The following is a 449287-nucleotide window of genomic DNA, read 5'->3' as shown; positions in this document are numbered from 1 at the left end:
GTTGATACCCCCGAACTCCCCAGCATTCGTCTCAGAATCACTTGATCTTCTAGGGTACGATGGGCAGTACGTGGAATGGGGTGAGAACGCTAGGGCGAAGGTTGATCGGCTTGTGCTACCGTCGGTCCGCCGGTGTCTGAGTGGAACTTCGGGAGATTACCTGAGAGAACCGTTCGCCTTAGAATGGCTCCAGAACCGCGTTTGGTCAAATATTGACTCTAAAGAGGATTCAAAATCACTATCGAAGGTTCTTATCTCTCGAGAAGAGGACGCTGATGTCCGACGAATTACCAACTGGGAGGAAGTAAAGTCGGTTCTAGAAGGGAAAGGGTTTGAGACCGTCGTCCTTAGTGATCTGAGCTTCGTCGAACAAAAACGATTAATTAAGAACGCCTCAGCTATTGTCGGGGTACATGGAGCTGGATTAACAGAGTTGATGTATACGGTTGATGCCTCCGTAATTGAACTATTTGCGTCTCACTTCGTGCCAGTCTATTTTGAGATGGCAAACGGACTTGGATCTGACTACGCTTGTATTGAATGTGATCCGGTAGGGGAAGACGTTCGCGTAGATGTTAACGAAGTTGTAGCCTCACTGGAAGCATTAAACATATAATATGGATGCCACCACTTATATTCTGTATTTGTAATAGTATGGTTTCTTAATTCTACAATTCCCGCTGTTCTATTCGATATAACCGAGTTCACGTAGATTTTCTGTAACGGACTGATCGAGGTTATCACCATATCCTTCGTCGTGGGTGAATTCGCTACCGAGTTCCTCGAAAAGACGTTCTCGAAGATCATTAACCAATTCCCCTGAGGGGTCGTTAACCAACTCCTCATCGGGTAATTTAAACAGGCTGTATTCTCCGGCAGAATCTTGGGTAAACAGGAAATCCTTCGTTCGAATCGATTTTCTTCCACGCTTGAACTCATCAAGTCGATCCGGACCTAGCTGCTCTTGATAGAAATTGGGAAGTGAACGAATTCCGTTCTCAGCAAATACGGCGTCACGATGCGAACCGTCAAAGACTGAGTGGCCAGTGACGGATTCAGGTCGTTCGATTCCAGCTAGATGGCATAGTGTATCGAACACGTCCACAAGGGAAACGTAGTCTGACCGCCGTTCCCCTTCTGGAACACTGGGTCCAGTGATAATTAGCGGGACGTGAAGCGCCTCTTTGAAGTGAAAGTACATGTGCTTAAGCAGGCCATGTTCTCCAAGATACTCACCGTGGTCGGACATTATCGCAAATACAGTGTTCTCTATTTGCCCTGTTCTCTCAAGCCACTCCCAGATTCGCTCAATATGGGTATCTAAATATTTGATTGATGCACGGTACCAGTCTCTCAACACTTGAACTTCTTCGTCAGTAAGCCAAGAACTATCTGCAAAGAATTTCGCATCTCCGGTTCCATCTTGGATGGCTTCTAACCGGTGCTGACGCACATCTTCACGGTCCAGTTTTTCCTCGGTCCAAGGCAAGAGCTCTAGCGCACCGAAAGAAGGACGACGCAGCTCTGGAGTAGCTTGCTCTTTGTATGGTCTGGGTGGATCATATGGTGCGTGTACGAAAGGAAAGTTGGCGAACGCAAAGAATGGCTCATCAACATCTTTAGATAATTTCCGCATGAAGGTATCGACAAGATACCCCGTGTATTTATCATTTCCCTGTTTTGCCATCCGATAGAAGTGACTCGGCATCGGCTCAACCAATGTCGGATCAGAGATCGCTTTCCGGATATCTTCGAGCGTTAACGATGACGGGATATCCCGCCACTTTTCAAGATACGTGTCGAATCCTTTGTCGTACCCCCAGTCAGACCCAATTCGAGATGGACCGGGAATGCCAAAAGTTTCGTATCCAACCTTTCGAAAATATTCTGCAACAGTTCCTTCCTCGGGTGGAATTTTTACTTGCCCGACGATACCTGATTCCGAGGGATACTTCCCGGTGAATAGGGCACCATGCGAGATGGATGATCCGGGGCCCGCTGCGTACGCTTGTTCAAACAATGTCCCGTTAGCCGCTATTTTGTCGAAGCCGGGAGTATTTACAGAACCTCCGTAAGAAGAAAGCATGTCGGGCCGGAGTGTATCGCAGACAATTACAACCACGTTTGGTGGATTGGGATTGTGTGAAGTCATCTTACTCACCGTTTAGTTCCAAATCACGCATAACCAAGATCCTGTAAACGGTCTTCGACAACTTCTTTGTCGACCTCGTCAAGTTCACTTGATTTACCATCATTTATTTCTGGCCGATCACCATTCGTGTACGTGTGCCAAGGAACTTCCACAAGCTCCCGGGTATACAGGCCAGCAGGATGTCCGTAGAGGCGATATGGAACAGGCCGAGCCCAATCGTTGAGCATTTCACCGTGATCGGCGGTGACTACTGATTTCCCAGGTATTGTCGTAATTAACTCTTCTACGTGAGGTAAAGTCTCTTCTAAATTTTCACGATACGCACGCTTGACGATGTCCTCGGGTACATCATTGATTCTAGTTCCAACGGTATCCCAGAATTTTTCACTTGTTTCATCAGACTCGAGTGGTGTGTCGTACCCCGGATAATTGAAATATTTTCGGCCTGTTTCTCCGATAAATGGATAATGTGGTTGGAGGTAATGAATAAAAAGTCGCTTGTCCGGATACTCTTTGTTTACCTCAATAGCAGCTTCCGTGACGACTTCCGGGGGCACAGTTCGAAGTTCGTCGTCCCATCTGTCCTCCCACAAGTCAATTACATCATGAAATGTCGGGTCAACTCCCTCTGTTACGTGAATACTTGGTTGGGCAGTTACGTAGACCGTGTCCTCAAAAGTTTTTTGACTAATATTTGCCCGCATGAACTCGTCCGTCGTCGATGCGCGCGATATTCTCTTCTCAAGGGTTCCTGGTAGGTTTGAAATTTCAGCAAACGTGTCATAACGACATGCGTCCAGAATTAGAAGGTTATCCCAGTCCTCCTGAAAAATGTCAGTGCCAGATGGATTAAAATCACACATTCCCATCCGGCTATAATAAGCCCGGTTTAAACGAAGTGGGAACTTCGAAGCCCAGAGCTTGGCCCGTTTTGAGAACGGTAGTTCAGACATTTAAGATGGAATCTATTCTCAAGCGTAAAAACCCCGTCGCTTAGTACATGTGAATTCAACAGTGTTTTATACCAAAAATGGATCAGATATAAGGTAGGTTATTTCTTACAGTATTCCGAAATGTAACCGATAAAATGAGCAGTGACACAAAATATATTGACGCTCCCAGGGTCACTAGAGAGAATACTAACAACAGGTTATGATTTATATGTATATATTGCTGTTCAGCTACAAGAGCGCCCCAAACGAATACGCCCATAATCGCACTTGCAAGCACTTGCTTTAAAATTTCTTTGACTGGAACCTGAAATTTGATGATTGAGTTCAAGTAGAGATACCCTGTACAAAGACTTATACCGACAGATGTTGCGGTGGCTACCGCAGCACCTACCCATCCAAAAAGGTAAATCAGGAGGGCATTCAGCGCTATATTTGTACAAATAAAGACTGTGTTTACACGGAATGCGAGATCAGGGCGGTCTATTGCGTTTAGCGTCGTTGTGATCTGCCTTTGATAACTTTGTACCAACGTCGCTACTATCAGAATCACTAAGACCACACGTGCTTGTGCGAAATTCGGGCCGTAGATCCGCAAGAGTTGTTCTCCAAGTATTCCCCCACCAACCAGCCCTGGAATTAGGAATAGACCCGCATAGGATAACCCGGTATTCAATAGTGAAGACACTCTCCTAGGAGATTGTTCAGACGAAATTTTACTTATTTCTGGAAAAAGCGTTTGACTCAAAGATGCACCAAATATTATGAGAAATTGAGAAATGTTCCAAGCAGCAGTATAGTAACCGATGAAAGAGTTTGAGACAAAGAAGCCGAGTAGAGCTATGTCTACCCAATTGAACGCGTTTGATCGGAGACTTCCGAGCCAAGAGAACTTCGCGTAGTCGATTATCCGATTAAAGTGCTTTCGCTCAGGGATGACAACTCTTTCAAATTTTTTCACAACTATATATGATCCTAATAGGATTACAATCAAATAACCGAGAATATACCCCCCAAACAGGCCAGCCACACCGATTCCCGAAATGACTGCGCCAATCTGAATCCCTGCCCGTGACCCAGTTTTGATAGGTGAAAAAATGCCGGTGATATGGACTAGATGCTTGCCGCTGAGTAGTGATGTAATAAGATTATAGCCCAAAAGAACTCCCAACATACCGACAATGAATGGTGCCGCAGGGAATCCCACATAACGATTAATATTGTGTTGAAACAGAGTTACAAGGATTGAAATAAACACAAACAACGTAGTTATAATAATGAGTCCAGCTAGGGCGTACGCTTCGCTGTCTTCCTGCTCACTCACTCGCTTTGTAATTGCTGAGGTAATACCCATTGTTCCAAGTAGCCCTAACCAAGACACTACTGCGAGCGCGACCGAGTATGTCCCTAGAACACCCGAACCTAATACCCGAGCGATGTAGATAGTCGAAATGAATCCCAGAATCGAGGCAGATATATTTGAGAGAAAGTGTATGACAGATATTTGTCCCAGTTTCATTGTATGATTACTCTTTGAACCGTGTACTTATATGCGTGTGAAGTACTCTATACTGTGAGAGTTCGATACAGTACTAAGCTAAATCCACTATTTTATTTCTAACTGTACATCGGAACGTTTGAGATGAACTATGCCAAGCATGATGCTATGGGAACAGAGCCGATCCGAGTTATGCATGTTGGGAAAGTTTTGGGGTCAGGAGGCACTGAGAAGGCGATTGAGGTTTTCGCGGAAAACATAAATGAAGAGAATTTTGATGTTTCTGTTGTCGGGATCCACGAAGGGGGCATACGTGGAGAATACCTCCGCTCCCAAGGCCACGACGTGACTGTACTTGGTTCTCCTAAAAAATTGGGTGAAACAATCAGAAAAAAGAACCCCCAAATTGTCCACCTCCACGGGTCGGGTTTAACTGAATCAACCACAGAGGAGCTTAAATCCGCTGATGTTCCGAATATAGTATTGACTGACAATTTTGGATGGCCGAACAAATCGAAAGTGGATAGTATTGTGGATAGGTACTATTTTATAAGTGACATGACTAGGTTACGGTTTTTCCGCTTATTTTCTGTTGACCGAGAACACGAAACACTAGCTAAGTATCAGCGGATGTACTATCCATTGTCACGTTCGGAGCTTGAAACAGACGAATCACCAGCATTTCGAGAGAAACTCAACATCTGCTCAAACGTTCCGGTTATCGGAAAGATCAGTAGGCAGGAGGCGAACAATAAGTGGTCACAAATAGAGATAGACGCATTTGAGCGGGTAGTCAGAGTGAAGCCAGAAACGATAATTCTTCTTGTTAATCCGTTAGAGGATGTCAAAAGAGAAATCAAACGTCGAGGTCTCGACGATAATTGTCACTATATTGATTATATTCACCCGAGAGAAGTCTACAAATTCTACGATTCTATTGATGTGATGGCGCATTCCAGCAAAATTGGAGAAAGCTTCGGGTACGTTATCGCGGAATCGCTAGCAAGAGAGACCCCCGTAGTCGTTAATTCAACACCGATGCGGGATAACGCACAAATTGAACTCGTTGATCACGGAGAGACAGGTTTTGTAGCCAATAGTAGCCAGAGCTTCGCAAGCGCTATTATTGAGTTAATAGAGGATGATGATAAAAGGAGGAAGTTTGGAAAGACTGGCAAGAAACGCGCTCTTCAGAGATTCGGGCCTAAGAAGGTTACTCAAGAGCTGGAGAAGGAATACTTTCGATTAGCTAACCATTCTGGAGAACCCCTGTCAGATTCGACGCTCCAGTTGGGCGAATTTGAATCCGAGTATCGGTCACGCCTACATACTTCATTTGGCCAGTCATCAATGACCTACCAACTGGAACACATCGCCTGGCAGGCTGTCTCAAATTTCTTACCGTTATGGCGTTATCCGGTATATCATTTGCTCCGATACAATAAATTACCTGATGACACTCGATGACGTAACTCTGTGTTTTAAATCTGGAAGGATCTCACAAATATAAAAGAACTACCGGAATGTGCTGAAATACTCGTGACCGCGAATTATCGTTCGTGGAGCAGCGTCTCTAAATTCTCCCGGACATACTCCCGGTCCCGGTTCGCGGTGTACCAGTCGATGGTCTCAGCGAGCCCGTCCTCGAGGCTGTACTCGGGCTTCCAGCCGAGCAGCTCTTCTGCCCGGGTTGTATCCGCCGCACGATGCCGAACACCGACCGGCTTGTCAGTCATGTGGTTGATTTCACCGGGTTCCTCACCGAGATACTCGAAGATGGCATCGACGACCTCGTTGATCGAAATGTACTCGGAGATACCGGCATTCACTGGCGTCGAATCAGTGATGTTCTCGTTCGCGAGCCGTAGCGCCTTCGTGATGTCTTTGACGTACGTAAAGTTCCGCGTCTGTTCACCGTCGCCCCAGATCTGGTACGGATTTTGGCCTGCGTACGCCTTCGCGATTAGCGCGATGATCGCGTGGGTCTCATTTTCTCGAGGGCCGTAGGCGGTGAAAATACGAACAGAACTCGTATCGACGCCGTACTGTTCATGGAACGCCTGTAGCGAACGTTCCCCCATGAGTTTCGCCCAACCGTAGGTCTCGTCGGCATACGCGCCGCCGCGCTCGTCGAAGCTCACCATGTCCTCCTGAAGGCGCTGACGCTCCTGCTGTATGTCCGTGGGGTATGTACAAGCACTCGACGCGAACGTGATCTTCTCTACGCCGTTCTGGACGGCAGCCTCAAAGACGATGTTGTCCAGAGCCATGTTCGTCGCGCAGTTCGCGGGATAATTCGAGATGTATCCGCGGCCGCCGTGATCGGCAGCAAGGTGAAAGAGACGGTCGATGTCTTCCGTCGCTTCGTTCGCGAACGAGCGGTCCTTGAGGTTGCCCTCCCGGAACTCAACCTCTTCTTGAACGGCTACCAGGTTCTCTCGCTCGCCACTAGAAAGGTCGTCGGCAACACGAACGTCGGCTCCCTCCTCGACAAGTTCTTCAACGAGGTGACTACCAATGAACGACGCACCACCAGTAACGAGAACGGTGTCGCCCTCGAAGCTCATTCTGCCGTCACCTCGGAGAACGCTTCTTCCTCCGCATCAAGTTCGTTTGCAGCCCACTCGTAAGTCTCCGCCAGCCCCTCTGTAAGGCTCACTTCGGGAGTCCAGTCGAGAGCTTCCTGCATTTTTGTGGTGTCCGCCGCGTATTTGTAAGTACCCTCTGGTGCGTCCATGTCGTGTTGAATCTCGATATCTTTGCCGCTGATTTCGACAACCAGTTCTGCGAGGTCCATGATACTTACGACCTCCTCACCGTTTCCGAGATTGATCGGTTCGCCGTCTGCTTTTCGCTCGATGGCTCGAACCATCCCTTCGGCGAGGTCGCTCACGTAGATGAAACCACGCTCTTGCGATCCATCGCCAAACATCTCGAAGTCCCGCTCAGGATACTCGATGGCTTTGCGGATGAACGAGGGAATGACATGTGCGCTGTCTAGATCTAAATTCTCTCGGGGACCATACGCGTTGAAAATGCGGACCATCGCACAGTCGAGATCGCAGTCTTCGTGGTACGCTTGGCACGCTACTTCGCCAAGTACCTTCGCCCATCCGTAGGTACTGTGTGGGTCTGCTGGAATCGCTTGGTCCTCCGTGAAACGATTTAGGTCATTATGCTGTTGTCGGTATATACACGCACTGGAAGCAAAGAGAAATCTATCGACATCATTGATTCGTGAGGCCTCTAGCATGTGCTGATTCATCAGTACACTAGGCGTTAGTCCCCCCACGTTCTCGCGTTTGATGTAATGAATCCCACCAACTCGCGCGGCAAGATGAAAGACGTGATCGACGCCCTCAGTAGCACGCAGACATCCTTCGCGAGTTGTGAGATCGGCCGGCACGATATCGATCTCATCTGAGACATGCTCGAGGTGTTCAAGTGAACCACGAGAAAAATCGTCTGCGACGACGACGTTACAGTCTTCCTCCAAGAGGCGGTCGACGAGGTGGCTACCGATGAAACCGGCACCACCCGTGACTAAGGTTGTCGATCCGGATAACTCCATACTACAGATCGTCAACTAGGGGTAATATATTCTCCGACTTACAGAGGTGACCAGCTCTAGGAGAACAACTGGTCCTCTAATATTTCTCCGATACTTGTCACATCGAACTCCTGTTGATACACGCGGTAGCCACCCGCTTCGAGTCGTTCTATGCGATCCCGTTCTGTGGCGAGCGTCTGTATCGCGTCAGCCAATCCAACTGGATTGTCCGGTGGAACAGTATAGATACTTTCGCCGTGTTTGAACCACTTATCGATGGCCGGCGATTGTTCAGTAACGACCGCCTTTTTCGAGGCGACTGCCTCACTAACCTTATTTGTAATACTCGCCAGCGACCGGGGATCGTCCGCAAAAATACCAAGGCAGACGTGAGAGGATGCGATCCACTCCTGCTGCTTTTCGCGTGAAACAAACCCTTCGAAACGGACGTTTGAGAGGGCAAGTTCGTTGGCCATCTGTTGATATCGCTCTTGTTCCGGCCCGCTACCCAAGAATACAAATTCGTATGGCTTCTTACGGAGTTCAACAGCAGCTCCAAGTATTGTGCCGACACCATGATGAGGTAGGAAATTCCCCCAATAGAGAATAGTGAATGTGTCGCGTTTGTCAACCTCTTCGCGCGGATAGAACCAGTCCTCGTCAGCGCCAGGGGGGAGCCGGACAAATCGCTCTTTTGGAAGTCCGTACATTTCACTGTAGAGATCGATGAACTGATCTGTACCTACAAGGAGATCATCTGGTAGTCGAAGAACCATCCCTTCGAGGAGTGCTAAGCCACGAACGATTGAGGGATGAACGTCTCTCAGTTCTGCGGTCCGATACAAGGAAACAAATAGATCGTAGACGAGCCGACAGTCGAGACGCCATGCGTAATACGCGGCAGTTGGGAGGAGTAAGGGATTAAATTTCGTTAATACAAGAGCATCAATCTCTACGTTCGATCCACGAATCTCGCACATACGTCGGTGGATTCGAAATAAAAACAACGGTAGAAGGATAAGCTTCCAAATCCCGATGAAGTGTGAGGTCTCGCTAAATCGACATTCGTGAATAGTTACATCTGCACTTTCGAATCCGCGTCGCAGTAGTTTCTCACGGGGGTAGTCGTAGTCATAATCGCCGAGTAGCACAATTTGCCGATTCGAACCAGTCATCTTGTGAATATAATGGATATTACGAGAAATGATGTTAAAATGCTTCCGGATAACGTGATCTATATCATTATATTAGATAGGGATTAAATCATGTTCCAAAAGTAAATTTATTCAGCGGAGGTGGCAGTTATTCCCACTAAGATCTAATTCTAACATTGAATAAGGTCGGATACAAGGCTTCGGACCGGCTCAATGATACAGTAGGAACTGAGATCGAAGAAGGGGCAGACGACGCGGACTAAGACGTCGCAGACTCGCAGGGAAACCCCGAATCGCGACGAACTCCATTCTCTCGAAACGGCGAAACCCGACCAGACGTTTCTTGTGCCGGTCCCGCGAACGGCCACCCAGAATGCGTCTTTCAATCATCGGAAGCGGCTATGTCGGTACCACCATCGCAGCCTGTTTCGCCGATCTCGGCCACGAGGTCGTCAACGTCGACATCGACGAGTCTATCGTCGAGACGATCAACGACGGCGACGCGCCCATCCACGAAGCGGGCCTCGACGAACTCATCGCCGCCCACGCCGGCCCCGAGGGCACCGGTCGCCTCAGAGCGACCACCGACTACGAGGCCGTCCACGACACCGAGGTGACGTTCCTCTGTCTGCCGACGCCGCAGAACGACGACGGCAGCATCGATCTCTCGATCATGGAGGCGGGCGCGACCCAGCTCGGCGAAACGCTCGCGGAGAAGTCGGACTGGCACACCGTCGTCGTCAAGAGTACGGTCGTCCCCGGCTCTACGGAGGACACTATCACGCCCATCCTCGAAGACGCGAGCGACGAGACCGCGGGCGAGGCGTTCGGCGTCGGGATGAACCCGGAGTTCCTGCGCGAGGGGACCGCCGTCGACGACTTTCTGAACCCCGACAAGGTCGTCCTCGGTGCCGACGACGAGCGGGCACTCTCCGACATGCGCGACGTGTTCGACCCGCTCGTCGACCGGGCCGACGCGCCGGTCGTCGAGACGGACACGCGCACCGCCGAGATGATCAAGTACGCCAACAACGGCTTCCTCGCGGCGAAGATCAGCCTCATCAACGACATCGGGAACATCTGCAAGGAGTTCGGCATCGACTCCTACGAGGTCGCGGACGCGATCGGTCTCGACGACCGCATCGGCGAGCAGTTCCTCCGGAGCGGCGTGGGGTGGGGCGGCTCGTGTTTCCCGAAAGACGTCGCCGCGATCATCGCAGCCGCGGAAGAGCAGGGGTACGAACCCCCGGTGTTGAACGCCGCGGTCGACCTCAACGACCGTCAACCGGGTCGGCTGGTCGACCTCCTCGCGGGACACCTCGATTTAGCCGGCGCTCGCGTGACCGTCCTCGGACTCGCGTTCAAACCCGGAACCGACGACGTGCGTAACTCCCGGGCGATTCCCGTCGTCGAAGGGCTTCAAGAACGCGGCGCGACGGTGACCGCCTACGACCCGGTCGCGACGGAAAACGCGAAGGCGTACCTCGATGATGTCGAGTACGCCGACTCGGCCGCGGCCGCGCTCGACGACGCCGACGGGGCGGTCGTCGTCACCGACTGGGACGAGTTCGCCGCGCTCGACGAGGAGTTCGACGCGATGGCGAACCCCGTCGTCGTCGAGGGGAGACGGATCGTCGAGCGGCGGGACGGGATCACCTACGAGGGATTGACCTGGTAGCTGGTTCGTCGAGATCGGCGCACGGTTCACGACGGGGAGGTGGTCGTTCCGCGGAGCGATCTCAGCTGCGGACGACGGCGCGACTGTGCCGGCTCGGTCTCCTCACGTCCGGTCGCGCGTCAGGACCTCTCCGGGACCTGTTGTCTCGCCGGCACCGAGCTTGACGCCGGCGTTCAGCGAGGTGTTGATACCGGTCTTCGCGCCGTCGCCGGCGATCACGCCGAGCTTTCGCCGACCGGTGTCGACGCGCTCGCCTTTGACCGTCAGGCGCACGTTCTCGTCGTCGTGTCTGAGGTTGGCGACGTTCGTTCCCGCGCCGAAGTTGACGCCGCGGCCCACCACCGAATCGCCGACGTACGAGAGGTGGCCCACCGACGCGTCGGCCATGAGCACCGAGTTCTTCACCTCGACCGAGTGGCCGACGTGGACGCCCGGGCCCACCACGGTCGACCCGCGAATGTAGGCGTTCGGTCCCACGTCGGCCCCCTCGCGGATCAGCGCCGGGCCTTCGACGTAGACGCCGGACCGGAGTCGAGCGCCGTCCTCGACGACGACGGGCCCGTGGAGATGGACGCCCTCCTCGACGGTGCCGGCGATCGCGTCCGTCGCGCCCGTCGCGCCGTCACCCGCGTCCAACTCCGCGAGCGCCAGCTCGTTCGCTTCCAAGAGCTCCCACGGACGGCCGACGTCGAGCCACGTGCCGTCGTAGCGGGCCACGTCGATCCGTCGACCGTCGCCGAGCAGGAGGTCGATCGTCGTCGTGATCTCGTACTCACCGCGCTCGCTTTCGGGTGTCCGGTCGATGTACTCGAACACTTCCGGCTCGAACGCGTAACAGCCGACGTTCGCGAGGTTCGTCGGCGGGTCGTCGGGCTTCTCGACGATGTCCGCGAGCGACCCGTCGGCCGCGGTCGAGAGCACGCCGTACGCCCGCGGGTCCTCGACCTCGGTGGCGGCGATCGCCGGCGCACCCGCCGCTGCGAGCGCACGGGGGAGCGACGCGTCCACGACCACGTCGCCGTTGAGTACGAGGAAGTCGTCGTCGACGACCGGCTCGGCCTGCGCCACGGCGTGGGCGGTCCCCAGCGCCTCGGCCTGCTCGACGTAGTGGACCGGACGGTCGCGATACGACTCACCGATCGACTCGCGGATCGCGTCGCCGCGGTACCCCGTCACGACGACGAACTCGTCGACGACTTCGCGGGCGGCCTCGAACACCTGTTCGAGCAGCGAGCGGTTCCCGACCGGCAGGAGCGGTTTCGGGCGGCGGTCCGTCAGCGGTCGCATCCGGGTCCCGCGGCCGGCCGCGAGCACGACTCCGTACATGTGGGGCATCGACGACGGGCCGGGGTTTAGCCGCTGCGGTCGGTGGCGAGACCTGCCGATTACGGTCGAGACCGGGGGTGGTCGCCCACCGCGGTCGAGACCTACTGCCCGCGATCCGCGGCGGCCCGGTCGACGAGGTCGCGGGCCGTCTCGAACAGCGCGGCGGCGTCAGCCTCGTCGCGCGCTTCGGCGGTGATCCGCACCAGCGGCTCGGTGCCGCTCGCGCGCACGAGGAACCAGCCCGCGTCGGTCTCCACGCGGATCCCGTCGAGCGTCGAGACGTCGTCGTACTCGGCGGCCGCGATCTCGCCGACGCGCTCGACGATCACCCGCTTCGCCTCGGTGCGCACCGAGTCCCGCCGGATCGGATACGCGGGGAGGTCGTCGACCATCGCAGCGAGCGATCCCTCCGCGCCCACCAGCGCGGCCAGGGTACAGGCGGCGAGAGGACCGTCCGGACACCGCGTCTGTGCCGGCCAGATCCACGCCCCGCTGGGCTCGCCGCCGAACACCACGTCGGGCTTCGTCGTCTCCGCGGCGACGTACGCGTCGCCCACGGGCGTGTAGGTCACCTCGGCGTCGACCGCCGCGAGCGCGTCGGCGACGAGGAGGCTCGTGTCCACCGGGACCGCCACGCGGTCGCCCGGCCCCGCCTCGCGTCGCGCGAACAGCGCGAGCAGCGCGTCGCCGGCGACGAACCGCCCGCGCTCGTCGATCGCCATCAGCCGGTCGGCGTCGCCGTCGTGGACGACGCCGAGGTCGGCGTCGGTCGCCGCGACGACCTCGCAGGCGGTCCCGCAGTTCTCGGCCGTCGGCTCGCTCGGCCGCCCGGGAAAGCGCCCGTCGCGTTGGGCGTTGAGCGTCTCCACGTCGCAGCCGGCCGCGTGGAGCGCGTCGGCGGTCACGCGACCGACCCCGTTCCCGAGGTCGACGACGACGGACAGGTCGTCCGGGAGCGAGACGGCCTCGCGGAGCGCGCGCTCGTGAGCGCGTCGGGCGTCGCCGCCCGCGACCACGTCGCGCTCTTCGACCGTGCCGATCCCGTCGTGGTCGGCGAAGTCGAACGCCGCCGCCTCGACGATCTCGGTGATCCGATCGTTGCGCTCCTCGTCGAACGCCCGCCCGGACGCCGTCCAGAGCTTGATCCCGTTGTCGGGCGCAGGGTTGTGCGAGGCGGTGACGACGACGCCGGCGTCCGCGCCCTCGCGGGCGACGGCGCGGGCCACCGTGGGCGTCGCCTCGACGCCGACGTCGACCGCGTCGGCCCCGCATTCGGTGAGCCCCGCGAGGAGCGCACGCACGAGCATCGCGCCGCTGTCGCGGGCGTCGCGCCCGATCACGACCGTCTCCGCGCCGTCGGTCGCGAGCGCGCGCCCGACGTCGAGCGCGAGGCCGGCCGTGATCTCGTCGCCGACCGGGCCGCGGACGCCGCTTGTTCCGAACATGTCCCGCCGTTCGCCGGCCATCGAAAAGACGGTTCTGGCTGGGCGTCGGCGTCTCCGATCGCGATCGCCCTTCTCACGGCCGTCCTCTCGTGACCTCCCTCTCGCGGCCGCCTCCTCGCCGCGGCGCGTTGCCGCCATCGGCTTTTTGTGCCTGCTACCCCTGTTGAGAGTGATGAACAGGCACGGAACCCGATGTCCGGCCGGGCCGTAGCGTGGACCGACTCCCCACGGGCACGCTCTCCCCGCTCGCCGCCCGCGTCGACGAGGTCCTCGCGCGGTACGACTACGAGATCGGTCCCGCGATAGCCGCCATCGACGGTGCCGTCCCCGGATACGGCGGACTGTTCGACCCGGGGACCACCGACGGGGAGATCCGAAGCGCCGCCGAGGAGGTGCTCGCCACCGATCCGTCCGCGGCGGCGGAGCGCCGGCCGAGATCGGCCGACGACGAGGTCGTTCTCTACGTCGACGGGAGCTCGCGGGGAAACCCCGGACCGGCCGGCGCGGGCGCGGTGCTCCGGGTCGCGGACGGACCGAGCGTCCGGCTCGGTCGACCGGTCGGCGCGCGCTCGGAGAACAACACCGCGGAGTACGCGGCCCTCCATCTCGGCCTCGAAGCGCTGACGGCACGGTACGAGCCGGCGACCGTCGAGGTCCGGATCGACTCGCGGACCGTCATCGACGACGTCTGGGGCGACGCGGAGGGATTCGCCGCGGCGGCACGCTACAGGCCGGCAATCCGCGAGCGCCTCGCGGCGCTGCCCGCGTGCGAGTGGACGCACTTGGCCGACAGCGATCCGAACCCGGCGGACGCCCGCGCCGCCGTCGGCGCGGATATCGCCGCGCTCGGGCCGTGAGAAGCGCCCGCCTGAGACCGAACACGAGGTGTTCGAGGTGATACGAGAGCCACCGTCTCGCGGCGGGTAGCAGGCGTTCGAACTCCCTCGACGGTAGTGTTCGAGCGCCCGACTGAGCAGTGTTTGAGCGCCCGACTGAGCAGTGTTTGAGCGCCCGACTGAGCAGTGTTTGAGCGCCCGACCGAGGATCATCGTTCGGCTTGCGCCCGTAGGGAAACCGATCCGTTCGTCGGGGAGCGCTCTCCGGGCATCCGATCGAAGAACCGTCTGCCGTCGTCGATTTTCGTCTCTGGAGGCGTGTCCAGTTCGTTCTCGTACACGAGCCATTCGAGGTCGGCGTCACCGGCGACATCGAGGGCCCCTTCCATGTCCACGACGCCGTCACCGTGCGGGACGCTCTCGTAGTCGTCGAGCCCGGGACCGGGAGTCACGTCGCGGAGGTGGAGCATCTTCACCCGGTCGTCGAGCAACGACAGCGCCTCGGTCGGCGCGACGCCGCCGGCGCGGAGCTCGGCGACGTCGAGTTCGAACCAGACGGCACCCGGATCCGTTTCCGCGATGAGCTGCCAGAGCGGCGTCCTGCGCGGAATCTTCCCCGCGTTTCGAGCCCGAAGCCGCCGAGTCGCCTCCTGGAGATACTCGTCCGCTCCGTCGGGTATCGGCGTCGCGTCGATGAGCGTCTCGACGCCGCCCGGCAGCAACGGGGACAGCCATCGCCGGTCGTTGTGTACCCCCAGTTCCACTCCCCGGTCGTCTAGGGCCGTCGCGGCGTCGTTCAGGCGGTCCGCGAGCGCGCGGACGGACTCGCGGGTGTGAAAGTGCGTCGAGTCGGGGTGGGCGACGACGATCCGATCACAGTCGACGGTCGCACACCGCTCCAACAGGTCGTCCTCACCGGCGAGAGCGGCTTCGATGGTCGGGAGGTCCGCGTGTACCGCGGCCGGTGCGAGCCCGGTGTCGTCGAGCGCGGCGGCGACCTCTTCGGACGGTTCCCGCCGAAACCGATGGGCGAACTCCACGCCGTCGTATCCGCTCGCTGCCACCCGGCGAACGACCTCGGGAAGCGAGTCGGGGTCCGACCGGACACTGTACAACTGAAAAGCGGTACGCGGCGACGTCATATCCGATGCTCGCACGGAGCGACTCATTAGTACACGGTGCCTAACGTCGCCGCTACGGCCCGTTCTGCGCTTCGAAATCCGGAATCCCTGTGGTCCGTCGAGATCCTCGTTTCTGCCGGCGGTGACGGCGCTGAGCGGTCGAGCCAGTCTTCAGCGACTTGACTACCCCGAAGGCGGATGCGCCTCGGCACTCTCCCGGTGCCGAGTAGAACCTATTTGTCGCCTGTTAGGTCGCGCATACCTTTATTCACGATGTCACACAGCGCTCGTATGGAACGGAAGCGTCCGAACATCACTCAAATCGGGGGTACTCGACCGCGATGAGGGACCGACTCCGGGCGATCGTCGAGAAGCTGGTTCCGAGGGGGACTGTCGTCCAGCAGGCCGCGAAGGGGGGCGTCTGGATGACCATGATCCGTTTCCTCAGTCAGGGGTCGTACCTCCTGATGCTGGTCGTTCTCGCGCGGTTGCTCTCCCCCCGTGACTTCGGTATTCTCGGCGTCGCGCTGTTGACGCTGAGCGCGATGAAACGGTTCAGCGATATCGGTATAAACACCGCGCTCGTCCAGCAGAAGGCGGCGGACATCGACGAGTACCTGAACACCGCGTGGATGCTTGCGATCGGTCGCGGGGTACTGATCGTCGTCGTACTGTTTTTCGCAGCGCCGTTCATCGCGGGATTCTTCGGCGAGGCTGACTCGGAGCTGGCGGCCATCATTCGCGTCATCGCGTTCTCGCCGCTTCTGTCAGGGCTCCAGAACCCGGCCGTCGTTTACTTCCAGAAGGACCTCGAGTTCCACAAGGAGTTCGTCTACCAGACGACAAGCAGCTTCGCCCGCTTCGTCGTCGGCATCGGGTACGCGCTCGTCAGCCCGACCGTGTGGGCGCTCGTCGCCGGATTCGTCAGCGTGAGCGCGTCGAAAGTGGTGTTGTCGTACGCCCTTCACGACTACCGTCCCAGACCGTCGGTGGACCGCGAGACGCTGTGGGAACTCGTCCACTACGGGAAGTGGATCACGGGATCGTCCATCACGAAGTTCGTCCACAGCGAGGGCGACGACGCGTTCGTCGGGTGGTTCCTCTCCGCGACCGCGCTCGGGTTCTACCAGTACGCCCACCGGATCGCAGACATGCCCGCCACACAGTTCACGGCGGTGATCTCGTCGGTCACCTTCCCGGCGTACTCGAAGCTACAGGACGACCCCGCAGCGCTCAAGGACGCGCTGCTGGGAACGACTCGATTGGTCGCGCTTGTCACTTTCCCCCTCTCGGCCGGGATGGCGCTTATCGCGCCGTCGTTCGTCCCGGTCGCGCTCGGCGACGAGTGGGAGCCGATGATTCTCCCCCTCCAGCTGCTGTCGGTGTTCGGGCTCCTTCACGGGATAACGCGGCACTTCGGCGGGGTGTTCAACGCCCTCGATCGCCCCGATTACAACATGAAACTCGACACGGTCCGTATCGTCTGTCTCGCGGCCGTCATCTGGCCGGCAACGGCACAGTGGGGCGTCGCAGGGACCGCGGGTGCCATCATCGGCGTCTACCTCTTCCCGATGTTCCCGCTCGACGTCTACGCCGTCTCGACGCTCACCCGAGCCCACCCCTTCGAGGTCCTCTACGAGTACGTCTACCCGGCGGTCGGGTCGGCGGTCATGTTCGGGGTCCTCTGGTACGCGCACGGACTCGTCGACGTCTCTCCGCTGGTCGAACTGTTGTTCACGGTGCCGATCGGGGCCGTCGTGTACACCCTCACGGTGCTGCTGCTCGACGAGCTGTTCAGTTGGGGTATCAAACGGGACCTCCGGTACGTCGTCGCCGAAGTACGGAGCTAGCGGCGTCGAGCCGTCCGAGAGAAAAGAGGGCTCTGGCCCCCTCGGCGAACGAAGCCCCCGCCGAATGCGGGGCAGAGGCTCGCGACACGACCTCCGTCGCGGTCTGTGAGGCGGTCGCGCGCCTCCCGCCGTCGTCAGGAGACGCCGGACTGCTGGGCCACGGCCGCCACGTCGTCCGCGGGGAGGAGCGCGAGGACCGCACGGCGAACGATCGTCGCGACGCCGTTGGCGGAGCCCTGACAGAACACCGCCTCCTCGCGGCGTTCTCCGCGGCCGTCCGCGTGGACCGTGGTTATCAGCACCGTCTCCCGGTCGACGAGGAGCACGCGACCGATCTCGGCGTCGGTGCCGGCGGCGGCAGACTGCTCGATCCACGTGTCCCGCAGCGAGATCGTATCGACGTCGCGACAGTCCTCGAACGACCGCCGGAGCGCGTCGGTCGTCGCTCCGACGACGACGGAGACGCCCCGCCCGTGGGCGTCTCGCAGCGTCCGGCGCAGCGGTTCGGCTACCTCGCCTTCGCGTCCGACCAGCAGGACGACCTCGTCCTCGGCCCCCTCGACGAGGCGACGCATCCGATTCGTGATCGCCGGGGCGTTCGATAAGGTCCAAACCGTCTGGTGAGGGTCCGACCCCTCGTCGGACTCGACGGGGTCGATCGACCGTAAGTCCTCTCGGAGCGAGTCGGTCAGCGACTGGTACTCGTCTCTGAGCAGGTCGGTCGCCTCGTCGACCGCGATGGCGCGGTACCGCTTCGGACTCGCGTGCCGGGCTTCGACGAGCCCCTTCGACTCCAGCACCCGCGCCGCGTTGTACACCCGCGTTCGAGGGACCCCGGAGCGCTCGCTGATCTCTTTCGCGGTCGCGGACGGGAGCCGGGAAAGCGCGACGAAACACCGCGCCTCGTACTCCTTCAGTCCGAGCTGTTGGAGGAGTTCGACGGCCTCGCGGCGAGCCGGCTGGTCGGTCACGCCCACCCCTCAGAGGGGTTGTCCTCGTCGCCCGGACTGTACTCGGCGGACGGCGGCGTTCGCCGCCGGGACGAGCCTCGCAGCGCGTCGAACGACCGCCCGGACGCCGCCTCGCGGTGGTGCGTCGCCGCGTCGACGGGTCGCCACCAGACGCGGCTGTTGGCCCCGACCTTCTTCGTCCGCAGGCGTCCGTCCGCGACGAGCGCGTCGAGGCGGTTGTAGATCGTCCGTTTGGTACAGTCGAACTCCCGGGCGACTTCCGGAGTCGTCACCGGCGTTCCGGGGGGACCGAGGGCGTCGACTCGTTCGAGAACGTCGTCGCGCGTCGGTGCGGTCGCGGGCATGCGACCTGTCGGACGGGAGAGGGCAAAAGCGTTCCCACGATGGAAACGAGGACGACCGCTCGGGGCGTGACCCCCGGCGACGCGCTCGACCGCTACTCCGCGTCTTGCCCGGGAATTAGCCCGTGCGCCATCAGCCGTCGGGCGATCACGACGAAGCCGTTACCGAACCCCTCCCCGTAGACCGCCTGCTCTCGGTTCCCGTCGAGGAGGATCGAACTCACCAGAATCGACGAGCGGTCGATCAGCAGGAGCCGCCCGACCGCGGTCTCGTGGTCGGTCGCCTCGTCGTCCCGTAGCCACTCCAGGCCGGAGACGAACGTCGTGGCGCGCGGGACGGCCGCCTCGACCTCGTCTCGGAGCGGTTCGGTCAGCGTCCCGACTATCAGATCGATGTCGTCGTCGACGTCGGTGAGCGTCTCGACGAGCTCCTCGGTCAGAAGCGACTCGTCGCCGACGACCAACACGACCTCCTCGGTGGCCGCCTCGATGAGCTGACACGTCCGGTTGTTGATCGCCTCGTGCCCGGAGATCGCCCATATCTGCTGGACCGCGGACCTGTCGCCCTCGTCGACGATCTCGATCGTGTCGAGGGCGTCGTGTAGCCGCTCGACGCGCTCCTCGTACTGGTCACGGAGCGTCTCGGTCGCCTCTGCCAGCGGGACCGCGCGGAACTGCTGCGGACTGGAATGTTGGACCTCGACCAGTCCCTGCGCTTCGAGGACCCGTATCGCGTCGTACACCCGCGTTCGGGGGACCTCCGTTATCTCGCTGAGTTTCTTCGCGGTTCCCGTGTCGAGCCGAGTCAGTCCGACGAAGCATCGAGCCTCGTACTCCTTCAAGCCGAGTTGCTGGAGGATCTGGACCGCGTCCTCCACGTTGTCTGATGTGTCCATGTGTCCCAACCTCCCGGGGATCCCGGGATGCGCCCGGCGATAACCTCCCGGAACGGATAGGTATTATCACTCTACGTGTGACGGGAGCGTTCGATCGGACACCGTCTTTCGGTCCCGGCCGCGAGATCCGCGTCAGCACGGTGGAGGGTCAATTGCTTTGACGTGTCAAACGCTACCACACTACTATAAATAACCTTCGCCCGACACGCGCTCCGGCGTATCCGAGAGGAAGTAACTCAGATAATCACAAAAAGTATATATCGGGGTGCGTCGACAAACTAGCCGCACGCAGGTGCGTTCTGTGTCCCAACCACCGTACCTCCTGCGTGCGACTCCGGTCGCCCCGTGACGGGGTGACCGGACCGTACTCGGAGCGCAGCCGCGCCGACGAAGATGACTCGACCGGCGAGCCGCGGTCACGGCCGCAGAGCGTTCAGGGGGTAAGCCAACTGTCAGAGGCACGGACTCCGTGACGCGATCGACGAGTCGTCCGAGCGATACCTTCCCGGCGGAACCGCCGGGGCTTCCCGTTCCGCGCGCGGGACGTGTAGTCAGCTAAGTCGCGATCTGTCTGCTCGTGAGAAACGTTTCGCCCTCGCGGTCGAACGGATCCGTCGACGGCCGCGTTACCCTCCGCGTTTTCGATCGACTGATCGAGCAGAGGCGATTTCTCGCGCGACGCGCCGACGGCAGTTCGAACCGGATTCGTGCCGAACAGACAGGCTTTTTATCGATTAAGCAGAAATTTACCCCAGTGAATCAATTCCCTCCCGAACAAGTCGTCAGAGCCATCGCCGAGACGGAGTCGGTGCCGCCCGACGAGCTCGACTTCTCGCTGGAGAACTACGTCTGTACGGACGCGTTACGCAGCCTCGTGAGCCACGACAGCGACTCGTGGCGACTCCAGTTCGAGACGCCGGATCACACCGTCGAACTCACCGGAGACGGTCGGATATTCGTCGACAGCGAGCGAATTCGGACCATCTCCTGACCGCGCTTCGCGGCTCCGAGCGACGGCTTACTCGTCGGTGGGAACCAGCATTTCCGGGGTACGCTCGTATTTCGGCGTCGACACGAACGCCGCGATTCGCCGCTCGTCTTCTTCCGTGATGGAACTTTCCATACCACCCCGTTAAGCCGAGGTAACTTGAGTAATGAGACCGTTCTCGACGGTAGTCAGTTGATACCCGGCTCCGTCGGCCCCGACCACCGGCTCCCGCGGAGCCGTCCGGCGGGCTCGACCGCGCACCGGTCTCGGATCGACGCGTCGCGTCCGACGATGAGACAGACCGTCGGGTCCGTCGACTACGGTTCCCGTCTCGCCGTCGCGTGGAAAAAGGTGGGTCGAACCGGTCGAGGCGGCGTTCGGATCCGCGGGTCACCGCGCCGACGCGGCCGGGCGACGTTCCGGTCGGAAATCACCGCATGGACGCGGCCGAGCAGTACGCGCCCTCGTGTGCGGTGATCCACGCCGTCGTTCGGCGGTCCTCGTCGACGTCTCTCGGGAATATCGTACACTCGGTCGACCTCCCGTTGTCGCTGACGATCGCCGCCTCGAACACTTCGTATCTCGGGGTCTGTGAGTCCGTGCTCATGCGATACCCCCCGATACTACACAGATCCCTATCGTTATAGACGACCTACGAATCTCCGAGCGGTAGACGCGACGTGGCGAAAGGTGAGTACAAGAGCGAGGCGCGGCCACCGGGAGTGAGGTGCGGCCACCGGGAGTGACGCGGGGCCTTTCGGACCTACTGTCCCGGATCGGGGCCGATCCGTCGAACGACGACTTCGCCGTCGCCGCCGACGCTCACCTCGCAGTCGGCGAACGCGAACGAGACGGACACCGCTCTGTCCCCCGAGCGAAACAGCGAGTCCAGCGCGTCCGGGTCGACGGAGTCGTACAGCTGGGGAAGCGTCAGCGGACCGCGGTTCGTCGCGTCGGCCACCGTCTCGACGACGCCGGCGCTCGGGGCGGTCAGCGCCCAGTCGTACGTGGCCCGATGTTCGTCGGCGCTCCCGGCTCCGAACTCGGAGCCGATTTGGTCAACGTCGGTCATCTGATTGCCTGATTTCAGGGGAAGTTCCTAGTAACTCTTTTGAATTCTGGCGACGCCGACGGCGTCTCCCCTGCCTCGGAGGACTCCCGTCCCGTCACTCGTCGCCACCGTCTCCGGACGCCGTTCGCACGACGACCGCTCCGGTACCGTGGACGACGACGACCCGGCCGGCGAGGGAAAACGAGACACGGATTCCGTCCGCCGTCCGATCACCGGCGTCCGATCGGAAGAGCGCGTTCAGTGCGTCGGGATCGATGCGATCGTACAGCGGGCCGAACGAGGTGGGGCCGCCGTCGACCGCGTCCGAAACGGCGTCGACGACGGCGTCCGACGGACTCGTGACCGACCAGTCGTACTGCGTCCGGACCTCGGCGGGTCCGCGACCTGACGCTTCGATTCGATTCACGAATACGAGTTTCCCTCTGGGACTCATTAATCTGTTGTGATTATACGAGTTAATTGTGTCCCCGCGATCTGACCGACGAGCGATGCGCCGCTCGTCCCTGCTCGGCGGCCGCCCGACTCTCGGCCCACACGTTCGGCGCGCGGTTCAGATGCGGGTGTCCGGGGAACGTTCCTCGAACGAACGCTGCGGACGGACGTACACGGTGGAGTCGGAACGGACGCAGACGAACATCTCGGCGTACGAGAACGTGATCGTCACGTCCTGGTCCCCGTCGTCCGCCATCACCGCGTCCAGCCCGTCGGTGTCGATCGCGTCGGAGAGCGGCGGGAGCGCGTCCACCGGCTCGTCGAGCGCGTCCGAGACGGTCTCGCTCACGGTTACGCATATCTCGTCGTAGACCCCACTCATACCCCCGAACTACCGCAGACCCCGTTAATAATACGCCACATATCGGTCGCTCCCGTGGCCTTACTCGAACCGCCGTTTCCGCTTCCTTGGGATTACTCGATTCAATCGGACGTTAACGCCGCCAGCCCCGAGAGGGGCTGGGACCGACCCCGCGGCCGATCCCCCGCGACGCCCTCGGATCGTCGTGAGGATCGGGAGACGCCCCTCCGGTGTGTCGGACGATCACTGATCGTACCGACTCAGTTCGACCGGAACCTCATCGGTGCCGCGCTGGGCCTGCCAGTACTGTCCGACGACCGACCCCGCGAACGCGACGAGGATGGCGGCGGCCAAGACCGACACGGGAACGGCGTCGAAGCCCGGTGCGTCCAGAGCGAACAGCGACAGCGCGGCCGCCCCCCCGATCGCGAGGAGGGTGTAGTGGAACCGCCACGGGTACGCCGGCTCGTCGTCCGTCGTGAGGTAGTCGTCGATGTCGTCGGCCCGTCCGGCGAGTTGGACGGTCCCGCTGTCCTTGTCGTACTCAACGATATCCATGTCCGCCATCTTCGGGAGGTGGGTCTGATACAGCGAGACGTAGACCCGTTTGCGCTGTTGGCTGGTCAGCTCGTCGGTCGGGACGTCGTTCTCCATCGACGCGATCTGGGTGGCGAGCTCTTGGACCCCGACCGACCTCCCGTTCGTCCGGAGGTAGTACAACACCATTCGCCGTCGGTGGTTGCTCAGCAGCTCGAAGACGCCGTCCGCCGTCAGCCCGTCCGTCTCGGCGGAGCTCATCGGTAGGCGTCCCGGTCTCCCTCGTCGGTTCCGTCTCCGTACATACCCGCCTGATCCCGCAAACGGCCGATAGTTATGGACCGGATTACTCGGGTTTAAGAGAGTCCTACCGCCGATTCGTCCGGCGGTGACGCGCACAGAAAGAGTACCTCTCACGGCCGGAATTCACGGAAACGGGGCGGACCGCGGGCTACCGCAGCAGGCGGACCGCCGACACGCCGACGAGTCCCCCGACGAGGAGGGCGGTGATCACTTGGAGCGTCGCGTTCGACCCGAGCGCCCCGACGACGACGGGCACGACGAGCAGGAGGCCGACGAGAAGCGACAGCGTCGAGTGATACCGCGTCAGTCCGGGTTCGGTCTCGTCGGTCTCGACGGCGAGGTAGCGGTCGAACAGGGACGTGTGCTCGCCCATCTCGATCCGCCCTCGCGGCTTGTTGTACGAGATCGCACCGTAGTCGTCCATCTTCGGCAGATGGCACTGATACAGTCCGACGTAGACGCGCTTGCGTTCCTGTGAGGTGATCTGTTTGATGTCTTTCCCCGTCTCGCGCGCGGCGATCTCCTCGGCCAGATGATCCAACGTCACCTCGCCGTCGTTCTCGATCAGATACTGTAGCACGCGCCGCCGCCGCTGGTTTTTCAGGATCTCGAACAGCTGATCGAAGCCGATCGCGGCGTCTTCGATGGCCACCGGTTCCGCAGCTACCGGATCCTCGTCCGACGCGGTGGGACCCGGATCCGTGGTTTCCGGGCGGACTCGGTTCGAATCGGGTGATTCACCGTCCGATCTGGCACTCATCTTCTCTCACCGTTCCGTACTGTCTGACCGGGCAGATCGTTGTGGGTCTCGTTCATCTGGTTGTTTTGTTTTGGTTTCTAAACTGAGTAGTTCATTCCTATGTGAGGTAAGTCAGTCTTGTCAGTTCAACGTAATCAAGCCTATTTATATGTTTCTCAAATTAACTGAATAACTATGTTTTGAGAAACCGAGTGAAACGGTCCGATGCCGGTCGGCGTTCGACTGGACTCAGGGAAGCTACGACGAAGAACGTGGCGGAGACGGTGCGAGACGACGGGCATCGGCCGACGTGGGTATCACTCCCTTACTCGCAGTCGGTTTCGCAATCCGGTCCATAACAAAGTAACCGTCACGGTATGGGAGGGTATGAAAATCGGTTCCGAAACGACCGCAACAAGCGCCCTCACCGAACGCGAGGCGATTCGGGTGATCACGTAATGTGCGGCATCGTGGCTCGCGTCGGAGCAGGCGACGACGCGGTAGACGAACTCCTCGTCGGGCTGGACAACCTCGAATACCGCGGCTACGACTCGGCCGGGATCGCGGTTCAGAACGGCTGTGGCGTCGAGGTCCGCAAGTGCGCCGGCGGTATCGACGACCTGCGGAGTGCGCTCGCGACGGGCCGGCCGAGCGGTTCCATCGGCATCGGCCACACGCGCTGGAGCACCCACGGTCCGCCGACCGACGCGAACGCCCACCCGCACACGGACTGTGCCGGCGACGTCGCGGTCGTCCACAACGGGATCATCGAGAACTACGACGAACTCCGTCGAACGCTCTCGAAGGCGGGCCACGTCTTCAAGAGCGACACGGACACCGAGGTCATCCCGCATCTGATCGAGTCGGCGCTGTCGGACGGGGCCGCCCCGGCGGCGGCGTTCCGCGCGGCCGTCGACCGGATCGAGGGGAGCTACGCCGTCGCCGCCGTCGTCGGCGGGCGAGAGGCGGTGTACGCGGCCCGGAACGACTCGCCGCTGGTGGTCGGCGCGGGCGACTCGGCGCAGTACCTCGGCAGCGACGTCCCCGCGTTCCTGCAGTTCACCGACCGCGTGGCGTACCTCGAAGACGGCGATGTCGTCCGAGTCACTCCGAGCGGATTCACGGTCACCGACGAGCGCGGCGAGCGCGTTCGCCGGGCGGTCGAGACCGTCGACTGGGACCCCCAAGACACCGGGAAAGGCGAGTACGACCACTACATGCTCAAGGAGATAAACGAACAGCCGACCGCCCTCGGGCGGTCCGTCAGCGGTCGCACGGACCCCGCCGCGGGGGAGGTCGACCTCGACGGGTTCCCGCCCGGGACCTTCGACGGGATCGAACGGGTCCACCTGATCGCGATGGGTACGTCGTACCACGCGGCGATGTACGCCGAGTCGCTGTTGGCGGGCCGGGGCGTTCCGGCCCGCGCGTTCATGTCCTCCGAGTACGCGACGGCCCCGCCGCCCGAGGAGGACGGGACGCTCGTGATAGCGATCTCGCAGAGCGGCGAGACCGCGGACACGATAGCGGCCGTCAGGGCGGCCAGCGCGGAGCGGACGATGGTGGTGACGAACGTCGTCGGCTCGTCGCTGACGCGGGAGTGCGACGACACGCTGTTGGTCCGCGCCGGGCCCGAGATCGGCGTGGCCGCGACGAAGTCGTTCTCCTCGCAGGTGGCGACGCTGTCGCTCCTCAGCGAACGGATCCGCCGAGACGTGGTCGGCTCGCCCTCCCCGGACGCGGCGGCCTTCCTGTCCGCGCTGACCGAGCTGCCCGGGTACGTCCGGCAGGTCGTCGAGAGCACCGCGGCCGAGGCGGTCGCCGACGCGTTCGCCGACTCCGACGCGTACTTCTTCATCGGACGCGGGCCGGGTCACTCCGTCGCGCTGGAGGGGGCGCTGAAGTTCAAGGAGATCACCTACGAACACGCCGAGGGGTTCACCGCCGCCGAGCTGAAACACGGGCCGCTCGCGCTCGTCACCGAGGACACGCCGGTGTTCGCGGTGTTCGACGGGCGGGAGGGCGACACGGAGACGCTCGGGAACGTCAAGGAGATCCGAGCGCGGGGCGGCCCGGTGATCGCGGTGGCGAGCGAGGACGCCCCCGACCTCGAAGGGATCGCCGACCACGTGCTGCCGGTCCCCGCCACCCACCCGGACCTCGTGGGGGTCCTCGCGAACGTCCAGCTCCAGCTCGTCGCGTATCACGCCGCGAAGCGCCGCGGCCGGTCGATCGACAAGCCGCGCAACCTCGCGAAGAGCGTCACGGTCTGACGGCGGCGAGCGACTCGTACGCCCGTCGGACCCGTCGAACCCCGTTCCACGCCGGACTTCCCCCGAGCGACAGCGCCAGATAGATCCACGTCCGCGCCCGACCCGGTTCGTGCCGGAGCGAGCACGATAGCCAGCGGCGCGCGTCGGCGTACCGTCCGTTCTCCATCGCGGTCGCGCCGAGCTTCCGCGAGAGCGACGCGACGAGCGCGCGCTCGCAGTCGGGACCGTACTCGGCGGCCAGCTCCCGGTGGGTCGCGAGGAACCGGGGATAGGCGACGTCGCGGGCGGCCTCGAAGTCGTCGGTGAGCTGGTCGTACTCCCCGAACCCGCGCTGGACCAGCTCCTCGGGGACCGGCCGGAACGCCCCCCGCTTCGAGAGCCGGACGTACCACTCGCGGTCCTCCCAGATCGGGAGCTCCTCGTCGAACCCGCCGACGGCGTCGATCGCAGACCGCCGGACCATGACCGTCGAGGTGGGACCGCAGGCGGCTCCGCGGAGGAGCTCCTCGGTCACGTCCCCGGATAGCGACGAGGTCCGGCCGCCGACGCGCTCGCCGTCCCGCACCGCGAACTGCCCCGTGTAGACGGCGACGACCCCGGGGTCGAACGCGGCCACCTGCCGCTCGGTCTTCTCGGGAAGCCACCTGTCGTCGTCGTCGAGGAACGCCACGTACTCTCCGTTCGTCGCGCGGATGCCGAGGTTCCGGGCAGCGCCCGGCCCCTCGCCGTCGTCGCGGCGGTACGTCACCGGAAGGTCCCCGGCACAGCGGCGCACGAGCGACTCGACCGGCTCTCGGGAGCCGTCGACGACGACGAGTTCGAGGTTCGGGTACGTCTGTCGGCGGAGGCTGGCGAGCGCGCCCACCAACTTCTCCGGGCGATCGCAGGTTATCACGACCGCGCTGACCAGCGGCCGGTCCGGTGTGTCCATCGGTTCGATGTGGCTTCGGGGAACCATTGTTAGGACGGCCGTTACGCCGCTCCGGCCGGCCGGCGCGGCACGGCGGCCGCGTATGTGCGACCGTATCACAGTCGACGACACCGCCGTCTCGGGCCGGTAACGCGTTCATAACAATGCCCTCGACGCGGGTTCTCGGGAACAGTACTATACCGACCGCACCATGTCACCGCTCTCTTCACTCCGACGGCTTCTCACCCGCCTCACGCCCGGCGGCGATCTCACCGAGCAGACGGTGAAAAGCGGCATCTGGGCCACGATAACGAACGTCCTCGACCGCGGCCTACAGCTGCTGATGATCGCGATCCTCGCCCGGATGCTCTCGCCGGCGGACTTCGGCCTGCTCGGTATCGCCCTGTTGACGCTGACGGCGTTCAAGCGGTTCTCGAACATCGGGTTCGATCAGGCGCTCATCCAGAAGGCGTCGGGGAACGTCGACGGCTATCTCAACACCTACTGGAGCATCGAGATCCTCCGCGGACTCCTGCTCGCCGGCATCCTCGTGGGCGTCGCGCCCTTCGTCGCGGGCTTCTTCGGTGAGCCCCGCGCCACCCCGATCCTCCGGGCCATCGCGCTCACGCCGCTACTCTTAGGGCTTCGCAATCCCGGTATCGTCTACTTCAGGAAGAACCTCGAGTTCCACAAGCAGTTCGTCTACACGATGAGCGGCTCGCTGACGAACTTCGTCGTCGCGCTCGCGGTCGCGCTCGCGACGCAGAGCGTCTGGGCGCTCGTCTTGGGATACATCGCCTCCGACGCCGCGCGATTGCTGGCGTCGTACGCCGTCCACGGCTACCGCCCGTGGCCCGAACTCAACCTCGACATCGCCCGCGACCTGTTCGGGTTCGGGAAGTGGATCACCGGCTCCGAGAGCGTCTACTTCGTCATTAATCAGGGTGACGACGCGGTCATCGGATGGCTACTGTCCGCCACGTCGCTCGGATTATATCAGGTCGCGTACCAGTTTGCCAAGGCACCGGCGACGGAGATCTCGCAGATCATTTCGAGCGTCGCCTTTCCGGCGTACTCCCAGCTTCAAGACGACATCCCCGCCCTCAGGTCGGCGTTTTACCGAACGCTTCAGGTGACGATGGTGATCGCGTTTCCCGCCTCAGTGGGGATCGGGGTCGTCGCGCCGACCTTCGTCGAGGCCGTCCTCGGACCCGGGTGGGGGCCGGCGGTGCCGGTGATGCAGATCGTCGCGGTGTACGGCCTCCTCATCGCGCTGGGGTCGGCGTACTCGCCGGTGTGGAAGGCGCTCGGTCGCCCCGACTACATGGCGAAACTTGGCGTCTTCCGGCTCGTGTTGACGGCGGCGATCATCATTCCAGTCACCCGCGAGTTCGGAATCGTGGGGACCGCGGCGGCCGTCCTCGGCGTCTACGTCTTCCCGGTGATGCCGATCGACGTGTACCTCGTGATCAAGTCGGTCGAGACGAGCCTCGGTCGGCTGCTCAGAGAGATTGCCTACCCGGCCGTCGCGAGCCTCCTCATGGGCGGGGTCGTCCTCTGGCTCCAGGCCACGCTGACGCTCGAATGGGCGATCCTCGAACTGGTCGTCCTCGTCGCGGCCGGCGTCGCGGTGTATGGGGCCGCGGTCGGGCTGTTCGAGACCCAGCTGAACTGGGAACTGCGCGAGACGCTCCGGAACTTCGCCGGGGCGATCTGACCCCCGAGGGGGCGCGTAGGCGATCGGTAACAATGCCGATCACCCCCCAGGTCGGATCCATGCAGACACAACGACACGGCTTCCGCCACGAAGTCATCGACTCGGCTCCTCCGACGACCAAGCTCGGCATCTGCCTGACGACGGACCTCACCGGTAACGGTCGCCCGGACGTTATCGTCGGCGGTGCCGGCCCGGAGACGAAGCTGTTCGTGGCCGGAGGGCGGACCCGACTGCCGAGCGTGGAGGGGATCAAGCAGGCGACGGGTCTCGCCGGGCCGACGCTGTTCTGGTACGAGAACCCCGGCTGGGAGCGACACGCCATCTCCGACGTCCCGCAGCTCGGGGTCGGCTGCGCGCTCGGCGACGTCGACGGCGACGGCCGCGTCGACGTCCTCGCCGGACAGGGGATCCACTACAACGGGGTCTTCTGGTTCGAACAGCCGTCGGACCCGCGCGGAAGCTGGGAGCGGCACTTGGTCACGGACCGGTTCGAGAAGTACCACGACCTCGCGTTCGGCGACGTCGACGACGACGGCGAGCCGGAGGTCGTGGGGCTCTCACAGCGCTCCGACACGGTGTTCTACTACGACGTTCCCGCGGACCCGACCGACGGCCCGTGGCCCGCGGAGAACTGTCACGTCGTCGACGGGGACAGCGACGCCGAGGGGGTGTGGATCGGCGACCTCGACGGCGACGGTCGGACGGAGCTCGTCGTCGGCACGGACCTCTACCGTCGCCGCGAGGGGACCCACGAGTGGGACCGCGAGCCGATCGCCGTCGACTGGGACGATGTCCGCGTCGCGGTCGGGGACATCGACGCCGACGGCGAGTACGAGGTCGTTCTCGCGGAGGGGGACTCCCCCACCTACGGGACCCACCCCGGGCGGGTCGGGCTGTTCGACCGCCGAGACGACGGGTGGGAGGAGACGGTGATCGCGGACGGGCTGTTCTGTCCACACAGCCTCCAACTGGCCGACTTCGACGGAAACGGCCGACTCGACGTCTACGCGGCGGAGATGAGTCTCGGCGAGAACCGGATCCCGAGACATTACGTGTTCAGAAACGAGGGCGACGGGCAGTTCGAGCGGACCGTCGTCGCGGAGGGCGTCGAGACCCACGAGGCGAAGGCGGTGGACCTCACCGGCACCGGCCTCCCGGACGTCGTCGGGAAGTCGTACACCCCCGACCACCACGTCGACGTCTGGCACAACGAGCGCGACGGTGAACGGTGACCGAGCGCGACGGCGACGGGGCTTCGCGTCGCGACCTCCTGCGCGGGGCCGCGGCGCTCGGGGCCGCGGGGGTCCTCGCCGGCTGCGGCTCCGGGTCGAACACGACCGACTCCGGCGCGCCCGAAGAGATCCGAGACGATCCCGCCGTGTACGCCGGGTTCCTCGACGGCAACGAGGTGGTCGCGGTCCGGGACCGGGTGGGCGACGACGAGGAGCCCTGGCGGTCGGCGTACGACGCCCAGCTGCGCGACGCGGAGCGCGCGCTCGGCGCGACGCCGTTGAGCGTCGTCGACGACGGCTCTCCGGACGGCGTCGACGAGAATCGGTTCGCGACCGGCGAGGAGCGCCCCGACTACCAGGCCGCGATCGAGATGGGTACGCGGGTCCGCGACCTCGGGCTGGCGTACGCGTTCACGTCCGAGGAACGGTTCGCCCGCGAGGCGATCGAGCTGCTCGACCACTGGTTTCTCGACCCCGACACGCGGATGTATCCCTCCGGTCGGAACTTCGGCGAGACGTACTTCTCGATCGAACTCCACATCACCGTTCCGACGCTCCTGTACGGCGCGGCGCTCGTCCGCGACTCCCCGCAGTGGTCGACCGCGGAGGCCGACCGGGCGGAGCTCCGGACGTGGGTCGAGACGTACCTCGCTGACCTCGAAGCCGGGCGAGGGGAACAGCGGTACGTCGGAACGGTCAAAAACAACATCTACGCTTGGTGGATCCTCGCGCGAGCGACCGCGGCGGCCTACCTCGACGACCGCGACGCGCTGTCGCTGGCGTTCGGCGACTGGCGCGAGCGCGCGCTCGACCAGCTCCAGCCGGACGGCCTCTTGAAACACGAGATCGGACGGGTCGACGGGCTGGAGTACTCGGTGTACGGGCTGAAGGCGCTGACCCTCACCGCGGAGATCGCCCGCCACTACGGCGTCGACCTCTACGGCTACCGCCTCCCGGGAGACGACGAGAGCGCGCTCTGCCGAGCCTTCGAAGGCCATCGGCCGTACGTGCTCGACGCCGACGAGTGGGAGTGGGGGACCGGCGAGAACGGGTACACCGACACGGACCGGACGGCGGCGGGGTCGGTGTACGAGCTCGCGCACTCGCGGTGGTCCCGCCCCGAGTTCCGGCGCGTCGTCGAGTCGATGGGGCGGCCGCTGTACGAGCGGCGGATCCTCGGGTGGACGACGCTGACCCACGCCAATCGCTTCGAGCTCGACCTCGGGTGACGTTCGACCGTTACTGACGGCTCAGGCGAGTATGACAAGCATAACAAACGGGATCCCTCGCGAAGCGGGGCACGATGATTCGGATCGACCCGTGTCGACGGGGGCGGTTCCGGTGAGCGAAGCCGGCGACCGCGCGTTCGTTCTGGGTCTCGACGGCGTCCCGTGGTCGCTCGTCGACCGGTGGACCGAGGCGGGCGAGCTACCCGCGTTCGCCCAGTTAGTCGCCGAGGGGGCCGCCGGACCGCTCCGGAGTACGACGCCGGCGAACACGCCGGTCGCGTGGCCCTCCATCGCGACGGGTACCTGGCCCGACCGCCACGGCCTGTACGAGTTCACGAAGCTCGACGCCGACCACAGCCAACGGCCGTACAACCGGACGGACCTCCGAGTGCCCCCGCTGTGGGAGCTGCTCTCGCCGGCGATCGTCGCGAACGTCCCGATGACGTACCCCGCCGGCGGCGTCGGCGAGGACGGGACGATGGTCGCCGGGATGATGACGCCGACGTCCGACGCGGACGGGTTCACCTACCCGCCGGCGTTGGGCGAGGAGATCCGCGAGCGCATTCCGGAGTACCGCGTCGGCCTCAAGTGGCACCGGTACGGTGACGACCGACGCGAGGAGTTCCGGGAGGACTTCGCGGCGCTGTTCGCGGCGCGCCGCGAGCTGTTGCGGTCGCTCATGGAGCGGGAGGACTGGCGGCTGTTCTTCTTCACGTTCACCGCGCCCGACCGGCTCCAACACCTGATCTGGGACGAGGACGTACTCCTGGACCACTACCGAGAGCTGGACGCGGTCCTCGGGGAGGTGATGGCGTACTGCGACCGGCTGGACGCGACCCTCTACGTCGTCTCCGACCACGGGTTCGGGCCGGTCTCGCGGATCGTCAACGTGAACCGGGCGCTAGCGGACGCCGGGCTGTTGACGCCGAAGGAGCCGACCGGACTCCGGGCCGCGCTCTCGCGGACCGGGATGACAAAGTCGCGCGTCCTGAGTGCGCTGGCGCGGATCGGCGTCGACGACAAGACGCTCGTCGAGCGGCTCCCCGCGTCCGTCGTCGACAGGGCGGCCCGGACCGTCCCCGGCGACCACGCCCTCTACGACGTCGACTCCGAGCGGACGCGGGCGTTCCTCCACGGGCTGGGAAGCGTGTACGTCAACGACACCGATCGCTTCGAGGACGGGGCCGTCGACCCGGCCGACCGCGACCGGGTCAAGGCCGACGTGATGGCCGCGCTCTCGGCGCTCACGGACCCCGAGACCGGCGATCCGGTGCTCTCGGTTCACGACGGCGACGACCTCAATCCGGAGGACGAGTTCGCCCCCGACGTGGTCGTCGAGGGCGTCGAGGGGTACCACGTCAAGCCCGGACTCGCCGACGAGGCCGTCGTCGACGCCGACGGGATCGCCGGCTACCACCGCCCGGAGGGCGTGTTCTTCGCCCGCGGCCCCTCGATAGCGGCCGGGGCCACGGTGGAGGGTGCCTCGGTCGTCGACGTGACGCCGACCCTGCTCCACGGGCTCGGCGAGCCGGTTCCGACGGCCGCGCAGGGTCGAGTCCTGTCGGAGGCGTTCGAACCCGGTTCGCCGCCGGCGACTCGCGAGGTGACCAGACTGGACCGCCGCGGGTCCGCCGCCGCGACCGACGGGCCGGGAAGCGACGAGGCGGTCGAGGAGCGCCTCCGCGGACTCGGGTACCGATGAACCGGAAGTCAGACGACGGCGGCTCCGACGACCGGACCGGAGGGGCGAATCTCGGCGGCGACCCCGAGCGACGCTGCGGCAGACGCCCCTACCTCGCGGCCCTCGGTGCCGCCGCGGCGTCGGTCGCCGGCTGTCTGGACGGGAACTCCGCGGAACCGACAGACGGCTCGGCCGATCCGGGAGCGGACGCGTCCGGAAACGGAACGGACGGCGACGGCGCACGGATCGAGTTCGACGCGGACCGGCTCGGTAGCCGCCACGGGATCGAGTTCGACCGGGTGCTGAACGCGGTCAACGACCTCGGACTGGACCCGTCGGGCGAGGTCGCGGCGGAGGACGACGTCGAGGACGCGCTGTCGAACGACGGGACGCTGCTGGCGTTTCCGAAGGGGAGCTACCGGTTCGGCGGTTCCGTGTCCCTCGACGCCGAGCGCGTCGGGATTCTCGGACTGGAGGCCGTCGAACTCTCCCCAGACTTCGGGTTCGACAGACTGCTGTTCGACGGACAGGGAGCGGCCGTCGACGACGTCCTCGTCGAGAACGTCGATATCGATATCCGCGCGCCGGCGACGACGGCCGGAATCCGGCTCAACTGTCGGCACCATTTTCACGTCGAGAACGTCGAGTTCGTCGGGCGCGGGACGAACCCCTCGTCCGGCGGGACGACGAGCGCGTTCCTCCTCGCGGTCCGCAGCGAGAACGGGCGCGGAGTCCTGCGGAACGTGGTGGCGAAGAAGGGGTCTCGGATCGACGGATACGAGGGCGGAAACGGTCGGATAGGCGTGTGGGTCGGCTGGTCGAACAAGGGGACGGTCCGCATCGAGAACTGCGATTTCCGCGAGTTCGGTAACAACGGCGTGTACGGCTCCCGAACGCCCGGGAACGTCGAGGTCGTCGGCTGCTACTTCCTCAACAACAACGTCTGCGGCCCGCGCATCGGCGGCGCGGGGAGCTACGTCGAGAACTGTACGGTCGAGATAGACCTCGACAGATACACCGGCGGGACGGTAGACACCTCGACGGAGTTCAACACCCGGGCGATCGTCGTCGAGCAGGGCATCCAGCGGACGGACGCACCGGCGCTTCCGGGCGGCGCGGAGATCCGCGGCTGTACGCTCCACGCTCGCTCGTCGCCGCTGTCGCAGTCGGTCATCGAACAGTCGCCGGTGGCCCGGAACCTCACCGTCCGCGACACGGAGATCCGCTGTGACATCGACGGGACGCCGGCGGTGCGCCGGGGACCGGTGGGAGCGCTCCCGTTCCGACCGGACCGGCAGCGGCCGCCGGGGCCGCACTGGACGCGACTACGGAACGTCACGGTCGGCGGGGACGCGTCCGGGGGCGTCGCGATAGACCTCCAATCGGCACCGGGATCGAGGGTGACGGACTGCGAGATAACCTGCCGCGGCGCGGACCGGGACGGGGTCCTCCTGGACAGCTCGCCGAAGAGCGCGGTGACCGGGGGCGCGATCCGGACGGACGGCCACCCGGTCGTCGTCGAGGTTGACCCGGCGAACTCCGACGACGACCTCCTGTGTCTCGGCGTCGGAACGGTCTTGGAGCGGTTCGGCGACGACGGGTCCGGGATCGAACTCACGGACCCGTCCGTGCTCCGGACGCTCGCCCGAAGCTCCGGGACCGACGACGTCTGTCTCGGGCTCGGTCCCGCCGCCTCCGCGCTGCTGGCCGCCGGCTCCGACTCGCTCCGGATCGGCGTCGACGCGCTGGAGGACGGGGTCCCCGTCGGGCGGGTCCTGAACCGACCGTGAGCGCAGTCGCCTCGGGCGGCGACCGGAACTGACCGCGACCGACGCGGTCCCTTCCCGGTGGCCCTCTCTGCGCGCCGGCCCTCTCTGCGCGCCGGCGGACCGCTGGATCTCGATGCCGGCACGATCGCTCAATCGATCCCCCCGTTTCCTTCGGTAAGGGTGTCCTACTCGTGGCTATGAACGGATTACTGGATTCTATCCGGATAGGTTGGGTGGTAGACACCTCCTACCGTGAAATGAACGGTGCCGGTAACACCCGGCCACCACTTGGTAACCAAGCGGGGGCATCCGTCCCCACCCGGTCAGTTACTGGCGAAAACGAATATCATAGTAACCTCGGAAATCCCGGCCATGTCCAAAGAACGGGCACCCGACGGCGGCACAGTAGGAACCAATTACGGCCGCGAAGACGGAGTAGGTGAAGGCTACGAGGCCGACGCGGACGTCCGCGACGACCGCGAAACCGACGCGGCGGGCGGAGACGACCCACGAGGCGACAGTCGGCTGCTCGACCGACGCGGCTACCTGAAGATGGCCGGAGCGGCCGCGGCCGCGGTCGCCGCGGGCTCGTCGGGTTCGGTCGCCGCCGCCGGGGGAACGACCCGCCACGGGATCGAGTTCGATCGGGTGCTGAACGCGGTCGACGACCTCGGGCTGGACCCGTCCGGGAACGGGGCGGTGAACGATCGTCTCGACGACGCGCTCACCGAGGGGACGCTGGTGCGGTTCCCCGAGGGCGAGTACCTGTTCGACGGGGAGTTCGAGATCGACGCCGACCGCGTCGGGGTGCTCGGCGAGGGCGACGTGCGGTTCGTCCCCCCGACCGGCCACACCGGGTTCCTGTTCAACTACGACCCGGTGCCGGACGACGTGCTCATCGAGAACGTCGACGTCGACATGCGCGCCGACGACACGACGACCGGGATCCGGCTCAGGTGCCGGAACCGGTTCCACATTCAGGACGTCGAGTTCCTCGGGCGGGGACTCACCGACAACTCGGGACAGGTCAGCGCCTTCCTGCTCGCGGTCACGAGCGAGGACGGGCGGGGGGTCCTGCGGAACGCGGTCGCGAAGAAGGGGTCCCGCGTCGACGGGTACGCGAGGGGCAACGGGCGGATCGGCGTCTGGGTCGGCTGGACGAACAAGGGGACCGTCCGCATCGAGGGGTGTGACTTCCGCGAGTTCGGCAACAACGGCACGTACACCTCTCGGACGCCCGGACAGGTGGAGATCGTCGACTGCTACTTCCTCAACAACAACGCCGCGAACGTACGCATCGGCGGGGAGGGGAGCTACATCGAGAACTGTACGGTCGAGATCGACTTCGAGAAGTACACCGGGCCGGAGCTGGGTGACATCTCCACCGGCTTCGGGATGCGCGGGGTTCAGATCGAGCAGGGCGTCCAGATCGAAGGGGCCCAGCCGATCCCGGCGGGGGCGGAAGTCCGCGACTGCGAGCTCGTGGGCAGGAACGCGCCCAACGGGATCGCCATGATCAACCTCTCGCCGCAGGGTCGGAGCCTCTCCGTCGAGAACACTCGCGTTCAGGTGGACATCGACCGGATGTGGGCGGTCCGTCGGGGGCGACCCGGTACGATCTCCTGGCGCGAGTGGCAGCAGACGTCGCCGGAGCCCCACTGGATCCGGATGGAGAACGTCAGCATCACCGGATCGGCGTCCGGCCGCGAGGCGGTCCGACTGGTCGAGGCGGACGACTCGGTCGTCCGGAACTGCTGTATCCACCAGTCCGGATCGAGCCGCGACGGGATCAACTTCGAGGACGCGAGCGGCGGCGTCGTCGAGGACTCGACCATCGACGTGACCGGCAGGGAGATCACCTTAGAGAACTCGACGGCGTCGAGCTCGTCGATAACCCGGGAGGGATCGTGCCCGTTCCCGAACCCCGAGCCGGCGTCGTCGGGGTCGACCGACGGCTCCGAGTCGGAGGAGACCGACGACTCGACCGACGACTCCGCGGCGACCCGACCGGACGGCAGCCGGGAACTCGTCGTCGACGGGAGCGACACGTACGACCGGATCACGTACACGTTCACCGTCGACGGGAGCGTCGCGGCCGGTCCGCGGGCCAACCCGGACGACGCGATCGACGGGACGACCGTCTCCGGGCAGGTCGAGGGCGGAATCGATTCCTTCTGGGTGACCGGCGAGTTCACGGACTTCCAAGTCGACGGCGACGCCGCGGTCCGGCTGGACGGCGAAACGGTCGAGCCGTCGGAGTTAGTCGTCTCGGAGACAGAGGAGTCCGACGATGAGACGGACGGCTCCACGTCCGATGACAGCGATTCCACGAGCGGGGACAGCGGCCCGACGGACGATTCGACCGACGGCAAGGAGCTCGTCATCGACGGGAGCGACACGTACGACCGGGTCGACTACACGTTCACCGTCGAGGGGAGCGTCACGGCCGGTCCGCGGGCCAACCCGGACGACGCGATCGACGGGACGGCCGTCACCGGACAGGTGGAAGGCGGAATCGACTCCTACGAGGTCACGGGAGAGTTCACCGCGTTCGACGTCGACGGCGACGTGCCGGTCCGGCTGGACGGCGAGACGGTCGAGCCGTCGGAGTTGGTCGTCTCGGAGACGGAGGAGTCCGACGACGAGACGGACGACTCCGCGTCCGACGTCACCGGCTCCACGTCAGACGACACCGATTCCGACGCCGGCGGTTCGAACGACACGAGCGGGGACGGCGACTCGACCGACGCGCCGACGGAGGCGAAGACCCTCGTCATCGACGGGAGCGTCACCTACGACCGGATCGACTACACGTTCACCGTCGACGGGAGCGTCGCTCCCGGCGCGCGCGCCAACGAGAGCGACGAGATCGACGGGACGACCGTCTCGGGCCACGTTGAGGGCGGTATCGACTCCTACGAGATCACCGGCGAGTTCACCGCCTTCGAGGTCGACGACGACGTTCCGGTCCGGCTGGACGGCGAGACCGTCGACCCGGACGAGCTCGGCGCGACCGTCCGCACCGTCGAGATCGACGGTAGCCACACGACCGACCGGCTCGCGTACGCGTTCGGGACGGACGGGAGCGTCGCGGCCGGCGACGGCGCGACCGACGACGCGATCGACGGGTCGGCCGTTGCCGCCGCCGTCGAGGGCGGGGTCGACGCCTACGAGGTCACCGGCGAGTTCACGGAGTTCCAGGTCGACGGCGACCCGGTCGTTCGGGTCGACGGCGACCCCGTCGATCCCGGGACGCTCGGAACGGAGCACGACCTGCCGCACGAGCTCGTCGTCGTCGGCGACGGCGTCGAGGCGAGCTACCTCGTCGAGACGACCGGGTCGATCGCGAAACGCGACGGGCCGTGGGGAGCCGAGGCGGCGGACGACGCGGACGGTGCCGTCGCCAGCGGCACGGTCGATGACGACCGCGACACGTTCGGCTTCTCCGGGGACATCGCGCGGCTACGGCTGGACGGCGACGCCTCGCTCACCTTCCGGAGGTAGACCGATGGCGTCACACCAGTGCCGTCCGTCGGTCGCTCGGCGTCTCGGCGGGTCCGCTGCGAGAGCCGTGAGCGGACCGGACCGCCGAGGGAGAGAGCCGTGACCCGGAGCTCGCTCGACGGGGAGTGGGAGGGTCAGCCCGACGATCCGGCCGGGGACGACCTCGGCTACGACCTCGACGAGTGGGAGCGGATCCGGGCGGCGGGAGTCGACTCCGACAAGTTCCTCTACCTCCCCGGCGACGACGACCTGCTCCGCGAGGAGGCGTTCGTCGTGGTCGCGCCGGCGGACGTCGCGGACCTGGTCGACAACCGGTAGACCGGAGCCGCGGCCGAGCCGGCGAACGCTCGGCGTTTCGGGCCGAACACGGCCGAAACGGGTAAGCCGTTGACGCTCGAACGCCGAAGAAATGAAAGAGCCTGCCGACTCGGCGAGAAAGGCCGCGGAGTACCGACACGACGACGGGTCCGTGGAGATCGTGTTCGCCGTCGACGGCGGGCGCGTGCTGACCGTCCGCGAGTACCCGGACGAGGAGACGTTCGAGGCGGCGACGGAGGGAGCCGAGTACACCGGCCAACACGAGGGCGTCTCCGACCTCCCGGGCGTCGAGGCGTTCCGGGACGACGACTCGTAGAGGGGAGTCCCGCCGAGCCGCGTTCGACTCGTTCTCGGTGCGGACCGCCCGACCGGCGATACGTGTCCGCGGACCGATTCCGTCAGTCGGCGTCGGCGCTCGTCTCCGTCGGCGAGGCCAGTTCGAGGAGCTGGCCGTACGCCTTCGCCAGCGACTCGACGTAGCTCACGACGAGGAAGACGAGCTTCTTGCGGGCGGACAGCTCCGCCCAGCCGCGCACCGCCCGCCGCATGAAGCTCGGGCGCGGCGGCAGGAACGCGGCGGGGTTGAGCGCGGAGAGGACCGGCGAGCCGTAGCGGTCGGGGTAGTGCCGCCGGAGTTGGGTCTTCCCGCGTCCGACTCGTCTGGACTTACCGAGGAGCGCGCCGAGCGTCGTCCGCGTCGGGTGGTACATGACGACGTCCGCGGCGTATTCGAGGTCGCGACCGCTCGCCGCGACGCGGTTCCCGAACTCCATGTCCCCGCCGGACCGGAGGCGCGGGTCGAAGCCGCCCACCTCCGCGAGGAGCGCCCGACGGACGACCAGACAGCAGGTCGGCGCGAACGAGAGCTCGTCGACCAGCCGCTCGACGTGGAGGTCCTCGCGCCGGTTGTACTCGGCCACCGCTCCCTCGTCGCCGGTCGTGAACAGCCGGACGTCGCAGGCGAGGTATTCCGCGTCCGTCCGCGCCATCCGCCGCGCCACCGCCTCGATCCAACCGGGGTCGACGACCATGTCGGCGTCGACGAAGGCGATCACGTCTCCCGTCGTCGCTCTGATCCCCGCGTTTCGGGCGGCGTACGACCCCTGTACGTCGTCTTCGACGATCAGTCGGAGGCCGTCGAACGCGCCGAGGAACTCGCGGACGACGTCTCGCGTCTCGTCCGTCGACCCGTTGTCTGCGACGATCACCTCGTACCGGTCTGCGGGGAACGACTGCCTGCGGAGCGAGTCGAGCGTCGCTTCGATCCCGTCCGGGTCGTTGTAGACGGGGATCACGACCGAGACGAACGGGAGTTCGTCGCCCTCGGCGTCCGCGGTGTCTCCCGCGTCGGAGGGGCGGCGATCGGCGGTCGACGGGCTCGGTTGGGGAGTCACACCGAGTGTGTCCGCGACGACGCACATTGTTATAGGAGCCGTACCGGCGGTGCGCCCGCCGGATCGATGTGCTGGCACGTGGTTTGTTGTGCGCGCACTCGCGCGAGCGCTGACCCGACGCGGTCCGCGATTCGTGCGGTTCGGTACGGATCGACCGGGTTCGATGCGGCCAGGGGCCCTCCGAGGGTGCCGGCCCGGAGCGCCCGGAGGGTGCCGGTGCGGGCCGAGCGGGGTAGGCGGTCTATACTCTTTGGGCGGCGGCGGCGTTCTCCGGCCGAAATGGTTTACGACGTCGCGGTCATCGGCACAGGTCCGGACCCCTCTGACCCCGGTCGAGACGGCTACGCGATGGGGTATCGTCACGGGCGCGCCTACGCGAACAACGCGGAGTGCGAGCTCGTCGCGTGCGCGGACATCGTCCCCGAGAACGGTGAGGCGTTCGCCCGGACGTTCGACCTCGGCGCGGACGCCGTCTACGAGGACTACGCGGAGATGATCGCGGCGGTCGAGCCGGACCTCGTGAGCGTCTGCGTCCCCCCGGGGATTCACGCCGACATCGTCGTCGACTGCGCCGAGAGCGGCCACGTCGCGGCGATCCACTGCGAGAAGCCGATGGCGGACACCTGGGGGGACTGTCGAGAGATGGTCCGGACGTGCGAGCGCGCCGACGTCCAACTGACGATCAACCACCAGCGGCGGTTCGGCGCGCCGTTTCGCAAGGCCAAGCGACTGCTCGCGAACGGGGAGGTCGGCGAGCTACACCGGCTGGAGTTCGCGGACGAGACGCTGTTCGACGCCGGGATCCACCAGGTCGACCTCTGTCAGTTCTTCACCGACGGGGCCGACGTCGACTGGGTCGCGGCGCAGGTCGACTACCGGGAGGAGAACCGCTGGTTCGGAACGCCGAACGCCACGCAGGCGCTCGTCCAGTGGCGCTACGCCGACGGGACGTTCGGGCTCGCCACGACCGGCGACTCCGCGCCGCCGGGGGCGTGTTACCTCCGGATCGTCGGCGCGGACGGTACGATCGAACTCGGCGTCGAGGACGGGCCGACGCTCCGGTACCGGACGGACGGCGGGAAGTGGAAGTCGGTCGACACGGACGGCGAGAACCTCCACGGCCGCGACTCGCCGGGGTACCTCGGTGCCGCGCTGGGGAAGATCCGATCGCGGCTCCCGCTCGTCTCGACCGCGGACCGGACGGCTCCGATCTTCATCGAGCGGGCGATCGCCGACGCGGTCGAGGGACTGAACCGAGACGTGGAACCGGAGCTCTCCGGCCGGAACGCGCTCCGAGCGACGGAGGTGATCTTCGCCGCCTGGGAGTCGACCCGACGCCGGGGACGGGTCGACCTCCCGCTCGACATCGAGGACAACCCGCTCGTCGCCATGATCGAGTCCGGACAGTTGGGCCCCGCCGCGGACGACGCGGAGGACGACGACGCGAGCGACGGAGGTGACCCGGAAGACGCGGACGCCGCGGACGCCGCGAACGACGCCGACGGCGTAGGCGACGCAAACGACGCGACGCCGAACGCGGCGTCAGCCGCGAACGCGACGGGAGACGCGTCGGCTCCCGACCGGTGACGTGCCGGTGATGAGTCGAACCCACTCCGAGCGGGCGACCGAGCGCGGAGTCGCCGACGGGTACGGCGACCCGCTCGGTCTCGGGCCGGAGGCGCGGATCGGCGGGGTCCGCGACGGGCGGCTCTACTGGACCCGCGGTCGAACGGTCGGGACCTGGACCCCGTCGGAGGGGCGCGTCGCGGTCGGAACCCTTCCGACGCCGGGCGACGGCGGCCCGGACGCCGCGTTCCGGCTGCGACACGGGCGGCTCGCGAAGCGCGCCCTGCGCCCGCTCGTCGGCTCGTGGACGACGACGAACCTGTGGCCGCTCCGCGGCGGTACGCTGCTCGCGACGGTCGGCCGGCGAGTGTTCCGGTCCGACGACCGCGGACGGTCGTGGGAGCCGGTCCACCGACTCCCCGACTCTTCCGGCCCGATGGGCGTCCTCCCGACGTCGGTCTGCCTCCACGGCGGCGACGTGTACCTCGCCGAGTATACGCTCGGTGACGATCCCGCACGGATCCTCCGGAGCCGGGACGACGGCCGGAGCTGGGAGACCCACGTCGAGACGACCGCCGTTCGCCACTTCCACGGCGTCTTCGACGACCCCTATCGAGACGACCTGTGGGCGACATCCGGCGACGCGGACGACGAGAGCGCCGTCGGTCGCCTCGACGGCGGCGAGTTCGTCCGCGTCGGGAGCGGGAGCCAGCGGTGGCGGGCCGTCGGGCTGGCGTTCACCCCCCGGGCCGTGCTGTGGGGGATGGACTGCTCGTACGCGGAGCGCGTGGAACTGCTGCGGCTGCGACGCGACGGCCCGGCGGAGCCGGAGACGATCGGCCGCACCGACGCGTCGGCATACTACGCGGCGACGCTGCCGGTCGACGGCGAGCTCTGGGTCGCCGTCGCGACCGCGGCCGAGGTCGGCGCGGACAGCACCGCACCCGCGGGCCGTGCGAACCGGAGCGGGGACACCGCGCGGGTGCTGGTCGCCTCCTCCGCGTCGTCGTACGAGACGTGGTACGAGCTGGCCGCGTTCCGCCGCCGCCGACCGCTGGGAGAGCGTCTCCCCGGCGTTCCGACCGCCAGCGCGTACGGCTTCCTCGCCGCCGACGAGGAGATGGGCCTGTTCGTGAACCCGTTCAACGCGCGGAGCGACGCGGGATCGGTGATCCGCGTCCCGCCCGAGGCGCTGCCGCGGATCGCAGAGGAGGCGTCCGCGGTACACGCGCCGGCTCCCGGCCGGTAGCGAGCGAAGCCGGGTTCGACGACCGGCTCCGGTCGACGGGTCGCGTCCGACCGCCGTCAGGCGGGTAAGACGCGGGTATCGCTCGCCCGCTCGCGCTACGGCCGCCTTACCCTCGCTACGCCCCGAATTACAATGAGGAGGGGAGGTCACGTGGCCGCCCGCTTATGTCACGGAGACCCACGAAGCGGCTCGTCGTACTGTTCGCCGTCTGCCTCGTCGCGACGGGCGGGGTGGCTGCCGGCGTCTACGGGGCGAGCGGTCCCGTCTCGGACGCCGGTGACGGAGGAGCCGTCGCCGACGGGCCTGACGGCGAACCGGCGTCGTCAGGGGACATCCAGCATCAGACCGACGGCGGTCCCGAAGTGATCGAGCCGGGCGAGACGGTGACCGGGAACCTGTCGGCGTTCCCGAGCTACGCGTTCGACATCGAGCCGGGCGAGACGGCCACGGTCGAGTTCGCGCTCGGCGAACCGGCGGACTCGTCGATGGTCTACACCTCGACGGTCCGGGCCGAGATGCCCGACGGCAATGCGGCACCTAATAGCATGGGGCTCCCCGTCCGGAGCGGGGAGACCGGGCGGTTCAACGCGACGACGAAGACGCCGGGACGAGCGACGGTCTTCGTCGGGAGCACCGACATCCGCGCCAGCGGGACGTTCGAACTCTCGCTCGAAGTAGAGCGGACCGGCGACGTTCCGGACGAGCCGAACGACGACCGCGAGAACGCGACGTGGGTCGAGTTCACCGCCACCGACACCGGGCGCAACGCGACTGTCTCGGCCGGGCTCGGCGGCGGGGACCTCGATTACTACGCGTTCACGGTCCCCGACTACCGGACGCCGGAGTACCCGCGGTCCGTGACGGTCCCGGTCTCCGTCACGATCGACCGAGAGTCGTCAGACGGCGTCTCGGTGCTGAACGTCGACACCGCCCCCGCCGGAGCGGAGACCGACACCGCGACGCGGTACGTCGGCTCCGGCACTCCCGCCGGCGTCCGGTTCACCGCCGAAGAGGGCGAGCTGTACTACGTCGCCGTGGCGGCGGTCGAGGGCGGGAGCGGTCCGTACGACCTGAGCGTAACGATCAACGAGTCGGCGATCGACGCGGAACCGGTGCCGGAAAACGAGACGCGATCGCTCGACGAGATATCGCGGACCGCGTACGGGATCTCGTTCGAGGAACTGAGCGGTCCGACCGCGCGGCTCGTGCGGGCGGTCCACGACCGGCAAGACGCGGACGACAAACTCACGAAAGACGAGCTCTCGCGGATGCGCTACGAGATGTCCTTCTCGGAGCTGAGCGAGGAGACGAGCGAAGAGATCGCGACCCTCTACCGCGCGCAGTTCGTCGACGGCCCGTCGTAGCCGTCGGCGAGCGTCGCGTCGCCCGCGAAAACAGGCGAATCTCAGGCGTCGAACCGCGGTCTCAGGAGTCGAACTGGGCTCGGTACTGCTCGCGGATCGACTCCTGTTGGCTCTCGTCGAGCGCTTCGTACTCGCTCCCGAACTGCGCCTGCGCCAGTTCGTCCCACGAGTCGATCCGGTCGCCGTCGTCGGACTCGAACTGCGCGTCGAACTCCGCCTCGATCTCCTGTTGGGTCTCCACGTCGATGGCGGTGAAGTCGAACTTGTCGTTCCGCTTAACGTCGAGCCCGAACTCCTGACGCGCGATCTCCTCGCGGGTCAGCACCTCGGTGATGACGAGGTCGCCCGCGAACGGCTGCCGCTCGTGGATCTCGTCGACCTGCGACTGCGTCTCGCCGCTGACCTCGTCGTAGTCGAGGCCGTACTTCTCTTGGGTGATCGCATCCTTCGAGACCGTCTCCGGCTCGTCGTCCGCAGAAGGCGACGCCGACGAGCCGCCCCCGCCCGAGCGGTACTCCCGAATCACTACGACGTCGGTCGCGTTGGCGTCCCCGGTGTAGACGCCGTGGACGTGCGTGCCGAGCAGGTCCCGGTCGCTGAACCGGTCCCGGTCGTCGGCGGCGATCGCGAACTCGACGGTCGTCCGCTCGCCCGGCGCGAGGTCGACCGTCGAGTTCGCCGTCACCGTCTCCGGATCGTCGTCGCCGTCCAGGTCGATCCGGTGTTCGACGGTCTCGTTCGCGGCCGCGTCGCCGATGTTCGTCACGCGCGCCGAGAACCGGATGTCGTCGTCCACGTCGGCCGACCCCGGCCCGTCGAGCCGGTCGACCTTGAGGAAGCCCTCGCGGACGCGGAGCGTCGTCGACGCCGAGTCGTTCGCCGTCGTCACTGCGACCGAGTAGTTCCCGCGGGTGAGGTTCGCCGTCGCGGCGTCGAACTCGTACGTCGTCGTCTCGTTCCCGCCGAGCGTCACCGTCCGGTTCCAGTCGAACGCCTCGCTCGGCCCGTCGAGGCGAACCGTCTCGGTACCGGGAACGTCACCGAGGTTCGCCAGCGTCACCGACCCGTTGAACCGGTCGCCCCGGACGGCGTCGGACGTCAGCGTCGAGTTCGCGATGCGGACGGTCGCCGGTCGCTCGACGACCAGCGTCCCCTCCCGAGCGCTCTCCTCCGTTTCGACGCGGTACGCGTATCGCCCGGGTTCGAGACCGTCGGTCGCGACCGAGAACCGGAGGGACGCGTCGCTCCCGGCGTCGAGCAGCGGCGACCTCGTCGCGACGGTTTCGCCGTCGTCGAACGCGCCGTCGTCGTTCCGGTCGATCGAGAGGTCGACGGTCCGCAGGCCGCGGAAGTCGCCGCCGTTGCGGACGGTCGCGGTGACCGTCCCGGTCTCCCCGCGGACGACCGGGTCCGCGCCGGCCGCCGAAACGGTGAACGTCGGCCGGTCGAGGGAGACGGTCCCCGTCGCTAGCGCCTCCCCGCCCTCGCTGAGCGTGTAGTTGTACCGCCCGGCGGTCACCGCGTCTCTCGGAGCCGACAGCGTGAGGACCCGGACCTCTCCCGCTGCGAGCGTCGCGCTCCGCTCGTCGACGGTGAGCGCGGAGCCGCTCTCGTCCTCGACGACGAGTTCGAGCGACCGCGTCGCGTTCGTCGCGCCGGTGTTGTTGAGCGTGGCCCGCACCTCGAACGCGGCGTCGCCGGCGCTCGATTTCACGACCTCTGACCCGTCGACGGTCAGCGGCTCTCCGCCGCCGAGGTCGACGACCGACGCGGCCCCGACGCTCCCGCCGACTACGATCACCAACACCGCTGCCACCTGTATTCCCGTGAGGTTCATGCGAGGATCTGCGGGGGATACCGACATTGTTACGATGGACATACTCCGCGACATAGCGCCTGTACACACCAATCGCGGCGATCGGTTCGGGCGCGGACCTTCCGACCGCGAACGCGACACGGGGAGACCGGGCCTGGTTTCCGCGTCACCTTACTTCGCCGTTCCGTCCGCTAATCCCCGCTTTATTCCGGTTTTTGGGTTCGATTCCTCCGTTCGCGGTCGCGGCCCCCACGGACGGAGCCGTCGTTCCTCGTCGCACCGGGCGACGCCTCGCGAGGGCGCTCTGATCGACCGGAGACGGCCCGGAGACGCGGGAATCGCCCCCGACGGACGGGGGTTCCCGGGGGGACGACCGGCGGCGTCGGCGGTCGAGTATGCCCGTCGTACCGCGGCAAGCCTCTCTATAACAATGCCGCGACCGGCCCCAGCGCCACACGAATCAGACATGGGAGACTCACAACGAAACGCCCCGGCCTCGACGGTCGCGGACGTCAGACTCGGAGCGGGGTCGACGGTAAGCGAACGCGCGACGCTGGGACACGAGTACGCCGAGGACGCCGGTCCGACCGTCCTCGGTGCCGACGCGACGGTCCGTTCCGGGTCTATCGTCTACGCGGACGTGCGCGCGGGAGACGGGTTCACGACCGGACACAACGTCTTAGTCAGAGAACACACCGAACTCGGCGACGACGTCCTCGTCGGAACCAACACCGTCGTCGACGGAAAGACGACGGTCGGCTCGAACGTGAGCCTCCAGAGCGGCGTCTACGTCCCGCAGGAGACGACGATCGGCGACGACGTGTTCGTCGGGCCCGGCGCGGTGTTGACGAACGACCCCTACCCGGTCCGTCAGGACGTCGACCTCGAGGGACCGACGCTCGGCGACTCCGTCTCCGTCGGGGCCAACGCGACCGTGCTGCCCGGCGTCACGGTCGGCGAGCGGGCGTTCGTGGCCGCCGGCGCGGTCGTCACCGAGGACGTCCCGCCGGAGACGCTGGTCGCCGGCGTCCCCGCCGCGACCCGCGACCTGCCGGAACCGCTCGACGGGCCGAACTCGATAGCATGAGCCGGATCGCCATCGCCGACCCCGACGTCGGCGACCGGGAGCTCGATCGGATCCGCGAGGTGCTGACGGGCGGTCGGCTGGCTGACGGCCCCGTCGTCCGGACGTTCGAACGCGAGTTCGCGGACTACTGCGGCGTCGAACGCGGCGTCGCGACCGCCAACGGGACCGCCGCCCTACAGACCGCGCTCGAAGCGGTCGGGATCGGGGAGGGCGACGCGGTCGTCACGACCCCGTTCTCCTTCGTCGCGAGCGCGAACGCTGTCCGGCTCTGCGGCGCTCGGCCCGTGTTCGCCGACATCGACGCGGCGACCTACACGCTGGACCCCGAGGCGGTCGAGGCGGTCGTCGCGGAAAACGACGACGTCGCCGCGATCCTCCCGGTCCACCTGTACGGGCTGCCCGCGGAGATGGGCCGGCTGACCGAGATCGCCGAGGAGCACGACCTCGCGCTGATAGAGGACGCCGCGCAGGCCCACGGGGCGACCTACGAGGGGACCAACGTCGGCGCGTTCGGCGACGCCGGCTGCTTCTCGTTTTACCCCACGAAGAACATGACGACCGGGGAGGGCGGGATGGTCGTCACGGACGACCAGGGAGTCGCCGACCGCGCCGCCCGGTTCGTCAACCACGGCCGCGCGGACGCGGCCGCTCACGGCTACGACCACGTCTCCGTCGGACACAACCTCCGGCTGACGAGCCTCGCGGCCGCGATCGGAGTGGAGCAGCTTCGGAAGCTCCCGGCGTACAACGCGCGCCGCCGCGAGAACGCGGCACGGCTCTCCGCGGCGCTCTCGGACGTCCCCGAGCTGGTCCTCCCGACGGAGCCGCCGGAGCGACGCCACGTCTACCACCAGTACACGGTCCGCTGTCCCGACCGGGCGGCGCTCCGGGACCACCTCGACGAGCGCGGCGTAGACACGGCCGTCTACTACCCGACGCTCATCCCGGACCAGCCCGCGTACGACGGGTACGAGGCGTCGGTTCCGACGGCGCGCCGGATCGCGGACGAGGTCGTGTCGCTGCCGATCCACCCCGGACTCGTCGACGAGGAGATAGACCGGGTCGCCGCCGCCGTGCGCGGCCACTACGGGCTGTCCGAGACGGGGGTGGCCGCGGATGACTGACGACGGGGCGCTCCGCGTCGGCGTCGTCGGCGTCGGGAGCATGGGGTCACACCACGCCCGCGTGTACGCCAGCTCGTCCGCGGTGGACCTCGTCGGCGTCGCGGACACCGACCGGGACCGGGCGGCGGAGATCGCCGACAAACACGGGACGCGAGCGCTCGACCGAGAGACGCTCCTACAGGCGGTCGACGCCGTCTCGGTCGTCGTTCCCACGCAGTTCCACGCGCCGATCGTCCGCGAGGCGCTCGAAGCCGACACCCACGTCTTAGTCGAGAAGCCGTTCGTCGCGGACCCGGCCGAGGGGCGCGAGCTGATCGACCTCGCGGACCGGAACGACCTCCGGCTACAGGTCGGTCACGTCGAGCGGTTCAACCCGGCGGTTCGGGCGCTCGTCGACGTGTTGCCGGAGATGGAGGTCCTCGCGGTCGACGCCCGCCGGCTCGGTCCGCCGGTGGACCGCGAGAACACCGACGGGGTGGTCGAGGACCTGATGATCCACGACCTCGACGTCCTCCTGTCGCTGTTCGACGCCGAGGTCGACGAGGTGTTCGCGGCCGGGATCGACGGCGAACCCCACGTCACGTCGACGCTCCGGCTCGACAACGGCGTGTTGGGGACGGTGACGGCGAGCCGGGTCACCCACCAGAAGATCCGCGAACTCGCGGTCACCGGGCGAGAGTGCCGAGTGAGCGTCGACTACCTGACGCAGTCGGTGAAGATCCACCGCCACTCGCTGCCCGGCTACGTCGAGTCGAACGGCGACGTCAGGTACCGCTCGGAGAGCGTCGTCGAGCGGCCGCAGGTCAACAACGGCGAGCCGCTCCGCGCGGAGCTGGAATCGTTCGTCTCGGCCGTGAAGACGGGGTCTACCCCCGAGGTCACCGGCCACGACGGGATCCGGGCGATCGAGCTGGTCCGCCGGATACGCGACGCGGTCGGCGGTCCTCGGGCGACGGTCGCCGGGACGGGGGGACGATGACCGCGAACGCGCCGGTTTCGGAGTCCCTCGGACTGTACGGCGTCGACGCGAGCGCGGACGAACAGCGGACGGCGTTCCGAGACGGGCGGGTCCCCGTCGCGGTGTACGGGATGGGGAAGATCGGACTGCCGCTGTCGCTCGTGTACGCCGAGGCGACCGGTGCCGTCACCGGCGTCGACATCGACTCCGAGCGGGTCGCGACGCTGAACCGCGGCGTCAACCCGTTCGACCACGAGCCGGGCGTGTCCGCGCTGCTGTCGAACTCGGTCGCCGACGGTCGCTTCGCCTCCACGACCGACGGCGAGGCGGCCGCGGCGGCCGCGCGGCTCCACGTGATCGTCGTGCCGACGGTGATCGACGAGGCCGACGACCCCGACCTCTCGGCGCTCGAAGCGGCGGCGGAGACCGTCCGCGCCGGCCTCGACCCCGGGGACACGGTGTTCGTCGAGTCGACCGTCCCGCCGGGGACCTGCGAGGACGTGATCGAGCCGATCCTGACGGCCGGCGACCGCGAGCCGGGCGAGTTCGGTCTCGCACACACTCCCGAGCGCACCGCGAGCGGCCGCGCGCTCCGGGACATCCGGGGGTCGTACCCGAAGGTCGTCGGCGGGGTCGACGCCGAGAGCGGCCGCGTCGCGGAGCTCGTGTACGGGGTGCTGACCGACAACGATATCGTCCGCACCAGCGACGCCCGGACCGCGGAGTGCGTCAAGCTGTTCGAGGGCGTCTACCGCGATGTCAACATCGCGCTCGCCAACGAGCTGGCGACGCTGACCGACGAGTTCGGCGTCGACGTGGTCGAGACCATCGAGGCCGCGAACACCCAGCCGTACTGCGACATCCTCACGCCGGGCGCGGGGGTCGGCGGCCACTGCATCCCGTACTACCCGCACTTCCTCCTCGCCGGCATCGAGGGGGGCGCGCCGCTGATCCGGACGGCCCGCGAGGTCAACGAGCGAATGCCGGGGTTCGTCGTCGAGACCCTCGTCGACGCGCTGGCGGCAGACGGCGGCGTCGAGGGCGCGACGGTCGCGCTGTTCGGCGTCGCGTACCGCGCGGGCGTCCCCGAGACGCGGGCGTCGCCGGCGATCGACATCGCCCACCGGCTGGACCGCCTCGGGGTGACCGTCCTCGCGGTGGACCCGATCCTCGACGAGCTACCGGTGATGCCCGGAGAACGCGTCTCCCTCGACGAGATAACCGGCCGCGAGGTCGACGCCGCGGTCCTCGTCACCGCGCACGACGAGTTCCGGTCGATCGACTGGACCGCGTTTGAGCGGGAGGGCCCCGACGGGACCCGACGCGGGATCCCCGTCGTCGACGGGCGGCAGGCGCTCGACCTCTCGGGGACGGCGCACCGCGTCTACACCGTCGGACGGGGGTGGAGCTGATGTATCGGGGGGCTACCGTCGCCGTCGTGGTCCCCGCCTACAACGAGGCGGGGTTCGTCGGCGAGGTCATCGAGACCGTCCCCCGGTTCGTCGACCGCGTGTACGTCGTGGACGACTGCTCGACCGACGACACGTGGGCGGAGATCCGCGAGACGCTCTCCGGGTTCGAGGGGTCGGAGCGTCCCGGCGGTCTCCTGCGACCGATCGTCGACGGGGCGGAAACAGTCACCGACGGATCGGGAGCGATCACCGACGGATCGGGAGCGATCACCGACGGATCGGAGGCCGTCGCCGGCGGATCGGGACCGATCGACGACGGACCGAGACCGGTCCCCGACGGGCTGAAACCCGCTTGGCGGGACCGGATCGTCGCCCGGGACGCGCGGTCGGGAACGGCGCTGCCCGACCGTCACATCGTCGCGCTCCGGCACCGCGAGAACACCGGGGTCGGCGGCGCGATAAAGACCGGATACCGCAACGCCGCGGGCGACGCCGCCGGCGTCGACGTCGTGGCGGTGATGAACGGCGACGGGCAGATGGACCCGACGATCCTCGACCGGATCATCGACCCGGTCGTGAACGGGGACTCCCATTACGCGAAGGGGAACCGCCTCCGGCACACGGAGTACAGGCGCGACATGTCGGTGTGGCGGACGTTCGGGAACTTCCTGCTCACCGGTCTCACGCGGATCGCCAGCGGCTACTGGGGGATGACCGACCCGCAGAACGGGTACACGGCGATCTCCCGGGAGGCGCTCAAGCGCGTCGAGTTCGAGTCGCTCTACGAGGACTACGGCTTCTGTAACCACCTGCTCGTCCGCCTGAACAGGCAGGGGTTGCGGATCGCCGACGTCCCCATGCGAGCGGTGTACGGCGACGAGACGAGCCACATCCGGTACGGCTCGTTCGTCCCGGCGCTCTCGCTGCTGCTGTTGCGGAGCTACCTCGGACGGCTGCTCGACGCCGACCGAGGGGGGTTCGGCGACCCGGCGGCCGCCGCACAGCTCCTCGGGATGGGATCGGTCGTCGTCGGGGTCGCGATTGGGCTGGGTGCGCTCCTCGCGTTCGCTCCGGCGGCGGCGTCCGCGGGCGGAGTCGTGGCGCTTCTCGGTCTCGTCTCGTTCGTCGCCGGCGTCGCGACCGAGCGACGGCGGAACGCCGACTTGGAGGTCCGAGTCGACCCGGACGCACCGCCGTGGCGGGGCGGCGTCGAGGCCGACGGGGCCCCGCCGGCCGCGGAGGCCGAGCCGACCGAGCAGACGCCCGCGGGGGAGGACTGACCCGTGCGAGTCTGTTCGGTGGTCGGTGCGCGGCCCCAGTTCGTGAAGGCGTTCCCCGTCTCGCGGCGGCTGCGGGCGGACCACGAGGAGGTGCTGATCCACACCGGTCAACACTACGACGAGGAGCTTTCGGGCGTCTTCTTCGAGGATCTAAACATCCCCGAGCCGGAGTACAACCTCGGAGTCGGATCCGGCGGGCACGCCCCCCAGACGGCCGAGATGATGCGGCTGCTCGACGAAGTGATCGAGGCGGAGTCGCCCGACGCCGTGCTGGTGTACGGCGACACGAACTCGACGCTCGCGGCCGCGCTGGTCGCGGCCAAGCGCGAACCGATGCTCGCGCACGTCGAGGCCGGGCTCCGCAGCGGGAAGTGGTCGATGCCGGAGGAGGTCAACCGCGTCCTCACCGACCACTGCTCCGACCTCCTGTTGACGCCCGCGGCGAACGCCGCGGAGACCCTCCGCGAGGACAATATCAGGGGCGAGGTCGTCGTGACCGGCGACGTGATGTACGACGCCGTCCTCGCCGTCCGCGACCGCGCGCTCGGCGGGTCGACGCCGCTGCCCGTGTCGGGGATCCGGCCCGACGAGTACGTGTTGGCGACGGTCCACCGGGCGGCGAACACCGACGACCCGGACCGGCTGGCGGGCATCCTCGACGGCTTGGCCGGGATCGACAGCCCGGTCGTCCTGCCGCTCCACCCGCGGACGGCGGCCGCGCTCGACGAACACGGCCTCTACGACCGCGCCGCAGAGGAGCTCCGGCTCGTCGACCCGGTCGGCTACGTCGAGTTCCTCCGGCTCCTCGCGGACGCCTCGAAGGTCGCCACCGACTCCGGCGGCGTCCAGAAGGAGGCGTTCTACCTCGACACGCCCTGCGTCACGCTCCGCGACGAGACGGAGTGGGTCGAGACCGTCGAGGCCGGCTGGAACGTGTTGGTCGGGGCCGACCCCGACCGCATCGCCCGCGCGCTGACCGACCGGTCCGCGCTCCCACCGAAGCCCGAACTCTACGGCGGCGGCGACGCGGCCGAGCGAACCGTCGCGGCGCTGGAGGCGGCGTTCGGGAACGGACCGTCGGAATAGGAAGCGGTCGCGGAGGCGACCGAGCCGCGCCGGGTCGGTTCCGTTTTTCGGTTCGTCCGCCGCGCCGCGCTCAGTCCGATCGGCCGCGTCGCCGCGCTCAGTCGCTCTCAGTCCCCGTCTCGCTCGCGCCGTCGGGCGCGGAGGTACTCGCCGAGCGCGAAGGCCATCCACGACTGACACCACCGCATCAGCGTGAACCGCTTCGTGTAGAAGCGTCGCTTCTGGTAGTAGAACCGCCCGTCGCCGGCGTACAGGTTCGAGAGCGTCCAGTCGATGATGCGCGACGCGAACGCCGTGTCGCCCGCCGCGCTGAACAGCACGATCCCCTCCGCGGCGGCGTGGATGTCCTTCGGATAGGCGCTCGTCTCGTCCCAGTTGGGTGCTCCGGACGGCTCGAACAGCGTCTCGCGGTAGAACTTCAGGCCGCGTTCCAGCGTGTCGTCGTACCGATCCGACCCCGTCACCTCCCGATAGCGGAGGAACGATTCGAGGATGAACCCGTTGTGGTGGTTGTCCATCGAGAGGTGGGACGCGGACGGCGGGTCGGTGTAGAACCACCCGCCGATCTCGGCCTGCTGGCCCGCGACGTAGTTCAGGATCCGTTCCGCCCGCTCGCGGAGTTCGGCCCGCGGCCGCCGCTCGTGGATGTCGAGGAGCAGCCGGGCGGCGATCGCGTTCGCGTTGACGACGGTCGTCTCGCCCGCCTCGGCGCTGGCGTGGTAGTCGATCCGCGCCGTCTCCCCCGACTCCCGGTAGTTCAGGTCCTCGTACACGAACGGGAGGGCGGACTCCGCGACCGCCGCGAAGCGCCCGCCGGAGCCGCCGTCGTCGAAGTCAATGTCGTCCAAGTCGAGACCGTTGATGTCGCCGAGATCGACGTCGCCGTCGTTCGAACCGTTCCGGTCGCCAGCGCCCTCATCGTTCCCGGACAGCAGCGCTCGCACGGCGTAGCCGGTCGAGACGATCCCCGGGTGCCTCGGTTCCAGCCGGTCGTCAAGCCCCTGCGTCGCGTGCTGGTGACCGCCGCAAAAGCCCGCGTACCCGCGGCTCCGGTTCTCGACGAGCCACCTCGACAGCCGGTCGGCCTCGCGGCGGTACGGATCGTCGCCGAGCCGGTCGGCGGCCGCCCTGTTGGCCATGACGAACAGCGCCGTCCCCTTGAAGTTCTGCCGCTGTTCCACCAGCATGAGCCGGCGGACGTTGACGGGGAAGCGCTTTATCCCCTCCTGGATCGCGATGTTCAGCCACTTGTTCTCCACCGGGAGCCACCGCCGGAACCGGCTGCTCATGCCGTCGAAGTAGTCCCATCCGGTGTACTCCCGCTCGCGCGCGTACGCGAGCGTCTGCTCCAACACCCGCGCCGCCGCGTCGTCGGTGACGCGGTGGCAGGGGGTGTCGGTCTCGGGCGCGGGGGGCCTCCCGTCGACGCCGTCGCGGTCCCCCGCGCCGTCGGGGTCACCGACATCGTCGCTGTCTCCGACGCCGTCGCGAGACTGCGGAGCGCTCTCTCCGCCGACCGCGCTCCGACCGGAACCGGAGGCCGTCATGTCGACTCCTCCGTGACCGACGCCCGACGGTCCGAACTCGCTCGGTCCGTGCCCGCCCGCCAGCGTTCGATCCCGGAGACCCCTTGGGGACCGCCCGCCGCCGCCCAGGCGACGATGACCCCGGTGAGATCCACCAGCCCGCCCACGTACTCGTTCCGCCGCCGTCGCCACTCGGCCCCGATCGACTCGTCGGTCAGCACGTCGACGCCGGTGGAGACGACCTCGTCGAAGTCGGTGGTGTTGACGACCAGCCCCTGCCGTTCGAGCTCGGTGAAGTTGCCCATGTCGCCGTCCCCCACGAAGGAGTTCGACCTGATGACGGGGGTCCCCAACAGGGCCGCCTCGGTACAGACCGTCTGCGTGTCGGTGACGACGAGCCGCGCCTCGGCCAGCGCGTCGTGGAGCAGCGCGGGGTGGACGTCGAACTCGCGGGCCGGAAGCGATCCGAGGTCCAGCGTCCCGCCCTCGTCCGAGACGAACACCGTCGCGTGGTCGGCGAACGTCTCGATCAGCCGCCGCCGCTGGTCCGGGGTGAACCCCGACTGCCCGACGTCGTGGTGCGAGCCGAACGCGTTGAACCGCAGCAGGACGAACTCCTCGTCGGCGTCGAGGCCGAGGTCATCGCGGATCCCCGGGTTCGGCTCGTAGACGTCCGGGTGGAGGTACGCGGTCTCGCAGAAGCCGCGGAACTGGTAGTGATTCTCGCCGAGGTCCTTCTGGAAGGCGTGCGGCGTGAGAAAGGCCGCCGCGAACGGCCGAGAGATCGCGTGGTCGATCGACGTCGGCTCCGAGTCGAGGACCAGCACCGCCGGGGACCGGCTCGCCAGCCCGGCGTGGGCGGCGTACGCGCCGACGCCGAAGATCACGTCCGGATCGAACGACCGTACCGCGGGGATGATGCGGGCGTAGTGGCGCGGGAGGTTCCGAAACAGCGACCCCTTCGTCGTCCCGCAGGAGCCGTAGAGGCGGTAGGGGAGTTCGTATCGGTCGAGCAGCGCGACCGTACACCCGTAGTCCCGCCCGAGGACGAGCACGTCGTGTCCGGCGCGTTCGAGCCGGTCGACGGCGTGTTTGTACAGGTGGACGTGGGCGGGCGTGTTCGTGAAGAAGACGACTCGCATGCGGTCGTCTCGGGGAGGAGATCCGATTGTAATAGATCGCTTACCGCACGCGCGACCGACCGCCGGGAGCGACGGCCGGCCTCGGACCCGGTAACCGATGTATAACAAAAGCCGCTACCGGATTCGATGGGGTAGTGCTCGTTCACCAGCCCATCCCGCCCGAGGGGCCGCGGACGACCCGCGCACCGCGGGGACGCAAACGGAGTGACACGGCGTGATATCGGGTTCGAAGCGCGACGGCAACGGGATCGTCGAGGTCGCGCTCGCGGTCGGCTACCTGGCGGTCGCGGGGGGGATCGTCGCCTCCTACGCCGCGCCGGCGACCGCCTACGAGCTGTCGATCTACGCCGCGACGCCGGCGGCGACGTGGGGGGCGCTGGCGGTCGCGGTCGCCGTCTCGGTCGCCGTCTGCCTGTCCGACGAACGGTACCTCGCGCCGGCGGTGTTGCTCGCGGGCCTCGCGGCCGCGACGGTCGCCGGACTCCCGCTGATCCGCGGCTACCACTTCTACGGTCGGGCCGACTCGCTGGTTCACCTCGGCTTCGCGCGGACGATGAGCGGCGGCGGGGACCCGTTCGAACTGCTGTATCCCGCGGGGCACCTCATCGCGAACAGTCTCGCATCGGTCGCGGGCGTGGAGACCACCCGGGCACTGATGCTCGTCATGTGGACGTACACGCTGTCGTTCTTCGCGAGCGTCGCGCTCTGCGTCTGGTTCCTCGTTCCGGACCGCCGCGCGCTGGCGATCGGCGCGTTCTCGGCGTTCCTGCTGTTACCGATAAACAACGTCAGCACGTACCTCCACTTCCACACGTACTCGATCGGGATGCTGTTTACCCCCTTCGTGATCTACCTCGTGTTCACGCACCTCATCGGCGGCGACCGGCGCGACCGGATCGCCGACCGACTCGCCGACGGTGGCCGTGCGCTGGGCCGCCGTGCGACGGGATTCGACGATAGCGTCGGGGTCACCGTGAGTCCGAAGCGACCGGTCCCGACGACGTACCTCCTGCCGCTGGCCTCGGTCGCGCTGGTCGTCGTCCATCCGCAGATCGCGTTGAACGTGCTGTTCCTGCTCGTCGGTATGACCGTGACACAGCACGCGTATCGCCGGTTTCGGCCGGCCAGTCCGATCGCCGAGTACCGGCTGCTCACGGTCCAGACGGTCGTTCTCGTGATGGCGTTCGTGGCCTGGATCGCGACGCACGACTGGGCGTTCGTCAGCACGGCGGAGGCGATGATCGAGTCGGTGAGCGAGTTCGTCACCGGCGAGGGAGAGGCGACGCCCCGCGTCGAGGAACAGAGCGAGTCCGCGTCGTCGATCGGCGGGAGCATCTATGAGCTCTTCGTCAAGCTGTTCGGCGTCGGCGCGATCTACTCGCTTTCGGCGACGGCGGTCGTGCTCGGCCGAGTAACCGGATACCTCGGCCCGCCGGAGGGGAACCGGTCGATGCGGACGACGCCCGACACCGCGAAGGACGTCATCACGCTGTTTTTCGCCGGACTGGCGCTGTTGCTCCCCTTCTTCGCGGCGCACTTCGTCGGCTCCATCTCGACGTACCTGTTCCGGCACGTCGGGTTCCTCATGATGCTCGCCACGATATTCGGGGCGGTCGGCGTCCGGTACCTCGTCGCCGACGGATCGCCGTTGACCGATCTCGGTGCCGGCTCGACCGGACCGGGAGCGCGGGCGGGCGGGAGACGGCTCGCCGCGGCGCTCCCCGAGGCGCGGTCGGTCGCGGCGGTCGCGGTCGTCGTGCTCGTGTTGTCGCTGTCGCTGGCCACCCTGTTCCCCTCGCCGTTCATCTACCTCTCGGGGTCCCACGTCCCCGAGGGCGAGATGGACGGCTACGAGCGGACGTTCGCGAGCCAGTCAGCGGAGTCTCCCGTCTGGTTCGGCGGCGTGCGCCACTCGTCCGACCGCTACGAGGTCGCGCTGTACGGGGTGGAGTCAGCGCCGTGGGACGGCGAGGTGACCCCGCAACCGCGGTCGAGCGGCCCGGTCCCGGAGGAGGCGATGCTCGACGGGTTACCGGCGTTCTACGCGAACAACCCCGACGAGACCGTCAGGCGCGACCACTACTTCGCGGTCGCGGAGGCCGACCGCCAGCGGGAGGTGATCGCGTACCGCGAACTGCGGTACTCGACCGAGAGCTTCGAGGCCGTGGCGGCCCAACCGGGTGTCGGGAAGGTCAGAGCCAACGGCGAGCTGACCGTCTACTTCGTCGACGTCCCGGCCAACGCGTCCGCGAACTCACTCGACCGCGAGCCGGTGACGGTCCCCGGCGGATAGTGAAACGGAATCGCCGCTGCGCTCCCCTCTCGCACGAATCCCGTTGGGTTTCGGGCGGATCACTCGATCAGTCCCTCGCTCTCGATGCGGTTCCAGAGCCGCTTTCCCTCCTCCGTGATCCCGTAGATGCGGCCCTTCCGCTTCTCCTTCGACACGAGCAGTTCGACGAGCGAGCGCTCGCGGAGGGAACGCAGCGCCCGCGAGATGTGCGTGATCGAGAGACCGGTCCGGGACGCGATCGACGAGGGAATAGACGGGCCGTCGACGAGCTGTTCGAGCACCGCCGTCCGGTACTTGGAACTGATGATGAACCCGATCTGGTCCCAATCGTCAGTGGCGTCGTCGTTCCGCTCGTTCTCCATTAGCCCCCTTTCCCGCCGTACGGTCATAAGGCGTGGAGATCGTTTACGGAGTCCGAAACCCGTCCACAGCGACCCGATCCCGTCCGGTTCGACGCCGGAGATCCGGACGCAGTCGGGCGGTAACGTCGACTTACCGAGCCGGAGGACGCCCGGATCCGTCGTCCGACGAACGCGATAGGCTCCGCATAACGATACGCCGACTCGACGCAGTACCCGACGAAATGAGTGACCGCCGTTCCGCGTTCAACGTGAGTGACCGCCGCTCCGCATCGGTCGCGTCGCGCAGCAGTCGACCGCGACGCTCGTTCCGTCCGCCCTCGGCCCGCTCCGGAGCGGCCGCCGCCGCCGACGCGAACCCCGAGACCGGACGCGTCGGCTCCCGGCAGCGATGAGTTCGCTGGCCGACGAGCTGTTAGCCAGCCGCGACCTCCTCGTGGTCGGTGGGTCGGTCGCGGTCGCCATCGTGGTGACCGCGGTCGGGACGACGAGCGCCGTCCGGCTTCAGCCCGCCCTCCTGCTCCTCTTGGTGCTTCCGGGGTACGTAACGGCGGCGTTCGCGTACGCCGAGCGCGAACGGGAGCCGTGGACGTTCGCGGCGCTCGTCGAGCGGTCCGCGCTCTCGCTCGGCGGCAGTCTGGCGATACTCCCGCTCTTGGCGATCCTCGTCTCGCTGTCCACGGGAGCGCTGACCAGGTGGGGGCTCGTCGCGGCCGCCTCCGCGTACGTCGTCCTCGGCGCTGCGGCGACGGTCGTGCGCCGCGCTCGTCACTCCAGCGGCGAGGGGGGACCGAGACCGGCCGGACCGCGAGGGGCCGGCTCGTCGTCTCCCGGCCGGCTACCCGATGAGACGGGTCCGACCACCGTCGTTCTCGCCGTCAGCGTCTTCCTCGCGGTCGGCACGCTGGGCGCGGCGGTGACCGTCCCCGTCGACGGCGAGACGGCGACGGACCTCCACCTGCTGACGGAACAGGACGGCGAGTTCGTCGCGAACGAGTACCCGGAGACCCTCACGGCGGGCGAGTCGGCGACCATCACCGTCGGCGTGACCAACGATGAACACCGGTCGGTCGAGTACACGGCCGTCACGGAACTCCAACGGGTCCAGGTCGACGGCCGGTCCGTCATCGTCGTGGACAGCCGACAGATCGACCGATACGCCTTCGAGCTGACACACGGGGAGAGCTGGCGCGAACCGCAGGAGTTCCGGGCGACGCTCACCGGCGAGAACGTTCGGTTCGTCACGTACCTCTACCGGGGTGAGCCCCCCGAAAACCCGACGGCGGAGTCCGCCTACAGGACCACCTACGTCTGGTTCGACGTCCAGCCCGCCGGGACGGCCGGTGAGTGACCCATGTGGCCTTGGGGTCACCTCGCGGTCGGCTACGTCGCGTTCTCGGCGTTTGTGCGGATCGGGTTGGATCGTCGACCGACCGACCGGGCCGCGGTCGTCCTCGCGGTCGCCACGCAGCTGCCCGATCTCGTCGACAAGCCGCTCGCCTGGCAGTTCGGACTGTTGAGCAACGGAATCGGCGCTGCGCACTCCCTGCTCGTCGGCGTTCCCGCCGCGCTCGCCGTCGCGGTCGCCCTCCGGCGGCGAGGTCACCCGGCGCTCGGCCTCGCCGTCGCGGTCGGCTACGTCAGCCACGTTCTCGGGGACATCCTGTTCGCCGTCCTGTTCAGTCGGCCGCCGGTCCTCCCGTCGTTCCTGTGGCCGGTCTACGCGACGCCCGCCGCGCCCGCTCCGGGGCTCGGTGCGAAGACCTGGCAGCTGTTGCTGGACAGTCGAGCGCTCCTCGGCGGCGGGATGGGACGGACGTACTTCCTGATCGAGGCCCTCCTGCTCTGCGGGACGCTGGCGCTGTGGTTCGCCGACGGGAAACCCGGTTGGGGCCTGTTGAGGACGTTCGGCCGCTCGAAGCGATGAACCGACGCCTCAACGTCCGTCGTCGCGTTCGGTCTTGAGGTAGTGGACCGCGGCCAGACCGGCCAGGAGGACCCACCCGACGCCGATCACGACCACACCGGTCCGATCCAGTGGCCCCCCGCCGACCGCGAGCGCCCCGTACGCCAGCGCTACGACGAGCGCGAGGAGGAGGTAATAGCGTCCCCAGCGGCGCGTCCCGTCGGCGTCGGGAGCGTCCACGTCGAGGTACCGGTTGAGATCGCCGCCTCTGTCGGTGAGCCGTATCTGACCGGTGTCGCCGTCGTACTCGACGATACCGGCCTCTTCGAGCTTCGGGATGTGCGTCTGATACAGGGAGACGTACAGCCGCTTCCGCTGTTTGCTGGTCAGCGCCTCTCGGTCCGTCTCGTTCTCCCACGCCGCGACCTCCGCGGCGAGGTCCTGTAGTTGGATGCTCTCGTCGGTCCTGTTCAGATACCGAAGGATGAACCGCCGTCGCGGATTGCTGAGGAGGCTAAACAGTGCGTCTTGGCTCAGTCCGTTTTCCCGGGTTTCTGTCATTTGTGAGTCGGTGTGGACGCTTATCGGTCCCCGTCCGTCCCCGCCACCGACTGGTGGATGAAGCGTTCGACGGGGTCGAGCGTCGTCGGCAGGAGGTCCGCCGGCTCCAGCCAGGCGTGGTCGAGGACGCGTTCAGTCGGATTGGGTTCCGGCTCCGATCCGAGGGTCGCGTCGAACACCGAGTACACCGTCGTCGCGGGTCGACTCGTGTGGCGGTAGACGCAGCGGCCGACCCGCTCCCCGACGGTCGCGCGACACCGGATCTCCTCGTCGAGCTCGCGGCGGAGACACTCGGCGAAGGACTCCCCGGACTCGACGCCGCCGCCCGGGAGCGTCCAGAACGTCGAGCCGTCCTCGCGGCGCTCCTTGACGAGCAGTACCCGGTCTCGGTCCGTGACGAAGGCCTTGGCACCGACTCTGAGCTCCCGCCGCTCGGGGACACCCTCCGGCACGTTCGGGGGGACCGACGAAGTCCCCCGCTCGTCGCGTACCCGCCGGATGGAACCGTCGGAAGGGTGGTTCGACATACGCGCCTTCGACACGACCCGTACTGATTATTATGCGGCTCATACCCCCGACAGGAACGGCTTTCTTGACGTCTCCGGCGGCCCGTCGCCTCGCGGAGGGCCGTCGTCGTTCAGGTCTCGACGCCGACGCCCGCGCCGTCGGGGTCCGCACTGCCGTCGTCGTTCGCAGCGCTGTCGTCGTTCGCACCCTCTGCGTCGCTCAGGGCGCGCGCGTACAGCGAGAGGAGTTCGTCGACGACGTCGGGCCACGCGTAGGACTCCTCGATGCGGCGTCGGCTGGCCCGACCCATCCGTTCGGTCCGCTCCGGGTCCGAGAGCAGTTCCTCTAGGGCGTCGGTCAGGCCCCGGACGTCCCCGGGAGCGACGAGCGCGCCGTTCGACTCGTCGACGATCGAGGGGATCCCCCCCACGTCGGTCGAGACGATCGCGTTCGCTCCGGCCATCGCTTCCAAGACGGCGATCGGGAGTCCCTCCGCGCTCGTCGGGAGGACGTAGACGCTCCCCTCGCCGAGGAGACCTCGCTTCCGCTCCTCGGAGACGAACCCGGCGTAGTCGACGGCGTCGTGCGCCTCGGCGACCGCCTCGGCGTGGCCCGAGAGCGGTCCGCTACCGGCGATCGTCGCCCGGAACCGGAGCCCCGAGTCCTGAAGTTCGTCGACGGCTTCCGTCACCTCGACTATCCCCTTCCGCTCGATGTGGTTCGAGACGAACACGAGGTGCGGCGGGTCGGCGGCGGGATCGGGGTCGTACTCGTCCGGGTCGACGGCGTTCGGAACGACGACGATCCGCTCCGGCGGAACGCGCGTCGCGAGGACGTCGCGCCAGTGGTCCGACAGGGCGACGACCGCGGTACAGGCCCCGAACACCGTCTGCTGGAAACGAGCCGCCAGCGGCGACGCGTCTTCGAGGAAGGTGTCGAACGACGAGCCGTGGACGTGGAGTATCACGGGTCGGTTCCACAGCAGCCCGGCGACGAGCACGTACGGCGCGGAGATGTAGAACGAAAACGAGTGCGAGGTGTGGACGTGAACGATGTCGGGACGACGGCGGGCGAGGAAGCCGACCCACACTGACAGGAGGACCGCCGCCGTCCGGAGGTACTCGACCGGTCGCTCCGGCGTCCGCACGGCGGTGTCGACGACATCCAAGGAGACCCGGCCTTTCAGGTGCCGCCGCTGCTCCGCGATGTACCGACCGATGCCGCCCGTCCCCTCCGTCCGGGATCCCGCCGGCCCGACGACGAGCACCTCCGTCGACGACGGGACGTTCGACTCGCTGGCGTTCGGCTCCGACGCCGACTCCCCGTCGACTCCTTCGACGACGCTCATCTCGTCCCCCGATCGAACGCCGACCGCCCGCGGGCGACGATTCCGGCGAATCGGTGGTCGAACGTCTCGGAGAGGTGGTCGAATGTCCCGAAGAGACGGTCGAACAGTCCGGAGAGCGTGCGGTCGAACCGCCTGTTGTCGCCACGATCGAAGCGGTCCAAGCCCGTCTCCGGCCGGTCGGGCCGGGAGTCGTCGTTCATACCGACACCTCCGGGGTCGCGAGTTTTGTTATCCGTCGGCTACCGCCGCGAGGCGGGTCGGCGCGGCGGCGGCGTCACAGCGTCACGAGGTAGTTCGGGTCCGCGTCGAGCCGCGGTAGTAGCGACGACTTCAGGTCTCCTAAGGTGAAAAACAGCACCCGAAGCCCGTTGAGGTCGTACCGGTGGAGGACGCCGTCCCGCTCCAGATCGCGTGTCAGCTTCGGCTTGTTCCACGAGTAGAACGGCGACGTGCGGACCCCGCAGGTCTGCTCGATCGGCTCGCAGCCGGCCCCCTCGGAGCAGATCACCCCCTCGAACGTCTCCTCGGCGACGTAGTCGAGGTCCGCGCGGCTCTCGAAGTAGTGGAGGTGCGAACAGGTGATCCACGGCGTCCCGACGTCGAGTATCAGGGTGTCCTCCTCGACGAGTCGGGCGAAACAGCCGTCCTCGTGGTAGCTGTCCGAGTGTCGACAGCCGTCGAACCGGTAGGGACCCTCCACTAAGATCGACTTCATCGCGTCGTCGGTCCGATAGTCGGCGTCTTGGAGGAAAAGCGGCCCGAACGTGCCGTGTTTCGGTCGGGAGTACTGCTTGTGGTACACGCCGGACGTGGCGAAGTAGTCCGTAAAGCCCGGGGTGAGGACGCTCCGGAAGTGCTCGTTGAGCTTCGATCGGAGAAACGCGTAGGGGTCGGTGTCGAACGCCCGTTTCACGTCGCTCAGCCCCGCGTGAACGAACGCCTTCGAGTGCGCTCCGCCGTGGCGGTCGAGCAGCTCGTCCAGCCGGGAGACCGGCACCTCGCCGGCGCTTCGTCGCCGGTTCAGGCGCTTGAGCGTCTGGTGTTTGGCCAGGTTCGCGACTCGACTGGCGTCCGTCAGTGTCTCGGGTACCATGGCTGGGTACTCGGGGCTCCGGATAACCCGATCGTACCCGTCGATCGGCGGTCGGTCGTGTAGTTACCACCATCCTATCCGCGGGTAGTCGGACGTTACCGGTCGAGACCGCGACCGCGCGTCGCGGCGGAGCGTCGAGCGCGAGACGGTCGGGCTCCCCCCGGGCGGTCGACCTCGGGAGCATGTGTACGCCGGCCCGTGGCCGAGTCGCCCCCGACGACCGTCCGCGGACCGATTCGATCCGGCGATCGGCCGCCGGGGCGGTCCGGTAAACCCGGGTCGGAGCGACGAGGAGGGATCGATAGGCCGTCCATAACGAAGCCTCGGAGGTCCGTTCGGAGTCGCATGACCGAGATTAGCGTCATTATCCCCACGCTGAAATCACGGGACAAAGTCGAGTGTCTCGACTACTTGGCCGCGAACTCCTTCTCCGACTACGAGGTCTGTCTCCAGAGCGAGTCGACGGCGACGGCGGCTCGGAACGCCGGCATCGAGCGCGCCGAATCGGACAAACTGGTGTTCCTCGACGACGACTCCCGGCCGCGAGACGGGTACCTCTCCCGGATGTCGGAGATTTTCGAGACCGAGACCGCCGTCGCCGGGCGGACGGTCCACCCCCGAGACGACATCTTCGCCGGGAAGCTCACCAACCACTACGACTTCGGCGACGAGCCGCGCTACGTCACGCGCTTCTGGGGCTGTAACATGGGGGTCCACCGGGACGTGTTCGACGAGGTCGGCGGGTGGGACGAGGCGATCCCGTGGGGTCACGAGGAGGTCGAACTCGCGGAACGGGTGCTCTCCGTCTCTCCCATCTACTACGACCCGGAGCTGGTGGTCGATCACCCTTACGCCGACTCGGTGTCGGACTACCTGACGAAGACGTACCGCCAAGAGGTGGAGCAGCCGTACCTGTGGACCAAGAAGGGACTGAGCAGGCGGGAGCAGTGGCTGACGATCCTCAGCGACGCGGTCACTCCGACGAACTACGTCGGCTTCCCGGTTCGGTCGGCGCTGCTTCACGGTGCCGGCACGCTGGCGCGGGCCGCCGGCCGCGTCCGGGGGATGCGCCGTCGGGGCGACAGGACTCGCGATCGGCGCGAACCGACGTCAGCGGCGGACGCCGGCCGGTAGGTTCGGGACCGAGCTCGCTCACCGGTCCCCGAACCCCGAAACGGGCGAGAAAGCCGGTAAAGCGTCTCATACTCTAGGCCGTGTTCCGGCGAGGAGGCGGTCGTCTCCGAGAGCGAGCCGACCACCGACTGACGCCCGCGTCGGTCCGGCCGAACGCTCGCCGTGCGATCGCCTACCGAGAGACGGCTGGGACGGCGGCTCTCGGCGGAACTACTGGACGACGACCGCGCCCTTCATTCCGACCGAGCTGTGGGGCGTACAGACGTACTCGTACGTCCCCGTCTCCTCGAACGTGTACTCGAAGGTGTGTCCCTCCTCCGTCGCGGTCTCGCTCTCGAAGTCGCCCGACTCCGCGGCGACGTTGTGGCCGCCGCCCGCTCCGGTCCATTCCCAGACCACGGTGGTCCCGGGGCTCACCGCCACCGCGGCCGGGCCGAACGCGAGGCCGTCCCCCGCGCCGACGTCGACCGTGACCTGATCTTGGCCGGTGGCGTCGACGGTCTGCTCGTAGTTGTTGGCGTCTCCGAGCCAGCCGCCGTAGTCCGGCTCCTCGCCGAGGTACTGCGTGTCGCCGCCGTCGCCACTGTCGCCGGAACCGTCGGAGCCGTCGCCCCCGTCGCTGCTGTCTCCGCCGTCCGAGCCGTCCGAGCCGTCACCGCCGTCGCCGCCGCCGGAACAGCCGGCGAGCAGGAGCGTCGCGCTCGCGGCGGTCGTCGCCTGTACGAACCGTCGTCGATCGAGTGTGGTGTCGTCGGTCATGCGTTCGGTCGTCGATCGGTCGCGTGTGGTTGTAACGCCCTGTGCGTCGCCCCGTCGATCGGGAACGCGGCGAATATGTTCGGCACAGACGCCTCACCCCGTTCCGTCGATCCCAACGGGGACCGGGTCCGGCTACGGGTCGCCCCGCGGTGCCAACACGATCAGCGCGGTGGCGTCCTCGCGCGCGGTCGGCTCCACGCGCCGCTCGCCGTCGAACCGGAGCAGTTCGCCCGCCTCGACGCGGTGGTCCTCGCCGTCGAGTGCGACGTCGAAGACGCCCTCCAGCGCGTGGAACAGCACGTCTTTGTCCGGGTGGTCGTGTTCCGCGACGCCCTCGCCCGCGGACAGCGAGAGCCGGACGGTCTTCGGCTCGCTTTCGGGGAACGCCTGCGCGGCCGGTTCGCCGTCGATGTTCTCGATCCGGACTTTTTCCGGTTCGGACGCCGACGCCACCTTCGGCAGCTCGGCGACGAACCGCTCTGACCCCTCGCGCTCGACCGCGTACGCCTCGTCGTCGAACGCGGGGACCTCCGCCGACAGCTCGTAGTAGAGCGGCTTCGGGTCGTGGTCGTTCACTATCGTGAGCGACTCGCCCGGCTCCAAGTCGTCGAACGCGTCGTGGATCCGGTCGTGTCGCTCGTTCGGAGGAATCTCTCTGACGTCGAGTTCGGTCATCGCAGTTCACCCTCGACGCTACGGACGCATGTCGAGCGGCGCGAACACGTTCGGACGGGCGGTGTCAGTGACTGTCGCCGAGCAGTTCCCCGAGTCGCTCGCCGATCCGGCCCATCGTCGCGTCCGAGAGCCCGTGGCCGTCCCCCGGGTCGATCCGGAGGTCGACCGCGGCACCGGCGCGCTCGAAGGCGCGCGCGGTCGCCCGGACGCGGTCGGCGGGCACGTACGGGTCGGCCTCGCTGCTGTCGAGCGCCACCGGGGTCCCGGAGAGGGGGCCGTTACCGTCCCCTTCCCGCTCCGAGCCCTCCACCTCGGCCGAGTCGAGGTCGTCGCCCGGCAGCGCGGCCGAGACGACGAACGCGCCGCCGAACCGGCGGGGGCGACGGCGGAGGGACTCGGCGACGACCGTCCCCCCCTGCGAGACGCCGACGAGCACGATGCGATCGGTCGGGACGCCGGTGTCGCGCGCGGCGTCGACCGCGGCCGCGACGCAGTCGACCGCGGAGGTCAGCGCCGGCTCGTTGGCCGACAGCGACGCCTCGTGGGGGGCCGGGTACCACGTCGACCGGACCGCGCCCGGCGCGAGGAGGGCGACTCCCGACCGGTAGAACTCGTCCGCAAGCCGAATCAGTCCTTCTGCGGTGCCGCCGCGGCCGTGGACCAGCACGACCGCGGCCTCGGCGGCCGCGGCCGGCGCGCCGCCGGTGACGAGCGTCGCCTCGGCGTGCGGCCCGGAGACGCCGCGAATCTGCTGGCTCATCGCAGCGAGTTCGCGTCGCCGGTGTCTCGGTGGTCCGAATCGCCGGCCTCCGGCCAGTCGAACCGCGGGAGCTGCGACTCGATCAGGTCGCGGTCCGACTCGAAGCGCGGCGGAAGGTACAGATCCGTCGCGTGCCCGGTCGCGTCCGGGTCCGCGAGGCCCGGCCCCGGCGGCCCGTCGTCGGTCGGGGCCTCGGTCGCCAGTTCGACGAGAAGCCCGCCGGGACCGCGGACGTACAGCGAGTAGAAGAAGTGGCGGTCCTTCACGCGCGACACGTCGTACCCGCGCTCCCGGAACAATTCGTGCCACTCCAGCAGCGTCTCGCGGTCCGCGACGCGCACCGCGGCGTGGTGGAGCGTCCCCGGCCCCTCGCGGAGGTACGCGGCGTCGCGGTCGAGGAGATCAATGACCGTCGCGCGGTCGCCCGGCGCGCGGTACCGCACCCGATCGGCCGACTCCGCCTCGTACTCGAAGCCGAGCGTCTCCAGCACGCTCGCGGTCCCGTACGAGTCCGCGGGGAGCGCGGTCACGCCGCAGAGCCCGCGGATCGCGTGCCGCACCGGGACGGGGCTGTCGGTCCACGGGTCGGCTCCGTCGCTCTCGGGCCCACTCTCGGTCTCGCCGTCGCCGCTCCCGCTCTCACTCCCGTCCGCGTCCGCGATCAGCTCGATCCGCGTGCCGGACGGGTCCGCCAGCGTCAGCCCGCGGTCGCCGAAGCGCGCCTCGGCGTCGATCGGTCCCGCCTCGACGCCGCGGTCGGCGAGGCGGTCGCGCCAGTAGTCGAGCGAGTCCGGCGGCACCGCGAACGCGACGGCCTCGTAGCCGGGTTTCCCGGTCCGTCCGGGATCGCCCGTCGGGTCCGGGAAGACGGTGAACACGGAGCCGGGCGAGCCGGTCGCGTCGCCGAAGTAGAGGTGATACTGGAGGATCTCCTCGTAGTTCACCGTGCGGCGGAGCAGGCGGAGGCCGAGCGTCTCGCCGTAGAAGGCGGCATGGGTCTCGGGGTCGCCGACGATCCCCGTGACGTGGTGGAGTCCGGGGGTGTCAGAGAGCATGGGCTCCGATCGGGGCCGCGCGGGAAAGTCGGTGTCGGTGGGAGCGATCGGCGGGGTCGGCAGGAGCGCTCGGCGGGGCGACGCCGGGACCGGTCGGCGGGCGGCTCGGTCAGAGGTCGGACCGTCATCCCGCCGACTTAAGACCGACCGTGCCGTTTCGCCGGCCGTGACGGAGCCGACGACCCGCGACGAGAAACTGGAACTCGGCGTCGAGCTGCTGGCGCACCTCGAACGCGAGGAGCTCGACCTCGCCGCGGCCGTCGACCGGATCGAGACGATCACGACCAGCCCCGCGCTCACGCGGGACATCCTCGACGCCGCCGAGAAGCGGGGGGTCATCGACCGCGACGGCGCTCGGCTCCGGATCCGCCGGGGCGGCACGTACGTGGAGTACGACAGTCAGGTCGTCGCCCGCGAGGGCGACTTCGAGTGTCGCCGGTGCGGCGCGTCGATCTCGACCGGCCACTTCGTCAAGCTTGACGCCGGCGAACTCGGGCCGTTCGGCTCCTCGTGTATCCGAAAGGTGACCGGGAGAGAGACCGAGTCGGAGTAGAACTCAGAGAGACCGAACCCAACCGCGACCGAACCCGCCGGAGTATTTACGCCGGAGACCGAAGCGGCGGTAATGACCGCGCCGAACCGGAACGTCCTGTGGGCGACCGCGCTCGTCGACGAGCTCGTCGCCGCGGGCGTCGACGCCGTCGTCGCCTCGCCCGGCAGCCGCTCGACGCCGCTGACCGTCGCCGCCGCGGGCCACGACGAGCTCCGCGTGTTCTCCCAGCTCGACGAGCGCTCCGCCGCGTACTTCGCGCTCGGCCGCGCTCGGCGGACCGGCCGGGTGACGCCGCTGATCTGTACCTCGGGCACCGCCGCCGCCAACTACCACCCGGCCGTGATGGAGGCGAGCAACGCCCGCGTCCCCCTGCTCGCGCTCACCGCCGACCGCCCCCCGGAGCTGCGCGACTCGGGCGCGAACCAGACCGCGGACCAGGAGAAGCTGTACGGCGACGCAGTCCGGTACTACAAGGACCTCCCGGAGCCGGCCGCGGACGACCGGGCGCTCCGGTCGCTTCGCACCACCGTCGCCCGCGCCGTCGCGGCCGCGGAGGGGGCCGACCAGGGACCGGTCCACCTCAACGTCCCCTTCGAGAAGCCGCTGGAGCCGACGCCGATACCGGGCGACGTGCCCGACGACCTCCCGGCGGCGGCCGAGCGCGGACGCGACGGCCCCTACGTCGACGTGACGCCCGGCGCGCCCGAGCCGGGTGACGACGAACTGCGCGCGCTCGCGAACGCCCTCGGGGACGCCGACCGCGGGCTGATCGTCGCCGGTCCCGCCGACCCGCCGGGGATCGACCCGGAGTCGGTCACCGCGCTCGCGCACGCCACCGGGTTCCCCGTGCTGGCCGACCCGCTCTCCGGGCTCCGGTACGGGGGCCACACCCGCGTCGCGCCCGTGATCGGGGGCTACGACGCGTACCTCTCGGCCGACCTCGCGGGCGACGGAGCGGACGCGGACGACGGCGGCGACGCTCCGAGCGCCGACTGGGCCGACCCCGACGCGGTCCTCCGGCTCGGCGCGTCGCCGACCTCGAAGCGGCTCCGGAAGTACCTCGCCGAGACGGGGGCCGACCAGTACCAAGTCGACCCCGCCGGCCGCTGGCGCGAGGCGGAGTTCGCCGCCACCGACCTCGTCGTCGGCGAGCCGAGCCGGCTCTGTGCCCGCCTCTCGCGGCTCGTCGCGGGCGGCGGCGGGAACCCGGACTGGCGCGCGCAGTGGGAGGCGGCGGACCGGACCGCCGAGGCGGTTCACGCCCGTGAGGCCGACGTGAGCGGTGCCGGTGAGTCGGACACCGTCGCCGGATTCCACGAGGGCGACGCGCTCCGCGCGGTCGCGGGCGCGCTCCCCGACCCCGCGACGCTGTTCGTCTCCAACTCGATGCCCGTCCGCGACCTCGACCGGTTCGTCGGGCCGACGACCGCGAACGTCACCGCGCTCGGTAACCGCGGCGTCTCCGGCATCGACGGCATCGTCTCCAGCGCGCTCGGCGCGGGAGCCGGGACGACCGACGACCTCACGCTCGTCCTCGGCGACCTCGCCCTGTACCACGATTCGAACGGTCTGCTCGCGATCGACCGCTGCGACGTCGACGCGACGGTCGTGGCGATCAACAACGACGGCGGCGGCATCTTCCACGAACTGCCGATCGAGGCGTTCGAACCCCCGTTCACCGAGTCGTTCAAGACGCCGCACGGGCTGGCGTTCGAGCCGCTCTCGGAGCTTCACGGGCTCGAATACGCCCGGATCGACGCGCGTCCCGAGGCGCTCGCGGACCGCGGCGAAGACTCGGCAGAGCGTGCGGCCGCGGTGGCCGACGACCTTGCGACCGCCGTCTCCCGCGCCCACGAGGCGGCGGGGTCGCACCTGATCGAGGTCAAGACCGACGCCGAGTCCAGCCACCGGACGCGCGAGCGGCTGGCGGCCGCGGTCGAGCGCGCGGTTCACGGCGAGGGACCGGGAGAGTAAGCGGTCAGGCGGCGGTCGGATTCGATCCGTCGCGGCGGGCGTCGCCGAGCGAGATCCCCGCGTACGTGACGACCGCGAACTGGATCCCGATCCCGAGACCTGCGCCGAGCGCGAAGACGGCGGTGACGACCACGCTGCGGTCCGCGGAGAGATACGAGAGGACGACCGCCGAGCCGACGAGGAACGCGACGGTCGCGCTCGCGCCCGTCGCCAGCGCGGTCGACGTTGCGGAGACATCCGAGTCCCGCCGGCCGGCCGCGAACGCGACGCCGAACAGCAGGCCGTAAATCAGGGCGAAGCCGACGAACCGACCGCTCATGACGTACGTCGTGAGCCGTTCGGCCGGCCGGATCGAGACGGACGATTCGAGGAGGATCGCCGAGAGCCGTCTGATTCCGCTCACCGCGAGCGCGACGACCGCGGCGACGACCGGTGGGAGGGCTGCGGTGCGCATGCCGAGGCGTCGCACTGCGCGGCACTTATAAATTCATGACTCTGTTGAAATGCTATTATTCAGGTATGTTCTTGCCTGAAACGCCTGGTCGACGAGATCTGCCTATTGAACATTTGTTGCTTCTCATACACGGCGTGAGTCATTCATACCACGGAGAAGGCTTATCATGGCAGTCTGTTATCAGTTCGTCATGGTCCCACCAGTTACGGCTATTCTCCCGTCTCGTCGAGCATTCGGTTTCGCTTTGTTCGGCGGTATTCTCCATCTGTTAATCGCAGGGATGCTTTGGATATGGTTCGGTTTCACGACGCGCGTTGACTTATTCCTCGTCTACAACAGTATTGGCGCTATGTTGCTCGGAGCGATACCGACTCTGCTTCTGGTTACGAAGCAGCTCGTTACCCCGTCGTTCATCGTCGCCGGGACACTCACCGTCTCGGCATATGGAACGTGGTCTGTGTATGTTGCCCCACCTGTGACTCCAACTCCTGTTGGCCCCACACCATTTGGTTGGTATCTGATTGGATGGGTCGTCGTGGTCGCACTGGCTCTTGTCGCGGGTGGAGCGGAGTACGGAGTTCGCCACTTCAGAAAGGGAAACAACAGACCAGACTCGGTACAAACCCACGACTGAGGCTCTGTTGAAACCCTATTATTCAGATATATTCTCGCCTGAAACAGCCGGTCGATGAGAGCTGCGTGCTGACCGCACGTCCATCTGGTAGATTTGTATGCTAATCTGCGAGCGTACTAGATACGGAGATTAATTTAGTATCTGCCACTCATGATTCTAGAATAGCGATACAAAATGGGCAAAGATAACGAAAACAGTCGTGAAAATCTGAGGCAGCAGGTGGTTGGGCAGAAACGAGATATGCTCTTGGAGAGAGTCTACGACACCACAAAGTTCGCAGATCTCGACAAAAAGATACGCGAACGAGGATACGAAGGGACAGAACCCATCGTTCAGCGTGGTATACGTTCGGAGGATCCATTTGACTTCTATCAAGTTATCCGCCACTATACTAACGAGGACAACCGAGCGATAGCCACGTGGATCGGCCTAGACCCTGAAAAAGTCGACAGCGGTGAGGTATCGTATGATATGATAGAGGAGTTGGACGAGATTCAGGACCTAGAAATGGATACACATGAACTATACCCGCTCATTGTTGCTTTTCTAAATGATGAGGGAATCGGGTTTCGAGTAACCAGTACTGGTATTGAAGAAAATGAGTTAGATAACAGTATTCTTCGAAACGCACTCAAAGAATCGTTCCAGACATCCAAAGAAGAGGAATAGGCTCTGTTGAAATCCCTTCTTTAGACAGATTCTCGCCTGAAGCAGCCGATCACTGAGGAGTGTATTTTGAGCGATGTGAGTTCCCTGTACTGAGCGATCGAGAAAAGAAACCGATTACCTTCTGAGGACTTCAACAGAGCCAAATTCACGCCTCCACGACGACGACCGCGTCGGCGCGCACGTCGCGGTCCGTCACTGCCGCCTCGCCGACGATCCGGTAGGTTCCGGCGGGCGGGTTCCGCCACGTTCCCTCGTAGGTGACCGACTCACCCGGGGTGAGCGTCTCGCTGGCGAGCGCCTGCGTGAACATTCGGCCCGCGCCGTACCGCCAGACCGAGTCGACCGGGTCGCGGCCGGACGAGTCGCCCCTTGCCGGACCGTCTCTCGTCCCGTCACCGGACTCGCCCGTCGGGTACGCGGTGAACTCCGCGCGCTGGCCGGTCCGAAACTGGAGCGTGACCGGCTCTGCCCCGCCGTTTTTGATCCGCAGCGAGAGCGCCACCCCGTCGTCGGTCTCGGTCGCCGCGAGCGCCGCGTCGAGCATGGTAGCGTCTGCGTCGTCCCTGAACAAAATACCTCGTCGCGCGCCGCGGCCGCGTCTCGCCCGTTCGGAAGACGCGGCGACCCGGACGCCCGACGACGGCTATAAGCCCCGGCTCCCCGTACCGCTGGGCGTGCAGGTCGTCGGCTACGAGACGGGCGTCGGAAGCGATCCGTCGGCGTCGGACGGTAGTTCGTCGCCGTCGGACGACGATCCGGTCGACGAGACCGAGGATGCGGACGGGCCCGTCGGCGGTGGACTCTACGTCGCGAGCGGCGGGAGCGTCGACTACGTCGAGGCCGCCCCGGGGACCGAACTCGCGTTCGGCCTCGGTGAGCGGCGCTGCGCCGGGACCGTCCACGACGGCGACCATATCGCCTGCGACGCGCCCGACGCGCCCCACTGCGACGACCACAGTCACGTCTGGGTGTGCGCCCGGTGTACCGGGACGTGTCTGAAAGACGAGATGGACTGCCACGAGACGCACGCGATGTACCTCGCCGCGTTCGCGCCCGACGTGCTGAAAGTGGGCGTCACTAGGGAGTGGCGACTGCGAACGCGTCTCCACGAACAGGGGGCCGACCGCGCGGCACATATTCGGACGTTCCCGAACGGTCGGATCGCCCGCGAGGTGGAGTCCGAGCTGGCCGCCGGCGACGACCTCGTCGACCGCGTCCGCGTCCCGACGAAGCTCGACGGGTTCGGGCGCGCGGTCGACGAGGCCGCGTGGGAGGCGCTGCTCGACCGGTTCGACCCGATCGAGCGGTTCGACTTCGACTACGGGCTCGACCTCGACGAGCGCCCCGTCGCCGAGACGATGGCCGCGGGGACCGTCCGCGGCTGGAAGGGACGGGTGCTTGTCCTCGACCGCGGCGGATCGACGTACGCGGTCGACGCGCGAGACCTCGTCGGCCACGAACTGACCGACGCCGTACCGGAGCGGGAGCTACAGTCGAGCCTCGGCGCGTTCGGCGGGTGACGGGGGGCGTCCTGACGGCGCTCTTCGGCGACCCGTTCGCCGCGATGAACACGGTCGGACTGGTCGCGTTCGCCTTAGTGGGCGCGAGCAAGGCAGTCCGCGAGGAGTTCGACCTCTTCGGCGTCGCGGTCGTCGGGCTGGCGATGGCGTTCGCCGGCGGCGTCACTCGCGATCTGCTCGTCGCCCGCGTCCCGCTCGCGCTGCGCTCGCCGGTCGAGATCCTCCTCGGGCTGGTCGGCGTCGCGCTCGCAGTGGCGCTGAGCGCGCGGCTCGCCTCCCCCGACGAACACCCTCTGACGGTCGTCGCCGACGCCGTCGGACTCGCCGCCTTCGCGGCCACCGGCGCGATCGTCGCGACCGACGCCGGCGTGTCCGCGTTCGGCGTGGTCGCGGTCGCGACGATCAACGCCGTCGGCGGCGGCGCGCTGGCCGACGTGCTCCTCGATCGACCCCCGTTCATCCTCTTCGAGGACTTCTACGCGAGCTGTGCCGTGTTGGGCGGTGTCGCGTACTGGCTGGTCGGGACGCTCGGCGCGCCCTCGGGCGTCGCGGCCGCGACGTGCGCGGCGGTGACCGTCGGCGTCCGGCTCCTCGCCGTGGTGTACGGCTGGCGGCTCCCGACGGCGACACAGCTCGACGAGCGGATCGGTGATTGAGTCCTTCAGCGACCGGACTCGCCACCGCTCGAACCCCCCGGCGCTTAGCGACCGAACCCCTCGACTGCGACGACGCGGCGGACGCCGAGGTACGCGCCCCCGGCGATGACTGCGTACGCGACAACGAGGAGCCCGGTCGTCGCGTCCGCGCTGTCGATCGCCAGCCGCGCCACCGCGTTCGCGGGGCCGCCGGCCATCGCGGTCGCGCCACCGAACAGCACGAGGACCGCGACGGAGTAGAGCAGCTGCGCCGCCCGGCGGTCGGGCGCGACCGCCGATATGCCGACCGCGACGGCGACGACGAGCGTCGTGAGCGCGGTCATCAGCGCCAATATCGGGCCGACGTTCGCGACGGACGTGCCGTTCACCTCCAAGAGGAGGAGCCACAGCAGCGCCTGTCCGGGGGCGATCCCGATCGCCGCCGCCGCCTTCCCGTCGACGATCTCGGCGAGCGTGACGGGGGCGACCCGGAGCAGCTCCATCGTTCCCTGATCGAGCTCCTCGGTGATCGAGTCGACGACGAGCGACCCCGAGATGAAGACGGGGAGGAACACCAACACCGGGATCAACACGGTGTAGGTGAACGAGAAGTACGGGCTGGTCTCCCCCCGGTCGGGGAGCGGGAGCGGCGACTCGTCGAGGAACGAGGCCCGGCGGTCTCGCTCGTCCAGCTCGTAGGTCCGCAACAGCTCGCGCAGCTGTACCACGATCACCGTCGTCTCGACCGTGGCGTCCGGCGCGGTGACGGCGGTCGACACTCGTCCGGACTCCGTGTGAGTCGCGACCACCACCGCGTCGGCCGCGTTCCGCTCGAACGCGCTCCGCGCCGCGTCCGCGTCGGCGTATGGCGTGACGGAGGCTCCGGGGACCTCCGCGGCGGCGCGCTCCAAGTCGTCGACCGCGTCGCCCGCGGCGGCGACCTCGATCTCCGCCCCGTCGAGCGCGCCCGGGTCGTACATCGAGACGAGGCCGACGACGAGGAACGACGAGAACATCGCGATGAAAAGCTGGATCCCGATCGCCAGCAGGATCGTCTTCTCGGCGCGCAGCCCGGCGAGCTCCCGCCCGGCGATCGTCAGGCGGCTATCCAAGGCTCACCACCCCGACGTTGTACGCGGCGTGTCCCAGCGTCGCGGCCGTGAGCGCCAGCGCGTAGGCGGTCCGCCCGCGGCTCGCCCCGACGGCGGCGACGCCCGTCGTGACGACGTGGAGGACCAGCGGCGCGAAAAAGAGCGCCGCGAGCGCGAGCGGCGGCAGCCCGGAGAGTCCGGTCACGTCGCCGAAGGCGGCGCGGCCCAGGAACAAGTCGGTGAGGCCGACCGCCTGAACGACGGCGGTGGCCTTCTCCGCGAGGAAGAAGCCGGTCCCCGAGGCGATCCCGACCGCGAGCGCGACCCGGAGCGTCCCGTCGCCGCTCCCGCCGCCGACGGCGTCCGACCGCTCGAAGACGCCGCGCTCGAAGCCGGCGTAGAGGCCGACGCTCTTCGCGACCTCCTCGACGAACGCGATGGCGACGAGCAACACCGGAATCGACACCGTGACGGGCAACGCGAACAGTACCGCGACGGCGAGCAGCTCCGCGACGAACACGAAGGGGATCGTACAGGCGGTGAGGAACGCGACGGAGCCGAGCGCGCGGAGCCGGTCTCGGTCGAGGACTCCGCGGCCGACCGGGACCGGGGACAGTCGCACGGCGAGCGCGTCGAGGAACTTCCGCCCGACCGGCTTCTGTGAGAACATGTCCTCCTCGCGGTAGACGCCGACGCCGAGCCCGAACAGCAGCGTCGCGCCGACGGCCATCGGCACCGTCGAGAAGAGCGCCTCGCCGACCGAGACGGCCTCTCCCTGGAGGTCGAAGACGACGAGCGTCAGCGGCGAGACGAGCGCCACGGGCGTCACGTTCGTGAAGATGGCCGGGACGAACGCGTAGGTCGTCAACAGGACGCTCACGCCCACCGTGACGAAGGTCAGTTCCTTGAACGAGCGGGCGAACATCGCGCCGACGAACGTCGCCCCGAGGAACGCCGCCGCGACCGGTGCCACGGCGAGCACGGAGAGCGGTCCGCCGCCGACGGCGAGCGCGATGAGGGTCGTGACGACCGCGGCGGCCGCGGCGTACGGCAGCGTCTTACCGGCGACGATCTCCGCCGGTGACAGCGGGGTGACCAAGAGCGGCTCCCCGCGCCGGTTCGTCCGCTCGTCGAGGATCGACGAGCCGTACGCCTGGATCAGGAAGTTCATCGGCACGAGGAAGGCGAACGCTAAGAGCAGCGAGGTGAACGGGAACGGCGGCGTGATCGACCCGGGCGACCCGACCGTGTCCGCGCCGAAGGCACCGCCGCCGATCGACGGCACCGCGAACCGGCCGTCGCCCGATCCCGCGTCGCCGTCGACGGAACCGGTGTCGCTCGCGGCGTCTCCGCCACCGTCACCGGTCGTCGCGTCGCCGCTCCCGTCGTCGCCCGTCGCGTCGCCCCCGCTGTCACCGCCGCCTCCGCCGTCGCCTCCGCCGCCGCCAGCGCCGTCTCCCGATCCGCCACCGTCGCCACCGTCGCCACCGCCGCCCCCGCCGAGCGTCGCGCCGTCGTCGAGCCCGGTGGTTCGCCCGACGTACCGGAGCGTGACGCTGACCGGGAACGCGGCCGTCCGGTTCGGCTCGGCCCGCATCAGGCGCTCGTTGTGCGCCTCGACCGCCTCGCGGACCGTCGCGGCCGCTGCCTTCCCCTTCCGCGTGTCGCTCGCGCGGACGACGACCTCCTCGACGTCCGCCGAGTCGATCTCCCCGTCGTCGCCCGCGCCGGGGCGCACCACCGTCACTACGACCGCGTCGGCGGAGTCGCCGAGCGACGCCGTGCCGGCCGAAACGGGTCGGAGCGACGACTCCTCGTCGATCGCGTCCGCGTACGGCGACTCGGCGTCGACGCCGACGCGGTAGACGTCGCGGTCGACGTCGAGACCCGCGACGCCCGTCGCCACGCCGACGCCGACGACGCCGCCGGCGACGAGCAGTAGGGCGATCCCCGCCGCGAGCGTCCGACGGTCGACGCCCCCGGACGCGCGGGCGGACTCCCACTTGGCGACCCGGAGGACGCGGCGGACGGCGACCGCGAGCCGCCGGCCGACGCGGCGCAGCCGGTCGATCACTCGGTCGCCTCCGTCGCGGTCGCCGTCTCCGCCTCAGCTCCGTCGGCGTCGCTCGCGTCGCCTCCCGCCGACTCGTCGGACTCACCGCCGAGGTCGCCGGTGTACCGACCGGGCATCGGCCGCCCGACGATGTCGAGGAACACGTCTTCGAGGCTGGGCTCGTGACTCCGGATGTCGACGACCTCGCCGCCGGCGTCGGCGGCGGCCTCGCGGACGGCGGCGACCGCGTCCATGCTCGGGACCGCGGTCCGGAAGCGGTCGCCGACCTCCTCGGTGGTCGCGTCGAGGTCGGCGAGCGCGGGCGTCGCCGTCGGCTCGACGTCGGTGAACACGCGGTAGGTCGTCTCGCCGTGCTGCTCGCGGATCCCGTCGACGCTCCCGCGGGCGACGATCCGGCCCTCGTTCATGACGACGACACGGTCGCAGACCGACTCGACGTGGTAGAGGTTGTGCGCCGAGAAGACGACCGTCTTGCCCGTCTCGCGCAGCTCGCGGGTAAAGGCGAGGACGGAGTTCGTCGTCACCGGATCGAGCCCGGAGGCCGGCTCGTCGTACACCAGCACGTCCGGGTCGTTGACGAGCGAGCGCGCGATGGCGACCTTCCGTTTCATCCCCTTCGAGACGTCGCCGAGGCGGCGCTCGCGGTGGTCGAGTTCGAGGCGGTCGAGCGCGGCCTCGATCCGTTCGTCGGCGACGTCTCGCGGCACGTCGTAGAGGTCGGCGAAGAAGCGGAGGTACGACCGGGCGGTCATCTCCTCGTACAGCGGCGACTCCTCCGGCAGGAATCCGAGGTGGCGGCGCATCTCGGGGTCGGAGGCGTCGAACCCGGCGACGGTCACCTCGCCGTCGGTCGGCTCGACGAGCCCGGCGAGCACCTTCAGCGTCGTCGTCTTTCCCGCTCCGTTCGGGCCGACGATCCCGAACACCTCCCCCTCCTCGACGGCGAAGTCGCTGTCGACCACGGCCGCGAAGTCGCCGTAGGTCTTCCGCAGCCCCGACACCTCGATCATGCGTGCGCCTCCGCCGGCGCTCGGGTTAAACCCACGCCCGCGGGTATCAGCCGCGAGAACGATGCGCCGGCCGACGCCGCCTTCCGTCGCCGGTAGCCTTACCACGGCGCTTCGAGAATGGACCCTTCATGAGCGACCGACGGGGAGCCGCGGGCGGTCACAACGACGCGCCGGACGACGCCGGCGGCGTCGCGGCGGCCGATCACCCTGACGGGGGATCCGAGGGTCCCGTGTCAGAGAGGGCGGTCGGGGGTGCGGTGATCGATCCCGCCGTCGCGGCGACGACCCGCGAAGAGCTTCGCACCACGTTCGACTATCAGGTCGAGCGACTCCGCGAGATCGACAACAAGGCGATCGAGATCCTGAAGGCGAACCTGCTGCTCATCGGGATCGTTGTCACCGGCGGTTCGATCGTCGTCCAGACGACGGTGGATCTGGCCGCCTTCCTCAATCCGTTCACCGTTGCGGGCGGCCTCCTCCTGCTCGCGTCGACCGGGCTGGCGGCGGTCACCTACACCGCCTCGGACCTCCGCGGCGGGTTGGACCTCCGCGCCGTCGACGCCGTCATCGCCGCCGAGCGGAGCGAGGGCTCGTGGCTTGGAGGCGACGAAACGCCGACGAGCGACGCCGAGTTCGACGAGCGACTGCTTCGGAGCTACGCCGAGTGGATCGACTACAACGCCCGCGTCACCGCGGTCAACGACCTGTTGGCGACGGTGACGGTGCTACTGATCTTCGTCGCCTTCGTCTACGTGATCGCCGGCGTCGTCGTGGGTGCGGCGGGTCTGTCCGCGACCGAGTCGTGGGTCTCATTCGTCGTTCTCACCGTCTTCTCGACCGCGTTCACGTGGATATCGGCCCACATGGACCACCTCGGTCCCGAGACCACGCACCCGGCGGCGTCGTTCGCGGGGATCCCCCTCTCGAAGGGCGGGGACAGACGGCAGGCGTGGTCGTCGCTGCGGGCGATGCTCGGTCGAGCGCCCACGGAGGCGGAGGAGCTCGGCGTCGCGACGACGGAGCCGAAGGTCGACGAGGGAGGGGCCGGCGACGTCGAAGGTCCCTCTCGATAAATCCGGGCAAAACCGGGCAGATAAGGGACGGCAAGGGGTCAGTCCGTGTACGGCTTCTCGATGTTCGCGTCGCCGCTGATGTACGCGTTCATCCGACGCGTGACCCCGTCGAACAGCGTGATGAGCGGCGAGAGGACGCGCTCGACGAGTCGCACCGGCGACGCGATCCGCAGCGACCACGTCTCGGCGTTCCCGAGCCCGAACGCCTTGGGGACGATCTCGCCGAACACGAGGACGAGAACGCTCGTACAGGCGGTCGTCACCACGACCGCTGCGCCGGTGGGGAGGTAGCTGGCGACCAACACGGTCACGATACTCGAAATCGCGATGTTCACGACGTTGTTCCCGACGAGCAGCGTCACCAGCAGTCGGTGGGGGTCGTCGTAGAGCTCCTTCAACACGTGTCCCCGCGGGTCGTCCGCGGCGGCCTGCTTCTCGAACCACTCCGCCGGCAGCGAGAAGATCGCCGTCTCCGAACTCGAAAAGAACGCGCTGAGCGCCAACAACACGGTTACCACCCCGATCCCGGCCAGTCCGAATGCGACTCCGACCATGGGTCGTATATAAAGACGAGGTCAAAGAGGGTGTCGGCCGGACGCCGGCGATCGGAGCGAGTACCTGCCGCTCTCGTGTCAGTGTGCGGATCGGAGCGGAGCGAGGCGACGGTTCCGGCAGGACGCAGGGGCTGCGGTAGTTATTCTTCTTCCTCTTCTTCGACCGGTCCCCGTCCTCGTTCCCAGACGGCGTCCGCGGAGGTGTCGTTCGGTGCTGTGTGCGAGACGTCTTTCATGCTGTCGCGGTCGTCTGCCATATTGACTCCCGATACCCCGGACCTCCGTATTAACCCTTCGTGGAAAGAGATAATGAGTCCTCATACCATATAAGGTATTAATACTCTCTGGCGCGAGCGCGATCCGATCGGTGGACGAACCGCGAATTGTCGCCGTATTATCCCCGATAAACCGGATGAACGCACGGAACCGATCCGAGAACCGCGACGGTGAAGCGCGCCGCCGTCAAAGCGTGAGTCGTGTTCGGAAACGCCGGGCCGCGCGACCGATCGACGGTGGTCAGAGACGGGACGACGCTCGCGGTCGGCCGCGAGGTCGCCGCACCGCCCGAGTCGACCGCGAGAGCGCTTCGGGACACCCGGCGGTGGCCCGAGTGGAGCCCGTCCGTCGGCGGCGTCGAGAGCGCGGACCGATACGTCGAGACCGGAACGACCGGCCGAGTCCGGATCGCAGGCGTCTGGGTCCCGTTTCGGGTGACGGCCGCGACGCGGCTCCGCTGGGACTGGCGGGTCGCCGGCGTCCCCGCGACCGGGCACCGCGTCGACCGGTATACGGGGCGCTCGGACCGGTGTCGAGTCGTCGTCGAGGTCCCGCTCGTCGCGGCCGCGTACGTCCCCGTCTGTCGGCGCGCACTCGACCGGTTCGCGGCCCTCGTCGAAGGCGAGGGGTGAGTCGGTGGGAGTCCGCGGTCTTCGGTCGCAAGGGCTGGCCGGTCAGTTCTCGTACCCCTCGTCGAACGGGTCGATCACCTCGCTCCCCGGGTCGTCCTCGTCGCGGGTGAACCCCGGTCCCTGCGTCGCCAACTCGAAGACGAGGCCGTCGGGGTCGGTGAAGTAGATGCTCTTGAAGTAGGTGCGGTCTTTCACCTCGGAGACGCGCACGTCGCTCTCGCGCAGGTGGTCCCGCCACTCGCGGAGCGTCGCCTCGTCTTCGACGCCGAACGCGAAGTGGTGGCTCGCGCCCGGGCCGGGCGTCCCCTGCGAGTCGGGGTACTCGAAGTAGGTGACGTTGGTTCCCGGTTTGCCTTCCGGGGTGGGTGAGAAGTAGTAGTGCGGCGTACCGGGGTCGTCGTAGTTCTGGGTCCGCTTGACCGTGTGCCAGCCGAGGACGTCCTCGTAGAACGACTGGGTCTCCTCGATGTCCGTACAGATGTTCGTGACGTGGTGGAGTCCGGTCGTCGGCGGCGCGTCGCTCATGTCACCGGCCTCGCCGGCGAGACGGTTAGCCGTTCCGGCGGTCGGACCCGCTCACCGAGGGTCTCGCCTCAGAACAGGCCGAGACCGACCGCGTACGGCCACGCGGTGCCGCCGACCGCGAGCAGCGCGAGCGCCGCGCCCGCGCCGTAGACGTTCTTCAGGAAGCTCGTCATCTCGTTCTGCTTCTCCTCGGGGTCGTCCATCGACCAGAAGTCGTGCATCGTCACGGCGGAGACGACGAGGAAGAACGCGAGCGCGCCGGCCGCGAGAACGGGGAACGCGCCCGCCGCGACGCCCAGCCCGCCGAGGACGAGGACCGTACCGGACGCGATCACGGAGAACTTCGGCGCGGGAAGCCCCTTGAACTCGGCGTAGCCGGCCATCGTTTCGAGGTCCATGAAGTGGTTGAGCCCCATGAACGCGAGCGTGACGCCGAAGATGAGGCGGCCGAGTAAGAAGAGCTCGCCCGCGAGGGGGGTGTCGAACTGGAGCGGTAGCGTCGTGATTTCAGCTAACATCGTGTAACCTGCTATACGGACGTAACCTATATATCGCTTCCCGGACAACACGGTTAGTAGGTAACACCGATGTCATCGCAGGAACTCGCCGGCACGGAGACGGCGGACACGGCGGCAGAAGAGGCCGACGCGGCCGCGAGCGAGGCTGAGGCGGACGCGAGCGAATCGCCGGCGGCGGGAGCGGACGCGGCAGCGGGGACGGGCGCGTCGGCGGAGACGGACGCGTCGACCACGCCCGAGACCCCCTGTCCGGTCGTCGACTCGATCGAGCAGATCGGCTCGAAGTGGCGGCTCGTCGTCCTCCACGAGCTGTTGAGCGGCGAGGCGCGGTTCAACGAGCTGAAACGCGAGACCGACGCGAACGCCCGGACGCTCTCGCGCGTGCTCGACGACCTCCAGGAGACGGGCTTCGTTCATCGACGGCTCGAAGAGGACTCGCCCGTGGCGACGTACTACAGTCTGACCGATAAGGGCGAGTCGCTCGCGCCCGTCTTCGAGGAGATCGACGACTGGGCCCACGAGTGGCTCGCCGAGTGTCAGGCGTAGGAGTACTGACTGGGGAATAACGGTCTCCGCCGAGATCGTGCCGTCACCCTCCCATATGAGCCGGACCGCTTCCACCCTCCGAGAGAAGGCCACCGAAAACGCTCCGCCAGCAGATATTCTCGGCCTCGCGGCCGGGCTGGTGGTGTTCGGGCTCGTCTCGTTCTGGTACGCGTTGTTGGTTCAGTTCTCGGGACCGGTCGTTGATGGCGGACTCAGCTATCAGCTATACGCAGGGGTGACGTGGGTCGCTCTCGGAGCCGTGTTCCTCTTCTTGGCGGTTCGCGTCTACCAACAGCGATCCGTCGGGTGGTACGGGACGCTCACGGTTGCGGTACTCGTCCTCTGTCGAGCGGCGCTCGATACTCTCACGTTCGGTCTGGTCCCGCTCGTCTACGTGGCGATTCCGGTGGTCGTCGTCGCGTTCCTGTTGGTGCGTCGCGATCGGTTCCTGACAAGCTAAGGTCGGGATAGTTCGAGAACTGCTATTTTGTGCGCTGTGGCGTCTACGAGCGGAGAACCCGACGGTGACGGCGGTCGATATCGGGTCACAACGAAGACCGCCGAAGCCCCAGCCGCGAGAACTCGCGCGACTCGTTGCGCTCCTCAGTCGCTCACTCCGTTCGCTCTTTGCGGTGCTTACGTCGTCGTGCTTCGCCCTCGCGGCTGCCCCTTCGAATCCCACCCCGCACAGCACCGCAACCGCGCCTCACACCTCCCCAGCCTCGTCGCTCCCTTCGGTCGCGACTCCCTCGCGCGGTGCTGCTTCGCGGTCGCCGGTGGCGACCGCTCGCAGGCACGCGCCACCGCCTCGTTTGGTTGTGGGTGATCGACGTTGTCGTCTCACATGAGAGTCCTCGCGGGCGAAACGCACTCCCTTCTCCGGCGCGTAGCGAACGTGTGTACGCCGGACTGAAGAACACCCCTTGTTGTCTCTGTGGGCGCGACGACACCCACACCCGGATCGCCGTGCCGCCGCGGGCGCTCCGGCTCATGGAGAACGGCGGCCCGATCGCGTGGCGCGACGTGGTCGGGACGGTGACGCTCCGCTTCTGCGCCGACGACTGGGACCTCGTCAGCGACCTCGCAATCGAGATGGACACGCATCCGCTCTCGCGGTGTAACGCCGCGCACGTCTCCTTAGACCTCCGCGAGGACCACGAGGCGCTGCTGTCGGCGACGAAGGCGGAGACGGACCAGACGGAGTTGGAGGCGCGGCTGGCTCGCGAGGCCGAGGCGACGCTCGACGCGGTCGACGACCCCTACACCGAGGAGCGCGACGTGGTCGAGGCGATCGTCGTCCTGCGAGCGCTGGAGGAACTCGGCGTACGGGAAGTTCCGAGCGCCGGGGACGCCGCGGGTCCGGCCGCCGCGGACGACGACTGAACCACCCGCGGCGACCGCGGTCGCTCCCCCGCGGTCACCACCTGACCTCGAACCCGTCCTCGCCCTCCGGCTCGCCGTACTCGACGTCGACGTCGTCGACCTCGGCGGCCTCGCTTCCGGTCTCGCACCACGCGACGGTGTCGCGGACGTCGCCCTCGGAGCCCTCGAAGACGGCCTCGACGCGGCCGTCGTCGAGGTTCCGAACCCAGCCGTCGACGCCGTTCTGGCGGGCCGTATCGCGAGTCGAGGCCCGGTAGTAGACGCCCTGAACCCGACCCGAGACGAACACGTGTGCGCGAACGCGGTCGGTCATCGGCAGACGTTGGGACCGCGCCCCGCTTAAACGCCCCGTCCGCAACCGACGCCTACTAACTCCCGGGCACCGAGGTGGTCGACATGGACCTGTTCGGAACCGCCGGGATCCGCGGCGGCGTCGAGGACCGCGTCACGCCGGCGCTCGCGCTCGCCGTCGGGCGGGCAGTGGGTGCCGAGATCCGATCGCGAGGGGGAGCCGGCGAGTCGACCCCCGAATCGACCGTCGTCCTCGCCCGCGACGGGCGGGTGACCGGGCCGGCGCTCGCGGCCGCGATGGAGGCCGGGCTGGCCGCGGGCGGGGTGGCCGTCCGCCGCGCCGGTCAACTCCCGACGCCGGCGCTCGCGCACGCCTCGCAGGGTCGGTACGGCGTGATGCTCACCGCCTCGCACAACCCGCCGACCGACAACGGGATTAAGCTGTTCCGCGACGGCACCGAGTTCGACCGCGAGGCGGAGCGCGCCGTCGAGTCGCGGGTCGCCGACGAGGAGTCGGTCGCCCCGTGGGACGAGTGGACCGAGGCGACCCGGGCCGACCCGCTGACCGGCTACCTCGACGACGTGCGCGAGTACGCCGAGCGGTTCGGCGCGCCCCTCGACGGCCTCCGGGTCGCGGTCGACTGCGGCAACGGGATGAGCGCGCCCGCGACGCCGACCGTCCTCCGCGAGCTCGGCGCGGACGTGGTCACGCTCAACGGGAACGTCGACGGTCACTTCCCCGGCCGCGGGAGCAAGCCGACCCCGGAGACGCTCGCGGACCTGCGCGCGTTCGTCGCCGACGCCAACGAGGGCGTCGCGGAGCCGGGCCGCCCCGCCGCCGAAGACGGAAGCGCCAGCGCCGACGGCGAGACCGAGGGGTTCGCGTTCGGTATCGGCCACGACGGCGACGCCGACCGGATCGTGATCGTCGACGCCGACGGCGAGGTCGTCCACGAGGACACGGTCCTCGCGGTCCTCGCGGAGCGGTACACCCGCGAGAGCGCCGCCACCGACCCCGTGGTCGTGACGACGCCGAACGCCTCCGGCCGGATCGACGAGCGCGTCCGCGACGCCGGCGGCCGCGTCGAGCGCGTGCGCCTCGGCGCGCTCCACGAGGGGATCGCCGCGGTGCGGGAGGCGGCGGCGGACGCCGACGGCGCGGGCGGCGACGACACCCGCGTCGTCTTCGCGGCCGAGCCGTGGAAGCACATCCACGTCGGCTTCGGCGGCTGGATCGACGGCGTGACCTCCGCGGCGGTGATCGCCCGCCTCGTCGCCGACGAGGGGCTCGACGCGCTCCGCGAGCCGGTCACCGAGCGCCCGTACCGCAAGGTGAGCGTCTCCTGTCCCGACGACGCGAAGGAGTCGGTGATGGACCGGCTGGAGACGGCGCTGCCGGGGGCGTTCCCCGACGCCGCGGTCGACACCGACCACGGCGTCCGGCTGGAGTTCGACGACGCCTCGTGGACGCTGGTGCGTCCCTCCGGAACGGAGCCGTACGTCCGGGTGTACGCCGAGAGCGACGACGTCGACGCGCTCGTCGCCGACGTGGAGGACGTGGTCGAGGACGCGGTCGCGGCGGCGTAAGCCCCCGCACGTTCCGAGCGCCGTCAGTCATCTACGACCGTGAGGAATCCGGGTTCGTGGATCGAACGACGCGGATATTCCCTCGATCCCGGCGCAATACCGCCGCTTCTTTTCACGAACGTGTCGCCTCGGTGGCCGGGGAACGGTGAATTTATGCCCTGTTCCGACGGGTGTACGAACGAGATGGCATCCGACTTCGAGCGGCGGCGGTTCATCAAGGCGGCAAGCGCAGCGGGCCTGATCGGCCTCGCCGGGTGTAGTGGCGGCCCGAGCGACGGCGGGGACGGGTCCGACGGCGACGACGGCATGGACGGCTCCGACGGAGAGGACGGTTCGGACGGGTCCGACGGCGGGGACGGCTCCGACTCGCCCCCGGCGAGGGTCGGCATCGTCTACTCCGACGGCGGGCTGGGCGACAACTCGTTCAACGACGCGGCCAAGCAGGGCATCGTCGACGCCGAAGAGGAGTTCGGCATCGAGTACGCCGAGTCCGAGCCGGACGGCACCGGCGAGTTCGGCCAGTACCAGCAGCGGTACGCGAGCTCGACGGACCCGAACTACGACCTGGTCTCCTGTATCGGGTTCAATCAGGGCGACGCGCTCACCGAGACCGCGTCGCAGTTCCCCGACCAGGACTTCATGATCGTCGACACCGTGGTCGACTCGCCGAACGTCGCGAACTACCTGTTCCGCGAGGAGGAGGGGTCGTTCCTGATGGGCGTCCTCGCCGGCCGGCTGACCGAGACGGACTTCTCCGCGGGCGGCGGCTCGACCGCTCCCGACTCGACGAACGTCGGGTTCATCGGCGGGGTCGACAGCCCGGTCATCCGGCGGTTCCAGGCCGGCTTCGAGGCCGGCGTCGACTACGCGTCCGACGACGTCGACGTCTCCACGAGCTACGTCGGTAGCTACAGCGACCCCACGGCCGGACAGGAGCAGGCGCTGTCGATGTACCAGAGCGGGGCCGACATCGTCTATCACGCCGCGGGCGCGACCGGCGTCGGCGTCTTTCAGGCCGCGCAGTCCGAGGGTCGGTTCGCGTTCGGCGTCGATCAGGACCAGTCGGTCACCGAGGACTCGTTCGCCGACGTAATCTTAGCCTCGATGGTGAAACGCGTCGACACCGCGGTGTACGAGTCGATCTCGAACGTCGTCGACGACGACCACCAGGGCGGCTCGACGACGGCGCTCGGGCTGGAGTCCAACGGCGTCGAGTGCGTCTACGGACAGGAGATCGGCGACCAGGTGCCCGACGAGATCGTGACCGCGGTCTCGGACGCGCGCGACGAGATCATCGCCGGCAACATCGACGTGCCGGACACGACGAGCAACTGAGGACGCGTTCGGCGTCGGTTTTCCACCGCGACTCGTTCGACGCGTTCGGCGTCGGTTTTTCGTCCGCGATTTTTCCGCGCTCCGGTCGGTCATCCGACAGTACCGCGAGCGTCAGCCCGAAATCCGCGCGTTTTTAGGCTCCGGTGCGGAGTTACGGGTGAATGAACCCGGCGGTCCACTTGGACGGTATCACGAAGCGATTCCCCGGGGTCGTCGCGAACGACGACGTTGATCTCGCGGTGGAACGCGGGAGCGTCCACGCCCTGCTCGGCGAGAACGGGGCCGGCAAGACCACGCTGATGAACGTGTTGTACGGTCTCTACCAGCCGACCGAGGGGACCGTCCGTCTCGACGGGGAGCCACAGTCGTTCGACTCGCCGCGGGACGCGATCGACGCGGGCGTCGGCATGATCCACCAGCACTTCATGCTCGTCGACCCGATGACGGTGTGGGAGAACGTCGTCTTGGGCAACGAGCCGACCACGTGGGGCGGCCTCCGCGTCGACAGGGATGCGGCCCGCGAGGCCGTCGTCGAACTGAGCGAGCGGTACGGCTTCGACGTCGACCCCGACGCGACGATCGCCGACATCTCGGTGGGCGAACAACAGCGCGTCGAGATCCTGAAGGCGCTGTACCGCGGGGCGGACGTGCTCATCATGGACGAGCCGACGGCCGTGTTGACCCCGCAGGAGGTCGAGGAGCTGTACGGCGTCTTCGAGGAGCTCACCGAACAGGGCAAGACGATCATCTTCATCTCGCACAAGCTCGGCGAGGCGCTGTCGGCGGCCGACGACATCACCGTCCTCCGCGACGGCGTCAACGTCGGCACGGTCGCGTCCGCGGACGTGACCCGCGAGGAGCTCGCGAAGATGATGGTCGGCCGGGAGGTGCTGATGGACCCCGCGACGACGCCGCAGGAGCCGGGCGACCGGGTGCTCGAAGTGACCGGCTTGAGCGTCGACGACGACCGGGGCGTCGAGGCGGTCTCGGACCTCTCCTTCGAGCTCCGTGCCGGCGAGATTCTGGGCGTCGCGGGCGTCGACGGCAACGGCCAGTCGCAGCTGGTCGAGGCGATCACGGGGCTGCGCGAGTCGGCGGCCGGGGAGATCCGCTACCGCGGCGAGTCGATGGTCGGAAAGACCCGCCGCGACCGCATCGACAGCGGAATGGCGTTCATCCCGGAGGACCGACAGGAGCGCGGGCTGGTGATGTCGTACGACCTCACCGAGAACGGCATCCTCGGGAGCCAACACGACGCGCCGTTCGCGCGCGGCGGCCGGCTCGACTGGCGCGCCGCGCGCGACCACGCCGAGTCCGTCATCGAGCAGTACGACGTTCGGCCGCCGGACGCGGACGCGGAAGCGGAGTCGCTGTCGGGCGGCAACCAACAGAAGTTCATCGTCGGCCGCGAGTTCGAGCGCGACCCGGAGCTCGTCGTCGCGACCCACCCGACCCGCGGCGTCGACATCGGCTCCACGGAGTTCCTCCACGACCGGCTGCTCGAACTCCGGTCACAGGGGAAAGCCGTCCTCTTGGTCTCCTCGAAGCTCGACGAGGTACAGGGGCTTTCGGACCGGCTCGCGGTGATGCACGAGGGGGAGTTCACCGGCGTCGTCGACCCCGCGACGGTGACCGAGGAGGAGATCGGCCTGCTGATGGCCGGTGAGCCGCTCGACGACGACTCGGTCGAGGGGGCCGCGCTCCACGAGGACGCGACCGACGAGTCGGGCGGCGGAATCGACGATTCAGGGGGCGAAATCGACGGGACGACCGCCGGTGAGGAGGGGGTGGACGCGTGAGCGACCCGGACGCGGACCGGACGACGTCCGTCCTCGCCCGGCTGGTCGCGCCGTTCGTCGACCGGACCGTCGCGGAGCGGCTCGTCATAAGCGTCGCCGCGATCTTCCTGTCGATCGCCGTCGGGTTCGCGATCGTGCTCGTTTCCGGTCGGATCGCCGAGTGCTCGACCGCGGCCTGGACGATGCCGCTCACCGGGATCGGGTTCTGTTACGACCCCGTCGAGGTGTACGTCGTGCTGTTCAACGGGGCGCTCGGCTACCCGTTCGCCGTCGGCGAGCCGGGGCTGTTCAACGCCGGCTGGACCCCGCTCAACCTCTCGTTCGGCCTGACGCTCTCCGAGACGACGCTACTGATCTTCACGGGGCTGTCCGTCGCCGTCGCCTTCCGCGCCGGACTGTTCAACATCGGAACGCAGGGGCAGCTCGTCGTCGGCGGGCTGGCGACCGCGCTCGCGATCCTCGCGCTCGCGCCGCTGCTCCCGGCGGGTCCCGTCGCCGGGGTCGTGCTGATCGCGGTCGGCACCGCGGCCGGCGCGGTCGGCGGCGGACTGTGGGGCGCGATCCCCGGCGCGCTCAAGGCGTACGCCGACGCCAACGAGGTGATCACGACGATCATGCTCAACTTCGTCGCCGCGAACGTCGCGTACGTGCTCGTGTTGGAGGTGTTCCGCGCCGAGGGCTCCTCGGTGGTCGCCACCGAGTACGTCCCCGAGTACGCGCAGCTCCGACCGTGGCTGTTCCCCGCCTCCAGCGACTTCGCGCTCGTCGCGCTGCTGATCGGGGTCGGCTTCATCGGCGCGCTCTACTACTTCGTCGAACACACCTCGCTCGGCTACGACCTCCGAACGAGCGGTGTTCAGGCCGCGGCCGCCGAGTACGGCGGCGTGAACGCGAAGCTCACGACTGTCCGGGCGATGACGCTGTCGGGCGCGCTCGGCGGCGTCGGCGGCGCGGTGTGGGTGCTGATGTCCGAGGGCCGGTGGCTGGCCTCGATTCCGGACCTCGGCTTCGACGGCATCACCGTCTCGATTCTGGCCGGGAACAACCCGATCGGCGTGTTGCCGGCCGCGTTCCTCTTCGGCGTGTTGAAGGGCGGGGCCTTGGAGATCGGGTTCCGCACGGACGTGCCCACGCAGCTCGTCGCGGTGTTGCGCGGGCTCATCATCCTCTTCGTCGCGATGCCGGAGTTCTTCCGGATGATCGGTCGGTACGCCGGGCTCGGCGGAGGCGGCGTCGCAGCGCCGACGGAGTCAGACGAGACCGCCGGCGGCGAGGGAGGTGAGACCGATGCGTAACCCGCTGTCGTCGACGCGAGTCATGGAGGGGTTGTTCGAGTCCGACTACGTGCGCTCGCTCGTCGTCGGCACGGTCGGCGCGTTCGCGCTGGTCGGAATTCTCGGGCTCTTGTTCCCCGACTCGATCGCGGGCGACCTCGCCGGGATCGTCTTCTCGACGAGCACCGCCACGTCGACGGCGCGGCTCGCGGCCCCCATCGTGCTCGCCGGGCTCGGCGGTATCTTCGCCGAGAAGTCGGGCGTCATCAACATCGGGCTGGAGGGACTGTTAATCATCTCGGCGTTCGTCTCCGTGTACGCCGCGTCGGTCGTCGGGATCGGCAACGCGGTCCTCGGCGTTCCGGCGCTCGCGATCGGCTTTATCGCCGGCATCGCCGCGTCGACGCTGCTGTCGGCGGTGTTCGCGGTCGTCTGTATCGAGTTCAAGGCGGACCAGATCATCGCCGGACTGGCCGTCTGGCTCATCGCCTTAGGGCTCGCGCCGTTCATGTCGACGGTGTTCTTCGGCGGCGTCAACACGCCGAACCTCGGCGCGAACGTCGGCTGGGCGTACTCCGCGACGCTGGTGCTGCTCGCGACCGCGGGGTCGTGGTGGCTGCTGAACCGGACCGCCTTCGGGAAACACCTCCGTGCGGCCGGCGAGAACCCGAAGGCGCTCGACACGGTCGGCGTCTCGGTCTCGAAGGTGCGCTACGCGGGCGTGCTGCTCTCGGGCGTTCTCTCCGGCGTCGGCGGGTCGGCACTGGCGCTGTCGATCGGCCAGTTCGTCGGCTCCGGCGAGACGATGGTCCAAGGGAAGGGGTTCATCGCCATCGTCGCGTATCTGTTCGGCAACTACAACCCGGTCGGAACGCTCGGCGCGGGCGCGCTGTTCGCCGGTCTCGACGCGATGCAGATCCGGCTCCAACAGCTCGGCTACGCGGTCCCGGACACGCTGGTCCAGACCATCCCGTACGTCGTCGTGATCGTCGTGCTCGCCTTGGTCGGCCGGACCCAGATCCCCGAGGCCGCGGGGGAACACTACGAGACCGAAGAGTAGGGCGTCCGATCCGCGTTGTGGTCCTCCCGTTCAACAGGACTCGTCAGCGACGATACCACGTCCGGATCCGAAATTCGTTCTCTCGAATACGACCGAAATGGGAGCAAAGAGTTTTGCCGGGCGCACGACACGCTCCGGTAATGGATATCGACGAGTACGACGTCGTCGTGGCGGGGGCCGGGACCGCCGGCTGTTACGCCGCCGCGACGATCGCGAACGAGGGGCTCGACGTCGTCATCGTCGAGCGAAAGGACGCGGAGGAGGCCGGCCACATCGCCTGCGGCGACGCCCTGAAGGGCGCGGACGCGTTCCCCGAGGCGATCCCGAAAGACCGGCTGGAGCCGGCGTTCACGAACACCGGCGTCGACCACGGTCGCTTCGAGATCCCCCAAGAGGACACGGTTCTGGAGATCCCCGTCCCCGGCGAACTCGCCGTCATCGACCGCTGGGAGTACGGCCGCCAGATAATCGCCGCTGCCGAGGAAGCCGGGGTAGAGTTCCACTACGACACCGTCATCAACGACGTGGTCCAAGACGAGACGGGCCGCGTCACGGGGCTGCGGGCGGTGCGAAAGGGCGACCCGGTAACATACGCGGCCGACGTCGTCATCGACGGCGCGGGGTCGCTCTCGCTGCTCCAGGACAAGGTCGACTTCGAGGGGACGACCTTCGACACGAACGTTCGCTACTCGCAGTTCTGTTCCGCGTACCGCGAGGTCGTCGAGGTGCCGGAGCCGGTCGAGTGGGACGACGCCCTCGTCTTCAAGGCGACCGACCGCGCCGCGGGCTACCTCTGGTACTTCCCGCGGACCGCGACTGAGATCAACGCCGGGCTCGGCTTCCAGATGAACGAGGAGCCGATGCAGCTGGTCGAGTCGCTGAAGAAGGACCTCCGGGACCGCCCCGAGTTCGAGGGCGCGGAGGTCACGGACAAGCTCGGGGCCGCGCTGCCAACCCGACGCCCCTACGACTCGGCGGTCGCGCCGGGCTACATGGCGGTTGGCGACGCCGCGGGCCACGTGAACCCGACGACCGGGGGCGGAATTGCGGGCGCGGCGTACGCGGGCAAGTACGCCGGCGAGCAGGCCGTGAAGGCGGTCTCCGACGGCGACGTGAGCGAGGAGAACCTCTGGCGGTACAACACCCGCGTGATGGACCACTTCGGCGGCCGGTACGCCGGCCTCGACGTGTACAACGTCCTCTCGACCGCGGTCGACGTCGACGACCTGATGGGCCTGCTCGCGTCGCTGCCGGGCGAGAAGCTCGCGGAGGCGCTCTACGAGGGGTCGACCTCGATGTCCTTCGGGCTGAAGGTGAAGGCCGCGGTCAAGAGCTTCGGCTACTGGGGGACGATCCGGAACTTCTACCAGACGAAGTCGCTGGCGGACGAGCTGATTGGCCACTACGACGAGTACCCGACCAGCCCCGCCGCGATGGCGAACTGGACCCGCGAGCGCGACGGCATCATGGACCGCGTGTACGAGACGACCGGCGCGGACGCGAAGTACTGAGACGCCGACCGACCGCGACTCACCGCATGAGTGACCGCCGACTCGCCGCATGAGCGACTACCGACTCACGACCGTCGAGACCGTTCGCGAGCAGGGATCGTGGGCGTTCACGGCCCGCGAGGGCGACGCCGACCGCGAGGTGTTCCTCGTGCCCTGCGCGGACGAGCCGGGCGGTGAGGCGGAGCGTTTGGATCGAGCGGTTCGGGCGTGGATCAACCGCTGTACCCACGAAGACCAGCGGCTCCACCGCGAGGCGGTCGGCGCGGTCACCCGCGGCGGGTCCGTCGTCTGTCCGAAGCACGGATCGGCGTTCGACGCCTGCGACGGCTCCTGCGACAACGGCGAGGCCGCGGGGACGACGCTGCGGGAGATCGACGTGGCGGTCCGCGACGGCGCGGTGTTCCTCACCGACGACGACCTCACGTACCTCTACGAGGGGTTACCGGACGACGACGGCGACGACGAGGGACCGTCGTCGAGTTCGCACCTGACGTTCTGAGTCGACTGCGGGCGATCAGTGAACGTCGGCGAAATTCTGGGTGCTCAGCTGTACGGCGTAGTGACTGGTTAGGCTCTGTTGAAATTCTTAAAAGGTGATAGGTTCTGTCCCCCTGCGGTCAATACAGAGGAAGTGCTTCTCAGGCCGATGTTGACTGTCGTACCTCGTGAATCAGCATCCCAACTGTGAGGAGAAACATCACGAGGAGAGCGACCTCGTAAGGCGCGTCTGGAATAGAGGATCCTCCATTACTAACCCCAAGAAAAATCCAGACAATACATACTGCGAGGAGAGAAACCGCCACCTTCCAGCGTTTTAATATACTGACTAATTCCATGTGATGGCTCAATTCTCGTATTCTATTAAATACACGCTCTCACTGATTCTTGACACACATTAGTGGCTTATCGCTCAATACGCAGTCTCATCGCCCGGCTGTTTCAGACGAGAAACTGCCTGAAGAATAGGATCTCAACAGAGCCACTGCTTATAAATCACAGACAGACACAGACGCCACCGAAGCCCCAGCCGCGAGGACGGCGCAGGCGAAGTAAGGACCGCAACGAGGGAGCGGTAGCGACCGAGTGAGGACCGCAGCGAGCGTGCGCCGTCCTCGCGGCAGCGAGGCGCTACGCGCCTCGGGCAGCCGGCGGCTTCGCCGCCGGCGACTGCCCCTTCGAGTCCCACCCCGCACCGCTCCGCACAGCACCTCACGCCTCCCCAGCCTCGTCGGCGGCTCCCGCCGGTCGCCGCCGACTCCCTCGCGCGGCGCTGTCTCGCGGTCGCCACAGGCGACCGCTCGCAGGCGCGCGCCAACCGCCATGTTCAGGTATAAGCGATCGGTGCCGCTGACCGGTCCAGGTTAAATAACGATATCGGCGCTCGGTCCCGTTACGGCCGCGTCTCGGCCACGCGCCGGATCGCACCGGCGATCACGTCGATGCCGATCGCGATGTCGTCCTCGACGACGTCGAAGTCGCTGGTGTGGTGGCCGCCCGGGTGGTCGGTGCCGACGCCGAGGTAGCAGGCGAGTCCGCCGCGCTCTTGGACGCGGTTCATCAGGTACGTCGCGTCCTCGGAGCCGCCGAGGTCGTCGCTGTCGACGATACTCGTGACGCCCGCGACGTCGCCCGCGGACTCCCGGACGAGCCCGGCGAGCGCGTCGTCGCTCGTCGCGCTGGGGGCCTCGCCGAGCGTCGACACCTCGACCTCGCAGTCGTGCATCTCCGCGGCCGATTTCAGGATCCGGTCCGCGTGGTCGGACATGTACTCGGCGAGTTCGGTCGTCTGGCCCCGAAGCTCGCCCTCGATGTGCGACTCCTCGGGGATGATGTTCGTCGCGGTGCCGCCGCCGACGAGGCCCGCGTTCACCCGCGTCGGGCCGTCGGCGTGCCGCGGGATGGCGTAGAGGTTCTGGACCGCTGCCGCCATCGCCTGAACCGCGTTCCGGCCCTGCTCGGGCCGCGCGCCGGCGTGGGCGGGTTCGCCCTCGAACTCCGCGAGGAGGTGCCGCACCGCGAGGAACCCCTCGACCCCGCAGACGATCTCGCCGGACGGGTGGTCCAAGCCGACGTGGACCGCGTAGAGGTAGTCGACGTCGTCGAGGTGGCCGGACTCGGCCATCGGCTTGCCGCCCGCGACCTGCTCTTCGCCCGGCTGGAAGAACACCTTCAGCGTGCCGGAAAAGTCGGAGTCGAGGACGGCGTCGAGCGCGCCGAGCCCCATCGTCGCGTGGGCGTCGTGGCCGCAGGCGTGCATGAACCCCTCGTGTTCGGAGCGGAACCCCTCCCCGGCCGGGACGTGGTCGCCCGCTTCCGACTCGGTGATCGGGAGGCCGTCGATGTCGACGCGCAGGCCGACCACGGGACCGTCGCCGCGCTCGACGACCGCGACGCAGCCGGTGTAGCCGCCGGAGAGCCGGTCGACGATCTCGGGGTCCGCACCCGCCTCGCGGGCCTGCGTCTCCCACTCGGCTAGCTCCTCGTCGTCCGGGACGTTCAGGCGCTCCTCGGTCGCCAGCGCGTCGCGGCCGACGTGAAGCGCCGTCAGGTCCCGCTCGCGGAGGGCCTCGACGATGCGGGCGGTGGTGTAGAACTCGCGCCACGCCGGCTCGGGGTGGCGGTGGAGGTCGCGGCGAAACGCGCGGTACTCGTCGTTGTCGAGAACGCTCATACCCGTGGGTGGCCCGGCGACCGCTTAAACGATCGCCTGTCGGAGAGCGGGACCGCCGGAACGCGGCCGACGCGGAGCGGCCGCGACCGGCTTACTCCGCCGCCGGTCCCATCCGCTCCGAGTAGTCCCACGTGTGGAGCCGCTCGGGCTCGATCCGGATCTCGACCTCCTCGCGCTCGGGGCGCAGGAGCCGCTCGCCGGTCGCGTTGTCGACCCCGCCGAGGTACTTCTCCAGAAGCGACCGCAGGAGCCGCTTGTCCTCGTCGGGGACGACCGTCGCGCGGCCGCGGCCGCGGACGCCCTTGTACGGCGGGTCGTTCGTCGATACGTCGAAGGAGACCTCGTCGTCGTGTTCGACGAACTCGACGAGGTCGGCGGTCGCGCTCGTCGCACAGCGGATCGCGCCGCTCGGGCGGTCGGGGTCGCCTGCGTCGTCGCCGCGAGGTCCGGCCACCGGATCCCACGCGAACCACAGCGAGACGATCCACGGGCGGTCGGTCGGCGTGCGACAGCCGAGTCGGACCGGGACGCGGGCGTCGGCGAGGAACTCGTCGACGCGCCCACGGTCCCACGGGCCGGTCGGGTCCATACGGATCCCTCGGCCGCGTTCCGCCTAACAGTTGCGGCGGGCGTCGCGGGAGGGTCGCGGCGGAGACGGCGACGCGTCGCCGGCCACATCCTCGCTCACGCGGCCGGCACGCCGAGCGTGATCGTCGTCCCGGTCTCGTCCGCGCTCGCGCCCTCGTCGTCGGCGCGGGTCGTCTCGATCGAGAGCCACCCGCCGAACGCGTCGGCGGTCGCGCGCACGATCCAGAGGCCAAGCCCGCTCGCGTGCTCCAGTTGGGTCTCGGGGTCCGGGCCGGTTATCACGCGGCTCTCCGACTCGTGGATCCCCGGCCCGTCGTCGCTGACGGCGATTTCCACGTCGCCGTCGCGCTCGCGGGCGGACAGCGCGACCTCGCTCGCCCCGTGTTCGACCGCGTTCGTCGCCAGCTCCTCGACCGCCGTCGCCAGCCGGTCGTCCGCGAGCGCGGGACCGGCGTCGACGTCGACCGCGACCGTCTCCGCGCCCGCCTCGCGGGCCGCGTCGGCCGCGTCCTCGACGACCGAATCGACATCAACCGGGGTCCGCTCCCCGGGCCGACGCTCGAAGGCGGCCTGAAGCCGCTTCGCGTCCTCCGCCAACCCGCCGATCACCGCGGCGCTGTGCGCGACCTTCTCCGCAGACTCGCGGAGGTCGGGGTCGTCGACGCCCTCGGCGACGAGCGAGGCGTGCCCGCCCAGCACCGTCGTCTCGTTGCGGAGGTTGTGTCTGATCACGCGGTTGAGCACCGAGAGCTTGCGCCGCTCTTTGGCCAGCTGCTGTGCCCGAACCCGTCGGGCGTCGTAGACCCCGATAATCACGTGCGCCACGGCACCGATCGCGAGCACCTTCGCGATCGTGAACACGGGCGCGGTCACCGGCGAGGCCATCGCGGCCTGGTACTGGAAGATCCCGAGCATGATCCCGCCGAGAACGGTGACCCCGAACAGGTTCCAGACCGCGATCCGGACCGCGTTCCGCGTGGTGAACGAACTCCGCAACAGCATCCCCCCGACCGCCACGAGTGCGACCGAGAGGACCGTTCCGAGCACCGAGAGCGCGACGCCGATCGGCGGCTCCCCGCCCGAGACGAGCGGGGTCACGTTCGGCACGAGGAGCGCGAAGCCGGTGAGCGAGACGAAAAGCGCCGCGGCGGTGCGGATGATTCCCCCCTTGGAGCGCTCCTCACCGTAGTCCGGGTCGGTGACGCCGAGCGTCACGAGCAGCTCCCGCAGTCGACTCCCGTCCGCCTGCCGTGTGTCGAACCGCTGATTCATTGTCCGGGCGGATGGTCGGTCAAAATAAAACGATTAGCCCGCGGCTATCGCTCTCGCGAATCGGGGCGGTCGCCCGGATCGGCTCGACCGCCGGCCGGCGCGGACGGAACACAAGAGAATTGACCGTCCCCGCGCGAGTGGTGGTATGACCGACTACTTCGAGGTCCACGAGCGCGACGGCGCGGCCCGGATCGGGGAGGTCCGCCTCGCCGAACCGGTGACCACGCCGGCGCTCGCGGACCCGATCCTCGACGACGCCGGGAGCCTCTGGGCCGGCGACCGCGAGGCGCCCGACGGCGACGAGAGCGCGCTGACGGTGCTTCCCCACCGGTCGTTCCCGGCCGGGACGCGCGACGAGGTGCGCGAGTCGTTCGCGGTCGACCACCCGGACGCCGCGTTCCCGACCGCGGCGGTCGTCGACAGCGAGGTCGCGCGCGACCTCGGCGCGGACGCGTACCTCCTCTCCGACGCGCAGGGGTTCGTCGGACACGGGGAGGCGTTCCGCGACGCGATCGTTCGGGCGAAGGCGGCGCTGCCGCCGGACACGGCGCTCGGCCTCTCCGGCGTCGCGACGCCGCGGAACGTCGCCGTCCTCGCGTACGCGGGCGTCGACCTCGTCGACGAGACGCTCGCCCGGACGAAGGGGACGCAGGGGATGTACCTCACCGCCGACGCGGAACATTTCCTCGAAGACCTCGACGAACTGCCGTGCGCCTGCCCGGCCTGCGCGAAACCGCGAGGCGAGTTCACGCGCGCCGACTGCGCCGAGCACAACGTCAACGCGCTCCGCGCCGAACTCCGCCGGGTCCGCGAGCGGATCCGGAGCGGTCGCCTGCGGGACTACGTCGAGGGGCAGGCCCGCCACGAGGGGTGGCTCACGGCCGCGTTCCGCGAGTTCGACGACCAGTGGGCCTATCTGGAGGAGCGGACGCCGCTCATGCGCGACGCCGAGGTGACCGCGGCGAGCGCCGAGACGCTCGACCGCGTCGAGATCCGCCGGTTCGCCGACCGCGTCACGAGCCGCTACCGGAACCGCTTTGACGACCAGCCGCTCGTTCTGGTTCCCTGCTCGGCGACGAAACCGTACAGCGACTCCCAGAGCCACCGCCAGTTCCACGACGCGATCAAGTGGCGCGGCCACACCGTCTCGATGACCTCGCCGATCGGCGTGGTCCCACAGGAACTGGAGACGACCTACCCCGCACAGCACTACGACTCCGTGGTCACCGGCGACTGGAGCGAAGACGAGATCGAGTTCGTCGCGGAGGTGTTGCGGCGATATCTGACGCGCAACGACTACTCCCGCGTCGTCGCGCACGTCCCCGAGGACGGCTATAGGGAGATCTGCGAGCGCGTCGAGGCCGACCCCGAGATCGATGTCCCCTTCGAGTACACCTGCGTCGACCACCCGACGACCGACGAGTCGCTCGGCGAGCTGAACGCCGCCCTACAGGGCGAGCCGGCGTACAGCAAGCGGGAGCGCGAACACAACACGGTCCGGGCGCTCGCCGACTACCTGCTCGGCGACGGCGCGGGCGACGACCTGTTCGGCGGCGCGGGCGACGAGTCGGGCGGATCGGAGGCGGGGAGCGGCGCGGACATCCGCACTACCGGCCGCTACCCCAAGCTCCAGGTGTGGGGGTCGGACCCGGACGCCGGTCGCGAGGGCGAGCCGGGCGAGCAGCTGGCGACGATGGTCCCTCAGTACGGCACCCTCTCTTTCACCCTCGCCGGCGCGCGGCGGTGGGTCGAGAGCGACGCGTCGACCAAACGGGTCGAGATCGACGCGTTCGTCCCGCACGGCTCCGTGCTCGCGCCGGGCGTCGTCGACGCGGACGACGATATCCGCGTCGGCGACGAGGTCGTGATCGAGGGACCGAAGGCGTTCGCGGTCGGCCGCGCCGAGATGTCCGGGCCGGAGATGGCGGGGTCGACCCGCGGCGTCGCCGTTCAAGTCCGCCACGTCGACGAGAAGTGACTAGAGACCGCACGGAGGTCAGCTGCCGGTGACGGGGAGCAGCGGCCGCGCGGACCACAGCGCTCAGCAGTGTCGGCAGGAATACTTGTCTCAAACAGCCCTCTGTCGGCTTACTCAAATCATCCACCCTTGGTTTTACACGCCGAATGAGCCGGGTTCGACGGGGAGCGTGGTCGCGGATCGACTATCTTAAACTCGCTCGAATATCGTTGCTGAAATCTGAAACACAATTATTATTTAAACCGTGACATAAGCATGCTACAAATGGAGGTGCCGGAAGACGAACGTGCCGTTACGCCGACCGTCGGTGTAGTTCTGATCGTCGCAATCACGGTTATTCTCGCGGCAGTTGTCGGTGCGTTCGCGCTCAGCGTCGCAAACGACCTCGGCGAGAAGCCGACTTTCGCCGCTCTTGAGTTGACCTTCGATGAGGAACCCGCCTCGAAGCCGGACTACAACAAGTTCCGCTGGGAACTCGGGCTCACAAACGAGGGGGGCGAAACCGTGGACGCCGACGAGATCGTGGTCCACCTCGACCACGGGGATCAGCGGGTCACCGGCACGCTCGACAGGTCGCTCCGACCGGGCGAACGGGTTGAACTAACGATCGTTCACAACAACCAGAACAACGACACGATCCCGGACGACGTCGCCTGCTCCGACATCAACGTGGCGTGTCGACTGGCCGGCGACGACGGCAACTACCCTGATGATGACCGGATACGACTCCAGATGATACACGAGCCGTCGGGGTCGATCCTCTACCGCGAACGAATCGGAATCTCCGGTGAGTACGGGATATTCAACGGCGATCCCAGCGATATCGAGATCACGGACGAGACGCTGACGTTTGCGTAGCGCACCGCGACGCGATCGGTCGCCTCGCCTCAGTCGTCCGCGGTCGCCTCGGGGCGGTACGCCTCGCTTATTTTCTTCCACTTCCCCGAGCGGAACCGCAGGTAGTTGATCAGCGCCGGGATCGTCGTCTCGGCCATGAACGCGAGATACAGGCCCCACAGGCCGATCGCGGGGAGCGCGACCTCCGGGATCGTGAACCCGACGAACGGGACCTCGGCCGCCTGAATCGTGACCCCGACGAGCGGGACCTCCACCGCCGGGATCGCGAGGGTTTCGGGCACCGTTATCGCCGGCGTCGCGTCGTGCGCGCCGACGTACGCGAGCGGGATCGACACGCAGAACATGCCGAGGAACTGGCTGGCGAACGGTATCTTCGTGTCGCCGGCGGCGTCGAGCGGGCCGGCCGCGCCGCCGGAGACACCCTGAAAGATCACCGCGGCACAGGCCGCGTACACGAGGTTCACAGCGATCGGTATCTCCGGGCTGTTCGGCGATTGAGCGAACAGCGAGACGATTTGGGTCGCGAAGACGGCGATCAGCACCGCGGAGACGGCGTACGTCGCGACCGAGAAGCGAATGATGTCGCGGGCGTACGCCTCCGCCTCGTCGGGGCGCTCGACGCCGAGCTCCTGCCCGACCAAACTGGAGGAGGCGAGGCCGAACCCCCAGCCGGGGGTGTTCATGATCCCCCAGATGCGGCGGGCGATGACGAACGCGGCCACGGTGTTCTCGCCGAACACGTCGAGGATGGCGAGCATGGGGAACTCCGCGGCCGTCCACACGAGGTTGCGCGCGCCGACGGGGACGCCGATCTCGACGAGGTCGCGGAGCATGTCGGGGTTCAGATACGAGCCGGTCGGGTCGATCGCGACCGGGAACTCCCCGATCAGCGGGGCGCTGCCGCGGACGAGCCCGACGGTGAACCCTCCGACAGCGAGGACGTTCGAGAGGACGGTACCGATCGCGGCCCCCTCGACGCCCCAGCCGAAGCCGAAGATGAACAGCGCGCTGAGGACGATGTTGGCGACCGCGCCGCCCGCCCGCACCTGCATCGCGGTGTAGGCGTCGTCGCAGCCGACCAGCACGCGGCTGCCGACGAGGTTGAGCGCGGCGAACGGGACGCCGAGTCCGACCACCCGGAGGTAGTCCGCGCCGTAGGCGATCGCCCGCTCGTTGCTGCTCAGCACGTCGATGAACGCCGGGGCGTACGCCCAGAACGCCGCGCTGACCGGGACGGTGATCGCGACCGCGAGGAGGACGCTCGACCGGACGGCGTCGCCGAGTTCGACGAACGCCTCGGCGCTGAACCGCTGGGAGACTAAGGCGATGGTGCCGCCGGCGACGCCGCCGCCGAACGCGAACGCGAGCCCCCAGTAGGGGCCCGCGAACCCGACGCCGGCGACGGCGCTCGTGCCGACCGCGACGCCGACCATCGCGACGTCGACCGCGTTCTTCGACATCCGCGCGATCCCCGTGACGATCCGCGGCCACGCGAGGTCCGTGGTCCGGACCACGCGGTGGCGGTCGATCAGGCCGACCCGAGCGAGGGCGAACCCGATGTAGAGGATGAGCGCGCGGAAGGGGTTCGGGAGGTTCGACAGGCGAGACACGGCGGGTGCGCTCCTTTTCCGCTGGCAACTAAAGGGGTTTCGTCACGCGGCAGGCGGTTCCGGATCGAGGAAGGGGGCGGCGCGGTCGGGTCGCTGCTATGCTCCGGAGACCAGATAGACGGAGGCGGCGGCGAAGACGATGCCGAGCCCCTTCCGAAGGGTGAACGACTCGCCCAAGAAGAGGAAGCCGATCACCGACGAGAAGACGAGGAACATCGCGAAGATGGGCGTCACGACGCTCACGGGACCCAAGGAGAGCGACCGGTACAAGGCGAGGATCCCGACGCCGAGGAAAAAGCCCGCGGCGAGCACGTGCGGCAGCTTCGGCGAGGCGAGGTGCGTCGTGAACCCCTGTCCGGTGTAGGCGATCACGCCGACGGCCATCACGATCAGCAGCGAGTTCGAGACGACGACGGCGACGTCGCTCGGGATCGCGTTCGGTCCGGTGGTGGCGACGCGCATCAGCGGGGAGACCAGCGCGTACGCGCCCATCGCGAGCAGCGCGTACGGGAGATACGTTGTGGCCGTAGCGTCCATACGACGAGGTCGCCTTCCGGCGGCAAGTGCCTATCGACCCTCGTTCGACGGCGATTCCGCCGCACCCGATTCGTCGTCCGTCCGGTCGCATCCGGCGATTCGCTCCCCGCGGTCGCTCCCGCCCGCTCCCGACCGATCGACTGGAACAGACACCGTCACCGTCGTCCCCCGCGGCTCGCGCTCGGCGAACGATATCCGGCCGCCGAGGTGGTCGACGCCCCACTTGACGATCCACAGGCCGATCCCGCTGCCGTGCCGGAGCGGCGTCTCGGTTCCGCGGTCCAACACGTCGTACTCGGCCGGGTCGATACCGGGGCCGTCGTCGGCGACGGTGACCTCGACCCACCCGTCCGCGACCGCCGCGTCGATCCGCACCCACGGCGTCTCCGCGTCGTTGTGTCGGACCGCGTTCGAACAGAGGTTCTCCAAGACGACACGCAACACCAATGGGACGGTGACGTCCGGGATCCGACCGGTCTCGACCCGGGCGTCGGGGTCGAGGCTCCGCGCGTCCGCGACGACTTCGTCGACGACGTCCGGAAGCGGCCCCGACTTCCCCTCCTCGGTCGGGTCGAACAGCTTCCCGGCGGTCCGGGTGCGCTCGCTGAGTTCGAGCATCCGCCCCGCGCTCTCCTCGATGATCGAGAGTGCGCGCTCGTCGGTCGGGTTCGCCCGTAACTGCTCGGCGTACCCCAAGATGAGGTTGGTCTCCGTCCGCACGTCGTGGCGGAACACTCGGTTGAGGACGTTGAGCCGCTGCTGCTGACCGAGGTACGCCCCGACATCGTGGAAGGCGATCACTCTGGCGGTGGTGCGGTCGTGGTCGTCGACCACGCCCCTGACCGTCACCTCGTACGGCCGCTGCCCGTCGCGTCCGACTAACGATATCGGTCGCGGCGACCCCCGGTCGTCGTCGAGTTCGCGCACCGCGTCGTATCGGGGAACGACCGCGCCCGCTCGCTCGCCGATCGCCGCCTGGCGGTCGATGCCGAACGTCTCGGAGGCGCTCTCGTTCAGATCGACCAGCAGGTCCTCAGTGCCGACGACGAACACGGGGTCGTGGAGCTGCTCGAAGACGAGCTGGCGCGCGCGGCGGCGCGGGGCCGGCGCGAGCGTCAGCAGGCGGAACCGCGACAGCGCGAAGAGGTACGTCACCCCCGAGACCGCGAACACGATCGGCGTGGGGTCGAGTCCCGGGATCGGGATCGCCCCGGTGAGGTACGCGACACTGCCGGCCCACGGCGCGGCGGTGCCGATCAGAAGCGCCGCGCTCTGTCCCCGGAACGGCCGGGCGTCGTCGCGGATCAGCTGAAACAGGGGGACCGACCCGACCGCGCCGAGGAGGTAGGTGTAGCCCGCGATGACGTAGTACAGCGGTCCGGGGGCGACGTCGAGGAACGTCCCGACGGCGGTCTCGCGCACGGCCCGGTCGACGGCGAGGAGGTTCCCGGGATCGCCGGCGGCGGCGACCGCGACCGTGGCGACGGGGATGACGGACACGAGCGAGACGGAGAAGGGTGTCACGTACCGGTCGTATCCGGTGTACGCCAGCGCGAAGAAGAGCCACCCGACCGGAATCGCGACGACCCCGACCCACTGGACGTCGTACCACAGCGCCTTCCCGGGGAGCGTCGCCGCCTCGAGTTCGAAGACGAGGAACGTCGCCCACCAGACCTGTCCCGCGAGGAGGACGGCGAGCCACGTCGCGCCCGGTTCCGGCCGCTCCCGCCACGCGAGGATCGCCGCCGCCAGCCCGACCGTCACGGCGACGAGGAGCGCGATTGAGAGGGGGCTCAACGCTGTCATGTCGTGTCCCACGGTTATTGGATTTATAACTCATCGGGTCGAATTATTTCGACCAAAAATCGGGTGACGCGCCCGCGAAACCGGGTGCGCGGCGCTCACCAGCCGAGTACGAGGAGAACGGTGCCCGCGACGAGGTAGCTACTGTCCGGCGCGACGCCGAGCGTCGCCCCGTCAAGTCGGTCGGCCAGCGCGGTGACGGCCACCGAGACGGCGAGGCCCGCGGCGAGCGCGACGAGGGCCGGCCGCGACGCGGTCCCGGTCGCGGCGAGGGCCGCCAGCAGTCCGGCGGCGACCGCGTCGACGCCGAGCAGCACGTGACGCGTCCTCGCGACGCCGCAGACGACGGGGAGCGTCGACACGCCGCGGTCGGCGTCGGCGGCGATATCCCGCACGTTCGGTATCTCGACGTCGACGAACGACCGGACCGCGACGTAGGCGAGGAGTAGCGCGACCGTCGGCGTTCCGACGGCCTCGATCGCCACGCCGCCAAACGCGAGCGGGGCGGCGACGACGGCGACCGCCCACGCGAGCGCGACCGCCGCGGAGTTGAGGAGGAAGACGTCTTTCAGCCGCGGGACGGATATCTCCCCGAGCGGCGCGGCCAGGTCGCCGAGGGCCGGCAGCCAGTCGGAGGCGTAGCCGATCCACACCGCGCCCGGAACGCAGACGAGCGCGAGCGCCGCGGGGCCGGCGCGGACCGCGAGCGCGAGCGCGACCCCGTAGCTCACGGCGGCGGCCGTCATCAGTTGATCGCCGTAGCGGAGGGCGATTCGCGCCCGCGAGGGCGTCGAACCCACGTCGCCCTCGGCGTCGGCGACGTGGTCCGCGGCGTACACCGCGAACGCGACGAGTCCCACCGCGACCGGCGCGGTCGACCGTGGAACGCCGAGCGCCGCCGTCGCGACGGCGACCTCGACGGCGGCGACGACCGCCGTGAACGGCGCGCCCGCCGCGAACGCGGCGACCCCGCGGAGCGCGCGGGTGGTCGGTACCGAACGATGCTGCTCTGCCGTGCCGTCTGGCGTCGACGGGCTGGTCGGTTCGTTTGGCATGAACGCGTCCGTCGCCGACGGCGACGAACACGAGGAATGAGTCGTCGAACGGTATCTATCCACGCCGTGGAGTGTTAATAAAACTCGACGAAGTCCGTGATTTGCTCGGCCGAGCCGCCGCCACGTCCCGCGCCGGGTTCGGGCTTCAGTACGCTTTTGACTCGAGCGACCAATCTGTCGCGTATGGACGGAACCTTCGACCACGTGATGATCCGCGTCGAGGACTTAGAGGAGAGCCTCGACTGGTACCAGACGCACCTGAACTACGAGGAGAAGGGCCGCTGGGAGGCCGACACGTTCACCAACGTCTTCCTCGGTCCCGAGGACGTCCACGAGGACGGCGCGCTCTTGGAGCTCACGTACAACCACGACGGCCGCAGCTACGAGATCGGCGACGCGTGGGGCCACATCGCGGTCCGCGTCCCCGAGGACGCGCTTCAGGAGTCGTACGACGGGCTGATCGAGGAGGGCGTCGACGACTACCGCGACCCCGAGTCCTGCGGGAACCGCTACGCGTTCGTGAAGGACCCCGACGGTCACGAGATCGAGATCGTCAAGCGCGACCACGGCGCGAAGTGGAGTATCGACCACACGATGGTCCGCGTCGAGGACGCCGACGAGGCGCTCGGCTACTGGACCCGCAAGTTCGAGTACACCGAGGTCCCGGGCCGCTGGGAGGCCGACACCTTCTCGAACTACTTCGTCGCGCCCGAGGACGCCCCGGAGGAGGCGATGAAGCTCGAACTCACGTACAACTACGACGGCCGCGAGTACACGATGGGCGACGGCTGGGGCCACGTCGCGGTGCGCGTCGACGACCTCGACGACGCCTGGGACGCGCTGCTGACCCGCGAAGCGCCCGACTACCGCGACCCCGCGTCCTGCGACCACAACTACGCGTTCACGAAGGACCAGGACGGCCACGAGGTCGAACTGGTCACGCGGGACTGATCGACTCTCCGTTCACGCGGCGGACTCGACGCCGGTGATCTCGAACCGCGCGCCGCCCGCCTCGCTCTCGGCGACGCGGACCGACCACCCGTGCGCGTCGGCCACCTGCTCGACGATCCGGAGCCCGAACCCGGTCCCCGACTCCGAGGTCGAGTAGCCGGCGTCGAACACCGCCTCCCGCTCGTCCTCCGGGATTCCCGGCCCGTCATCCGCCACGTAGAATCCGTCCGGAAGCGTTCCGACCGTGACGGTCACGTCGTCGCCCCCGTGTTCGACGGCGTTACGCATCAGATTCTCCAACAGCTGTCTGAGTCGGCTCTCGTCGGCCCGGACGCTCAGCTCGGTCTCGACGGCGAGGGCGGCGTTCGACGTGTCGACGTTCGCCCAACACCCTTCGGCGACATCGGCGAGTCGGACGGTCTCCGTCTCGCTGACCGTCTCGCCCTCGCGGGCCAGGGTGAGCAGGTCGGAGATCAGCGCCTCCATTCGCTCGTGAGCCGCGGCGGCCGCGGTGAGGTGTTCGGAGTCGCACTCGTCGGCCGCGAGCTCCACCCGCCCCTGCGCGACGTTGAGCGGGTTCCGAAGATCGTGCGAGACGACGCTGGCGAACTCCGTTAACCGGTCGTTCTGACGCTCCAGCTCCGCGCTCCGCTCGTGTAGCCGGCGGGTGCGTTCCGCTGCCTGAAACGCGGTCTCCACCGCGGTCGCGAGGATCCGCGCGAGGAACTCGTCGGTCCCGTCGAACACGCCCGGCTCCGTCTCACCTATCGAGAGGGTTCCGAACTCGCCGATCGGCAGGATCATGAGGCTTCGGAGGGGCGTGTCCGCGTCGAGGGCGTCCATCTCCCTGATGTCGTCGTACACGCGCACCTCGTCCGCCTCGAACGCCGCCCAGTTGAGGCTCCCGCCGCCGGCCGTGAACGTCTCGCGTTCGGGTAACAGCTCCGCCGCGGCCGTCGAGACCGCCGCCGGAACGAGCCCCCCGGCGTCCGCGTCGTGGACCCGGACGGTGACGACCGAGAATCCCAACACGTCTTCGGCCGCCTCGACCGCCCGCTCGGCGATCTCCTCGCGCGACTCCGCGCGGATGAGCCTCCGGGTCGCGCCGTGGAGCCGCTCCAGCCGCCGCTCCCGCTCCGCGCGGTCGAGCGCGGCCTCCAAGTGCTCCGAGAGGATCTCCGCGACGAGGACATCTGTGTCGGTGAACTCGTCGGCCGTCGGCGCGGAGATGACGAACAGTCCGTGGTCGCCGATCGGCCGCAACACGAGGCTCTCGGCCGGCGTCTCCTCCGATAACGGCTCATACGCCGAGACCTCGTCGATGACGACCGACTCGTCCCCGCGGAACGCCTCCCACGCGAGGGCGGCCCGCGTCTCCGGGGGCGCGTTCCGCTCGTAGGTCGGCTGCTCGTCGAACAGCATGGGCACCGAATCGCCGAGCGCGGCCGGTTCGAGCCGGTCACCGTCGTCGCTGCGCAGGTGGATCCCGCTCAGCCCGGCGTCGACTAAGTCGTCGACCGCGTCGACCGCTAGCTCCGCCGCCTCCTCCGCGGTCCGGGCGTAGTTGAGCTCTCGCGTCCACTCGCGGAGCCGCGCCAGGGTCCGCTCGCGCTCCTTGCGATCGGAGACGTCGCGGGTGTTGACCACGTACCGCCCGACGGCGCGGTCATCGAGCCGGCTGTTCCCGACGGACTCGACCCAGCGATAGCCGCCGTCGGCACACCGGAGCCGGTACTCGATCGGGCTCGTCGGGGACTCACTGTCCAGGGTCTCTTCGAACAGCCCGAAGACGGCCTCCCGGTCGTCGGAATGGACGTACGAGAACGCGTTCTCGCCTATCATCTCCTCCGGGTCGTGTCCCAAGATCCGCTCGACGGACGGGCTCACGTACTGGAACGTTCCGTTGGCATCTAACGCCGCGACGATGTCGCTGGAGTGCTCGACGAACGCGCGGTGTCGCTCGCGCTCGGTCACGTCCCGGAGGATCCCCACGAACCTGTGTTCGCCGTCCTGCTCGAACTCTCCGAACGAGATGGAGAGGGGAACCTCGCGGCCGTCTCGGTGTCGGCCCGGGAACTCGACCGCGGTCCAGTCCATCGTCGACTCGCCGGTCTCGACGTACCGGGCCATCGCCTCCTCGTGGAGGTCGCGCATTCGATCCGGCATCAGCCTCGTTAGCGGTCCGCCGACGAGCTCCTCGGGCGCGTATCCGAGCAGCCGCTCGACGGCCGGGTTCGCGAACCGCACCGTGCTGTCGTCGTCGACGGTGAGTATTGCGTCCCGCGAGTGGTCGGTGATCGCCGCCAACTGCCGTCGCATCCGGTCGGCGTCCCGCTCGGCGCGGCGCTTCTCGACCGCCTCGACGATCCGGTTCGCCAGTCGCTCGTACCGCTCGGTCCCGCCGCGCTTCTGGATGTAGTCGGTCACGCCGGCGGAGATGGCCTCGCTCGCGATCTCCTCGGATCCCCTTCCCGTGTGGAGGATAAAGGGGAGTTCGGGGTCGCGCTCGCGGACCGCTTGGAGGAACTCGAGTCCGTCTCGGCCGGGCATCTCGTAGTCGGAGACCACGCACTCGACGTCGAACTCGTCGAGCGCCTCCAGCCCCGTCGCCGCGTTCCCCGCGGTCTCGATCGCGATCCGGTCGGCCTCGCGTTCGAGGTACGAGGCCGTGACCGCGAGGAGGTCCGGATCGTCGTCGACGAGGAGGACCGAGATGCGGTCGGACATACGTCTCACGTACCCATGACGGTATTATAACAGTTTGGTCGCGTGTCGGACCGTCCCTCTCGATCGACCGCTCGTGTCGGTTACTCCTCGTTCGCGGGGCGGAAGACGACGAGCCGCTCGCCGTCGGTGACGCGCTCGCCCACGTCGACCGTCACCCGATCGCCGATCGCGGGGTCCGGGGCGGCGTCGCCCCCCTCGCGGTAGACGCCCGTCAGCCGTGTCGGACCGAAGTCGACCACGGCGGTCGCGTACGGGGCGTCGTCGGCGAAGCGCGGCGACGGGACGTGGACGACGCTGTACGTCTCGACGGTCCCCGTCCCGTCGAGCGACTCCCGAGAGAGGTCGGCGGTGCCGCACTCGGGACACACCCGCCGCGGCGGGAGCGACCCGTGGCCGTCCGGACAGGCGAGCGCGAACCCGTCGCCGTCGGCCAGCGCGTCGAGCCACTCGGCGTACTCGCGGTCCGTCGAGGCCGCGTCCGCCGACCCGTCCTCGTCGCTCATTCCGCCACCTCCAGCACGTGGACGACCGCGCTGGCGACCGTGCCGCCGGCGTTGTGCGCGACGCCGACCTCGGCGTCGGGGACGTGTCCGCTGTTGGGGTGGTCGCCCCGGAGGAGCCGCGTCAGCTCCGCGATCTGCGAGCCGCCGGTCGCGCCGACCGGGTGGCCCTTCGCCTTCAGCCCGCCGGAGAGGTTCACCGGGAGGTCGCCGTCGGCGGTCGTGATCCCCTCGCGGGCGGCGGAGATCCCCTCGCCCGGCTCGAAGAGGCCGAGCGACTCCAGCGCCAGCACCTCGGCGACCGTGAAGCAGTCGTGGACCTCCGCGACGTCGACCGCGCCGGCGTCGATTCCGGCGTCGGCGTAGGCCGCGTCGGCCGCGTCGTCGGCGGCGGGCGTCCGCGCGAGGTGTTCCCGGTCGCCGAGCGCCATCCGGTCGGTCCCCTGTCCCGTGCCCGTCACCGCGACCGACGCGTCGAGGTCGTGTTCCGCCGCGTACTCCTCGGAGACTAACACGAGCGCGCTCGCGCCGTCGGTGATCGGACAGGCGTCGTAGAGGTGGAGCGGCTCGGCGACCGGCGGCGCGTCCATCGCCTCGTCGACGGATATCTCCTCGCGGTACTGGGCGTACTCGTTCGGCACGGCGTTCGCGTGGTTCTTCGCCGCGACGTGCGCGAGGTCCTCGCGGCTCCCGCCGTACGCCTCGAAGTAGGCGTTCGCCATCAGCGCGTACGCGCCGGGAAACGTCACGCCCGCCCGGACCTCGAAGAGGTCGTCGGCCGCGATGGCGAGCCCCTCCGTCACCTCGTCGGTCGGGAGGTTCGTCATGCGCTCCATCCCGCCCGCGAGGACGACGTCGGCGTCGCCCGCCGCCACCGTCCGCACCGCCTCGCGAACCGCGACGCCGGCCGACGCGCACGCCGACTCGTAGCGCGTCGCCGGACACCGGACCCCCGCGGCCTCGGCCATCAGCGGTGCCTGATGGCCCTGATGCTCCGCGAGCGCGCCCATGAAGTTCCCGTAGTTCAGCTCCTCGACGTCCGACCTGTCGACATCTGCGTCCTCGAACGCCCGCAGCGCGGCCTCGCCGAACAGGTCGCGGCCGCTCCGGTCGGGATGCTCTCCGAAGCGCGTGAGTCCGACCCCGGCGACGCGTACGTCAGTCATACACGAACGATGATCGACGATCCGATTTAGCTCTGCCGGAAGCGGGGGTTCCGGTCGTCGAGCGGGGGTCCCGGTCGTCGAGCGAGGTTCCGATCACCGAGCGGGAGCGAACGAGCGAAGAGAACGGAACGAAGTCGTCGACCGAGCCCGTTCAGCCGATGTACCGCAGGTCGTCGTCCGGCACCGCCGGGCCCTCCTGCATCTCCTGGATCTTTCCGACGACCTCCTCCATCTCCTCGGCGCGGTCCTCCAGGCTCTCGTAGTCGACCGAGAAGTCGAGGACGGCCTCCAGCGTCTCCAGCACGGCCCGCGCGCTCTTCGGGTCGACCAGGTAGCCGCTCGTCTCGCCCATCAGGCAGGCGGCGTCGAACCCGCGGCGGCCGCCGAGCCCTAAGACGAGCCCAGAGACGCCGACAATGCCGCCGGCCGGCTCGTCCGCGCGGAACTCCACGCCCGCGTCCTCCAAGTCGTCGACGAGGGCGGCGTCCGAGACCGCCCCGAGGACCGTGTACTCCTCGACGAGTTCGCCGGTGGGGACGCCCCCGAGCGCGAACGCCCGCTCGGAGCCGAACTCCTCCGCGATGTCGAGGAACGTCGAGGTGAGCCGGTAGTGACCCGCGTTCGACCCGGCCTGGTGGTCGCCGGTCAACACGAGCAGGTCGGCACCGTCGGTCTCGACGGCGTGGAACTCGGCGCAGGTCAGCTCCGCGACCCCCTCGTCGTCGACGCTCACCTGCGGCGGGAACTCCGTGGCGTACACCCGGCGGACCAGCTCCCCGTCGAATTCCTCTAACAGGTGTTCGGCGGCGAGTTTCCCCACGTGGCCGACGCCCGGTAGTCCCTCGATCAACACCGGGTCGTCCAGTTCCGGCGTCGCGACCTCGTCGATCTCGATGTCCTCCATACCGCACCCGTCCGTGCGGCGCTCACAAGAGCGTGGCTATTCGCACGCGGACGCCGTCCGCGACAGCCGATGCGCGGGAGTCCTACTCCGAGCCGCGTCGCCGCGCCCGCCGCCGGTACTCGCCGTACGGGTCCTCCGGTCCGAACGGGGCCGGCGCGCTGTTCTCGGTCGGACCGTCGCACTTCGGGCAGCGGTTGCCGAGCGCGTACACCGGTCGGTCGTGAACGGCCTCCCAGTTCGCGCAGACGCGGATATCTGATTTCACGGGTGAAAAGGCGTCGCGGCGTCGCGCCGCTCGCGGTTACTCGTCGTCTTCGCGTCGCTCGCGGTGGAACCCGCCGATGCCGCCGGCGGCTTCGATCGACTCGCGGGCGCGCTCGGCGGCGGCTTCGAGCTGTGACTCCGCCGTCTTGTAGTTCGGCGCGCGGACCTTGATCCGGTACTCGGGCGAGCCCACGTAGCCGACGTCGAGTTCGACGCCGTCCGGGATCTCGCCGTTCCCCTCGGCGGCGGCGAGCGCGTCGCGGACATCGTCGACGCCGTCGGGGGCCGCCGATTCGAGGTCGACGTATCCCGTCACGTCGACGTACGGAACGGAGACGTTGTCGCGGGCCGCCGTGACGATCGCGTCGACGGTGTCGTCGTCGACGTCGACGTCTTCGAGGGCCTCGTCGCCGCTGATCGCGGCCGCCTCGAAGGCGTCGTAGAGGCTCTCGTACTCGACGAGGAGGGCGTTGGCGACCGCGGTGTAGCGGTCGTCGTCGACGTCCTCGCCGAGCGCGATCTCCATCCAGTTGTCGGCCTTCTGCGAGTTCTTCCAGTCTTGGATCGTCTCCTTGCGCTGGTGCTCGTTGACGTCTTTGATCGACAGGTCGATCTGGCTCGACGACTCGTCGACCTCCAGCACCTTCGCGACGACCGTCTGTCCCTCGCGGACGTGGTCGCGGACGTTCTTGATCCAGCCGGAGGCGACCTCGCTGATGTGACAGAGGCCGCGCTTGTCCTCGTACTCGTCGAGGTCGACGAACACGCCGAAGTCCGCGATCTCGTCGACGTCGCCGACCACCAACTCGCCGGGTTCGGGCCAGCCGCTGTACTTCATGACGGAGCGGTGAGGCTGTTACCGCGCCTCAACGGTTTCGACGATTTCGCCGTGGAGCGTGGCCTCTCCGCCGGTGGGGGTCGCGAGGGTCGTGCCGCAGACCGCACACGACACCGTGGAGGAGGCCTTGCCGAAGACGACCTGTTCGTTCTCGCAGTCGCCGCAGGCGACGCGGTGGAAGTTTCCCGCCATGCTTACTCCTGGAACGTGAGACGGCCGGCGCGCCATCCCTCGCGCATGTGGGCCTTCCCGCAGTCGCCGCAGCGGTACTTCAGGTGGGTCTTCTTCGTCGGCTTGTCGCCACCGGGCACCTTCGAGTACCCGCCGGCGTTGCCGATCGTCGCGAGCGCGCGGCGTCGCTGCCGAGCGTCGCGTTTCATTCCGGTCGCGCGACCCGATCGAACCTTCTCCACCTCGTGCTCGTGGTGCGAGTCACAGTGGGGGCAGTACGTGTTGAAGCGGCGTGGCATTTCCATGGATATCGACCTTAAGGCGCGGTTCGTCGCCGACGCTTAAAACGGGTTTGGTATGGCGCGCGCGAGGCCGTCCGTCCCTCACTCCTCCCACTCCGCGACCGCGCGCACCGGCGATCCGTCGCCCCCGCGCAGCCGGAGCGGGAAGGCGTACAGGCGGAACCGCTCGGGGAGCCCGTCGAGTCTACAGAGGTTCTCGACTATCGGGAGCGAGCCGCCGAGCAGGACATCGTGTGCGGGAGTGCCGTCGGGTTCGTCGCTGTCGATCTCGGTCGATTCGCCGTCTCCACCGCCGGTCGGGGTCGGGTCCGGCCCGAACGTGTCGAGCCCGACGCCGACGCCCGCCTCCCGGCAGCGCTCGGTCGCCGCCGCGGTCAGGTACGGGTGGTCGCGGTACCGTTCCGACCCCCAGCGTGACGCCCACCCGGTCCGAACGAGGAGGAGGTCGACGTTGTCGTCGAGCACGCACAGCTCGGGCAGCGCGTCGGGACCGACGGCCTCTCGCGGATCCAGCGGCCGGAGGTCGACGAGGCGGGCGTCGAACGCGAACGCGCCGACCTCCCGCTCGTCGATGGCCTGCCCGTCTGAAAGGGTGTGTCGCGGCGCGTCGACGTGCGTCCCCGCGTGCGTCCCGGTGCGGAGTTCGCTCGTCGCGTAGCCGTCGGCCTCGTGGGTCGCGTCGGGCGCGAGCGTCACGTCGGGGTCGCCGGGGTAGGTCGGCATCCCAGTCTCGATCGGTCGCGAGAGGTCACGGAACACGGCGGCCGTCGGACCGCGTCGGGGTTAAGTCGGTCGCCGTCACCCCGGGTGTACCTCGGTCGCCGTCACGCGGGTTCCGCGGCCCGAACGTATATCCTCCGCCCGCCGCTGAGTGCCTCCATGTCGGAACTGCCCTTGGACGCGTACTACGACCTGACCCAGATCGGCGAGGTCGCCGTCTCCCCGACCGGCGACCGCGTCGCCTTCACCGCGACCGAGTACGACCAGGCCGCGGACGAGGCGGTCTCCTCGCTGTTCGTCGTCCCGACGGACGGCTCCCGCGAGCTGCACCGGCTGACGAGCGCGTCCGGCGCTTCCGCGCCGACGTGGGGACCGGACGGCGACCGCCTCGCGTTCGTGGCCGCCCGGGAGCGCGACGCCGAGCGACGGGTCGGCTGGCGCGAGCGAGACGACGAAGACGCGGCGGGCGACGACTCGGAGGGCGAAGACGACGAACCGGACGACCACGGAGGCTCCGAGGACGAGGACGAACCCCTCGGAAACGGCGACAAGGAGCCGAAACCGCAGGTGTGGCTGTTCGACCTCGCGCTCGGGGGCGACGCCCGGCAGGTCACCGAGCGCGACGAGGGCGTCGCCGGGTTCGACTTCTCGCCCGACGGCGACCGACTGGTGATCGAGTCGCGCGACCCGACCGACGAGGAGTCGGCGTACCTCGATCAGGTGCGCGAGGAGGGCGGGCCGATCGAGACGACGCGGCTCCAGCACAAGGTGAACGGCGCGGGGTGGACCGACGACGTGACGCGGTACCTCTTCGTGGTCGACCTCGACGACCCCGAGAGCGACGCCCGCCGCCTCGACGACGCGTACGGCGGCGGCGCGTTCGAAGACCTCGCCGGCATGGATCCGACGTGGGGACCGGACGGCCGGATCGCCTTCACCGCCTGTCGCCTCGACCGCCCGGACGACACCACCGTCCGCGACCTCTACGTCGTCTCTCCCGACGGCGGCGACGCGGAGCGGCTCACCGGCGGCGACCTCGCCCACGGTGCGCCGGCGTGGCGGCCCGACGGCGAGGGGATCGCGACCGTCGCGAGCGACCCGGACGACCCGCCCGCCCCGGCCGAGGTGTACCTCGTCGACGCCGGCGACGGGGGCGACCGCGGAGATCCCGTCTCGCTCACCGCCGACCTCGACCGGACGGTCGCCCGCGGCGGCGAGCCGACGTGGGTCGACGGCGCGATATACACGCGGATCGCAGACGAGAGCAGCACTCGATTGGTCCGAGTCGACGTCGACGACGAGGGGGCCGGCGGCACCGCGGAGCGCGTCTTCGAGGCGCAGGGCCGCGACCGCGCCATGGCCGCGTTCGACGTCGACGACGACGGCTCGACGGCGGTGACGGTCCTCTCGCACCCGACCGACGGGAGCGACCTGTACGCGGTCGACGTCGACGACCTCGACGCGGCCGCCGAGCCGGACTCCCTCCGGCGGCTCACCCGCGTCAACGAGTCGCTCACGGAGGATTTCTCGATGCCGACGGCCCGCCGCGTCGAGTGGGAGTCCGACGGCTGGACGCTCGACGGCGTGTGCTACCACGACCCCGAGGTCGACCCCGACGAGGGCGATCACCCGCTGGTGGTGGCGATCCACGGCGGGCCGATGTCGTACGACGAGCCGGTGTTCAGCTTCGCGCACGCCGCGCTGACGAGCCGGGGGTACCTCGTCTTCCGGCCGAACTACCGCGGCGGCACCTCCCGCGGCCGGGCGTTCACCGCGGAGCTGACCGGCGCGTGGGGAACCGCCGAGGTCGACGACATCGCCGCGGGCGTCGCGTCGCTCGCGGACCGCGGCTGGATCGACCCGGACCGCGTGTTCGGCTACGGCTTCTCGTACGGCGGCATCGCGCAGGGCTTTCTGGTCACGCAGGAGCCGGACCTGTTCGCCGCGGCAGCGCCGGAACACGGCATCTACGACCTCCGCTCGGCGTTCGGGACGGACGACACGCACGTCTGGCTGGAGGCGGAGTTCGGCCTCCCGTGGGAGAACCCCGCGGCGTACGACGCGTCGACGGCAGTCCTTGACGCCGGCAACATCGAGACGCCGCTGCTCGTGATGGCCGGCGGCGAGGACTGGCGGTGTCCCTCCTCGCAGTCGGAGCAGCTGTACGTCGCCGCCCGGAAGCAGGGGATCGACGCGGAGCTGGTCGTCTACCCGGAGGAACACCACAACATCGGCGACCCCGACCGCGCGATCCACCGGTTAGAGAAGATCCTCGACTGGTACGAGACGCACGATCCGGCGGTCGACGCGGACGGAGCAGACGGCGCGTAGATCGCTCAGACCGCGAATTCCTGACTTATCGTGACGGAGCCCGACGGGACGTGGACTACCCGGACCACGATTCGGTCGCCAGCAGTGAGCTGACACTCCCCCCCGGTAAGCCGGAAGCCCAGATGCGACCCGGCTCCGAGCGTGTTCGACGTGCGCGAGTCGAGAACTCCGAGGTCAAGCCCGGTCTGCCCGGAGACGATGCTCTCGTTGATCGGCCCGGATGCGACGTTCGAGTCGGCGAATCGCCCGGCGTTGTTCGAGGGATCCTCAGGCAGATTAATCAGCCGTTCGCGTTCCCCGCAGGTGTCGGTGGCGTCGATGGCTATCTCCGTCTCCTCGACCGGGACCGGATCCCCGGCGACGTGCGTGATGCGCACGATCCCGCCGTCGGAACCCTCCTGTACCACGAGCTGTCCGCTGGACTGCGAGACGTAGGGACCCGGGTCTTGAAGCTCGTCCGTAACGCCCAGCGCGAACACCGAGAGGGTCGCCGAGAGGACCACCACGATCGCGACGAGGAGAACCGTCGAGACGACCGACGTGACCCCTCTGGAGCGTTCGGGCATTACACGGTCTCCGTAGCCCGTTCACGAAAGTCCAACGTTTTCGGACGCGGCCGCCGCGGGCGTCGCCGCGACCTCAGTGCTCGACGAACTCGACGAGGACGCCCCCGGTCGATCCGGGGTGACAGAACGCCACCTCGTGGCCCCACGCGCCGGGGCGCGGCTCCTCGTCGACGAGGTCGATGCCGAGGTCGCGCGCGTCATCGAGCGCGGCCGGGAGGTCGTCGACCGCGAGCGCGACGTGGTGAACGCCGGGCCCCTCGCGGTCGAGGTAATCCCCGATCGTTCCGCCGGCGTCCGGTTCGAGCAGTTCGAAGTAGCCGCCGCCGTCGAGTTCGAGGAAGACGATCCGCATGTCGTCGAACGTCTCCTCGTGGGCGACCGGCGCGTCGCACAGGCCGCCGAACAGGTCGGCTAAGTCGGTGGCGTCGCGCGTGGCGACGCCGACGTGGTCGAAGCGCATACGTCCCAAGACGAGTGCCGCCGACTTATACGGTGCGCGGGGTCCGCGTCCGCGCCTCGCTCAGAAAACGCAAAGCTTTGGGTGAGTTCCGAGAGTAACGGCGAACGGTTCCAACAGTGAGCAATTCACAGAACGACGGTTCGACGGACCAGATGTCGTCCCGGAGCGTCCTCGACTCGCTGCTCGAAACCGGGCTACACGAAATGCGGCGGGAGCGGTCCGGCCTCCTGCTCTCGGGGCTGTCGGCGGGGCTCGACATCGGGTTCGGCCCGCTGATGATGGCGGTGATCTTGACCCTGTCCCCGGGGGGATTCGGTGACCTGCCGACCGAGCTGCTGTTGGCGAGCGTCTACTCCATCGGCTTCATGTTCGTGATCTTGGGGCGGTCGGAGCTGTTCACCGAACACACGACGCTTGCGGTGATCCCGGTCCTCGACGGGCAGGCGTCGTTCGAACAGCTCGGCCGCCTCTGGGGACTGGTGTACGTCGGAAACCTCGTCGGCGGGCTGTTTTTCACCCTTCTCGTGATCCTGCTGATGCCGGAACTCGGCGTCGTCGACCCCGCGTCCTTCGAGAAGATCGCGTTGAAGCTCGTCGACCACGATCTCCCGTGGCTGTTCGTCGGCGGCGTCTTCGCCGGGTGGCTGATGGGCCTGCTGGCGTGGCTCGTGACGGCGGCGCAGGACACGACCGCCCGGATCCTCCTCGTGTTGATCGTCACCGGGACGATCGGCCTCCTCCACCTCCCGCACTCGATCGCGGGCAACGTCGAGGTGCTGTTCGGGCTGTTCGTCTCGGACGCGATCACGCTGACCGACTACGCCGGGTTCCTCGTGTTGGCGACGATCGGCAACGCCTTCGGCGGCGGGGTGTTCGTCGCGCTACTGAAGTACGGCCACGTCGTTCGCGGCGCGAACTAATCGAAATGATTCAGCTCACGTCATTTGATATGTACTTAATGTAGTACTCCGTGAGTAAGTCATTGATATATTCATGGACAAGTCCAACAAAAATAATCTTATATATCTGTGATGCGGCTGTAATTATTATGGTTGAAATAACTATCCACAACATACTATAACTAAGAACAGCACTCCCTGAGGCGTACTGCTGTATAATAATTATTGCTAATAAAACATATGAAATAATTATAGACATTCTGATATTTCTACTCAGTTCGTATAGTGACTTATGCCGTAATGTGTCCACGCTTAGGTCACCTCTGAGATCCTTTTGTAATATCTTATATACCTGAATGTGTCCCGATTTTCGCGTATCAAGATCAAACCTTTCGGCAACATCATCCCAAAAGAACTGACACTGATCAGTCCAAACCATATCCGGGGTATCCCACGAGGATATTTTTAATTTCATTAGGAGAGATTCTATCAGATACGAATTATTTGTTTGCGGATGGTAGTACTGATACTGCTCTCTAAATTCGCGTGGAACTCCCCCGTTTGCCCTACGAAAATATCGTATTGCTTCCCCAAAGCCAAACCAGACTAACAGCAGTACTGGCACAATAACTGTTATATCCGATGCCACATTTTGAGGTAGGCTACGGTTCGTCTCATAATACCCGTACAGCATGTATGGTCCAGCAACGATTATGCTACCAACTGCGCCCGGAATAACTCTTGAATATATATCTCTCAGGCTAAATCCGAATAAACCGCTTGGCATACATCTCAAAAATTAGTAGATCGTATTAATATCACCGCCCCGGCTTGTACTCCCCGAACTCGTCGCGGAGCACGTCCGATATCTCTTGGACCGTCGCGTACGCCTTCACGGCGTCGACGATGTGCGGCATCACGTTCTCGGTCCCCTGTGCGGCCTCGCGAATCGATGCGAGCGCCTCGTCGACCGCGTCGCCGTCGCGGTCGGCCTTCACTCCCTGTAGGCGCTCGCGCTGGTTCTGCTCTTGATCGGGGTCGACCTCTTCTAAGTCCATCTCCGGCTCCTCGTCGACCTCGAACTCGTTGACGCCGACGATGATCCGCTCGCCCTCCTCGATCTCCTGCTGGCGCTCGAAGGCGACGTCCTGGATCTGCCGTTGGACCCAGCCGCTCTCGACGGCCTCCAACATGCCGCCGCGGCGGTCGACCTCCTCTAAGATCTCGAACGCCTCCTCCTCGATCCCGTCGGTGAGGTCCTCGACGTAGTAGGAGCCGGCGAGCGGGTCGATCGTGTCCGCGGCCCCCGACTCGTGGGCGAGGATCTGCTGGGTGCGGAGCGCGGTGCGGACGGACTTCTCGGTCGGGAGCGCGAGCGCCTCGTCTTTTCCGTTCGTGTGGAGGCTCTGCGTGCCGCCGAGGACGGCTGCGAGCGCCTGGTACGAGACGCGGACCACGTTGTTCTCGATCTGCTGGGCGGTGAGCGTCGAGCCGCCGGTCTGGGTGTGGAACTTCAGCTGCTTCGACTTGGGGTTCTGGGCGTCGAACCGCTCGTCCATGATCTTCGCCCACATCCGGCGGGCGGCGCGGAACTTCGCGGCCTCCTCGAAGATGTTGTTGTGAGCGTTGAAGAAGAAGGAGAGCTGCGGGGCGAACTCGTCGACGTCTAGCCCGGCGTCGAGCGCGGCCTCGACGTACTCGATGCCGTCGCCGAGGGTGAAGGCGATCTCCTGGGCCGCGGTCGACCCCGCCTCGCGGATGTGGTACCCCGAGATGGAGATGGTGTTGAACGCGGGCGTCTCGGCCGCGCAGAACTCGAAGATGTCCGTGATCAGCCGCATCGACTGCTTCGGCGGGTAGATGTAGAGGTTCCGCGCGATGTACTCTTTCATGATGTCGTTCTGTATCGTCCCGCGGAGCTCCTCGCGCGGGACGCCCTGCTTGTCCCCCATCGCGACGTACATCGCGAGCAGCACGCCGGCGGGGGCGTTGATCGTCATCGACGTGGACACCTCGTCGAGCGGGATGCCGCCGAAGACGGTCTCGAAGTCGTCGAGGGTGTCGATGGCGACGCCCGACCGGCCCACCTCCCCCTCGGCCATCGCGGCGTCGGAGTCGTACCCCATCTGCGTCGGCAGGTCGAACGCCATCGACAGCCCCGACGAGCCCTCGTCGATGAGGTACTGGAAGCGCTCGTTCGTCTCCGCGGCGGTCCCCATCCCGGCGTACTGGCGCATCGTCCACAGCCGCCCCCGGTGCATCGTCGAGTAGACGCCGCGGGTGTACGGCTCCTCGCCGGGATAGCCGAGGTCCTCGCGGTAGTCGGTCTCAGCGTCAGCCGGGGTGTAGAGGGGGTCGACCTCCTGTCCGCCGGTGTCGGTGGTGAACGTCTCCTCGCGCTCCCCGAACCGGTCGACGGTCTCCCCGTAGGTGCCCTCCTCCCACGACGACTTGGCGTCGCGGATCGCTTCGAGTTCCTCAGGGTCGTACATTACTGAATCGGTCGGCCGAGCGGAACTTAACAGTTTTCAGGCCGGGCCGTTCGGCGGGCGGACAGCGAACCGAGCCGTTCGGCGGGCGGACAGCGAACCGAGCCGTTCGGCGGGCGAGGCTCCGATCTGCCGGTCCGGCCGTCGGCCCGATCGGGTTCGACCCGCCGACCCGATTTAAGTGTCGGGCGTTCGACCCGCCCGCATGGACGTGCTCACAGATCCCGCGCGCCGGTTCCTGACCGCCACGGCCCCGGAACACACGGCGGTTCAGGCGGAGATGGCCGAGCTCGCCGACGAGTGGGGGTTCCCGATCATCGGTCCCGAGGCGGGCGCGGTCCTCCGGTTGTTGGCGCGGCTGACGGACGCGGAGCGCGTGTTCGAGTTCGGGTCCGGGTTCGGCTACTCCGCCACGTGGTTCCTCCGCGGCGGTGTCGGGAGCGTGGTCTGTACCGAGTTCGACGCCGACGAGGCCGAGCGCGGCGCGGCGTTCGCGAGCGACCACGGCTACGCCGACCGCGTCACCTTCGAGGTCGGCGACGCGATGGAGACGGTCGACCGCTACGACGGCCCCTTCGACGTCGTCCTCATCGACCACCAGAAGGGACGGTACGCCGACGCCTACCGGACGGCCCTCCCGAAGGTCCGGACCGGGGGCGTGGTCGTCGCCGACAACATCGCTCGGGGACCGATCGACTTCGGCGACCTCGTCGCGCACTTCGAGGCGGGCGAACCGCTCCCGGACGCCGCGGTCGACGAGGAGACGCGCGGTATCGGCGAGTACGTCGGCACCGTTCGCTCGGACGACGCCGTCGAGACCGCGATACTCCCGGTCGGGTCCGGGATCGCGGTCTCGACGAAGGTGAAGTGAGGCGGTCGTGGGAGCGACGCAGCGAAACGGACACGGGACGATACGACGGAAACGTGAACGACGCCGCAGAGAGGCCACCACGACGGACCCACCGGGGATCCGAGGGTTTCCGGGGACCCGAATTAATTTCGGAATTCTGATAAATCCTCGATCGCTCGCCCGGCGTATCTTGTCTCGAACGCCTGTGACGAAACCGACGGAGTGCGTCGGCGCTCCGATCGATCGGATCGGTTGTCGGTCCGTCGGAGTTCGCGTCGCGTCGAGCGTAACGGTTATCATGTCGGATTAAAAACACCTAAGCAGATGAGCGAACCGAGCGAGCCGCGGGGGTCGTCGACCGGCGCTGCGCCGTCCGTCCGCGTCCTCCTCGTCGACGGCGAACCGGGGTTCGCGGGGCCGGCGGCCGAGACGCTGGAACGCAGCGACGAGCGGGTCGACGCGACGGCGGTCGACGGCCCGGACGCGGCGCTCGACGCGCTGTCAGCGACGGGGTTCGACTGCGTCGTCTCGGCCTACGAGACGTCCGAGACCGACGGCGTCGAACTGCTCGAAACCGTTCGGAGCCGACACGGCGACGTCCCGTTCGTGCTGTTCGCCGGCGGGGGGTCCGAGGCGGTCGCCAGCGAGGCGATCTCGGCCGGTGTCGACGAATACCTCCGCAGGGGAGAGGTTGGTGACCAGTACGAGCGGCTCGCGGCCGCCGTCGACGAGGTCGTCGCCCCGACCCGGGGCGACCGCCGGACCGTCGACCACTTCGAGCGGATCTCCGACGCGTTCTGTGAGGTCGACGACGACTGGCGCGTGTCGTACCTCAACGACCGGGCGGTGGACCTGATCGACCTCGACGCGGACGAGATTTTCGGCGAGCGGCTTTGGGACGCGTTCCCGAGGACCACCGATACCGACGCCGAGGCGACGCTCCGCGAGGCCGCGGCGACCGGCGATCCCGTCCAGTTCGAACAGCACGTCGACCGGCTCGACGCCGACCTCGTCGTGAACGCGTACCCGACCGACGACGGGATGGCGCTGTACGTCCGGGACGTCACCGAACGGCGGGAGCGCGAGCGCGAACTCCGAGAGCTCTCCGAGCGCCTCCAGCTGGCCGTCGAGGGGGCAGACGTCGGGGTCTGGGACTGGGACGTCCAGACCGACGAGGTCCGCTTCGACGAGCGGTGGGCGGCGATGCTCGGACACGAGCCCGAAGAGATCGCGTTCGAACTCGCGTCGTGGGAGGAGCGCGTCCACCCGGACGACCTCGACTCGGCGTGGAACGCCATCGAGCGACACTTCGCCGGCGAGACCGACCTCTACCAGTGCGATTACCGGATGCGGTCGAAGTCCGGCGAGTGGCGGTGGATCCGCGACCGCGGCCGCGTCGTCGAGCGGACCGACGACGGCGAGCCTCGACGAGCCGTCGGCATCCACATCGACGTCACCGAGGAGAAGGCGCGCGAGCGCGAACTCGGGCGGTACCGCCGGATCGTCGACGAGCTACCTGAGCCCGTCTGCGTGTACGACGCGGAGGGACGGTTCACGCTCGTCAACGACCGGCTGGCCGAGGTGTACGAGACCACACCGGAGGGGCTCGTCGGGCAGCGGAGCACGCTGGTCGAGCGGATCAGAGAGACGAGCGACGGCGACCCGTTCGCCGCGCTCGTCAAGGGCGATCGGAAGTCGCTGGCGGGGACCACGGAACTCGACGTTCCGAGCAATTCGGGCATGATCATCGACTACGCGCTGACGCGGCTCGTCATCGACGGCGAGTTCGACGGAATCTTGGGCATCTCCCGGGACGTGACCGACCAGCGGCGGCGGCAGCGGCGGCTCGAACACACGTCCGCGCGGCTGGAGGCGCTGTTCGAGCGCTCGCCGGACATGATCGACATCCACGACGAGGCGGGGGAGATCGTTGACGCCAACCGGGCGATGACGACGGCGCTCGGGTACGACCGCGACGAGATCGTCGGCATGGACGTGTGGGAAGTCGACGACGAACTCGACCCGGAGGAGGGTAAGCGGCTCTGGAACGGGTTGGAGATGGACGAGACGGTTCGGTTGGAGACGTCGTTCGTGCGCGCCGACGGCTCGACGTTCCCCGTCGAGGTCAACGTCCGGCGGATCGACGTCCGGGGAGAGGACCGATTTCTGGCGAGCAGTCGCGACATCTCCGAGCGCAAGGCGTACGAACGGCGCATCGAACGGGAGAACGAGCGCCTCGACGAGTTCGCCTCGATCGTCTCGCACGACCTTCGGAACCCGCTCAACGTCCTTTCCGGGTACCTCAGACTCGCCCGCGAGACGGGGACCGACTCGTACTTCGATCACTGCGAGCGCGCGCTCGACGAGATGGAACGGCTGATCGACGACGTGCTCGCGCTCGCGAGGCAGGGCGAGACGGTCGGGTCGTTCGAGCGCGTCTACCTCGGGGAACTGACCGCCGCGTACAGCGACGAGGCGTTCGAGTCGGCCGGCGGCGACGGTCCGTTCGAGACGGCGGAGGACGCGGGCGACGCGGACGGAACGCCGGTTGAGGTCGCAGTCGAGACCGACGGTGAGATCCTCGCCGACCCCGGGCGGGTCCGCCAGCTCCTCGGGAACCTGTTCCGGAACGCCGACGAACACGGCGGCGAGCGCGTCGTCGTCGGTGACCTCACCGACGGCTTCTACGTCGCGGACGACGGGCCGGGAATCCCGGAGGACGAGCGCGAGACGGTGTTCGAGAGCGGCTACACCACCTCCGAGACGGGGACCGGGTTCGGACTCGCCATCGTCCAGCGCATCGCCGAGGCGCACGGCTGGGAGGTCGCCGTCACGGAGGGGGACGACGGCGGCGCGCGCTTCGAGTTCGTCGGTGTCGACCGCCCGGAGTCGGCCGCCGCGGACGAGCGGTGAGAGCGGAACCCGACCCATCGCTATTTATGGATGTGTCGCGACCTCCAGAGTGGCCGCGGGGCGGCGACGGATCGGTCGTCGCTGACTACCCCGCACGCGCCGCCGACGCATGGACAGCGAAGACGAGTCGACCGACCGGACGCCCGCGGGCGTCTCCCACAGAGTCCTCCACGGTGCGGCGCGGGCGTTCCTGACGGGCCGACTCGCCGGCTCGGTCCCCACCTCACTCTACTGGACGCTCGCGGCGGAGTACCGCGAGCGGTACGCCGTCCGCGTGGGCGACGACGCTCGCGTGGTGCGGCCGTATAGACCGATCCAACTGCGGCCGGAATCGGTTGACCGGCTCACCGGTCGCGCTTACCCGCCTTGGGAGAACCGGTTCGAGTCGCTGGGCCGCGTCCGCGGCGGTAACTGGGACCGCCGACCGCTCTCCGCGGACCCCGAGCGACACCCGTCGGTCCGGCTCTACGGCGGAGACGAGATGCGCGAGACGGTCCTATACCGGTCGCTTCGGAACCACTTCGAGGCGGACACGCCGTGGGACGAGACGGCCCTGTTCGCCGTACTCACGGAGGAGATTGACGCCGGGCGTGCGGTCTGGCACGACTGCGACACGGAAGCGGCCGTTCGTCGCCGGTGTGAGCGCCTCGACGACCTGTACGAGACGCTCCGCCGGGACGGGTACCGGTCCCAGTTGGAACTCGCCCGGCGGAATCAGGTGGCTCCCGGCCCCGACGCGTTCCCGCGCGTGATGCGTCACGAGATCGCGGTCGACGTGAGCCGCGACGGCGAGCCGCTGCTCGTGGAGGGGAAACACCGGCTGATGCTCGCCGACCTGCTCGGCGTGGACTCCGTGCCCGCCGTCGTCTACGTCAGACATCCGGAGTGGCTGGCGAAGCGGGACGCGGCCGGGACCGAGGCATCGGGCCGTGGACGCCGTTCCGATTCGGGCGCGGAGCGGTTCTGACTCGGGTCGCGGCGTTGAGGAGAGCGCGGCCGACGCCGCTCACTGTCGTTCGTACATGTCCGCGTACGGGCCGTCCCCCGCGACGAGCTCCCCGTGTGCGCCCGACTCGCGGATGCGGCCGTTCTCGACGTAGTGGATCCGGTCCGCGTCGACGACCGTTGAGAGGCGGTGTGCGATGACAACGAGCATCTGGTCGTCCTGCCCCCGTTCGATGCCCGCGTGGACCGCGGCTTCGAGGTTCGTGTCCAAGTCGCTCGTCGCCTCGTCGAGCACCAGTATCTCCGCGTCCTTCAACAGGGCCCGAGCGATGGCGACGCGCTGTCGCTGTCCCCCCGACAGCTTGACCCCGTCCTCACCGAGCACGGTGTCGTACCCGTCGGGGAGTTCGTCGAGGAACTCGGTCACCGACGCGAGCTCGCAGACCCGCTCCATCTCCGCTTCGGTCGCGTCGCGGTTGCCGACGGTCACGTTGTACCGCAACGACTCGTCGAAGATGAACGGCTTCTGGCGGACGACCGCGACGTTCGACCGCCACTCCGTCAGATCGAACCGATCGATCGACCGACCGTTCGCGACGACAGCGCCCCCGTCGGGGTTGTAGAGGCGGGCGCTCAGCGAGGCGATCGTGGACTTCCCGGCCCCGGAGGGACCGACGAACGCGACGAAATCGCCCCGCTCGACCTCGAAGGAGACGCCGTCGAGGACTCGCTCGCCCCGGTCGGGCGGTTCGGGTTCGCTCCGCGCGTCGGCGGCGGGTGCGGGTTGGTGGGCACCCACACTGCTGCCGCCGTCACTGCGCGTCTGCCCCGAGTCGGCACCGATCGCGGTCGCCCGCGTCCGGTAGCGGAAGTCGACGTCCCTGAACGAGAACTCGGTGACGGGCACCGGAACCGACTCGTCACCCTCGTCGACCTCCTCGTAGTCTTCGAGTGTATCGATGAACCGCCAGGTCCGAACGAGGTGCGGGAGGTTCTCCTCTATCTTGTAGAACGTCTTGTTCAGGCTACTCACCTGCGGGGCGAGACGGAACATCGTGAACAGGTACATCCCGAGCGCGCTGAGCGTGAGCGACGCGTACGACACCGCGAAGTAGATGAGCGCGAAGATGGCGAGCGAGGCCGCGAGCGCGTACAGCTGGTTGAACGCGAGTCGGTTCCGCCGGAGCTTGATCTTCGCCCGGGTGTGCTCGTCGATCACGCCCTGGAAATCGCCGAAAACCTCCTCGGTCATCGTGAACAGCTTCACGTCCCTGATCCCCTGTGTCCCCGTCTGGATCGCCCGTTGGAGTTGTTCGTTGGCGTCGGCGACGCGGGAGCCGATCGACAGCGCCGAGTCGAACACCGTCCGAATGAGGAACACCAGAACGCCGAGCACGCCGACGCCGACGACCGTCAGAACCGGCGCGAGATACAGCGCGATCGCCGTGTACGTCACCGCCAAGAGGAGCTGTTTGAACCCGCCGGTGATGTCGCGGATCACTCGGCTCGCGTACTTCGACTGCGTGACGATGGCGTTAAGCACCTCGTCGGAGCCGTGGGCGTCGAAGTACGACACCTGCGCGCCGACGGCGCGTTCGAACGCTTGCGTCTTCAGCTCACGCATGTAATGCGTGCGGAGGATCGCTTCGAGCCAGCCGACGACGATGCGTAGCAGGACCCTGACCGTGATCACGAGCGCGACGCCGCCGACGGCCGTCGCCAGCGTCAACGGGATACCGACTGCCCCGTAGACGCGGGCGAACACGCTGCCGATGAGGCCGCCGTCGGGGACGCCGCCGGCTCCCGACCCCTGTACCTGCTCGATGATCGGAACTAAAAACGCGATCCCGACGCCTTCGAGCGCGGCCGTCAGGACGCTGAGTACGATGATCGCGGCCGCAAGCGGCGGATTGAACCCCGCCACCCGCTTGACCGCGGCGAGCCGTTCCCGTATCGAGAGCTCGATTCCGAGCTCCGCTGACTCGTTCATTGAACCCATCCACTAAGGCGGGACCCATTATTATAGAGCTGCTACCGCGGGCTCGGGCGTCGGGACCTCCGGCGAGCCGGGTCGCGATCACCGTCGTGCGGGCGGCCGTCGCCTCCACGCCCGGGGTCGCTCGGTCACGGTCGGGGAGACGCCCGGTATGGAGCGGGTACTGATGTGTCCGGGCGGGTTTCTGATGGACGATTACGATGTCTCGTCCCGCCCCGCTCGTGTCGGTCGTCATCCCGACCCACTACCGGAACGACAGGCTCGCAGCGGCCATCGAGAGCGTCCGCGCCCAGACGTACGAACCGATCGAGGTGTTGGTCGTCGACGACTCCGGCGAGCGACACGCCGAACCGGTCGCCGAGGCGTACGACGTCCCGTATCTGGGATTCGACGAGAACCGCGGCTCGAACGTCGCACGGACCGTCGGGACCCGGCGAACGTCGGGGACGTACCTCCAGTACCTCGACGACGACGACCGACTTCACCCGCGGAAGCTCGAACGGCAGGTGGCGCTGTTGGAGAACGCCCCCGACGCCGGCGTCGCCTACTGCGGGATGGAGTTCGAGGACGGCGGCACGGTGCGACCGGACCCGGCCGTCCGCGGCGACGTCCTCGACGCGGCCCTCTCGTTCGACCTCTACCCGTGTCAGACGACGACGATGCTGGCCGACCGCGAGGTCGTCGAAGCCACGCTCCCGTGGAAGAACCGCCCCGGTGCCGACGACTTCGGGCGCATGCTCGAGCTGGCGCGCCTGACCGAGTTCGAGTTCCTCGACGAGCCGCTCGTCGTGCGCGGCGTGATCCCGGACTCGCGGGGCAAGTCGATGGGCGTCTTCCACGGACGCCTCGAGATCGTCCGCGAGTACGAGGCCCTCTACGACGAGCACCCGTCGCTCAGGGAGGAGGCGCTCGCGAAGACCCATCGGTTCCGCGCGGAGAAGCTGCTCGAAGACGCCGTCTGGTCGCCCGCCGCGACCGCCTCGTACGCCCGCGCGGCCTGGTACGGTCGGGACGCGACGACCGGCGGCAGGGCGGTCGCGTCTTCGCTCGGCCGTCCCGGGCTGCGACTCGCCGGAGCCGCGTACGGTCGACTGTCCTGACACGCGGCATCCGCGACGATGATATCCGCGTACCGACCGGCCTCCGGGCGTGAACTCGACGAGCGGCCGTCCGTGCTCGGGCCGCGAACGAGACCGCGGGTCACCGCCCCGGCGAGTACGCCGCGCCGCCCGTCCCGACGCCGGAGCGTCCTCCCTCCCACCAGCGTCGCGCGAGTCGGTCGAACTCGTCCGTATCGTGGCCGGTGCCGCCGTCCCCCACGGGACCGATCCCGTCGCCGTCGGTCGGATCGATCTCGTTGCGCCCGCCGGACGCGTCCCCGTCGCCCGCGAACCGGTCCGCGAGTCCGGCGAGTCGTTCGTACGCCCGCTCTCGCGCTCGGTAGCTCCGCGCGCCGGCCAGCATCGTGACGAGCAGCGCGAGCACGAGCCAGGACCGCGAGAGCCGGAGCGCCTTCGCACAGTGGACGACCGCTCCCGCTCTGTCGCCGCGTCGCATCGCGGCGTGGGCGCTGAGCCGGTGGTGTCTCGTGCGTATCTCCCGACTGGCCTCGGGGTGTCGGCGGTACTGCTCGGCGAACTTGTCGTAGATCCACCCGTACAGCCGAGCCTGTGACTCGGCCGACTGCGAGACGTTCGTGTCGTGGATGCGCCGATTCACGAGCGGCTCGGCGACGTAGTCGAACTTGTACCGGCGCGCCAGCCGGATGTTCATCTCCCAGTCGACGCCGTGCGGGAACTCGGTGTCGAAGCCGCCGACGGCCTCGAAACAGGACCGCCGGATCATGTGACTCGAGTGCGGGTTCAGCGAGAAGGTCCGGAGAACGCCGGGGTAGATGTCGCCGCGCCGGTCGGGACGGAACTCGGTGACGATGTCGCCGCTCTCGACCGAGGTGGCGACGCCGCCGGTGTACACCACGGCGTACTCGTCGTCGAGCGCGTTCATCCGGTCGACCTGTCTGCGGACCTTCTCCGGATGCCACCGGTCGTCGTCGCCGAGGATACACAGGAGATCGCCGTCGGCGGCCGCCGCGGCGCGGTTGAAACTCCCCGCGATACCGCGGTTGCGCTCGTTGGTCCGGACCACTACGCGGGGGTCGTCCGCGTACCGGTCGAGCACGCTCGGCGTCTCGTCCGTCGAGCCGTCGTCGACGACGACCGCCTCGATGTCGTCGTACGTCTGGCGGAGGACGGTCCGGATCGCACCGCCGACGTGCTCGGCCCTATTGTACGTGGGTATCAGCGCACTGACTTGTGGCACACTGCGAGGCCGTTCCCCGCATTAGCGGATAAGTACACAGCGACTACCCCGGCGTTCGGTCCGCACAGCGGGATTAACGAGTGTATACTAAACCCCGATACCCGACCACATCGAGGCCGTCGTGACGAGAACCGGTCCGGGGTCCGTCGCTCGCGCTCGACCGAGCCGTGACCGACGGCGCGGTCCGCCAGTCCATACCCTCGCGGAGGCGACCCCGTGACCGCCAACGTCGCGATGATCCTTCCGGACTCGTTTCCCCCGGACATCCGGGTGACCAAAGAGGCGCACGCCCTCGGCGAGTCCGGTCACGACGTGCGCCTTTTGTGTCCGACCGAGCCGGACCGGCCGGACCGCGAAACGATCGACGGCATCGACGTGGTGCGCGTCCGAACCGGCGAGCGGACCGGCCTCGATCGACTCCGGCGCAACCTCTCGGTCGCGCTGACGGGGTACAGACCGGAGTGGGCGGCGGCGGTCGCCGCACACGGCGACTGGATCGACGTGATACACGTTCACGACCTGCTGCTCGCGGGGACGGCCCTCCGCGTCGGTGACCACCTCGACGCTCCCGTCGTCGTCGACTGCCACGAGAACTACCCGGAAGCGGTCCGTCAGTGGCGACGTTCCGACCCGGCGTGGTGGCGGTCGCCGCCCGACTTCCTCGAACGCCTCGCGTTCCCGGTGTGGCGGTACAAGCGGTTCGAACGCCACTGGACGAAGGGGGCCGACCGACTGCTCACCGTGGCGGCCGAGGCCGAGCGGCACTACGTCCGCGACTGCGCCGTCCCCCCGACCGACGTGACGGTCGTCGGCAACACGGTCTCCGTCGAGGCGTTCGACCCCGCGACGCCCCCGGCACCCGCCGTCGACGGGGACTCGTTCGTCGTCGGCTACGTCGGGTCGTTCGGCCCGCACCGCGGCCTCGAAACGGCGCTCCGGGGGATCGCGGCCGTCGAGTCGGGACCCCCCGAAGTGCGTCTCCTCCTCGTCGGCGACCATGACTGTCCCGTCGGGAGGCGGCTCCGCGAACTCGCCGCGGACCTCGGCGTCGAGGACCGCGTGACCTTCGCCGGTCGCGTTCCCTTCGACGACGTGCCGGCTTACATGGCCGCGTGCGACGTCTGTCTCGTTCCGCACGACCGGACGCCCCACACCGAGACGACCCTGCCGCACAAGCTCTACCAGTACATGGCGATGGCGAGACCGGTCGTGGTCTCGGACGTCGCTCCGCTGAAGCGGGTCGTCGACGAGACCGAGGCCGGACGCGTCGTCGCCGCCGGGGATCCGAGCGCGTTCGCGGCGGCGTACCGGGCGCTCCGCGCCGACCCGGACGAGCGGGGGCGACTCGGTGCCAACGGCCGCCGGGCCGTCGAGGTGGAGCACAACTGGGAGCGCGACGCCGCCCGGCTGCGAGACGCGTACGAGCAGGTGCTGTCGGCGGAGTGACGCCGACCCACTCGTCGAGTCGATCAGCGCTGCCGAGCCGTCGGGCCGGTCAGAGCGGACGGAACTCGGCGAGGTCCGGGTGATCGAGGTGCCGACGCGCGGCGTCGCTCAGCGCCGACGGGTCGGCGGCCCTCGCCACCTCGGTCCGGAGACGCTGCCAGCGCGGGTGACGCGCGACGACCCTGACCGGAATCTGCGGGAGATCGAGCAGTTTTGCCACCGAGAGCCGGTGGCGACCGTCGTCGAAGATCACCGCCCCGTCCCGACCGATGTCGACCCTGACCTCGTCGAACGCCGGCGGCGCGTCGCCCGGGCCGTCCTCGCCGAGCGCCGACTGCCGCCGGTACCCGTCGCGTTCGACGGCCTCGTACAGGTCGTCCGTCGCCCGCAGGTCCTCCAACACCTCCGCTCCGGTGCCGTACCGCGGACGCCCGGCGCGGTACCGATAGATGTCCGTCTCCCTCCACGGCGTCCCCTCGGTGAAGTGCGCCCGGATCGAGCGGAAGAGCGTGTAGTTCTCGAACCGCGCGAGCGTCGGCGCTTCGAACCCGAGGGCGGTCGTGCTCGGATACGTCGACGACGGCGACCGATACCGCCGGTCCCAGTCGCCGCCGACGACGTACGTCCCGCGCCGACCGAGCCACTCGTCGTAGAACCGCGGCGTGAGGAGGTACTCGACGGCCGCCGGATCGACCGAAACGGTGGCGTACGGCTCTGGCGCTCCGGGGCCGTATCGGGCCCGCAACGCCGCGTGGCGGGTCCGGACCCGGAGTCGCGTTCCGAGCTCCGACAGGCCGGCCCGCCCGGCGTCGCTCGCCGTCCGTGCGAACCGAGAGAGCCGGCGGTAGTCCATACGACGGCGTCCGTGGGGACACGCAAAAGTAGCGGCCGACTACGCCCTTTCCGAGCCCGTCACTCCGTTCGAAACCGTTCGTACTCCCCCGTCGTCAGGTGTACCCGTTCGTCCCCGATCGTCGTGTAGGCCGGCTCGAACGGCGGGAATTCGAGGGCGCGAACCAAGTCGTATACTTCGGTCGCCGCGTCCGGATCGGCGAGTCGATCGACCGGGATCTCCTTGCGCCCGTCGAGACTCGACTTCGCATGGAAGTAGCGCGCCCCGTCGAACTCTCGCTGAGGCGTCGCGCGCTCGTGAACGTCCCCCGAAACGATCGCCGGGAGCACCTCCTCGAAGAGCGCGACGGACGCCGCGCGGGTCTTCTCGTACAGCGACCGGGCCGTGTCCGCTTCGGTGATGTCGACGAACCGGCGCTCGACGATCGGCCCCTCGTCGACCGCCTCGACCATGACGTGGAGCGTCGTCCCGTGTCGCCAGTGGTCGTCTCGCCGCGCGTTCAGGATCGAGTGCGTGAAGACGTTCGATCCCCGGTAGCGCGGGAGCTCCGCCTGGTGGAGGTTGAGCGCGGCCTCGCGGGGGTGATCGAGGAGTTCCGCGTCCAAAATGTTCGGGTAGTAGACGCTGAGCAGGTAGTCGACGGGGACGTTCAGCACGTCCCGCTCGTCCGCGAGGGGAAGCGTCCGGTAGCCGAGCGCCGCGGCCCTGTCGCGGACGGAGCCGTCCCACCAGTGCGTCTCGTCCGGCGGGTAGGTGACGACGAGTTCGACGTCGATGTCGGAGTGTGCGTGGAGCCGGTCGAGACACTCGATTCCGAGGGGATGACTCCCGAAGAACGCGACCGATACCATGGGCGTTCCGCGGCCGGGCCGACTATTGTTATCCCCGTCCTTCGCCGGTCTCGGAGGCGACCGCCGTCGGAAGGGGACACATACTTACCATCCGACTGTCGGGAACGCAGGGCATGCGCGAGGAGCTCTTAGCGAAGTGGGTCGTCCAACCGTCGGCACCTCCCAACGTCCAGTACCTCCGGGACGCCGAGCGACTGGCGGCGTGGGACCTCCTCGGACGGCGCGAGCGCGTGCTCGACGTCGCCTCCGAGGCGAACGTGACCGCCGGTGTCGACGCGGCCGAGGTGACGCGACTGGACTTTTCGCCGGCCGCGAGCGACCGGGCGCGCTCGGTCCTCGACGACGACGTGGAACGGTACGAACACACCGACCCGGAGTCGCCGCGGCTGCCCTTCCCCGACGACGCCTTCGACGGGGCCGTGTCGATCGGTCCGTTCGACTGGAAGTTCCTCGACACGGCGGCGCTGTCCGCCGAGCTCGGTCGCGTCGTCTCCCGGGACGGGCTGGCCGTCGTCTCGGTGCCGACCGAGCGGTCGCCGTACGAGCGGCACAACTGGCCGAAACTCCGGTATTTCACGCCCGAGGAGGCGACTGAGCTGGTGTCGCCGACGTGGCGCGTCGCCGACCGCGAGCCGATCTTCCAGTACCCCTACCGGCTTCACGGTCTGATCAACGAGCTTCCGGACCGCTATCAGGACCAGTTCGTCGACGCGGCCCGGACGGCCACGACCGCGCTCGGGGCGACGGACTGGCTCGACGCCGCGTCGTATCTGGTCTTCGGACTCCGGCCGATGCCGTTCGCCGACTCGCTCGACGCCGCGCTCGACTGCCTGTTCCGCCCGACCGACGAGAACGGCTTCTGGAACGAGCGGGAGGGCACGTTTCAGCGGGCGCTCCGCTACGAGTTCGACGAGGACGGCGTCGGTGCCGGCTTCCGGTGGACGCCGGAAGACGACGTGGAGTGGCGGTACGCCCCGTTCGCCCTGATGGGCGCGATGCAGTGGCGGGCCTCGGCGCTCGGCACGACCGCCCACGACTCGCGGATCGAACGCGCGCTCTCGTACTTCCTCGCCCGTCTGGAGGACGGAACGATCGAGTCGGCGATGCCGAGCTACGGCGTCGGCCCGCTGACCGACGCGTTCGCGCTCGCGGGGACCATGTTCGACGAGCACACCTATCGACCGGCCGCCGAGCGACTATTTGAGACCGCCCGCGACGCCGACTTCGACCACGCCGAGGACTGCCTCCTGCTCTACGGCTGGGCACGGCTGTACGAGCACTTCCCGACCGACCGCGTGCGCGAGGCCATCGACGACGCGATGTGGGCGGTCGTCGACCGGCAGACCGCGAGCGGTCGCTTCTCGTTCGACAACCCAACGACTCGACGCCATCAGAACCAGATGTACGCGCTGTGGGGGCTCTGTCGCGCCGTCGAAGTGACCGGCCGGACGAGCTACCTCGAGAACGCGGAGCGGGTGCTGACGGACGCCGTCGACGAGCGGATGCGCGACGACGGCGCGTTCCGCTGGATGGGGCCCTCGGCGCGCGAGCGCGCCGCGTTCGCGGCACGCGACCGCGTCGGCGACGGGGGGGCGAGCCCGCCCCAGTGGCGGCTGCTGTTCTCGTGTCACCAGTCCTTCTTCGTCACCGCCGTCGCTCACTACCGCGCGGCCGGCGGCGACCGGTCGTACGCGACGGCCGTCCGGCGGGCGATGGACTGGATCTACGACGCGAACGACTTGGGAGTCGATCTCACCGCCCACAGCGGACTCGGGGTTCCGATGCGGTTCGTGACGTTCGACGGTCGCACGGACGTGCCCGAACAGCAGTTCAAGGGCGCATACGAGGTCGGCGCACTGGTGATGGCACTCGTCGCCCTGCTGGACGGACCGCTCGACCCGGCCACGGAGACACCCGGCCGCGTCCGAGTAGACGCCGGCTAACTATGCGTAGCTGTGGAGACCGGATCACGTGATCCGACCACCGATGAGCGACACAGACACGTCCGGTGGCTCGCCGGAAACCGACGACCGCCAGCGCCTCCCGACCGATCTCTCCGGACGGCAGCCGGTCGGCTCCTCCGGACGGCAGCCGGTCGGCTCCTCCGGACGGCAGCCGATCGGCCCCCCTGGACGCCGGCCGGTCGGTGAAGACGGCCGCGTCGTTCGGGTGAACCGATGACGACGACACCGCACCTCGCGATCGTACTCGGCACCCGCCCCGAGATCGTCAAACTCGCCCCGGTCGTCCGGGCCTGTGAGCGAAGCGGTCACCCGTACACCCTCGTACACACCGGGCAACACTACTCGGAGCGACTGGACGGCACCTTCTTCGACCAGCTGGGACTGCCGGCCCCGGACCACCATCTCGGCGTGGGATCGGGGACGCACGGCGAGCAGACCGGCGAGATGCTCGCCGGACTCGACGGCGTGCTCCGGACCGTCGACCCGGACGTCGTCTTGGTCCAAGGAGACACGAACTCGGCGCTGGCCGGGGCGCTCGCCGCCGCCAAGCTACCGGTCGAACTCGGTCACGTCGAGGCCGGACTGCGCAGCTTCGACCGCGAGATGCCCGAAGAGACGAACCGCGTGGTCGCCGACCGCGTCGCGGACTACCTGTTCGCCCCGACGGCGACCGCGGCGACGCACCTCCGCAGGGAGGGGACCGACGCGGACCGGGTGTTCATCACGGGGAACACCGTCGTCGACGCCCTCAGACGGCATCTGGACATCGCCCGGACCCGGAGCCGTGTCCTCGACGACCTCGGGCTCGCCGCCGGCGAGTTCGCGCTCCTGACGGCCCACCGGCCGCGGAACGTCGACGACCCCGACCGGTTCGCGCGCCTGCTCGACGGCGTCGCCGCCGCCGCGGCCGAGTCGGACCTCGACGTCGTGTACCCCGTCCATCCGCGCGCCGAACGGCAGATCGCCGATCTCGACTCGTTGCCCGAGCGCGTCCGGACGGTCGAGCCGCAGGAGTACCTCGATTTCCTCAGGCTCGAAGACGCGGCGCGGTTCGTCATGACCGATTCGGGCGGGGTCCAAGAGGAGGCCTGCGTCCTCGGCGTCCCCTGCCTGACGCTGCGCGAGAACACCGAGCGCCCCGAGACCGTCGAGGTCGGCGCGAACACGCTGGTCGGCACCGACCCGAGGGCTATACGCAACGGGGTCCGGGCACTGAAAGCGGACACCGCCGAGTGGCCGAACCCGTTCGGCGACGGCTCGGCGGCCGAGCGCGTTCTCGACGCCCTGTGTGGCCGACCGACCGCGGAGCCGGAGGCGTCGCGATGAGCACGGTGTTCGTCCACGGCTTGGGCTACGTCGGACTGCCGACGGCGGCGATGTTCGCCAACTACGGGCACGACGTGACGGGGTACGACACCGACGACGCGGTCGTCGAGTGTCTCCGGGGCGGCGGTCTCCACATCGAGGAGCCCGGCCTCCGAGCCTTCGTCACGCAGGCGCTGGAGTCGGGCAAGCTGACGGTCGCCCACGAGGTCGACGAGGCGAAGTACCACGTCATCGCGGTCCCGACGCCCTACGACCGAGGGGCCGGCGTGCCGGACCTCCAGTACGTTCGAGCCGCCGCCGACGCGATCGCTCCCCACCTCAGGACCGGCGACACCGTCGTTCTCGAGTCGACCGTCCCCCCGACGACGACCGTCGACGTGCTCCGTCCCGTTCTGGAGCGATCGGGGCTGTCCGCGGGCACGGACTTCGCGCTCGTGTACTGCCCCGAGACGGTGCTCCCCGGAAACATCATCACGGAGCTCAAGCGGAACGACCGCATCGTGGGCGGCGTCAACGGCGTCTCGACGGAGGCCGCCGTCCGGCTCTACGAGTCGTTCGTTGAGGGCGAGATCTACACCGCGGCCGACGCGACCACGGCCGAGGTCGTGAAGCTGACACAGAACACGTTCCGCGACGTGAACATCGCCCTAGCGAACGAGTTGGCGCTCGTCAGCCGGGACTACGGGGTCGACTCGCGGCGCGTCAGGGAGTTGGCGAACGTTCACCCGCGGGTCGACGTCCACCACCCCGGCCCGGGCGTCGGCGGCCACTGCCTTCCGGTCGACCCGTGGTTCCTGGGCTACGACTCGGACTCGTTGCGTCTCGTGCCGGTGGCGCGGGCGGTCAACGACGGCATGTCCGACCACGTCGTCGAGCTCCTCGAAGCCGAACTCGGGTCGCTCGCGGGCCGACGGATCGCGCTGCTCGGCGTCGCGTACAAGCGCGGCGTCGGTGACACCCGTCGGAGCCCCGCGCTCGCCGTGGCCGCCGCCCTGCGGGACGCGGTCGAGGAGGAGCGGGCCGCCCCGACGGACGGCGGCGCGGGGTCGTCGGGAGGCGGTATCGACGTGCGACTCCACGACCCGCACGTCGACGACGAGTCGTTGGGGCTGGTCGACTTCGACCGGGCGGTGGCGGACGCCGACGCGGCGGTCGTCGTCACCGGTCACGAGGCGTTCACCGATCTCGACCCCGAGCGCGTCCGCGACGCGATGGCCGGGTCGTCCGTCGTCGACACCCGGGCGGTGTTGTCCGTGCCGGACTGGGAAGCGGCCGGATTCACGGTCAGACGGATCTGACGCGAGCGCGTCTTATGCGGTGCTTACCCGCGGTTCGACGTGGTATCGACGGCGACACGCGTCCGACCGGACCGGTACACGACGCATTACAATGCCCGATCTCCCGAGGGATCCGATCACATGCCAGAGCCGGTCCCGTTCACCGACATCCAGATGGACGAGGCGATCGTCGACCGAGTCGCGGAGGTCCTCCACAGCGGTCGGTACGTGAAGGGGCCGGTCGTCGAGCGGTTCGAGGACCGGTTCGCGGCGGCCTGCGGGGTCGACCACGCCGTCGCGGTCGACAGCGGCACCGCCGCGATCCTGCTCGCGCTGAAGGGGGCCGGTATCGGTGCGGGCGACGAGGTGTTCGTCCCCGGGCACACCTTCTTCGCCACGGTGAGCCCGGTCCTCTCCGTGGGCGCGACGCCGGTCTTCGTCGACGTCGACCCGGAGACCTACGGGATGGACGTCGCGGCCCTTTCCGAAGCGCTGGACGCCGCGTCCGATCCGGCGGCGATCCTGCCGGTCCACCTCTACGGGTGTATGGCCGACGTGCGTCGGATCCGAGAACTCGCGGCCGAACACGACGCGGCCGTCATCGAGGACGCCTGCCAGGCCCACTTCGCGACCCGCGACGGGTTCACTGCCGGAACGGCCGGGACCGCCGGCGCGTTCAGCTTCTACCCGACCAAGAACATGACCGTCGCGGGCGACGGCGGGATGCTCGTCACCGACGACCCCGACGTGGCGCGTCGCGCGCGCCGTCACAGGAACCACGGCCGCGACGCGGACGGCCGCCACCGCGTGCTCGGGCTGAACCACCGGATGAGCGAGGTCCACGCCGCGGTGGGCCTCGAACAGCTCGACCGCATCGACGACTGGAACGAGGGACGGGCGACCGCCGCGCGACGGTACTCGGCGCGTCTCGCGGACCTCGACCGAGTGGAGACGCCGACCGAACCGCCCGGCGCGGAACACGTGTATCACCTCTACGTGATCCGAGTGCCGGCCGCGGACCGCGACCCGCTCCGCGAACACCTCGGCGACGCCGGGATCGAGACCGGCATCCACTACCCGACCCCCGCCTACGACCACGACCCGGTCGTCGAACGGCTCGGCGAGCGCTCGCTGCCGGCCACCGAGTCCGTCTGTCGACGCATCGTCTCGCTGCCGATACACCCGCGGATCACCGACGAGGAGGTCGACCGAGTCTGTACGGCGGTCGAACGCTACTTCGAGGGGGCGGCAGCGTGAACCTCGGCGTCGTCGGGACCGGGTACTGGGGGAGCAATCACGCCCGCGTCGGGGCCGAACTGCGAGACGCCGGCGTCGTCGACGACGTCGTCCTGTGTGACCTCGACGAGGAGCGAGTCGCCGACCTCGCCGGGACGTACGACCTCGAGTACGTCACCGATCACGCGGACCTGAGCGGACGCGTCGACGCGGCGGTGGTCGCGACGCCGTCACCGACGCACCGGGGTATCGCGGTCGACCTCCTGCGAGCCGGCGTCGATCTCCTCGTCGAGAAACCGCTCGCGCTCACCGGCGCGGACGCCCGCGCGATCGTCGCGGCCGCCGACGAGGAGGGGCGGACGCTCGCGACCGGGCACATCTTCCGATATCATCCCGGACTGAACGAGCTCAGGGACCGCCTCAGACGGGGGGAACTCGGGCGAGCGGAGTACCTCTCGACCAGTCGGTACTCGTTCCGGCAGCCGCGCGAGACGGCGGGGACCCTCTTCTCGCTCGCCGTCCACGACGTCGACATCTACACGTACCTGCTCGGGGAGTGGCCGGACAGCGTGTTCTGTGCGGTGAACGAGGCGGAGACGGCGGCCGTCGACGAGACGGCCACGCTCACCCTGACGTACGGATCGACGACGGCGACGATCGACGTCTCGTGGCGAGTCCCGGCGTTCGGCAAGCGCAGAGACCTCGTCGTCGCCGGCTCGGAGGCGACCGGGTACGTCGATTACCTCGAGGACACCGTCGTGGAACTGTACGAGAACACGGTGGCGGCGGACGCCGAGATCCCGACCCGCGAGGAGTCGGTTCGGCGGTACGAAGCGCCCGCCGCCGAACCGCTCCGTCTGGAGGTCGAATCGTTCCTCGAAGCCTGTCGGACCGGCGCGACTCCGCGCGCGTCCGGTCGCGTGGGCGTCGCCGCCGTCGAGATCCTTGAGGCGGCGCAACGGTCGGCCGACACCGGACGAGCGATCGAGATCGAGATGGACGGGCCGGACCCACCGACGTGACCCCCCTCATGAACGCGTCCTCGCCCCCTCGTCACGTCGCGATCCCCGCGCTCACGGAAGCGACTCCGCTGTCCCCGACACGGAGGGTCACCCGATGCACGTCGTCGTGACGGGCGGTGCCGGGTTCATCGGCGGCCACCTCGCGACGGCGTTCCTCCGCGACGGCCACGACGTCACCGTCTTCGACAACCTCGCGTCGTTCTACGACCCGCGTCTCAAAGAGCACACTCTCGACATCCACCGCGAGGTCGCGAGCGAGACCGACGGCACCTACGCGTTCCGCGACGGCGACGTCCGCGACGCGGAGGCGGTCCGCGAGGTCGTCGCCGACGCGGACGCCGTCGTCCACCAGGCGGCGCAGGCGGGCGTGCGCACCAGCGTCGCCGAGCCGCGGAAGGTGACAGACGTCAACGTCGGCGGGACGGTGACGCTGCTGGAGGCCGCCACGGCGGCCGACGTGGACCGCGTGATCCTCGCGAGTTCCTCGTCGGTGTACGGGAAGCCGGAGTCGCTGCCGTACACCGAAGACCACCCGACCGAGCCGGTGAGTCCCTACGGCGTGACGAAGCTCGCGCAGGAACACGTGGCCCGGGTCTACACGGAGCTCCACGGACTGCCGACCGTAGCGCTGCGGTACTTCACCGTGTACGGCCCGCGAATGCGACCGAACATGGCGATATCCAACTTCGTCTCGCGGTGTTACAACGGCGAGTCGCCGGTGATCTACGGGGACGGCGAGCAGACGCGGGACTTCACCTACGTCTCCGACGTGGTGGACGCGAACCGGACGCTGTTGACCGACGGGTCGGCCGACGGCGAGGTGTTGAACGTCGGCAGCTCGGACAACATCTCGATCCGGGAGCTGGCCGAGGTCGTCCGCGACGAGATCGCGCCGGAGCTGCCGATCCGGTACGAACCCGCCCGCGAGGCGGACGCCGAGCACACCCACGCGTCCGTCGAGAAGGCGGCCGAACGGATCGGGTACGAGCCCTCGCGGTCGATCGAGGCGGGCGTCAACGAGTTCATCGATTGGTACGACGCGAACCGAGAATGGTACGAACCGTTGGTGCGCACCTCCTGACGGTACAGAACGTACCGCTCAGTGCCCCTCAACCGCGCTGCCGGCCGCGATGATGAAGCCGATGATGGCGGTGATCAGCGCGACGGTCCCGATCGCCACGGCACCGATCCGGAAGGTGTCACCGGACAGCCGGTTCGCGATGAGGAACAGGAACACCGTCGTCACGAACCCGATCAGGACGAGCGTCCGCCCGAGCCGGCCGACGTCGATTCCGGGCTCACTAGACACGGTTTAAGATCTCCTTGAGGACGCCTTCGTACTCGTCGTCGGTGGCGGCGTTACCGAGCGAGTGGATCGACTGCGAGATCCACAGGCCGGCGGTGAAGTTGATGAACGCCGCCATCGAGATGGTACCGAGCTGTCCCTCGACGAAGATCCCCGAGACGACCGCGCCGACGAACCCCACCGCCATGAGGCTGTGGGTCACGAGCGATCGGGTTCCGAAGTCGGCGAGCTGTAGTGACAACCGAGTGCCAACGGCCATACCCCTCATAGCGGCCGGTGATGTAAAGAGGTAGCGCGTCACGCGGTTTCCGCGACGCCGCGTGACCGCCGCCGCGTCGCGCCCGGTCGTCCGACCGAAGGGGCCCGCCACCCCGGAAGTTTACCGGCCGCCGCCGCGTACGAACGCCGGATGACCGACGCCGATCCGACATACGACGTCGTGGTGTGGGGAGCGACCGGAGTCGCCGGGCGGTTCACGGCCGAGTACCTCACCGAGCGGTACGCGCCGGAGGACCTCTCTATAGCCGTCGGCGGACGGAACCGAGAGAAGCTCGACGCGCTCGTCGGCGACCTCACCCGTCGCAGCGACGCGTGGGACGACGTGCCCGTCGTCGTGGGCGACGCGACGGACCCGGAGAGCCTGCGCGCGATGGCTCGCGACGCGCGAGTCGTCTGTACGACGGTCGGGCCGTACACGACGTACGGCTCGCCGCTGGTCGAGGCGTGCGTCGAGTCCGGGACGGACTACTGCGATCTCACCGGCGAGGTGAACTGGACCCGCGAGACCATCGACCGGTTCCACGAGGCGGCGGTCGACTCCGGTGCCCGGATCGTCAACGGCTGCGGATTCGACTCCGTGCCCGCCGACATCGGAACCCTGCTCGTCCAGTCGTTCGCGGCGGAGACGTTCGGCGCGCCCTGCGAGACGGTCCGGATCTATCTCAACGGGGGCAGCGGGAGCGTGAGCGGCGGTACGCTGGCGAGCTTCGGCGAGCTGTTCGAGGCGGCCGCGACCGATCCGCTCGCCCGGGAGACGCTTCGGAACCCCTACTCGCTGGCACCGGCCGGCGAGCGGAGCGGCGTCGATCCGGGCGCACAGCGGTGGCCCAGGAGGGACCCGCTGGGCGGCGGGTGGACGGCCCCGTCGCCGATGGCCGCGGTGAACGAGCGCGTGGTGCGGCGCAGCAACGCGCTGCTCGGTTACCCGTGGGGTCGCGAGTTCCGGTGTACCGAGGTCGTTCCGACCGGGAAGGGGGTTCGGGGCGCGGCGGTCGCCGGACTCGTCGCCGGCGGTCTCGGCGCGTTCACCGCCGCCATGTCCGTCGGCCCGATGCGCTCGGCGCTCCGCCGGTACGTCTTCCCCGACCCCGGCGAGGGACCGACGAGGGAGGAGGCCGAGGCCGGGAGCTTCGAGATACGGGTCCTCGGACGCGGCACGGCCGCGGACGGTCCCTTCACCGTCGCGGCCGAGTTCGGTGCCGACCGGGACCCCGGCTACGGCGCGACCGCGCGCATGCTCGGCGAGTCGGCGACGTGTCTGGCGCGCGGCGACGTCGACTCCCCGTTCGACGGCGGCGTGTTGACGCCGGCGTCGGGCATCGGGCTCCCGCTCGCGGAGCGACTCCGTGAGGTCGGCTTCACCGCGTCGGTCGGCGAGGCAGCCGAGAGCGGACGCTGAGGGTTGGACACGGATCGGAAGCGAGTCGCGAAAAAACGGTCGGTGGAGTTCAGTTCCCGGTGGCGATCACATGTAGCCGAGGTCGCGCAGGCGCTCCATCAGGTCTTCTTTGTCCTGGGCGCGGCCGGCGCGTTCGGTCGTTCCTTCGAGGTCTTGGAGCCACGCAGGCTCTTCGGTCGTCTTATCAGTACTCACTTCGCTGCCGAGCGAGCGGAAGCCGGCGAAGTACTTCGGCGAGATGGGCACGTCTTCTTGGGTGACGCCCTCGGGGAGGTCGTCGTCGGCCTGCGGGACGTAGCCCTCGTCGGGGAACGCCTCGACCGTGTCGGGTACCACGAAGTTCCAGAACGCGTCCCACACGTCGGCCTCGGCGAACTGGAGGATGGGCTGGATGCGGTCGTGCGGCGGGAACAGGTCGGGGTCGTGACGCGGCGAGAAGAACGTCTCGTCGGCGCGAGCCTCCTGTTCGTCCCAGCGGACCCCCGAGATGACGCCGTCGATGTCGTACTCTTCTAACGCGTCGTTGAGCGCGACCGTCTTCAGCAGGTGGTTGCCCACGTACGTGTCCAACAGGAACGGGAACGTGTCCTCCTCGAACTCTAAGATGTCGCGGATGTGATGCTGGTTGTGCTCGGAGAGTTCCGAAACAGGAATGTCGTCGCCCGGCTCTAAGCCGTGTTCGTCGACGTACGCGCCCACGTCGTCGTTGCGGGCGTACACCAGGTCGATGTTCCACTCGTCGGCCCAGTGTTCGACGAAGTCGGTGATCGAATCGAAGTGCTGGAAGTGGTCGATGAAGACGGCGGTCGGCTTCTCGTAGCCGTACTCCTCGGCGACCTGATTGATGAAGTACAGCGTTAGCGTGGAGTCTTTGCCGCCGGTCCACATCACCGCCGGATTGTCGTACTGTTCGAGTCCGCGGCGGGTGACCTCGACCGCCTTCTCGATTTTGTGCTGGATCGACGGGTAGTCCTCGGGGTCCTCGCCCTCGCCGTCGGCGTAATCGACGTCGACGCTCGCCGGGAAGTCCTCGCTCATACGCCAGAGGTGTCGCCGTCGGGGTCAATAGGCCTTCTGAATCCGCCTCACTCGCCGGCACACCGAATAGGCGGCGGAATTCGCCGGAACACAAGGGATATGGCCGCCGCCACGGAACGACCGCCTATGGGTCTGTTCGATCGGCTCCGCGGCGACGACGACGGGCGTGTCGTCTTCCTCGGGATCGACGGCGTACCGCTCGACCTCGTCGAGGACCACCCCGACGTCTTCGAGAACCTGACCGACATCGCCGAGACCGGCTCCGGCGGGCGGTTGGAGAGCATCGTGCCGCCCGAGTCGAGCGCGTGCTGGCCGAGCCTCACGACCGGCGTGAACCCCGGCGAGACGGGCGTGTACGGCTTCCAAGACCGCGAGGTCGACTCCTACGAGACGTACGTCCCGCTCGGAAAACACGTCCGGGCGACCCGGCTGTGGGACCGCGTCACCGACGCCGGCCGCGACGCGACCGTCCTGAACGTCCCCGTCACGTTCCCGCCGTCGACGCGGGTCCAGCGGATGGTCTCCGGCTTCCTCTCGCCCGACCTCGACGCGGCCGCGAGCGACGAGTCGGTCCGGGAGACGCTCGACGGCTTCGACTACCGGATCGACGTCAACGCCAAACTCGGACACGACGACGACAAGACGGAGTTCATCGAGAATGCCCACGCGACGCTCGACGCCCGATACGAGGCGTTCTCTCACTACCTCGCCGAGGACGACTGGGACCTCTTCTTCGGCGTCTTCATGAGTACCGACCGCGTGAACCACTTCCTGTTCGGCGACTACGCGAACGACGGCGAGTACAAAGCGGAGTTCCTCGAGTTCTACCGCACCCTCGACGACTATCTCGGCGAGATCCGCGACGCGCTCGACGACGACACGACGCTGATCGTCGCCTCCGACCACGGCTTCACGGAGCTGACCCACGAGGTGAACTGCAACCAGTTCCTCGCCGACGAGGGGTGGCTCTCCTACGAGGACGACGACCACGACTCGCTGGCCGACATCGACGACGAGGCCCGCGCCTACTCGCTCATCCCCGGTCGCTTCTACCTCAACGTCGAGGGCCGCGAGCCGAACGGCGTCGTCTCCGAATCGGAGTACGAGGAGACGCGCGAGGAGCTCATCGCCGACCTCGAATCGCTCACCGGTCCCGACGGCCGGCAGGTGTGCAAGCGGATCGTCAAAGGCGAGACCGTCTTCGACGGCGACCACGACGAGATCGCGCCCGATCTGGTCGTCATCCCCGCCGACGGTTTCGACCTCAAGTCCGGCTTCGGGGGCAAGGAGGCCGTGTTCACGCAGGGTCCCCGAAACGGGATGCACAAGTTCGAGAACTCGCTTCTGTACTCGACCGAGCCCGACATCGACCTGACCGACGCGAACCTCTTCGACGTAACGCCGACGGTCCTCGATCTCATGGACGTCGACGCCGACGCCGAGTTCGACGGCGAGAGCCTGCTGGGCTGACGCGTCCCGGTCGAATCCGCGACCCATCGCTTCCTACCCGAACGGCGACCACCGCTCGCCCGGGGCCGCGCGGAACCCGTACGCCGCGTCGTCCGCGAGGGCGACCAATCGCCCGCCGAACGCGTACAGGTCCCTCGGATCGACCCCGTCCGGGAACGGTGCCTCCCACCGCACCGACCCGTCGGTACCGACTGCGACCATCCGGGGCTCCGTCCCGGCGTCGCGCGCTCTTTCGATTCCCGTGACGTACGCCCCGTGCTCGTCGACGGCAAGGTTTCCTTGCGGCAGGTTTGACCGCTCGAACGCGACCTCGCCCCGCGCGACGTCGACCGCGGTGACCGCCCGTCCGCGCGAGTAGTAGATTGCTCCCTGATCGGCCTGAACGGCCGCCGGTCGGGCGTTCGGAGCGCGCACGTCGAGTCCGAACCGGCGATCGAGGTCCCGACCGTACCCGCTCATCGACACGCCCGGAGCCCCGACCACGACGGTCCCGTCGACGACCGCGATCCACTCGTGGTCGGCGGCGACGGCGCGATCGGCGCGGCGACCGCCCGCCCGGTCGTAGCCGACGATCGCGGCGTCGCCGGTTCCGGTCGTCGCGGCGGCTTCGGGAACGAGCGCCCATACGGTCTCGCCGTCGACCGCGACGCGCGGCGTCAGGTCGGCGGGTCCCCGGCCGCTCCCGTCGGTCCACAGGTCAGGGATCGCGAACGCGCGCTCGCCCGTCTCCGCGTCGACGGCCGCGATGCCCCGCGGCCCGATCGCGACGGCGAGCGCGTGGCTCGCCCGGACGCCGCGGAGGACCGGCTCGCTCGTCTCTCCCTCCTCGTCCCCGGACACCGACGCGATGTCGACCCGCCACCGGACCGAGTCGTCCGACTCGTCCGTCGCACCCTCACCCACCGGTGTTCCGTCGCCCGACTCGTCGCGCGACAGGTCGACCGCCGTCACGGACCCGCGCTCGACGGGGAGGAAGGCGACCTCGCCGCCGACCGCGGGCGGGCCGACGGCCTGCCGCTCGGTCTCGCCGACGCTCCGGACCGTCCCGTCGGGTTCGAGGACCGAGACGGCCGCGTTCTCGACGTCGCGCCACTCCTCGTCCTCGAAGTCGTATGTGCGTCCCGACTGGTTCTCGACGGTGATCAGCCGGTCGGCCGTCGCGCAGTGCCGTCTGTCGGACCCGAACGCCAGCCCGCCGGTCCGGAGCGACTCCTCCCACGCGAGGTCGCCGCCGCCCGGAACGTAGCCGCAGCCGGCGGTCGTCGCCGCGAGCGCGGTCGCCGCGCCCGCGAGGAACCGCCGGCGGGTCGGCGTCGCCGAGGGGTCGCCGTCGCCCGTCACGCCGACTCACCCGCCAGCTCGCGGAGCCGCGCGATCCGCTCCCGGGTCGGCGGATGCGTCTCCGGGAACACGTCCGTGCTCACGAGCTCCTCGTCACCGAACGCCCGGGCCTCCAGCGGCGCGAGGTACAGCGCCTCCGCGCCGCCGTCGAGCTCGCGGAGGTCCCGGTCCGGCACCTCGGGCATGGCCTCGTCGACGGTCCGGAGCGCGCTCGCCAGCGCGGCGGGCGAGCCGGTGATCTCCGCGGCCCCGCGGTCGGCCGCGTACTCGCGGTACCGCGAGAGCACGCGGTAGATTAGGACGCTCCCGAACCAGAACATCGCGGAGACGGTGAGCGTCAGGAGCGCGCTGACGGTGATCACGACGAGGCCGACCGCGAGCGCTCGGCCGTCGCGGTCGCCGCCGCCTCCGCCACCGCCGAACCGGAGGAACTTGACCAGACCGTAGAGGACGTAGAAGGCGAGCATGGCGACGTAGTAGGTGACCGTCGGCAGCACCCACGCGACCGTCATCAGGCTCGCGTCGCGGTTCGCGAGGTGCGACAGCTCGTGGGCGAGGACGGCGTCGAGCTCCGCGTCGTCGAGCCGGTCGAGGAGTCCGGTCGTGACGACGACGGTGCCGTCGCCCGGCGTCCCGACCGCGAACGCGTTCGGGAGCTCCGTGCGCGCGACCGCCACGTCGGGGTCGGGCACGTCGGCCTGCGCGGCCAGCCGCGTCACCGCGGCGTGGAGTTCGGGGTACTCGTCGGGGGAGACGCGTCGCGCGCCGACCGACCGGAGCACGGTCCGCGGCCCGTACCGGTACTGGACCGCGAGGCCGACGAGGACGACGACCGCGAGGAAGACGGGGTCGACGTACACCTCGCCGGTGTAGGGGCGCTCGTTCGCCCACTCGAGGAGCGGGAGTCCGACCGCGTTGATCAGGAAGACGAACGCGTACACGAACGCGAACGGGAGCGCGACGACCAGCGCGGTCGCGACGAGCATCCGGATCCGGAGCCCGCGGTCGGCACCGAGCGCGCCGGATCCGTCCGACTCGCCGGGACCGGCGGACCGGTCGGCGCTCTCGAACGAGGGAATGGAGGGCGACATCGGGGTTCGGTCGACCGGTTCGACCCCGGCGGTTAAATGCTCTCGGTCGGCGTCGAACACCGCAGACAGACGATTCCGGTACCGGCCCAGTTCACGTGGTTCGACCCGCAGTTCGGGCACTCGTGCGTCTCGTTGTTGTACTCCGTCGTCCCTCGAGGCGCGGCGAGGTGCCTGTCGTCGACCGCGCGCTCCAGTAGCTCCGGGAACCGCTGACGTTTGAACCGAGCCCGGTGCGCGAGGAACTCGCCCGGACGGCTCGGGTCCGCCCCGTGGAGGTCCTCCCACTTGATCGCGATCTCGCCGTCCGCCTGCCCGCGGGCGACCTGTTTGATCGTCGCGGCCGCCGCCTCGAACAGCGGCGTCGTCGCGAGCGCCTGCGGCGAGTCGATCTCCTCGCCGGCGGCCTCGTAGCGCTCGGTGGCCGCGTCGTACGCTCCCGCGGCACCGTCGAGGCCGCCGGCGACCCGGAAGTCGGCGACGAACTCCGCGAGGCAGGCCGCCTGTCCCGGTCCCTCCAGAACCGTCTCGAAGTCCCGGCTCGCGGCGATCCCCTCGACCGCGCGCTGGGTCGCCCGCCCGTCCGCGCCGGTGACCCGGTACGCGACCGCGGCCGCGAGCAGCTGCTGGAGCCCCTGCCCGACCCAGCCCTTCTCGTCCGGTTCGAAGGGGTCGATCTCGGGCCGCGGATCGGCGAGGACGCGCCGCCCGCCGCGGGTGTAGCGGTTCCCCGCGCGCTCGTACTCCCGGACCGCCAGCGCGTCGACCGCCGCGTCGTAGTGGCCGCCGTCGTCGGTGTTCACACGCGCGGTACGGGCGGCGACGGGTTACGCCTGACGCCCGACCTCGGGCGTCCGGTCCGAGAGGGCGCGGTAGAACGCCACGGAGTAGGTCGCGTACAGCGCGCCGAGGACGCCGGTGGCAACCACCACCCCGACGCCGATCCCGACGGCTCCGACGACTCCGACCTCGAATATCGGCATCCACGCCGGCGCGCTCTCGATCGACGCCGGCGGCGCGAGCGACAGCGACGCGGCGGCGACGAGGAGCCCGAACGCCGCGCTGCCGGCGGTCAGGAGGACGGTGTACACGAACGTGACGGCGGCGTTCGCCCGCACGAGGCGGACGCTGCGGCGGAACGCGGCGACGAGTTCCGCGTCGTCGACGACGACCGCGTGCGCGTAAAACTGGATCAGGAACGTGACGATCAGATACGCACCGACCAGTCCGACGGCGATGATCGCGAGGACCGCGACGAGCCCGAGGTCGTCGGCGGGAACGGCGACGAACCCGGTCGGCTCGCTGAGGAGGCTGCCGGCGACCCCGATGAACGCACCGACGGCGACGAGGAAGCCGAACGCGAGGCTCACGCCGAGCGCCGCGAGATACGCGACCAGCAGCGGGAGGTAGTGGTCGCGTCCCGCCGAGGCGAGCGTCCCGAGACGGGCCTCCCCGTCGAGCGCCTCGTCCGCCATCGCGAGCAGTCCGCCTTGGAAGAAGGGGGCGACGAGGACGAGCGCCCCGAACGTCACCGCGGACACCGCCGCCGAAAGCCCCGGGCTGGCCGTCGGTCCGACGATGAGGTCCGGAAGCTGTGCGAGCGCGAACAGCGCCGCGACGCCGACGAGGACGGGGCTCCTCGCGACGGCAACGAGCGCGGGACGGATCGAACGGAGGGCAGGCATGAGCGGTCGTTCTCTCGGCGGCGGCTAAAATCCTCCCGACGGCCCGACCATACTTACTTCCGGGCGTCGAACCGCTCGTATGGAGCGACCGGACGGCGTCAGAGAGTCGGAACGTGAGGCCGACGCCGACTCCCGAACGCTGCCGGAGCGAGAATCGGACTCATTCGCGGAGTCGCGCTCGCCGTCGACCAGCGGCCGCGTCGAGTGGCTCCTCGTCGTCGGACTGCTCGCGGTCCCGATGGCGGTCGTTCCCGGCGGGAGCGGCGACCCGACGCTGGTGAGCCTCTGGGGATTCGCGACGCTCGGCGGCGACGGAGTGGTCGGCGTCGGTGGGTACCCGGTGTGGGCGTACTTCCTCGACCAGCCGCGCCCGTTCGCGACACTGCCGCCGTCGATCCGGGCGTGGCCGCTCGCGGTCGGTTTCCACCTGATCGCGGCCGCCAGCGCCACGGCCGGCGTCGCGCTCGGGCGCGAGGACCGACGGGTGACGGGCGGGCTGCTGGCCCTCGCGGCGGCCGCGTCCCTGTGGGTCGCCGTCGGACTCGGCGTGCGGTTCGGCGTCGGTGCGACCGTCGGCTGGCTCGCCGTGCTCCCGGCGGGTGCGGTCGTGACGCTCGTCGTCGCGCTCGCGGGGTACGGGCGCGACCTCTACGGGATCGCGGCGGGACCCCCGCGCTGACCGGCGGTCCGGGGCGCGGCCCCGTCCCACCGCGGTCGTTCGATCCAATTTATTACCCCGTGTCCGGATGCGGATCGTATGACGACGCTCACGACCGTACTCGGCGTGACCACCGTGGCGGGGCTCGCGACCGCCCTCGGCGCGGTTCCGATCTTCTTTCGCGCCCGCGTGACCCACCGGACCTACGACGCCGCGCTCGGGCTGGCGGCCGGGCTGATGGTCGCCGCCAGCGTGTTCGGCCTCGTGATTCCCGGGCTGGAGGAGGGGACGCTGACGGAAGTGATGGCCGGGCTGCTCGTCGGTGGCTTCGCACTGCTCGGCGGCAACTACCTGATCCCGCACCTCCACGCCGAGTACCGCGAGTGGTTCCCGGAGGGGGGTGCCACGGCCGACGACGCCGTCGAGGCCGGGCTGCCGACCGGTGACCCGGTCGCTGACCCCGAGGGAGACGGGACGTCGGGGGACCGCGGGACCGATGTCGAGTCGTCGAGGGCGAGCGACGAGGACGCGGGAGTCGTCGGCGACCGCGACGCGACCCTCCGGAAGGCGCTACTGATCGGCGGCGCGATCACCCTCCACAACGCGCCGGAGGGGCTGGCGATCGGCGTCGCGTTCGCGTCCGGGCTGAACGAGGTCGCGCTCGTGCTCGCGGTCGTGATCGGTCTCCAGAACGTGCCGGACGGGTTCGCCTTCGCGGTGCCGATGGCAGAAACCGGGATGTCGAACCTGCGGGTGTTCTGGTACACCGCGCTCTCGGGGGTCGTCCCGCAGGTCGTCGCGTCGGTGTTCGGCTACCTGCTGGTCGGGCTCGGAACCGGGCTCTTTCCGATCGCGTCCGGCTTCGCCGCCGGCGCGATGCTCGCGGTCGTCTTCCGCGAGCTGATCCCCTCCTCGCACGGCCACGGGCACGCCGACGCCGCGACCACGGCGTTCCTCGTCGGGTTCGTGCTGTTGGTCGTCGTCGACGCGGTCGTCACGGTGTGACGGAGAGGCTCGATACCGCCCAGCCGGTGCGAGCTACTCGTTGTCCGGACTGCTCGGGTGGTAGTCGGTGTCGTACTGTCCGGGGTTGCCGTCGACGCGGTCGGGGTTGATCCGACCGGCCAGCAGCATGAAATCGAGGACCGTACAGTACAACATTGCCTCGACGACGGGGACGGCCCGCGGCGGGAGGACGGGGTCGTGGCGGCCGACGACCTGTATCTCCTTCTCCTCGCCGGTCTCCCAGTCGGCCGAACGCTGCTGTTTCGGGATCGAGGTGGGCGCGTGCCACGTCGCCTCGCCGTAGATCGGCTCGCCGGTGGTGATCCCGCCCTGAAGCCCGCCGTGGTCGTTGCCGACCGGGACGGGGTCGCCCTCGTCGCTCTCGACGTGGTCGAACGACTCGCCGTCGTCGAACGTCCAGTCCTCGTTGCGCTCGCTGCCGGTCACATCCGTCGCGTCCCTGCCGAGCCCGTATTCGACGCCCGTCGTGGCCGGGATCGCGAACAATGCCTGTCCGAGCCGGGCGGGGAAGCTGTCGAACCGCGGCGAGCCGAGCCCGCGGGGGACGCCGCGGCACTCGAAGTAGACCGAGCCGCCGATGGAGTCGCCCCGCTCTTGGTACTCCTCGATCAGCTCCTGCATCTCGGTGGCGGCCTCGGGGTCGGCACAGCGCACGTCGTTCTCCTCCGAGCGTTCGAGGAGCTGTTCGAAGCTCACCGCGTCGGCCTCCACGTCGCCGATGCGGTTGACGTGCGCTTTGATCTCGACGTCGTGGTCGGAGGCGTCGAGCACCTGCTCGGCGACCGCGCCGGCCGCGACCCAGTTCACCGTCTCGCGCGCCGAGGAGCGCCCGCCGCCGCCCCAGTTGCGCGTGCCGAACTTCGCGGAGTAGGTGTAGTCGCCGTGCGAGGGGCGCGGCGCGGTGACGTACGGCTCGTACTTCCCCGAGCGAGCGTCCTTGTTCTGGATCACCATCCCGATCGGCGTGCCGGTGGTGTACCCGTCCTGAACGCCGGAGTTCACGACGACCTCGTCCGGCTCGCCTCGCGAGGTAGTGATCATCGACTGGCCCGGCTTGCGCCGGTCGAGCTGCGCTTGGATCGCCTCCTCGTCGAGCTCGACGCCGGCGGGGACGCCGGAGACGGTGACGCCCATCGCGTCGCCGTGGCTCTCGCCGTAGGTCGTCAGCTGGAAGAGTCGGCCGAACCGGTTCCCGTTCATACCGTCACGTGTAGCCGGGGGCATATATGGGTTGCAATCCGCGCAACGGGTCGAGCCGAGCGCGGCCGTCGTCGGTCTCGCGGCGCGGGCGCGCCGGCGACCGATGGGGGTATGTAACGGGAACTCGTTGGTGAGGGCGTGCGCGACCGCCTCACATCCGACCTCGGCGTGTACGCCCTCTCCGGACTGTTCTCGCTCGTCGTCTTCGCGATCGCCCTCGGGATCCTCTCGCGGACGCTTCCCGGTGGCCTCGCGAGCCGACAGCTCGGGGGTCTGGTCGTCGGGTACCTGCTGTTCGTCGGCGTGTACACGACGGCGTGGTTCATCTACACCGGGATCGACAGCCGCGAAGAGGTCTAACGACCGAGACGAGGATCCGTCCGCCGAACGCCGGATCCGCCTGCCGAATCGTTTTCATCCCGCCCCGCGACGAGAAACGTATGAGCAGCGAGCCCATCGCGTTCGATGTCGACGACCGCGGCGTCGCGACGATCACCGTCGACCGACCCGAACAGCTCAACGCGCTCACCGCCGAGACGCTCGAAGCGATCGAGAGCGCGCTCGACGAGGCGGCCGAGCGCGAGGCGCGCGCTCTCGTCGTCGCCGGCGCGGGCGACGAGGCGTTCGTCGCGGGCGCGGACATCAGCCACATGGTCGACCTGTCGACCCCCGAGGCGCAGGCGTACGCCGAACTCGGCCACCGGGTCACGGACGCCATCGAGACGTTCCCCGCGCCGACGATAGCCGCCGTCGACGGCTACGCCTTCGGCGGCGGCTGTGAACTCGCGCTCGCCTGCGACCTCCGGGTCGCCGCCGAGAGCGCGGTCCTCGGCCAGACGGAGATCGATCTGGGGATCATCCCCGGCTGGGGCGGCACGCAGCGGCTCCCGGCGCTCGTCGGCGACGAGGTCGCGCGCCGGCTGATCTTCCTCGGCGAGCGGATCGACGCCGCCGAGGCGGCCGAGGTCGGCTTCGTCGGCGAGGTCGTCGCCGACGACGCGTTCGACGACCGGATCGACGAGCTGGCGGGCGAGCTGGCCGCGAAGCCGACGACCGCGCTGCGGGCCGCGAAGGAGGCGCTGAACGCGGCCGGCGACGGCTCGGCGGCGACCGGGCTCGCCCTCGAACGACGGGCGTGGGCCGGACTGTTCGGGACGCACGACCAGCGCGAGGGAATGGAGGCGTTCTTGGAGAAGCGCGAGCCGGAGTTCGAGTAGGATCGCACCTTCACACCTTGTGCGGTGGCGCGCGCCTGCGAGGCCGCCTCGCGGCCGAGCAGCGCCGCGCGAGGGAGTCGCGAGCGGACGGGCGACCGGAGGGAGCCCGGAGCGAGCGACGAGGCTGGGGAGGCGTGAGGTGCGGTGCTGTGCGGTGCGGGGCGGGACTCGAAGGGGCAGTCGCGAAGCCGTCAGAGGCGACGTAAGCACCGAACGAGGGAGCGATAGCGACCGAGTGAGGCGCGTGGTTCGAAACGGCGAAGCCGTTTCGTCATCACGAGACGCCTTCGGCGTCTCGAACGACAGCGAGCGTCTGACGGCTTCGCGGCTGGGGCTTCGGGGGTGTCGGTCACAGGGTTGGCTTCATCGTAGCGACTGACCGGGGCTTCGGGGGTGTCGGTCACAGGGTTGGCTTCATCGTAGCGACTGACCGGGGCTTCGGGGGTCTCGGCCGTGGGGCGACCAGTCACACAGTATCGTCGTGGTATCGACTCTCACCTCGATCCCGCAACCGCCACGCTTTATTAATCCGCCCGAGTACCCGCGACATGGACCAGTTGCGGCAGTCGCTCCTCGACGCGCCGATCATCGAGAAAGGCGAGTACCAGTACTTCGTCCACCCGATCAGCGACGGCGTTCCCATGCTCGAACCGGAGCTGCTTCGGGAGATCGTCATCCGGATCATCCGGAAGGCGGAGCTAGAGAACGTCGACAAGATCGTCACGCCCGCCGCGATGGGGATCCACATCTCCACCGCGCTCTCTCTGATGACCGACATTCCGCTCGTGGTCATCCGCAAGCGCCAGTACGGACTGGAGGGAGAGGTCCCGCTGTTCCAAGAGACGGGCTACTCCGAGTCGGAGATGTACATCAACGACGTCGAGGAGGGCGACCGCGTGCTCGTCTTAGACGACGTGCTCTCGACGGGCGGCACGATGAAGGCCATCCTCGACGCGCTCACCGACGAGGTCGGCGCGGAGGTCGTCGACGTCGTCGCCGTGATCAAGAAGGCCGGCCCGAACGAGCTGGACGACACCGATTACAACGTGAAGACGCTGATCAACGTCACCGTCGAGGACGGCGAGGTCGTGATCGTCGACGCCCAGGGCGACGAGTAAGACACGAGCGTCTCCGATATTTTTTCGGATCGATACGACGGAACTGATCGCACCAGGATCAGGATTATCGAAGCCCCAGCCGCGAGGACGCCGCACGCTCGGGGCGGTCCTCAGTCACTCGCTTCGCTCGTTCCTTGCGGTCCTTACGTCGCCTGCGCCCGCCTCGCGGCTGCCCCTTCGAGCCCCACCCCACACCGCGACCGCACAGCACCTCACGCCTCCCCAGCCTCGTCGACCGGTCTCCGCGTTGCTCCGACCGGTCGACTCCCTCGCGCGGTGCTGCTTCGCGGTCGCCGGTGGCGACCGCTCGCAGGCACGCGCCACCGCACTACCGTTCCTATTTATAAACCACACGTCCGCCCCGCGTCGCTGCCGGCCACGGGCGTCTTTTCCGTGGAGGTCGCGAATTGCGAGGTACACATGACAAGTGCGCTGTTCGTGGTAAGCGAGGAAGGCTACTGGGCCGAGGAGTGTATCGAGCCGCTGACGACCCTCGAATCGGAGGGCGTCGACGTGACCGTCGCGACGCCGTCCGGGTCGCCGCCGGTCGTCGACGAGCGCTCGCTCGACCCGGAGGCCGCGGGCGGTGAGGAGCGGGTCGCCGAACTCCGCGAGGTCGACGAGGAGCACCCGGGACTCAACGATCCGGAACCGATCGCCGCGGTCGAGGCCGACGGCCACGACGCCGTCGTCTTCCCCGGCGGCCACGGCACCGTCTGGGACGTGAACCAGGACCGACACGCCCGTCAGCTGCTGCTGGACGCGGTCGCGGGCGAGGAGAGCGTGGCGCTCGTCGTCTGTCACGCGGTCGGCATCCTCGCGTTCACGCGCGAAGCCGACGGGACACCGCTCGTCGAGGGGCGCTCGATCACCGGGTTCCCGAACGAGTGGGAAGAGGACATCGTCGACGACCGCGACGTGATGCCGGACGGGCGGAAGCTTCCGTACTGGGTCGAAGACGAGGTCGTCCTCGCCGGCGCGGCGTTCGACGCCGAACTCGACGCCGACACGAGCGTCACGGTCGACGGCGACCTGATCACCGCGCGCGGCCCGGGCTCGTCGGCCGACGCGGCCGCGACCCTGCTCGACGAACTGTAGACTCGACGATCGGCAGACGCGGTCCGCGGGTCAGCGGATCACGAACGTCGGCTCTTCGATCCGCTCGCACTTACACTCGGGACACCGCGACGGCTCGTTGACGGGGTCGTCGAACCCGTCGAACCCGCACTCGCGGCAGGTCGGCGGGGCGACGAGGAACTCTTCGCCGCCGTCCCCGTCGGCCTCCGTGATCGACCGCGAGACGTGTTCGAGGTGTTCGTACACGGTCGGCGTCGGTAGCGACAGCGTCGCCGCGAGGTCGCTCGCGGTCCGCGGCTCCTCGCGGAGCGCGTCGGCGATGCGCTGGCGTGTCGTCTCCATGAGTGAGCGTTCGCAGCGCGGCGAGTAAAACCGTCCGGGGTCCGCCGTCGGTCGCAGTCGCACCGGTCGTCGCTCCGTCCGATCGTCGCTCCGTCCGACGGTCGCGCACGCTCGACCGACCGTCGGGCGCAAGAGGTATGTCACCGGGGTGAGAGGGAGCGAGTATGAAGGCAGTCGTACTCGCGGGTGGCTACGCGACCAGGCTCTGGCCGATCACCGAACACCGGCCGAAGATGTTCCTCCCCGTCGGAGAAAACACCGTCATCGACGAGATATTCGAGGACTTGGAGGCCGACGATCGGATCGACGAGGTGTTCGTGTCGACGAACGAGCGCTTCGCCGACACGTTCGCGGAGTACCTCGACGACAGTCCCTTCGAGAAGCCGACGCTCTCTGTCGAGGAGACCGTCGAGGAAGACGAGAAGTTCGGCGTCGTGGGCGCGCTCGAACAGCTCGTCGAGCGCGAGAACGTCGAGGACGACCTGATCGTCGTCGCCGGCGACAACATGATCAGCTTCGATCTGGGCGATTTCGCCGACTTCTTCGAAGACAAGGGTACGCCGACGCTGGCCGCCTACGACGTGGGCGACCGCGAGCGCGCGAAGTCGTACGGCCTCGTCCAACTGGAGGGCGACGAGGTGATCGACTTCCAAGAGAAGCCCGACGACCCGCAGTCGACGCTCGTCTCCATCGCCTGCTACGCCTTCCCGGCCGAGACGCTGCCGAAGCTCACGACGTACCTCGAAGACGACAACAACCCGGACGAGCCGGGCTGGTTCCTCCAGTGGCTCCAGCAGCGCGGCGCGGTCCACGCGTACACCTTCGACGGCGCGTGGTTCGACATCGGCACCGCGGAGAGCTACCTCGACGCGGTCGAGTACGCGCTCGACGGCGGGACGCTCGTCGCCGACGACGCGACCGTCGAGGGCAGCGACCTCGGCGACGTCGTCCACGTCATGTCGGGCGCGACGGTGACCGACTCGACGCTCGACCGCACCATCGTCTTCGAGGACGCGACGATCACCGACTCCGAGATCCGTAACTCCGTGATCGACACGGGGGCCACGCTCGAAGGCGTCGACCTCTCCGGCGCGCTGATCGGGTCGTACACCTCGATCACCGAGAGCGACGGCTTCTGAGCGGGACGGTCCCCCCGAGTGGTCCCCCTGCGGCCCGTCGGCGTCCTCTCAGTCGGTACCCGCCTGTTCGTGTGTGTGGTGGTAACAGTCTAGCGCGGGGCCGCCCGCGTCGCTCACGGGCGTGAAACACACCCGCTGGTAGCGGTCGTTGTCCAAGAGGTTTGCCACGAACCCGTCCGCGTGGCGCGAGACGGAGTCGTACGGATCGCCGCACGCGGGACAGTTCGCCGGCGGATCGTCGGGGACGTACATGTGGCGTCGCGAACGGTCCTACGCTCCCGAGCCGGAAAACGACCCCGCCGAGACGCCGCGGTCGACGGGCTTCAGGACCCGTTCGACCCGTCGCCGCTCCCGCCCTCGACGCCGAGCGCGTCGAACAGCTTCCGGCGGACCGCCTCCTCGGTGAGGTGGAGGAGCGTGTCGCGGTTCTCGCCGCTCGCCTCGATACCGGTGAAGATGCCGAGCGGGATTTCGAGCGACCCCTGCGTCGAGTGGCCGGCGGCGTCGCCCATCTCGGAGAACGCCTCGTCGAGAACGTTGCCGATGTTCAGCCGGATGTCCTTCGAGCGCGCGGCGAGATAGATGTTGTCGTCGGCGATGCCCAGCACCGCGGTGGTCGTGATCCCCTCCAAGTTGAGGAGGTGTTGGGCGGCCTGCGCGAGCGCCTCGCGGTCGCGGATGAACCCCGCCGTCGAAAAGAGGTGGCTCCCCTGAACCTCGCGGTTCTGGATCGCCTCCGCGAGCACGTCCAGCGTCTCCGGGCTCATCGACGGAGACTCCACCTGCTCGAGCGTGTCGTGGTTCGCGAACGGGTGGAGGTAGGCGGCCGCCGTCAGGTCCGCGGGCGTCGTGTCCCGCTTGAAGTCGAGCGTCTCGGCGCGAATCCCGTACAGCAGCGCGGTCGCGACCGCCTCCGAGGGCGACTGGTCGAACTCTTGGAGGTACTTCGTGAGGATCGTCGACGTCGAGGAGACGTTGGTCCGCACGTCGACGAACCGGGCGTCGAACGGCACCTCCGCCTCCAAGTGGTCGAGGTAGATGTCGATCTCGGCATCGAAGTCGAAGCCGTCGTCGGCCGACTTCGCGAGGTCGACGGCCGCGACCGTCCCGTACTCCGACAGGTCCGGGGCGTCGGCCCGCGCCAGCAGGTCGATCCCGAGCAGGTTGACGAACGCCCGGTTCTCCTGGTGGCCGACGTCGCCGGAGTAGACGATGTCGGCGTCGACGCCGAACGCCTCGGCGATCGCCTGAAGCGCGGTCGCGGACGCGATCGAGTCGGGTTCCGGGTTGTCGTGCGTGAGGATCGCCATCCGATCGCCGCCCTCCTCGATGATCTCCGCGAGCTGACGGGCCATGTACTCCAGCTCGCCCGTCTCCAGCGACTGGAGCGCGCTGTCCGCGATCACCGTCGAGGGATTGATGACGACGTCCGCGCCGCGCTCGCGCAGTTCGTCCTCGCTGACGGGGTCGGAGGCGCGGACGACGACGTAGTGGTCCCCGCCGGTCTCCCTGACCGCCGAGACGGCCGCCTTGTTCGCCTCCACGTCGCTCGCGAGGATCAATACGATGTCGCGGTCCCCGATCTCGTCGACGACGTCGGCGTCGGCGATGTCCTGGACGCGCGCGTTGAGATCCTGATCGCGGAGCGCTTCGACCCGGCTCTCGTCGCGGTCGAGGATGAGGACGTCCTTCCCGCGCTCGGTCAGTTCCTCCGCGACGGCGTGACCGACGCTCCCACAGCCGAGGATGGCGTACCGGGTCCGCGCGGATCCGGATGCCCCACTACTCATTAGAGGGAATTCCGCGGCACGACACTTAACGAGTGCGCTCTCTCTGTCCCCCGCAATAGCGCCCGCGACACGCGACGGTAACGACCCGCCCCCGGCCGCGACGCGCAGTTACTTCTGCTCGTTACGACTCGACCGCGGCATCGCCGGCGTCGGTCGCGGTGACGCCCGAAGCGGTCCCGGTCGAGGTGCCCCTCTCTCCGGCGCGGCGGCGGTTCCGAATCAGCCCGACGGCGAGCATCACGGCACCGGCGCCGCGGGCGATCACGTCGTTCGACACCGTGTACAGCGACGCGTCGACGCCGACGAGACCGAGCGCCGCCGACGCCGGTAGCAGCACCATTCCGGGGATCGATAGCAGGACGGCGGCGGCGACGAGCGCGGCGCGAGAGCCCCGCCGGACGTCGGTGTGGTAGTAGCCGATGATGGCGACGCCGAGCCCGTACACGCCGGCGAACGTCGCGACGATCGGAACCGCGACCTCGGGGACGAAGAAGCCGAGGTCGGCGACGTCGGTGCCGGTCAGGATCGATCCCTCGCCGTCCCGCGTCCGGAGCAGGAGGATCCCCGGCGAGAACACGAACGCAAACGGGACGAGGATCTTGTTGAGCGACAGCAGGAACGCCTGCTTGCCGGTCTCGAAGGGATCCGATTTCGCGATACCGGCGGCGGCGTACGCGGCGACCATCACCGGCGGCGTCACGTCGGCCATCAATCCGAGGTACAGCACGAACAGGTGGACCGCGAGGATGGCGATCCCGAAGTCCGGGAGAACGGGACCGAGCAGCACGACGATGATGATGTACATCACCGTCGTCGGCATCCCCATCCCGACGATCACGGCCGCGATCCCGGCGAGGATCAACAGGAGGACGAGCGACCCGCCGCTGACCTCCAAGATGAGCGCGCGCAGGCTCCCCCCGAGCCCGGTGATCCCGATGACGCCGGGGATGATCCCGGCGGCCGCGACGGCGACGACGACGAGGGTCGCGGTCCGCGCCCCCGAGTCCATCGCCTTCACCACGAACGACCCGAACCGTCCGACCCGGGTACCGCCGATCCCGGTGCCGAGTCGCTCGTCGACCCAGTCGATCGAGTTCTCGACCGAGTCGTCCAACTCCAGCAGAGGGGCGTCGCCGCTCGGGTCCGCCAGCAGGAACGCGACGCCCACGACGGTCGCGATCGTCGGCAGCGACGACGCGGCCTCACCGAACGCGGCGACGAGCCCGAAATCGGCGGTCTCAGCGCCGTACAACAGCCCGACCGGCGTGGTACCGAGCGCGAACAGCGAGCCCGCGAACAGCGCGTAGACGGCGGCGAACGTGCCCACGAGGTAGGGACCGAGCCGTCTGTTGTACGCGGCGACCAAGGCGATCAGCCCGATCGTCGCGGCGATCGTGAGCCAGCCCGCGCGACCGACCGACAGCCGGGCGATCACGAGGTAGTACAGGAGCAGCCCCAGCGGAACGAGGTAGAACCACCCGCGGCGCATGTGCGGACCGAGGTCGAGCAGTTCGGAGCGAGCGAGCCCGCCGATGTCGTGTTTGGCCGCCTCGAAGTGGACCATCACCCACATCCCGAAGAAGAAGGCGATGGCGGGCAGCGTCGCGGCGATCACGACCTCGCGGAACGGCGTGCCGGTGTACTCGACGATGAGGAACGCCGCCGCGCCCATCACCGGCGGGAGGATCTGGCCGCCGGAGGAGACGGACGACTCGACCGCGCCGGAGAACTCCGGCGAGTAGCCGGAGCGTTTCATCAGCGGGATCGTCAGCGCTCCGGTCGTCACCGTGTTCGCGACCGAGGAGCCGGAGAGCATCCCCATGAACCCGGACGCGACGACGCTCGCCTTCGCTGGGCCGCCCTTCCGCGTGCCCGTGATAGAGTACGCTAGGTCGATGAACCACTTGCCGGCTCCGGACATCTCCAGAAACGCCCCGAAGAGGATGAAGATGTAGATGAACCGCACCGACACGCCCACCGGGACGCCGAGGATACCTTCGACGGTGTACCAGAGGTTCTGGACAATCTGGTTCCAGCGGAGCTGCGAGGTGGCGAACGTCCGGGCGACGGGGAGGTCTCGGGGGAGGAGGTAGCCGTACTTCGCGTACAGCAGGAAGAGGCTCACGAGCAGCGTCAGGAGGAGTCCGAGCGCCCGTCGAGTCGCCTCCAGCACGAGGAGGATCGCGAGTACGCCCATCAGGTACGCGAGCGTGTACTCCGCGAGCGGTCCGACCTCCAGCGGGGCGAGCCACGGGTACACCTCGGAGAGGCCGCCCGCCCCGCCCAGCCCGCGAACCCGGATGACGTCCGTGATCTCGCTGTACCGCGTGACGTAGTAGAGCGTCGGGAACGTCGAAAAGAGGATCAAGACAAGGTCCGAGGGCGTGATTCGACTGCTCTCCTCGTCGACGAAGACCCACCAGAGCGCGTCTCGGACGCCCGAGACCACGGTCGAAACGGGCGAGTCGCCCGCGCGGTCGGAAACCGCACGAGCCGCGCGGTCGACGAGACCGGTCAGGAGGCCGCTGCCGTTCGACCCCGGAAACAGCAGGAACGCCAGCACGAGCGCGAAGTTGACGTGGATCGCGCGGATCTGAAGCGAGGAGAGCGAGCCCAAGTCGATCGTCCCGTACCCGGGGATCCCGAAGTCGAAGACGAACCCGCGGGCGCCGAGCCAGAGCTGGAACGCCGAGAAGGTTATCCCGACGGCGGCGACCGCGACGACGGCGGCTCCCGACAGCGATCGTCGGTTGTCTATCTCCTCGAAGACCTCTTCGGCTACCTCGCTCGGGTCCTCCTCCGGTTCGATGTCGGTAGATGTGTTCGACGTCACAGGTGTATCATCCTCCGGCGTCACTGGCGACCGCGTCACAGCCCGAACAGCCCGCGGCGCTCGACGGTGAGCTCGACCGCGCCGCCCTCGCTCAGTCCCGCGATGTCGTAGCGCCGGTCGCCGACGATCAGGTCGTGATCGGCGACGAGCCCCGTTTTCAGGTGAAGCGTGCGATACTCTGTCGGTGGGGGGTAATATACGTATCGGCCGTCGCGCTCGGTGACGTCGGCGCGCGACGGCAGGCCCGCGCCGAACGAGCTGAACTCCATTCGCGTCATCCGGAGTCCGTCGTTGGTGGCCACGTACACGTCTCTGACCAGCGTCTTCTCGACGCTGTGGGTGTACTCGATCACGATTTCCGTGTCGTCGTCGACCGGCGCGACAGCGAGTTCCGTGCCGTTCTCGTAGGTCACGACAAGCGTGCGGTCCGCACCGCTGTCGCCGCCGGGGACACCGCCGACGGTCGCGGCGACGACTGCGACGACGAGGAGGCCCACGAGGGCGGCGGCGGCGATACGCCGCCGACCGGCGGTCGCGCGCAGCGCACCTCGGAACCCGGGAATCACGCGTCTACTCGAAGTAGCGCGCCGCGCCCTCGTGGAGTTCGATGGACATCCCGTCCTGCGCGGAGTCGACCGTGATGAAGTCCGTCTTGATCGATAGCTCCCCGAGGTTGTCGAAGATGGCCGCGGTGACGCCCTCGACGATGTCCGCCGAGTACTCCGCCCGGGTCGCGATCATCGCCTGGACCGAGACGGTGTTGATGTCCTCGTCGATCCCGCCGTAGGTGCCGCCGGGAATGGTGTCGTCCGCGAACCAAGAGGCGTCGTCGCGGGCCGCCTGTCGCTCCTCGTCGGAGAGGTTCAGAATGCCCACATCGGTGCTCGTCGCGAGCTCCTCGACCGCGCCGACCGGCCAGCCGCCGACGACGAACGCGGCGTCGACGTCCCCGTCGCGGAGCTGGTTGGCCGCCTGCGTGAAGTCGGTGTTCTGCTCGTCGAAGTCGTCGGTCGTGAGCCCCGCGGCCGACTCGAGGATCTGGAGCGCGTTCACCTGCGTCCCGCTGCCGAGGTCGCCGGTGTTGACGCGCATGCCTTCGAGGTCCGACAGCGAGCCGATGTCGGAGTCGGGGTTGGTCAGTACGTGGATCGTCTCCGGGTACAGCGTCGCGACGCCGCGGAGATTCTCGACCGGTGAGCCGTCGAACGCGTCGAGCCCCTCGCCGTTGCGGGCGAAGTAGGCGACGTCGTTCTGGATCAGCGCGAAGTCGGCGTCGCCGTTGCCGAGGCTGCCGACGTTCTCGACGGACGCGCCCGTCGAGGAGACTTCGACCGAGTAGTCGGTGGCGTCTTCGATGATGCCCTCGAACTCGCCGGACAGCGGGAAGTACGTCCCACCGGTCCCGCCGGCGTGCCACCGGATGACGTCGCTGCTGCCGTCGTCGCCGTCGCCACCGTTTCCGGAACAGCCCGCGACGCCGACGATTCCTGCCGCCGCCGCTCCGCGGAGGAGTGTCCGGCGGTCGATTCGATCGCTGATTGGGTTATCAGACATACCTCAACTATACCCCCCGTGAGTAGATAACCGTTCCCCCAACGCCCGGCGGGACTCGATCACCGCCCTCGTCGGGTCGCGTCCGTGCGATTCGACCGGACGACGTCCGCCGATGTCGGGGTCGAATGAAAAGGCCTTTTACCGTGACCACGGTACGAACTCGTGAGGGCCGGTAGCTCAGTTAGGGAGAGCGACGGACTCTTAATCCGTCGGTCGCGTGTTCAAATCGCGCCCGGCCCGCTCCGTTAATAAAAGATAGAGACCTTCTATTTACATTTTTCGGCCGATTAGCTGGTAGCTCGGAGGTGGTGCTATGAGCAGCGTCGAGAGACAGATCGATGTCGATCTCGATGCTGACGAAAACGCGGCGAGTGCCGTCGTCGAAGAGCGGCGTGAGCTGACCGTTTCGGAACTCTTCAACGAGAACGGAGAGCTTCGGCTCTGGCAGGACAGCGCCGGGTGGTCCGGCTACAAGCGCGAAGAGGTCGACGGCGAAGCGGCGTACTTCGCGGTGAACACGCGGTTCGACGAAGACGAGTGGATCTCGAAGATCCGTTGCGGAGAGCAAGCCGTTCACGACGCGATCCGTCAGCACATCGAGGACAGGCATGCGGGTGGCGTCGGCAACTTCGTGAAGAGGTGTTCGCCGCCATGAGCCGCGTCGACGTGCTCCGCGAGCGGATCGCAAACCGACTCGGTGAGCCGGACCGACTCCAGTTCCCGAGCGGATGGAAGCTCTCGACAAGCTGGCAGCGCGCACAAGCCGTGCCGTCGGCGGTCGGACCCGTGAACCCCGCCGAGTTCGATGTTCTGCTCGGCGACAGAGACGACGAGACGGCGCTCTCGCGACACCGCGTGCTGTTCGCGGTCTACGAGGGTGACCTCGTCGCCGAGTGCGACTGTGACGGTCACCACTTCCGTGACTGGTGCGCTCACGTCGCGCTGCTCTGGTGGCGGTGGAGTCGCGAGGACCTCGGCGTCACCGACCTCGACACCGGCGAGACGTACCTCTCGCCGCCGTGGTGGTTCAGCGTCGACGACGCCGAAGCCGATCGCGCCGAGGCTGACGCGAGCCCGCCGGCCGTGGCCGACGGAGGTGTTGACCGATGACCTCCGTTTCGACTGTTTCGGGTGGAGCAATTGGAACGTACGAACCGTACGGTCGGGCTCCCCGGCCGTACGGCGGTGGTTCGGTGGATATTAGCACTCACAATGCCTCTACCGCTGAATCTACGGAACCGTACGGACGTACGGGGGGACGTTCGAATCGGTGCCCACGTGACGCACCCGAGTGTGTGTCCGCGAACTTAGCGCGGCGCGCGCGACGGCGCGCATTATGCGGCCGTCCGGGTGCTCGCAGGCGTAGCGGGGTGGCGGCATGAGACTCGTCGACGAGTCCGGGCGCTCCGCCGCTTCCGAGGCGATGACGTTCGCCGACGAGGATTGGCACACGACCTACGAGGTCCCGGCTGAAGACCTCTGGATGCTGCTGAAGGACCTCGAAGCGCTCTCCGAGTGGGCGCTCATCGAGTTCCACCCGACGGGGATCGTTGGGCGAGCGCTCGACAAGTCGCACGTCTCGATGGGTCGGACTGTCATCCCCAAACAGAAGATCGAGACGGCCGGCGCGCACTGCGAAGTCGGCGTGAACGTCGGCGCGATCGACGAGTTTGACGCCATGTTTCTGGCGAGCGGGCAGGATGTTAAGGTCGAGATCGACCGAGCCGACGAGGAACTGACGCTGAAGGAACCGCCGCTCGCAGAGACGCTGGAGATCAACCCTGTGTCGGCGACGCGGTCGCAGGAGTGGATCAACGTCGAACTCGGAACGACCGCCCGGATGAAGGGATGGGAGTTCGCGGGTGCCGTCGACGGCGCGTGTGGAGCGACCGACCTCGGGTTCGTGGTCGAGGCCGACCTGAACGATCTGAACGTCGCGAGCTGCGGCACGCCGTGGGCGACGACGATCGAAGGCGTGGTCACCGAGACGGGGTTCGACACGGCGCGCTTCGGCTCGTGGTTCTGGCCGAAGATCACCGAGCGGGTTCAGACGGAGAACGACGTTGAGGTCCGCTTCGGCAAGGAGAAGCCGATCGTCGTTCAGATCGAGGACCGCGTCGAGTACGCGGTCGCACCGCGAATCACTCCCGACGACGAGGAGAACGGAGGTGACGCCGCGTGAGCCGTCTCGACTGGCCCGCGGGATTCAAGCGGACGCCGGAGTCAGAGCGCGAGCGGAACCGGAGCTTCGAGGCGACGCTCGGCGCGACGACGAAGGAGCTCGCGACGGAGATGGGCCGGATGAACGCCGACGAGTGGCGCGGCGAGATCTCGAACGCTCACACGAAGTCGAACGGGCTCCCGCTCCACAATGCCAACCCGGACGATCCCGGGTTCGTCCTTCGGTGGACTGCCGATAGCGAGCAGTTCGCCGTGGCGTGCGACGCGTCGCCGCGGCTCCGTGATAACGTCCGGTACGTCCTGAAGTGGGTCCACGAAACGCGGATGCGGAGCCAGCGCCCGGTACAGACGGGTGACTCGGAGTTCGCCGCGGCCCGGCTGCCGCCGGGAGACGACGGCGACGTAGTCGCGGGAACTGCCACGAGCCAACCGGCGCACGAGGTTCTCGGCGTCGCGCCGGACGCGCCGGAGACCGTCGTCGAGTCGGCCGCACGGGCGCGGAAGGCGGAGACGCACCCGGACAACGGTGGCGACCGCGAGGAGTTCCAGCGCGTCGTTGAGGCTGAGGAGGTGATGCTCGATGACTGAGGAGGAACGCGTTGCGAAAGCGCCGATCCGCGACGAGAAGCGGCTCCAAGTACTCCAAGAGGCTGAACAGGAACACGGCTCGATGGCGGACGCGGTCCGATACGCGCTCGACAGGCTCGCCGACGCCAGCGAGACGGAAGCGGAGACCGACCCTGATGCGGTCGACGTTCCCACGAAGGCGCTGGAAGGCTACTGGGAACTCGTCGACTGGACCGGGGTCAGCGGACGCATCGAGATCGGGACCGCAGAGTCGGTGCTGGCGAACAAGCTGAACGTCCCGAAGGCGGGCGTTCAGTCCCGAGTGATCAAGCCGTTGGTGAACGAGGGTCTGCTCTGGAGAGACTGGGGCTACGAGGACGTGTGGCTCGTCGTTGGACGGCGAGACGGTGAGGCACTGAACACGGCCGAAGGAGAGCCGAATGCGTCGGAGACGGCCTCGTCGTCGCCGGAAGCGGCGACGGACGGCGGAGCAGTAAGCGAGCGACTCGACGAGCTGGCGAACGGGGAGGTGGAACGATGAGTCCCCCCGTCTCGGCACCGTACGGCTGGAAGCAGGATTCGGAGCCGCCGGCGATCGAGGATGTCGAGAAGTCGCGTGACGACTCGCCGGAGCCCTACGAGGTCGACATTGACGAGCGGCGTGTCGTCTCGGCGTACTGCTGTACGTGCGGGGAAGAGACGACGCTGTTCCTGGAGGTCGGTGAGGACTCGCCATGGGAACACGACGAGCAGCACCCGAGCCACATGATCGACTACTGGAGGGAAGCATGAGCCGGGCAGAATCGGCTCGTGCGGCCGTGGGGACTGCTCCCGGAAGGACCGACGACCGCGGACAGGAACAGCGAGAGCGGCATTCCTCGCGCGAGTGCGAGTGCCCCGCGTGCGACGGGGGGAACGGAGGTCTACGATTCTGTTCGAAGTGCCGCTACAACGGGTGTACCGCTGGGAAAGCGCTCTGTGGAGAAACTACCAATGAGTAAGACAGACGGCTACAAGGACGGGGGTATCACGCACTTCCTCGCGGAAGGACGGCGAGTTCAGCACGGGAAGGGAAGCTACACGGTGACGATTCCGAAGGCGCTCGCGATGGAGTGGGGGCTCGAAGACGGAGACGAGTTGCTGTTCACCGCTCAGGAGGGCTCGACTGAGGCGACGATCCACGAGCCCGGGAGCGAAGGCGGGTTCTCAGTGAGGGCCAACGATGACTGAGCGAGATCGCACCGCGGCGGAGAACCGCGAGTCGGTCGCGACGGACGGCGGAACCGCCACGAGGCAGACTCCGGAGACGGCGGCGACCGAACACCCTACGGTCCTCGACGTCGACGTGGTCGGCGATCGAGCGCTGGCGACCGTCGAGAGGGGTGATGTCTCGATCGTCGTGGAAGCGCCTGCGGGGATCTCCGCCGAAGAGCTGGAGGAGACGCTCAGCGGCGTACCGGAGAGCATCGCGAAGACGACCGAGCGCTTCGCGGCACCGGGGTGTCTTGACGACGAGGCGACCGAGACAAACGAGAGCGCCACCGGAGGTGATGGGGCGTGAGAGTGATCGAAGAGGAGGTGCTTCACCAGGGGCCGATACTCGCGGCGCTCGGCGGTGTCGTTGCCGGGTACATCACCGCGATCGGAACGGGCCGGTACGTCGCGTTAGCCGGAGCGCTGGCGGCGCTCTTCGTCGGGTACGCGCTGAGTATCGGAGTCCTCCGAACGATGTCGCAGTCGACGGAGCGCGAACTCCTATGGAGGTGACCGATGTCGGGAAATGAGGAACTCGCGGACGCGTTTGTCGGCATCGTTGAGGGCGTGCGGCTCGATGTCGCGCACCTACGGGCTGAGTGGCGAGAGCGAACGACTTACGGCCGGGCTCGACTCGCTCCGCTACTTGTGATCTATCCGTTCATCACGACGTTCTACCTCGTCGCGGCGAGCCTGATGTACGGGCTCTTTCGGGGATCGGAGATCGCGGTGGCCGGCTGGGATCGACTGTGCGACGCACGAGCGCGTCTCGAACCGGAGGTCTACGATGGCGAGTGAGCAGTTTGACAGGGAGATCAATCAGATCTCGTGTCCACACGAGCGGTGCGGCAACGAGAATCTTGACACCGTCGACGACGATCCGGATGTCGATTACTTCTGCCATTGGTGCGGGGGGCTGTTCGCAACCGAGGAGGTGGCTGATGGCGACTGACGTGAATATTTGTGATTGTGGCTGGCAAGAGACCGTCTCCGAGGACTCGTTCAACCCTTACCGGCGAAAATGCCCAAACTGCGGGGCGTCGTTCTTCGAGCGGGAGGAGGTTCGCTGGTTCATGCCGCAGCCGGGTGGTAGCGATGACTGATCGATCCGGAGACAATCGTCTCGCAGATACGATCCTCGACACCCTCACCAGTAGCGTCGGTGTGCGAGTCATCGACGAGTGGACGTCGAGCGATACGTACCTGTTCCGCGGGCCACACGGCCGTCTCGAACACCTCCACTACTCCGAAAACCTCGACCACTGGAAACGGGGGCTCTATCAGATAGACGGTGTTCTGCGGTCGAAACTCGTCGATTCGATCGTAGGACACCCACAGTGGAGTGGGTGGCACTACGTCCGCCGAGACAAGCTCGGGGAACCGAAGCCGGTAGTCATCGGGATCTCCGAGCCGTTCCGCTGTAAGGTGTGTGACGAGCGGTTCCCCTCGGGGAACGCGTTCGGATGGCATCTCGCCGATGTCCACGAGATCGATACGGAGGACAAGATGGACTACGCGGTGCCAGAACCCGAAGAACAGCACACGCTCGCGAAGTGGGCAGGTGGTTCGGCATGAGCGATCGATCCACCGACGAGACCACGCAGACGATCGCCGTCATCGGCTGTGGAAACGCGAAGCGCGACGAGGCTTCGCAGGCGAGGGAACTCTACACGAGCAACTACTTCGCGCTCAAGCTGGAGTACGCAGAACACTTCGCCGACCGCGTCGTCATTCTGAGCGCCGAACACGGACTCGTTTGGTCGAAGCGGACGATCGAGCCGTACGACACCACGCTCGACGACTGCGACCGGCAAGTGCTGGTCGAAGAAGTAAGCAGGTCACTCCGGTCGCCGTTTACCGACCACTCGCACGCAGACGAGGTGCTCCTACTCGCCGGCCGCGACTACGCCAGTATCTATCAGGACGCGATCGCCCACGAGGACGAGATCGCCTTCGAGCCGCTCGGGCCGCAGCTCAACGTGGTCGACGTGTTCGCCGAAGCGGACCTCGGCGGTATCGGCGAGCAGATGGGGTGGCTCCGGCGCGCGATTGACAAAGACCTCCGGCAGCCGGACGGTGGCGAGACGGAGCAACAGACAGGGCTCGACCGGTTCGGCGGGCGGACGGTGCCGGTCGCGACCGACGGAGGACAGCATGAGTGAGCAACAGACCGAGAGAGTTGATCGGAGGTGTGTCAACGCCTAAGACGAGTTTGGGATTCTTGTTACAGAATCCCAAACTGAGCCGTTCCCTCCGCTGTACCACTTATAAACGACATCCTGTGAAACACACCGAATTATGGAAACCCAAACTGAAGAGAAAGCGACCGTCTGGCTGAAGCCGGACCAAGTCGACGCGATGCGGAGCGCAACCGTCGAAGCGAGCGCGACGTACCTTGCTACGCGCAACGACGCGCTGATCGCGACGCTGTACGACACGGGGCTCCGGGTGAGCGAGGCGATCGCGCTCGACGTCGAGGACCACGTCGACCTCGACGACGGCGTGATCGCGCTTCCGGCCGGGCTCCAGAAAGACTACCCGACCGACCGATCGCCGAGCTACACCGAGATCGGGCTCGCCGACGAGACCGTGCGGACGCTCCGGATGTACCTCGGCGGGCGGTGGAAGGAGTCGCCGGCGCTGTGGCCCTCGCGACAGGCGGAACGGATGTCGACCGAGTCGGTGCGAAACGTGGTTCGAGCCGCCGCAGTCGCCGCGGACGTGCGTCCGATGACGCTCACCGGGCGCGGCGAGCCGGAAGACGTGACGCCGCACACACTACGCCACAGCGTCGCGTATCGAATGCTGAACGTCGAGGAGGGGAACACGTTCTACGACGTGCGGAACCGGCTCAGACACGCGAGTATCCAGACGACCGAACGCGTCTACGACCACATCGACCGGGTGTAGCAACTCTCGCCGGGATCACTCTTCGATATCTCTTGATCGGCCGGATTACCCCCTCCCTGTGATCGGCCGGTACAGAATTTCTCGCCGCGACTCTCAGACTGAGCCACGCCCGCGCGTATATAAGGTAACGGGAGGGGGAGGGGGAGATCGGGGCGTATCTAGCGATCGACAGCCGTCCCGTTTTGCCCCATCGAGCGGAACATCTCTCTAGGAACTCACTGGCTCTGCCAAAATCCTCAGTAGTTGATAGTTTTCACGCTTTCAATCGGTCAATACAGGGAACTCACGAATCGCTCAAAATACACTCCTCAGTGATCGGCTGCTTCAGGCGAGAATCTGTCTAAAGAAGGGATTTCAACAGAGCCTATTCTTCTTCTTTGGATGTCTGGAACGATTCTTTGAGTGCGTTTCGAAGAATACTGTTATCTAACTCATTTTCTTCAATACCAGTACTGGTTACTCGAAACCCGATTCCCTCATCATTTAGAAAAGCAACAATGAGCGGGTATAGTTCATGTGTATCCATTTCTAGGTCCTGAATCTCGTCCAACTCCTCTATCATATCATACGATACCTCACCGCTGTCGACTTTTTTAGGGTCTAGGCCGATCCACGTGGCTATCGCTCGGTTGTCCTCGTTAGTATAGTGGCGGATAACTTGATAGAAGTCAAATGGATCCTCCGAACGTATGCCACGCTGAACGATGGGTTCTGTCCCTTCGTATCCTCGTTCGCGTATCTTTTTGTCGAGATCTGCGAACTTTGTGGTGTCGTAGACTCTCTCCAAGAGCATATCTCGTTTCTGCCCAACCACCTGCTGCCTCAGATTTTCACGACTGTTTTCGTTATCTTTGCCCATTTTGTATCGCTATTCTAGAATCATGAGTGGCAGATACTAAATTAATCCCCGTATCTAGTACGCTCGCAGATTAGCATACAAATCTACCAGATGGACGTGCGGTCAGCACGCAACTCTCATCAACCGGCTATTTCAGTCAATAATTTATTTGAAGAATGGGATTCCAACAGAGCCGAAATGGACCTCATGCCGAGATCCACTAGCTGGATACATTCAGCGAAGAACTGAAATTATATGTAGGGGTCAACTGCCATGTTATACATGCTTGATTTAACGAAATTCGAGACGGCTTATCTGGTACTGACTCTATTTCTCACTGTTATCGGATATCTCAATCTTACGTCCTTTCTTTCCTTCAGCGAAAGCCTAGTACTCCTTTCATTCTGCGTAGTGCTGTTGCTATTGAGACGAATTGTCGACTGATACGCAGGTTCATTCTACCGGCTGTATCAGGTAAGAATATATCTGAAGAAGAGGATTTCAACAGAGCCAAATCACTGGCCTTGTTGAAATCCTCTTCTTCAGACACATTCTCGCCTGAAACAGCCGGTCGATGAGAATTGCGAAAAGGATAAACTGTTTCTCCTTGGAATATAGCTCTCTCAACGTGATCGATCAGGAATTACGGAGGAATCTCTATAGGGTGGGGCTCATCGTTATTGCTTTCTTCGGAGCAGTTTTTGTTTCTGTCTACCTCGATTCGTATTTCCTCAGCGCCCTCTTCTCGTTAATCGCCGTCGCTGGTGTGTTCCTGCTCTTGAAGTTTCAGAAAGTGTACTCAATCATTATGATCGTTGTTGGAGTTCTCTCACTTGCGTTCGCCGTTTTCGGCTATCTGAATCTCGGTTTCGTAAATATGCCTGTTCTGTATGCCCTCCTCGCAGTACTGGGAATCGTTCGTGGCGGTCAGGCGTATCGAGCAACCGAATAACTGTACTGAGCGATTGGAGACACAAAACTATCAACTTCTGAGGATTTCAACAAAGCCAAATCACTCGTTACGAGCCGGGAACAGCTGACCGAGTTGGTCACAGATCCCGTGATCGCCGACATATCGATCGCTCAGGATCGGCCGGTAGCGGATTCCTCGCGAGGACGCACAGACTGACCCCTGCGCGCGCGTACCTAAAGTGACGGGAGGGGGAGGGGCCGAGGACCGCTACAGATCGGCTTTCGAACCGGGAATAGATCGACCGCCGGCGCGCTTCGGTTTCGAGGGTTCCTCGTCGGAACCGCCGACGTTCATGCCGATCGGTCTGACGCTGATCGCCTCGTCAGACTGAGAGATCATGAGGTGTGCGTCGACTACGCCATCGTCGTCGTCAATGAGACCCCAGCTCCGGAGCGTCTCCTTCGGGATGACCATCCCGCCGCTTCCGTTGCCGAGATCTCGTAGCTTCCGAATCTCACCAGACATCGGTTCAGTCTCAGGCTGGCAGCACTTGAACGCACGAAATTAATGCGTTTTTCTAGTGTATTTGGTGTCACAGATATCCAGATTCGTGGAACGGGTGAATCGGAATTAGTGTCGATCGCTCTCGCGCCGGACCCTACGCACACGCGCGCTTCGGAGTAGATGCGAAGGGGGAGATCCCCCCTACGTCCGGGGCGGCACCGCAGGATCGGTTCTAATCGCTGTACGGGGGCTTCGACTCGGGACCGGCTCGCGACAGTTCAGAATATGTGATTTTCTCCGCCATCTATTTAATCACGCTGACGGGTGGATTTGATATTACATGAGCCAAGCGACGCTCGGGAGTGGTCCCTACCGAAACTCCAGTCTCTTCTCTGGCTACTATCTCGACGAACGCGTTGCCGACCTCGACGACTGGGAATCCGACGACGAGGCCGAAGCGGCGTTCGAAGATCTCCGCGAACTCTGGGAACTGGAGGGCGACTACGTCGCCTCTCACGGCGAGGACGAACTGATCGACCAGTGGATCGGTGAGGTCCTGGAGATCCTCGGGTTCGACACGATCTCCGAGGGAACGCTTCCGGGCGGCGGCGGGTATGTCGACCGGCTCCTCTACGAGTCGAAGGAAGATCGGTACAAGGCTGCTGACCGGAAGCGCGAGGGCGACCGAGAGGGGATGTTCTCGGGAGCGTCCGCGCTGCTCGAAGCCAAACAGTGGGGCCACGACTTCGAGAAGCGATTCAGCGACGAACGGCCCTATCGCGACGCCTCACACCAGGTAAAGTACTACCTCGAACGGACGCCGACTGATCTCGACTGGGGGATCCTCACTGACGGAAAGAAGTGGCGGCTCTACGGGACCAAAGACTACGAGACACAGACCTACTACGAGGTCGACCTACCGGAGCTGCTCGAATCTGGGGACCTCCAGCAGTTCAAGTACTTCTACTGTTTCTTCCGGCCCGAGGCGTTCATCGAGATCGGCGGAAGCTCGTTCCTCGAAACCGTCTGGTCGGAGTCCGAGACCGCCGCGCAGGAACTCGGTGAGGACCTCCAAGACAACGTGTTCACTGCGCTGCGGGTCCTCGGGAAGGGCTTCGTCGAGAACAACGACCTCGGGATCGACCCGGAAGACGAGTCGGCGCGGGCCGAACTGAAAGAGCAGTCGCTCGTGCTGCTGTACCGGTTGATGTTCGTCCTCTACGCGGAGTCGCGCGGGCTGATCGACCCGGAAGAGCCGAGCGCGAACGCGGAGTATCACGAGAACTTCAGCCTCGAAGAGGTTCGGAGCGACATCATCGAGACGGCCGAGGGCGGCGACGTCGAGTCGGGTGCCGTGTTCCGCGACGAGTACAGCACGTTCTCCACGACGATCTGGAACCGGCTCACGCGGCTGTTCGAACTGATCGACGAGGGCGAAGAGGAACTCGACATCCCGCCGTACAACGGGGGGCTGTTCGACCACGACGACCACGAGTTCCTCGCGGAGAACGAGGTCTCGGACCCGGCGATCGCGGAGGTCATATTCCGGCTGTCGACCACGGAGAACGACGAGGGCGAGTACGTCCCGGCGGACTACGCCGACCTCGACACGCGCCATCTCGGATCGATCTACGAGGGGCTGCTCGAACACGAGTTCCGAATCGCGGGGCCGGAGGGGGTCGCCGCGGTCTCGGAGGACGGCGGGCAGGTGTGGAAGCCGGGCGACGAGGTGTCGGTCGCGGACGCGGTTGAGGTCGTAGAAGAGGGCGGGCTGTACGTCGTCAACGACGAGGGCGAGCGGAAGGCCACGGGCGCATACTACACGCCCGACTACGTCGTGACGTACATCGTCGAGGAGACGGTTGACCCGCTGATCGACGAGATCGACGAGGAACTCCGCGAGGAGGGGCTCGAACCGAGTGACTCGGAGTACTTTGTCGAGTTCTACGACGCGATGCTGGACCTGACGATCCTCGATCCCGCGATGGGATCAGGCCACTTCCTGACGAAGGCGACGGGATACCTCACCGAGCAGGTGATGAGCGTCGTTCGCGAACAGGAGATCCAGTCGTTCGACGAGCAGGACATCCGCCGTGATATCTCGAAGGAGGTGATCTACGGCGTCGACCTGAACGGGATGGCGGTCGAGCTGTCGAAGCTCTCGATGTGGCTCGAAACGCTCGCGGCGGACCAGCCGCTCGCCTTCCTCGATCACCACCTCAAGGCGGGGAACTCGTTGGTCGGCAGCGATATCACAGAAGTTCTCTCCGACGACACCGAGGAGAACGGCGGCCAGCTCACGCTCACGCAAGCGTTCGCGAGAGTCCGGCAGGACACGCTCGAACACGTGATGGAGCTGATGTCAGACCTGCTCGCGTTCGACAACGACTCCTTAGAGAGCGTCAAGTCGATGGAGGAGTTGTACGACGAGATCCGCGAGGATCCGTTGTATCAGCGCCTCTTCGAGCTGGCGAACGTCCACACCGCCGAGGAGTTCGGCTGCGACGTACCCGACGACGCGTACGAGCAGATGGCGGGTGCGATCGAAGACGAGGACGACTGGGCGGAGATCGCGGGTGAGGACTGGTTCACGGCGGCGCAGGCGACGGCGGCGGAGCAGGACTTCTTCCACTGGGAACTGGAGTTCCCCGAGGTATTCTTCGACTTAGAGGGCGAAAAGAGGAGTAAAGCAGGATTTGACATTGTCGTAGGGAACCCGCCATATGGGTATCGCAAGATCCCATCTAAATCGAAAAAGTCTTACTATGAATCAAAATACCAGTCACACCAATATAACTTCGAATTTTATATATACTTCACAGAAAGGGCGATAGAATACTGTCGGAAAGGAGGCCATATATCATATCTTATCCCTAATACGTACTTGTCAGCAGACAAGTTTTCCAACTTCAGAAACGTAATACTGGATAAATCAAAAATATCTGAAATATTCTACCTCGGACAGAGCGTATTCAAGAGTGTGACATTAGAATCGGTGATCCAACATCTTATTCCATCTAATGATGAAGGCGATACCAGAATCAGATTCAATCGTGAAAACGGGGATCGCATAGATATCTCTGAAGATTATAGCATTGAACAGTCTAAATTCAGGGAAGCAGATGACTCCGTATTTGGAATTAGTTTATCCCCAAAGCGGAGAGAAATTGTCGAAAAAATGGATAAATGCCAAACTAATCTTGGAGATATAACCTATACGACGGTCGGAATCAACACTGGATATATTCGGGATGTTATGGTTTCAGAGGAAAAGGAAAACAAGAATTCCCACAAAATGGTGTCGGGAAGGAACATCGGTAGATACGAACTTTCTTGGGATGGTCGCTGGATCCAGTATGACCCAGAACTCATCGAAGAGTATGGTGACAAAGCACGTAGTCTTCCTCCAGAGTATATCTTTACGAATGATAAAATATTGTTACAACGCACGCGAAGAGGCCTGAATCGGAAATTGGTCGCAACGCTAGATGAGAATGAATATTATAATCTCAACCGTGTATCAAATGTGGTTCTGGATGACGATCAGGACTACAGACTAGACACGCTTTTGGGGATATTAAACTCTGAGCTTCTGGACAGGTACTTCAACTGGGTATTTGATGAGTATGAGGTGAAGCCTGTCCACCTTCGGAAACTTCCGATAGTTAGCACAGGTGTTGAGATTGATACTGAACAGTTTGTAAGTAGTTCTTCTGAGTTAGTCGAGGACCCTCCCTCTGGTGTGCTTGAGCTTATTGGAGAACTAGCAAGGGCATTGAGCGAATATAAGTCGGATCGGAAGCAGCTGAATCTGAACTTATTACAGTATCTGCGACCATACGTAGGGAACACGGGAATAACGGATATTGGCCTCTTTCAGCCTGCGAGCAACCCTGAGTCGATGTTACATGAAACATCGACCTCTTACGAGAACCTCCGAATTGGCACTGCCACCGTCGATCGCGAGTCCCCTAACACAGTCTTGATCAAGGCCACCGCTCGCTACAAGCCCGACGACGAGGATGCCTACGAAACGGATCGGTGGGGCTACACCGAGACGGACCTCCTGCCTGCGTTCCGGATCACGGACCTCACGGAGACGGAGGCGGACCTGATCGAGCACTTCGTGCCGGTCGCCGTCGACGAGGAGATTGCTGGGTTCTACGAACAAGCGACGAAGACGAACTCGCTGGTCGACCGGTTGAAGGCGATCGAGTTGCCCGACGTCGACGACGTGGCCGACGACTTGGCGAACTACCTCGATACGGTCGAGCGCGCCGAGGAACTCGACCAGAAGATCGCGAAGACCGACGCCCTGATCGACGAGATTGTCTACGAGTTGTACGGACTCACCGACGAGGAGATCGAGATCGTTGAGGAAGCCGTAGGAAAGTGAGGTAGTATCGATCGCTCAACTCGCTGACGAAGGACAACAGGATTGGAGGGATTACAGGGGAGCGTCAGATCGAGAATGCTATGACTATAGTCATTCGAAGTCCCCTAAATCGCTATCTTCCTCTTCGAAGTCTCGCTCTGCCCTCTCAAACGCAAGTTGGCCGCGTTGACGCTTCGCATAGAACTGGGTATACTTCTGTTCAACAGTATCTTTGATATCTTCAGGAACAGCGTTTGATGTCCGAAACCTGAATTCTCGTTCTGTGTTGATCTCTTCTGAGTTTTGGAATACAAGATCTGTCGTCTTTGCTTCGTCTAGGAGTTCATCGACATTATCTCCGATTACTTCTTCCCGACCTTCAGTTCGCACTCCTAGATCGAGGCTAGCATCATACTTTTCGTGAAAATCCTCTCTCTCAAACTCCCGTGGATGCTGGTCCGTTCCATCTTGTATACCACTAACGATGACCTCTAGAAGAGTTTGCTTCAGAGGGATGATTGGATGTTCATTAAGACGGTATTTTATCTCTGTGACATCTGCTCGGGAGTAGTCTAACCCATCCTCAAATTCAGTCCTCAGAAGCTCAGACGCAATTCCTCCCTTTTTTGGAGTCAATAATCTTTCTTCTTCAACATGTTCGAGAATAACGTAGTTATCGACATCTAAGGTCGCTTCAAGTAAATCGAAGTCAATCTCAACCAGATCCTGCGGCCGAGATACAGTGGCGTATTGTATACTGCCAAGATCAAGGTCATCACATTCAATTTGTTCCATGAGTTCACGGCGATGTTCTTCCTGATCAAAGATTTGTTTGATCCGGTTAACTCGTTCAACCCACTCTATCCTGTTTTCTCCACCAATCTCACAGCAAACAAAGCACAAGTGTACATCGTGATAGGTTGGCTTCGCTAGGAGTACATCTGCTGTTTGCTCAAGACACTCATATAAGGGGTTTACGAGCGTTGTTTCATAGCCGCTTTCTGTGCTGGTGGTACTTTCGTCAGGCGGAAAACCATCCACTACAGCAGAAAAGAGCTTCTGTTCTTCCTGATGTTTATCTCTGTAATCCCGTCGAAATAGAGTCTTCGCTCGACTTGGATCGATCTTATGCCACTTTTCTCGGTAGAGTTTGTCAAACCGCTTGCGATCCCCTTTGCTGAGAGTTCCGAGATAACTCTCTTCATCAAACTCAGACGGACCGATCATTCTACTGCTACCGGTTCACACTTCGGTCCGAAGTGATCGCTAACGAAATTGTAGATTCTAAAGGACTGATCAACATCGGTTAGCTCACGAGGATATACCTGTATAGTATCCTCTTTTGTCATGAGCTTCGTAGTTTCGTAGGAACTGTGGTCAATTAGCTCAGCATCGAAGCTTGGTATCTCTGGGTAGGAGTTGTACTCAGAAACTCCGAATTCTAACTCCTCATTTTGGAGGTGAGATTTAAAACCGTCCAGATGATCTCTGTGTAGTCCCGGATCAACTTTTATTCCCCAAGGACGGCTGACAGAGATTGTCTTATTTTGGAATACCGTACTCTCTGGCTCTGTAGCTTCGCCAGTGTCGATGTACTCCTTTATACGTGACTTGTGCTCAGTCTCCTTTTTCAGGGTCCGCCAAAGTTCCTGAACACTTCCACTTTCGTGGACAAACACTCCTTTATCCTTCACTCTAAATTTGAAGTGATTGGGTCGTTCAAATTCAAGAATGGTTGGGAGAACACCGTATTCCATTCTCATCTCCCGATATGTCTCTAGACCATCATCCGCATAGTAAGTAATTCGTCTTTTAGTTCCCGGTCTTTTTCTGGCTCCAATTTCCGAGAACATACCTCTCTTGGCACTGAAAAACGGAATAAGAATATCTCCGTCGTATCTACTAATTAGCTCTTCGCGGAGCGCTTCCATCTGTCTTTTTGAAAGCCAGAACCTCCCGACATCCTTACTCTGTTGAAGATATGAATTGATTGTCGGAGGCATCTCGTCAGTGATATTTGCTGTAGTGATAAATACAGGAAACTCGTCATCTACATAAACGTAGTACGGGACGTATTCCTCGCCAGTATCTCCCTTAAGAAGATAGAGGTCTCCCGTTGAATCTACACGATCAAAGTGACTACCCAACGAGTCAATGAAGGCTTTCTCTGACCGGCAGTCGTTTATCGCACCGATAAAGTTGACACTCTCTGGAACTTCCCCGAGATTATAATCCTTCTCAAGATAAGACACGAAATCGTCAGCAGAGGAAAAATCACGATCAACTGCGTCCAAGAAGTCATACGGGGAACTCATGGTATATGCCCCTCAGACATAGTGGATCGGGGATGGAACATCGCTTGCTAGGATGTGATCCTTCCTTCCATAAATAATCTCCTCAACCCATGTGTTCATTCCAGATTATCCCCATGCTCTTCATCAATCAAGCTTTTGCGCGTTTCAGACAACTCTTCGATTGAATTGTACAAATCGTCTAGATCGGCATCAGGCACTCCACCGTCAGAGCGTGCTGCGGACATAATTGATTTATATTGGATTACTTTTGAGTAGAACTCCACGTACTTATCTTGAGTCTCTTGATCTAGTAGACCAATCCGCCCGGCGTTGGACTCATACACCACTGTTGGTATTGATTTCCCTGGAGGAAGAGAATCTGGATCAAGGCCTCCTTCAGAAGGTTTTGAATTCCTCTTTTCCATAGAGTTAGCGCACTGTTCGATCCCTCTCATTTGCCCAATTTCTGCGGTTAACGCACCTACAAGCTTCTCTTTCTCTTTGTTTTGCCGATAATTATATGTCAGAATAGCGGAAGTGAACGTAGTCGCAATCCCAATTACAAGACCAATTGTGGTACTATCAGTGGCTACCGCGTATATCGCTGTGAGTAGTCCTTCAAGACACATTACGTTCACTAGAACCCGGCCCACTCACCCGGTCGAGTGGCATGAGGCGGTCGAGGACCCGGCTCAGGTACGTCGAGTCCGGGATCGACTTCCTCACTCAGGTACAGCCGCCCCCACGTCGTGATCGACCAGTAGGTCTCGACGCGATCGAACCCGATATCGCGGTCCTCACGCTCAACAAGTTCAGCGTCGACCAACGTGTTACAGCGCTCGGTCACTCGACCAGGACTCACGGTCCCGGAGAGTTCGAACCCGACTTCCCACGAGGTCGCGGCACCGTCGGAGGCTAACTGTTCAAGAATGCGCTCATCGAGCTGCGTCATCCACGGAACGAACGACCGCATTCAGGTCGCGCCCCCGTTCGACTCACCGGGGATATCTTCGGAGCTACTGGCAGTAACTTCGCTGGCGTCGTCGTCGATGTAGCGCCATTCCTGTGTGTCAAGCCGGCCGTCGAGGTAGGCTTCGCCATCATCGGTGATGATGTAGACTCCGTTCCCGAGGTGCTGGACGAGCCCATTTTCTTTCAATTTCTTACATCGACGACCGATATATTGACTCGAATACCGGATCGGCCCCTCTTCTTTCATCTCTGTAGGAGACCCAGATCCATTCTCGCGTAGATATTCGAGCACCCTGTCGTCCACGAGTGCCATCCAGTCCCCAGAATATCTCATGGCTCCACTACTGGTTCGGTGAAACCTATTACACACGATTAGAACTTTGGAAAGTCTATTGAACTATCAATTTCATACACAACCTATAAGTTGTGTCGCCTATGTTGAGTACATACGGAGCCCGAGTGACGAAGCCTCGGCTCGCGATGAAACTGTAGGAATCCCGGCCGCGGTGCTCCAACACCCGGCCGGGTCGGGTTCTGTGATGGTACCACAGAACCATGCCAACGACGGCATTCCGGGGGATGAATCCCCCAACGACGGCAGACGAACCGGGCGGACATAACGGCGGCGACTGCGAGATCTGCGGCGACCGAGCCGACGGCTTCGACGCCGAGACCGGGCGCGGTCTCTGTGCCGAGTGCGCGGCGAAGCCGCTCGCCGATCGTCGCGACCCCGCGGGGGTGCGCGATGCGTAGCGTCGTCGACGGCGACGGGCGCGACACCGGCGAGCCGAGCGGGCTCGCCGACCTCACCGCGTTCCAACGCGACATTCTTCGATTCCTCGATCGCGAGGACCACCGCAAGGGGACCGCGATCCGGTCCGGGCTGGAGACGTACTACGGCGTCGACGTGAACCACGGCCGCCTCTACCCCAGCCTCGACCAGCTCGTCGAGAAGGGCTTCGTCGCGAAGTCCCAGCGCAACCGCCGAACGAACGACTACGCGCTCACCGACGCGGCCCGCGACGCGCTCGCCGACTACGACGCGTGGGCCGACGGCGACGAGGAGGGCGACACATGACCCGCGAGCGCCGCGCTCGGACGCCTCGCGACGGCGGGGGCTTCGACGCCCGTGACGTGCTGGCGGGCCGTCTCGACGACGTGACGCTCTCGCAGGCCGCGGAGGACCGGCGGTGATCCGCCGGGCGACCGTCAGGCTCCGGACGGCCGACGCGACCGACACGGTGGCCGTCGAGGCGAGCGTGCTCGCGACCGACGCCGCGCTCGTCGACATGGCCCGACAGAAGGCGGAGATCGCGCCGGCGCTGTTCCGTTCCGGCGAGGTGGTCGCGTGACGAACCTGCTGTGGCGCTGCGGCCACTGCGATCGGCACGTCGACGCCTTCGTCAACGGCTACACCTGCCCGTCCTGCGGCCGGCGCTCCGACGGGACGATCCCGCCCGAAGAATGAGCCGGGATTCCCGAGAGCCGTCGGCGCTGTCGGTCCGCGAGGCGATCGACCGGTATCTCCGTCGCCGGCGCGCCGACTCGACGGAGTCGAGCGTGAAGGCGTGGAAGTACCGCCTCAAGCTCTTCCGCGAGTGGGCCGAGGAGGCTCAGATCGAGTCGGTCGGCGAGCTCCGCGGCTACGACTTCGACGACTACTACGAGCATCGGGCGAGCCAGATCGCGCCGGTCACGCTCGAAGGCGAGATGTGGACGCTCCGGATGTTCGTCGAGTACCTCGAACAGCTCGACGCCGTCGGAGATGGGCTCCACGAATCGGTGCGTATCCCCGATCTCGATCCCGACGAGCGGTCGAGCGAGGTCTCACTCGACCGGGACCCGGCGCTCGCGCTGCTGAACTACTACCGCAACTCGGACGCCGAGCGCGCCCGTCGACGCCACGCGTTCCTCGAACTCGCGTGGTACACCGGTGCCCGCCAGGGCGCGCTCCGCGGGCTCGACGTCCGCGACCTCTACATCCGCCTCGACGATGACGACGAACAGAGTTGGGTGGAGTTCAGGCACCGACCGGAATCGGGGACGCCGCTGAAGAACAAGATCCGCGGCGAGCGTCCGGTCGGAATCCCGGACCGAGTCGCGCGTATCCTCAGCGAGTACGTCGGACAGTATCGCTACGACAGCCGCGACGACAGCGGCAGACAGCCGTTGCTCGCGAGTTCGAGGGGTCGGGCCGGGGAGGCGACGATCAGAGCGTGGAGCTACCGCGCGACGATTCCGTGTCTTCACGGCACCTGCCCCCACGGAAAGGACCCGGACACCTGCGACTGGGTCGACTACCACGAGGCGGCGAAGTGTCCCTCGTCGCGGTCGCCACATCAGATCCGGACGGGCTCGATCACTTGGCAGTTGAACATCGGGATCCCGCCGGAGGTCGTCGCCGAGCGCGTCAACGCGTCGGTGAAGACGATCTCGGATCACTACGACTGGGCGTCTGAGAAGGAGCGGTGGCGACGCTACCGCGATCGGATGGAGAATCGAACAGAGTACGTTGAACGACTTGACGCGGCATGATCAACACGACTATGACAACGCAACCCATGTACGGAAAACGGCACAGTGAAACGGTTAGCGACCGGCTTTGGTGGAATCGCGCCCGGCCCGCTTCTCACAAACGCGTTCTCAGCGCCTACCAGCGAGTCTGCCGATTAGGAAGTGCGGACCCGTGGCTCTATTGAGGACCGACCCCATTCATTTTGACAGAGTTATTTGATCGTTTAATCGTGCTTGTAAATCACTGATCGACACGACCACCGAGGCCCCAGCCGCGAGGTGGGCGCACGCTCGGGTCGTTTGAGACGACTCCGGCATCTCGTGATGACGAGAGAGAGCTCTGCTCTCTCCTTGCGGTGCTTGCGTCGTCATCAGAACGCGGAGCGTTCTGATTGGCTCACGAGAGCTTTGCCCTCGTGAACGCCCGCGCCCGCCTCGCAACTGCCCCTTCGAATCCCACCTTACAACAGCACCGCACCTCACACCTCCCCAGCCTCGTCGACCGGTCTCCGCGTTGCTCCGACCGGTCGACTCCCTCGCGCATGCTGCTCGGCCGCATCGCGGCCGAGCAGGCACGCGCCACCGCACTCAAATTCAGCAGATCAATCACTACGTCACCGATACTAAGCGATTGGGGGAACAACGCTATCGCTCCCGAAGGATTTCAACAGATTCGCCCAAGACCGGATCATTGATTTCGATCTGTGAATCGGTTCAATCCAGCTTCTGAACTTCGTACACACCAATCGTTCTGTTATCGTCGCCGTTTTGCGGTACCCAGATCACACGAATCTTGGTTCCGCCTTCAACCCCTGTTGGCGTTGTGAGTGTCTTGTCTGGAGAGATGTCCAGCTCTGAGTTCACTTTACCAAACAGATTCCACTTGATGTATTTTTGCTCCCCGCTGTCAACCTCCGTATATTGTACACGGACACGGGTAGCATCTACAGTATCACCACCAGTATGGGTGATCTCGTAGCGTTGCCCAGCAAAGCCGTCGAACCTGAATTTGATCGCCGGTGCATCCCCGAGCGGATTCAAACTGGGCGGAATCCGATCGCTCGCTGAACATCCCGCCAATCCAGTGAGAAGTGTCGTCCCTGCACTACCCTTCAACACGTCCCGTCGAGATTTTTGCATACTGACGCGAACACGACAGACTAGTTAAAAACTCTGACTAGACGACAGCGAACACAAACGCTAGTGTGCGGCTGTTTCGGTCCGGTGTGCCGGATCAGCGTTATCGCTACAATCCCACAGAAAGTAATTAAAATAGTATCTGTTGGATCTGATAAAATACTTGGGTGTTGATATTTTCACGGCCTTAATCGATCAGTACAGGGTACCCCATGTCGATGTGGTACGCCGATATTTGTTCGTCCGCGAGTGACATAATCCTAACACCGTCAACTGCTGAGAATTTCAGTGAAACTGGCTCTACTCATGTCGACCGCATCCCGCCTCGTCAGTCCGGCGCGTAGTCCGTACCGTCCTCGCTGTCGAGGAACGCCGTGAGCAGGTCGACGGCGGCCTCGACGTCGCGCGCGTCGGCCGTCTCGACGGCGGAGTGGTGGTACCGGACGGGGATCGAGAGCGCGCCGACGGGGCGCGCGCCTCCAGCGTTCTGGAGGGCGGCGGTGTCGGTCCCGATGTTCCAAGACACCTCGCGCTGGAAGGCGATGTCGCGGGTTTCGGCGACCGATTCGAACCGTTCCACGACCTCGGCCGTCGGGATGACGCTCGCGTCTTTCCGCTTGATCCCGACGCCGTCACCGAGCGTCGTGATCGCGTTCGACGGGTCGACGCCGGGGTACGACTGTTCGAGCGTCCCGTCGAGCGCGACGACGAGGTCGGGGTCGACGTCGACGCCTAAGGCGGCCGCGCCCCGCAGTCCGACCTCTTCCTGGACCGTCGCGGCGTAGTGGACGGTCACGTCCGGGTCGGCGAGCCGCGCGGCCTCCAACATCACATACACGCCCGCCCGGTCGTCCAGCGCGGAGCCGGAGACGCACTCGCCCATCTCGCGGAGGTCGCTGTCGAACGTCACGACGTCGCCGACGCCGAACGCCTCGGTCGCCTCGTCGGGGTCGAGACCGGTGAACACGTAGGCGTCGTCGAGCGTCCAGTCCTCGGGGGCCTCCTCCGCGGCCGTGTGCGCGGCGTTAATTCCCACCACCCCGTCGTAGTCGCCGTCCCGGGTGTGGACGGTGACCGGGTGCCCGCGGAGCGCGTCCGGGTTCCAGCCCCCGAGCGGCTCCACGGAGAGGAACCCGTCGTCGACGTGGCTCACGATGAGCCCGATCTCGTCCATGTGCGCGGCGACGAGCACCTCGTAGTCGGGGTCCGCGCTCCCTTCGACGGTCGCGACGACGTTCCCCATCGCGTCCGATCGCACGGCGTCGACGGCCGGGAGTTCGTCGCGCACGACGTCGCGCACCCGATCCTCGTAGCCGACGGGACCGGGGGCGTCAGTCAGGCGCGCCAGCAGGTCGAAATCGAACGTCGCGTTCGCGGTCACGTTCGGACGCTGGCGGCTCGCGCCTGAAAACGCAGGGGTTCCGGCAGGACGGGTGCGACTCACCGGCGGGACGGGCAAGCGGGCGGACTGGCGTCTCGACGACAACCCCCTGACCGAGACCGCCGGCTCGGCCGCGTGACTCGCGACTCCGAGAGGTATTTGTGTCCGGGATGACCAAGCCGTCCGATATGGTGGGACGCTACGGTGACATCGACTACTCGCGCGCGACGAAACGGACGTTCGGGGTCGGCGCGGTGCTTTTCGCGTTCGGACTGGTCGGCGACCTCTACCTCCGCTCGACGGGCGCACCGGTCCCGGAGTGGGAACAGACGCTGCTCGTCGACGCCGAGCTGCTCGGCGTCCTCGTGATGCTCCTCGCCCCGTTCGTGTTCGGAATCGTCCTCCCGCTCACGGAGTGATCCGGTGATTCCCTCCTCGACGAGTGCGCTGGGGTCGGACCGTCAGCGGTCCCGCTACCTCGCCCGCGGCCCTATCGGCGCTCCGCACTCGGGACACTCCTCGTCGGTACACGCGACCGCGAGGTCACACGCCGGGCAGAACTCCCGGTCGCAGGCGTCGTCTCCCATGGTTCGGACGGGACCGGGTGGACGGAAATAGCTTCTGGCGGCCCCGAGGGCCGTCCTTCGAATCGTAACTCCTTTTGAATCGTCCGACCGCATCCGGGTGTGAGCAACGCCGACCGCCGCACGCAGTTCTGGGCCCTCTATCTCACGCGCTTCGCCGAGGGATTCGGCTTCATCACGCTCATCACCCTGCTCGGGACGTACATCAACACGCTCGACCCGCAGGCGACGACGGTGCTCGGCGTCACCGTCTCGGCCGGGTTCATCATCGGGATGTACACCACGGGGTTCACGCTCGCGCAGACCGTCGCCGTGGTCCCCCTCGCCTGGGCCGGCGATCGGTTCGACAAGCGGACCGTCCTGTTGGGCGTGCTCGCGGTCGGAGCCGGGGTGTACGCGCTGTTCCCGCTCGTCGACTCGTCCGGCTCGTTCATCCTCGTCCGCGCGCTACAGGGGCTCGTGGTCACCGGCGCGGGGCTGATGACGCTCTCGTTGGTCGGACAGATCGCCGACGTCGGGACGCGTGCCGACAAGATCGGTAAGGCGAACGCCGCCTCCTTCGCGGCCTCGATCCTCGGGTCGCTGTCGGCCGGGGGGATATACGACGCGGTCGGCTTCGGCCCCATCTTCACGATCATCGCGCTGCTGATGGTCGCGGCGTGGGTCGTCACGTGGCTGTTCCTCGACGACGACGACACCCGTATCGAGGGATTCCCGTTCTCCGATCTCGCGGTAAACCGGCGGATCCTCACGATGACCAGCTTCCGCGCCCAGTACGCCTTCGCCGTGACGATGGTGCGGACGTGGGTCCCGATCTACGCCAGCACGGAGATGGCCACGGGCGGACTCGGTATCACCGGGATCGCCATTGGCGTCACCGTCACCGCCGAGAAGGCGACCAACATGGTCGGCCAGCTGTTCACCGGTCGGCTCTCCGACGCCTACGGCCGATCGCTGTTCGTCTTCGCCGGCGGGGGGGCGTACGGACTGATCGCGATGGGGATCCCCTTCTCGGAGGCGATCGGGACCGCGCTCGGAGCCGGGGTGACGCTTCCGATCCTCGGTGATCTGCCGCCGGCGTACCTGCCGCTCGTCGCGTTCTCTGGACTGCTCGGCGTCGCCGACTCCTTCCGCGAACCGGCCAGCATGGCGCTGTTCGCGGACGAGGGGACCGACGACGGCGGCGTCGCCTCCAGCTTCGGCATCCGCGAACTGGTCTGGCGGCCCGGATCCGTCGCGGGACCGCTGATCGCCGGCTGGCTGATGGTCGAGGTGAGCATGGGCTCCGTCTTCTACGTCGGCGGCGCGTTCGCGATCACCGGCGTCCTCGCGTTCCTCGCGATCCTCGTCCACGACCACGGTCGCGCGGCGCTTTCGGCGTGGTGACCGACCGATTTACGCCTCGCGGCGCACACGGCCGCCACATGCCCTCCAGAGACGGACTCCTCGGGATACAGACATCGATTATCGGACTCGCGATACTCGAACTCTTCGGCGAGGTGAGCGGCGGGTTCCTCGTCGGGATCGCGGTCCTGCTGTACGGCTCGTACCTCGTCGGACGGAACCGAAAAGGTCCCGCGGTGAGAGACTGAATCCGGTGCGAGGACCGGCCGCGACTACGCCTCGTACCCCTGTCGCGCCAGCGCGTCCTCCAAGGCGGCGAGGACGTACTCGACGTTCTTCGGGCGGGCGGAGTGACCCATACAGCCGATCCGCCAGATCTCGCCCTCCAGATCGCCGAGGCCGGACGCGATCTCCAAGTCGTACTCGTCGAGCAGGTACTCGATGACGGCCCCGTCGTCGACGCCGTCGGGGACGCGGACGGCGTTCAGGCTCGGGAGCCAGTACTCGTCGTCGGCGTTCATTTCGAGGCCGAGGTCCTGAAGTCCGGCCTTCAGATCGCCGGCGACCTCGCGGTGGCGGTCCCATCGGTCTTCGATCCCCTCCTCGGCGACGAGGCGGAGCGCCTCGCGCAGCGCGTAGACGTTCGTGATCGGCGCGGTGTGGTGGTACGAGCGGTCGTCCCCCCAGTACCCCTCAAGCAGCGAGAGGTCGAGGTACCACGACCGAGACCGCTCCTCGCGGTCGAGGATCTTGTCCATCGCGCGGTCGTTGAGCGTCAGCGGACTCGCGCCGGGCGGACACGAGAGGCACTTCTGCGGGCCGGAGTAGGCGACGTCGACGTCCCAGTCGTCGACGCGCAGCTCGACGCCGCCCAGCGACGTGACGCAGTCGGCGATCACGAACGCGTCGTGGTCGTGCGCGATGTCGGTCAGCTGGGGGACGTTCGGCTGGCGGACGCCCGTGGAGGTCTCCGCGTGGACGAACCCGAACACGTCCGGCTGGTGTTCGTCGAACGCGCGCTCGACGTCGACGGGGTCGAGGGGCTCGCCCCACGGGGCCTCGACCTCGACGACCTCGCCGCCCGCGCGCTCGGCCATCGACTTCATTCGCCCGCCGAAGTAGCCGTTCGTCGGGACTAACATCGTGTCGCCCGGTTCGACGAGGTTGCCGATCGCGGCCTCCATCGACGCCGACCCGGTGCCGGAGACGGGGATGGTCCACTTGTTGTCCGTTCGGAACGTGTACCGCAACAGCTCTTGGACCTCGTCCATGATCTCGACGAACGCGGGGTCGAGGTGGCCGACGAGCGGGGTGCTCATCGCCTTGAGGACGCGCGGGTGGACGTCGCTCGGACCGGGACCCATCAGCGTGCGGTCCGGCGGGGTCAGCTCCCCGACCTCGGGCGGTCGCTCGTCCGCGTCGAGCGCGGCGTGCCGGTTTGACATGCGTCCAGTTCCGGCGAGCGTCGGCAAAAACCCGACGAACCGCCCGCGTCGTCGCGGCCGCCAGACTGACCGGCGCACGGCGGCCTCGCGGCGCGTCCCCGCCGTCACCGGGGCCGTGAGTCGATCCGCGCCAACTAAACCGTCCCGATGCGCCTAAACCGTCCCGACGCGTAGTAGCACGCATGTCCGGCCACCCGCGCGGATCGGCGTCAGATCAGGATCTCCAAGCCGTTCTCGATCGGATGGCGGACGGGTTCTTCGCTCTCGACGCGGACTGGGCGGTCGCCTACGCGAACGAGCAGGGGCGTCGGATCCTCCGGTCCGCGATGAGCGACGATGCGGTCGGCCCGGGGGAGTCGGTCGAGGGCCGTAACCTGTGGGAATCGATTCCCGGGTCCACCGAGACGGCGTTCTACGAGGAGTACCACCGCGCCATGGAGACCCAAGAGCCCGTCTCGTTCGACTCGTACTACGAGCCGTTAGACACCTGGTTCGAGGCGCGCGTGTTCCCCTCCGAGAGCGGTCTCTCCGTGTACCTGCGCGACGTCACCGAGCAGCGCGAACTGGAGCGACGACAGCGGGAGAGCCTCCACGCGATCCAGCGGCTCTACGCGGTGTCGTCGGACCACGACCGCTCCTTCGAGGAGAAGGTCGAGGCGATACTGACGCTCGGCTGCGAGTACCTCGACGTTCCGAACGGGTTCCTCACGCGGATCGAGGACGGGACGCAACACGTCGAGGTGTCCCACGCCGACCACCCGCTGTTGCAGCCCGGCGAGGCCTGCCCGCTCGACGAGGCGTACTGTAAGCGAACGATCGAGCGCGATCACCTGTTGACCGTCGTCAACGCGTCCGAGGAGGGGTGGGCCGACGACCCCGCCTACGAGACGTTCGGGCTGGAGACGTACATCGGCGGGCGAGTCGAAGTCGACGGCGAGCAGTACGGCACGCTGTGTTTCGCCGCCACGACGCCCCGCGGCGAGCCGTTCACCGACACCCAGCAGACGTTCGTCGAACTGCTGACGCGATGGGTGAGCTACGAGCTGGAGCGACAGCGCGCCGCGACGCGGATCGAACGCGAGCGCGACCGGCTCGACGAGTTCGCGAGTGTCGTGAGCCACGACCTCCGGAACCCTCTCACGGCCGCGCGCGGCCGGATCGACCTCCTCGCGGGTGAGTCCGACAGCGACCACGTCGATGCCGTCCAGCGGTCTCTCTCGCGGATGGAGACGCTCATCGAGGATCTGCTCACGCTGGCGCGCGAGGGGAACGACGTCGACGACCCGGAACCCGTCGACCTCGCCGCCCTCGCCGCCGACGCCTGGGAGACGACCGACGACAGGGACGGGACGCTCCGCGTGGCCGCCGACGAGTTCGGGATTCTGGCCGACGAGGCGCGGCTCCGACAGCTGTTGGAGAACCTGTTTCGTAACAGCGTCGACCACGGCGGCGAGGCGGTCACGATCACGGTCGGGTCGATGCCGGGCGGCAGCGGGTTCTACGTGGCCGACGACGGCGAGGGGATCCCCGAATCGGAGCGGGATCAAGTGTTCGAGACCGGGTACACGACGGCGACCGACGGCACGGGATTCGGTCTGAACATCGTCGAGGAGATCGCCAACGCGCACGGCTGGGAGGTTCGGGTCGTCGAGTCCGAGGAGGGCGGCGCGCGCTTCGAGTTCACCGGCGTCAAGCCGGCCTGAGTCGAGGGGGAGGACCGAGCCGTCCGAACCGAGAGCGACTCACTCGGCGTCGACGAAGTCCGGCTCCGTCCGCTTCGCGTCGCGCTCGTCCACGAGGTGGTCGACGAACGCGTCGAGGTCGACGTCGCCGCGCTGGTTCTCGAAGCGGTCGCGGACCGAGACGGTGCCGGCCTCCTGCTCGTCGTCGCCGACGATGACCATGTACGGAAGCCGGTCGTCGTGGCCCGCGCGGATCTTGCGGCCGACCGTCCAGTCGCGGTCCTCGACCTCGACGCGGAATCGCTCGTCTTCTAAGGCGTTTTTCACGCGGTGCGCGTAGCCGAGCGTCTCGTCGGAGACGGGGAGGATCCGGACCTGCTCGGGCGCGAGCCACAGCGGGAAGTTCCCGTCGAAGTGCTCGATGAGGACCATGAAGAAGCGCTCGTAGCTGCCGTACAACGCCCGGTGGATCATCACCGGCTCGTGGTCCTCGTTGTCCTCGCCCGTGTAGGTGAGATCGAACCGCTCGGGCATGTTGAAATCGAGCTGGACCGTCGGGCCGTCCCAGACGCGGCCGAGCGCGTCCTCGAAGCCGAAGTCGATCTTCGGGCCGTAGAACGCGCCGTCGCCCGGCTCGACGTCGTAGTCGTAGCCGCCCGAGTCGAGCACGTCACGAAGCTGCTCTTCCGCCGACTCCCAGATCTCGTCGCTTCCGACCGACTTGTCGGGTCGCGTGGCGAGCGCGACCTCGACCTCTAAATCGAGCGTCTCCACGACCTCGAAGATCATCTCGATCACCGACTCGATCTCCTGTCGGATCTGGTCCGGGCGGACGAACAGGTGGCCGTCGTCGATAGTGAACGACCAGACGCGCGAGAGCCCCGACAGCTCGCCGCGCTGTTCTTTCCGGTACACCTTCCCGTTCTCGAAGTAGCGCTGCGGGAGGTCGCGGTACGACCACGACTGCTGGTCGAAGATGGTCGCGTGGCCCGGGCAGTTCATCGGCTTCAGGCCGTACTCCTCGTCGTTGACGTCGAGGAGGAACATGTCGTCCTTGTAGTTCTCGTAGTGGCCCGACTGCTTCCACAGCTCCGTCCGGAACACGTGGGGCGTCTCGACCTCCTCGTAGCCGTGGTCGCGGTTGAGCTCGTTCGCGAAATTCGACAGCTCCCGGAGCACCGTCTTGCCCGGCGGGTGGTACAGCGGGAGGCCGGGGCCGGTCACCGTGGGGATCGAGAAGAGGTTCATCTCCTGTCCGATCTTCCGGTGGTCGCGCTCTTGGGCCTGCTCGCGCAGTTCGAGGTACTCTTCGAGGTCCGACTCGCTCGCGAACGCGGTGCCGTACACCCGCGTCAGCGAGTCGTTCTCCTCGTCGCCGCGCCAGTACGCGGCCGACACCTCCAAGAGGGTCGCCGCGCCGACCTCGCCGGTCGACTCGACGTGCGGGCCCTGACAGAGGTCCTCCCAGTCGTCTTGGACGTAGAAGGTGACCTCCTCGCCGTCGGCCTCCTCGTCTAAGATCTGGCGTTTGTACTCGTTGTCGGCGTAGATCTCCGTCGCCTCCTCGCGCGACCGGACCTCGCGCTCGATGTCGTAGTCGGCCGCGATAATCGACTCCATCTCGTCTTCGATGGCGGCCAGATCGTCCTCGTCGATGTCGACGTCGGTCACGTCGTAGTAGAACCCGTCGTCGGTCGGCGGGCCGATCGTCAGCGTCGCCTCCGGGTGGAGCCGCTGGAGCGCCTGCGCGAACACGTGGGCCGCGGAGTGGCGCAACACCGTGAGGTACTCGTCGGACTGGTCGGTGACGATCTCGATCCGCGCGCCGTCGTGGACCGCGGCGTGCTTTTCGACGAGTTCGCCGTCGATCTTCCCCGCGACGGTGTCGCGACCGAGCCCGGGGCCGATCTCGAAGGCGACGTCCTCGACTGTCGAGCCCGCCGGAACGGTCAGCTCTGATCCGTCCGGCAGGACGACCGTCACCTCGGCCTCCGCATCGGTCTCGCTCATACAGTGTCGGAGCCGGACGACCGTCATAAGTGTGTTCGATCCGCGGCGCGGGTTCCCACGCGCGGGCGACCGCCGGCGCGCCGTCGTGTCCCGTTTCGGGGTCGGCCGCGGCGCGCTCCGGGACCGACTCCCGGCAAGTCACGCCGCCGCCCCGGAGCCGCGGATCCGGACGAAGCGATGGCAACACACAAATCCCGCGGCAACCTTTGCCGGACCATGACCACTCACGCGGAGCCCCTCTCGTCGGTGGTGGAGACGATCGGCGAGACCCCGCTCGTCCGCGTCCACGACTCGCCCGACGCCGTTCCGGTGTACGCCAAGCTGGAGTCGTTCAACCCCGGCGCGAGCATCAAGGACCGCATCGGGAAGTACATGCTCGAACGAATGTTAGAGCGCGGCGACGTGGGCGAGGGCGGCACCGTGATCGAGCCGACCGCCGGCAACACCGGCATCGGGATCGCGGTCGCGGCGGGGCAGCTCGGCCTGAACGCGATCTTCGTCGTCCCCGAGCGCTTCTCGGTGGAGAAACAGCAGCTCATGCGCGCGCTCGGCGCGGAGGTCGTGAACACCCCGAGCAAGGACGGGATGGAGCTCGCCATCGAGCGCGCCCACGAGATCGCGGAGGAACTCGACGACGCGGTCGTCCCCCAGCAGTTCTCGAACCCCCTCAACGCCGAGGCGCACTACGAGACGACCGCCCCCGAGATCGACGAGGCGCTCGACGGCGAGGTGGGCGCGGTCGTCGCCGGCTGCGGCACCGCTGGGACGCTGATGGGCGTGGCCCGCTACTTCCGGGAGGCAGACGCGGACACCCACGTCACCGCGGTCGAGCCGGCCGGCTCCGCGTACCGCGAGTTCTTCGGCGAGGACGTCGAACACGGGGAGTACAAGACGGAGGGGATCGGCACCCACGACATCGACACGAACGAGCTGTTCGACCCCGACCTCGTCGACGAGATCCAAGCGATCGACGACCGCGACGTCCACGAGGAGATGGGACGGCTCGCGGCCGAGGAGGGGCAGCTCGTCGCCTCCTCGGCGGCCGCGAACTCGCTCGCCGCAAAGCGCGTCGCCCGCGACATCCGGGACGGCGAGATCGACGCGCCGCACGAGACGGTCGTCACCGTCTTCTGCGACTCCTCCGAGCGCTACCTCTCGAAGGGCGTCTACCGGAGCTTCGAGGAGTGGGAAGGGTAGCCGCGCCGACGCCGCCAGCGTTTATTTTTCGCCGCGCAGGCGACCGTGTTCGACCTTGATACACCGGTCTTGGACCACGTCGATCCCGTCGGCCGCCGCGTTCGTGGCCGCCTCGTCGTGGCTGATCCCGAGTTGGAGCCACGCCGCGCCCGCGTCGCCGCGCGAGGCGTGTCGCTCGCGGACGGCGTCGAGTATCTCCGGCACCTCCTCGCTCGGGCGGAACACGTCGACGAGGTCGATCGTCTCCTCGACGTCGCCGACCGCGTCGTACGCTCGCTCGCCGAGTATCTCGTCCGCGTAGGGGTTCACCGGGATCACGCGGTAGCCGTGCTCTTGGAGGTACGCGGGTACGTCGTGGGCGGCCTTGCCGGGCGTCGTCGAGCAGCCGACGACGGCGATCGTCTCCGCGTCGAGCAGGCGGTCGAGTCCCTCGTCGTCGGTGATGAGCATAGACGACGCTTCGAGCGCGATCCGATTAAGCGGATCCCCCGCGGCGAGAGCCGCGCGCGGCCGACCGGTCAGGCGAGCCGGATGTCCGGCTCGCCGTCCTCGGTGACGGTGATGATCCCGTCGAACAGCTGTTTGAGCGTGTTCATCGCCTGATCGTCGTGGGCCGTCGAGTCGATGCTGAACAGCCCCAGCCCGTCGACGCTCTGGACGCGTCCCGTGAACACGTGGAGGAACCGGAACACGGTCTGGAGGTCCGAGTACATCAGCAGCGTCGACAGCGAGTGGACCATCACGCGGTTCCGCTCGATGCCCCGGTCGCCGAACGCCTGAAGGAACTCCGAGAGCTTGATCCCGATGCCGGTCATGTCCACCGGCGAGGAGGCGTACTTGATCCGGTCGGACTCCCGCGTCTCACCGCCCTGCTGGCGCGTGACGCAGTCGACGACTGCGACGGGTTTCCCCTCGTACGGCGTCCGCTTCTCGTAGTCGCGGAGAACCCGGTCGGCACCGTCCTTCGTGGTGACCACGATGGCCCCCTCGTCGCGGTCGGTCCCCGCGGCGAGGATGTCCATCATCATCGACCGCTTCCCGCTGAGCGGCGGACCGGTCAACAGGATGTTGGTCCCGGGGTCGACCTCGGCGTCGAACTGCGGCGTCAACTCATACATGGACGCACCTCGGGGGCGACGACGTCGGCGCGAGCCGCTCGTTCGGCTGTGAGGCCGTACGACCAGGACACATCTACTACCGAAACATGCCCGCTCCGAATAATATTCTTTTTGATCGCCCCTCGTAGGCCCGCTCCGCGTCTCCGCGTGCCTCCGCGACCGTTCAGCCGCCCGATTCGGTCGCAAAACCGGGAGAAAACGCCGCTGTGGGGGACTGACGTGTCACATCCGCGAATCGATCGACCGGCGGGAACGAGCCGTAGACCGACGGGCTGCGCGACGCCGATTTCGAATCGCGGGACTTAACACGGTCTCGGAAGTAACTCCGGATACGGGCGCTTAGCTCAGTTTGGACAGAGTGCTTGGCTTCGGACCAAGTTGCCACGGGTTCAAATCCTGTAGCGCCCATGTTTCTGCCACGAGCCGAACGGCGAGTAACGAAACTGGGTAGAGGGATTTGAATCAGGAGTGAAGCGAGCGGAGCGAGCGTAAGACTGCGGTTCAGTCCTGTACGCCCATCCGATTTTTACTTCTCTTAGAGCGACCGCGACCCTCCGCTGATCGCCGTGACTCCGCGAGCGGCAGATGCGAAAACCCGTCGGCTCCCAGCGACGGTCACCGGTTCGACCGGCCGCAGCCCTGACCGTTTAGTACCGCCCCGCGAAACCTCGTTCCATGTACGCGCTCGTCGGCGGGACCGTCCACACGGCAACGGAGCGGGGAACGATCGACGCCACCGTCGTCATCGACGACAGCGAGATCGTCTCCGTCGAGGAGGGCGAGCCGCCCGCGGAAGCGACCGTGATCGACGTCTCGGGCCACCACGTCACGCCGGGGCTGGTCGACGCGCACAGCCACGCCGGCATGGCCGAGTGGGGCGAGCCGGAGGACGGCGACGTCAACGAGGGGACCGCGGCGGTCACCCCGCACGTCAACGCGCTCGACGGCTTCCACCCCCGCGACGAGGAGCTGAAACACGCGTTCCAGAACGGCGTGACCTCGGTGTCGGCGCGGATGGGGTCCGGCAACGTGATCGGCGGGATCATCTGTTCGATGAAGACCCACGGGCTGACCGCCGACGAGATGCTGATCCGCGAAGACGGGATGAAGGCCGCGATGGGCGAGAACCCGAAGCGCTTCCACGGCGAGGAGCAGGGCCGCCAGCCGTCGACGCGGCCCGGCGTCGCGGCCACGCTCCGCGAGGCGCTGATGGAGGCCGAAGACTACGTCGACCGGCGCGAACACGCCCGCAACGAGGGCGAGCCGTTCGAGCGCGACCTCGGCATGGAGAACCTCGCGCGGGTGCTCACCGAGGGGCTTCCGCTCCGCGTTCACGCGCACCGCAGCGACGACATCATGACGGTCTTCCGGATCGCCGAGGAGTTCGGGATCGAGTCGCTCTCAATCGAACACGCGACCGAGGGCCACCTGATCGCCGAGGAGTTCGCGGAGCGCGACGTGCCCGCGATCGTCGGCCCGTCGCTGTACTCGGGCGCGAAGTACGAGCTCCGAAACATCACCTTCGAGACGCCGGCGATCCTCCGCGAGGCGGGCGTAAAGGTCGCGATCCAGACGGACGCGCCCGTGCTCCCCCAACAGCACCTCGACGTCTGCGTCGGGCTCGCGGTCCGCGAGGGGTTCCCCGCCGAGGAGGCGCTTGAGGCGGTGACGCGGTACCCGGCGGAGATCCTCGGGATCGACGACCGCGTCGGCACGCTGGAGCCCGGCACCGACGCCGACGTGGCGGTCTGGGACGGGGTTTTCTACGAGAACGACAGCCGGACGCGACACGTCTTCGTCGACGGCGAGCACGTGTTCGACCGCGAGCGCGACGCGGTCGACCCCCGAGACGAGTACGACTGGTGACGGCGCGGCGGCGACGGTCGTGACGTTCTCAGCCCGACCGAGCGCGCCGCCCCGCTATCTTTTTGTGACTCGTCCGTTTCTCGCGTAGTCGTGCCTATCCGCGAAGCGAAGTCGGCAGACGCACTCTACGCGGAACTCGCCGAGTACGACCTCGTCGTCGCTCCCGACGCCCCGCTCGCGAGCGCGATCAACCGCCGCCTCGACCGCCCGCACTTCGGGACGTTCGCCACCACCCCGCGCCGCCTCGCGGCCGGTCGGCGTGAACAGGCGGAGGACCGCCGCGCGTTCCTCGAACTCGTCTCGGAGACGGACCGCGACTGGAAGGCGATCGCGTACGCCGTGGGGAACGTGCTCCAGTGTTGGGAACAGCAGGGGCGGCTCGACGCGATCTTCGAGTACGACGCCTACGTCGACGACGCGACCCGCGAGGTCGTCGCGGCCATGCGAGACCTCCGAACCACGTCGAAGCGGCTCACGGAGTACTCTGTCGATGACGGCCAGTCGGTCGCGGTCGTCGGCCACGACCGGCTGACGACCTTGGAGCGCGGCGTCCTCCCGGAGTCGTTCGACCGCGTCGACCTGTTCACCGACGGGGCGTTCGACCGCCCGCCCTTCCACGTCTTCGAGTCGGCGACCGACATCGTCGCGGCGCTCCTCGACGCCGTCTCGGCGCGCAACGCCGACCGCGTCGCGGTCGTCCTCGACGGCGGCGGCCAGTACTCCTCGCTCGTCGAGTCCGCCCTCGAAGCGGCCGATATTCCCTTCTACGGCGGTCCGGGGTTCGCCGACGACCCGCACCACAGGGCGTTCGTCCAGCTCCTCCGGCTCGGCTTCCGGGGGTCCGACACGACCGTCGGCGACGCCCGGCCGGTGCTCTCGCAGTTGGGCGTCGACGCTCCGGTCCGCGACCGCGACAGGCGACTGGCGACGGTCGACGGTCCCGGAGTCGAGTGGCTGCGGGAGTTTCGCGACGGCGTCGAGGACCGGACGTTCGCGGCGGCGCTCGACGCGTACGCGGACAGAGCCGGGGTCGAGCTGACGCGCTTCGACGAGGAGCTACGGAAGCTCGGTCTCGCCGACGAACCCGTGACCGAGGGCGCGGTCGACCGGCTCGCCTACTACCTCCAGACCTACGAGGTCCCCGTCGACAGGGACAACGAGGGCGTCCTCCTCGCCGACGCGAAGTCATCGGCCTACGTGGACCGACCCGTGGTCTTCCACCTCGGAATGGGCGAGGAGTGGACGCACTGGGCCCCGAAGCGGCCGTGGGTGGACGCCGAGACGCAGTTCGAGCGCTACGTCGGGGACTTCCAGCGCCTGCTCCAGAGCGGCGACCGGCGGTACTACCTCGTCCGGGACGCCGCGGGTGGGGAGCCCGTCACGCCCTGTCTGTACTTCGGCGACCTGCTCGACGAGGGGTTCGAGCGGTTCAGCGACCTCGACTCGGTCGAACACCGACGGCGGCCGCGACAGACCGGCGACGGCTTCGACCGCCGGCCGCTCGGGGTCGACGCTGAGACGGTCGAGACGGTCAGCCAGTCCGCCCTCAACGGCTACGTCAACAGCCCGCGAGATTATCTCTTCGGGCGGCTCCTCGATTCGCCCGATCGGGAGCGGTTCGTCGAGGGGAACCTCTTCCACGACTTCGCGGAGTTCTACGTGAACCACCCCGACGCCGTCGCGGCGGCCGACCTCGACGACCTCGTCGACGCCATGCTCGGGGAGACCGAGGCGTTCTTCTCGGCGTCGGACGAGCCCCTCCGCCGGCGGAGATACCGAATCGGACTGGAGCTAATCCCAGCGTACCTCGACGAGAACGGACCGGAGTCCGACGAGTTCCTCACGGCGACATCCGGCTGGGGCGACAACTTCTTCGCGGACCACTTCGACCGCCCGGTCGACTCCCCGCTCACCGAGCGCTGGTTCGAGGACGGCGCGCTCGGCGTCAAGGGAAAGATCGACCTCGTGCGAACGCCGACGCACCTGCTCGACTACAAGAGCGGGTCCAAGAAGCGACCCTCGCAGGTGGTCACAAACGCGGCGATCGATCCGCCGGCGGAGACGCCGAACTTCCAGGCGGCGCTGTACCTGACCTACTACCGAACCCTCCGACCGGACGAGCCGCTGGAGTTCACCTTCTTCCACTTCCTCGAACCGATGGACGACGTGATCGCGGGCGACGCCGACCTCGACGACGCGCTCACGACGGTCTCGTATCACCCCGTCACGTTCGACGAGTACGTCGGTTCCCGGGACGCCTACGAGGAACTGCTCGACGGGTACACCGACTGTCGGGAGACGTTCGAGGAGTTGGGCTACGCGGCCTACGCCGACGCCGTCGCGGATCTGTCGTTCCCCGAGACGACAGACAAAGGCGAGCTTCGCGCCTCCGCGTTCGCCGAGCGGTTCACCGCCGCCGTCGACGCCGGAACGTCCGGTGCGGTCGACGCCGAGAAGGGCGCGGATCAGGCGATCCGGGCGCTCAACGGCGTCCGCAGGCGCGCGTTCTTCCGTGAGGACCTCGACGCGTTCGAGTCGTTCGTCGACGAGCGCTTGGAAGAGCTGAACCGGCGACGGGCCGGCGAGGAGCGCTTCCCGGTCGACGGGCTCGGGGGCGAGCCGAACTACCGCCGAGTGGACAACCGCGACCTGCTGTTAGAGGGGGACCGATGAGCGACCCGACGCCCAACGACGCGCAACGGGAGCTGATCGAGCACACCGAGGGGACCTACCTCGTCGACGCCGGCCCGGGGACCGGGAAGACGTTCGCCATCGCCCGTCGCTACGGGAACGTCGTCGACCGTGACGACGTCGAGCCCGACGACGTCCTGCTCGCGACGTTCACGCGGAGCGCTGCGACGGAGATGAAAGAGCGGATCGTCGACCGCAGCGAGTACGGGCTGCGGGAGCTGGCCGACGCGCCGATCCGGACGTTCCACTCGCACTGTAACGAGATACTCGGGGAACACGGCCACGCCGCCCCGACGCACCTCGGCCTCGACGAGCGGATCACCGGCTCGACGCGGGTGGTGGACGACGAGCTGGTCGAGACCGAGCGGTTCCGGGAGTTCTTCGGCGGCTTCCGCGACGACCACCCGGAGTACGCCGCGTTCTATCGGATCCTCGATGAGCCGGGCGAGCTGCTCGACCTGATCCGGGAGCTCGCCGCGAAGGGGGTCGTCCCCACGACCGACGGCTGGTACGGCGACGGCGAGTCGCACCTCGACGGCGACTTCGCGGCGTTCGAGGAGCTGTTCGACGCCGCGAATCAGCCTCGAAACGACGGGCGGAAGCAGTCGCCGCTCCGCGAGGACCTGAGCCGCTTCGGACGGAACAAGGCGTACCTCGGCGACGCGCCCTCGAAGTCGGCGCTCCGCGGCGGGCGCGGGACGAAGCGGCTCGACGACGACGTGGCGCGGGAGGTGTTCTTCGAGGACCGCGAGGCGCTCAAGTCGTTCGTTCACGACGCCTACGTCGAGTACGTCCGGTTCGCCCTGCGGCGGAACTACCTCACCTTCGGCTTCCTCCAGCTGTTCGCGTTCGTACTCCTCCGCGAGGACCCGCGGGTCCGGGAGGAAGCGCAGTTCGAGTACGTCATGGTCGACGAGTTTCAGGACACCAGCGAGATCCAGTTCAAGCTCGCCCTCCTCCTGTCCGGGACGGAGAACTTCTGTGCCGTCGGCGACTGGAAGCAGAGCATCTACTCGTTCCAGTACGCGGACGTGCGGAACATCCTCGACTTCGAGGACCGGTTGGAGCGGTTCGCCGCCGACCTCAACGACGACGCCGAGCGTGTCTCCTTCGACGCCGCCGACCCGACCCGGATCGAGCTCCGGGAGAACTACCGCTCGACGGCGTCGGTCATCGACCTCTCCGAGCGGGCCATCGAGACGCCGGCGACGGGCGGCGAGGACGTCGACGCCCCGCTCGACGACGTCGTCGAACTCTCCTCGAACGCGGCGTTCGACAACACGGTGGTCGAGGGAATCACCCACGAGGACGAACACGAGGCAGTCCTCTCGAAGGTCCAGGACATCGTCGGCGACGACGACTACGCCGTCGAGGGGGAGGACGGCGAGCCGCGTCCGCCGGAGTACGGCGATATCGCGGTGTTCACGCGGACCCGAGACTACGGCCGGGAGCTCCTCGACGTCGCCGACGAGTACGACTTCCCGATGGCGTACGACGGCGGGATCGAGCTGTTCCGGACCGACCCGGCGAAGCTGCTACTCGCGTGGCTCCGGATCCTCGAGTCGGACGCCGACCGCGGCTGGGCGGTCGTCCTCGAACGGGCCGGCTACGCGTTCGACGAGATCGACCACGCGCTGGAGACGGAGACGTACCCGGACGACGCGGCCGCGTTCCGCGACGCGCTCCGCGAGTTGGAGTCGGTCGGCGCGGTCGCACGCCGCGTCTTCGACCGCTACGGCTTCACGGGCGACACCGCGGACCTCCTCCTCCACACGATCCAGTCGACGTACGACGCGACGACCGTCACCCGCGGCGAGCTGATCCGGTTCGTCGAGCGCGGCATCGAGGCCGGAAGCACGGTCGACCTCAGCGCGAACGCGGGGGACGACGCCGTGACCGTCCAGACGATACACACGGCGAAGGGGCTGGAGTATCCGATCGTCGTGCTGGCGAACATGAACGAGGGGCGGTTCCCGCCGCGGACCGGCGGATCGAGCGTCGTCGAGTACCGGGATCCGGTCGGCCTCCGACAGCGGAAACGGTACTCCGAGGCGGGGGCACATCCGCACGTCTACGACAGCTGGCGACACGACGTCCGTCGGCGCTGTCTGCCCCGGGAGTACGACGAGGAGCGGCGGCTGCTCTACGTCGCGGTGTCGCGCGCGGAGAGCCACGTCGTGTTCGCGGCCGGCGAGGAGCCGAACGCGTTCCTCCGGGAGCTTCCGGTCGCCGTCGAGGAGGTCGACCCCGCCGTCGAGCCGTTCGACCGCGGCGAGCCGGCCGACGCGGAGCTGCCGTTCGCGGTGACGGCCCCGGAGGGCCCGATCGGTCACACCCCGCACTCGCTGATGGACGAGACGGTGTTCGAGGAGGCCGACGAACGACCGGAGGCGGGCCCCGAACCCGAATCGGAACCGGAGACGCGCGGGATGGACTTCGGCTCGCGCGTCCACGACTTCGCCGAGGCGTACGCGCTCGGCGACGACGTGACGCCGTCGAACGACCACGAGCGGAGGGTCGTCGCCCTCCTCGACGACCTGCCGGGCGAGAAACACGTCGAGGAGCCGGTGACGCTCCCGATCGAGGTCGACGGCCGCCGGGTGACCGTCTCGGGGATCGCAGATCTCGTCCACGAGACGGCCGATCGGGTCGAGATCGTCGACTACAAGACGGACGCGACGCCGCGGGCACAGCCGGAGTACCGGAAACAGCTCAGCGTGTACTACCACGTCCTCGACGAGTGGTTCCCCGACAAGGCGGTCTCCGCGAGCCTGTTGTACACGACCGACGGGACCCGCGAACGGATCGAGCCGCTCGGGATGGCGGAGCTTCGCGAACTCGTTCGGGTCGTCGAGTCGGAGCGGGACTGACGGTTCTCTACCGCCCGGGTTTTTATCGACGCGAACCGGACCGCGAGTATGGCTCCTGCTCTCGTATCGCTCGGCCGACTCGGAGTCGACGACCTTGACCGTTCGACGACCCCGGAGGACCTTCCGTGAGCGAGGGCAACCCGGAGGACGCGACGGACGGCGACGGTGACGACGGAGCGGCTCCGGATGCGCTGGACGGGTTCCGGCAGTTCTTCGCGTTAGAGCGGGACGTGCTGGTCCTGTCGGTCGCGATGTTCGCGTTCAGTCTCGGGTTCCAGATGACGAACCGCTTCCTCCCCGAGTACATGGTCGCCTTGGGGGCGTCCGGGTTCGTCGTCGGCCTGTTCGGCACGTTCGGGAACGTCATCTCGGCGCTGTACCCGTATCCGGGCGGCGCGGTCTCGGACCGCCTCGGATCGCGGTACGCGCTGACCCTCTTCGGGCTGCTGTCGACCGTCGGCTTCCTCGTCTGGCTGGTCGCGCCCGGTATCGGCGCGATCAGCGTGGGGGGCGTCACCGTCGAGCCGTGGGTGTGGATTTTCGTCGGCCTGATTCTGGCGCAGGCGTGGAAGTCGTTCGGGCTGGGCGCGACGTTCGCGGTCGTCAAGCAGGCGACCGCCCCCTCACGGCTGGCCGCGGGGTTCGCCAGCACGGAGACGTTCCGGCGGACGGCGTTCCTCGTCGGCCCGGTGCTGGCGGCCGTCCTCATCGGGCTTCGCTCGGAGTTCACCGTGAGCTTCCAGTTCGTCCTCGCGGTCGCGGTCGTCTTCGGCGCGCTCGGTACGCTCGTCCAACACGTCCTCTACGACGCGAGCGACGACTCCATCGGCGACTCCTTCGCCGGACTCGACCAGATACGCTCCGACCTCCGCGAGATGCCCGAACCCCTCCGCCCGCTGCTCGTCGGGGACACGCTCGTGCGGTTCGCCAACGGGATGGTGTACGTGTTCTTCGTGCTGGTGGTCACCCAGTTCTTCGAGGTCGGGCTCGACGCCACGGTCGCGCTCGGCGGGTTCTCCTACGGCGTGGACCTCTCCCCGCAGGCCTTTTTCGGCTACCTGCTCGGCGTCGAGATGCTCGTCGCGCTACTGATCATGGTCCCGGCCTCGAAGCTCGCGGAGCGGGTCGGACTCAAGCCGGTCGTCGCGGTCGGCTTCGCGGTGTACGCCGTCTTCCCCGTCGTGTTGATCTACGCGCCGGCGCTCGCGGGGTCGGCGCTGCCGCTGTGGGCGGTGATGGTCGCCGTCTTCGCGTTCTCGGGGTTGCGGTTCGCCGGGCTGCCGTCGCACAAGGCGCTGATCGTCGGGCCGGCCGAGAGCGGGTCCGGCGGCCGCGTCACCGGGACGTACTACCTGATCCGGAACACGATTGTCATCCCGAGCGCCGCGGTCGGCGGCTACCTCTGGGACTTCGTCAGCCCCGAGGTCGCGTTCACCGTCGCGGCCGTCATCGGCGTCGTCGGCACCGGCTACTTCCTCGCGTTCGGCGAGGAGTTCGAGGCGTACGCCTGACGGCAGTTCGGAGCGTACGCTTGACGCCGGTTCGAGGCCCGTCGGCCGATCGCCGGCTCAGTCCGCCGGTTCCGGGCGGTCGCCGTCGCCCCCCTCCCCGCGCTGCCGCTCCGGAAGCGGCCCGTCGTATCCCTCGGGGACGTACGGGCAGAGCGGGTCGCTGCCGGTCGGGTCGCCGGTGGCGGCGTACGCCCGCGACCGGCTCCCGCCGCAGACGTGGCGGAACTCGCAGGACCCGCACTTCCCCGAGAACCCGTCGGGGTCGCGCAGCGACTCGAACAGGTCCGCGTTCCGGTAGAGGTCGACGACGGACCGCTCGCGGACGTCGCCGGCCGACTCGGGGAGGAAGCCCGAGGGGTACACCTCGCCGGTGTGGCTGACGAACGCGAACCCGCGCCCGGCCGTGATCCCGCCGCGGCGCTGTGCGGCCCCGTCCGACTCGTCCTCGGTCGCGCGTTCGATCCCGACGCGACGGTAGAAGGGGGCCTCGGTGGTCTTGACGCCGAACCGCTCCTCGTCGGAGACCTCGTGGAGCCACGCCATCACGTCCTCGGCGCGCTCCGGGGAGACCGGGTCGAGGACGCGACCGCGGCCGACCGGGACGAGGAAGAAGACGCTCCAGAGGACCGCGCCCAGCTCCCGGACGCGGTCGCGGATCGCGGAGAGGTCGTCGACCGTGTCCGCGCAGACGGTGGTGTTGACCTGAAGCGGGATTCCGGCGTCGGACGCGGCGTGTGCGGCCTCGACGGTGTCCTCGAAGCTCTCCTCGCCGCGGAACGCGTCGTGGCGCTCGCGAGTCGAGCCGTCGAGGCTGAGCGCCATCCGCGCGACCCCCGCGTCGCCGAGGTCGCGGACGCGCGCCGGCGTGAGCGACTGGGTCCCGCTCGGGGTGATCGTCATCCGGAGTCCGAGGTCGTCGCCGTGTGCGACCAGCTCCGTGAGGTCGTCGCGCGCGAGCGGGTCGCCGCCGGAGAGGACGACCAGCTGTCCGTCGCCGAACTCGGCCGCGTCCTCCAGCAGTCGCTTCCCCTCCGCGGTCGTCAGCTCGTCGGGGTGTCGCCGCGGCTGCGCGTCGGCGCGGCAGTGCCGGCACGCCAGCCCGCAGGCCTGCGTGACCTCCCAGACGAGGACCAGCGGCCGCCGGTCCGTGTCGAGGTCGTCGAACATCGCTCACCCCCGGTTACGATCCCGATCCGTTTGGGGGCGTTCCCGAACGTGTTCCCCCGCTTCCCGTCGGCCGGAACCGGCCGGTCGGATCGCCGTTCCGACGGAGACGGGTTAACAAGGCGTCGGCCCGAACGACTTCGTATGAGCATGAAAGGCGACGAGCCGGACCTTCACGAGATCGATCGATACGACGGCGGCGTCGGCTGGATCGCGTACCCCGACGAGACGATGGAGCGCGCGAGCCACGCGTTCGCGGTCCACAACGACGAGAGCGACGAGGACGACGTGTGGGTGGTCGACCCGGTCGACGCGCCCGGCGTCGACGACCTGCTCGACGAACTGGGCACCGTCGCCGGCGTCGTGATCGGACTCGACCGCCACGTGCGCGACAGCGACGTGCTCGCCGCGCGCCACGACGTGCCGGTGTACGTCCCCGAGCGGATGACCGGCGTCGCCGACGACCTCGACCCGGACGTCGAAGTCGAGCGATTCGGCGCGCGGCTCGCCGACACCGGCTTCGAGGCGATCCGGATCCGCGACTCGTCGGTCCCGCCGTGGCAGGAGGTCGGGCTGTTCGACGGCGAGACGCTGATCGTCCCCGAGTCGCTCGGCACCGGGTCGTACTTCCGCGGAGACCGCGAGCGGCTCGGCGTCCACCCGATGTTACGGCTCACGCCGCCGACGGCCGCGCTCTCGGGGCTGAATCCGGAGCGCGTCCTCGTCGGCCACGGCGTCGGCGTCCACGAGCGCGCCGCGGTCGCCCTCGAAGACGCGCTCTCGGACTCCCGGAGCAAGGCCCCCGGACTGTACGCGAAGACGCTTCGGTCGGCGCTGCCGTTCTGAGTGAAGCCCCGTCGAGCCGACGCCGACTCGTGCGTGTCCTTTTGAGGTGCCGTCCCGTAGCGACGCTCGAACAGTGATCTACGTCACCCGCGACCTGTTGACCGTGCTCCGGGAGCGCGCCGCGAGCGAGGACCCCGACGAGGTGAACCTCCGGCTCTCTGCGACGCCCGCCGGCGAGTTCGAGACCGACCTCGGTCTCGACCCGGAGACGCCGGTGGTGACCCACTTCACCCTGCCGTCGGTGGGGGGCTCGGTCAGCTCCGTGTTCGGGGTCGACCTCGGGACGCCGGCCGGCGAGGGCGGCGCGCGGTTCCTCTCGCACCCGGACGGCTTCCTCGGCGTGTCGCGGACCGACGATCTCGCGGGCGTGGTGCTCGTCGCCGTCCCGCCGTACGACGAGGAGTCGATCGCCGCCTTCGACCGGTCCGGGGACGGCGTGGAACTCGCCGTCGTCGACGCGGCCCCGCCGACCGAGTCGGTCCCCGAGTGAGAAGAACAAGGTTTCAAGCCGCCGGAGGAAGTAGGCCGCGCCGATGGCAGCACGGCCACCCGGCGGCGGCGATACCGACGAGCCCGAGGCGATCGAGTTCGGCATCGCGGCCCTCGACGCCCGGATCGACGAGGCGGAGGTGTCGTTTCCCGCGACGGCCGCGGAGCTCCGCGACGCGCTCGGCGACCAGTCGATCCCCTACGACGCGCACGGGCGGTCGATCACCGTCTCGGACGCGCTCGACCGCGTGCCGCAACGGGAGTTCGAAAACGAGACGGCGCTGCTCAACGCGCTCTACCCGGTGTTCGACGAGGCGCGTCGCGAGGAGCGCGGCGTGATCGCCAGCCTGCGCGACGCGCTCCCGTTCTGAGACGGGGGCGGAAACAAACGAAGCGGACCGGGACGCCCCTATCTAGTCTCCGAGGGGGCTTCGATTTCGGCCGCCTCTTCCTCCGGTTCGCCGGCGTCGTAGCGCTCGATCACGTCGTTGACCAGAACGATGTCGCCGACGGCGCGGACCCAGCGGTACGGGACGATGACGCCGGTCGAGCCGCCCACCTCCCCGGCGAACAGCTCGTGGTTGAGTTCGGCGAGCGCGAGGCCTGTCACGGCGCGGGCGTCTAAGTCGAGTTGGATGTCTTCGATCTCTCCGACGAAGACGCCGTTGCTGGAGTACACCTCGCGGCCGACGAGCGACGTGATCTCTTCGGGGGCTGCGTTCATACTCGATACGGTCACGAGCGCGCCTATTAAGCGTTCGTTGTCGAACGACGCGCGTCGGACGCTCCGCGGTCTCGCGGGTCGGCCGCCCCGGAGTCCCGCGGGTCGGACGTTCCGGTGTTTCGCGGGTCGGGGAGCCGTCACTCCCGCGGAGCGATGACCTCGATGGGGTGCATCGGCGTCGACTCCAGCAGGGCGTCGAGCTGTTCGGTACAGGACGTGCCGGGCGCGACGACGGTGCGCTCGGTGTCGCCGAACTGCTCGCGGAGCGGCTCGCCGACGTCCATGCTCAGCTCGTAGTAGTCGGTCTTGTAGCCGAACGAACCCGCCATCCCGCAACACTCCGTGTCCGAGACGCGCACGTCGTAACCGAGGCGCTCTAAGGTTGCGGTCGCGTACTCGCCCACCTCGACCGTGCGGGCCTGACAGTGCGGGTGGTACGCGAGCCGCCGGCCGGCCGCAACCGGCCCGGTCCCCTCGGCGGGCGCGCGCAGCGCCGCCGGGTCGCCGCCCGCCTCCAGCAGGCCGAACACGTACTCCATCGCGTCGTAGCTCGCGCCCGCGAGCCGCTCGTGGGAGTCGGCCGGGAGGAACCGCTCGTACTCGCGGCGGAACGTCGCGAGGTCGCTCGGCTCGATCACGACCACGTCGCGCCCGGCGTCGAGGTGGGGTGCCAGCCCGGCGTACACGTCCCCGGCCGCCGCCTCGGCGGTGGCGACCATCCCCTGCGAGAGCGGCGGCCGCCCGCTGCCGGGGAGGTCGGGGACTCGGACGTGAACCCCCAGCGCCTCCAGCGCGCGGACCGTCGCCTTCCCGCGCTCGACGTCGACGTAGTTCGTCGCGGTGTCGGGGTAGACGACGGCCTCGCGGTCGGCCTCGTCCGGGTCGACCGCGCTCCCGCCCCTGTCCGCGAACCACTCGACGAGCGACTCGCGCGCGAACTCGGGGAGGTCGCGGCGGCGGTCGATCCCGACGACCCGCTCGGCGAGCGCGCGAGCCGGACCGAAGTTCGCGAGGCGGTTCGCGACCGGCGCGGTCTTATGGCCCCACTCCGCGAGCGTCGCGTAGTTGCCCACGAGTCGCGTCCCGAGGTCGAGTCCGCCCGGCTCCTCGTCGGGCACCAGCTCCTCGAACGCCCAGTCGAGCTGGCTCGGGTCCGCCTCGCCGCGGTTGATCCGGTCGCGGACCGCGGTGTTGATCCACGGGATGTCGATACCGACCGGACACGCCGGCACGCAGCGCGAGCAGCCGGTACAGAGGTCGTTGAACTCGGCGGCGGTGTCGAGCCCCTCGATCCCCGCCTCCCAGCCCGTGGCGATGCCGCCGGAGTACGTCTCGCCGCCGAACGCGTGGCCGCCGACGCTCTGGAAGTTGCCGCAGGCGTTCGAGCAGGCGGAACACCGGATGCAGTACAGCGTCTCCTTCAGCGTCTCGTCGTCGCGCATCGCCAGCCGGCCGTTGTCGATTAAGACGAGGTGGAACGCGCGGTCGTCCTCGGAACCGTCCGCGAGGGGCGTCTCGTCGGCCTCGAAGTCGGGCACGGGCGAGCCGACGGGCGGCGTCAGCGTCGAGATGTAAGAGGTCACGTCCTGACCGGTCCCCGAGCGCCCGATCAGCTCGACGAACGGCGCGAACTCCTCCACGGTCGGCACGAGCTTCTCGACGCCCGCGACGGCGACGTGGGTGTCCGTCGCGGTCACCGTCTTCCGGGCGTTGCCCTCGCTCGTCACCAGTAGCATGGTGCCCGAGTCGGCCGCGATGAAGTTCGCGCCGGTCATCCCGAGGTCGGCGTCCTCGATCAGGTCGCCGAGGCGCTCGCGGGCGAACATCGTGAGCTCCTCGGCCGTCTCCGGCTGGTCGTCGAGGTCGAACCGCTCGGCGAACAGCTCCGAGATCCCCTCGCGGGACTTGTGGATCGCCGGCGCGACGATGTGGGACGGCTCCTCGTCGGCCAGCTGGAGCACCCACTCGCCGAGGTCGGTCTCGACGACCTCGACGCCGTCCGCGTCGAGCGCGTCGTTCACCTCGATCTCCTCGGAGGTCATCGACTTCGACTTGATCGCGCGCTCGGCGTCCCGCTCGGCCGCGACCTCGCGGATGTACCGGTTCGCGTCGGCGGCGTCGTCGGCGAGGTAGACGGTCCCGCCGTTCGCCTCCACCGTCTCTCGCACCTCGTCGATGAGGTCGGGGAGCCGCTCGATTGCGTCCTCCTTTATCGCCCGCGCCTCGTCTTTCAGCGCCTCGTAGCCGTCGAGGCGGCCGGTCGACTCGTAGCGTCCCGCGTTGAACCCGCGGGTGTTCGCCGCCACGGCGTCGCCCTCGGTCGCCAGTAGCTCGCGGATCCGCTCGGCCTTCGTCTCCCGCTTCGGTCCGGTCGACGCGTCGGTTGCGGCGTCGGCGTCGCTGCTCATTTCCCCACCCCCGCCCCGTCGGTCGCCCCGAGCGAGTCGCCGTCCGCGTCGTCCTCGCGTATCAGGACCACGTGGACCTCCTTCGGGCCGTGCGCGCCGTGGACGAGCCCGCCCATGTCCGCGGTCGCGCTCGGCCCGGTCGCGAACACCACGTCGACCGACTCGTCGCGGGCCCGCGGGCCGAGCCACGCGAAGGCGTCGGGGACGCCGGGCACGAGGTCGGTCTCGCGGAGGACGACGACGTGGCGGTCGACGAAGAGGCTCACCGGCTCCGTCCCGTCGGCGTCGGCCTCGATCGCGACGCTCCCGTAGCTGGCGATCCCGAGCGACGCCGCGGTGACGCCCGTGTGCGCGGCGCGCAGGTCGGCGGTCGTCGGGTCGGTCGCGACGCGCTCCGGCAGCGACGCCGCCGAATCGGCGAGCGCGTCCGGTCCAGACCTCCCCAGCGGCACCCCGACCGCCGGCTCGCCCGCGGCGTCGTCGATCAGCGACGCGCACTCCCCCGCCGACCCCTCGGAGACGGTGACCCCGAAGTCGTCGAGTCGCCCCGTGAACGTCGACGTGTCGGTAGTTGACATGGGGATCGGTTCGGCAGCCTCCGTGTTGGATGTTGCGGCGGGATCGGAGGTGCCTTTTTCATCGCTCGACCGTGAGAGACTCGCATGGCGACCAACACGCCGGACCCGACGGACGGCGGGAATTTCGACTACGCCGGCGGCGACGTGGAGCGGCCGGACCTCGTCGACGCGCTCGACCGCCGCGTCGACGGGGACGTGCGCTTCGACGACTACTCGAAGCGGCTGTACGCGACCGACGCCTCTGCGTACGAGGTCACCCCGATCGGCGTCGTGATCCCGGAGTCGACCGCGGACGTCGCGGCCGTCCACGAGTACTGCTTCGGCGAGGGGATCCCCGTCCTCCCCCGCGGCGGCGGCACCTCGCTGGCGGGCCAGACCGTCAACGAGGCGGTCGTCCTCGACCTCACCGGCGAGATGGACGCGGTGATCGAGACCGACCCGGACGCGAGGACCGCCCGAGCGCAGGCGGGCGCGTACGTCGGCGACCTCAACGCCGCGGTCGAGGCGGACGGCCTGAAGTTCGCTCCGGACCCCGCGTGGCGCGACAAGTCCGCGCTCGGCGGCGCGATCGGGAACAACTCCACCGGCTCCCACTCGCTGAAGTACGGGAAGACGGACCACTACGTCGAGGAGGTCGAGGCCGTCCTCGCCGACGGCACCGCGACGACGTTCGGCGAGGTCGCGGTCGAAGAGTTACGGGAGTCGGCGGACCCGGACGCCGACGACCTCCTGCCGCGGATTCACGCGGAGATCGTTCGGATCCTCGACGAGGAGGCGGACCGGATCGACGAGCGGTACCCCGAACTGAAACGGAACGTCTCCGGCTACAACCTCGACCGCCTGCTCGCGGAGTACCGCGGCGAGTACGGCGAGGAAGGGGTCGTCAACCTCGGCCGCCTGATGGCCGGCAGCGAGGGGACGCTCGCGACCGTGACGGAGGCGACCGTCTCGCTCGTCGAGGTCCCGGCGACGAAGTCGGTGGCACTGCTGACGTACGACGACCTCCTCGACGCGATGGAGGACGTGGCGGCGTGTCTCGAACACGACCCCGCCGCGGTCGAGGTGATGGACGACGTCCTCCTCGGGCTCGCGGCCGACACGCCGGAGTTCGAGGACGTCGTCGGCATGCTCCCCGACGGCACCGACTCGGTGCTGCTCGTCGAGTTCTACGCCGAGAGCGACGCGGAGGGCCGTCGGAAGGTCGCCGACCTCATCGCGGACCGCGTGGGCGTCCCGGCGGACGGGGGCGGCGACCGCGCGGACGGGGCGGATGAGGGCGACGCGGACGGAGACGGAGCCGCGAACGACGCGGTCGTCCCGGAGACGGCGGCCGAGCCGGGCGACGGCGCGGCCGAGACGACGGGCCAGCCGCGGCGCGCGGTCGACGCCTTAGAGGCGCACGAGCCCGACGAGCGCGACCGCTTCTGGAAGATGCGGAAGGCGGGGCTCCCGATCTTACTCTCCCGCACCACCGACGAGAAACACATCTCCTTCATCGAGGACTGCGCCATCCCGCCCGAACACCTCCCCGAGTACACGCGCGAGTTCCAGCAGATACTCGAAGACAACGACACGTTCGCCACCTTCTACGCGCACGCCGGGCCGGGCGTGTTACACATCCGGCCGCTGATCAACACGAAAGAGGTCGACGACGTCGAGGCGATGGTCGACATCGCCGACCGCGTCACCGACGCCGTGGTCCGGCTCGGCGGGTCGGTGTCCGGCGAACACGGCGACGGCCGCGCGCGCACCCAGTGGAACCGGAAGCTGTACGGGGACGACCTGTGGGAGGCGTTCCGCGAGTTAAAGACCGCGTTCGACCCGGACTGGCTGCTCAACCCCGGGAACGTCTGCGGCGACCACGACATGGGCGAGAACCTCCGGTTCGACGCCGACTACGAGTACGACGCCGGCTTCGACCCCGCGATGGAGTGGGCGATCGACAACGGGATGCAGGGGATGGTGGAGCTGTGTCACGGCTGCGGCGGCTGCCGCGGGCCGCAGGAGACGACCGGCGGCACCATGTGTCCGACTTACCGCGCCGCAGAGGAGGAGATCCAGTCGACCCGCGGCCGGGCCAACATGCTCCGCGGCGCGATCAGCGGCGAACTGCCCGACGACCCGACCGACGACGAGTTCGTCACCGAGGTGATGGACCTGTGTGTCGGCTGTAAGGGGTGTAAGGTGGACTGCCCGAGCGGCGTCGACATGGCGAAGCTGAAGGCGGAGGTCGAACACGCCCACCACGAGGAGCAGGGGCTTGACCTGCGCACGCGGCTGCTCGGTCGCTTCGAGGACCTCGCGCCGCTCGCCTCGACGCTCGCACCCCTCTCGAACCTCCCGAACAAGATTCCCGGGAGCGGCCTCCTCGCGGAGAAGGCGCTCGGGATCGCGCGGGAGCGCGACCTCCCCGAGTTCCGCTCGGAGACGCTCACCGACTGGTTCGAGGCCCGCGGCGGCGCGGGCGTCCCGCGCGACGAGGCGGACCGCGACGTACTCTTGTTCCCCGACGTGTACACCACCTACGTCAACCCCGGCGCGGGGAAGGCCGCGGTGCGCGTGCTGGAGGCCGCGAACTGCCACGTCGAGATTCCGGACGTCGACGGCAGCGGTCGCCCGCCCCACTCGAAGGGGATGCTCGACGTGTCGCGCGCGACGGCCAGAGACGCCGTGGAGACGCTCGCGCCCGAGGTCCGGGACGGGTGGGAGGTCGTCGTCGTCGAGCCCTCTGACGCCGTCATGCTCCAGTCCGACTACCACGACTTACTCGACGGCGACGCCAGCGACGTGCCCGACGACGACGTGGCCGCAGTCTCGGAGAACGCCTACGGGGTCATGGAGTACGTCGACGCCTTCCGGCTCGACGAGTCACTCGCACTCGACGCGCCCGCCGAGGCGCTCACCTACCACGGCCACTGTCACCAGAAGGCGACGAAGAAGGACCACCACGCGGTCGGCGTGCTGCGGCGCGCCGGCTACGGCGTCGACCCGCTCGACACCTCCTGTTGCGGGATGGCCGGCTCGTTCGGCTACGAGGCCGAACACTACGCGATGAGTAAGGCCATCGGCGAAAACCTGTTCGAGCAGGTCTCGGCGAGCGACGGCGACGCGCTGGTCGCGCCCGGCACCTCCTGCCGGACGCAGTTGGAGGAGGGTCCCGGCGAGGTGCCGGAGCCGGTACACCCGGTCGAGAAGCTGGCGGCCGCGCTGGCGTAGTCGAGCGCAGCGGTGTCGTCGACTGCGACGGCGTCGACGGGGCCCCGGCGGTCTGTCACTCCGGAATCCAGCGGACGTTCGCGGCGAGGACGGCCAGCAGGTACGTGAAGACCGGGAACGTCACCGCGACCACGACGAGGAGCGCCGGGTCGAGTCCGGCGGGGTCGTCCGAGAGCCAGCCGGTGTACTGGAGGACGGCCAGCGTGAGGACCACGACCGCCGTGTTGACCGCGTACTCGGAGAGTGACGGGTCTGGGAACCGCATACGGCCACTTGCGGCCGGCGCTCACTCAATCCTTTCGACCCGGTCTCGCTCGCGCTCCCGCCGCCGCGCCAACAACCGCTCGAACCCCTTCCCCGGCCCGCCCTCGATCGGCCACCCCTTCGTCCGCCACTGGGGCGGCTCCGGCGAGAACTCGGGACAGGAGCCGGAACACTCGCGGGCGGTCGGGGTCTTGTCCTTCGCCGCGCAGTGCGGGACGAGCGCGCGCCCGTCGCGGCGGAGTTCGAAGTGGCGACAGTCGGGCCGCATCGTGTCGTGATACGAGCGCCATCCCTTACCGTAGGCGCGCTCGGCTATCTCCAACCGCAGCGTCTCGGTCTCGTCGTCGCGGCGCTCGCCGTCCGCGGGCGAGAGGTCGCTCGGGTACCACGCAACGTCGGTCACGTCGGCGTCGACGCCCTGAGAGAAGTCCGTCGCGAGGATGCCGGCCTCGACCGGCATCTCCCGAAGCAGGGCGGGCTCGACGCGCTCGCCGGTCGTCTCGGTCGCCAGCCACGCCTCGTCGGCCAGCGCGGTCGTCACGTCGTGTTCGAGCTGCTCGGCGAGACGGTCGGCGGCCGAGCGGTCGAGACCCGGCTTGTTCTCGACCGCGACGATCCGCTCGACCCAGTCCGGGTACGGTCGCGTCCGGCGGATCTGGATCCGGTTCCCGTCGCGGCGCTTCTCGATCAGGTCCCGGCCCGCGGCGCGGTGGACCGCCTGTCTGACGTACCGCCACGGGTAGCCGGGGTCGGGCAGCGCGTCGCGGTACCACGTCCACTCGGCCGGCGCGCCGCGGACGACGTGGAGGAGGTCGGAGTCGATGGTCCGGTCGCCGAACGCGCGCCGCGCCGCGAACGCCGCCGGGTCGACCTCGATCACGAGCGTGTCCCAGCGGCGCTCCTTGGTGCCGAGCTGGCGGGAGACGATCGCGGGTCGAGGTCCCTCGCTCGGGTGCCAGGCCAACTCGGCGTACCGGCAGACGAGCAGCTCGTAGCCGAACTCGGCGTCTGGCGTCACTGCCCGAACAGTCGTCGGGGGCGGACAAAAGCGGACCGCTCGGCGGCGACGCGACCGACCGGTCCGGTCGTCGCGGCCGGAAGGGCGCGAACGGCGGTCAGACGTACTTCCCGCTCTCCTCGTCTTTCCGCTCGTCGAGGTACTCGTGGGCCTCCTCTAGGATCTCTCGGGGACCGTCTTGGGTGATCGTGTTGAGCGCCTGGTCGTAGTCGCGCCACTGGAGGTCGCGGTGTTCCTTCGAGAGCTCGGCGCTCGCCTCGAACGAGCGCGCGATGAACAGGTGAACCGTCTTGTGGATGGTCTTCCCGTTCGCTTCGAACACGTAGTCGTACTCCTCGCGGAACCCGTCGATCAGCCGGAAATCCTCGATCCCGGCCTCCTCGCCGACTTCTCGTATCGCCGTCTGCTGGAGCTCCTCGTCCCCCTCGACCCCGCCTTTGGGGAACTCCCAGTCCCCCGGCCGGCTCTTCAGGAGCAAGTACTCCCGTTCGCCGCGGGTATCGCGGAAGAGGATGGCTCCGGCGCTGGTCGCTTCGACCGTCATTGGCCGCAGGTAAGCGATCACCCCTAAAGAGCGTGTCGGACTCCCGAACAGATCCGAACGACGCGGCGGGATCGACCGGTCTCAGGGCGGGACTCGCGGGCCGAGCGCGCGCGCCGACCGCGGGTAGATGCGTTTTTACCGCTCGGGCGGCCATCCACGCACGACCCCCAGCCATGACCTTCGTCACGAAACTCGACTTCGCGTCCGGCGACCGAGACGTGCTCGTCGAGACCGTCCAAGAGCTCAAAGAGACGCTCGAACGCAAAGGCGCTGAGTGTAAGGGACCGCACGCGACCCCCTCGGAGACCGTCACCGTCCCGCTGTACAAGAACCTCGCGCCCGGCGACGAGTTCTCGCCGTGGCGCTACGACGTGTACCGGCGCTCGATGGAGATCCACGGCGCTGACGACATCGCGCGCGACGTCGTCGGCCGCGACTTCCCCGACTCGATCCACGTCGAGGTCGAGGTCGACCAGAAGAAGCCGCTCGGGCACCGCCGCGACTGACGCGCACGACATCACCGAATCGACGGTCGATCCGGTCTGACCCGATGTGACCCGGCTCGACCTGATTCGGTCCGACTCGGTCACGGCTGCGGCTCGTTTTTGTGGACGCTACCGGTCCGCGGTCGAACGCTCCACCCGTCAGCCGAGCGTCCGCAGGTTCTCCGTCTCGACGCGGTCGGGCAGCCGGTCGAGCGCGAGCTCACACCACGCGTCGTGCCCGAGCGTGAGGGCGGTCTCGGGGTTGGCCGCCGCGAGCGCGACCACGCTCTCCGCGGCCGCGACCTGCGCCGCGTCGTCGGTCCGTTCGGGCACCTCGGCGGTGAGCGGGTACGTCTCGGCGAGCGCGGGCGGGTACGGGCCGAACGGGGGTTTCACGCGCCACACGGCGTCGTAGTCGTGGCTGGAAGGGGCCTTCGACTCGGTGAGCAGGAGTCGCTCGGGCGTCGCCAGCCGAGCCAGTCGGTCGCGGTGCCGCTCGACCTCCGGTCGCCGGGCCGACTCGTGGGACGTGTAGAAGAACGCGTCCTTCGAGCCGGGGTCGGTCCGCCCCAGTTCGTCGGCGTGGTCGAGCAGCGCGCGGTAGCCGTCGAGCATCGCCGGGTGGCCGCGGGCGCGGCGGTCGACCAGTTCGAGCAGTGTGCCCGACCGGATCGCCTCCTTCACGCGGCGCAGCTCCTCGAAGGTGACGTGGAGGTTGTGTTCGGCGAGCAGTCGCTCGGCGGTCGGCCCGTCGTCGCCGTTGCCGCCGTCTCCGTCGCCCTCGTCTCCGTCGCCCTCGTCTCCGTCACCGCTGGCTCCGTCGAGCGCGCGGAGGTCGGCCGGCGTGTGTTCGGCACACACCGGACACGAGCAGGGGAAGTAGTCGAGGTCTTCGAGGTGCTCCGTCCCCGAGACGGTGAGGTAGCGGCCGTCGCGCGCCATCAGCGCGTAGGCGGCCGAGTCGAACAGGTCGCAGCCGGCCGCCACCGCGAGCGCCAGCATCATCGGGTGGCCGGCCCCGAACAGGTGGACCGGCGCGCCCGGCCCGAGTCCGCGCTTCGCCGCGCGCACCGCCTCGACGGTGTCGGCGTAGCGGTAGGAGTTGAGCAGCGGGACCATCGCGCCGACCGGGAACACGTCGAGGTCGGTCCCCGCCGCGTGTCGGCCCGCCTCCTCGCGGAGGTCGGCGTACGTCGACCCCTGAACCGGCGCGTTGACGAGCATCTCGCCGGTCTCCGCGCTCTCCGCGTCCGCGAGCGCTCGCTGGGTCGTCGCCAGTTCGCGCTCGGCGCGCTCGCGGTCGGCGTCGGGCGGCGTGGGCACGTCGACGGGCGTCGCCACGTCGCTGCCGATCTGCCGCTGGAACTCGATTATCTCTTCGGTCGTCACGTCGATGTCGCCGTACTCGGCCAGCTGGAAGGAGCCGGAGTCGGTCATGATCGCCCCGTCGAACCCGAGGAAGTCGTGGAGCCCCTCGTCGACGACGCGGTCGCGGATGCGGTCGGTGCTGCGGATGATGTAGGAGTTCGTGATCAGCATCTCCGCGCCGAACTCGGCTTCGAGCCGCGACGGCTCGATCGTGAGCACGTTGGGGTTGACCACGGGCAGGAGCGCCGGCGTCTCGACCGTGACGTCGGCGCGCGGGACCTCCAGCCGGCCGATCCGCCCGGCGGCGTCGTGGTCCCGGATCTCGAAGTGATCGCGCATACCCCGACTGCGCGGACGCGAGCGGTAAGGGTTGCGTTCGGCGGCGACGGGCCGGCAGCCGAGCGCTCGCGGCGAGGGATCGGCCGCGACCGTCCGCGCCGGCCTACAGCCCGGTCGGGTGCGAGACGTACGTCGTCTCGACGCCCCACTCGCTCGACAGCGACTCCAGCGCCCGGACGCCGAACGTCTCGGTGGCGTAGTGGCCCGCGAGGAAGACGGTGAGGCCGGCCTCGCGCGCCTCGTGGTACAGCTTCCCCTTCCCCTCGCCCGTGATCAGCGCGTCCGCGTCGGCCGCGACCGCCTCGTCGAGCCAGTCCGCGCCGGAGCCGGTGACGACCGCGACGCGCTCGATCCGGTCCGGGCCGAAGTCGATCACGCGCGTCGGCGAGGCCTCGCCGTCGGGCTGGCCCTCGAACCCGTCGAGCGTCTCGCGGATCGCGGCCGCCGACCGCGGCTCCGGCGTCTCGCCGATCGTCCCGATCGTGACCGGTCCGATCTCGCCGAAGGGCCCGCGGTCGGTCAGCCCCACCTCCTCGGCGACCCCCGCGGCGTTGCCCAACTCGGCGTGCCCGTCGAGCGGGAGATGTGAGACGTACAGCGCGAGGTCGTTCCCGATCAGGGCCGCGATCCGGTCGTGCGCCCGTCCGGTGACGCGCTCGATGCCGCCCCACGAGAGCCCGTGGTGGACCACGAGGAGGTCCGCGCCCGCGTCCGCGGCGGCCTCGATCGTCGCCCGCGCGGCGTCGACCGCGAAGGCGACGCGCTCGATCTCGGCATCGTCCGGCCCCACCTGAAGTCCGTTCGCGCTCGCGTCGACATCGGCGTACGCGGCCGTGTCGAGTCGCTCGTCGAGTCGGTCGACGTACTCGGAGAGTTCCATACGGGTTCGTGATTCGGGCGGGAAATAAAGCGCGGCGGTCCGCCAAGATCGATTTTACTCGGAGGCGACCGCGTCGCAGACGACCGTTTATTCGTGATTGCTGCGGTGGCGCGCGCCTCCGAGGCCGTATCGCGGCCGAGGAGCGTCGCGCGAGGGAGTCGGTTGCCGAGCGAAGCGACGGCGACCGACGAGGCTGGGGAGGCGTGAGGTGCGGTTGCGGTGCTGTGCGGGGCGGGAATCGAAGGGGCAGCCGGAAGGGCGACACAGGCGACGTAAGCACCGCAGCGAAGGAGCGTCAGCGACTGAGCGAGGAGCGCAGCGAGCGTGTGTCGCCCTTCCGGCTGGGGCTTCGGTGGTCACGGTCACGGAGTCACTCTCAACGGAGGAAAACACGTACAGCCGAGCGGCCGGGGCTTCGGTGATCGTCGCTCTGCTGCTCCCGCTCGACTCGCTAACCGGTCGCGACGATTTCAGAGAGACCTCTCCGCGACAGAACAGTACAGGACAGAACGGACCCGGGTCGTACCGGAACCGATCTAATCGTCCAGTTCCTCGGCGACAGAGTCTGGGATCGCGTCGGGCGAACCGATCCCCGCGTCCGGGGCGTCGGACTCGGCCGCCTCGTCTGCCTCGGGCGTGAACTCGGGGTCGAACAGGCGGAGCGCGGTCCGGATCGTCTCCCAGTCGTCCTCGCCGGCCGCATCCCGCAGCGACCGGGTCGGTGCCGCGAGCAGCTGGCCGACCAGCGCGTCCGCCAGATCCTCGACCGTCTCGCGCTGCGCCTCTGTCAGGTCGCCTTGTGCCTCCAGCTTCGACATCGCGCGGTCGAGCTCGCGCGCCTTCACCTGATCAGCGCCGGCGTACATCGACGAGATGGCGTCGTCGGCGCGCTTACGCTTGTACGCCTTCAGAATGCGCGCTAACTCCTCGTCGATGATGGACTCGACCTCGCGGGCCTCCTGCTCGCGGCTCTCCCGGGTCCGCCGGGTGACGTCTTCGAGGTCGTCGATATCGTAGACGGTCACGCCCTCGCGGGCCCCCGCCGCCGGGTCGACATCGCGGGGCTGCGCGATGTCGATACAGACGAGCCGGCCGGCGTCGTCGACGTACGACGGGTGGACGATCAGGTCCGGGCTCCCGGTCGCGGTGACGACGAGGTCGGCGTCCGGGATCATCGCGGGGAGGTCCGCGAGCGACACCGCCTCCGCGGGGGTGTCGACCTCCTCCGCGACGAACTCCGCGTTCGGCACGGTGCGGTTGGCGACGACGATCTCTGAGACCGGCGTGTCGTCGAGCGTGCGGGCCGCCAGCGTGCCCATCTCGCCCGCGCCGACGACGACGGCCGTCCCGTCGGTCAGGTCGATCTCGCTCGCCGCCAGCCGGACCGCCGCGGAGCCGAGCGAGACGACGCCCTCGTTTATCGACGTCTCCGTCCGGGCGCGCTCGCCGACGTGGAGCGCCTTCGTCACCGCGTCCTTGAGGACGGGCCCGATGCCGCCGGCGGACTTCGACTCCTCGTAGGCCTCCCGCAGCTGCCCGATGATCTGGTCTTCGCCGAGCACGAGCGACTCCAGCCCGGACGCGACCCGCATCAGGTGTTCCAAGCTCTCCTCGTGGTCGAGCCGGCGGACCGCGCCGCCGCGTACCTCCGGCGCGAACGTCGAGAGGGCGGTCGTGCCGTCGACCGTGCGGTCGGTGACGACGTACGCCTCCGAGCGGTTACACGTCTGTACCGCGAACGCCTCCTCGACGCCCTCGCGTGCGAGCAGGTCCGAGACGGTCGCGCGGACGCCGTCGCCGCCGGCGGCCTCGATCTCGTCGACGGTCGCGTCGGCGTGGGCGACGCTCACGCCGGCGATCGCGCCCGTCTCTCTCATCGGTCGAGTACCTCCTCGATCACGGTGTCAGCCTCTTGCCGTCCGTAAGATCTCCCCTTTTGTAAACCCTTCCAAACCCCCCGCGATCTGACGACGCGCCGGACCGCTTCGCGGCGCTTCTCGGGCGCGATTCCGTCCGATTTCAGCTCCTCGCGGATCTCCCCCGAGAGCCTCGCCATCTCCCCCGCGCCGTCGATCTCCGCTTCGATCCGCTCCCGCAGCGCCTTCGCGAGCGCGGGGCTGGTTCCGCCCGTCGAGAGCGCCACGGTCACCGGGTCGTCCTCGACGGTCGCGGGCACCACGACGCTCCCGGCGTCGCGGTCGCCCGAGACGTCCGTCCGGTTGACCAGCACGCCCCGGTCGAGCGCGGCCGACTCCACGGCGGCGTTGACGGCCGCGTCGTCGGTCGCGGCGACCGCGAGCGCCGGGTCGAGTCGGTCGAACCACCCCGCGACGTCGCCGGGAGACGGCGCGGCGCGGACCAGTTCGATCGCCGGGTCGCCCTCGCCGTTTCCGCCACCATCTCCGCCCCGCCCGTCCGCGAGCGACCGCAGTCGCTCGTCGAACGCCGGGCTGACGACGACGACGCGCGCGGCGTCGCCGAACCCACGCGCCTTCCGGGACCCCACCGAGCCGCCGCCGAAGACGACCACCGTCTCCCCGGCGAAATCGTGGTACAGCGGGGTCACGGCGCACCTCCGGGCGTCGCGGTTCGGCGGGTCACGCCGTGTTGCTGTCCGCCCGGTCCGCGATGCGGATGCCGGTCTTCTTCAGGATGCGCGTCGAGAAAAGGGTGTCCCAGTCGTCCGCGCCGACGTCCCAGTACTCGTCCATCAGCTCTCTCACCTCCGCGATCCGGCGCTCGCTTTCTGCTTCGGTGCGGCCGTGCGTCATCGCGAAGAAGTTGTATTCCCAGACGCCCGCGTGCCGAGGGCGCTCGTAGCAGTGCGTGACGAAGTCCAACTCCGCCACGGCGGGACCGACCTCGTCTAAGACTTCCTCGGGCACGTTCCACACCGTCATCCCGTTCTCCGTGTAGCCGAGCGCGTAGTGGTTCGGGATGACGCCGACGCGGCGCACCTTCCCCTCCCGCTCGAACCGCTTTATCGTCTCGATCACCCAGTCGACGTCGGCGTCCAGCGCCGCCGCCACGTCGGCGTACGGGGTCTCAGTCACCGGCAGCCCGCCCTGAATCTCCACGACGAGGTCGCGCTCGTCTGGGGTGAGCGTCCCGCGGTCGCTCGGAGCCACGTCGGGGCCCAACTCCGACAGGTCGACGTCGCCGTCGGGGACCGGCCCGTCGACGAGGAACTTCGCGCCGACGTGGAACTCCCGGAGCTTCGGGAGGTTGTACGTCTCCTGGCCCGTGGCGGTCTCGATCTCCGCTAACACCTCCTCGACGCGGTCGCTCCCGTCTTTGTCCGGGTCGGGATGGTCCGCGACGCTCACCACGAACCACATGTTGAGATGGGGGTGTTCCCGCTCGTAGTTGTGCGCGACCGCGGTGAACTCGTTGACCGTCTCCGCGATCTCTTCGTAGCGGTCCGCCGGCGCGTGCATCGCCACGAGCGACGCCGCCCCGCCGATCTCCTCGGCGTTGACGAGCGCGCCGAACCGCGATAAGGTTCCCGCCTCGTCGAGCTCGCGGACGCGCTCGCACAGCGCCGGGCCCGTCACGTCGACGCCGCGCTCGCGGAGTACGGCCGCCGCCGCGTCGAAGGGACGCCCCACGACCGGGAAGCCGCCCTGGAACGCGTTGATGATCGCGCGGTCGAGTGTCGTCAGATCCGCGTCGACCTCCTGCATGAAGAGACATCGGAGCCGAGCGAGAATAAGCGGTTCGACCCGTCGCGGGCGGTGGCTCGGCGCGCGTCTCGCCTCGCGGCCGCCGCGCGTCTCGCGGCCGCCGCGCCTACCCGTCCACGTCGCGGGCGATGTCCGCGAGCGACGAGCGGGGACCACGGTTCGCGTCGTAGACGGTCCGCTCACCCGGGATCCGCAGGCCGTACAGCTCGCCGGGTACCACGACGTCGAGGACGACGCTCTCGCCCGGCTCCCGCTCGTTCGCGTCGAGCCACTCGGCCAGCCGGTTCGTCCCCTCGCCGGCGTCACGCGCGAGCCGCCGGTTGTCGAACGCGCCGCGGAGAAACCGCCCCTTCGAGTCGCTCGCGACCCGCGCGTGGTACTCCTCGCGGTCGATCGCGATCCGAACGATATCGCCCGCGCTCACGCCGAACGCGTCACAGGAGCCGGACTCGACGCGGCCGTCGAGCGCGTCGTCGGCCGGGAGCCTGACGCAGGGGCGACGAGTGCCGCCGCTCCGGGCGAGCGAGACGCGGATCGAGGAAACATCCTCGCCGTCGGAGGGGACGCGAGGCATGGGGAGTCCTTACTCGTCGTCTTCGTCGTCGCCCTCGCCGAACGCAGCCGCCACGTCGCCGTCGCCGTCGACGACGCTCGCGTTGATCTGCGCGACGTCGTCGTCGACCTCGCGGCCGCGGACGGTGATGCGCTTGCGTTCGCCGTCGCGGGACGGCTCGAAGCCGACGCCGCCCTCCAAGAGGAGCTCCTTCAGACGCGTGCCGGAGACGTCCTCGCGCATCGGGCGACCGGTCTCGTCGGAGCCGCCGGTGAGTTCGATCGTGTGGTCGGAGAGCCCCACGGCGTCGCCGCCGATCTCGTCGCCGAGTTCGCGGCCGAGGAATCGGTTGGCGTCCTGTCCGTCGACCTCTCGCTGGAACGTCTCGCCGGTCTCGGGGTCGGCGACGACGACTTTGAATTCAGCCATGCGCGAACCCAGATGCCCGCGCATAAAAAGCACGTCGAAACGTCGGAACCGCGCGGCGCGCCGGGTTCAGGCGTCTCCCCCGCCGACGCGCACGATCCGGCGCTCGCCGTCGCCCCACGGCCCGTCGACGAACGCGTCCTCGACCGCGTGGGCCACGGCGTCCGAGTCGTCCGGGCCGCCGGCATCGGCGACGCTCCCGACCGACTCCGGGTCGAACGGCACGTCGAGCGCGTCGTAGACCGGCCCCGTCACCCCCGCGATCGCCTCGGGGTCCGCCGCCGAGACGACGAGGACGCCCGCGACGAGCGCCGCGTCGGCGCGGACGCGCTGCGCGAGCCCCGCGATCTTCCCGCGGTTCGCGACCCGCAGGGAGTGGTCGCCGGGACAGAACGCGGCCGGCGGCTCGCCGCGGACTACGTCCGCTCCGAGGTCGCGGAGCGCGTCGCGGAGCGTCTCGACCGCGACGTCGTACCGCGCTCCGATCGACCCGCGCCCCTCGCCCGTCGGTACCGCGACCCCGAACGAGAGGGTCGATCCGGTGTACGCGACCGCGCGCCCGCCGACGTCGCGCTCGACGACCGGGAACCCGGCGTCGCGGGCCGCGCGCTTCGCCCGGTCGAACCCGTCCTCGCGGGCGTCGCGGCGGCCGAACGCGACCTGCCGCGGTGGGGCGGTGACGCGGACGGCCGGGACGCCGTCCGCGGCCGACGCGAGCAGGTCGGCCGTCGGGGCCCGGTCGGCGGCCGGCGTCGAGAACTCTCCCCGGTACACGCGCATACGGCGACTGACGGCCGCAGCGCCGAAGCCCTTTGCGTTCGCCTGCGTCGTCCGTTTCGCCTCGCCCGCGGACCCCGCCCGCACGCGGCGCGACGCCGTCGCGTGACACAACAGTTTTGTCGGGGGTGAGAGTGATACCGATATCGATGAGCGACCTGGGTGCCCTGCCGGTCCAAGCGTACCTCACCGCCTGTCTGCTGGCGGGGGGTATCGGGCTCTGGCTCGGTCGGGTCGCGTGGCACGAGCGCGACGAGCCGGGGGGGCTGGAGGTCGCGCTCTACCTGCTCTGTGGCGGCGGCGTCGCCCTCCTGTACGCCGTCCGGATCGCGCTCCCGGGCGAGGTCGCGATGACGGTGGCGCTCAACCTGTCGACGCCGCTCGTCGGGGCGCTCCCCGTCCTCTGGATCTGCTTCGCGCTCGCGTTCACGGGCCACGAGCGCTGGCGGACGGAGCGCCGGATCGTCGCGCTCGCGACGCCCGCGTTCGTCTGGGTGCTGCTCGCGTGGTCGAGCGAGACCCACGGGCTGGCCCGGCGGTCGGTGACGGCCGTCGTCGACGGCCCGTTCACGCTGCTCGGATACGGGTTGGGACCGGTAGGCGGCGCGTACGTCCTCCTCGCGTACGGACTGTGCGTCGCCGGCGCGCTGCTCGTCGTCGACCTCTACGAGCGGACCGGGAACCGGTACCGGCTCCAGACGTTCGTCGTGCTGCTCGGGACGCTGTTCCCGTTTCTGGCCGGCGTCGCGACGTTCGTCGACGTCGGGAGCTACGCGAGCCTCTCGTGGCTGCCGACGGCGTTCGTGATCCACGGCGTGTTCCTGTACGGGACCGTCTTCTGGCTCGGGACCCTCGACGCCGCGGTCGTCGCGCGCGACACCGCCGTCGAGGTGATGCAAGACCCCGTGATCGTCTCCGGCTCGGACGGGCGGATCCGCGACCTCAACCCGGCGGCCGAGGCGCTCCTCCCGCCGGACGCGGTCGGGTCGTCGCTGCCGGCGGTGTTCCCGCGACTGGAGGACGGTTCCGAACACCCGATCGCGATCGGCGACCGCCAGTTCGACATCCAAGAGAACCCCATCACGGACCCGCGCGGCACCGACCGCGGGCACGTCTTCCTCCTCCGCGACGTGACCGCGCGGGAGCAGCGACAGGCGGCGCTCGAACGGCGGGAGACCGAACTGGAACGCCAGAACGAGCGGTTAGCGGAGTTCGCCGGCGTCGTCTCGCACGACCTGCGGAATCCCCTCGCGGCCGCGTCCGCGGCCGTCGAACTGGCCCGCCAGCGCGGCGACGACCCCGACGGCTCGCTGGAGCGGGCCGCGAACGCCCACGAGCGGATGGACGACATGATCGAGGGGCTGCTCGCGCTGGCGACGGCGGGCGAGACGGTCGACGACCTCGACCGCGTCTCGCTCGACGGGACCGTCAGGCGCGTCTGGTCCCGGCTGGAGACCGCGGACGCGACCCTCGTCGTCGAGGGCGACGCGACCGCGCTGGCCGACCGCGACCGGCTCGAACAGCTGCTCTCGAACCTGTTCCGCAACGCGATCGAACACGCGGGCGAGGACGTCGCGGTCACCGTCAGCGTCGCGTCCGACGGCGACGGCGTCACGCTCGCCGTCGGCGACGACGGCCCCGGGATCCCGAAGGCGGAGCGCGAGAACGTCACCGAGCGCGGCGTGTCGCTCGGCGGCGGCACCGGGTTGGGGCTGGCCATCGTCGGCGACATCGTCGAGGCGCACGGCTGGACGCTCACCGTCACCGAGTCCGACGCCGGCGGCGCGCGGTTCGTCATCGAGGGGCTGGAGGCGGGGGAATCGTGACAGGAGCACCGACCGGGCGTGACAACCCCGATACCGGCGACGACCTCGACAACGACGACCCCGACCCGCCGGGCGCGACCGTGTCGCTTCCCGCGGGCGTCGTCGAACGGTACCGGAAATTCTCGCGGTTCAACTCCCCGTACCCCGCCCACCGCCGCGGCCGCGCGATCGACCTGTACCCGGGTGACGGGGTCGGTCGCTCCCCGGTCGCCGGAACCGTCCGAGAGGTCCGGAGCGTCGGCTGCCCGGACCGCCCGTACGCCGCCGACGAGGACCACCTGATCGCCGTCGACCTCGCGGACGAGTGGTGTGCTCGCGCCGGCGCACCCCCGGGAACCGTCGCGCGGATCCTCCACGTGATCCCCGAGGTGTCTCCCGGCGACCGGGTGTCCGTCGGCGACGCGCTCGGCCCGACGACGCGCTCCGGCTTCTTCGGGCAGTGGGTCGACGACCACGTCCACCTCGGCTTCCGACCGCCGGACGCGAACCCCCTCAGGGCGAGCGGGTCGCTCCCGGTCGCCGTCAACGCGCCCGTCGAGCCGGTGGCGTGGGACGGGACCGGCTCGGTCGTCGAACGCGGCCCGACGCACGTCGTCCTCGACGGGCCGCGGCGGGATGGCGCGGGGCGGGACCGTTCGCGAGGGGACGAGTCCGCACCGGCGTTCGCGGCGCTCGCGAGCGACGAGGGAGTCTCCCTCGACGGCGGGCTGACGCACTACGCCGGGGGCGGGACGTTCGGAGTCGGAGATGAGTCGGCTGTGCTGATCGGATCGGCGCTGTCCCTCTTCGGCACCCGAATCGGGACCGCGACCGAACACGACGCCGGGACCGAGCCGGGAGCGCCGCGCGTCGAGTGGGCCCCGGTCGACGTCCTCGCGAACGGCGAGCGCGTCGTCGGACTCTCGCTTTTCGCGGCGCGCGGCGGCCGCTTCGGTGTCAAGGTCGTCTGCCCCGACGCGACATTCGAGGTCGGAGCGTCGGTGACGGTCGAGGTCGTCCCGAGTGACGACCCGGTCCGGCTCGGCGTCGGCTGAGTCGCGGGCGACGAGATGAAGCCAATCACCGACCCGTTGTCTCGCGTTTCCGGGGGCTACAAGCCGTCCGAGGGCGACGCCCGGGACATGGACCGCACGGACATCGCGGAGATGGACCCGCTCCCGGCGGACGCGACGGAATTCGTCGAGCGGAAGCTGGAGGACGAACACGGCTACCTCTCGTGGCTGAACACGTCGGTCGAGACGATCGAGCGCGGCCGCGTCGTCCTCTCTATCCCCTTCGACGACAAGCTCACGAACGCCGACGGGCGGACGATCCACGGCGGCGTCGCGGCGACGCTGATCGACACGGCGGGCGGCGTCGCGCAGCGCACCACCTTCGAGAACCCGCTCGGCGGCGGCGTGGCGACGGTGAACCTCGACGCGAACTACCTCCGGCCCGCGACAGGCGACCTCCGCGCCGAGGCGGAGGTCGTCAGGGCCGGCGGCTCGATCGGCGTCAGCGAGATGACCGTCACCACCGCCGTCGACGGGGCCGGCGGGACGGATGAGAACGACGGGGAAGAGAACCGCTCGGAGGTCGTCGTCGGTCAGGGGTCGTTCCGGCTGTTCCGCGAGTAGCCCGGGAGGTCGTCGAGGATCGCGTCGAGCGCGGGGCGGTCACCGCCCACACCCGCCGACAGCTCCGCTTCAAGCGCCGCGACCGGTTCGCGGTCGACGCGGTCCGGGGCGGCCCGGACGACGACCGACTGCTCGCCGAGCGGGACGAACTCACAGCCGAGCCGCGCCGCCGTCTCGCGGAGGCCGAGTCCCGCGTCCGCGTCGCCGGCGACGACCGCGCGGACCGGGCTCTCGAACGCCTTCGCGGTCCGCTCGTAGCCGTCGATCTCCTCCGCGAGCGCGCGGCGGTCGGCGTCGCGCTCGGCCGCGAGGTCGTCGAGCGCCGCGTCGAGGCTTCGCCGGAGCCCCGAGACGGTCGGCCGGTTCCGGAAGCGGAGGTCGCGGTCGACGAGGTCGGCGAGCCCCGTCACGTCGTCGGGGTTCCCGTCGGGGACGACCAACCCCCACTCGCGGGTCCACCCGCCGATCGGCTCGGCGTCGACCTCGCGGTCGGTCGGGCCCGCGGTCACGGCCACGTCGGGGACGCCGTCGCGGAGGCGTCGGAGCCCCTCGCGGGAGCCGACGGCGAGGTAGCGCGGGTTCGCGAGGCGGTCGAGCAGGCGGTTGAGCGCGGGGTCGTCCTCGCCGACGCCGAGCAGCGTCGGCGGGCGCACGTCGGGCGAGAACAGGTCGACCGAGACGGACTCGCCGGCGTCGAGGTACTCAGTGTCCGGGTGGACCGCGACGACGCCGTCGGCCTCGACGAGGCTCGTCGTCGCGCCCGACCCCTTGTCGACCGGGTAGACGAGCGGGCGGTCGTCCGCGTCGCCCGCGCGGTCGCCGTCCGACACGTCGAGCAGGCCGACCGGCATCAGCCGCATGCGCCCCTCGCCGTAGCGCTCGCCGACGCCCATCCGGCCCTCGACGGTCGCCGTCGCCGGCTCGGGCTGGCCGGCGGCCTCCCGGATCGCGGGCGCGACGAACGTCCGGAAGATCGTGAGCGCGGACACCGGGTAGCCGGGGAGGCCGATGTACGCCGACTCGCCGGCCTCACCGGCCCCGTCGGCCCCGCCGTCCGCCCCCTCGTCTCCCGCCTCCTCCCTGCGGTCCAGCCGCCCGACGAGCATCGGCTTGCCGGGCTTGACGGCGACCCCGTGGAGGAGGAGGTCGCCGCGCGCCTCGATGACGCGGTAGATCACGTCGACCGCGCTCGCGGAGGTCGACCCCGAAGAGAGTACCAGGTCGCACTCGTCTGCGGCCCGCCGGAGCAGTCGCTCCATCTCCTCGTAGTCGTCGCCGGCGTGGGGGTACAGCACCGGCTCACCGCCCGCCTCCTCGACGCCGGCGGCGATCGTCGTCGAGTTCACGTCGTATATCTCGCCGCGGTCGGGATTCAGCTCCTCGCCCGGGCGCACGAGCTCGTCGCCGGTCGAGACGATCCCGACGCGCGGGCGTCCCTCGACCGGGACCTCGTCGACGCCGAGCGCCGACAACAGGCCGATCTCGCGGGGCGTCAGCCGCGTTCCGGGACCGAGCGCCCGCGCGCCGGCGGCGATGTCCGTGCCGGCGGTCATCACGTGGTCGCCGGGCGCGACCGAGGTTCGCACCGCGATCCGGGCGGGCTCGGCGTCGTCGTCCGCGTCGGTCGCGCCCGAGTCGGCGTCCGCGTCGGCCGCATCCGAGTCGTCGTCGCCGTCTGCAGCGCCGAGCTCGTCGGTCCGTTCGACCATCACGACGGCGTCCGCACCGTCCGGCATCACCGCCCCGGTGGAGATCTCCGCGCACGTGCCCGGTTCGACCGTCACGTCGGGGGCCGCGCCCGCGTGGACCGCGCCGACGAGGTCGAGTTCGGCGGGGTCGGCCTCGTCCGCGCCGAAGGTGTCGCGCGCCCGGACGGCGTACCCGTCCATCGAGGCGCGGTCGAAGCCCGGCACGTCGATCGCGGCGTCGACCCGCTCGGCGAGGACGCGGCCGCGGGCCTCCCGCAGCGGGACCGTCTCCGGGTCCGGCGAGAGGTCGAGCGAGGCGATCGCGTCGCGGGCGGCCTCGGGGGTCGCGAGATCGCGGAACTCCTTGCGGTCGCTCACGCGTTCACCTCCCAGAGCTCCACGTCGACGGCCTCGCCGGCGTCGAGGCCCTCCCGCGGCTCCGGCACGACGACCCAGCCGTCCGCGAGCGCGACGCTGGATAAGATTCCGGAGCCGCTCGCGCGGGTCGGCGTCGCGGTCGGGAGGCCGTCGGTGTCGGCCGATTCGTCGCTCGCGTCGTTCTCGCCGTCCGCCGAGAGGCCCACCCGCGCGAACGTTCGGACGCCCGGCTCGCTCGCGACCTTCCGCCCCAGCGTCGCCCGCCGCGTCGGGAACGGGTCCGCGTCGGCTCCGCCCGCCCGCTTCATCGCGGGCCGGAGGAACTGCGCCGCGTTGACGATACACGCGACCGGGTAGCCGGGCAGCGACACGATCGGTGTCCCCTCCGCCCGCCCGAGACACACCGGGTGGCCGGGCTTCAGCGCGACGCCGTGGACCAGCACCTCGCCGAGGCCGTCGACGACCTCCGGGATCAGGTCCCGCTCGCCGACCGAGGAGCCGCCGGTGGTGACGACCACGTCGGCGTCGAGGTCGGCCGCGACAGCCTCCCGGAGCGCGTCCGGGTCGTCGGTGACGACGTCGCGGTAGCGCGCCTCGCCGCCCCACCGCTCGACGAGCCGCGAGACCGTGAGTCCGTTCGTCTCGATCACCTCGCCGGGACCGGGGTCGGACTCGACCAGCTCCTCGCCGGTCGGGATCACGGCGACGTCGGCCGGCTCTCGGACCGCGACCTCGTCGATGCCGACGGAGCGCAGGAGCCCGATATCGGAGGGCCGCAGGACGTGACCCGGCTCGTAGAGACGCTGGCCGGCCGCGACGTCCTCGCCCGCCTCGCCGACGTTCTCGCCGGTCGCGACCGCGTCGAACACCTCCACCTCGTCGCCGACCGACTCGACCCGCTCGACCATCACGACCGCGTCCGCGCCCTCGGGCACCGCGCTGCCGGTATGGACGCGCGCCGCCTCGCCCGGCGCGATCGACTCGGTTTCGGCCGGCTTCGCGTCGAGGACCGCGGGCGAGCGGTCGCCGGCTCCGAAGGTGTCGCTCGCGCGGACCGCGAATCCGTCCATCGCGGCCCGGTCGTACCCCGGCACGGGCGACGGCGCGTCGATCGGTTCGGCGACGGCTCGACCGTCGGCCGCCGCGACTGGGACCGACTCGCGCCGGTCGTTGGGCGTGACGGCGTCGAGCAGGGTCGCCCTCGCGTCCGCGACCCGGGTCCGCCGCTTGAACCCGGACTCGCGTCTGTCGTGGCTCATACGTACCCATTCGCGGCCGCGGGCAAAAACCCGTTCTCCGCGGTCGCGGTCGCTGGAACGACGCGCGCCGATCCCCGTTCCCGATCGCTTAGGCGAACCAGGAGAGGAGCCGCCGGGTGCGGTGGACCGACTGGAGGGCGGCGACCTTCGCCGCCACCGCCCCGTCGACCGCGGTCCGCCTCGTGGCCCGCGCGCCCCGGGCCGCGCCGGTTCGCGCGTAGTACGCCGACCGGCGACCGGCAGCGCCGACGTAGTGTTTCGCCGCCATCCGGATCGGCGCGCGCCGTCCCTCGACGGTGGTCGTGCCGCGGCGGATCGCCCCGAGCACGTCGTCCGCGGTGACCTCGGTCGCCGACTCCCGTCCCGCTATCGTTAGCTCCGTGAACGCGCGGCCGACGTACTGGAGGTGGTGCGCGTCACTGGCGGCGATGCCCGGATACCCGTGTTCGGCCGCGAACCGACGCGCGCGCCGGTTGCGGTACCCCGTGAACAGCCACGCGTTGAACACCTCGATCGCGTCGACCTCGGCGGCCGACGCGGCGCGCGCGACTCCCGGATCCGGCTCGGGCCCCGACTCGAAGCCGGAGCCGACGCCCGACTCGGGGGTCTCGTCCGCGGTCTCGGCGTCGCCGCTCGGTCGGTCCGGTCCGGGCGTCGGGATGTTGCGCTGGCGGACGCCGTGCCGCGAGCGCTGGAACGGGTGCGGAACGATCGCGACCCCGCCCTGCTCGTGGATCTGCCGGACCGTCTCGTCGTACGGTCGCCCGCGCGGCGGCATCCGATCGACGCCGACCGCCAGCAGGTGGCCGTGCGCGGTCGACACCTCCACGCCGGGGATCCCGATCAGCCCGTACTCGGAGGCGATCTCCGCGGCGCGTTTCGACTCCCGGATCACGTCGTGGTCGGTGATGACGACCGCGTCGAGTCCGATCTCGGCCGCGTGTTCTAAGATTAGCTCGACCGGCTCGTGCCCGTCGTAGCTGCCCTCGGAGTGGACGTGCGGGTCGATGCTGACGGTGACGCGGGACACGCTCGGACTACGCGGCGGGAGGTATATAAAGGGACGAGCGACGGCGGCGGGTCGCGGTCGGCTCCGTCGAACCTCCGGGAACGAGACGGGACGAAAGTCGCCGACGGACGGTGTGTGACACGGGTACACTTAATTGGCCGTCCCGCACATGATCGTCCATGATGGAAAGCGAGTACGACTACGTCGTCGTCGGTGCCGGGTCCGCGGGCTGCGTCCTCGCGAACCGGCTCACACAGGACCCGGAGGCGTCCGTGCTGCTGCTCGAAGCGGGCGAGCCGGACGACGAGCGGAACATCCGGATTCCGGCGGCGTTCCCGGAGCTGTTCAAGACCTCGACGGACTGGGAGTACTACACCGAGCCGCAGGAGCACTGCGGCGGCCGGGAGCTGTACTGGCCGCGCGGCAAGACCCTCGGCGGCTGCTCGTCGAACAACGCGATGATCTACGTCCGCGGCCACCCGTCCGACTACGACCACTGGGCCGAACTGGGCAACGACGGGTGGGAGTACGACTCGATGTTGGAGTACTTCAAGCGGGCGGAGCGCTTCGGCCCGGGAGGATCGTCGTACCACGGAGCGGACGGACCGCTCAGCGTCACCGAACAGACCTCGCCGCGGCCCGCCTCCGAGGCGTTCGTCCGCGCCGCCGCCGCGGCGGGCTACGACCGGAACGACGACTTCAACGGGGCGACACAGGAGGGCGTCGGCCTGTACCACGTCACGCAGAAGAACGGGAAACGCCACAGCGCGGCCGACGCGTACCTGAAGCCCGCCCTCGACCGCCCGAACCTCACCGCCGAGACCGGCGCGCAGGTGACGGCGGTGACCATCGAGGACGGCCATGCGACCGGCGTCGACTACCGACAGGACGGCCGGACCCGCAGCGCCGGCGCGGGCGAGGAGGTGATCCTCAGCGCCGGCGCGGTCAACTCCCCGCAGCTGCTCATGCTCTCTGGCGTCGGAGACCCGGACCACCTCTCGGACCATGACATCGACGTGGCGGTCGAGTCGCCGGGCGTCGGTCGGAACCTTCAGGACCACCTGTTCGCCTTCACCGTCTACGAGACGGCCGACGACGTGAGCACGCTCGACGACGCTGGCGGGCTGCGGGACGTCCTCAACTGGTTCGTGTTCAAGCGCGGGAAGCTCACCTCCAACGTCGGCGAGGCCGGCGGGTTCGTTCGCACGAGCGAGGACGAACCCCGCCCCGACCTCCAGTTCCACTTCGCGCCCTCGTACTTCATGGAGCACGGGCTCGCGAACCCCGCCGACGGGCGGGGGCTGTCGATCGGCGCGACGCAGCTCCGACCGGAGAGCCGCGGCCGCGTCACGCTCGCGTCGGACGACCCCTTCGACGCGCCGCGGATCGACCCGAACTACCTCGCCGAGAGCGAGGACGTGGCGACCCTCGTCGAGGGCGTGCGGCGCGCCCGCGAGATCGCCGCACGGAAGCCGCTCTCGGAGTACGTCGAAGAGGAGGTGTGGCCGGGCGAGGACGCCCGGTCGGACGCGGAGATCGCGGAACACGTCCGCGAGCGGTGCCACACGGTGTATCACCCCGTCGGCACGTGTAAGATGGGGGATGACGAGGCGGCCGTCGTGGACGACCGGCTCCGCGTCCGCGGCGTCGAGGGGCTCCGCGTCGCGGACGCGAGCGTGATGCCGACGCTCGTCGGCGGCAACACGAACGCCCCGACGATCGCGATCGCCGAGCGGGCCGCGGACCTGATCCGCGACGACCGGGCGGAGCCCGCGGACGGGCCGATCGCGGCCACCACCGACTGACGCGGTTCCACCGCGCGCGTCGCCGGCGGTCTCACCCTCTCTAACACCTACACGTCGCGGCCCGCGTCGCCGCGGTCCACGACGGCCACGTCGCACTGGACGTCCTGAATGCGCTCGAAGGTCGGCGGGGAGACGAGCCGCGAGGCCACGGAGCGGTCCCCGCTCGACCCCATGAGGACGAGGTCGTAGGCGTCCGCGTTCGCGCCGAGGAACGCCGTCACCTCCGACCGCGCGACCCGCGTCTCGACGGGTCCCGCCGCGGTCTCGACGAGGTTCGCCAGCTTCGTCTCGGCCCGTCGGCGGTCGGACTCGGCGTCGATACAGGTACAGACGCTCACCCCGCCGGTCTCGCCGGCCAGTCGCTCGGCGAAGTCGATCATCGCGTGCGCCGAGTCGCCGGGGCGGGCGACTAAGACGAGGATGCGCCGCCAGGTGTCGATACCGGTCGCCGACCGGAACGCGACGGCGTCGAGGGGACCGGCGAAGACGCCCCGAGTGAACGGCGAGAGCAGGCCGTCTTCGGTCTCGTACGGCGTCACGAGCAGGTCCGAGCTCGTCGCGCGGGCGGTCTCGACGGCGACCCGCGTCGGATCGCCGTCGGCCGCGACGACCACCTCGCAGGGCACGTCGAGCCGCGCTCGGATCTCCGTGGCGTGGCGTTCGAGTCGCTCGGCCGCCGTCGCCGTCGCCCGGTCCGTGACCGCCTCCTCGAAGTCGCCGTCGAACGACGTCCGCACCGAGTCCGGGAGGTCCTCGGGCGTCGCGGCGTCGTGGTCGGCGAGCACCGCCCGCTCCGCGGCCGCCAACGCCGCGTCGTCGACGACGTCGAGAAGGACGACCTTCCCGGCGTCGTGGGCGGCGGCGAGCCGCGCCCCGAAGAACGCGGTCGCCTCGTCCGTCTCCCCGCGCATCGGCACCAGCACGTGGTCGTCGGCCTGCGTCGTGCCGTAGAGATAGCGGGCGCGCTCCTCGTAGAACCACGTGCGCCAGACGGTGAACGCGCCCGCGACCAGACCGCCGGACACCGCGACGCCCACGACGTAGGCCGCCGCCGGGTCGACGGCGGTGCCGAACACGAGCACCGCGTCGCCGCGCGCGCTCACGAGGACTAAGAGCGCCGTCGAGAAGGCGACCGGTTCCTCGACGCCGGCCAGCCACGTCAGGCCGCCACAGAGCATGATCGACAACCCGGCGCTGAGCGGACTGATCGCGCCGGCCGAGACGCCGCCGATACCGAGCAGCGACAGTTCCAGCGCGACCCACCCCGCGAGCGCCCCCACCACGAGGCCGCCGACGAACGTCCGCGGCGAGGAGTACTTCCCCTCCGGGTCGGCGAAGAGCGTGTAGGCCCCCGACGCCAGCGGCGGGAAGAGGAGGAAGGATAGGTCGGTCAGGTTCGTTATCTGGGTGACGAGCGCGATGAGCACCGGCACGAGAAACAGCGTCGTCAGGTGGAGGAGATTGGTCGTGTCCTCGGCCCACTGGCGGAGTTCCACGAGCTCCCGGCGTTCGATCCGACGCACCCGCCGGCGAGCGGCGGCGAGTTTCGCTCGCACCCTGTCCAGCATTACTCCCGTTTCGCCCGTAGCGGTCAAGAGCGTGGCGGAGGGTCCGGCGCGGACGCGAGCGTGATGACGACGCTCGGCGGCGGCGACACGGACGCCCCGATGATCGCGAGCGACCTCCCGGCGGCGACCGCAGGAAGCGTTAGGTGGTCGGAGGGGCACGTGCGGGTATGCCCGACGAGAACGAACTCGGCGGTCCGGTCGCGGTCGATCTCCCCACGGACGCGACCGACGAGGAGTACGTGGCCCGGACGATCGAACTGGCTGAGGAGGCGGTCGCGGCCGGGAACACCCCGTTCGGCGCGCTGCTCGTCGTCGACGGCGAGGTAGTCCGCGAGGCCCGAAACGAGACGCGAACCGACGACGTCGCCGCGCACCCGGAACTGACGCTCGCGCGGTGGGCCGCGCGCGAACTCGACGCCGACGAGCGGGCGGCCTGTACGATGTACGCCAGCACGGAGCCGTGTCCCATGTGTTCGACCGCGGTCCACTACGCGGGGATCGGCCGGCTCGTCTTCGGCGTCGACGGCGAGACGCTCGACGCGGTCTCCGGCGGTGTGGTACCGATCCCCTGCGAGGAGGTGATCCGGCGCGCCGGCGGCGAGACGACCGTCGAGGGACCGATCGCCGTCGACGCGGCGATGACCGTCCACGAGTCGTTCTTCGGCGAACCGTGACGGCGGGACCGGATGCCGACGACGAGGAGACGAACCGCGACCCGCCCGCGGTCCTCTCTATCGGAGCCGCGGCGATAGACGAGTGGTACGCGGTTAGTAACCTCCCGGAGCCGGACGGGGGCGCGTTCGCCCGCGAGGTCACGTCCGCGTTCGGCGGCGTGGGCGCGAACGTCGCGGTCGCGCTCGACCGCCTCGGCCGCGACGCCGGACTGGTCAGCCGCGTCGGCGACGACGAGTACGGGCGGCGGGCGCGGGAGTACCTCGCGGAGACCGGCGTCGACGCGACCCACGTCGCGGTCGGCGACGACCCCCACACCCGGTCGCTGATCCTCAGCGACCCGGGCGGCGAGCGCGCCATCGTCACCGCGGGCGAGAGCTTCCGCGGACTGCGGCTGGACGACGCCGCGCTCGCGGCGACGGCCGACGCCGACGCCGTCTTCCTCACCGCCTACGCCCCGGATCACGTCTCGCGGCGGGTCCTCGACCGGATCGCGGCGCTCCGCGAGGGCGAGACCGCCGATCCACCCGCGCTCGTCTTCGACCTCTCGGGGTCGGTCGAGGAGCTGGTCGACCGGGGGACCGAGCCGGAGACGGTCTACCGACTTCTCCACGCGGCGGACCTGTTCGTCGCCGACGGGGTGGCCGCGCCCGCCTTCTTCGGCTCCGCGGCCGACGCGGTCGAGCGGATCGCGGCCGCACAGACCGGCACTGCCGGATCCGCGTCGCGGTCGCGAGACGGACCGCGGGGGGACTCAACGTGGCCGCGGGCCGTCCTCACGCACGGCGCGGACGGGATGACCGCGGTCGCCGGCGGGGAGGTCTCTCGGTTCGACGCGTTCGACGTCGACGCCGTCGACGCGACCGGTGCCGGCGACGCGTTCACCGCCGGGCTGATCGACTGCTGGATCGCGGGGGAGTCACGGGGAGCGCTTGCTGACGGCGACGACGTCGCCGCCGGCGTCCGGTTCGCGGGCGCGGTCGCCGCGATCAACTGTACCGCCCGGTTCACGCAGCCGGGACTGCCGACCCGGAGCGAGGTCGAGTCGTTCCTCGCGGAGCGCGGATACGGTCCCGACGGGAGTCGGTAGCGAGCGGTGAACGAGAGCGACGGGATCCGACGAGAGCGACGAGGCCGGGCGACGTCACCGAACTGCGTCGGCGGCCGCGACGAGGTCCGCGACGCGGTCCGCGTCGACCGGCGCGGTCGTCTCGCCGCCCCGCTTGAGCGCGGTTCCGACTATCGCGCCGTCGGCGACGCCGAGCAGGTCGCCGACCGTCTCCGACGTGACGCCGCTGCCGACGAGGACCGGCGTGTCGAGGCCGTGACGCTCGCGTTCGGCGACGACCGCGTCGAGGGCGTCACGATCGACCGCCTCGCCGGTCCCGGATCCGGAGGCGATCACGGCGTCGGCGAGGCCGCGCTCGGCAGTGTCGGCGAACGACTCGGCGGTGTACCCTTCCGGGGTCAGCGGCGCGGAGTGTTTCACGTCGGTGTCGGCGAAGACGCCGACGTCGACGCCGAGGCGGTCGCGCAGGCGGAGCGTCTCGTGGGCGCGCCCCTGAACGATCCCCTGATCGGTGACGCGAGCACCGGTGTGGACGTTCACGCGGACGAAGTCGGCGTCGACCGCGGCGGCGACGGACAGCGCGGCCTCGGCGTCGTTGCGGAGGATGTTGATCCCGAGTGGAAGGTCAGTCTCCGCGGCGACGGCGGTCGCGGCGCGCGTCACGGCCGCGACGACGTGGGGCGGGACCTCGTCGGGGTAGAAGGGCGCGTCGCCGAAGTTCTCGATCACGATCCCGTCGACGCCGCCGCGGTCGAGGGCCCGCGCGTCGCTCGTCGCCCGGTCGACCGCGGCAGCCATCGCCCGCCGGCCGTCATCGGGCGCTCGGGGCGCGCCCGGCAGCGGCGGGAGGTGGACCATCCCGAGCAGCGGCGCGGCCGTGCCGAAAGTGGATTCGAACTCCATCGTCGGGGTCGACGGGTCGGCCGGGCATAAGCCTCCCCACAGCGTTTAGGCCGCTCGTCGTCTGGGTCCGGTCGAGATGGGAATCGACGCGACGACGCCCGGCGACGGCGACGTGACGCTCGTCTTCTCGCTCGGTGCCGCGCGGTCGCTCGCCGATCCGGCCGCGGCGTTCGCCGACGCGCGGCAGTGGAGCCGCCACGTCGGGATCGTCGCGAACGAGGCCGACGAGGTCGCGGCGTTCGCCCGCCGCCACGGCGTCGACAACGACTACGCGCTCGCGAACTGGGACAAGTGGGGCACGCTCGCGGACGTTCGCGAGGAGAGCGCCGCCCCGCGGTGCGTGTTCGTCGGCACGACGCGCGCCGACGAGCGCGTCGCGACCGAGACCGGCTACGAGTTCCTGCCGATCGACGAGGCCGCCGAGAAGGCGGGCTGGGAGCTCTCGGAGCCGGGCGCGACGGGAACGGACGGCGACGACCGGGGTGGAAACGACCGCGACGCCCGTCGCCTCGCTCGACTGCGACGGGCCGTTCGCGGCGTGGTCTCTCGGTTCCGGTGACTCCGGCCGCCGGTCGCTACGGCGGCGTCCCCGTCTACCGAAGGTACAAACCGCTCGTCGCCCAACGTGGGGTATGTCCTCACCGCTCGCGGACGAGCCGGTCGAGCCGGCCGGCGACGACGCGGAGCCGCTCGAAGGCGACGAGTACGCCGAACACTTCGCCGAACTCGGCGACGCGTGGGAGGTCGTCGACGACCACCACTTGGAGGCGAGCTACGAGTTCCCCGACTTCGAGACCGCGCTGGCGTTCACGAACGAGATCGGCGAACTCGCCGAACGGGAGTGGCACCACCCCGACATCGCGCTGTCGTGGGGCGAGGTCGGGGTCGAGATCTGGAGCCACGAGGTTGGCGGGCTCACCCGCGCCGACTTCGTGATGGCGGCGAAGATGGACCGCCTGTACGTCGACGCCGAGGCGTGACCTGACAGCGCAACGAACGAGTTTAAACCCCTCCCGGCGAAACGGAGGGTAATGAGCGAGAACGTCTTCCTGGTCCCGATCGACCCGGAGAACTTCGACCGAACGGTCCGGTCCGCGGTGGATCTCACCGAGTACCCGGACCGACCGGACGCCCTCGCGGACCTCGACGAGGCCCGCCTGTGGGCGGTCGACGACGACAGCGGCAACGGATCGACGTTCGAGAAGATGAGCGAAGGGGACCTCGTCTTGTTCTACACCGACGACGAGTACATCGCCACGGGTCGGATCGGCACGACCTTTGAGGACGACGACCGGTGGACCAGCGGGTCGTTCTGGACGGCGTTCCCCGCCAGACGGGTGTACACGGTGACCGACTACGCCGAGGTCTCCGCTCCCAAGCGCGCCGTCAACCGCATCTTCGACTACTCGTCGTCGTACACGCCCGGATTCATGCGCGTCGCCGACAGCCGGGTGACCGCCGACCTCTCGTCGATCGAGTCCGCGCTGGACCACTACACGAAGCGGAACGCCTGAGCGCGGGCCGACCGCGCCGATTTTTTCAGTCCTCGACCGCACCGACGAGCGCCTCGTACGCCGATTCGTACCGAGACGCGACGCGGTCGGGATCCCCTCGAACCTCGCCGGACAGCGCTGGGAGCGAGGCGGTCGCGACCGGTTCGATCATCTCCGTCACGGCGTCGACGTGTTCCTCGCGGCTCCCCTCGCGCGGGCTGCCGGCGGCGACCGCGCGGGCCTTCGCGTACCGGTCGCCCGCGTAGATCCGAGCGCGGCCGGGGTCGACGACCGCGACGGCATCGGGCGCGACCGGCCCGTCGCGCGGGAGCGTCCCCGCCACGTCGGCGTACGACTCGACGACGACGGGGACCGGCGTCCGCGCGACGCGCGCCGCGAGGCGTTCGATCGCGGGGAGGTGCGCCTCGGCCATCACGTCGTTGAACGCCGGGATGTCGCGCACGCGGGTCGCGTCGTCGAGGGGGAGCCGCTCGGTGAGCGCGTCGGGGAGCAGCCCCGCCGCCTCGGCGGCGGCGTTGACGACGAACCGCGTCCCGGAGTCGGTCGTCACGCGGTCACAGAGGAAGGTGCGGTCCGCGTCGCCGAGCATCCCGGTCCGCCCCGGCGTCGGCCGCCAGAGCCGGTGGACGGGGTTGATCGACTCGGGCGCGACTGCCGAGGGCGACGACGACGGATCGTCGACGGTCGCGAGCGTGCGGGTGCTCGCGGCCGCCAGTTTTCGCGCGTCCTTGCCGTAGAGGCGGCCCGAGTCGGTCGCGATCCGGTAGTCGTCGTGGTCGAACCAGAAGTCGTTGCCCGCGCGGGGTTTGACGCCGACCGCGTCGCCCGCGCGCTCGGCGAGGTGCGTGACCAGCCCAGCCGAGAAGGTGGTCTTCCCGGCGTCGACGCGGGACCCGCCGGCGACGAGGTACACCGGCGAGTCGGACGGCTCCCCGCTCACGCGGACTCGTCGGCGTCGGGATCGGTCCCCTGCTCCGCCCCCGCCTCGGTCGCCAGCCCGTAGTACCCCGGGCCGTCCTCCGACAGCGGCTCGGCGACGACCATGTCCTCGGCGTGGACCATCACCCACGGCACCGCCCAGTCGACTAGCACCGCCTCGGTGTCGGGGTCGACCTCGGTGTCCGGTTCGAGCCCCTGAAGCAGGCGGCCGATCTCGGGGATGGTGTACATCTGGTCCGGTTCGAACAGCTCGGCCGGCTCGTAGAAGTCGCACGGGTAGGTGGCGTCGAACGCCGACTTCGGTTCGGGCATGGGCGGCGATACGCGACCGCGTCCGTAAACGCTGCCGATAGCGACTCGATCCGATGCGGTGGCGCGCGCCTCCGAGCGCCCCGCAGGGCGCGAGGAGCGCCGCGCGAGGGAGTCAGTCGCCGGAGCAACGCGGAGGCGACTGACGAGGCTGGGGAGGTAAGAGGTGCTGTGCGGGGTGGGACTCGAAGGGGCAGCCGCGAGGAGGCCGCAGGCGACGTAAGGACCGCAGGGAGCGAACGAAGTGAGCGAGCGAGGAGCGCAGCGAGCCGCGCGAGTCCTCGCGGCTGGGGCTTCGAAGTGGCTCGTGTCGGTCGACTATCTACAAACAGAAACAGAGTCGTACAGCCGAGCGGCCGAGGCTTCGCAGCGGTTCGTGTCGGTCAGCGACTTCTACAGTCGCGACTACCCGGCAAGCGTCACGAAAAAATGCGGATCTCGACGCGCGTAACGCGTCCGGAGACGCGCTTACTCGAACAGCTCGACGGCCTGCTCGTACCGCGTGGACGGCTCGTTCCAGTCGACGACCTCGAAGAAGTTGTCGACGAACTCGCCGCGAGCCGGACCGTAGTCGTGGTAGTAGGAGTGCTCCCAGACGTCCAGCGCGAGAATCGGGTGACCGCCCCAGATAGCGCCCTGGTCGTGTTTGTCGACCACGACGTTGCGAAGCTGGTTCGAGAACGTGTCGTACACCAGAAGCGCCCAGCCGCTCGCATTGCCCGCTGCGGCTTCGAACTCGCCCTTCCAGGCCTCGTACGAGCCGAAGTCCTCGGCGATGCGGTCCGCGAGCGCGCCCTCGGGCTCGTCGCCGCCCTCCGGCGACATGTTCTGCCAGAACAGGTCGTGGAGGATGTGTCCCGAGGAGTTGTGGGTCACGTTGCGGATGGCTCCGCCGGACGAAGAGAAGTCGTGGGACTCACGGTTCTCTTCGAGCGTCTCTTCGGCCGAGTTCCAGCCGTTGACGTACCCCTGATGATGGGTGTCGTGATGCCATTCGAGCACCTGCTCGGAGATGTGCGGTTCCAGCGCGTCGTAATCGTACGGAAGAGGATCGAGTTCGTAGCTCATCGTTGTATCACCTGTTTCTATTATGTACAGGAAACCTGTTAAAGATAATGCGCCACGTGGTACCACGCGACACCAGACGTGAGTGTTATCGGGGGTTTCAGCCGACTAGCGGTGTCGTTGCGGTTCCGGGGCCAGAAGAACGGAGCACAACGGTAATTATGATCGACTGACGAGAACGACAAGTAACCATATACGGTTTCGCGGCGGATCGGTCTCTCTCTGATTCAAATCCCGCACGAGTCGCGCGCGGCGCGCGGTGGCACCCGACGCGTCACGGTGGGACTGGGATTCGAACCCAGGAAGCCGTGAGGCTACCTGCTTTCAAGGCAGGCGCAATGGGCCACTCTGCCATCCCACCACACGTGACTGCTCGGCGTCGGCCGACTAAGTCGTGTCGGATCCGACGAACGCGACCGCACCGCCGGGAGCCGACTCAGTCCCGCACCAACCGCTGCTCGCCGTCCTCGACGACGACGTCGAGGCCGTGTTGGTGGACGAACGCCGCGGCGTAATCGGGGACCACGCGCTCGGCGGCGAACCGCGCCCGGAGCATCGGCACCACGTCGAGAAGGTCTTCCCCGGTCTCCAGCGAGGGCGACGGCTCCACGAAGTCCACCGAGCGGTCGGCGTCGCGGCCGCGCTCGGCGAGCGTCGGCAGCGCGGGGGCTTCGAACGCCCCGTCGAAGTCGATCGGTTCGGTGAAGCCGGCGTAGTACGCCCGCCCGTCCGTCGACGGCCCGATCACGACCTCGGTCGTCCGCAGCTTCATCGCCGCCGAGTCGACGAGCGTCCGCGAGAGCAGCGGCGCGGTCGGCGTGACGACCGCGACCGAGTCCGCGCCCTCCTCGCGGAGCAGGTGCGTGACGGTGTTGCCGGCGCGCGCGCCGAACGAGGACCCGACCTGTCGCTCGAAGCGGACGCCGTCGGTGCCGCCGAGGGTGTCCGCGACGAGCGTCCGCAGCTCCGCCTCCGCGCTCGTCTCGGTCTGGTACTCGGCAGGGAGTTCGTCCTCGGCGGGGTAGTTGACGAGGAGTTCGCCGCCGGAGCGCTCGACCGCGAGGACGGCGTCGCGGAACTGCGCCTCGTAGAGGTCGGCCGCCTCGGCGGGCGACAGCGGCGTCGACTCGGCGAGCGCGGTTCCGACGAGCCCCTCGCGGGGCGGGTTCGCCAGCAGGGCGACGACGGTCATACCGGATCGCGTCGCGGGAGCGCCTTCAAGTCGCCGTTTCGGGCCGCAACCGGCCGGCCGCTCAGGCGAAGTCGCGCCGCATCGCGATCTCGAACCACGGGCAGAGCCGGAGCTGCCGGTACAGCGCCGGGTTCTCGTGGAGGTGGTCGTAGTCGGCCCACAGCATGCCGCCGATCTCGTCGTCGTCGGGGTCCAAGCCGGTGTCGTCGAGGGTGACCTTCAGCACCGCACAGACCTCCCACTCGACGCCCTCGTTGGGGTAGTAGCGCTTGTACTCGAACTTGTCCGTCACCCGGAGGTCGTCGTACTGGTCGGGCGAGATGCCGAGCTCCTCTTCGAGGCGCTGCTCGGTGGCGTCCTCCTGCGACTGCCCCTCGACCGGGTGAGAGGCGACCGTGCCGTCCCAGTGACCGTCCCACAGGCGCTTGTCGGGCGCGCGCTGGGCCAGCAGGATCCGGCCGTCCCGGTCGAAGACGAGGCAGGTGAACGCGCGGTGACGGATCCCGTCGCCCGTATGCGCGTCGAGCCGGTTCACCGTGCCCTGCGCGACGTCGTCGGGGTCGACGGCGATAACGTCCTGAAGCGCGTTCTCGTGGTCCGTGTCGCCCGTGTCGCCGGTCTCTGCCGCGCCGTCGCCGGCGGGGTCGCCCGACGCGGTCGCGTCTTCGGAACTCATGCGCGTTACGTCGCGGACCAGGGCTAATAAGGGTTCGATACGGCGATCGGTCGGCCACGTCTGTCGCGGGGCCCGCGCGCGACTCCGCCGTCACGCCGATGAGCCGCCGGCGCTTCGACGCTCTTAACCGCGTCCCGGCGCTACTTCGCGCGGATGAGTAACCCGGCGCTCGACGTCGTCGAGTTCGTGTTGACGACGCACTTCTACACGCAGGACCGCGACCTCGACGAGAACGACCTGCCGCCCCGCTTCCGGCAGGTGTTCTGGTCGGCCGACGCCGCCGAGGACGCCCCCGGCGGCGTGGAGCGGCCGCTGAAGGCGACCGACGAGACCACCCGTACCGCGACGGGGGTCGAACGGCCGTGGGAGGCGGTCTCCGACCTCCTCTTCACCCAACGCACGGAGTTCTCCGGCGAGATCTCGCTGACCCAGCCGGCGATGGGCTTGGAGTGGTACCGCGACCGCGCGGACGACGACCGGATCGCCGGGAACCCGACGATCGTCGCCGCGCTGGAGGCCGCGGACGAGCTGACGGCTCCCGTGAGCCACGAGGAGGCCAGAGCCGACGTCCGACCCATTCAGGCCGACCGCGTCTGGATCGACGCGCTCCTCGGCGAGTACTTCGACGAGGACGAGGACGCGGAGATGCTCGATCTGGTCAACGTCCGCGCGCCCGAGGAGATCGAGACGACGCTGGCCGACCTCGTGTTGACCGGCGATCAGGAGGGCGAGATCCAGAAGATCGTCAAGGCGATCGAACACCGCGAGTACCTCGCGGAGATCGGTCTCCGCGAGATCGGGAAGCTGCTGTTCGTCGGCCCGCCGGGCACCGGGAAGACGACCGTGTCGCGCGCGCTCGCTCACGAGCTCGGGCTCCCGTTCGTCGAGGTCAAACTCTCGATGATCACGAGCCAGTACCTCGGCGAGACGTCGAAGAACGTCGAGAAGAGCTTCGAGGTCGCCAAGCGGCTCTCGCCGTGCATCCTCTTCATCGACGAGTTCGACTCGGTGGCGAAGACCCGCCGCTCGGACGAACACGCGGCGCTGAAACGCGCGGTCAACACCCTGCTGAAGTCGATCGACGAGGTGTCTTTGGTCCGCGACGAGGTGCTCCTCATCGGCGCGACGAACCACCCGGACCAGCTCGACGCCGCCGCGTGGCGGCGGTTCGACGAGATCGTCAACTTCCCCAAGCCGGACCGAGACATGCGCGCCGACATCCTCCGCGTGGTGACGAAGGAGATGAAGATCGCCGACTTCGACCCCGAGGAGGTCGCCGACCGGACGAGCGGACTCACCGGCTCTGACCTCCGCATGGTGCTCCGGGAGGCCGTCCTCGGCGCGCTCACGGAGGACCGGATGACGATCACGCAGGAGGACGTGATGGCGGCCGTCGAGGACTTCGAGGAGCGCGACAACCTGAAGAACATGGACATGATCGACGGCGAGGGGGCCGAGGTGCTCGGTGAGACGGGGGCGAACGACGCCCACGACCACGGCGACCACGATCACGATCATGGCGACGGTCACGAGGAGAGTTCGGCGGACCCGACTCGCGGTGCGGAGCCGCAGGGTCGAACGCAGGACTGAGGCGGACGGTCGAATTCACCGAGGCCGACTTTCGTATTTGGAGACGCCGTTGGAACTGTCCGCTCGGACGCGAGAACGAGTTAAGCGGCCGGTCGTTCAAGTGGGATTTATGAACTGCTGATCGACACGACTACCGGCGAAGGTCCAGCCGTTCGCTACGATATAGTCGCCACCGACGTTCCGACTGAGACCGCCGAAGCCCCAGCCGGGAGGCCGGCAGACGCTCGCTGTGCTCCTCGCTCAGTCGCTCGTTTCACTCGCTCCTTCGCTGCGGTGCTTACGTCCCCTCTGCCGGCCTCCCGGCTGCCCCTTCGAGTCCCGCCCCGCACAGCCTCACGCCTCCCCAGCCTCGTCGGTCGCCTCCGCTTCGCTTCGGCGACCGACTCCCTCGCGCGGTGCTGCTTCGCGGTCGCCGGTGGCGACCGCTCGCAGGCACGCGCCACGGTACCACAGATCGGTCGTTTCTCCCGCTGTACCGACCGGTCACCGCCGAACCCCGGCGACCGTGTAGCCGAATCCGCGGTCGACGATGCGGGGATCGAGGCCGACGGCGTCCATCGCGGCCGCGAGGTCGTCCGGAGTCAGGAACCGCGAGTCCATGCCGATCGCGTGTTCGCCGGCGACGAGGAGTCGCCCCAGCGGATGGTCGGGGTCGAACTCGCGGACGACGAGCGCGCCGCCGGGCGCGAGTACGCGGGCCGCCTCCGCGAGCGCGGCCTCGTGGTCCGGCAGGTGGTGGAACGCGTCGACGACGGTCACCGCGTCGACGCTCGCGTCTCGGAACGGCAGCCGCCCCGCGTCGGCTGCGAGACCGTCGAGCCCGCGGACGCGACGCGCCCGCGAGAGCATCTCGACGGAGGCGTCGACGACCGTGATCTCCGGGCCGGTCAGCGCGGCCGCCGCCCGTCCCGACCCCCCGCCGACGTCGAGGAGGCGCTCGATCGGACGCGTCGCGTGGTCGAGGCCGGCGGCCAGCGCCGCGCCGTCCGCCGGCGGCATCGCGAGGTCGTACAGCGGGGCCACGCGGTCGAAGAACGCCACGTCGCCGAGTCCGTACATGGGCGGAAGGAGTCCCGCGACGGACAAAGGGCCACCGACCCCGTTTAGGGGCTCGCCCCCGTACGACGGCCATGGAGTACGCGCTCGTGTGTCGCCCCGGCGAGGGCGCGACCCTGCGGCTCGACTACCGGGCGTTCGCGTACGCCGGGAAGTTCGTCGTCGGCGCGCCGGGCAAGTCGGTGATCCGGACGCCGGACAGGGGCCCGGCCGCGCCCGATTGGACGCCGAGCGAGTCGCTGCCGGACACGGTCGATCCCGAAGCGTTCGAGACGGACGTGATCGCGGCCGTCTCCTTCTCGCCCGACCGGACCGACCCCGACTGCTGCCGGCTCCGGTACGTCACGGTCCATGCCGCTCGGCGCGGCGAGGGAATCGGGCCGCGGCTGATCGACGAGACGGTCGCCGATCTGGCCGCCGACGGGTTTGACCGAGTAAAGATCGCCGTGAACAACCCGTTCGCCTACGAGGCGTGCCACAAGTGCGGCTTCGGATACACCGGCGAGCGGACCGGACTCGCCGAACTGGAACTGGCGCGGCCGGCCGCGACGCCCGCCCGCGTCGACCCCGAGCGATATCGCGACGGAATGGCGGCGTTCCGCGAGACGGACGCGGAACTGAGCCGCGCCGAGCGTCGGTTCGTCGCCGAGCGACTGGAACGCGGCCCGCCGGCGGTCGACGCGGATGGGACGGGAAGCGAGGATCCGCGCTAGTTGAGCGCCCAGATGGCGTAGTTGAGCGCGGTCGCGAAACAGACCCACGCGAGGTACGGGACGACGAGCGCCGCGGCCCGCCGGTCGACGCGATCGAAGGCGACTATCGTCGCGACGACCAAGGGAAGGAGGGCGACGAGGACGACGAGACCGAGGTCGGCGCGTTCGAGCCCCCAGAACACCGGCGACCACGCGACGTTGACGACGAGCTGAACGCCGAACAGCGCGAGCGCGGTCCGCACCCACCGCGCCGACGCCGCGCCGTCGCGGCCGGCGAGGTACACGAGCGCGGCCGCCGCGCCGAGCAGCGCGTACAGGATCGGCCAGACGACGCCGAACGCCCAGCTCGGCGGGTAGAACGCCGGGAGTTCGAGCGACGCGAACCAGGCGCTCCGGGCGGTCGTGAACGGGACGCCGAGCGCGCCGATCAGGTTGACCCCGACCGCCGCGGCGGCGATGAGGAGGGCGTCGCGTCGGTCCGGTAGCCGGGAGGTCGCGGTCGTTGCCATGGCCGAAGTACGGCGGGCGTTGAAGTAAACCCCCACGCCGGGTCCGGTCTCAGATTGCGTCGTAGTCCTCGCGGAACGTCTCCAGCGTGGCCGCGAGCACGCCGATCACGATGGGACCGACGAAGAGGCCGGTGAACCCGACCGAGTAGATGCCGCCGAACACGCCGAGCAGGATGATCGCGGGATTGAGATGCGCCTGCTGGTCGATGACGAGCGGGCGGGCGTAGTTGTCGACCATCGCGATCACCGCGACGCCGTAGACGGCGAGGAACACGCCGGCGGTCACCTGGTCGACGATCACGAGGTACGCGGCCGCCGGTCCCCACACGAAGAACGCGCCGATGAGCGGGAGCAGCGCCAGCACGGCCATCACGAACGTCCAGAACACCACGTTGGGGATCCCCGTAGCCCACAGCCCCAGCCCGGCGATGAAGGCCTGAAGCAGCGCGACGACGATGTGCCCGATGACGACGCCGCGCGTCATCACGTTGACGCGCTCGACGAGGTCGGCGGTGACGTCCGACGGCAGCGGGCTCGCCGCGCGGATCCACTTGACGAACGCCGGGCCGTCGATGAGCGCGTAGTAGACTAAAAACAGCGCGAGCGACAGCCCGACCGAGGCGCGGACCGCCGTCGTGAGGATACCGCTGAAGCCGCCGAACAGCGTTTGGGCGAGCTGCTGCCCGACGGTCTGGAGTGTCTCACCGATCTCCGGGTTCTGCCCGGTCAGCGCCGCGATCTCGGCTTCGATCGCCGCCACGTCGATCGTCGTGTCGCCGGCGGCGATCGCGGTGAGATCGCGGACGAACACCCACGTGATGTACGCGAGCGGGAGGATCACGGCGACGATAGCAGAGAGGATGAGCGTCAGCGCCGAGAGCATCTCGCCGAACCGCTTCGAGACCCGCGTTTGGAGCCGGCGGGTCAGCCGCCGGTGGAACGGGTAGAGGACGAACGCGAGGATCGCCGAGGCGATCACGTACTCGATAAACGGGAGGATGACGAAGAGCGTCAGGAGCGCGACCGCGCCCATCAGAAGCAGGAGGAACGATTGCCCGCGGTTCATGGGCGTCTGTGTCTCCGGCGGGTTATAAACGTCACCGGGAGCGCCGGGTCGGTCTCGGACTCCGAGAGTCGGGAGAGGGGGGAAGGAGAGAGGGAAGGAGAGGAGGGAAACGGGCGGCGGTCGGTCGGGTCAGGCGCTCGCCTCGTCCTCGTCGAGTCCGGGCGCGGTCGCGGCGTCGACCTCGTCCGGCTCCTCCGTGTCGCCGCCGACGACGGTCTCGCCCTCGTCGGTCTCGACGTACACGTCGTCGGCGAAGCCGGCCAGCGCGTTCTCGTACTCGGGTTCGTCGAGCTTCTCGGGCGTCTCGGGTGCCTCGACGACGCCCCCGGCCGGACAGAACTCGCCCAGCGGGTCGTCGATCGTGATCCCGTACTCGGAGAAGAACTCCTCGTACCGGCGGTAGTGGGCCTCCAGCTCGTCGCCCGGGATCTCCATCATCTCCGTCCAGCCGTGGTTGAAGAAGTCGAAGTTCGCCTGGACGTGGGTGATCTCGCGGGCCTCCGCCTCCGGGAAGCCCGCCTCTAAGGCGGCGACGTACGTGTCCATCGTCGCGTCGAAGAAGCTGTCGAGGTGGTCGCGGCGCTCCTCGCGGCGGTCCTCGTCGGCCTTGTTGAGGAAGATACTCGTGTGGAGGTCGACGAGCTTGTCGTTGGCGACGTCGCCGACGACCGGCGTGGTCAACGCCTTCTTCGCGGCCCAGTGACGGATGTTCTGCCGGATTTTCATACGCTCGATTGGGTCGGGACGCTCTTGAATCTGTGGCGTCCGAGACGTGATCGTGCGCGTCGGCGACCGCGCCGCAGAAGTGTTATTTCGCCGAGCGAACAACGTCGACGTGGACATGGCCGCGAGCGAGAGAGACGACGACTGGGCGGCGCAGGTCGAGGCGCGGCGGGAGGCGAAGGCGAAACAGTTCCGCGAGTCGGCGCGGTCGCCGCTGCCCGTCTCGATGCGGGGCGACGCGTTCCCGGGGCTCGACTACTTCGAGCCGGACCCGGCGTACCGGTTCGTCCTCCCGCTTCACGAACACGACGAGACCGAGACGGTGACCGTCGAGACGACGGCGGGCGGCGAGCAGACGTACCGCCGGTGGGGCGAGTTCCGCTTCGCGGTCGACGGCGAGTCGGTGACGCTTCAGGCGTACCGCCCGGCCGGCGACGAGGACCGCCTGTGGGTGCCGTTCCGCGACGCGACCAGCGGCGAGGAGACCTACGGCGCGGGGCGGTACCTCGATCTGGAGCCCGATCGCGACCGCGTCGACGGCGAGTGGGTGGTGGACTTCAACGTCGCGTACAACCCCACGTGCGCGTACAACCACGCCTACGAGTGCCCGCTCGTGCCGGGCGAGAACTGGCTCGACGTCCCGATCCGGGCCGGCGAGAAGGACTTCCCCGGGGAGCCGGCCGGCGCGGACCACTGACCGGCGACGACGCCTACCGACGGGTGGTGCGGCCGACCGCTCGCCGACGCGCGTCCGGCGGGAGAAGGGTCTCTGTACGCGTTTCCCGGCGGTCGTGAGTCTCGTTCGCACGGGTGCGGACGCGGATGACAACCCACATTAGGCATGAATCCGAACGCCGAGACATGAGCGATTCGTACGTGATCATCGGTGACGGTATCGCGGGCGCGTCCGCGGCCGAGACGCTCCGCGAGGAAGCGCCCGACGCCGATATCACGGTTCTCACGGACGAGGGTGAGTCCCTCTACAACCGGATTCTGATCAAAGAGTACGCGAAGGGGAAACTCCCCGAGGCCCCGATATCGATCCACCAGGAGGAGTGGTACGACGAACACGACGTCGACCTCCGGCTCAACACGGTCGTCGTGGACATCGACATCGACGAGGACGCGGTCCACACCCACGAGGGCGAGACGTTCGAGTACGACTCGCTGCTGCTCGCGATCGGCGGCACGCCTCAACAGCTCCCGGTCGAAAACGCTGACGCCGACGGAATCCACCACTTCTGGACGTTCCAAGACGCCCGCCGGATCAAAGAGAGCGTCGAGGACGCCGAGAAGGCGGTCATCGTCGGAGCGGGCCTGCTCGGCATCGACTTCGCGGCCATTTGCGGCGCGCAGGACGTCGAGGCGAAGTACCTCATGCGCGGCGACAACTGGTGGCGCTACGCGCTCTCGGAGGAGGGCGCGGAGATCATGCACGAGGCGATGCGCGAGCGCGGCGTCGAGCCGGTGTTCGGCTCCGGCGTCGACCACTTCGAGGTCGACGACGACGGCCACGTCGAAGCCGCGGTCGACCCGAACGGCGAGCGCTACGAGTGCGACTTCGCGGGCGTCGCCATCGGACTGAACTTCAACACCGAACTCGTCGAGGACACGCCGCTGGAGGTCGACGACGGCATCGTCGTCGACGAGTTCATGCGGACCAACGTCGACAACGTGTACGCCGCGGGCGATATCACCACGTTCAACGACCTCATCCTCGGCGAACGGGCGAAGAACGGCTCGTGGGGATCCGCCAAAGAGCAGGGGACGATCGCTGCCCGGAACATGGTCGACTACGGCAGCGAGGAGTTCGAGTGGGTCTCCTCGTACTCGATCACCCACTTCGACTTCCCGTTCCTCTCTTTCGGCCACCCGACCCTCGGCGACGACTCCGTGGAGGCGACCACCGCCGACGGCGAGTGGCGTCGCGTCGCGCTGAAGGACGGTAAGGTGGTCGGCGGGGTGCTCATCGGCGACCTCTCGCCGCAGTCCGCGTTCAAACAGCTGATGCGCGAGGGCCGCGACGTCAGCGACCACGCGGACTTCCTCATGGAACCCGGCTTCGCAGTCGACGACCTGCCGGCCTCGGCCGAGCAGTAACGGCCGCCGCAGTCACAGGATCGCCCCGTAGCGACCCCGTTCTCTCCTCGATCACGGACCGCCCACCGTAGTTACAGTGCTGCGAAACATTTATGATTAATAATGATATACGTTACCACATGACAATTCGGGAGTCGAACCGGCAGCTCAGACTCCGGCGCACCGGTCGCATGCCGTCCGACGCGCGAGTCCGGCACTTCGACGAGCTGAGCGACGACGAGAAGCAGGTCGTCGCCGAGCTCGCCGGACGACCGCGGACGGCCCCGGAGACGAGCACTCTGGAGGACGGCGACGTGGTGAAGTTCACGGACTACTACCTCGTCCGCTCGCGGTGAGTTTGGGTCCGGGCGAGCGCTCGGGCCCCGGCAGGGGGCGGCGGGGCGGAAGCGAAGTTGTTTTCGCCGGCGGGGAGCAAGCGGGAGGCATGGACAGCGGCGGATCCACCGACATGACGCTGGCGTTCGAGTTGGAAGCGCTGAAGGCGCTCGCGGACCCCAACGCGGTGTTCAGCAACGCCCGACAGTGGACCGAGTACGTCGGCGTCGTCAGCGAGAAGCCCACCTACGTCGTCACGAACTTCACGCGGAAACACCGCGTGCGACAGGACTTCTTTTCCGGGCCGCGCGGCGTCGAGGAGAGCTTGGAGAACATCAGCGGGCAGTTCGACACGGACCGACACGTCTTCGTCGGGGTCGACGACGAGGACGAGGCCGTCGCCGAGGCGACCGGCTGGGAGTTCCTCCACGTCGAGGACGCCGCCGAGGCCGCGGGGTGGACGCTCGCGACCGGCGAGACCGCGGACGAGGCGGCCGAGGAGCAGGCCCGCGACGACTGGCCGTAGCCCGGCCCCGACCGGGGAGCGGTCCCGCCCCCAACGCGAGGTGTTTTGCCCGCGGCGACGAATTGCGTGACATGACGAGTCACGACCACGGAAGCGACGAGGGGCACGACGAACACGGCGACGACCACGGGAACGGCCACGACCATCACCACCACGACGTCGACTCGGTCGCGGTCGCGGTCGTCACCGTGTCGTCGTCGCGGAGCGCGGATGAGGACCCGGCCGGCGACTACGTCGCGGCCGCCTTCGAGGACGCGGGCCACGAGATCGCCGTCCGCGAGCTGATCGGCGACGACTACGACAGCGTTCAGGGGACGGTCGACCGGCTCGCCCGGCGGAAGGACACCGACGCGGTGGTGACCACCGGCGGCACGGGCGTCACGCCGGACGACGTGACGCCGGAGGCGGTCCGCGGACTGTTCGCGAAGCGCCTGCCGGGATTCGGTGAGCTGTTCCGCCGGCTCTCCTACGAGGAGATCGGGACGCGGACGATCGGGTCGCGCGCGACCGCCGGTGTCGTCTCCGCGACGCCGGTGTTCTGTCTCCCCGGCTCCGAGAACGCGGTCCGGCTCGGCGTCGACGAGGTGATCCTCCCCGAGGTCAGCCACCTCGTCGGCCTCGCCGGGCGAGGGGTCGACGAACGCGGCGAGGAGGAGACGGAGGAAGTAGAAGAGGTGGAGAGAGAGGAGACGGCGGAGGGAGAAAACGCCACCGACGACGCGTCCGCGGACGTGGGAGCCGACGACGACCCGTCCGGCGACGGCGACGCCTGACGGGCCGCCGCCTCAGACCCCGGTGAGGAAGTTCCGGATGAGGTCGTGGCCGGAGCCGGTCAACACGCTCTCCGGGTGGAACTGGACCGCCTCGATCGGGTGCTCGCGGCCGCGGATCCCCATCACGATCGACTCGCCGTCGTGGTCGGTGGTGGCCGTGATCTCGAACGCGTCGGGCACCTCGGTCGCCGCCAGCGAGTGGTAGCGGCCGGCCCGGAACCCCTGATCGAGCCCGCGGAACACGCCCTCGCCGTCGTGGTCGACGGCGAACGCCTTCCCGTGGACCGGCTCGGGAGCGTGGCCGACGGTCCCGCCGTACTCGTGGACGGCGGCCTCCAAGCCGAGGCAGACGCCGAGCGTCGGCACCCGTGTCGAGAGGTCGCGCAACACCGGCATCGTCACGCCCACGTCGCGCTCGTTCTTCGGGTGTCCGGGGCCGGGGCTGACGATCACCGCGTCCGGGTCCGCCGCCTCGATCTCGTCGAGCGACGCGGTGTTTTTGAACACCTCGACGGCGACCGGCTCGCCGTCGATCCGCTGGTCGGAGACGTACTCGACGAGGTTGTAGGTGAACGAGTCGAAGTTGTCGACGACGACGACCTTCATCGCTCGCCCTCCGGGCCGGTTGCGAGCGGCTCTTCGCCGCTTTCGGCCTCGCCACCAGCGTCTTCGCGGATCCGGTCGATCGCGGTCAACACGCCGTCCATCTTCTGTTCGGTCTCCTCGTACTCGGCGGCCGGGTCGGAGTCGGCGACGAGGCCGGCCCCGGCGCGGACGGTGACGGCGGCCTCGTCCGGCGCGCTCGCGTCCGCCGGCGACTCGTGGAGCGTCGCGGTCCGGATCACGATCGCGAAGTCGGCGTCGCCGGTCCACGCGTAGTAGCCGACGCCGCCGCCGTACGCCCCGCGCGGCGTCGTTTCGAGGTCGTCGATGATCTCCATCGCGCGCACCTTCGGCGCGCCGGTGAGCGTCCCCGCGGGGAACGTCGCGCGGGTCGCGTCGAACGCGTCGGCGTCGCCCGCGAGCGTCCCCGTGACGGTCGACTCGATGTGCTGGACGTGGCTGTACTTCAGGACGTTCATGAACTCCTCGACGCGGACGGACCCCGGCTCGGAGACCCGCCGCACGTCGTTGCGCGCGAGGTCGACCAACATCGTGTGCTCGGCGCGCTCCTTCCCGTCGGCGAGCATCTCGCCCGCGAGTCGCCGGTCCTCGACGGGGCTCGTGCCTCGCGGACAGGTCCCCGCGATCGGGTTCGAGACGATCCGGTCGCCTTTCACCGACACGAGCGTCTCCGGGCTGGCACCGACGACGGTCCGGTCGTCGTGGCGCAGCACGTACATGTACGGCGAGGGGTTCACGTCGCGCAGCGCCGCGTACAGCCCGAGCGAGTCGACCTCGCCGCGCAGTTCGCGGCTCCGCGAGATCACGCCCTGGTAGATGTCGCCGTCGAGGACGTGTCGCTTCGCGGTCCGAACGGCCTCCTCGTACTCCTCGCGGGGGTCCGCGGTCTCCTCGCGCACCCGGACGCCGTCCGGGTCCGGCGACCCGGTCGCACGCAGTTCGGTCGCGACGCGCTCGGCCTCGGCAACCAGATCGTCGTACACCGCGGCCGGGTCGTCGTCGACGCCGATCACCGGCGTGAACACGAGTTCGGCGCTCCCCTCCTTCTCGTCGAAGACGACGGTCCGGGTGGTCAGGGCGAACTCCGCGTCCGGGAACTCGGTCTCGGGGCGTTCGACGCCGACCTCCTCCAGCCAGAGGTCGTACACCGCCTCGTACGCGAGGAATCCGACGAAGCCGCCAGAGAGGATCTGGCGGTCGGTGTCGGGGAACCCGCGCAGGCTCACGTCCGGGAAGGCGGCCCGGGTCCGGTCGACCGCGTCGCCGGCGTCGGGACCGAGGCCGCTACGGCGCTCTTCCTCGGTGTCCGGGTCGCCGACGAACTCGGCCGCCGGACCGAGTTCGGTCACCTCCGTGCGGTCCGGGTGGATCGAGACGATCGCCTCGGGGTCGTAGCCGACGAACGAGTAGCGGGCGTGTCTGTCGGCCTTCCCGCCCGAGGTGAACGCGCCGTCGGGGTCGCTGGAGGCGACCTTCTCGCCGGACTCTAGGAGGAACCCGTACGGCCCCTCGCCGACGAGGGTCGCGTACGCCGCGAGCGGGGTGACGTCGGCGTCGAGCGAGACCGACGCGCGGACCACGACCGGTTTGTCGGCGTCGGCGGCGAGGTCGACGAACTCGGCCTTCGAGCGGTCGAGGGAGGTGAGGACGGACGCGTCGCCGTCCGACGCCGCGTCGTCGCTCATGCCAGCTCCATCTCCCGGCCCGCGTTGGCGACGAACCGGGCCACCGCGTTGTGGTCCTTCCGCCCGCCCTCGATCTCGACGCCCGAGGCGACGTCGACCGCGAAGGGGTCGGCGACGCGCACGGCTTCGGCGACGTTGTCGGCCGTGAGTCCGCCTGCTAACACGACGGGCGTGGTGAGCCGGGCGGCGAGCTCGCCGGTCGCCTTCCAGTCGTGGGTCTTGCCCGTGCCGCCCGCCCCCGAATCGTCGGTGGAGTCGATCACCAGCGCGTCGACCGCGCCGTCGAACTCCTCCGCGCGGGCCGAGTCGGCGGCGTCGACCGTGAGCAACACCTTGCGTTCCGTCTCCGCGCGGACGTACCGCAGTTCGTCGACGGTCCACTCGCCGTGGAGCTGGATCGCGTCCGGCGCTATCGTCCGGGCGAGTTCGGCCGCGCGCTCGGCCGACTCCGGCATCGTCACGAGCGTCGCCGTGACGAACGGCGGCACGTCGGCGAGCAGCTCCGCGGCCGTCGCCGGGTCGACCTCGCGCGGCGAGTCGATCGGGACCTCGGTGATGACGCCGACCGCGTCCGCGCCGGCCTCGACCGCGGCGCGGAGGTCGGCCGCGTCGGTGATCCCGCAGATCTTCACGCGCGCCATCAGTCGTCGTCCTCCGCGGTCACGCCGGATCCCTCCTCGACCGGCTCGTCGTCGCCGCACAGCGCCGCGAACTTCTCGGCGGCCGCGCCGGAGTCGATCGCCTCGGCGGCGCGCTCGACGCCCGCTTCGAGCGAGTCGGCCTCGCCGGCGACGTAGATGGCAGCGCCCGCGTTCGCGAGGATCAGGTCGCGCTTCGCTCCCGTGACGGAGCCGTCGACGATCCCGCGGAGGTCCGCGGCGTTCTCCTCGGGCGTCCCGCCCGCGACCGCCTCGATCGGCGCGCGGTCGAGTCCGAGCTCCTCCGGCGTGATCGTGAACTCCGTGACCTCGTCGCCGTCGACCTCGGCGGCCACGGTGTCGTCGTGGATCCCGATTTCGTCCATCCCCGCGCCGTGGACGACGAGGGCGCGCTCGACCGGCATGTGCGCGAGCGACCGGGCGATGACCGGGACGAGGTCCGGGTCGTACACGCCGAGCACCTGCGCGTCGGCACCGGCGGGGTTGGTGAGCGGCCCGAGGACGTTGAAGATCGTGCGCATCCCGAGTTCCTTGCGCGGGCCGATGACGGCCTTCATCGCCGGGTGGAACACGGGCGCGAGCATGAAGCCGATCCCGTCCGCCTCGATGGCGTCCTCGACGGCCGGGGGTTCGGCCTCGACGTCGGCTCCCGCGACCTCCAGCACGTCGGCGCTCCCGGAGGAGGAGGAGACCGAGTAGTTGCCGTGCTTGGCGATCGGCACCCCGGCACCCGCGGCGACGATCGCGGCGGTCGTCGAGACGTTGATCGTGTCGTAGTCGTCGCCGCCGGTCCCACAGGTGTCGACGAGCGGCTCGCGGTCCGGCTCGATCGTCCGGGCGGCGTCGCGCATCCCCTGCGCGAAGCCGGCGATCTCCGCCTCGGTCTCGCCCTTCGTGCGGAGCGCCGCGAGCAGCGCCCCGATCTGCGCCTCCGTCGCCTCCTCGAAGACGAGCCGCGCGGCCTCGCGCGCCTCGTCGACAGTCAGATCCGTCCCGTCCGTCACGCGCTCGACCGTGTCGTTGAGATTCATTATGTCCACCGATGTAGTATTCCGCGTTGTGATGTACAAGTATGTACACCGATTTAACGCTGTCGCCGACGCGAGAACCGTTAGCACGGGCGGAGAAACCGGCGAACGCGAGGGAAGCCGGAGGGCGACAAGAGAAAGACGGAGTGGAACGCGCGAACCGTTGAAAGCGTCGTCGGGAGTGCGCCGTCGCGTCCTACTCCGCGTCGAGCGCGGTCGAGCCGGCGGCCTCGACGACGACGACCGGGACCTCGGCGTCGCCGACGACCGTGTCGGTCGTGGAGCCGAAGACGAACCGGCCGACCGTCCCCGTCGTGGGCGCGCCGACGACGACCAGGTCGTAGTAGGGCGACTGCTCGACGACCGCGCCCGCCGCGGTCCGGTCCTCGACGAGCCACCGGTCGGCGCGGTCGAAGCCGCCGAGCCGCGACTCGGCCGCGTCGAGGAGTCGCTCGCCCGCCGCGTCGTAGTCGGTGTCCGCTGCGTCGTCCGGGGCGTCGGCGACAGTTCCGGTGGCGTCGTCGCCGGGATCGGCATCGGCGAGCGCGGCGTCCGAGGGGACGACGTGGAACAGTTCGAGCCACGCGTCCGTCGCCGCAGCGATCGCCTTCGCGACGTCGACGGTGGCTCCCGAGTGGGGGCCGGGACCGACGGCGACGAGGACCGAGGAGACGCGGTCGGGACGCTCCGCCCGGTCCGCGCCGTTCAGCGACACGTCGGCCGCGGCGGGGACGTCGCTCGCGTCGTCGACCGCGGGGCCGATCACGGACTCGCCGACCGCGGGCGAGTCGACGGCGGCCGACCCGCCGCTCGCGGTCGAGTCGCTCGATCCGCCGCGAGCACCGCCGTTCCGGGCACCGCCTTTTCCGGTGCTTCCACCGTCGGCGTCGCTCCCGTTCATACGCGAACGTCTGACGCTCGTCAGATAAATCCCGTTGGTTCCACGCTCCGAGCGAGCGCCCGTCCCCCGCGCCCCTGCGCCGGGAGGTTCCGGGCGTTACTCCCGGAAGAACTCCTCGCGCTCGAACGGTTCGTCCTCGCCCTCGACCGCGAGCACGTCGAGCGCGGTCACCTCGGCACCGACGCCGAGCAGGCCCGCGAGGCTCGGCTCCGTCCGGCCCTCGTCGCCCGAGATCAGCTCCTTGATATAGAGGCCGCCCTCCCCGCGGATCTCGACGGTCGCGTGGCGGGGGTCGCCCTCTTCCAGTTCGGCGGTCGCCTCGTACACGTCGCGCTCGCGCGTGATGCTCGCGCGCCGGTGGTCCACCCGGTTCGGGGTGTACTGCTCGACGGTCGCCCCCTCCAGCGTCTCGATCGCCGCGGCGAGCGCGTCGGCGTCGACGTCGGCGTCGAAGGTCACCGCGGCGCGGTAGCGCTTGCCGGCGTCGTGTTCCTTCACGCGTTCGACCATATCGTAGGTGGCGAGGCGGAGGCCCTCGACCTCGACCGCGCCGTCGGCGAACGCGTTGATGTCGGCCTGGAGGCGGTCGGTGTCGACCCGCCGTCGACGCGGCTCCTCGATCTCGATCACGAACGGTCGCCCGGTGCCGAGCATGAGCGCGTCGACGTCCTCGCGGCCCGCGCCGTGGAACGTCGCCTCCGTTCCGTCGGTCACGTCTTCGACGACCGGCGCGGTGTACTCCTCGACGCTGTCGTCGTAGAGGTAGCCGGAGCCGCCGCAGTGGTCGCAGGGGTCCGCACCCTGCCGTCCAGACCCCTTACACTCTCGGCAGGGCCACTCCGTCTGCGGGATGTCGCGCTCCAGCTTCCGATATCGGCCGTAGACGAACGTCGAGTTCACCTTCGCGTCGATCTCGTCTTCCGCGAGGTCGATCGTGAACTGGACGTCCGGGCGGTCGAAGGAGACCTCGGCGTCGGTGACCCGGCCGACCCGCTTGCCGACCTCGCGGTTGAACTCCGATTTGAACGGCTCGCCCGCGTCCTCGTCGAGACCGGCGTCCGCGCGGAGCAGCGCCTCGTTCTCCTCGATCAGCGGCGGCGGGCGCGTGCCGACGTTGTACGTGGCGAACTCGACGCCCTCGACCGCCGCGGCTGCGCGTTCGGCCCACTCGTCGAACTCGGTACAGCGCCCCTCGCAGACCCAGCAGTCCGCGGTGTCGACCGGCTCGTGGTCCTCGTCGTCGCGCAGCGCGAGCGACACCCGGAGCGCCGAGCCGCGGTCGGCGTTCGACAGCCCGAAGCTCCGGTCGGCGACGAGCCGGCCGAGGCAGGCGGAACACACCGGGCCGGTGTCGGTCGCGCGCGCCGCGACGTCGAGTACGTCCATACGCCCTCCAGCGGGCCGCGTGGTAACTGTCTTACTACTCGGTCGGTGGAGCTTACTCTCGGTCGGTGGCGCGCCTCCGCCCGGTCGCCCGGACTGCCAGTCGGATCGTTCAATGTCGCCCGGACGGAGAACGTCGTATGGGAACGCCACTCGATCCGCGCGAGGAGCAGGTCGCCGAGGTCGTCGACCGGCTCTACGAGGAGTACCCCGACTCGACCATCTCGCTCAACTACTCGAACCGGCTGGAGCTGCTCATCGCGGTGATCCTCTCGGCGCAGTGTACCGACGAGCGCGTGAACAAGGTGTGCGCCGACTTATTCGAGACGTACGAGACGCCCGAAGAGTACGCGAACGCATCGCAGGAGGAGCTCGCGGAGGCGATCAACTCGATCACCTACTACAACAACAAGGCGAAGTACATCCGCTCGGCGTGCGCGGACATCGCGGAGAAGCACGACGGCGAGGTGCCGGACACCATGTCGGAGCTGACCGACCTGATGGGCGTCGGGCGCAAGACGGCGAACGTCGTCCTCCAGCACGGCCACGACGTCGTCGAGGGCATCGTCGTCGACACGCACGTCCAGCGGATCACGCGGCGGCTCGGAATTACGGAGGCAGAGCGGCCGGAGGCGATCGAACAGGACCTGTTGGACATCGTCCCCGAAAGAGACTGGCAGCAGTTCACGCACCTCATGATCGACCACGGACGCGCGACGTGTACCGCGATCAACCCCGACTGCGCGGACTGCGCGCTCGCCGACGTCTGCCCCTCGGAGAAGGGCGACGGCGACGTGGACTTGGCGAGCGGCGAGGCGTGGTAGGCGGGGCGAGACGACGGGAGAGTTCGGCGCGAGGGGCGTCCGAAGCCGATGGTGTTCGGCGATAGTACTTAAAGATCCCGCGGATGATGGGAACCGGACAAATCCGTCTCGTCGAAGGGGAACTCGCTTTCCGGTTTATACGTCCGTCCGCCGTATTCGCAAGTGAGGAGAGACACTATGTCCACCAAAAACACGAACGAGTTCGGCGGAGAGATCGGCGGTATCACGCTGCTGGGGAAGGCGCACTCGCTGTCGGCGCTGTTCATCGTCCTGCTCCGGGCGACCATCGGCGGGATGATCCTGTTTGCCGGTCTCGGCAAGGTCTCGGAGTGGCCGTTCGACGCCGCGGGCTACCTCGCGAACGTCGACCCCGCGAGCCCGGTCAGCGGGATCTACGCCGCCATGGCGTCGAACGCCGCGCTGATGGAGTTCGTCAACGTGTTCGTGCCGGTCACGCAGCTGCTCATCGGTGCCGCGCTCATCACGGGTGCGTTCGTCCGCCTGGCCGCGTTCGGCGGCGCGATACAGATGATGTTGTTCTACCTCGGCGGCTGGAGCGGTGAGTTCCTCTCGCTGTTCGGCTCGACGCTCGTCTACGCGGTCGTGTTCCTCACGGTCGCGGCGTTCGGCGCGGGCCGCGTGCTCGGGCTCGACGCCTACATCGAGAACGTCGAGGTCGGCGGGCAGGCGCTCGTCGAGAAGTTCCCGAAGCTCCGCTACGTCCTCGGCTGAGCGAGGGCGTGGAATCGGGTGTAAGGGAATCCGGGGCGTCGTCGCGCGCCGCCGACTCGTTTTGCGATCGATTTGCGGTTTTCGGTGAGTCGCTTTCTGAGACCGAACGCAGACGCCGCGTCAGTCGTCGGAAACCGTGATCTCGAACGCGTCGCGAACCTCTCGTTCGGAGTCGTCGTCCGGGAGAACCGTGACTCCGTACTGGTACTCGCCGGGGGCCGCGGCCTCCGCGACGCCGATCGGTACCTCGACGGTCACGTCGGTGCGTCGCGACCAGAACCACCGGGGCGGGGCGGAGTCCTCTCCTGAGTCCGGCGGCGGGGAGACGCTCCGCTCCGAGGGGGTCCACCCGATAGTGATCCCGTCCGGCGGCGGTTGAAAGGTGAAGCCGCCGATGTCAGTCGCGGAGACGGTGACGGTCGCTCCCTCGCCGGGCGAGAGGGCGGGCGTGTCGCCGTCGATCTCTGGGTTCCATTCGTCGTCGCCAGCACAGCCGGTCAGGGCGACCGTTCCGGCGGCGAGGAGGGCGGCGGTGAATCGCCGTCGATTCATATCGAGGAATCGCGTTCGACGTAACAAACGCTTTGTGGGGAGACGCAGTCACCCTCGTCACGACTGACACCGCCGAAGCCCCAGCCGCGAGGACTCGGTGCGCTCGCTGCGCTCCTCGTCACTCGCTTCGCTCGTTCCTGCGGTGCTTGCGTCGCGCGCCTTCGTCCTCGCGGCTGCCCCTTCGAGTCCCGCCCCGCACAGCGACCGCACCTCACACCTCCCCAGCCTCGTCGGCGGCTCCCGCTGGTCGCCGCCGACTCCCTCGCGCGACGCTCCTCGGCCGCGATGCGGCCTCGGAGGCGCGCGCCACCGCCGGAAGTTCAGTTTGCGCCGACCACGCTTCCGCCTTCCATTCCTTATAAGAGCGCGCGACCGGTACGGGGCGGTAATGGAACTGGGCTCGCGAGAGGCGTTCTCCCGGATGGGGACGCTCGGCATCGAGGAGGAGTTCTACATCGTCGACGCCGAGGGCCGCCCGACCTCCGGGACCGACGACCTCGTCTACGGCCGCGACCCGCCCGCGGCCGTGCCGGAGGGGTTCGACCACGAGCTGTTCGAGTGTACCATCGAGGCGCAGACGGAGACCATCGAGGACCCGGCGAACGCCGGGGAGGCGCTCGCGACGGTCCGCGAGGCGCTCGTCGACCACGCCGCGGCCGACGGGTATCAGATCGCGGCCGCCGGCCTCCACCCGGTCGCGAAGTGGCGCGAGCTCGACCACGTTCGGAAGCCGCGGTATCAGGCCCAGCTGGACCGTATCCAGTACCCGCAACACCGGAACACGACCGCCGGACTCCACGTCCACGTCGGCGTCGACGACGCGGACAAGGCCGTGTGGGTCGCGAACCGGCTCCGATGGCACTGTCCCGTCCTGCTCGCGCTGTCGGCGAACTCCCCGTTCTGGAACGGGTTCGACACCGGACTGGCCTCGGCCCGCGCGAAGGTGTTCGAGAACCTCCCGAACACCGGAATTCCGTCTGCGTTCGACGACTTCAACGCGTTCCAGCGGTACGAGCGTCGGATGGTCGAGACGAAGTCCATCGCGGACCGCGGCGAGCTGTGGTTCGACGTGCGCCCGCACACCGGCCACGGCACCGTGGAGGTGCGCGCGCCCGACGCCCAGCGCGACCCCGAGGTCACGCTCGCCTTAGCCGAGTACGTTCACGCCTTGGTCGTCGACTACGCCGAGCGCTACGAGGACGGCGAGTCGCCGCCGGCGCTGCGCCGCGAGCTCCTCGACGAGAACAAGTGGCGCGCGATCCGCCGCGGCCACGACGCCGCGTTCGTCGACCGCGACGGCGAGGGGACGACCCCGCTCGGCGAGATCGTCGACGCGGAGTGCGACCGGCTCGGAATCGACGGGATCCGCGAGGTGTCCGAGTCGGAGAGCGGTGCCGCGCGCCAGCGCCGGATCCGCGAGGCGTCGGGCGTCGACGCGCTGTGTGCGGACCTCTTGGTCGAAGGCTGACCCCGCTCGCGGTCGACCTCCCGCTCCGAGTTTCGTCGGAACGAAAGCGACGAGAAACCCTTTTGGCCGCGTGGCCCCAGTTTCTGCCATGACCACGGACGATTCGCCCGCCGATCCGGAAGCCGACGCCGAGGAGTCGCCGACGGAACGGACCCGCGAGGAGCTTCGGAAGACCAAAGAGCGGCTCGGCGAAGGGGCCGACAGAGCGGTGAAGGGGTTCGACGACAACGTCGTAGACCTGCTCGCGTGGGTCCTCGACACGGAGACCCGGGCGCGTATCTACGTCTACCTCCGGGACAACCCGAAGAGTACGAGCGACGAGGTCGCCGACGGGACGGGGCTGTACCCCAGCACCGTCCGCGAGGCCCTCGCCGAACTCCACGACGAGGCCACCGTCGAGCGCGGCAAGCGGAAGGCCGAGGGCGCGGGCAACAACCCCTATGAGTACGAGGCCATCGCGCCGAGCGACCTCGTCCGCGGCGTCGTCGGCGACGTTCAGGCGGAGCTGAACGCCGTCTTCAACCTCGACCGGCGACTCGGCGGCGAGTCGCCCGACGGCGACGCCGAACCGGTCCAGATCTCCGTCGACGGCGGAGACGACCCGGCCGGTGAAGACGACGCTCACGAGGACGAGAGCGACGCGGATGAGAGCGACGCGGACGACGACTCCGAGAACTGAGTTAGGCCCCGCCGACTCGGAGTCGCGTCGTCGCGACCGCGGTTCGGGACGTTTTAAGTTCGACCCCCGCAACGGAGAGGCATGAACGTCGCGCTGGGTGGTACGTTCGACCCCGTTCACGACGGCCACCGAAAGCTGTTCGAACGGGCGTTCGAGCTGGGTGACGTCACCGTTGGGCTCACCGCCGACGACCTCGCGCCGGACACCCGACACGTCGAGCGGTACGTGCGTCCCTACGAGCAGCGCGAGCGCGACCTGGAGGCGGAGTTGGCCCCGCGGGCCGAGGAGTACGGGCGCGAGTACGAGGTCCGAAAGCTGACCGAGCCGACCGGCATCGCGGTCGAGCCGGAGTTCGACGCGCTCGTCGTCTCCCCGGAGACGCGCGACGGCGGCAAGCGGATCAACGAGATCCGCGCCGAGCGCGGCCACGACCCCCTCGAACTGGTGGTCGTCGACCACGTCACGGCCGAGGACGGCAAGCGCATCTCCTCGACGCGGATCGTCGCGGGCGAGATCGACGAACACGGAAACCTCACCCCCGACCGCGAGGGGCGGGGCGCGACTCGGCCGGAATGACGGGCGGCGAGACGACGAGCGGCGGGGCGGCCGACGGCTCGACCGGGTCCGGCTCCGGATTTCTGGGCCGGATCCTCCTCGGCGAGACCGGCTTCGAGCGCGCGACGGTGTGGAGCGCGGTCGGGTTCGCGCTGTCGTACGTCGCCTTCGACGCGACCGCCGCGGTGGGCCTCGGCGCGGCGGCAACCGCCGGCGTCCTCGCCGCGGTGACGGCGCTCGGCGCGCTCGCGTTCGCCGCGACCGGCGGCGGGGTCCTCCCGACAGTGCTGCTCGCCTACGGCCCCCTGGCGGGGACGCTGCTCCGGGCGACCGGACCGATGCCGTACGCATCGCCGTTCGCGGCCGACGGTCCCTCACTTCTCGCGGTCGCCGAACCGCTCGGCGTCGCGGTCGCCGCCGCGCTCGCGATCGGCGTCGCGGCCGCGGTGGTCGGCTACGTGGTCGGTCGGTCGTCCGACTGAGCCGACCGCAGCGGATTCTGTTCCGATCAGCCGTCGAGCGCTCCGTTCACCACCTTCGCGGCGACGAGTATCGGGTCCCACACCGGGCTGAACGGCGGCGCGTACGCGAGGTCCAACCGCTCGACCTCGGCGACGGTCATCTCCGCTTCGATAGCGGTCGCGAGGGTGTCGATCCGGACCGCGGCGCGGTCGGTGCCGACGATGCTTCCCCCCAGAAGCCGCCCGGTGTCGCGGTCGGCGACGAGCGTCACGTCGGTCTCGGCCGCCCCCGGGTAGTAGCCGGAGCGCGACCCGGCGGTCACCGTCTCGCGGACCGGATCGAACCCGGCGTCTCTCGCTTCCTCGTCGTCGAGAAGCCCGACGCGGGCGGCCTCCGTGTCGAACGCTTTCACCGCCGCGGTGCCCGCGATGTCGCCGACTGGCGTCGGATCGCCCGCCGCGGTCGCCCCGACGGCCCGCCCCGCGCGGTTCGCGGTGAGTCCCAGCGGCGTCCAGTCCGGTTCGCCGGTCACCGCGTGGCGCGCGGTCGCGCAGTCGCCCGCGGCGTACACGTCGGGGAGGCTCGTCCGGCCGTGATCGTCGACCCGGATCGCCCCGCCTGACCCGAAGTCGATCCCGGTGCCGTCGAGGAGGTCCGTGTTCGGCCGGATGCCGACGCCGACGACCGCCATGTCGACGGGGATCCGCTCGGAGGACGCTCCGTCGGCTCCGCCACCGACCTCGACGCCCTCGATCCGGTCGTCGCCGACGAGCGCCTCGACCGGGGTGTCGGTGTGGACGGTCACGCCCTCCGCTTCGAGCGCGTCCTCGACGCGGTGCCCGACCGCCTCGCCGAACGGCGGGAGGAGGTGCCCGGATCGGTGGAACACGCGGACGTCGAGGCCGCGCTCCGCGAGCGCCTCGGCCATCTCGACGCCGACGTAGCCGCCGCCGACGACCGCGGCGGTCTCGGGCGCGGGCATCGCCGCGTTGCGATCGACGCGCTCGCGGTCGACCGCGCTCACGTCGGCGCGGTCGGGGTCGTACGCGTCTGGCTCGGCCACGTACGCGTCGATGGCGGCCGCCGCGTCCATGTCGTGGAGGGTGAACGCGCCGTCGACGCCCCGTACGTCGAAGGGACCGGGGTCCGCCCGCGCGCCGGTGGCGACGAGCAGGTCGCCGTACGCCTGTTCGTAGCGGTCGCCCGCGGCGGTCTCGACGGTGACGCGCTTCGCGTCGGGGTCGACGGCGACCACCTCGCTGTCGCGGCGGAGGTCGATGCCGCGCTCGTCGACCTCGCTCGGCGACAGCGACAGGAGGTCCGACATGCGGTCGACGTAGCCGGCGACGAAGTAGGGCATCCCGCAGTAGGCGTACGAGATCCACCGGCCCTTCTCGAAGACGACGACCTCGCGGGCATCCGCCTCGCGGCGGAACTTGCTGGCCGCGCTCAACCCCGCCGCGTCAGCGCCGACGACCACGAACGGATCGGTCATAGCTGCTCATCGGCGGGCCGAGTGAAAAAGTCACGCTGCGGGAAGGCGGGTCACGGGAAGGCACGCCGAGAGAAGACACGTCGCGGGCGCGGTCCGGGCGCGCGGCCGGCGAAACGAACCGCCGTGGCGGCCGTCGGCGTTCAGTCGTCGTCGCCGTCCGCCAGCCGCGAGAGCGTCTCGCGGGCGTTCGCGACGGCCTTCTCCTTTTTCGCCGGGTACGCCTCGACCTTCGTGCGCACGGTGAGTCCGGGACCGAGCCGGACGTCCCCGCGGAACGCCGCCTGCTTGTCGAGGCGGAGGAAGAGGGCGCAGTTGTCGTCGACCCGCTCGTCGAGTTCGTCGAGGACGCGGTCGAGGTCCTCCAGCTCGGAGAGCCGGTCGAGCACGTGCCGCATCTCGTCCGCGGTCTCGACGCGCGCCGAGAGCACGACGATCCGGTCCCCGTGATGGCCCACGTTCTCGACGCGGTCGAGCTCGATATCCTCCGGGAGGAGGGTGTACAGCGCCTGCTCGACGCGTTTCACGTCCTCCGTGGCGTACGAGAACGCGCGGAGGTCGACGTAGTGGAAGGGGACTTTCGGCATGCGAAACGAGTGGGGGCGGCGTTACTCCTCGCTCTCGACGGCGTCGAGCGAATCCTCCGGGACGCCCGTCTCTTGGCCGTCCTCGAAGCTGACCGTGTACGTCGCGTCGCCGAACATCGTCTCCATCACCTGCGTGATCGTGCCCGTCTCGCCGTCGTACTCGCTGTGTTTGTCGTGGAGCACGACCTCGTCTTCCTTCTCGAAGCTCATGGCCCGTCGTTCCGCCGGGACGGTTAAAAGCGCGCGGATCCGCGCCGGCGGTCGCGGAACGGGACGGTGAGAAGACCCCTTCACGCCACCGCGAGCAGCCCCGCGCTGAGGGCGACCATCAGCGCCAGCCCCACCGCGAGCCAGACGACGACGCTGTCGACGGCGAGCGCGAGCGCGACGCCCGCGGCGATCGCGAGGAACCCGAGGATCGCGCCGGCGACGCCCCCGCGCCGGACGAGGCGGTCGAGCGCGTTCACCGCGCGCTGCCCGGGCGGGGGATCGGGGCTACGCTCCGGGGGTGCGGAGAGCGTCTCGTCGACGGCGACCGGCTCTTCGGGGGTCTCGGCCGACGGTTCGATCCGCACGTCGACGTAGCTCGTGTTCGACCCGTATCCGGTGACGATCTTCAGCTTCCCGCGGACCGGTTCGTCGACGTCGGTGATCGAGACGTGGACGTGGCGGGTCCCCTCGTCGGTGACGAAGTGGTTGACCTCGTCGACCGCGGTCACCCGGTCGAGCTCGTCGTCGAAGTGGAGGTGGACGTGCGTCGAGCGCCCGCTGTTGTCGAGCACGACCGGAAAGGGCCCGTCGGTCGCGAACGCGTCCGGCGCGTCGATGTCGTGGACCGCCTCCCCGTTCAGTTCGACGTCGAGTGTCGGCACGGTGGAGACCACGACCCCGTATTAGAAAAAGATTCACACGGGCGAGGGGTTCGCCGCCGGCGTCTCGGGCGAGGGCGTTCTGGCGGCGAACGCGTGAACCGGACGCTACGCCGCCGCCTCCTCGCGCATGTCCGGTGGGAGGAGGTTCGGGATCCCGTCTTCGATCGGATAGGTCTCGCCGCACTCCGTACAGGTGAGCGTGCCGGCGAGGACCTCTTCGTCGTCCTCGTCGTCGACGTCGAGGTCGAGGGCCGCCTTGTCGAGCGGACAGCAGATCACGTCCATCAGGGATTCCTTCATACCGCTCGATTGGATTGGGCCGATAAAAAAGCGTGCGGGTCGCGGCCGCCGCGGCCGTCTCGGGGACGCACTGGACGAGGGATACGCCGCGACCGGCCGGGATGGTAACGTCTTTGCCGCCGCGCCTCGCCCGGAGTGACATGGGTATTCCGGCGGAGCGGATCGAGCGGCTGTTCGCGCTCGCCCGCGAGGCGGTCGTCGACGACGAGTACGACCGCGCCCGGGAGTACGTCGCCCGCGCCCGCCGGATCGCGGAGCGGAACCGGTGTGGGATCCCGGCCGAACTCTCCAGACGCGCCTGCGACGACTGCGCCGTCTACCTCCGGCCCGGGAAGACGAGTCGCGTGCGGACGCGACCCGGGCGCGTGGTCGTCCGCTGTCTGGAGTGCGGGGCGACGGCGCGGTATCCGTACGACGGGAAGTGACGGGAGGTGTCGGCGCAGTTACCCTCCACGCTCGCGCAGCGCCGAGAGCACCGCCTCGGTCCCATCCATGTACCCCGCATCGAGGACCGTATCGGCCGCCTCGCGGGCCGCGTCGTCCGCGTTGGCGACCGCGTACGACTCGCCGGCGACACCGAACGTCGAGACGTCGTTCTCGCTGTCGCCGACCGCGACGAAGGCGGCGGGGTCAAGCCCGAGGGCGTCGGCGACGACTTCGAGCGCCCGGCCCTTGCTCACGCCGACCGACTTGACGTGGTAGGCGTAGCCGGTGTCGACGACCTCCACGTCGCCCCCGGCGGCCGCCGCGACCTCGCGCAAGAGCGCCTCGTCCGCGTCGGGCGAGAGCGCGACTTCCGTCTCGCGCCAGCGGTTCACCGTGTCGCCGTCGCCCCACCCGACCTCGCCGCCGCGCTCGCGGAACGCCTCGACGACGGCCCGCGCCGCGTCCGGGTCGCCGACCGTCGTCGTCTCACCGTCGACGTACGCGACGCCGCCGTTCTCCGCGATCACCGTCTCCTCGCGGCCGAGGAAGTGCGCCAGCGCGACCGGATACGGGAACGCCTTCCCGGTGGCGAACACGACCGGGGCCTCCCACGCGGGCAACAGTTCGAACGCCCGCGGGTCGATCCGGCCGGTCGGCGTCGTCAGCGTGCCGTCGATGTCGAGCGCGAGGGGCGGAACCATACCGGGGGGTCGGCGCTTCGTCGGCAACTGTCTTCCGTTCGAATAAAGCGTGAGCCGGTCCGCCGCGCGCCGCTCCGAACGCGCCGGTTCGGCCGGTCCAGTCCGGTCCGAGCGCGTCAGTCGGGTCGATCCTGACCGGCCCTATCCGGTCCGAACGCGTCGGTCGAACAGCTCGCGGAAGACGACGGTCGGGAACAGTGGCACGAGCCGGCTCGGCGGGCGTCCCTTGCCGTCGCTCCGGTGGACGGTGACGCGTTCGAGCAGGCCTGCGTCGGCGAGTTCGTAGAGGACGCGGCGCACCGTCGACGCCGAGAGGTCGACGCCGGGACGCGCCGCGATCGTCTCCGTGGCCACGCTAACCGTCGATCGCTCCTCCTCCGAGAGCCCGGCGAGTTCGTAGAGGAGCCGCTGACGGCTCTCGGGGAGCGCGAGGACGCGTCCCAGCGCGACGCAGGGACGCGGTACCCCCTCGATTCCGGCGTCGACATCGGCCGAGCGGACCGTCGACGCGCCCGCGCGCTCCGCGTTCACCGCCGCGCCCATCACGGCCGCGAGCGCGTCGTGGGCGTCGCCCGCGGCCCACTCGACGACGTCGCGGATCTGGTCGTGAGAGAGCGCGTCTCGGCCGAGACCGGTCGAACACCGACTCGTCAACAGCTCGACGAGGACGTGCCGACGATACTTCCCGAACTCGACGGTCTCGGCCGGCTCCCAGTCGATCGCGTCCGGCGGGTCGCGGCCGATACATGCCGGCACGAGCCGCTCGCCCACGTCTTCGAGCCAGTCGATCAGCGTCGTCGCCGTCGGCGTCTCCACCTCGTCGGTGTGGTCGACGGCGACGACGAGGTCCGGGCCGGTGCGCATCACGTCGCGGAGCGACTCGGCCAGCTCCTCGGTGCCGATCCCGTGGTCCGGGACGGGGTCGTCGCTCATCGCGGCCAGCATCGCGTGATAGAGTCGGAACCGGGTCGACGCGTGACGGGCGTCGACGTAGACGAACCCGGGGATCGTCGGCTCGACCGCACGGGTCGTCGTCTGGATGGCCTGCCGCGGGCCGCTGTGGGTCGCGAGGCGGTCGAACAGCGCCGAGACGACCGCCGACTTCCCGCTCCCCTTCGGACCGTACACGTAGAGACTCGGCGGGAGCGACCCGGAGAACGCGGGCGCGAACACGTCGAGCAGGCGCTCGATCGCCGGCCCGCGGCCGACCGGGGACTCAGCGTGTGCGACGGGCGAGACGGCCTCGAAGTCCGCGAGGACGCTCAGCCCGGTGTCGTAGCCGAGCCGTCGCTCGATCCGGTCGTCGATGTTCACGGTTGACCCTCCGGGGTAGCCGAACAAAACTGGCACGGAGCGGAGTCGGTGCGGCGTCGGTCGCGGTCGGGGACGCCATCCGCGTCACGCCGGCGACGGCTGTCGCTCGCGGAACGGGCGCGGCGTCGGTCGCGTCTCCGGTCTGGTCTCATTGGTGTCGGCGACTTGGTCGGAGGGTGTCTTCGCGTGAGAACCGTCCTCGACCGCGACGGGGAGGTCGACGCGGCGTCGGCTCCCGCGTGCGGGCTTAGAGGTACCCGGCGTTGGGTAGCGCGCCGAGGATGCTGAGCAGCCAGACGGCGAGCATCATGATCGCGATGGCCATCGCCGGCGGGTCCACGTGGGTCCCGGAGTGCGAGTAGAACAGCCGTTGGGTGACCTCACCCATGAGACCGCTCGCGGCACCGAAGAGGCCGGCCGCCAGTAGCGCGACGACGCTGCCCGCGACGGGTTCGAGCGTGACCGCGCCGACCGCGCCCAGCAGCGTGATGTGGTGGGTCACCGGAATCTTCTCGACGCCGAGGTTGAGGAACAGCAGGCTGATGGCGGAGATGGCGTAGCCGAGGAAGATGCTCCCCGTCTGTAGCCAGATGTAGCCGCCGAGGATGCCGCCGACGAGCCCGATGACGGTGACGCCCGACCACTTGTACTGGTGCGGGAGCCACGGCTCGGTCGCCGGCCGGCCGGCGTGCTCTTCGGGACCACCGTCGGCCTGCGGGTGCATGTCACCGCGCTCGAACGGAGACATGTCGAGCAGTCCGTCGCCCGCCGGCTTCCCGACGATCGGGTAGCCGAAGACGGGCCGCGCGAGGAACGCGGTCGCGAACACGGACACCGCGATGAAGTCGGTCGGCGGCGTCGTCTCCAGCACGTTGAGGAAGATGCCGTTTGCGACCTGCGTCAACAGCATCCCGATGACGCCGAATATCGCGCCGACGGCGAGGATGTCCGGCTTCGTCCCGAACGCGTACGTGATGTCTTTTCCGAAGTGGTACCCGCCGTCAGCGGGGTTCATGTCGGGATACTTCTTCCCGGCGTACGCCGAGGCGGCCACGCCGCCCGCGAACGCGATGTGCGGACCGGTGACCGCCCCGAAGCCGATGACGCCGGTGATGCCGGCTGCGAGTTCGCCGGCCGGGATCGCCTCGATCGCGCCGATCTGCCGCTGGAGGATGCCGATCCCCTCACCGAGGAACACGACGAACCCGGTGAAGATGAAGGCCGGAAGCGCGCCGATCGCGGCACCGAACGCCCCGCCCGCCAGCGCGGTGATGAAGAGCAGCAGGAACTGCTCGACCTCCATGCCGATGACCGGAACCTGTAACAGCAGTTCGTTCATCTACTCGTCCTCCTCGTCGTCCTGCGCCCAGTCTCGGGAGCGGTCAACCGCGTCGTCCCAGCGGCTGTACAGCTTGTCGACCTCTTTTTGGCCCTTCTCAGGGGTGAACTCGCGGTCGATCTGCCAGTTGTCGCGCAGCTCGTCGACAGTGTCCCAGTAGCCGACGGCGAGGCCGGCGGCGTAGGCGCTACCGAGCGCGGTGGTCTCGTCGACCTCCGGGCGCGCGATGTCCGTCTGGATGATGTCGGACTGGAGCTGACAGAGGAAGTTGTTCTTGACCGCGCCGCCGTCGACGCGGAGGCTGGTCGTCTCGACGCCGGAGTCGGCCTCCATCGCCTCGGCGATGTCGCGGGTCTGGTAGGCGATCGATTCGAGCGTCGCCCGGACGATGTGTTCCTTGCTCGTGCCGCGGGTCATCCCGACGATGGTACCGCGAGCGCGACCGTCCCAGTGGGGCGCGCCGAGCCCGGTGAACGCCGGGACCATGTAGACGCCGTCGGTCGAGTCGACCGACCGAGCCAGCTCCGCGGTCTGGGCCGCGTTGTTGATCAGGTCGACGTCTTCGAGCCACTCGATGGCGGCACCGGTGATGAAAATGGAGCCCTCGAGCGCGTATTGGACCGGCTCGCCGGACATCTGGAACCCGACCGTCGTCAGCAGTCCGTGGTCGGACTTTACCGCCTCGTTGCCCGTGTTCATCAGGTAGAACGAGCCGGTGCCGTAGGTGTTCTTCGCGTCGCCCTCGTCGAAGCAGGTCTGGCCGAACAGGGCGGCCTGCTGGTCGCCGAGCGCGCCGGCGACCGGCACTTCCTCGCCGAGGAAGCCGTCGGGGTCCGTGTGGCCGTAGTAGTCCTCGTCGGAGGAGGGGCGCACCTCGGGCACCATCTCCTTCGGCACGTCGAACTCGTCGAGGAGTTCGTCGTCCCACTCCATCTCCCGGATGTTGTACAGCATCGTCCGGGAGGCGTTTGTGACGTCCGTGATGTGGTTGCCCGTCAGGTTGTAGATGAGCCACGCGTCGATCGTTCCCATGACGAGCTCGCCCTCGCGAGCCCGGTCACGGAGGTCGCCGCCGCGGGAGCTCTGCATCTTGAGCGGCTCTGCGTTGTCGAGAATCCACTCGGTCTTGGTCGCAGAGAAGTACGCGTCACACTCCAGTCCCGTCTTCTCGCGGATCTCCTCGACTTTGCCCGCCTCCTGGATCTCTTCGACGCGGTCCGTCGTCCGTCGGTCCTGCCACACGAGGGCGTTGTGGACCGGCTTCCCGGAGTCTTTGTCCCACACGATGGTCGTCTCGCGCTGGTTCGTGATGCCGATCGCGTCGAGCTGCTCGGCTTCGAGCCCCGCGTCCGCGAGCCCGTCGAGAACGACCTGCTGTGTGTTCTCCCAGATCTCGATCGGGTCGTGTTCGACCCAACCCGGGTTCGGGTATATCTGTTCGTGCTGTTCGTAGGCGTTCGCGACGACCTGGCCCTCGTGGTCGAACACCATGAATCGGGTACCGGTCGTCCCCTGGTCTATCGCACCGACGTACTGTGTCATGTTGTGGATCCCTCCTGTGGCGCTGGTCCGCGCGCGGCGGGAACCGGGTCGCGCTCGCCGTCGAGGGCGATCCCGGTGCCGCGTTCGCTGCCGCGCCGCGCGCCCGCCGAGTCAGGCCCGTCCGGAGCCGACTCGGAACGGCCGCGAGGCGTATCGAACCCGCCGCGACATATTTTCACGGAAGCTACCACGCCGGTCGTGAACATAATGTACTACCATAATAATCTTCCTGTTAAAATCCGAACTGTAGCGGGAGTGAAAAAGTGAGGTATATAAAAATATCGGCGAAGACATGGATTACACTACTTGAATGTCTCTGATAGTTATGGGCAAGACGCCTCGGGAGGTAAAGTAAAGTGGTCGTGGTCCAAGGGCCTCCCATGGACAGACAAGTGGACGTCGTCGTCGTCGGTGGGGGGTCGACGGGCTGCGGCGTCGTCAGGGACCTGGCGCGACGGGGCCTCGATACGGTCCTCGTCGAGAAGGGGAACCTGACGCACGGAACGACCGGGCGGATGCACGGCCTCCTCCACAGCGGGGGTCGGTACGCGGTCTCGGACCAGAAGAGCGCGGAGGAGTGCATCGAGGAGAACATGGTCCTCCGCGACATCGCGGCCCACTGCGTCGAGGAGACGGGCGGGCTGTTCGTCAAGCGCCCGGAGGACTCGGAGGAGTACTTCCAAGAGAAACTGGAGGGCTGTCGCGCGTGCGACATCCCCGTCGAGGTGATCGACGGCGAGGAGGCGCGGCGGCGGGAACCGTACCTCGCGCGCGACGTCGAGAAGGCCATCGCCCTGCCCGACGGCGCGGTGGATCCCTTCCGGCTCTGCGTGTCGAACGCCGCGGACGCCCGCGAACACGGCGCGCGGATCGAGACCCACGCGCCGGTGACGGACGTGCTCGTCGAGGACGGCGAGGTCGTCGGCGTCGAGATCGAACACGAGACCGGTCCGGGCAAGCGGGTCCACCGCGAGCCGGGGACGACCGAGGCGATCCGCGCGCGCCACGTCGTCAACGCGACCGGCGCGTGGGCGGGCAACGTCGGCGAGATGGCCGGCGTCGACGTGGAGGTCCGGCCCTCGAAGGGCGTGATGACGGTGATGAACACCCGGCAGGTCGACACCGTGGTCAACCGCTGTCGGCCGAAGGGCGACGCCGACATCATCGTCCCCCACGAGACCGCCTGTATCCTCGGCACGACGGACGAGGAGGTCGATGACCCCGAGGACTACCCCGAGGAGGACTGGGAGGTCGACCTGATGATCGAGACGCTCTCGGAGCTGGTCCCGGCGCTCGAAGACGCCCGGACGCTCCGCTCCTTCTGGGGCGTCAGGCCCCTCTACGAGCCGCCGGGAACGGGCACCGAGGACCCGACGGACATCACCCGCGACTACTTCCTCTTAGACCACGGCGACCGCGACGACCTCCCGGGGATGACCACCATCGTCGGCGGGAAGCTCACCACCTACCGCATGATGGCCGAGTCCATCTCCGACCACGTCTGCGAGACGCTCGGTCACGAGGCGGAGTGCGACACCGCCGACGCTCCGTTGCCGGGGTCGGAGAGTCCCGCGCGGATGGAGGAGCTGATGGACGAGTTCGGCCTCCGGTCCCCCGTCGCCCGCCGCTCGGGCCAGCGGCTCGGGTCGCGCGCGGACGACGTACTCGACGAGTACGACCCGAACCCGATCGTCTGTAACTGCGAGAGCGTCACCCGCGCGGAGGTTCAGGACGCGGTCGGCGAGGCCGGCTCCGACCTCAACGCGGTCCGCCTGCGGACCCGCGCCTCGATGGGGAACTGTCAGGGCGGCTTCTGTACCCACCGGATCGCGTCGGAGCTCGCTCAGGAGTACCCGGAACCGGTGGTCCGCGACGCCGAAGACGAGCTGTATCAGGAGCGCTGGAAGGGCCAGCGCCACGCCCTATGGGGCGAGCAGCTCTCGCAGGCGATGTTGAACCACCTGCTCCACGCGACCACGATGAACCGCGACGGCGACCCGGCGAACCTCGACGAGTCGGTCGATTTCGACGCGTTCGACGCTGGGAGCGAGTCGCCTGCCGCCGGCGGTACGGGGAGCGACGAGTCCGGATCGGCGGGGACCGCGGCGGCCGACGGTGGTCGCGCAGCGGACGACGTGAGCACCGACGGTGGTCGCGCAGCGGACGACGCGACCGCAGACGGAGGTCGCTGATGGCGATAAACAGCGACGTCCTCGTGATCGGGGGCGGTCTCGCCGCGGTGACCGCGGCGGTCTCGGCCGCCCGCGAGGGCGCTGACGTGCGGCTCGTCTCGCATAAGGCCAGCACTCTACGGCAGGCCTCCGGGCTGATCGACGCGCTCGGCTACGTCCCGGCGACGGAGCCGGCGAAGCCGCTCCGGGACGGGCCGCCGACCGCGGGCCGCGAACTCGACCGCGACGAGTGGCCGGACCCGGAGGGACCGCTCGCGGACCCGTTCGAGGCGATCGATCGGCTTCCCGAGTCGCACCCGTACCGGATCGCGGGGAGCGACGCGCTCCGCGAGGGGCTCGACCTCTTCGACGACCTCGCGGGCGACGCGTACCGCGGCGGCCACACCGACCGCAACGCCTTGGTGCCGACGTTCGGCGGGGCCGTGAAGCCGACCGCGCGGTACCCGGCGGCGGCCGAGGCCGGCCTCGCGAGCGACGACCGACCGATGCTCGTCGTCGGCTTCCGGTCGCTGACGGAGTACGACGCGCGGGCCTTCGCGGGGCGGCTGGAGGCGGCCGGGGTGCCGTTCGACGTCGCCGGCGCGGAGGTGGAGTTCGCGGAGGCGTTCCGGGCCGACGCGAAGATCACCCGGGTCGCGAAGGCGCTCGACCACGACGAGGCGATCGACGGCGTCCCCGCCCGCGAGGCGCTCGCGAAGGCGGTCGCGCCGCACCTCCACGACGTGGTCGACGGGTCGGGCGGCGTCGACCGCGTCGAGCGCGTCGGCTTCCCGGCGTTCCTCGGCGACGACCGCGGCGACGAGGTCCGCGCCGAACTCGCGGAGCGGCTCGGTGCGGACGTGTTCGAGATCCCGACGGGACCGCCGAGCCTCCCCGGACTCCGCCTGGAGGACCGCCTCTTCGACGCGCTCGACGCCGAGGGCGTCCGGTTCGAGACCGGCAACCCCGTGGTCGGCGTCGAGTCCGCCGCCGCCGGCCGCGTGGAGACGGTCGCGGTCGACCGGAAGGGACGGACGGCACCGTACGGTGCCGACGCGTTCGTGCTGGCGACCGGCGGGCTCGTCGGGAAGGGGCTCGACTCCGACCGCGAGGGGGTCCGCGAGCCCGTCTTCGACTGCCACGTCGACCAGCCCGACGACCGGTACGAGTGGTTTGTCGACGACGCGTTCGGCGATCAGCCGTACGCGCGGTTCGGGGTGCGACCCGACGGGCGGATGCGGCCCGTGGACGGTAACGGCGAAGCACAGTACGAGAACGTGTTCGCGGCCGGCGGCGTCGTCGGCGGCGCGGACGCGGCGAGAGAGAAGTCCGCGAGCGGGGTATCGCTCGCGACCGGCATCGTGGCCGGGCGGCAGGCGGCGACGGAGGCGACCCAATGACACGACACACGGACGACGACGGGAGCGCGGAGGAGTCGAGCGAGGACGATCGCGGCGGACGCGAGGGGTCGAACGGCCCCGACGCGCCGAGTCCCGGCGTCCCGGAGGCCGGCCGCGACGAGCAGCCGTCGATCTTCGTCCCGGACGACGGGGAGATCCCGGAGGACGACGCGATCGGGGCACGCGACGCGGAGGCGGGCGCGGACGACACCGCGACCCGCGCCGCCACCGACGGCGGCGTCGAGAGCGCCGCGGGCGGGACCGAGAGCGCGACCGGCGGGACCGACTCGACGGAGCTCGACCCGGACGCGTACGACCCGGTCGACGTGTTCCCCGGCGGCGACCTCGACCTCCGCGAGGGGGCCGACTCCTGTTACAAGTGTACGAGCTGTGACACCTCCTGTCCGGTCGCGGAGGTCGACGACGAGTTCCCCGGCCCGAAGTTCCAGGGACCGGAGCAGTGGCGGCTCAAGCGGAAGGATGACCACGACATCGACGAATCGATCACGTCGTGTTCGAACTGTATGCGCTGTGACGACGCCTGTCCGTCCTCGGTGCCGCTCTCGCAGATGCACAACGAGGCGCGCGGGCAGTTCGTCGAGCGCCAGATGGAGAAGCTCTCGGTCGAGTACGTCCGGAACCGCCTGCTGGCGAACTACCGCACGTCGGCGCGGCTCGCGAGCATGTTCCCGCGGACGGCCTCGTTCGCGATGAACTTCGGGCCGGCGCGGTGGGCCTTAGAGAAGGTGATGGGCATCCCGAAGGAGCGCGACTTCCCCGAGTTCGCGACGGAGACGTTCCGCGAGTGGTGGAAGGCGCGCGGCGGCGCGAACGTGGAGAACCCGGACAAGCGGGTGGCCTACTTCCACGGCTGTTACTCCAACTACAACACCCCCGAGGTCGGCAAGGCCATGGTCCGCGTGTACGAACACTTCGGCTACGAGGTGATGGTCCCGCCCCAGAAGTGTTCGGGGACGCCGATGTTCGCGAACGGCATGCTGGACGACGCCCGACGGCACGCCGAGACGAACGTCGAGAACCTCGTCGAGGCAATCGGCGAGGGCGCGGACGTGATCGCCTCCTGTACCTCCTGTTCGATGTCGTTGCGACAGGAGTACCCCGAGCTGTTCGACCTCCACGGGATCGAGGACCTGGCGGAACACACCTTCGAGGCGATGGAGTACCTCCGCATCCACGAGGATCTCGACGGGGAACTCGACGCGGCCGGCGGGCTCGACGAGGAGCGCGAACTCGCGTATCACGCGCCGTGTCACGCCCGGAATCAGGGCCTCGCGCGACAGGCCGTCGAGACGTTCCGCGACGTCGACGGCGTCACCGTGGAGGACGTCGGCGATTCCTGTTCGGGCATCTCCGGCACCTACGGTTGGAAGGAGGAGAAGTACGAGAAGTCGATGGAGATCGGCGAGGAGATGTTCGAGCACATGGAGGACGCCGAGGGCGACGTGGGGATGACCGAGTGTCCGACCTGCGCGATGCAGATGGAACACGGCACCGGCTACGAGATCGAACACCCGCTCCAGCTGTTGGAGGACACGCTGGGCGCGTAAGCGAGCCCGAGCACGCGGTTGCCACCGAGCGAGCTGGTAGGTGGCGGCTGCGCGACCACGCGCGACTTCGCGCAAACCGGTCCTCGAAAAGCTGTTCTCAACTCTGAGAATCGCGCGGGAATTCTTATGCGTCGGACCCGTTCAGCATGGGCAACGTGACCCTCGAACAGTTTCTCGATCGCTTCGACGGGCCCGAGCGCTCCGTGGTCGTCGTCAACCGCACCGACCCGGACCCGGTATTGAACATGCTCGTGGACACGTTCGGCGACGACGTAGTGCGGGTGGTCGACGACCCCGTGATCGGCGCGGGTGACGGCCCCGTGACCGACGGCGCGGGAGCCGTCGACGCGGACCGGAGCATCGGCCTGACCGCCGAGGACCTGACCGGAATCAGCGTGGCCGACGGGAACGACGGCGTCGTCCCCGCGCTCGACGTCGAGGTGCTCAGTCAGCGCGACGACATTCCGTTCGACGGCGACGACCCCGCCGATATCGAGAACCTCGTGTTGCTCATGGAGGGCGAGGAGGTGGTCGCGGGGTCGACGCTCGCGGCGCTCGGCGACGCGGTGCTTTTCGTCAACTCCGACCTGTACACCACCGGCAGCCGATCGCTCGGCGACGTCGACCTCCCCTCGGTGATAAGCGGGCTCGACGACGCGACGTTCACGCTCCGGGGGTATCCCGAGTCGAACCGCCAGAAGCTCCTCCTTATTACCATCTCGCGATTCATCGAACGGGCGGCGTGGATGGCCGGCGACGGCATCCTCCGCTCGTCGTTCCAGCGGCTCTCGCGCATCGACGACGAGGTCGGCACGCGGGCCGTCTACGAACGCATCGCCGACACCGGCGTGGACACGCACTTGTACGGCGTCCCGGACGACCTCCCGGACGACCTCGATGCGGTGATCCACGCCGGCGACGACCCCGACTTCATCGACAGCTGGTTCGTCGTGTACCGACCGCCGGAGGGGCCGCACCCGGCCGAGAGCGGTCCGGAAAGCGACCTCAAACGAGGGATCGAAGGCGGCGTCGGGCTGCTCGCGGTCGAGACGGAACCCCGGGTCTGGCGCGGCCTCTGGACGTTCGACGTGGACCGGCTCTCGCGGCTGAACCGCTACATCGAGCGGAACCTATAGCCTCTCTTCCGGTTTCCTCCCGCCGACCGCAGACCGTATCCAACCCGTGCGTTCATATCCCCGGAGCGGTGACGGGCGGCCATGTTCACGGAGCGGTCCGCCCTCGTCGACGACAGACGCCCGATGCGCGGGTACGGCGTCGCGGTGACGCCCGGCCGCGACGGGCCGCTCGTCTTCGTCGCCGGCTACGGCGAGCCGAACCGGCTGTACACCCGCGAGGGCGACCGCTTTTCCGACACCGCCTGCGGCATCGTCGCCGACGGGACGCGCCACGGGATGGGCGTGTGCGCGGCCGACCTCGACGCCGACGGCTGCGAGGAGGTGTACGTTCACAACTGCGCGCGCGGCGTCGACGGGGGCGATCCCGACCTCCTCCTCAGCCGGCTGGAGTCCGACCGCTACCGCTGGACCGACGTGTTCGCCCGGGAGGTGAACGCCGACCGCCTCGACGTTCGTGCCGGACGCTCGGTCGCCGCGCTCGACCGGCTGGGGACGGGGCGCTACGGCGTCGCCGTCTCCGGGTACGCCGCGCCGCTCGCGTTCTACGAACTCGGCGACGACGGCGAGGTCACCGATATGGCCGAGATGGTCGGCCTAGAGGTCGACGGCGGCTGTCGGTCGCTGCTCGCGGTCCCGTACCGCTCCCGCGAGGGTGACCTGTTCGCCGGCGTCGAGGGAGGTCCGAACCGGCTGTTTAGCAACCGAGACGGCCACTACGCCCGGACCGACGGCGGTCCGCAGCTCTCGGACCCCGGCGGTGACACGCGCGGGGCCGCGATCGTCGACGAGGGCGGGACGTTCGCGCTCGCGGTCGGCAACGAGTCGGCCCCGAGCCGCCTCCTGCGCTGCGCGCCCGACGGCGGGTACGAGGACGTGGCCCCGCCCGCGCTGCGCGACGCCGGCGCGGTTCGGACCGTCGTCGCCGCAGACTTCGACAACGACGGGCGCGAGGAGCTGTTCTTCAACGTCTGCGGGGACGAAAACCGGCTGTTCGAACGAGTCGGCGGCCCCGACGAGCCGTCGCGCTGGGAGTCCGCGGACCTCGGTGCGGCCGCGGAGTCGGACGGGTTCGGCACGGGCGCGGTGGCCGCCGACCTCGACGGCGACGGCGCGCTCGAACTCCTCGTCGTCCACGGCGAGATCGCCGCGCAGCCGGTGACGGCCTACGGCGACCCGGACGCGCCGGACGCCGGGTGGATCCGCGTGCGCCCCACCACGCGCCACGGCGCGCCGGCGCGCGGGGCCGTCGTCACGCTGGAGACCGCCGACGGGGTTCAGCGCCGGACGGTCGACGCGGGCGGCGGCTGTCTCTGCCAGACGGAGCCGGTCGCTCACTTCGGGCTCGCGGACGCGGAACCGCTGCGCGTGGACGTGCGGTGGCCGGACGGACGCGAGCGGACCGTCGTCGGTCCCAGCCCGAACCGGGAGATAACGGTTGAACACCCGTCGCGGACGGCTGCCGACCGCGACGCTCGGACGACGCGGTAGCGGCCGGATCGCCTCGGTGGTGGGCGAAATGAGTCGATGGCGGCCGGAAGGCCCGGTCGACGGGATCGCTACGACCGTGGCCAGAACTGCCGCCCTTCGCAGGTTCAAGTGTCCGGGGGGCACACGAGACGGTATGGTGGATCCGACCTCGGAACTCGAGGAGGACGTCGACGAGGAGTCCGCGCCGCGCTGCGCAGCGTGCGGCGAGCCGGCGCTGGGCGTCGGTCGACGAACGGTCACGTGGGTCGAGGGCGGCGACGCCGTCCATCGACAGTTCTGCTCGGAGACGTGCCGCGCGGCGTGGGAGGACGAGCGACCGTCGGCGGGCAGGTAGCCGACCGAGGCGCGGCCGCGACGACCGGACACCGCGATTCGGACGGTGGGCCAACGGCGGGAGGCTTTTTGCCCGCGGGGGTGGTATCGTTCGGTATGATATCGCTCGACGAGGCCGTGACGGCCCGACTGGAGTCACACGGGGAGCGCTTCGAGGTCCTGATCGACCCCGACGCCGCGCTCGCGATCAAACGGGGGGAGTTTGAGGGCGACTTGGAGGAGGTCATCGCCGCGGAGGACGTCTTCGAGAACGCCTCGCGAGGCGACCGACCGGCGGAAGGGGACTTGGAGACCGTCTTCGGCACCACCGATGCGCTCGAAATCATCCCCGAGGTCGTCGAGCGCGGGGAGATCCAGATCACCGCCGAGCAGCGCGCGGAGATGCAGGAACGGAAGCACAACCAGCTCGTCACCACCATCACGCGCAACGCGGTGAACCCGCAGATGGACGACTCGCCGCACCCGCCCGAGCGGATCGAGCGCGCCCTCGAAGAGGCGGGCTTCCAGATCGACCCGATGGAGCCGGTGGAAAACCAGGTCGACGACGCGCTCGACGCGCTGCGGCCGGTGATCCCGATCCGGTTCGAGGAGGTGACGATGGCGGTCCAGCTCCCGGCCGACTACGCGGGATCCGGGCAGGCGCAGATCAGGGAGTTCGGCGACCTCGAACGCGAGGAGTGGCAGAACGACGGGTCGTGGGTCGGGGTCCTCACCTTCCCCGCGGGGCTTCAAAACGAGCTCTACGACCTCGTCAACGAGGTCACCTCCGGGGAGGGCGACGCCCGCGTGCTCAAGGACAAAGACGAGCTTCGAACGCGGTAACCGCGTCTGACGACCGATCGGCGTCGAACGCGACCGCGAGTGCCGCAGTTTCACCGCCTCCGAGAGCTTGATACCGGCGGGACGCGGCTCCGATAGCATGCATCAACGCGCGGCGGAGTTCGCGGAGCGGGCGCGGGAACGCCACGGCGTCGACCTCGACGTGCTGGAGTTCGAGGCGGGGACGGAGACGGCGGCCGCCGCGGCCGACGCCGTCGGCTGCGAGACGGGTGCGATAGCCTCGACTATCGTCGTGTCGCTGTCGGGTGGCGAACCGGACTCGCCCGGCGACCTCGCGGCCGCGATCACGAGCGGCGCGAACCGACTGGACCTCGACGCGGTCGCCGACCACTTCGGGGCCGACGCCGCCGAGATGGGCGGCCCCGACCGGATCCGCGAGGTGGTCGGCTGGAGCATCGGCGGCGTCCCGCCGATCTGTCACGACGCCGCACTCCCGACCGTTTTCGATCCGACGCTCGCGGAGTACGATACCGTCTACGGCGCGGCGGGGACGCCGAGCGCGGTGTTCGCTATCGATCCCGAGACGCTCGCCGACCTCGCCGACGCCACGGTCGTCGACCTCGCGGAGTGAGTCGAGGCGGTCGCGTCCGAATCCTGAGCGGCGAATACCTGCGATTCGAGCGGCGAATGTGCGCGGCTCGAACGCCGAGTTGTTAATCGGGAACGCTCTCGATGTCTGTGTTATTAATTCTAGGTTATCAAATAATAACCTTTTTCTGTTAATCCGCGCTATCGGTGAGTATGACACACTCACGGCGGTCGGTGTTGCGGCGCGGTGCCGGACTCGCGGTCGCGGGAACGGCGGCGTCGGTCGCGGGATGTACCGGCGGCGGGGACGGCGGATCCGGGGGGTTCAACGCCGGCTACGCCGCTTTCTTCACGCTCAACGACTGGGCGAACGAGGTCGCGGGCGACCGCGCAAGCTTCGAGGATCCGGTGGACGTGGGGCAGCTCGGCCACGGGTGGACGCCGGACGGGACCCTCGCCGCGGACGTCGCCGCGACGGACGCGTTCGTCTACCTCGACAGCCCGGAGTTCTCGTGGGCGCAGGATCTCGCCGCGACGCTAGAGGACGATTACGACACCGTCGCCGTGATCGACGCGCTCGACGGAGTGGAAGACGACCTGCTCGACTGGGACCACTCGCACGGGGACGAAGACGGCCACGACGACCACGACGGCGAGGGAGGGAATCACGAGGGAGAGGAAGGGAGTCACGACGGCGAAGAGGGCGGTCACGACGAGCAGCGATACGACCCGCACGTCTGGGTCGATCCGGTCCTCGCGGCCGAGATGGTCGAGACGATCGCGACGGGACTCGGCGAACCGGACCCGGACAACGCCGACGCGTACGCCGACAACGCCGCCACCTACGCCGACAAACTCGACGCGGTCGACGCCGCGTTCGAGTCGATCGCGGAGAACGCCGCGCGCGACGTGGCCGTGCTGGCGGGGCACAACTCCTTCCAGTACCTAGAGGCGCGCTACGGGTTCCGGCTCCACTCGCCGGTCGGCGTCTCGCCGCAGAACGAGCCGACGCAGACCGAGATCGCCGACACGATCGATCTCGTGGATTCAGAGGGGATGGACGTCGTGCTGTACGATCGGTTCCAGTCGCCCCGACTCGCCGAGTCGATAGTCGAGAACAGCGACGCGACGGAGGCGGTCCCCGTCACGCCCGCCGGGGGGACGACCCGAGAGTGGAACGACGCCGGCTACGGCTACCTCGAACAGATGACCGAGATCAACGTCCCCGCCTTCGAGCGGGCGTTTGGCGCGCAGTGAGCGGGACCGACGACAGGCCGCCGGTCGAGTTCTCGGCGCGACGGTGCGAGGACGGAGTAAAAGAGCTAAACGTGCGGCCGACCCAGACACGGGACACGTAGTGAGCGCAATCGTCGACCTCGACGGCGTGACGTTCGCCTACGGCGACACCGTCGCCGTGAGCGACGTCTCTCTGACGGTCGAGGAAGGGGACTTCCTCGGGCTGGTCGGGCCGAACGGCTCCGGGAAGACCACCCTGCTCCATCTCATGCTCGGTCTCCACGACCCGGACGAGGGTTCCGTGGAACTGTTCGGCAGGCCGGTCGAGGAGTTCGACGACGGCGGCCGGATCGGCTACGTCTCGCAGAAGGCGACGAGCCGGGGCGGCGCGATGCCGGTCACCGTCCGCGAGTGCGTCACGATGGGCCGGTTCGCGCACGCCGGGCGCGGGCGGCTCTCGGCGGCCGACCGCGCCGCCGTCGCCGACGCCATCGAGACGGTCGGCATCGGCGATCTCGCCGACCGGCTCGTCTCGGAGCTGTCGGGCGGACAGAAACAGCGGGCGTACATCGCGCGCGCCCTCGCCGGCGACGCGGACCTGCTCGCGCTCGACGAGCCGACCGTCGGCGTCGACGCCGAGTCGCGCGACGCCTTCTACGCCCTCCTCGACGAGCTGAACGACGAGGGGATCACCATCATCCTCATCGAACACGACATCGGCGTGGTCACCGACCGCGCGAACCGCATCGCCTGTATCAACACCGAGCTGTACCACCACGGGGACACGGAGTCGTTCGTCGAGAGCGACGCCCTCGCGGAAGCGTACGGGACGGCCGGACAGGTCGTCCACCACCACCACTGATGAGCGAGGGATCAGCGGCCGCCGACCGTGACGTCTCCCGCCCCGACCGCGGACTCCGTCGGACCGCGGAGCTCGTCGGAATCGGGGTCACCGCGGTCGTCGCGGTCGCCATGCTCGGGTTCCTCGTCCTCTACTGGGCGCGGGGCCTCCCGGTGGCGAGCGACCTGTACGCCGCGTTCCGGTCGTTCGGCCGCGGGATGGACGCCGCGTTCGGGACGAACGTGTTCCGCCACCCGATTATGTGGCAGTCGATGGCGGTCGGCGTGCTCGTCGGGGTCGTCGCCCCGCTCGTCGGCTCCTTCCTCGTTCACCGGGAGATGGCGCTGATCGGCGAGACGCTCGCGCACACCGCGTTCGCCGGGGTCGCGATCGGGATCCTCGTCACCTCCTCGACCGGGTGGAACGGCTCGCTGCTGCTCGTCGCGCTCGCCGTCGGCATCCTCGGCGCGCTCGCGGTCCAGTGGCTCACCGAGCGCACCGACGCCTACGGCGACGTGCCGATCGCGATCATGCTCAGCGGGAGCTTCGCGGTCGGCACGCTGATCATCAGCTACGGCGACGGACTCACCGGGGTCAACATTCAGGGCTACCTGTTCGGGAACCTCGCGGTCGTCACGCCGGAGGGGGCGCGCCTGATGGGCGCGCTCTCCCTTATCGTCGTCGCGGGCGTAGCGCTGACGTACAAACAGCTCCTCTTCATCACCTTCGACGAGCAGGCGGCACGCGTCGCGCAGCTGAACGTCACCGGCTACAACACCCTGCTCGTGGTGTTGACCGCGGTCGTCGTCGTCGGCGCGATGCAGGTGCTCGGCGTCATCCTCGTCGCCGCGATGTTAGTCGTCCCCGTCGCGGCCGCCTCACAGGTCGCCCGGAGCTTCCGCGAGACGATGTACCTCGCGGTGATCTTCGGCCAGCTGTCGGTGGTCGGCGGCTTCGCCGTCTCGATCGGGCTCGGACTTCCCTCCGGGGGCTCGATCGTAGTCACGGCCATCGCGGTGTACCTCGCCACAATCGTCGGCTCCGGCTTCTCGGTGAGGGCCATCTCGTCGCACGGGTGAGACCGATCGGTGGGAGAGGTGCGCGGCCGCGAACGACGGCCGCGCTCGGGTCCCGTCCGGTTTCCACAGACCCTTATGTCGCGGCCGCGACCCACGTGTATGGGAGAAACCGAGACCTACACGGTCACCGGTCCCGACGGTGACGAAGAGTCGTTCGAACTGCCGGCCGGCCTCGTCGACGTGCTCAGCGAGCAGGGCGAGCCGTCGACCGCGGTCGTCTCCGACGTGGTCGTTCAGGCGATGGCCCAGCAGGCGCACGTCATCGTCCACCACAGCGAGGGCGACGTGCCCGAGGACATCGCGGAGATGAACGAGACGGCCGCGGAGCTGTTCGAGGAGCGCTTCGGACAGCCCCTCGAAGAGGCGCTCGGTCACTCGCACTGAGTCGATTCGGCGTCTCACGACAAACCTTTCGCTTCCGCCGACCGGCCGCTTAAGCCGGTGGAGGCCCTATTATTCGACATGCCTACCGACCCGGACGAAGCGGACGCTCCGGTGTTGATCTTCGACGGCGACTGCCCGTACTGCTCGGTCGCGGCGGTCGCGCTCCGCCGGCTCGACGGCGTCGTCGCGGTCCCGTGGGAGGCCGACCCGGTCGGGCCGTTCCTCGACGCGCAGTTCGGCTCACGCCCGTTCGCGATGGTGTTCGTCGACCCCGTCGAGCGCCGCGTGTACGCCGGGCGGTCGGCCGCCGAGGAGCTGGCCGACCGCGCCGGGACCCCCGGGATCGTCGGCGGACTCGTCCGCGACAACTACGATCGCATCGCCGGCGTCGTCGGCGCGCTGTCGGGCCGCGACCGCGACCCGGCCGACTTCCACGACACCTACTCGCTCGACGACGACGCCGGCGAGTTGGTCGGGTCGCTTCGGGCGGCCGCGGACGAGGCTCCGGCCGCGCTGTCGTGATGGCGGCGGCGGCGACGATTCCGGCGGCAGCCGGTATCCCGGCGGAGATTCACCGATGAGCGACGCCGACGGCGGCAGCTACACGCTCGTCGTCGACCTCGCGGAGGACGCGACGCTGTCCGCGGGCGCGCTCGGTGAGTGCCATCTCCCGGCGGGTACGTACGCCTACACCGGGAGCGCGCTCGGCTCGGGCGGCTTCTCCCGGGTCGACAGACACCGGCGGACCGCGCGCGGTGACCACGACGTGCGGCATTGGCACGTCGACTACCTGCTCGGGCACCCGGCGGCGCGGATCGACCGCGTCGTCCGAAGCCGCGGCGTCGACGTCGAGTGCGCGGTCGCGCGCCGGCTCCCGGACGGACCGATCGACGGATTCGGGGCCTCCGACTGCGGCTGTCCGAGTCACTTGGCCGGCGGAGAAGCCCTCGATGACCTCGCCGACCGCGCGGTGGCGGCGCACGAGGCGGCGGTCGCGGAGACCGACGACCCGGACGCGACCGTCGACGTCGTCGCCGGCTCGGGAGAGTGAGGTCCCGGTCGAGAGCCGATCAGAGGTCGTACCGCTCGACGACCTGCCGGAGCTGTTCCTCGCGTCCCTCCATGGCGTCGTCGCGGAGGACGCGTTCGTCCTCGGACGGGCACTCTAGGTCCGGGACCGGCGTCGGCCGCCCCTCCTCGTCGAGCGCGACGAAGGTGAAGTAGGAGGTGGTCGTCCGACGCGTCTCGTCCGTGCGGGGGTTCTCGGCGCGCACGTCGACTTTCACGTCGACGCTCGTCCGACCGGTGTTGAACACGTACCCCTCGATGATGGCGACTTCGCCCATCTCGATGGGCGCGATGAAGTCCACGTGGTCCATCGAGGCGGTGACCACCTGCCGGTTCGAAAAGCGCATGCCGGCGATGGCTCCGCAGATGTCCATCCAGTGCAACACGGTCCCCCCGAGCGCGCGGCCGAGGTTGTTCGTGTCGTTCGGCAGCAGCATCTCCGTCATCTCGGTGTGCGAGGAGGCGAGCGTGGCCGTCTCGTCCATGCCCGTCGTGGGAGGGCCGGCGACTTGAACGACCGGCTTCTCGATCCCGGGCGGGAGACGCCGGGGCGGTTGCGTGGAGAGGACAGGAGGGAGCAGGAGCGACCGCGCGAACGACGCGACGGTCCGATTCAGCGCTCTTCGGAGGGGTCGCCGTCGCCGCCGAACCGTATCGAGTCCGGCGGGCGGCCCGCCTCGTCTATCACCTCGTCGGTCACGACGATCGGGCAGTCGACGCGCACGGCCAGCGCGAGCGCGTCGGAGGGCCGCGCGTCGAAGACGAACCGCTCCGGCTCGCCGTCGTCGTAGCGCTCGGCGTCCACCTTCGCGTAGAAGGTCCCGTCGCGGAGGTCGTCGACGCGGACGCGGTCGATAGCGCCGCCGAACTCCGTGAGGATATCGACGAGGAGGTCGTGGGTGAGCGGTCGGTCGAACGGTTCGCCCTCCAAGGCCATCCCGATCGACTGCGCCTGATCGCCGCTGACGAATATCGGGACGTACTCGCCGCGCGCGGAGAGGATCACCGCCGGGACGTCGCCGCTCGGCGCTGACCCCGCACCGACCCCGACGACCTCGGCCTCGTGTTCCATACCGGAACGTGGTGGCGGCGGCTTGAATAGCTGTCCCACGCCCGCCGCTCGGCGCGGCGGCGCTACGCCGACGCGCGGTACCAGTACGCCCACGCGAGCGTGAACACGAGCGCGGCACCGAGGAAGAAGACGACCCCGGGTTCGACGAGGGACACGGCGTACTCCGCGAGCGGGTCGCCGACGAGTTCGATCGCGCCGTCCGTCCCCTCCGCGGCGGTGTTCTGGTCGGGAACGCTCTCAACGGTGGGGCCGCCCCCGCCGTCGCCCCCGGTCGTCGTCCCGGCGTCGCCGCCGCCGGAGCGGGCGGTGAACCGCGAACCGCCGAGCGACCCGACGGCGAGGAGCCGCTGGGCCGCGACCGCCGCGAGACCGATCAGCCCGTAGCCGCCGAGCAGGCGCATGAGCGCGGTCTTGATCCCGGTCGACTCCTCGGAGCCGCCGGCGAACAGCACCAGCGGCTCGTCCGCGGCGGCGTACACGTCCATCTCGCGTCCCTTCTCGGAGTAGGCGGTGTCGACGACGTCGACGAGGTCGGCGTCGTCGAGCCGCGAGAGGTGATACTGGACGTTCTGGAGGGAGGTGTCGACCTCGTCTGCGAGTTCGGACTTGGTTGCCGGGCGGTCGTGGAGCGTCGAGAGGATCGCTCTGGCGGTCTCGGAGCCGAGGGCGGCGATGAGGTCGTCGGCCTCGTCGTCGTCGACGCCGACGACCCGAGGTTCGCGCTCCTCGGGCGTCGCATCCGGCAGGGAGGGCAGCAGCCGGGACATGTGCTGCTGTGGGGCACGTGAGGATACAAACTTGTTGGATCACCGAGGACGGTCGTCGGACCGACGGAGACGTGGCGACTCCGGGCCGCAGAGCGGATTCCGGGACTGACTCACAAACCCTAAACGCGGTGACCGAGTACGACGGGTGATGACAGAGACGTCACGGGGGAGCGAGGGTATGCCCCCGTCGACCGACCGGTCCCCGCGGACCGACGGTGCCGGCCTCGACGGGGAGGCGCACCGCGGTCCCGACGGCGACGGTGAGGGGAGCGTCACGGTCGTCGGGACCGCGCACGTGTCCGAGCGCTCCGTTGACGAGGTCGAGGAGACGATCGAGCGGGAGCGCCCCGACGTCGTCGCGGTGGAACTCGACGAGGGGCGGTACCGCCAGCTCAACGGCGAGACGCCGGACGACCTCGACGCGGGCGACCTGCTCAGGGGGAACACCGTGTTCCAGTTCCTCGCGTACTGGATGCTCTCGTACGTCCAGACCCAGCTCGGCGAGCGGTTCGACATCGAGCCGGGTGCCGACATGAAGGCCGCCGTCGACATCGCCGAGTCGCTCGGGATCGACGTCGCCTTAGTCGACCGGGACATCCAGACCACGATCCAGCGGTTCTGGGCGCGCATGACGCTCACCGAGAAGCTCCGGCTCGTGGGCGGGCTCGCGTTCGGCGTCAGCGACCCGCGGGTCGCCGGCGTGATCGGCGGGCTGATCGTCGGGATCCTCGCCGGCCCGGCGATCGGTTTCTTCGGCGGCGCGGTCGGGATCACGAGCGCCGTGCTGACGAGCGTCGCCAGCGGGGTCCTCGTCGCCGTCGTCGTCGGGGTCGTCGTCGACCAGGTCGGCTCCCTCGCGCTCTCGCCCGACCAGCGGCTCTACGCCGCGGTCGGCGCGGGGCTCGCCCTCGGCGTCGCCGCCGGTGTGACCGGCGTCGCGGACGGGCTCGTCTCGACGTACCTCGGCGGCTTCGCGGTGACCGCCATCGGCGGGTTCGGGATCGGGATCGGCCTCGGGCTGGTCGTCGGCCTCCTCCTCGCGGGCGCGGTGGGCGCGTTCGCCGGCGGAGAGACCGACACCGAGGCCGGCGGGATCGAGGAGTTAGACGCCGCCGACCTCACCGACACGGACGTGGTGACGATGATGATGGAGGAGTTCCGCCAGTTCTCCCCGGGCGGCGCGGAGGCGCTCATCGACGAGCGCGACGCGTTCATCGCCCACCGGCTCGTCGCGCTCCGCGACGCCGGCTACGACGTGGTCGCCGTCGTCGGGGCCGGACATCGGGCGGGGATCGAAGGGTATCTCAGGAGTCCCGCGACGCTCCCGCCGATGGCGGATCTGGTCGGCGAGGAGTCCGGGCGGGGCCTGCCGTGGAAGAAGGCGATCGGCTACGCGATCACGGTCGGCTTCGTCGGCTTCTTCGTCCTGCTGGCGCTGGGCGGGGCCGGGAACGCGTTCCTGATCCGGCTGTTCGGCGCGTGGTTCCTGATCAACGGCGTCTTCGCGTTCGCGTTCGCGAAGATCGCCGGCGCGCGGTGGCTCTCGGCCGGCGTCGGCGGCGCGGTCGCGTGGATGACCTCGATCAATCCGCTGCTCGCGCCCGGCTGGTTCACCGGCTACGTCGAACTCAGGAGCCTGACGGTGAACGTCGCCGACATCGGTGCGCTCAACGAGCTGCTCGGCGACGAGAGCCGGTCGATGACCGACCTGCTCTCCGCGATGTTGGACGTGCCGCTGTTCCGGCTCATCGTCGTCGTCGCGATGACGAACGTCGGGAGCATCGTCGCGAGCTTCCTCTTCGCGGCGTACGTCATCCCGGCGATGTTCGGCGCTGAGGTCGGCGGCGTCGAGGACGTCGGGCGGCTGCTCGTCGACGGCGCGGTCAACGGGGCCGACCTCGTTCGCGGCGCTGTCGGGGAACTCGCATGAGCGCCGGCTCGACCCCCTCAGGCCGGCGGATCGGGGGGCTCTACTTCAGCGGGACCGAGATCCGCGACCTCCTCGTCGCGTGGCTCGCGCTCGGCGTCGCGTTCATGCTGTTCTTCGTCGGCGGGTGGAACGGGATCGGTCGGATACTCGCCGCGGGCGTGTTCCCGCCGCTTTTCGTCGCGCTCGCGACCGCCGGGGTCGCCTTCCTCCTCCACGAGGTCGCACACAAGGTGGTCGCGGTCCACTACGACCAGGTCGCCGAGTTCCGCGCGGACAACAGCATGCTGTTTCTGGCCGTGATGAGCTCGCTCTTAGGCTTCATCTTCGCCGCGCCGGGGGCGGTCCACCACCGCGGGCGGCTCACGCCGCGCGAACACGGTCACATCGCGCTCGCCGGCCCGGCCGTGAACCTCGGGCTGATGGTCGCGTTCGTCCCGCTCTTCGTCCTCGGCGGCGTCCTCGGGAGCGACCTCGTGACGGTCCTCGGCTCGCGCGGGATCGCGATCAACGCGTTTCTCGCGGCGTTCAACCTGGTCCCGTACGGCCCCCTCGACGGGAAGACGGTGATGGGGTGGAGCAAACCGGTGTGGGCGGCCGTCTTCGTCCCCGCCGCGCTGCTCGCGGTCGGGTTGGTGTTCGTCCTCGGACTCGGGTTCGCCGGGCCGTTCTGACGGGCGACGTCGCGGCGGCGGTTCCGGAGGGAGTTCTCGTCGCGGCGGTGGTCCCGGGAGGCGTCCCCGTCGCGGCGAACGGTGCGTTTTTGCTCCGCGGGCGCGGTCTCACACACATGTCCGAGGGCGACGGGGGCGACGGCGGGGAATCGGCGGCGGCCGAGCGGGAGACCGACGAACTCACCTACGCGGACGCGGGCGTCGACGTCGACGCGAGCGAGGCCGCGACCGCGGCGCTGATCGGCGCGGTCGGGTCGGGCCCCGAGGCGGACGAGTCCGAGAGCGACTACGCCGGGTTACTCGACATCGGCGACCGCTACCTCGCGCTCGCGACCGACGGGGTGGGGACGAAGCTGCTCGTCGCGGAGGCGCTCGGCGACTACTCGACGGTCGGGATCGACTGTATCGCGATGAACGTCAACGATCTCGTCGCGGCCGGCGTCCGACCGGTCGCGTTCGTCGACTACCTCGCGGTCGACGAGCCGGACGAGCGGTTCGCCGAACAGGTCGGCGAGGGGCTCTCTGAGGGTGCTGAACTGGCCGACATCGAACTCGTCGGCGGCGAGACCGCGGTGATGCCCGACGTGATTCGGGGACTCGACCTCGCCGGTGCCTGCGTCGGTCTCGCCGCGAAGGACGGCGTGTTCGACGGGCAGGCCAAGCCGGGCGACGCCCTGGTCGGCTGGCGCTCCTCCGGGGTCCACTCGAACGGGCTCACGCTGGCGCGGGAGGCGGCCACGCGAGACCACGCGTACGCCGACGCCTGTCCGTTCGGCGACTACGAGACGCTCGGCGCGGCGCTGCTCGAACCGACTGCGATATACACCGACCTGCTCGACCCGATGCGCGAACACGGCGTCCGCGGTGCGGCCCACGTCACCGGCGGCGGCTGGACGAACCTCGAACGGCTCGGCGGGAACCGGTACGTGATCGACGACGCCTTCGACCCGCAGCCGGTCTTCGAGTTCGTACAGTCGGAAGGGAACGTCTCCGACGAGGAGATGTACCGCACGTTCAACATGGGGACCGGGTTCGTGGCCGCGCTGGACCCCGAGGCGGCCGAGGAGTTGGCGGCGGGGACGGACGGGCGCGTGATCGGGCGCGTGGCGGAGGGCGGTGACGGAGACGACGAGGAGGGAACCGTCGCGATCCGCGGGCTGGAGCTGTAGCGGCGTTCCCGGCTCGGAGACTCGACCGGATCGACGGTCAGCTCAACAGGCTTCGGAGCTTCTCGTCGGTGAACTCGACGTACATGCTCTCTTCCGTATCGCGGTTCTCGACTTCGGTTCGCAGTTCGTCGAACTCCGCCTCAAGCGCCGCGTACGCCGGGCTGGCCTCGAGTTCGGCGACGCTCATCTTGGACTCGACGGTCGCCATCTTGGAGGCGATCGCGAACATCTCCCGGATCATGTCGTCACACCCGTTACGGACGTGCATCTGCGAGACGGTGTCGCGGATCTGATCCGCCGAGACGGGTTTCACTAAGTAGTCGTCAAACGGAAGGTCGAGGATGTCGGCGTCGGGTTCGACCGCCGTGACCATCACGACCCGGCAATGGAGCTTTCGCTCTCGGATCGACTCGAGCACGTCGTCGCCGGTCACCGTCGACATCCGGCGATCGAGCAGGACGACATCGATCGTTTCATCGAGGACGTCCAGCGCCTCACCGCCGGAATACGCGGTCGAAACCGCGTACCCATCGAGGTAGTCCGCGTAGAGATCCGCCGTGTTTCTGTCGTCGTCGACGACCAGCACGGTCGGTCCGGTGGTCGTCTCTCGCCGTTCACTCATATTATCGGTACTCGCCAAGACGGGATAACCCTTCCTGCGGTTTTGACCCTTTGACGGTCCGTCTGCGGCTCTAGAGGACCGATTTCGGCCGCAACAGGTGTGGTCCGGTGTCGTCGCTCGGGGTCAGTCCTCGTCGCCGTCCGCGGACGATCCGCGGCGCGCCGCCTCGACGCGGTCCGCGGTGTCGTTCAGCGCGTCCGCGAGCTCTCTGGCCTGCGCCGGCGAGAGGTCGAACTCCTCGGCGTGCGCCGGGAGGTCGTCGACGGCAGTCCCGTCGAGTTCGACCTGTAAGCTGACGTGTTCGGGGTCCTCGCGCGGCGCGGTGACGTTCACGACGCCGGGTGCCTCGGTCTCGAACTCGTGGGCGCGGACCCGGCCGTCGACGAAGTCGAGTGTGGTGTACGCGTTGACGCGCAGCAGTCGGTTGCTCATGTCGAAGAGGCTACGCCGCGGGCCGACTTCAGTCGTCCGACGGCGCGGGCGGGGCGTCCTCCATCGCGTCGTTCTCGGCGTACGGGTACCACGTGCGCTTCGTGTTGTGCATCATGGGATCCTCGTAGTCCGTCTCCTCTGGTTCGACGAGCGCGTCCAGCTCCTCGTCGTCGTGGCGTGCGACGAACGCGCGGAACGACTCGTCCTCGTCGCGCTCGGCCGCGAAACCCTCGATCAGGTTCGCGATCGCTCCCGGGACCTCGTCGGCGGGGAGGCGCTGGGTGACCCACCGGGCGAACTCCGGCTCGTCGCCGAGCCCGCCGCCGAGGCCGACGTCGAGCGCCTCGACCGGATCGCCGTCCTTGCGGGTCTTCATCCCGCGCAGGCTCACGTCCGCGATCTGCGGCTGCGCGCACGAGGCCGTACACCCGGAGAGGTGGATGTGGAACTCGTCGACGCCGTCCGGGAGGTCGACGTTGGCTTTCAGCCAGCGCGCGAACCGCACCTGCCGGTTCTTCGTCTCGACGATGGACAGCGAGCAGAACTCGGTGCCCGTACACGCGACCGAGCCGCGCATGAACGGCGAGGGGGACGGCGAGTAGTGCTCCAAGAGCGGTTCGTCGAGGAAGGCGTCGAGGGCGTCGTCCGGCACGTCGGTGACGATGACGTTCTGTCGCTGCGAGAGCCGGACTTCGCCGGAGCCGTACTCGTCGGCCAGATCGGCCAGATCGAGGACGTCTTCGGCACCCATCCGCCCGACGAGGACGTTGAGCCCGACGAAGTTGCGGCCGTCCTTCTGGTCGTGGACGCCGATCAGGTCGTTGCGCTCGCCCGCTCCCGTGTTGTACGTGTACTCTTCGCGGACGTCGCGGCCCGCGGTGCGGAGCTCGAAGTCGACGTACTCGTCCTGTAAGGTCTCTCGGACCTTCTCCGGCCCCCATTCGTCGACGAGGAACTTGATCCGGGCGTTGTACCGGTCCTCGCGGTCGCCGTTGTCGCGGAACAGCGCGGAGAGTCCGCCGGCGACGTCGGCCACCCGGTCCGGGGATACCCAGACGTCGATGTCGCGGGCGAAGCGCGGCTCGTTGCGCGAGAGGCCGCCGCCGACGCGCACGTTGAAGCCGACGGCGTCCTCGCCGTCGACCTCCTTGTACGCCGGCTCGAACGCGAGGTCGTTGATGTCACCCTGCCCGGAGCCGTCGGCGGAGCCGGTCACGGACACCTTCCACTTCCGCGGGAGGTTGGCGTGGTCGTCGTTTCCCTTGAACGTCTCGTTGAGCTCCCGGATGACCGGCCACGCGTCGATCACCTCCTGGGCGTCCTTGCCCGCGACGGGGTTCCCGACGATGTTGCGCCAGGAGTCGCCGCAGGCCTGCTGGGTCGAGAGCCCGTTCTCCTCCAGTTTCTCGAAGATCGCGGGCACGTCGGAGAGCTCGATCCAGTGGAGCTGGATCGACTGCCGGGTGGTGAAGTCGGCGTAGGCGTCGCCGAAGATCGGGTTCGTCCCCGGCCCCCGGGCGTACTCGTCGGCGATCTCGCCGACGACCCGGAGCTGTCCCGGTTCGAGGACGCCGTTCGGCGTGCCGATCCGCATCATGAAGTAGCCCTCCTGTCCGTTCCGCTGGTGGTACAGCCCCCACCACTTGAAGCGCTCGAACCACGCGTCTCGCTCGTCGTCGGGGATCGAGTCGAACCCCTCCTCGGCGAACTCGAAGAGGCGGTCTCGGACCTCGTTCCCGTAGACCTCGGATTTCCAGTTCTCTACGTCCGTTGGCATCGCCACCGGCTACACCCGGCGGGGATATAGCCGACCGCACCGTGTCAACGCTTCCCGGTGATTCCCCGAAGCGGCAAGTGTTACTCGCCTGAATCGCGAGTGGGACACCTGACCGCGTCGCGGTCGATCTCGGCGAAGGAGCCGTCCTGAAGCCGTCCGACGGGAATCCATCCGGTGATCCCCGTTTCTCCGCACGCGATACACTGGCCGTACACGCGCGCCTCGACGGCCCCTCCGTCGACGCCGACCGCCTGGAAGTTCTCGACGACGAGATCGGTAAGCGCGCACTCACAGAGATCCGGCGCGTCGAGCCGCCACAGTTCGCTAACGCGGACTTTTCGGTCGTCGTTGACGGAGATCCACGCCCCGTCGTCGAGGACGCGCAATCGAGTGGTCACACCCCACGTTCCCCCGCCGCGGTCCAATGGGTGACGGTGGTCGCAATCGGCGATCGTTTCGATGACGCCGAGAGATCGGAAAACCACCCGACTACACCACTATCTCCCGTAAAATTAGCTTCCGAACTACCGGACATGAAATCCGGTATCCGTGAGTGGTGGTTCGATTTACACGCGTGACGGTACTTATGGCTCGTGCGCGCTTACCTCGGTGTGATGACCGATTCGGTTCCCGACTCCACCGGCGATCGACCCGCCAGTCCGGTCGACGACGGGGAGTACCGACAACACGCGTCCGCGGACGTAGCGCCCGAGCTCTTCGACGACGTTCCGGAGGGACGATGACCGAGCCGGGCGATCCCCGCGCAACTGGGGATGAACGAGAGGAGACCGGCCAGCGAGGGGAGGACACGGACCACGAGACGGATCGAGAACCCGACGACGGAACGGACCATCTCGACGACGTCGAGGACGGCGCGGGCTGTACGGAGATCTGGGAGCGGCTCTCCGAGCGTCGAGAGGAGTGAGGCCGCGAGCCTACGACAGCTGCGCGGCGATGTCGGCCTCCGTGATGATCCCGACCGTCTCGCCGCCGTCGGTGACCATCACGGCCTTGTAGTGGTCCAGCAGGTTCCTGACCTCGTCGACGGTCGCCGACGGCGCGACCGTCGGGAACGACTCGCTCATCACTTCGCTCACGGGGTGATCGCCGACGTTCTCGCCGGCGTGGACGACGTCGCCCTGACTGATCGAACCGACCGGCACGCCGTTCTGGAGGACGGGGAGCTGCGAGTACGCCTCCGCCTCCATGAGCTCGACGGCCCCGCTCACGGCGTCGTCCGGCGCGACGCTGATCACGGTCTCGTTCATCAGGTCGGACGCGCGCACGACTTCGCCTTCCGCCTCCTGAAGGGCGTTGACGATGCGGCGGAGCGTGGAGAGCCGGGGGTCGACGTCGCCGCCCTCGATCCGCGCGATGAGCGGCTGGGAGACGTCCGCGGCGTCGGCGAGTTCGCTCTGGGTCAGCTCCAGTGCCGTCCGGCGCTCGCGGAGGTCCTGTGGCGTCGGCAGTTCCATGCCGACTAATTACTTAAGGTTATTAGAAAAGCTTTCGGCACCGACCGAACTCGCGCCGCCGAGGTCGTCGGACCGCCGACGGAGAGGAAGGTCGCCGACGGGTCGGGTCGACGACGGGGCCGGTTACCGTTCCGGCTCCTCGTCTTCGTCGTCGGCCTCGGTCTCGAAGACGTCGATGACTTCGAGCGGAACGTCGCGGAGCGCGCCGCCGACCTCGCTTTTCGCGATCCGCTCCGCGTGCTCCTCGCTGTCGGCGTTGAACACGTCGATCTCCAAGAGGAGTCCCACGAGCGCCGTGTTCGCCGCGAGGAACGCGGCGTCGAACGGCTCGCCGCAGGCCGGACAGCCGGTGACGCCGGGTTCGACCTCGACGTACTGCTTGTCCGTCTCGTTGAGTCGCTTGCCGGCTTCGCTGACCGCGACGCCGATGGCGTCGTCGGTCTCCTCGACGTCTCGGACCAACCAGGCGGCTTCCATCGCGACCTCGTAGTTGCTCATGCTCGGGCGGAGGGGCCGCAGGGTTTCCTGTCTTGCGGTTCTCCCGCGGTCCGACCGACGGCGCGGATCGGCCGCAGCGACGCCCTACAGACGGTCGACGATTGCCGCCGTGACCTCGTCGGTCGCGGCGTCGCCGCCGAGGTCACCGGTGCGCGGCCCGTCGGAGAGGACGCCCTCGACCGCGTCGCGCACGCGCTGGCCCTCCTCGGCGTGCCCGAGGTACTCGACGAGCATGGCCGCGGAGAGGATCGCCGCGGTCGGGTTCGCGATCCCCTCGCCGGCGATGTCGGGCGCGGTGCCGTGGACCGGCTCGAACAGCGCGTTGTCGTGGCCGACGTTCGCCGAGGGGAGCAGCCCGAGCCCGCCGACGAGCCCGGCGGCCAGGTCGGAGAGCACGTCGCCCGCGAGGTTCGGGCAGACGACCACGCCGTACTGGGTCGGGTCGAGCGGGAGCTTCGTCGCGAACGCGTCCATCAGCTCCTCGTCGGCGTCGACGCCGCGCTCCGCGGCGACCGAGAGCACCTCCTCGCGGAAGCGCCCGTCCGTCTCGCGCATCACGTTCGCCTTGTGCGCGACCGTGAACCCCTCCTCGGGGTCGCCGGCGGGACCGCGGCCGTCCGCGACGAACTCGCACGCGAACTCCGCCAGCTCGCGGGAGGCCGACGAGGTGACGACGCGCGTCAGCGTCGAGAGATCCTCGCTCAGCCGGTCTTCGTGGCCCGCGTAGACGCCCTCGGTGTTCTCGCGGAGGAAGACCACGTCCGTCTCCGGGCGGAGCGCGTCGACGCCGGGGTACGCCTTCGCGGGCCTGACGTTGACGAACGAGTCGACCGCCTCCCGCAGCGGGAGAATGACGTCGGCGGCCGTCTCGCCGGCCGCGCCGAACAGCGTCGCGTCCGCGTCGGCGGCGAGATCGTACGTCTCGGCGGGGAGCGCCTCGCCGGTCGCCTCCTTCGTCGCGTCGCCCGCGTCGGCCGCGACGAACTCGAAGTCGACGGGGAGCGCCTCCAGCACCTCGACGGCGGCCGGGACGACCTCCTTCCCGATCCCGTCGCCCTCGATGACGACGACCTCGTGGCTCACGCCTCGTCCCCCGGAATGTCCTCGGACGGCACGTACGGCAGCGACCGGGCGGTCTCGCGGACCGCGCCCTCGTTCGCGCCCATCAGCGCCGTGGTGTCCCAGACGCCCTCGACGAGCGCCTTCCGCTGTGCGTCGTGGACCGTCGCGTCGATCACGGTGTCGCCGTAGGTGATCGTCTCCGCGGCCACGTCGATGTCGATCTCGGCGTCGGGGTTGGCCTCGACGTAGTCCTGTAGCGCCTCGATGTCGTCCTGATCCGCCGTGACCGTCGGGACGCCGAGCGCGAGGCAGTTGCCCGCGAAGATCTCCGCGAACGACTCGCCGACGACCGCGTCGATCCCCCAGCGCATCAGCGCCTGCGGCGCGTGTTCGCGGGAGGAGCCGCAGCCGAAGTTGGCGTTGACGACCAAGACGTTCGCGCCCCGGTACCGCTCTTCGTTGAACGGGTGGTCCTTCTCGTTGTCCTCGTCGTCGAACCGCTGGTCGAAGAAGGAGAACTGACCCAGCCCGTCGAAGGTGACGACCTTCATGAACCGCGCCGGGATGATCTGGTCGGTGTCGATGTCGTTGCCCCGGACGGGGATCCCGGTGCCGGAGACCTCGGTGACCTTCTCCGCCGGAGCCTCGCCGTCGCTGAACTCGGGCGAGCTCATACGGTCGCCACCTCCTCCATCTCGCGGACGTCGGTGACCTCGCCGGTCACCGCCGCGGCCGCGACCATGATCGGACTCATCAGGACGGTGCGCCCGTCCTTCGACCCCTGCCGGCCGACGAAGTTCCGGTTCGACGAGGAGGCGCTGGCCTCGTCGCCCTCCAGCTGGTCGTCGTTCATGCCGAGACACATCGAACAGCCCGGCTCGCGCCAGTCGAATCCGGCCTCTTTGAACACCTCGTCTATCCCCTCGGCCTCGGCCGCGTCGCGGACGCGCTGACTGCCGGGGACGACCATCGCGCGGACGTCGTCGTCGACCTCGCGGCCCTCGACGAACGCCGCGGCCTCGCGGAGGTCCTTCAGCCGCGCGTTGGTACACGAGCCGAGGAACGCCACGTCGATGTCGTACCCCTGCATCGTGTCGCCCGGCTCGACGCGCATGTGCTTTTGCGCGCGCCGCGCCGTGTCGCGGTCCTCCTCGGGGAGGTCCCCGGGATCCGGGATCGGCTCGATGATCCCGGCCGTCTGCCCGGGGGTCGTCCCCCACGTCACGGTCGGTTCGATCGCCGAGCCGTCGATGGTGACCACGTCGTCGTACTCGGCGTCGTCGTCGCTCCGGATCGACTCCCAGTAGGGTTTCAGCCGCTCGAACTCCTCCGGATCGTCCTCGAAGGCGTCCGTCCCCTCCAGCCACTCGTAGGTGGTCTCGTCGGGGTTGACGTACCCCGCGCGAGCGCCGCCCTCGATCGACATGTTACAGATCGACATCCGGCCTTCCATCCCGAGGTCCTCGATGGCCTCGCCGGCGTACTCGTACACGTAGCCGACGCCGCCGTCGGTCCCGAGCTTCCCGATGATCGTCAGGATGACGTCCTTCGCGGTGACGCCCTCGCCGAGTTCGCCCGTCACCTCGATCTTGCGGACCTTCTGTTTCTCCATCGCGACGCAGCCGGTCGCCAGCACGTCGCGGATCTGCGAGGTGCCAATGCCGAACGCCAGCGCGCCGAACGCGCCGTGCGTCGAGGTGTGCGAGTCGCCGCAGACGATCGTCATCCCCGGCTGGGTGAGTCCCTGCTCCGGGCCGATGACGTGGACGATCCCCTGATCGCCGGAGTCCGGGTCGGAGAAGTCGATGCCCGAGCCGCGGACGTTCTCCTCCAGCTCCGCCATCATGCTCTCTGCGGCCTCGTCGCGGTAGGGGCGGTCGCGGTTGCCGGTCGGCACGATGTGGTCGACGGTCGCGTGCGTCCGCTCCGGGAACGCGACCTCCTGTCCGCGCTCCTTCAGCATGCCGAACGCCTGCGGGCTGGTGACCTCGTGGACGAGGTGAAGCCCGACGAACAGCTGGTCCTGTCCGGTCGGCAGCCGCGTCACCGTGTGCCGGTCCCACACCTTGTCGTACAGCGTCCCCTCGCTCATCGGGGATCACCCGAGCGGTTCGCGGGGTCCGTGGACCGCGCGGTCTCGCGGGAGCGGTTCGCGTCGCCGCGTACGCCCATCAGGCGGTCACCTCGGCCGACTCCTCCTCGTCGTCTTCCGCCGACTCCTCCCACGAGAACAGCCCGCGCAGCTCCTCGCCGACGGCCTCGATCTCGTGGTTCTTCTCGGCGGTCCGGAGCTGGGTGTAGGAGGGGCGGCCCGCCTGGTTCTCCGCGATCCACTCGCGGGCGAACTGGCCGTTCTGGACCTTCTCTAAGACCTCCTCCATGTTCTCGCGGGCGTGCTCGTCGACGACCACGTCGCCCTGCGTCAGTCCGCCGTACTCGGCGGTGTCGGACACCGAGTCCCACATCTCGCCGAGCCCGCCCTCGTACATCAGGTCGACGATGAGCTTCAGCTCGTTGAGGCACTCGAAGTACGCCATTTCCGGCGAGTAGCCGGCGTCGACGAGCGTCTCGTACCCCTGCTTCACGAGCGAGGTGACGCCGCCACAGAGGACGGCCTGCTCGCCGAACAGGTCGGTCTCCGTCTCCTCGCGGAACGACGTCTCGACGACGCCGGCGCGGGTACAGCCGATCGCGGCCGCGTACGCCAGCCCCTCGTCGTGGGCGTCGCCGGTCGCGTCCTGGTACACCGCGAGCAGGCCGGGCGTCCCCTGGTCGTTCTCGTAGTTGCGGCGGACGAGGTGGCCCGGCGACTTCGGAGCGACCATCGTCACGTCGACGTCCTCCGGGGGCTGGATCTGGTTGTAGTGGATGTTGAACCCGTGCGCGAACTGGAGGGTGTCGCCCGCGTCAAGGTTCGGCTCGACCGCGTTCTCGTACACGTCCGGCTGGACCGTGTCGGGGACGAGGACGCTCACGATGTCCGCCTCCGCGGCGGCGTCCGCGGGGGTCTCCACGCGGAGTCCGTCGCTCTCGGCGGCGGCCCGCGAGGAACTCCCCTCGCGGAGGCCGACGATCACGTCGACCCCGCTGTCCGCGAGGTTCTGCGCGTGGGCGTGGCCCTGCGAGCCGTAGCCGAGGACGGCCACCGTCTTGTGGGCGATCGCCTCCTCGTCCGCGTCGTCGTCGTAGTATACTATCGAATCGAACGTCTGCGTGTCGTCGTCGGTCATGTTGGTGGTAGTGTCGTGAAACCGCTCAGTCGTCGTGGGTGGTCGGTTCGCCGGCCGTTCCGGGTTTCTCTCCTGGCGCGGTCGGGGTGTTGCCGCGCGCGAGGGCGGTCGGTCCCGTCCGCGCGACCTCGACGATGCCGAACCGCTCGAACGCGCCGATCGCGCTGTCGATGTCGGCCTTGTCGCCGGTGAGTTCGACGGTGATCGTCTCCGGGCCGGCGTCGACCGTCTCGCCGTCGTACATCTCGGAGACAGCGTGGACCGCGGCCGGGTCGTCGGCCTCGACCTTCAGCAGGACCAGCTCCGAGGTGACGGCGTCGCCGGCGACCTCGCCGACCGAGATCACCGGCTTCAGCTTCGCCATCTGTTTCTCGATCTGGTCGATGCCGGGGTCCGTCTCCTCGACGACCATCGTGATCCGCGAGTGACCCTCGACGGTCGTCGGCCCGACGGTGAGGCTCTCGATGTTGAACTGTCGCCGGGAGACGAGCCCGGAGACGCGCGCGAGCACGCCCGGCTCGTCCTCGACGAGCGCGGAGATGACCGCGCGCCGCGACTCGTGTTCCGCCTCGACGACGGGGTCGATCCGGATCCCTTCGAGGTTCCGCCGTCCCTCGGGGTGGTCGCGCTCCGCTGGTCCGGGCTGCTCGCCCGGAAGCGGCCGGGAATCGGAAGTGTCGCCGCTCATAGCTGGTCCTCCACGGCCGCGAACTTGCCGTTCGCACCGCCGCTCGGCACCATCGGCAGGACGTTCTCCTCGGGGTCGACATGGAAGTCGATCACGGCCGGCCCGTCGTAGTCGAGCGCCTCCTCGACGGCGGGGGCGACCTCGTCGTAGTCGTCGACGCGCAGCCCGAGCGCGCCGAACGCCTCGGCCAGCTTGTCGAACTCGGGCATCCAGCTGTACTCCGAGGCCATGTGGCGTCCCTCGTAGAACGCGTCCTGCCACTGTCGGACCATCCCGATGTACTCGTTGTTGAGCACGGCGACCGTGATGTCCAACTCCTCGCGGACCGCGACCGACAGCTCCTGCATCGTCATCAAAAAGGAGCCGTCGCCGTCGAAACACACCACGTCGCGGTCCTCTTCGCCCATCGTGTCGGCCGCGACGCGCGCGCCGACCGCGGCGGGCACGCCGTAGCCCATCGTGCCGAGTCCGTGCGAGGAGACCCACGTCCGCGGCTCCGAGTACGACCAGAACTGCGAGGCCCACATCTGGTGTTGGCCGACGCCCGTGGTGACGATGGTGTCGTCGTCCGTCGCCTCGTCGAACGCCTCGACGACGAACTGCGGCTTCAGCGGCTCGTCGTCGGGGGTCGCGTACGTGAGCGGGTACGTCTCCTTCCACTCCGCGCACCGCTCGCGCCACGCCTCGGCGTCGGGGGCCTCGCGGACCGCGGCGGTCAGCTGGTCCAAGACGCGCCCGGCGTCGCCGATCAGCGGGTAGTCGGCGTAGACGTTCTTCGAGATCTCAGCGGGGTCGATGTCGACGTGGATCACCTCGGCCTCGGGCGCGAACGTGTCGATCCCGCCGGTGAGCCGGTCGTCGAACCGCGTCCCGACCGCGATCAGGCAGTCGGTGTGGGTGATCGCGAGGTTCGCGTAGCCGGTGCCGTGCATCCCCGCCCACGAGAGACAGAGGTCGTCGTCCTCGGGGAACGATCCGATGCCCGGCATCGTCGTCGTCACCGGGATCCCGTAGCTACGGGCGAACGTCCGGGCCTCGTCGCTCGCGTCGCCCTTGATGACGCCGCCGCCGAACAGGCAGACGGGGCGCTCGGCCGATTCGATGGCGCGCGCGGCCGCCTCGACCGCGTCGGCGTCCGCGTTCGGGTCGGGGTCGGTCCCCGCGGGCGGCGTCGCCGGGCCGGGCGTCCGGTCGGTCTCGTCCTGCGTCACGTCCTTCGGGAGGTCGACGAGCGTCGGACCGGGGCGGCCGGCCCGCGACAGCTCGAACGCCTCGCCGACGGTGTCGCCGACGGTGTCGGCCCCGCCGGCGAAGTAGTTGTGCTTGGTGATCGGTCGGGTGACGCCGACCGTGTCCGTCTCCTGGAACGCGTCGTTGCCGACGAACTCCGTGGGGACCTGCCCGGTCAGCGCTAACATTGCGTCCGAGTCCATGTCGGCGTCGGCGATACCGGTGACGAGGTTCGTCGCGCCCGGACCGGAGGTGGCCATACAGAGTCCGGGCTCGCCGGCGACGACGCCGTACGCGTCGGCGGCGTGGGCCGCACCCTGCTCGTGGGCCATCGTCACGTGCCGGATCGACGAGTCGTACAGGGCGTCGTAGACGGGCATGATCGCCCCGCCCTGAACGCCGAAGGCGGTCTTCGCGCCCGCGGCTTCGAGGGCGGCGACGACCGATTCAGCGCCGGTCGAGACGGGTCCCGCGGGCTGTTCGTCGTCCGGGTCGGTCGGGTCGTCGGCCGCGGCCTCGCCGGTCGCGTCGGCGGACGAACCGTCCGACTCGTCTCCGTCGGATCGCGGCTGTGCTGCTGTATCGCTCATTGTCGTGGTGGTGTTCGGTGTGGCATCTGGCGGGTTGTCGCGTCGGTCGCTGCGAACGCGGGACGGACGGGGTCACGCCGCGTCTGTCGGGAGCGCGGCTGCGTGCGTCGGAAACGGCCCGGCCGCCGGCGTTCGGCGGTGCGTCGCGTCGGTGAGGAAGGGATGGTGTAGGGGGTCAGACCCCTACGATGATCGGCGCGACGGCTGCGGGAACGTCCGCTCGCTCCGCGACCGTGGTGTGCCGTCGCATCTCGCTCGGAGCAACGCGGCCGGGGTATAAATTCCTGTCGGGGAGCGCGAACCGACCCCGTAGGCGACTGCCCTCGCGGTCGCTCGGAGGGCGCTCCGGTCGAGGAGGCGGCCATCAGACCCGGACCTCCTCCTCGCGCGTCACGTCCGCCTCCTCGGCGAACCGCTCGACGTCGCCGGCCGTCACCCGCCGCTTGCCGGCACCGTACTCCTTGACCCGCTTCGTAATCTTCCGGACCTCGCCGTCCGTCGGGTCGAAGCCGGCCTCCACCAGGTGCTTGCGCACGCTGTGGGTGCCGGTGTGTTTGCCCAGCACGAACTCGCGTTCGGCCCCGACCATCTCCGGGGTCATCACGCCGGTCTCGAACGTGTCGCTGTTCTCGATGACGCCGGCGGCGTGGATGCCCGACTCGTGGGCGAACGCGTTCCGTCCGGTGACGGGCTTGTTCGCCGGCACCGGGATGTCCGAGGCCTCCTCGACGATCCGTGCCAGCTTGGTGATCTGGGTCGTGTCGATGCCGGTGTCGACGCCGTACACCGACTCGACGGCCATCACGACCTCCTCGTAGGCGGCGTTGCCGGCGCGCTCGCCGATCCCGTTGACCGACACCTGCGCCTGCTCCGCGCCGTTCTCGAAGCCCATGACGGCGTTGGCCGCGGCCATCCCGAAGTCGTCGTGGGTGTGGACGTCGACGCGGGCGTCTGTCGCCTCGACGACGGCCTCCACGGTCTGCCCGAAGCTGGTCGGCATCCCGACGCCGCAGGTGTCGGGAATGTTGATCCAGTCGGTGCCCGCGTCGCTGACCGCCTCGACGATGTCGATCAGGTAGTCCGGGTCCGTCCGGGTCGCGTCCATCGGCGAGAACATACACTCGACGCCGGCGTCTTTGACCTGCTCGACGGCGTCGACCGCGCGCCCTTTCGCCTCCTCGCGGGTCGCGTGCATCGAATCCTCCAGCTGAACGTCGCTGGTGGAGACGAACACGTGGACCATTTCGACGCCGGAGTCGATGGCGGCCTCGATGTCGCCGTCGACGACGCGGGCCAGCCCGCAGACGGTGGTGTCCGTCGCGGCGGCGATGTCGCTGACGGCCTCGAACTCCGCATCCGAGTTGACCGGGAACCCCGCCTCGATGACGTGGGTGTTCATGTCGTCCAGCGTCGCCGCTATGCGGCGTTTCTCGTCGTAGCTGAACGAAGTACGTGGTGACTGTTCTCCGTCTCGCAGGGTCGTGTCGAAGATCCTGACAGGACCGATTTCGACGTTAGAAGCTATCGTGCCCTGGAAGAACTCGATCCGCCGGGGTGTCCGACGAAGCCTCCGTGATGTCTGTCATCGCTTCACGACAAGACGGTCGAGTACTTAACGGTTTGGACGATCGCAAAATCGGAGTCGACCGGCAGTCGAGAGCGAGACGAACCGCGAGCGAGAGATCGCATGACTGCGGTGGTGTCAATACACCTTAAGGAGGTAATACACACACCGGGGACGACGAGCGTATTCCGATTCGGAAGCGAGTTGATAAGGGAGATCGACGTTCGTTTCGTTCGGTCTGCGGGCGACCCGCGGTTCGCGCGCGGCGAGCCAGCGACCCGCACGGCGATGGATCCCGGACCGCACGGGAGTCTGATTCCGACTCCCGAAGGTGACCGAGTCGGCGGGGCGGAAGCGCCGCTACCGCCCGAGCGCGTCCGTCACGTCGCGCCGGAGGGCGACGAGGTCGGGGTCCGCCCGCTCGCGGGGGCGGTCGATGTCGACGTCGACGACGGCCTCGACCGTTCCGGGTTGGCCGCCGAGGACGACGACGCGGTCCGCGAGGTACACCGCCTCCTCGACGTCGTGGGTGACGAGGGCCACGGTCGTCCCCCGCTCTTCCCACACGTCGAGCAGGTGGTCCTGCTGGTCCGCCTTCGTCAGCCGGTCGAGCGCCGAGAACGGCTCGTCGAGCAGCAGCACGGAGGGGTCGTACGCCAGCCCCCGCGCGAGCGACACGCGCTGGGCCATCCCCCCGGAGAGCTCGTCCGGGTGGCTCTCGGCGAACCCGTCGAGTCCGACGGTCTCGATCAGTTCGTCGACGCGCTCGCGGGCGGCCGGCGAGTCGGGGTCGACGTCGGCCGGGAGCCCGACCGCGACGTTCTCGCGCACGTCGGCCCAGTCGAGCAGCCGCGGCTGCTGGAACACCATCCCGACGTCGTCGCTGCCGCCGTCGCGGACGTCGGTGCCGTCGACCGCGACGCTCCCGGCGAACTCCGGTTCGAGGCCGGAGAGCACGCGGAGCAGCGTCGACTTCCCGCAGCCGGAGGGGCCGACGACCGCGACAAACTCGCCGTCCGCGACCGCGAGGTCGACGCCGTCGAGCGCGACCGTGTCGTCGTACCGCTTCCGGAGGCCGTCGACCGCGAGGACTGGGTCCGCGGTCGGCGACGCGGCGTCGGCGTCAGCGGCCGACGACGCGGCGTCGGGATCAGCGCCCGACGACACGGTCTCTCACCTCCTTCACCGCGACGTCGGAGCAGTTGCCGAGGAACGCGAAGAGCAGGATCGAGCCGACGATGATGTCGGGCCGCGCGAGGGTCCGCCCGTCGCTCAGCAGGAACCCGATCCCCTGGCTCGCCGCGATCAGTTCGGCGGCGACGACGAACATCCACGCCAGCCCGACGCCGCCGCGGATCCCGACGAGCAGGCTCGGGAGCGCCGCCGGGAACACGACCCGGCGCAGCGACTCGACGCGGCCGAGGTCGTACACCTCCGCGACCTCCAGCAGCTCCTCGTCGACCGCCGCGATGCCCGTCGAGAGGTTGAGGTACACGGGGAAGAACGCGCCGACCGCGATCAGTAGCACCTTCGCGCTCTCTCCGATGCCGAACCACAGCAGGAACAGCGGCACCCACGCCAGCGACGGGATGTTCTTCAGGCTCTGTAAGAGCGGGTCGAGCAGGTCGCTGGCCGTCCGCGAGAGCCCCGTGGCCGTTCCGAAGACGGTCCCGACGGCGATCCCGAGGCCCGCGCCGAGGAAGACGCGCTGGACCGTGATCGCGACGTGACCCAACAGCTCGCCCGAGGCGGCCATCCCGTACAGCGTCTCGGCGACGCGCAGCGGGGTCGGAAGCTGGTAGGCCGCGATGACGCCGGTCGCCACGACGACGTGCCAGCCGACGACGAGCGCCGCCGGGACGACGAGCCCGAGCAGCGGGCGGAACCGGTCCGCCGAGGGGACCGCGACCGGACCGATCGTTCGCGGCTCGGTTCGGGCGTCGGTGGCCATCTCAGACGACCTCGCTCGCGAACTCGGCGTCGATCAGCTCGTCGACGTGCCCGGCCGGGTCGGCGTCCTCGGTCACGAGCCCCTCGCGTTCGAGTATCGGCAAGAGGTTCGTGAGCAGTTCGCGGTGCGGGTCGCCCGGAATCGGCCGCGAGAGGTCGTTCCGCTGCGTGAACACGCGCTCTGCGACCGGCTCCGACATCTCCGAGGCGTCCGCGAGGATCCCCGCCGTCTCCTCGGGGTTCTCGATCGCCCACTCGCGGCCGCGCTCGTACGTCTCGATCACCCGGCGTGCGTCCTCGGGGCGGTCGGCGAGGAAGCCGTCGAGGAAGTTGAGGAAGCCGTAGGTGTTGTACCGCGGCTCGCGGAAGAACAGCTCCGCGCCGTCGTGTTCGAGCTCCAGCTCCGCCATGTGGGGGTCGAGACCCGCCCACGCGTCGACTTCGCCGCGGACCAGGGCGGACTGCCCCTCCGGGTGCTGGAGGTTGACGACCTCGACGTCCTCCTCGCTCAGTCCGGCGTCGTCGAGCGCCTGAAGCAGGAAGAAGTACGGGTCGGTGCCGCGGGTGGCGGCGACGCGGCTCCCTTCGAGGTCCTCGACCGATCCGATGCCGGTCTCCTCGAAGGTGACGAGCGCGGTCCACTCCGGCTCCGAGTAGACGTACGGCGTCGTGATCGGGACGCCGTTCGTGCGGGCCATCAGCGCCGCGATCCCCGCGGTCGAGGAGACGTCGGCCTCGCCGCTCTGCGCGTACTCGTTCGCCTGATTGCTCCCGAGGCTCAACACCCACTCGACGTCGGTGCCGGCGTCAGCGAACGCCTCTTCGAGCCAGCCCTTCTCGCGCAACACGAGGCTGACCGGGTTGTAGTACGCGTAGTCGACCGTCACCGTCCCCGATCCGCCACCGTTCCCCGCGCAGCCGGCGAGCAGCGAACCGCCGATCGCCGCGCCGGTGCCGCGCAGGAACTGTCTTCGCTCCATACACGCCTTCACCGGTCCCACTCATAAACAGATATGGCTATTGAGAATATTCAGCCGCGACTATGATGCTCTATAGTTATTTATTTTCAGTAGTGAAAGATATTCACACGGGGTTCGTCCGTCGCGTCACGCCCCCTACCCGTTGAACACGCGTCCGGGACCTCGTTCGAGACGGTGACGAAGCCGTTCGGCTCGCGTTCCGAATAGCGGACTATGTTGCTGGTTAGTCGGCGTCGAGGCGTGGGCGGCGCGGCTACATTCCCATGTCGGCGGCCGCGTCCGGCACCGGAAGGTCCGGAACGGCGACTCCGAGCAGCTCCGCGGCGTGGTCGAGCGCCATGTCGAACCCGTAGTACCGCTCCAGTTCGTCGCCGTCGGGACCGGGACGGACCTTCAGCATGGCGTACCCCTCGACGTTCTGCGCGACGGTCGCCTCGCGGCCGTCCCGCGAGAAGGTGAGCCGGCGCTCGTCGTCGGTCTCCTCGTACCGCGCCGCGACGCCGTTCGCCGACGCGGACTCCGTGTCGGTCATACTATCGATACGGACTCCGTAATGTCGAACCTGTCGGTCCATGACACTCTCGGTCGCCCCGCAGCGATCTGCTTCGGTCCGCGATGGCAAGGTTAAGGGACGACACGCACCAATCGGAGGCAATGAGTACCGAGGTGACCCGCCGTCGGGCGTGGGTGATCGCCGCCCGTCCCCAGACGCTCCCGGCCGCGGCCGCGCCGGTGATCGTCGGCGTCGGGTTGGCGCTCGACGCCGGGGTGTTCGCCCCGCTTCCCGCCCTCGCGGCGCTCGTCGGCGCGGCGCTGATCCAGGTCGGCACGAACTTCGCGAACGACTACTACGACGCGATCCAAGGGGCCGACACCGACGACCGCGAGGGGTTCACCCGCGTGGTCGCCAGCGGCCTCATCGAGCCGGCCGAGGTGAAACGCGCGATGTGGCTCACCTTCGCGGCCGCGATCGGCGTCGGCACCTACCTCGTCGCCGTCGGCGGCGTCCCGATCGTCGTGATCGGACTCGCCTCCGTCGCGGCCGGGATCGCCTACACCGGTGGCCCCTACCCGCTGGGATACCACGGGCTCGGCGACCTCTTCGTGTTCGTCTTCTTCGGCGTGATCGCGGTGACCGGGACCTACTACGTCCAGGCCGCCGCGCTCCTCTCCGCGCCGTTCCCCGTCGGGATCCCGGACGGGACGGTCGCGGTCGCGGCGGTCGTCGCCAGCCTCCCGATCGCCGCGCTCTCGACGAACATCCTCGTCGTCAACAACCTCCGCGACCGCGAAGAGGACGCCTCGACCGGCAAGCGCACGCTCGCCGTCCGGTTCGGCTACCAGTTCGCCCGCGCGGAGTACCTCGCGATGCTCGCGCTGGCGTACGTCGCCCCGCTCTGGTTCGTCGCGCGCGGCGACGGGCTCGCACCGCTGCTCCCGCTCGCCACCCTGCCGCTGGCGGCGGCCGTCGCGCGGACGGTGCTGACCGAGACCAGCGGCGAGGCGCTCAACCCCGCGCTCGAATCGACCGGCAAACTGCTCGCGGCGTACGCCGTCGCGTTCGCGGTCGGGCTGGCGGTGTGACCGACGACCGACCCCGCCGCGGGAACGCGTCTCTCACGGTCCGGCACCGCCCGTTCGAACTTAACCTGACCCGCCCGCTCGGCACCGCTCACGGCGATATCCGCAGCCGAGACGGATTCGTGGTCGCGGTCGAACGCGAGCGCGACGAGGCGACCGCGGTCGGCGTCGGTGAAGCGACCCCGCTCCCGGGCTGGACCGAGTCGCGCGAGACGTGTGCGGCGGCGCTGAACCGGCTGTCGGACTCCGACGGCGACGGGGCAGCGGGCGACTCTCTTGACGCCCTCGCCCACGAGCGCGTCGACGCCCTCGACGCCGAGGCGACGCCGGCCGCCCGACACGGCGTCTCCCTCGCGCTCGCCGACGCCGCGGCCCGCGGCTCGGGAGACCGACTCGCGGACCGGCTCGCGGCCGAGGCCGACCTCGACGCGACGCCCGCCGACGCCGTCCCGGTGAACGCGACCGTGGGCGACGGCGACCCGACCGAGACCGCTGGCGAGGCGAGGCGGGCGGTCGAGGAGGGGTTCGACTGTCTCAAACTGAAGGTCGGCGTCCGTAGCGTCGACGCCGACGTCGAGCGCGTCCGCGCCGTCCGCGAGGCGGTCGGCAACGGCGTCGCGCTCCGTGTCGACGCGAACGGAGCGTGGGACCGAACGACGGCGCGCCGCGCGCTCGACGCGCTGGCCGCGTTCGACCTCGCGTACGTTGAGCAGCCGCTCCCGGCGGACGACCTCGAAGGGCTGGCAGCGCTTCGCGAGGATGATCCGAGTTCGAGGGTCCCGATCGCGGTCGACGAGTCGGTCGCGGCTCACGGGGTCGACGCCGTTCTGGAGGCCGACGCCGCCGACGTGGCGGTCCTCAAGCCGATGGCGCTCGGCGGGCCGGACCGGGCGCTCGCGGCCGCGCTCCGGGCGCGGTCGGCCGGGGTCGAGCCGGTCGTCACCACCACGATCGACGCGGTGGTTGCGCGGACCGCCGCCGTCCACGTCGCGGCCGCGATCCCCGACGTGTCGCCCTGCGGACTCGCGACCGGATCGCTGCTCGACGAGGACTTAGCGCCCGACCCCTGCCCCGTCGCAGACGGGCGGATGCCGGTCCCGTCCGGGCCGGGGCTCGCGGGCGACGCGTTCGACGAACTGCGGCGTTCGTAGCGGTCGCGGTCGACACTCACGATATCGATTGAACGACCGATCGGGAGGGCCGGGATCCGGATTCAGTCGTCGCTCGCCGAGACGACCTCGACGCTGCCGCGCATGCCGCGGGTCTGGTGGGGCGTACAGACGTACTCGTGCGTTCCCGACGCCTCGAACTCGCGTTCGTAGGTGTACCCCTCCTCGGCGACGAGTTCGGACTCGAACGACCCGTCGACCGCGTACACGTTGTGGCCGCCGCCCTCCCCGGTCCACTCCCACCTGACGGTCGTTCCGGCGTCGACCCGGACGTGCGCCGGCGCGTACGCGAACCCGCCGTCCGCGCCGACGGCGACTTCGACGGTCGCCTCGCCGGTCCGGTCGACCCGCTCGTCGGCCGACTCACCGGCGGCGTCGCCTCCCGAGCCGGGGAGGACCGCACCGGCACAGCCCGCGAGGGCGGTCGCGCCCGCGGTTCCCGCGGCGGCGAGGAGGGCCCGACGGCTGCTGTCTCTCATGTCCGATCGGAGGGCGTCCGGCATCTAAACTCCTCCGCGTCCTCTCCCGGCACGGGAACCGACCAGCGGCGACGGGTCGAAGCGGGGGGACGGACTTTTCACCGCGAGCGTCGAACGGAGGCGCATGAGCGAGTGGACCGACGCCATCGTCGGCGAGCGGATGACCGTCGACAACCAGTTCAACGAGCGCGTCGCGGCGTCGCGCTTCTCCAGTCAGGAGTGGGGACTGATCATGACCGCGACCGACTTCGAGATCGAGAACGCCGACGACCCGGAGAGCGCTCGCGTCGTGGCGGACACGTCGAGTCTCCCCGCAATCATGCCCGAACTGGAGAACCTCCGGTCGCAGATGGCGGGGATGGGCGGCGCTCCCGGCGGCGCGGAGGGCGGCAATTCGGGCGGCGGCCTCGTCGACTCGATCAAGGGCGCGCTCGGTCTCGGCGGGGGCGGCGGGAGCGGCGGGGCCTCGGACGAGGAACTGGAGGCCGCAGAGCGGCTCGTACAGGAGTACGCCGACGAGCTACAGGCACACCTAGAGGAGGTCGGCAAGTGGGAGCAGGTCCGCGTCGCATATCAGGAGTGAGGCCGCGACCGGCGCTCGGCCGACCCGAGGACGCGTTCTGTCACTCGATGTCGCTGCCGCGGAACAGCGCGAGCTCCTCCGCCTCGTAGATGCCGATGAGTTCGCTGACGATCTCGTCGTACTCCTCGTCGTCGACGCGGAGCGCGTCGAGCCGCTCGACCGTCTCCTCGTCGAGGTGGACCTGAGGCATACGCGGCGGTTCGTCGTCGGGGAAATAAAACATGTCGGCGGGCGAGGGGCGTCGGTCGCGCCGGCGGCGCTCCGCGGCTCAATTCCGACACTGCGAGTCGGCGTGCGACTCGGTCTCGGATACCTCCGAGAGCGCCTTTGTCGCGGATTCCTCGATGTCTTCGGCGGTGAGGTCGTCGCTTTTGAGGACGAGATCACCGTTGAGACAGATTTGAACTTCGCTTCCGGAGTGTATGTTCAGAGCGTCGGAAACAGCAATCGGCTCTGGCTCTCTGTGACGGGTTCCAGCGAGTCGTCTCCGTCTGTCAAGGGAGTCAACAATCGTCGAACACTCCATTCCGAGCATCGCTTTGATGGAAGTAAACGACCACCGATCGACCGCCAACGAATTCGTATCGAGGGAACGAAGCGAAAGAAGCTGTAACGGAAATCCGCGGTTCTTCGAGGCGAGCGTCCCCGGATCACCAATGAATCGTGCCTGTGTGCCTTCATCACGAATCGCGAGTGCCGTCGCGACGGAAATGGAACCGCCTGCCGACAGCAGCCCGATCAACTGTCGAACGGACTCCGAAGGAAGGTTGCCGTCGAACAGCACCGTTCCGAGAGCGCCTGCGTTGATTAAGCCGAGGCCAGTCTTGACATCTCTCGTTCCTTCGAGGACTACGACGGCCGGAGAGTTCGGCTCGTTCGACGCGCCGAGCGAGCTGATTTCGACACGACCGTCCCCCGAGACGACCGCACCGTCATCGATCGGGAGACCGCAGTAGACGATATCCGTCGAGGAATCGGAGAAAACGTCAGAAACGGCGTCGGAACTTGGAGCAGATAAGACCCTCCACTTCTCGATTCCGTCTGGTGTCTCGGGGTCGGTGTAGGCGTTTCTGAACGCCTCTGCCCGCTCGTCGGAGTTAAAGAGGAAGACCGCGCAGAGGTCTCCGTGGGAGGACACACTGCGGCGTAAATAGTTCTCGTACGAAACCGGCGTGAGTACGGACGCCCCCGGAGGAATCGGATCCGCGTCGGGGGTCGGCACCGGATCGCTCTTCGGCTTCGGCGTCGGCGATTCGAGGTCGATCCGCTGTGACCTCGCGAGCGCAATGGGAGCGTCGGGAGCGGACGGCTCGGCCGCTCCGCGGACCCGCACCGGCGCGAGGACGTGCGCGAGGTGCGGGAGCAGCTCGGCCGCCTCGGGTGCCGGCCGCAGGACTGCCTCGGTCGACCACGCAGGCGCGTACGGCGCGACGGTCTCGGGATCCACCTCCAAGTACTCCATGAGGTGCTCGCTCATCGAACTGTCCGCGAGGTTCGGCGGGTAGAAGGGGAGCTCCGCGCCGACCTGCTCGTACTCGTACCGGTCCGACGGGACGTACCCCTCAGTCCGCGCGAGCGTGTCGAGGAAGAACCACGTCCGGAACAGCTCCTCGACCCGGCGTTCGAGCGCGCGTCCCTCCGCGGGAAGCCGCTCCTCGTAGCCGTTGTCGAGCCGGATCGCCGGCGCGTCCCCGACGGTCATCCGCGCGCCGAGGTAGTACGACAGCGTCGAGAGCCGGTACACGTCGGCGTACGTCGGCCGAACCACGACCTCGACGCCCGTGTCCGGAACGGTCAGCGGGCTAGGGATGTCGAGTTCATCACCCCGCTCGATCCGCGGCGGGTATCTCCGGAGCGTCGGCCACGACCGCTCCGGCGAGAACTCCTGTATCGACGACCCGAGCACCGATACCGCCTCCGTCAACGCGGCCGGGTCGTCCGGGACCGTGACCGTGGCCTCCGGTCGCGTGTGGAACGACCGTCCGCCGACCGTCACCGTCGTCGGCCGGTCGAAGGTGAGTTCGACGGGCTCCGGCCCGCCCATTCCGGTCGCCGTTATCTCCGCGTCCTCGACTCGCAGGAGGACCTTCGTCACGCCGCTGATCTCGACGCAGTAGTCGCCGCGCGGGAACTCCGCGGACTCGTCGAGCTGCGCGAGGAAGTCGCCGTTCGCGCGCCGGACGTTGACCGTCGAGTACTCCGCGACCGAGATCGACTTCGCCTCGAAGCTGACGGCCCGATCGACCGGAAGCGGAAACAGTTCCGGCATCGCCGGCGAGAGCTCCGGCTCGTGGTCCGCCAGCAGGTCGAGCCGCGTCCCCTCGATGACGTCGCGGACGCCCAGCGTCCGCCCGTCGACTTCGAACCCGATACGTCCGTCAGATGACCCGTCGTTCACTGGACTGTTTCTGGTTCACCGACACGTATGAGGGTGTCGGTGAAAATCCCAATCCGAAGAATCGACGCGTGTCGCGGGGTTTCACGTGACACGAGAGAATCGATGACAGCAATCTTAACATCGATCGAGCCGGACAGAAGGGCATGGATGCCGTCGGATCGGAGCCGATATCGCGGGCCCTCTCTGCGGCGTTCCCGGACCGGATCCCGGACCGGCTGACCGGCGTCGGTCCCTCGTGGAACGGCGCGAACGAGACGGTCGGCGTGACCTTCGCGGACGGCGGCCGGGCGTTCCTCAAGGTCGCGCTCGTAGACGAGAGTCGCCGCATCGCCCGCGAACGCGCCGTCCTCCGCTACGTCGACGCGCACAGCCCGATCCCGGTTCCCGAGGTGCTGGCAGCCGATCCCGACGGCGACCCGGCGTACCTCGCGACCGCACCGGCGCGCGGCAGAGAGCTTCTGGGCGTCTACGAGGCCGCGATCGACGACGAGCGCGAACGCCTCCTCCGCCGCGTCGGGAGCGCGCTCGCCGCGCTCCACGCCGATCGGTTCGCCCGGCACGGCGAGATCGTGGGAGCGGGAACGGGAACCGGAACGGCGGCAGCGGGCGAGGTGGCTGAGGGCGAAGTGGCTAAGGGCGACGCGGCCGCAAGCGACGCGGCCGGGGGTCGCGATCCGCCGACCGGACTCTCGGTCGAGTTCGCCCCGTGGACGGATGTCCTCCTCGCGACGATCGAGAGGACCCGCGAGATCGGTACCTCCGAACGCCTCGCCGACCACTACGACGCGGTCACCGACTGCGTCCGCGCGAACCGCGACCTGCTCGACGGCGCGCCGGCGGCGCTGCTCCACGGCGACGTCGCGAAGCCGAACCTCTTCGTGACGGCCGACGGGAGCGACGCGACCGGCGACGATGGCGCAGTCGGCGTCGGCGGGACGGGCGTCTCACCGATCGACTGGGAGCTGTCCCACGTCGGCGACCCGGCGCGGGACCTGGTGCGCGCGGAGGACCAGCTTCTCAACGGGTTCGACTCGACCGGGCCGGACCGGTTCGCGGCGGCCCTCCGAGAGGGGTACCGCGAGCGCGCCGGCGGGCTTCCGGCGGGATTCGAGCGCCGGCGGCCCGTCTACGAGGCGGTCAGGATGCTCGGGCGTTCGGGCTTCGTCGACCAGTGGGCGACGTACCTCGACGAGCCGGTCGACGAGTTGGTCGAGCGGGCGGACAGGGAGCTACAAGCGCGGCTCGACGCCGTCTGAGCGCGTCGACTGGTCGCCCCGGTTCCGGGGTTCGATCGACTGCTTCGCGCCGTCACCTCACCGATTCCACGCCGCGTCGTCGGGGTCGATCTGCCGGTCGCCGGGGTCGAGCGCGTCGACGGCGTCGAGGGCGGCCTCCGGGAGGTCGACGTCGACCGCGCGCAGATTCTCCCGCACGTGGTCGCCGCGGGCCTTCGGGATGGGGACGATCCCGCGGTCGAACGCCCACGCGAGCGCGACGACGGCCGGCGAGCAGTCGTTTCGCTCCGCGATCGCGGCGACCTCCGGATCGTCGAGGGTCTCACCGCGCCCGAGCGGGGAGTAGCCGACGAGCCGGTGGTCGAACTCGTCGGCGAGGGCGCGCAGTTCCCGCTGTTGAAAGCGCGGGTGACACTCGACCTGATGGGCCGCGATCGGCGCGTCGAGGGTCTCGTCGGCCTCCCGCAGGAGGTCGGGGGTGAAGTTCGAGACGCCGACGTGGTCCGTGACTCCCGCGTCGCGGAGGTCGTCGAAGGCCGGCAGCGTCGCCTCCGTGTCGTACGCCCGGATCGGCCAGTGGACGTACAGGAGGTCGACGCGGTCGAGTCCGAGCCGGTCGAGGCTCTCGCGGGCCGTCTCGCGGACGTCGCCGGGCGCGAGGTTCTCGGGGTGGACCTTCGTGGCGACGACGACATCGTCGCGGTCGACGTCGCTCGCGGCGATCCCCTCGCCGACGGCGGCCTCGTTGTCGTACATCTGCGCGGTGTCGACGTGGCGGTAGCCGGCGTCCAGCGCCGCGGCGACGGTGTCGGTACAGGTCTCCGGGTCGTCGAGTCCGGAGGTCCCGAGTCCGATCGACAGATCGAGCGGTGGCATACCGTCGCGTTTCCCGCGCGGAGTGAAAAAGGCGCGCGAGCCGGCACGCCGCGAGCGCGGCCGACATCCTTACTCCGTCGCGCTCGTAGGACGGCCCGATGGCGACCGGACCCGCGCTCCCCCTACTCCCCGAGCCGCTCCCGCTCGGAGAGCTTTCTGACCCGCTTCTCGTCGACCCCGGACCGCGGCTGCTGCGGGCCGTCGTCGAGGCGTATCGCGAGGTCGCGCCGGCGCTCGTCGATCCGACCGTCGGGGACCTCGCGAGCGGGGAGAGCAAGGGGAGAGACTCCACTCAGGTAGACCACCTCCCGACGCTGCGCGTACTGGCGGGCGAGTCGGCGATCGACGCCGCGGCCGCGGGGTTCCGGTCGGCGAGTCGGCTCGCGGCGCTTCTGGACGACGGCGCGGTCGACCTCCGCGTCCTCGACGCGCCGCAGCCGAACCCGGTGTTGGCGGGCGACGAGACGGGGTTCGCGCTGATCGGAGGAGAGAACGACGACGCGCCCGCGGGCGACGACGAGAGCACAGTTGACGGCGGAACCGACCGGGACCGCCGGTGGCACCGCGTCGGCGACGACGCCTCGCTCCGCGGGCGCTACGGGCCGGATTTTGCGGACGCCGAGCTGTACCGGCTCCGGACGCCGAGCCGACGGCGGGTGTACGGGGGGTTCGCGTCCCGGTGCGACAAGTCGGTCGCGGTCGCCGTACTCCGCGCGCTCGACGCGCCGACCGATCCGACCGGCGCGGACGACTCCCCCGGGCCGACTGCCGGTCCCGATCCGGAAGAAACCCGGATCCGGACCTACGCTGTCGGGGCCCGCGAGGAGGTCCTCGACCGGACCCTTCGGAGAGCCTGCGAGGACGCGGGACTCGGGAGTCCCTCGACGTTCACGCGGATAAAACGGCTCCTGCGAGAGAGCGACCTGATCGAGACGGCGTCGGAGTCGCAGCCGGTCGGGCGACCCCGAGAGCGGCTCGTCGCCCGGGGTGCGCTCGCGGCCGCCGAGACGGCCGAAGAAACCGTCGCGGCGGTGCGGGGCGTCACAGAGTGATTCGGTGCGGGGCGTGACGGACTGACGCGGAGAAGCCGCCGGGACCGCGGCGTCAGTCGTCTTTCGTCTTGATGTCGGCCGAGAGCCCCTGTGCCATCTCGATCTCCGTCGAGTTGTTCAGGGTCCACGCGGTGCGGTCGGTGACGGCCTCGATCGCCTCCCGGGCGGAGGGGTAGCCGTTGCCGGACTTCTTCACGCCGCCGAAGGGGAGCTGGACCTCAGCGCCGATACACGGGAGGTTCCCGTACGCCAGCCCCAGTTCGGCGCGGTCGCGGTAGTAGTTGATCTGCCGGTAGTCCTCGGAGATGATCGCGCCGGCCAGTCCGTAGTCGACATCGTTGTGGATCTCGACGGCGCGCTCGATGTCACCGTCGTACTCTAGGAGCGCGACGTGGGGGCCGAACACCTCCTCGTGAGTACACCGGAGGTCGGCGTCCGGGTCCGCCTCGTAGACGAACGGGCCGACCCAGTGGCCGTCCGCGTGGCCGTCGGGGATCTCCTCGGGGTCGAGTTCCGTCCGGTCGACGAGGACGTTCACGCCCTCCTCGCGGGCGAGTTCGTTGTACTCGGTGACCTTCTCGTGGTGTTCCGCCTCGACGAGCGGTCCCATGAACGTGTCCTCGTCGAGGGGGTCGCCGACCGCGACCGATTCCGCGATCTCGACGAACCGCGACGTGAACTCGTCGTACACGTCGCTGTGGATGATCAGTCGCTCGGCGGAGACGCAGCGCTGGCCGGTCGTCTTAAACGAGGACATCACCGCGGAGTGGACCGCGACGTCGAGGTCGGCCTCCTCGGTGACGACGACCGCGTTCTTCCCGCCCATCTCGCAGGCCGCCCGCCTGCCGGGCACGCCGCCGAGCTTGTCCTGGATGTGGTGGCCGACCTCCGCGGAGCCGGTGAAGAGGACGGTCGGGACGTCGTCGTTCTCGACGATCGCGTTGCCCGCGTCGCCGAACCCCTGAACCATGTTGAACACGCCGTCGGGGATCCCCGCGTCGTCGAACATCTCCGCGACGATCTGCGCGCACCACGGCGTCTGCTCGGCCGGCTTGAACACGACGGTGTTCCCCTCCACCAGCGCGATGGCCATGTGCCAGTACGGGATCGCGACCGGGAAGTTCCACGGCGTGATACAGCCGGTGACGCCGCGGGGCTTCCGCCGCATGTACGCGTCCTTCGAGGGGATCTCCGAGGGGACGATGTCGCCTTTCGGGTGGCGGGCGTCGCCGGCGGCCCACTCGACCATGTGCGCGGCCTCGACCACGTCGGCTTTCCCCTCCGAGATCTCCTTGCCGCACTCCTTCGAGACGACCGCGCCCAGTTCGTCGGTGCGCTCGCGCAGCTCGTGGTACACGTCCCAGAGGTACTCCGCGCGCTGGATCCGGGAGAGCTCGCGCCACTCTTCGAACGCCTCGTCGGCGGCGGCGACCGCGCGGTCGACATCGTCGGGGGTCCCGCGGTGGAACTCCCCGAGCGACTCGCCCGTCGCGGGGTTCTCGCTTTCGAACGTCTCGGACCCGTCGCCGTCGACCCACTCGCCGTCGATGTAGTGTTGGTACGGCTGCGCCATGGACGCAATATTTGCTGGTCCGGGTAAAAAATCACCTCTCCGTCGGCGGCCCCGCGTCGATCAGCCCGCGTGCGGTCCGTCCCCGGCTCGCCGCTCGCCGTCGGCCCGCTTGTCGAACTCGCCGCGCAGCTCCGCCGCGTCGAACTCGTGGTCGGGGCGGATCGCGACGAAGTCGAGGAAGCGCTCGGCGGCGAGGAGGTCGTCGACGTCGTAACTGCGCAGGCTCGCGTCAACGGCCGCAGCCGCGCCGACCAGCGGTTCGAGCGCCGCGAGCGCGCTCGCGAGGTCGTACGCCCGCGCCGACTCCCGACCGTCCTCGCTCACGCGGGTCGCGTCGATGACGTACAGTTCCTCGTCGGCGACGAGGACGTTCTCGGCGCGGAGGTCGCCGTGCGCGAGGCCGGCGTCGTGGACCGTCCGCAGCGTCGCGAACAGTTCGGGCGCGAGCCGAGCGACGGTCTCCCTGTCCAACTCGCCGAGGGTACGGAACTCGGGGAGGTACTCCAACACGAGGACGCCGAGGTCGCCGACCTCGAACGCCTCGACCGGCTCCGGCGCGTGGACTCCCAGCTCGCGGACCCGCCGGGTCGCCTCCAGTTCGTGCCGCGCCATCTCGTAGGGGGTCTCGTGGCGCTCGAAGAACCCCTCCGTGCCGGCCGAGAACGCGCCGAGGTTCCGCCCGGTGGTGAAAAGCGCGTGGACGAGCGTGTTCTGTCGGGTGATCACCTTCACGAAGAGGTCGTCGTCGACGACCATCGGGGTCGACAGCCAGTTGTCGGCGTCGAGGAACCGGATCCGCATCCCGTCGCGGTCGTACCGCTCCGCCAGCTCGCGCGCGACCCGCTCGATGTCGGGCCAGTCGACGCGACCGCGGACGAGCTGCCGGAACTCCATACCGGCGGAACGCGGCGACGCTTCATAAGTCGTCGGCTCGCGGTCGACGGCGGACGGAACGCGACACGATCTTTCACGGTCGTTCGCATCGTTTATGCCCGCGGGTCGCAATTCTTGCGCATGGACTTCGAGGTACCCGCCGAACACCGGATGATGCGCGACACCGTCCGGGACTTTTGCGAGTCGGAGATCGCCCCCATCGCACAGGAGATCGAGGACGAACACCGGTTCCCCGAGGAGGTGTTCGACTCGCTCGCCGAGCTCGACGTGATGGGCGTCCCGGTCTCGGAGGAGTACGGCGGACTCGGCGGCGACCAGCTGCTGTACGCCCTGATCACGGAGGAGCTCGGGCGCGTCTCCGGCGGGATCGGGCTCTCGTACGCCGCGCACACCTCGCTTGGCGCGAAGCCGATCGACCTGTTCGGCACGGACGAACAGAAGGAAGAGTGGCTCCGCCCGCTCGCCGAGGGCGAGGGGATCGGGGCGTGGGCGCTCACCGAGCCGGGCAGCGGCTCCGACGCCTCGGACATGGACACCACCGCCGAGTACGACGCCGACGCGGGCGAGTACGTGCTGAACGGCACCAAGCAGTTCATCACGAACGCGAACGTCGCGAACTCGATCCTCGTCAAGGCCGTCACCGACTCCGAGGCGGGGTACGACGGCATCTCGACGTTCATCGTCGACCCGGACGAGGACGACGGGTTCGAGGTGACGACCGTCTGGGACAAGATGGGACTCAACAGCTCGCCGACATGCGAGATCGCCTTCGACGACGTGCGGCTCCCGGAGAACCGCCTGCTCGGCGAGGAGGGCGAGGGGTGGACACAGACGATGAAGACGCTCGACGGCGGTCGGATCTCCATCGCCGCGCTCTCCGTTGGGCTCGCGCAGGGGGCCTACGAGGCCGCCGAGGCGTACGCGGGCGAGCGCGAGCAGTTCGGCAGGCCGATCGCGAAGTTCGACGCGATCCGCGACAAGATCGTTCACATGTACCGGCAGATCGAGCGGGCACGGCTGCTCACGCACAAGGCGGCCACGCGGTACGACGCGGGCGAGTCGGTCACGAAGGAGTCGGCGCTGGCGAAGCTTGACGCCAGCGAGGCGGCCCGCGAAGTGGCTGAGGAGGCGGTTCAGACGCTCGGCGGCTACGGCTACACGACCGACTTCGCCCCGCAGCGGTTCTACCGCGACGCGAAGCTGATGGAGATCGGCGAGGGGACGAGCGAGATCCAACACGTCGTCATCGGGCGCGAACTCGGCCTCTGAGCGGTCCACGCGATCGGTGGCGTCGCCGCACCGGCCGTCACGAGAACTCCACGAGGTCGTCGTCGACGCCGCGCAGGCTCTCCGCGAGCCGCGACCCCTCGGGGACCGCCCGGAGGAACGGCTCCGACCCGAAGCGGACCTCACCGTTGACGGACACCAGACCGAGGTCCGCGGGGTCGCCGTCGAGTCCGGTGAGGAACGCGACGGTGCGGACCGCGGGCACGTCGCCGGCCCGCGCGTCGGGGTTGACGGAGCCGTACAGGGTGCGGTTGACCGCGACGTGGTGGACGCAGGTCGGCGTCGGCGCGAAACACAGCAGGTAGCGAGCGCCCGGCTCGCTGCGGCCCAGCTTGGGTCGGAGGGCGTGGCGGTCGTCGTCGTGGAAGTACCGCTCCATCCGGCGGTACTGCCGGAGGATCTCGTTCGCGCCGGTGGCGCGGCGGACCGCGGCGTCCGCCTTGAGTTCGACCACGCGGTCGACCGGCTCGGGCGTCCGCGTCCGAACGAAGAGATCCGCCACCCCCTCTCGCCCGTCCGCCTCGTACGGCTCTTCGAGCCGGATCGCCGGGTCGTCGGCCGTCGCCTCGTAGTGTTCGACGAGCCGGGTCGCCAGCGCGTCTTCGCGCATGGATCCCGGGACGAGACGGAGGGCGATAAACCCGACTCTCGGCGGCGCACGCCGAGCGGCGCTTCGGGCGGGATCGGTCGCGTCGCGCGCCCCGCCGCGTTCCCACGAACCGAGAGCCATCACGGGGTTTGTAAGGCTACAGCCCCTACAGTCGATGATGTCTGATAAACTGTCCAGACGGCGGTATCTCGCCGGAACCGGAGCCGCGCTGACCATCGGGACGCTCGCCGGCTGTTCCGGCGGCGGCGACGGGTCCGACGGCTCGGACGGCGGTGACGGGTCCGACGGCGGCGACGGTGGCGACGTGCCGACCGAGATCGACGAGTACCTTGCCGACGCCAACCAGTACGACGGGTCCATCGAGGACCTCACCGGACAGGACCAGGTCACCGTCGAGGTCGGGACCGGCGACGTCGGCTTCGGATTCTCGCCGGCGGCGATCCGGATCGACTCCAGCACGACCGTCGTCTGGGAGTGGACCGGGAACGGCGGGGGCCACAACGTGGCCTCCGTGGAGGACTCCGAGTCCGACTTCGACAACGGTGAAACCGTCAGCGAGGAAGGGTACACCTTCGAGCAGTCGTTCGACAACACCGGCATCCAGCTCTACGAGTGCACTCCGCACTCGGCGAACGGGATGCTCGGCGCGATCGAAGTCGTCGAGGCCTGATCCGCACACCGCGGACGGGTTCGGGACGCGAACGCGATTTTTTCCGACGGCGCGAGAGTCACCGGAGACTCACGAGAGGAACGACCAGCGGACGTCGACGATCCGGTCGTGCTCGCCCGTGACCGTCGGCCGCGCGAGGTGGTCGTTGGCGTTGACGCCGGCGTCCGCCAGGTGAGCGAGCGCCTCGTCGAGCGTGCGGTCCGAGCGCTCCACGCCGGCGTCGCGCACGTAGGGGGCGTCGAGCGGCTCCGCCCGGGAGTTCGAGATCTCGATGTCGTCGGTGAGGTCGCCGCCGATCGCGTGCGGCGGCTGGTGGAAATGCCAGTCGCCGACCGTGAGGAACAGCCACACGTCGCCGTTGATGGCGTGGTACTCGCCGGTGACCCGCTCCGCGTCGTACGCGACGATACGCGAGAGGACGGCCGTCTTGAGCCGGTAGAGCGCGTCCTTTCGCGCCGATCGGACGTTGCTCTCGGTGACGTCGCCGCGCTCGTAGGCGGCGGTCGCCTCGTCGGCGAACTGCTTCGCGACCTTGTTGACGACGTACAGCGATTCGAGCAGATCGTCCGTCGGTTCGAGCGGGGTCACGGCGGGATACCGGTCGTGTACTGCGACCGCCCGAACGTCCGACCGTCGCGGGCATAGGCGTTTCGGGATCCGTGACGACGACTACGGAGCCGCGCCCGCTCGGTCGACGCAAACGACCCCCGGATGGTTAATTCTTTAAGCGCAGGGACGAAGAGGAAGGCAAGATGGGGCACGACTCCGTAAAACTGTACTCGGCGATATACGTCGCACTCTTGGTAGCGGCGACGCTGAACTTCCTCCTCTTTGAGTCTTCGTTCGTCGAGTTCACCTACGCACAGGCGGTCGCCGGCACGCTGGTGATAGCGACGGTCAAAACGCTGCTCATCGTCTCGTACTTCATGCACCTCCGGTCGGAGAACCGCTCGCTGACCTACCTGATGGGGATGGCACTCGCGCTCACCATGCTGCTGATGGCTGCCGCGACGTACTCCATCTCGTAGACGCGCCGTCGTCGCACCGACTCGCGGACGCACCGCTGTTCCGATTCGTTTTCTCCGTCACCTGACCCGTTTTCGACGCCTCTCTGGCGGTCTCGTCGTCGCCGTGATCCGTTTCGATGTCGCTCTCGACACCCGTGATCCTCCGCTTCCCTGTGTATTAATTAGTGGTATTAGTTAGTTATATCACGGTCGCACTTCGATAGTGAGTCGTCTATGGCGTTCAGCGACCGACTCCTCGACGCCGGATCTGAGATCTGGGACGCGCAGAAGGAACACCCGTTCGTCGTCGAACTCGCGGACGGCAGCCTCGACGAGGCGGCGTTCCGTCACTGGGTGAAACAGGACTACCGGTACCTGCTCGACTACGCCCGCGTGTTCGCGCTCGCGGGGGCGGCGGCGGACGACGAAGAGACGACCCGGCGGCTGACGGGGACCGCGCACGCCACCCTCGCGGACGAGATGGACCTCCATCGGTCGTTCGCGGCCGAGTACGGGCTCTCGCCCGCGGACCTGGAAGCCGTCGAGAAGGCACCGACCTGCGCCGCGTACACGGACTTCCTCGTGCGGACGGCCCACGAGGGATCGATCGCGGAGATCGCGGCCGCCGTCTACCCGTGCGGACAGGGGTATCTCGACGTGGCCGACCACATGGCCGACCTCGCAAGCGGGGAGCACCGGTACACCCCGTTTATCGAGAAGTACACGAGCGACGCGTTTCGCGAGACGGTCGCGTGGATGCGCGAACTCGTCGACCGGTACGGGGAGGCGTACCCGGGCGAGCGCGACGCCATGCGGGCGGCGTTCCTGCGGAGCGCCCGGCTCGAACACGCGTTCTGGGGGATGTGTTACGACCGGGAGGAGTGGTCCGTCTGAGGCGGGAGAGACGGGCCGGATCGGAATCGGTCCGTGCCCTCAGAACGGGTACTCGCGCGGGTCGTGCTGGATCGAGATCCACTTCGTCTCGGTGATCTCGTCCAAGAACGCGTCGCTGTTGTAGTGGCCGACGCCGGACGCGCCGATCCCGCTGAACGGGACGTGCGCCTCGTCGTTGATCGGCTGGTCGTTGATGTGGACGTTGCCGGTCTCCATGCGGTCGGCGATCTCCTTGGCCGTGCCGAGGTCGCCGGAGTGAACCGCCCCGGAGAGTCCGTACTCCGTGTCGTTGGCGATCGCGACCGCCTCGTCGACGTCCGAGAACGGGATCACGGGCGCGATCGGGCCGAAGTGCTCGTTCGCCGCAGCGGGCATGTCGTTCGTCACGCCCGAGAGGACCGTCGGCGCGACCACGAGCGAGTCGTCGACGCCGTCGACGTCGACCGTGTGGCCGCCGGTCTCCAGCGTCGCGCCCGCGTCGACCGTCTCGTCGACGTAGCCGAGCATCTCGTCGCGCTGCGATTCGTCGATGATCGGCCCGACGATCGTTTCCGGGTCGTGGACGCCGCCGGCCGGCAGCGATTCGGCGCGGTCGACGAGGCCCGCGACGTACTCGTCGTAGATGTCCTCGTGGACGACGTGGCGGTTGATCGAGATACACACCTGCCCCTGGTGGACGAAGGAGCCGAACGCGGCCCCGTCGAGCGCGCGGTCGAGGTCGGCGTCCGCGGTGACGACGTGCGCGTTGTTCCCGCCGAGCTCCATCGCCGGGACCGCGAGGTTCTCGCCGGCGAGGCCCGCGACGCGCTTGCCGATCTCGGTCGAGCCCGTGAAGGCGACGACGTCGCTCTCGGGGTGGCTCGCGACGCGGTCGCCGATCTCCGAGCCGCGGCCGGTGACGACGTTGATCACGCCCTCGGGGAGGTCGGTCTCCTCGAACAGCTTCGCGAACAGCAGGCCGCCGGTGATCGGGGAGTTCGTCGACGGCTTGAGCACCACCGAGTTACCGGCCGCGATCGCCGGCGCGACCGCCCGCATCGAGAGGTTCAGCGGGAAGTTCCACGGCGAGATAACCGTGACGACGCCCTTGGGGCCCACCTGAAGCTGGTTCTCCTTGCCGGGGATGTTGGAGGCGGCGTGTTCGCCCTTCATCCGGCGGGGGAGCGTCGCGGCCTCGCTCGCGTGGTCGGCCGCGATCTGGATCGACGTCTCACCCATGATCGCCGAGCCGCCAACCTCGTACTCCAGCAGCTCCATTATCTCGTCGGCGTGGGCGTCGAGCGCGCCGAGGAACTGCTCGACAACTTCCTGCCGGTGCGCGGGCGGCTGCTCGCCCCACGACTCCTGCGCCTCGGCGGCGGCCTCGTAGGCGGCGTCCACGTCGGCCTCGGTTCCCGAGGCCACCTCGGTCACCGTCTCGCGCGTCGAGGGGTCCTCGACGGCGATGGTCTCGCCGCTCTCGCTCGCCCGCCACTCGCCGTCGACGTAGAGTTCGTCCCAGTCCGCGTCGATCGATAGGTCGGTAGTCATTACAGTTTACCAAACGGTAGAAAAGGCAAAGAGGGGAGAGGTAGCGGCGATTGCGTCCGGTTCGATGGATCGATCGCCGGCAGGGAGCGCCGGCGTCCCACCCGCTCCAACAGACTTTACCGCTCGGTAAACGAGGGTGACGTATGAGCCAGTTCGACCGATCCGGCGGCGTCGCCTCCGACGGGGACCGCGCGGATCGCATCGACGGAGCCGACGCCGCGGCCGCGACTCCCCGGACGGAATCGCGGATCCCGCCCGCGGAGGTGTTCGCGGTCCTCGGCAACGAGACGCGGGTCGAGGTCCTCCACGCGCTGCTCGAACTCGGCGGCGACGAGTCGCCGGTGAGCTTTACCGACCTCTTCGAGCGGGTCGACGCGACGGACAGCGCGAACTTCAGCTACCACCTCGACCAGCTCATCGGTCACTTCGTCCGGCGGCGCGAGGAGGGGTACGAGTTCCGCGCACCGGGGCGGAAGGTGGTGAGTTCCATCTTCACCGGCACGCTGACCGAGCGGGCGCAGCTCGGCTTCTTCCCGGCGGAGGGGTCGTGTCACGCCTGCGGCGGCGACCTCCACGCCTGGTACGTCGACGACACGCTCTCCATCGGCTGTACCGACTGCGGCGCGATACAGGTGAGCTACCCCTTCCCGGCGGGCGCGCTCGACGGCCGGTCTACCGACGACCTGCTGGAGGCGTTCCACCACTACGTCCGGCACCACTACTGTCTGGCCGCGGACGGCGTCTGTCCCGAGTGTACCGGAACCGTCGAGACCGACCTCGTGCGGACGCCCGACGAGGAGGGACAGGCTGTCGCGGTCGAACACGCCTGCCAACGGTGTAGCTACGACCTCCGGTCGACGGTCGGCCTCCTGCTGCTCGACGACCCCGACGTCCTCCGGTTCCACGCGGACCGCGGCGTCGATCTGAGTTCGGTACCGTTCTGGGAGTTCGACTGGTGCGTGAGCGACGCCGCGACGACGGTCGTCTCCGAGGACCCGCTCCGCGTGCGGCTGACGGTCGGCTGCGCGGGCGACGAGATGCGCGTGGGCGTCGACGAGTCCGGAACGGTCGTCGAGACGGACGGCCCCGAACGCGACGCGCAGTAACGCTCGTCGCCGGAGCGCCGCCGCTCGCCGAGTCGAGTCAGGTCGGGTCGAGTCGAAAACCGCAGAGAGAGGGCCGACGCCCACAGTTCCGCTCCGTCGGCGGCGGCCGAGACGTACGGAGCGGAGACGGCGCGTCGGGTGCGCTCAACGACGCGTCAGACTACGCGTCGGGCGCGCCCGGAGACGCGCTTACTCGAACAGCTCGACGGCCTGCTCGTAGCGGCTGGAGGGTTCCTCCCAGTCGACGACTTCGAAGAAGTTGTCGACGAACTCGCCGCGAGCCGGACCGTAGTCGTGGTAGTAGGAGTGTTCCCAGACGTCCAGCGCGAGGATGGGGTGACCGCCCCAGACAGCGCCCTGGTCGTGCTTGTCGACCACGACGTTGCGAAGCTGGTTCGAGAACGTGTCGTACACCAGAAGTGCCCAGCCGCCGGCCGCGGAGGCCGCCGCCTCGAACTCGCCCTTCCAGGCCTCGTACGAGCCGAAGTCCTCCTCGATGCGGTCGGCCAGCGCTCCCTCGGGCTCCGCGCCGCCCTCCGGCGACATGTTCTGCCAGAACAGGTCGTGGAGGATGTGGCCCGAGGAGTTGTGGGTCACGTTGCGGATGGCTCCGCCGGACGAAGAGAAGTCGTGGGACTCACGGTTCTCTTCGAGCGTCTCTTCGGCCGAGTTCCAACCGTTGACGTACCCCTGATGATGGGTGTCGTGATGCCATTCGAGCACCTGCTCGGAAATGTGCGGTTCCAGTGCGTCGTAGTCGTACGGCAGCGGATCGAGTTCGTAGCTCATTGTTGCGTCCCATTGTACTCGCGGCACGGGTAAGAAGGTTCTCTGTAACGCGTTCCAGTAAAAATACTGCTATGATAAAAACCTACTAAATTAGCTTAAAAGACTACCTGAAGCGTTTTATCAAGAAATACCAATTTTTATTGATAATTTCTCAGTTCCGTAATCGTGATGCTTATCGGCTGTGGTCGGCTCGGGTCGAACATGACTTCCAGTCAGCCGAGTGCGGACCGAGCGGCTCCCGTCTCCGGCGAGCCGGTCCGCCACGGCACGGGCGTAAACTCGAATCGAGCGTTTCCGACGGGGGCGCACCCGCAGCACCTCGACCCGTTCGTCCTCTTCGAGCGGTTCTACATCGAGCCGGACCAAGGGTTCCCGATGCACCCGCACCGCGGGTTCGAGATCGTCTCGTATATGATCGAGGGCGGGATGGACCACGAGGACAGCCTCGGCGTCACGAACACCGCCCGCGAGAACGAGGCGATGCACATCACGACCGGCGGCGGGATCCGCCACTCCGAGTTCCCGGCCGACGGAGCGGGCTGTAACGGACTCCAGCTCTGGATCAACCTGCCGCGAGAGCGGAAGGAGATGGAGCCGGACTACGCGGACGCCGCGGCCGACGAACTGCCGACCGAGACGCTCGACGGGGCGACGGTCACCACGGTCGTCGGCGACGGGTCGCCGCTCTCGACGCACACGCCGGTGGAGTACCTCGACATCGAGGTCACGGACTCGTGGGCGTGGTCCGTTCCCGACGGATGGACCGGTTTCCTCTACGCCGTAGACGGTGCGGGGACGGTCGACGGCGCGGCGATCGCCGAGGGCGACGTGCTTCCGGTGACGGAGGCGGCGACGGTCGACGTCCGCAGCGAGGATTCGCTGCGTGCGGTCGCAGTCTCGGGACGCCCCCACGGCGAGCCGATCAGACAGCGCGGCCCGTTCGTGCTCTGAGGACTGCCGGGCCACGGCTGTCTCCTGTCCCCGCGCGTCGCCGACGTGGAATCCCGACCGAGTTTTTTGTAGTCGGAGTGAGACCGACCCACATGGACCTGCGCGCCGCAACCGCTACCGATATCGACGCGGTCCGGTCGGTCGCCCGCGAATCGCTCGCGGCATCGTACGGACACGCCGTCGACGAGGAACTGTTGGACGAGGCCGTCGAGGAGTGGTACGACGCCGGCGACCTCGGGGACGACATCAACGACGACGACGCGGTGTTCCCCGTCGCCCTCGTGGACGGGGTCGTCGTCGGGTTCGCGGAGAGCTACGTCGTCGGCCGCCGCGAGCGCGTCGGCGAGATCGACTGGCTCCACGTCCACCCCGACCACAGGGGGTCCGGGATCGGCTCCGCGCTGCTCGAACGCGTCGAGTCCGCCCTCCGGTCGGCGGAGGTCGACCGGATCGAGGCGCGCGTCCTCGCCGACAACGAGGCGGGGACGGCGTTCTACGAGCGCGAGGGGTACGAACTCGCCGGCGAACGCGACGTCGACATCGGCGGGGAGCGGTTCGCGGAACGGGAGTACCGCAAGCAGATCGGCCGCCTCGCGGGCATCTCCGAGGCCGTCTACGAGACCGAGGCGGGAGACTCCGTCCACGTCGCGTTCGACGAGAGCGACCGCGGGTCGCGAGCGCCCTTCTACGTCGCGTACGCCGACCCGGACCACGAGCGGCGGTACGGCTACCTCTGTGGCAACTGTGAGGGGACCGACGTCGCGATCGACACCATGGACCGGATGGAGTGTCGCGACTGCGGGAACCGGCGGAAACCCACGCGCTGGGACGCGGCGTACTGACTCCGGCGCGTCCGCTGGGACAACCCTGTCACGTCCGTCGGGACGGCCCCGCCGTCTCAGAGCGTGTCCATGACGCCGAGGACGCGCTCCTCGGCCTCGCGGCCGGGGTCCCACTTGCTCCCGTCGCGACCCGATTCGCGGTGTTCCGTCACGGTCCGTTCCATCGCCTCGTCGACCGGCGTCGACTTCCAGCCGAGGTCCGCGAGCGCACAGGTGTCGAGCAGGTGCGGGTACTCGCGGTAGAGCGTGAAGTCGTCGGGTTCGAGGCCGCCGGCGGCGAGCGCGTCGTCGCTCGCCGGGACGACTTCGACGTCCTCCCCGGCGACGTCAGCGATCGTCTCTACCGTCTCTTCGAGCGTAAGTGCGCGCCTGTCGCCGACGTTGTACGCCGCGCCCGGCTCGCCGCGCTCGGCGACGATCCGGAGCGCGCTCGCGACGTCCTCGACGTACGCCCGGTGCCAGAGGTTCTGTCCGTCGCCGGGGATCACCACGCGGTCGTGCGTGAGTACGCGGTCGATCCAGTAGTCGAGCCGCTCCGTGTAGTCGTGCGGCCCGTAGACGATACACGGGCGAACCGCGGTGGCCGCGACGCCCTCCTCGGCGGCCGCGAACACCGCGCGGTCGCCCTCGGCCTTCCGGTTGCCGTACGTCTCGCCGGAGTCGTCGGTCGCCTGCTCGTCGGTACACGGCTCCAGCGGCGTCTCGCCCTCTCGCTTGGGGATCTCCTCGGCGGCGTAGCTGGACCCCGACGAGATGTACACGTACCCGTCGACGTCGGCGAAGATCTCCGTGGCGGTCTCCACGTCGGCCGGCTGGTAGGCGACGCAGTCGATCACGATGTCCGGTTCGACCGACAGCTTCGCGGCGCGCAGCGCGGTCTCGTCTTTCCGGTCCCCCTCGACGTGGGTCACGCGGTTGTTCTCCGCGAAGGGGTTCTCGTGGTTGCCGCGGTTGAATATCGCCACCTCGTAGTCGTGTGCCAGCAGTTCGCCGACCGTGTGGCGGCCGATGAACCGAGTCCCGCCGACGACGAGCGCAGTGTCCGTCATACCCGAGATCGGACGAGCGAGGTAAAAAACGTGGCCGAATCGGACGCCGGATCGCTCGCGGCCGAGAGACGGGCGCTGCTACTCCTCGCTCCGGGGGCCGTCGCCGCGCCACCGCCGGTACAGGAAGTAGGCGACACCGAGACCGATCGCCCAGGTCCCGACGCCGAACACCGCGATCGCGATTCCGCCGAGGAACTCGCCGGCCGGCAGACCGAACATACCGCAGTTCGGCGCGTCCGCGACATAAACGCTCCGAGAAGAGGAGCGACGACGCGCCGAGAGAGGGGTAGCTTCTCGGGCCGGGGGCCCGTACGGCAGCGCATGTCCGACCGTTCGCTGCGGCGACCCTGGCTCGCCGCCCTGCTCGCACTCGTCGTCTCCGGGCTCGGCCACGCGTACCTCCGTCGGTGGGCCCGCGCCCTCGGCTGGTATCTGGCGGTCACCGCGGCCGTCTTCCTGTTCGTCCCCGACGGCGCGGTCACCGCCGCGTTCTCTGGGAACCTCCCGCCGGTCCGAGACCTCGCGCCCCCCGCGGCGGTCGTCGGGGCCAGCGTGATCGACGCGTACGTCGTAGCCCGCAGGAACAACCGGGAGTACGAGCGGGAGCGCGACGCGGCCCGCGCGGCCGACGCTTCGGCGGCGTCCGTCGGCGTCGACGGCGACCCGGACGCCGCGTCGACGGATGCGGCGGACGCCGACGGAACCGTTCGCTGCCCGGAGTGTGGGAAAGAGACTGACCCGACGGTCGACTTCTGTCAGTGGTGTGCGGAGCCGCTGGGCGGAGAAGACGCGTCGTGACGCGGAAGGTGAGATAGTAGGAAAGCGAGAACGGAGAAAACGGGACCGCTGGCCCCCTCAGAAGAGGTAGAACAGCGGGAAGATGAACACCCAGACGATGTCGACGAAGTGCCAGTAGAGGCCGAAGTACTCTATCGGCCGCTCGTCGTCGAGGTAGTGGCCCTGGTACACCCTGACGAACAGGAAGAGGGCGATCACTAAGCCGAGCAGCACGTGGATCCCATGGAGCCCGGTCGTGACGTAGTAGATCGACGCCTGGATCGGGTCGCCGTGGGCGTTCGCGGAGATGGTGACGCCGCGGTCGAATATCTCGTGGTTCCACTCCCACAGCTTGATCGCCATGAAGGTGAACCCGAGCAGGATGGTCGTTCCGAGCGTCGCCAGCAGGCCCTGCCGGCTCTTCCGACGCGCCGCGACCAGCGCGAGGATGACCGTGAACGAGGACGTGATCAGGACGAACGTGTTGATCAGCCCCGGTAGCGACTCGGTCAGCGGCGACCACGTCATCCAGCCCGCGTTGTAGCGGACGAAGACGGCCGCCGAGATGAACGCGCCGAAGACGATCACGTCAGAGGCGAGGAAGAACCACATCCCCAGTTTCACCTTCTCGACGCCGTTGAACGGCCAGCGCTCGGCGAACTCGGTCGGCGGGGCGTAGAAGTCCTCTAGGCCCCACTTGACGCCGGTGTAGAGGAGCCCGACGAGACCGACGACGATCGCGGTCGGGTAGAGCGCGTTCGAGATCTGAACCTCGCTCTGCATGGCGCTGTCACCCAGCACGACTGTGACCGCGTCGGCGAAGCCGGAGAAGCCGAACAGCGTGATCCCGAGCGCTAACGAGAGCGCGAACGGCCAGATACTCGCGTGGCTCGCGTGTTTGTCCCAGTAGGGGTACTCGGAGATGTGCGCCGAGTGGCTGTCGCCGCCGTCGGTGGCGATGTCGCCGTTGTCGTCGGTCTTCATCGCGGGACCGCCGTCCGGCACGAAGTCTTTCACGAACTCCAGTTTCCCGGAGGCGTACGACGGCCGGTTCGGCCAGTTCTCCAGCGGTGGGGGCGAGGAGACCGCCCACTCCGCCGTCCGCGAGTAGTCCCACGGGTTGTCGCCGGCCGGCTCGCCGGAGACGTAGGATTTTGCGAAGTTGTAGAACATGATGAAGAAGGACAGTCCGAGCACGAACGCGCCGATCGTCCCGAACTGGTGGTAGATCTGGAACTCGGGGTTGTACTCGAACACCCGGCGGGGAGTCTCCCAGCCGAGGAACATCGAGAAGTAGACGGCGTTGAACCCGAGGAAGAACACCACGAAGTGGAGCTTCCCGAGGAACTCGTCGTACATCTTCCCGGTTATCTTCGGGAACCAGTAGTAGGCCCCGCCGAACAGCGCCGTCGCCCCGCCGAACATCACGTAGTGGAAGTGCGCGACCACCCAGTAGGTGCCGCGGAACTCGTAGTCGAGGACGATGGCACCGAGGAAGACGCCCGTGATGCCGCCAAGTATGAACAGCAGCAGCGCGCCGAACGCGAAGAGGAACGGCGTCGTGAACTGTATCCGCCCCTTGATCAGCGTGTAGATCAGCGAGAAGACGACCAGGTCGAACGGGAGCGAGATCCCGATGGTCGTGGCCATCATCAGCGTCTTGATCTCCAGGTTGATCGTCGTCAGGAACATGTGGTGCATCCACACGAGGAACGACTGGACGGCGATCAGACAGATGGAGATGATCACCCACTTCCGGCCGACGAGCCGCCGCCCGGAGAACGTTTGGAACAGCTCCAGCATGACGCCGAGCGCCGGGAAGAAGACGATGTACACCTCCGGATGGCCGAAGAACCAGAACAGGTGGCCCCACAGCAGGGAGCCGCCCTCAGTCGCCGAGAAGTAGACGCTGCCGAGGACGCGGTCGGCCGCGAGGATGAGTCCGACCGCGAGCAGCGCGGCGAACGCGAACAGCATCATCCACACGGTCGCAAGCATCGACCAGGTGAACATCGGCATGTCCATTATCCCCATCCCCTCGGCGCGCGAGTGATGGATGGACGTGAGGAAGTTCACCGTCGACGCCGTGGTGCCGGTGACGAACATCGCGAGCGCGAGTACCGCACCGGTCGACCCGATGCTCGGCGTGTACATCGGCACGTTGAGCGGGGCGTATATCGTCCATCCGGCGGAGAGCGTACCGCCCTGGAAGAAGCTGATCGCGAGCAGGACGCCCGAGAACAGGTACAGCCAGTAGGACACCGCGTTGAGCCGCGGGAACGCGAGGTCGTCCGCACCGATCTGAAGCGGCACGAAGTAGTTCGCGAACCCGAACGCGAACGGCGAGAGGAACCAGAACACCATGATCAGCCCGTGGGCGGTGACCGCCTCGTTGTACGCCAGTCCGGAGAGGATCTGGCTCGTCGGGTCCCACAGCTGGAGGCGGATGAGAAGCGCCATCACGCCGCCGAACAGCAGGAAGAACAGTGCGGTGATCGTGTAGAGGATACCGATGTCCTTGTGGTTGGTCGTGACGAACCACCGCTTGACGGAGGTCGTCGGCGGAAGTCCGCTCATGCGCTCACCCCGCCCGCGGAGGGCGCGTCGAACGCGACGCCGGTGCTCTCGATGCTGGCGCTCTCGGAACCGTTACCGGTGCCCGCGTACCACTCCTCCCACTCGTCTTGCGGGATGACCGTAACCTGGCCCTTCATCTGGGAGTGACCCGGACCGCATAGCTCGAAGCACTCGACGCGGTAGGTCGCCTCCCCGCCTTGTGCCTCGATATCCTCAGAGCTTACCTTAAACCACGTCTCGCTGTACTCTCCGGGGATGGCGTCGGACTTTATCCGCAAGTCTGACGAGCCGAAGTTGTGCCACACGTCGCTCGACGTGATGTTGAGGTCGACCCGCTGATCGGCCGGAACGATCAGTTCACCCCGTTCGGTGTGGCCGTTCGGGTACTCGTACACCCAGCCGTACTGCTGTCCCTCGACGAGAATCTCGATGTCCCCGTCGTCCTGAACGCTCGGCCCGTCCTCAACGTAGAGGAGAAGCCCGTACGCGTACACGACGAGGCTGATGACGACGATGGCGCTCAGCCCGAACGAGAGGAACAGCTTCTTCGCTTTCGGACCGCCCTGTCCCGTCGGGAGCTCACCGACCGTCGGCGCATCGAACTTCTCGTCCGATCGATCGCCGTCGTCGCGGTACTTGTACACGTTCCACAGCGTGTACGACACGACGATGGTGCCGACGAGCGTACCGAGCGCGAGGAAGACGAAGAAGATCTCGTCGAAGATCTCCGCCTGTGCGCGCCAGTCGCTCCCCTGTTGTAGGATAACTGGATCTATCATGTTCGTCTGTCTGCCCTTGTCTCTCCCTTAGCGATGGCACACTTATCTCTTGTGTAGCGGGGCGGACGATCGACGGTAGAGAACCCGGTTTCGCGCCGGTGTCGACCCCCCGGAGTCAGCCAGCGGAGCCGCGGTGTGGACCGTCGAGAGGGGGACGAAGCGCGCGCCAGGCGAGAGAGATGAAGACGTCGGGACGACAGGGCGAAAGACGCCGGAACGATGGGGCAGAGAACAACGCGTCGAAGGGTATTTGTACGCGCGAACGGAGGTCCCAATAACGGATATCCATGACATCACTCACCCTCTTGAGCACGGGCCTGATGGGCCTGCTCGTCGTCGCCACGTTCGTCGCAGTCGCCGAGATCGGAGGGAAGCGGTCCGCTCCCGGCCGCGACGAGAGCGGCGGACGCTACGAGGCCGTCGTCGCGACGCTCGGCGAGTTCGTTCGGACGCCGGTCGTGTGGGCGGTCTCGTTCGTCGGCGTCACCGTCCTCGTCGGCGGGAGTATCCTCCTCGGCGTCGGGAGCTTCGGTATCCCGGAGGCGCTCGCGGGCACGCTGGTGAACGTCGCGTACTTGATCGTCGGACTGCTGCTCGTCGGCTTCGTCTTCCTCGGTGCCTACTTCGCGACCCGGAGCCGTGGGCTCGGGAACGCGCACGGCGTCGCCGCCGGAACCCTCGCCACCGGCGCGGCGTTCCTCGTCCTCGTCACCGTCCAGTTGGTCGTCGGCGTCGTCGGCTGAGCCGCCCCGTCGGATCGTCTCGTCGGCCGCTACCGAACTCCGAGAACGGATACACCGTCAGCGACCGCCCTCGGCACTCGACTCCCGAAGTCCGCCGTCGAGACCGAGTCCGACGTAGCCGCCGTACCGGTCCCACACGACGACGAGCGACGGGACGAGCAGGATCGAACAGAGGTACGCGTAGAACACGCCCAGCGCGAGCAGGACGCCGAAGTCGCGCAGCAGGGGGATCACCGCGAGCCACAGGACGCCCAGCCCGGAGACGGTGGTGAGCATGCTGCCGGTGAGCGCCCCGCCCGTCCCGGCGATGGTGACGTCGAGCGCCTCGTCGACCGGAAGCCCCGACTTGTACTCGTCGACGAACCGGTGGACGAAGTGGACGGTGTAGTCGACGCCGAGTCCGATGGAGACAGAGAGGATCGGCGCGTTGATCGGCGTCAGCGGGATGTCGAGCAGTCGCATCGACCCGACGAGCAGGCCGACCGTGACGAGGACGGGGACGAGGTTCAACAGGCCGTACACCGCCTTCCCTTCGAGGTACGCGTACGACAGCGCCAAGAACAGCGCCGTGAGTCCGAAGGCGGTGAACAGACTGCGGATCGCGGACTCCGTCAACAGGTCGATCACCGCCTCGTTGACGACGAGAGAGCCGGTCGGGACGGCTTCGAGCGGGGTGCGCTCGGCGAGGGCGCGCACGTCCGCGACCGCCTCGGAGTTGTCGACGCCGGGTCGGATCGTGTAGTCGATCCGCGCGCTACCGCGGTCGGCGGCCACGTAGCCGCGCGCCTGCGTCTCGGCCGGGGAGTCGAGGAGCGCGTCGTACACCTCGTCGACGTTCCGGTCCGGCACGCCGTTGCCGAGGCGGTCGTTGCGCTCGACCACCGCGGCGAACTCGGGGTCCTGTGCGGCCCGGTCGTCGATCACGGTGACGACGCTCGTCGCGGCCGCGCGGCGCTCGTCGGTCGTCGCGAAGGTCTCGGGGGGGTTCCGCATGGTCCGGTCGATCAGCTCTAAGGCGTCGTCGTCTCTGACCGACTGGTCGACGTACAGCGTCACGGACCCGCCGAAGTTCTGTTCGAACTCCTCCTCGAACAGCGTCAACACGTCGAGGAACGTGTACTCCGTCGGCGCGAACGGCTCCGGCAGGTCGGCGTACGTCTCTAGCCGGTCCTGGTCGGGGAAGAACGCCTCTTCCGAGAACTCCGTGTTCACGCCGGTGCCGTACGCGCCGCCGGCCGCGCCGCCGACGAGGAGGAGGGCGACGACGACGACCGGGGCGAGACGGGAGAGGTCGACGCCGACGTGGAGGACGCGCGCGAGCCGCGAGCCGCCCGATCCGAGCGCGGTCGTTCCGAACTTCGGGATCGGCAGTCGCTCGCGCCACCGGTCGGCGAGGACCTTCGCCGCCGGAAGGTAGACGCTGAATATCAGGAGCGTGAAGACGATCCCGGCGGCCGCGACGATCCCGAAGTCGCGGTTGGGGTCGAACGGACTCACCACGTTAGAGACGAGTCCGAACACGGTGGTGATCGTCACGAGGAGGAAGGCGACGAGCAGCTGGTCGGTCGTGGTCCGCATCGACGCCCCGATCCCGGTCCCTGTCGCGCGCTCCTCGCGGTAGCGGTTGACGATGTGGATCCCGAAGTCGATCCCGACCGCGAGCAGGAGCGGGAAGACGGTCACGAGCGAGTCCGAGAACGGGATCCCGGCGTACCCCATGAAGCCGAACGTCCAGAGGAGCGAAACGAGCAGCGCCGAGATGCCGATCGCCATGTCGATCGGGTCGCGATACGCGAAGATCAGGAACCCGACGATCAGTACCAGCGCCGCCGGGAAGACGATGATCGCGGTGTCGGTCAACAGCGCGGTGATCTCCGACTGGAGGACGCCGTCGCCGAAGAGGATCGCGTTCTCCCCGGCCTCGTTGCCCGGGACCGAGTCGACGACGTCGACGCTGCGGGTCTGGAGCTCCGTCACCCGCGCCGTCGTCGCCGCGTCGGGCAGGTCGTAGGTGATCCCCACGATGGCGGTGCCGGCCCGCTGTGCGGTGGGGTTGTAGTCGACGGACACCTGCGGCGCGACCGCGCCGGCCGCGTCCGCGTCGGCGACTGCGGTCCGCAGTTCGGCGGGCGTCGCCTCCGTCACGGCGTCGCGGCGCTCCGCCGGGCTCTCGGCCGCCGGGTCCAGCTGCCGCGCGATCGCATCCGCGTGGCTCGACGTCGACGCGACCCGGAGCGCCGAGCGCGACTCCAGCCGGTGTTGGGTCTCCAAGGTCCTGACCAGCGCATCGCGGGAGAGGACGTTGTCGTCGGAGACGATCACCTGCGCGGAGGTCGCGGATCCGCCGATCGAGGTCTCGAACTCCTCGTCGATGTCGTCGAGCGCCTGCTGGGCGGGGATGTCCTGCGTGAACTGGTCCGCGCCCGCGCTGGTCTCGATGCCGGTCAGGCCGCCGGCGAAGACGACGGTGACGAGCAGAAAGACCGCGAGAACCGCCACCGGTCGCTCCGTGACGAGGCGGTCGATCCGCTCGATGAGGCGGTCGACTGCGGTCACCGACGCCCCGCTGTCCGGCGTCCCGGCCTCTCTCGCGTCACTGTCCGGCGTCTACGCGCCGTCACGGGTCGCCGAGACCGGGGGCGTTCCCCGTCTCCGCAGGTGGCGTGTCCCGTCATCGGATCACCGCCGTCGGTACCACACCGCGCCGCCGGCCGCGGCGACGACGACGAGGACGACGACGGCGATCAGTCCGAGCGGGGTCCCGCCGTCGTCGACGGGGGCGGTCACCGACACCGGGACCTGCGTCACGTCCGAGATGCGGTCGTTGCCCCGCTCGTCGTCGTACCGGAAGTCGAGTTCGATCGGGTGGTCCTCGACGCTCGCGCCCGGGGCGGCCGACACCTCGAACCAGATGTTCCTGGATTCACCCGGCTCCAGTTCGTCGACGAACGCCTCGTCGTTGACCGTCGTCAGCGGGCTGTCGGCGTAGAGGCCGGCGTTGATCGACGACAGCGTCTCCGGCCGCCGGTTCGTGATCTCCACGTCGATCCGCTGGGTCCCGCCCGCCGGGACGGTAGCGTTCTCGACGTCGAGTTCGAACTCCGGCTGCCGCGGGGCGACCTCGACGCGGCGAGTCTCCTCGACGGCGACCGTCGCGTCGCCGCTGTCGTACTCGGTGGTGAAGCGGAACTGCCGGGGGCCGGGGTCGGCGCTCCCGCTCACGTCGGCGTCGAAGGAGAACTCCGTGGACTCGCCGGCCGGGATGGTCGGGAGCGCGTACCGGCTCTCGCCGAGGCTCACGCGGTCGCTTCCGGAGTCGGCGACGAGGACCGCGTCCTCGACGTCGACCGGTCCCTCGTTCGTCAGCGTACCGGAGACCGTCCCGGAGTACCCGACTTCGAGCGTCCCCGAGACGTTGCTCAGCGAGAACGACTGCTCCGGGATCGGAACGACGCCGGCGCGCGCGGCGGCCGCGGTCGCGTCGACCCCGTTCGGATCCCGGTAGTCGACCGTCGAGGAGAGCGCGTACGCGCCCTCGCCGAACGCCTCGCTGACGGTCGATTCGAACGTCACCGTCCGGTTCTCCCCGGGTGCCCAGTCGCCGACGAACGACTGGCCGCTCCCGCCGGACCCGAGCTGGACGCCCGGGCTGGTCGTCGTTCCCGAGACGACGGCGTCGCGGGCGGTCTCGTCGCCCACGTTCGCCATCGTGACCGTCACGTCGCCGCTGCCGCCCACCTGCGCGTCGGTGTCCGTTTCGAGGACCGCGAAGCGCGCGCCGTCGTCGATGACGATGGTCAGGTCGAAGTCCTCGATCCCCCGACGGTCCTTGTGGTCGTTGAACTCGGGGATGACCTCGAAGGTGTACCGGTAGCGGGCGGTCGCCTCCACCTCGTACGTTCCGTCAGGCACGTCGTCGGGCACGGTCACGTCGAGCGGGACGGAGACCGGGCTGGCGTCGGTACGCACGTCGCCGACCGGAATCTCGCCGTCCTCGACGTCGATCGGTACGTCGCCGTCGTCGATTTCGAGGGTGAGTCCGCGAGCTGTCGTCACCCGGGAATCGAGCTGGTTGCCGATCGTCATCTCGCCGGTGTTGACGATGTCGACCGTGACCGTCGACTCCGCGCCGCTGGGCACCGACCGTTGCGAGACGAAGAGGTCCAAGACGGGGGAACCGCGGATCTGTCTGTCGGTCGGTTCCGATCCCGTCTGCGCGACCGCGCCGTCCGCGGCCCCGGAGGAGACGCCCGAGAGCGCGGCGTGACCGCCGTCGAGAGACGCGTCCGCGTTCGCCGCCGCCGCGCCGGCGAGCGAGACCCCGACGAGGAGCGCAGCCGCGGCGACGACGGCGAGTCCGACCGTCGCGAGCCGCGTCGATCGGCTCATCGATCGCCTCCGCCGGCCTTCCGGGAGGGTCTGGTCGCACGCGGCGACCGATCGTGCCGTGACGCGTCGGATCGAGTCATACGGTCCGCTCGGAGCCCCGAGAAATAAGCGTGTTGAATAAACGTTCAATCAGGAGTGGTATATAACGCACTCGCCTACGGGTCCGTATGGACGACCCGTTCGCGGAGCCGTCGGACACCCGGCAGGCGATCCTCGGTGCGGCGTTCCGCGCGCTCTGCGAACACGGGTACGCGAACGTCACGATCCAGCGGATCGGCGACGAGTTCGACAAGAGCCCGTCGCTCGTGTATCACCACTACGACGGGAAAGACGAGCTGCTGATCGACCTGTTGGAGTACTTGCTCGACCAGTTCGAGGCATCCATCGCGGACGGGAGCGCGGAGTCGTCGGAGGGAGATGCGCCGTCGAAGGGCGACGAGCCGTCAGAGTGTAGAGACGGAACCGCGGGCGAAAGAACCGAGATAGCCCCCGAGGCGGCCTTCGACCGGTCCGCTCGCGACCAGCTCGACGGCTACCTCACGGCCGCGGTCGATCCAGACTCGCTCAACGACGAGTACGCGCCGGACGCGCAGTTCGTCACGGTGATGACGGAGCTACGGGCACAGGCCGCCAGCGACGCGGCGTACCGCGACCACTTCGACCGCAGCGACCGCGTCTTCGGCGCGTACCTCGAACGCCTCGTCCGCGAGGCCGCGACCGAGGCACAACGCGACGACGAGTCGACGGAGACCGCCGGACCGGGCGGCGAGGCGGTCGACCCCGGCGAGGTGGCGGCGACACTCCAGACGTTCGCGACCGGCGGAATGTTCCGGTGGGCGACCACCGGTGACAGAGGATGGACGACGCCGTCGCGGACGGGGATAGACCGGTACCTCGAAACGGTGTTACCACGCGTCGATCCGGACGCAGCCGAGTCGGGCGGCGGGAACTGAGAGGGTCAGCGGTCGGTGACTCCCTCGGCGTCCATGTGAGAGACCTCCTCTTCGAGCCACTCGCGGAGCCACTTCACGCGCTTGATGCGCTGGTGTGCGATGCTCTCGGCGGTGTCGGAGACGACGCGCTCGGTGTGGTCGTACGCGCGCTGGAGCACGCGGTCCACCATCTTCGCGGAGTCCATGTGGGTCCGGGACTCGTACCCCATCCGCAACAGCATGAGGACCGCGCCGTTCGCGCCGACCTTGTCGAGCACGTCGGCCTCGATCAGACACCGGCTCTCCAAGGGCACGGCCGCCAGGTCGCCGGTGTACGAGTGATCGACGACGGCCCCGCACACCTCCTCGATGAACGACTCCGGGTAGTTGCCGCGGCTCTGGAGGTACTCGCGGGTGACGCGCGCGCCGGCCTCCGCGTGAACGTCCTGTTCGGCCTCCAGCTTCGCGACATCGTGGAAGACGGCGGCGACGCGGACCACGTCGACGTCCGCCCCCTCGGCCTCGGCGATCTCGGTCGCGAGGTCGACGACGTTGAGGATGTGGTTGAACCGGTACGACGACGAGTGCCACGGGTACCAGCGCATGCGTCCGCCGTCGTCCTCGCTCTCGACGCTGGCCGCGAGGTAGTCGCGGACGAACCCTTTCATCTCCTTGAAATCCTCGTCGCTCACCTCCGTTTCCTTAATTTCGACGCCCACCGGGACCACCTCGGGCGAAAAGATCGTGATTCATTACCGTCACCGAGGAGCGTTTCGGTCTTAGGCGTTACGACGGAGTCTCCGACCGAGGACGACATCGACGGCGAGGCGCGCGGGAGGCCCTCCGAGACGGGGCTCCGACGGTGCCGCGACGCGGGAGCGCAAAAGCCGCGGCGACGCGGGACGCTTAACAGGGCCGCGGTCGCATCGGCGGATATGTTGAGCCCCTTCGGGAGCGGCGACCGCGCTCGGTTCCAGCGGGCGGCGGCGGTCAACGTCGTCGGCAACGCGGTGAAGATCGCGGTCGTCGGGGCGACGGGACTCGCGTTCGGCAGCGTCGCGCTCCTGGCCGACGCCGCCCACTCCGTCGCCGACCTCGTCGCCAGCGCGGTCGTGTTCGTCTGGGGCGGTTCGCGGTACGAGAGCGCGGACGAGACGCACCCGCACGGCCACCAGCGGATCGAACCGCTGACGGCGCTGTTCGTCGGCGCGACGGTGGTGATCCTCGGACTGCTCCTGTTGCGCGAGTCGGTGCTCGGGTTCGTCGGGCCGGTCGAGGTGCGGCCGAGCCCCCTCCTCGTCGGAGCGCTGCTGTTCGCGATGGCCGACATGTACCTGCTGTACCGGTACACGGAACTGGTGAACGCCGACCTCGGGTCGACCGCGCTCGACGCCCTCGCGGTCGACAGTCTCAACGACATCTACACCACGGTCGCCGCCCTGGTCGGCGTGTTCGGCGTGTTACTGAACGTCCCGGTCCTCGATCCGGTCGCCGGGGCGCTCGTCAGCGCTCTCGTCGTGTACCAAGGGATCGAGATCGGCCGCGAGAACGTCACGTACCTCGTCGGAGCCGCGCCGCCACCGGGCGACCGCGACCGCGTCGTCGCCGCCCTCCGCGACCACGCCGCCGTCGAGGGGGTCCACGACCTCACCGTGTTCTACGACGGGACGGACCTGGAGGTCGAGGTCCACGTCGAGGTCGACGGGGCGATGACCCTCCGGGAGGCCCACGACGTGGAGACGGAGCTCGTCACGAGCCTCCGCGGGTTGGAGGACGTCGGCGACGTCCACGTCCACCTCGACCCCTCCGGGCTCGGGGAGTGGAAGGACGCACCGGATGCGGTCGACGCGCCGCCGGAGTGAGAGCGCCGACGGCCCGAGACCGCCGCCAGAACGTGCGAGCGGCGACGGCCCGAAACCGCCGGCGTGCGGGTTATGCCGACAGAACCCCTACGTCCGATATGATCGGTCGCCGCTGGTTAGAGATGACGTGGCGGGACGGACTGTTCGCCCACTGGCCCGTCGACCCGGAGGTCGTCGCGGCGGCGCTCCCCGACGGGCTCGACGTGGCGACCCATGACGGCGACGCGTACCTCGGCGTCGTCCCGTTCGTGATGGACGACATCCGCCCGCGGGGAGTGCCGATGGGGCTGTCGTTCCCGGAACTCAACCTCCGCACGTACGTCGAGGGACCGAACGGACCCGGCGTCTACTTCCACAGCCTCGACGCCGACGACCGGCTCGGCGTGGCGGTCGCTCGCGGCCTGTTCCGGCTGCCGTACTACCGGGCCGAGACCGACGTTCGGCACGGGGACGGGAGCGCGGCCGACGTTCGGCACGGCGACGGGAGCGCGGCCGACGTTCGGCACGGCGACGGGGACGCAGCCGACGGGCGCTCCGTCCGGTTCACGAGCCGACGGGTCCACCGCGGCGTCCCGCACGCTCGCTTCGACGCGACGTACGCGCCGACCGGCGAGGCGTTCACCCCCGAACCGGGGTCGCTGCCGGCGTTCCTGCTGGAGAACTACCGCTTCTACACCGCGGGAGAGGGCGGTCGACTGTACGTCGGCGAGATCGACCACGAGCCGTGGACGCTGCGTCCGGCGACGGCGGAGATCCGGTCGAACACGCTGTTCGCGGCGAACGGGTTCGACCGGCCCGACGGCGACCCGATACTCCACTACGCGGAGCCGATCGCGGTCACGGCCGACCGGATCAGACGGGTCTGACGCCGGCAGATCCGGGAGGGCAAATCGGGAACACCGAGAACTTCACGGACGGCCGCGTTACGGGAACAGCCCGCGGTACTCGTGGGCCTTCGCCGTGCGCTCTAGGGCGAGCGTGTACGCGGCGGTCCGCAGGTCGGGGAGATCCTTGGTGTCGTACTGCTCGATGGTCTTGTCGAACGCGTCGCCGATACGACGCTCCAACTCGGCGTTGACCGTTTCCAGCGGCCACGAGAACTCCTGTGCGTTCTGGACCCACTCCAGGTACGAGACGATGACGCCGCCCGCGTTCGCGAGGATGTCCGGCACGACCTGAACGTCGCGCTCGGTGAGCGCCTCGTCGGCGGCGACGGTCGTCGGGCCGTTTGCGGCCTCGACGATCGCCGACGCCCGGAGGTCGTCAACGTTGTCCGCGGTGATCACGCCCTCGACGGCGGCCGGGATGAGCACGTCCACGTCGAGAGTCAGTAGCTCCGCGTTGGTGATCGCGTCCGGGTCGTCCCAGCGGGAGCGATCGGCGCTGCCCTTGAGATCGCCCGCGACGTACTCCTCGACGAGGCCGCCGGCGTCGACGTGCGCGCCGAGCGCCGCCACGTCGAGCCCGTCGGGGTCGTAGGCGGCCCCTGACACGTCCGAAGTCGCGACCACGTTGGCACCCGCCTCGTCGAGGAGTCGGGCCGCGTTCGACCCGACGTTCCCGAACCCCTGAATCGCTATCGTCGCGTCGGAGAGGTCGCGGTCGAGGTACTCGAAGAGCCGCTCGGTCACGAGCGAGACGCCGCGGCCGGTCGCCTCCACGCGGCCGGGCGTCCCGCCGATCTCCAACGGCTTCCCGGTGACGACCTGCGGGACGGAGTACCCCTCGTACATCGAGTAGGTGTCCATCATCCACGCCATCGTCTGCGGGTTCGTGTTCATGTCCGGCGCGGGCACGTCGACTTCGGGGCCGATCATCCGTCGGATCCCCTCGGTGTACCGCCGAGTGAGTCGTTCGAGGTCGCGGTCGGTGAGCTCTTTCGGCTCGCAGATCACGCCGCCCTTCGCGCCGCCGTACGGGAGATCGACCAGCGCGGTCTTCCAGGTCATCCATCCGGCGAGCGCCTCGACTTCGCGCTGGGTCACCGACGGGTGGAACCGGACGCCGCCCTTGAACGGCCCGCGCGCGCTGTCGAACTGACAGCGGTACCCCTCGAACACCTCGACCTCGCCGGACTCCAGTTCGACCGGCAGCGTGACTTTGAGCGTGCGCTCCGGATGTTTGAGCCGCTCGAAGATCCCGTGGTCCACGTCCGCGTACTCCTCCGCGCGGTCCATCTGCGCGAGCATGTTCTCGAACGGATCGTCGGTCATGGGCGGCACGACTCGATCCCACGTGATATCGGTTTCGGCAAGTATCGCCTTCGAAAGAGAGTGTCTACCATGATTTTCCGGCAGGATTTCGCCGGTCGTTTCCGGCCGGACTTATACGTCGGGACCGTCAATCGCCGCTCATGACACGCGGACACGCGACGGGGGAGCGTCGATGACGACACAGACGCTCCATCCCCGAGTCCAGATCGTGTGGGTCCTCCGTGCGGTGCTCCTGTCGGCGCTCGTCACCGCCCCGTTCGTCGGCGGCGTGTACGTCGAGTATCTCCCGGAGTGGGTTCCGGTGGCCGTCGGGGCCGCAATCCTGACGCTCACCGTCGCACACGCGCTGCTCCGGTACCGCCGCTGGAGCTACGAGATCCGCGAGGACGCGATCTACCTCGACCGCGGCGTGATCACGCAGGTGCGGACCACGGTGCCGCTGGTGCGGATCCAGCACGTCGATTCCCGGCGCGGCCCGATCGAGCGGACCGCCGGGCTCGCCTCCTGCGTGGTGTACACCGCCGGATCGCGGGGCGCTGACGTGCGGATCCCGGGACTCACGCCGGAGGGCGCGAGCGACCTCCGCGAGGAGCTGAAACGGCTGGCCATCCGCGCCGACGGGGAGGACGCGGTGTGAAGTTAGCGCCGCAGTCGGTCCCGTACCGCGCGCTCCAGAAGGCGGCCGGGACAGCGGTTGCCCTGTTCGTCATCGTCAACAGCGGGGGGTTCGGCCTTCCGTTGGCGGTCGCCGGCGGTGCCGCCATCCTCGTCGCGATGCTCGCCTACGAGGTCGCGTACTACCGGCGGTTCGAGTACGTCCTCACCGAGGACACGCTCGACATTTCCTCCGGCGTCATCTCCCGGCGCGAGCGCGAGATCCCGTACCGCCGGATCCAGAACGTCGACGTGAGCCGGTCCGTGATCCAGCGCGCGATCGGCGTCGCCGCGGTCGACTTGGAGACCGCCGGCGGCTCCAGCACCGAGGGATCGATCCGGTTCGTCACGCCCGAGGAGGCGACTCGTCTCCAGCGCGAGGTCCAGCGCCGGAAGTCCGACGCGAGCCGGACGGGCGAGGGCGGCGAGCGGAGCGACGCCGACACCGGCGCGGTCGAGGGCGGGCGCGACGACGCGTTCGCGCCGAGCGAGGAGGAGCTGTTCGCCATCTCGCCCGGCGAACTCGCCTTGGTCGGGGCGCTGTCGTTCGACGGACGCCTGATCGGGCTGTTGGCGTTCCTCAGTTCCGGGTCGTTCCCGGTGCTTTCGAGCTTCCTGCCGGAGACATCCGCCGCCGCGCTCACCGCGACTGCGTTCGTCGGCGTGGCGGTCCTGTTCCTCGCGTCGTGGTTCATCGGCGCAGGCCTCGCCTTCTCGAACTACTACGGGTTCCGCCTCTCCCGCGCCGGCGACGAACTGCGCTACGAGCGCGGGTTGTTCCGGCGGTACAGCGGGTCGATCCCGACCGAGAAGGTCCAGACGCTGCGTATCGCGGACAACCCCGCGAAGCGGGCGCTGGGGTACGCGAGCCTCTCGATCGAGACCGCGGGGTACGCGCCCGGACAGGGGACGGAGTCGGGCAACCAATCCGCCGTGCCGATCGCGACGACCGACCGCGTCTACCGGCTCGCACACGAGATCGAGCCGTTCGGGACGCCCGAATTCAACCGGCCGCCGAAGCGGATCCGGTGGCGGTACGTCTTCCGCTACGCGATGGTCGTCGGGGTGCTGACGGCGGTCGCGTACGGCGTAAACTGGTACTTCGCGGCGTCGCTCCCGTGGTACGGGGTCGCCGCGCTCCTCCTCATCGCACCGCCCGCGGCGCACCTCAAGTGGAAGCACCGCGGCTACTGGCTCGGCGAGGACCACCTGCTCACCCGGAACGGGTTCTGGGGCCGGACCGTCGCAGTCGTCCCGTACTACCGGATCCAGAACGTGATCGACAGCCGCACCGTGTTCCAGCGCCGGTGGGGCGTGGCGACGATCGTCGCCGATACGGCGGGGACCGGGTCGCTGACGGGAAGCGACGCCGCCGCGGTCGACTTCGAGATCGGCGAGGCCGAGGCGCTGAAGGAGACGCTCACCGACCGCCTCGCGACCGCCGTCGCGGAGCGGCGCGCGGGCGGGAAAGACCGCTTCGAGTGGGTCGACGAGGGCGACGATGTCGACGGAGAAGCGGACGCGGCGGAAGAAACGGGGCCCGCCGCGGGGGCGGAGTCCACTACTGAGACGGGACCCGCAACGGAGCCGACATCGGGCGGGACCATGTCCGGCGCACCGACCGACAACGGTTCGGAATCCGACGACACCGCTGCGGACCACAGGGCCGCCGCCGACGAGCCCACCGACGAGACGCCGGATGTTCCGGACGACGGCGTCGTCCGCCCGGACTTCTCGCCGGGCGACCGCGACTACTCGGAGCCGGCGGAGCGGGTCGACACGGGCGACTACGCCGTCGACCAGCGCGCCTCCGACGCGGACGTCCCGTTCGGTCCCGATCGTGGTACAGAGAACGATGACAGAGAGTCCGAAGACGGTAACAGAGAGTCCGAAAACGCCGACCGAAAAGGTGGCACGGACGAGATAGAAGAGACCGACGCCGACGAGCGGCCAGAGTGATCCGTCCGCACCGGCACTACTCGTCGAGCAGCTGTTGGGCGATCGTGTTCCGTAACACTTCGCTCGTCCCCTCGTAGATCTCCGATAGCTTCGCGTCGCGGTAGAACCGCTCGGCGGGGAAGTCCTTGGTGTAGCCGTAGCCGCCGTGGATCTGGATCCCCTCGTTGGCGACCTCGCGGGCGATCTCCGAAGCGTACAGCTTCGCCTGCGCGGCCTCCTTGATGTAGTCGCCGTCGCGCATCTTCAGGTCGGCCGCCTCGTGCATCAGCAGCTCCGCGGCGCGGGCCTTCGTGTCCATGTCCGCGAGCTTGTGCTGGATCGCCTGAAAGTCGGAGATCGGCCGGTCGAACTGCTCGCGCTGTTGCGCGTAGGACGCCGCCTCGTCGAGCGCGGCGCGCGCGATCCCGACCGACCGGGCCGCGATCGTGATCCGGCCGCCGTTGAGCGTCTTCAGCGCGTGGACGAACCCCTCGCCCTCCTCGCCGAGTAGCCGATCCTCGGGGATCCACATGTCGTCGAACCGAAGCTCGGCGGTCGGACACCCCTTGTCGCCGAGCTTGTCCTCCGTGCCCTCGACGACGAACCCGTCGTCCTCCTCGGGACGCACGACGAACGACGAGATGCCCTTCCGGCCCGCGTCGGGGTCGGTCTTCGCGAACAGCGTGACGGTGTCCGCGACGGAGCCGTTGGAGATCCAGAGCTTCCCGCCGTTGACGAGGTAGCCGTCGCCGTCGCGCTCCGCGGCCGTCGACATGGCTGGCACGTCCGAGCCGGCCTCGGCCTCCGAGAGCGCGAACGCGCCGATGTCCTCGGCGGTGTTCAGGGCGGTGAGGTACTCCTCCTTTTGCGCCTCGTCGCCGAACTCGTAGAGCATGTTGCCCGCGAGCGACGTGTGGGCCGCGACGACCGTCCCGAGTCCGCCGGAGCCGCGAGATATCTCTTCGAGTCCGATCGCGTAGCTGTGGTAGTCGAGCCCCGCGCCCTCGTACTCGACCGGGAACGGCATTCCCATGAGCCCGAGGTCGGCCATCTCGTCTATCAGGTCGGCCGGGAACTCGTCCGTCTCGTCGATTTTGGCCGCCCGCGGCACGACCTCCTCGTCGACGAACTCCGCGACGGTGTCGCGGATCTGACGCTGCTCTTCGGTGAGCGTGAACTTCATGGTCTCCCCTTCGACTGGGCCGACTTAGCCGTTTCCACACGATTGTACACGGGGCGGAGGTTCGTGGGTTCGAGCGGCGCGGCGTCGTTCGGTTTCGAGGCCCCGCGCAGCAGGGGGCGGCCGGCCGCCGTTCCACGAGGCTTTTTATGCGTTGTGCCGTAAGGACTGGCAACTGAATGAGCGGACGAGAACACGGCCCCGGCGAGGCCGACCTCGCGTGGTGTCACGAGGCGGTCCAAGGGGTCTCGCGGACCTTCGCGCTGACCGTCGACGTGCTAGAGGAGCCGATGGCCTCGCAGATCTGTGTCGGTTACCTCCTCTGTCGGGTCGCCGACACCGTCGAGGACGCCGGTCACATCCCGCCGGAAGCCCAGAGCGACGTGCTGCGGACGTACCGACGAGCGATCGACCCGGACGACGAGACCGACATCGCGGCGTTCCGCGAGGCGGTCGACGAGTGGCTGCCCGCGGAATTGGACGACGACTGGACCGTCGTCGCGGAGGCACCGACGATCGCCGCCACGTTCGCGGAGCTCGATCCGGAGGCCCAGGAGGCCATCGTTCCGCCGGTGCTGGAGATGGTCGACGGGATGGCGATGTTCGTCGACCGCCACGCCACCGAGGGCGGGCTCCGCATCGACGACCGCGACGAGTTAGAGCAGTACTGCTACTACGCGGCCGGGACGGTCGGCAACCTCATCACGAACCTGCTCACGCGCGGCGACGTCGCCGAGGAGCGCGCCGACCGGCTGCGCGAGACCGCCGAGGAGTTCGGCCTCCTCTTACAGCTCGTGAACGTCTCGAAGGACGTCTACGACGACTACACGGAAGAGAACAACGTCTACCTCCCCGCCGAGTGGCTCGAAGCGGAGGGCGTCGAACAGGAGCGGGTCGTCCACCCGGAGAACCGCGAGTCGTCCGCGCGCGTCGTCGACCGGACCGCCGACTACGCCCGCTCGTTCCTCGACGACGCGCAGGCGTACTTAGAGACGATGCCGCTCTCGAACGGGAACACGATGGAGGCGTGGACCGTCCCGTACCTGCTCGCGGTCGGCACCCTCCGAGAGATCAACTCGCGCCCCGAAGACGCGCTCACCGAGACCGGCGTGAAGGTGTCCAGACAGGAAGTGTTCGCGGTGATGTCGGCCGCGAGCGACGTCGGCCGCGACTCGCTGGCGGAGCTGCGGCAGACGATCGCCCGGACCCCGTTCCATCGGGCGGTCGGGTCGGCTGACTGAGCGCACGGTTCGGACACCCCAACCGCTTTCTCACAGCCGCGACCGCGCCCGTGACACCGCGGGAACGCGCACGCCGATCGTCTCCCCGAGCGCCTCGGCGGCGCTCAGCAGCCACTCCGCGCGCTCGACCCGCGAGTCGAGGTCCCCGGGACCGATCCGGTAGCGCTCGACCAGATCCTCGACGGTCGCGCCGCCGATCCACTCGTCTAAGATTCGCGCCGTCTTCACCGACTCCAGCCACCCCTCGAAGTCGTCCGGCTCCGTCATGTCCGTCGTCAGATGGGCGGCGTTGCGCCGCGCGAACCGATAGACGTCGGCGCGCTCGGCGTTTCCGAGGTAGGTGTCCTGCATGTCCGGCGTGTCGCAGATCACCTCGAAGGCGGTGAGCGTCGTCGTGTCTGCCAGATCGGCCGCCGCGCGGAGCCCGGCGACGATCCGCTCGCCCGTCTCGGGCCGAACGTACTGCTTCGAGGTGGTCTCGCCGACCGCCGTCGCGACGAGGCAGTAGTCCTCGACGCCGCCGGTCTCCCTGACGACCATCCCGGCGGCAACGAGGTCGTCGACTGCGACGGCGACCGCGTCGGCGAGGCCGCCGGCACCCGTCTCCCGCGCGTAGAACGTCCCCTCGAAGACGTCGAGTATCTCGGTCTCGGTCCCCGCGAACCCGGTGGCGATCGCCGCGAGGACGTGGGTTCGGAGCGCCCCTGGGTCGGCCAACTGCGACTCGACCGCCTCGGGTTCGCCCTCGACGTACCGCTCGTGAACTTCCTCGCGCGTGTCGGCGTCGGCGACGAGGACGGCCTCGCCGTGCGGGTCGAGCCCCGGACGCCCCGCCCGGCCGCACATCTGGTGGACTTCGAGCGTCGGAATCCACTCCATGCCGCCCTCGCCGTACCGTCGCTGGTCGCGGACGACGACGCGCCGCGCGGGGACGTTGACGCCGGCCGCGAGCGTGGGCGTCGCGCAGATACAGGCGACGTCGCGGTCGCGGAACGCCGACTCGACGACCGATCGGTGGCCCGACCGGAGGCCCGCATGGTGGAACGCGACGCCGGCGCGCAGACACGCCGCGAGCTGCCGGCCGGTGAGCGTCCCGTCCACGTCGGTGGCCTCCTCCGCCGCCACGGTGGCCGCGTCCTCGATGCCGAGCCGCTCCGCGAGCCCCTCGTCCGCGAGCCGCTCCGCGAGGTCGACCGCCTCGCGGCGGGAGCGGACGAACGCGAGACACTGCCCGCCGTCCGCGACCGCGTCGGCGACCAGAGCGGCAGTGACCTCGGTGGGATCGGGTTCGTCGTCGTCATCAGCGTCGGGGTCGCTCTCGTCTTCGGCGTCGGTCTCGTCGCCGGCGTAGGCGTCGCCGTCAGGATCCGTCTCGTTGGGGGACGCAACGTCGACGGACAGGCTCGTTCCGTCGTCGAAGGCGACGTCGCCGCCGACGGCGACGCCGGTCCGTAGCTCGACGGGACGCCAGTCGGACTCGACGAGGGCGGCGTCGAGCCAGTCCGCGATGGCGTCCGGGTTGTCGACGGTCGCCGACAGCGCCACGGTCTGGAGGTCGGGGTTCCGCCGCCTGAGCGTCGCCAGCGTCACTTCGAGGGTCGGCCCGCGCCGCTTCGCGCCGAGCAGGTGGACCTCGTCGACGACGACGCAGGCCAGATCGTCGACCCACGAGGCCCCGTTGCGGATCGCGGAGTCGACCTTCTCGCTGGTGGCGACGACGACGTCGTTGCCCGCCAGCTCCTCGCCGGTCGCGTCGAAGTCGCCGGTCGAGATGCCCACGTCGACGCCGGGCAGCGCCGCGAACGTCTCGTACTTCTCGCGGGCGAGCGCGCGGAGCGGGCAGACGTACAGCCCGGGACCGTCGGCGGTCAGGAGCGCGAGCTGCGCGACGAACGTCTTCCCGGACGCGGTCGGCACCGCCGCGACGACGTTCGCGCCCTCGCAGACGCCCGCCTCGACCGCCGCGCGCTGCGGCGGGTACAGTTCGCGGACGCCCCGCTCGGCGAAGTGGTCGACGACGGTCGACGAGAGCGGCAGATCCCGAACGCGCATACGGACACGGATTCGGCCGGATCGGTCATAAAGAGTCGGCAGCGTCCCCCCTCGAACCGGTCGCCCGTTACGAGTCGGTGTCGAAATCCTGGAAGAGCTTCTCGTAGTCCTCGTCGTCGGTCGCGACCGCGTCGCGCGACTCGTCGGCCTGCTCGCGGAGTTCCTCGATCCGGTCGGTGAGTTCCTGGTACTCCGCGTTGTCGGCGAGGTCGCTCGCGCTCTTTTCGGACTCGAGCATCGCCTTCTTCGACGTCAGCGAGAACAGCTCTTGGACCTCCGTGTCGTACTCGCCACGCCGCAGCAGCCCCTCGACGGTGTCTCGGAGCGTGTCGCTGGTGACGGGCTTGACGAGGTAGTCGTCGAAGCCCATCTCCAGAATGTCGAAGTCCGGCTCGACGGCGGTGACCATCGCGACCCGGCAGTTGATACCGCGGTCGCGGACGGCCGTGAGGACCTCGTCGCCGGAGAGCCCGGGCATCCGTCGATCGAGGAGGATGGCGTCGACCTCGTCGTCGGCCTCGTCGAGCTGATCGAGGGCCTCGTGGCCGCCGTACGCGGTTCGAACGCGGTACTCGTCGCCAAGCCAGGCGGCATACAGGTCGGCCAAGTCGGGTTCGTCCTCGACCACGAGGACCAGCGGCGGTTGCTCACTCATGGATGACGGGAGCGAGGGGGTGTTCGCTCACACGTTTCGTCTCTCCGCTGGCTATATTAAAATACCTCTTCGGTGCGCCGGCACTTCGGTCGCTCGGCCGGACTCGGATCCGGTCTCGGCCGGCCGGGGGTTGCCCGGCGTTACTCGCCCGGACTGTAGTTGGGGGCCTCGTCCGTGATCATCACGTCGTGCGGGTGGCTCTCGCTCTGCCCCGCGGTCGAAACCCGGACGAACTCCGCGCGCTCGTGGAGGTCGGGAACGGTCTCCGCGCCGACGTAGCCCATCCCCGAGCGCATCCCGCCCGTGAGCTGGTGGAGCTCGGAGGCGAGGCTCCCCTTGTACGGGGTCGCGGCCTCGACGCCCTCGGGCACGAACTCCTCGTCTTCGTCCTCCTCTTTGAGGTAGCGGTCGCCGCCGCCGGACTTCATCGCGCCGACCGAGCCCATGCCGCGGTACTGCTTGTACTTCTTGCCGTTCATCGTGATGACGCGGCCGGGGGCCTCGTCGGTGCCGGCGAAGTACGAGCCGAGCATCACCGCGTCCGCGCCCGCGGCGAGCGCCTTGATGGCGTCACCGGAGTAGCGGATGCCGCCGTCGGCGATCACGGGAACGTCGTGCTCGACGGCGACGTCCGCGACCTCCGCGACGGCGGTCATCTGGGGCATCCCCGCGCCGCTGACGACGCGAGTGGTACAGATCGATCCCGGCCCGATGCCGACCTTCAGCCCGTCGGCGAAGTCGACCGCGGCCTCGGCCGCCTCGCGCGTCCCGACGTTGCCGACGACGACGTCGGCGTCAACGGTCGCTTTGATCGCCTCCGCGGAGTCCAAGACGTTGAGGTTGTGCGCGTGTGCACAGTCGATGAAGATCACGTCGACGCCGGCCTCGTCGGCCGCGACGGCGCGCTCCTCCTCGAAGGGGCCGACTGCGACGCCGGCCAGAAGCCGTCCGTCCTCGTCGCGGGCGGCCTCCTCGTGTTCGCGGCGCTGGAGGATGCCCTGCATCGTCACCAGTCCGACCAGGCGCTCGGCCTCGTCGACGATGGGGACGCGCTCGATCTTGTGGTCGTACATTAGTTCGAGCGCCTCGCGCGCGCCCACATCCTCCGCCGCGGTGATGACCTCGTCGGTCATCGCCTCGCGGACCGCGTCGTCCTCGCCGACCTCCAGGTACGGCCGGATGTCCGTCCCGGAGATGATCCCGAGGACGGTGTCGTCGTCGGCGACGACGGGGGCACCGGAGACGCCCTGCCGCTCCATCACCGCGTCGGCCTCGCGGACGGTGTCGTCGGGCGAGACGGTGACGACGTTCTCGCGGCGGATGACGAGTTCGTGCGCGCGCTTGATGCGTTCGACCTCGGCGGCCGTCTCCTCGACGGTCATGTTGCGGTGGAGGACGCCGAGACCGCCCTCGCGGGCCATCGCGATCGCGAGGTCGCTCTCTGTGACGGTGTCCATCGCCGCCGACAGCACCGGCACGGTCAGTTCGACGTTCTTCGAGACGCGGGTACTCAGGTCGGCGTCGTCGGGTTCGACGCGGCTCTCCTTCGGTCGGAGTAGCACGTCGTCGAACGTCAGCGCTTCCGGAACCTCGAGTTTCGCCGAGAATCGGCCAGAATCTGTCGCCATATAATCCGTCACGAACGGCCGATGAAAAGCGTTGCGAGACGGCACGGACGTGGAGGTTGTTCACATTCAGATCCGTTTTGTATACATGATTCTGTATGTCTCGGAGAACGCGATCGTCGCCAGAGTCCTCTACCCGTATCGCTGCCCGAGGGCGGTCATGAGTGAATCGCCCGCAGCGGTTTCGAAAGCCGAGGAATAATCGGGGAACATCGAGAGGCATCGACGTATCATCGTCGAAGACGGGTTTTCACCGTAGATCCGTCGTGTCGTGCGGACACGTCTCACACAACCTTTAACGCGACCGAAACACGTATATCCGGTATGGACTCCGACAGTCCCGTGAATGCGCGCATCGCCGGCCAGCCGAACGCCGACCTCGGCGTCCGCTTTACAGCCGGCAATCCGCGCAAACGCTTTACATGGGCTCGTCGGACCTCCCGCGGCGTGGGCTCCGCGTGCTGGTCCCCATACCATCGCGAGTCGCACGCATCCTACCGCCCCCCCGTTGGTCAGGGCTATCGTCCCTGAATGAGCACTTCACGCCACCCCGTCGCCCTGCGATTAGAACAGCAGGTCGGGAGCGCGACGAAGCTGCTCGCGACCGTCATGGTCCTGCCGCTCGTCGACGGCATCTTCCCCGCGCTCGTCGTCGCCGGGGTCCTCGGATCGGCCACGGGCGTCGTCGAGACGGGAATCCTGATCTTCGGCGGTTCGGCGACCGCCGCGGTGATCCTCGCGGAGATGGACGGCTCTCGGCGAGAGATGGTCGGCTCGGTGCTGCTGATCGGCGCGGTCATCATCCCGGTCGCCGCCGTCGAGGCCGCCCTTGCGCCGACCCTTCAGGGGCTCCTGAATCTACCCATCTTCGAGCGGTTCGCCGGGCTAGTGATCTTGACGATCGCCGCCAAGACCGCCAGCTCCGAGATCGGTGAGTACCTGCCGAGTCCGGGCGTGATCATCGGGCTCGGTCTCGTCGCGAGCTTCGATCCGTCGGGATTCACGTTGGAGACGTCGACCGAGTACGTGGTCAACGGGACCGCGGCCGCCGCAGTGGGGGTAGCCTTCGCGCTCTCGATCGCGCTGCTCTCGCCGCACCTCCGCGGCCGCGTCGACATCGACCGGTTCCGGTTCGGCTCGGCGGTCGCGCTGGGCGTACTCGCGCTGCCGATCCTGCTGGGGCCGTTCGATCTCATGCAGACCGACGCGCCGGTCGCGCTCGCGGTGCTCGCGGTGACGACGCTGTTCGCGTACGACCCGAACGCGGGCGCGCTGGAGGGTACCGACGACGACGCGCCGGACGACGGCAACGTGTCCGACGGCGATGACGCACCCGACGACGACGACGACGGATCGTCAGACGGGGACTCGACCGACACCGAAGACGACCTCGCGGAGAGCCCCCCGTCCGACCCGCCCCTCGACGCCCCGCCGGAGGGGTCGTCACCCGTCGTCGACGACGACGTCGCCGTCCTCGCGAACGGCGGCGAGGGACGAGAGACCGACGACGACGGGACGGACCCGTTCACGGACGACGACTCCCGGGCCCCGTGGCTGTGAGTCGCGCGTCGGCGCTGGCGGGTTCGCCTCGCTCTCGGAATCGTCTCGTTCGTCGCCCGTGCGCCGGGCGTGTCGCCGGGGTTTAGGTACTCGACGCCGAACGGCCGGTATGTCGAACCGCGTCGTTCAGGGACGGATGGTGACGCCAGAAAAGCTCGCGGAGCTGGTCGAGGGCGAGTCGGTGCTGGAGGCCGAGTCGATCGCCGACGCCGACCGCGACTGCCCGGACTGCGGCGGGGACGTCATCTCCGTCGGGTACATGCCGAGCGTGACCGAGTTCGTCACCGGCTACAAGTGCCAGGACTGCGATTGGAGCGACGACGACCGGAACTGACCGCCGCGTGCGTCCCTCTCGCGAGCAGCGGGTCGGTCGATCGCGGGTGGGCGCGGGGGTGTCGCCGTCCCTCGATCGCCGTCGATCGAAACCCCTTTATCTGCGTTTCGGCAACAATTTGATGCGAGATCACGCGGGGCTGTGGCCAAGCCAGGCATGGCGACTGACTCCAGAGGCTCGCGCCCGGGACGACACTCCAGACTGATATACCGAGCGGCCGACTGATCATCGGTCGTGTTGACGACCCTCTGGAGTTCCGAGGCGCACCGGAGATATCAGTCGATCGGGGGTTCAAATCCCTCCGGCCCCACTTTCTGCCACCACGAGCAACGTCGCGAGCGGCGGCGTCGTACTGAGGAGGGATTTGAACCCAGAGGACGAGCGGAGCGAAGTCCTCGTGGTTCACAATCCCTCCGGCCCCACTTCCTGCCGCCGCAAGCAAACTCGCGAGCGGTGGCATCGTACTGAGTTGGGGTTAAACTCAGCGACGACTGAAGCGAGTCCGTGTGGTGTACGATCTCTCCGACCCCACTTTCCGTCCCGCGAACGCTCCGACAAGCGACCGCGTTAGGACGTACTCGGCAGCCGGTCAGCGGCGCGATACGATCCGACCGGCTACGAGACCGACGAGGGCGATCATGCCCGCCATAGCGAGGTACAGCGCCAGCCCCACCGTCTCACCGTTCGTCGCGTTTACGGCCGCGAGGTACAGAAACACGACCGCGACGGCGGCGTGGAGCGCGAACACGCCGGACGGGACGTTCGCTCCGAGCTCGAATCCGATCTCCATGCCTTCGCTTCGGCCACCGGCGGAAAAAGTCGTCCGGTCGGAGGCGCGACGGTGTTCGGGAACGACGCAGTCACCACACTAAAGCGACCCCGGCGCGACGGACATCTCGATGACCGACACCCCCTCCCGACGCGAGTGGCTCGCCGCGGTCGGTGCGGCGACGACGGCCGCCGCGGCCGGGTGTTCCTCGCTGAACGGGACGGCCGACGACGGCACCGATTCGGATCCCGACCCCGGAAGTGCCACAGAGCAGACGATCCCCGCGGGCGTCGCGCAGTTCCGCGGGTCGCTGGAGCGATGGGGGTATTACCCGGACGAGACGGTTCCCGACTCCGTCGAAACGGCCTGGCGGATCCCCGAGGTCAACACCGGCGAACACAGCGCGGCGAAGGCCAGCGCGGTCCCACTCTCCGACGGGGGCGTCGTCCTCCCGGGCGACACCGGCGAACTCCTCGCGATAACGGCCGACGGCGACGTGCGCTGGCGCGGCGAGACCGACATGGAGGGGAGGGGGATCCACGGGACGCCGGCGGTCGCGGACGGGCGGGCGTATATCGGCGCGTACGATGGCGTCCTCTACGCGTTCGCACTCGACTCGGGCGATCTGGAGTGGTCGACGGAGCTCGGCGGCTCGATCGGGTCCAGCCCGCTGTACTACGACGGTGAACTGTACGTCTCGGTCGAGTTCCCGACGCCCGAGGGACGGATGTTCGCGGTCGACGCGGAGACGGGCGACGTGACCTGGGCGGAGCCGGACCACCGCCCCACCGATCACCCGCACTCCTCGCCCGCGGTGTCGCTCGACGCCGGGCGGATGGTGTGCGGGTCGAACGACGGCTACTGCTACTGCTGGAGCTTCCCGGATCTGGAGTTCCAGTGGCGGTTCGCGACGGACCCGCCCGACACGAACGACGGCGAGATCAAAGGGCCGATCGCGACGTACGACGGGGCCGCGTTCTTCGGATCGTGGGACTCCTACGTTTACCGTGTAGATCTGGTGACCGGAGAGGCGGACTGGCGCTTCGAGACGGGCGACCTGTCAATGACGGGACCCGCGATCGACCCCGCACGCGACGTGGTGTACATGGGGAGCCACGACGACCACCTGTACGCGCTCGACGCGTCGACCGGGGACGTGGAGTGGCGCTTCCGGACCGGCCGCCCGCTGACCGGCTGTGCGACGATCGCGGGCGACCGCGTGCTGACGGGGTCGAAGGACGGGACCCTCTACGCGCTCGACGCCGACTCGGGCGACGAGGTGTGGCGCGTCGAACACGACGGGTGGATAACGAGCGCTCCCCGCGTCGTCGACGGCGATATCTACTACGCCGAGCGCGCCCCAGACCCGGAGGACGGCGAGACCGACGGCGGCGGCTACAAGCTCGTCGCGGCGGAGTGAGGGGTCGGCTTCGGACAGTAAGCCTACAGCACGTCGCCGATCCGGACCGGTTCGCCGTCCAGTTCCGGGTCCTCGGCGACGATAGTCAGGACCTCGTGGTTGGTGACGTTGCGGTAGGACTTCCCGGTGGCCTCCTCTATCAGCGTCTTTTCCAGTTCGAACTCGGTGCCCTCGTAGACGACGTCGACGCCGCGGTCGGTGAACGTCAGATCCGTACTCATGCGTCGAGGTAGGCGGCGTGTCTGTAAAAGGAGCGCGACACGGGCCGGTCGCCATCGCTGTGGCATCGAGGCGGCAAAAAGTTCGTCGGCTCCCGATCGCCGTCGGTTACTCGTCGTCGACCGGTCGCGGTCGACCGATCGTCGTCAGCTACTCGTCGTCGTCGTCGCGCATCTCCGAGAGGCGGCCGACGAGGTCGTCGGTGTCGGCGTCGCCCTCGATGGAGACATCGCCGTCGTGGTCGTTCTCGTGGACGTTCACCGCGTCGTCTTCGTCCGTGTCGACGTCCTGATCCTTCTGTTCGCTCTCGTCGTACGATCCAAATCCCATGGTCGCTTTTCCAGCGGCGCACTGAAAAGCGCAGCGGCATCCGGAGCGTTCGAGAGGAAGTCGCACGCGTCCGACGACCGTCGGACGCCCCCGCACCGTTTATACCCCCGGGGCGACTGCTCCCGGTGTGTCGCTGCGAGGAGACGGTCCGGTCGAGGAGCTCGCGATCCCGTCGGGGACGACCGTCGAGGAACACGACCTCGTCGTCGACGGCGACGTGCTCGTGGGTGGGCAGTCAACGGTCGAGCTCGGCGTTCGCGGTCGCAACGTCGCGATCGGCGAGCGCGTGAGCGTCGGCGACGACATCGAGGCCGAGGGGGACTGCCGGCTCGACACCTGGTGTTCCGTCGACGGGAACGTGCTGGTCGGCGAGGACGCGTACCTCGGCGAGCGCGTCACCGTCACGGGCCGGCTGATGGTCTCCGGCGACCTCGACATCGGCGACGACGTGACGATCGAAGAGGGGTTCGAGGCGAACGGCTGGATCGTCATCCGCAACCCCGTGCCGACGATCGTCTTCTACTTCATCGTCCTCTCGCAGCTGCTGCGCGTCGGCGAGACCGACGCCGCCGACGAGCTGGCGGCGGCGCTCGCCGACGGCGACGACGTCCGCGACCCGCTCCTCGTGCCGCGGAGCGCGGAGATATCCGACGACGCCTGGCGGGTGTCGACGCCGGCGACCGTCGGCGACGACTGCCGGCTCCACGGCAACCTCCGGGCCGAGTCGATCCAAGTCGGCGAGCGCAACGAAGTGTTCGGGTCGCTGCGCGCCCGCGACGACGTCACCGTCGGCTCCGACACGGTCATCCACGGCGACGTGACGACCCGCGGCGGGACCGTGACCGTCGAGGCGGGCGCGCGCGTGCTCGGCGACGTGTCGGCCGGCGACCTCGTGGTGTACGACGGCGCGGAGATACAGGGGACGCTCCGGGCGCGCGGTGAGATGAAACTGGTCCAAGAGACCGGGGAAGCGGACGACGAGGCAGACGGGGTCGAAGACGACGACACCGAGGACGCTGACGTCGAGGACACCGAAAATGACGATACCGAGGACGGCGTCGAGCCCGACCGCGACGACGAGAGCGAAGAAGCGGGTGACGCGGACGAGGGCGCGCGGAACGAGGGCGACGACGACTCCGAATCCGACGACGCCTCCGAATCCGATTCCGCGGGCGAAACGGACGACCTCGACGAGGAGGCGGCGACCGGCGAAGTGGCGGGCGCACCGACGGACGAGGCGGCGGACGCGTCGACCGGCGAGACCGCGACCGTAAAACCCAATCCGGGAGCGGACGGGGATGAGTCCGACACCGACGACGCCTGATCGGGTCGGACAGTCGGGCGCGATCGTATTCGTCTCAGGTATCCGCCGGTAGCGCGCCGTCGAAGCCGTTTTTCGGGAGACGAATCGACCCGTTTTATTCTGTAGCCGACCGCCGCGGTCCGTACCCACCGTCCGAGAGCTATCGGATCCCTTCAGTCGCCGTCTCCGTCCGGGACGGCGGCGAACACTTCTTCGTCGAGCGCGGCACAGACCGCGTCGGCGAGCGCTCGAAGGTTCACCGCGTCCTCGCGGTTGTACGAGACGAGCGTCTCCAGCGACTCTTCGTTCCCGCGCTCGTACTCGCGCCAGAGGCGGACCGCGTCGCGGCCGGAGATGTCCGGCCGGTCGCGGTCGATGCCGAGCTCCTTCTCGATCGGTTTCAGGCCGCCGGAGAGACCGACGCGCTTGGCGGGGTACATCAAATCGAGGTGCGGCGTGTCGACGTCGATATCGAAGGAGGTCTCCAAGAAGGGAACGTCGAAGCGCGCGCCGTTGAACGTCGCGAGCAGGCTGGCGTCCGCGAACTGCTCGCGGAGCCGCCGCGCGGTGAGGTCCTCGCCCGCGACGAGCGTCGTGGTCTCGCCGCCCTGGTGGAAGCTCACCGTCGTCACCCGGTCGCGCCGCTCGTCGAGGCCGGTCGTCTCGATGTCGAAAAAGCAGGTCTCCTCGCGGAAGTTCTCGTAGAGCCGCCAGCGCTCGCCGGAAGGGAACTCCCGGTCGAAGTAGGCGGCGTCGTCGTCGTCGAGCCGCGCGAGCGCCTCCGCGATGAACGACTCGATCCGGTCCGCGGTGGTCGCGCCGACCCCCGCGACGTCGACCGCGGGATCGAACTCGTCCCACGTCGTGACCCCCCGCTCCCAGAGGCGTCGTTCGGTCGTCTCGCCGACCCCGTCGACGGGGATGAAGCTGTTCTCGATGCGCATGTCCGTCCCCGGGCGACGCGCGGTGAAAAACTCCGCGGGTGCGGCGGCTCGGCCGAGATCGGGGAACGACTAACCCGCTCCGCGCCCGAGACGAGAGCGTGAGCGAGCGAGGAAGGACGGACCGTAAGCGGGGTGAAGACACCGGGATGAGTCAGACAGAGCGGGACGACGTGGTGCTGATCGGGCACCGCGGCTGTGCCGGCCAGTACCCCGAGAACACGGTCGAAGCGATCGGGCGCGCGTCGCCGCACGTCGACGCCGTCGAGGTCGACGTGCGCCGGTGCGCGAGCGGCGAACTCGTCGTCTTCCACGACGCGGAACTCGACCGACTGACCGAGGGGACCGGCCGCGTCGCGGACGCCGAGTGGGACGAACTCCGAGAGCTGACCGTCCTCGATTCCGGCGAGCCGATCCCGCGGCTCGACGAGGCGCTGCGAGCCCTCCCGGACGGAACCGCGGTCAACGTCGAGATCAAAGACCGGGGCGTCGCCGGCGACGCGCTCGACGCCGTCGGCGAGGCGGACGCCGAGGCGTGGTTCTCGTCGTTTCGTCCGAAGGCGCTGGCGACCCTGCGAGACCGCGACCCGACGACCGATCGCGCGCTCCTCGTCGCAGACGGGAGCGCCGAGCGCGCGGCCGCGGCGGCGACCGACCTCGGCTGCGTCGCGGTCCATCCGCCGATCGACCTCGCGACAGAACCGGGGTTCGTCGAGACGGTACGCGAGGCCGGACTGAGAGTGAACGCGTGGACCGCGACCGACCGCGGGGACGCCGAGGAACTCCTCGCGGCCGGGGTCGACGGGATCATCGCCGACCGGTGGGACCTGTTCTAAGTACGGCCGAACCGCTCGGTCAGAGCGGGAGGTGCGTCGCCTGCGAGGCGACGACGAGCCACGTCACGAGCAGGGCGTTGAGGACGGCCCCGACCCACACGCGGCCGGTCCGGTGGAAGCTGTACGTCGAGACCGCGCCCACGCCGACCAGCACGCCGACGAACTGGAACGCGATGATCGCTTGGAGCGCCGTGATTGGCAGCGGCAGAGCACCCGTCGCGAACAGCCAGCCGTACTGGACGGCGAGGAACCCGACGAACGGCCCGGCGAGCAGACCGACGTTGCCCGCGATCGCTCGACGGAGAGAGTCAGTCGCCGCCGGGGTCCGAAGCCGGGCGTGGAGCAGCAGTTCGAGCGCGAGGAAGAACGCGAGGAAGGCCGGGAAGTAGCCCGCGCCGATGCGGACGTGGAGCGCGCTCGGGAGCTTCAGGCCGAGGACCCACGCGCGGAAGTCGAGCCCGAAGACGGCGTCGAACGCGAAGAGCAGCGCGAGCAGCGCGAGGGCCGTCCCGGCCGCGATCGCGACGGACCGGGCGATCGTCCCCGCGCCGCCGCCCGCGTCCAGCCCGTATCGGGCGCGCGCTGCGGCGAGCGTCCGGTCGCTGCGGACGTGCCAGACGCCGAGCAGCAGGGCGATGATCGCCGCGTTCCCGAGGACCCACAGCACGATGCTGTTCGTCTCGTTTTGCGGCGTCACCGCGGTCAGCGGCATCATCTGCCCGCCGAGGAGCATCAGCGGATAGTACGTCACGACCGGGAGCAGCGCGGTCAACGCGACCGAGACGAGCCAGCCGCGGTCGCGCTCGGCGACCGGCTCCGGGACCGACCGGGTCGCCGCCGACAGCGCGCCGGCCTCGGAGAGGGTCCCGATCGTCGGGAAGAGGAACAGGAAGCCGCCGAGCAGCGCGACGGCGGTCCCCAGTTCCTTCCAGTGCCAGACCTGGTCGTCCGGGTCGAGCGACGTGTCGCCCCCGGTCGTCCGCTCGATCCACTCGACGGTCTGTCCGACGGCCGTCGGCGAGTGGTGCGTTCCGGGATGGGTCGTGCTGGGCTGGTACAGCGCCCGAGCGGTCCCGGACTCCACGTCGCCGTACGTCCTGCCGGTCTCGATCCGCTCGTCGGTGCCGAACACCGACTGGAGCTTCTCGCTCTCGGGCGCGGCCGGCGCGGTCTCCGTCTCCCACATCAGCCAGTGGAACTCGTCGTACTCGGCGTAGACGACGCCGAGGTTCCGCGGGAAGGTCGCGTTGCCCGGCGGCGCGCCGGACGACCCGGTCGACGAGCCGGCGAGGACCATCGACTCGTAGCGGTCCGGATAGGTCGCGGCCGCCGCGACCGAGGCCCAGCCGCCCATGGAGTGGCCTTCGAGCGCGATGCGGTCCTCGTCGACGAGTTCGTGTTCAGAGAGGTACGCGAGCGCGGGCGGGCCGCCCCACCCCTGCGAGAACGCCGGCGGGTCGGAGTAGCCGTGACCCGTCTGATCGATGGCCAACACCACGTGACCGCGTCTGGCCAACTCGATCGCGAACGGCGCTTGCGTCTCCTTACTGTTGATGTACCCGTGCGTCGCCAGCACGCCCGGTGCCGGGTCGTCGGGGGTGACCCCCGGCGGGACGTAGAGGTACGCGTCGATCGTCCCCCCTTCCGTCTCGATCTGTGTCTCCTGTATCGTCAGGTCGCCGCCGTCGGTGTGGCCCCACCACCCGACGACGCCGCCGACAAGTATCAGTGCGAGCGCAACGCCAAACAGTACGAGCCTCTTTCTGTTCATAATTACTAACGGCCGCAGGTCAATCATGAAGATTAGAGATATATAATGGTGTCCGAAGCGGAATTCGAGCGGTGGGAGGCCAATACGGGTTTCCGGCGAACGCGTCGACCGCGAGGCCGGGACGGCTGCGCCGAATTGAAGCCCGTCCGCGCCGAGGGAGGGGTATGTGCGGCCGCTACACCCTCTTCACGCCGACCGCCGACCTCGAAGCGAGGTTCGACGCCGACTTCAGCGACCACGAGCCGAGCTACAACTGCGCGCCGGGGCAGTCGTTGCCGGTGATCACCGACGAGGATCCGAGCGAGGCGACGCGGATGGAGTGGGGGCTGACCCCCTCGTGGGCCGACGAGTCGTTCGACCTCATCAACGCCCGGGCGGAGACGGTCCGCGAAAAGCGGAGCTTCGCCGACGCCTTCGAGCGCCGACGGTGTCTCGTCCCCGCCGACGGCTTCTACGAGTGGGTCGACGGCGGAAGGCCCGGAGACGGCGACCGAGGCGGGTCCGGGAAGACCCCCTACCGCGTCGCTTTCGACGACAGCCGACCGTTCGCGATGGCCGGAATCTACGAGCGGTGGGAGCCGCCGACGCCGGAGACGACCCAGACCGGACTCGGCGCGTTCGGCGGCGGGAACGACGGGAGCGGGAGCGCCGACGACCCCGAGGTCGTCGAGACTTTCTCGATCGTGACCACCGAGCCGAACGACCTCGTCGCCGACCTCCACCACCGCATGGCGGTGGTACTGGACCCCGACGCGGGCGAGGAGGAGGCGTGGCTCCGCGCCGATCCCGACGAGGCCGCCGGCCTGCTCGACCCGTACCCGAGCGACGACCTCACCGCGCATCCCGTGTCGACTCGGGTGAACTCGCCGAGCGTCGACGCGCCGGAGCTGATCGAGTCGGTCGAGGCCCGCTGAGCGCCCGGGGACCGAACTTCCGCCGGGTCAGGGCGCGACGAGGTCGACGACCGTCTCGTCGTCGACGACGACGTTGTACGCGCCCTCGTCCTCGTTCCAGAGGACCAGCCCGTTCTCGACGAAGACGACAGCCCCGTAGCCCGCCTCCCGGAGGTCGCGGTTCAGGGCGGTCTCGCGGGTACAGACGAGGTAGTGGTCGGTCGCCTGCGAGCCGTCGCCGACGCGGTACAGCGCGTTGTCGCCCTCGCTTAAGTCGTGGCTCAGCTTCACGGCGAGGAAGTTCACCCGGTCGGTGACGTGGCGCTCCGACTCGGCCATGCGCGCGCACCGCTCCGCGCTCGCCTCGATGTCGACGCGCCGCGTCCCGTCGGGGCAAAGGATCGAGTAGGCAAACTGGACGTCGACGTTGACGAACTCGCCCGGCTCGTCGGTCTCCCCGCGGGCCGCCGCCTCGTCGAGCCGACGCTGGAACGGCGGGACCGCCAGATCGGCCGCGACGTCGAACGACCAGCCCGGATCGGTCGGCACCGCGTCGGGCCACAGCCGCAGCGTCGGCGAGTAGATCTCGGCGTCGCGTCCCGGGTCGCCGCCGGAGGCGACGATCTCGCGCTCGATTTTGCGGAGTCCGACGGCGGTGTTCCGGTCGGCGGGCGCGAACGCGACGAGGCTGCCGTCGGGCGCGAGCGCGTCGATCGCGGCGCCGGCGACCGCGACCGGGTCCGCCAGTTCGGAGAGGACGTTCCCGAAGAGCACGAGATCGAAGGGATCGTCGGTCGCGGGGTCGGCGTCGTCGGAGGCATCGGCGTCGTCGGGGTCGGCTCCCTCGCCGCTGCCTTCGAGACCGAGGAACGCCTCGGCCGTCGTCTCGTGGACCGTCGTCCGGAAGTTCCGCCCGGTCTCTTCGAGCATCCGGTCGAGGATGTCAGTCGCCGCGCTCGGCTCGACGGCGTGGTACTCGACGACGGCGTCGTCGGGGAGGTAGTCGCAGAGCCCGAGCGCGGGACCGCCCACGCCGGCACCGACGTCGAGGACGCGGATCGTCCGGTCGAGCAGCCCGTTCTCGACGAGGTCGTCGAGGACGTATCCGACCGTCGCGTAGTAGGCGGGCAGGTGGTAGATAGCGTACCCGAGCGCCGCGACGCGGTCGTACTCGACGTCGTTCTCGTAGAGGTAGTCGGCCTTCAGTTGCCGGACCCGCTCGCGGAGCGCGTCGCCGGACTCCCCGCGGTGCCAGTTCGCGCCGTACTCGCGGACCAGGAGGTCCTCTAAGGCGAAGGTGTACCGCTCCGGGAGCGCGTCGGGCGACCACCCCGGCCCCCCGACCGGCCGCTCCTCGACGGGGACGAACGTCCCGTCCTCGCGCTCGCGGAGCCGGAGGTCGAACGCCTCCTCGCGGAGCGTCTCGCGGACGACCGCCGGGTGCGGGGTCCCCTCAATGTACTCGGCGATCTCCTCGGGGTCGATCGGTCTGACGTTGCGCAGGTAGTTCGCGTTGTTCCGAACCGCAGTTCTGTCGATCATGGGTGTCTCGTCTGTCCCGCCTCTCACTCCAGTCGGTCCCGCCCCTCCCGGTCGCCGCGGGCGCGCTCGTAGAGGGCGGCGAACGCCTCGTCGTCCGCCGCCGCGATCTCGGCCGCGGCGTCGGCCACGCCGTCGGCCCCGTCGAAGGCGCGCTGAATCTCGGCGTACACCGCCGGTGACCCCTCCGTGACGGTGTCGGCGACCTCGTCGAGGGCGGCCGACACCGGGGTGTGGAACTCCTCGCGGACGGGGTCCGCGGCGAGCCGCCACGCGAGCACCGCGGCGTGGGCCCCCGCCTGAACGGTCTCCATCGCCGCGTCGTGTTCCGCGGCGGTCGTCTCGAACACGTCGTTGCCGCCGGCCTCGACGGCGGCTGAGAGGGACTCGACCGCCGGGCCGGCCTCGTCGACGACGACCGCGACGTTGCCCGGAACCCGCGGCGGCGCGAACAGCGGGTGGTAGCTAGCGCGTTCGAGGTTGGGAGCGTGTTCCCGCATCGCCGCGACCGCGTCGGTCATCTCGCCGGAGACGTCGACGATCGCCCGCTCCGCGCGCGGCGCGTACGCCGCGACCGCGCCCGGAACCGCCGACATCGGGACCGCAAGGCAGACGACGTCGTGGACGGTGTCCCCGTCGGGGTCGACCGTCCGCGCGTCGCGGTCGGCCGCGGCGTCCGCGGCGACCGCCGGATCGCGGTCGGCGAACGCGACGCTCGCGTCGATCGGCGCGTCGTCGGCCGACACCGTGTCGGCGACCCAGCGTCCGATCTCGCCCGCGCCGACGACGAGTACGTCCATCGGTTAGGAGAGACGAGGCGGCGCGCCGGTTAAAAGGACTCGCCTCGGGGCGGCGCTGTTCGGACGGGTCGGTCCGAGCGAAGGATTTTCCGCTCGAACGGCGGCCCGGTCGCCGGGTCACGGGACCGCGGCGTCCGGTCGTGGAGGGCCTCTCGGCTCCGGCGGTCAGTCGGACGCTCGGAAGGTCCGCGTGGTGTCTCTGTCACCGCGAACGACATCGACCTCGACGAGGCCCAGCGAGGTGAAGACGCGGTTCCAGTCCCGGTAGTACAGCGGCGTCTCCTCGTCGACGTAGTTCACGTCCGGGTCGGACGACGGTGAGTCGGGTGTCGGTCCCTCGATCTCCGCCGTGACGAGGACGCCGTCCGTGACTCTGGCGGCCTCTCCGAAGACCCACTCGACGTCGGGGTGTAGGTGCTGGAGCGTTTCGACGGAGTAGACCGCGTCGAACTGACCGTCGTCAAACTCCGTGACGACCTCCTCTATGGGACCGCAGCGAAACGTTCCGGCGTCGGCGAGGTCGGGATACGTCTCCCGCATCGTGTCGAACGCCTCGGGGTCGATGTCGACGCCGGAGAGGTCCTCGAAGCCGTGGTCCGCGAGGTGCGAGAGGTGGCGGCCCGAGCCGCAGCCGAGTTCGAGGACGCTCGCGTCGGGGCAGAAGTTCCGGTCGAGGATATCGCGGATCACCGAACTCGTCTCGTTCGGACCGTAATGCGCGTAGTACGCCGGGGAGTATTCGCCCGTCCGGTTCGTCCACGACTCTCGGACGGTGTCAATATCCACGTGTGTCGGCCGAGACAGAGGGATAAAACGCCGTCGAACGGCGTTCGAGCGCGAGCCGGCCGGAGTCGAACCGACTACTCCTCGCCCCCGAGCGGTTCGCGGTGGAGCAGCTCTCGCTCGCGGAAGACGACGACGGCCATTCGGGCGTCCTCGTCGACCGCGACGGTCGTCTCGTCGCCCGCCGTCACCGAGTCGGCGTCGGGGTCCCACGGGCGCAGTCCGTCGGTCGCCGGCTCCACGGCCACGTCGAGGTGTTCGGCGTCGATGCCGTCACCCCCGGCGTGCGCGAACGTCACGACGCCGCCCGACTCTCCGTCGTCGGCCGGCTCGTAGGTGACCTCGAACGTCGCCTGCGGCGGGAGCACGTGTTCCGTCACGGTCCGCGTCTCGTCCCCCCCGGACCACTCGACGGCGACCGTCGTTCCAGCCCCCAGATCGCCGAGCGAGAGGGTCTCTCCGCCGGTCAAGCGGTCGGTCTCGTCTGCGGGCTGGGCGTCCGCGGGTTCGCCGTCGATCAGGACCCGGAAGGCGTCTGCGTCGCGGCGGACCTCGCCGACGTAGCGGAGGACCGTCTCGGACGCCTCCTCGCCATCCTCGACGACGAACCCTCTGCGCGGTGCCGCCGGGAAGTGAGCGACTGAGCTGGTCATCGAGCCGTTCTCGAACTCGGTGTGAACGCTGACGGCCACGGTGTCGTCGAGACCGACGTCCGCGACCGTGACCGCGTCGCCGGTCGTCAGCTCGTCGTACTCGGCCGCGAACGTCGACTCCTGCTCGCGTTCCTGTTCCCGGGACGCAGTTCCGCCCCGAACTCTCACCCGCAGCCGCTCCGGGTCGACCGGCCGCTCGCCGACATACTCGACCGTCATCGCCTCGTCGTCGGCGTCGTACCCCGCGGCGAACGCGTCGCGGGCCGTGGTCGTGCCGCCGATGTGGTGTTCGTGCTCGCCGCCGGTCCACACGAGCCGCACCCGCGAGAGCGGCGGGACCGGGACCGAGAACGAGTCGTCGGGACCGAACTCGTCGAGTTCGTCGGCGGGCTGGACGTCGGTCGGGCTCCGGTCGGCCTGTACCTCCAACTCCGAGGCCGGGAGCGCCCGGCCCCGCCGGTGTCGCACCGTGACCTCGCCCGCATCCGGGTCGTACTCCATCGACGCGCGGGTGTTCGGCGCGACCTCCTCCTCGGCGACGACGACCGGTTCGTCCGGTTCCCGCCACTCGACGGAGACCGTGCTCCCGAGCGGGAGTTCGCCGAGCACCAACTCGTCCCGCTCCGAGAGGGTGTCGTACTCGTCGGCGAACTGGGCGTCGGTCGGCTCCCCGTCGACCAGCGTCACGAACGCGTCGGCGGGGCGGGACTCCTCGTCACCGTACCTGACGACGGTCCCCTCCTCGGCGCGCGAGTGGATCCAGACGCGGGGCGGCCGGGCGCGGTAGTGGACGAGCGACCCGCCGCCGACGCCCGGCGGCTGCTCGACGTCGAACTCCAGCCGCACGCTGTCGCCGACCGACACCCCCTCGACCGTGACCGCGTCCTCGGGGGCGAGCGTCCCGTCGGTGAATCCGTCCCCGACCGTCCGCGCGCCGTCGTCGGCGCGGTGGACCAGTCGGAGGTCGCTCGCGTCGGCCTCGCCGTCGCCGTCGTAGGTGAGCGTCAGCGTCTCGGTCGACAGGTCGTACTCGAAGGCGAACGCCTCGCGGTCGACCCGCTCGCGGGCGTAGACGTCGTAGGCGTTCGCGTCCGGGTCGAACCACCGCAGCGCGACGGCGGCGATCAGCCCCGTGTCGACGGCGAACTCGTCGCCCGCCTCGAAGGCGTCGCTGTCGAGGGCGTCGTCGCTCACCTCCTCGCCGTCGTGCCACAGCTCCAGTTCGGCGGCCGGGACCGGCTCGCCCTCGACGTGTTCGAAGGTCACCGTTCCGGCGTCGCGGTCGAACCGGGACCGAACTTCCGCGTCGGGCGACGCCTCGGGGTCCCGCTCCGGCGGTGCCTCGACGACGGCGTCGACGAGGACGACCCCATCGGTCCGGGTGACCTCGGTCTCGACCGGGACCGCCGGGTCGATCTCACGCACCAGCCGTTCGGCACTCTCGTCCGAGAGCCGTCCCGCGTCCTCGGCCGGGCGGATCACGTAGGCGTTCTCCGCCGTCCCGGTCAGGTCGCGGAGCGCCTCGGGGGCGACCTCGAAGCCGGCGGCGAACGCGTCGACGGCCTCCGGGATCCCGGCCGGGAACGGACCGGCCGCGGCGTCCGGGACGAGCAGCACCGTCTCGAACCCGCCGAGTCGCGGGAGCGCGGCCGCGCCGAGCGACCCCTCCGCGAAGCGGTCGGCCTCGTCCGCGGCCGCGCGGCCGGCGGTCCGGGCGGTCTCGATCCGCGCTTCCGCGGCGTCGTCCGCCGACGCGCTCGACCGACCGCGCGGGCCGGGGGCGGCCCCGTCCCCGGTCGCGACCGCCGCGACGCCGTCGCCGGCGACGAAGGCGGTCTCGTCCGTCTCGGCCAGCCGCCAGCCAGCGGGGAGTTCGTCCGTCGTCTCGGCGTCCGCAGACGCGTCGTCGCTCGAACCGTTCGCCTCGCCGTCTTCCGCACCGACCGCGACCGTCTCGCCGCCGTCGGGCCGGTCGAACTCGCCGACGGCCGTCGTCAGCCTGACGCCGCGGTCGGCCGTCCGGATCCCGGCGGTCGCCGAGAGCTCGTCGGCGTCGACGTCGAGCCGTTCGGTCGCAGGGCGGACGCGGTAGCTCAGGTCCTCGTCCGCGTCGGCGTCGACGCTGTCGGCGATGACCGTCGCGTACGTCGTCGAGAGCGCGTCGGCTGTCGGGATGGGGAGGAACGCGTCGGCGAGCGGTGCGGGGACGTCGACGTCGAGGTCGGTCGGCGCTCCGGCCGGTCGGTCGAGGGAGCGGTCGTCGGTCGCGGGGTCGAGAACGCCTGTCAGCGCGGCGAGCGTCAGGGCGCTACCACCGAGGAAGCGCCGACGGGAGGGTCGTACCATGGCCCGGAGTTGCGCCGCCGTATTTAAATCAACACCGGAGACACAAAGCGCCGTGATAGTCTCCCGGCGTCGGTGGTTCCGGTCGTTCCCCCCGGCCGCTCGCGCTCGCTTCCCTCAGCCCTCGGCCCCGAGTCGCCCGACCAGTCCCGCGCCGGGCGACAGCGAGCGGACCGCCGGCAGCAGTGCGAGCGCGATGACCAGCTCCAGCCCGCCGACCGCGAGGAACGCCGGCGTGTAGCCGAACGCGTCCGTCGCGCTCCCACCGATGAGGAACCCGGTCAGGAAGCCGAGCGACCCGAACACGTTGAACAGGCCCATCGCCGCGCCGCGCACCTCCGGCTCCACGAGATCCGTGACGAGCGCCATCGTCGCCGGGGCCATCAGCGCGCCGCAGACCCCGACGAGGACCATCAGCGCCGCGGCGATCGGGTACGCCGGCGCGACGCCGACGCCGACCGTGACGATGCCGTACGCGATCGATCCGGCCACCACGGGAAGGAAGCGACCGATCCGGTCCGAGAGCGCGCCGAACGGCGACTGAAGCAGCGCGAACGGGACGAAAAAGAGCGCGAGCGTCGCGCCCGCCGCGCCCGCCGACAGGCCGAACGTCGCCGGGTCCTGGAAGTAGTACACGCCGACCAGCGCGAAGAAGCCCGCAGTCAGGCGGTCGACGAAGCCGAACGCGAGCGGGACGAGGAGACCGGGGGTCGCCCGTGCCCGCGCGAGCACGTCGCGGAAGCCGACCTCGTCGGTCGGCTCGGTACCGTCCGCACTCCGGGTCGAGACCGTCGCCGCGCGGTCGTCGACGGTCGCCGCGAGCAGCCCCGCCGCGGCCAGCACGACCGCGCCGGCGTACACGGGGTACAGCGCGTCGAGGTCGGCGAGCGATCCCCCGACGACCGAGCCGACCGCCGCGCCGAGTCCGATCGCGAGTCCGGCGGTCCCCATGTTGCGGCCGTTGCCGCCGCGGAGGTCCATCAGCAGGGTGATAGACAGCGAGAACGCGCCGATGGTGAGCGCACCCCCGACGACGCGGACGAGGAGCGCGACCTCGAATCCGAGGCCGAGTCCGGGGAGCGAGGCGAGCGCGACGTACGAGGCCGCGCCGCCGAACGCGCCGACGACGATCAGGGGGATCCGCCGGCCGAGCGCGTCCGAGAGCGCGCCCCAGACGACCGCGAACGTCACGAACGCGCCGAACTCCGCGACGAGGAACCACATCCCGGCGTCGATGCCGGCCGGCGCGCCGAGCGCGACCACCAGATCCGGCACGCCGGGGTAGAGGAGGACCTGCGAGATCAGTACGGCGAGGACGACCGCCCCGAGTCGGCGGCGGTCCGCGGCGTCGGCCTCGCCAGCATCGGTCTCGGCCGCCGCGTCTCGGTCTCGTTCGGCGTCGCTCATCCGCTTATAAAACGGGTCGAACGGGCAAAAGACCGACGCTCCGGTGTCAGAGTTCGGCGTCGATCGCCGACGAGATCGCCTCCGCGGAGTACCCTTCCTGAACCGGGCTGCCGTTCACGAATATCGCCGGCGTCCCGCTGACGCCCATGGACTCGCCCTCGGAACGGTCGCTCTGAATGGCTTCCGCGTACGTCGTGAATTCCACGTCGGCGAGGACCGCACAGGGGTCCGCGCCGCCCGGCATCTCCTCCGTCGCGTTGCCCTGTCCGTAGCTCCCCTGCGACTCGTAGGCCGCCGATGCGAACTCGAAGAACGCCTCGTCGCCGTGGCGAGCGCCGACGCCCCGAGCCGCGCTCGCGACCGGGACCGCCCACCGCTCGTTGACCGGGAGCGGGAAGTCCCAGTGTTCGTAGTGGATATCGCCCGGCTCGATGTACTCCTCGCGGATCGTCGGAAAGTGATCGAGTTTGTACGTCGCGCAGTGACCGCAGGTGAAGTCCTCGAAGGCCTGAACGGTCACGTCTGCGTCGGGGTTCCCAAGCGTCGGCCGGTAGTCGAGGTCGGAGTCGCTGGGCTCTGATACGTCACAGTTGTACGCCCCGGCGTCGAAGTTGAGTCCGCCGCCACCCCCGCCGCCGCCCGAGCAGCCGGCGAGGCCGACGACGCCGACCGTCGCTCCCGCCGCAAGCAGGGACCGCCGCGTGTGTTCCATATCACCGATCGGTCGGGAACGCACTTAACCACACCGCGACCGCGCCGTCCCGGGCCTAGGGAACCGCCGGCGCTCGTGTTCACCGTCTCGGCTCCCGAACGCTTTTGCCGCCGCCTGTCGACCCCCACGTATGAGCGACTGGGACCTCGACCTGCGGGACGCCGAGGAGAAGATGGACGAGGCGTTCGCGGCCGGCGGTGACGTCGTCCTCGGCGTCTTGGACGGCACGACCGACCCGGAGGAGTGGGTCCGCAGCGTCGACTACGGGAACACGCTGGTGTTGTCGATAGCGGGCGACCTCAACGAGCTGGCCGCCCCCTTCGCGCGCGACGTGAAGGACATGGACGGAGAGCTGATGCACTTCCGGGGGTTCCTCGTCGTGACGCCGCCCGGCGTGAGCATCGACGCCGACCGGCTGAGCGACTCCGGCGGGGACGGCGAGGAACGCACCGGAGCGGACGAATCCGGCGAGACCGACGACGGCGACGAAATCGACGACGGCGACGAAATCGACGACGGCGACGAAATCGACGACGGAGAGGCCTGAGCGGCCCGAACACCTCCTAACCGCGCCGAGCAACTACCCTTCTCCGACCATCCGCTCTTCCTCGTCCCACTCGCGTTCGCGAAGCTCGTACTTCTGGATCTTCCCGGTCGCGGTCGTCGGAAGTTCCTCCACGAACTCCACCTCGCCGGGCGTCTTGTAGTCCGCGACGCGCTCGCGGACGAACGTTTTGAGTTCCTCCGGCGTCACGCCCGCGTCGTCCGGGTCGCCGCTCTCGGGGACGACGAACGCCTTCGGCGTCTCGCCCCACCGCTCGTCGGGCGCGGGGATGACGGCGACGTCGGAGACGGCGTCGTGTTCGAAGAGGGTGTCCTCTAACTCGATCGAGGAGATGTTCTCCCCGCCGGAGATGATGATGTCCTTCTTGCGGTCCTGAATCGAGACGAACCCGTCCTCGTCGACGACGGCCAGATCGCCCATGTGGTAGTACCCCTCCAACCGCTCCGAGAACGCCTCCTCGGTGGCCTCGGGCTTGTTCCAGTAGCGGTCCATCACCTGATTGCCGCGGACGACGATCTCGCCGATCGTCTCGCCGTCGGCGGCCACGTCCTCGCCGTTCTCGTCGACGACGCGCACGTCCGTGCCGAGGTAGCCGATCCCCTGCGTTTTCTTCACCGCGAAGCGGTCGTCGGCGTCGGCGTCGAAGTGGCGCTTCGCGTCCGAGGTCGTCACGAGCGGTCCCGTCTCGGTCGCGCCGTACACGTGTTTGAGGTCCCAGCCGAACTCCTCTTCGACGGTGCGGATCGTCGCCTCCGGCGGGGCCGCGCCCGCGGTCGCGACCCGCACGTCGGCGTCGCCGGTCGTCGCGCCGCCGTGTTCGGCGTGGTGGTCGCCGAGCATGTTGAGCACGGTCGGGGCCGCACAGAAGTACGACACGTCTTCGGTGCGGATCCGGTCGAACGTCTCCGCGACGTCGACCCCGCGGGTACAGACGTGCCGCGCGCCCATTCCCGTGACCGCGTAGATGTGGCCCCAGCCGTTGACGTGGAACATCGGCAGCGTCCAGAGGTACACGTCGTCGTCGGTGATCTCCTGATGGATCGAGATGAGGTACGCGTGGAGCGTCTCGGCGCGGTGCGTGCGACAGACGCCCTTCGGGTCGCCGGTGGTCCCCGAGGTGTAGTTGATCGTGATCACCTCGTCTTCGTCCATCTCCGGGCGCTGGTAGGCGTCGGGGTCCGCGTCGTCGAGTGCGGCGTCGAACGACTCCCAGTCGCCCTCGACCGCGTCCGCGTCGTTCGTGAGGAACGTCTCGGTCGGCACCTCGTCGCGGATCGCCTCGACGTTCGCCGCGTACTCGGCGTCGGCGTAGATGGCGTCGACGCCGGCGTCCGAGAGCATGTACGAGAAGTCGTCGGGCGTGAGCCGGTAGTTCAGCGGGGTGTGGACCGCACCGACCTGCATCGCGCCGTAGGCGGCCTCCAAGTGGTAGTGCGTGTTCGGATCCAACACCGCGACCCGGTCCCCCTTCTCGATCCCGCGCTCCTGTAACGCGGCGGAGAAGCGGTCGGCCCGCTCGCCTAGCTCCGCGTACGTGTATCGCGTCCCGTCGACCGCGAGGACCGCCTCCTCGTCGGCGTAGTGTCGACGCGCCCGATCCAGAAAGTCGGTCGTCAGTAGCGGCTTGTGCATCGTCTATCACTATCGATGATGAGTGAAATCGTTTGCGGCCGGCGCAAGGCGGAGGTGGGCGCGAGACGCTTTTCACGGTCGCCCGCGGAGGGGGAGGACATGAGCGACGAATCCGGCGGGTCGGCGTTCACCGAGGGGTACGTGGTCCCGATCGCGGGGCTGTTGGCGCTGATGTTCGCGCTGATGGCGGGACTCACCGCGCAGCGCGCGCTCTCAGGCGACCCGGCCGACATCGCCGTGACGGTGGGATTCGCCGCCGTCGCCGTCATCGCGCTTCGGATCCGGATCAAGGCCGTGGCGGCGAAGGGAGGGGACGCGACCGACGACGCGAGCGAGGAGTGACGGAGCGGCGGGGGCGACCGCTCGGCAGGACAATACCCGTCGCAGACGCGTGGACGAATCGCACACGGGCGGCGGGATCAGAACCCTTAACAGTCGCACGCGATTTTGCTACGATAGCGGGATGGGATAGCCAGGAGATTCCGCCGGGCTCATAACCCGGAGATCGGTAGTTCAAATCTACCTCCCGCTACTTCTGGCCGACTGCTACACTCTTAGGCTCGACTCCGGGGTCGAAACGCGGCTGATTTCGAACCCGGAAGCGATTTCCGTCGCGCTGTCGTTCCCTCGCGTATGGATTACGAATCGAGCCTCGACCGCGCGATGGAGGAGGTCCCGGACCTGGGCGGCTCCGACGAGCGGCTGTCCGTCCCAGACCCCGAAGCGCAGAAGGACGGGGCGTTCACCCGCCTGACGAACCTCTCCGGAATCGCCGACGCGCTGAGCCGCGACCCCGAACACGTCCACTCGAAGATCCAACAGGAGCTCGGTACGGCCGGCCAGTACGAGGACGGCCGCGCCCGCTACAGCGGGAACTTCCGCGAGCGCGACTTTCAGGCCGCGATCGACTCGTACATCGAGTCGTACGTCACCTGCTCGGAGTGCGGTCTCCCCGACACCCGGCTGGAGACGGAGAACCGGACGCCGATGCTTCGCTGTGAGGCCTGCGGGGCGTTCCGCCCGGTGGCGAAACAGAACACGCAGAACACCCAGCGACAGGAGGACGCCGTCGAGTCGGGCAACACGTACGAACTCGAGATCGTCGGCACCGGTCGCAAGGGCGACGGCGTCGCCGAACGCGGCGAGTACACGATCTTCGTCCCCGGCGCACAGGAGGGCGAGACCGTGACGGCCTACATCAAGAACGTCTCCGGCAACCTCGCGTTCGCCCGCCGCGAGAGCTGATCCGTCCGGAGCGACCGCGTCACCAATTCCCTTCCTGAGACCGGCACCGCCCCCGGTACCGACGCTAACCACCGTTCCGCTACCCGACCGTTTATCGGCGCGTTCGTCCATCGTGAGGTATGGCCACGCGACTCCCCGAGTCGGCCTTCGAGGACCGGCTCGCCGCGGTCCGAGACCGTCTCGCAGCGACCGACGCCGACGCCGCGACGTGGGTCGGCGCGACCGCCATCGAGTACCTCACGGGATTCCACCACATCCAGACGGAGTGCCCGGTCGTCCTCGCGGTCACCGACGACCGCGTCGAGATCACCGTCCCGAGACTGGAGGTCGAGCGCGTCTCGCCGAATTCGCGGATCGACGCCGTCCACGATTACTTCGACTATCCCGGCGGCGAGCCGGTCAGCGTCGCCGTGGAGATGCTGAACGGGCTCGGCGTCGACGCGATCGCCGCCGACGCCGACGGACCCCCGGGCGTGATGGGGTACGAGGGCCCCGCCTTCTCCGACTCGCTCGACGTCGAGACGCAGTCGTGGGTCGGCCGGATGCGCTGGGCGAAGTCCGACGACGAGGTCGACCTGATCCGCGAGTCGGCGAAGTGGGCGAACCTCGGGCACCGCTACCTCGCCGACTACTCCGAGCCGGGGGCGCACCCGGCGACCGTCTCGCAGCGCGCGTCGACCGACGCGTCCCGCGCCATGCTCGACACGCTCGGTGACGACTACAGCGTCCGCGTCCGCGGCGACGGCCCGGTCCACGCAGGGTATATCTCCGGCGAAGAGACCGCGCTCCCGCACGGCCACACCCCGAACGAGCGGCTCTCCGAGGGCGACGTGCTGGTCACCGGCGCGACCGCGAACGTCGACGGCTACCGCTCGGAGCTGGAGCGGACCATGTTCGTCGGCGACTACTCCGACGAGCAGGAACACCACTTCGAGCTAATGTTGGAGGCGCAGACGCTCGCGATCGACGCCTTGGGTCCGGGCGTGCCGGTCGCCGAGGTCGACCGCGTCGTCTGGGACTACTTCGAGGAACAGGGCGTGACCGAGCTTGCGCAACATCACGTCGGCCACAACATCGGTCTCGGCGGCCACGAGCCGCCGTACATCGACCGCGGCTGGGGCGAGCGCTACGACGGCGACGACGCCCTGATTCGACCCGGACACGTGTACACGATCGAACCGGGACTCTACACTGACGAGTACGGCTACCGCCACTCCGACACCGTAGCGATCACCGAGTCGGGGACCGAGACGCTCACGAACTTCCCGCGGGACATCGACTCGAACGTCGTCTGAGGGGACCGCCGCCGGATCGTTCGCCGGCATCCGTCGAGCCGCCCCGAACCGGTCTGTTACTCGACCCGATCGACGGCGACGCGGTGGCCGGTTTCGTCGACGTGATCGCGTCGGATCGCGTCCGCGTCGACCGCGGTATCAAACAGGCGTTCGAGCGGACACTCGCGACAGACGAGGTGGTATCGTTCGTTCCGAGAGACGGCGTCCATGGGCGTCGGAACCGTCCCTAGCGGTATAGTTACGACCCGCATACCCGGCGGTAACGGGCCGTTATACGGTGCCAAACGGGGTCGGACTCACTCACTCGCGGCCGGAAGCCGCGACTCGAACCGGTCGAGCGCGACTTCCACCATGTCCGGACTTACCGGCTGGAACTCCTCGCGCTCGTGTCCGGGTAGGTACTCTCGGACGCCGTTCCACGAGTCGCGGGCGTAGCGGGCGTCGAGCAGCACGCGGACCCCGCGCTCGTCCGGGCCGCGGATGACCCGACCGACCGCCTGTCGGGCCTTCCGCACGGCGGGCACCGTGAGCGCCGTCTCGAACCCCGACTCGAACCGCCGGTCGTAGGCCGCGATCACCGCACGCGTCCGCGGCTGCGCGGTGTTGATGATCGGGACGCCGCAGACGACCGCCGCGGCGAGCCGGTCGCCGCGGTAGTCGACGCCCTCCGTGAGCGTCCCGCGGAGGCTCGTCACCAACACCTTCCCGTCGCCGGCGAAGAAGTCGTCCTTCAGCGACTCCGTCTCGCGGTCGTCGGACGACTCGTCGAGGAGGACCGGCTTGTCGAGCCGGTCGGCGAGCGCCTCGGCCATCCACGTCGCCTCCGCGTAGTTCGGGGTGCCGACCAGCACGTTCCCCTCGCGGCGGGCGACCGCGACTGTCGCGTCGATATGCGCGAGCCGCGTCGGGTTCTCCTCGCCCGGTGATCCGCGGTTCTGGTGGGTGAACTTCGGCGCGTCGACCGCGAGGCTGGCGCGGTTCTCCTCCGGGAACGAGAGGCCGTACGTCCGCTCGACGACCGGCCGCCCCCGCTCCGCCACGTGGTCGAGGCCGGTCACCTCTCGGAACAGGTCCATCGGCTCCAGCGTCGCGCTCATGAGGACGCCGCCGCCGAACGACGCGAGCCGGTCGCCGATCGGCTCGCTCGGCAGGCAGTTGTGGAGCGCGAGGCGCGCGTTGTACGCCCGCCGCCACGAGTCGGGCGGCTCCGTCTCGTCGAACGTGCGTTCGAGTTCTATCGCGCGGAAGAAGTCGGTGTGTCCCTCGCGGTACCAGGCGTTGAGGGTGCGACCGACGCCCGGCGCGGCGCGCCGCTTGTCCTCGTCTTCGAGCGAGTCGAGGACGCGCTTGACGACCGCGCCGACCTGCTCGGCGCGCGCCCAGACGCGCTCGCCGTACCCCTCGCCGTCCGCCCACGCCGTGATCTCGTCTTCATCCGGCTCCTTCGGGTCGCGGAGCGGGATCTCGTCGTCGTCGAGGTCGCGCATCGACGCCCGCCAGTCGGGGCGTTCGCGGTCGAGGTGCGCGGTCACGCGGCGGTCGAGTTCGCCGCGGAGGTCGGCGTAGAACTTCCGGACCGCCTCGATCTCCTCGACCGTCACGTCGGCGTCCTCCAGTTCGCCGCGGACCAGCGCGGCGTCGTCGGACTCCGCGCCCGCCGACTCGAAGGATAGCGGCTGGACGACGCGGGTGAGTTCGTCCTCGGCGTCGCGCAGGCTCGCGTCCGCGACCGCGTCGCTCACGAGGTCCCGGACGCGCGGTTCGAGCATGTGTGCCTCGTCGCAGACGACGAACGTCGAGTCGTCGAGCAGCGCGCCGGTGAACGTCCCGGTCGTCACTGGGTCGAACGCGTGGTAGTAGTTACCGATCACGACCTCGACCTCTGGGACGAGCGCGCCCATGATCGAGTGGGGACACGAGCCGTGGCCCGCCGCGAGCCGGACGAGTTCGTCGGCGTCGACGTGGCCGAGTTCGGTCACGTCGAACGGGACCGCCTCGGCGGGGTCGCCGTCCTCCGGGAGGTCGTCGAGGAAGCCGGCATAAAAGGGACAGAACTCGGTCCCGTCGTACTCCTCGGTGTCCGGTCGGTACGGTGTCGGCTCGCCGTCGACCGAGAGGTAGTCGGCCGCGCCGTCCGCGGGGGATTCGGCGGCGTTCCCGGAGTCCATCAGGCCGACCTGCTGGCTCCGCGCCTCGCTCACGAGGTTCGAGGTCGTCGTCGCCCCGCCGTCGCCGACGAGGTTCCGGGTTCGCTCGCGGAGGCCCTCGCAGCGCTCGTAGACGTTCTCGCGGTCGATACCGCCGCGATTTTCCCGGGCGTACGGGCAGACATCGGCCTTGCCGACGAGCGTGAGCCCGGAGACCGGGTCGTAGTCGCCCGGGAGGTCGTCATTTATGGTCCGCAGGTCCGTCTCGAACTGGCGTAGCTGCTGTTTGACGCTGGTGAGGACGAAGATGCGCTCGAAGTCGGACTCCGGGTCCCGGACGCGGTCGAGTCCGGCCGTGAGCGCGAGCATCGTCTTTCCGGTCCCGCAGGCACCCTCTAAGGCGAGGAAGCCGCCGTCCTCGGCGGCGTCGATGGCGGCGTCGATGCCGTCGGCCTGCTCGGGGTAGGGTTCGGGATGGCCGAAGAGGTCGGCCCACGGGGGCGAGTCGGTCACGAAAGCGAGTTACGCGGCATCGAACTTAACTGTATTCAGGCGCTAAGTTCCCTCCCTCAAGGAGCAACGCAGGGAGCGAAGCGACCGAGTAGCGCAGTAGGGAGGGGATACAGCGTCATCAGAAATTGAAGATTTCTGATTGGCAGTCAGATTCCTGTGGAATCTGACGACGCCCGTCATAGTCTTCCAAACACTCCGCGACAACCGGCCGACGTAATCGCAACTCATATTTGTGTAGTTTGTGTATAGTGTGTTATGGTGACTCGCAAAAACATCTCCATCCGCGACGACCAAGAGGAGTGGATTCAGGACAACCACCTGAACCTCTCCTCGTTCGTCCAAGAGAAACTGGACGAACTTATCGAGCAACGAGAGTCATAGATGTACTACAACTACAAGTATCGACTCGACCCACCGGAAGCCCTCTGCGAGACGCTTCTACATCACGTCGATACTTGTAGGCAACTCTACAACCACGTCCTCTACAAACTCAACGAGACCGACGAGATTCCAGCCCGCTACAAGGTACAGGGAACGCTCCCCGACCTCAAATCGTGGTGGGACGACCTGAACGACGTTCACTCGAAAGTTCTCCAGATGGTCGTCAAGCGCGTCTACGACAACCTCTCCACACTCGAAGCACAGAAGGAGAACGGACGCGCCGTAGGGATGCTCAAGTGGAAACCGCCTCGGGAGTATCGGTCGCTCACCTACAATCAGTCCGGCTTCGAACTCAAGAATACGAGTGGTCGGCCTGTCCTGTGGTTGAGCAAAATCGGTGAGATACCGATCCATCTCCACCGAGATATTCCCGAGAACGCGACCATCAAACAGGTCACGGTCAAACAAGAGCCTACGGGCAAGTGGATCGCTACCTTCGGCATCGACGTGGACGAAGCCACGCCCGAAAAGTCGGAGAATCCCGAGCGAATCGTCGGAATTGACGTTGGCATCCTGAAGTACGTACATGATACGGACGGAACCGCTGTCGAGTCACCAAATTTCTCCGACGAGCGCGAACGATTGGAACATGCCCAACGTGAACTCTCTCGGAAGGAACACGGCTCGAACAACTGGGAAGAACAACGTAAGACGGTTGCCCAACGTTACGCCGACCTGAAACGGAAGCGCCGAGACTTCCTCCACAAATTATCGAACTACTACGCCCGTGAGTACGACCTTGTGGCCGTTGAGGATTTGGATGCGAAGGGATTAGTCGAACTACCGGGCAACTCTCGGAATCGAGCCGGGGCCTCGTGGGGAACGTTCCTGCGAATGCTCGAATACAAGTGCGAACGCGAAGGCACGCACTTCATTACCGTAGACCCCCGAGGCACGACCAAAGAGTGTGCGTCGTGCGGAACGGAAACGGACAAACCGCTGTGGGTACGCGAACACTCGTGTCCGTCGTGTGGGTTTGAAGCGGACAGAGACGCGAACGCGGCGTGGAACATCCTTTCTCGCGGTCTCGAAGAAGTAGGAGTGGGACACTCCGAATCACCGCCTGTGGAGACTGCGCTCCCTGCGGATACACCTGTATCTGCAAAGCGCGTCGTGGAAACAGGAAGCCCCACCCTCAAGGAGCGAACCGCGTCAGCCGTGAGCGAGTAGGGTGGGGTAGTTCACACGCTTCATCGGCGCGGCGACCGAGCGTCGCGGAGTCGCGCGGCTACGCGACCGCGGCTCCGACGGGCGGACCGCCCCGCTCACTCCACTATGTCGTGGAGGTCGGAGAGGTTCTCGATCTCCCAAGTCGGCCAGACGTTCAGCTCCCAGTCGCGGCGGTGGGGGCGGCGGATAAACGCCGAGTCGATGCCGGCGTTCTCGGCCGCGCGGACGTCGGACTCGTTGTCGCCGACGAACAGCGCGTTGCCCGCGTCGAGGTCGCCGAGCGCCTGCTCGATGTAGTGGGGGTTCGGCTTGCGGAGCTGGAGCGAGTGGATCGTCGGCTCGCGGCCGTACGCGGCTCCCATCCGCTCGAACCCGTCGAAGTGGTCGACGAGGAAGTCGACGGTCGCCTGCTGGTTCGAGGAGACGATCCCCATCTCGACGTCGAGGTCCTGAAGCTCGTCGAGGTCGTCGTACGGGGTCTTGCGTCCCTCGCGGGCCTCCTGCTGTTGGGCCCGCGACACCACGTCGTCGCGCGTTCGCCAGAACGACCCCGGATCGAGGTCGTACGTCTGACAGACGGTGCCGACGCTGCCGGGGGTCGCACCGATGGTCATCTGCTCTACGTCGTCCGGATCGGGCTCCTCGACGCCGCACTCCTCGAACGCGTTCCGGGTCGCGTCCCGGAGCACGTCGAAGCGCGTGCGGCCCACGAGGACACCGTCGTTGTCGAACACGACGGTATCGTACGTCATAACTCCCGTTCACGGCGGGGAGGGATAAGCGTTTCAGTGGGGTTCTCGGCGTCGAGAACCGGCGAGAACGGTGACGAGGGGAGTTATAGCGGGCGAACGTCGGATCCGGACGGTTTACCGGCCGCCGACTCGTGGGGCCGCTCATGCGCGTGAGCGTCATCGGCGGGAGTTCGATCGGTCCCGAGACCGCGGCGGTCGCGGAGGAACTCGGGAAGCGACTCGCGGAGCGGGGCCACACCGTCGTCTGCGGCGGTCTCGGCGGCGTCATGGAGGCGGCCTGTCGCGGCGCGCGGGAGGCGGACGGCGAGACGATCGGGATCCTCCCGACGGAGAAACGGGGCGACGCCAATCCGCACGTCACGACGCCGATCGCGACGGGACTCGGCCACGCGCGCAACGCCTTGGTCGTGATGAACGGCGACGCCGCGGTCGCCGTCGACGGGGCGAGCGGGACGCTCTCTGAGATCGGGCTCGCGCTCGCACAGGGACGGCGGGTGGCGGGGATAGACACCCATGAGATCGACGGCGTCGAGGCCGTCGACTCGCCGGCGGCGGCGGTAGAGTACGTCGAGGACGCGGTCGGAGCCGACCGATAACGCTATTCGCGGACCCGTCAGGCGAGCCGCTCGCCGGCGATCTCCGCGCCCTCGACGAGCGCCGCGAGCTTTGCCCACGCGATCTCGGGGTCGACCATGCCGAGCCCCGCCTGCGTGCCGAACCCGCAGTCGGGCGCGGCGACGAGGGGAGTCCCGTCGCCGACCGCGTCGGCGACGCGCTCCAAGCGGTCGGCGATCGTCTCCGGGTGGTCGATGATGTTCGTCTTCACGTCGACGACGCCCGGGACGAGCGTCCAGCCGTCCGGGACGGGGTGTTCGCCGAAGGCGCGGTACTCGTGTTGGTGGCGCGGGTTCGCCTGCTCGACGCTGAGCCCGGTGATGTCGGCCTCGTAGATCAGCGGCAGCATCTCGGCGAGGTCGGTGTCGAGGTGGTGGGGCCCCTCGTAGCTCCCCCAGCAGGTGTGGAGCCGAACCTGCTCGGCGGGGACGTTCGCGAGCGCCTCGTTGAGCGCCTCGACGTGGAGCCGCGTCGCGTCCTTCGCCGCCTCCAGCGGCTCGTCGGCGTACGCCGCGGTGTGGCCGACGGTGAGCAGTTCGGGGGCGTCGATCTGGAGGGTGAGTCCGGCGTCCGCGACGAGTTCGTACTCGGTCTTCATCGCCTCCGCCACCGCGAAGAGGTACTCCTCGTAGTCGCCGTAGTGCTCGTCGACGTGCGTCGCGGTGACGACGCTCGGCGACGCCGCGGTCATGAACGCGTCGTCGGCGTCGCGGTCGGCGGCCTCCAGCGCGTCGAGGAGTCCGTCGACCTCCGCCTCGGCCTCCTCGCGGCCGGTGTACTCGATCGGCCCGTCGACGACCGGGTGTTCGGAGAGGTCGATCACGTCGGTCTTGAACGTCTCCTCGGCATATGAGGGGAACTCCTGGAGATCCGCCCACAGCTCCGTCTCCTGCGTGCCGCCGATGCCGCTGAGCCGGTCGGCGACGTACCAGTTGAACGAGACGCGGGACTGCTCGCCGTTGTTGATCGAGTCCAGCCCGGTCTCGACCTGTCGGTCGACGACGTCGCGAGTCGCCTCCGCGACGGTCGCGTCCCACTCGTCGCCGTCCACGTCCTCCCCGTCCTGCCGCTTCGTGAGCAGGTCGAGCAGCGCCGGCGGTCGCGGCAGGCTTCCGATGTGCGTCGTCCCGATGTGTGCGTCGTTCGCCATTATGACACACGTCTCGTCGGGAGAACTAAAACGCCGAGGATCTGGCAGAAGCGGCCGATGACGAAGGGAACGCCGAAGGCGTTACCAGGTATCGTGGAACGTGTCGAACTCGATCGAGTCGAGCGGCTTCTCGCCGATCGCGGCCTCGTACTCGCCCGGCGTCAGCATGGGCTTGTGGAAGCGCGGGCCGTCGTCGGTGGTGATCCGCGGGCAGCCGGTGTTGACGAACGCGTCCATGTCGAAGTTCCGCAGGCGGTCCGGCGTCACCTCGTCCATCGTGATCAGGTAGGCGTTCTCGTTGTTGTCGACGATCTCTTGGGCCTTCTCCCACCGGCCCTGCCCGATCTTCGTACAGAAGATGACGCCCCACTTCTCGGCGTCCATCGCCTTGTGGACCGCGGCGTAGCGCTGCTTGAGGAACTGGTCGTGTTCCGCGACCGATACCGCGTTGTTGACCGGGTCGGCGATGACGACCCGCTTGTCGGGGTGTTCCATCGCAAGTCCGACCGGGTGGAACTTCCCGCCGCCGACGTACAGCACTTGGTCGGCGTCGATGTCCGCGGAGGCGTAGTTACAGCCGAGCACCTGTCCCTCCTTGGTGAGGCGGTCGTCGCCTCGGCGGGTATGGACTTCGTAGCCGCGCTCTTCGAGCCAGTCGGTCATCTCCTCGAACCGGTTCATGTGCTGGGCCGTCGTGACGAGGCCCACGTCGGCGTCCTCCTCCGGCGGCGACAGCTCCTCCGCCAGCGCGTCCTCCATGATCGGGAAGGGGTCGACGTTCGAGAACAGCGGGACGTAGACGATGCTGTCGGACTCCTTCATCGGCGTGTGGCCGAAGTGGACGAACACGTCCGTCCGCCGCATCAGGTACGTGTCGAGGTCGCAGGCACCGTAGCAGGGCTGCCCGGAGAGCATGAACGTCACGTCGTCGGGCGCGACCTCGCGGAGGTCGTCGGCGACCTTCGGCCCGCGGCGCTTGAGTCCCTCGGGGAACTGGAGCCCGACCTTCGTGGCGTCCCGTTCTTCGATGGCCTCTAAGATCCGGTCGAGTTCGTAGTCCCACTCGCGGTCGTGTTTCAGGGCCATCCCCGTCTTCGTCAGGTCGCCCTCCGTGGAGCCGCTCATGTCGACCGAATTGTGCGGCAGGACGGTTAAACGGCGCGTTCGACCCCGAGTTTCGTCCCCGACGTTCGTGATCGTCGGGTCCGTTCGGCGCGGTCGCCCGGACGCGTCGGGCCTGTCAGAGGCTGTCGTCGGTGAGCAGTCGGGCGATCCACGCCCGCAGGCCGGGGAGCGGCGCGTCGTCCGCGACCGCGACCGGATCCCGCTCGACGTCGAGGCGAACGCGGTCCGTGCTCCCGCGTTCGACCGCCTCGGGCGTCCAGACCAGCCCCCCGTCGGGACCTTCCGCGGGCGCGTCGCCGCGGACCGCCCAGTCGGACTCGCCGCGGACGGTGAGCCGGTCGGCGGCGAGGTACCGCGACCCCTCGCCGCCGATCGCGATGGGGTTCCGCGGGGCGGCGGGCGTCAACGGCGTGAAGGTCACGACGCCGAAGTGGCGTTCCGTGGCGTTCGGATCGCGGTACGTGACCGCCAGCGCGTCCCCGTCGATCCGAGCGTCGACATCTCTCGGTTCCGCGATCCCGTTCCCGACGGCGTCAGAGACGACCGTGCGACGGAGCGACTCGTTGGCCGCGAGCGCGTCGCCGCCGGCCGCGAGGTCGACCCGCGCGTCCCACGTCGTCGACCCGTTCCCGTGAACGGTGACGGTCAGCGAACTCCCGCCGGCGACCACGGACGTTCCGTCCGCGGTCGTGCGGTCGAGTTCGCAGACGCCGCAGACGGGCGTCGGGGGTGCGCGCGCGTCGACCGGTGCCACGGCGACCACCGCGGTCACACAGAGGAACAGCGCTACCAGTACGGAGAGGCTGCGAGGACCCATATGCGGCCCGTGAGGGGGACACCGTATAAATCACACCCCGAAAGCCGGACTGGTCCGCCCGAACCGACGCGCTGCCGCGGCCGACGGACCTAACGGCTGCCCCTGTCAACCCTCAGGCGATGACAGACGTTCCGCTCGAACACGTTCACGTCGCGCCCGACGACGGCACGGACGGCGAGCCGGCACCCGCCGTCTTCGTCCTCCACGGCCGCGGGGCCGACGAGGAGGACCTGCTCCCGGTCGCCGCCGAACTCCCGGACGAACTCCACGTGATCAGCCTCCGTGCGCCCGATCCGCTTCAGGGCGGGTACACCTGGTACGAACTCGACCTCTCGGCCGGCGGACTGGAATCGAGCCAGCCCGACGCCACCGACTTCCGGCGGAGCCTCGACCTGATCGTCGAGAGCGTCGAGGGGGCGGTCGACGCCTACGGACTTGACGCCGACCGGCTCGGCCTGCTCGGGTTCAGTCAGGGCGCGATCACGAGCCTCTCGCTCCTCTTGGAGGACCCGGACCGCTACGCGTGGGTCGTCGCGCTCCACGGCTACCTCCCGGAGTCGCACGCCGACCTCGACCCGGACGGGATCGAGGGCAAGCCCGTCTTCGTCGGCGCTGGCGCGGGCGACCGCGTGATCCCCGACGAGCGGACGAACGCCGCCGTCGAGCGACTGGAGGCCGTCGACGCCGCCGTCACCCACGGGAGCTTCCCGGGCGGGCACGGCATCGGCCCGCAGGAGCTGGAGGCGGTCGTCGAGTTCGTCGAATCACAGGTGTAGCGGACGCCGAAAGCCGACCCTGACCCCCGGCTCCGGCAGGTTCAAACGGCTCGGTCACGACGTTCGGGTATGAGCGTCGAACAGGTCTCCATCGAGGACCTCGGCCGAGAGCTCGGCGAACGGATCGCCGAAACCCCGGAGTACGAGCGGTTCGAAGAGGCGAGAGCTGCGGTCCAGCGCGACGAGGAAGTCCAGAGCCGGATCGACGAGTTCGAGCAGCTTCGCGCCGAGTTCATGCAGGCGCGGCAGTCCGGACAGGCGACGAACGAGGGACTTCAGCGCGTCCAAGAGGCGCAGGACGAACTCCACTCGATGCCCGTGATGAGCGAGTACCTCGACGCGCAAGACGAGCTCGAAGACACGCTCGAAGCCGTCAACGAGGCCATCTCGGAGCCGCTCGCGGTCGACTTCGGCGGCGAGGCGGGCGGCTGCTGTCAGGACTGACCGGCGGGTCGATGCCCGGCGTCGCGACCGAACGTCCGTCGCGCCCGGCGATTCTCCCGACACCTTATATCCGATAGCGACGCAGCCTCCCCGTGATAGCCGTCGCCGGCGGCAAGGGCGGAAGCGGAAAGACGACGACTACCCTCGGGCTCGCCCGCGCGCTCTCGCGGCGCGGCGCTCCGGTGGTCGCGGCCGACGCCGACTGGGACCTGCCGAACCTCGCGCGGCTGGCCGCGGAGACCGCGGTCGACTCCATGGTGGCCGGACCGGAATCGGGAGCGGTCGACAGAGACGCGCGGACGGTCCTCGACGCCGCTCGCGGGACCGACCTGGTGCGTCCCGACCGCTCCGGGCCGACGGTCCTCGCGGCCCCGGAGGCTCCGCGGTCCGTCGACGCGAACGCGACGTTCGACGCGTTGGACGGCGCGACGCCCGGTTCCGCGCCGGTGTTGCTCGACTGTCCGGCCGGCGCGTCGCCCGACGTGGCCGCGCCCCTGCGGGCGGCGGACCGTTCGCTCATCGCGACGCCGCTCCGGCGCGCCGCGCTCCGCGACGCCGCGAAGACGGCGGCGATAGCGCGGCGTCTCGACTGCCCGCCGCTCGGCGCGGTCGCGATCGGCGAGACGAGCGTCCCGGAGGAGGTGGCGACGCTGCTCGGCTGCCCCGTCCTCGGCGAGATACCGGACGGCGGGGGCGCTCCGCTCTCTGACCCGGCGGTCCGGGAGGCGTACGACGACCTCGCCCGGCGGCTCGGCGGGACGGCGGCGGCGACGGAGTGGAAGATCGCGTGAGGACCGCGGAGGCGGGCGGCCCCGGAACGGCGGACAGCGGGGCCGTCGGCGGCCGAGAGAGCCGTCATCGACAGACCCAAGCGTCCACGGGCGGCAGCGATCGTATGGAGGCGCTCCCGACTGGGATCTCGGTGCTGGACCGACAGTTCGGCGGAGGGCTCCCGAGCGGTAGCGTCGTCGTGTTGAAGGCGAACCCCGACAGCCAGTCGGAACTTATTTTGAACCGGTTCGCGAGGAGTCGGCGGTGTCGGTACCTGACGACCGTCCGGTCGACCGGTGCGGTGGAGGCGGCGCTCGGCCTCGACGGGGACGAGGAAACGAGCGTCGAGGCCGCGGACGACCCCGGGGACCTCGACGAGGCGGCGTCACTGACCGAGGATCCCCCCGAGAGCGGGACGCTGATCGTCGACTCCGTGGAGCCGCTGGAGGCGGAGACCGCCCCGTCGGCGTACGCCGAGTTCCTCGACGGGGTCCGGTCCCGCGTCGACGACGCCGGCGGGGTGGCAGTGCTCCACGCGCTCCGCGGCGGCGAGGACCCTCAAACGAGGCGGGTCACGGAGCAGGTCGCGGACGTCGTGTTCGACCTCCGCACCACCGTCACCGGGACCGAGATCGCGAACCGGCTCGTCGTCTCCAAGTTCCGCGGCGGCGCGGCCCTCGAGGAGCCGCTGAAGCTGAAGCTCACCGACGAGGTCGCCGTCGACACGAGCCGCGACATCGCCTGATTCGGCCGGGTGGCCGCGCGATCGGCTCGGTCCGGCCCGGTTCTCGGGTCAGATCACCGCGGAGACGGCGAGGACGACGACGCCCGTGGCGGCCGCCGCGACCGCCCAGTTCCGTGCGGTGTCGAACGCGCCGTACGGGCCGCCCTTCCGGGAGAAGAGGTACAGCGCATACACAGCGAGCGGTGCCAGCGTCGGGAGCCGACCGACCGAGACGAGGGCGGTGAAACTCGACAGCAGCGCGACCGCGACCGTCGCCGCCGCGGCGCTCGCGGCGACCAGCGCGTCCTCGCGCGCCCGTTCGATCTCCATGTCCGGTGTGGGCGGGCGGGCGGGCAAAAGGGATCTGTTCGGCGGCCGCGCCGCCCCGCGGGACGGTCCACACACGCGACGCCGAGCGAACGCGGTGGCTCTACGGAAACGAGATGGTTCTACGAGAACGGGACGGTTCTACGGAAAAACCGAGTGACTCGGACGGACCGAGCGGATCGGGATCGGTTACTCTTCGTCGATCTCGTCGACGATCTCGTCGGCGTCAACGTCGACGTCTTCGAGCGCCTCCTCGATGTCGACATCACCGGCACCGCCGCCCATGCCGCCCATCATACCGCCGAGACCGCCCATGCCGCCGCCCTCGATGACCTCCTCGATCACGACGCGGTCGAGATCGAGGCGGTCCATCAGGTCCTGCGCGATCTGCTGTTTCTGGAACATCCACTGCTGGTTCATCTGCATCGCCTGCGTCGCGGTGACGTAGAGGACGTCCTTCTCGACCTCTTCGGTCTCGACGGTCTCCTCGCCGTCGTCGTCCTCGGTGACCGTCTCCTCCTCCTCGGTGACCGTCTCGATGCGGACCTCGGGGGCCTCCTGGAGGTACATGCCGAGCATGCCCGACGCCTGCTCCTCGCGGTCGTCGATGGCTTCGAGGATCTCGTACTCGTACTCGAGGTCCTCGCCGGCCAGCGGGTGATTGAAGTCGACGCGGGCGCGGCCGCCGATTATCGTCTCGAGGTGGCCCTGACGGTTGTCGATCTGGATCTGCGCGCCGGGGTAGCGGTCGTCCTCGGGGATCTTGTCGGCCTTGACCGTCTCGACCTCGTCGGGGTCGTACTCGCCGAAGGCGTCCTCGGCGGGGACGTCGACGGTGCCCTCGTCGCCGACCGAGCCGCCGACGAACGCTTCCTCGACGGAGGGGAACACGTGGCCCGCACCGAGCGCGATGATGCGCGGCTCGAAGTCGTACTCGTCGACGTCGATCTCGGCGTCCTCGGCCGTCTCTTTGTCGGTCGTGTCGATGACGCGACCGTCGTCGGCCGTTCGGATCGTGTACGCGACGCGGACGAAGTCGCCGTCCTCGAGTCCGCCGGCGTCGGTCTCGGTCTCGGTCTCTTCGGCCTCGTCGGCCGCGTCCGCTTGCTCCTGATCGCTCATACCTGAAGGTCACCTGTTACACCCTTAAGAAGCACGGTTCAGCGCGAGGGCCGCCGACGAGCGGGAAACGGCGGCGGTTCGGCCGCTGACGCGTCGGCGCGTGGGACCCGTCGGCCGTCTGCGGAGCGCGGTCCCGGGTCCCTTTTGAACGCGCCGGACGCACGCACTGCCATGTACGAAGTCGAGATCAAGGTCCCGGCCGACCTCGACGCGACCCGGGAGCGGCTCCGCGCGGTCGGCGCCGAGCGCGCGGACGCCCGCCGGCAGCGCGACACCTACTACGACGCGCCGCACCGCGAGTTCGCCGAGACCGACGAGGCGCTCCGGATCCGGCGCGAGACGCCGCTGGAGGGGGACGTGTCGTCGGCCGAGACCGACCGCGACGCGGCGGCGACGGTCACCTATAAGGGACCGCTCCTCGAGGACGCCTCGAAGACGCGCGCCGAACACGAGACCGGCGTCGACGACGGCGAGGCGCTCGCGTCGGTCCTCTCCGGCCTCGGGTTCGAGCCGGCGGCGACGGTGGAGAAGCGCCGCGAGTTCTGGTCGTACGACGGCTTCACGGTCACGCTCGACGCCGTCGCCGGTCTCGACGAGTACGTCGAGATCGAACGCGCGGTCGACGAGGAGCGCGAGGTCGACGCGGCGCGCGAGGCGGCGATAGAGGCGCTCGACCGACTGGGTCTCGACGCGGACGAGCAGGTGCGGACCTCCTACCTCGGACTGTTGCTGGCCGGCGACGGCGACTGATCGGCGCGCCGGTCAGTCGGCCGACCCGTCGCCGTCAGCCGGTCGCTTCTGGGAGAGCACCGTTCGCTCGAACTCGCAGACGAGGACGTCGTCGCCGCCGTCGACGACCTTGAAGGCCTCGACGCGCATTGTGATGACGCCGCGCTCGCCGTCGCTCGTCTCCCGCTTGTCGACGACGGTCGACCGCGCGCGGATCGTGTCGCCGTGGAACACCGGGTTCGGGTGTTCGACGCCGTCGTACGAGAGGTTCGCGACGATGGTCCCGTCGGTCGTCTCCGGGATGGAGACGCCGACCGCGAGCGACATGGTGTACAGCCCGTTCACGAGCCGCTCGCCGAACTGCGTCTCCGCGGCGAAATCGGCGTCGAGGTGGAGCGGCTGCTGGTTCATCGTCATGTCGCAGAACCGCTGGTTGTCGGCCTCGCTTATCGTTCGTCGCTTCGCGTGTTCTATCGTCTCGCCGACCGCGAACTCCTCGTAGTAGCGTCCGGTCATGCCCTCGCGGTCGACCGGGCGCGTGAAATCGATACCGCTCTCCGCCGGGGCGAGCGTCGACGCGAGCGCGGCGGGGTCGTGACGAGGCGGCCGGCGGTTTTTAGCCGTCCGCCCGCGGACCTCGGCACATGCCACGCCGAAGCCTCCTGTTCTCCCCCGGCGACAGCCCGGATCTCATGCGAAAGGCCCCCGGGGCCGGAGCCGACGTGATTTGTTTCGACCTCGAAGACGCCGTCGCTCCCGCTCGGAAGGACGAGGCGAGAGCGGCGGTCGGCGAGGTGCTCGCCGACCCGTCCTTCGACCCGGACGCGGAGGTGTGCGTCCGGCTGACCGCCGAGTCGCCCGCGGTCGACCTCGACGGCGTGCTGGGGAGCGATTCGGGAAACGGGGTCGACGCGGAGGCCGGGACCGACGACGTTCGGCTCGACGCGGTGATGCTCCCGAAGGTCGAGTCCGCAGACCGCGTCGACCGCGTCGCGGCGCTGTGCGCCGAGCGGGGGCGCGATCTCGCCGTGTTCGCGCTCGTCGAGACCGCGGCGGGGATCCTCTCGGCGCAATCGATCGCGGCCGCGGACGCGACCGACGCGCTCGTGTTCGGAGCCGAGGACCTCGCCGCCGACGTGGGCGCGACCCGGACCGACGAGGGGACGGAGGTGCTGTACGCCAGGGAACACGTCGTGCTCGCGGCGAGCGCGGCCGAGGTCGACGCGATCGACACCGTGTACACGGACTTCTCGGACGACGCCGGACTCCGCGAGGACGCGGCGTTCGCACGGCGGCTCGGCTACGACGGGAAGCTCGCGATCCACCCGGCGCAGGTGGGGCCGATCACGGAGGCGTTCACCCCGGACCCGGAGGACATCGAGTGGGCGAGGGCCGTCCTCGACGCCCGCGACGAGGCGGAGTCGGCGGGGCGGGCCGTCTTCGAGGTCGACGGCGAGATGGTCGACGCGCCGCTCATCGCGCAGGCGGAGGGCATCCTCGACCGAGCCCCCGAGACCGACCGCTGACGGCGGCGCGCGATCCGTGACGCCCCGCGACCGTCCGCCACAATTAACCCCCGGCCGCCAGCACGTGAGAGTATGTCTTCGGAGGCGAACCCGTTCGAGAGTCTGCGAGAGCAGGTGGACGACGCGGCGGCGGTCGTCGAGACCGATCCGGGCGTTATCGAGCGCCTGAAGACCCCTGAGCGGGTGTTGGAGACGAACCTGACGTTCGAGCGCGACGACGGCTCCTTGGAGACCGTCCGCGCCTACCGCTCGCAGTTCAACGGCGACCGCGGCCCGTACAAGGGCGGAATCCGCTACCATCCGGGTGTCACCCGCGACGAGGTGAAGGCGCTGTCCGGCTGGATGGCGTACAAGTGCGCGGTCGTCGACGTTCCGTACGGCGGCGGCAAAGGCGGGATCGCGATCGATCCGGCCGACTACTCCGCCGACGAGCTAGAGCGGCTCACCCGCGCGTTCGCGACCGAGCTGCGCCCGCTGATCGGCGAGGACCGCGACATCCCCGCGCCGGACGTCAACACCGGGCAACGGGAGATGAACTGGATCAAAGACACCTACGAGACCTTAGAGAACACCACCGCACCCGGGGTCATCACCGGGAAGGCGATCGACTCCGGCGGCAGCGAGGGACGCGTCGAGGCGACCGGGCGCTCGGTGGCGCTGTCCGCGCGCGAGGCGTTCGACTGGCTCGGCCGCGACCTCGCGGGCGCGACGGTCGCGGTCCAAGGGTACGGCAACGCCGGGTCGGTCGCCGCGGCGCTGCTCGACGACCTCGGGGCGAGCGTGGTCGCCGTCTCCGACTCCTCGGGAGGCATCCTCGATCGCGACGGCCTCGATCCGCGCGAGGTGAAGTCACACAAGTCCGAGACCGGAACGGTGACCGGCTATCCCGGCGCGGAGGAGATCACGAACGACGAACTGCTCACGCTCGACGTCGACTGCCTCGTCCCGGCCGCGCTGGAGAACGCCGTCGACGGCGACCTCGCGGCCGACGTGCGCGCGGACCTGATCGTCGAGGCGGCGAACGGCCCGCTCACGCCCGACGCCGACGACGTGTTGGCCGACCGGGACGTCCACATCGTCCCCGACATCCTCGCGAACGCGGGCGGCGTCACCGTCTCGTACTTCGAGTGGGTCCAGAACCGCCAGCGGTTCAGTTGGACCGAGGAGCGCGTCAACGAGGAGTTGGAGCGCGTCATTACGGACGCGTTCGACACCCTAGTCGAGACCTACGAGTCGAACGACGTTCACACCCTCAGAACCGCCGCGTACGTCGTCGGTATCGGCCGGATCGTGGACGCGTACGATCAGGCCGGCAGCTGGCCGTAACGGGCGGGCTTGGCCGGCCGCGGATTCACTCCGATCACGGATTCACTCCGGCCGCGGACTCACTTCAGCTGCGCGTCCCGGATCTCGACGTGGCCGCGGTCGCCCTCCCAGACCGCGTCGTAGGTGAGGTCGATGCGGCGGTCCATGTGCGGGCCGTCGACGACGTACGTCTCGAACTCGCCGCCCTCGCCGAGCGGGTGGACGCCGTACTCCTCGCGGAGCGCGAGCAGGTCGTCGAGCGCGTCGGCGTCGTACCGGCGTCCGAGCCACGACTCGTCGAGACCGTATGCCGCCACCTGAACGATACGGATCTCGAAGCCGGCGTCGAACATCGCCTCGGCGAGTTCGACCGGGTCACGCTGCCACAGCGGCGCGAACAGGTCGATCCCCAGGCGGTCGCACATCGCCTGAATGCGGCTCGTCTGAAACTCGCTCTCGACCGCGCCCGCGGTGACGCCCGCGAGGTCGACGTCGCTTCCGGCAGCGATCTCTCGGAGGGCCGCTTCCATCGGCTCCAGTTCGGCGTCGCCCTGCGCCCCGGCGTCGTCGACGTCGTCCGCGCCGAAGTCGTCCGGCGACACCTCAACGAGGTCGATCCCGACGCTCTCGGCGGCGAGCGCGGCGAGCTCCGTCGCCGGCGTGTGGTACATGTACGAGTCGCCGGCGGGGTGGACTGTCAACATCCGCGAGACGTCGAGACCCTCTTCCACGGCGCGGTACAGCGCCCACGAAGAGTCCTTCCCGCCGGAAAAGAGGCTCACCCAATCGCTCATGACGGAAAGAGTGGGTCGCACGGATAAAGCGTCGGCGGTCGAACGGCGTCGGAACGGGACGTGGCGGGGCGCACGCGTGACACGCGGTGAGCGCGCCGCCTCAGTCCGAGATGAACTCGTTATCGCGCCAGTTGACGCCGCCGTCGCCCTCGCCGGCACCCTGCGGGCTCTCGACGACCTCGATGCTCGCGGGACGCCGCTCGCCCTCGACGATCCGGGTCGCTTCGAGTTCGTCGTTCTCCTCGGTGATCGCCGTCAGCGTCCCCTTCTCCGAGAGGGTCGCGATCTCGCGGAGCACCAAGAACATCGGATACTGGAGCGCGGAGTTCTGGAGGACGGTCTCGCGGTCGCCCTTGAAGCAGGCGAACTCGACCAGCTCGGAGGGGATCTCCTCCTCCTCGTCGTCCATCCACTGCGGGCCGCCGGCGCGTGGCGGCTCCTCCTCCCACACGCGCGTCTCCGTGACCGACGCCTTCAGCTGTGCGGTCGGCGTGTACTTACTGATCGACTCGTCGTCGGACAGGGCCTTGATGATGAGTGTGTTGTTTCGACGCGTGATGTCGATGTCATCGATCTCCGGCGGCAGATCGGGATCTTCGTCGAAGTACGCCTCTACGTCTTCGAGTGGCAGTTCGAGCGTCGAATGAAGTCGGAACACGCGGCCTGTCATTGTTTGTGGAATGCGGTGGGGTCGAACCGGTGGTCGGGGCGGCAGCGGCAACGGCTGCTTCTACCCTGTATAGGCACCGTGGGTTTATATGGGCTGCCCTTCCAGAGCAAAGGATCGGCGGAAGGTTCGGCCGGGGGCGCGCGGTCCCGCCGGAGCGATGCCTCAGTCGGCACCCAGCTCGGCGGCGAGCTCGCCGCGCTCGTCGAGTTCCGCGAGTACGTCGCTGCCGCCGACGAACTCCCCGTCGACGAACGTCTGCGGGATCGTCTCCCAGCCGCTGTGGGCCTCCAGCGCCTCGCGGTACTGCGGCAGCGCGGGTAACACGTCGACCGTCTCGAACTCCTCGACGTGCTGGCTGATCAGCTCGACGGCGCGCTTCGAGTAGCCGCACTGCGGCATCAGGCGGTTCCCCTTCATGAAGAGGACCACGTCGTTGTCGGCGAGAACCGTCTCGACGCGCTGTTCGATCTCCTCGGGGTCGGCGTCGGTTTCGGGGCTGAACGTCATGGAGCCCGGTATGCGCCGCCGACGCAAATGGGTTCCGCACGGAACGTGTTCGGTTCGAGAGCGGAACGGACCGGTCTGGAGGGCGGCGGTCCGCTCCTCGCGGGCGGTGACCTACTCCCGGACGATGCGGACGGCCTACTCGTCGCGGTCGACGGCGACGACATCGACGAGCGAGTAGACGGGCACCCCGTCGATCTCGTCGTACCCCTTCTTGTCGACCAACACGACGCAGGCGACGGGGTCGCCGCCCTGTTCGCGGATCGCGTCGATCGACTCCCGCATCGTCGTCCCCGAGGTGATGATGTCGTCGACGACGTAGCAGTCGCGGTCGCGGATGGCCGCGAAGTTCCGCGAGAAGCCGCCCCCCTGCTCGTCGATGTCGCCCTCGTTCCACTGATGTTTCGCGGGCGCGTACGTGCCGAGGTCGGTGTCGAGCCGGTCCGCGACCGCGGTCGCGAGCGGCGCGCCGGCCTTCTCGACCCCGACGGTGAGATCGACCTCCTCGCCCTGCTTGGCCAAGAGGTCGGCCATCGCGCTCGCCGCGTAGCCGAGGCGCGTGGAGTCGCGGCCGAGGGCCGACCAGTCGACGTGGATGTCGGCGGACGCGGTCGTCTCGGCCGTCGAGTCGTCGGCCTCGGACCCGCCCGCGCGCTCGACCAGCCAGCTCGCGGTCTCCCGGGAGACGTTCAGTTCGTCGGCGATTTCGCCCTTCGAGAGACCGTGTTCCGCCAGCTCGGCGGCACTATCTATCAGGTCGTCAACGTTCTTCATACGCGGCAAATTCGACCGCCGTTTTAATAGTCGTGTCGTCATCCGCGAACGCGGCCTCGAAGTCGTCCAGCCCGTGGACGCCGGTGACGAGATCGCCCAAGAAATCCTCGGAGAGCCCCGAGAGCGACTCGATCGCTGATTCGAAGTGCCCGTAACCGGAGTTGACGCTGCCGACGAGCGCCTTGTTGTGGAGGACGAACTCGCGGTGGAGCCGGCCGCCGTCGATCTCGAACTCCCAGTCGCCCGGGACGCCGAGGAGCGCGCCGACGCCGTTGGGCGCGAGCGCCTCGATTGTCTCGAAGGCGTGGGGCGCGTGACCGGTCGCCTCGAAGACGAGGTCCATCGGCTCGTGCGCCTCGGGAACGCCGGGGATCGGCGTCTCGTTGGAGTTCACGTACGTCGCCCCGAGCGACTCAATGATGTCGATCGTCGGGTCGGGGCGCTCGCGCCGCCCGAGACAGTAGACCCGCTCGAACGACTCGTCGAGGGTCGCGACGGTCAACAGCCCGAGCGACCCGTTGCCGAGGACGAGCGCCGACTCGGGGTCCCAGTGGAACGCCGACCGGCTGGCGTAGGCGTGTTCGATCGCCTTCTCCGCGATCGAGACCGGCTCGACGAGGAAGCCCCACTCGGCGAGTTCTGGCGGAATCGAGACGAGGAACTCGGCCGGGCTGGTGAAGTACTCCGCCATGAAGCCGTGCGCGCCGACGATGCCGCGCTCGTGGTACTCGCCGTCGGGTGCCATGTCGGGTTCGCCGCGCGCGAAGTACTCGTTGGCACCGTTGGGCGGGCGTCGCACCGTCGGGACGACGACGTCGCCGACCTCGAACGGCGTGTCGTTCGGGTCCTCGACCACGCCGACCGCCTCGTGGCCCAAGACGAGGTGATCCTCACCCGCGGGGGTACCCCCGTGTCCGCCGGCGATGACCTCGTGGTCGGTCCCGTCGACGCCGACTCGGAGGGTTCGGACCAACGCCTCGCCGGGCGCGGGCTCCGGTCGCGGCTTCTCGGTCACGACCGGTTCGTCGGCTCCCTCGTAGACGGCAATCGCGTTCATGTCTCGACTCAAGCGGTCAGCCACCAAAAGATTTCTTTTATTTCGAGTAAACACCGATACCCGATCCCCCGTGGAGTTTTGGGTCGCTCGCGCGTAGCCGACACCGTGTGTACCCTGACCCTCGCGTGGCGGACGTTCGGTGACGCGCCCGTCGCGCTCGCGGCGACCCGCGACGAGGCGCTCGACCGCCCCAGCGAGCCGCCCGCGCTCCGGGGCGGCGACCCCCGATACGTGGCCCCGCGCGACGCCGAGGCGGGCGGCACGTGGATCGGCGTCTCCGAGGGCGGACTCGTCGTCGCCGTCACGAACCGGTGGCTCGACGCCGACCGCGAGGGCGACCGCTCCCGCGGGCTGCTCGTCCGCGACTGCCTGACGGTCGCCTCCGCGGAGGACGCGGTGCGAACGGTTGAACGCGAGATCGACGAGCGCGCCTACGACGGGTTCAACCTCGTGCTCGCCGACGCCCGGGCGGCGTTCCTGCTGACGTACGACGGCCGCCTCGTCGTCACCCGACTCGACTCCGGCGTCCACGTCGTGGGCAACGTCGGCGGCGTGGTGAACGGCGCGGAGCGGTTCGCGGTCCCCGAGCGGCGACGCGAGTTCGGCGAGGAGCGCGCCGACAGCGCCAGACGGATCGCGGCCGCGCTCGTCCCCGGTCCGGGCGAGTCCGGAGCGTCGTGGCTCGACCGCGCGAGCGGCGTCCTCGCGGACCACGAGTACGACGCCTGTCTCCACGGCGACGCGTTCGGGACTCGGTCGTTCACCAGAGTCCGAACCGGTGAGCGTCCGGCCGTCGGCTACGCCGACGGTCCGCCCTGCGAGACGCCGGCGGAGCCGGTGTCGCTGCCGGACGACTTCGCGCTCGCCGGTGAGTGACGACGCGGCGGTCGCCGGGCGTCCGGACGGAAAGCCAGTTTTAAGCGATTCGGGAGGCGTGTGAAACCATGAGCGCGTCCGAAATCGAGTCCGAGCTGTCGGCGGACGAGCGCGCCGGTCTCGAACTCATCCGCGAGACCGGCGGGATCCATCAAAGCGACTTCTGGAAGAAGCTGGACGTCTCCTCCCGGAAGGGGAGCCGGATCGCGGAGAGCTTGGAGGAGGCCGGGGTCATCCAGCGCGAGGACACCGTCTACGACGGCCACAACACCTACTACTTGGAGCCGGCCCCGCGCGATCTCGACTTCTCGCTTTTGATGGCCGGAGACATGCTCTCGCCGTTCATCGGCGAGGAGGAGGTCGACGCGCAGGCCGACGCCTTCTCGCAGTGGATGATGAACCTCGCGTACGAAGAACACTGAGCCGCCGGCGTCGCCGTCGACCGTCGCTTCGCGCGCGTCCCGTCCGTCTTCGTCAACCGACCCTGTCGGGCGTTCTGCCCGCATCGCCGCGACCCTTTTTACCCCTCTGCGGGGACCGTCGCGCGCGAATTGATTCCACCTACCAGCCGTCGGCCTCGGCAGCTTCGGCGCGCTCGGGACGAGCGACCCACGCGCCCCGGAGCCTGTCTGAGGGCAGAGGGGCGACGCGACGGGCTGCCGCGCGTCAGACCAGCAGGAACGCGAACAGCGCGATCCCGACCGCGAGCGTGAGGAACAGCACGCTCCGGCCGATTCCGGCCCGGATCTCGACGTCGACCCCGGCGCGGGAGAGGGCTCCGCGCGGATCGGACGCGGTCCGCATCGTCGCGCCGGCGAGCGCCATCGTCGCCCGGTCGACGGCTGCCCACAGCTCCGTGACGCCCCAGACGGAGTACCGGCCGAGGTAGAACGCGCCCGGGAAGAGGAGGGCGTCGATGTCAGGCATCCGGTGGGCGACCCACGCGAGCGGGCGCTTCAGCGAGAAGAAACCGACGAAGCCGGCGACGAGCAGCGCGGCGCTCTCGGTCAGGTGGCTCTGGCTGTACGGATTGAAGTACACCTCGTCGCTCCGGATGAACTCGGTGAACGGCATCAGCTCGATCAGCTGCCCGTAGAAGACGCCGAAGAAGACGCACGCCCCCGCGGCCAGCAGCATCCCGCCGGTCTGGAACGCGGTGGCGTCGTCCGGCGACAGCGTCGCGGAACCGTGGAAGAACACGTAGTAACCGAGCTTGATGAACGACATGAACGTCCCTACGCCGCCGAGGATGAGTAGCCACCAGAGCAGCCCGCTGTCGAGGAGCAGGACGTAGTTGTGGACCTCGTGGGCGGAGTCGATCACCATCCCCTTCGAGATGAACCCGTTGAAGCCCGGCACCGCGGTAATCGAGGCCGCGCCGACGAGGTACACGAGGAACGTGACCGGCATCACCCGCCAGAGCCCGCCCATCTCGCGGATGTCCTCGACGCCGGTCCGATAGATCACGACGCCGACCGCCATGAACAGGAGACTCTTGTAGAGCACGTTGTTGAACAGGTGCGCGAACCCGCCGACGACGGCGAAGTCGCCCACGTACGTCGCCAGCCCGAACCCGGCGAGCATGTAGCCGACCTGCGCCTGGATATGGTACGACAGCAGCCGGCGCGGGTCGTACTGGAGCAGCGCGAAGAACGCGCCGTAGACGGCCATGAACCCGCCGAGGTACGCGAGCCACATTCCTCCCTCCGGGAACGCGCGGTACATCACGTAGGCGGCGGTCTTCGTCGTGAACACCGAGAGGAACACCGACGCCGCGACGTGCGGGCGCGGGTAGGTGTCGGGCAGCCAGCTGTGCAGGAAGATGAACCCGCAGTTGATCCCGATGCCGACCGCCGCGAGGACCGTCGCGGAGGCGTGGATCCCGGTCGTCGACGAGAACAGGAATATCTCGGCCGCCGGGACGCTACCGAGCATCGACACGCCGTGGACGACGACGGCCGCGAGCAGGATCGTCCCACCCGTGCCGTGGAACAGCGCGTAGCGGTAGCCGGCCCGGACCGCCGCCCCGCCGTGCTGCCAGACGAGCAGCGTCGAGGTGACGGCCATCAGCTCCCAGAAGAAGATCAGGGTGAGCCAGTCGCCGGCGTAGATAGTCCCGACGGTCGTGGCAACGTAGATCAGCGCGAACGCGGTCACCCACGTCGGGGCCTCGCTCCCGTAGGCGTACAGCACCGCGGCGGTCGCGAGGAACCCGACGACGACGCCCATCAGCAGCGAGAACTGGTCGACGTTGAAGAACACCACGTCGAACCCGAGGAACTGCGTCGCGAGGTGCGCGCCCGTCCCGCCGTCCCCGAGCAACACAGCCTGCGCGAAGGTGAACGCCGTCGCCAGCGCGGCGACCGCGTGGCCCGATCGCCGCGGCAGGGCCAGCACCGCCAGCGCCGCGAACGCGATCAGGACGTACGGCGGAATCGAGGTGAGGAGGTCGGTCGGCACCGTCACGGGCGCACCACCCCCTCGGGAAGCCGCGTGTCGACGATGAGCTCGATCAGCTCCAGGAAGCCCATCTCGTGGGGGATCACGCCGAGCAGCACCGCGAGGCTCATCACGGTGAGGATCGGCCCGAGCGTGAACCACGTCGACTCGCGCCCGCGGAGGGCGTCGAGACCGGCGACGTGTTCCCAGCCGCCCGCGGGCGGCCCGCCGTGGTGGCCGTCGTCGTGAGCGCCGGCAGCGTGGTCGGCGTCGTGGTCGTCACCGCTCTTATCGTCGTGGTCCCTCTCTGTCTCGCTGGCGGAGTCGACCTCGGCGGCGTCGGACGGCGACTCCTCGGGCGCGTCGCCGCGACCGGGACCGAACGGCACGTCGGCGTCGGAGGGGCGCTGGTCGACGGCGTAATCGCCCGTGTCGACCCGCTCGGCCGGCTCCGAGAAGTCGCGCTCGCTCGCCGCGAAGTCCGGTCGGACGACCCCCTCCTCGTCGGTCGGCAGGTCGTCGAGGTCGGCGTCGGGAATGTCATCGGCGTCCGTGGCCGAGTCGGCCGGAGCCTCGGTCGCGGCCTCGTCGTCACCCGCGTCGGCGTCGCCTGCGCCCGCGTCGTCGATGACGTCGTCGAGGTCGTCGGGATCGTCGACGCTCTCGTCGCCCCCGTCACCTTCCCGGCCGCCGTCGGTCGCGGCCACGATGGACCGCGACTCGCCGCCGAGCGGGAAGTCGACGAGGGGCTTCGCGTCGTGGGCGTCCTCCGCCTCGAAGAAGGCGGTGTAGATCACCGGCCAGAAGTAGGCGACGTTGAGCACGCCCGACAGCAGCAGCGCCCCGGCGAGGTAGTAGGCGACGGGGGTGAAGTTCATTCCCATCCGCACCCCGCCGATCAGCATGTAGTACTTGCTGACGAACCCGGCGAGCAGCGGCATTCCGGCCATCCCGAGCGAGGCGACGGTGAACGCCCCCATCGTCAGGGGCATCCGCTTGCCGATCCCGGCCATCTGCGAGATGTAGTCGGTGTGGGTCTCGACGTGGACGTTGCCCGCACAGAAGAACAGGGTGAGCTTCATGAACGCGTGCGCCGGGATGTGCAAGAGCGCGCCGACCAGCCCGTACCACCCGAACAGGCCGAGCCCGAGGATGATGTAGCTCAGCTGGCTTATCGTCGAGTAGGCGAGCCGGCGTTTCAGGTGGTCCTTCCGTAAGGCGATGAGCGAGGCCGCGGTGAGCGTGACCGCGCCGATAGTCGAGAGCACGAGTCCGGCGGTGAAGCCGAAGGGAAGCGAGAGGTCGAAGACGAGTTCTGGGCCGAACACGTCGAGGACGACCCGCGAGACGCCGAACGCTCCGGACTTGACGACCGCGACCGCGTGGAGCAGTCCGGAGACCGGCGTCGGTGCCACCATCGCTTCGGGGAGCCACTGGTGGAGCGGCATGATACCCGCCTTGACGCCGAAACCGACGGCGAGCAGGAAGAAGGCGAGCATCGCCAGCCCGGGGTCGGCGTTCGCGAGTTCGGCGATGCCGCCGGGCGTGAACGCGACCGTGCCCGCGAGCAGGTAGACGAGGACGGTCCCGGCGAGCACGAGCACGCCGCCGCCGAACATCGTGTACGCGAGGTACTTGCGGCCGGCCGAGCGCGCCTCCGCCGTCTCGTCGTGCGCGACGAGCGGGTACGTCGCGATCGACAGCAGCTCGTAGAAGACGAAGATGGTCACGAGGTTCCCCGCGAACGCGATCCCCATCGTCGTCGACAGCGATACCGCGAACGCGGCGAAGTAGCGGGTCTGATTCGCCTCGTCAAGCCCGCGCATGTAGCCGATGCTGTAGAAGGAGGTGACGATCCACAGCCCGCTCGCGAGGAACGCGAACAGCATGCCGAGCGCGTCCGCCCGCAGGACGAACTCGATCGGCGTCCCGATCCCGGGTAGGAACGCCCCGAGCGAGTACTCGAAGGTCTGGCCGTCGAGGACCGCCGGGAGCATCGACGCGACGATCCCGAACTTCGCGAGCGACGCGACGAGCGTCCATCCCTCGCGGACGTTCGGGGAGCGGTGCGACGCGACGATGAGAGCCGCCGCGACGAACGAGACGAGAACCGCCAGTAGGGGTCGTGGGTCCTGTAGTACGACGTCAGTCATGCGAAGGCCTCCGTGAGGAACGGGTCGAACCACTCGGCGAGCGCGAAGCCGCCGAAGCCGAGCGCGACCGCCGCGAACACGGCGAGCGCGAGCGCGAGCAGCGACGCCGTCGGCACCCGGTCGGGGACGAGCGACGAGCGCGGCGCACCCGCGACGGGGGCCGGCAGCCCGCTCGCGGTCCGGGCGGGCGACTCCCCGCCGTCGGTGGCGGCCGCGTCCGCGGGGGCGTCACCGTCGCCGTGGTCGCCGGGGAGTCCGGCACCGGCGAAGTAGAACCGCTCTATTATCCGTGCGACGTACGACAGCGTGAACAGCGTGCTGACGAATATCGCCGCCGCGACCGCGATCCCGACCGCGCCGCCGTCGGCGAGTCCGGCGTCGACCGCGCCGACGCCGATGTACCACTTGCCGAGGAAGCCGATCGAGGGCGGAATTCCGACGAGGACGAGCCCGAGGACCGCGACCGCGCCCGACGTGTACGGGGCCGCGCGGGCCGCGCTCGCGAGGTTCTCGATCCGGCGCGTGCCGTAGCCGAGCGCGAGCATCCCGATCCCCAAGAACAGGCCGAACTTCACGAGCCCGTGGCCGATCAGGTGGACGATCCCGCCGAGCAGCGCCGTCTCGTTCGCGAGCGCGATCGCCGCCCCGATCATGCCGAACTGCGCGACCGAGGAGTACGCGAACATCCGCTTGAGGTTCGACTGCATCGCGGCGAGCGCGGAGCCGGCGACGATCGAGACCGTCGAGACGACGAGCAGCGCGGTCGCGATCCCCTCGTTGGCCGCGAGGAAGTCGACCGTGAACACGGTGTAGGTCACGCGGATCAGCGCGTACGCGCTCGCCGTCGAGACGAGCGCCGCGACGATCGTCGTGACCGAGTCCGGCGCGCGCTGGTAGGCGTCCGGCTGCCAGGAGTGGACCGGGAATAAGGCGATCTTCAGCGCGAGCCCGGTCGCGATGAACGCGTAGCCCGCGCGGACGAGCGGGTCGCCGTAGCCGGCCTGCGCGACGATCTGCGCCTGAACGTCGAGCATGTTCAGCGTCCCCGTCGCGAGGAAGACGTAGCCGACGCCGAGCAGGTACAGCGACGCGCCGACGGTCCCGACGACGAGGTACTTCAGCGAGGCGTACGCGCTCGCGCCCGAGCGGTCCGCGGCGATGAGCGCGTACGTCGTCAGCCCGGTGATCTCCAAGAACACGAACAGGTTGAACAGGTCGCCGGTGAGGACCATTCCCACCAATCCCCCGACCAGCAGGAGGTAGGCGCTGTAGAACGGGTTCTCGCGCGGGCCGGCGACCCGCGCGAACGCGAGTGTCGCGACCGAGACCGCCGCGACGAGCAGCAGCACCGCCACCGAGAGCCGGTCGGCGACGAGTTCGATCCCGACCGGGGGGAGGAAGCCGCCCAGCGCGTGGCTGAACGGGCCGTTTATCACTGTCTCCGCGGCTATCGCGGCCGCGATCCCGGCCGTGACGGTCGTTCCGACCGCCGCGACCGGCCAGCCGACGCGGTCGTACCGCAGTCCGAGCGCCAGCGGCAGCGTCGCCGCGACGATGGGGACGACGACCGCGAGCGGTAAGAGGACGTCAGTCATCGCCGTCACCTCCGGTCGTGTCGCCCGTCTCACCGGGGGCGAGCGCCGCCGTCGACGCGCTCGGCGTCTCGGAGCCGGCGTCGCTCGACGCTCGCGACCCCGGGATCGACCCCTCGTCGCGGAGCAGTTCGCGGAGGGTGTCGGTCCGCAGCGTGCCGTACTCGTCGTAGATCCGAATACACAGCGCGAGCGCGACCGCGGTGAGGCTCACGCCGACGACGATGGCGGTGAGCACGAGGACGTGCGGGAGCGGGCTGACGTAGAGCCCGCCGTCGGGACCGCCGCTCGGGACGATCGGTATCGCCCCGCCGTCGACGTACGCCGAAGCGATGAAAAGCAAGAATATCGCCGTCTGGAACAGGTTGAGCCCGATGATCTTCTTCACGAGATTGGGGTTGGCTATCATCATGTACAGTCCGATGCACAACAGGAGCGCGAACGCGACGTACGCGTGTCTCGTCGCGAGTATCTCGGCGGCACCGCCGGCCGCGGCGAGCGCGATCATCGCCGCTCACCCCCGTCGGTCGTGGGCGCCCCCGACGCGTCAGCGTCGGCCGATCCGGTGTCGGCGGTCGGGTCGGTGACGGTGGTCGAACCGTCCTGATCTTCGTCCGACCCGGGACCGGCCACCTCGTCGTCGAACGCGTCGGCGTCGGCGAACCCGCCCGCGTCGCTGAAGCCGTTCGCGAGGACGAAGAACAGCCCCATGAGCACGCCGGCGACGATGGTCCCGATCCCGAGGATCTCGACGCCCTCCATCCCGTACTTGACCGGGTCGGGGATCGGGAGAAGCTCGTACTGGAGGAACGCGCCGCCGAGCGCGACCGGAACTAGTCCGATCCCGGCGAACACGAGCGTTCCACCGACCGCGAGCCCGACGATCACGGTGTTTGCGAGCCACTGGCGGGTGGCTTCGATGCCGAACGCGAACGCGATCATGAACACGACCGCCGCGACTATCGCGCCGCCCTGGAACCCGCCGCCCGGAGAGCCACCGCCGTGGAAGGTGACGAACAGCCCGTAAGTGAACGCGAACGGCGCGACGATCTTCACCGTCGGCATGATCACCTGACTCTCCGTGTACGGGGTTCCCTGCCGGTGGTCCGAGTCGAGCCGCCCGTCGCTTCGGGGCGGTCGATCGCGGCTGAATCCGCCGTCGGAAGCGAACCCGGAATCAGCGGCGTCGGTGTTGACGGCGTCGTCGTCGACGCCGGAGTCTGTACCGCTCATGCGAACACCTCCCGGTGGAGGACGATGAGGGCGGCGATCCCGGCCGCGAAGACGACGACCGCCTCGCCGAAGGTATCGAACCCGCGGAACGCCGCCAACACGGCCATCACCGAGTTCTCGACACCCGTCTCGGCGTACGTCTCCGCGATGTACCACTGGCTCACGTCCGGGTTCGACCAGATCGGTGCGTCCGCGGAGCCGACGGCCGGGATGTCGCCCATGGTGAGCATCAGCCCGCCGAACAGCAGCCCGACCGCTCCCACGGCGGGGAGGTTCACCGACTCGAAGGCGGCCTCGTGGTCGCGGCGGGTCGTCTTCGCGAGCGTGAGGAGTAGCAGCACGGTGGTCACTCCGGCGGAGATCGCGGCCTCGGTCATCGCGACGTCCGGGGCGCGGTAGAACGTGTACAGCGCGGCCATCCCGAGGCTGTACGCCCCGAAGATGATCACCGCGGCGAGCACGTCGCGCGCCAGCGCGGTAAACAGCGCGGTCAACACCACGAAGGCGAACAGGCTCGCCTCGATGGCTGTTACCTGCGCGACGACCGGCGCGCCGACGGGCCCGACAGACGCGAGCGCGCCGGTCATCGGCGATCATCCCCGTTGGTCCACGGCACGATGCCCTCCTCGAAGGCGGCCCGCGCGATCGCGTGGGCCGCGGTCGGGTTCGTCAGGAAGATGAAAAACAGCAGGAGGACCGACTTGAATCCGGCCCCCGCCAGCCCGACGGTGAGCGCCACGGCGGCGAGTCCGAAGCCGGCCCCCAGCGTGTCCGCCTGCGAGGCGGTGTGCGCCCGGGAGTAGACGTCCGGCAGCCGGAGCACGCCCGTCATCGAGACGAACGAAAAAAACAGCCCGAGCAGCGTGAACACGACGATCAGCCAGAGCCGGGCCGTCTCCAGCGCGGCGGCGGTCATAACACACCCCCCTGTTCGACGGTGAACTTCGAGATGGCAATCGCCATCAGGAAATTCAACAGGGCGTACACTAAGGCGATGTCGAGGAACGTCGGCTCACCGAGCGCAGCCCCGAGAATCGCGAGGATGACGACGGTGTTCGTCCCGAGGACGTTCACCGCAAGCACCCGGTCTTGCATCGTCGGCCCGACGACCGCGCGGTAGAGCATCCCCACCGCGAGGACGGCGAACCCGGCGGCCGCGACGAGGAGGAAGTCACCGAGAGTGTAGCCGGCCGCGAGCGTGGCGTCCACGAGGCTCATCGATCAATCACCTCCCTGCCGTCGACCGGAGCGGTCGCGTCCTCGTCGTCGGTCGTATCGATCGTGTCAGTCGCCGCGGACGGATCCGTGGCGTCAACCGTATCAATCTCGTCAGTCGCGTCCGCCCGTCCGCCGTCGGCGGCGGCGATCGGCAGCTCCTCGGTCGCGTCGTCGCCCTGGAGGATCGCGACGTCGTCGCGCTCGCGGGGGGTCGGCAGGCGCGCCGACCGGCGGCCGTAGTAGACAAAGCGCGTCCACCGCTCTAAGGAGCCGTCGAACAGGCCCTCGCGGGCCCACGGGACGAGCGAGTGGACGTACAAGTCGCTGTCGCGAGCGCGGACCGTCAGTGTCCCGGGCGTCAGCGTGATCGAGTTCGCGAGCGTCATCAGCGGGAGACCGCTCCCGACGATCACCCGCACTCGGTTCATCGTCGGTTCGATCGGGAGCCGCGGATCGAGGATGACGCGGGCGACGACGAGGTTCGCCTTCAGGATCTCGAAGAGCAGTACTGGGACGTACACCAGCCCGCGGAGGATTCGCATCGGCGTCCGCGGGATCGCCGGAGTCGAGTCGAGGCTCACTCGCGAGAGGGTGATCGACACGATCGCCGCCGTCGCGACCCCCGTCACCGCGTCGAACCAGTACGTCGGGTCGCCCAACAGCAGGTAAAACGCGAGCGAGAGTCCGAACAGCGCCACGAACCGTCCGGTCGTTGCCTCGGTGCGGAACCGCTCGCGACGGGTCGGACGGTCGACCGGCGCGGTCTCGACCGACAGCGACGTGTTCGAGAGCGCGAACTCCAGCGGCTGTAGCAGCGTCGTGTTCCCGACCGGCGTGTACTCGGGATCGAGCACGACGCGGTCGGCGTCGTTGCGCTCGGCGTACTCCACGAGGACGCGGACGTAGTCGTCGGCACCGAACAGGTAGTCGTCCGCGCCGATCACCGCCGTGACGACCTCGACGTCCGCGGCACCGGGGGCCTCTGAGTCGTCGAGGTCCGCCGCCGTCCACGCCGCGGCGCGTTCGAGTACCCGCTCGGCCGCGGCGGCGCGCTCGTCGCTCTCGGGGTCGCCGTTCCGCCACGAGGCGATCTCGACGAGGTGGATCGCCGGGGCACCGTCGGTCGCCGCGGCGTCCGCGACGTGTGCGATCGTCGAGCGGAGCGTGGAGGTCGGCTCGACCGGAACGATGACCGCGCCGGCCGCCGGCGGTTCGCTCGCGGCGTCGGCGTCCGACGCGTCGGCGGCCCCGGTCGGGCTGTCACCGCCGCGATCGTCACCGCCGCGATCGGTGTCGCCGAGCGGAGGGTCCGCGTCAGCCACCCACCACACCTCCCACGGAGCCGTGCGTGACCGTCTCGTTACACATGGGTATCTCTATCCGTGTGGTTACTCCAACGCCTCAAAACAGTTTGTATCCGCGGTGCCGGGGGCGGGCGATGCGGGCTTCGGGACCGGTCCCGTCAGACGGACGCCGACGCGTCGAGCGTCGCCGCGAGCCGGTCCGCGATCCGGCCGGCGACGGCGTCTTTCGAGCCGGCGACCTCCTCCGGCTCGGTCCCGGACGCGCCGACCAACAGGACCCGCGTCTCGTCGTCGCCCATCACGCTCGCGTCGTTGGCGACAACGAACGACAGCCCGACGCGGTCGCGGATGCGCTCGGCCTCCGCGACCATCGCCGCGTCGTCGCCCGACGTCTCGGCCTTGAACCCGACGATCGGGAGGTCGGGGTACGCCTCCCGGACCGAGTCGATCAGCTTCGGCGTCGGTTCCAGTTCGACCGACAGCGGGGAGCCGGACCGGATCTTCTCGTCGACGGCGTCGGCGGTGAAATCCGAGATGGCGGCCGCGGACACCAGTGCGTCCGCGGTCGCCGCCGTCCGGCGACAGGCCGCCATCATCTCGTCTGCCGTCTCGACCGAGACAACGTCGGCGTAGGGGACCTCGGGGCCGTCCTGAACGAGCGTTACCCGCGCGCCGCGGGCGTAGAGCGCTCTGGCGACGGCCCGACCGGTCTTCCCCGACGCGCGGTTCGTCAGGATCCGGATCGGGTCGATCCGCTCTTTCGTCGCGCCGGCGGTGACGACGACGTGCGACCCGGCGAGCGACTGCGGGGTCGTGGCGCGGGCGACTTCGGTGACGATGTCCGCCTCCGCCGCTATCTTCGCTTTTCCCTCCTCGATCCGGGGGTCCGCGAATCGAACCCCCCACGACTCCAAGCGGTCGAGCGCGTCGAGGACGCCCGGGTGGTCGTACATCGGCTCGTGCATCGCGGGTGCCATCACGACCGGCACGTCCGCGCCGAGCGCGGTCGTCGCGCAGGTGGTGACGGGCGTGTCGTCGACGGCGGCGGCGACCTTCCCGGCGGTGTTGGCGGTCGCGGGCGCTAACAGGAGCACGTCGGCCCACCCGTCGCGGCCGCACAGCTCGACGTGTTCGACGTCGCCCGTGATCTCAGTGACGACCGGCTCGTCCGTCGCGAAGTCGACCGCCCACGGGTGGACGATGTTCGTCGCCGCCGGGGACATGACGGCGCGGACGCGAGCGCCCTGCCGGCGCAGTTCGTGGGCGAGTTCGACGACCTTCACCGCTGCGATGCTCCCGGAGACCCCCAGCGCGACGTTGACCCCGTCCAGCATTACCGAGTCCGTTCCGCCCCCGACGGCTTATAAGGTGTCGTTGCGGTCCCGATCAGGAGCCGTTCGGCTGCCCGCCCTCCTGCGGCGCGGGGAAGTCGTCCGCGGACAGCAGCGCGTTCACCGGGTCCGCCTCCAGCGCGTCGAGCAGCGCCGCGGCCGGCCCGCTGACCAGCACGGCACCGGCCCGCTCGTTGGTCTCGTCGATCCCGAGTCCGTCGACGTCGGCCGCGTACGACTCCAGATCGTCGACGGCGGCCGAGACGATCTCGCGTTGCGCGTCGAGCAGCTCCGCCTGCGCGTCCTCCCGCGAGAGGTTCCCCTCCTGAACGCGCGTCCGGATCTCCTCTTGGGCCGTCTGGATCTCCGCCTGAACGTCGAGCGCGACCGTCGCGCGGGCGTCGTCGCCGGGCCCGCTCCCGCCGTCGCCGGCGTCTCCGGTCTCGGAGCCGTTCCCGTCGTCGGTCTGTCCGGGCGCGTCGCCGTCCGATCCGCCGAGGCCGCCACAGCCGGCCAGCCCGAGCGTCGATCCCGTCGCCGCGGCCGCCAGCACGCGCCGTCGCGGTGTGTCTGTCACGTCCGCGCTCGGCGCTCGGGCCACTTGTCGGTTCCGTACGAGCGCCCGCCGTTCGAAGGGCTCCAGTCGAACGGACGCACGGTCTCGGCCCGCTCAGACGCCGAACGTCGCGCGGAGCATGTCGCGGGTCCCCGGGCCGAGACCGACCGCGAGGACGGTGATCAAGAGCAGCAGCGTGTACCGCGGCGACTCGTCGTACATCTCCCCGTTGAAGATCCAGACGACGAACGTCGCGGCCGCCAGCTTCACGAGGAGGAACGGCCACGCGTCGCCGGTGACGGCGGAGACGGACGCCGGGAGCAGTCGACCGGTCCAGTCGACGATCAGGGCGTTGACGACGTGTTTCGGGACGAGGTTCGCGGTCCCGGTCAGCGCGGGCATCCAGTCGAGACCGATCACGTTCGCGACGCCGTCGATAGCGTGGCCCCAGATTATCACGATCCCCGCGGCCCCGGTCCCCTGTCGGATCGTCGGAATCTGCCGCGTCGCCAGCGCCCACGTCCCCGCGGTCGCGGCCGTCGCGATGACGAGCGTCGGGATCAGCACCTGCGGGTAGAACGTCACGTAGCCGGTCGTCGCGGCGAGCACGGCGAGGTAGCCGACCGCGAGCGTCAGTCCGACCGCGCCCGACGCGAACAGCGGTCGGGCGTAGTCGTCGACGATCCCGCGCCGTTCGAGCGCGTACGCCGCGAGGACGCAGGCGAGGGTGAAGACGAACACCGTGAAATAGATGAACGGGCTGATCAGCAGCGCGCTCGCCGGGAAGCCGATCAGCGGGTCGACGCCGGCGGCGGTCGCGGCGACCCCCGCGTCCTCGACCGTCCGCATCGCGCCGCCGAACAGCATGAACGGGAACAGCGCGAAGAAGAATCGGAGTTCGGTCGCGATGTCGAGCCGGCGGAGCAGGAAGACGACGCCGATCAGCATCGCCAGCAGGATCACCACGTAGCTCACGGTCGAGAAGGTGGTGTACCCCGGCGTCGCGACGACCTCGCCGGCGCTGACGGCCGACTGGCACGCCGCCTCGCTGCCGAGCAGCTCCGTGGTGCCGCCGCCCCGGACCGCGCACTGCGCGCCCTCGCCGTCCGCGACGACGGGGCCCCAGAAGTAGCGCCAGAGGAACCGGTCGTAGACGACGCGCGGGAAGACGACCGAACCGACGGCCAGAAGCGCCGTCACCCCGCCGACGACGGCGGCCCAAGCCTGCTCCGGCGTGAGGTCGAACCGGTCCGCGACCGCTGTGCTCATGGTCACCGTTCGGAGGGGTCCCGAGTTGAGCGTTCCGGTCGCGGGCGAGCGGCGGCCTCCCGCCCGTCACCGCACTACCCACAGCAGCGCTCCCTACAGCGGCGGCCCGGGCTGCTCGTAGTCGGTCCCGAGAATGACCATCGTCTGCGAGCGCGAGAAGCCCTCCGTCTCCGCGATCCGCTCGAACATCAGCTCTCTGAGCCGGTCGGTGTCGGCCGCGACGACCCGGAGTATCACGTCCCACTCGCCGGTGGTGAGGTGGATCTCGCGGACCCCGTCGATGCCGCGGAGCCGTTCGAGCGCGTCCTCCTCGCGGCCCTGTTCGACGCGCAGGCCGACGAACGCGCCGACCCCGTACCCGACCGCCTTCGGGTCGATGTCCGCGTGGTACCCCCGGATGACGCCCGCCTCTTCGAGGCGGCTGACCCGGTCGTGGACGGTGGCGCTGGACATGTCGATCCGGCGCGCGACCTCCGAGAACGGGGTCCGCGCGTCCTCCTGTAAGATCCGCAGGATCGCCCGGTCCGTCTCGTCAAGTTCCATATCGTTCGGTACGGGCGGGATATGCTTTTGCCTTCCGGCGAGCCCCGCAAGCGATCCGGAGCAGATCGCGGTCGATCCGACCCGCGGACGCGAGTAAGCGGCGATGCGCTACTCGTCGTCGGGAGCCGAGAAGGAACCCTCACGGATCGCCGCTTCGGCCGCATCGAGCGCGGCCTCGACGTCGAACTCGTCGACGATCCGTTCCAGTTCTGTCGGCGTTGCGTCGGCGAGGTCCCGGGCGTGAGCGGTCACGTTCGGCACCGCGCGCAGCAGGTTGTCGATTATCGGCACGTCTGCGGTCCGCGGCGACCGGCTCCCGGGGTTGAGGTCGATCACGATCTCCGTCTTCCCCATGGCGTCGAGCGCGGCCGCGCGGTCGCCGTCCTCCAGCGGGACCACGACGACGTCGGCCGCCTCGATCCCGTCGGCGTCGACGACGCCGCGCGCGTGATCGAGGCCGGGGATCTCGCCGTCGCCGGCGAGCCCCTTCACCTCGGTCGCGCCGTGGTCGCGCAGGTGGTCGGCGATCCGCCGGACGCGCTCGTCGGTGTGGTTGAACAGGTTCACTTCGAGGTCGGCGTCGACCGCCGCGGCGAGGTCGACCGTCTCGCTCGGCGCGAGCGCCGCGACGTTGCCGTTCACCGAGATGACCGGCCGCTCTGCGAGGAGGAGCGTCGCCGCCGCGGCGCGGGCGGCCGCGTCGGCGCTCGGGAGCGTGCGCTCGCCGAGGAGGTAGTCGAACGCCTCGCCGCGCCCCTGTGCGATCAGCCCCTGTTTCGAGGTGATCCCCCGCTCGACGCCCGCCTCGATCCGGTGGCGCGTCACGAGCGACGCGTAGCGCGGGTGGTCCTTGGGGATCTCCGTCTCCGTCATACCCGAGCGAGACGGCGCGCCGATTAAAATGGACCGTTCGCGGTCCGCTCGCGGCTCCGAATCGAGATTGACGTGTCGCCGGTCCGGCCGCACGCGCCGGTATGCGTGGCATAACTAAGCCGCTGGAGTCGGGACCGCCAGATATGATGAACCGGACTGGAAAGTACACGGTCGTGGAAGCGTGTAACGACCACGGGGCGATCACGCTCCGCGAACACCCGCGGAACGGGACGCTGTACGTCGTCGAGTACGACGATCCCGAGGTAGAGGCCGAGCTGTCGTCGCTCGACCCCGGCTCGGTCGTCGAACTGGACCTCCGCCGCGCGGGTCGCCGGGGCAACGCGTGGTGCGCGGAGTCCGCTCGGGCAGTCGACGCGACGTAGCGCGCGGTCGGTGCCCACCGTTTTCCGGCGACGCTTCCCCGCTCGGTCAGGCGACGCCGATCCGCTCGCGGTAGCTCCCGTGTTCCGCCTCGAACACCGCCATGACCTCGCCCATCGTCGCGTACGCCTTCACCGCGGCGACGACCGCGGGCATCACGTTCTCGCCTGCGTCGACGGCGTCGCGGAGGTCCTCTAAGGCGGCCGCGACCGCGTCGTCGTCGCGGTCGGCCTTCACCGACTCCAGCCGGTCGAGCTGTCGCTCGCGGGTCGTCTCGTCGACCTTCAACAGATCCGGTCGCGTGTCCTCGTCGATCTCGTAGGCGTTGACGCCGACGACCGTCTCCTCGCCCTCGTCGACGCGCTCCTGGTACTCGTAGGCCGACTCCTGGATCTCGCGGTGGAAGTACCCCTGCTCGATGCCGCGCAGGACCCCGTCGCGGACGGAGCCGTCGCCCATCTCTCGGATCTCCTCGATGTACGCCATGGCGTCGGCCTCCGTCTCGTCGGTGAGCGCCTCGACCGCGAAGGAGCCGCCGAGCGGGTCGACGATGTCGGCCGCGCCCGACTCCTCGGCGATGATCTGCTGCGTCCGGAGCGCGACCCGCACCGCCTGCTCGGAGGGGAGCGCGAGCGCCTCGTCGAAAGAGTTGGTGTGGAGGCTCTGGGTGCCGCCCAGCACGCCGGCGAGCGCCTGAACCGTGACGCGCGCGACGTTGTTGAGCGGCTGCTGGGCCGTCAGCGACTGCCCGGCGGTCTGGGTGTGGAACTTCAGCCGCTTCGACGCCTCGGCCTCCGCGTCGTACCACTCGTCCATGACACGGGCGTAGATCCGACGGGCGGCGCGGAACTTCGCGACCTCCTCGAACAGCGAGTTGTGCGAGTTGAAGAAAAAGGAGAGCTGCGGGGCGAACCGATCGATATCGAGCCCGCGGTCGAGGCAGTCCTCGACGTAGGCGAACCCGTCGGCGAGGGTGAAGGCGAGCTCCTGAACCGCGGTCGACCCCGCCTCCCGGATGTGGTATCCCGACACCGAGATGGGTTTGAACTTGGGGGTCTCCGCGACCGCGAACTCGATCGTGTCGGTCACCAGATCGAGGGACGGCTCCGGCGGGATCACCCACTCCTTCTGCGCGATGAACTCCTTGAGCATGTCGTTTTGAAGGGTGCCGCGCAGTTCCTCGCGCGGGAGTCCCCGCTCGTCCGCGAGCGCGACGTACATCGCGTAGATCACCGGCGCGCTGGGGTTGATCGTGAATGAGGTCGATACCTCGGTCAGATCGATGCCGTCGAACAGCACCTCCATGTCGCGCAGCGTGTCGACCGCGACGCCCTCCTTGCCGACCTCGCCCAGCGCCATCTCGTCGTCGGAGTCGATCCCCATCAGCGAGGGCATGTCGAACGCGGTCGACAGGCCGGTCTGCCCCTCCTCTATCAGGTAGCGGAACCGCTCGTTGGTCTCCTCGGCGGTGCCGAACCCCGCGAACTGCCGCATCGTCCACGTCCGCCCGCGGTACATCGTCGGGTACACCCCGCGGGTGTACGGCTCCTCGCCGGGGAGCCCCAGATCCGCCTCGTAGTCGAGGTCGGCCACGTCCTCGGGGGTGTAGATCCGGTCGACCTCGCGGTTCGAGACGGTCGCGAAGCGCTCTTTCCGCTCCCCGTGGCGGTCGAGCGTCGGGTCGAGCGTCTCCGCCTCCCACGACTCCTTGGCCTCGCGGATCGCGGCGAGGTCGTCGTCGTCGTACATGGCTCTCCGTAGCCGCCCGCGATCTATAAAGATTGTTTATGAACATTACGGTCGCGACGAGGATTGCGACCCGGTCTTCCCGATCCGGAGACCGGCCGCCCTCAGCGACGCCCGAACAGGCGCTCGCGGAGCGACCGCGAGGACGGCCGCTCCGTCAGCAGCACCGGAGCGTCGAGCCGGTCGATCGCCTCGGACGCCGGCGACCCGCGGACGACCCGCGACAGGAGGCCGCGCTCGGTCGCCCCGACGATCACGAGGTCGCACGTCGGCCCCAGACGGGCGATCGCCTCCTCGGCGTCGCCCGTCTCGACCCGCAGCGTCGCGTCGCCGAGACCGCGACTCGCCGCCCAGTCCGCGAGGAACGCTCGCCCCTCCGCCTCTCCGCCCGAATCGACGACGTGTAGCAGGGAGACGTTCGCGCCGAGGGCGTCGCGGAGCGCGGTCGCGACCTCGGCGGAGAGGTCAGAGGAGGGGCCGCCGGCGGTCGGCACGAGCACGTCCGACGGCTCCAGCCGCCGGCCGTCGAACACGAGGAAGTCGCACGGCAGGTCCTGAGCGATCTCGTCGAGCGACCCCTCCGCGCGGCCGCCCGCGAACCGCGTTCCGCCGTACCCCATCGCGACGGCGGCGGCGTCGTTCGTCCGCGCGGCGTCGAACACCTCCTCGACCCTGCGGTGCGAGAGGATCGTCTTCGTCTCGACCGGCGCGTCGAACGCGGCGGCGTCGGCGACGGCGGCGTCGAGCAGTTCCGCCGAGGACCGGTCGAGCGTCGCCCGCTCTTCCGCCGCCTTCTCCAGCGACGTCTGGTCGGGGACGGTGACGACGTGTACCGCCAGCACGCGCCCGCCGCGGTGCTCGGCGAGCGCCCCGGCGAGCGCGACGAGCGCGCCCTCGGTCCGGGGGTTCGAGAGCGCGACCAGGATCGTCGGCCCGTCGTCGATCGCGGTCACGTCTCGTACCCTCAGTCGCGAGCCACCGGGACCCCGCCCGGCCGCGGTTCGGTCATTCGTCCGACTCCGCGCGCGGAAGCGCCACGACTGGGACGGGCGCTCCGCTCACGAGCTTGGTCGACAGGTCGCCGGAGAGCAGCTGGACGAGGCGGTTGCCCTCTCGCGCCCGGTAGACGATGGCCGTCGCGCCGACGGCGTCGGCCGCCTCGAATATCTCCTCGACGACGTCCCGGCCGTACGCCGTGTGTTCCGCCGCGTCCGGGAACACCGACCGCACCGCGGCGTACGACTCGGCCGCGAGCTCTTCGGACTGTTCGACGGGCGTCTTGTCCGGGACGCCGTCCCCCTTCTCGACGACGTGGAGGGCGGTCACGCGCTCTGGGTCGTACGGTTCGAGCGCCCTCGCGGTCGCCAGCGCGTCGTCCTCGTTCGCGACGGGGAGGAGTGCGTGCGCGAGCAGGTCGACGGCCTCACCGTCGTCGGATGAACTCATACGGCGACGTTCGACGCCGCGGGTTAAGAATGTGCTCGCCCGCTCACCGGTCGTCGAACCCGGCGACGAACAGCGCGAGGACGGGAACGATCTCCAGCCGGCCGATCCACATCAGCCCGATCATCAGTAGCTTCGTCGTGTTGGGCAGGACCTCGTAGCTCCCGAACGGGCCCAACGGTCCGAGCCCCGGTCCGATGTTCCCGATCGTCGCGAGCGACGCCGCGAACGCCTCCGTCCCGCTGAGAGTCATCCCCGGGACCCGGCTCGTGTCGATCTCGATGAACACCGCGGCGAGCGCGAACAGGAGGAAGTACAGCAGTGTGAACACCATGATCCCGCGGATCACGTTCTCGTCGATGACCTCGCCGCCGAGCCGGACCGGTCGGACGACCTCCGGGTTCGCCGTGGTGTACAGCTCGCGGTACAGCACCTTGGCCACGATGAGCCACCGGATCACCTTAATTCCGCCACCGGTCGATCCCGCGGAGCCGCCGACGAACATCACGAACAGCAGGAAAAATCGGGTCTGCGTGTCCCACTGCGCGAAGTCGGCGGTCGCGTACCCGGTCGAGTTCATCAGCGACGCGACCTGAAAGACCCCCTGTCTGAGCGCGTTCTCCGTCGCACCCTCCGTGATCCCCCCGATCTCCGTCGCCGGCGCACCGCCGTAGAACAGCCCGACGGCGAGGACGGCCGCGAACCCGGTCACGAGCCCGAGGTAGACGCGGAACTCGGTATTGTCGAACATCCGGCGGGGCTCGTCGCGGAGGAGTAACCAGAACAGCGCGAAGTTCACGCCCGCAATGACCATGAACGGGACGAAGACCCACTGCGCGACCGGCGAGAACGCCGCGATGCTCTCCGCCTGCGGCGAGAATCCGCCCGTCGGCAGCGTCGAGAAGCCGTGGGCGATCGCGTTGTACAGGTTCATCTCCGGCGCGAGCCCGGTGAGTCCGAGGAGCGCCAAGATCGCGATCAACGCGACCGTGAACGCGAGGTAGATGAGCCAGAGCGCCCGCGCGGTCTGTGCGATCCGCGGCGTGAGCTTCTGGAGGCCCGGTCCCGGGGCCTCCGATTTCATCAGCTCCGCGCCGTTGACCGCCAGCTGCGGGAGGATGGCGACCATCAGCACGATGATCCCCATCCCGCCGAGCCACTGGGTGAGCTGTCGCCACATCAACACCGCGTGCGAGTGCCGTTCGAAGCTGATCTCGGTGGTCGCGGTCGCGCCCGTCGTCGTGAAGCCGCTCATCGACTCGAACAGCGCGTTCATCGGCTGACCCAGCGCGGACGCGGTGCCGTGCCCGGCGATGACGTACGGGATCGCGCCGACGAGCGCGGCCGCGAACCACGCGAGCGAGACGACCGCCAGCGCGTCGCGGGGACCGAGGTCGGGGTCGTCGTGAAGGCGTTCCATCCCCGCCCCGATCGCGACCGCGACCGTCATCGACACGGCGAACGCGAGCGCGTCCTCGCCGTAGATCAGCCCCACGACGAGCGGAACGGTCATCGACGCCGAGAGGATCTTGACGATGGTCCCGGTGTAGCTGAGCACCGCCCGGGGGTCGACCGTCCGCGTCACGGCTCCACCTCGTACATCACGATATCCGTCGTAGCTTCCCGACGCGGTAAGAAGCCGTCGATAGACGGGATCGCGCGACAGCGTACGGACGGTCTCGGATCCGGGGTCAGGAGGTCCAGAACGCCTTCGTGAACAGCACGAGCACGGGGATAATCTCGATTCGCCCGATCCACATGAGAACGACCATCACGGCGCGGGTGCTCAACGAGAAGCTCGCGAACGTCCCGTAGGGGCCGGCGTCGCCGAAGGCCGGACCGATGTTGAGGAACGTCGTCGCCGCCGCCCCCAGCGCCTCGAACTCGGTGACCGGAAGGTCGGCGCGCTCGGCGTCGACGACTATCACGATAGCGAGCAGGAAGAAGATCACGATGCTCAAGAGGAGATACGCGTAGATGTCTCGGATCGCGCCCTCGTCGACCGTCTTTCCGGAGATCCGGACCGGCCGAACGGATTCCGGGTGGATCGCGGTGAAGAGGTTCCGCCGGAACGACTTCAGCGCGACCAGCCACCGGAGCGACTTGATCGAGCAGGTCGTCGACCCGACCATCCCGCCGATGAACATCCCCATGAACAGCATGTGTTTCGCCGCGGGTGCCCACTGTACGTAGTCGGTGCTGGCGTACCCCGTCGTCGTCACGATCGACGCGACGTTGAACACGGCGTGGCGTATCGTCCCCTCGACTCCGAAGTTGCTCCCCGGGTCGAGGAACAGGCCGACGGCGACGATCGACGCGAGCGTCCCCATCGCACCGAGGTAGAAGTGGAACTCCTCGTTCCGCAGTAGACGCATCGGATCGCCGTTGATGGCGAAGTAGATCAGGACGAAGCTCGTCGAGCCGATCACCATGAACGGGACGACCGCCCACTGGATGAGCGGGTGGAACGCGCCGACAGAGAGCGGCTCCGGCGAGAAGCCGGCGGTCGCGACAGACGTGAACGCGTGGGCGACCGCGTTGTACAGGTCCATCTGGGGGTCGACGGCGAGTCCGAGTCCGAAGTAGACGATGACCGCGAGCATTGTGAGCCCGAGGTAAATCCCCCAGATGAGCTGGGCCGTCCGTGAGATCTTCGGCGTGAGCTTGTTGACGTCTTGATTCTGCGACTCCGACTCCATGAGCTGTGCGCCACCGACGCCGAGCTCGGAGAGCACCGCGGTCGCTAAGATGAGGATCCCCAGTCCGCCGAGCCACTGGATCACCTGCCGCCACATCAGCACGGACCGCGAGTGGAGCGAGAAGTCGCGCAGGACGGTCGCGCCGGTCGTCGTCAGCCCGCTCATCGACTCGAACATGGCGTTGACCGGATGCGCGACCGTCCCGACGCCCGCGACCACGAACGGGATCGCGCCCACCGCGGCGACGAGGAACCAGATCAGCGCCACCGCGAGGAACGCCTCGCGCGGACCGAGGTTCACCTCGGGGTCCTGCACCGTCCGGAACGCAGCGCCGAGCGCGAGCGAGACCGCGATCGCCGCGATGAAGGGGAGGGGGGACTCGCCGTAGTAGAAGGCGACGAGCAGCGGGAACGCCAGTGGGAGCGAGAGCGCGGCGAGGACGTCGCCGGTGAGTCCCACGCTCGCCCGCCATCCAACGCGGATCTTTGCGTTCACGGAGTTCTCACGCCATCGAGGCGATGTCGCTCACCGAGTCGGACTCCACGAGCAGGATGACGTGGTCGCCCGCTTGGAGGACGGTGTCCCCGCGAGGAGTGACCAGCTTGCGGTTCCGGGTGATCGCGCCGATGACGAAGCGCACGTCGCTTTCCGCGACGATCTCTGAGATCGGTCGCCCAACGAGTCCGCACCCCTCCGTGAGTTCGAGTTCGAGCACCTCCGCCTGGTCGTTCTCCAGCACGGCGATGTTCTCCGCGACGCTCTCGTAGGTGAACCGCGTGATCTCCTCGGCGGTGACGGTTCGGGGGTTGATCGCGATGTCGATGCCGATCTCCTCGAAGACGGTGACGTAGTCGGGGCTGTCGACGACGGCGATCACGCGGTCGACGCCGAGCCGCTTCGCGAGCACGGAGATGAGCAGGTTCTTCTCGTCGGACCGCAGCGCGGTGACGACGATGTCGGCCTCGTCGACGTGTTCGCGCGAGAGGAACTCGGTGTCGGTCGCGTCGTGTTCCATCACGACGGAGTTCGGGAGGTTCTCCGCGAGCCAGCGGGCGCGGTCCGCGTCCCGTTCGATCAGCCGCGGCTTGAAGTCGCGCTCTTCGAGCAGCCGGGCCGTCTGGTACCCGATCTCGCTGCCGCCGACGACGACGATCTCGTCGGCCCGGTCGGGCGTCGTCTCCGGAGCCACGTCCGTCGCGAACGACTGGACGCTCTCGGGGCTTCCGATCACCACCGCGCGGTCACTGACGCGGATGTCGGTGTCGCCGCGCGGGATGATCATCTCGCCGTCGCGGAAGATGCCGACGAACGTGAGCGACTCGAAGCGGTCGGCCTCCGAGACCGTCTGTCCGGCGACGGGGCTGTCCGCCGCAATCTCGAACTCCGCCATCTGGACCAGCCCGCCGGCGAACGGGTCGACGTCGATCGCCGCCGGCAGCCCGATGACCCGGACGATGTTCTCCGCGGTCAACAGGTCGGTACACACCATGAAGTCGACGCCGAACGCGCCCTCGTTGCCCTCCCACGTGCGGAGGAAGTCGGTGCTTTTCACGCGGGCGATGGTGAACCCGTCGCCGAGCGTCTTCGCGGTGCCGCAGGCGACGAGGTTCGTCTGGTCGTTGTCGGTACAGGCGATGACCATGTCCGCGCGGCCGACGTCGGCCGCCGTCTGGATCTCCGAGGAGGTCCCATCTCCGGCGATGGTCAGCACGTCGAGCTCGTACTTGAGCTGTTCCGCCCGGTCGGGGTCGACGTCGACGACGACGACCTCGTGGTCCGACGCGAGGCTCGAAGCGATGCTCGTGCCGACCTCGCCGGCCCCGATGACGACCACATGCATGGGGACAACGAGTCACCGAACCCTCAAGTTCGTTACTATCGCGCCGCCGGGATCGCAAGGCGACGCGCTCCGAGTCGCCGCCGCGTCAGGACCCGTCCGCGCCGCCGCGTCCGGGCTCGCCCGCCTCGCCGAACGACGACGGCTCGGACCACGCGTCCCGGCCCGAGACGGTCCGTTGCGGGAACGGGATGGTGATGTCCTCCTCGTCGAACCGCGCTTTGACGGCCTTCACGTAGTCGGCGCGCGCCTTCACGAAGTCCGCCCGCGACGGCTCGTCGATCCAGATCCGCGACTGGAGACCGACGTACGAGTCGGCCAGCTCCGTCAGTCGGACCGACGGCGCGGGGTCGTCCAGGATCGCGTCGCTCTTCTCGGCCTCCTCGACGATGATCTCCGTCGCGCGCTCGACGTTGTCGCCGTAGTCGATGCCGAAGACGAACTTCAGGCGCAGCGTCCCCTTCGCGACCGGGTTCTTGATCACGTCGCCGGTGAGGACGTGGTTCGGCACCGTGAGCAGTTCGTTGTCGAAGGTTCGGACGCGCGTGACGCGGAAGGAGATGTCCTCGACGACGCCGGAGTTGCCCTGCCACTCGATCCAGTCGCCGATGCGGAACGGCTTGTCCGTGTAGATGAACACGCCGGCGACGAAGTTCTTGATCACGTCCTGTAGGGCGAAGCCGATCGCGAGCGTCGCCGCGGCCGCGATCGTCGCCAGCGAGCGGAGGAAGCCGCTGTAGCCGGCCGCGCCGAACGCGACCGTCACGCCCGCGAACAGCACGAGGAAGGTGACGATCTTCCGCAGCGGGCGGCGCGCGTGTTCGTCGAGCCCCTGCCGGTCGAAGACGCGCCCGACGAGGGGGGCGACGAGGGCGCGGTTGAGGGCGTAGACGCCGACCAGGACGACGAGGAATATCGCCGCGGAGACGACCAGCCCGGCGAGCGGCCCGAGGAACGGCTCCAACGCGTCCGTGACCGGAGCCGTGGGAGCCGTTCCGGCCGCGGTGGCCGGGACCGGGGCCGCGGGGAGTCCCATCAGTGAAGCACCGCCGTGTTCCCGCGCGTCTCGATCAGCTCGGCGTCGACGGCGTCGGCCAGCTCGGCGGCCAGCTCGTCCGTCGAGGTCCCGCCGCGGGCCGCCCGCAAGAACTTCACTTTCACCAGCTTCCGGTCGTCGAGCTGGTCCGCCGTCTCGTCGACGACCGAGTCGATGCCGTGTTTCCCGACCCAGACGGTGACGTCGAGGTCGTGCGCCTCTTTTCGGAGTTCCTGGTCGCTCATACGCGGTCGAGTCGGCCGCGCGCATTGAAGCTTGAGGTTCGGCCGCGGCTCCGGCAGTTCGCGGCTCCGCCGCTCCGCGGTCAGCGTTCGCGTTCGACCTCGCCCGCCGCCCGCTCGCGCTCGACCCACTCGGCCGCATCTTCGGGCGTCTCCGTCTCCAAGAGCCGGTCGAGCTTCCGCTCGAACTGCTCGTCGGTGAGGTCGCCGTCGGCGTACCGGGTTCGCAGCCGTTCGAGCGCGTCGGTCGTGTCCTCGCTTCGGCGGTCGTCGCGTTCCGCCGCCTCCCCCCGTTCGACCCGGACCGAGCCGGACTCCGACTCGACGTGGACCGACTCGGGCTCCTCGTCGTCGAACAGCATCGAGACGACGGGGACGATGACGACGTACCCGAACAGCATGAACGGGAGCCACCACCCGAAGTCGGCGAGGAGCGCCGCGAGCCAGATCCCGGTCACGGTCGTCGCGGCGATGCCGCTCGCGTTCTCGCGGAACCGCTCGCGGAGGGTCTCGTCGTCCGTCATCGGACGGACCCTCTCCGGCGCGGTACAAAGTCGTGTCGGCGGCCGGCCGCCGCCAACGGGCTCCTACTCGCTTATCTCGACCGTGACCTACTCGCTTATCTCGACTTCGATCTCGTCGCGCTCGACCGCCAGCCGGAACGTCGGCACGGTCCGGTAGACGACCTCGACGACGTTCTTGCGTTCGAGGCTGCGGAGCGCACGTCGCACCGCGTCGACCTCGGGATCGCCGTCGTACGCCTCCCGAAGCGCGTTGAGCACGCTGACGACCGACTGCGAGCGCTCCTCCGGCCCGGCGAGGACCTCGACGACCCGCGCTTCCAGCTCCGGGACGCGGATCGTCTCCGGGACGCCTCCCTTCGCGACCGCGTCCGGTTCGACGCCCGGCTCGACGTCGACGAGGTCGTTCGCCTCCGCCGTCGTGCGGATCAGGCTGTCGTCGTCGCGGTAGTAGTACTCTTTCAGGTGGTCTTCGAGGTAGCCGTGAACCTCGCTGCCGCTATCCATCTCCCACGCGTCCTGTAGCTCGCCGTTCTTCGTCGGCTGGAGGCGGACCACGTCCGCGAGTCGGCTCCGTTCCTCGTCCGTGAGGCTCATCGGTCCTCGACCGCGCTCGCGGCGCGAACGATCGTCTCCTCGTCGAACTTCGCGCCGACGAGCTGTAGCCCGACGGGGAGGCCGTCGGCCTCGCCGGCCGGCACCGATATCGCGGGGAGGTTCGCGAGGTTCACCGGCGTCGTGTTGGCGTCCGCGAGGTACATCCGCAGCGGGTCGTCGAGGCTCTCGCCGAGTTCGAAGGGGAGGACCGGCATCGTCGGCGAGGCGATCACGTCCACGTCCTCGAACGCCTCCTCGAAGTCCTGCCGGACCCACGCGCGGGCGTCCTGCGCCTTCTCGTAGTACTTGTCGTGGTAGCCGGCCGAGAGCGCGTACGTGCCGAGCAGGATCCGGCGTTTGACCTCCGCGCCGAACCCCTCCTCTCGCGTCTCCGCGAACGACTCGTTCCAGTTGCCGTCCGACTCGCTCCGGTGGCCGTACCGCACGCCGTCGAAGCGCGCGAGGTTCGAGGAGGCCTCCGCCATCGCGATGACGTAGTACGCTTGGACCGCGTGTTCGACCGACGGCAGCGAAATTTCGGTCGTCTCCGCGCCCTGCGCCTCCAGCTCCGCGATGGCCGCCTCGACCGTCTCGACGACGCGCTCGTCAGCCCCCTCGAACAGCTCCGTCGGGACGCCGACGGTCATCCCCTCCACGTCGCCGTCGGCGGCGTCGGCATAGCTCGCCGACGGGTCCGCGCCCTCAACCTCGCTCAGGTCGCGTGTGGTGCCGTCGTTGGGGTCCGGCCCGGCCATGACGTCGAGCGCGGCGGCCGCCTCCTCGACGGTGCCCGCGATCGGCCCGATCTGTTCGAGCGAGTTCGCGTACGCGATGAGCCCGTACCGCGACACCAGCCCGTAGGTGGGCTTGATCCCGACGACGCCGCAGAACGCGGCCGGACAGCGCACCGAGCCGCCCGTGTCGGAGCCGAGCGCGATGTCGGCCTCGCCCGCGGCGACCGCGGCCGCGGAGCCGCCGGAGGAGCCGCCCGGCACGCGGTCGGTGTCGGCCGGATTCCGGGTGGGACCGAACGCGGAGGTCTCCGTCGTCGTCCCCATCCCGAACTCGTCCATGTTCGTCTTCCCGACCACCGTCGCGCCCGCCTCGGTGAGCCGGTCGACGACGGTCGCGGAGTACGGCGGGACGTAGTCGGCCAGCATCTCGGAGCCGCAGGTCGTCCGGATCCCGGCCGTCGAGATGTTGTCCTTCACCGCGACTGTCGCGTCCGCGAGGGGGGCGTCGGCGTCCGCGGCGCCCTCAATCTGCTCCTCCGTGACGAAGGCGTTGATGTCGGCCGTCATCTACGACACCTTCGGCCCGACGAAGAAGCCGTCTTCCGTCTCCTCGGCGTTCGCGAGCGCCGCCTCCTGCGAGAGCCCGTCCTCGACCTCGTCGGGGCGCATCACGTTGACCAGCTCCTCCTCGCGTTCGGTCTCCGGGACCTCGTCGAGCGCCTCGAAGTACTCCAAGATGTCGCCGAACTGCGCCGCGAACTCGTCGACCTCGTCGTCGGCGAGCCGCACCCGCGCGAGTTCGGCGACGTGTCTGACCTCCTCGGCGTCGACGGCGGCCGCCTCACCGTCGTCGGACGCTGCGGTGTCGCTCATACCCGAACGTACCACGCGGGCGGCGAGTAAGGGTTTCGGAAGGGGGCCGGCGGGACCGGCCGGGTCGCCGGTCCGGCCTCGGTACGGGCCGCAGATCGAGTCACCGCACCTGGTCGACGAACGCGAGCCAGCGCTCGTGGCCGTCCAGCCTGTCGGCGTGGTGTTCGTCGGCGAAGCTCGGGTGTCTGATCGTCGACAGCGCGTTCAGCGCGCGGTCGATGCCGATGACCGCCTCGGCGAGCGTCTCCGCGGTCTCGCGGTCGATCGGATCGGTCTCCAGGCGCTCGACGCGCCGCTCCCGCTCCGCGCGGAGGGCCTCTCGGGTCGACGCCACCTTCCGCTCCATCGCCGGCGGGATCGCGTCGACCTTCCGGCACTCGACGATGAACGTCGAGAGGTCGACGGCGGTCCCGTCGATCTCGACCTCGTCGGGCACGCTCGCCCCGATCGTCGCGCTCTGATCGTTCACGCGGTCGAGCAGCGCCTCGCGCTCCGCGTCGGTGACGCCGGTCGCATCGGATCCGGTCACGGGGTCGAGTACTCGATCCGGAAACAAAAACCGTCGGTGCGAGCGGCGCGGTCGGTTGCGGGGGCCGGCGGCGTCACTCCGCCTCGTCCGCCCGAACCGTCACGACGGGCGCGTCCGACAGGCGCACCACCTTCTCCGTAACGCTGCCGAGGAGGTACCGCTCGATCCCCGTCCGACCGTGGGTGCCCATCACCACGAGGTCGACGTCGTTCGCGTCCGCGTACTCAAGGATGGCCTCGTGGGGCGTGCCGGTCACGACGGCGGTCTCGGTGGACACCCCGCCGTCTCCGATCGTCGCCGCCGCGCGGTCAACGATCTCCTCGCCGCGCTCGACGAGCGCCGCGCGCGTCTCCTCCGCGTTGCCCCCCTCGCCGACCATGCCGCTGCCCTCGTCGGGGGCGGGGTCGGCTCTCACGCCCGACCCCTCGTCGGTGAGGAACGCGCCGCTCAGCCCGTAGTCGGCGTGCCGGGCGTCGACGACGTACAACACGTGGACCGTCGCGTCGAACGCGCCCGCGATCTCCCGGACGTGATCGGCGGCGCTCCCCGCTCCCTCGCTTCCGTCCGTCGGGTAGAGGATGCTTTGGTACATGTTATCACCCCGTAAGACTTCGCGGACTCGGCTGAAAAGTGTTCTCGTCGTGAGGGGTGCGGACGAAGCGGGGCGCGGCGGGGTGAGACCGGTCGGCCGAGACAGGGTGAGACCGGTCGGCCGAGACGGGAGAAACCGGCGTCCGGAGCGACCTACAGCAGGTCGTTCGCGACGAGCCGGTCGACCGCCTCGCGCAGCCGGTCCTCGCTCGCGGCGTAGGAGATCCGGGCGTGGCCGTCGGCGTTGAACGCGCTGCCAGGGACGCAGGCGACCGACGCCTCCTCGATGGCGCGCTCGCACCACGCCTGGTCGTCGGCGGCGACCGGGATCATCATGTAGAACGCGCCGTCGCCGACGTCGACGTCGACGCCGTGTTCGTCGAACAAGTCGACGAGCAGGTCGCGGCGGTCCGCGAAGGCGTCGCGCATCTCCTCGACGGACTCGTCGGTGTTCTCTAACGCCTCGATCCCCGCACGCTGGACGAAGTTGGTCGCACAGGAGACGGAGTGGGAGTGGAGCTTGCCCGCCTCGCCGACGAACTCGTCGGTGGCGTGGAGGTAGCCGAGCCGCCAGCCGGTCATCGAGTACGCCTTCGAGAAGCCGTTGATCGTCACCGTGCGGTCGGCCATCCCGTCGAGGCTCGCGAGCGAGACGTGGTCGGCGTCGTAGATGATGCGCTCGTAGATCTCGTCGGAGATGACGGCGACGTCGTGTTCGACGGCGAGGGCGCGGACGCCCTCCAAGGCGGCCTCCGAGAAGACCGCGCCGGTGGGGTTCGCGGGGGAGTTGACGACGAGCAGCTCGGTGTCGTCGGACACCGTCTCCGCGAGCGCGTCGAGCGCGGGTTCGAGCTGGAACCCGTGCGGCGCGAGGTCGACGCGCGAGAGGTCCGCGCCCGCGAGCTTCGCCATCGCCTCGTAGGAGACCCACGCCGGATCGAGGAGGACGACCTCGTCGCCCTCGTCGATCAGCGTCTGGAACGTCTCGTACAGCGCCTGCTTGCCGCCGGGCGTGACGATCACTTCGTCGGCGTCGGCGTCGATCCCGGTCTCGCCGAGCTTCTCCGCGATCGCCTCCTTCAGGGCCGGGATCCCGTTCGAGGAGGTGTACCCCGTGTGGCCCGCGTCGAGGGCGTCCTTACCGGCCTCGACGACGTTCTCCGGGGTGTCGAAGTCCGGCTCGCCGACGGAGAGGTCGACGATGTCGGCTCCCTCCGCCTCCTTTTCCGCCGCGAGGTTCGATATCGCCAGCGTCGCGCTGGGCTCTACGCGTCCGATCCGCTCCGAGAAGTCGTATGCGTCGCTCATGTGTCGTGTGTGGTCGGGTGTCTGTCAGTCGAGTTCCTCGGCGAGGTCGATAGCCGCGTTCGCGGCGTCGGCCCCCTTGTCGATCCGCTCGCGCGCCTCAGCGCCGGACATCCCCGGGCCGCTCACGCCGAACGTGACCGGGGTGTCCCGGTCGAGGCTCACGTCGGTGAGCTTCTCAGCGGTCGCGTTCGCGATGACGCGGTCGTGGTCGGTGTCGCCGGTGACGATGGCTCCGACGACCGCGACCGCGTCGACGTCGTCGCGGCGCGCGAGTCGGTCGGCGGCCAGCGGGCTGTCGTACGCGCCCGGCACGCTCACTTCGTCGACGACGACGGCGTCGCGGTCGGCGGCCGCCTCCCGGGCGGCCTCGGCCATCGGCTCCGTGACGGAGTCGTTGAACCGCGCCACCACCAGTCCCAGCGAGACCATACCGGAACTGGTACGGGCGTCGGCAAAGGTCTACCGTTCGACCGCAGGGTTGCCGGGCGAACGCGTTCGGGACGGGAGGTGACCGGAGAGCCAGTTACGCAACTGGAGCGGTGGCGCGTGCCTCCGAGCGCCCTTTTAACGGCGCGAGGAGCGTCGCGCGAGGGAGTCGACCGGTCGGAGCGAAAGCGGAGACCGGTCGACGAGGCTGGGGAGGCGTGAGGTGCGGGGGGCGGTGCTGTGGCGGGGTGGGGCTCGAAGGGGCGAGCCGGGAGGCGGGCGCAGGCGACGTAAGCACTGGAAGGAGCGAGCGTAGCGAGCGACTGAAGCGCGCAACGAGCGTGCGCCCCGCCTCCCGGCTGGGGCTTCGGTGGTCGCAGTTGTGACGGGATCAGCAGCGTATAGCCGAGCAGCTTCGTACAGCCGCGCGTCATTAATACGTCTGCGACGCTAACAACGGTACATGACGAACACCGAGACGGCGACGGTCGGCGGCGGCTGCTTCTGGTGCGTTGAGGCCGCATTCAAGGAACTCGACGGCGTCCACAGCGTCACCTCCGGCTACGCCGGCGGCCACGCCGAGGACCCGAGCTACCGGGAGGTCTGTTCCGGGAACACCGGCCACGCCGAGGTTGTTCAGGTCGAGTACGACCCCGAGGCGCTCTCCTACGGGGACATTCTGGAGATTTTCTTCACCGTCCACGACCCGACACAGCTCAACCGACAGGGCCCCGACGTCGGCAGCCAGTACCGCTCTATCGTCCTGACCCACGACGACGACCAGCACGAGGCGGCGACGCGGTACGTCGAGGCGCTCAACGAGGAGGGCGGCTACGACGACGACGTGGTCACCGAAGTCGAGCCGCTGGAGACGTTCTACCGGGCCGAGGAGAAACACCAAGACTACTTCGAGAAGAACCCGGCCGACGCCTACTGTACGATGCACGCCCAGCCGAAGGTCGACAAGGTCCGCGAGCGGTTCCGCGAGAAGGTCACGGCGTAGAGATCGACAGGGCAAATCCTACTTTTCGGCCGGTGTTGGCGACGAGAGCGGACTCGTCACTGGTCCGGCGAACACCACCGAAGCCCCAGCCGCGAGGACAGCGCACGCTCGCTGTGCGCCTCACTCGGTCGCTTCGCTCCCTCGTTGCGGTGCTTGCGTCGCCTGCGCTGTCCTCGCGACTGCCCCTTCGAGTCCCGCCCCACACAGCACCGCAGCCTCACGCCTCCCCAACCTCGCGGCTCCCTCCGGTCGCCGCGTCCCTCGCGCGGTGCTCCTCACGGTCGCCGATGGCGACCGCTCGGAGGCACGCAGTGAGGCGCTGCGCGCCTCTGGCAGCCGGCGGCGAAGCCGCCGGCGACGCCACAGCACCGCAGAAAGACGTTTTCGGCTTTTTCGCGTTGACTGACCGCCGAGGGTCCGGACTTGGATGTGTTCCGTTCCGCGGCGCACCTCCCGCCACAACCTATTCCCTCCCGCCGACCGAACCCTCCGCCGATGAAGATCGGTCTCATCTCGGACGTCCACGCGAACCTCCCGGCGCTGGAGACGGTCCTCGACGACATGCCCGCGGTCGACCGGATCTACTGCGCGGGCGACGTGGTCGGCTACAACCCGTGGCCCGCCGAGTGCGTCGAGCGCGTGCGCGAGATCGCGGCCGCGACGGTGCGCGGGAACCACGACCGCACCGTCGAAACCCCCGAGCGCTACCGCGCCAACCGGATGGCCGAGGCGGGCCTCGAACACGCGAAGGCGTCGCTGTACGACGAGCAGCGCGAGTGGGTCGGCGGCCTCCCGCGGACCGAGACGATCGCGGGCGACCGCTACCTGCTCGTCCACTCGCACCCCGCGGCCGAGCGCGAGGACGCCTACGTCTACCCGGAGGAGTTCCCGACCCTCGACCGCCACATGGGCGAGTACGACGGGATCGTCCTCGGCCACACCCACGTTCAGGGCGTCCGGGAGGCGGGCGGCGGGTTCGTCTGTAATCCGGGCAGCGTTGGCCAGCCGCGCGACGGCGACCCCAGAGCCGGCTACGCGGTCCTCGACACGACGACCGACGGGACCGACGCGGTCGAGACGCGCCGCGTGGAGTACGACATCGACCGCGTCGCCGCCGCGGTCCGGGAGGCCGACCTCCCGGAGCTGACCGCCGAGCGCCTCTACGAGGGCGAGTGACTTACGCCCCGTCGTCGCGGTCGGCGGCAGCGCGATCGGTGGCAGCGGAATCGCGGTCGCCGCCGTCCCCGACTTCAACCTCCAACCGCTCGTAGAGGAACGCCCACGAGTCCGTCTGCTCGTCGACGATCATCGAGGCGGGCTTGCCGACGCCGTGGCCGGTCTCGGGCTTGGTGCGCAACAGGAAGGGGCCGCCCGCGGCCTCGTTCTGGAGCCGCGCGGTCATTTTCCGGGCGTGTGAGGGATGGACCCGCGTGTCGCTCGCGGCCGTGGTGAAGTACACCGGCGGGTAGCTTTCGTCGGGGTCGATGTTGTGATACGGCGAGTACGCCCGGAGGTACTCGAACGCCTCCGGGTCCTCCGGGTGGCCGTACTCCGTCGTCCACGACTCGCCGAGCAGGAAGCGGTGGAACCGCAGCATGTCCAAGAGCGGGACCGCGCACTGCGCGGCCGCCCACAGCTCCGGCCGCTGCGTGACGACCGCGCCGACGGAGAGCCCGCCGTTCGACCCGCCCGCGACCGCCAGATGGTCGCTGTCGGTGAGTCCCGACTCGCAGAGCGCCTCGCCGGCCGCAATGAAGTCGTCGAAGGTGTGCTGTTTCTCGGCCAGCATCCCGGCCTCGTGCCACGGCTCGCCGTACTCGTACCCGCCGCGCGCGCACACCGCCGCGAACGCGCCGCCGTCCGCGAGGAACGGGAGCCGAAACCGGCCGAACGACGGCGTGACGCTGTTGCGGAACCCGCCGTAGCCGTACAGCAGGGTCGGCCGCGGCCCGTCGACCTGGACCCCCTCGCGGTAGCAGACGAACACCGGGACCTCGGCACCGTCCGTCGAGTCGACGAACCGCTGTTCGACGACGAGGTCGTCGGGGACCGACAGGTCGACCGAGTCGATCGCGGTCGACTCGGCGGGGTCGGAGTCGTCCTCATCCACGTCATCCACGCCATTCCCCGCTTCGGCGGCCAGATCGAGTCCGCGGACCGCTGGCGGCCGGTCGAACCCCGTCACGCCGAAGAACGCCTCCGGCGCGTCGCGGGCCGCGGAGACCCACGTCACGGAGCAGTAGTCCGGCAGCGACACGTCCCACAGGTGCGTCCCGTTGCGGTCGTGGACCGAGAGCCGCGAGTGCGCGTCCCGCCGGCGGTGCACGAGGAGGCGCTCGGGCGTCGGGACCGCCGACCGGAGGATCCCCTCGCCCTCGGGAAGCACCTCGCGACACTCGTCGAACGAGAGGTCGCCCTCGCGGAACCGGTCGACCGAGCAGGCGAGCAGCCGCCGCCGGGGGGCGTCGTGATCGGTCGTGACGAACGCCGTCCCGTCGTGGAACCGGACCGAGGTCTCGGCGTCGGTGTCGGTCAGGACGGGACGGAGGTCGCCGTCGACGTGGACGTACCACTCGGTCCCTCCGACCATCTCGGAGAAGGCGACCGCGAGCAGGCCGGAGTCGGGGTCGACGGTCACCCGGGGCCAGACGTGCCGGTCGTCGTGTTCAAGCAGCACTTCCTCCGCTTCGGGACCGTCGGCGAGCCGGAACCGGCGGATCTCTTTGTCCATCTGCGCGCCGTCGGCCGCGCCGCCGGTGGCGACGTAGACGAACCCCTCGCCGTCCGCCTCCCACGCGAGGCTCCCCGCGTTGACGCGGCCGCGCTCGGGGAGGACGGCGACCTCCTCGACGCCCGCGCCGAAGCCGTCGGCCGCGTCGGCGTTCGACACCGTTTCGCTCGGGTCGTGGACCGAGAGGACGCGGACGTCGTAGTTCTCGTCGCCGCCCTCGGTGACGCCGACCGCGACGCGGTCGCCGTCGTGAGACGGGACGTACCACGCCATCGACCGGGGCGGCCGGTCGTCGTCGCGGTTCGCCGCCCACGCGTTCGGATCGACGAGGACGCGGTCCTCGCCGTCCGGCGCGTCGCGGACGACGAGACGGGCGTGGTCCGCCCCCGGCTCGCGGACCGTCGCGAAGTAGCGGTCCTCGCGGACGGTGATCGGCCCGTAGTCGGCCACCTCAACGAGGTCGTCGAACCGCGGGCGGAGTCCCTCCCGGAGGTCGTCGTCGAGCGCGGCGTCGGCGTGGTCGTTCTGCGCGTCGGTCCACCGGTGGACCGCCTCGTCGTCGCCTTCGAGCCACCGGTACGGGTCGTCGATCTCGACCCCGTGGAGCGTCTCCGTGACGACCTCACGTTCGGTCTCCGGCGGAGACGGGACCGGAGCGGACTGGCGTGACATACGATCGCCTGTCGCCGGCAACGCAAAACCGCTGGGGTCGCGGCGGCCGCCGCCGCGGGTCGATCAGCTTCGAGCCGGTGGCGTCGGGCGTCAGGGCCACACGCCGGCGACGAACAGGAGGTTCCGCGCGGCGACGAGAAGCGAGAGGACGCCGACGCCCGCGCACATCAGCGTCGCGACGAACCGACGCGTGCCGCCCGCGACCGCCACCGGAATCCCGATGACGGCCATTCCGGCGACCTTCGTGAGGAGCATCCCGCGGAGGAGGCCGAACCGGGAGATGAACAGGCGGCCGATCGGCGACCCCTCGACGTACTCGCTGCCGGTGAGGGCGACGTACGTCGTCGCCACGTCCGCGGCGGCCCCGACGAACAGGAGGCAGACGGCGAGAGCGAGACGAGAGGGCACTGCCCCAGCGAACGCGGTACGCAGGCATAAATCTCCGGGCACGCGGTCGGGTTGCGTGGACGAGCCGGCATCGCTCTCGCTACGACTCGACGTGGCTGGTCGCCGACCGCGCACAGCACGGGGCCATTTAAACCGCCGCGACGCGTACGATCGGTAATGAGTTCGGCAGACGACGCGTACGAGATCGCGGTGGTCGGCGGCGGACCGGCCGGATTGACGACCGCGCTGTACGGCGCTCGACTGGGCCACGAGACGGTGCTGATCGACCGCGGCGGCGGGCGCGCGGCGATGATGGCCGACACGCACAACGTGATCGGCGTCACCGAGGACACCTCCGGCAACGAGTTCCTCCAGACCGGCCGCGAGCAGGTGCAGTCGTACGGCGGGACCTTCGAGCGCGGCTTCGTCACCGACGTCGAGCGCACCGACGACGACCGGTTCCGCCTCTCCACGAACGACGCCGAGATCACCGCGGATCGCGTCGTCCTCGGGACCGGCTTCTCCGACGAGCGTCCCGAACCGCCGCTCCCGCGGACGGGCAAGGGGCTTCACTACTGTCTCCACTGCGACGCCTACATGTTCGTCGACGAGCCGGTGTACGTGATGGGCCACGGCGAGGCCGCCGCCCACGTCGCGATGATCATGCTCAACGTCACCGACGACGTGGACGTCCTGACCCGCGGCGAGGAGCCGACGTGGAGCGACGAGACGGCCGCCCAGCTCGACGCCCACCCCGTCGAGGTCGTCCGCGAGGACGTGACGGGCGTCGAGAACGACCCCGACTCCGGCTGGCTCGAAGCGCTGGAGTTCGATGACGGCAGCCGCCGCGAGTACCGCGGCGGGTTCGCGATGTACGGCTCCGACTACAACACCGCGCTCGCCGAGGGGCTCGGCTGCGAGTTGACCGAGAGCGGCGAGATCGACGTCGACGACCACGGGCGCACCAGCGAGGACGGCGTGTTCGCGGTCGGCGACATCACGCCCGGCCACAATCAGGTGCCCGTCGCGATGGGGCAGGGCGCGAAGGCCGGCCTCGCCATCCACAAGGAGATCCGCGAGTTCCCGCGCTCGACGGAGGAGATCGAGGCCGACGGTCCCGTCGACGCCGACGAGGTGCCCGCCATCCCGCCGCACCTCATGGCGACCGCCGTCGCCCACGAGGGCCACGCGGGCGGCCCGCGCGAGGACGCACCCGCAGAAAACACCGAGGCACCCGCGGCGGACGACGACTGAACGCGGAACGCGAGCGGTTCGGCTTTTGAGGTGATTTTCACTCACCCATTCATACAGCCTCGCGGTCGGCGCGCGCCTGCGAGCGGTCGCCCTCGGCGGCCGCGAAGCAGCGCCGCGCGAGGGAGTCGGTGGTCCGAAGCGAAGCGGAGGACCGCCGACGAGGCTGGGGAGGCGTGAGGCTGTGCGGTGCCGTACGTGAGAGAGCGAGGTTCATCTCTGCCGTATTTTCGAACGAAACAATTTGGCCGGCCGGGACTTTCGTTTGTGCCTCGTATCGCTCGCTGCGCGCGACTGATAGGGTTCAAATCCCTCTCAGGATTTCCGAGCGAGGCGAAGAAATCGCCGGCCGGGACTCCCGCGAGCGAAGCGAGCGGGAGGTCGGCCGGCGCACGACCGCAGGGAGTGCGCCGGCCGGGATTTGAACCCGGGCCATGAGCTTGGAAGGCTCAGGTCCTACCACTAGACCACCGGCGCTCGCGTCGGTCGACGACGCATCCATACGTAGGCGGAACGTGTTTCATAAGCGTTCCGTGTTCGGACCGAACGCCCCGAGGAGTGTCGTGGCTGAACGACCAATCTGCGTGAGCCGTACTTAAAGACCCACGATACTGCGGACCCCTCCCAGCGCGCTAGAACGCTTTTCAGCCGCTTAGAACACTGTTCGGGATATACGTGTGTACCCACCCAAGGTACACCCGTGAGGTGACACCGATGTCATACCAAACTAGCAGTCCGCTGGTCGGCGAGACCGAGTTCGCGCTGGACGGGCCCTGGGCGACGTACTGGATCGCGTTCCTGCGCGTCGTCACTGGCTGGTGGTTCTTCCACTCGGGGTTCACCAAGATCCTGACCGACGGGTTCTCGTACAGCTACGGCCCGATGTACATGTCGGAGATGACCGGGACCGCCCTCGGCCCGATCCCGGTGTGGATGGGGAACAACCTCGCGTTTCTCATCGAGCCGGGAGTACCCCTGTTCGAGACGCTCATCGGGCTGGCGCTGATCGCCGGGGCGTTCACTCGGTTCGCCGCGTTCGGCGGGGTCATCTTCATGTCCTTGTTCTGGATCGGCAACGCCGAGTTCGGTCACGGCGTCGTCAACAGCGACCTCATGGGACTGCTCCTGTTCCTGACCGTGATCGTGCTTGCGGCCGGTCGGTACTACGGTCTCGACGCGCTCATCGAGGAGACGGCGCTCGTCAAACAGAACCCCAAGCTGCGGTACCTGCTCGGCTGAGAGGTGACTTCCAATGACAGACATCATCGACACGGCGGCGCGGGCGTTGAGCGCGGGACTGATGCTGTTCGGCATCGTGGTCCTCGGACTGGTTGAGACCCTTTCGGGACAGCCGTTCAGTCCGGCCCCGATCACGAACGAGGCGGGCGAAGTGACGGCGATGCCGCTGATCTCGCCGGAGATCCGCACGGCGTTCGTGCTGGCCGGCATCGCGGTGCTGGGCCTGTACGCGGCGTACCGGATCGTGGCACCGCTCCCGGACGGCCGGGGCGTCAGCCACGAGACGATGGCCGACTGAAGGAGGCGGGACCGCTGACCGCGACGCGACCGATCCGAGGCATCGTCGCGGACGACACCGATCGCTTTTCCGTTCGACCCTACTCATCGAGCGACCGCTCTCAGCTCTCCGAGCCGTCTGCGTCCGGATCGCTCGCTCGGACCGTCTCGTCGGCGGTGCCGCCGTCCGTGCTGGCGGGAGCGGCGTCCGCGGACACCTCGTCAGCGCCGAAGGAGAACGCCGACTCGGCCGCGTCCGTCGTCTCGGTCGAGTCGTCGCCACCGACAGCGGCTCCGTCGGCGTCGACCTCGAAGCCCTCGGTCATCTCTCGCAGGTCGCGGGCGCGCTCGTGGAGGTCGTGCGCCTGCTCGGAGACTTCGCCGAGCGTGGCGGCCTGCTCCTCTGCCGCTGAGGCGACGGTGGTCGCCTCGGCGGTGGTCTGCTGGCTCACGCCCGCGAGGTCGTCGACCGCGCCGGTGACCTCGCTGACCGACGACGCCTGCGCGTCCATCGCGCCGGATATCTCCTGAACGCCGTCGTCGGCCTCGCTCACGCGCTCTGAGACCTCTTCGAGGGCGTCCTCCGCGTCCTCGACAACCTCGACGCCGTCGTCGACCCCCTCACGGATCGCGGCCATCTCGTCGACGCTCTCGTCGGTCCGCTCGCGGAGGCTACCGATTAGCGACTCCACCTCGGCGGCGGACTCCTGCGTCTCCTCCGCGAGCGACTTCACCTCCTCCGCGACGACCGCGAAGCCGGAGCCGCTCTCGCCCGCGCGGGCGGCCTCGATCGAGGCGTTCAGCGCGAGCAGGTTGGTCTGGTCCGCGATCTCCGAGATCGTCTCGACGATCTCGTCGACCTCCGCCATCTCGGCTTCGAGCCGCTCTACCGTCTCCGCAGCGGACTCCGAGCGCGCCTCGATCCCGTGGAGTTCCTCGACGGCGTCGGCCGCCGCCTCGCGGCCCTCCTCGGTGAGCGAGTCGGCCTGCCGGGAGGTGGTCGCGACCTGATCGGCGGAGGCGGCGACCTCCTCGACGGTCGCGGACATGTCCTCCATCTCGCCGGCCACCTCGGCCAGCTGGCGGCTCTGTCGCTCCGCGCCGGCGGAGATCTCGTCGACCGCGTCGCTGGTCTCCCGGCCGGCGGCCGCGGCCTCGTCGGTCCCGTCCGTGACGGCGTCGCTCCGGTCAGCCACCTCGACCGCGAAGGAGTCGACCTCGGCGATCGCGGCCTCCAACTCGTCCATCGCGTCGTTGAACTCCGTGGCGATGGAACGGAGCGCCTCGGGGTCGTCAGCGTCGGCGCGGAGCCGGGCGGTGAGGTCGCCCTCGGCGCAGGCCGCCATCGTCTCGCCGAAGTCGTTCGCGCGCGACTCCAGCCGCTCGGCGAACGCGTCGCTCTCGGCCTTCGCCGCCTCGGCCCGCTCGCGCTGCGTCTCGGCCGACTGAATCTGCTCGCGCAGCGAGTCGCGCATCGTCGCGAACGCCCCGGAGAGGTCGCCGAACTCGTCGCGCCGTTCCGTGTCGAACTCGACGTCGAGGTCGCCGTCGGCGAGCGCCGACGCGCGCGACCGGAGCCGGTTCAGCTCGACGACGGTGCCGCGGCCGAGCGTCCCGCCGAGCAGGCCCAGCCCGACGACCGCGACGCCGACGATGAGGAGGAGGTTCCGTCCGATCATCCCGGAGAGCGCGTACGCCTCGGAGAGGGGGACGTGGACCGCGACCAGCCAGTCCTCGGTTTCGAGGGGCGCGTACGCGACGAGGTACTCGCCGCCGTCCGCGAAGCCGAACGTCGCCGACGGGAGGAAGCCGACGGCCCCCTCCTCGTCGAACAGTGTCGACCGGATCTCGTTGTCGTAGCGGAAACCGGCGGCGTAGTCGTTGTCGCTCGCCGTGATCTCGCCGTTCGGCTCGACGATGGTGGTGAACGCGCCCTCCGTCGGCTGCCGGAGGTCGGCCGTGACGGGGGCGAGCGACACCTCCATCACGAGGTAGTCGCCGATCGGCGTCGAGGTGACGTACGCGATCCGGCGTTCGCCGTCGACCCGGTACGGCTGGCTCCTGAACACCTCGTCTCCGTACACGATGTCGTCGCCAAACCACGCCTTCGAGGCCACCGTCTCGCCGCCGTCGCCCTCGTCGGTGGTAGCGAGGACGGTCCCCTCGGCCGGGTCGACGAAGTGGAGAGCGGCGACCGACTCGTCGGCCCGCGAGAGGTGCGACGCGAGGTATCCGTCCACCCGGTCTGCGTCCTGAGAGAAGATGTCGTTGTCGGCGACGTTCCGAATCGCGGTGCGGCGCTCGGTCGCCCAAGCGTCAAGGTCGGTCGCGCTCAGCTCCGCGACGGCGGTGTAGTCGTCCTGCGCGCTCGATTCGAGCTGCTCCGTCGTCTCCGCGTACGTGACGGCTCCGACGGCACCGATCGCGAGCACGACGACAACGAGAGCGACGAGGAACTTCGCGAGGTAGCTCCGGGCCACCGCGTCGGGCGCGACCCGACGCAAGATCCGTTCGAGAAGGGTGTCGGCCATTATCATCAGGCGCTCGACAGGGACTCTTTAATCCACCCCCGTCAGTATCCTCGGTGATAATTAGCGGCTCACCGCCGACACCACCGCGTAACAGTTTCCGCTCGAAACCCGCGTGTGACGGAGTTCGAGGTCGCTCGCGGCGAGATCTGACTCGAACTCAGCGGGAGAGTAGATGTGATAGTACCGGGGGACAGTCTCGCCGCCCGGGAGCGTCCAGTCAACGGTCGTGTCGAACCCCTCGTCGCGGTCGAACCGGTCGTGGGCCGTGCTCCACGCGCTGACGAGCGCGACCCCGCCCGGCGCGAGGACCCGAGCCAGTTCGTTCAGGCTCTCGACGCGCGCGGCCCGGGGCGAGAGGTGGTGGAGCGTGGCGACGTAGGCCGCGAGGTCGACCGCGTCGTCGCGCACCGGCAGCGACGCGGCGTCCCCGTGGACGAACGCGGCCGCGTCCGCGAACCCCCGGTCGCGGGCGCGGGAGAGCGCCTCGTCGAGCAGGCCGCGGCTGAGGTCGACGCCGACCGCGGTGTCCGCGTGCGACACGAGCGCCTCGGTGTGCCGACCGTTCCCGCAGCCGACGTCGAGCGCGCGGGTCGCCGACCGGCCCTCCAGGAACGACTCGACCTCGGGCCAGGCGTACTCGCGGGTCTTCGAGAAGTGGCTCGCGATGCGGTCGTAGGTCGACTGCGGGTCGCCGGTCGACGTCGGGCCACCGATCGACGCCGGGTCTTCGGTCGGTTCCGAGTCGCCGGTCGATTCCGAGTCCATACGTCCCGCTCGGCGGCGACCCGTTTAGCTCGTGCGGCCGGGCGTCGCTCGACGGCCGGATCACACCAGTCCGATCGCGACGAACGTGACGAGCGTGACCGCGAGCAGTACCACGACGTGTTTCACGCCGTCGCGCACCGACCCCTCCCCGAGTTGGCCGGCGACGAGCCCGGAGCAGGTCGCCTGGATCGCCGCGGCGTGGAAGAACAGCTGCTCGTAGGCGTCCACGTCGATGTCGCCGATCCCGTCCGTGATCCCGGACGGACCGGAGGGAGCGCCGCTTCCGGCGTCCGGGAGGCCGCCGCCCGTTCCCGGAACGCCCGCCGACTCGATAGCGGGGATGAACGACACCGACAGCGCCGCGATGATCCCGATGAAGACGAAAAAGGAGATGTAAATGACGATGAGGTAGGTCAACATCACCTGCCGGCGCTCGCGCCGGAGCGACCAGGTCGCGCGCGACTCGTCGGCGGCGATCCGCAGGACCGGCCCGACGTCGCCGCTCGCCCGGATCGCGTTCGTGACGAGCGCGACCGCCCGGGACATCATCGGCGACCGGACCCGCCGTTCGAGCCGTCGCAGCGCGGTCGAGACGTCCGCCCCCCAGTCCACGTCGCGGCGCGTCCGCCGGAGGTCCGCGGTCAGCGCCTCCAAGTTCGAGTCCGCGACGCGACGGACGCTGCCGACCACGGCGGTCCCCGCCTCGTTGACGCTGGCGAGTCGGTCGAGGAAGTCGGGGACCGCGGACTCGACGCGCCGGACCCGCCGCTTGCCGAACTCGTAGGCGACCGCGTACGCCGCGAGGACGAACGTGGTCGCGGCGACGAGCGGCCCGTCGACCTGTCCGACCATCTCCACCGGCGTCCCGAGCGTTATCGGGAACGCGAAGATCAGCAGCCCGACGACCGCGATCGGGACGGCCGCGAGGAACACGGTCCGCGGCGAGGCCAGCACGGTCTCGGCCGGCGACGCGATCAGCTGACGCGCCCCGCGGAGCCGGTCGTAGATCCGGAGGCGTTCGCGGCTCGCCGCCCACCGGTCCGCGCCGGGACCGTCGCGGGCGGCCCCGTCCGAGGTGGTCCCGTCCGGCCCGCGTCCGCTCGCCGTCCCCCCGTCGAACCGCGGGGATCCGCCCCGGTCTCCGGACTCGTCCGTCGCGTGGCGCACCCCCGAGACGGACGGAGTGTCCGGGTCCGACAGCGACGACTCCGCGACCGTCTCGGTGCCGCCGATCCCCTGCGTCACGCTGTCGACGTAGACGACGAACCCGAAGGTGGCGAGCGGGACACCGACGTAGACGACGACGCGTAAGAGCGGCATCGTGTCCTGTAAGACGAGGCCGATGACGACGAGGATGGTGATGAAAAAGAGCGGCCCGGCGACCAGCGCGGTCACGTACGCCTCGGCGAACGTCGAGAGCAACTCTAAGTACTGCTCCTGTTTCGCCTCCGCCTCCGCCTGATACCGCTCGTACTGGTCGTTGAGGAACGCCGACACCGACTGCCCGGTCCCGAGGACGGACGCGAGGTTCTCCGAGAAGTCCGCTAAGTCGTCGCTGGGCGTCCGCCGGGAGATGCGCTGGAGCGCGGTGAGCGAGTCGGTCCCGAAGGCGTTCATGTCGCGGACCGCGACCGACAGCTCCGTGGCGGCCTCGCCGTACACCGACTCGTTCTCCGCGAGCGTGTCCATCACCCGCGGGAACGCCATCCCCGAGCGCGAGAGCGCGTACATGAACGCGACGGTCCGGGGTAGGGTGGCGTCGATCTCAGCCGCCCTCGCGTGTGCGCGCTGGTCGAGCAGCTGCCACCGGGCGACGTACGCGCCGAGCGCCAGTCCCGACCCGACCGTCGCGGAGACGACCGCGAGCAGGACGAACAGCCTCCCGAGACCGAGGTCGGCGAGCCGCGCGACGACCGCGACGAACCCGAACTGGGCCGGGAGCGCCCCGCGGATCGCCGCCTCGCCGACGTCGAGCGCGGCGAGCAGTCCCGCGGCACCGTACACGCCGATGACGCTGCCGGCGACGCCGAGAACGGCGGCGTACAGCAGCGTGCGCGAGGCGTACACCCGGTGCGTCGTCCCGGCGACGTGGGCCGCGCGCATCCGGTCGCGCTGGGCCCGCCGCCGCGTCTCGTTCTCCCCGACGTAGTCGCCGAAGGCCGTCAGCGCGACGCGGGTGACGAACAGGTCGGCCCGGTCGTCGACGAGCGGGAGCGCGAGCGCGAGGCAGGCCGCGACCGCCGCGACGAGGGGGACGTACTCGATCATCGGTCCGTGGCCGCCGGGTCCCCCGCGGTGGCAGCGTTTTCCTCGTCCGTGAGGGCGTCGGCGTCGACGCCGTCGGCCGCGGCGACCCGCTCGTCGAGTTTGTCCATCACGCGGTCGGCGTCGGCGTAGTACTCGTTGACGAGGGCGGTGAACGTGCGGTAGTCGTCGATGCCGAGCGCGGAAAGCAGTTCGAGGAAGCGCTCGCGGCGGCGGACCTCGCGGAGCAACTCCGAGCGGGACCAGCCGCGCTCGTCGGCGATCTCATCCAACAGCGACGAGTCGTTCCGCTGGAACGTGTCAGAGTCGGGGTCCCACTCGAACGCCGACGAGTAGTCGAGCTCGCCGGTCCGCTGGTCGATGCCGCCGATCTCGCCGATCGCCTTCGCGCGGCGGACGCGCTGCTCGCCGGAGCGAGTCATCGTCTGGACCGAGAGGAGATCGAGCGACTGGACCATCGCGCGCGGCACGTTGATCGGCTCGTTCTCCAGCCGGTTGATCACCGTCTCGATCGAGTCGGCGTGCATCGTCGAGAACGTCGTGTGTCCCGTGTTCATCGCCTGAAACAGGGTGATAGCCTCTTCCCCGCGGACCTCGCCGACGATGATGTACTCGGGGCGGTGGCGCAGCGCGGAGCGCAGCAGGTCGTACATGTCGATATCGGCCCCCTCGTAGCGGCGCTCGCGGGTGATCGAGGAGAGCCAGTTGTCGTGGTATAAGGAGAGCTCGCGGGTGTCCTCGATCGAGAGAACCTTCGCGCGCGGCGGAATGAACATCGAGACCGCGTTCATCGACGTGGTCTTCCCGGAGGCGGTACCGCCGGCGAAGATGAGACTCTTGTTGTGCTCGATACAGAGCCAGAAGTACGCCATCTGCTCGACGGAGAAGGTCCCGTACTCGACGAGATCGACCGGCGTGAACGGGTCCTCGGCGTACTGACGGATCGTGAACGCCGAGCCGCGCGGCGTCACCTCCTCGCCGAGGGAGAGCTCGGCACGCGAGCCGTCCGGCAGCGTCGTCCCCACGATGGGATCGCCGACGGAGACGTGCCGACCGGACTGCTGGGCGAGCCGGATCACGTAGCTGTCGAGTTCCTCCGGCCCGTAGGAGACGTTCGTCTCGATGTCGGTGTACTCGTCGTGGTAGACGAAGATCGGGAGGTCGTAGCCGTCACACGAGACGTCCTCGATGTGCCGGTCGTTGAGGAGCGGATCGACCTTCCCGTAGCCGCGGAAGTCGCGGTAGAGGTAGTACGCGAGCGCGTGGAACGTGTCCATTCCGGCCTCGACGCCGTACCCCTCCAACAGCGTCTCCAGCTCCGATCTGAGCGTCTCCTCGTCGGTCTTCCCGGTCCCCTCGCGGTACAGGAGCGGGTCGCGGATGTCGTCGACGACGCGGTCGAGGAGGTCGCGCTCGAACGCGTCCAGCTCCGGTTCGACGGCGTAGTAGCGGTGTTCGCTCTCGACATCGTCGTAGGTGATCACGACGTACGCGTACGGCGCGTTCACCCAGTAGCGGTCGATCTCGCGTTCGTCCTCGGGAACGGTGAATGAGGCGAGCGGCCCGTCCTGTCCGGGGCGGAACGGGCGGACGTCGAGCGTGGACCCCTGAAGCAGCTCCCACGCCCGAGAGAGTCGCCGCTGGAAGGCCTCGATCCGGTCGCCGAGGTCGCTCCCGCCGACGTCGCTCGCCATAGACGTGGGGATGTTGCGGCGGGGGGAAGTTAAACTACTCCCGACGATTATCACAACCGACATCGGGGCGGAGCCATCACCGTCGATCCGCTCGTCTCGTCGATCTCGCACCGCCGATCCCCGCCGTCGTCGATCCGCTCGTCTCGTCGATCCGCCCGTTACGTTGATACGGCCGGGCCGCAAAGCGACTAACAGGAAATGCGGCGTGACTACTTCGATTTGACCGTCGACGGCGTTGGAAACGGCGTCGACTCCCGGTCGCCTCCGCTGGTGCGGATCGACTTCCACGGACCGGAGGAACTGCTCCGCGATCGGCTCTCCGGGGGCGAGAGCGACGGCGACCTGCTCACGGCCGACGAGATCGACGTCGCCTTCCGGCTCCGAGAGCCGCTGGACGAGGCGGACGACCCGGAGGGCGTGGTCGGCGTCACCAACCGATACACCGGCGACTTCGTCCTCGAACTCAACGAGACGGCGACCGACGTACTCCCCTTCATCCACGCCGCCCGCGACGCCACGGAGGACGGCGACGCGCAGTACCGCGTCGAGATCGACGTCGAGGGCGAGCGGCTCGTCGCCTACGACAAGGACACGTTCCTCGTGTACGACCACGAGGGGAACCTCCTCCGCAGCGAGAGCCTGATCCCCTCGGGCGTCGAACTCTGAGGTCGACGGCCGGAGCGGTTCGCGCGAACTCTTCGACTCACAGGCTGACGCTGTCGGGCACGAGCCGCACCGAATCGCCCGGCCGGAGGTCGAACGCGCCGTCGCCGCGCCCGTCGTTGACATCGCACTCCACGTAGCCGTGGCTCCCGACGGTGACCAGTCGCTCGCCGGGGTCGACGGCACCGAACGTCTCCGCGACCGGCGTGAGGTCGCCGTCGACGCGGATCCAGTCGCGGCCGCGGATCAGCGCTCCCGGAACGTTGGTGATCACGTTCCCGAACCGGTCGATCGCGAGCACTTCGCCGTCGACGGCGACGACCTCCCCGGCGTCGTCCGCCCCGTCGTCGACCTCACCATCGCCACCCTCCCCATCGTCGCCCCCGGCGCGCTCGACCGTCGGCTCCGGGAAGCGGACGTCGACGGGGTCGCTCGCGGGGGCGAGGTCGTCCATCGCCGCGAGCGCGTCGGCGACCGCGTCCGGGGTCAGCGCCCCGTCCGCCCCGTCCGCCCCGTCCGCCCGCTCTCCGTCCGCGTCGTCGAGCGCCGTTCGGACGCGGGCGGCGGTCGGGGCGAACACGTCGCGGCCGTGGAACGTCTCGCTCGCCGGCTCGTCGACCGCGACGGTCCAGGTCTCGATATCCGACTCGTCGGCGGCCAGTGCCCGGGCCGGGGGCATCGCGAGGCCGTTGTCGGGCGCGACGAGGACGTGCGCGCCGGCGCGGACGACGAGCGCGTCGCGGTCGGTGCCGACGCCGGGGTCGACGACGGCGCAGTGGACCGCCGGCGGGAACTCCGGGAGGACGAACCGGAGCCAGAAGGCCGCCGCGCGCGGGTCGCCGCGCGGCAGGTCGTGTGCGACGTCGATCATCTCGGCGTCCGTGTGCCGGCGGATCACTCCCTTCATCGCGGCGGGGTACGGCGAGCCGAAGTCCGAGGTGAGCGTGATCATATCGGAACCCGCGTGCGGGGAGCGGTTAAAAGAAACGGGCTGCGGCTCCATTTACTGTGCGACGCGGTGGCGCGCGCCTCCGAGGCCGCACCGCGGCCGAGGAGCGTCGCGCGAGGTCGCCGGCGGCGAAGCCGCCGGCTGCCAGAGAATCTCCGATTCTCGCTGGAGTCGATGGCGGCCGAGCGAAGCGACGGCCGACAGCGACGAGGCTGGGGAGGCGTGAGGTGCGGTGCGGGACTCGAAGGGGCAGCCGCGAGGACAGCACAGGCGACGCAAGCACCGCAACGAGGGAGCGAAGCGACCGAGTGAGGCGCGCAGCGAGCGTGCGCTGTCCTCGCGGCTGGGGCTTCGGTGGTCTTAGTCACAGCGTCGGTTTCGTCGTAGCGAGCGGGTGGGGCTTCGGAGCGGTTCGCATCGCTCAGCGAGTTATAAGCAGAACCGGATTACGTACAGCCGGTCTACGCGTCCGACGGCTCCTCGCCGTTCGTGTCGGTCTCGGCGATCCGGCGGATGCGCTCGACGCCGTCGACCTCGCGGATCACGTCGACGACGGCGTCCGGGACGAGGTCTTCCCAGTCGCGGCCGCGGATCATCCGCTCGCGGAGCTCGGTCCCCTCCAGCACGTCGCGACGGAACATCGGCGACTGGCGCACCTCGACGCCGGCCTCCTCGAACAGCCGGACCACGAGGGGGTTGTTCGAGTACGCCACGTCGAACCGCGGGGTCATGCTCTGGACGTGGCTCACCCACACCGAGTTCCGGTCGAGGTCCTCGATGGGGACGACGTAGGTGGTGGCGTCTAACTCCTCGACGGCCTTCGTCACCATCATCACGCGCTCGCCGGCGGTGAAGGGGTTCCGCGTGGTGTGAGAGTCGCCGGCGGAGCCGATTCCCAAGACCAGCTCGTCGACCTCCGCCGCGATCTCTTCCACCATGTGCTGGTGCCCGTCGTGGAACGGCTGATACCGACCGATGTAGAACCCCCGCATGAATCTACGTAGCGGCGGCGTCATTTATAAACCCCGTGGGAACGGCTGAACGGAGAGATCGAGGGTTAAACGGCTTCACGAGGGCGTTTACTGCCCCCGAACCGACGAGTCCGGGGGGAGAAAGTATATCAGTAGCCGACCCGTCCTTTTCGATAGCGACACCCGATTCTATGAGCAACGAGAAGGACACGAACGACCCGACGGCCGACGACCCCGACGAACCGCCTCACGGCGGCGTCGACGACTCGAATCCGGCGGGGAACGGCGAGGACGCCGCACACGGCGATCCCGAGCCCGACGACGGTCCGGCGAGCGACCCCGACGTCGACCGGGACGCGACCGCGGACTCCGGCGGGGAGTCGGCCGCGGACCCCGACGACGCGGACGAGCCCTGGGACGACGGCGTCGTCGTCGACGAGGGCGACGGGTTCGACGAGACCGAGGTCGTCGGGGGATCCGACGAGGACCGGAACGGCGAGAGCGCCGGGCCGGCCGACGACGGCGGGATCGACGAACTCGGCAGTACCGTCGAGGTCGAGGGCGCTGAGATCGAGGAGGACCCCGACGAGGACGACCTGCTCGGCGGACTCAAGATCGACACGACCGCCGAACTCGAGATCCCCGACCGGCTCGTCGACCAGGTCATCGGGCAGGAACACGCCCGCGACGTGATCATCAAGGCGGCGAAACAGCGCCGCCACGTGATGATGATCGGCTCGCCCGGGACCGGGAAGTCGATGCTCGCGAAGGCGATGTCCGAGCTGCTCCCCAAAGAGGAGCTACAGGACGTCCTGGTGTATCACAACCCCGAGGACGGCAACAAGCCGAAGGTGCGGACCGTGCCGGCCGGCAAGGGCGACCAGATCGTCGAGGCGCACCGCGAGGAGGCGCGCAAGCGCAACCAGATGCGGTCGCTTCTCATGTGGATCATCATCGCCGTCGTGTTGGGCTACGCGCTCATCATCGCCGGCACGGTCCTCGTGGGCATCATCGCGGCCGGCGTAGTGTACCTCGTCTTCCGCTACCTGAACCGCGGCTCGGACGCGATGATCCCGAACCTGCTGGTGAACAACGGCGACACAAAGACCGCGCCGTTCCGCGACGCGACGGGCGCACACGCCGGTGCGCTGCTCGGCGACGTGCGGCACGACCCGTTCCAGTCCGGCGGGATGGAGACGCCCAGCCACGACCGCGTCGAGGCCGGGGCCATCCACAAGGCGAACAAGGGCGTGCTGTTCATCGACGAAATCAACACGCTCGACATCCGGAGCCAGCAGCACCTCATGACGGCGATTCAGGAGGGCGAGTTCTCGATCACGGGCCAGTCCGAGCGCTCCTCGGGCGCGATGGTCCAGACCGAGCCGGTCCCGACGGACTTCGTCATGATCGCGGCCGGGAACCTCGACGCGATGGAGAACATGCACCCGGCGCTGCGCTCCCGCATTAAGGGGTACGGCTACGAGGTGTACATGGAGGACACCATCGAGGACACCCCGGAGATGCGCCGGAAGTACGTCCGGTTCATCGCCCAAGAGGTCGCGAAGGACGGCCGCCTGCCGGAATTCTCCGCGGAGGCCGTCGAGGAGATCATCCTCGAGGCCAAGCGGCGCTCCGGCCGGAAGGGCCACCTGACGCTGAAGATGCGGAACCTCGGCGGGATGGTCCGCGTCGCGGGCGACATCGCTCGCGGCGAGGACGCCGAGATGACGACCCGTGACCACGTCCTTCAGGCGAAGGGCCGCTCGCGGTCCATCGAACAGCAGCTCGCGGACGACTACATCGAGCGCCGGAAGGACTACGAGCTGGAGGTCTCCGACGGCTACGTCGTCGGGCGCGTCAACGGTCTCGCCGTCATGGGCGAAGACTCCGGGATCATGCTCCCGGTGATGGCCGAGGTGACGCCGACCCAAGGCGGCGGTCAGGTGATCGCCACCGGCCAGCTCAAGGAGATGGCCGAGGAGTCGGTCCAGAACGTCTCGGCGATCATCAAGAAGTTCTCCGACGAGAACATCTCGGAGAAGGACATCCACATCCAGTTCATCCAGACGGGCCAGCAGGGCGTCGACGGTGACTCCGCGTCCATCACGGTCGCGACCGCCGTCATCAGCGCCTTAGAGAACGTCGGCGTCGACCAGAGCCTCGCGATGACCGGATCGCTTTCGGTCCGCGGCGACGTGCTCCCGGTCGGCGGAGTGACCCACAAGATCGAGGCGGCCGCGAAGGCCGGCTGTACCCGGGTGATCATCCCCGCGGCCAACGAGCAGGACGTGATGATCGAAGACGAGTACGAGGAGATGATAGAGATCATCCCCGTCTCGCACATCAGCGAGGTCCTCGACATCGCCCTCGAAGGCGAGACCGAGAAGGACTCGCTCGTCTCGCGGCTGAAGTCGATCACGGGATCGACGCTGAAGGACGGCAACGTCTCCAGCCCGTCCAGTCCGAGCCCGCAGTAGACGGTTTCGCGCCCGCTTTTTGCGGTCTTATTTCGCTACCGCTCCGCGAGCCACCGCACTCGCATCCATTCCGCGTCCCGACTCGACCGCTCGTTCGGCGCCAACGCCCCGGCCTCTTTTTACCCCGGGAGCGTCTACGGCGGACGATGAGCGGGAAACCGACCGTCGGCGAGTACATGACGCGCGAGGTGGAGACGGTCAGTCCGGACGAGACGGTGGCCGAGGTCGCGCGTCGCATGGCCGACAGCGACGGCCACAACGGGTTCCCCGTCACGCAGGGCCGCACCGTGGAAGGGTTCGTCTCGGCCGGGGACCTGCTGCTCGCGGACGACGACGCGCCCGTGTTCACCGTGATGACGGAGGACCTGATCGTCGCGCACCCCGACATGAAGGTGACCGACGCCGCCCGCGTGATCTTACGCTCCGGCATCCAGCGGCTCCCCGTCGTCGACGACGCCGACAACCTCGTCGGGATCATCTCGAACACGGACGTGGTGCGCTCGCAGATCGAGCGCGCGACGCCCGGGAAAGTCGGGAAGCTGATGCGGACCCTCTCGCAAATCCACGGCGTCGAGCTCGATGAGGAGCGGCGCGAGGTCGACATCGCGGCCCTGACGCCGACGCAGGCCCGCGTGTACGCCGACGAACTGGAGGGCCGGCAGTACGAACTGGAGAACGGGCTCGCCGAGCCGCTCGTCGTCATCGACAACGGCGGCACGCTCTACCTGGCCGACGGGCACCACCGGGCCATGGCCGCCCGGGAGGCCGGCATCGAGGCGATGGACGCGTACGTGATCATCCCGCGGACCACCGTCGACCTCGGGATGGCGAAGACCGCCGAGAAGGAGGGCCTCCGCGTCGTCGACGACATCGAGATCGTCGACTACGCCAGACACCCGCTCGTGGAGACGACGAAGCGGCTCCAGTGACGGGAGTCGGGGATTTCCCCGCCCACACCAATCCGTGGTTTTCGCAGACACATTTTTATGAATCGACAAGAGAGGGTCGGTATGGGATCTCGAATCCGAACGGCGTTGAGCAGGGCGAAGTACGCGGCCGTCGGCGCGGCGGTCGGTGCCGCGGTCGGCGGACTGTGGAGCCG

The 449287-nt window shown here is 68.6% G+C and carries 442 protein-coding genes, 6 tRNA genes and 1 pseudogene (2 of these 449 only partly in view); 203 read left to right on the top strand and 246 right to left on the bottom strand.

Going from position 1 to position 449287, the window contains the following annotated elements; translation table 11 throughout:
* Positions 1-616: the 3' portion of a glycosyltransferase family 61 protein gene (locus QOL69_RS15955; protein ID WP_283403981.1), read on the top strand. 581 nt of this gene lie to the left of the window's left edge; 616 of the gene's 1197 nt are visible here — the last part of the coding sequence; its start codon lies beyond the left edge, outside the window; it ends in the stop codon at positions 614-616.
* 69 nt (positions 617-685) lie between these two features.
* Here the strand turns inward: QOL69_RS15955 and QOL69_RS15950 are convergent, their stop codons facing one another.
* The 3 genes from QOL69_RS15950 to QOL69_RS15940 form a co-directional block, all read right to left on the bottom strand.
* On the bottom strand, positions 686-2152 hold the full coding sequence (locus QOL69_RS15950; RefSeq protein ID WP_283403980.1) for a sulfatase family protein: 1467 nt from the start codon (positions 2150-2152) through the stop codon (positions 686-688).
* Positions 2153-2175: 23 nt separating this feature from the next.
* A complete protein-coding gene (locus QOL69_RS15945) occupies positions 2176-3105 on the bottom strand; it encodes an alkaline phosphatase family protein (RefSeq protein WP_283403979.1) in 930 nt (309 codons plus the stop codon).
* An 82-nt stretch (positions 3106-3187) separates the two neighbouring features.
* On the bottom strand, positions 3188-4621 hold the full coding sequence (locus QOL69_RS15940) for a flippase (RefSeq protein ID WP_283403978.1): 1434 nt from the start codon (positions 4619-4621) through the stop codon (positions 3188-3190).
* 147 nt (positions 4622-4768) lie between these two features.
* Between QOL69_RS15940 and QOL69_RS15935 the strand changes: the two genes are divergently transcribed.
* Positions 4769-6067: a glycosyltransferase family 4 protein gene (locus QOL69_RS15935; protein WP_283403977.1), complete on the top strand. Its 1299-nt coding sequence runs from the start codon at positions 4769-4771 to the stop codon at positions 6065-6067.
* Between the two features lie 83 nt (positions 6068-6150).
* On the opposite strand, the gene QOL69_RS15930 is transcribed toward QOL69_RS15935, so the two are convergent.
* The 3 genes from QOL69_RS15930 to QOL69_RS15920 are packed head-to-tail and all read right to left on the bottom strand — an operon-like array spanning position 6151 to position 9130.
* On the bottom strand, positions 6151-7167 hold the full coding sequence (locus QOL69_RS15930) for an NAD-dependent epimerase/dehydratase family protein (protein WP_283403976.1): 1017 nt from the start codon (positions 7165-7167) through the stop codon (positions 6151-6153).
* Positions 7164-8171, bottom strand: a complete 1008-nt coding sequence (locus tag QOL69_RS15925; RefSeq protein WP_283403975.1) for an NAD-dependent epimerase/dehydratase family protein — start codon at positions 8169-8171, stop codon at positions 7164-7166. The genes QOL69_RS15930 and QOL69_RS15925 overlap by 4 nt, the downstream gene beginning before the upstream one ends.
* Positions 8172-8227: 56 nt before the next feature.
* Entirely contained in the window at positions 8228-9130 is a 903-nt protein-coding gene (locus QOL69_RS15920) for a glycosyltransferase (protein ID WP_283403974.1), read from the bottom strand.
* 547 nt (positions 9131-9677) lie between these two features.
* Here QOL69_RS15920 and aglM point away from each other — a divergent pair.
* Positions 9678-10982, top strand: coding sequence for a UDP-glucose 6-dehydrogenase AglM (gene aglM / locus QOL69_RS15915; RefSeq protein ID WP_283403973.1), 1305 nt, complete (start codon positions 9678-9680; stop codon positions 10980-10982).
* A gap of 102 nt (positions 10983-11084) precedes the next feature.
* On the opposite strand, the gene glmU is transcribed toward aglM, so the two are convergent.
* Positions 11085-12308, bottom strand: coding sequence for a bifunctional sugar-1-phosphate nucleotidylyltransferase/acetyltransferase (gene glmU / locus QOL69_RS15910; protein ID WP_283403972.1), 1224 nt, complete (start codon positions 12306-12308; stop codon positions 11085-11087).
* Between the two features lie 101 nt (positions 12309-12409).
* Positions 12410-13753: a phosphoglucosamine mutase gene (gene glmM, locus QOL69_RS15905; protein WP_283403971.1), complete on the bottom strand. Its 1344-nt coding sequence runs from the start codon at positions 13751-13753 to the stop codon at positions 12410-12412.
* Between the two features lie 212 nt (positions 13754-13965).
* On the opposite strand from glmM, the gene QOL69_RS15900 reads away from it, so the two are divergent.
* Positions 13966-14610, top strand: a complete 645-nt coding sequence (locus QOL69_RS15900) for a ribonuclease HI family protein (protein ID WP_283403970.1) — start codon at positions 13966-13968, stop codon at positions 14608-14610.
* A gap of 188 nt (positions 14611-14798) precedes the next feature.
* On the opposite strand, the gene QOL69_RS15895 is transcribed toward QOL69_RS15900, so the two are convergent.
* Complete coding sequence (locus QOL69_RS15895; protein ID WP_283403969.1) at positions 14799-15653, bottom strand: sugar phosphate isomerase/epimerase family protein; 855 nt, start codon at positions 15651-15653, stop codon at positions 14799-14801.
* 398 nt (positions 15654-16051) lie between these two features.
* Between QOL69_RS15895 and QOL69_RS15890 the strand changes: the two genes are divergently transcribed.
* On the top strand, positions 16052-17560 hold the full coding sequence (locus tag QOL69_RS15890) for a lipopolysaccharide biosynthesis protein (RefSeq protein ID WP_283403968.1): 1509 nt from the start codon (positions 16052-16054) through the stop codon (positions 17558-17560).
* Positions 17561-17694: 134 nt separating this feature from the next.
* Here the strand turns inward: QOL69_RS15890 and QOL69_RS15885 are convergent, their stop codons facing one another.
* The 3 genes and pseudogenes from QOL69_RS15885 to QOL69_RS15875 form a co-directional block, all read right to left on the bottom strand.
* On the bottom strand, positions 17695-18531 hold the full coding sequence (locus tag QOL69_RS15885; RefSeq protein WP_048078112.1) for a TrmB family transcriptional regulator: 837 nt from the start codon (positions 18529-18531) through the stop codon (positions 17695-17697).
* A 134-nt stretch (positions 18532-18665) separates the two neighbouring features.
* Positions 18666-18875: pseudogene (locus QOL69_RS17320) on the bottom strand (helix-turn-helix domain-containing protein); the annotation flags it as partial.
* Positions 18876-18967: 92 nt separating this feature from the next.
* Positions 18968-19768 (bottom strand): TrmB family transcriptional regulator, encoded by an 801-nt coding sequence (locus QOL69_RS15875; RefSeq protein WP_048078114.1) that lies wholly within the window; start codon positions 19766-19768, stop codon positions 18968-18970.
* A gap of 754 nt (positions 19769-20522) precedes the next feature.
* Here QOL69_RS15875 and QOL69_RS15870 point away from each other — a divergent pair.
* Positions 20523-20759 (top strand): HalOD1 output domain-containing protein, encoded by a 237-nt coding sequence (locus QOL69_RS15870; RefSeq protein WP_283403967.1) that lies wholly within the window; start codon positions 20523-20525, stop codon positions 20757-20759.
* 427 nt (positions 20760-21186) lie between these two features.
* Here QOL69_RS15870 and QOL69_RS15865 read toward each other — a convergent pair whose 3' ends face one another.
* From QOL69_RS15865 to QOL69_RS15840, 6 genes are all read right to left on the bottom strand, one after another.
* Complete coding sequence (locus tag QOL69_RS15865) at positions 21187-21363, bottom strand: DUF7511 domain-containing protein (protein ID WP_283403966.1); 177 nt, start codon at positions 21361-21363, stop codon at positions 21187-21189.
* Positions 21364-21519: 156 nt separating this feature from the next.
* Positions 21520-21828: a HalOD1 output domain-containing protein gene (locus tag QOL69_RS15860; RefSeq protein WP_283403965.1), complete on the bottom strand. Its 309-nt coding sequence runs from the start codon at positions 21826-21828 to the stop codon at positions 21520-21522.
* Positions 21829-21922: 94 nt separating this feature from the next.
* Positions 21923-22234 (bottom strand): HalOD1 output domain-containing protein, encoded by a 312-nt coding sequence (locus QOL69_RS15855; RefSeq protein WP_283403964.1) that lies wholly within the window; start codon positions 22232-22234, stop codon positions 21923-21925.
* Between the two features lie 144 nt (positions 22235-22378).
* Positions 22379-22642, bottom strand: coding sequence for a HalOD1 output domain-containing protein (locus QOL69_RS15850; RefSeq protein WP_283403963.1), 264 nt, complete (start codon positions 22640-22642; stop codon positions 22379-22381).
* Between the two features lie 222 nt (positions 22643-22864).
* Positions 22865-23419 (bottom strand): DUF7344 domain-containing protein, encoded by a 555-nt coding sequence (locus tag QOL69_RS15845; protein WP_283403962.1) that lies wholly within the window; start codon positions 23417-23419, stop codon positions 22865-22867.
* Between the two features lie 190 nt (positions 23420-23609).
* Positions 23610-24113 carry a DUF7344 domain-containing protein gene (locus QOL69_RS15840; RefSeq protein ID WP_283403961.1) on the bottom strand — a complete coding sequence of 168 codons (504 nt, stop codon included), beginning with the start codon at positions 24111-24113 and terminating at the stop codon, positions 23610-23612.
* 545 nt (positions 24114-24658) lie between these two features.
* On the opposite strand from QOL69_RS15840, the gene glmS reads away from it, so the two are divergent.
* Positions 24659-26473, top strand: a complete 1815-nt coding sequence (glmS, locus tag QOL69_RS15835) for a glutamine--fructose-6-phosphate transaminase (isomerizing) (RefSeq protein WP_283403960.1) — start codon at positions 24659-24661, stop codon at positions 26471-26473.
* Here the strand turns inward: glmS and QOL69_RS15830 are convergent.
* On the bottom strand, positions 26463-27431 hold the full coding sequence (locus tag QOL69_RS15830; RefSeq protein ID WP_283403959.1) for a glycosyltransferase family 2 protein: 969 nt from the start codon (positions 27429-27431) through the stop codon (positions 26463-26465). The genes glmS and QOL69_RS15830 overlap by 11 nt on opposite strands.
* A gap of 163 nt (positions 27432-27594) precedes the next feature.
* Between QOL69_RS15830 and QOL69_RS15825 the strand changes: the two genes are divergently transcribed.
* The 8 genes from QOL69_RS15825 to QOL69_RS15790 all read left to right on the top strand — a co-directional run bounded on the left by QOL69_RS15825 (position 27595) and on the right by QOL69_RS15790 (position 39149).
* On the top strand, positions 27595-29100 hold the full coding sequence (locus QOL69_RS15825) for a lipopolysaccharide biosynthesis protein (protein ID WP_283403958.1): 1506 nt from the start codon (positions 27595-27597) through the stop codon (positions 29098-29100).
* A 59-nt stretch (positions 29101-29159) separates the two neighbouring features.
* Complete coding sequence (locus tag QOL69_RS15820; protein ID WP_283403957.1) at positions 29160-30332, top strand: FG-GAP repeat domain-containing protein; 1173 nt, start codon at positions 29160-29162, stop codon at positions 30330-30332.
* Complete coding sequence (locus QOL69_RS15815) at positions 30329-31561, top strand: alginate lyase family protein (protein WP_283403956.1); 1233 nt, start codon at positions 30329-30331, stop codon at positions 31559-31561. Before QOL69_RS15820 ends, QOL69_RS15815 begins: the two co-directional genes overlap by 4 nt.
* 112 nt (positions 31562-31673) lie before the next feature.
* Complete coding sequence (locus QOL69_RS15810) at positions 31674-33263, top strand: alkaline phosphatase family protein (RefSeq protein WP_283403955.1); 1590 nt, start codon at positions 31674-31676, stop codon at positions 33261-33263.
* A complete protein-coding gene (locus tag QOL69_RS15805) occupies positions 33260-35032 on the top strand; it encodes a right-handed parallel beta-helix repeat-containing protein (protein ID WP_283403954.1) in 1773 nt (590 codons plus the stop codon). Before QOL69_RS15810 ends, QOL69_RS15805 begins: the two co-directional genes overlap by 4 nt.
* 351 nt (positions 35033-35383) lie before the next feature.
* On the top strand, positions 35384-38515 hold the full coding sequence (locus tag QOL69_RS15800) for a hypothetical protein (RefSeq protein ID WP_283403953.1): 3132 nt from the start codon (positions 35384-35386) through the stop codon (positions 38513-38515).
* Positions 38516-38614: 99 nt separating this feature from the next.
* The gene (locus QOL69_RS15795; protein ID WP_048078117.1) at positions 38615-38833 is read left to right on the top strand and encodes a hypothetical protein; all 219 of its coding nucleotides are present in this window, start codon (positions 38615-38617) and stop codon (positions 38831-38833) included.
* Positions 38834-38924: 91 nt separating this feature from the next.
* Positions 38925-39149 carry a hypothetical protein gene (locus QOL69_RS15790; protein ID WP_283403952.1) on the top strand — a complete coding sequence of 75 codons (225 nt, stop codon included), beginning with the start codon at positions 38925-38927 and terminating at the stop codon, positions 39147-39149.
* An 82-nt stretch (positions 39150-39231) separates the two neighbouring features.
* Here QOL69_RS15790 and QOL69_RS15785 read toward each other — a convergent pair whose 3' ends face one another.
* The gene (locus QOL69_RS15785) at positions 39232-40227 is read right to left on the bottom strand and encodes a glycosyltransferase family 2 protein (RefSeq protein WP_228841105.1); all 996 of its coding nucleotides are present in this window, start codon (positions 40225-40227) and stop codon (positions 39232-39234) included.
* A gap of 279 nt (positions 40228-40506) precedes the next feature.
* Here QOL69_RS15785 and QOL69_RS15780 point away from each other — a divergent pair, with 279 nt between their 5' ends.
* From QOL69_RS15780 to QOL69_RS15770, 3 genes are all read left to right on the top strand, one after another.
* Positions 40507-41814 (top strand): Gfo/Idh/MocA family protein, encoded by a 1308-nt coding sequence (locus QOL69_RS15780; RefSeq protein WP_283403951.1) that lies wholly within the window; start codon positions 40507-40509, stop codon positions 41812-41814.
* Positions 41815-41824: 10 nt separating this feature from the next.
* Positions 41825-43042 (top strand): WD40/YVTN/BNR-like repeat-containing protein, encoded by a 1218-nt coding sequence (locus tag QOL69_RS15775; RefSeq protein WP_283403950.1) that lies wholly within the window; start codon positions 41825-41827, stop codon positions 43040-43042.
* Between the two features lie 164 nt (positions 43043-43206).
* Positions 43207-44406 carry a hypothetical protein gene (locus QOL69_RS15770; protein WP_283403949.1) on the top strand — a complete coding sequence of 400 codons (1200 nt, stop codon included), beginning with the start codon at positions 43207-43209 and terminating at the stop codon, positions 44404-44406.
* Between the two features lie 61 nt (positions 44407-44467).
* Here the strand turns inward: QOL69_RS15770 and QOL69_RS15765 are convergent, their stop codons facing one another.
* Entirely contained in the window at positions 44468-46243 is a 1776-nt protein-coding gene (locus tag QOL69_RS15765) for a COG1361 family protein (RefSeq protein ID WP_283403948.1), read from the bottom strand.
* Between the two features lie 445 nt (positions 46244-46688).
* Between QOL69_RS15765 and QOL69_RS15760 the strand changes: the two genes are divergently transcribed.
* The 6 genes from QOL69_RS15760 to wecB (QOL69_RS15735) are packed head-to-tail and all read left to right on the top strand — an operon-like array spanning position 46689 to position 53169.
* Positions 46689-47309 carry an acyltransferase gene (locus QOL69_RS15760; RefSeq protein WP_283403947.1) on the top strand — a complete coding sequence of 207 codons (621 nt, stop codon included), beginning with the start codon at positions 46689-46691 and terminating at the stop codon, positions 47307-47309.
* Entirely contained in the window at positions 47306-48433 is a 1128-nt protein-coding gene (locus QOL69_RS15755) for a DegT/DnrJ/EryC1/StrS family aminotransferase (protein WP_283403946.1), read from the top strand. The genes QOL69_RS15760 and QOL69_RS15755 overlap by 4 nt, the downstream gene beginning before the upstream one ends.
* Positions 48426-49412, top strand: a complete 987-nt coding sequence (locus QOL69_RS15750) for a Gfo/Idh/MocA family protein (protein WP_283403945.1) — start codon at positions 48426-48428, stop codon at positions 49410-49412. The genes QOL69_RS15755 and QOL69_RS15750 overlap by 8 nt, the downstream gene beginning before the upstream one ends.
* The gene (locus tag QOL69_RS15745) at positions 49409-50803 is read left to right on the top strand and encodes a nucleotide sugar dehydrogenase (RefSeq protein ID WP_283403944.1); all 1395 of its coding nucleotides are present in this window, start codon (positions 49409-49411) and stop codon (positions 50801-50803) included. Before QOL69_RS15750 ends, QOL69_RS15745 begins: the two co-directional genes overlap by 4 nt.
* The gene (locus QOL69_RS15740; RefSeq protein ID WP_283403943.1) at positions 50803-52083 is read left to right on the top strand and encodes a glycosyltransferase family 2 protein; all 1281 of its coding nucleotides are present in this window, start codon (positions 50803-50805) and stop codon (positions 52081-52083) included. Before QOL69_RS15745 ends, QOL69_RS15740 begins: the two co-directional genes overlap by 1 nt.
* Positions 52084-52086: 3 nt before the next feature.
* Positions 52087-53169, top strand: coding sequence for a non-hydrolyzing UDP-N-acetylglucosamine 2-epimerase (wecB, locus tag QOL69_RS15735; RefSeq protein ID WP_283403942.1), 1083 nt, complete (start codon positions 52087-52089; stop codon positions 53167-53169).
* A 107-nt stretch (positions 53170-53276) separates the two neighbouring features.
* Here the strand turns inward: wecB (QOL69_RS15735) and QOL69_RS15730 are convergent, their stop codons facing one another.
* Positions 53277-54716, bottom strand: coding sequence for a glycoside hydrolase family protein (locus tag QOL69_RS15730; protein WP_283403941.1), 1440 nt, complete (start codon positions 54714-54716; stop codon positions 53277-53279).
* Entirely contained in the window at positions 54713-55837 is a 1125-nt protein-coding gene (locus QOL69_RS15725; protein ID WP_283403940.1) for a DUF354 domain-containing protein, read from the bottom strand. Before QOL69_RS15725 ends, QOL69_RS15730 begins: the two co-directional genes overlap by 4 nt.
* A gap of 214 nt (positions 55838-56051) precedes the next feature.
* On the opposite strand from QOL69_RS15725, the gene QOL69_RS15720 reads away from it, so the two are divergent.
* Positions 56052-58130 carry a hypothetical protein gene (locus QOL69_RS15720; protein WP_283403939.1) on the top strand — a complete coding sequence of 693 codons (2079 nt, stop codon included), beginning with the start codon at positions 56052-56054 and terminating at the stop codon, positions 58128-58130.
* A gap of 59 nt (positions 58131-58189) precedes the next feature.
* Here QOL69_RS15720 and QOL69_RS15715 read toward each other — a convergent pair whose 3' ends face one another.
* Positions 58190-58492 (bottom strand): winged helix-turn-helix domain-containing protein, encoded by a 303-nt coding sequence (locus tag QOL69_RS15715; protein ID WP_283403938.1) that lies wholly within the window; start codon positions 58490-58492, stop codon positions 58190-58192.
* 388 nt (positions 58493-58880) lie between these two features.
* Between QOL69_RS15715 and QOL69_RS15710 the strand changes: the two genes are divergently transcribed.
* Complete coding sequence (locus QOL69_RS15710) at positions 58881-59840, top strand: DUF1616 domain-containing protein (RefSeq protein WP_283403937.1); 960 nt, start codon at positions 58881-58883, stop codon at positions 59838-59840.
* Between the two features lie 3 nt (positions 59841-59843).
* Entirely contained in the window at positions 59844-60416 is a 573-nt protein-coding gene (locus QOL69_RS15705; RefSeq protein ID WP_283403936.1) for a metal-dependent hydrolase, read from the top strand.
* A gap of 9 nt (positions 60417-60425) precedes the next feature.
* Here the strand turns inward: QOL69_RS15705 and QOL69_RS15700 are convergent, their stop codons facing one another.
* The 5 genes from QOL69_RS15700 to QOL69_RS15680 all read right to left on the bottom strand — a co-directional run bounded on the left by QOL69_RS15700 (position 60426) and on the right by QOL69_RS15680 (position 63904).
* Positions 60426-60956, bottom strand: coding sequence for a DUF7344 domain-containing protein (locus tag QOL69_RS15700; protein ID WP_283403935.1), 531 nt, complete (start codon positions 60954-60956; stop codon positions 60426-60428).
* A 20-nt stretch (positions 60957-60976) separates the two neighbouring features.
* Positions 60977-61483, bottom strand: coding sequence for an NUDIX hydrolase (locus QOL69_RS15695; protein WP_283403934.1), 507 nt, complete (start codon positions 61481-61483; stop codon positions 60977-60979).
* Positions 61484-61593: 110 nt separating this feature from the next.
* The gene (locus QOL69_RS15690) at positions 61594-62811 is read right to left on the bottom strand and encodes a glycosyltransferase family 4 protein (RefSeq protein ID WP_283403933.1); all 1218 of its coding nucleotides are present in this window, start codon (positions 62809-62811) and stop codon (positions 61594-61596) included.
* Complete coding sequence (locus QOL69_RS15685; RefSeq protein WP_283403932.1) at positions 62808-63011, bottom strand: hypothetical protein; 204 nt, start codon at positions 63009-63011, stop codon at positions 62808-62810. The genes QOL69_RS15690 and QOL69_RS15685 overlap by 4 nt, the downstream gene beginning before the upstream one ends.
* 74 nt (positions 63012-63085) lie before the next feature.
* Positions 63086-63904 (bottom strand): AAC(3) family N-acetyltransferase, encoded by an 819-nt coding sequence (locus QOL69_RS15680; protein WP_283403931.1) that lies wholly within the window; start codon positions 63902-63904, stop codon positions 63086-63088.
* A 345-nt stretch (positions 63905-64249) separates the two neighbouring features.
* Here QOL69_RS15680 and QOL69_RS15675 point away from each other — a divergent pair, with 345 nt between their 5' ends.
* Entirely contained in the window at positions 64250-65038 is a 789-nt protein-coding gene (locus QOL69_RS15675) for a glycosyltransferase family 2 protein (RefSeq protein ID WP_283403930.1), read from the top strand.
* 210 nt (positions 65039-65248) lie between these two features.
* Here QOL69_RS15675 and QOL69_RS15670 read toward each other — a convergent pair whose 3' ends face one another.
* The 4 genes from QOL69_RS15670 to QOL69_RS15655 form a co-directional block, all read right to left on the bottom strand.
* Positions 65249-65797: a halocyanin domain-containing protein gene (locus QOL69_RS15670; protein WP_283403929.1), complete on the bottom strand. Its 549-nt coding sequence runs from the start codon at positions 65795-65797 to the stop codon at positions 65249-65251.
* A 132-nt stretch (positions 65798-65929) separates the two neighbouring features.
* The gene (locus QOL69_RS15665) at positions 65930-66472 is read right to left on the bottom strand and encodes a DUF2249 domain-containing protein (RefSeq protein WP_283403928.1); all 543 of its coding nucleotides are present in this window, start codon (positions 66470-66472) and stop codon (positions 65930-65932) included.
* Between the two features lie 64 nt (positions 66473-66536).
* Positions 66537-67232 (bottom strand): alpha/beta hydrolase, encoded by a 696-nt coding sequence (locus QOL69_RS15660; RefSeq protein ID WP_283403927.1) that lies wholly within the window; start codon positions 67230-67232, stop codon positions 66537-66539.
* Positions 67229-68287 (bottom strand): VOC family protein, encoded by a 1059-nt coding sequence (locus tag QOL69_RS15655; RefSeq protein WP_283403926.1) that lies wholly within the window; start codon positions 68285-68287, stop codon positions 67229-67231. The genes QOL69_RS15660 and QOL69_RS15655 overlap by 4 nt, the downstream gene beginning before the upstream one ends.
* Before the next feature lie 166 nt (positions 68288-68453).
* Here QOL69_RS15655 and QOL69_RS15650 point away from each other — a divergent pair, with 166 nt between their 5' ends.
* Together QOL69_RS15650 and menD are read left to right on the top strand one after the other, a co-directional pair.
* Positions 68454-68840 (top strand): DUF5830 family protein, encoded by a 387-nt coding sequence (locus tag QOL69_RS15650; protein ID WP_283403925.1) that lies wholly within the window; start codon positions 68454-68456, stop codon positions 68838-68840.
* Between the two features lie 72 nt (positions 68841-68912).
* Positions 68913-70814, top strand: coding sequence for a 2-succinyl-5-enolpyruvyl-6-hydroxy-3-cyclohexene-1-carboxylic-acid synthase (menD, locus tag QOL69_RS15645; RefSeq protein ID WP_283403924.1), 1902 nt, complete (start codon positions 68913-68915; stop codon positions 70812-70814).
* 4 nt (positions 70815-70818) lie between these two features.
* Here menD and QOL69_RS15640 read toward each other — a convergent pair whose 3' ends face one another.
* Complete coding sequence (locus QOL69_RS15640) at positions 70819-71268, bottom strand: hypothetical protein (RefSeq protein WP_283403923.1); 450 nt, start codon at positions 71266-71268, stop codon at positions 70819-70821.
* A 166-nt stretch (positions 71269-71434) separates the two neighbouring features.
* Between QOL69_RS15640 and QOL69_RS15635 the strand changes: the two genes are divergently transcribed.
* Positions 71435-71902 carry a hypothetical protein gene (locus QOL69_RS15635; protein WP_283403922.1) on the top strand — a complete coding sequence of 156 codons (468 nt, stop codon included), beginning with the start codon at positions 71435-71437 and terminating at the stop codon, positions 71900-71902.
* 174 nt (positions 71903-72076) lie between these two features.
* Positions 72077-72571, top strand: coding sequence for a hypothetical protein (locus QOL69_RS15630; RefSeq protein ID WP_283403921.1), 495 nt, complete (start codon positions 72077-72079; stop codon positions 72569-72571).
* A 145-nt stretch (positions 72572-72716) separates the two neighbouring features.
* Here the strand turns inward: QOL69_RS15630 and QOL69_RS15625 are convergent, their stop codons facing one another.
* Positions 72717-73115: a BsuPI-related putative proteinase inhibitor gene (locus QOL69_RS15625; protein ID WP_283403920.1), complete on the bottom strand. Its 399-nt coding sequence runs from the start codon at positions 73113-73115 to the stop codon at positions 72717-72719.
* A gap of 130 nt (positions 73116-73245) precedes the next feature.
* Here QOL69_RS15625 and QOL69_RS15620 point away from each other — a divergent pair, with 130 nt between their 5' ends.
* Complete coding sequence (locus QOL69_RS15620; RefSeq protein ID WP_283403919.1) at positions 73246-74091, top strand: DUF2797 domain-containing protein; 846 nt, start codon at positions 73246-73248, stop codon at positions 74089-74091.
* Entirely contained in the window at positions 74088-74747 is a 660-nt protein-coding gene (locus QOL69_RS15615) for a trimeric intracellular cation channel family protein (protein WP_283403918.1), read from the top strand. The genes QOL69_RS15620 and QOL69_RS15615 overlap by 4 nt, the downstream gene beginning before the upstream one ends.
* A 44-nt stretch (positions 74748-74791) precedes the next feature.
* Here QOL69_RS15615 and QOL69_RS15610 read toward each other — a convergent pair whose 3' ends face one another.
* Genes QOL69_RS15610 through QOL69_RS15600 form a run of 3 tightly spaced genes read right to left on the bottom strand, consistent with a single transcriptional unit; the run spans position 74792 to position 78901 of the window.
* Positions 74792-75838 (bottom strand): ABC transporter permease, encoded by a 1047-nt coding sequence (locus tag QOL69_RS15610; protein ID WP_283403917.1) that lies wholly within the window; start codon positions 75836-75838, stop codon positions 74792-74794.
* A complete protein-coding gene (locus QOL69_RS15605; RefSeq protein ID WP_283403916.1) occupies positions 75831-77891 on the bottom strand; it encodes an ABC transporter permease family protein in 2061 nt (686 codons plus the stop codon). The genes QOL69_RS15610 and QOL69_RS15605 overlap by 8 nt, the downstream gene beginning before the upstream one ends.
* Entirely contained in the window at positions 77888-78901 is a 1014-nt protein-coding gene (locus tag QOL69_RS15600) for an ABC transporter ATP-binding protein (RefSeq protein ID WP_283403915.1), read from the bottom strand. Before QOL69_RS15600 ends, QOL69_RS15605 begins: the two co-directional genes overlap by 4 nt.
* A gap of 128 nt (positions 78902-79029) precedes the next feature.
* On the opposite strand from QOL69_RS15600, the gene QOL69_RS15595 reads away from it, so the two are divergent.
* Positions 79030-79974, top strand: a complete 945-nt coding sequence (locus QOL69_RS15595) for a hypothetical protein (protein WP_283403914.1) — start codon at positions 79030-79032, stop codon at positions 79972-79974.
* Between the two features lie 38 nt (positions 79975-80012).
* Here the strand turns inward: QOL69_RS15595 and QOL69_RS15590 are convergent, their stop codons facing one another.
* Positions 80013-80528, bottom strand: coding sequence for a CNNM domain-containing protein (locus QOL69_RS15590; RefSeq protein ID WP_048077305.1), 516 nt, complete (start codon positions 80526-80528; stop codon positions 80013-80015).
* 476 nt (positions 80529-81004) lie between these two features.
* Here QOL69_RS15590 and QOL69_RS15585 point away from each other — a divergent pair, with 476 nt between their 5' ends.
* Positions 81005-81436, top strand: coding sequence for an SRPBCC family protein (locus QOL69_RS15585; protein ID WP_283403913.1), 432 nt, complete (start codon positions 81005-81007; stop codon positions 81434-81436).
* A 42-nt stretch (positions 81437-81478) separates the two neighbouring features.
* On the opposite strand, the gene QOL69_RS15580 is transcribed toward QOL69_RS15585, so the two are convergent.
* Complete coding sequence (locus QOL69_RS15580) at positions 81479-81961, bottom strand: VOC family protein (RefSeq protein WP_283403912.1); 483 nt, start codon at positions 81959-81961, stop codon at positions 81479-81481.
* Between the two features lie 68 nt (positions 81962-82029).
* The gene (locus tag QOL69_RS15575; RefSeq protein WP_283403911.1) at positions 82030-82479 is read right to left on the bottom strand and encodes a DoxX family protein; all 450 of its coding nucleotides are present in this window, start codon (positions 82477-82479) and stop codon (positions 82030-82032) included.
* A 69-nt stretch (positions 82480-82548) separates the two neighbouring features.
* On the opposite strand from QOL69_RS15575, the gene QOL69_RS15570 reads away from it, so the two are divergent.
* From QOL69_RS15570 to QOL69_RS15560, 3 genes are all read left to right on the top strand, one after another.
* Positions 82549-83025: a winged helix-turn-helix transcriptional regulator gene (locus QOL69_RS15570; protein ID WP_283403910.1), complete on the top strand. Its 477-nt coding sequence runs from the start codon at positions 82549-82551 to the stop codon at positions 83023-83025.
* Between the two features lie 55 nt (positions 83026-83080).
* On the top strand, positions 83081-83485 hold the full coding sequence (locus QOL69_RS15565; protein WP_283403909.1) for a hypothetical protein: 405 nt from the start codon (positions 83081-83083) through the stop codon (positions 83483-83485).
* A 437-nt stretch (positions 83486-83922) separates the two neighbouring features.
* Complete coding sequence (locus QOL69_RS15560; protein ID WP_283403908.1) at positions 83923-84408, top strand: DUF7960 family protein; 486 nt, start codon at positions 83923-83925, stop codon at positions 84406-84408.
* 34 nt (positions 84409-84442) lie between these two features.
* Here QOL69_RS15560 and QOL69_RS15555 read toward each other — a convergent pair whose 3' ends face one another.
* Positions 84443-84721 carry an acylphosphatase gene (locus tag QOL69_RS15555; RefSeq protein WP_283403907.1) on the bottom strand — a complete coding sequence of 93 codons (279 nt, stop codon included), beginning with the start codon at positions 84719-84721 and terminating at the stop codon, positions 84443-84445.
* Between the two features lie 83 nt (positions 84722-84804).
* On the opposite strand from QOL69_RS15555, the gene QOL69_RS15550 reads away from it, so the two are divergent.
* The 7 genes from QOL69_RS15550 (at position 84805) to QOL69_RS15520 (ending at position 93764) form a co-directional block, all read left to right on the top strand.
* The gene (locus QOL69_RS15550; protein WP_283403906.1) at positions 84805-86286 is read left to right on the top strand and encodes a phosphohexomutase domain-containing protein; all 1482 of its coding nucleotides are present in this window, start codon (positions 84805-84807) and stop codon (positions 86284-86286) included.
* A gap of 183 nt (positions 86287-86469) precedes the next feature.
* Positions 86470-87621 (top strand): BMP family lipoprotein, encoded by a 1152-nt coding sequence (locus tag QOL69_RS15545; protein WP_048077302.1) that lies wholly within the window; start codon positions 86470-86472, stop codon positions 87619-87621.
* A gap of 161 nt (positions 87622-87782) precedes the next feature.
* Positions 87783-89420, top strand: a complete 1638-nt coding sequence (locus QOL69_RS15540; RefSeq protein WP_283403905.1) for an ABC transporter ATP-binding protein — start codon at positions 87783-87785, stop codon at positions 89418-89420.
* Positions 89417-90715 (top strand): ABC transporter permease, encoded by a 1299-nt coding sequence (locus QOL69_RS15535; protein WP_283403904.1) that lies wholly within the window; start codon positions 89417-89419, stop codon positions 90713-90715. The genes QOL69_RS15540 and QOL69_RS15535 overlap by 4 nt, the downstream gene beginning before the upstream one ends.
* The gene (locus QOL69_RS15530) at positions 90708-91754 is read left to right on the top strand and encodes an ABC transporter permease (protein ID WP_283403903.1); all 1047 of its coding nucleotides are present in this window, start codon (positions 90708-90710) and stop codon (positions 91752-91754) included. Before QOL69_RS15535 ends, QOL69_RS15530 begins: the two co-directional genes overlap by 8 nt.
* 140 nt (positions 91755-91894) lie before the next feature.
* Positions 91895-93265 (top strand): geranylgeranyl reductase family protein, encoded by a 1371-nt coding sequence (locus tag QOL69_RS15525; RefSeq protein ID WP_283403902.1) that lies wholly within the window; start codon positions 91895-91897, stop codon positions 93263-93265.
* A gap of 49 nt (positions 93266-93314) precedes the next feature.
* Positions 93315-93764: a Rieske (2Fe-2S) protein gene (locus QOL69_RS15520; protein WP_283403901.1), complete on the top strand. Its 450-nt coding sequence runs from the start codon at positions 93315-93317 to the stop codon at positions 93762-93764.
* Positions 93765-93903: 139 nt separating this feature from the next.
* Here the strand turns inward: QOL69_RS15520 and QOL69_RS15515 are convergent, their stop codons facing one another.
* The 4 genes from QOL69_RS15515 to QOL69_RS15500 all read right to left on the bottom strand — a co-directional run bounded on the left by QOL69_RS15515 (position 93904) and on the right by QOL69_RS15500 (position 97796).
* Entirely contained in the window at positions 93904-94101 is a 198-nt protein-coding gene (locus QOL69_RS15515; protein ID WP_283403900.1) for a hypothetical protein, read from the bottom strand.
* 554 nt (positions 94102-94655) lie between these two features.
* Positions 94656-95936 carry an amidohydrolase gene (locus tag QOL69_RS15510; protein WP_283403899.1) on the bottom strand — a complete coding sequence of 427 codons (1281 nt, stop codon included), beginning with the start codon at positions 95934-95936 and terminating at the stop codon, positions 94656-94658.
* Positions 95937-96027: 91 nt separating this feature from the next.
* Complete coding sequence (locus QOL69_RS15505; protein WP_283403898.1) at positions 96028-96525, bottom strand: pyridoxamine 5'-phosphate oxidase family protein; 498 nt, start codon at positions 96523-96525, stop codon at positions 96028-96030.
* A gap of 95 nt (positions 96526-96620) precedes the next feature.
* Complete coding sequence (locus QOL69_RS15500) at positions 96621-97796, bottom strand: sensor histidine kinase (RefSeq protein ID WP_283403897.1); 1176 nt, start codon at positions 97794-97796, stop codon at positions 96621-96623.
* 145 nt (positions 97797-97941) lie between these two features.
* Here QOL69_RS15500 and arcS point away from each other — a divergent pair, with 145 nt between their 5' ends.
* Together arcS and QOL69_RS15490 are read left to right on the top strand one after the other, a co-directional pair.
* Positions 97942-99774, top strand: a complete 1833-nt coding sequence (arcS, locus tag QOL69_RS15495) for an archaeosine synthase subunit alpha (RefSeq protein WP_283403896.1) — start codon at positions 97942-97944, stop codon at positions 99772-99774.
* A gap of 264 nt (positions 99775-100038) precedes the next feature.
* Entirely contained in the window at positions 100039-100632 is a 594-nt protein-coding gene (locus tag QOL69_RS15490) for a type IV pilin domain-containing protein (protein ID WP_283403895.1), read from the top strand.
* Between the two features lie 29 nt (positions 100633-100661).
* On the opposite strand, the gene QOL69_RS15485 is transcribed toward QOL69_RS15490, so the two are convergent.
* The 4 genes from QOL69_RS15485 to QOL69_RS15470 all read right to left on the bottom strand — a co-directional run bounded on the left by QOL69_RS15485 (position 100662) and on the right by QOL69_RS15470 (position 105637).
* On the bottom strand, positions 100662-102233 hold the full coding sequence (locus QOL69_RS15485) for an MATE family efflux transporter (RefSeq protein ID WP_283404254.1): 1572 nt from the start codon (positions 102231-102233) through the stop codon (positions 100662-100664).
* 105 nt (positions 102234-102338) lie between these two features.
* Complete coding sequence (locus tag QOL69_RS15480; RefSeq protein WP_048077292.1) at positions 102339-102779, bottom strand: EamA family transporter; 441 nt, start codon at positions 102777-102779, stop codon at positions 102339-102341.
* Positions 102780-102809: 30 nt separating this feature from the next.
* Positions 102810-104585, bottom strand: coding sequence for a sensor histidine kinase (locus tag QOL69_RS15475; protein ID WP_283403894.1), 1776 nt, complete (start codon positions 104583-104585; stop codon positions 102810-102812).
* Between the two features lie 95 nt (positions 104586-104680).
* A complete protein-coding gene (locus tag QOL69_RS15470) occupies positions 104681-105637 on the bottom strand; it encodes a UbiA prenyltransferase family protein (RefSeq protein ID WP_283403893.1) in 957 nt (318 codons plus the stop codon).
* Between the two features lie 183 nt (positions 105638-105820).
* Between QOL69_RS15470 and QOL69_RS15465 the strand changes: the two genes are divergently transcribed.
* Positions 105821-106588: a VOC family protein gene (locus QOL69_RS15465; protein ID WP_283403892.1), complete on the top strand. Its 768-nt coding sequence runs from the start codon at positions 105821-105823 to the stop codon at positions 106586-106588.
* A gap of 12 nt (positions 106589-106600) precedes the next feature.
* Here QOL69_RS15465 and QOL69_RS15460 read toward each other — a convergent pair whose 3' ends face one another.
* The 9 genes from QOL69_RS15460 to QOL69_RS15420 all read right to left on the bottom strand — a co-directional run bounded on the left by QOL69_RS15460 (position 106601) and on the right by QOL69_RS15420 (position 114219).
* Positions 106601-109315, bottom strand: a complete 2715-nt coding sequence (locus QOL69_RS15460; protein WP_283403891.1) for a hybrid sensor histidine kinase/response regulator — start codon at positions 109313-109315, stop codon at positions 106601-106603.
* 80 nt (positions 109316-109395) lie between these two features.
* Positions 109396-109818, bottom strand: a complete 423-nt coding sequence (locus QOL69_RS15455) for a Zn-ribbon domain-containing OB-fold protein (RefSeq protein WP_283403890.1) — start codon at positions 109816-109818, stop codon at positions 109396-109398.
* Complete coding sequence (locus QOL69_RS15450) at positions 109815-110981, bottom strand: thiolase domain-containing protein (protein ID WP_283403889.1); 1167 nt, start codon at positions 110979-110981, stop codon at positions 109815-109817. Before QOL69_RS15450 ends, QOL69_RS15455 begins: the two co-directional genes overlap by 4 nt.
* A gap of 151 nt (positions 110982-111132) precedes the next feature.
* The gene (locus QOL69_RS15445) at positions 111133-111885 is read right to left on the bottom strand and encodes a proteasome assembly chaperone family protein (RefSeq protein WP_283403888.1); all 753 of its coding nucleotides are present in this window, start codon (positions 111883-111885) and stop codon (positions 111133-111135) included.
* Positions 111886-111967: 82 nt separating this feature from the next.
* A complete protein-coding gene (locus QOL69_RS15440; protein WP_283403887.1) occupies positions 111968-112150 on the bottom strand; it encodes an RNA-protein complex protein Nop10 in 183 nt (60 codons plus the stop codon).
* 36 nt (positions 112151-112186) lie between these two features.
* On the bottom strand, positions 112187-112987 hold the full coding sequence (locus tag QOL69_RS15435; RefSeq protein ID WP_048077287.1) for a translation initiation factor IF-2 subunit alpha: 801 nt from the start codon (positions 112985-112987) through the stop codon (positions 112187-112189).
* An 18-nt stretch (positions 112988-113005) separates the two neighbouring features.
* Complete coding sequence (locus QOL69_RS15430) at positions 113006-113179, bottom strand: 30S ribosomal protein S27e (protein WP_283403886.1); 174 nt, start codon at positions 113177-113179, stop codon at positions 113006-113008.
* A gap of 2 nt (positions 113180-113181) precedes the next feature.
* On the bottom strand, positions 113182-113463 hold the full coding sequence (locus QOL69_RS15425; protein ID WP_004595867.1) for a 50S ribosomal protein L44e: 282 nt from the start codon (positions 113461-113463) through the stop codon (positions 113182-113184).
* Positions 113464-113541: 78 nt separating this feature from the next.
* Complete coding sequence (locus QOL69_RS15420) at positions 113542-114219, bottom strand: cyclase family protein (protein WP_283403885.1); 678 nt, start codon at positions 114217-114219, stop codon at positions 113542-113544.
* A 120-nt stretch (positions 114220-114339) separates the two neighbouring features.
* On the opposite strand from QOL69_RS15420, the gene QOL69_RS15415 reads away from it, so the two are divergent.
* The gene (locus QOL69_RS15415) at positions 114340-116511 is read left to right on the top strand and encodes a S9 family peptidase (protein WP_283403884.1); all 2172 of its coding nucleotides are present in this window, start codon (positions 114340-114342) and stop codon (positions 116509-116511) included.
* A 5-nt stretch (positions 116512-116516) separates the two neighbouring features.
* Here the strand turns inward: QOL69_RS15415 and QOL69_RS15410 are convergent, their stop codons facing one another.
* Positions 116517-117077, bottom strand: a complete 561-nt coding sequence (locus QOL69_RS15410) for an archaellin/type IV pilin N-terminal domain-containing protein (RefSeq protein ID WP_283403883.1) — start codon at positions 117075-117077, stop codon at positions 116517-116519.
* Positions 117078-117150: 73 nt separating this feature from the next.
* Positions 117151-117537: a methylmalonyl-CoA epimerase gene (gene mce, locus QOL69_RS15405; RefSeq protein ID WP_283403882.1), complete on the bottom strand. Its 387-nt coding sequence runs from the start codon at positions 117535-117537 to the stop codon at positions 117151-117153.
* A gap of 116 nt (positions 117538-117653) precedes the next feature.
* Between mce and QOL69_RS15400 the strand changes: the two genes are divergently transcribed.
* Complete coding sequence (locus tag QOL69_RS15400; RefSeq protein ID WP_283403881.1) at positions 117654-118457, top strand: formate/nitrite transporter family protein; 804 nt, start codon at positions 117654-117656, stop codon at positions 118455-118457.
* A gap of 10 nt (positions 118458-118467) precedes the next feature.
* Here QOL69_RS15400 and QOL69_RS15395 read toward each other — a convergent pair whose 3' ends face one another.
* On the bottom strand, positions 118468-119223 hold the full coding sequence (locus QOL69_RS15395) for a hypothetical protein (RefSeq protein ID WP_283403880.1): 756 nt from the start codon (positions 119221-119223) through the stop codon (positions 118468-118470).
* A 31-nt stretch (positions 119224-119254) separates the two neighbouring features.
* Entirely contained in the window at positions 119255-120928 is a 1674-nt protein-coding gene (locus tag QOL69_RS15390) for an acyl-CoA mutase large subunit family protein (RefSeq protein WP_283403879.1), read from the bottom strand.
* A gap of 202 nt (positions 120929-121130) precedes the next feature.
* Here QOL69_RS15390 and QOL69_RS15385 point away from each other — a divergent pair, with 202 nt between their 5' ends.
* The 3 genes from QOL69_RS15385 to QOL69_RS15375 all read left to right on the top strand — a co-directional run bounded on the left by QOL69_RS15385 (position 121131) and on the right by QOL69_RS15375 (position 125655).
* Positions 121131-121796, top strand: a complete 666-nt coding sequence (locus tag QOL69_RS15385) for an O-methyltransferase (protein ID WP_283403878.1) — start codon at positions 121131-121133, stop codon at positions 121794-121796.
* Between the two features lie 303 nt (positions 121797-122099).
* Positions 122100-124688: a PAS domain S-box protein gene (locus QOL69_RS15380; RefSeq protein WP_283403877.1), complete on the top strand. Its 2589-nt coding sequence runs from the start codon at positions 122100-122102 to the stop codon at positions 124686-124688.
* Between the two features lie 109 nt (positions 124689-124797).
* On the top strand, positions 124798-125655 hold the full coding sequence (locus QOL69_RS15375) for a ParB N-terminal domain-containing protein (RefSeq protein ID WP_283403876.1): 858 nt from the start codon (positions 124798-124800) through the stop codon (positions 125653-125655).
* Between the two features lie 39 nt (positions 125656-125694).
* On the opposite strand, the gene QOL69_RS15370 is transcribed toward QOL69_RS15375, so the two are convergent.
* On the bottom strand, positions 125695-127623 hold the full coding sequence (locus QOL69_RS15370; RefSeq protein ID WP_283403875.1) for an ABC transporter ATP-binding protein: 1929 nt from the start codon (positions 127621-127623) through the stop codon (positions 125695-125697).
* Positions 127624-127829: 206 nt separating this feature from the next.
* Here QOL69_RS15370 and QOL69_RS15365 point away from each other — a divergent pair, with 206 nt between their 5' ends.
* Positions 127830-128729 (top strand): glycosyltransferase family 2 protein, encoded by a 900-nt coding sequence (locus QOL69_RS15365; protein ID WP_283403874.1) that lies wholly within the window; start codon positions 127830-127832, stop codon positions 128727-128729.
* A gap of 100 nt (positions 128730-128829) precedes the next feature.
* Here QOL69_RS15365 and QOL69_RS15360 read toward each other — a convergent pair whose 3' ends face one another.
* Positions 128830-129948, bottom strand: a complete 1119-nt coding sequence (locus QOL69_RS15360; RefSeq protein ID WP_283403873.1) for a glycosyltransferase family 2 protein — start codon at positions 129946-129948, stop codon at positions 128830-128832.
* A 216-nt stretch (positions 129949-130164) separates the two neighbouring features.
* On the opposite strand from QOL69_RS15360, the gene QOL69_RS15355 reads away from it, so the two are divergent.
* On the top strand, positions 130165-131394 hold the full coding sequence (locus QOL69_RS15355; RefSeq protein WP_283403872.1) for a glycosyltransferase family 4 protein: 1230 nt from the start codon (positions 130165-130167) through the stop codon (positions 131392-131394).
* A gap of 49 nt (positions 131395-131443) precedes the next feature.
* Here the strand turns inward: QOL69_RS15355 and QOL69_RS15350 are convergent, their stop codons facing one another.
* Positions 131444-132247, bottom strand: a complete 804-nt coding sequence (locus QOL69_RS15350) for a ParB N-terminal domain-containing protein (RefSeq protein WP_283403871.1) — start codon at positions 132245-132247, stop codon at positions 131444-131446.
* Positions 132248-132306: 59 nt separating this feature from the next.
* Positions 132307-133098 (bottom strand): methionyl-tRNA formyltransferase, encoded by a 792-nt coding sequence (locus QOL69_RS15345; RefSeq protein ID WP_283403870.1) that lies wholly within the window; start codon positions 133096-133098, stop codon positions 132307-132309.
* A gap of 113 nt (positions 133099-133211) precedes the next feature.
* On the opposite strand from QOL69_RS15345, the gene QOL69_RS15340 reads away from it, so the two are divergent.
* From QOL69_RS15340 to QOL69_RS15315, 6 genes are all read left to right on the top strand, one after another.
* Positions 133212-135041, top strand: a complete 1830-nt coding sequence (locus tag QOL69_RS15340) for a methyltransferase domain-containing protein (RefSeq protein ID WP_283403869.1) — start codon at positions 133212-133214, stop codon at positions 135039-135041.
* Between the two features lie 234 nt (positions 135042-135275).
* Complete coding sequence (wecB, locus tag QOL69_RS15335; RefSeq protein WP_283403868.1) at positions 135276-136388, top strand: non-hydrolyzing UDP-N-acetylglucosamine 2-epimerase; 1113 nt, start codon at positions 135276-135278, stop codon at positions 136386-136388.
* Positions 136385-137686, top strand: coding sequence for a nucleotide sugar dehydrogenase (locus QOL69_RS15330; RefSeq protein WP_283403867.1), 1302 nt, complete (start codon positions 136385-136387; stop codon positions 137684-137686). The genes wecB (QOL69_RS15335) and QOL69_RS15330 overlap by 4 nt, the downstream gene beginning before the upstream one ends.
* Positions 137687-137806: 120 nt before the next feature.
* Positions 137807-138922: a DegT/DnrJ/EryC1/StrS family aminotransferase gene (locus tag QOL69_RS15325; protein WP_283403866.1), complete on the top strand. Its 1116-nt coding sequence runs from the start codon at positions 137807-137809 to the stop codon at positions 138920-138922.
* Entirely contained in the window at positions 138919-139923 is a 1005-nt protein-coding gene (locus tag QOL69_RS15320) for a Gfo/Idh/MocA family protein (protein WP_048077273.1), read from the top strand. The genes QOL69_RS15325 and QOL69_RS15320 overlap by 4 nt, the downstream gene beginning before the upstream one ends.
* Before the next feature lie 94 nt (positions 139924-140017).
* Entirely contained in the window at positions 140018-141004 is a 987-nt protein-coding gene (locus QOL69_RS15315) for a GDP-mannose 4,6-dehydratase (RefSeq protein ID WP_283403865.1), read from the top strand.
* 18 nt (positions 141005-141022) lie between these two features.
* Here QOL69_RS15315 and QOL69_RS15310 read toward each other — a convergent pair whose 3' ends face one another.
* Together QOL69_RS15310 and QOL69_RS15305 are read right to left on the bottom strand one after the other, a co-directional pair.
* Positions 141023-141232, bottom strand: coding sequence for a hypothetical protein (locus QOL69_RS15310; RefSeq protein WP_283403864.1), 210 nt, complete (start codon positions 141230-141232; stop codon positions 141023-141025).
* Positions 141225-141488: a hypothetical protein gene (locus QOL69_RS15305; RefSeq protein WP_283403863.1), complete on the bottom strand. Its 264-nt coding sequence runs from the start codon at positions 141486-141488 to the stop codon at positions 141225-141227. Before QOL69_RS15305 ends, QOL69_RS15310 begins: the two co-directional genes overlap by 8 nt.
* Before the next feature lie 150 nt (positions 141489-141638).
* On the opposite strand from QOL69_RS15305, the gene QOL69_RS15300 reads away from it, so the two are divergent.
* On the top strand, positions 141639-142907 hold the full coding sequence (locus QOL69_RS15300; protein WP_283403862.1) for a saccharopine dehydrogenase family protein: 1269 nt from the start codon (positions 141639-141641) through the stop codon (positions 142905-142907).
* Between the two features lie 66 nt (positions 142908-142973).
* Here QOL69_RS15300 and QOL69_RS15295 read toward each other — a convergent pair whose 3' ends face one another.
* The gene (locus QOL69_RS15295; protein ID WP_283403861.1) at positions 142974-143945 is read right to left on the bottom strand and encodes a phosphoadenosine phosphosulfate reductase family protein; all 972 of its coding nucleotides are present in this window, start codon (positions 143943-143945) and stop codon (positions 142974-142976) included.
* A gap of 126 nt (positions 143946-144071) precedes the next feature.
* Here QOL69_RS15295 and QOL69_RS15290 point away from each other — a divergent pair, with 126 nt between their 5' ends.
* The gene (locus QOL69_RS15290; protein ID WP_283403860.1) at positions 144072-145415 is read left to right on the top strand and encodes an alkaline phosphatase family protein; all 1344 of its coding nucleotides are present in this window, start codon (positions 144072-144074) and stop codon (positions 145413-145415) included.
* Between the two features lie 33 nt (positions 145416-145448).
* Here QOL69_RS15290 and QOL69_RS15285 read toward each other — a convergent pair whose 3' ends face one another.
* The 4 genes from QOL69_RS15285 to QOL69_RS15270 are packed head-to-tail and all read right to left on the bottom strand — an operon-like array spanning position 145449 to position 149529.
* The gene (locus QOL69_RS15285) at positions 145449-146756 is read right to left on the bottom strand and encodes a hypothetical protein (protein WP_283403859.1); all 1308 of its coding nucleotides are present in this window, start codon (positions 146754-146756) and stop codon (positions 145449-145451) included.
* Positions 146753-147847, bottom strand: a complete 1095-nt coding sequence (locus QOL69_RS15280; RefSeq protein WP_283403858.1) for a M48 family metalloprotease — start codon at positions 147845-147847, stop codon at positions 146753-146755. The genes QOL69_RS15285 and QOL69_RS15280 overlap by 4 nt, the downstream gene beginning before the upstream one ends.
* A gap of 32 nt (positions 147848-147879) precedes the next feature.
* Complete coding sequence (locus QOL69_RS15275) at positions 147880-148647, bottom strand: hypothetical protein (protein ID WP_283403857.1); 768 nt, start codon at positions 148645-148647, stop codon at positions 147880-147882.
* A 24-nt stretch (positions 148648-148671) separates the two neighbouring features.
* Positions 148672-149529 (bottom strand): DUF7847 domain-containing protein, encoded by an 858-nt coding sequence (locus QOL69_RS15270; protein WP_283403856.1) that lies wholly within the window; start codon positions 149527-149529, stop codon positions 148672-148674.
* 79 nt (positions 149530-149608) lie between these two features.
* On the opposite strand from QOL69_RS15270, the gene QOL69_RS15265 reads away from it, so the two are divergent.
* Both QOL69_RS15265 and QOL69_RS15260 read left to right on the top strand, forming a co-directional pair.
* Positions 149609-150208, top strand: a complete 600-nt coding sequence (locus QOL69_RS15265) for a TIGR04206 family protein (protein WP_283403855.1) — start codon at positions 149609-149611, stop codon at positions 150206-150208.
* Positions 150209-150286: 78 nt separating this feature from the next.
* Complete coding sequence (locus tag QOL69_RS15260) at positions 150287-151192, top strand: ZIP family metal transporter (protein ID WP_283403854.1); 906 nt, start codon at positions 150287-150289, stop codon at positions 151190-151192.
* A 33-nt stretch (positions 151193-151225) separates the two neighbouring features.
* Here QOL69_RS15260 and aroC read toward each other — a convergent pair whose 3' ends face one another.
* Positions 151226-152413, bottom strand: coding sequence for a chorismate synthase (aroC, locus tag QOL69_RS15255; RefSeq protein WP_283403853.1), 1188 nt, complete (start codon positions 152411-152413; stop codon positions 151226-151228).
* Positions 152414-152551: 138 nt separating this feature from the next.
* Here aroC and QOL69_RS15250 point away from each other — a divergent pair, with 138 nt between their 5' ends.
* From QOL69_RS15250 to QOL69_RS15235, 4 genes are all read left to right on the top strand, one after another.
* The gene (locus QOL69_RS15250; RefSeq protein WP_048077267.1) at positions 152552-152773 is read left to right on the top strand and encodes a hypothetical protein; all 222 of its coding nucleotides are present in this window, start codon (positions 152552-152554) and stop codon (positions 152771-152773) included.
* A gap of 80 nt (positions 152774-152853) precedes the next feature.
* Complete coding sequence (locus tag QOL69_RS15245; RefSeq protein ID WP_283403852.1) at positions 152854-153630, top strand: enoyl-CoA hydratase/isomerase family protein; 777 nt, start codon at positions 152854-152856, stop codon at positions 153628-153630.
* A gap of 548 nt (positions 153631-154178) precedes the next feature.
* Positions 154179-154748, top strand: coding sequence for a hypoxanthine/guanine phosphoribosyltransferase (gene hpt, locus QOL69_RS15240; RefSeq protein ID WP_048077261.1), 570 nt, complete (start codon positions 154179-154181; stop codon positions 154746-154748).
* A 420-nt stretch (positions 154749-155168) separates the two neighbouring features.
* Positions 155169-155846 carry a DJ-1/PfpI family protein gene (locus QOL69_RS15235; protein ID WP_283403851.1) on the top strand — a complete coding sequence of 226 codons (678 nt, stop codon included), beginning with the start codon at positions 155169-155171 and terminating at the stop codon, positions 155844-155846.
* A 30-nt stretch (positions 155847-155876) separates the two neighbouring features.
* On the opposite strand, the gene QOL69_RS15230 is transcribed toward QOL69_RS15235, so the two are convergent.
* Positions 155877-156167 (bottom strand): transcriptional regulator, encoded by a 291-nt coding sequence (locus tag QOL69_RS15230; protein ID WP_048077259.1) that lies wholly within the window; start codon positions 156165-156167, stop codon positions 155877-155879.
* 164 nt (positions 156168-156331) lie between these two features.
* Here QOL69_RS15230 and QOL69_RS15225 point away from each other — a divergent pair, with 164 nt between their 5' ends.
* Positions 156332-157306, top strand: a complete 975-nt coding sequence (locus QOL69_RS15225; protein WP_283403850.1) for a nucleotidyltransferase family protein — start codon at positions 156332-156334, stop codon at positions 157304-157306.
* 48 nt (positions 157307-157354) lie between these two features.
* Here QOL69_RS15225 and QOL69_RS15220 read toward each other — a convergent pair whose 3' ends face one another.
* The 5 genes from QOL69_RS15220 to QOL69_RS15200 form a co-directional block, all read right to left on the bottom strand.
* Positions 157355-157558 (bottom strand): DUF8145 family protein, encoded by a 204-nt coding sequence (locus QOL69_RS15220; RefSeq protein ID WP_048077257.1) that lies wholly within the window; start codon positions 157556-157558, stop codon positions 157355-157357.
* A 71-nt stretch (positions 157559-157629) separates the two neighbouring features.
* Positions 157630-159096 carry a DHH family phosphoesterase gene (locus tag QOL69_RS15215; protein WP_048077256.1) on the bottom strand — a complete coding sequence of 489 codons (1467 nt, stop codon included), beginning with the start codon at positions 159094-159096 and terminating at the stop codon, positions 157630-157632.
* 121 nt (positions 159097-159217) lie between these two features.
* Positions 159218-161929: a TRAP transporter permease gene (locus QOL69_RS15210; RefSeq protein WP_283403849.1), complete on the bottom strand. Its 2712-nt coding sequence runs from the start codon at positions 161927-161929 to the stop codon at positions 159218-159220.
* A 35-nt stretch (positions 161930-161964) separates the two neighbouring features.
* Entirely contained in the window at positions 161965-162495 is a 531-nt protein-coding gene (locus QOL69_RS15205) for a DUF1850 domain-containing protein (protein WP_283403848.1), read from the bottom strand.
* Between the two features lie 4 nt (positions 162496-162499).
* Complete coding sequence (locus QOL69_RS15200) at positions 162500-163483, bottom strand: TAXI family TRAP transporter solute-binding subunit (protein ID WP_048077254.1); 984 nt, start codon at positions 163481-163483, stop codon at positions 162500-162502.
* Positions 163484-163649: 166 nt separating this feature from the next.
* Here QOL69_RS15200 and QOL69_RS15195 point away from each other — a divergent pair.
* The 15 genes from QOL69_RS15195 to QOL69_RS15125 all read left to right on the top strand — a co-directional run bounded on the left by QOL69_RS15195 (position 163650) and on the right by QOL69_RS15125 (position 170395).
* Positions 163650-163723, top strand: a tRNA-Lys gene (locus QOL69_RS15195).
* A 73-nt stretch (positions 163724-163796) separates the two neighbouring features.
* A complete protein-coding gene (locus QOL69_RS15190) occupies positions 163797-164138 on the top strand; it encodes a hypothetical protein (protein ID WP_283403847.1) in 342 nt (113 codons plus the stop codon).
* A complete protein-coding gene (locus QOL69_RS15185) occupies positions 164135-164593 on the top strand; it encodes a hypothetical protein (RefSeq protein WP_283403846.1) in 459 nt (152 codons plus the stop codon). The genes QOL69_RS15190 and QOL69_RS15185 overlap by 4 nt, the downstream gene beginning before the upstream one ends.
* 268 nt (positions 164594-164861) lie before the next feature.
* A complete protein-coding gene (locus tag QOL69_RS15180) occupies positions 164862-165665 on the top strand; it encodes a hypothetical protein (protein ID WP_283403845.1) in 804 nt (267 codons plus the stop codon).
* Positions 165662-166252, top strand: coding sequence for a J domain-containing protein (locus QOL69_RS15175; RefSeq protein ID WP_283403844.1), 591 nt, complete (start codon positions 165662-165664; stop codon positions 166250-166252). The genes QOL69_RS15180 and QOL69_RS15175 overlap by 4 nt, the downstream gene beginning before the upstream one ends.
* Positions 166245-166772: a hypothetical protein gene (locus QOL69_RS15170; RefSeq protein ID WP_283403843.1), complete on the top strand. Its 528-nt coding sequence runs from the start codon at positions 166245-166247 to the stop codon at positions 166770-166772. Before QOL69_RS15175 ends, QOL69_RS15170 begins: the two co-directional genes overlap by 8 nt.
* Positions 166769-167023 (top strand): hypothetical protein, encoded by a 255-nt coding sequence (locus QOL69_RS15165; protein WP_283403842.1) that lies wholly within the window; start codon positions 166769-166771, stop codon positions 167021-167023. Before QOL69_RS15170 ends, QOL69_RS15165 begins: the two co-directional genes overlap by 4 nt.
* Positions 167024-167224: 201 nt before the next feature.
* A complete protein-coding gene (locus tag QOL69_RS15160; protein WP_283403841.1) occupies positions 167225-167461 on the top strand; it encodes an AbrB/MazE/SpoVT family DNA-binding domain-containing protein in 237 nt (78 codons plus the stop codon).
* Positions 167454-167792 carry a hypothetical protein gene (locus QOL69_RS15155; RefSeq protein ID WP_283403840.1) on the top strand — a complete coding sequence of 113 codons (339 nt, stop codon included), beginning with the start codon at positions 167454-167456 and terminating at the stop codon, positions 167790-167792. The genes QOL69_RS15160 and QOL69_RS15155 overlap by 8 nt, the downstream gene beginning before the upstream one ends.
* Positions 167793-167794: 2 nt before the next feature.
* Positions 167795-167998: a hypothetical protein gene (locus tag QOL69_RS15150; RefSeq protein WP_283403839.1), complete on the top strand. Its 204-nt coding sequence runs from the start codon at positions 167795-167797 to the stop codon at positions 167996-167998.
* A 3-nt stretch (positions 167999-168001) separates the two neighbouring features.
* Positions 168002-168283, top strand: a complete 282-nt coding sequence (locus QOL69_RS15145) for a hypothetical protein (protein ID WP_283403838.1) — start codon at positions 168002-168004, stop codon at positions 168281-168283.
* Positions 168273-168437: a hypothetical protein gene (locus QOL69_RS15140; RefSeq protein ID WP_283403837.1), complete on the top strand. Its 165-nt coding sequence runs from the start codon at positions 168273-168275 to the stop codon at positions 168435-168437. The genes QOL69_RS15145 and QOL69_RS15140 overlap by 11 nt, the downstream gene beginning before the upstream one ends.
* Before the next feature lie 143 nt (positions 168438-168580).
* On the top strand, positions 168581-169060 hold the full coding sequence (locus QOL69_RS15135; RefSeq protein ID WP_283403836.1) for a C2H2-type zinc finger protein: 480 nt from the start codon (positions 168581-168583) through the stop codon (positions 169058-169060).
* Positions 169057-169647 carry a DUF6884 domain-containing protein gene (locus tag QOL69_RS15130; RefSeq protein ID WP_283403835.1) on the top strand — a complete coding sequence of 197 codons (591 nt, stop codon included), beginning with the start codon at positions 169057-169059 and terminating at the stop codon, positions 169645-169647. Before QOL69_RS15135 ends, QOL69_RS15130 begins: the two co-directional genes overlap by 4 nt.
* A 136-nt stretch (positions 169648-169783) precedes the next feature.
* Complete coding sequence (locus QOL69_RS15125; RefSeq protein WP_283403834.1) at positions 169784-170395, top strand: tyrosine-type recombinase/integrase; 612 nt, start codon at positions 169784-169786, stop codon at positions 170393-170395.
* 364 nt (positions 170396-170759) lie between these two features.
* Here the strand turns inward: QOL69_RS15125 and QOL69_RS15120 are convergent, their stop codons facing one another.
* Positions 170760-171254, bottom strand: coding sequence for a hypothetical protein (locus QOL69_RS15120; protein WP_283403833.1), 495 nt, complete (start codon positions 171252-171254; stop codon positions 170760-170762).
* Positions 171255-171861: 607 nt separating this feature from the next.
* Here QOL69_RS15120 and QOL69_RS15115 point away from each other — a divergent pair.
* A complete protein-coding gene (locus QOL69_RS15115) occupies positions 171862-172185 on the top strand; it encodes a hypothetical protein (protein WP_283403832.1) in 324 nt (107 codons plus the stop codon).
* A gap of 228 nt (positions 172186-172413) precedes the next feature.
* On the opposite strand, the gene QOL69_RS15110 is transcribed toward QOL69_RS15115, so the two are convergent.
* Positions 172414-172671 carry a DUF8053 family protein gene (locus QOL69_RS15110; RefSeq protein ID WP_283403831.1) on the bottom strand — a complete coding sequence of 86 codons (258 nt, stop codon included), beginning with the start codon at positions 172669-172671 and terminating at the stop codon, positions 172414-172416.
* A gap of 319 nt (positions 172672-172990) precedes the next feature.
* Here QOL69_RS15110 and QOL69_RS15105 point away from each other — a divergent pair, with 319 nt between their 5' ends.
* Complete coding sequence (locus QOL69_RS15105; RefSeq protein WP_283403830.1) at positions 172991-177046, top strand: Eco57I restriction-modification methylase domain-containing protein; 4056 nt, start codon at positions 172991-172993, stop codon at positions 177044-177046.
* Between the two features lie 90 nt (positions 177047-177136).
* Here the strand turns inward: QOL69_RS15105 and QOL69_RS15100 are convergent, their stop codons facing one another.
* The 4 genes from QOL69_RS15100 to QOL69_RS15085 form a co-directional block, all read right to left on the bottom strand.
* Positions 177137-178252, bottom strand: coding sequence for a hypothetical protein (locus QOL69_RS15100; RefSeq protein ID WP_283403829.1), 1116 nt, complete (start codon positions 178250-178252; stop codon positions 177137-177139).
* Positions 178249-179319 (bottom strand): hypothetical protein, encoded by a 1071-nt coding sequence (locus QOL69_RS15095; RefSeq protein WP_283403828.1) that lies wholly within the window; start codon positions 179317-179319, stop codon positions 178249-178251. Before QOL69_RS15095 ends, QOL69_RS15100 begins: the two co-directional genes overlap by 4 nt.
* Positions 179320-179435: 116 nt before the next feature.
* Positions 179436-179948, bottom strand: coding sequence for a hypothetical protein (locus QOL69_RS15090; RefSeq protein ID WP_283403827.1), 513 nt, complete (start codon positions 179946-179948; stop codon positions 179436-179438).
* A 344-nt stretch (positions 179949-180292) separates the two neighbouring features.
* On the bottom strand, positions 180293-180625 hold the full coding sequence (locus tag QOL69_RS15085; protein ID WP_283403826.1) for a winged helix-turn-helix domain-containing protein: 333 nt from the start codon (positions 180623-180625) through the stop codon (positions 180293-180295).
* Positions 180626-180846: 221 nt separating this feature from the next.
* Between QOL69_RS15085 and QOL69_RS15080 the strand changes: the two genes are divergently transcribed.
* The 4 genes from QOL69_RS15080 to QOL69_RS15065 all read left to right on the top strand — a co-directional run bounded on the left by QOL69_RS15080 (position 180847) and on the right by QOL69_RS15065 (position 182826).
* On the top strand, positions 180847-181044 hold the full coding sequence (locus QOL69_RS15080) for a hypothetical protein (protein WP_283403825.1): 198 nt from the start codon (positions 180847-180849) through the stop codon (positions 181042-181044).
* Positions 181037-181369, top strand: a complete 333-nt coding sequence (locus tag QOL69_RS15075) for a PadR family transcriptional regulator (protein WP_283403824.1) — start codon at positions 181037-181039, stop codon at positions 181367-181369. The genes QOL69_RS15080 and QOL69_RS15075 overlap by 8 nt, the downstream gene beginning before the upstream one ends.
* Before the next feature lie 112 nt (positions 181370-181481).
* Positions 181482-181643 carry a hypothetical protein gene (locus QOL69_RS15070; RefSeq protein WP_283403823.1) on the top strand — a complete coding sequence of 54 codons (162 nt, stop codon included), beginning with the start codon at positions 181482-181484 and terminating at the stop codon, positions 181641-181643.
* A gap of 112 nt (positions 181644-181755) precedes the next feature.
* Complete coding sequence (locus QOL69_RS15065; protein ID WP_283403822.1) at positions 181756-182826, top strand: tyrosine-type recombinase/integrase; 1071 nt, start codon at positions 181756-181758, stop codon at positions 182824-182826.
* A 693-nt stretch (positions 182827-183519) separates the two neighbouring features.
* Here the strand turns inward: QOL69_RS15065 and QOL69_RS15060 are convergent.
* Positions 183520-183945: a twin-arginine translocation signal domain-containing protein gene (locus QOL69_RS15060; RefSeq protein WP_048077218.1), complete on the bottom strand. Its 426-nt coding sequence runs from the start codon at positions 183943-183945 to the stop codon at positions 183520-183522.
* 325 nt (positions 183946-184270) lie between these two features.
* On the bottom strand, positions 184271-185323 hold the full coding sequence (locus QOL69_RS15055) for a M42 family metallopeptidase (protein WP_283403821.1): 1053 nt from the start codon (positions 185321-185323) through the stop codon (positions 184271-184273).
* 188 nt (positions 185324-185511) lie between these two features.
* Here QOL69_RS15055 and QOL69_RS15050 point away from each other — a divergent pair, with 188 nt between their 5' ends.
* The 3 genes from QOL69_RS15050 to QOL69_RS15040 all read left to right on the top strand — a co-directional run bounded on the left by QOL69_RS15050 (position 185512) and on the right by QOL69_RS15040 (position 187499).
* Entirely contained in the window at positions 185512-185742 is a 231-nt protein-coding gene (locus QOL69_RS15050; RefSeq protein WP_195155754.1) for a DUF7860 family protein, read from the top strand.
* A 267-nt stretch (positions 185743-186009) separates the two neighbouring features.
* Positions 186010-187293, top strand: a complete 1284-nt coding sequence (locus QOL69_RS15045) for an MFS transporter (protein ID WP_283403820.1) — start codon at positions 186010-186012, stop codon at positions 187291-187293.
* A gap of 38 nt (positions 187294-187331) precedes the next feature.
* Positions 187332-187499, top strand: a complete 168-nt coding sequence (locus QOL69_RS15040) for a hypothetical protein (protein WP_283403819.1) — start codon at positions 187332-187334, stop codon at positions 187497-187499.
* 24 nt (positions 187500-187523) lie between these two features.
* Here the strand turns inward: QOL69_RS15040 and QOL69_RS15035 are convergent, their stop codons facing one another.
* Positions 187524-188696, bottom strand: coding sequence for a pyridoxal-phosphate-dependent aminotransferase family protein (locus tag QOL69_RS15035; RefSeq protein ID WP_048077216.1), 1173 nt, complete (start codon positions 188694-188696; stop codon positions 187524-187526).
* Between the two features lie 182 nt (positions 188697-188878).
* On the opposite strand from QOL69_RS15035, the gene QOL69_RS15030 reads away from it, so the two are divergent.
* Positions 188879-190399, top strand: a complete 1521-nt coding sequence (locus QOL69_RS15030; protein WP_048077215.1) for a sensor histidine kinase — start codon at positions 188879-188881, stop codon at positions 190397-190399.
* 39 nt (positions 190400-190438) lie between these two features.
* Here the strand turns inward: QOL69_RS15030 and thrS are convergent, their stop codons facing one another.
* Entirely contained in the window at positions 190439-192415 is a 1977-nt protein-coding gene (gene thrS, locus QOL69_RS15025) for a threonine--tRNA ligase (protein ID WP_283403818.1), read from the bottom strand.
* 189 nt (positions 192416-192604) lie between these two features.
* On the opposite strand from thrS, the gene QOL69_RS15020 reads away from it, so the two are divergent.
* Positions 192605-193585 (top strand): PLP-dependent cysteine synthase family protein, encoded by a 981-nt coding sequence (locus QOL69_RS15020; protein WP_048077214.1) that lies wholly within the window; start codon positions 192605-192607, stop codon positions 193583-193585.
* A gap of 21 nt (positions 193586-193606) precedes the next feature.
* Here the strand turns inward: QOL69_RS15020 and QOL69_RS15015 are convergent, their stop codons facing one another.
* Both QOL69_RS15015 and QOL69_RS15010 read right to left on the bottom strand, forming a co-directional pair.
* Positions 193607-194035 carry a CoA-binding protein gene (locus QOL69_RS15015; protein ID WP_283403817.1) on the bottom strand — a complete coding sequence of 143 codons (429 nt, stop codon included), beginning with the start codon at positions 194033-194035 and terminating at the stop codon, positions 193607-193609.
* A gap of 68 nt (positions 194036-194103) precedes the next feature.
* On the bottom strand, positions 194104-194703 hold the full coding sequence (locus QOL69_RS15010; protein WP_048077212.1) for an RAD55 family ATPase: 600 nt from the start codon (positions 194701-194703) through the stop codon (positions 194104-194106).
* 333 nt (positions 194704-195036) lie between these two features.
* Between QOL69_RS15010 and QOL69_RS15005 the strand changes: the two genes are divergently transcribed.
* The 5 genes from QOL69_RS15005 to QOL69_RS14985 all read left to right on the top strand — a co-directional run bounded on the left by QOL69_RS15005 (position 195037) and on the right by QOL69_RS14985 (position 203641).
* Positions 195037-195111: transfer RNA gene (locus QOL69_RS15005), tRNA-Arg, on the top strand.
* A 267-nt stretch (positions 195112-195378) separates the two neighbouring features.
* Complete coding sequence (locus QOL69_RS15000; protein WP_283403816.1) at positions 195379-196569, top strand: amidohydrolase family protein; 1191 nt, start codon at positions 195379-195381, stop codon at positions 196567-196569.
* 90 nt (positions 196570-196659) lie between these two features.
* The gene (locus tag QOL69_RS14995; protein WP_283403815.1) at positions 196660-199242 is read left to right on the top strand and encodes a PD-(D/E)XK nuclease family protein; all 2583 of its coding nucleotides are present in this window, start codon (positions 196660-196662) and stop codon (positions 199240-199242) included.
* Positions 199239-202130, top strand: coding sequence for a UvrD-helicase domain-containing protein (locus QOL69_RS14990; RefSeq protein WP_283403814.1), 2892 nt, complete (start codon positions 199239-199241; stop codon positions 202128-202130). The genes QOL69_RS14995 and QOL69_RS14990 overlap by 4 nt, the downstream gene beginning before the upstream one ends.
* 191 nt (positions 202131-202321) lie before the next feature.
* The gene (locus QOL69_RS14985) at positions 202322-203641 is read left to right on the top strand and encodes an MFS transporter (RefSeq protein ID WP_283404253.1); all 1320 of its coding nucleotides are present in this window, start codon (positions 202322-202324) and stop codon (positions 203639-203641) included.
* A gap of 57 nt (positions 203642-203698) precedes the next feature.
* On the opposite strand, the gene QOL69_RS14980 is transcribed toward QOL69_RS14985, so the two are convergent.
* Positions 203699-204808, bottom strand: a complete 1110-nt coding sequence (locus tag QOL69_RS14980) for a radical SAM protein (protein ID WP_283403813.1) — start codon at positions 204806-204808, stop codon at positions 203699-203701.
* Between the two features lie 147 nt (positions 204809-204955).
* Here QOL69_RS14980 and QOL69_RS14975 point away from each other — a divergent pair, with 147 nt between their 5' ends.
* The 3 genes from QOL69_RS14975 (at position 204956) to QOL69_RS14965 (ending at position 206511) form a co-directional block, all read left to right on the top strand.
* Positions 204956-205651 carry a hypothetical protein gene (locus QOL69_RS14975; protein WP_283404252.1) on the top strand — a complete coding sequence of 232 codons (696 nt, stop codon included), beginning with the start codon at positions 204956-204958 and terminating at the stop codon, positions 205649-205651.
* A 73-nt stretch (positions 205652-205724) separates the two neighbouring features.
* A complete protein-coding gene (locus tag QOL69_RS14970; protein ID WP_283403812.1) occupies positions 205725-206141 on the top strand; it encodes a JAB/MPN domain protein-containing protein in 417 nt (138 codons plus the stop codon).
* Between the two features lie 43 nt (positions 206142-206184).
* On the top strand, positions 206185-206511 hold the full coding sequence (locus QOL69_RS14965; protein ID WP_283403811.1) for a DUF5789 family protein: 327 nt from the start codon (positions 206185-206187) through the stop codon (positions 206509-206511).
* A 38-nt stretch (positions 206512-206549) separates the two neighbouring features.
* Here QOL69_RS14965 and QOL69_RS14960 read toward each other — a convergent pair whose 3' ends face one another.
* The 3 genes from QOL69_RS14960 to QOL69_RS14950 form a co-directional block, all read right to left on the bottom strand.
* On the bottom strand, positions 206550-206864 hold the full coding sequence (locus tag QOL69_RS14960; RefSeq protein ID WP_283403810.1) for a PRC-barrel domain-containing protein: 315 nt from the start codon (positions 206862-206864) through the stop codon (positions 206550-206552).
* Positions 206865-207001: 137 nt separating this feature from the next.
* On the bottom strand, positions 207002-209272 hold the full coding sequence (locus QOL69_RS14955) for an LUD domain-containing protein (protein ID WP_283403809.1): 2271 nt from the start codon (positions 209270-209272) through the stop codon (positions 207002-207004).
* On the bottom strand, positions 209269-209850 hold the full coding sequence (locus QOL69_RS14950; RefSeq protein WP_283403808.1) for an LUD domain-containing protein: 582 nt from the start codon (positions 209848-209850) through the stop codon (positions 209269-209271). Before QOL69_RS14950 ends, QOL69_RS14955 begins: the two co-directional genes overlap by 4 nt.
* Positions 209851-209934: 84 nt before the next feature.
* On the opposite strand from QOL69_RS14950, the gene QOL69_RS14945 reads away from it, so the two are divergent.
* Positions 209935-213066, top strand: coding sequence for an FAD-binding and (Fe-S)-binding domain-containing protein (locus QOL69_RS14945; RefSeq protein WP_283403807.1), 3132 nt, complete (start codon positions 209935-209937; stop codon positions 213064-213066).
* 55 nt (positions 213067-213121) lie between these two features.
* Here the strand turns inward: QOL69_RS14945 and QOL69_RS14940 are convergent, their stop codons facing one another.
* The 3 genes from QOL69_RS14940 to QOL69_RS14930 all read right to left on the bottom strand — a co-directional run bounded on the left by QOL69_RS14940 (position 213122) and on the right by QOL69_RS14930 (position 214892).
* Entirely contained in the window at positions 213122-213331 is a 210-nt protein-coding gene (locus QOL69_RS14940) for a hypothetical protein (protein ID WP_283403806.1), read from the bottom strand.
* A gap of 21 nt (positions 213332-213352) precedes the next feature.
* Entirely contained in the window at positions 213353-214348 is a 996-nt protein-coding gene (locus QOL69_RS14935; protein WP_283403805.1) for a DUF5787 family protein, read from the bottom strand.
* Between the two features lie 97 nt (positions 214349-214445).
* Entirely contained in the window at positions 214446-214892 is a 447-nt protein-coding gene (locus QOL69_RS14930) for a bis(5'-nucleosyl)-tetraphosphatase (RefSeq protein ID WP_283403804.1), read from the bottom strand.
* Positions 214893-215065: 173 nt separating this feature from the next.
* Here QOL69_RS14930 and QOL69_RS14925 point away from each other — a divergent pair, with 173 nt between their 5' ends.
* Positions 215066-215398: an uS10/mL48 family ribosomal protein gene (locus QOL69_RS14925; RefSeq protein WP_008586374.1), complete on the top strand. Its 333-nt coding sequence runs from the start codon at positions 215066-215068 to the stop codon at positions 215396-215398.
* A gap of 138 nt (positions 215399-215536) precedes the next feature.
* On the opposite strand, the gene tgtA is transcribed toward QOL69_RS14925, so the two are convergent.
* The 8 genes from tgtA to QOL69_RS14885 form a co-directional block, all read right to left on the bottom strand.
* Positions 215537-217084 carry a tRNA guanosine(15) transglycosylase TgtA gene (gene tgtA, locus QOL69_RS14920; protein ID WP_283403803.1) on the bottom strand — a complete coding sequence of 516 codons (1548 nt, stop codon included), beginning with the start codon at positions 217082-217084 and terminating at the stop codon, positions 215537-215539.
* A 103-nt stretch (positions 217085-217187) separates the two neighbouring features.
* A complete protein-coding gene (locus QOL69_RS14915) occupies positions 217188-217964 on the bottom strand; it encodes a Nif3-like dinuclear metal center hexameric protein (RefSeq protein ID WP_283403802.1) in 777 nt (258 codons plus the stop codon).
* A 536-nt stretch (positions 217965-218500) separates the two neighbouring features.
* A complete protein-coding gene (gene hemA, locus QOL69_RS14910) occupies positions 218501-219841 on the bottom strand; it encodes a glutamyl-tRNA reductase (RefSeq protein ID WP_283403801.1) in 1341 nt (446 codons plus the stop codon).
* Positions 219838-220530 (bottom strand): precorrin-2 dehydrogenase/sirohydrochlorin ferrochelatase family protein, encoded by a 693-nt coding sequence (locus tag QOL69_RS14905; protein ID WP_283403800.1) that lies wholly within the window; start codon positions 220528-220530, stop codon positions 219838-219840. The genes hemA and QOL69_RS14905 overlap by 4 nt, the downstream gene beginning before the upstream one ends.
* A 31-nt stretch (positions 220531-220561) precedes the next feature.
* On the bottom strand, positions 220562-221647 hold the full coding sequence (locus QOL69_RS14900) for a siroheme decarboxylase subunit beta (protein ID WP_283403799.1): 1086 nt from the start codon (positions 221645-221647) through the stop codon (positions 220562-220564).
* A 106-nt stretch (positions 221648-221753) separates the two neighbouring features.
* Complete coding sequence (locus tag QOL69_RS14895; RefSeq protein ID WP_283403798.1) at positions 221754-222221, bottom strand: DUF7112 family protein; 468 nt, start codon at positions 222219-222221, stop codon at positions 221754-221756.
* A gap of 9 nt (positions 222222-222230) precedes the next feature.
* Positions 222231-222629 carry a 30S ribosomal protein S6e gene (locus QOL69_RS14890; protein ID WP_283403797.1) on the bottom strand — a complete coding sequence of 133 codons (399 nt, stop codon included), beginning with the start codon at positions 222627-222629 and terminating at the stop codon, positions 222231-222233.
* Positions 222630-222695: 66 nt separating this feature from the next.
* Positions 222696-223406, bottom strand: coding sequence for a lipoate--protein ligase family protein (locus tag QOL69_RS14885; RefSeq protein ID WP_283403796.1), 711 nt, complete (start codon positions 223404-223406; stop codon positions 222696-222698).
* Positions 223407-223552: 146 nt separating this feature from the next.
* Between QOL69_RS14885 and QOL69_RS14880 the strand changes: the two genes are divergently transcribed.
* The 3 genes from QOL69_RS14880 (at position 223553) to QOL69_RS14870 (ending at position 226845) form a co-directional block, all read left to right on the top strand.
* Entirely contained in the window at positions 223553-225229 is a 1677-nt protein-coding gene (locus QOL69_RS14880; protein ID WP_283403795.1) for a sensor histidine kinase, read from the top strand.
* Positions 225226-226263, top strand: a complete 1038-nt coding sequence (locus QOL69_RS14875) for a DUF8155 domain-containing protein (RefSeq protein WP_283403794.1) — start codon at positions 225226-225228, stop codon at positions 226261-226263. The genes QOL69_RS14880 and QOL69_RS14875 overlap by 4 nt, the downstream gene beginning before the upstream one ends.
* Before the next feature lie 87 nt (positions 226264-226350).
* Entirely contained in the window at positions 226351-226845 is a 495-nt protein-coding gene (locus tag QOL69_RS14870) for a PaaI family thioesterase (protein WP_283404251.1), read from the top strand.
* Here QOL69_RS14870 and QOL69_RS14865 read toward each other — a convergent pair.
* The 3 genes from QOL69_RS14865 to QOL69_RS14855 form a co-directional block, all read right to left on the bottom strand.
* Entirely contained in the window at positions 226815-228911 is a 2097-nt protein-coding gene (locus tag QOL69_RS14865) for a molybdopterin biosynthesis protein (protein WP_283403793.1), read from the bottom strand. The genes QOL69_RS14870 and QOL69_RS14865 overlap by 31 nt on opposite strands.
* Positions 228908-230170, bottom strand: coding sequence for a molybdopterin molybdotransferase MoeA (gene glp, locus QOL69_RS14860; RefSeq protein ID WP_283403792.1), 1263 nt, complete (start codon positions 230168-230170; stop codon positions 228908-228910). Before glp ends, QOL69_RS14865 begins: the two co-directional genes overlap by 4 nt.
* An 88-nt stretch (positions 230171-230258) precedes the next feature.
* Positions 230259-231200 carry a CehA/McbA family metallohydrolase gene (locus QOL69_RS14855; RefSeq protein ID WP_283403791.1) on the bottom strand — a complete coding sequence of 314 codons (942 nt, stop codon included), beginning with the start codon at positions 231198-231200 and terminating at the stop codon, positions 230259-230261.
* Positions 231201-231358: 158 nt separating this feature from the next.
* On the opposite strand from QOL69_RS14855, the gene QOL69_RS14850 reads away from it, so the two are divergent.
* On the top strand, positions 231359-232984 hold the full coding sequence (locus QOL69_RS14850; protein ID WP_283403790.1) for a GMC family oxidoreductase: 1626 nt from the start codon (positions 231359-231361) through the stop codon (positions 232982-232984).
* Between the two features lie 47 nt (positions 232985-233031).
* Here QOL69_RS14850 and QOL69_RS14845 read toward each other — a convergent pair whose 3' ends face one another.
* Positions 233032-234552 (bottom strand): HPP family protein, encoded by a 1521-nt coding sequence (locus tag QOL69_RS14845; RefSeq protein WP_283403789.1) that lies wholly within the window; start codon positions 234550-234552, stop codon positions 233032-233034.
* Between the two features lie 167 nt (positions 234553-234719).
* On the opposite strand from QOL69_RS14845, the gene QOL69_RS14840 reads away from it, so the two are divergent.
* Both QOL69_RS14840 and QOL69_RS14835 read left to right on the top strand, forming a co-directional pair.
* On the top strand, positions 234720-235226 hold the full coding sequence (locus QOL69_RS14840; protein ID WP_283403788.1) for a nucleoside deaminase: 507 nt from the start codon (positions 234720-234722) through the stop codon (positions 235224-235226).
* Positions 235223-236314, top strand: a complete 1092-nt coding sequence (locus QOL69_RS14835; RefSeq protein ID WP_283403787.1) for a carbohydrate kinase family protein — start codon at positions 235223-235225, stop codon at positions 236312-236314. The genes QOL69_RS14840 and QOL69_RS14835 overlap by 4 nt, the downstream gene beginning before the upstream one ends.
* A gap of 54 nt (positions 236315-236368) precedes the next feature.
* On the opposite strand, the gene QOL69_RS14830 is transcribed toward QOL69_RS14835, so the two are convergent.
* Positions 236369-237196 (bottom strand): BtpA/SgcQ family protein, encoded by an 828-nt coding sequence (locus tag QOL69_RS14830; RefSeq protein WP_283403786.1) that lies wholly within the window; start codon positions 237194-237196, stop codon positions 236369-236371.
* A 76-nt stretch (positions 237197-237272) separates the two neighbouring features.
* Between QOL69_RS14830 and QOL69_RS14825 the strand changes: the two genes are divergently transcribed.
* The 3 genes from QOL69_RS14825 (at position 237273) to QOL69_RS14815 (ending at position 238710) form a co-directional block, all read left to right on the top strand.
* On the top strand, positions 237273-237755 hold the full coding sequence (locus tag QOL69_RS14825) for a DUF7124 domain-containing protein (protein WP_283403785.1): 483 nt from the start codon (positions 237273-237275) through the stop codon (positions 237753-237755).
* A 73-nt stretch (positions 237756-237828) separates the two neighbouring features.
* Positions 237829-238176 (top strand): 4a-hydroxytetrahydrobiopterin dehydratase, encoded by a 348-nt coding sequence (locus QOL69_RS14820; protein ID WP_283403784.1) that lies wholly within the window; start codon positions 237829-237831, stop codon positions 238174-238176.
* A 51-nt stretch (positions 238177-238227) separates the two neighbouring features.
* The gene (locus QOL69_RS14815; RefSeq protein WP_283403783.1) at positions 238228-238710 is read left to right on the top strand and encodes a hypothetical protein; all 483 of its coding nucleotides are present in this window, start codon (positions 238228-238230) and stop codon (positions 238708-238710) included.
* A gap of 25 nt (positions 238711-238735) precedes the next feature.
* Here QOL69_RS14815 and QOL69_RS14810 read toward each other — a convergent pair whose 3' ends face one another.
* From QOL69_RS14810 to idi, 6 genes are all read right to left on the bottom strand, one after another.
* Positions 238736-239650: an ATPase gene (locus QOL69_RS14810; RefSeq protein WP_283403782.1), complete on the bottom strand. Its 915-nt coding sequence runs from the start codon at positions 239648-239650 to the stop codon at positions 238736-238738.
* Positions 239647-239961 (bottom strand): DUF5827 family protein, encoded by a 315-nt coding sequence (locus QOL69_RS14805; protein ID WP_283403781.1) that lies wholly within the window; start codon positions 239959-239961, stop codon positions 239647-239649. Before QOL69_RS14805 ends, QOL69_RS14810 begins: the two co-directional genes overlap by 4 nt.
* 465 nt (positions 239962-240426) lie before the next feature.
* On the bottom strand, positions 240427-241026 hold the full coding sequence (gene sod, locus QOL69_RS14800; RefSeq protein WP_283403780.1) for a superoxide dismutase [Mn]: 600 nt from the start codon (positions 241024-241026) through the stop codon (positions 240427-240429).
* 274 nt (positions 241027-241300) lie between these two features.
* Positions 241301-241384: transfer RNA gene (locus tag QOL69_RS14795), tRNA-Ser, on the bottom strand.
* 75 nt (positions 241385-241459) lie between these two features.
* The gene (locus tag QOL69_RS14790) at positions 241460-242215 is read right to left on the bottom strand and encodes a DUF2064 domain-containing protein (protein ID WP_283403779.1); all 756 of its coding nucleotides are present in this window, start codon (positions 242213-242215) and stop codon (positions 241460-241462) included.
* 61 nt (positions 242216-242276) lie between these two features.
* Entirely contained in the window at positions 242277-242891 is a 615-nt protein-coding gene (gene idi / locus QOL69_RS14785; protein WP_048076658.1) for an isopentenyl-diphosphate Delta-isomerase, read from the bottom strand.
* Between the two features lie 153 nt (positions 242892-243044).
* On the opposite strand from idi, the gene QOL69_RS14780 reads away from it, so the two are divergent.
* A complete protein-coding gene (locus QOL69_RS14780) occupies positions 243045-244481 on the top strand; it encodes an ATP-binding protein (RefSeq protein ID WP_283403778.1) in 1437 nt (478 codons plus the stop codon).
* 483 nt (positions 244482-244964) lie between these two features.
* Here QOL69_RS14780 and QOL69_RS14775 read toward each other — a convergent pair whose 3' ends face one another.
* Positions 244965-245540 carry a class I SAM-dependent methyltransferase gene (locus QOL69_RS14775; protein ID WP_283403777.1) on the bottom strand — a complete coding sequence of 192 codons (576 nt, stop codon included), beginning with the start codon at positions 245538-245540 and terminating at the stop codon, positions 244965-244967.
* A 71-nt stretch (positions 245541-245611) separates the two neighbouring features.
* Between QOL69_RS14775 and QOL69_RS14770 the strand changes: the two genes are divergently transcribed.
* On the top strand, positions 245612-246250 hold the full coding sequence (locus QOL69_RS14770; RefSeq protein ID WP_283403776.1) for a GNAT family N-acetyltransferase: 639 nt from the start codon (positions 245612-245614) through the stop codon (positions 246248-246250).
* Here QOL69_RS14770 and QOL69_RS14765 read toward each other — a convergent pair.
* From QOL69_RS14765 to QOL69_RS14755, 3 genes are all read right to left on the bottom strand, one after another.
* Entirely contained in the window at positions 246247-246759 is a 513-nt protein-coding gene (locus QOL69_RS14765; protein WP_283403775.1) for a TspO/MBR family protein, read from the bottom strand. The two genes, QOL69_RS14770 and QOL69_RS14765, sit on opposite strands and share 4 nt — an antisense overlap.
* 49 nt (positions 246760-246808) lie before the next feature.
* On the bottom strand, positions 246809-247825 hold the full coding sequence (locus QOL69_RS14760; RefSeq protein WP_283403774.1) for an AI-2E family transporter: 1017 nt from the start codon (positions 247823-247825) through the stop codon (positions 246809-246811).
* Positions 247826-247954: 129 nt separating this feature from the next.
* Positions 247955-248551, bottom strand: a complete 597-nt coding sequence (locus QOL69_RS14755; protein WP_283403773.1) for a DUF6149 family protein — start codon at positions 248549-248551, stop codon at positions 247955-247957.
* A 115-nt stretch (positions 248552-248666) separates the two neighbouring features.
* Here QOL69_RS14755 and QOL69_RS14750 point away from each other — a divergent pair, with 115 nt between their 5' ends.
* From QOL69_RS14750 to QOL69_RS14730, 5 genes are all read left to right on the top strand, one after another.
* The gene (locus QOL69_RS14750; protein ID WP_283404250.1) at positions 248667-249245 is read left to right on the top strand and encodes a DUF1684 domain-containing protein; all 579 of its coding nucleotides are present in this window, start codon (positions 248667-248669) and stop codon (positions 249243-249245) included.
* 164 nt (positions 249246-249409) lie between these two features.
* Positions 249410-250648, top strand: a complete 1239-nt coding sequence (locus QOL69_RS14745) for an NAD(P)/FAD-dependent oxidoreductase (protein ID WP_283403772.1) — start codon at positions 249410-249412, stop codon at positions 250646-250648.
* 119 nt (positions 250649-250767) lie between these two features.
* Positions 250768-250983, top strand: coding sequence for a DUF7979 domain-containing protein (locus QOL69_RS14740; RefSeq protein WP_048076665.1), 216 nt, complete (start codon positions 250768-250770; stop codon positions 250981-250983).
* Between the two features lie 89 nt (positions 250984-251072).
* A complete protein-coding gene (locus QOL69_RS14735; RefSeq protein ID WP_283403771.1) occupies positions 251073-251489 on the top strand; it encodes a DUF7124 domain-containing protein in 417 nt (138 codons plus the stop codon).
* Positions 251490-251560: 71 nt separating this feature from the next.
* Positions 251561-252262, top strand: a complete 702-nt coding sequence (locus tag QOL69_RS14730; RefSeq protein WP_283403770.1) for a MogA/MoaB family molybdenum cofactor biosynthesis protein — start codon at positions 251561-251563, stop codon at positions 252260-252262.
* Between the two features lie 12 nt (positions 252263-252274).
* Here QOL69_RS14730 and trpG read toward each other — a convergent pair whose 3' ends face one another.
* The 6 genes from trpG to QOL69_RS14700 form a co-directional block, all read right to left on the bottom strand.
* Positions 252275-252868, bottom strand: a complete 594-nt coding sequence (trpG, locus tag QOL69_RS14725; RefSeq protein ID WP_283403769.1) for an anthranilate synthase component II — start codon at positions 252866-252868, stop codon at positions 252275-252277.
* Positions 252865-254571 carry an anthranilate synthase component I gene (trpE, locus tag QOL69_RS14720; protein ID WP_283403768.1) on the bottom strand — a complete coding sequence of 569 codons (1707 nt, stop codon included), beginning with the start codon at positions 254569-254571 and terminating at the stop codon, positions 252865-252867. The genes trpG and trpE overlap by 4 nt, the downstream gene beginning before the upstream one ends.
* Positions 254568-255212, bottom strand: coding sequence for a phosphoribosylanthranilate isomerase (locus QOL69_RS14715; RefSeq protein ID WP_283403767.1), 645 nt, complete (start codon positions 255210-255212; stop codon positions 254568-254570). The genes trpE and QOL69_RS14715 overlap by 4 nt, the downstream gene beginning before the upstream one ends.
* A complete protein-coding gene (gene trpD / locus QOL69_RS14710; protein WP_283403766.1) occupies positions 255212-256261 on the bottom strand; it encodes an anthranilate phosphoribosyltransferase in 1050 nt (349 codons plus the stop codon). Before trpD ends, QOL69_RS14715 begins: the two co-directional genes overlap by 1 nt.
* A 193-nt stretch (positions 256262-256454) precedes the next feature.
* Positions 256455-257159, bottom strand: a complete 705-nt coding sequence (locus QOL69_RS14705) for a universal stress protein (protein ID WP_283403765.1) — start codon at positions 257157-257159, stop codon at positions 256455-256457.
* A 96-nt stretch (positions 257160-257255) separates the two neighbouring features.
* Positions 257256-258545: a tRNA pseudouridine(54/55) synthase Pus10 gene (locus QOL69_RS14700; RefSeq protein ID WP_283403764.1), complete on the bottom strand. Its 1290-nt coding sequence runs from the start codon at positions 258543-258545 to the stop codon at positions 257256-257258.
* Positions 258546-258682: 137 nt separating this feature from the next.
* Between QOL69_RS14700 and nth the strand changes: the two genes are divergently transcribed.
* Entirely contained in the window at positions 258683-259366 is a 684-nt protein-coding gene (nth, locus tag QOL69_RS14695) for an endonuclease III (RefSeq protein ID WP_283403763.1), read from the top strand.
* A 177-nt stretch (positions 259367-259543) separates the two neighbouring features.
* A complete protein-coding gene (locus QOL69_RS14690) occupies positions 259544-260098 on the top strand; it encodes a DoxX family protein (protein WP_283403762.1) in 555 nt (184 codons plus the stop codon).
* A 120-nt stretch (positions 260099-260218) separates the two neighbouring features.
* On the opposite strand, the gene QOL69_RS14685 is transcribed toward QOL69_RS14690, so the two are convergent.
* Positions 260219-260650 (bottom strand): hypothetical protein, encoded by a 432-nt coding sequence (locus QOL69_RS14685; RefSeq protein ID WP_283403761.1) that lies wholly within the window; start codon positions 260648-260650, stop codon positions 260219-260221.
* Positions 260651-261038: 388 nt separating this feature from the next.
* Here QOL69_RS14685 and QOL69_RS14680 point away from each other — a divergent pair, with 388 nt between their 5' ends.
* From QOL69_RS14680 to QOL69_RS14665, 4 genes are all read left to right on the top strand, one after another.
* Positions 261039-262118 (top strand): glutamate--cysteine ligase, encoded by a 1080-nt coding sequence (locus QOL69_RS14680; protein ID WP_283403760.1) that lies wholly within the window; start codon positions 261039-261041, stop codon positions 262116-262118.
* Between the two features lie 88 nt (positions 262119-262206).
* Entirely contained in the window at positions 262207-262797 is a 591-nt protein-coding gene (locus QOL69_RS14675; protein WP_283403759.1) for a winged helix-turn-helix domain-containing protein, read from the top strand.
* A gap of 81 nt (positions 262798-262878) precedes the next feature.
* The gene (locus QOL69_RS14670) at positions 262879-263373 is read left to right on the top strand and encodes a phosphopantetheine adenylyltransferase (protein WP_283403758.1); all 495 of its coding nucleotides are present in this window, start codon (positions 262879-262881) and stop codon (positions 263371-263373) included.
* Positions 263370-263834: a hypothetical protein gene (locus QOL69_RS14665; protein WP_283403757.1), complete on the top strand. Its 465-nt coding sequence runs from the start codon at positions 263370-263372 to the stop codon at positions 263832-263834. Before QOL69_RS14670 ends, QOL69_RS14665 begins: the two co-directional genes overlap by 4 nt.
* Before the next feature lie 26 nt (positions 263835-263860).
* Here the strand turns inward: QOL69_RS14665 and QOL69_RS14660 are convergent, their stop codons facing one another.
* The 5 genes from QOL69_RS14660 to QOL69_RS14640 form a co-directional block, all read right to left on the bottom strand.
* The gene (locus QOL69_RS14660; protein WP_283403756.1) at positions 263861-265309 is read right to left on the bottom strand and encodes an FAD-dependent oxidoreductase; all 1449 of its coding nucleotides are present in this window, start codon (positions 265307-265309) and stop codon (positions 263861-263863) included.
* A gap of 140 nt (positions 265310-265449) precedes the next feature.
* Positions 265450-265893, bottom strand: coding sequence for an RNA-binding protein (locus QOL69_RS14655; RefSeq protein ID WP_283403755.1), 444 nt, complete (start codon positions 265891-265893; stop codon positions 265450-265452).
* Between the two features lie 21 nt (positions 265894-265914).
* A complete protein-coding gene (locus QOL69_RS14650; RefSeq protein WP_283403754.1) occupies positions 265915-266103 on the bottom strand; it encodes a DUF1918 domain-containing protein in 189 nt (62 codons plus the stop codon).
* A gap of 80 nt (positions 266104-266183) precedes the next feature.
* On the bottom strand, positions 266184-266765 hold the full coding sequence (locus QOL69_RS14645) for a DUF7524 family protein (protein ID WP_283403753.1): 582 nt from the start codon (positions 266763-266765) through the stop codon (positions 266184-266186).
* Positions 266766-266870: 105 nt separating this feature from the next.
* Positions 266871-267065 carry a methytransferase partner Trm112 gene (locus QOL69_RS14640; RefSeq protein WP_195155715.1) on the bottom strand — a complete coding sequence of 65 codons (195 nt, stop codon included), beginning with the start codon at positions 267063-267065 and terminating at the stop codon, positions 266871-266873.
* 140 nt (positions 267066-267205) lie between these two features.
* Here QOL69_RS14640 and QOL69_RS14635 point away from each other — a divergent pair, with 140 nt between their 5' ends.
* A complete protein-coding gene (locus QOL69_RS14635) occupies positions 267206-267490 on the top strand; it encodes a ribonuclease P protein component 4 (RefSeq protein WP_048076674.1) in 285 nt (94 codons plus the stop codon).
* Between the two features lie 18 nt (positions 267491-267508).
* On the opposite strand, the gene QOL69_RS14630 is transcribed toward QOL69_RS14635, so the two are convergent.
* The 4 genes from QOL69_RS14630 to glpK all read right to left on the bottom strand — a co-directional run bounded on the left by QOL69_RS14630 (position 267509) and on the right by glpK (position 272387).
* Positions 267509-268192: an HAD-IIB family hydrolase gene (locus tag QOL69_RS14630; protein WP_283403752.1), complete on the bottom strand. Its 684-nt coding sequence runs from the start codon at positions 268190-268192 to the stop codon at positions 267509-267511.
* 141 nt (positions 268193-268333) lie between these two features.
* Positions 268334-269506, bottom strand: a complete 1173-nt coding sequence (locus tag QOL69_RS14625; protein ID WP_283403751.1) for a Cdc6/Cdc18 family protein — start codon at positions 269504-269506, stop codon at positions 268334-268336.
* 247 nt (positions 269507-269753) lie between these two features.
* Positions 269754-270845: a DUF7973 family transport facilitator gene (locus QOL69_RS14620; RefSeq protein WP_283403750.1), complete on the bottom strand. Its 1092-nt coding sequence runs from the start codon at positions 270843-270845 to the stop codon at positions 269754-269756.
* Positions 270846-272387 carry a glycerol kinase GlpK gene (gene glpK, locus QOL69_RS14615; RefSeq protein WP_283403749.1) on the bottom strand — a complete coding sequence of 514 codons (1542 nt, stop codon included), beginning with the start codon at positions 272385-272387 and terminating at the stop codon, positions 270846-270848. It lies immediately after the preceding gene.
* A 380-nt stretch (positions 272388-272767) separates the two neighbouring features.
* Between glpK and glpA the strand changes: the two genes are divergently transcribed.
* From glpA to QOL69_RS14545, 14 genes are all read left to right on the top strand, one after another.
* Entirely contained in the window at positions 272768-274579 is a 1812-nt protein-coding gene (gene glpA, locus QOL69_RS14610) for an anaerobic glycerol-3-phosphate dehydrogenase subunit GlpA (RefSeq protein WP_283403748.1), read from the top strand.
* Positions 274579-275958: a glycerol-3-phosphate dehydrogenase subunit GlpB gene (glpB, locus tag QOL69_RS14605; RefSeq protein WP_283403747.1), complete on the top strand. Its 1380-nt coding sequence runs from the start codon at positions 274579-274581 to the stop codon at positions 275956-275958. The genes glpA and glpB overlap by 1 nt, the downstream gene beginning before the upstream one ends.
* Positions 275955-277526 carry an anaerobic glycerol-3-phosphate dehydrogenase subunit C gene (locus QOL69_RS14600; RefSeq protein ID WP_283403746.1) on the top strand — a complete coding sequence of 524 codons (1572 nt, stop codon included), beginning with the start codon at positions 275955-275957 and terminating at the stop codon, positions 277524-277526. Before glpB ends, QOL69_RS14600 begins: the two co-directional genes overlap by 4 nt.
* 155 nt (positions 277527-277681) lie before the next feature.
* Entirely contained in the window at positions 277682-278662 is a 981-nt protein-coding gene (locus QOL69_RS14595; RefSeq protein WP_283403745.1) for a hypothetical protein, read from the top strand.
* A gap of 81 nt (positions 278663-278743) precedes the next feature.
* The gene (locus tag QOL69_RS14590; RefSeq protein WP_283403744.1) at positions 278744-280150 is read left to right on the top strand and encodes a CRTAC1 family protein; all 1407 of its coding nucleotides are present in this window, start codon (positions 278744-278746) and stop codon (positions 280148-280150) included.
* 133 nt (positions 280151-280283) lie between these two features.
* The gene (locus QOL69_RS14585) at positions 280284-280484 is read left to right on the top strand and encodes a DUF7576 family protein (RefSeq protein ID WP_283403743.1); all 201 of its coding nucleotides are present in this window, start codon (positions 280284-280286) and stop codon (positions 280482-280484) included.
* A 95-nt stretch (positions 280485-280579) separates the two neighbouring features.
* Entirely contained in the window at positions 280580-281305 is a 726-nt protein-coding gene (locus QOL69_RS14580) for a ribosome assembly factor SBDS (protein ID WP_283403742.1), read from the top strand.
* A 97-nt stretch (positions 281306-281402) separates the two neighbouring features.
* Entirely contained in the window at positions 281403-281894 is a 492-nt protein-coding gene (locus QOL69_RS14575; RefSeq protein WP_283403741.1) for a YbaK/EbsC family protein, read from the top strand.
* 170 nt (positions 281895-282064) lie between these two features.
* Entirely contained in the window at positions 282065-283108 is a 1044-nt protein-coding gene (locus tag QOL69_RS14570) for a metal ABC transporter substrate-binding protein (RefSeq protein ID WP_283403740.1), read from the top strand.
* 100 nt (positions 283109-283208) lie between these two features.
* Entirely contained in the window at positions 283209-283949 is a 741-nt protein-coding gene (locus tag QOL69_RS14565) for a metal ABC transporter ATP-binding protein (RefSeq protein ID WP_283403739.1), read from the top strand.
* A complete protein-coding gene (locus QOL69_RS14560; protein ID WP_283403738.1) occupies positions 283949-285007 on the top strand; it encodes a metal ABC transporter permease in 1059 nt (352 codons plus the stop codon). Before QOL69_RS14565 ends, QOL69_RS14560 begins: the two co-directional genes overlap by 1 nt.
* A 99-nt stretch (positions 285008-285106) precedes the next feature.
* Positions 285107-285391 carry a DUF7545 family protein gene (locus QOL69_RS14555; protein ID WP_283403737.1) on the top strand — a complete coding sequence of 95 codons (285 nt, stop codon included), beginning with the start codon at positions 285107-285109 and terminating at the stop codon, positions 285389-285391.
* A 78-nt stretch (positions 285392-285469) separates the two neighbouring features.
* On the top strand, positions 285470-285913 hold the full coding sequence (locus tag QOL69_RS14550; RefSeq protein ID WP_283403736.1) for a thiol-disulfide oxidoreductase DCC family protein: 444 nt from the start codon (positions 285470-285472) through the stop codon (positions 285911-285913).
* A 55-nt stretch (positions 285914-285968) separates the two neighbouring features.
* Positions 285969-286442 (top strand): GIY-YIG nuclease family protein, encoded by a 474-nt coding sequence (locus tag QOL69_RS14545; protein ID WP_283403735.1) that lies wholly within the window; start codon positions 285969-285971, stop codon positions 286440-286442.
* Positions 286443-286461: 19 nt separating this feature from the next.
* On the opposite strand, the gene QOL69_RS14540 is transcribed toward QOL69_RS14545, so the two are convergent.
* The 3 genes from QOL69_RS14540 to QOL69_RS14530 form a co-directional block, all read right to left on the bottom strand.
* On the bottom strand, positions 286462-286944 hold the full coding sequence (locus QOL69_RS14540) for an acyl-CoA thioesterase (RefSeq protein ID WP_048076683.1): 483 nt from the start codon (positions 286942-286944) through the stop codon (positions 286462-286464).
* 128 nt (positions 286945-287072) lie between these two features.
* On the bottom strand, positions 287073-287531 hold the full coding sequence (locus QOL69_RS14535) for a bifunctional nuclease family protein (RefSeq protein ID WP_048076684.1): 459 nt from the start codon (positions 287529-287531) through the stop codon (positions 287073-287075).
* Between the two features lie 62 nt (positions 287532-287593).
* The gene (locus tag QOL69_RS14530) at positions 287594-288298 is read right to left on the bottom strand and encodes an ArsR/SmtB family transcription factor (RefSeq protein ID WP_283403734.1); all 705 of its coding nucleotides are present in this window, start codon (positions 288296-288298) and stop codon (positions 287594-287596) included.
* A gap of 148 nt (positions 288299-288446) precedes the next feature.
* Here QOL69_RS14530 and QOL69_RS14525 point away from each other — a divergent pair, with 148 nt between their 5' ends.
* The 3 genes from QOL69_RS14525 to purM all read left to right on the top strand — a co-directional run bounded on the left by QOL69_RS14525 (position 288447) and on the right by purM (position 292068).
* The gene (locus tag QOL69_RS14525; protein WP_283403733.1) at positions 288447-290228 is read left to right on the top strand and encodes a TraB/GumN family protein; all 1782 of its coding nucleotides are present in this window, start codon (positions 288447-288449) and stop codon (positions 290226-290228) included.
* Positions 290225-290899, top strand: coding sequence for a zinc metalloprotease (locus tag QOL69_RS14520; protein WP_283403732.1), 675 nt, complete (start codon positions 290225-290227; stop codon positions 290897-290899). Before QOL69_RS14525 ends, QOL69_RS14520 begins: the two co-directional genes overlap by 4 nt.
* 116 nt (positions 290900-291015) lie before the next feature.
* Positions 291016-292068: a phosphoribosylformylglycinamidine cyclo-ligase gene (gene purM / locus QOL69_RS14515; protein WP_048076688.1), complete on the top strand. Its 1053-nt coding sequence runs from the start codon at positions 291016-291018 to the stop codon at positions 292066-292068.
* Positions 292069-292105: 37 nt separating this feature from the next.
* On the opposite strand, the gene QOL69_RS14510 is transcribed toward purM, so the two are convergent.
* The 4 genes from QOL69_RS14510 to QOL69_RS14495 all read right to left on the bottom strand — a co-directional run bounded on the left by QOL69_RS14510 (position 292106) and on the right by QOL69_RS14495 (position 295297).
* Positions 292106-292690 carry a response regulator gene (locus tag QOL69_RS14510; protein ID WP_048076689.1) on the bottom strand — a complete coding sequence of 195 codons (585 nt, stop codon included), beginning with the start codon at positions 292688-292690 and terminating at the stop codon, positions 292106-292108.
* Between the two features lie 123 nt (positions 292691-292813).
* On the bottom strand, positions 292814-293122 hold the full coding sequence (locus tag QOL69_RS14505) for a DUF6360 family protein (RefSeq protein WP_048076690.1): 309 nt from the start codon (positions 293120-293122) through the stop codon (positions 292814-292816).
* A gap of 28 nt (positions 293123-293150) precedes the next feature.
* Entirely contained in the window at positions 293151-294899 is a 1749-nt protein-coding gene (locus tag QOL69_RS14500) for a nitrite/sulfite reductase (RefSeq protein ID WP_283403731.1), read from the bottom strand.
* A gap of 80 nt (positions 294900-294979) precedes the next feature.
* Entirely contained in the window at positions 294980-295297 is a 318-nt protein-coding gene (locus QOL69_RS14495; RefSeq protein WP_195155717.1) for a DUF8134 family protein, read from the bottom strand.
* A gap of 216 nt (positions 295298-295513) precedes the next feature.
* Between QOL69_RS14495 and QOL69_RS14490 the strand changes: the two genes are divergently transcribed.
* Positions 295514-295642: a hypothetical protein gene (locus tag QOL69_RS14490; RefSeq protein ID WP_283403730.1), complete on the top strand. Its 129-nt coding sequence runs from the start codon at positions 295514-295516 to the stop codon at positions 295640-295642.
* A complete protein-coding gene (locus tag QOL69_RS14485; protein WP_048076692.1) occupies positions 295639-295824 on the top strand; it encodes a DUF8595 family protein in 186 nt (61 codons plus the stop codon). The genes QOL69_RS14490 and QOL69_RS14485 overlap by 4 nt, the downstream gene beginning before the upstream one ends.
* Before the next feature lie 10 nt (positions 295825-295834).
* Here the strand turns inward: QOL69_RS14485 and QOL69_RS14480 are convergent, their stop codons facing one another.
* The 13 genes from QOL69_RS14480 to QOL69_RS14420 all read right to left on the bottom strand — a co-directional run bounded on the left by QOL69_RS14480 (position 295835) and on the right by QOL69_RS14420 (position 308698).
* Positions 295835-296374, bottom strand: coding sequence for a type II toxin-antitoxin system RelB family anti-toxin (locus QOL69_RS14480; protein WP_048076693.1), 540 nt, complete (start codon positions 296372-296374; stop codon positions 295835-295837).
* Positions 296375-296497: 123 nt separating this feature from the next.
* Positions 296498-296872 carry a DUF555 domain-containing protein gene (locus tag QOL69_RS14475; RefSeq protein WP_283403729.1) on the bottom strand — a complete coding sequence of 125 codons (375 nt, stop codon included), beginning with the start codon at positions 296870-296872 and terminating at the stop codon, positions 296498-296500.
* 84 nt (positions 296873-296956) lie between these two features.
* Positions 296957-297955 (bottom strand): isocitrate/isopropylmalate family dehydrogenase, encoded by a 999-nt coding sequence (locus tag QOL69_RS14470; protein ID WP_283403728.1) that lies wholly within the window; start codon positions 297953-297955, stop codon positions 296957-296959.
* Positions 297952-298608 carry a 3-isopropylmalate dehydratase small subunit gene (gene leuD / locus QOL69_RS14465; RefSeq protein WP_283403727.1) on the bottom strand — a complete coding sequence of 219 codons (657 nt, stop codon included), beginning with the start codon at positions 298606-298608 and terminating at the stop codon, positions 297952-297954. The genes QOL69_RS14470 and leuD overlap by 4 nt, the downstream gene beginning before the upstream one ends.
* On the bottom strand, positions 298605-300026 hold the full coding sequence (gene leuC, locus QOL69_RS14460; protein WP_283403726.1) for a 3-isopropylmalate dehydratase large subunit: 1422 nt from the start codon (positions 300024-300026) through the stop codon (positions 298605-298607). Before leuC ends, leuD begins: the two co-directional genes overlap by 4 nt.
* 79 nt (positions 300027-300105) lie before the next feature.
* Positions 300106-301164, bottom strand: a complete 1059-nt coding sequence (ilvC, locus tag QOL69_RS14455) for a ketol-acid reductoisomerase (protein ID WP_283403725.1) — start codon at positions 301162-301164, stop codon at positions 300106-300108.
* Positions 301165-301189: 25 nt separating this feature from the next.
* A complete protein-coding gene (gene ilvN, locus QOL69_RS14450) occupies positions 301190-301852 on the bottom strand; it encodes an acetolactate synthase small subunit (protein WP_283403724.1) in 663 nt (220 codons plus the stop codon).
* Entirely contained in the window at positions 301849-303672 is a 1824-nt protein-coding gene (gene ilvB, locus QOL69_RS14445; RefSeq protein WP_283403723.1) for a biosynthetic-type acetolactate synthase large subunit, read from the bottom strand. The genes ilvN and ilvB overlap by 4 nt, the downstream gene beginning before the upstream one ends.
* A gap of 364 nt (positions 303673-304036) precedes the next feature.
* Complete coding sequence (locus tag QOL69_RS14440; RefSeq protein WP_195155724.1) at positions 304037-305197, bottom strand: LeuA family protein; 1161 nt, start codon at positions 305195-305197, stop codon at positions 304037-304039.
* A gap of 399 nt (positions 305198-305596) precedes the next feature.
* On the bottom strand, positions 305597-306403 hold the full coding sequence (locus tag QOL69_RS14435) for an ABC transporter ATP-binding protein (RefSeq protein WP_283403722.1): 807 nt from the start codon (positions 306401-306403) through the stop codon (positions 305597-305599).
* On the bottom strand, positions 306387-307187 hold the full coding sequence (locus tag QOL69_RS14430; protein ID WP_283403721.1) for an ABC transporter permease: 801 nt from the start codon (positions 307185-307187) through the stop codon (positions 306387-306389). The genes QOL69_RS14435 and QOL69_RS14430 overlap by 17 nt, the downstream gene beginning before the upstream one ends.
* 1 nt (position 307188) lies before the next feature.
* Positions 307189-308166 carry an aliphatic sulfonate ABC transporter substrate-binding protein gene (locus QOL69_RS14425; protein ID WP_283403720.1) on the bottom strand — a complete coding sequence of 326 codons (978 nt, stop codon included), beginning with the start codon at positions 308164-308166 and terminating at the stop codon, positions 307189-307191.
* 253 nt (positions 308167-308419) lie between these two features.
* Positions 308420-308698 (bottom strand): DUF7111 family protein, encoded by a 279-nt coding sequence (locus tag QOL69_RS14420; protein WP_283403719.1) that lies wholly within the window; start codon positions 308696-308698, stop codon positions 308420-308422.
* 122 nt (positions 308699-308820) lie between these two features.
* On the opposite strand from QOL69_RS14420, the gene QOL69_RS14415 reads away from it, so the two are divergent.
* Together QOL69_RS14415 and QOL69_RS14410 are read left to right on the top strand one after the other, a co-directional pair.
* Positions 308821-309750: a 1,4-dihydroxy-2-naphthoate polyprenyltransferase gene (locus tag QOL69_RS14415; protein ID WP_283403718.1), complete on the top strand. Its 930-nt coding sequence runs from the start codon at positions 308821-308823 to the stop codon at positions 309748-309750.
* Positions 309747-310898 carry a mandelate racemase/muconate lactonizing enzyme family protein gene (locus tag QOL69_RS14410; protein ID WP_283403717.1) on the top strand — a complete coding sequence of 384 codons (1152 nt, stop codon included), beginning with the start codon at positions 309747-309749 and terminating at the stop codon, positions 310896-310898. The genes QOL69_RS14415 and QOL69_RS14410 overlap by 4 nt, the downstream gene beginning before the upstream one ends.
* 62 nt (positions 310899-310960) lie before the next feature.
* Here QOL69_RS14410 and QOL69_RS14405 read toward each other — a convergent pair whose 3' ends face one another.
* Entirely contained in the window at positions 310961-311395 is a 435-nt protein-coding gene (locus QOL69_RS14405; RefSeq protein WP_283403716.1) for a halocyanin domain-containing protein, read from the bottom strand.
* 124 nt (positions 311396-311519) lie between these two features.
* On the opposite strand from QOL69_RS14405, the gene QOL69_RS14400 reads away from it, so the two are divergent.
* The gene (locus QOL69_RS14400) at positions 311520-311978 is read left to right on the top strand and encodes a DUF5799 family protein (RefSeq protein ID WP_283403715.1); all 459 of its coding nucleotides are present in this window, start codon (positions 311520-311522) and stop codon (positions 311976-311978) included.
* A 40-nt stretch (positions 311979-312018) separates the two neighbouring features.
* Here QOL69_RS14400 and QOL69_RS14395 read toward each other — a convergent pair whose 3' ends face one another.
* A complete protein-coding gene (locus QOL69_RS14395) occupies positions 312019-312168 on the bottom strand; it encodes a DUF7557 family protein (protein WP_283403714.1) in 150 nt (49 codons plus the stop codon).
* A 78-nt stretch (positions 312169-312246) separates the two neighbouring features.
* Positions 312247-314376, bottom strand: a complete 2130-nt coding sequence (locus QOL69_RS14390) for a hypothetical protein (protein ID WP_283403713.1) — start codon at positions 314374-314376, stop codon at positions 312247-312249.
* A gap of 143 nt (positions 314377-314519) precedes the next feature.
* Between QOL69_RS14390 and QOL69_RS14385 the strand changes: the two genes are divergently transcribed.
* Positions 314520-315632, top strand: a complete 1113-nt coding sequence (locus QOL69_RS14385) for a phosphotransferase family protein (protein WP_283403712.1) — start codon at positions 314520-314522, stop codon at positions 315630-315632.
* A gap of 57 nt (positions 315633-315689) precedes the next feature.
* On the opposite strand, the gene QOL69_RS14380 is transcribed toward QOL69_RS14385, so the two are convergent.
* Positions 315690-316487 (bottom strand): aldo/keto reductase, encoded by a 798-nt coding sequence (locus QOL69_RS14380; RefSeq protein ID WP_283403711.1) that lies wholly within the window; start codon positions 316485-316487, stop codon positions 315690-315692.
* Between the two features lie 98 nt (positions 316488-316585).
* Between QOL69_RS14380 and QOL69_RS14375 the strand changes: the two genes are divergently transcribed.
* Positions 316586-317539, top strand: coding sequence for a transcriptional regulator TbsP domain-containing protein (locus QOL69_RS14375; RefSeq protein WP_283403710.1), 954 nt, complete (start codon positions 316586-316588; stop codon positions 317537-317539).
* Positions 317540-317591: 52 nt separating this feature from the next.
* Here QOL69_RS14375 and QOL69_RS14370 read toward each other — a convergent pair whose 3' ends face one another.
* The gene (locus tag QOL69_RS14370; RefSeq protein ID WP_283403709.1) at positions 317592-319112 is read right to left on the bottom strand and encodes an aldehyde dehydrogenase family protein; all 1521 of its coding nucleotides are present in this window, start codon (positions 319110-319112) and stop codon (positions 317592-317594) included.
* Positions 319113-319172: 60 nt separating this feature from the next.
* Entirely contained in the window at positions 319173-320006 is an 834-nt protein-coding gene (locus QOL69_RS14365; RefSeq protein WP_283403708.1) for an RIO1 family regulatory kinase/ATPase domain-containing protein, read from the bottom strand.
* Positions 320007-320126: 120 nt separating this feature from the next.
* Between QOL69_RS14365 and QOL69_RS14360 the strand changes: the two genes are divergently transcribed.
* Positions 320127-321275, top strand: a complete 1149-nt coding sequence (locus QOL69_RS14360) for an acyl-CoA dehydrogenase family protein (protein ID WP_048076704.1) — start codon at positions 320127-320129, stop codon at positions 321273-321275.
* A gap of 37 nt (positions 321276-321312) precedes the next feature.
* Here the strand turns inward: QOL69_RS14360 and QOL69_RS14355 are convergent, their stop codons facing one another.
* Entirely contained in the window at positions 321313-321903 is a 591-nt protein-coding gene (locus QOL69_RS14355; protein ID WP_283403707.1) for a hypothetical protein, read from the bottom strand.
* A 157-nt stretch (positions 321904-322060) separates the two neighbouring features.
* Here QOL69_RS14355 and QOL69_RS14350 point away from each other — a divergent pair, with 157 nt between their 5' ends.
* On the top strand, positions 322061-322573 hold the full coding sequence (locus QOL69_RS14350) for a halocyanin domain-containing protein (protein WP_283403706.1): 513 nt from the start codon (positions 322061-322063) through the stop codon (positions 322571-322573).
* Between the two features lie 69 nt (positions 322574-322642).
* Here the strand turns inward: QOL69_RS14350 and QOL69_RS14345 are convergent, their stop codons facing one another.
* Positions 322643-323161 carry a hypothetical protein gene (locus QOL69_RS14345; protein ID WP_048076709.1) on the bottom strand — a complete coding sequence of 173 codons (519 nt, stop codon included), beginning with the start codon at positions 323159-323161 and terminating at the stop codon, positions 322643-322645.
* 164 nt (positions 323162-323325) lie between these two features.
* Here QOL69_RS14345 and QOL69_RS14340 point away from each other — a divergent pair, with 164 nt between their 5' ends.
* Both QOL69_RS14340 and tenA read left to right on the top strand, forming a co-directional pair.
* Positions 323326-323601 (top strand): cytochrome C oxidase subunit IV family protein, encoded by a 276-nt coding sequence (locus QOL69_RS14340; RefSeq protein WP_283403705.1) that lies wholly within the window; start codon positions 323326-323328, stop codon positions 323599-323601.
* Between the two features lie 213 nt (positions 323602-323814).
* Complete coding sequence (tenA, locus tag QOL69_RS14335) at positions 323815-324474, top strand: thiaminase II (RefSeq protein ID WP_283403704.1); 660 nt, start codon at positions 323815-323817, stop codon at positions 324472-324474.
* Between the two features lie 39 nt (positions 324475-324513).
* On the opposite strand, the gene QOL69_RS14330 is transcribed toward tenA, so the two are convergent.
* On the bottom strand, positions 324514-326004 hold the full coding sequence (locus QOL69_RS14330; RefSeq protein WP_283403703.1) for an aldehyde dehydrogenase family protein: 1491 nt from the start codon (positions 326002-326004) through the stop codon (positions 324514-324516).
* A 143-nt stretch (positions 326005-326147) separates the two neighbouring features.
* Between QOL69_RS14330 and QOL69_RS14325 the strand changes: the two genes are divergently transcribed.
* On the top strand, positions 326148-327110 hold the full coding sequence (locus QOL69_RS14325; RefSeq protein WP_283403702.1) for an ArsR/SmtB family transcription factor: 963 nt from the start codon (positions 326148-326150) through the stop codon (positions 327108-327110).
* A 189-nt stretch (positions 327111-327299) separates the two neighbouring features.
* Here QOL69_RS14325 and sod (QOL69_RS14320) read toward each other — a convergent pair whose 3' ends face one another.
* Entirely contained in the window at positions 327300-327899 is a 600-nt protein-coding gene (gene sod / locus QOL69_RS14320) for a superoxide dismutase [Mn] (protein WP_283403701.1), read from the bottom strand.
* Between the two features lie 201 nt (positions 327900-328100).
* Between sod (QOL69_RS14320) and QOL69_RS14315 the strand changes: the two genes are divergently transcribed.
* The gene (locus QOL69_RS14315; RefSeq protein WP_048076785.1) at positions 328101-328850 is read left to right on the top strand and encodes a pirin family protein; all 750 of its coding nucleotides are present in this window, start codon (positions 328101-328103) and stop codon (positions 328848-328850) included.
* Between the two features lie 92 nt (positions 328851-328942).
* Positions 328943-329692 (top strand): GNAT family N-acetyltransferase, encoded by a 750-nt coding sequence (locus tag QOL69_RS14310; protein WP_283403700.1) that lies wholly within the window; start codon positions 328943-328945, stop codon positions 329690-329692.
* Positions 329693-329748: 56 nt separating this feature from the next.
* Here QOL69_RS14310 and QOL69_RS14305 read toward each other — a convergent pair whose 3' ends face one another.
* On the bottom strand, positions 329749-330741 hold the full coding sequence (locus QOL69_RS14305; RefSeq protein WP_283403699.1) for an NAD-dependent epimerase/dehydratase family protein: 993 nt from the start codon (positions 330739-330741) through the stop codon (positions 329749-329751).
* Positions 330742-330819: 78 nt separating this feature from the next.
* The gene (locus QOL69_RS14300; RefSeq protein WP_195155719.1) at positions 330820-330960 is read right to left on the bottom strand and encodes a hypothetical protein; all 141 of its coding nucleotides are present in this window, start codon (positions 330958-330960) and stop codon (positions 330820-330822) included.
* Positions 330961-331062: 102 nt separating this feature from the next.
* Between QOL69_RS14300 and QOL69_RS14295 the strand changes: the two genes are divergently transcribed.
* A complete protein-coding gene (locus tag QOL69_RS14295) occupies positions 331063-331539 on the top strand; it encodes a DUF7575 domain-containing protein (protein WP_283403698.1) in 477 nt (158 codons plus the stop codon).
* 57 nt (positions 331540-331596) lie between these two features.
* On the opposite strand, the gene QOL69_RS14290 is transcribed toward QOL69_RS14295, so the two are convergent.
* The gene (locus tag QOL69_RS14290; RefSeq protein WP_283403697.1) at positions 331597-334095 is read right to left on the bottom strand and encodes a cbb3-type cytochrome c oxidase subunit I; all 2499 of its coding nucleotides are present in this window, start codon (positions 334093-334095) and stop codon (positions 331597-331599) included.
* Complete coding sequence (gene coxB, locus QOL69_RS14285; RefSeq protein WP_283403696.1) at positions 334092-334874, bottom strand: cytochrome c oxidase subunit II; 783 nt, start codon at positions 334872-334874, stop codon at positions 334092-334094. The genes QOL69_RS14290 and coxB overlap by 4 nt, the downstream gene beginning before the upstream one ends.
* 320 nt (positions 334875-335194) lie before the next feature.
* Here coxB and QOL69_RS14280 point away from each other — a divergent pair, with 320 nt between their 5' ends.
* A complete protein-coding gene (locus QOL69_RS14280; protein WP_283404249.1) occupies positions 335195-335617 on the top strand; it encodes a hypothetical protein in 423 nt (140 codons plus the stop codon).
* A gap of 57 nt (positions 335618-335674) precedes the next feature.
* Here the strand turns inward: QOL69_RS14280 and QOL69_RS14275 are convergent, their stop codons facing one another.
* Positions 335675-338173, bottom strand: a complete 2499-nt coding sequence (locus QOL69_RS14275; protein WP_283403695.1) for an efflux RND transporter permease subunit — start codon at positions 338171-338173, stop codon at positions 335675-335677.
* A gap of 123 nt (positions 338174-338296) precedes the next feature.
* Positions 338297-340006, bottom strand: a complete 1710-nt coding sequence (locus QOL69_RS14270; RefSeq protein ID WP_283403694.1) for a COG1361 S-layer family protein — start codon at positions 340004-340006, stop codon at positions 338297-338299.
* A 167-nt stretch (positions 340007-340173) separates the two neighbouring features.
* Between QOL69_RS14270 and QOL69_RS14265 the strand changes: the two genes are divergently transcribed.
* Positions 340174-340959, top strand: a complete 786-nt coding sequence (locus QOL69_RS14265) for a TetR/AcrR family transcriptional regulator (protein ID WP_283403693.1) — start codon at positions 340174-340176, stop codon at positions 340957-340959.
* A 5-nt stretch (positions 340960-340964) separates the two neighbouring features.
* On the opposite strand, the gene QOL69_RS14260 is transcribed toward QOL69_RS14265, so the two are convergent.
* Positions 340965-341666, bottom strand: a complete 702-nt coding sequence (locus QOL69_RS14260; protein ID WP_048076723.1) for an HD domain-containing protein — start codon at positions 341664-341666, stop codon at positions 340965-340967.
* Positions 341667-341873: 207 nt separating this feature from the next.
* Here QOL69_RS14260 and QOL69_RS14255 point away from each other — a divergent pair, with 207 nt between their 5' ends.
* Positions 341874-342800 carry a cation diffusion facilitator family transporter gene (locus QOL69_RS14255; protein WP_283403692.1) on the top strand — a complete coding sequence of 309 codons (927 nt, stop codon included), beginning with the start codon at positions 341874-341876 and terminating at the stop codon, positions 342798-342800.
* 98 nt (positions 342801-342898) lie between these two features.
* Positions 342899-343666, top strand: coding sequence for a YqjF family protein (locus QOL69_RS14250; RefSeq protein WP_283403691.1), 768 nt, complete (start codon positions 342899-342901; stop codon positions 343664-343666).
* A 57-nt stretch (positions 343667-343723) separates the two neighbouring features.
* Here the strand turns inward: QOL69_RS14250 and QOL69_RS14245 are convergent, their stop codons facing one another.
* On the bottom strand, positions 343724-345013 hold the full coding sequence (locus tag QOL69_RS14245) for a Glu/Leu/Phe/Val family dehydrogenase (RefSeq protein ID WP_283403690.1): 1290 nt from the start codon (positions 345011-345013) through the stop codon (positions 343724-343726).
* Between the two features lie 172 nt (positions 345014-345185).
* On the opposite strand from QOL69_RS14245, the gene QOL69_RS14240 reads away from it, so the two are divergent.
* Together QOL69_RS14240 and QOL69_RS14235 are read left to right on the top strand one after the other, a co-directional pair.
* Positions 345186-345650 carry a PH domain-containing protein gene (locus QOL69_RS14240; RefSeq protein WP_048076726.1) on the top strand — a complete coding sequence of 155 codons (465 nt, stop codon included), beginning with the start codon at positions 345186-345188 and terminating at the stop codon, positions 345648-345650.
* Positions 345647-347626 (top strand): PH domain-containing protein, encoded by a 1980-nt coding sequence (locus tag QOL69_RS14235; RefSeq protein ID WP_283403689.1) that lies wholly within the window; start codon positions 345647-345649, stop codon positions 347624-347626. Before QOL69_RS14240 ends, QOL69_RS14235 begins: the two co-directional genes overlap by 4 nt.
* 16 nt (positions 347627-347642) lie before the next feature.
* On the opposite strand, the gene QOL69_RS14230 is transcribed toward QOL69_RS14235, so the two are convergent.
* A complete protein-coding gene (locus tag QOL69_RS14230; protein WP_048076729.1) occupies positions 347643-348788 on the bottom strand; it encodes an acyl-CoA dehydrogenase family protein in 1146 nt (381 codons plus the stop codon).
* 176 nt (positions 348789-348964) lie between these two features.
* Here QOL69_RS14230 and QOL69_RS14225 point away from each other — a divergent pair, with 176 nt between their 5' ends.
* On the top strand, positions 348965-350026 hold the full coding sequence (locus tag QOL69_RS14225; RefSeq protein ID WP_048076730.1) for a phytoene/squalene synthase family protein: 1062 nt from the start codon (positions 348965-348967) through the stop codon (positions 350024-350026).
* A gap of 30 nt (positions 350027-350056) precedes the next feature.
* On the opposite strand, the gene QOL69_RS14220 is transcribed toward QOL69_RS14225, so the two are convergent.
* From QOL69_RS14220 to guaB, 3 genes are all read right to left on the bottom strand, one after another.
* Complete coding sequence (locus QOL69_RS14220) at positions 350057-352078, bottom strand: DEAD/DEAH box helicase (RefSeq protein ID WP_283403688.1); 2022 nt, start codon at positions 352076-352078, stop codon at positions 350057-350059.
* 67 nt (positions 352079-352145) lie between these two features.
* Positions 352146-352733 carry a response regulator transcription factor gene (locus QOL69_RS14215; RefSeq protein ID WP_283403687.1) on the bottom strand — a complete coding sequence of 196 codons (588 nt, stop codon included), beginning with the start codon at positions 352731-352733 and terminating at the stop codon, positions 352146-352148.
* Positions 352734-352873: 140 nt separating this feature from the next.
* On the bottom strand, positions 352874-354361 hold the full coding sequence (gene guaB / locus QOL69_RS14210) for an IMP dehydrogenase (protein ID WP_048076732.1): 1488 nt from the start codon (positions 354359-354361) through the stop codon (positions 352874-352876).
* A 528-nt stretch (positions 354362-354889) separates the two neighbouring features.
* Here guaB and QOL69_RS14205 point away from each other — a divergent pair.
* The 3 genes from QOL69_RS14205 to QOL69_RS14195 all read left to right on the top strand — a co-directional run bounded on the left by QOL69_RS14205 (position 354890) and on the right by QOL69_RS14195 (position 356562).
* On the top strand, positions 354890-355918 hold the full coding sequence (locus tag QOL69_RS14205; protein WP_283403686.1) for a DUF5794 domain-containing protein: 1029 nt from the start codon (positions 354890-354892) through the stop codon (positions 355916-355918).
* Between the two features lie 109 nt (positions 355919-356027).
* The gene (locus tag QOL69_RS14200; protein ID WP_048076734.1) at positions 356028-356252 is read left to right on the top strand and encodes a DUF5795 family protein; all 225 of its coding nucleotides are present in this window, start codon (positions 356028-356030) and stop codon (positions 356250-356252) included.
* A 135-nt stretch (positions 356253-356387) separates the two neighbouring features.
* Positions 356388-356562, top strand: a tRNA-Trp gene (locus tag QOL69_RS14195).
* Positions 356563-356841: 279 nt separating this feature from the next.
* On the opposite strand, the gene QOL69_RS14190 is transcribed toward QOL69_RS14195, so the two are convergent.
* Positions 356842-357042 carry a hypothetical protein gene (locus QOL69_RS14190; RefSeq protein WP_048076735.1) on the bottom strand — a complete coding sequence of 67 codons (201 nt, stop codon included), beginning with the start codon at positions 357040-357042 and terminating at the stop codon, positions 356842-356844.
* 109 nt (positions 357043-357151) lie between these two features.
* Between QOL69_RS14190 and QOL69_RS14185 the strand changes: the two genes are divergently transcribed.
* Positions 357152-358441, top strand: coding sequence for a BamB-related PQQ repeat family beta-propellar protein (locus QOL69_RS14185; RefSeq protein ID WP_283403685.1), 1290 nt, complete (start codon positions 357152-357154; stop codon positions 358439-358441).
* Positions 358442-358464: 23 nt separating this feature from the next.
* Here QOL69_RS14185 and QOL69_RS14180 read toward each other — a convergent pair whose 3' ends face one another.
* Positions 358465-358662, bottom strand: coding sequence for a DUF5800 family protein (locus QOL69_RS14180; protein ID WP_283403684.1), 198 nt, complete (start codon positions 358660-358662; stop codon positions 358465-358467).
* Positions 358663-358810: 148 nt separating this feature from the next.
* Positions 358811-358990 carry a DUF5786 family protein gene (locus tag QOL69_RS14175; RefSeq protein ID WP_209546132.1) on the bottom strand — a complete coding sequence of 60 codons (180 nt, stop codon included), beginning with the start codon at positions 358988-358990 and terminating at the stop codon, positions 358811-358813.
* Between the two features lie 127 nt (positions 358991-359117).
* On the opposite strand from QOL69_RS14175, the gene QOL69_RS14170 reads away from it, so the two are divergent.
* Complete coding sequence (locus QOL69_RS14170) at positions 359118-360314, top strand: polymer-forming cytoskeletal protein (protein WP_283403683.1); 1197 nt, start codon at positions 359118-359120, stop codon at positions 360312-360314.
* A 152-nt stretch (positions 360315-360466) separates the two neighbouring features.
* Here QOL69_RS14170 and QOL69_RS14165 read toward each other — a convergent pair whose 3' ends face one another.
* Entirely contained in the window at positions 360467-361237 is a 771-nt protein-coding gene (locus QOL69_RS14165; RefSeq protein WP_283403682.1) for a ribonuclease H-like domain-containing protein, read from the bottom strand.
* 146 nt (positions 361238-361383) lie between these two features.
* Here QOL69_RS14165 and QOL69_RS14160 point away from each other — a divergent pair, with 146 nt between their 5' ends.
* Positions 361384-362070, top strand: a complete 687-nt coding sequence (locus tag QOL69_RS14160) for a glycerophosphodiester phosphodiesterase (RefSeq protein WP_283403681.1) — start codon at positions 361384-361386, stop codon at positions 362068-362070.
* A 19-nt stretch (positions 362071-362089) separates the two neighbouring features.
* Here the strand turns inward: QOL69_RS14160 and QOL69_RS14155 are convergent, their stop codons facing one another.
* Positions 362090-363841, bottom strand: a complete 1752-nt coding sequence (locus tag QOL69_RS14155) for an alpha/beta hydrolase family protein (protein ID WP_283403680.1) — start codon at positions 363839-363841, stop codon at positions 362090-362092.
* 164 nt (positions 363842-364005) lie between these two features.
* Here QOL69_RS14155 and QOL69_RS14150 point away from each other — a divergent pair, with 164 nt between their 5' ends.
* On the top strand, positions 364006-364755 hold the full coding sequence (locus QOL69_RS14150) for an SOS response-associated peptidase (protein WP_283403679.1): 750 nt from the start codon (positions 364006-364008) through the stop codon (positions 364753-364755).
* Positions 364756-364782: 27 nt separating this feature from the next.
* Here QOL69_RS14150 and QOL69_RS14145 read toward each other — a convergent pair whose 3' ends face one another.
* The 6 genes from QOL69_RS14145 to QOL69_RS14120 form a co-directional block, all read right to left on the bottom strand.
* Positions 364783-366276 carry a small ribosomal subunit Rsm22 family protein gene (locus QOL69_RS14145; RefSeq protein WP_283403678.1) on the bottom strand — a complete coding sequence of 498 codons (1494 nt, stop codon included), beginning with the start codon at positions 366274-366276 and terminating at the stop codon, positions 364783-364785.
* Between the two features lie 23 nt (positions 366277-366299).
* Entirely contained in the window at positions 366300-367073 is a 774-nt protein-coding gene (locus QOL69_RS14140; protein WP_283403677.1) for an NAD(P)-binding domain-containing protein, read from the bottom strand.
* A gap of 165 nt (positions 367074-367238) precedes the next feature.
* On the bottom strand, positions 367239-367859 hold the full coding sequence (locus QOL69_RS14135) for a class I SAM-dependent methyltransferase (protein WP_283403676.1): 621 nt from the start codon (positions 367857-367859) through the stop codon (positions 367239-367241).
* Between the two features lie 74 nt (positions 367860-367933).
* Positions 367934-370855: a hypothetical protein gene (locus QOL69_RS14130; protein ID WP_283403675.1), complete on the bottom strand. Its 2922-nt coding sequence runs from the start codon at positions 370853-370855 to the stop codon at positions 367934-367936.
* Positions 370856-370969: 114 nt separating this feature from the next.
* Positions 370970-372259, bottom strand: coding sequence for an MFS transporter (locus tag QOL69_RS14125; RefSeq protein ID WP_283403674.1), 1290 nt, complete (start codon positions 372257-372259; stop codon positions 370970-370972).
* 46 nt (positions 372260-372305) lie between these two features.
* Positions 372306-372971 (bottom strand): DsbA family protein, encoded by a 666-nt coding sequence (locus QOL69_RS14120; RefSeq protein WP_283403673.1) that lies wholly within the window; start codon positions 372969-372971, stop codon positions 372306-372308.
* A gap of 130 nt (positions 372972-373101) precedes the next feature.
* On the opposite strand from QOL69_RS14120, the gene QOL69_RS14115 reads away from it, so the two are divergent.
* Positions 373102-373518, top strand: coding sequence for a DUF5779 family protein (locus tag QOL69_RS14115; protein WP_283403672.1), 417 nt, complete (start codon positions 373102-373104; stop codon positions 373516-373518).
* Positions 373519-373551: 33 nt separating this feature from the next.
* On the opposite strand, the gene QOL69_RS14110 is transcribed toward QOL69_RS14115, so the two are convergent.
* A complete protein-coding gene (locus QOL69_RS14110; protein ID WP_283403671.1) occupies positions 373552-375168 on the bottom strand; it encodes a long-chain-fatty-acid--CoA ligase in 1617 nt (538 codons plus the stop codon).
* Positions 375169-375267: 99 nt separating this feature from the next.
* Between QOL69_RS14110 and QOL69_RS14105 the strand changes: the two genes are divergently transcribed.
* The 4 genes from QOL69_RS14105 (at position 375268) to QOL69_RS14090 (ending at position 377708) form a co-directional block, all read left to right on the top strand.
* On the top strand, positions 375268-375510 hold the full coding sequence (locus tag QOL69_RS14105) for a hypothetical protein (protein ID WP_048077412.1): 243 nt from the start codon (positions 375268-375270) through the stop codon (positions 375508-375510).
* A gap of 115 nt (positions 375511-375625) precedes the next feature.
* Positions 375626-375700: transfer RNA gene (locus QOL69_RS14100), tRNA-Met, on the top strand.
* A gap of 101 nt (positions 375701-375801) precedes the next feature.
* On the top strand, positions 375802-376413 hold the full coding sequence (locus tag QOL69_RS14095) for a translation initiation factor IF-2 subunit beta (RefSeq protein WP_048077411.1): 612 nt from the start codon (positions 375802-375804) through the stop codon (positions 376411-376413).
* 119 nt (positions 376414-376532) lie between these two features.
* Complete coding sequence (locus QOL69_RS14090) at positions 376533-377708, top strand: M24 family metallopeptidase (protein WP_283403670.1); 1176 nt, start codon at positions 376533-376535, stop codon at positions 377706-377708.
* Positions 377709-377764: 56 nt separating this feature from the next.
* Here QOL69_RS14090 and QOL69_RS14085 read toward each other — a convergent pair whose 3' ends face one another.
* Together QOL69_RS14085 and QOL69_RS14080 are read right to left on the bottom strand one after the other, a co-directional pair.
* A complete protein-coding gene (locus tag QOL69_RS14085) occupies positions 377765-377917 on the bottom strand; it encodes a hypothetical protein (protein ID WP_195155765.1) in 153 nt (50 codons plus the stop codon).
* 87 nt (positions 377918-378004) lie between these two features.
* Positions 378005-380368, bottom strand: a complete 2364-nt coding sequence (locus QOL69_RS14080; protein WP_283403669.1) for an ATP-dependent DNA helicase — start codon at positions 380366-380368, stop codon at positions 378005-378007.
* Between the two features lie 255 nt (positions 380369-380623).
* Between QOL69_RS14080 and QOL69_RS14075 the strand changes: the two genes are divergently transcribed.
* Positions 380624-380749, top strand: a complete 126-nt coding sequence (locus QOL69_RS14075; RefSeq protein WP_283403668.1) for a hypothetical protein — start codon at positions 380624-380626, stop codon at positions 380747-380749.
* On the top strand, positions 380750-381979 hold the full coding sequence (locus QOL69_RS14070) for an RNA-guided endonuclease InsQ/TnpB family protein (RefSeq protein WP_283403667.1): 1230 nt from the start codon (positions 380750-380752) through the stop codon (positions 381977-381979). It begins immediately after the preceding gene.
* Positions 381980-382074: 95 nt separating this feature from the next.
* On the opposite strand, the gene QOL69_RS14065 is transcribed toward QOL69_RS14070, so the two are convergent.
* Complete coding sequence (locus QOL69_RS14065; protein WP_283403666.1) at positions 382075-382731, bottom strand: HAD family hydrolase; 657 nt, start codon at positions 382729-382731, stop codon at positions 382075-382077.
* A 143-nt stretch (positions 382732-382874) separates the two neighbouring features.
* Between QOL69_RS14065 and QOL69_RS14060 the strand changes: the two genes are divergently transcribed.
* Complete coding sequence (locus tag QOL69_RS14060; protein WP_283403665.1) at positions 382875-383327, top strand: TIGR00725 family protein; 453 nt, start codon at positions 382875-382877, stop codon at positions 383325-383327.
* Between the two features lie 17 nt (positions 383328-383344).
* Here the strand turns inward: QOL69_RS14060 and QOL69_RS14055 are convergent, their stop codons facing one another.
* The 3 genes from QOL69_RS14055 to QOL69_RS14045 form a co-directional block, all read right to left on the bottom strand.
* On the bottom strand, positions 383345-384499 hold the full coding sequence (locus QOL69_RS14055) for a cobalamin-independent methionine synthase II family protein (RefSeq protein WP_283404248.1): 1155 nt from the start codon (positions 384497-384499) through the stop codon (positions 383345-383347).
* A gap of 78 nt (positions 384500-384577) precedes the next feature.
* A complete protein-coding gene (gene dph2 / locus QOL69_RS14050; protein WP_006628691.1) occupies positions 384578-385621 on the bottom strand; it encodes a diphthamide biosynthesis enzyme Dph2 in 1044 nt (347 codons plus the stop codon).
* 115 nt (positions 385622-385736) lie between these two features.
* Complete coding sequence (locus tag QOL69_RS14045) at positions 385737-386438, bottom strand: hypothetical protein (protein WP_283403664.1); 702 nt, start codon at positions 386436-386438, stop codon at positions 385737-385739.
* A 119-nt stretch (positions 386439-386557) separates the two neighbouring features.
* Here QOL69_RS14045 and QOL69_RS14040 point away from each other — a divergent pair, with 119 nt between their 5' ends.
* The 4 genes from QOL69_RS14040 (at position 386558) to QOL69_RS14025 (ending at position 389174) form a co-directional block, all read left to right on the top strand.
* Positions 386558-387214 carry an alpha/beta hydrolase gene (locus tag QOL69_RS14040; protein WP_283403663.1) on the top strand — a complete coding sequence of 219 codons (657 nt, stop codon included), beginning with the start codon at positions 386558-386560 and terminating at the stop codon, positions 387212-387214.
* 69 nt (positions 387215-387283) lie between these two features.
* Positions 387284-387658, top strand: coding sequence for a YlbF/YmcA family competence regulator (locus QOL69_RS14035; protein WP_048077409.1), 375 nt, complete (start codon positions 387284-387286; stop codon positions 387656-387658).
* A gap of 92 nt (positions 387659-387750) precedes the next feature.
* On the top strand, positions 387751-388449 hold the full coding sequence (locus tag QOL69_RS14030) for a nucleotide-binding protein (RefSeq protein ID WP_283403662.1): 699 nt from the start codon (positions 387751-387753) through the stop codon (positions 388447-388449).
* Positions 388450-388553: 104 nt separating this feature from the next.
* On the top strand, positions 388554-389174 hold the full coding sequence (locus QOL69_RS14025; RefSeq protein WP_283403661.1) for an RAD55 family ATPase: 621 nt from the start codon (positions 388554-388556) through the stop codon (positions 389172-389174).
* Positions 389175-389222: 48 nt separating this feature from the next.
* Here QOL69_RS14025 and QOL69_RS14020 read toward each other — a convergent pair whose 3' ends face one another.
* On the bottom strand, positions 389223-389483 hold the full coding sequence (locus QOL69_RS14020) for a DUF8049 family protein (protein WP_283403660.1): 261 nt from the start codon (positions 389481-389483) through the stop codon (positions 389223-389225).
* Positions 389484-389669: 186 nt separating this feature from the next.
* The gene (locus tag QOL69_RS14015; RefSeq protein WP_048077408.1) at positions 389670-390602 is read right to left on the bottom strand and encodes an FKBP-type peptidyl-prolyl cis-trans isomerase; all 933 of its coding nucleotides are present in this window, start codon (positions 390600-390602) and stop codon (positions 389670-389672) included.
* Positions 390603-390773: 171 nt separating this feature from the next.
* On the opposite strand from QOL69_RS14015, the gene cyaB reads away from it, so the two are divergent.
* The gene (gene cyaB, locus QOL69_RS14010; RefSeq protein WP_283403659.1) at positions 390774-391352 is read left to right on the top strand and encodes a class IV adenylate cyclase; all 579 of its coding nucleotides are present in this window, start codon (positions 390774-390776) and stop codon (positions 391350-391352) included.
* Positions 391353-391364: 12 nt separating this feature from the next.
* Here the strand turns inward: cyaB and QOL69_RS14005 are convergent, their stop codons facing one another.
* Positions 391365-391847 carry a MaoC family dehydratase gene (locus tag QOL69_RS14005; protein WP_283404247.1) on the bottom strand — a complete coding sequence of 161 codons (483 nt, stop codon included), beginning with the start codon at positions 391845-391847 and terminating at the stop codon, positions 391365-391367.
* Between the two features lie 128 nt (positions 391848-391975).
* Here QOL69_RS14005 and QOL69_RS14000 point away from each other — a divergent pair, with 128 nt between their 5' ends.
* Positions 391976-392857 (top strand): HpcH/HpaI aldolase/citrate lyase family protein, encoded by an 882-nt coding sequence (locus tag QOL69_RS14000; protein WP_283403658.1) that lies wholly within the window; start codon positions 391976-391978, stop codon positions 392855-392857.
* 72 nt (positions 392858-392929) lie between these two features.
* Entirely contained in the window at positions 392930-394183 is a 1254-nt protein-coding gene (locus tag QOL69_RS13995) for a Glu/Leu/Phe/Val family dehydrogenase (protein ID WP_283403657.1), read from the top strand.
* A 59-nt stretch (positions 394184-394242) separates the two neighbouring features.
* On the opposite strand, the gene QOL69_RS13990 is transcribed toward QOL69_RS13995, so the two are convergent.
* From QOL69_RS13990 to QOL69_RS13970, 5 genes are all read right to left on the bottom strand, one after another.
* A complete protein-coding gene (locus QOL69_RS13990; RefSeq protein ID WP_048077407.1) occupies positions 394243-394956 on the bottom strand; it encodes a diphthine--ammonia ligase in 714 nt (237 codons plus the stop codon).
* 100 nt (positions 394957-395056) lie between these two features.
* On the bottom strand, positions 395057-395626 hold the full coding sequence (locus tag QOL69_RS13985) for a DUF7110 family protein (protein ID WP_048077406.1): 570 nt from the start codon (positions 395624-395626) through the stop codon (positions 395057-395059).
* A 162-nt stretch (positions 395627-395788) separates the two neighbouring features.
* Positions 395789-396133, bottom strand: coding sequence for a glutaredoxin family protein (locus QOL69_RS13980; protein ID WP_283403656.1), 345 nt, complete (start codon positions 396131-396133; stop codon positions 395789-395791).
* A 135-nt stretch (positions 396134-396268) separates the two neighbouring features.
* Positions 396269-396904: a transcriptional regulator GfcR gene (gene gfcR / locus QOL69_RS13975; RefSeq protein WP_283403655.1), complete on the bottom strand. Its 636-nt coding sequence runs from the start codon at positions 396902-396904 to the stop codon at positions 396269-396271.
* Positions 396891-397961 (bottom strand): glucose 1-dehydrogenase, encoded by a 1071-nt coding sequence (locus QOL69_RS13970; RefSeq protein WP_283403654.1) that lies wholly within the window; start codon positions 397959-397961, stop codon positions 396891-396893. The genes gfcR and QOL69_RS13970 overlap by 14 nt, the downstream gene beginning before the upstream one ends.
* A 105-nt stretch (positions 397962-398066) precedes the next feature.
* Between QOL69_RS13970 and QOL69_RS13965 the strand changes: the two genes are divergently transcribed.
* Together QOL69_RS13965 and QOL69_RS13960 are read left to right on the top strand one after the other, a co-directional pair.
* Positions 398067-398837: an NRDE family protein gene (locus QOL69_RS13965; protein ID WP_283403653.1), complete on the top strand. Its 771-nt coding sequence runs from the start codon at positions 398067-398069 to the stop codon at positions 398835-398837.
* A gap of 68 nt (positions 398838-398905) precedes the next feature.
* Positions 398906-399259, top strand: coding sequence for a helix-turn-helix transcriptional regulator (locus tag QOL69_RS13960; protein ID WP_283403652.1), 354 nt, complete (start codon positions 398906-398908; stop codon positions 399257-399259).
* 244 nt (positions 399260-399503) lie between these two features.
* Here QOL69_RS13960 and QOL69_RS13955 read toward each other — a convergent pair whose 3' ends face one another.
* The 14 genes from QOL69_RS13955 to QOL69_RS13890 all read right to left on the bottom strand — a co-directional run bounded on the left by QOL69_RS13955 (position 399504) and on the right by QOL69_RS13890 (position 413348).
* Positions 399504-401303, bottom strand: a complete 1800-nt coding sequence (locus QOL69_RS13955) for a Na(+)/H(+) antiporter subunit D (protein WP_283403651.1) — start codon at positions 401301-401303, stop codon at positions 399504-399506.
* Positions 401300-403429: a cation:proton antiporter gene (locus QOL69_RS13950; protein WP_283403650.1), complete on the bottom strand. Its 2130-nt coding sequence runs from the start codon at positions 403427-403429 to the stop codon at positions 401300-401302. The genes QOL69_RS13955 and QOL69_RS13950 overlap by 4 nt, the downstream gene beginning before the upstream one ends.
* Positions 403426-405024: a proton-conducting transporter transmembrane domain-containing protein gene (locus tag QOL69_RS13945; protein WP_283403649.1), complete on the bottom strand. Its 1599-nt coding sequence runs from the start codon at positions 405022-405024 to the stop codon at positions 403426-403428. The genes QOL69_RS13950 and QOL69_RS13945 overlap by 4 nt, the downstream gene beginning before the upstream one ends.
* The gene (locus tag QOL69_RS13940; RefSeq protein WP_283403648.1) at positions 405017-405529 is read right to left on the bottom strand and encodes a cation:proton antiporter subunit C; all 513 of its coding nucleotides are present in this window, start codon (positions 405527-405529) and stop codon (positions 405017-405019) included. Before QOL69_RS13940 ends, QOL69_RS13945 begins: the two co-directional genes overlap by 8 nt.
* Positions 405526-406254: an MnhB domain-containing protein gene (locus QOL69_RS13935; protein ID WP_283403647.1), complete on the bottom strand. Its 729-nt coding sequence runs from the start codon at positions 406252-406254 to the stop codon at positions 405526-405528. Before QOL69_RS13935 ends, QOL69_RS13940 begins: the two co-directional genes overlap by 4 nt.
* Entirely contained in the window at positions 406251-406841 is a 591-nt protein-coding gene (locus QOL69_RS13930) for a DUF4040 domain-containing protein (protein WP_048077398.1), read from the bottom strand. The genes QOL69_RS13935 and QOL69_RS13930 overlap by 4 nt, the downstream gene beginning before the upstream one ends.
* Positions 406838-407170 carry a monovalent cation/H(+) antiporter subunit G gene (gene mnhG / locus QOL69_RS13925; RefSeq protein WP_283403646.1) on the bottom strand — a complete coding sequence of 111 codons (333 nt, stop codon included), beginning with the start codon at positions 407168-407170 and terminating at the stop codon, positions 406838-406840. The genes QOL69_RS13930 and mnhG overlap by 4 nt, the downstream gene beginning before the upstream one ends.
* A complete protein-coding gene (locus QOL69_RS13920; protein WP_048077396.1) occupies positions 407167-407472 on the bottom strand; it encodes a cation:proton antiporter in 306 nt (101 codons plus the stop codon). Before QOL69_RS13920 ends, mnhG begins: the two co-directional genes overlap by 4 nt.
* The gene (locus QOL69_RS13915; RefSeq protein WP_283403645.1) at positions 407469-408794 is read right to left on the bottom strand and encodes a monovalent cation/H+ antiporter subunit E; all 1326 of its coding nucleotides are present in this window, start codon (positions 408792-408794) and stop codon (positions 407469-407471) included. The genes QOL69_RS13920 and QOL69_RS13915 overlap by 4 nt, the downstream gene beginning before the upstream one ends.
* A gap of 140 nt (positions 408795-408934) precedes the next feature.
* On the bottom strand, positions 408935-410110 hold the full coding sequence (gene coaBC / locus QOL69_RS13910) for a bifunctional phosphopantothenoylcysteine decarboxylase/phosphopantothenate--cysteine ligase CoaBC (protein WP_283403644.1): 1176 nt from the start codon (positions 410108-410110) through the stop codon (positions 408935-408937).
* A 52-nt stretch (positions 410111-410162) separates the two neighbouring features.
* Positions 410163-410684: a hypothetical protein gene (locus QOL69_RS13905; RefSeq protein WP_283403643.1), complete on the bottom strand. Its 522-nt coding sequence runs from the start codon at positions 410682-410684 to the stop codon at positions 410163-410165.
* 93 nt (positions 410685-410777) lie between these two features.
* Complete coding sequence (locus tag QOL69_RS13900) at positions 410778-411932, bottom strand: DUF63 family protein (protein ID WP_283403642.1); 1155 nt, start codon at positions 411930-411932, stop codon at positions 410778-410780.
* A gap of 93 nt (positions 411933-412025) precedes the next feature.
* Entirely contained in the window at positions 412026-412475 is a 450-nt protein-coding gene (locus tag QOL69_RS13895; protein ID WP_004598227.1) for an Lrp/AsnC family transcriptional regulator, read from the bottom strand.
* Positions 412476-412583: 108 nt separating this feature from the next.
* On the bottom strand, positions 412584-413348 hold the full coding sequence (locus QOL69_RS13890) for a 4-phosphopantoate--beta-alanine ligase (protein WP_283403641.1): 765 nt from the start codon (positions 413346-413348) through the stop codon (positions 412584-412586).
* A 146-nt stretch (positions 413349-413494) separates the two neighbouring features.
* On the opposite strand from QOL69_RS13890, the gene QOL69_RS13885 reads away from it, so the two are divergent.
* Complete coding sequence (locus QOL69_RS13885) at positions 413495-413731, top strand: DUF7999 family protein (protein ID WP_048077420.1); 237 nt, start codon at positions 413495-413497, stop codon at positions 413729-413731.
* A 46-nt stretch (positions 413732-413777) separates the two neighbouring features.
* On the opposite strand, the gene QOL69_RS13880 is transcribed toward QOL69_RS13885, so the two are convergent.
* The 16 genes from QOL69_RS13880 to ribH all read right to left on the bottom strand — a co-directional run bounded on the left by QOL69_RS13880 (position 413778) and on the right by ribH (position 428314).
* The gene (locus tag QOL69_RS13880; RefSeq protein ID WP_048077392.1) at positions 413778-415478 is read right to left on the bottom strand and encodes an acyl-CoA mutase large subunit family protein; all 1701 of its coding nucleotides are present in this window, start codon (positions 415476-415478) and stop codon (positions 413778-413780) included.
* A 101-nt stretch (positions 415479-415579) separates the two neighbouring features.
* Positions 415580-416428 (bottom strand): universal stress protein, encoded by an 849-nt coding sequence (locus tag QOL69_RS13875; protein ID WP_283403640.1) that lies wholly within the window; start codon positions 416426-416428, stop codon positions 415580-415582.
* Between the two features lie 52 nt (positions 416429-416480).
* Positions 416481-416921, bottom strand: a complete 441-nt coding sequence (locus QOL69_RS13870; RefSeq protein WP_283403639.1) for a universal stress protein — start codon at positions 416919-416921, stop codon at positions 416481-416483.
* 43 nt (positions 416922-416964) lie between these two features.
* Positions 416965-418503: a TrkH family potassium uptake protein gene (locus QOL69_RS13865; RefSeq protein WP_283403638.1), complete on the bottom strand. Its 1539-nt coding sequence runs from the start codon at positions 418501-418503 to the stop codon at positions 416965-416967.
* Positions 418504-418609: 106 nt separating this feature from the next.
* The gene (locus QOL69_RS13860) at positions 418610-420112 is read right to left on the bottom strand and encodes a TrkH family potassium uptake protein (RefSeq protein WP_283403637.1); all 1503 of its coding nucleotides are present in this window, start codon (positions 420110-420112) and stop codon (positions 418610-418612) included.
* A 7-nt stretch (positions 420113-420119) separates the two neighbouring features.
* The gene (gene trkA, locus QOL69_RS13855) at positions 420120-421457 is read right to left on the bottom strand and encodes a Trk system potassium transporter TrkA (protein WP_048077390.1); all 1338 of its coding nucleotides are present in this window, start codon (positions 421455-421457) and stop codon (positions 420120-420122) included.
* 85 nt (positions 421458-421542) lie between these two features.
* Positions 421543-422490, bottom strand: a complete 948-nt coding sequence (locus QOL69_RS13850; RefSeq protein WP_048077389.1) for a mechanosensitive ion channel family protein — start codon at positions 422488-422490, stop codon at positions 421543-421545.
* The gene (locus QOL69_RS13845) at positions 422490-422735 is read right to left on the bottom strand and encodes a YhbY family RNA-binding protein (RefSeq protein ID WP_283403636.1); all 246 of its coding nucleotides are present in this window, start codon (positions 422733-422735) and stop codon (positions 422490-422492) included. Before QOL69_RS13845 ends, QOL69_RS13850 begins: the two co-directional genes overlap by 1 nt.
* Positions 422736-422815: 80 nt before the next feature.
* Positions 422816-423256 carry an SHOCT domain-containing protein gene (locus tag QOL69_RS13840; protein ID WP_283403635.1) on the bottom strand — a complete coding sequence of 147 codons (441 nt, stop codon included), beginning with the start codon at positions 423254-423256 and terminating at the stop codon, positions 422816-422818.
* Positions 423257-423343: 87 nt separating this feature from the next.
* The gene (locus QOL69_RS13835) at positions 423344-423850 is read right to left on the bottom strand and encodes a DUF5797 family protein (protein WP_048077388.1); all 507 of its coding nucleotides are present in this window, start codon (positions 423848-423850) and stop codon (positions 423344-423346) included.
* A complete protein-coding gene (gene gatA / locus QOL69_RS13830) occupies positions 423847-425151 on the bottom strand; it encodes an Asp-tRNA(Asn)/Glu-tRNA(Gln) amidotransferase subunit GatA (protein WP_283403634.1) in 1305 nt (434 codons plus the stop codon). Before gatA ends, QOL69_RS13835 begins: the two co-directional genes overlap by 4 nt.
* On the bottom strand, positions 425152-425457 hold the full coding sequence (gene gatC, locus QOL69_RS13825; RefSeq protein WP_283403633.1) for an Asp-tRNA(Asn)/Glu-tRNA(Gln) amidotransferase subunit GatC: 306 nt from the start codon (positions 425455-425457) through the stop codon (positions 425152-425154). It lies immediately after the preceding gene.
* 100 nt (positions 425458-425557) lie between these two features.
* A complete protein-coding gene (locus tag QOL69_RS13820) occupies positions 425558-425986 on the bottom strand; it encodes a DUF5788 family protein (protein WP_283403632.1) in 429 nt (142 codons plus the stop codon).
* A 73-nt stretch (positions 425987-426059) separates the two neighbouring features.
* Entirely contained in the window at positions 426060-426578 is a 519-nt protein-coding gene (locus tag QOL69_RS13815) for a universal stress protein (RefSeq protein ID WP_283403631.1), read from the bottom strand.
* 152 nt (positions 426579-426730) lie between these two features.
* Entirely contained in the window at positions 426731-427885 is a 1155-nt protein-coding gene (locus tag QOL69_RS13810) for a pyridoxal phosphate-dependent aminotransferase (RefSeq protein WP_283403630.1), read from the bottom strand.
* 24 nt (positions 427886-427909) lie between these two features.
* Entirely contained in the window at positions 427910-428314 is a 405-nt protein-coding gene (ribH, locus tag QOL69_RS13805) for a 6,7-dimethyl-8-ribityllumazine synthase (protein WP_283403629.1), read from the bottom strand.
* Positions 428315-428774: 460 nt separating this feature from the next.
* On the opposite strand from ribH, the gene msrA reads away from it, so the two are divergent.
* Together msrA and QOL69_RS13795 are read left to right on the top strand one after the other, a co-directional pair.
* Entirely contained in the window at positions 428775-429314 is a 540-nt protein-coding gene (gene msrA / locus QOL69_RS13800) for a peptide-methionine (S)-S-oxide reductase MsrA (RefSeq protein ID WP_283403628.1), read from the top strand.
* A 495-nt stretch (positions 429315-429809) separates the two neighbouring features.
* Entirely contained in the window at positions 429810-430490 is a 681-nt protein-coding gene (locus QOL69_RS13795; protein WP_283403627.1) for a metallophosphoesterase family protein, read from the top strand.
* Position 430491: 1 nt separating this feature from the next.
* Here QOL69_RS13795 and QOL69_RS13790 read toward each other — a convergent pair whose 3' ends face one another.
* The gene (locus QOL69_RS13790; protein ID WP_283403626.1) at positions 430492-432717 is read right to left on the bottom strand and encodes a prolyl oligopeptidase family serine peptidase; all 2226 of its coding nucleotides are present in this window, start codon (positions 432715-432717) and stop codon (positions 430492-430494) included.
* 90 nt (positions 432718-432807) lie between these two features.
* Positions 432808-433125, bottom strand: a complete 318-nt coding sequence (locus QOL69_RS13785; RefSeq protein WP_048077380.1) for a hypothetical protein — start codon at positions 433123-433125, stop codon at positions 432808-432810.
* A 156-nt stretch (positions 433126-433281) separates the two neighbouring features.
* Between QOL69_RS13785 and QOL69_RS13780 the strand changes: the two genes are divergently transcribed.
* Entirely contained in the window at positions 433282-434358 is a 1077-nt protein-coding gene (locus QOL69_RS13780) for an NAD(P)/FAD-dependent oxidoreductase (RefSeq protein ID WP_283403625.1), read from the top strand.
* Positions 434359-434761: 403 nt separating this feature from the next.
* Here the strand turns inward: QOL69_RS13780 and QOL69_RS13775 are convergent.
* A tRNA-Gly gene (locus QOL69_RS13775) sits at positions 434762-434832 on the bottom strand.
* A 237-nt stretch (positions 434833-435069) separates the two neighbouring features.
* Here QOL69_RS13775 and QOL69_RS13770 point away from each other — a divergent pair.
* Together QOL69_RS13770 and QOL69_RS13765 are read left to right on the top strand one after the other, a co-directional pair.
* Positions 435070-435594: a DoxX family protein gene (locus tag QOL69_RS13770; RefSeq protein WP_283403624.1), complete on the top strand. Its 525-nt coding sequence runs from the start codon at positions 435070-435072 to the stop codon at positions 435592-435594.
* A gap of 13 nt (positions 435595-435607) precedes the next feature.
* Positions 435608-435892, top strand: a complete 285-nt coding sequence (locus tag QOL69_RS13765; protein WP_283403623.1) for a hypothetical protein — start codon at positions 435608-435610, stop codon at positions 435890-435892.
* Positions 435893-435992: 100 nt separating this feature from the next.
* Here QOL69_RS13765 and QOL69_RS13760 read toward each other — a convergent pair whose 3' ends face one another.
* The 4 genes from QOL69_RS13760 to QOL69_RS13745 are packed head-to-tail and all read right to left on the bottom strand — an operon-like array spanning position 435993 to position 443125.
* Positions 435993-438401 (bottom strand): methyl-accepting chemotaxis protein, encoded by a 2409-nt coding sequence (locus tag QOL69_RS13760; RefSeq protein WP_283403622.1) that lies wholly within the window; start codon positions 438399-438401, stop codon positions 435993-435995.
* Positions 438402-438461: 60 nt separating this feature from the next.
* Positions 438462-439166, bottom strand: a complete 705-nt coding sequence (locus QOL69_RS13755) for a class I SAM-dependent methyltransferase (RefSeq protein ID WP_283403621.1) — start codon at positions 439164-439166, stop codon at positions 438462-438464.
* 60 nt (positions 439167-439226) lie between these two features.
* Positions 439227-441434 carry a type II secretion system F family protein gene (locus QOL69_RS13750; RefSeq protein ID WP_283403620.1) on the bottom strand — a complete coding sequence of 736 codons (2208 nt, stop codon included), beginning with the start codon at positions 441432-441434 and terminating at the stop codon, positions 439227-439229.
* Positions 441431-443125: a type II/IV secretion system ATPase subunit gene (locus tag QOL69_RS13745; RefSeq protein WP_283403619.1), complete on the bottom strand. Its 1695-nt coding sequence runs from the start codon at positions 443123-443125 to the stop codon at positions 441431-441433. The genes QOL69_RS13750 and QOL69_RS13745 overlap by 4 nt, the downstream gene beginning before the upstream one ends.
* Before the next feature lie 198 nt (positions 443126-443323).
* On the opposite strand from QOL69_RS13745, the gene QOL69_RS13740 reads away from it, so the two are divergent.
* On the top strand, positions 443324-443791 hold the full coding sequence (locus tag QOL69_RS13740) for a DUF5793 family protein (protein WP_283403618.1): 468 nt from the start codon (positions 443324-443326) through the stop codon (positions 443789-443791).
* A 37-nt stretch (positions 443792-443828) separates the two neighbouring features.
* Here QOL69_RS13740 and QOL69_RS13735 read toward each other — a convergent pair whose 3' ends face one another.
* Both QOL69_RS13735 and QOL69_RS13730 read right to left on the bottom strand, forming a co-directional pair.
* Positions 443829-444740, bottom strand: coding sequence for an SAM hydrolase/SAM-dependent halogenase family protein (locus QOL69_RS13735; RefSeq protein ID WP_283403617.1), 912 nt, complete (start codon positions 444738-444740; stop codon positions 443829-443831).
* 458 nt (positions 444741-445198) lie between these two features.
* Entirely contained in the window at positions 445199-445729 is a 531-nt protein-coding gene (locus tag QOL69_RS13730) for a nicotinamide-nucleotide adenylyltransferase (protein WP_048077370.1), read from the bottom strand.
* Positions 445730-445899: 170 nt separating this feature from the next.
* Between QOL69_RS13730 and lonB the strand changes: the two genes are divergently transcribed.
* The 3 genes from lonB to QOL69_RS13715 form a co-directional block, all read left to right on the top strand.
* Positions 445900-448185, top strand: a complete 2286-nt coding sequence (gene lonB, locus QOL69_RS13725) for an ATP-dependent protease LonB (RefSeq protein WP_283403616.1) — start codon at positions 445900-445902, stop codon at positions 448183-448185.
* Positions 448186-448331: 146 nt separating this feature from the next.
* Positions 448332-449114 (top strand): CBS domain-containing protein, encoded by a 783-nt coding sequence (locus QOL69_RS13720; RefSeq protein WP_048077368.1) that lies wholly within the window; start codon positions 448332-448334, stop codon positions 449112-449114.
* Between the two features lie 81 nt (positions 449115-449195).
* On the top strand, positions 449196-449287 hold the 5' portion of the coding sequence (locus QOL69_RS13715) for a glycine zipper domain-containing protein (RefSeq protein WP_283403615.1). 142 nt of this gene lie beyond the right edge of the window; only the first 92 of its 234 coding nucleotides appear in the window; its start codon is at positions 449196-449198; its stop codon lies beyond the right edge, outside the window.

This window comes from Halorubrum sp. DM2 (assembly GCF_901686465.1).
GTDB lineage: Archaea > Halobacteriota > Halobacteria > Halobacteriales > Haloferacaceae > Halorubrum.
This window is presented reverse-complemented; position numbering and strand designations above follow the sequence as displayed.

Excerpts from the sequence above, each read along its gene's own strand:
- QOL69_RS13720 (WP_048077368.1), top strand. The coding sequence starts at position 448,332 with ATGAGCGGGAAACCGACCGTCGGCGAGTACATGACGCGCGAGGTGGAG.
- QOL69_RS13990 (WP_048077407.1), bottom strand. The coding sequence starts at position 394,956 with ATGAGCGATTGGGTGAGCCTCTTTTCCGGCGGGAAGGACTCTTCGTGG.
- QOL69_RS14305 (WP_283403699.1), bottom strand. The coding sequence starts at position 330,741 with ATGACGGACACTGCGCTCGTCGTCGGCGGGACTCGGTTCATCGGCCGC.
- QOL69_RS14950 (WP_283403808.1), bottom strand. The coding sequence starts at position 209,850 with ATGTCAACTACCGACACGTCGACGTTCACGGGGCGACTCGACGACTTC.
- QOL69_RS15075 (WP_283403824.1), top strand. The coding sequence starts at position 181,037 with ATGCGTAGCGTCGTCGACGGCGACGGGCGCGACACCGGCGAGCCGAGC.
- dph2 (WP_006628691.1), bottom strand. The coding sequence starts at position 385,621 with ATGAGCGGCTCCACGGAGGGCGACCTGACGAAGACGGGGATGGCCCTG.
- QOL69_RS14060 (WP_283403665.1), top strand. The coding sequence starts at position 382,875 with ATGCGCGTGAGCGTCATCGGCGGGAGTTCGATCGGTCCCGAGACCGCG.
- QOL69_RS14990 (WP_283403814.1), top strand. The coding sequence starts at position 199,239 with ATGAGCGACCCGACGCCCAACGACGCGCAACGGGAGCTGATCGAGCAC.
- gatC (WP_283403633.1), bottom strand. The coding sequence starts at position 425,457 with ATGAGCGACACCGCAGCGTCCGACGACGGTGAGGCGGCCGCCGTCGAC.
- QOL69_RS14620 (WP_283403750.1), bottom strand. The coding sequence starts at position 270,845 with ATGAACGAACTGCTGTTACAGGTTCCGGTCATCGGCATGGAGGTCGAG.
- thrS (WP_283403818.1), bottom strand. The coding sequence starts at position 192,415 with ATGACGGTCGTCCGGCTCCGACACTGTATGAGCGAGACCGATGCGGAG.
- QOL69_RS14215 (WP_283403687.1), bottom strand. The coding sequence starts at position 352,733 with ATGAGTGAGCAACCGCCGCTGGTCCTCGTGGTCGAGGACGAACCCGAC.
- QOL69_RS15660 (WP_283403927.1), bottom strand. The coding sequence starts at position 67,232 with ATGAGCCAGCAGATTCGCGGCGTCTCCGGGCCGCACGCCGAGGCGACG.
- QOL69_RS14665 (WP_283403757.1), top strand. The coding sequence starts at position 263,370 with ATGACGGGCGGCGAGACGACGAGCGGCGGGGCGGCCGACGGCTCGACC.
- ilvB (WP_283403723.1), bottom strand. The coding sequence starts at position 303,672 with ATGAGCGATACAGCAGCACAGCCGCGATCCGACGGAGACGAGTCGGAC.
- QOL69_RS14670 (WP_283403758.1), top strand. The coding sequence starts at position 262,879 with ATGAACGTCGCGCTGGGTGGTACGTTCGACCCCGTTCACGACGGCCAC.
- QOL69_RS15050 (WP_195155754.1), top strand. The coding sequence starts at position 185,512 with ATGGTGGGACGCTACGGTGACATCGACTACTCGCGCGCGACGAAACGG.
- QOL69_RS14330 (WP_283403703.1), bottom strand. The coding sequence starts at position 326,004 with ATGACTACCGACCTATCGATCGACGCGGACTGGGACGAACTCTACGTC.
- QOL69_RS14900 (WP_283403799.1), bottom strand. The coding sequence starts at position 221,647 with ATGCAGGAGGTCGACGCGGATCTGACGACACTCGACCGCGCGATCATC.
- QOL69_RS15065 (WP_283403822.1), top strand. The coding sequence starts at position 181,756 with ATGAGCCGGGATTCCCGAGAGCCGTCGGCGCTGTCGGTCCGCGAGGCG.
- QOL69_RS15875 (WP_048078114.1), bottom strand. The coding sequence starts at position 19,768 with ATGGACACATCAGACAACGTGGAGGACGCGGTCCAGATCCTCCAGCAA.
- QOL69_RS15215 (WP_048077256.1), bottom strand. The coding sequence starts at position 159,096 with ATGAGTAGTGGGGCATCCGGATCCGCGCGGACCCGGTACGCCATCCTC.
- QOL69_RS14205 (WP_283403686.1), top strand. The coding sequence starts at position 354,890 with ATGAGCACTTCACGCCACCCCGTCGCCCTGCGATTAGAACAGCAGGTC.
- QOL69_RS15525 (WP_283403902.1), top strand. The coding sequence starts at position 91,895 with ATGGATATCGACGAGTACGACGTCGTCGTGGCGGGGGCCGGGACCGCC.
- glmS (WP_283403960.1), top strand. The coding sequence starts at position 24,659 with ATGTGCGGCATCGTGGCTCGCGTCGGAGCAGGCGACGACGCGGTAGAC.
- QOL69_RS14155 (WP_283403680.1), bottom strand. The coding sequence starts at position 363,841 with ATGAACAGAAAGAGGCTCGTACTGTTTGGCGTTGCGCTCGCACTGATA.
- QOL69_RS14150 (WP_283403679.1), top strand. The coding sequence starts at position 364,006 with ATGTGCGGCCGCTACACCCTCTTCACGCCGACCGCCGACCTCGAAGCG.
- QOL69_RS15455 (WP_283403890.1), bottom strand. The coding sequence starts at position 109,818 with ATGAGCGACGAGGACGGGTCGGCGGACGCGGCCTCGACGGACCGCGAG.
- QOL69_RS15010 (WP_048077212.1), bottom strand. The coding sequence starts at position 194,703 with ATGTATGAGTTGACGCCGCAGTTCGACGCCGAGGTCGACCCCGGGACC.
- QOL69_RS15625 (WP_283403920.1), bottom strand. The coding sequence starts at position 73,115 with ATGCTCGACGCGGCGCTCGCGGCGACCGAGACCGACGACGGGGTGGCG.
- nth (WP_283403763.1), top strand. The coding sequence starts at position 258,683 with ATGGGAACGCCACTCGATCCGCGCGAGGAGCAGGTCGCCGAGGTCGTC.
- QOL69_RS14675 (WP_283403759.1), top strand. The coding sequence starts at position 262,207 with ATGACCACGGACGATTCGCCCGCCGATCCGGAAGCCGACGCCGAGGAG.
- QOL69_RS14120 (WP_283403673.1), bottom strand. The coding sequence starts at position 372,971 with ATGGAACACACGCGGCGGTCCCTGCTTGCGGCGGGAGCGACGGTCGGC.
- QOL69_RS14510 (WP_048076689.1), bottom strand. The coding sequence starts at position 292,690 with ATGAGTGAACGGCGAGAGACGACCACCGGACCGACCGTGCTGGTCGTC.
- QOL69_RS15200 (WP_048077254.1), bottom strand. The coding sequence starts at position 163,483 with ATGTCTGATAACCCAATCAGCGATCGAATCGACCGCCGGACACTCCTC.
- QOL69_RS14550 (WP_283403736.1), top strand. The coding sequence starts at position 285,470 with ATGCCTACCGACCCGGACGAAGCGGACGCTCCGGTGTTGATCTTCGAC.
- mce (WP_283403882.1), bottom strand. The coding sequence starts at position 117,537 with ATGCGCTTCGACCACGTCGGCGTCGCCACGCGCGACGCCACCGACTTA.
- QOL69_RS14815 (WP_283403783.1), top strand. The coding sequence starts at position 238,228 with ATGAGCGAGAACGTCTTCCTGGTCCCGATCGACCCGGAGAACTTCGAC.
- QOL69_RS14570 (WP_283403740.1), top strand. The coding sequence starts at position 282,065 with ATGACACACTCACGGCGGTCGGTGTTGCGGCGCGGTGCCGGACTCGCG.
- QOL69_RS14755 (WP_283403773.1), bottom strand. The coding sequence starts at position 248,551 with ATGAAAATCCGGCAGAACATCCGTCACTGGGCCGCGAAGAAGGCGTTG.
- QOL69_RS14085 (WP_195155765.1), bottom strand. The coding sequence starts at position 377,917 with ATGGACGCCGTCTCTCGGAACGAACGATACCACCTCGTCTGTCGCGAG.
- QOL69_RS14745 (WP_283403772.1), top strand. The coding sequence starts at position 249,410 with ATGAGCGATTCGTACGTGATCATCGGTGACGGTATCGCGGGCGCGTCC.
- QOL69_RS14385 (WP_283403712.1), top strand. The coding sequence starts at position 314,520 with ATGGATGCCGTCGGATCGGAGCCGATATCGCGGGCCCTCTCTGCGGCG.
- QOL69_RS14705 (WP_283403765.1), bottom strand. The coding sequence starts at position 257,159 with ATGAACGGGAGCGACGCCGACGGTGGAAGCACCGGAAAAGGCGGTGCC.
- QOL69_RS15170 (WP_283403843.1), top strand. The coding sequence starts at position 166,245 with ATGACTGAGGAGGAACGCGTTGCGAAAGCGCCGATCCGCGACGAGAAG.
- QOL69_RS15635 (WP_283403922.1), top strand. The coding sequence starts at position 71,435 with ATGGCAGTCTGTTATCAGTTCGTCATGGTCCCACCAGTTACGGCTATT.
- QOL69_RS13940 (WP_283403648.1), bottom strand. The coding sequence starts at position 405,529 with ATGATCGCGCTCGCCGCGGCCGGCGGTGCCGCCGAGATACTCGCGACG.
- QOL69_RS14655 (WP_283403755.1), bottom strand. The coding sequence starts at position 265,893 with ATGCCGAAAGTCCCCTTCCACTACGTCGACCTCCGCGCGTTCTCGTAC.
- QOL69_RS14555 (WP_283403737.1), top strand. The coding sequence starts at position 285,107 with ATGGGAGAAACCGAGACCTACACGGTCACCGGTCCCGACGGTGACGAA.
- QOL69_RS14280 (WP_283404249.1), top strand. The coding sequence starts at position 335,195 with ATGGGCCTGCTCGTCGTCGCCACGTTCGTCGCAGTCGCCGAGATCGGA.
- QOL69_RS15695 (WP_283403934.1), bottom strand. The coding sequence starts at position 61,483 with ATGTCGAACCACCCTTCCGACGGTTCCATCCGGCGGGTACGCGACGAG.
- leuD (WP_283403727.1), bottom strand. The coding sequence starts at position 298,608 with ATGAGCTCGCCCGAGTTCAGCGACGGCGAGGCTCCGGCGGAGAAGGTC.
- QOL69_RS15680 (WP_283403931.1), bottom strand. The coding sequence starts at position 63,904 with ATGGTACCCGAGACACTGACGGACGCCAGTCGAGTCGCGAACCTGGCC.
- QOL69_RS15675 (WP_283403930.1), top strand. The coding sequence starts at position 64,250 with ATGACCGAGATTAGCGTCATTATCCCCACGCTGAAATCACGGGACAAA.
- mnhG (WP_283403646.1), bottom strand. The coding sequence starts at position 407,170 with ATGACCGCCGCCGCGCTGGAGACGGCCCGGCTCTGGCTGATCGTCGTG.
- QOL69_RS15220 (WP_048077257.1), bottom strand. The coding sequence starts at position 157,558 with ATGTACGTCCCCGACGATCCGCCGGCGAACTGTCCCGCGTGCGGCGAT.
- QOL69_RS14175 (WP_209546132.1), bottom strand. The coding sequence starts at position 358,990 with ATGGGATTTGGATCGTACGACGAGAGCGAACAGAAGGATCAGGACGTC.
- QOL69_RS14115 (WP_283403672.1), top strand. The coding sequence starts at position 373,102 with ATGAGCGACTGGGACCTCGACCTGCGGGACGCCGAGGAGAAGATGGAC.
- QOL69_RS13740 (WP_283403618.1), top strand. The coding sequence starts at position 443,324 with ATGCGGCGTGACTACTTCGATTTGACCGTCGACGGCGTTGGAAACGGC.
- QOL69_RS14300 (WP_195155719.1), bottom strand. The coding sequence starts at position 330,960 with ATGTTCGGTCTGCCGGCCGGCGAGTTCCTCGGCGGAATCGCGATCGCG.
- ribH (WP_283403629.1), bottom strand. The coding sequence starts at position 428,314 with ATGGTCTCGCTGGGACTGGTGGTGGCGCGGTTCAACGACTCCGTCACG.
- QOL69_RS15790 (WP_283403952.1), top strand. The coding sequence starts at position 38,925 with ATGAAAGAGCCTGCCGACTCGGCGAGAAAGGCCGCGGAGTACCGACAC.
- QOL69_RS15705 (WP_283403936.1), top strand. The coding sequence starts at position 59,844 with ATGTGGCCTTGGGGTCACCTCGCGGTCGGCTACGTCGCGTTCTCGGCG.
- QOL69_RS15130 (WP_283403835.1), top strand. The coding sequence starts at position 169,057 with ATGAGCGATCGATCCACCGACGAGACCACGCAGACGATCGCCGTCATC.
- sod (WP_283403780.1), bottom strand. The coding sequence starts at position 241,026 with ATGAGCTACGAACTCGATCCTCTTCCGTACGATTACGACGCGCTGGAA.
- glpA (WP_283403748.1), top strand. The coding sequence starts at position 272,768 with ATGGACAGACAAGTGGACGTCGTCGTCGTCGGTGGGGGGTCGACGGGC.
- QOL69_RS14975 (WP_283404252.1), top strand. The coding sequence starts at position 204,956 with ATGAAAGGCGACGAGCCGGACCTTCACGAGATCGATCGATACGACGGC.
- QOL69_RS15590 (WP_048077305.1), bottom strand. The coding sequence starts at position 80,528 with ATGGTCGGAGTCGCATTCGGACTGGCCGGGATCGGGGTGGTAACCGTG.
- QOL69_RS13815 (WP_283403631.1), bottom strand. The coding sequence starts at position 426,578 with ATGTACCAAAGCATCCTCTACCCGACGGACGGAAGCGAGGGAGCGGGG.
- QOL69_RS15160 (WP_283403841.1), top strand. The coding sequence starts at position 167,225 with ATGAGTAAGACAGACGGCTACAAGGACGGGGGTATCACGCACTTCCTC.
- trkA (WP_048077390.1), bottom strand. The coding sequence starts at position 421,457 with ATGCATGTGGTCGTCATCGGGGCCGGCGAGGTCGGCACGAGCATCGCT.
- QOL69_RS15745 (WP_283403944.1), top strand. The coding sequence starts at position 49,409 with ATGACCGCGAACGCGCCGGTTTCGGAGTCCCTCGGACTGTACGGCGTC.
- QOL69_RS15380 (WP_283403877.1), top strand. The coding sequence starts at position 122,100 with ATGAGCGAACCGAGCGAGCCGCGGGGGTCGTCGACCGGCGCTGCGCCG.
- QOL69_RS14505 (WP_048076690.1), bottom strand. The coding sequence starts at position 293,122 with ATGAGCAACCGACTGCTGCGCGTCAACGCGTACACCACACTCGACTTC.
- QOL69_RS14380 (WP_283403711.1), bottom strand. The coding sequence starts at position 316,487 with ATGCCACCGCTCGATCTGTCGATCGGACTCGGGACCTCCGGACTCGAC.
- QOL69_RS14660 (WP_283403756.1), bottom strand. The coding sequence starts at position 265,309 with ATGACCGATCCGTTCGTGGTCGTCGGCGCTGACGCGGCGGGGTTGAGC.
- QOL69_RS14005 (WP_283404247.1), bottom strand. The coding sequence starts at position 391,847 with ATGACCGGACGCTACTACGAGGAGTTCGCGGTCGGCGAGACGATAGAA.
- QOL69_RS14535 (WP_048076684.1), bottom strand. The coding sequence starts at position 287,531 with ATGGAACACGAGGCCGAGGTCGTCGGGGTCGGTGCGGGGTCAGCGCCG.
- QOL69_RS15445 (WP_283403888.1), bottom strand. The coding sequence starts at position 111,885 with ATGGAGGACATCGAGATCGACGAGGTCGCGACGCCGGAACTGGACGAC.
- QOL69_RS15180 (WP_283403845.1), top strand. The coding sequence starts at position 164,862 with ATGAGACTCGTCGACGAGTCCGGGCGCTCCGCCGCTTCCGAGGCGATG.
- QOL69_RS13890 (WP_283403641.1), bottom strand. The coding sequence starts at position 413,348 with ATGACGGAGACGGAGATCCCCAAGGACCACCCGCGCTACGCGTCGCTC.
- QOL69_RS15750 (WP_283403945.1), top strand. The coding sequence starts at position 48,426 with ATGACTGACGACGGGGCGCTCCGCGTCGGCGTCGTCGGCGTCGGGAGC.
- QOL69_RS15225 (WP_283403850.1), top strand. The coding sequence starts at position 156,332 with ATGAAGGCAGTCGTACTCGCGGGTGGCTACGCGACCAGGCTCTGGCCG.
- QOL69_RS14295 (WP_283403698.1), top strand. The coding sequence starts at position 331,063 with ATGTCCGACCGTTCGCTGCGGCGACCCTGGCTCGCCGCCCTGCTCGCA.
- QOL69_RS15305 (WP_283403863.1), bottom strand. The coding sequence starts at position 141,488 with ATGGCCGTTGGCACTCGGTTGTCACTACAGCTCGCCGACTTCGGAACC.
- trpD (WP_283403766.1), bottom strand. The coding sequence starts at position 256,261 with ATGAATCTCAACGACACGGTCGAGCGCGTGACGGACGGGACGGATCTG.
- ilvN (WP_283403724.1), bottom strand. The coding sequence starts at position 301,852 with ATGAGCGGCGACACTTCCGATTCCCGGCCGCTTCCGGGCGAGCAGCCC.
- QOL69_RS15350 (WP_283403871.1), bottom strand. The coding sequence starts at position 132,247 with ATGGACTACCGCCGGCTCTCTCGGTTCGCACGGACGGCGAGCGACGCC.
- QOL69_RS15765 (WP_283403948.1), bottom strand. The coding sequence starts at position 46,243 with ATGAACCTCACGGGAATACAGGTGGCAGCGGTGTTGGTGATCGTAGTC.
- QOL69_RS15520 (WP_283403901.1), top strand. The coding sequence starts at position 93,315 with ATGAGCGACTACCGACTCACGACCGTCGAGACCGTTCGCGAGCAGGGA.
- QOL69_RS15330 (WP_283403867.1), top strand. The coding sequence starts at position 136,385 with ATGAGCACGGTGTTCGTCCACGGCTTGGGCTACGTCGGACTGCCGACG.
- QOL69_RS15040 (WP_283403819.1), top strand. The coding sequence starts at position 187,332 with ATGCCCTCCAGAGACGGACTCCTCGGGATACAGACATCGATTATCGGA.
- QOL69_RS14220 (WP_283403688.1), bottom strand. The coding sequence starts at position 352,078 with ATGCGCGTTCGGGATCTGCCGCTCTCGTCGACCGTCGTCGACCACTTC.
- QOL69_RS15395 (WP_283403880.1), bottom strand. The coding sequence starts at position 119,223 with ATGCCAAGCGGTTTATTCGGATTTAGCCTGAGAGATATATATTCAAGA.
- QOL69_RS14690 (WP_283403762.1), top strand. The coding sequence starts at position 259,544 with ATGTCCACCAAAAACACGAACGAGTTCGGCGGAGAGATCGGCGGTATC.
- QOL69_RS14590 (WP_283403744.1), top strand. The coding sequence starts at position 278,744 with ATGTTCACGGAGCGGTCCGCCCTCGTCGACGACAGACGCCCGATGCGC.
- QOL69_RS14130 (WP_283403675.1), bottom strand. The coding sequence starts at position 370,855 with ATGGTACGACCCTCCCGTCGGCGCTTCCTCGGTGGTAGCGCCCTGACG.
- QOL69_RS13790 (WP_283403626.1), bottom strand. The coding sequence starts at position 432,717 with ATGTCACGCCAGTCCGCTCCGGTCCCGTCTCCGCCGGAGACCGAACGT.
- QOL69_RS14395 (WP_283403714.1), bottom strand. The coding sequence starts at position 312,168 with ATGCCTCAGGTCCACCTCGACGAGGAGACGGTCGAGCGGCTCGACGCG.
- QOL69_RS15085 (WP_283403826.1), bottom strand. The coding sequence starts at position 180,625 with ATGAGATATTCTGGGGACTGGATGGCACTCGTGGACGACAGGGTGCTC.
- QOL69_RS14140 (WP_283403677.1), bottom strand. The coding sequence starts at position 367,073 with ATGGACGTACTCGTCGTCGGCGCGGGCGAGATCGGACGCTGGGTCGCC.
- QOL69_RS15565 (WP_283403909.1), top strand. The coding sequence starts at position 83,081 with ATGAGCCGGACCGCTTCCACCCTCCGAGAGAAGGCCACCGAAAACGCT.
- QOL69_RS14420 (WP_283403719.1), bottom strand. The coding sequence starts at position 308,698 with ATGACCGACACGGAGTCCGCGTCGGCGAACGGCGTCGCGGCGCGGTAC.
- QOL69_RS15600 (WP_283403915.1), bottom strand. The coding sequence starts at position 78,901 with ATGATCGAGGTGTCGGGGCTGCGGAAGACCTACGGCGACTTCGCGGCC.
- QOL69_RS14525 (WP_283403733.1), top strand. The coding sequence starts at position 288,447 with ATGACAGAGACGTCACGGGGGAGCGAGGGTATGCCCCCGTCGACCGAC.
- QOL69_RS15505 (WP_283403898.1), bottom strand. The coding sequence starts at position 96,525 with ATGGACCCGACCGGCCCGTGGGACCGTGGGCGCGTCGACGAGTTCCTC.
- glmM (WP_283403971.1), bottom strand. The coding sequence starts at position 13,753 with ATGTTCGGAACAAGCGGCGTCCGCGGCCCGGTCGGCGACGAGATCACG.
- QOL69_RS15325 (WP_283403866.1), top strand. The coding sequence starts at position 137,807 with ATGCCAGAGCCGGTCCCGTTCACCGACATCCAGATGGACGAGGCGATC.
- QOL69_RS14940 (WP_283403806.1), bottom strand. The coding sequence starts at position 213,331 with ATGCGGTTCCCAGACCCGTCACTCTCCGAGTACGCGGTCAACACGGCG.
- QOL69_RS15245 (WP_283403852.1), top strand. The coding sequence starts at position 152,854 with ATGAGCAGCGAGCCCATCGCGTTCGATGTCGACGACCGCGGCGTCGCG.
- QOL69_RS15475 (WP_283403894.1), bottom strand. The coding sequence starts at position 104,585 with ATGACAGCGTTGAGCCCCCTCTCAATCGCGCTCCTCGTCGCCGTGACG.
- QOL69_RS15105 (WP_283403830.1), top strand. The coding sequence starts at position 172,991 with ATGAGCCAAGCGACGCTCGGGAGTGGTCCCTACCGAAACTCCAGTCTC.
- arcS (WP_283403896.1), top strand. The coding sequence starts at position 97,942 with ATGACCGACTACTTCGAGGTCCACGAGCGCGACGGCGCGGCCCGGATC.
- QOL69_RS14015 (WP_048077408.1), bottom strand. The coding sequence starts at position 390,602 with ATGAGCGATCAGGAGCAAGCGGACGCGGCCGACGAGGCCGAAGAGACC.
- QOL69_RS13985 (WP_048077406.1), bottom strand. The coding sequence starts at position 395,626 with ATGACAGGCCGCGTGTTCCGACTTCATTCGACGCTCGAACTGCCACTC.
- QOL69_RS15760 (WP_283403947.1), top strand. The coding sequence starts at position 46,689 with ATGGGAGACTCACAACGAAACGCCCCGGCCTCGACGGTCGCGGACGTC.
- QOL69_RS14925 (WP_008586374.1), top strand. The coding sequence starts at position 215,066 with ATGACCTTCGTCACGAAACTCGACTTCGCGTCCGGCGACCGAGACGTG.
- QOL69_RS15540 (WP_283403905.1), top strand. The coding sequence starts at position 87,783 with ATGAACCCGGCGGTCCACTTGGACGGTATCACGAAGCGATTCCCCGGG.
- glp (WP_283403792.1), bottom strand. The coding sequence starts at position 230,170 with ATGAGCCACGACAGACGCGAGTCCGGGTTCAAGCGGCGGACCCGGGTC.
- QOL69_RS14095 (WP_048077411.1), top strand. The coding sequence starts at position 375,802 with ATGGATTACGAATCGAGCCTCGACCGCGCGATGGAGGAGGTCCCGGAC.
- QOL69_RS14045 (WP_283403664.1), bottom strand. The coding sequence starts at position 386,438 with ATGGGTCCTCGCAGCCTCTCCGTACTGGTAGCGCTGTTCCTCTGTGTG.
- tgtA (WP_283403803.1), bottom strand. The coding sequence starts at position 217,084 with ATGCGCGATCACTTCGAGATCCGGGACCACGACGCCGCCGGGCGGATC.
- QOL69_RS14110 (WP_283403671.1), bottom strand. The coding sequence starts at position 375,168 with ATGCACAAGCCGCTACTGACGACCGACTTTCTGGATCGGGCGCGTCGA.
- QOL69_RS15230 (WP_048077259.1), bottom strand. The coding sequence starts at position 156,167 with ATGGAGACGACACGCCAGCGCATCGCCGACGCGCTCCGCGAGGAGCCG.
- QOL69_RS14680 (WP_283403760.1), top strand. The coding sequence starts at position 261,039 with ATGGAACTGGGCTCGCGAGAGGCGTTCTCCCGGATGGGGACGCTCGGC.
- QOL69_RS15550 (WP_283403906.1), top strand. The coding sequence starts at position 84,805 with ATGGACCTGTTCGGAACCGCCGGGATCCGCGGCGGCGTCGAGGACCGC.
- QOL69_RS15450 (WP_283403889.1), bottom strand. The coding sequence starts at position 110,981 with ATGACTGACGTACGCGTCGCCGGGGTCGGACTCACGCGCTTCGGAGAG.
- QOL69_RS15640 (WP_283403923.1), bottom strand. The coding sequence starts at position 71,268 with ATGCGCACCGCAGCCCTCCCACCGGTCGTCGCCGCGGTCGTCGCGCTC.
- QOL69_RS14350 (WP_283403706.1), top strand. The coding sequence starts at position 322,061 with ATGTCTGATAAACTGTCCAGACGGCGGTATCTCGCCGGAACCGGAGCC.
- QOL69_RS15270 (WP_283403856.1), bottom strand. The coding sequence starts at position 149,529 with ATGCCTGCCCTCCGTTCGATCCGTCCCGCGCTCGTTGCCGTCGCGAGG.
- leuC (WP_283403726.1), bottom strand. The coding sequence starts at position 300,026 with ATGAGCGAGGGGACGCTGTACGACAAGGTGTGGGACCGGCACACGGTG.
- QOL69_RS14025 (WP_283403661.1), top strand. The coding sequence starts at position 388,554 with ATGGAGGCGCTCCCGACTGGGATCTCGGTGCTGGACCGACAGTTCGGC.
- QOL69_RS15700 (WP_283403935.1), bottom strand. The coding sequence starts at position 60,956 with ATGACAGAAACCCGGGAAAACGGACTGAGCCAAGACGCACTGTTTAGC.
- QOL69_RS15920 (WP_283403974.1), bottom strand. The coding sequence starts at position 9,130 with ATGTGCGAGATTCGTGGATCGAACGTAGAGATTGATGCTCTTGTATTA.
- idi (WP_048076658.1), bottom strand. The coding sequence starts at position 242,891 with ATGAGTTCCGAAGACGCGACCGCGTCGGGCGACCCCGCCGGCGACGGC.
- QOL69_RS15080 (WP_283403825.1), top strand. The coding sequence starts at position 180,847 with ATGCCAACGACGGCATTCCGGGGGATGAATCCCCCAACGACGGCAGAC.
- QOL69_RS14290 (WP_283403697.1), bottom strand. The coding sequence starts at position 334,095 with ATGAGCGGACTTCCGCCGACGACCTCCGTCAAGCGGTGGTTCGTCACG.
- QOL69_RS15860 (WP_283403965.1), bottom strand. The coding sequence starts at position 21,828 with ATGACCGACGTTGACCAAATCGGCTCCGAGTTCGGAGCCGGGAGCGCC.
- QOL69_RS14575 (WP_283403741.1), top strand. The coding sequence starts at position 281,403 with ATGCATCAACGCGCGGCGGAGTTCGCGGAGCGGGCGCGGGAACGCCAC.
- QOL69_RS14640 (WP_195155715.1), bottom strand. The coding sequence starts at position 267,065 with ATGAAGGAATCCCTGATGGACGTGATCTGCTGTCCGCTCGACAAGGCG.
- QOL69_RS14400 (WP_283403715.1), top strand. The coding sequence starts at position 311,520 with ATGAGCGAGTGGACCGACGCCATCGTCGGCGAGCGGATGACCGTCGAC.
- QOL69_RS14310 (WP_283403700.1), top strand. The coding sequence starts at position 328,943 with ATGGACCTGCGCGCCGCAACCGCTACCGATATCGACGCGGTCCGGTCG.
- QOL69_RS14965 (WP_283403811.1), top strand. The coding sequence starts at position 206,185 with ATGGCAGCACGGCCACCCGGCGGCGGCGATACCGACGAGCCCGAGGCG.
- QOL69_RS14765 (WP_283403775.1), bottom strand. The coding sequence starts at position 246,759 with ATGGCAACGACCGCGACCTCCCGGCTACCGGACCGACGCGACGCCCTC.
- QOL69_RS14650 (WP_283403754.1), bottom strand. The coding sequence starts at position 266,103 with ATGAGCTTCGAGAAGGAAGACGAGGTCGTGCTCCACGACAAACACAGC.
- QOL69_RS14770 (WP_283403776.1), top strand. The coding sequence starts at position 245,612 with ATGGAGTACGCGCTCGTGTGTCGCCCCGGCGAGGGCGCGACCCTGCGG.
- QOL69_RS15575 (WP_283403911.1), bottom strand. The coding sequence starts at position 82,479 with ATGTTAGCTGAAATCACGACGCTACCGCTCCAGTTCGACACCCCCCTC.
- QOL69_RS14040 (WP_283403663.1), top strand. The coding sequence starts at position 386,558 with ATGACAGACGTTCCGCTCGAACACGTTCACGTCGCGCCCGACGACGGC.
- QOL69_RS14255 (WP_283403692.1), top strand. The coding sequence starts at position 341,874 with ATGTTGAGCCCCTTCGGGAGCGGCGACCGCGCTCGGTTCCAGCGGGCG.
- QOL69_RS15830 (WP_283403959.1), bottom strand. The coding sequence starts at position 27,431 with ATGGTTCCCCGAAGCCACATCGAACCGATGGACACACCGGACCGGCCG.
- QOL69_RS13840 (WP_283403635.1), bottom strand. The coding sequence starts at position 423,256 with ATGACGGACGACGAGACCCTCCGCGAGCGGTTCCGCGAGAACGCGAGC.
- QOL69_RS14375 (WP_283403710.1), top strand. The coding sequence starts at position 316,586 with ATGGCGACCGGACCCGCGCTCCCCCTACTCCCCGAGCCGCTCCCGCTC.
- QOL69_RS15500 (WP_283403897.1), bottom strand. The coding sequence starts at position 97,796 with ATGAATCAGCGGTTCGACACACGGCAGGCGGACGGGAGTCGACTGCGG.
- QOL69_RS14370 (WP_283403709.1), bottom strand. The coding sequence starts at position 319,112 with ATGGCGCAGCCGTACCAACACTACATCGACGGCGAGTGGGTCGACGGC.
- QOL69_RS13970 (WP_283403654.1), bottom strand. The coding sequence starts at position 397,961 with ATGAACGCGATTGCCGTCTACGAGGGAGCCGACGAACCGGTCGTGACC.
- QOL69_RS13900 (WP_283403642.1), bottom strand. The coding sequence starts at position 411,932 with ATGAGCACAGCGGTCGCGGACCGGTTCGACCTCACGCCGGAGCAGGCT.
- glmU (WP_283403972.1), bottom strand. The coding sequence starts at position 12,308 with ATGTACGGAGTCGTGCTCGCGGCCGGCCGCGGGACCCGGATGCGACCG.
- QOL69_RS15580 (WP_283403912.1), bottom strand. The coding sequence starts at position 81,961 with ATGAGCGACGCGCCGCCGACGACCGGACTCCACCACGTCACGAACATC.
- QOL69_RS14250 (WP_283403691.1), top strand. The coding sequence starts at position 342,899 with ATGATCGGTCGCCGCTGGTTAGAGATGACGTGGCGGGACGGACTGTTC.
- QOL69_RS14065 (WP_283403666.1), bottom strand. The coding sequence starts at position 382,731 with ATGACGTACGATACCGTCGTGTTCGACAACGACGGTGTCCTCGTGGGC.
- QOL69_RS14600 (WP_283403746.1), top strand. The coding sequence starts at position 275,955 with ATGACACGACACACGGACGACGACGGGAGCGCGGAGGAGTCGAGCGAG.
- trpE (WP_283403768.1), bottom strand. The coding sequence starts at position 254,571 with ATGAGCGACGACGCGGCGTCGGACGGCGACGCGTCCGTCCTCACCTCC.
- hpt (WP_048077261.1), top strand. The coding sequence starts at position 154,179 with ATGGACCAGTTGCGGCAGTCGCTCCTCGACGCGCCGATCATCGAGAAA.
- coaBC (WP_283403644.1), bottom strand. The coding sequence starts at position 410,110 with ATGCTGGACGGGGTCAACGTCGCGCTGGGGGTCTCCGGGAGCATCGCA.
- QOL69_RS14430 (WP_283403721.1), bottom strand. The coding sequence starts at position 307,187 with ATGGCCACCGACGCCCGAACCGAGCCGCGAACGATCGGTCCGGTCGCG.
- QOL69_RS14945 (WP_283403807.1), top strand. The coding sequence starts at position 209,935 with ATGGCGACCAACACGCCGGACCCGACGGACGGCGGGAATTTCGACTAC.
- QOL69_RS13980 (WP_283403656.1), bottom strand. The coding sequence starts at position 396,133 with ATGACGTTCAGCCCCGAAACCGACGCCGACCCCGAGGAGATCGAACAG.
- QOL69_RS15470 (WP_283403893.1), bottom strand. The coding sequence starts at position 105,637 with ATGCCAAACGAACCGACCAGCCCGTCGACGCCAGACGGCACGGCAGAG.
- QOL69_RS13930 (WP_048077398.1), bottom strand. The coding sequence starts at position 406,841 with ATGACCGGCGCGCTCGCGTCTGTCGGGCCCGTCGGCGCGCCGGTCGTC.
- QOL69_RS14405 (WP_283403716.1), bottom strand. The coding sequence starts at position 311,395 with ATGAGAGACAGCAGCCGTCGGGCCCTCCTCGCCGCCGCGGGAACCGCG.
- QOL69_RS15515 (WP_283403900.1), bottom strand. The coding sequence starts at position 94,101 with ATGGAATTAGTCAGTATATTAAAACGCTGGAAGGTGGCGGTTTCTCTC.
- tenA (WP_283403704.1), top strand. The coding sequence starts at position 323,815 with ATGGCGTTCAGCGACCGACTCCTCGACGCCGGATCTGAGATCTGGGAC.
- QOL69_RS13895 (WP_004598227.1), bottom strand. The coding sequence starts at position 412,475 with ATGGAACTTGACGAGACGGACCGGGCGATCCTGCGGATCTTACAGGAG.
- QOL69_RS14825 (WP_283403785.1), top strand. The coding sequence starts at position 237,273 with ATGGGAATCGACGCGACGACGCCCGGCGACGGCGACGTGACGCTCGTC.
- QOL69_RS14890 (WP_283403797.1), bottom strand. The coding sequence starts at position 222,629 with ATGGCTGAATTCAAAGTCGTCGTCGCCGACCCCGAGACCGGCGAGACG.
- QOL69_RS14125 (WP_283403674.1), bottom strand. The coding sequence starts at position 372,259 with ATGAGCGACGCCGAACGAGACCGAGACGCGGCGGCCGAGACCGATGCT.
- QOL69_RS15710 (WP_283403937.1), top strand. The coding sequence starts at position 58,881 with ATGAGTTCGCTGGCCGACGAGCTGTTAGCCAGCCGCGACCTCCTCGTG.
- QOL69_RS13745 (WP_283403619.1), bottom strand. The coding sequence starts at position 443,125 with ATGGCGAGCGACGTCGGCGGGAGCGACCTCGGCGACCGGATCGAGGCC.
- QOL69_RS14630 (WP_283403752.1), bottom strand. The coding sequence starts at position 268,192 with ATGGTTCCGCCCCTCGCGCTCGACATCGACGGCACGCTGACGACGCCG.
- lonB (WP_283403616.1), top strand. The coding sequence starts at position 445,900 with ATGAGCAACGAGAAGGACACGAACGACCCGACGGCCGACGACCCCGAC.
- QOL69_RS15460 (WP_283403891.1), bottom strand. The coding sequence starts at position 109,315 with ATGTCCGACCGCATCTCGGTCCTCCTCGTCGACGACGATCCGGACCTC.
- QOL69_RS15410 (WP_283403883.1), bottom strand. The coding sequence starts at position 117,077 with ATGCCCGAACGCTCCAGAGGGGTCACGTCGGTCGTCTCGACGGTTCTC.
- QOL69_RS14885 (WP_283403796.1), bottom strand. The coding sequence starts at position 223,406 with ATGCGCGTGTACCGGGGAGAGTTCTCGACGCCGGCCGCCGACCGGGCC.
- QOL69_RS15345 (WP_283403870.1), bottom strand. The coding sequence starts at position 133,098 with ATGGTATCGGTCGCGTTCTTCGGGAGTCATCCCCTCGGAATCGAGTGT.
- QOL69_RS15570 (WP_283403910.1), top strand. The coding sequence starts at position 82,549 with ATGTCATCGCAGGAACTCGCCGGCACGGAGACGGCGGACACGGCGGCA.
- QOL69_RS13770 (WP_283403624.1), top strand. The coding sequence starts at position 435,070 with ATGTCATACCAAACTAGCAGTCCGCTGGTCGGCGAGACCGAGTTCGCG.
- QOL69_RS13730 (WP_048077370.1), bottom strand. The coding sequence starts at position 445,729 with ATGCGGGGGTTCTACATCGGTCGGTATCAGCCGTTCCACGACGGGCAC.
- QOL69_RS14485 (WP_048076692.1), top strand. The coding sequence starts at position 295,639 with ATGACCGAGCCGGGCGATCCCCGCGCAACTGGGGATGAACGAGAGGAG.
- QOL69_RS15295 (WP_283403861.1), bottom strand. The coding sequence starts at position 143,945 with ATGAGCGAGGACTTCCCGGCGAGCGTCGACGTCGATTACGCCGACGGC.
- QOL69_RS14540 (WP_048076683.1), bottom strand. The coding sequence starts at position 286,944 with ATGGACGAGACGGCCACGCTCGCCTCCTCGCACACCGAGATGACGGAG.
- QOL69_RS15845 (WP_283403962.1), bottom strand. The coding sequence starts at position 23,419 with ATGAGCTCCGCCGAGACGGACGGGCTGACGGCGGACGGCGTCTTCGAG.
- ilvC (WP_283403725.1), bottom strand. The coding sequence starts at position 301,164 with ATGACCGACGACGACACGCAGACGTTCGATTCGATAGTATACTACGAC.
- QOL69_RS15135 (WP_283403836.1), top strand. The coding sequence starts at position 168,581 with ATGACTGATCGATCCGGAGACAATCGTCTCGCAGATACGATCCTCGAC.
- QOL69_RS14035 (WP_048077409.1), top strand. The coding sequence starts at position 387,284 with ATGAGCGTCGAACAGGTCTCCATCGAGGACCTCGGCCGAGAGCTCGGC.
- QOL69_RS14070 (WP_283403667.1), top strand. The coding sequence starts at position 380,750 with ATGTACTACAACTACAAGTATCGACTCGACCCACCGGAAGCCCTCTGC.
- QOL69_RS15090 (WP_283403827.1), bottom strand. The coding sequence starts at position 179,948 with ATGTGTCTTGAAGGACTACTCACAGCGATATACGCGGTAGCCACTGAT.
- QOL69_RS14840 (WP_283403788.1), top strand. The coding sequence starts at position 234,720 with ATGCCCGACGAGAACGAACTCGGCGGTCCGGTCGCGGTCGATCTCCCC.
- QOL69_RS13880 (WP_048077392.1), bottom strand. The coding sequence starts at position 415,478 with ATGTACGACGACGACGACCTCGCCGCGATCCGCGAGGCCAAGGAGTCG.
- QOL69_RS15930 (WP_283403976.1), bottom strand. The coding sequence starts at position 7,167 with ATGAGCTTCGAGGGCGACACCGTTCTCGTTACTGGTGGTGCGTCGTTC.
- QOL69_RS14340 (WP_283403705.1), top strand. The coding sequence starts at position 323,326 with ATGGGGCACGACTCCGTAAAACTGTACTCGGCGATATACGTCGCACTC.
- QOL69_RS13845 (WP_283403636.1), bottom strand. The coding sequence starts at position 422,735 with ATGAGCGACCAGGAACTCCGAAAAGAGGCGCACGACCTCGACGTCACC.
- QOL69_RS13885 (WP_048077420.1), top strand. The coding sequence starts at position 413,495 with ATGAACCGGACTGGAAAGTACACGGTCGTGGAAGCGTGTAACGACCAC.
- QOL69_RS13920 (WP_048077396.1), bottom strand. The coding sequence starts at position 407,472 with ATGAGCCTCGTGGACGCCACGCTCGCGGCCGGCTACACTCTCGGTGAC.
- QOL69_RS15155 (WP_283403840.1), top strand. The coding sequence starts at position 167,454 with ATGACTGAGCGAGATCGCACCGCGGCGGAGAACCGCGAGTCGGTCGCG.
- QOL69_RS15315 (WP_283403865.1), top strand. The coding sequence starts at position 140,018 with ATGCACGTCGTCGTGACGGGCGGTGCCGGGTTCATCGGCGGCCACCTC.
- QOL69_RS15890 (WP_283403968.1), top strand. The coding sequence starts at position 16,052 with ATGAGGGACCGACTCCGGGCGATCGTCGAGAAGCTGGTTCCGAGGGGG.
- QOL69_RS15365 (WP_283403874.1), top strand. The coding sequence starts at position 127,830 with ATGTCTCGTCCCGCCCCGCTCGTGTCGGTCGTCATCCCGACCCACTAC.
- QOL69_RS13755 (WP_283403621.1), bottom strand. The coding sequence starts at position 439,166 with ATGGACTCGGAATCGACCGGCGACTCGGAACCGACCGAAGACCCGGCG.
- QOL69_RS13750 (WP_283403620.1), bottom strand. The coding sequence starts at position 441,434 with ATGATCGAGTACGTCCCCCTCGTCGCGGCGGTCGCGGCCTGCCTCGCG.
- QOL69_RS13780 (WP_283403625.1), top strand. The coding sequence starts at position 433,282 with ATGAGTTCGGCAGACGACGCGTACGAGATCGCGGTGGTCGGCGGCGGA.
- QOL69_RS14160 (WP_283403681.1), top strand. The coding sequence starts at position 361,384 with ATGAGTCAGACAGAGCGGGACGACGTGGTGCTGATCGGGCACCGCGGC.
- QOL69_RS14075 (WP_283403668.1), top strand. The coding sequence starts at position 380,624 with ATGGTGACTCGCAAAAACATCTCCATCCGCGACGACCAAGAGGAGTGG.
- sod (WP_283403701.1), bottom strand. The coding sequence starts at position 327,899 with ATGAGCTACGAACTCGATCCGCTGCCGTACGACTACGACGCACTGGAA.
- QOL69_RS15665 (WP_283403928.1), bottom strand. The coding sequence starts at position 66,472 with ATGACCGAACTCGACGTCAGAGAGATTCCTCCGAACGAGCGACACGAC.
- QOL69_RS13795 (WP_283403627.1), top strand. The coding sequence starts at position 429,810 with ATGAAGATCGGTCTCATCTCGGACGTCCACGCGAACCTCCCGGCGCTG.
- QOL69_RS15800 (WP_283403953.1), top strand. The coding sequence starts at position 35,384 with ATGTCCAAAGAACGGGCACCCGACGGCGGCACAGTAGGAACCAATTAC.
- QOL69_RS13935 (WP_283403647.1), bottom strand. The coding sequence starts at position 406,254 with ATGAGCGGTACAGACTCCGGCGTCGACGACGACGCCGTCAACACCGAC.
- QOL69_RS15595 (WP_283403914.1), top strand. The coding sequence starts at position 79,030 with ATGAGCGACCGACGGGGAGCCGCGGGCGGTCACAACGACGCGCCGGAC.
- QOL69_RS13835 (WP_048077388.1), bottom strand. The coding sequence starts at position 423,850 with ATGAGCCTCACGGACGAGGAACGGAGCCGACTCGCGGACGTGGTCCGC.
- purM (WP_048076688.1), top strand. The coding sequence starts at position 291,016 with ATGTCCGAGGGCGACGGGGGCGACGGCGGGGAATCGGCGGCGGCCGAG.
- QOL69_RS14530 (WP_283403734.1), bottom strand. The coding sequence starts at position 288,298 with ATGTCCCGGCTGCTGCCCTCCCTGCCGGATGCGACGCCCGAGGAGCGC.
- QOL69_RS14820 (WP_283403784.1), top strand. The coding sequence starts at position 237,829 with ATGTCCTCACCGCTCGCGGACGAGCCGGTCGAGCCGGCCGGCGACGAC.
- QOL69_RS14360 (WP_048076704.1), top strand. The coding sequence starts at position 320,127 with ATGGACTTCGAGGTACCCGCCGAACACCGGATGATGCGCGACACCGTC.
- QOL69_RS15655 (WP_283403926.1), bottom strand. The coding sequence starts at position 68,287 with ATGCTCTCTGACACCCCCGGACTCCACCACGTCACGGGGATCGTCGGC.
- QOL69_RS14760 (WP_283403774.1), bottom strand. The coding sequence starts at position 247,825 with ATGAACCGCGGGCAATCGTTCCTCCTGCTTCTGATGGGCGCGGTCGCG.
- QOL69_RS14475 (WP_283403729.1), bottom strand. The coding sequence starts at position 296,872 with ATGAGCAACTACGAGGTCGCGATGGAAGCCGCCTGGTTGGTCCGAGAC.
- QOL69_RS14090 (WP_283403670.1), top strand. The coding sequence starts at position 376,533 with ATGGCCACGCGACTCCCCGAGTCGGCCTTCGAGGACCGGCTCGCCGCG.
- QOL69_RS15945 (WP_283403979.1), bottom strand. The coding sequence starts at position 3,105 with ATGTCTGAACTACCGTTCTCAAAACGGGCCAAGCTCTGGGCTTCGAAG.
- QOL69_RS15120 (WP_283403833.1), bottom strand. The coding sequence starts at position 171,254 with ATGGGCAAAGATAACGAAAACAGTCGTGAAAATCTGAGGCAGCAGGTG.
- QOL69_RS15740 (WP_283403943.1), top strand. The coding sequence starts at position 50,803 with ATGTATCGGGGGGCTACCGTCGCCGTCGTGGTCCCCGCCTACAACGAG.
- QOL69_RS15510 (WP_283403899.1), bottom strand. The coding sequence starts at position 95,936 with ATGAGCGTTCTCGACAACGACGAGTACCGCGCGTTTCGCCGCGACCTC.
- QOL69_RS14105 (WP_048077412.1), top strand. The coding sequence starts at position 375,268 with ATGAGCGACGAATCCGGCGGGTCGGCGTTCACCGAGGGGTACGTGGTC.
- gfcR (WP_283403655.1), bottom strand. The coding sequence starts at position 396,904 with ATGAAGAACGTTGACGACCTGATAGATAGTGCCGCCGAGCTGGCGGAA.
- QOL69_RS14500 (WP_283403731.1), bottom strand. The coding sequence starts at position 294,899 with ATGCCAACGGACGTAGAGAACTGGAAATCCGAGGTCTACGGGAACGAG.
- QOL69_RS15555 (WP_283403907.1), bottom strand. The coding sequence starts at position 84,721 with ATGACCGACCGCGTTCGCGCACACGTGTTCGTCTCGGGTCGGGTTCAG.
- QOL69_RS15690 (WP_283403933.1), bottom strand. The coding sequence starts at position 62,811 with ATGAGCGTCGTCGAAGGAGTCGACGGGGAGTCGGCGTCGGAGCCGAAC.
- QOL69_RS14790 (WP_283403779.1), bottom strand. The coding sequence starts at position 242,215 with ATGACCGTCGTCGCCCTGCTGGCGAACCCGCCCCGCGAGGGGCTCGTC.
- QOL69_RS14355 (WP_283403707.1), bottom strand. The coding sequence starts at position 321,903 with ATGCGCGAAGACGCGCTGGCGACCCGGCTCGTCGAACACTACGAGGCG.
- QOL69_RS15755 (WP_283403946.1), top strand. The coding sequence starts at position 47,306 with ATGAGCCGGATCGCCATCGCCGACCCCGACGTCGGCGACCGGGAGCTC.
- QOL69_RS15385 (WP_283403878.1), top strand. The coding sequence starts at position 121,131 with ATGGACGTGCTCACAGATCCCGCGCGCCGGTTCCTGACCGCCACGGCC.
- QOL69_RS15925 (WP_283403975.1), bottom strand. The coding sequence starts at position 8,171 with ATGGAGTTATCCGGATCGACAACCTTAGTCACGGGTGGTGCCGGTTTC.
- QOL69_RS15770 (WP_283403949.1), top strand. The coding sequence starts at position 43,207 with ATGTCACGGAGACCCACGAAGCGGCTCGTCGTACTGTTCGCCGTCTGC.
- QOL69_RS14955 (WP_283403809.1), bottom strand. The coding sequence starts at position 209,272 with ATGAGCAGCGACGCCGACGCCGCAACCGACGCGTCGACCGGACCGAAG.
- QOL69_RS15630 (WP_283403921.1), top strand. The coding sequence starts at position 72,077 with ATGGGCAAAGATAACGAAAACAGTCGTGAAAATCTGAGGCAGCAGGTG.
- QOL69_RS14490 (WP_283403730.1), top strand. The coding sequence starts at position 295,514 with ATGACCGATTCGGTTCCCGACTCCACCGGCGATCGACCCGCCAGTCCG.
- QOL69_RS14425 (WP_283403720.1), bottom strand. The coding sequence starts at position 308,166 with ATGGAGCGAAGACAGTTCCTGCGCGGCACCGGCGCGGCGATCGGCGGT.
- QOL69_RS14545 (WP_283403735.1), top strand. The coding sequence starts at position 285,969 with ATGAGCGACGCCGACGGCGGCAGCTACACGCTCGTCGTCGACCTCGCG.
- QOL69_RS15020 (WP_048077214.1), top strand. The coding sequence starts at position 192,605 with ATGACCACTCACGCGGAGCCCCTCTCGTCGGTGGTGGAGACGATCGGC.
- QOL69_RS15465 (WP_283403892.1), top strand. The coding sequence starts at position 105,821 with ATGGACGGAACCTTCGACCACGTGATGATCCGCGTCGAGGACTTAGAG.
- QOL69_RS13810 (WP_283403630.1), bottom strand. The coding sequence starts at position 427,885 with ATGAGCGACGCATACGACTTCTCGGAGCGGATCGGACGCGTAGAGCCC.
- QOL69_RS14190 (WP_048076735.1), bottom strand. The coding sequence starts at position 357,042 with ATGGAGATCGGATTCGAGCTCGGAGCGAACGTCCCGTCCGGCGTGTTC.
- QOL69_RS15805 (WP_283403954.1), top strand. The coding sequence starts at position 33,260 with ATGAACCGGAAGTCAGACGACGGCGGCTCCGACGACCGGACCGGAGGG.
- QOL69_RS15685 (WP_283403932.1), bottom strand. The coding sequence starts at position 63,011 with ATGAACGACGACTCCCGGCCCGACCGGCCGGAGACGGGCTTGGACCGC.
- QOL69_RS14315 (WP_048076785.1), top strand. The coding sequence starts at position 328,101 with ATGACTTCCAGTCAGCCGAGTGCGGACCGAGCGGCTCCCGTCTCCGGC.
- QOL69_RS14000 (WP_283403658.1), top strand. The coding sequence starts at position 391,976 with ATGCCACGCCGAAGCCTCCTGTTCTCCCCCGGCGACAGCCCGGATCTC.
- QOL69_RS13995 (WP_283403657.1), top strand. The coding sequence starts at position 392,930 with ATGTCTTCGGAGGCGAACCCGTTCGAGAGTCTGCGAGAGCAGGTGGAC.
- QOL69_RS15145 (WP_283403838.1), top strand. The coding sequence starts at position 168,002 with ATGTCGGGAAATGAGGAACTCGCGGACGCGTTTGTCGGCATCGTTGAG.
- QOL69_RS14715 (WP_283403767.1), bottom strand. The coding sequence starts at position 255,212 with ATGGCGCGCGTGAAGATCTGCGGGATCACCGACGCGGCCGACCTCCGC.
- QOL69_RS15670 (WP_283403929.1), bottom strand. The coding sequence starts at position 65,797 with ATGACCGACGACACCACACTCGATCGACGACGGTTCGTACAGGCGACG.
- coxB (WP_283403696.1), bottom strand. The coding sequence starts at position 334,874 with ATGATAGATCCAGTTATCCTACAACAGGGGAGCGACTGGCGCGCACAG.
- QOL69_RS15415 (WP_283403884.1), top strand. The coding sequence starts at position 114,340 with ATGTCGGAACTGCCCTTGGACGCGTACTACGACCTGACCCAGATCGGC.
- QOL69_RS13760 (WP_283403622.1), bottom strand. The coding sequence starts at position 438,401 with ATGGCCGACACCCTTCTCGAACGGATCTTGCGTCGGGTCGCGCCCGAC.
- QOL69_RS14960 (WP_283403810.1), bottom strand. The coding sequence starts at position 206,864 with ATGAACGCAGCCCCCGAAGAGATCACGTCGCTCGTCGGCCGCGAGGTG.
- QOL69_RS15430 (WP_283403886.1), bottom strand. The coding sequence starts at position 113,179 with ATGGCGGGAAACTTCCACCGCGTCGCCTGCGGCGACTGCGAGAACGAA.
- glpK (WP_283403749.1), bottom strand. The coding sequence starts at position 272,387 with ATGACACAGTACGTCGGTGCGATAGACCAGGGGACGACCGGTACCCGA.
- QOL69_RS14520 (WP_283403732.1), top strand. The coding sequence starts at position 290,225 with ATGAGCGCCGGCTCGACCCCCTCAGGCCGGCGGATCGGGGGGCTCTAC.
- QOL69_RS14915 (WP_283403802.1), bottom strand. The coding sequence starts at position 217,964 with ATGGAACTCTCCGAGTACGTCGACCGACTCGACGAGCGACTCGACACG.
- QOL69_RS14730 (WP_283403770.1), top strand. The coding sequence starts at position 251,561 with ATGACGAGTCACGACCACGGAAGCGACGAGGGGCACGACGAACACGGC.
- QOL69_RS15940 (WP_283403978.1), bottom strand. The coding sequence starts at position 4,621 with ATGAAACTGGGACAAATATCTGTCATACACTTTCTCTCAAATATATCT.
- QOL69_RS15260 (WP_283403854.1), top strand. The coding sequence starts at position 150,287 with ATGACGACGCTCACGACCGTACTCGGCGTGACCACCGTGGCGGGGCTC.
- QOL69_RS14850 (WP_283403790.1), top strand. The coding sequence starts at position 231,359 with ATGATGGAAAGCGAGTACGACTACGTCGTCGTCGGTGCCGGGTCCGCG.
- QOL69_RS15190 (WP_283403847.1), top strand. The coding sequence starts at position 163,797 with ATGAGCAGCGTCGAGAGACAGATCGATGTCGATCTCGATGCTGACGAA.
- QOL69_RS15100 (WP_283403829.1), bottom strand. The coding sequence starts at position 178,252 with ATGATCGGTCCGTCTGAGTTTGATGAAGAGAGTTATCTCGGAACTCTC.
- QOL69_RS14020 (WP_283403660.1), bottom strand. The coding sequence starts at position 389,483 with ATGGAGATCGAACGGGCGCGCGAGGACGCGCTGGTCGCCGCGAGCGCC.
- QOL69_RS14580 (WP_283403742.1), top strand. The coding sequence starts at position 280,580 with ATGATATCGCTCGACGAGGCCGTGACGGCCCGACTGGAGTCACACGGG.
- QOL69_RS15850 (WP_283403963.1), bottom strand. The coding sequence starts at position 22,642 with ATGAGTGGGGTCTACGACGAGATATGCGTAACCGTGAGCGAGACCGTC.
- QOL69_RS15725 (WP_283403940.1), bottom strand. The coding sequence starts at position 55,837 with ATGCGAGTCGTCTTCTTCACGAACACGCCCGCCCACGTCCACCTGTAC.
- QOL69_RS14930 (WP_283403804.1), bottom strand. The coding sequence starts at position 214,892 with ATGACGGTCGAAGCGACCAGCGCCGGAGCCATCCTCTTCCGCGATACC.
- QOL69_RS13960 (WP_283403652.1), top strand. The coding sequence starts at position 398,906 with ATGAGCGCGTCCGAAATCGAGTCCGAGCTGTCGGCGGACGAGCGCGCC.
- QOL69_RS14225 (WP_048076730.1), top strand. The coding sequence starts at position 348,965 with ATGAGCGGACGAGAACACGGCCCCGGCGAGGCCGACCTCGCGTGGTGT.
- QOL69_RS15280 (WP_283403858.1), bottom strand. The coding sequence starts at position 147,847 with ATGTCGCCCTCCATTCCCTCGTTCGAGAGCGCCGACCGGTCCGCCGGT.
- QOL69_RS15000 (WP_283403816.1), top strand. The coding sequence starts at position 195,379 with ATGTACGCGCTCGTCGGCGGGACCGTCCACACGGCAACGGAGCGGGGA.
- cyaB (WP_283403659.1), top strand. The coding sequence starts at position 390,774 with ATGTACGAAGTCGAGATCAAGGTCCCGGCCGACCTCGACGCGACCCGG.
- QOL69_RS14775 (WP_283403777.1), bottom strand. The coding sequence starts at position 245,540 with ATGTACGGACTCGGCGACGTGGCGTTCTTCGACCGCGTGGCCCCGCTG.
- aroC (WP_283403853.1), bottom strand. The coding sequence starts at position 152,413 with ATGAACGGGAACCGGTTCGGCCGACTCTTCCAGCTGACGACCTACGGC.
- QOL69_RS15265 (WP_283403855.1), top strand. The coding sequence starts at position 149,609 with ATGGAGCGACCGGACGGCGTCAGAGAGTCGGAACGTGAGGCCGACGCC.
- QOL69_RS14700 (WP_283403764.1), bottom strand. The coding sequence starts at position 258,545 with ATGGACGTACTCGACGTCGCGGCGCGCGCGACCGACACCGGCCCGGTG.
- QOL69_RS14880 (WP_283403795.1), top strand. The coding sequence starts at position 223,553 with ATGAGCGACCTGGGTGCCCTGCCGGTCCAAGCGTACCTCACCGCCTGT.
- QOL69_RS15290 (WP_283403860.1), top strand. The coding sequence starts at position 144,072 with ATGGGTCTGTTCGATCGGCTCCGCGGCGACGACGACGGGCGTGTCGTC.
- QOL69_RS15825 (WP_283403958.1), top strand. The coding sequence starts at position 27,595 with ATGTCACCGCTCTCTTCACTCCGACGGCTTCTCACCCGCCTCACGCCC.
- QOL69_RS14185 (WP_283403685.1), top strand. The coding sequence starts at position 357,152 with ATGACCGACACCCCCTCCCGACGCGAGTGGCTCGCCGCGGTCGGTGCG.
- QOL69_RS14165 (WP_283403682.1), bottom strand. The coding sequence starts at position 361,237 with ATGCGCATCGAGAACAGCTTCATCCCCGTCGACGGGGTCGGCGAGACG.
- QOL69_RS15935 (WP_283403977.1), top strand. The coding sequence starts at position 4,769 with ATGGGAACAGAGCCGATCCGAGTTATGCATGTTGGGAAAGTTTTGGGG.
- QOL69_RS13765 (WP_283403623.1), top strand. The coding sequence starts at position 435,608 with ATGACAGACATCATCGACACGGCGGCGCGGGCGTTGAGCGCGGGACTG.
- trpG (WP_283403769.1), bottom strand. The coding sequence starts at position 252,868 with ATGAAGGTCGTCGTCGTCGACAACTTCGACTCGTTCACCTACAACCTC.
- QOL69_RS15140 (WP_283403837.1), top strand. The coding sequence starts at position 168,273 with ATGGCGAGTGAGCAGTTTGACAGGGAGATCAATCAGATCTCGTGTCCA.
- QOL69_RS15865 (WP_283403966.1), bottom strand. The coding sequence starts at position 21,363 with ATGAGCACGGACTCACAGACCCCGAGATACGAAGTGTTCGAGGCGGCG.
- QOL69_RS14870 (WP_283404251.1), top strand. The coding sequence starts at position 226,351 with ATGGACCGCACGGACATCGCGGAGATGGACCCGCTCCCGGCGGACGCG.
- QOL69_RS14735 (WP_283403771.1), top strand. The coding sequence starts at position 251,073 with ATGGACAGCGGCGGATCCACCGACATGACGCTGGCGTTCGAGTTGGAA.
- QOL69_RS14845 (WP_283403789.1), bottom strand. The coding sequence starts at position 234,552 with ATGCTGGACAGGGTGCGAGCGAAACTCGCCGCCGCTCGCCGGCGGGTG.
- QOL69_RS15435 (WP_048077287.1), bottom strand. The coding sequence starts at position 112,987 with ATGAAGTACAGCGGCTGGCCCGAACCCGGCGAGTTGGTGGTCGGCGAC.
- QOL69_RS14980 (WP_283403813.1), bottom strand. The coding sequence starts at position 204,808 with ATGTTCGACGACCTCGACACGGACCGGCGGCCGCTGGTCCTCGTCTGG.
- QOL69_RS13850 (WP_048077389.1), bottom strand. The coding sequence starts at position 422,490 with ATGGGACTCCCCGCGGCCCCGGTCCCGGCCACCGCGGCCGGAACGGCT.
- QOL69_RS15110 (WP_283403831.1), bottom strand. The coding sequence starts at position 172,671 with ATGTCTGGTGAGATTCGGAAGCTACGAGATCTCGGCAACGGAAGCGGC.
- QOL69_RS15235 (WP_283403851.1), top strand. The coding sequence starts at position 155,169 with ATGACAAGTGCGCTGTTCGTGGTAAGCGAGGAAGGCTACTGGGCCGAG.
- QOL69_RS15165 (WP_283403842.1), top strand. The coding sequence starts at position 166,769 with ATGAGTCCCCCCGTCTCGGCACCGTACGGCTGGAAGCAGGATTCGGAG.
- QOL69_RS15015 (WP_283403817.1), bottom strand. The coding sequence starts at position 194,035 with ATGCTCATCACCGACGACGAGGGACTCGACCGCCTGCTCGACGCGGAG.
- QOL69_RS15730 (WP_283403941.1), bottom strand. The coding sequence starts at position 54,716 with ATGACGGCCTCCGGTTCCGGTCGGAGCGCGGTCGGCGGAGAGAGCGCT.
- QOL69_RS14200 (WP_048076734.1), top strand. The coding sequence starts at position 356,028 with ATGTCGAACCGCGTCGTTCAGGGACGGATGGTGACGCCAGAAAAGCTC.
- QOL69_RS15185 (WP_283403846.1), top strand. The coding sequence starts at position 164,135 with ATGAGCCGCGTCGACGTGCTCCGCGAGCGGATCGCAAACCGACTCGGT.
- QOL69_RS14415 (WP_283403718.1), top strand. The coding sequence starts at position 308,821 with ATGAGTACCGAGGTGACCCGCCGTCGGGCGTGGGTGATCGCCGCCCGT.
- QOL69_RS15030 (WP_048077215.1), top strand. The coding sequence starts at position 188,879 with ATGTCCGGCCACCCGCGCGGATCGGCGTCAGATCAGGATCTCCAAGCC.
- QOL69_RS14740 (WP_048076665.1), top strand. The coding sequence starts at position 250,768 with ATGACAATTCGGGAGTCGAACCGGCAGCTCAGACTCCGGCGCACCGGT.
- QOL69_RS15780 (WP_283403951.1), top strand. The coding sequence starts at position 40,507 with ATGGTTTACGACGTCGCGGTCATCGGCACAGGTCCGGACCCCTCTGAC.
- QOL69_RS15950 (WP_283403980.1), bottom strand. The coding sequence starts at position 2,152 with ATGACTTCACACAATCCCAATCCACCAAACGTGGTTGTAATTGTCTGC.
- QOL69_RS15390 (WP_283403879.1), bottom strand. The coding sequence starts at position 120,928 with ATGTACGACCCTGAGGAACTCGAAGCGATCCGCGACGCCAAGTCGTCG.
- QOL69_RS15820 (WP_283403957.1), top strand. The coding sequence starts at position 29,160 with ATGCAGACACAACGACACGGCTTCCGCCACGAAGTCATCGACTCGGCT.
- QOL69_RS14365 (WP_283403708.1), bottom strand. The coding sequence starts at position 320,006 with ATGGAGTTCCGGCAGCTCGTCCGCGGTCGCGTCGACTGGCCCGACATC.
- QOL69_RS14895 (WP_283403798.1), bottom strand. The coding sequence starts at position 222,221 with ATGCCTCGCGTCCCCTCCGACGGCGAGGATGTTTCCTCGATCCGCGTC.
- QOL69_RS15375 (WP_283403876.1), top strand. The coding sequence starts at position 124,798 with ATGGACAGCGAAGACGAGTCGACCGACCGGACGCCCGCGGGCGTCTCC.
- QOL69_RS14265 (WP_283403693.1), top strand. The coding sequence starts at position 340,174 with ATGGACGACCCGTTCGCGGAGCCGTCGGACACCCGGCAGGCGATCCTC.
- QOL69_RS13870 (WP_283403639.1), bottom strand. The coding sequence starts at position 416,921 with ATGAGTTCATCCGACGACGGTGAGGCCGTCGACCTGCTCGCGCACGCA.
- QOL69_RS15340 (WP_283403869.1), top strand. The coding sequence starts at position 133,212 with ATGCGCGAGGAGCTCTTAGCGAAGTGGGTCGTCCAACCGTCGGCACCT.
- QOL69_RS14685 (WP_283403761.1), bottom strand. The coding sequence starts at position 260,650 with ATGAATCGACGGCGATTCACCGCCGCCCTCCTCGCCGCCGGAACGGTC.
- QOL69_RS15060 (WP_048077218.1), bottom strand. The coding sequence starts at position 183,945 with ATGCAAAAATCTCGACGGGACGTGTTGAAGGGTAGTGCAGGGACGACA.
- guaB (WP_048076732.1), bottom strand. The coding sequence starts at position 354,361 with ATGGCGACAGATTCTGGCCGATTCTCGGCGAAACTCGAGGTTCCGGAA.
- QOL69_RS14325 (WP_283403702.1), top strand. The coding sequence starts at position 326,148 with ATGAGCCAGTTCGACCGATCCGGCGGCGTCGCCTCCGACGGGGACCGC.
- gatA (WP_283403634.1), bottom strand. The coding sequence starts at position 425,151 with ATGACGGCCGACATCAACGCCTTCGTCACGGAGGAGCAGATTGAGGGC.
- QOL69_RS13945 (WP_283403649.1), bottom strand. The coding sequence starts at position 405,024 with ATGACTGACGTCCTCTTACCGCTCGCGGTCGTCGTCCCCATCGTCGCG.
- hemA (WP_283403801.1), bottom strand. The coding sequence starts at position 219,841 with ATGAGAGAGACGGGCGCGATCGCCGGCGTGAGCGTCGCCCACGCCGAC.
- QOL69_RS14245 (WP_283403690.1), bottom strand. The coding sequence starts at position 345,013 with ATGACCGACGATCCGTTCGAGAACATGCTCGCGCAGATGGACCGCGCG.
- QOL69_RS14145 (WP_283403678.1), bottom strand. The coding sequence starts at position 366,276 with ATGATCGACAGAACTGCGGTTCGGAACAACGCGAACTACCTGCGCAAC.
- QOL69_RS15480 (WP_048077292.1), bottom strand. The coding sequence starts at position 102,779 with ATGGACGCTACGGCCACAACGTATCTCCCGTACGCGCTGCTCGCGATG.
- QOL69_RS15545 (WP_048077302.1), top strand. The coding sequence starts at position 86,470 with ATGGCATCCGACTTCGAGCGGCGGCGGTTCATCAAGGCGGCAAGCGCA.
- QOL69_RS15775 (WP_283403950.1), top strand. The coding sequence starts at position 41,825 with ATGAGTCGAACCCACTCCGAGCGGGCGACCGAGCGCGGAGTCGCCGAC.
- QOL69_RS13735 (WP_283403617.1), bottom strand. The coding sequence starts at position 444,740 with ATGATCACGCTCACCTCGGACTTCGGCTCGCCGTACCCCGCCGCGATG.
- QOL69_RS15715 (WP_283403938.1), bottom strand. The coding sequence starts at position 58,492 with ATGGAGAACGAGCGGAACGACGACGCCACTGACGATTGGGACCAGATC.
- QOL69_RS14180 (WP_283403684.1), bottom strand. The coding sequence starts at position 358,662 with ATGAGTACGGATCTGACGTTCACCGACCGCGGCGTCGACGTCGTCTAC.
- QOL69_RS14480 (WP_048076693.1), bottom strand. The coding sequence starts at position 296,374 with ATGGAACTGCCGACGCCACAGGACCTCCGCGAGCGCCGGACGGCACTG.
- QOL69_RS14230 (WP_048076729.1), bottom strand. The coding sequence starts at position 348,788 with ATGAAGTTCACGCTCACCGAAGAGCAGCGTCAGATCCGCGACACCGTC.
- aglM (WP_283403973.1), top strand. The coding sequence starts at position 9,678 with ATGCGTCTTTCAATCATCGGAAGCGGCTATGTCGGTACCACCATCGCA.
- QOL69_RS15425 (WP_004595867.1), bottom strand. The coding sequence starts at position 113,463 with ATGGAAATGCCACGCCGCTTCAACACGTACTGCCCCCACTGTGACTCG.
- QOL69_RS14240 (WP_048076726.1), top strand. The coding sequence starts at position 345,186 with ATGACGACACAGACGCTCCATCCCCGAGTCCAGATCGTGTGGGTCCTC.
- QOL69_RS14805 (WP_283403781.1), bottom strand. The coding sequence starts at position 239,961 with ATGCCCGAACCGAAGTCGGCGTTCGACGCCACCTACCCGTGCGACTTC.
- wecB (WP_283403868.1), top strand. The coding sequence starts at position 135,276 with ATGACGACGACACCGCACCTCGCGATCGTACTCGGCACCCGCCCCGAG.
- QOL69_RS15370 (WP_283403875.1), bottom strand. The coding sequence starts at position 127,623 with ATGAACGAGTCAGCGGAGCTCGGAATCGAGCTCTCGATACGGGAACGG.
- QOL69_RS14635 (WP_048076674.1), top strand. The coding sequence starts at position 267,206 with ATGGGTATTCCGGCGGAGCGGATCGAGCGGCTGTTCGCGCTCGCCCGC.
- msrA (WP_283403628.1), top strand. The coding sequence starts at position 428,775 with ATGACGAACACCGAGACGGCGACGGTCGGCGGCGGCTGCTTCTGGTGC.
- QOL69_RS15125 (WP_283403834.1), top strand. The coding sequence starts at position 169,784 with ATGGAAACCCAAACTGAAGAGAAAGCGACCGTCTGGCTGAAGCCGGAC.
- QOL69_RS14750 (WP_283404250.1), top strand. The coding sequence starts at position 248,667 with ATGGCCGCGAGCGAGAGAGACGACGACTGGGCGGCGCAGGTCGAGGCG.
- QOL69_RS14270 (WP_283403694.1), bottom strand. The coding sequence starts at position 340,006 with ATGAGCCGATCGACGCGGCTCGCGACGGTCGGACTCGCCGTCGTCGCC.
- QOL69_RS15035 (WP_048077216.1), bottom strand. The coding sequence starts at position 188,696 with ATGTCAAACCGGCACGCCGCGCTCGACGCGGACGAGCGACCGCCCGAG.
- glpB (WP_283403747.1), top strand. The coding sequence starts at position 274,579 with ATGGCGATAAACAGCGACGTCCTCGTGATCGGGGGCGGTCTCGCCGCG.
- menD (WP_283403924.1), top strand. The coding sequence starts at position 68,913 with ATGACCGCGCCGAACCGGAACGTCCTGTGGGCGACCGCGCTCGTCGAC.
- QOL69_RS15530 (WP_283403903.1), top strand. The coding sequence starts at position 90,708 with ATGCGTAACCCGCTGTCGTCGACGCGAGTCATGGAGGGGTTGTTCGAG.
- QOL69_RS14585 (WP_283403743.1), top strand. The coding sequence starts at position 280,284 with ATGGTGGATCCGACCTCGGAACTCGAGGAGGACGTCGACGAGGAGTCC.
- QOL69_RS15490 (WP_283403895.1), top strand. The coding sequence starts at position 100,039 with ATGGAGGTGCCGGAAGACGAACGTGCCGTTACGCCGACCGTCGGTGTA.
- QOL69_RS14830 (WP_283403786.1), bottom strand. The coding sequence starts at position 237,196 with ATGGAGTTCGAATCCACTTTCGGCACGGCCGCGCCGCTGCTCGGGATG.
- QOL69_RS13950 (WP_283403650.1), bottom strand. The coding sequence starts at position 403,429 with ATGACTGACGTCGTACTACAGGACCCACGACCCCTACTGGCGGTTCTC.
- QOL69_RS14560 (WP_283403738.1), top strand. The coding sequence starts at position 283,949 with ATGAGCGAGGGATCAGCGGCCGCCGACCGTGACGTCTCCCGCCCCGAC.
- QOL69_RS15300 (WP_283403862.1), top strand. The coding sequence starts at position 141,639 with ATGACCGACGCCGATCCGACATACGACGTCGTGGTGTGGGGAGCGACC.
- QOL69_RS14780 (WP_283403778.1), top strand. The coding sequence starts at position 243,045 with ATGAGTAACCCGGCGCTCGACGTCGTCGAGTTCGTGTTGACGACGCAC.